The 461,373-nt window shown below is 53.4% G+C and carries 390 protein-coding genes, 12 tRNA genes, 1 other RNA gene, 8 pseudogenes and 5 riboswitches (2 of these 416 only partly in view); of the genes and pseudogenes, 204 read left to right on the top strand and 207 right to left on the bottom strand.

Annotation, left to right across the window (positions count from 1 at the left end):
• Positions 1 to 1,101: the 5' portion of a peptidase associated/transthyretin-like domain-containing protein gene (locus E1N14_RS18270; protein ID WP_025008864.1), read on the bottom strand. 1,251 nt of this gene lie to the left of the window's left edge; 1,101 of the gene's 2,352 nt are visible here — the first part of the coding sequence; it begins with the start codon at positions 1,099 to 1,101; its stop codon lies off the left edge, out of view.
• Between the two features lie 10 nt (positions 1,102 to 1,111).
• The gene (locus E1N14_RS18265) at positions 1,112 to 2,524 is read right to left on the bottom strand and encodes a glycerophosphodiester phosphodiesterase (RefSeq protein ID WP_025008865.1); all 1,413 of its coding nucleotides are present in this window, start codon (positions 2,522 to 2,524) and stop codon (positions 1,112 to 1,114) included.
• 288 nt (positions 2,525 to 2,812) lie between these two features.
• On the opposite strand from E1N14_RS18265, the gene E1N14_RS18260 reads away from it, so the two are divergent.
• The 11 genes from E1N14_RS18260 (at position 2,813) to E1N14_RS18210 (ending at position 13,389) form a co-directional block, all read left to right on the top strand.
• Entirely contained in the window at positions 2,813 to 3,658 is an 846-nt protein-coding gene (locus E1N14_RS18260; RefSeq protein ID WP_062793496.1) for a cobalamin-binding protein, read from the top strand.
• Positions 3,659 to 3,921: 263 nt separating this feature from the next.
• A complete protein-coding gene (locus tag E1N14_RS18255; protein WP_025008866.1) occupies positions 3,922 to 5,184 on the top strand; it encodes an efflux RND transporter periplasmic adaptor subunit in 1,263 nt (420 codons plus the stop codon).
• A 10-nt stretch (positions 5,185 to 5,194) separates the two neighbouring features.
• Positions 5,195 to 5,443, top strand: a complete 249-nt coding sequence (locus E1N14_RS18250; RefSeq protein WP_025008867.1) for a hypothetical protein — start codon at positions 5,195 to 5,197, stop codon at positions 5,441 to 5,443.
• A 35-nt stretch (positions 5,444 to 5,478) separates the two neighbouring features.
• Positions 5,479 to 6,201 (top strand): ABC transporter ATP-binding protein, encoded by a 723-nt coding sequence (locus tag E1N14_RS18245; RefSeq protein ID WP_028779504.1) that lies wholly within the window; start codon positions 5,479 to 5,481, stop codon positions 6,199 to 6,201.
• 11 nt (positions 6,202 to 6,212) lie between these two features.
• The gene (locus E1N14_RS18240; protein ID WP_025008868.1) at positions 6,213 to 7,523 is read left to right on the top strand and encodes an ABC transporter permease; all 1,311 of its coding nucleotides are present in this window, start codon (positions 6,213 to 6,215) and stop codon (positions 7,521 to 7,523) included.
• A gap of 10 nt (positions 7,524 to 7,533) precedes the next feature.
• The gene (locus tag E1N14_RS18235) at positions 7,534 to 8,733 is read left to right on the top strand and encodes an ABC transporter permease (RefSeq protein WP_025008869.1); all 1,200 of its coding nucleotides are present in this window, start codon (positions 7,534 to 7,536) and stop codon (positions 8,731 to 8,733) included.
• Between the two features lie 126 nt (positions 8,734 to 8,859).
• Positions 8,860 to 10,284, top strand: coding sequence for a sigma-54-dependent transcriptional regulator (locus E1N14_RS18230; RefSeq protein WP_025008870.1), 1,425 nt, complete (start codon positions 8,860 to 8,862; stop codon positions 10,282 to 10,284).
• Positions 10,281 to 11,615, top strand: a complete 1,335-nt coding sequence (locus E1N14_RS18225) for a sensor histidine kinase (protein WP_025008871.1) — start codon at positions 10,281 to 10,283, stop codon at positions 11,613 to 11,615. The genes E1N14_RS18230 and E1N14_RS18225 overlap by 4 nt, the downstream gene beginning before the upstream one ends.
• A 164-nt stretch (positions 11,616 to 11,779) precedes the next feature.
• Positions 11,780 to 12,202, top strand: a complete 423-nt coding sequence (locus tag E1N14_RS18220; protein ID WP_037436138.1) for a curli production assembly/transport protein CsgE — start codon at positions 11,780 to 11,782, stop codon at positions 12,200 to 12,202.
• Positions 12,203 to 12,214: 12 nt separating this feature from the next.
• The gene (locus tag E1N14_RS18215) at positions 12,215 to 12,607 is read left to right on the top strand and encodes a curli assembly protein CsgF (protein WP_025008873.1); all 393 of its coding nucleotides are present in this window, start codon (positions 12,215 to 12,217) and stop codon (positions 12,605 to 12,607) included.
• Complete coding sequence (locus E1N14_RS18210; RefSeq protein WP_025008874.1) at positions 12,604 to 13,389, top strand: CsgG/HfaB family protein; 786 nt, start codon at positions 12,604 to 12,606, stop codon at positions 13,387 to 13,389. Before E1N14_RS18215 ends, E1N14_RS18210 begins: the two co-directional genes overlap by 4 nt.
• A gap of 182 nt (positions 13,390 to 13,571) precedes the next feature.
• On the opposite strand, the gene E1N14_RS18205 is transcribed toward E1N14_RS18210, so the two are convergent.
• The gene (locus E1N14_RS18205; RefSeq protein ID WP_025008875.1) at positions 13,572 to 14,186 is read right to left on the bottom strand and encodes a TetR/AcrR family transcriptional regulator; all 615 of its coding nucleotides are present in this window, start codon (positions 14,184 to 14,186) and stop codon (positions 13,572 to 13,574) included.
• Positions 14,183 to 15,631 (bottom strand): coniferyl aldehyde dehydrogenase, encoded by a 1,449-nt coding sequence (locus tag E1N14_RS18200; protein WP_025008876.1) that lies wholly within the window; start codon positions 15,629 to 15,631, stop codon positions 14,183 to 14,185. The genes E1N14_RS18205 and E1N14_RS18200 overlap by 4 nt, the downstream gene beginning before the upstream one ends.
• A gap of 199 nt (positions 15,632 to 15,830) precedes the next feature.
• Here E1N14_RS18200 and E1N14_RS18195 point away from each other — a divergent pair, with 199 nt between their 5' ends.
• Positions 15,831 to 16,214 (top strand): SpoIIAA family protein, encoded by a 384-nt coding sequence (locus E1N14_RS18195; protein WP_028779496.1) that lies wholly within the window; start codon positions 15,831 to 15,833, stop codon positions 16,212 to 16,214.
• 51 nt (positions 16,215 to 16,265) lie between these two features.
• On the opposite strand, the gene E1N14_RS18190 is transcribed toward E1N14_RS18195, so the two are convergent.
• Positions 16,266 to 17,510: a lysozyme inhibitor LprI family protein gene (locus E1N14_RS18190; protein ID WP_162173408.1), complete on the bottom strand. Its 1,245-nt coding sequence runs from the start codon at positions 17,508 to 17,510 to the stop codon at positions 16,266 to 16,268.
• Positions 17,511 to 17,599: 89 nt separating this feature from the next.
• On the opposite strand from E1N14_RS18190, the gene E1N14_RS18185 reads away from it, so the two are divergent.
• Positions 17,600 to 18,031 carry a universal stress protein gene (locus E1N14_RS18185; RefSeq protein WP_025008878.1) on the top strand — a complete coding sequence of 144 codons (432 nt, stop codon included), beginning with the start codon at positions 17,600 to 17,602 and terminating at the stop codon, positions 18,029 to 18,031.
• Between the two features lie 25 nt (positions 18,032 to 18,056).
• Here E1N14_RS18185 and E1N14_RS18180 read toward each other — a convergent pair whose 3' ends face one another.
• Genes E1N14_RS18180 through E1N14_RS18170 form a run of 3 tightly spaced genes read right to left on the bottom strand, consistent with a single transcriptional unit; the run spans position 18,057 to position 20,678 of the window.
• Complete coding sequence (locus E1N14_RS18180; protein WP_062793494.1) at positions 18,057 to 18,620, bottom strand: DUF924 family protein; 564 nt, start codon at positions 18,618 to 18,620, stop codon at positions 18,057 to 18,059.
• A 25-nt stretch (positions 18,621 to 18,645) separates the two neighbouring features.
• Positions 18,646 to 20,124, bottom strand: a complete 1,479-nt coding sequence (locus tag E1N14_RS18175) for a PH domain-containing protein (RefSeq protein WP_252727303.1) — start codon at positions 20,122 to 20,124, stop codon at positions 18,646 to 18,648.
• Between the two features lie 5 nt (positions 20,125 to 20,129).
• Positions 20,130 to 20,678, bottom strand: coding sequence for a PH domain-containing protein (locus E1N14_RS18170; RefSeq protein ID WP_025008879.1), 549 nt, complete (start codon positions 20,676 to 20,678; stop codon positions 20,130 to 20,132).
• 225 nt (positions 20,679 to 20,903) lie between these two features.
• Here E1N14_RS18170 and E1N14_RS18165 point away from each other — a divergent pair, with 225 nt between their 5' ends.
• Positions 20,904 to 21,209 (top strand): winged helix-turn-helix domain-containing protein, encoded by a 306-nt coding sequence (locus E1N14_RS18165; protein WP_025008880.1) that lies wholly within the window; start codon positions 20,904 to 20,906, stop codon positions 21,207 to 21,209.
• Here the strand turns inward: E1N14_RS18165 and E1N14_RS18160 are convergent.
• The 8 genes from E1N14_RS18160 to E1N14_RS18125 all read right to left on the bottom strand — a co-directional run bounded on the left by E1N14_RS18160 (position 21,171) and on the right by E1N14_RS18125 (position 27,594).
• Positions 21,171 to 22,169 carry a phospholipase C/P1 nuclease family protein gene (locus E1N14_RS18160; RefSeq protein ID WP_025008881.1) on the bottom strand — a complete coding sequence of 333 codons (999 nt, stop codon included), beginning with the start codon at positions 22,167 to 22,169 and terminating at the stop codon, positions 21,171 to 21,173. The two genes, E1N14_RS18165 and E1N14_RS18160, sit on opposite strands and share 39 nt — an antisense overlap.
• 194 nt (positions 22,170 to 22,363) lie before the next feature.
• Positions 22,364 to 22,705, bottom strand: coding sequence for a DUF2956 domain-containing protein (locus E1N14_RS18155; protein WP_025008882.1), 342 nt, complete (start codon positions 22,703 to 22,705; stop codon positions 22,364 to 22,366).
• Between the two features lie 170 nt (positions 22,706 to 22,875).
• Positions 22,876 to 23,670 carry a heme ABC transporter ATP-binding protein gene (locus E1N14_RS18150; RefSeq protein WP_051546753.1) on the bottom strand — a complete coding sequence of 265 codons (795 nt, stop codon included), beginning with the start codon at positions 23,668 to 23,670 and terminating at the stop codon, positions 22,876 to 22,878.
• A 56-nt stretch (positions 23,671 to 23,726) separates the two neighbouring features.
• Positions 23,727 to 24,746, bottom strand: coding sequence for a FecCD family ABC transporter permease (locus tag E1N14_RS18145; protein ID WP_037436147.1), 1,020 nt, complete (start codon positions 24,744 to 24,746; stop codon positions 23,727 to 23,729).
• Between the two features lie 2 nt (positions 24,747 to 24,748).
• On the bottom strand, positions 24,749 to 25,588 hold the full coding sequence (locus E1N14_RS18140) for a heme/hemin ABC transporter substrate-binding protein (protein ID WP_025008885.1): 840 nt from the start codon (positions 25,586 to 25,588) through the stop codon (positions 24,749 to 24,751).
• Positions 25,589 to 25,652: 64 nt separating this feature from the next.
• Positions 25,653 to 26,060 (bottom strand): ExbD/TolR family protein, encoded by a 408-nt coding sequence (locus E1N14_RS18135; protein ID WP_025008886.1) that lies wholly within the window; start codon positions 26,058 to 26,060, stop codon positions 25,653 to 25,655.
• On the bottom strand, positions 26,057 to 26,773 hold the full coding sequence (locus E1N14_RS18130; protein ID WP_025008887.1) for a MotA/TolQ/ExbB proton channel family protein: 717 nt from the start codon (positions 26,771 to 26,773) through the stop codon (positions 26,057 to 26,059). The genes E1N14_RS18135 and E1N14_RS18130 overlap by 4 nt, the downstream gene beginning before the upstream one ends.
• 14 nt (positions 26,774 to 26,787) lie before the next feature.
• Positions 26,788 to 27,594 carry an energy transducer TonB gene (locus E1N14_RS18125; RefSeq protein ID WP_062793492.1) on the bottom strand — a complete coding sequence of 269 codons (807 nt, stop codon included), beginning with the start codon at positions 27,592 to 27,594 and terminating at the stop codon, positions 26,788 to 26,790.
• A gap of 427 nt (positions 27,595 to 28,021) precedes the next feature.
• Here E1N14_RS18125 and E1N14_RS18120 point away from each other — a divergent pair, with 427 nt between their 5' ends.
• From E1N14_RS18120 to E1N14_RS18105, 4 genes are all read left to right on the top strand, one after another.
• Positions 28,022 to 30,073, top strand: a complete 2,052-nt coding sequence (locus E1N14_RS18120; RefSeq protein WP_025008890.1) for a TonB-dependent hemoglobin/transferrin/lactoferrin family receptor — start codon at positions 28,022 to 28,024, stop codon at positions 30,071 to 30,073.
• A 68-nt stretch (positions 30,074 to 30,141) separates the two neighbouring features.
• A complete protein-coding gene (hutX, locus tag E1N14_RS18115; RefSeq protein ID WP_240647900.1) occupies positions 30,142 to 30,633 on the top strand; it encodes a heme utilization cystosolic carrier protein HutX in 492 nt (163 codons plus the stop codon).
• Positions 30,630 to 31,163, top strand: coding sequence for a heme utilization protein HutZ (gene hutZ / locus E1N14_RS18110; protein ID WP_025008892.1), 534 nt, complete (start codon positions 30,630 to 30,632; stop codon positions 31,161 to 31,163). Before hutX ends, hutZ begins: the two co-directional genes overlap by 4 nt.
• A gap of 32 nt (positions 31,164 to 31,195) precedes the next feature.
• Positions 31,196 to 33,028, top strand: coding sequence for an ABC transporter transmembrane domain-containing protein (locus E1N14_RS18105; RefSeq protein ID WP_051546729.1), 1,833 nt, complete (start codon positions 31,196 to 31,198; stop codon positions 33,026 to 33,028).
• A gap of 2 nt (positions 33,029 to 33,030) precedes the next feature.
• On the opposite strand, the gene E1N14_RS18100 is transcribed toward E1N14_RS18105, so the two are convergent.
• From E1N14_RS18100 to E1N14_RS18090, 3 genes are read right to left on the bottom strand one after another with little or no spacing between them, the layout of a single operon-like run.
• Positions 33,031 to 33,780 (bottom strand): PepSY-associated TM helix domain-containing protein, encoded by a 750-nt coding sequence (locus E1N14_RS18100; RefSeq protein WP_025008894.1) that lies wholly within the window; start codon positions 33,778 to 33,780, stop codon positions 33,031 to 33,033.
• Complete coding sequence (locus E1N14_RS18095) at positions 33,777 to 34,334, bottom strand: FMN-binding protein (protein WP_025008895.1); 558 nt, start codon at positions 34,332 to 34,334, stop codon at positions 33,777 to 33,779. The genes E1N14_RS18100 and E1N14_RS18095 overlap by 4 nt, the downstream gene beginning before the upstream one ends.
• A gap of 42 nt (positions 34,335 to 34,376) precedes the next feature.
• The gene (locus tag E1N14_RS18090; RefSeq protein ID WP_025008896.1) at positions 34,377 to 35,597 is read right to left on the bottom strand and encodes a porin; all 1,221 of its coding nucleotides are present in this window, start codon (positions 35,595 to 35,597) and stop codon (positions 34,377 to 34,379) included.
• A gap of 401 nt (positions 35,598 to 35,998) precedes the next feature.
• Between E1N14_RS18090 and E1N14_RS18085 the strand changes: the two genes are divergently transcribed.
• Positions 35,999 to 36,727: a DUF3581 domain-containing protein gene (locus E1N14_RS18085; RefSeq protein WP_025008897.1), complete on the top strand. Its 729-nt coding sequence runs from the start codon at positions 35,999 to 36,001 to the stop codon at positions 36,725 to 36,727.
• A gap of 2 nt (positions 36,728 to 36,729) precedes the next feature.
• Here E1N14_RS18085 and E1N14_RS18080 read toward each other — a convergent pair whose 3' ends face one another.
• Positions 36,730 to 38,709: a GGDEF domain-containing protein gene (locus E1N14_RS18080; RefSeq protein ID WP_025008898.1), complete on the bottom strand. Its 1,980-nt coding sequence runs from the start codon at positions 38,707 to 38,709 to the stop codon at positions 36,730 to 36,732.
• A gap of 370 nt (positions 38,710 to 39,079) precedes the next feature.
• On the bottom strand, positions 39,080 to 40,678 hold the full coding sequence (locus E1N14_RS18075; protein ID WP_025008899.1) for a TerC family protein: 1,599 nt from the start codon (positions 40,676 to 40,678) through the stop codon (positions 39,080 to 39,082).
• 247 nt (positions 40,679 to 40,925) lie between these two features.
• Here E1N14_RS18075 and E1N14_RS18070 point away from each other — a divergent pair, with 247 nt between their 5' ends.
• From E1N14_RS18070 to E1N14_RS18025, 10 genes are all read left to right on the top strand, one after another.
• Positions 40,926 to 43,937, top strand: a complete 3,012-nt coding sequence (locus E1N14_RS18070; RefSeq protein WP_025008900.1) for an ImpA family metalloprotease — start codon at positions 40,926 to 40,928, stop codon at positions 43,935 to 43,937.
• Positions 43,938 to 44,132: 195 nt separating this feature from the next.
• Positions 44,133 to 44,747, top strand: a complete 615-nt coding sequence (locus E1N14_RS18065) for a CDP-alcohol phosphatidyltransferase family protein (RefSeq protein WP_062793491.1) — start codon at positions 44,133 to 44,135, stop codon at positions 44,745 to 44,747.
• Between the two features lie 25 nt (positions 44,748 to 44,772).
• Positions 44,773 to 46,542 (top strand): bifunctional alpha/beta hydrolase/class I SAM-dependent methyltransferase, encoded by a 1,770-nt coding sequence (locus E1N14_RS18060; protein WP_025008901.1) that lies wholly within the window; start codon positions 44,773 to 44,775, stop codon positions 46,540 to 46,542.
• A complete protein-coding gene (locus E1N14_RS18055) occupies positions 46,542 to 47,927 on the top strand; it encodes a phosphatase PAP2/dual specificity phosphatase family protein (protein WP_062793490.1) in 1,386 nt (461 codons plus the stop codon). Before E1N14_RS18060 ends, E1N14_RS18055 begins: the two co-directional genes overlap by 1 nt.
• Positions 47,920 to 48,348 carry a hypothetical protein gene (locus tag E1N14_RS18050; protein WP_025008902.1) on the top strand — a complete coding sequence of 143 codons (429 nt, stop codon included), beginning with the start codon at positions 47,920 to 47,922 and terminating at the stop codon, positions 48,346 to 48,348. Before E1N14_RS18055 ends, E1N14_RS18050 begins: the two co-directional genes overlap by 8 nt.
• A gap of 19 nt (positions 48,349 to 48,367) precedes the next feature.
• On the top strand, positions 48,368 to 49,006 hold the full coding sequence (locus E1N14_RS18045; RefSeq protein ID WP_025008903.1) for a lysophospholipid acyltransferase family protein: 639 nt from the start codon (positions 48,368 to 48,370) through the stop codon (positions 49,004 to 49,006).
• Positions 49,003 to 49,926 (top strand): phosphatidate cytidylyltransferase, encoded by a 924-nt coding sequence (locus tag E1N14_RS18040; RefSeq protein WP_025008904.1) that lies wholly within the window; start codon positions 49,003 to 49,005, stop codon positions 49,924 to 49,926. Before E1N14_RS18045 ends, E1N14_RS18040 begins: the two co-directional genes overlap by 4 nt.
• A 99-nt stretch (positions 49,927 to 50,025) precedes the next feature.
• Complete coding sequence (locus E1N14_RS18035; protein ID WP_025008905.1) at positions 50,026 to 50,883, top strand: pirin family protein; 858 nt, start codon at positions 50,026 to 50,028, stop codon at positions 50,881 to 50,883.
• Between the two features lie 353 nt (positions 50,884 to 51,236).
• Positions 51,237 to 53,597, top strand: coding sequence for a TonB-dependent receptor plug domain-containing protein (locus E1N14_RS18030; protein WP_025008906.1), 2,361 nt, complete (start codon positions 51,237 to 51,239; stop codon positions 53,595 to 53,597).
• A 68-nt stretch (positions 53,598 to 53,665) separates the two neighbouring features.
• The gene (locus E1N14_RS18025) at positions 53,666 to 56,455 is read left to right on the top strand and encodes a M16 family metallopeptidase (protein ID WP_062793489.1); all 2,790 of its coding nucleotides are present in this window, start codon (positions 53,666 to 53,668) and stop codon (positions 56,453 to 56,455) included.
• Between the two features lie 92 nt (positions 56,456 to 56,547).
• Here E1N14_RS18025 and E1N14_RS18020 read toward each other — a convergent pair whose 3' ends face one another.
• The 12 genes from E1N14_RS18020 to E1N14_RS17965 all read right to left on the bottom strand — a co-directional run bounded on the left by E1N14_RS18020 (position 56,548) and on the right by E1N14_RS17965 (position 71,432).
• The gene (locus tag E1N14_RS18020) at positions 56,548 to 59,622 is read right to left on the bottom strand and encodes an efflux RND transporter permease subunit (RefSeq protein ID WP_025008907.1); all 3,075 of its coding nucleotides are present in this window, start codon (positions 59,620 to 59,622) and stop codon (positions 56,548 to 56,550) included.
• Positions 59,622 to 60,683 carry an efflux RND transporter periplasmic adaptor subunit gene (locus E1N14_RS18015; protein ID WP_025008908.1) on the bottom strand — a complete coding sequence of 354 codons (1,062 nt, stop codon included), beginning with the start codon at positions 60,681 to 60,683 and terminating at the stop codon, positions 59,622 to 59,624. The genes E1N14_RS18020 and E1N14_RS18015 overlap by 1 nt, the downstream gene beginning before the upstream one ends.
• 196 nt (positions 60,684 to 60,879) lie before the next feature.
• The gene (locus tag E1N14_RS18010) at positions 60,880 to 62,007 is read right to left on the bottom strand and encodes a site-2 protease family protein (protein WP_174539790.1); all 1,128 of its coding nucleotides are present in this window, start codon (positions 62,005 to 62,007) and stop codon (positions 60,880 to 60,882) included.
• A gap of 119 nt (positions 62,008 to 62,126) precedes the next feature.
• A complete protein-coding gene (locus tag E1N14_RS18005) occupies positions 62,127 to 62,489 on the bottom strand; it encodes a DUF4144 family protein (RefSeq protein ID WP_025008910.1) in 363 nt (120 codons plus the stop codon).
• Positions 62,490 to 62,583: 94 nt separating this feature from the next.
• The gene (locus E1N14_RS18000; protein WP_025008911.1) at positions 62,584 to 64,254 is read right to left on the bottom strand and encodes a DUF342 domain-containing protein; all 1,671 of its coding nucleotides are present in this window, start codon (positions 64,252 to 64,254) and stop codon (positions 62,584 to 62,586) included.
• A 301-nt stretch (positions 64,255 to 64,555) separates the two neighbouring features.
• Positions 64,556 to 65,590 (bottom strand): class I SAM-dependent methyltransferase, encoded by a 1,035-nt coding sequence (locus E1N14_RS17995; RefSeq protein WP_025008912.1) that lies wholly within the window; start codon positions 65,588 to 65,590, stop codon positions 64,556 to 64,558.
• A 124-nt stretch (positions 65,591 to 65,714) separates the two neighbouring features.
• A complete protein-coding gene (locus E1N14_RS17990) occupies positions 65,715 to 67,031 on the bottom strand; it encodes an alkaline phosphatase (protein WP_025008913.1) in 1,317 nt (438 codons plus the stop codon).
• 7 nt (positions 67,032 to 67,038) lie between these two features.
• Positions 67,039 to 67,998 (bottom strand): glutathione synthase, encoded by a 960-nt coding sequence (gshB, locus tag E1N14_RS17985; protein ID WP_025008914.1) that lies wholly within the window; start codon positions 67,996 to 67,998, stop codon positions 67,039 to 67,041.
• Positions 67,999 to 68,041: 43 nt separating this feature from the next.
• The gene (gene rsmE, locus E1N14_RS17980) at positions 68,042 to 68,773 is read right to left on the bottom strand and encodes a 16S rRNA (uracil(1498)-N(3))-methyltransferase (RefSeq protein ID WP_025008915.1); all 732 of its coding nucleotides are present in this window, start codon (positions 68,771 to 68,773) and stop codon (positions 68,042 to 68,044) included.
• A gap of 18 nt (positions 68,774 to 68,791) precedes the next feature.
• Complete coding sequence (locus E1N14_RS17975) at positions 68,792 to 69,547, bottom strand: endonuclease (protein WP_025008916.1); 756 nt, start codon at positions 69,545 to 69,547, stop codon at positions 68,792 to 68,794.
• A gap of 95 nt (positions 69,548 to 69,642) precedes the next feature.
• The gene (locus tag E1N14_RS17970; RefSeq protein ID WP_037436206.1) at positions 69,643 to 70,212 is read right to left on the bottom strand and encodes a SprT family zinc-dependent metalloprotease; all 570 of its coding nucleotides are present in this window, start codon (positions 70,210 to 70,212) and stop codon (positions 69,643 to 69,645) included.
• A gap of 71 nt (positions 70,213 to 70,283) precedes the next feature.
• Positions 70,284 to 71,432 carry a pyroglutamyl-peptidase I gene (locus E1N14_RS17965; protein ID WP_025008918.1) on the bottom strand — a complete coding sequence of 383 codons (1,149 nt, stop codon included), beginning with the start codon at positions 71,430 to 71,432 and terminating at the stop codon, positions 70,284 to 70,286.
• Positions 71,433 to 71,879: 447 nt separating this feature from the next.
• On the opposite strand from E1N14_RS17965, the gene blaOXA reads away from it, so the two are divergent.
• On the top strand, positions 71,880 to 72,749 hold the full coding sequence (blaOXA, locus tag E1N14_RS17960; RefSeq protein ID WP_025008919.1) for an OXA-55 family carbapenem-hydrolyzing class D beta-lactamase: 870 nt from the start codon (positions 71,880 to 71,882) through the stop codon (positions 72,747 to 72,749).
• Positions 72,750 to 72,945: 196 nt separating this feature from the next.
• Here the strand turns inward: blaOXA and E1N14_RS17955 are convergent, their stop codons facing one another.
• The gene (locus E1N14_RS17955; protein WP_025008920.1) at positions 72,946 to 73,857 is read right to left on the bottom strand and encodes a LysR family transcriptional regulator; all 912 of its coding nucleotides are present in this window, start codon (positions 73,855 to 73,857) and stop codon (positions 72,946 to 72,948) included.
• 121 nt (positions 73,858 to 73,978) lie between these two features.
• Here E1N14_RS17955 and E1N14_RS17950 point away from each other — a divergent pair, with 121 nt between their 5' ends.
• The 3 genes from E1N14_RS17950 to fusA all read left to right on the top strand — a co-directional run bounded on the left by E1N14_RS17950 (position 73,979) and on the right by fusA (position 82,472).
• Positions 73,979 to 78,532 carry an ATP-binding protein gene (locus E1N14_RS17950; RefSeq protein ID WP_044735157.1) on the top strand — a complete coding sequence of 1,518 codons (4,554 nt, stop codon included), beginning with the start codon at positions 73,979 to 73,981 and terminating at the stop codon, positions 78,530 to 78,532.
• A gap of 154 nt (positions 78,533 to 78,686) precedes the next feature.
• On the top strand, positions 78,687 to 80,120 hold the full coding sequence (locus tag E1N14_RS17945) for a diguanylate cyclase (RefSeq protein WP_062793488.1): 1,434 nt from the start codon (positions 78,687 to 78,689) through the stop codon (positions 80,118 to 80,120).
• A 261-nt stretch (positions 80,121 to 80,381) separates the two neighbouring features.
• Positions 80,382 to 82,472: an elongation factor G gene (gene fusA / locus E1N14_RS17940; protein ID WP_025008927.1), complete on the top strand. Its 2,091-nt coding sequence runs from the start codon at positions 80,382 to 80,384 to the stop codon at positions 82,470 to 82,472.
• 333 nt (positions 82,473 to 82,805) lie between these two features.
• Here fusA and arcA read toward each other — a convergent pair whose 3' ends face one another.
• Positions 82,806 to 83,522 (bottom strand): two-component system response regulator ArcA, encoded by a 717-nt coding sequence (arcA, locus tag E1N14_RS17935; protein WP_025008928.1) that lies wholly within the window; start codon positions 83,520 to 83,522, stop codon positions 82,806 to 82,808.
• Between the two features lie 560 nt (positions 83,523 to 84,082).
• Here arcA and E1N14_RS17930 point away from each other — a divergent pair.
• The 4 genes from E1N14_RS17930 (at position 84,083) to E1N14_RS22180 (ending at position 91,438) form a co-directional block, all read left to right on the top strand.
• Positions 84,083 to 84,517 carry a DUF3293 domain-containing protein gene (locus tag E1N14_RS17930; RefSeq protein ID WP_025008929.1) on the top strand — a complete coding sequence of 145 codons (435 nt, stop codon included), beginning with the start codon at positions 84,083 to 84,085 and terminating at the stop codon, positions 84,515 to 84,517.
• A gap of 82 nt (positions 84,518 to 84,599) precedes the next feature.
• A riboswitch (Lysine riboswitch) is annotated at positions 84,600 to 84,776 on the top strand.
• A gap of 136 nt (positions 84,777 to 84,912) precedes the next feature.
• Positions 84,913 to 86,280, top strand: a complete 1,368-nt coding sequence (gene lysC, locus E1N14_RS17925; RefSeq protein ID WP_025008930.1) for a lysine-sensitive aspartokinase 3 — start codon at positions 84,913 to 84,915, stop codon at positions 86,278 to 86,280.
• Positions 86,270 to 87,376 carry a succinylglutamate desuccinylase/aspartoacylase family protein gene (locus tag E1N14_RS17920; RefSeq protein ID WP_037474109.1) on the top strand — a complete coding sequence of 369 codons (1,107 nt, stop codon included), beginning with the start codon at positions 86,270 to 86,272 and terminating at the stop codon, positions 87,374 to 87,376. The genes lysC and E1N14_RS17920 overlap by 11 nt, the downstream gene beginning before the upstream one ends.
• 192 nt (positions 87,377 to 87,568) lie before the next feature.
• The gene (locus E1N14_RS22180; protein WP_062793487.1) at positions 87,569 to 91,438 is read left to right on the top strand and encodes a S8 family serine peptidase; all 3,870 of its coding nucleotides are present in this window, start codon (positions 87,569 to 87,571) and stop codon (positions 91,436 to 91,438) included.
• Positions 91,439 to 91,590: 152 nt separating this feature from the next.
• Here the strand turns inward: E1N14_RS22180 and asnC are convergent, their stop codons facing one another.
• Positions 91,591 to 92,052, bottom strand: coding sequence for a transcriptional regulator AsnC (gene asnC, locus E1N14_RS17910; protein WP_025888669.1), 462 nt, complete (start codon positions 92,050 to 92,052; stop codon positions 91,591 to 91,593).
• A gap of 108 nt (positions 92,053 to 92,160) precedes the next feature.
• On the bottom strand, positions 92,161 to 92,838 hold the full coding sequence (gene rluA, locus E1N14_RS17905) for a bifunctional tRNA pseudouridine(32) synthase/23S rRNA pseudouridine(746) synthase RluA (protein WP_025008931.1): 678 nt from the start codon (positions 92,836 to 92,838) through the stop codon (positions 92,161 to 92,163).
• Positions 92,839 to 93,035: 197 nt separating this feature from the next.
• Here rluA and E1N14_RS17900 point away from each other — a divergent pair, with 197 nt between their 5' ends.
• Both E1N14_RS17900 and E1N14_RS17895 read left to right on the top strand, forming a co-directional pair.
• Positions 93,036 to 95,144 carry a winged helix-turn-helix domain-containing protein gene (locus tag E1N14_RS17900; protein WP_025008932.1) on the top strand — a complete coding sequence of 703 codons (2,109 nt, stop codon included), beginning with the start codon at positions 93,036 to 93,038 and terminating at the stop codon, positions 95,142 to 95,144.
• A 188-nt stretch (positions 95,145 to 95,332) separates the two neighbouring features.
• Positions 95,333 to 95,521: a hypothetical protein gene (locus E1N14_RS17895; RefSeq protein ID WP_025008933.1), complete on the top strand. Its 189-nt coding sequence runs from the start codon at positions 95,333 to 95,335 to the stop codon at positions 95,519 to 95,521.
• 204 nt (positions 95,522 to 95,725) lie between these two features.
• On the opposite strand, the gene E1N14_RS17890 is transcribed toward E1N14_RS17895, so the two are convergent.
• From E1N14_RS17890 to E1N14_RS17880, 3 genes are read right to left on the bottom strand one after another with little or no spacing between them, the layout of a single operon-like run.
• Entirely contained in the window at positions 95,726 to 96,016 is a 291-nt protein-coding gene (locus E1N14_RS17890) for a hypothetical protein (RefSeq protein ID WP_062793486.1), read from the bottom strand.
• A gap of 33 nt (positions 96,017 to 96,049) precedes the next feature.
• Positions 96,050 to 96,568 (bottom strand): class I SAM-dependent methyltransferase, encoded by a 519-nt coding sequence (locus tag E1N14_RS17885; protein ID WP_025008934.1) that lies wholly within the window; start codon positions 96,566 to 96,568, stop codon positions 96,050 to 96,052.
• Entirely contained in the window at positions 96,565 to 96,975 is a 411-nt protein-coding gene (locus E1N14_RS17880; protein WP_025008935.1) for a hypothetical protein, read from the bottom strand. Before E1N14_RS17880 ends, E1N14_RS17885 begins: the two co-directional genes overlap by 4 nt.
• Positions 96,976 to 97,365: 390 nt before the next feature.
• Here E1N14_RS17880 and fccA point away from each other — a divergent pair, with 390 nt between their 5' ends.
• The 3 genes from fccA to E1N14_RS17865 all read left to right on the top strand — a co-directional run bounded on the left by fccA (position 97,366) and on the right by E1N14_RS17865 (position 101,421).
• Complete coding sequence (gene fccA, locus E1N14_RS17875) at positions 97,366 to 99,150, top strand: fumarate reductase flavoprotein subunit FccA (RefSeq protein ID WP_025888678.1); 1,785 nt, start codon at positions 97,366 to 97,368, stop codon at positions 99,148 to 99,150.
• Between the two features lie 198 nt (positions 99,151 to 99,348).
• On the top strand, positions 99,349 to 100,338 hold the full coding sequence (locus E1N14_RS17870; RefSeq protein ID WP_025008936.1) for a 2-hydroxyacid dehydrogenase: 990 nt from the start codon (positions 99,349 to 99,351) through the stop codon (positions 100,336 to 100,338).
• Between the two features lie 345 nt (positions 100,339 to 100,683).
• Positions 100,684 to 101,421, top strand: coding sequence for a dienelactone hydrolase family protein (locus E1N14_RS17865; RefSeq protein WP_025008937.1), 738 nt, complete (start codon positions 100,684 to 100,686; stop codon positions 101,419 to 101,421).
• Here E1N14_RS17865 and E1N14_RS17860 read toward each other — a convergent pair.
• Entirely contained in the window at positions 101,418 to 101,963 is a 546-nt protein-coding gene (locus tag E1N14_RS17860) for a mechanosensitive ion channel family protein (protein ID WP_025008938.1), read from the bottom strand. The genes E1N14_RS17865 and E1N14_RS17860 overlap by 4 nt on opposite strands.
• A gap of 93 nt (positions 101,964 to 102,056) precedes the next feature.
• Here E1N14_RS17860 and E1N14_RS17855 point away from each other — a divergent pair, with 93 nt between their 5' ends.
• The 5 genes from E1N14_RS17855 (at position 102,057) to E1N14_RS17835 (ending at position 107,297) form a co-directional block, all read left to right on the top strand.
• Entirely contained in the window at positions 102,057 to 102,800 is a 744-nt protein-coding gene (locus E1N14_RS17855; protein ID WP_062793594.1) for a spermidine synthase, read from the top strand.
• 89 nt (positions 102,801 to 102,889) lie between these two features.
• Positions 102,890 to 104,428: a leucyl aminopeptidase gene (locus E1N14_RS17850; protein ID WP_062793593.1), complete on the top strand. Its 1,539-nt coding sequence runs from the start codon at positions 102,890 to 102,892 to the stop codon at positions 104,426 to 104,428.
• 189 nt (positions 104,429 to 104,617) lie between these two features.
• Positions 104,618 to 105,187 (top strand): alkyl hydroperoxide reductase subunit C, encoded by a 570-nt coding sequence (gene ahpC, locus E1N14_RS17845; RefSeq protein WP_025008939.1) that lies wholly within the window; start codon positions 104,618 to 104,620, stop codon positions 105,185 to 105,187.
• A 104-nt stretch (positions 105,188 to 105,291) separates the two neighbouring features.
• Positions 105,292 to 106,851, top strand: a complete 1,560-nt coding sequence (ahpF, locus tag E1N14_RS17840; protein ID WP_028779455.1) for an alkyl hydroperoxide reductase subunit F — start codon at positions 105,292 to 105,294, stop codon at positions 106,849 to 106,851.
• Positions 106,852 to 107,048: 197 nt separating this feature from the next.
• On the top strand, positions 107,049 to 107,297 hold the full coding sequence (locus E1N14_RS17835; protein WP_025008940.1) for a hypothetical protein: 249 nt from the start codon (positions 107,049 to 107,051) through the stop codon (positions 107,295 to 107,297).
• A gap of 79 nt (positions 107,298 to 107,376) precedes the next feature.
• On the opposite strand, the gene E1N14_RS17830 is transcribed toward E1N14_RS17835, so the two are convergent.
• A complete protein-coding gene (locus E1N14_RS17830) occupies positions 107,377 to 107,577 on the bottom strand; it encodes a hypothetical protein (RefSeq protein ID WP_025008941.1) in 201 nt (66 codons plus the stop codon).
• A 165-nt stretch (positions 107,578 to 107,742) separates the two neighbouring features.
• Positions 107,743 to 109,143, bottom strand: a complete 1,401-nt coding sequence (locus tag E1N14_RS17825; protein WP_025008942.1) for a cytochrome c biosynthesis protein — start codon at positions 109,141 to 109,143, stop codon at positions 107,743 to 107,745.
• Between the two features lie 288 nt (positions 109,144 to 109,431).
• On the opposite strand from E1N14_RS17825, the gene E1N14_RS17820 reads away from it, so the two are divergent.
• Positions 109,432 to 111,324, top strand: a complete 1,893-nt coding sequence (locus E1N14_RS17820; RefSeq protein WP_025008943.1) for a methyl-accepting chemotaxis protein — start codon at positions 109,432 to 109,434, stop codon at positions 111,322 to 111,324.
• 120 nt (positions 111,325 to 111,444) lie between these two features.
• Here the strand turns inward: E1N14_RS17820 and E1N14_RS17815 are convergent, their stop codons facing one another.
• Together E1N14_RS17815 and E1N14_RS17810 are read right to left on the bottom strand one after the other, a co-directional pair.
• Complete coding sequence (locus E1N14_RS17815) at positions 111,445 to 111,864, bottom strand: OmpA family protein (RefSeq protein WP_025008944.1); 420 nt, start codon at positions 111,862 to 111,864, stop codon at positions 111,445 to 111,447.
• A 509-nt stretch (positions 111,865 to 112,373) separates the two neighbouring features.
• Positions 112,374 to 112,790, bottom strand: a complete 417-nt coding sequence (locus E1N14_RS17810) for an organic hydroperoxide resistance protein (RefSeq protein ID WP_025008945.1) — start codon at positions 112,788 to 112,790, stop codon at positions 112,374 to 112,376.
• Between the two features lie 113 nt (positions 112,791 to 112,903).
• On the opposite strand from E1N14_RS17810, the gene ohrR reads away from it, so the two are divergent.
• The 3 genes from ohrR to rlmC all read left to right on the top strand — a co-directional run bounded on the left by ohrR (position 112,904) and on the right by rlmC (position 115,743).
• Positions 112,904 to 113,335, top strand: coding sequence for a transcriptional regulator OhrR (gene ohrR, locus E1N14_RS17805; protein WP_025008946.1), 432 nt, complete (start codon positions 112,904 to 112,906; stop codon positions 113,333 to 113,335).
• A gap of 13 nt (positions 113,336 to 113,348) precedes the next feature.
• Positions 113,349 to 114,536, top strand: coding sequence for an FAD-dependent oxidoreductase (locus E1N14_RS17800; protein ID WP_025008947.1), 1,188 nt, complete (start codon positions 113,349 to 113,351; stop codon positions 114,534 to 114,536).
• Between the two features lie 73 nt (positions 114,537 to 114,609).
• Positions 114,610 to 115,743, top strand: coding sequence for a 23S rRNA (uracil(747)-C(5))-methyltransferase RlmC (gene rlmC, locus E1N14_RS17795; protein ID WP_062793592.1), 1,134 nt, complete (start codon positions 114,610 to 114,612; stop codon positions 115,741 to 115,743).
• Positions 115,744 to 115,754: 11 nt separating this feature from the next.
• On the opposite strand, the gene E1N14_RS17790 is transcribed toward rlmC, so the two are convergent.
• The 4 genes from E1N14_RS17790 to E1N14_RS17775 are packed head-to-tail and all read right to left on the bottom strand — an operon-like array spanning position 115,755 to position 118,885.
• Positions 115,755 to 116,948: an ATP-binding protein gene (locus tag E1N14_RS17790; RefSeq protein WP_025008948.1), complete on the bottom strand. Its 1,194-nt coding sequence runs from the start codon at positions 116,946 to 116,948 to the stop codon at positions 115,755 to 115,757.
• Entirely contained in the window at positions 116,945 to 117,655 is a 711-nt protein-coding gene (locus tag E1N14_RS17785) for a winged helix-turn-helix domain-containing protein (protein ID WP_025008949.1), read from the bottom strand. Before E1N14_RS17785 ends, E1N14_RS17790 begins: the two co-directional genes overlap by 4 nt.
• Positions 117,652 to 118,026, bottom strand: a complete 375-nt coding sequence (locus tag E1N14_RS17780; protein WP_037436155.1) for a DUF3019 domain-containing protein — start codon at positions 118,024 to 118,026, stop codon at positions 117,652 to 117,654. Before E1N14_RS17780 ends, E1N14_RS17785 begins: the two co-directional genes overlap by 4 nt.
• 7 nt (positions 118,027 to 118,033) lie before the next feature.
• Positions 118,034 to 118,885, bottom strand: a complete 852-nt coding sequence (locus tag E1N14_RS17775; protein WP_025008951.1) for a MipA/OmpV family protein — start codon at positions 118,883 to 118,885, stop codon at positions 118,034 to 118,036.
• Positions 118,886 to 119,560: 675 nt separating this feature from the next.
• Here E1N14_RS17775 and chrA point away from each other — a divergent pair.
• The 3 genes from chrA (at position 119,561) to E1N14_RS17760 (ending at position 124,416) form a co-directional block, all read left to right on the top strand.
• Positions 119,561 to 120,709: a chromate efflux transporter gene (chrA, locus tag E1N14_RS17770; RefSeq protein WP_062793591.1), complete on the top strand. Its 1,149-nt coding sequence runs from the start codon at positions 119,561 to 119,563 to the stop codon at positions 120,707 to 120,709.
• A 100-nt stretch (positions 120,710 to 120,809) separates the two neighbouring features.
• Positions 120,810 to 122,468 carry a methyl-accepting chemotaxis protein gene (locus E1N14_RS17765; protein WP_025008952.1) on the top strand — a complete coding sequence of 553 codons (1,659 nt, stop codon included), beginning with the start codon at positions 120,810 to 120,812 and terminating at the stop codon, positions 122,466 to 122,468.
• A gap of 283 nt (positions 122,469 to 122,751) precedes the next feature.
• Entirely contained in the window at positions 122,752 to 124,416 is a 1,665-nt protein-coding gene (locus E1N14_RS17760) for a methyl-accepting chemotaxis protein (RefSeq protein WP_044735949.1), read from the top strand.
• A 93-nt stretch (positions 124,417 to 124,509) separates the two neighbouring features.
• On the opposite strand, the gene fdhF is transcribed toward E1N14_RS17760, so the two are convergent.
• Positions 124,510 to 128,757 (bottom strand): formate dehydrogenase subunit alpha, encoded by a 4,248-nt coding sequence (gene fdhF / locus E1N14_RS17755; RefSeq protein ID WP_062793590.1) that lies wholly within the window; start codon positions 128,755 to 128,757, stop codon positions 124,510 to 124,512.
• A 187-nt stretch (positions 128,758 to 128,944) separates the two neighbouring features.
• A complete protein-coding gene (locus tag E1N14_RS17750; RefSeq protein ID WP_025008953.1) occupies positions 128,945 to 129,922 on the bottom strand; it encodes an ion channel in 978 nt (325 codons plus the stop codon).
• Between the two features lie 272 nt (positions 129,923 to 130,194).
• Between E1N14_RS17750 and prfB the strand changes: the two genes are divergently transcribed.
• Positions 130,195 to 131,293 (top strand): peptide chain release factor 2 gene (gene prfB, locus E1N14_RS17745; RefSeq protein WP_162173410.1). Its coding sequence is split into 2 segments (ribosomal slippage): positions 130,195 to 130,269 and positions 130,271 to 131,293, totalling 1,098 coding nucleotides; the frame shifts between segments, so codons are not numbered across the junction.
• A gap of 17 nt (positions 131,294 to 131,310) precedes the next feature.
• On the top strand, positions 131,311 to 132,813 hold the full coding sequence (gene lysS / locus E1N14_RS17740; RefSeq protein ID WP_025008954.1) for a lysine--tRNA ligase: 1,503 nt from the start codon (positions 131,311 to 131,313) through the stop codon (positions 132,811 to 132,813).
• A 77-nt stretch (positions 132,814 to 132,890) separates the two neighbouring features.
• On the opposite strand, the gene E1N14_RS17735 is transcribed toward lysS, so the two are convergent.
• On the bottom strand, positions 132,891 to 133,820 hold the full coding sequence (locus tag E1N14_RS17735; protein WP_025008955.1) for a GGDEF domain-containing protein: 930 nt from the start codon (positions 133,818 to 133,820) through the stop codon (positions 132,891 to 132,893).
• Between the two features lie 136 nt (positions 133,821 to 133,956).
• On the opposite strand from E1N14_RS17735, the gene E1N14_RS17730 reads away from it, so the two are divergent.
• Positions 133,957 to 134,496, top strand: a complete 540-nt coding sequence (locus tag E1N14_RS17730; protein WP_025008956.1) for a hypothetical protein — start codon at positions 133,957 to 133,959, stop codon at positions 134,494 to 134,496.
• 36 nt (positions 134,497 to 134,532) lie between these two features.
• Here the strand turns inward: E1N14_RS17730 and E1N14_RS17725 are convergent, their stop codons facing one another.
• Both E1N14_RS17725 and E1N14_RS17720 read right to left on the bottom strand, forming a co-directional pair.
• Positions 134,533 to 135,699, bottom strand: a complete 1,167-nt coding sequence (locus tag E1N14_RS17725) for an AAA family ATPase (protein WP_062793589.1) — start codon at positions 135,697 to 135,699, stop codon at positions 134,533 to 134,535.
• 31 nt (positions 135,700 to 135,730) lie between these two features.
• A complete protein-coding gene (locus tag E1N14_RS17720) occupies positions 135,731 to 136,588 on the bottom strand; it encodes a DUF72 domain-containing protein (protein WP_062793595.1) in 858 nt (285 codons plus the stop codon).
• A 333-nt stretch (positions 136,589 to 136,921) separates the two neighbouring features.
• Between E1N14_RS17720 and E1N14_RS17715 the strand changes: the two genes are divergently transcribed.
• Positions 136,922 to 137,359 (top strand): hypothetical protein, encoded by a 438-nt coding sequence (locus tag E1N14_RS17715; RefSeq protein ID WP_025008957.1) that lies wholly within the window; start codon positions 136,922 to 136,924, stop codon positions 137,357 to 137,359.
• Between the two features lie 90 nt (positions 137,360 to 137,449).
• On the opposite strand, the gene E1N14_RS17710 is transcribed toward E1N14_RS17715, so the two are convergent.
• Positions 137,450 to 138,655, bottom strand: coding sequence for an aromatic amino acid transport family protein (locus E1N14_RS17710; RefSeq protein WP_062793588.1), 1,206 nt, complete (start codon positions 138,653 to 138,655; stop codon positions 137,450 to 137,452).
• A 369-nt stretch (positions 138,656 to 139,024) separates the two neighbouring features.
• Positions 139,025 to 139,915 (bottom strand): LysR family transcriptional regulator, encoded by an 891-nt coding sequence (locus tag E1N14_RS17705; RefSeq protein ID WP_044735137.1) that lies wholly within the window; start codon positions 139,913 to 139,915, stop codon positions 139,025 to 139,027.
• 99 nt (positions 139,916 to 140,014) lie between these two features.
• On the opposite strand from E1N14_RS17705, the gene E1N14_RS17700 reads away from it, so the two are divergent.
• The 3 genes from E1N14_RS17700 (at position 140,015) to E1N14_RS17690 (ending at position 143,154) form a co-directional block, all read left to right on the top strand.
• On the top strand, positions 140,015 to 140,482 hold the full coding sequence (locus tag E1N14_RS17700; protein WP_025008958.1) for a CidA/LrgA family protein: 468 nt from the start codon (positions 140,015 to 140,017) through the stop codon (positions 140,480 to 140,482).
• Positions 140,483 to 140,486: 4 nt separating this feature from the next.
• A complete protein-coding gene (locus tag E1N14_RS17695) occupies positions 140,487 to 141,176 on the top strand; it encodes an LrgB family protein (protein ID WP_025008959.1) in 690 nt (229 codons plus the stop codon).
• Between the two features lie 733 nt (positions 141,177 to 141,909).
• Positions 141,910 to 143,154, top strand: coding sequence for a dicarboxylate/amino acid:cation symporter (locus tag E1N14_RS17690; RefSeq protein WP_025008960.1), 1,245 nt, complete (start codon positions 141,910 to 141,912; stop codon positions 143,152 to 143,154).
• A gap of 29 nt (positions 143,155 to 143,183) precedes the next feature.
• On the opposite strand, the gene E1N14_RS17685 is transcribed toward E1N14_RS17690, so the two are convergent.
• From E1N14_RS17685 to E1N14_RS17675, 3 genes are all read right to left on the bottom strand, one after another.
• Positions 143,184 to 143,630 carry a hypothetical protein gene (locus E1N14_RS17685; RefSeq protein WP_044735136.1) on the bottom strand — a complete coding sequence of 149 codons (447 nt, stop codon included), beginning with the start codon at positions 143,628 to 143,630 and terminating at the stop codon, positions 143,184 to 143,186.
• 435 nt (positions 143,631 to 144,065) lie between these two features.
• Positions 144,066 to 144,593, bottom strand: a complete 528-nt coding sequence (gene ppa / locus E1N14_RS17680) for an inorganic diphosphatase (protein WP_025008962.1) — start codon at positions 144,591 to 144,593, stop codon at positions 144,066 to 144,068.
• 207 nt (positions 144,594 to 144,800) lie between these two features.
• Positions 144,801 to 145,790, bottom strand: coding sequence for a class 1 fructose-bisphosphatase (locus tag E1N14_RS17675; RefSeq protein ID WP_025008963.1), 990 nt, complete (start codon positions 145,788 to 145,790; stop codon positions 144,801 to 144,803).
• A gap of 183 nt (positions 145,791 to 145,973) precedes the next feature.
• Between E1N14_RS17675 and E1N14_RS17670 the strand changes: the two genes are divergently transcribed.
• Entirely contained in the window at positions 145,974 to 148,211 is a 2,238-nt protein-coding gene (locus E1N14_RS17670; RefSeq protein ID WP_062793587.1) for a S9 family peptidase, read from the top strand.
• Between the two features lie 59 nt (positions 148,212 to 148,270).
• On the opposite strand, the gene E1N14_RS17665 is transcribed toward E1N14_RS17670, so the two are convergent.
• Entirely contained in the window at positions 148,271 to 149,467 is a 1,197-nt protein-coding gene (locus E1N14_RS17665) for a cation:proton antiporter (RefSeq protein ID WP_044735132.1), read from the bottom strand.
• A gap of 108 nt (positions 149,468 to 149,575) precedes the next feature.
• Here E1N14_RS17665 and E1N14_RS17660 point away from each other — a divergent pair, with 108 nt between their 5' ends.
• On the top strand, positions 149,576 to 150,445 hold the full coding sequence (locus E1N14_RS17660) for a universal stress protein (protein ID WP_025008964.1): 870 nt from the start codon (positions 149,576 to 149,578) through the stop codon (positions 150,443 to 150,445).
• Between the two features lie 12 nt (positions 150,446 to 150,457).
• On the opposite strand, the gene E1N14_RS17655 is transcribed toward E1N14_RS17660, so the two are convergent.
• The gene (locus tag E1N14_RS17655; RefSeq protein ID WP_025890103.1) at positions 150,458 to 151,339 is read right to left on the bottom strand and encodes a LysR family transcriptional regulator; all 882 of its coding nucleotides are present in this window, start codon (positions 151,337 to 151,339) and stop codon (positions 150,458 to 150,460) included.
• Between the two features lie 95 nt (positions 151,340 to 151,434).
• Here E1N14_RS17655 and E1N14_RS17650 point away from each other — a divergent pair, with 95 nt between their 5' ends.
• Positions 151,435 to 151,575, top strand: a complete 141-nt coding sequence (locus E1N14_RS17650; RefSeq protein WP_156018842.1) for a hypothetical protein — start codon at positions 151,435 to 151,437, stop codon at positions 151,573 to 151,575.
• A gap of 110 nt (positions 151,576 to 151,685) precedes the next feature.
• Positions 151,686 to 152,714: a GGDEF domain-containing protein gene (locus tag E1N14_RS17645; protein ID WP_025008965.1), complete on the top strand. Its 1,029-nt coding sequence runs from the start codon at positions 151,686 to 151,688 to the stop codon at positions 152,712 to 152,714.
• A gap of 9 nt (positions 152,715 to 152,723) precedes the next feature.
• Here E1N14_RS17645 and E1N14_RS17640 read toward each other — a convergent pair whose 3' ends face one another.
• Positions 152,724 to 152,984, bottom strand: a complete 261-nt coding sequence (locus E1N14_RS17640) for a DUF5062 family protein (protein ID WP_025008966.1) — start codon at positions 152,982 to 152,984, stop codon at positions 152,724 to 152,726.
• Between the two features lie 338 nt (positions 152,985 to 153,322).
• Here E1N14_RS17640 and acnA point away from each other — a divergent pair, with 338 nt between their 5' ends.
• Positions 153,323 to 155,995 carry an aconitate hydratase AcnA gene (gene acnA / locus E1N14_RS17635; RefSeq protein WP_062793586.1) on the top strand — a complete coding sequence of 891 codons (2,673 nt, stop codon included), beginning with the start codon at positions 153,323 to 153,325 and terminating at the stop codon, positions 155,993 to 155,995.
• 121 nt (positions 155,996 to 156,116) lie between these two features.
• Positions 156,117 to 156,590: an SPFH domain-containing protein gene (locus E1N14_RS17630; protein WP_025008967.1), complete on the top strand. Its 474-nt coding sequence runs from the start codon at positions 156,117 to 156,119 to the stop codon at positions 156,588 to 156,590.
• A gap of 63 nt (positions 156,591 to 156,653) precedes the next feature.
• Here the strand turns inward: E1N14_RS17630 and E1N14_RS17625 are convergent, their stop codons facing one another.
• Entirely contained in the window at positions 156,654 to 157,586 is a 933-nt protein-coding gene (locus tag E1N14_RS17625) for a LysR family transcriptional regulator (protein ID WP_062793585.1), read from the bottom strand.
• Positions 157,587 to 157,682: 96 nt separating this feature from the next.
• Here E1N14_RS17625 and E1N14_RS17620 point away from each other — a divergent pair, with 96 nt between their 5' ends.
• On the top strand, positions 157,683 to 158,675 hold the full coding sequence (locus tag E1N14_RS17620) for an aldo/keto reductase (RefSeq protein ID WP_025008968.1): 993 nt from the start codon (positions 157,683 to 157,685) through the stop codon (positions 158,673 to 158,675).
• Positions 158,676 to 158,926: 251 nt separating this feature from the next.
• Here the strand turns inward: E1N14_RS17620 and E1N14_RS17615 are convergent, their stop codons facing one another.
• A complete protein-coding gene (locus tag E1N14_RS17615; protein ID WP_025008969.1) occupies positions 158,927 to 159,553 on the bottom strand; it encodes an imm11 family protein in 627 nt (208 codons plus the stop codon).
• Between the two features lie 682 nt (positions 159,554 to 160,235).
• Between E1N14_RS17615 and E1N14_RS17610 the strand changes: the two genes are divergently transcribed.
• Positions 160,236 to 160,871, top strand: coding sequence for a class I SAM-dependent methyltransferase (locus E1N14_RS17610; RefSeq protein WP_062793584.1), 636 nt, complete (start codon positions 160,236 to 160,238; stop codon positions 160,869 to 160,871).
• A 107-nt stretch (positions 160,872 to 160,978) separates the two neighbouring features.
• On the opposite strand, the gene E1N14_RS17605 is transcribed toward E1N14_RS17610, so the two are convergent.
• The 8 genes from E1N14_RS17605 to E1N14_RS17570 all read right to left on the bottom strand — a co-directional run bounded on the left by E1N14_RS17605 (position 160,979) and on the right by E1N14_RS17570 (position 170,548).
• Positions 160,979 to 161,419 (bottom strand): nitrate reductase cytochrome c-type subunit, encoded by a 441-nt coding sequence (locus tag E1N14_RS17605; protein WP_025008970.1) that lies wholly within the window; start codon positions 161,417 to 161,419, stop codon positions 160,979 to 160,981.
• Positions 161,416 to 162,354 carry a quinol dehydrogenase ferredoxin subunit NapH gene (gene napH / locus E1N14_RS17600; RefSeq protein ID WP_025008971.1) on the bottom strand — a complete coding sequence of 313 codons (939 nt, stop codon included), beginning with the start codon at positions 162,352 to 162,354 and terminating at the stop codon, positions 161,416 to 161,418. The genes E1N14_RS17605 and napH overlap by 4 nt, the downstream gene beginning before the upstream one ends.
• Positions 162,351 to 163,094 (bottom strand): ferredoxin-type protein NapG, encoded by a 744-nt coding sequence (gene napG, locus E1N14_RS17595; RefSeq protein WP_025008972.1) that lies wholly within the window; start codon positions 163,092 to 163,094, stop codon positions 162,351 to 162,353. Before napG ends, napH begins: the two co-directional genes overlap by 4 nt.
• 10 nt (positions 163,095 to 163,104) lie before the next feature.
• Positions 163,105 to 165,588 carry a nitrate reductase catalytic subunit NapA gene (gene napA, locus E1N14_RS17590; protein ID WP_025008973.1) on the bottom strand — a complete coding sequence of 828 codons (2,484 nt, stop codon included), beginning with the start codon at positions 165,586 to 165,588 and terminating at the stop codon, positions 163,105 to 163,107.
• Positions 165,585 to 165,884: a chaperone NapD gene (locus E1N14_RS17585; protein ID WP_025889977.1), complete on the bottom strand. Its 300-nt coding sequence runs from the start codon at positions 165,882 to 165,884 to the stop codon at positions 165,585 to 165,587. Before E1N14_RS17585 ends, napA begins: the two co-directional genes overlap by 4 nt.
• 257 nt (positions 165,885 to 166,141) lie before the next feature.
• Positions 166,142 to 167,317 carry a carotenoid 1,2-hydratase gene (locus tag E1N14_RS17580; protein WP_025008974.1) on the bottom strand — a complete coding sequence of 392 codons (1,176 nt, stop codon included), beginning with the start codon at positions 167,315 to 167,317 and terminating at the stop codon, positions 166,142 to 166,144.
• Complete coding sequence (locus E1N14_RS17575) at positions 167,317 to 169,890, bottom strand: FtsX-like permease family protein (protein WP_062793583.1); 2,574 nt, start codon at positions 169,888 to 169,890, stop codon at positions 167,317 to 167,319. The genes E1N14_RS17580 and E1N14_RS17575 overlap by 1 nt, the downstream gene beginning before the upstream one ends.
• Complete coding sequence (locus E1N14_RS17570; RefSeq protein WP_062793582.1) at positions 169,883 to 170,548, bottom strand: ABC transporter ATP-binding protein; 666 nt, start codon at positions 170,546 to 170,548, stop codon at positions 169,883 to 169,885. The genes E1N14_RS17575 and E1N14_RS17570 overlap by 8 nt, the downstream gene beginning before the upstream one ends.
• A 355-nt stretch (positions 170,549 to 170,903) precedes the next feature.
• A riboswitch (glycine riboswitch) is annotated at positions 170,904 to 171,004 on the top strand.
• A 117-nt stretch (positions 171,005 to 171,121) separates the two neighbouring features.
• On the opposite strand from E1N14_RS17570, the gene E1N14_RS17565 reads away from it, so the two are divergent.
• Positions 171,122 to 172,489 carry an alanine/glycine:cation symporter family protein gene (locus tag E1N14_RS17565; RefSeq protein ID WP_025008976.1) on the top strand — a complete coding sequence of 456 codons (1,368 nt, stop codon included), beginning with the start codon at positions 171,122 to 171,124 and terminating at the stop codon, positions 172,487 to 172,489.
• Here the strand turns inward: E1N14_RS17565 and E1N14_RS17560 are convergent.
• Positions 172,474 to 173,382 (bottom strand): LysR substrate-binding domain-containing protein, encoded by a 909-nt coding sequence (locus E1N14_RS17560; RefSeq protein ID WP_025008977.1) that lies wholly within the window; start codon positions 173,380 to 173,382, stop codon positions 172,474 to 172,476. The genes E1N14_RS17565 and E1N14_RS17560 overlap by 16 nt on opposite strands.
• 90 nt (positions 173,383 to 173,472) lie before the next feature.
• Here E1N14_RS17560 and E1N14_RS17555 point away from each other — a divergent pair, with 90 nt between their 5' ends.
• From E1N14_RS17555 to E1N14_RS17545, 3 genes are all read left to right on the top strand, one after another.
• On the top strand, positions 173,473 to 173,622 hold the full coding sequence (locus E1N14_RS17555; RefSeq protein ID WP_156030513.1) for a hypothetical protein: 150 nt from the start codon (positions 173,473 to 173,475) through the stop codon (positions 173,620 to 173,622).
• A 249-nt stretch (positions 173,623 to 173,871) separates the two neighbouring features.
• The gene (locus E1N14_RS17550; RefSeq protein WP_062793581.1) at positions 173,872 to 179,175 is read left to right on the top strand and encodes a PAS domain S-box protein; all 5,304 of its coding nucleotides are present in this window, start codon (positions 173,872 to 173,874) and stop codon (positions 179,173 to 179,175) included.
• An 88-nt stretch (positions 179,176 to 179,263) separates the two neighbouring features.
• Positions 179,264 to 180,295, top strand: coding sequence for a response regulator (locus E1N14_RS17545; RefSeq protein WP_044735116.1), 1,032 nt, complete (start codon positions 179,264 to 179,266; stop codon positions 180,293 to 180,295).
• Between the two features lie 58 nt (positions 180,296 to 180,353).
• Here E1N14_RS17545 and ygfZ read toward each other — a convergent pair whose 3' ends face one another.
• Positions 180,354 to 181,319, bottom strand: a complete 966-nt coding sequence (gene ygfZ / locus E1N14_RS17540) for a tRNA-modifying protein YgfZ (RefSeq protein ID WP_025008978.1) — start codon at positions 181,317 to 181,319, stop codon at positions 180,354 to 180,356.
• Between the two features lie 108 nt (positions 181,320 to 181,427).
• Positions 181,428 to 182,657, bottom strand: coding sequence for a phosphoglycerate dehydrogenase (gene serA / locus E1N14_RS17535; protein WP_028779409.1), 1,230 nt, complete (start codon positions 182,655 to 182,657; stop codon positions 181,428 to 181,430).
• Between the two features lie 158 nt (positions 182,658 to 182,815).
• Between serA and E1N14_RS17530 the strand changes: the two genes are divergently transcribed.
• Both E1N14_RS17530 and E1N14_RS17525 read left to right on the top strand, forming a co-directional pair.
• A complete protein-coding gene (locus tag E1N14_RS17530; RefSeq protein ID WP_025890161.1) occupies positions 182,816 to 183,421 on the top strand; it encodes a DUF2238 domain-containing protein in 606 nt (201 codons plus the stop codon).
• Between the two features lie 211 nt (positions 183,422 to 183,632).
• Positions 183,633 to 184,298 carry a helix-turn-helix transcriptional regulator gene (locus tag E1N14_RS17525; RefSeq protein WP_025008979.1) on the top strand — a complete coding sequence of 222 codons (666 nt, stop codon included), beginning with the start codon at positions 183,633 to 183,635 and terminating at the stop codon, positions 184,296 to 184,298.
• A gap of 1,973 nt (positions 184,299 to 186,271) precedes the next feature.
• Here E1N14_RS17525 and E1N14_RS17520 read toward each other — a convergent pair.
• Complete coding sequence (locus E1N14_RS17520) at positions 186,272 to 187,708, bottom strand: curlin (RefSeq protein WP_025008980.1); 1,437 nt, start codon at positions 187,706 to 187,708, stop codon at positions 186,272 to 186,274.
• Positions 187,709 to 187,726: 18 nt separating this feature from the next.
• Positions 187,727 to 188,155: a curlin gene (locus E1N14_RS17515; RefSeq protein WP_025008981.1), complete on the bottom strand. Its 429-nt coding sequence runs from the start codon at positions 188,153 to 188,155 to the stop codon at positions 187,727 to 187,729.
• A 411-nt stretch (positions 188,156 to 188,566) separates the two neighbouring features.
• Between E1N14_RS17515 and E1N14_RS17510 the strand changes: the two genes are divergently transcribed.
• The 6 genes from E1N14_RS17510 (at position 188,567) to katB (ending at position 197,239) form a co-directional block, all read left to right on the top strand.
• Entirely contained in the window at positions 188,567 to 191,068 is a 2,502-nt protein-coding gene (locus tag E1N14_RS17510) for a S8 family serine peptidase (RefSeq protein ID WP_062793606.1), read from the top strand.
• A gap of 420 nt (positions 191,069 to 191,488) precedes the next feature.
• Positions 191,489 to 194,080 carry an extracellular exonuclease ExeM gene (exeM, locus tag E1N14_RS17505; protein ID WP_062793605.1) on the top strand — a complete coding sequence of 864 codons (2,592 nt, stop codon included), beginning with the start codon at positions 191,489 to 191,491 and terminating at the stop codon, positions 194,078 to 194,080.
• A gap of 118 nt (positions 194,081 to 194,198) precedes the next feature.
• On the top strand, positions 194,199 to 194,636 hold the full coding sequence (locus tag E1N14_RS17500; protein ID WP_025008982.1) for a PaaI family thioesterase: 438 nt from the start codon (positions 194,199 to 194,201) through the stop codon (positions 194,634 to 194,636).
• 38 nt (positions 194,637 to 194,674) lie between these two features.
• On the top strand, positions 194,675 to 195,145 hold the full coding sequence (locus tag E1N14_RS17495) for a cupin domain-containing protein (protein ID WP_025889350.1): 471 nt from the start codon (positions 194,675 to 194,677) through the stop codon (positions 195,143 to 195,145).
• A gap of 10 nt (positions 195,146 to 195,155) precedes the next feature.
• On the top strand, positions 195,156 to 195,443 hold the full coding sequence (locus E1N14_RS17490) for a YgjV family protein (RefSeq protein WP_025008984.1): 288 nt from the start codon (positions 195,156 to 195,158) through the stop codon (positions 195,441 to 195,443).
• Between the two features lie 332 nt (positions 195,444 to 195,775).
• Positions 195,776 to 197,239, top strand: coding sequence for a catalase KatB (gene katB / locus E1N14_RS17485; RefSeq protein ID WP_025008985.1), 1,464 nt, complete (start codon positions 195,776 to 195,778; stop codon positions 197,237 to 197,239).
• Between the two features lie 64 nt (positions 197,240 to 197,303).
• On the opposite strand, the gene E1N14_RS17480 is transcribed toward katB, so the two are convergent.
• The gene (locus E1N14_RS17480; RefSeq protein ID WP_025008986.1) at positions 197,304 to 197,861 is read right to left on the bottom strand and encodes a TMEM165/GDT1 family protein; all 558 of its coding nucleotides are present in this window, start codon (positions 197,859 to 197,861) and stop codon (positions 197,304 to 197,306) included.
• Between the two features lie 92 nt (positions 197,862 to 197,953).
• Positions 197,954 to 198,056, bottom strand: a riboswitch (yybP-ykoY riboswitch).
• Between the two features lie 232 nt (positions 198,057 to 198,288).
• Positions 198,289 to 198,373: riboswitch (cyclic di-GMP riboswitch) on the top strand.
• A gap of 83 nt (positions 198,374 to 198,456) precedes the next feature.
• On the opposite strand from E1N14_RS17480, the gene gbpA reads away from it, so the two are divergent.
• From gbpA to E1N14_RS17455, 5 genes are all read left to right on the top strand, one after another.
• A complete protein-coding gene (gene gbpA, locus E1N14_RS17475; protein ID WP_025008987.1) occupies positions 198,457 to 199,899 on the top strand; it encodes an N-acetylglucosamine-binding protein GbpA in 1,443 nt (480 codons plus the stop codon).
• A 574-nt stretch (positions 199,900 to 200,473) separates the two neighbouring features.
• Positions 200,474 to 201,742, top strand: a complete 1,269-nt coding sequence (locus tag E1N14_RS17470; protein ID WP_198556982.1) for a dicarboxylate/amino acid:cation symporter — start codon at positions 200,474 to 200,476, stop codon at positions 201,740 to 201,742.
• Between the two features lie 215 nt (positions 201,743 to 201,957).
• Complete coding sequence (locus E1N14_RS17465) at positions 201,958 to 202,395, top strand: hypothetical protein (protein WP_044735944.1); 438 nt, start codon at positions 201,958 to 201,960, stop codon at positions 202,393 to 202,395.
• A 424-nt stretch (positions 202,396 to 202,819) separates the two neighbouring features.
• Positions 202,820 to 204,013 (top strand): aromatic amino acid transport family protein, encoded by a 1,194-nt coding sequence (locus tag E1N14_RS17460; RefSeq protein WP_025008990.1) that lies wholly within the window; start codon positions 202,820 to 202,822, stop codon positions 204,011 to 204,013.
• Positions 204,014 to 204,149: 136 nt separating this feature from the next.
• Positions 204,150 to 206,306, top strand: coding sequence for a S46 family peptidase (locus E1N14_RS17455; protein ID WP_025008991.1), 2,157 nt, complete (start codon positions 204,150 to 204,152; stop codon positions 206,304 to 206,306).
• Between the two features lie 111 nt (positions 206,307 to 206,417).
• On the opposite strand, the gene E1N14_RS17450 is transcribed toward E1N14_RS17455, so the two are convergent.
• The 7 genes from E1N14_RS17450 to E1N14_RS17420 form a co-directional block, all read right to left on the bottom strand.
• Positions 206,418 to 206,705 (bottom strand): hypothetical protein, encoded by a 288-nt coding sequence (locus tag E1N14_RS17450; RefSeq protein WP_062793604.1) that lies wholly within the window; start codon positions 206,703 to 206,705, stop codon positions 206,418 to 206,420.
• Positions 206,706 to 206,820: 115 nt separating this feature from the next.
• Positions 206,821 to 209,040, bottom strand: a complete 2,220-nt coding sequence (locus E1N14_RS17445) for a PAS domain-containing protein (protein ID WP_025008993.1) — start codon at positions 209,038 to 209,040, stop codon at positions 206,821 to 206,823.
• A gap of 179 nt (positions 209,041 to 209,219) precedes the next feature.
• Complete coding sequence (locus E1N14_RS17440) at positions 209,220 to 209,837, bottom strand: TatD family nuclease-associated radical SAM protein (protein ID WP_025008994.1); 618 nt, start codon at positions 209,835 to 209,837, stop codon at positions 209,220 to 209,222.
• 170 nt (positions 209,838 to 210,007) lie between these two features.
• Positions 210,008 to 213,157: an efflux RND transporter permease subunit gene (locus E1N14_RS17435; protein ID WP_062793603.1), complete on the bottom strand. Its 3,150-nt coding sequence runs from the start codon at positions 213,155 to 213,157 to the stop codon at positions 210,008 to 210,010.
• Positions 213,157 to 214,368 (bottom strand): efflux RND transporter periplasmic adaptor subunit, encoded by a 1,212-nt coding sequence (locus E1N14_RS17430; protein WP_025008995.1) that lies wholly within the window; start codon positions 214,366 to 214,368, stop codon positions 213,157 to 213,159. The genes E1N14_RS17435 and E1N14_RS17430 overlap by 1 nt, the downstream gene beginning before the upstream one ends.
• Positions 214,369 to 214,549: 181 nt before the next feature.
• A complete protein-coding gene (gene srmB, locus E1N14_RS17425) occupies positions 214,550 to 215,776 on the bottom strand; it encodes an ATP-dependent RNA helicase SrmB (protein ID WP_025008996.1) in 1,227 nt (408 codons plus the stop codon).
• Positions 215,777 to 215,883: 107 nt separating this feature from the next.
• Entirely contained in the window at positions 215,884 to 216,615 is a 732-nt protein-coding gene (locus E1N14_RS17420; protein WP_062793602.1) for a tRNA1(Val) (adenine(37)-N6)-methyltransferase, read from the bottom strand.
• A gap of 576 nt (positions 216,616 to 217,191) precedes the next feature.
• On the opposite strand from E1N14_RS17420, the gene brnQ reads away from it, so the two are divergent.
• The 5 genes from brnQ (at position 217,192) to E1N14_RS17395 (ending at position 222,635) form a co-directional block, all read left to right on the top strand.
• A complete protein-coding gene (gene brnQ, locus E1N14_RS17415; RefSeq protein ID WP_028779390.1) occupies positions 217,192 to 218,601 on the top strand; it encodes a branched-chain amino acid transport system II carrier protein in 1,410 nt (469 codons plus the stop codon).
• A gap of 36 nt (positions 218,602 to 218,637) precedes the next feature.
• Positions 218,638 to 219,582: a site-specific tyrosine recombinase XerD gene (gene xerD, locus E1N14_RS17410; protein WP_025008997.1), complete on the top strand. Its 945-nt coding sequence runs from the start codon at positions 218,638 to 218,640 to the stop codon at positions 219,580 to 219,582.
• Between the two features lie 123 nt (positions 219,583 to 219,705).
• The gene (gene dsbC / locus E1N14_RS17405) at positions 219,706 to 220,434 is read left to right on the top strand and encodes a bifunctional protein-disulfide isomerase/oxidoreductase DsbC (RefSeq protein ID WP_062793601.1); all 729 of its coding nucleotides are present in this window, start codon (positions 219,706 to 219,708) and stop codon (positions 220,432 to 220,434) included.
• 108 nt (positions 220,435 to 220,542) lie between these two features.
• Positions 220,543 to 222,267 carry a single-stranded-DNA-specific exonuclease RecJ gene (gene recJ / locus E1N14_RS17400; protein ID WP_062793600.1) on the top strand — a complete coding sequence of 575 codons (1,725 nt, stop codon included), beginning with the start codon at positions 220,543 to 220,545 and terminating at the stop codon, positions 222,265 to 222,267.
• Between the two features lie 53 nt (positions 222,268 to 222,320).
• Positions 222,321 to 222,635, top strand: a complete 315-nt coding sequence (locus E1N14_RS17395; protein ID WP_025008998.1) for a cupin domain-containing protein — start codon at positions 222,321 to 222,323, stop codon at positions 222,633 to 222,635.
• Between the two features lie 95 nt (positions 222,636 to 222,730).
• Here the strand turns inward: E1N14_RS17395 and rpiA are convergent, their stop codons facing one another.
• The gene (rpiA, locus tag E1N14_RS17390; protein ID WP_025008999.1) at positions 222,731 to 223,387 is read right to left on the bottom strand and encodes a ribose-5-phosphate isomerase RpiA; all 657 of its coding nucleotides are present in this window, start codon (positions 223,385 to 223,387) and stop codon (positions 222,731 to 222,733) included.
• A gap of 290 nt (positions 223,388 to 223,677) precedes the next feature.
• Here rpiA and E1N14_RS17385 point away from each other — a divergent pair, with 290 nt between their 5' ends.
• Positions 223,678 to 224,631, top strand: a complete 954-nt coding sequence (locus E1N14_RS17385) for a DUF808 domain-containing protein (RefSeq protein ID WP_025009000.1) — start codon at positions 223,678 to 223,680, stop codon at positions 224,629 to 224,631.
• A 99-nt stretch (positions 224,632 to 224,730) separates the two neighbouring features.
• On the opposite strand, the gene sodC is transcribed toward E1N14_RS17385, so the two are convergent.
• The 5 genes from sodC to zapA form a co-directional block, all read right to left on the bottom strand.
• Positions 224,731 to 225,252 carry a superoxide dismutase family protein gene (gene sodC, locus E1N14_RS17380; protein ID WP_025009001.1) on the bottom strand — a complete coding sequence of 174 codons (522 nt, stop codon included), beginning with the start codon at positions 225,250 to 225,252 and terminating at the stop codon, positions 224,731 to 224,733.
• Positions 225,253 to 225,477: 225 nt separating this feature from the next.
• Positions 225,478 to 225,936: a hypothetical protein gene (locus tag E1N14_RS17375; RefSeq protein WP_025009002.1), complete on the bottom strand. Its 459-nt coding sequence runs from the start codon at positions 225,934 to 225,936 to the stop codon at positions 225,478 to 225,480.
• Between the two features lie 50 nt (positions 225,937 to 225,986).
• Positions 225,987 to 226,643, bottom strand: a complete 657-nt coding sequence (locus E1N14_RS17370) for a 5-formyltetrahydrofolate cyclo-ligase (protein WP_025009003.1) — start codon at positions 226,641 to 226,643, stop codon at positions 225,987 to 225,989.
• Between the two features lie 8 nt (positions 226,644 to 226,651).
• A non-coding RNA gene (ssrS, locus tag E1N14_RS17365) (6S RNA) lies at positions 226,652 to 226,832 on the bottom strand.
• Between the two features lie 40 nt (positions 226,833 to 226,872).
• Positions 226,873 to 227,181, bottom strand: coding sequence for a cell division protein ZapA (zapA, locus tag E1N14_RS17360; RefSeq protein ID WP_025009004.1), 309 nt, complete (start codon positions 227,179 to 227,181; stop codon positions 226,873 to 226,875).
• Between the two features lie 263 nt (positions 227,182 to 227,444).
• Here zapA and E1N14_RS17355 point away from each other — a divergent pair, with 263 nt between their 5' ends.
• The 8 genes from E1N14_RS17355 (at position 227,445) to E1N14_RS17320 (ending at position 236,555) form a co-directional block, all read left to right on the top strand.
• Positions 227,445 to 228,026, top strand: coding sequence for a UPF0149 family protein (locus E1N14_RS17355; protein WP_028779383.1), 582 nt, complete (start codon positions 227,445 to 227,447; stop codon positions 228,024 to 228,026).
• Positions 228,027 to 228,092: 66 nt separating this feature from the next.
• Positions 228,093 to 229,364 (top strand): 2-octaprenyl-6-methoxyphenyl hydroxylase, encoded by a 1,272-nt coding sequence (gene ubiH, locus E1N14_RS17350; protein ID WP_025009005.1) that lies wholly within the window; start codon positions 228,093 to 228,095, stop codon positions 229,362 to 229,364.
• Positions 229,365 to 229,366: 2 nt separating this feature from the next.
• On the top strand, positions 229,367 to 230,578 hold the full coding sequence (locus E1N14_RS17345; RefSeq protein ID WP_025009006.1) for an FAD-dependent monooxygenase: 1,212 nt from the start codon (positions 229,367 to 229,369) through the stop codon (positions 230,576 to 230,578).
• A gap of 250 nt (positions 230,579 to 230,828) precedes the next feature.
• Positions 230,829 to 231,923 (top strand): glycine cleavage system aminomethyltransferase GcvT, encoded by a 1,095-nt coding sequence (gcvT, locus tag E1N14_RS17340; protein WP_025009007.1) that lies wholly within the window; start codon positions 230,829 to 230,831, stop codon positions 231,921 to 231,923.
• Positions 231,924 to 231,946: 23 nt separating this feature from the next.
• On the top strand, positions 231,947 to 232,336 hold the full coding sequence (gene gcvH, locus E1N14_RS17335) for a glycine cleavage system protein GcvH (protein ID WP_025009008.1): 390 nt from the start codon (positions 231,947 to 231,949) through the stop codon (positions 232,334 to 232,336).
• A 114-nt stretch (positions 232,337 to 232,450) separates the two neighbouring features.
• The gene (gene gcvP, locus E1N14_RS17330; protein ID WP_062793599.1) at positions 232,451 to 235,339 is read left to right on the top strand and encodes an aminomethyl-transferring glycine dehydrogenase; all 2,889 of its coding nucleotides are present in this window, start codon (positions 232,451 to 232,453) and stop codon (positions 235,337 to 235,339) included.
• A 398-nt stretch (positions 235,340 to 235,737) separates the two neighbouring features.
• Positions 235,738 to 236,082, top strand: a complete 345-nt coding sequence (locus tag E1N14_RS17325; protein WP_025009009.1) for an SH3 domain-containing protein — start codon at positions 235,738 to 235,740, stop codon at positions 236,080 to 236,082.
• Positions 236,083 to 236,171: 89 nt separating this feature from the next.
• The gene (locus E1N14_RS17320; RefSeq protein ID WP_025009010.1) at positions 236,172 to 236,555 is read left to right on the top strand and encodes a VOC family protein; all 384 of its coding nucleotides are present in this window, start codon (positions 236,172 to 236,174) and stop codon (positions 236,553 to 236,555) included.
• A 517-nt stretch (positions 236,556 to 237,072) separates the two neighbouring features.
• Here E1N14_RS17320 and E1N14_RS17315 read toward each other — a convergent pair.
• The 4 genes from E1N14_RS17315 to E1N14_RS17300 are packed head-to-tail and all read right to left on the bottom strand — an operon-like array spanning position 237,073 to position 243,545.
• Complete coding sequence (locus tag E1N14_RS17315; RefSeq protein ID WP_025009011.1) at positions 237,073 to 237,681, bottom strand: imm11 family protein; 609 nt, start codon at positions 237,679 to 237,681, stop codon at positions 237,073 to 237,075.
• A gap of 36 nt (positions 237,682 to 237,717) precedes the next feature.
• Positions 237,718 to 239,919 (bottom strand): DEAD/DEAH box helicase, encoded by a 2,202-nt coding sequence (locus E1N14_RS17310; protein WP_025009012.1) that lies wholly within the window; start codon positions 239,917 to 239,919, stop codon positions 237,718 to 237,720.
• Positions 239,916 to 241,223 carry an ATP-binding protein gene (locus E1N14_RS17305; RefSeq protein ID WP_025009013.1) on the bottom strand — a complete coding sequence of 436 codons (1,308 nt, stop codon included), beginning with the start codon at positions 241,221 to 241,223 and terminating at the stop codon, positions 239,916 to 239,918. Before E1N14_RS17305 ends, E1N14_RS17310 begins: the two co-directional genes overlap by 4 nt.
• Before the next feature lie 3 nt (positions 241,224 to 241,226).
• Complete coding sequence (locus E1N14_RS17300; RefSeq protein WP_062793598.1) at positions 241,227 to 243,545, bottom strand: tellurite resistance TerB family protein; 2,319 nt, start codon at positions 243,543 to 243,545, stop codon at positions 241,227 to 241,229.
• A 682-nt stretch (positions 243,546 to 244,227) separates the two neighbouring features.
• On the opposite strand from E1N14_RS17300, the gene E1N14_RS17295 reads away from it, so the two are divergent.
• Positions 244,228 to 245,337, top strand: a complete 1,110-nt coding sequence (locus tag E1N14_RS17295) for a hypothetical protein (RefSeq protein WP_144128777.1) — start codon at positions 244,228 to 244,230, stop codon at positions 245,335 to 245,337.
• 34 nt (positions 245,338 to 245,371) lie between these two features.
• Here E1N14_RS17295 and E1N14_RS17290 read toward each other — a convergent pair whose 3' ends face one another.
• Positions 245,372 to 245,581, bottom strand: coding sequence for a hypothetical protein (locus tag E1N14_RS17290; RefSeq protein WP_152134826.1), 210 nt, complete (start codon positions 245,579 to 245,581; stop codon positions 245,372 to 245,374).
• A 185-nt stretch (positions 245,582 to 245,766) separates the two neighbouring features.
• Between E1N14_RS17290 and E1N14_RS17285 the strand changes: the two genes are divergently transcribed.
• A complete protein-coding gene (locus tag E1N14_RS17285) occupies positions 245,767 to 247,458 on the top strand; it encodes a hypothetical protein (RefSeq protein WP_025009016.1) in 1,692 nt (563 codons plus the stop codon).
• 404 nt (positions 247,459 to 247,862) lie between these two features.
• Here E1N14_RS17285 and rtcR read toward each other — a convergent pair whose 3' ends face one another.
• The gene (rtcR, locus tag E1N14_RS17280) at positions 247,863 to 249,476 is read right to left on the bottom strand and encodes an RNA repair transcriptional activator RtcR (protein WP_037436161.1); all 1,614 of its coding nucleotides are present in this window, start codon (positions 249,474 to 249,476) and stop codon (positions 247,863 to 247,865) included.
• Positions 249,477 to 249,736: 260 nt separating this feature from the next.
• On the opposite strand from rtcR, the gene E1N14_RS17275 reads away from it, so the two are divergent.
• The 8 genes from E1N14_RS17275 (at position 249,737) to E1N14_RS17240 (ending at position 256,048) form a co-directional block, all read left to right on the top strand.
• A tRNA-Pro gene (locus E1N14_RS17275) sits at positions 249,737 to 249,807 on the top strand.
• 1 nt (position 249,808) lies between these two features.
• A tRNA-Leu gene (locus E1N14_RS17270) sits at positions 249,809 to 249,878 on the top strand.
• Between the two features lie 258 nt (positions 249,879 to 250,136).
• Positions 250,137 to 251,306, top strand: coding sequence for a slipin family protein (locus E1N14_RS17265; protein ID WP_025009018.1), 1,170 nt, complete (start codon positions 250,137 to 250,139; stop codon positions 251,304 to 251,306).
• 69 nt (positions 251,307 to 251,375) lie between these two features.
• The gene (locus tag E1N14_RS17260) at positions 251,376 to 252,602 is read left to right on the top strand and encodes an RtcB family protein (RefSeq protein WP_025009019.1); all 1,227 of its coding nucleotides are present in this window, start codon (positions 251,376 to 251,378) and stop codon (positions 252,600 to 252,602) included.
• 3 nt (positions 252,603 to 252,605) lie between these two features.
• Positions 252,606 to 253,643, top strand: a complete 1,038-nt coding sequence (rtcA, locus tag E1N14_RS17255) for an RNA 3'-terminal phosphate cyclase (RefSeq protein WP_025009020.1) — start codon at positions 252,606 to 252,608, stop codon at positions 253,641 to 253,643.
• Between the two features lie 54 nt (positions 253,644 to 253,697).
• Positions 253,698 to 253,910, top strand: a complete 213-nt coding sequence (locus tag E1N14_RS17250) for a hypothetical protein (protein WP_025009021.1) — start codon at positions 253,698 to 253,700, stop codon at positions 253,908 to 253,910.
• 182 nt (positions 253,911 to 254,092) lie between these two features.
• Positions 254,093 to 255,367: a serine hydrolase domain-containing protein gene (locus E1N14_RS17245; protein ID WP_025009022.1), complete on the top strand. Its 1,275-nt coding sequence runs from the start codon at positions 254,093 to 254,095 to the stop codon at positions 255,365 to 255,367.
• A gap of 225 nt (positions 255,368 to 255,592) precedes the next feature.
• Entirely contained in the window at positions 255,593 to 256,048 is a 456-nt protein-coding gene (locus tag E1N14_RS17240) for a hypothetical protein (protein WP_062793597.1), read from the top strand.
• A gap of 129 nt (positions 256,049 to 256,177) precedes the next feature.
• On the opposite strand, the gene E1N14_RS17235 is transcribed toward E1N14_RS17240, so the two are convergent.
• The gene (locus tag E1N14_RS17235) at positions 256,178 to 256,576 is read right to left on the bottom strand and encodes a (R)-mandelonitrile lyase (RefSeq protein ID WP_025009023.1); all 399 of its coding nucleotides are present in this window, start codon (positions 256,574 to 256,576) and stop codon (positions 256,178 to 256,180) included.
• A gap of 102 nt (positions 256,577 to 256,678) precedes the next feature.
• Between E1N14_RS17235 and E1N14_RS17230 the strand changes: the two genes are divergently transcribed.
• Positions 256,679 to 257,575: a LysR family transcriptional regulator gene (locus tag E1N14_RS17230; RefSeq protein WP_025009024.1), complete on the top strand. Its 897-nt coding sequence runs from the start codon at positions 256,679 to 256,681 to the stop codon at positions 257,573 to 257,575.
• Between the two features lie 66 nt (positions 257,576 to 257,641).
• On the opposite strand, the gene E1N14_RS17225 is transcribed toward E1N14_RS17230, so the two are convergent.
• Positions 257,642 to 258,577, bottom strand: a complete 936-nt coding sequence (locus E1N14_RS17225) for a LysR family transcriptional regulator (RefSeq protein ID WP_025009025.1) — start codon at positions 258,575 to 258,577, stop codon at positions 257,642 to 257,644.
• Between the two features lie 172 nt (positions 258,578 to 258,749).
• Here E1N14_RS17225 and E1N14_RS17220 point away from each other — a divergent pair, with 172 nt between their 5' ends.
• Positions 258,750 to 260,039 carry a DUF2254 domain-containing protein gene (locus E1N14_RS17220; RefSeq protein WP_025009026.1) on the top strand — a complete coding sequence of 430 codons (1,290 nt, stop codon included), beginning with the start codon at positions 258,750 to 258,752 and terminating at the stop codon, positions 260,037 to 260,039.
• 61 nt (positions 260,040 to 260,100) lie between these two features.
• Entirely contained in the window at positions 260,101 to 260,676 is a 576-nt protein-coding gene (locus E1N14_RS17215; RefSeq protein WP_025888839.1) for a hypothetical protein, read from the top strand.
• A gap of 83 nt (positions 260,677 to 260,759) precedes the next feature.
• On the opposite strand, the gene E1N14_RS17210 is transcribed toward E1N14_RS17215, so the two are convergent.
• Together E1N14_RS17210 and azu are read right to left on the bottom strand one after the other, a co-directional pair.
• On the bottom strand, positions 260,760 to 260,996 hold the full coding sequence (locus E1N14_RS17210; RefSeq protein ID WP_025009029.1) for an HP1242/YdcH family protein: 237 nt from the start codon (positions 260,994 to 260,996) through the stop codon (positions 260,760 to 260,762).
• Positions 260,997 to 261,413: 417 nt separating this feature from the next.
• Positions 261,414 to 261,881 (bottom strand): azurin, encoded by a 468-nt coding sequence (gene azu, locus E1N14_RS17205; protein ID WP_037436164.1) that lies wholly within the window; start codon positions 261,879 to 261,881, stop codon positions 261,414 to 261,416.
• A 208-nt stretch (positions 261,882 to 262,089) separates the two neighbouring features.
• On the opposite strand from azu, the gene E1N14_RS17200 reads away from it, so the two are divergent.
• Positions 262,090 to 262,611 carry a DUF2059 domain-containing protein gene (locus tag E1N14_RS17200; protein WP_051472831.1) on the top strand — a complete coding sequence of 174 codons (522 nt, stop codon included), beginning with the start codon at positions 262,090 to 262,092 and terminating at the stop codon, positions 262,609 to 262,611.
• A gap of 67 nt (positions 262,612 to 262,678) precedes the next feature.
• Here the strand turns inward: E1N14_RS17200 and rbsK are convergent, their stop codons facing one another.
• Both rbsK and rihA read right to left on the bottom strand, forming a co-directional pair.
• Positions 262,679 to 263,584 carry a ribokinase gene (rbsK, locus tag E1N14_RS17195; protein ID WP_062793596.1) on the bottom strand — a complete coding sequence of 302 codons (906 nt, stop codon included), beginning with the start codon at positions 263,582 to 263,584 and terminating at the stop codon, positions 262,679 to 262,681.
• A 3-nt stretch (positions 263,585 to 263,587) separates the two neighbouring features.
• Complete coding sequence (rihA, locus tag E1N14_RS17190; protein WP_025009032.1) at positions 263,588 to 264,526, bottom strand: pyrimidine-specific ribonucleoside hydrolase RihA; 939 nt, start codon at positions 264,524 to 264,526, stop codon at positions 263,588 to 263,590.
• 147 nt (positions 264,527 to 264,673) lie between these two features.
• Between rihA and E1N14_RS17185 the strand changes: the two genes are divergently transcribed.
• The 5 genes from E1N14_RS17185 (at position 264,674) to E1N14_RS17165 (ending at position 270,495) form a co-directional block, all read left to right on the top strand.
• On the top strand, positions 264,674 to 265,930 hold the full coding sequence (locus E1N14_RS17185; protein ID WP_025009033.1) for a hypothetical protein: 1,257 nt from the start codon (positions 264,674 to 264,676) through the stop codon (positions 265,928 to 265,930).
• Positions 265,931 to 266,187: 257 nt separating this feature from the next.
• Positions 266,188 to 266,535 carry a DUF805 domain-containing protein gene (locus tag E1N14_RS17180; protein ID WP_025009034.1) on the top strand — a complete coding sequence of 116 codons (348 nt, stop codon included), beginning with the start codon at positions 266,188 to 266,190 and terminating at the stop codon, positions 266,533 to 266,535.
• A 140-nt stretch (positions 266,536 to 266,675) separates the two neighbouring features.
• Positions 266,676 to 266,868: riboswitch (cobalamin riboswitch) on the top strand.
• A 92-nt stretch (positions 266,869 to 266,960) separates the two neighbouring features.
• On the top strand, positions 266,961 to 268,910 hold the full coding sequence (locus tag E1N14_RS17175; RefSeq protein WP_062793869.1) for a TonB-dependent receptor: 1,950 nt from the start codon (positions 266,961 to 266,963) through the stop codon (positions 268,908 to 268,910).
• Positions 268,911 to 269,007: 97 nt separating this feature from the next.
• Positions 269,008 to 269,628 (top strand): GDSL-type esterase/lipase family protein, encoded by a 621-nt coding sequence (locus tag E1N14_RS17170; RefSeq protein ID WP_025009035.1) that lies wholly within the window; start codon positions 269,008 to 269,010, stop codon positions 269,626 to 269,628.
• A gap of 144 nt (positions 269,629 to 269,772) precedes the next feature.
• The gene (locus E1N14_RS17165; RefSeq protein ID WP_025009036.1) at positions 269,773 to 270,495 is read left to right on the top strand and encodes an HDOD domain-containing protein; all 723 of its coding nucleotides are present in this window, start codon (positions 269,773 to 269,775) and stop codon (positions 270,493 to 270,495) included.
• 48 nt (positions 270,496 to 270,543) lie between these two features.
• Here E1N14_RS17165 and E1N14_RS17160 read toward each other — a convergent pair whose 3' ends face one another.
• On the bottom strand, positions 270,544 to 271,446 hold the full coding sequence (locus E1N14_RS17160) for a LysR family transcriptional regulator (RefSeq protein ID WP_025009037.1): 903 nt from the start codon (positions 271,444 to 271,446) through the stop codon (positions 270,544 to 270,546).
• A gap of 165 nt (positions 271,447 to 271,611) precedes the next feature.
• Between E1N14_RS17160 and metE the strand changes: the two genes are divergently transcribed.
• The gene (gene metE / locus E1N14_RS17155) at positions 271,612 to 273,882 is read left to right on the top strand and encodes a 5-methyltetrahydropteroyltriglutamate--homocysteine S-methyltransferase (RefSeq protein WP_025009038.1); all 2,271 of its coding nucleotides are present in this window, start codon (positions 271,612 to 271,614) and stop codon (positions 273,880 to 273,882) included.
• 74 nt (positions 273,883 to 273,956) lie between these two features.
• On the opposite strand, the gene E1N14_RS17150 is transcribed toward metE, so the two are convergent.
• Positions 273,957 to 274,283 carry a hypothetical protein gene (locus E1N14_RS17150; protein WP_025009039.1) on the bottom strand — a complete coding sequence of 109 codons (327 nt, stop codon included), beginning with the start codon at positions 274,281 to 274,283 and terminating at the stop codon, positions 273,957 to 273,959.
• Between the two features lie 138 nt (positions 274,284 to 274,421).
• Here E1N14_RS17150 and E1N14_RS17145 point away from each other — a divergent pair, with 138 nt between their 5' ends.
• Positions 274,422 to 274,625, top strand: a complete 204-nt coding sequence (locus tag E1N14_RS17145) for a dodecin (RefSeq protein WP_025009040.1) — start codon at positions 274,422 to 274,424, stop codon at positions 274,623 to 274,625.
• Between the two features lie 8 nt (positions 274,626 to 274,633).
• Here E1N14_RS17145 and queG read toward each other — a convergent pair whose 3' ends face one another.
• Entirely contained in the window at positions 274,634 to 275,815 is a 1,182-nt protein-coding gene (queG, locus tag E1N14_RS17140) for a tRNA epoxyqueuosine(34) reductase QueG (protein WP_025009041.1), read from the bottom strand.
• Between the two features lie 124 nt (positions 275,816 to 275,939).
• Here queG and E1N14_RS17135 point away from each other — a divergent pair, with 124 nt between their 5' ends.
• Positions 275,940 to 276,761 carry a substrate-binding periplasmic protein gene (locus E1N14_RS17135; RefSeq protein ID WP_025009042.1) on the top strand — a complete coding sequence of 274 codons (822 nt, stop codon included), beginning with the start codon at positions 275,940 to 275,942 and terminating at the stop codon, positions 276,759 to 276,761.
• A gap of 23 nt (positions 276,762 to 276,784) precedes the next feature.
• On the opposite strand, the gene E1N14_RS17130 is transcribed toward E1N14_RS17135, so the two are convergent.
• Positions 276,785 to 278,656 (bottom strand): tetratricopeptide repeat-containing diguanylate cyclase, encoded by a 1,872-nt coding sequence (locus E1N14_RS17130; protein WP_152134825.1) that lies wholly within the window; start codon positions 278,654 to 278,656, stop codon positions 276,785 to 276,787.
• 250 nt (positions 278,657 to 278,906) lie between these two features.
• Between E1N14_RS17130 and E1N14_RS17125 the strand changes: the two genes are divergently transcribed.
• Positions 278,907 to 279,344, top strand: a complete 438-nt coding sequence (locus tag E1N14_RS17125) for a DUF3069 domain-containing protein (protein WP_025009044.1) — start codon at positions 278,907 to 278,909, stop codon at positions 279,342 to 279,344.
• Between the two features lie 45 nt (positions 279,345 to 279,389).
• On the opposite strand, the gene E1N14_RS17120 is transcribed toward E1N14_RS17125, so the two are convergent.
• The 5 genes from E1N14_RS17120 to E1N14_RS17100 all read right to left on the bottom strand — a co-directional run bounded on the left by E1N14_RS17120 (position 279,390) and on the right by E1N14_RS17100 (position 284,868).
• Positions 279,390 to 281,078 carry an NAD-dependent malic enzyme gene (locus E1N14_RS17120; protein WP_062793870.1) on the bottom strand — a complete coding sequence of 563 codons (1,689 nt, stop codon included), beginning with the start codon at positions 281,076 to 281,078 and terminating at the stop codon, positions 279,390 to 279,392.
• 225 nt (positions 281,079 to 281,303) lie between these two features.
• Positions 281,304 to 281,768 (bottom strand): YehS family protein, encoded by a 465-nt coding sequence (locus E1N14_RS17115; RefSeq protein WP_025009045.1) that lies wholly within the window; start codon positions 281,766 to 281,768, stop codon positions 281,304 to 281,306.
• Positions 281,769 to 281,872: 104 nt separating this feature from the next.
• Positions 281,873 to 283,036 carry a serine hydrolase domain-containing protein gene (locus tag E1N14_RS17110; protein ID WP_062793871.1) on the bottom strand — a complete coding sequence of 388 codons (1,164 nt, stop codon included), beginning with the start codon at positions 283,034 to 283,036 and terminating at the stop codon, positions 281,873 to 281,875.
• Positions 283,037 to 283,045: 9 nt separating this feature from the next.
• The gene (locus E1N14_RS17105; RefSeq protein ID WP_025009047.1) at positions 283,046 to 284,326 is read right to left on the bottom strand and encodes an Nramp family divalent metal transporter; all 1,281 of its coding nucleotides are present in this window, start codon (positions 284,324 to 284,326) and stop codon (positions 283,046 to 283,048) included.
• Complete coding sequence (locus E1N14_RS17100) at positions 284,323 to 284,868, bottom strand: PH domain-containing protein (protein ID WP_062793872.1); 546 nt, start codon at positions 284,866 to 284,868, stop codon at positions 284,323 to 284,325. The genes E1N14_RS17105 and E1N14_RS17100 overlap by 4 nt, the downstream gene beginning before the upstream one ends.
• 167 nt (positions 284,869 to 285,035) lie before the next feature.
• On the opposite strand from E1N14_RS17100, the gene E1N14_RS17095 reads away from it, so the two are divergent.
• Both E1N14_RS17095 and E1N14_RS17090 read left to right on the top strand, forming a co-directional pair.
• Positions 285,036 to 287,618, top strand: coding sequence for a TonB-dependent receptor (locus E1N14_RS17095; RefSeq protein ID WP_062793875.1), 2,583 nt, complete (start codon positions 285,036 to 285,038; stop codon positions 287,616 to 287,618).
• 228 nt (positions 287,619 to 287,846) lie between these two features.
• A pseudogene (locus E1N14_RS17090) lies at positions 287,847 to 288,464 on the top strand (glutathione S-transferase family protein); the annotation flags it as partial.
• 46 nt (positions 288,465 to 288,510) lie between these two features.
• On the opposite strand, the gene E1N14_RS17085 reads toward E1N14_RS17090, so the two are convergent.
• The 5 genes from E1N14_RS17085 to E1N14_RS17065 form a co-directional block, all read right to left on the bottom strand.
• Positions 288,511 to 289,014: a DUF4447 family protein gene (locus E1N14_RS17085; protein ID WP_025009049.1), complete on the bottom strand. Its 504-nt coding sequence runs from the start codon at positions 289,012 to 289,014 to the stop codon at positions 288,511 to 288,513.
• 60 nt (positions 289,015 to 289,074) lie between these two features.
• Positions 289,075 to 289,479, bottom strand: a complete 405-nt coding sequence (locus E1N14_RS17080; RefSeq protein ID WP_025009050.1) for an SMI1/KNR4 family protein — start codon at positions 289,477 to 289,479, stop codon at positions 289,075 to 289,077.
• A gap of 68 nt (positions 289,480 to 289,547) precedes the next feature.
• Positions 289,548 to 290,330 (bottom strand): RelA/SpoT domain-containing protein, encoded by a 783-nt coding sequence (locus E1N14_RS17075; protein ID WP_025009051.1) that lies wholly within the window; start codon positions 290,328 to 290,330, stop codon positions 289,548 to 289,550.
• Positions 290,331 to 290,472: 142 nt separating this feature from the next.
• Positions 290,473 to 292,572, bottom strand: coding sequence for a M13 family metallopeptidase (locus E1N14_RS17070; protein WP_062793873.1), 2,100 nt, complete (start codon positions 292,570 to 292,572; stop codon positions 290,473 to 290,475).
• A 190-nt stretch (positions 292,573 to 292,762) separates the two neighbouring features.
• Positions 292,763 to 293,281, bottom strand: a complete 519-nt coding sequence (locus E1N14_RS17065; RefSeq protein ID WP_037436240.1) for a sugar O-acetyltransferase — start codon at positions 293,279 to 293,281, stop codon at positions 292,763 to 292,765.
• 236 nt (positions 293,282 to 293,517) lie between these two features.
• On the opposite strand from E1N14_RS17065, the gene rsuA reads away from it, so the two are divergent.
• Complete coding sequence (gene rsuA, locus E1N14_RS17060; RefSeq protein WP_025009053.1) at positions 293,518 to 294,210, top strand: 16S rRNA pseudouridine(516) synthase RsuA; 693 nt, start codon at positions 293,518 to 293,520, stop codon at positions 294,208 to 294,210.
• A 42-nt stretch (positions 294,211 to 294,252) separates the two neighbouring features.
• Here the strand turns inward: rsuA and E1N14_RS17055 are convergent, their stop codons facing one another.
• The 4 genes from E1N14_RS17055 to lhpI form a co-directional block, all read right to left on the bottom strand.
• A complete protein-coding gene (locus E1N14_RS17055; RefSeq protein WP_025009054.1) occupies positions 294,253 to 295,191 on the bottom strand; it encodes a DUF4097 family beta strand repeat-containing protein in 939 nt (312 codons plus the stop codon).
• Positions 295,188 to 295,709 (bottom strand): hypothetical protein, encoded by a 522-nt coding sequence (locus E1N14_RS17050; RefSeq protein WP_025009055.1) that lies wholly within the window; start codon positions 295,707 to 295,709, stop codon positions 295,188 to 295,190. Before E1N14_RS17050 ends, E1N14_RS17055 begins: the two co-directional genes overlap by 4 nt.
• The gene (locus tag E1N14_RS17045; protein WP_371873330.1) at positions 295,706 to 296,263 is read right to left on the bottom strand and encodes an RNA polymerase sigma factor; all 558 of its coding nucleotides are present in this window, start codon (positions 296,261 to 296,263) and stop codon (positions 295,706 to 295,708) included. Before E1N14_RS17045 ends, E1N14_RS17050 begins: the two co-directional genes overlap by 4 nt.
• Positions 296,264 to 296,500: 237 nt before the next feature.
• Positions 296,501 to 297,457, bottom strand: coding sequence for a bifunctional Delta(1)-pyrroline-2-carboxylate/Delta(1)-piperideine-2-carboxylate reductase (gene lhpI / locus E1N14_RS17040; RefSeq protein WP_025009056.1), 957 nt, complete (start codon positions 297,455 to 297,457; stop codon positions 296,501 to 296,503).
• Positions 297,458 to 297,750: 293 nt separating this feature from the next.
• Between lhpI and E1N14_RS17035 the strand changes: the two genes are divergently transcribed.
• Entirely contained in the window at positions 297,751 to 299,613 is a 1,863-nt protein-coding gene (locus E1N14_RS17035; protein ID WP_025009057.1) for a methyl-accepting chemotaxis protein, read from the top strand.
• Between the two features lie 210 nt (positions 299,614 to 299,823).
• Here E1N14_RS17035 and E1N14_RS17030 read toward each other — a convergent pair whose 3' ends face one another.
• The 6 genes from E1N14_RS17030 to E1N14_RS17005 form a co-directional block, all read right to left on the bottom strand.
• A complete protein-coding gene (locus tag E1N14_RS17030; RefSeq protein ID WP_062793874.1) occupies positions 299,824 to 301,446 on the bottom strand; it encodes a methyl-accepting chemotaxis protein in 1,623 nt (540 codons plus the stop codon).
• A 165-nt stretch (positions 301,447 to 301,611) separates the two neighbouring features.
• Positions 301,612 to 301,698, bottom strand: a tRNA-Leu gene (locus tag E1N14_RS17025).
• 32 nt (positions 301,699 to 301,730) lie between these two features.
• Positions 301,731 to 301,817: transfer RNA gene (locus E1N14_RS17020), tRNA-Leu, on the bottom strand.
• Between the two features lie 40 nt (positions 301,818 to 301,857).
• Positions 301,858 to 301,944: transfer RNA gene (locus tag E1N14_RS17015), tRNA-Leu, on the bottom strand.
• Between the two features lie 52 nt (positions 301,945 to 301,996).
• Positions 301,997 to 302,072 (bottom strand) — tRNA-Phe (locus tag E1N14_RS17010).
• 266 nt (positions 302,073 to 302,338) lie between these two features.
• The gene (locus E1N14_RS17005; protein ID WP_025012059.1) at positions 302,339 to 303,100 is read right to left on the bottom strand and encodes an outer membrane protein assembly factor BamD; all 762 of its coding nucleotides are present in this window, start codon (positions 303,098 to 303,100) and stop codon (positions 302,339 to 302,341) included.
• Between the two features lie 122 nt (positions 303,101 to 303,222).
• Here E1N14_RS17005 and rluD point away from each other — a divergent pair, with 122 nt between their 5' ends.
• From rluD to clpB, 3 genes are all read left to right on the top strand, one after another.
• Positions 303,223 to 304,197, top strand: coding sequence for a 23S rRNA pseudouridine(1911/1915/1917) synthase RluD (gene rluD, locus E1N14_RS17000; RefSeq protein ID WP_025012060.1), 975 nt, complete (start codon positions 303,223 to 303,225; stop codon positions 304,195 to 304,197).
• A 1-nt stretch (position 304,198) separates the two neighbouring features.
• The gene (gene pgeF / locus E1N14_RS16995) at positions 304,199 to 304,912 is read left to right on the top strand and encodes a peptidoglycan editing factor PgeF (protein ID WP_025012061.1); all 714 of its coding nucleotides are present in this window, start codon (positions 304,199 to 304,201) and stop codon (positions 304,910 to 304,912) included.
• Between the two features lie 96 nt (positions 304,913 to 305,008).
• A complete protein-coding gene (clpB, locus tag E1N14_RS16990) occupies positions 305,009 to 307,582 on the top strand; it encodes an ATP-dependent chaperone ClpB (protein ID WP_025012062.1) in 2,574 nt (857 codons plus the stop codon).
• A 115-nt stretch (positions 307,583 to 307,697) separates the two neighbouring features.
• On the opposite strand, the gene ispB is transcribed toward clpB, so the two are convergent.
• On the bottom strand, positions 307,698 to 308,669 hold the full coding sequence (ispB, locus tag E1N14_RS16985) for an octaprenyl diphosphate synthase (RefSeq protein WP_025890099.1): 972 nt from the start codon (positions 308,667 to 308,669) through the stop codon (positions 307,698 to 307,700).
• A 273-nt stretch (positions 308,670 to 308,942) separates the two neighbouring features.
• Here ispB and rplU point away from each other — a divergent pair, with 273 nt between their 5' ends.
• The 10 genes from rplU to E1N14_RS16935 all read left to right on the top strand — a co-directional run bounded on the left by rplU (position 308,943) and on the right by E1N14_RS16935 (position 316,961).
• The gene (rplU, locus tag E1N14_RS16980; protein ID WP_025012063.1) at positions 308,943 to 309,254 is read left to right on the top strand and encodes a 50S ribosomal protein L21; all 312 of its coding nucleotides are present in this window, start codon (positions 308,943 to 308,945) and stop codon (positions 309,252 to 309,254) included.
• A 14-nt stretch (positions 309,255 to 309,268) separates the two neighbouring features.
• On the top strand, positions 309,269 to 309,523 hold the full coding sequence (rpmA, locus tag E1N14_RS16975; RefSeq protein WP_011760936.1) for a 50S ribosomal protein L27: 255 nt from the start codon (positions 309,269 to 309,271) through the stop codon (positions 309,521 to 309,523).
• A 134-nt stretch (positions 309,524 to 309,657) separates the two neighbouring features.
• Positions 309,658 to 310,824 (top strand): Obg family GTPase CgtA, encoded by a 1,167-nt coding sequence (cgtA, locus tag E1N14_RS16970; protein ID WP_025012064.1) that lies wholly within the window; start codon positions 309,658 to 309,660, stop codon positions 310,822 to 310,824.
• Between the two features lie 23 nt (positions 310,825 to 310,847).
• Positions 310,848 to 311,609 (top strand): threonine/serine exporter family protein, encoded by a 762-nt coding sequence (locus E1N14_RS16965; RefSeq protein WP_025012065.1) that lies wholly within the window; start codon positions 310,848 to 310,850, stop codon positions 311,607 to 311,609.
• On the top strand, positions 311,609 to 312,076 hold the full coding sequence (locus tag E1N14_RS16960) for a threonine/serine exporter family protein (protein WP_174840187.1): 468 nt from the start codon (positions 311,609 to 311,611) through the stop codon (positions 312,074 to 312,076). The genes E1N14_RS16965 and E1N14_RS16960 overlap by 1 nt, the downstream gene beginning before the upstream one ends.
• Before the next feature lie 23 nt (positions 312,077 to 312,099).
• On the top strand, positions 312,100 to 312,582 hold the full coding sequence (gene folA / locus E1N14_RS16955) for a type 3 dihydrofolate reductase (RefSeq protein ID WP_025012067.1): 483 nt from the start codon (positions 312,100 to 312,102) through the stop codon (positions 312,580 to 312,582).
• Between the two features lie 132 nt (positions 312,583 to 312,714).
• Positions 312,715 to 313,104, top strand: a complete 390-nt coding sequence (locus E1N14_RS16950; protein WP_025012068.1) for a DUF3718 domain-containing protein — start codon at positions 312,715 to 312,717, stop codon at positions 313,102 to 313,104.
• A 2,169-nt stretch (positions 313,105 to 315,273) separates the two neighbouring features.
• Positions 315,274 to 315,645, top strand: a complete 372-nt coding sequence (locus E1N14_RS16945) for a nuclear transport factor 2 family protein (protein WP_025012069.1) — start codon at positions 315,274 to 315,276, stop codon at positions 315,643 to 315,645.
• A 587-nt stretch (positions 315,646 to 316,232) separates the two neighbouring features.
• Positions 316,233 to 316,625, top strand: coding sequence for a hypothetical protein (locus tag E1N14_RS16940; protein WP_025012171.1), 393 nt, complete (start codon positions 316,233 to 316,235; stop codon positions 316,623 to 316,625).
• Between the two features lie 66 nt (positions 316,626 to 316,691).
• Positions 316,692 to 316,961 carry a hypothetical protein gene (locus tag E1N14_RS16935; RefSeq protein WP_025012170.1) on the top strand — a complete coding sequence of 90 codons (270 nt, stop codon included), beginning with the start codon at positions 316,692 to 316,694 and terminating at the stop codon, positions 316,959 to 316,961.
• Between the two features lie 22 nt (positions 316,962 to 316,983).
• Here the strand turns inward: E1N14_RS16935 and E1N14_RS16930 are convergent, their stop codons facing one another.
• Positions 316,984 to 317,304: a transposase gene (locus tag E1N14_RS16930; RefSeq protein WP_263858746.1), complete on the bottom strand. Its 321-nt coding sequence runs from the start codon at positions 317,302 to 317,304 to the stop codon at positions 316,984 to 316,986.
• A gap of 57 nt (positions 317,305 to 317,361) precedes the next feature.
• Here E1N14_RS16930 and E1N14_RS16925 point away from each other — a divergent pair.
• The 3 genes and pseudogenes from E1N14_RS16925 (at position 317,362) to E1N14_RS16915 (ending at position 320,038) form a co-directional block, all read left to right on the top strand.
• Positions 317,362 to 318,411: pseudogene (locus tag E1N14_RS16925) on the top strand (transposase).
• Positions 318,412 to 319,164: 753 nt separating this feature from the next.
• A complete protein-coding gene (locus E1N14_RS16920; protein ID WP_025011367.1) occupies positions 319,165 to 319,518 on the top strand; it encodes a hypothetical protein in 354 nt (117 codons plus the stop codon).
• A gap of 85 nt (positions 319,519 to 319,603) precedes the next feature.
• Positions 319,604 to 320,038 carry an energy transducer TonB gene (locus E1N14_RS16915; RefSeq protein ID WP_025011368.1) on the top strand — a complete coding sequence of 145 codons (435 nt, stop codon included), beginning with the start codon at positions 319,604 to 319,606 and terminating at the stop codon, positions 320,036 to 320,038.
• A gap of 260 nt (positions 320,039 to 320,298) precedes the next feature.
• Here E1N14_RS16915 and E1N14_RS16910 read toward each other — a convergent pair whose 3' ends face one another.
• The 7 genes from E1N14_RS16910 to lptD form a co-directional block, all read right to left on the bottom strand.
• Positions 320,299 to 322,320: a methyl-accepting chemotaxis protein gene (locus E1N14_RS16910; protein WP_062793818.1), complete on the bottom strand. Its 2,022-nt coding sequence runs from the start codon at positions 322,318 to 322,320 to the stop codon at positions 320,299 to 320,301.
• Positions 322,321 to 322,417: 97 nt separating this feature from the next.
• Positions 322,418 to 323,239, bottom strand: a complete 822-nt coding sequence (locus tag E1N14_RS16905) for a symmetrical bis(5'-nucleosyl)-tetraphosphatase (RefSeq protein ID WP_025011369.1) — start codon at positions 323,237 to 323,239, stop codon at positions 322,418 to 322,420.
• A 13-nt stretch (positions 323,240 to 323,252) separates the two neighbouring features.
• Entirely contained in the window at positions 323,253 to 323,633 is a 381-nt protein-coding gene (gene apaG / locus E1N14_RS16900; protein ID WP_025011370.1) for a Co2+/Mg2+ efflux protein ApaG, read from the bottom strand.
• A gap of 59 nt (positions 323,634 to 323,692) precedes the next feature.
• A complete protein-coding gene (gene rsmA / locus E1N14_RS16895) occupies positions 323,693 to 324,499 on the bottom strand; it encodes a 16S rRNA (adenine(1518)-N(6)/adenine(1519)-N(6))-dimethyltransferase RsmA (protein ID WP_025011371.1) in 807 nt (268 codons plus the stop codon).
• Between the two features lie 15 nt (positions 324,500 to 324,514).
• Positions 324,515 to 325,501 (bottom strand): 4-hydroxythreonine-4-phosphate dehydrogenase PdxA, encoded by a 987-nt coding sequence (gene pdxA, locus E1N14_RS16890; RefSeq protein ID WP_025011372.1) that lies wholly within the window; start codon positions 325,499 to 325,501, stop codon positions 324,515 to 324,517.
• A gap of 5 nt (positions 325,502 to 325,506) precedes the next feature.
• Positions 325,507 to 326,811 (bottom strand): peptidylprolyl isomerase SurA, encoded by a 1,305-nt coding sequence (gene surA / locus E1N14_RS16885; RefSeq protein ID WP_028781628.1) that lies wholly within the window; start codon positions 326,809 to 326,811, stop codon positions 325,507 to 325,509.
• Positions 326,812 to 326,925: 114 nt separating this feature from the next.
• Entirely contained in the window at positions 326,926 to 329,238 is a 2,313-nt protein-coding gene (gene lptD, locus E1N14_RS16880; protein WP_025011373.1) for an LPS assembly protein LptD, read from the bottom strand.
• Between the two features lie 159 nt (positions 329,239 to 329,397).
• On the opposite strand from lptD, the gene E1N14_RS16875 reads away from it, so the two are divergent.
• From E1N14_RS16875 to E1N14_RS16855, 5 genes are all read left to right on the top strand, one after another.
• Complete coding sequence (locus E1N14_RS16875) at positions 329,398 to 330,444, top strand: aminoglycoside phosphotransferase family protein (protein WP_025011374.1); 1,047 nt, start codon at positions 329,398 to 329,400, stop codon at positions 330,442 to 330,444.
• Positions 330,441 to 331,124 carry an N-acetylmuramate alpha-1-phosphate uridylyltransferase MurU gene (murU, locus tag E1N14_RS16870; protein ID WP_025011375.1) on the top strand — a complete coding sequence of 228 codons (684 nt, stop codon included), beginning with the start codon at positions 330,441 to 330,443 and terminating at the stop codon, positions 331,122 to 331,124. The genes E1N14_RS16875 and murU overlap by 4 nt, the downstream gene beginning before the upstream one ends.
• A gap of 84 nt (positions 331,125 to 331,208) precedes the next feature.
• Positions 331,209 to 331,982, top strand: coding sequence for a co-chaperone DjlA (gene djlA / locus E1N14_RS16865; RefSeq protein ID WP_025011376.1), 774 nt, complete (start codon positions 331,209 to 331,211; stop codon positions 331,980 to 331,982).
• A gap of 58 nt (positions 331,983 to 332,040) precedes the next feature.
• Positions 332,041 to 332,655, top strand: coding sequence for an outer membrane beta-barrel protein (locus E1N14_RS16860; RefSeq protein WP_062793817.1), 615 nt, complete (start codon positions 332,041 to 332,043; stop codon positions 332,653 to 332,655).
• Between the two features lie 21 nt (positions 332,656 to 332,676).
• Positions 332,677 to 333,630, top strand: a complete 954-nt coding sequence (locus E1N14_RS16855; RefSeq protein ID WP_062793816.1) for a D-2-hydroxyacid dehydrogenase — start codon at positions 332,677 to 332,679, stop codon at positions 333,628 to 333,630.
• Between the two features lie 16 nt (positions 333,631 to 333,646).
• Here E1N14_RS16855 and cyaB read toward each other — a convergent pair whose 3' ends face one another.
• Together cyaB and purT are read right to left on the bottom strand one after the other, a co-directional pair.
• The gene (gene cyaB, locus E1N14_RS16850; protein ID WP_025011377.1) at positions 333,647 to 334,195 is read right to left on the bottom strand and encodes a class IV adenylate cyclase; all 549 of its coding nucleotides are present in this window, start codon (positions 334,193 to 334,195) and stop codon (positions 333,647 to 333,649) included.
• 11 nt (positions 334,196 to 334,206) lie between these two features.
• Positions 334,207 to 335,382, bottom strand: coding sequence for a formate-dependent phosphoribosylglycinamide formyltransferase (gene purT / locus E1N14_RS16845; protein ID WP_025011378.1), 1,176 nt, complete (start codon positions 335,380 to 335,382; stop codon positions 334,207 to 334,209).
• 184 nt (positions 335,383 to 335,566) lie between these two features.
• Here purT and E1N14_RS16840 point away from each other — a divergent pair, with 184 nt between their 5' ends.
• Positions 335,567 to 337,033: an AAA family ATPase gene (locus tag E1N14_RS16840; protein WP_062793815.1), complete on the top strand. Its 1,467-nt coding sequence runs from the start codon at positions 335,567 to 335,569 to the stop codon at positions 337,031 to 337,033.
• Here E1N14_RS16840 and E1N14_RS16835 read toward each other — a convergent pair.
• Positions 337,024 to 337,551 carry a DUF4136 domain-containing protein gene (locus E1N14_RS16835; RefSeq protein WP_025011379.1) on the bottom strand — a complete coding sequence of 176 codons (528 nt, stop codon included), beginning with the start codon at positions 337,549 to 337,551 and terminating at the stop codon, positions 337,024 to 337,026. The genes E1N14_RS16840 and E1N14_RS16835 overlap by 10 nt on opposite strands.
• Positions 337,552 to 337,699: 148 nt before the next feature.
• Here E1N14_RS16835 and E1N14_RS16830 point away from each other — a divergent pair, with 148 nt between their 5' ends.
• Positions 337,700 to 338,011 carry a DUF1289 domain-containing protein gene (locus E1N14_RS16830; RefSeq protein WP_025011380.1) on the top strand — a complete coding sequence of 104 codons (312 nt, stop codon included), beginning with the start codon at positions 337,700 to 337,702 and terminating at the stop codon, positions 338,009 to 338,011.
• On the opposite strand, the gene E1N14_RS16825 is transcribed toward E1N14_RS16830, so the two are convergent.
• Genes E1N14_RS16825 through E1N14_RS16810 form a run of 4 tightly spaced genes read right to left on the bottom strand, consistent with a single transcriptional unit; the run spans position 337,998 to position 341,306 of the window.
• Entirely contained in the window at positions 337,998 to 339,275 is a 1,278-nt protein-coding gene (locus E1N14_RS16825) for an ATP-binding protein (protein WP_025011381.1), read from the bottom strand. The two genes, E1N14_RS16830 and E1N14_RS16825, sit on opposite strands and share 14 nt — an antisense overlap.
• 19 nt (positions 339,276 to 339,294) lie before the next feature.
• Positions 339,295 to 340,008, bottom strand: a complete 714-nt coding sequence (locus tag E1N14_RS16820; RefSeq protein WP_062793814.1) for a response regulator — start codon at positions 340,006 to 340,008, stop codon at positions 339,295 to 339,297.
• Positions 340,008 to 340,427, bottom strand: a complete 420-nt coding sequence (locus tag E1N14_RS16815; protein WP_025011382.1) for a DUF3019 domain-containing protein — start codon at positions 340,425 to 340,427, stop codon at positions 340,008 to 340,010. The genes E1N14_RS16820 and E1N14_RS16815 overlap by 1 nt, the downstream gene beginning before the upstream one ends.
• 6 nt (positions 340,428 to 340,433) lie before the next feature.
• A complete protein-coding gene (locus E1N14_RS16810; RefSeq protein WP_025011383.1) occupies positions 340,434 to 341,306 on the bottom strand; it encodes a MipA/OmpV family protein in 873 nt (290 codons plus the stop codon).
• A gap of 201 nt (positions 341,307 to 341,507) precedes the next feature.
• Between E1N14_RS16810 and E1N14_RS16805 the strand changes: the two genes are divergently transcribed.
• Positions 341,508 to 342,683 (top strand): acyl-CoA dehydrogenase, encoded by a 1,176-nt coding sequence (locus E1N14_RS16805; RefSeq protein WP_028781616.1) that lies wholly within the window; start codon positions 341,508 to 341,510, stop codon positions 342,681 to 342,683.
• 13 nt (positions 342,684 to 342,696) lie between these two features.
• On the top strand, positions 342,697 to 343,230 hold the full coding sequence (locus E1N14_RS16800) for a GNAT family N-acetyltransferase (protein ID WP_223828856.1): 534 nt from the start codon (positions 342,697 to 342,699) through the stop codon (positions 343,228 to 343,230).
• On the opposite strand, the gene E1N14_RS16795 is transcribed toward E1N14_RS16800, so the two are convergent.
• The 10 genes from E1N14_RS16795 to E1N14_RS16755 form a co-directional block, all read right to left on the bottom strand.
• The gene (locus E1N14_RS16795) at positions 343,231 to 344,325 is read right to left on the bottom strand and encodes a calcium:cation antiporter (protein ID WP_025011384.1); all 1,095 of its coding nucleotides are present in this window, start codon (positions 344,323 to 344,325) and stop codon (positions 343,231 to 343,233) included.
• Positions 344,326 to 344,424: 99 nt separating this feature from the next.
• The gene (locus E1N14_RS16790; protein WP_025011385.1) at positions 344,425 to 346,218 is read right to left on the bottom strand and encodes a sensor domain-containing diguanylate cyclase; all 1,794 of its coding nucleotides are present in this window, start codon (positions 346,216 to 346,218) and stop codon (positions 344,425 to 344,427) included.
• Positions 346,172 to 346,444 carry a hypothetical protein gene (locus E1N14_RS16785; RefSeq protein ID WP_025011386.1) on the bottom strand — a complete coding sequence of 91 codons (273 nt, stop codon included), beginning with the start codon at positions 346,442 to 346,444 and terminating at the stop codon, positions 346,172 to 346,174. Before E1N14_RS16785 ends, E1N14_RS16790 begins: the two co-directional genes overlap by 47 nt.
• The gene (locus tag E1N14_RS16780; protein WP_025011387.1) at positions 346,441 to 347,253 is read right to left on the bottom strand and encodes an SAM-dependent methyltransferase; all 813 of its coding nucleotides are present in this window, start codon (positions 347,251 to 347,253) and stop codon (positions 346,441 to 346,443) included. Before E1N14_RS16780 ends, E1N14_RS16785 begins: the two co-directional genes overlap by 4 nt.
• Before the next feature lie 34 nt (positions 347,254 to 347,287).
• Positions 347,288 to 347,806: a GNAT family N-acetyltransferase gene (locus E1N14_RS16775; RefSeq protein WP_025011388.1), complete on the bottom strand. Its 519-nt coding sequence runs from the start codon at positions 347,804 to 347,806 to the stop codon at positions 347,288 to 347,290.
• 8 nt (positions 347,807 to 347,814) lie between these two features.
• Positions 347,815 to 348,654, bottom strand: a complete 840-nt coding sequence (locus E1N14_RS22075; protein WP_252727295.1) for a pepsin-like aspartyl protease — start codon at positions 348,652 to 348,654, stop codon at positions 347,815 to 347,817.
• A gap of 76 nt (positions 348,655 to 348,730) precedes the next feature.
• Positions 348,731 to 349,120, bottom strand: a complete 390-nt coding sequence (locus tag E1N14_RS22070; protein WP_037437370.1) for a pepsin-like aspartyl protease — start codon at positions 349,118 to 349,120, stop codon at positions 348,731 to 348,733.
• Positions 349,121 to 349,186: 66 nt separating this feature from the next.
• Positions 349,187 to 350,146 (bottom strand): TerC family protein, encoded by a 960-nt coding sequence (locus tag E1N14_RS16765; protein ID WP_025011389.1) that lies wholly within the window; start codon positions 350,144 to 350,146, stop codon positions 349,187 to 349,189.
• A gap of 339 nt (positions 350,147 to 350,485) precedes the next feature.
• Positions 350,486 to 353,365 carry a valine--tRNA ligase gene (locus E1N14_RS16760; RefSeq protein WP_062793813.1) on the bottom strand — a complete coding sequence of 960 codons (2,880 nt, stop codon included), beginning with the start codon at positions 353,363 to 353,365 and terminating at the stop codon, positions 350,486 to 350,488.
• A gap of 15 nt (positions 353,366 to 353,380) precedes the next feature.
• Positions 353,381 to 353,845, bottom strand: a complete 465-nt coding sequence (locus E1N14_RS16755; RefSeq protein WP_025011390.1) for a DNA polymerase III subunit chi — start codon at positions 353,843 to 353,845, stop codon at positions 353,381 to 353,383.
• 199 nt (positions 353,846 to 354,044) lie between these two features.
• Here E1N14_RS16755 and E1N14_RS16750 point away from each other — a divergent pair, with 199 nt between their 5' ends.
• Positions 354,045 to 354,950, top strand: coding sequence for a PhzF family isomerase (locus tag E1N14_RS16750; protein ID WP_037437371.1), 906 nt, complete (start codon positions 354,045 to 354,047; stop codon positions 354,948 to 354,950).
• Positions 354,951 to 355,101: 151 nt separating this feature from the next.
• Here the strand turns inward: E1N14_RS16750 and E1N14_RS16745 are convergent, their stop codons facing one another.
• The 3 genes from E1N14_RS16745 to pepA all read right to left on the bottom strand — a co-directional run bounded on the left by E1N14_RS16745 (position 355,102) and on the right by pepA (position 358,813).
• Positions 355,102 to 356,139, bottom strand: a complete 1,038-nt coding sequence (locus tag E1N14_RS16745) for an NADP-dependent oxidoreductase (RefSeq protein WP_025011392.1) — start codon at positions 356,137 to 356,139, stop codon at positions 355,102 to 355,104.
• Between the two features lie 92 nt (positions 356,140 to 356,231).
• A complete protein-coding gene (locus tag E1N14_RS16740) occupies positions 356,232 to 356,837 on the bottom strand; it encodes a TetR/AcrR family transcriptional regulator (RefSeq protein ID WP_025011393.1) in 606 nt (201 codons plus the stop codon).
• 467 nt (positions 356,838 to 357,304) lie between these two features.
• A complete protein-coding gene (gene pepA, locus E1N14_RS16735) occupies positions 357,305 to 358,813 on the bottom strand; it encodes a leucyl aminopeptidase (RefSeq protein WP_028781604.1) in 1,509 nt (502 codons plus the stop codon).
• A gap of 238 nt (positions 358,814 to 359,051) precedes the next feature.
• On the opposite strand from pepA, the gene lptF reads away from it, so the two are divergent.
• Together lptF and lptG are read left to right on the top strand one after the other, a co-directional pair.
• Positions 359,052 to 360,164, top strand: a complete 1,113-nt coding sequence (gene lptF, locus E1N14_RS16730; protein WP_025011394.1) for an LPS export ABC transporter permease LptF — start codon at positions 359,052 to 359,054, stop codon at positions 360,162 to 360,164.
• Complete coding sequence (gene lptG / locus E1N14_RS16725; protein ID WP_025011395.1) at positions 360,161 to 361,219, top strand: LPS export ABC transporter permease LptG; 1,059 nt, start codon at positions 360,161 to 360,163, stop codon at positions 361,217 to 361,219. Before lptF ends, lptG begins: the two co-directional genes overlap by 4 nt.
• 195 nt (positions 361,220 to 361,414) lie before the next feature.
• Here the strand turns inward: lptG and E1N14_RS16720 are convergent, their stop codons facing one another.
• The 5 genes and pseudogenes from E1N14_RS16720 to E1N14_RS16700 form a co-directional block, all read right to left on the bottom strand.
• Entirely contained in the window at positions 361,415 to 361,924 is a 510-nt protein-coding gene (locus tag E1N14_RS16720; RefSeq protein ID WP_025011396.1) for an RDD family protein, read from the bottom strand.
• Positions 361,925 to 361,949: 25 nt separating this feature from the next.
• Positions 361,950 to 362,201: a DUF2960 domain-containing protein gene (locus E1N14_RS16715; protein ID WP_025011397.1), complete on the bottom strand. Its 252-nt coding sequence runs from the start codon at positions 362,199 to 362,201 to the stop codon at positions 361,950 to 361,952.
• Positions 362,202 to 362,576: 375 nt separating this feature from the next.
• Positions 362,577 to 362,846, bottom strand: a pseudogene (locus E1N14_RS16710) (DMT family protein); the annotation flags it as partial.
• Between the two features lie 3 nt (positions 362,847 to 362,849).
• Complete coding sequence (locus tag E1N14_RS16705) at positions 362,850 to 363,335, bottom strand: GNAT family N-acetyltransferase (protein WP_025011398.1); 486 nt, start codon at positions 363,333 to 363,335, stop codon at positions 362,850 to 362,852.
• A 66-nt stretch (positions 363,336 to 363,401) separates the two neighbouring features.
• Positions 363,402 to 364,892, bottom strand: a complete 1,491-nt coding sequence (locus E1N14_RS16700; RefSeq protein WP_062794017.1) for a carboxypeptidase M32 — start codon at positions 364,890 to 364,892, stop codon at positions 363,402 to 363,404.
• A gap of 393 nt (positions 364,893 to 365,285) precedes the next feature.
• Here E1N14_RS16700 and E1N14_RS16695 point away from each other — a divergent pair, with 393 nt between their 5' ends.
• The 4 genes from E1N14_RS16695 (at position 365,286) to E1N14_RS16680 (ending at position 370,563) form a co-directional block, all read left to right on the top strand.
• Positions 365,286 to 365,918 (top strand): YqiJ family protein, encoded by a 633-nt coding sequence (locus tag E1N14_RS16695; protein ID WP_039033177.1) that lies wholly within the window; start codon positions 365,286 to 365,288, stop codon positions 365,916 to 365,918.
• Between the two features lie 26 nt (positions 365,919 to 365,944).
• On the top strand, positions 365,945 to 367,777 hold the full coding sequence (locus tag E1N14_RS16690; protein ID WP_025011399.1) for a flotillin family protein: 1,833 nt from the start codon (positions 365,945 to 365,947) through the stop codon (positions 367,775 to 367,777).
• Between the two features lie 1,614 nt (positions 367,778 to 369,391).
• Complete coding sequence (locus tag E1N14_RS16685; protein ID WP_109248048.1) at positions 369,392 to 369,775, top strand: hypothetical protein; 384 nt, start codon at positions 369,392 to 369,394, stop codon at positions 369,773 to 369,775.
• A 92-nt stretch (positions 369,776 to 369,867) separates the two neighbouring features.
• Entirely contained in the window at positions 369,868 to 370,563 is a 696-nt protein-coding gene (locus tag E1N14_RS16680; protein WP_062794025.1) for a hypothetical protein, read from the top strand.
• A 9-nt stretch (positions 370,564 to 370,572) separates the two neighbouring features.
• On the opposite strand, the gene E1N14_RS16675 is transcribed toward E1N14_RS16680, so the two are convergent.
• Positions 370,573 to 371,747, bottom strand: a protein-coding gene (locus E1N14_RS16675) for an IS3 family transposase (RefSeq protein WP_152134824.1) whose coding sequence is annotated in 2 segments (ribosomal slippage) — positions 370,573 to 371,489 and positions 371,489 to 371,747 — 1,176 coding nt in all. Because the reading frame shifts where the segments join, the coding sequence is not laid out codon by codon here.
• A gap of 255 nt (positions 371,748 to 372,002) precedes the next feature.
• Here E1N14_RS16675 and E1N14_RS16670 point away from each other — a divergent pair.
• Entirely contained in the window at positions 372,003 to 372,290 is a 288-nt protein-coding gene (locus E1N14_RS16670; RefSeq protein WP_025012122.1) for a hypothetical protein, read from the top strand.
• Positions 372,291 to 372,343: 53 nt separating this feature from the next.
• Here the strand turns inward: E1N14_RS16670 and E1N14_RS16665 are convergent.
• Positions 372,344 to 372,703: pseudogene (locus E1N14_RS16665) on the bottom strand (IS110 family transposase); the annotation flags it as partial.
• Positions 372,704 to 372,847: 144 nt separating this feature from the next.
• Here E1N14_RS16665 and E1N14_RS16660 point away from each other — a divergent pair.
• The 4 genes and pseudogenes from E1N14_RS16660 to E1N14_RS16650 all read left to right on the top strand — a co-directional run bounded on the left by E1N14_RS16660 (position 372,848) and on the right by E1N14_RS16650 (position 375,904).
• Positions 372,848 to 373,836 (top strand): annotated as a pseudogene (locus tag E1N14_RS16660) (transposase).
• Positions 373,837 to 374,181: 345 nt separating this feature from the next.
• Positions 374,182 to 374,547, top strand: coding sequence for a 4-fold beta flower protein (locus E1N14_RS22240; protein ID WP_368667156.1), 366 nt, complete (start codon positions 374,182 to 374,184; stop codon positions 374,545 to 374,547).
• Positions 374,548 to 375,086: 539 nt separating this feature from the next.
• Positions 375,087 to 375,380: a hypothetical protein gene (locus E1N14_RS16655; protein WP_152134823.1), complete on the top strand. Its 294-nt coding sequence runs from the start codon at positions 375,087 to 375,089 to the stop codon at positions 375,378 to 375,380.
• A 116-nt stretch (positions 375,381 to 375,496) separates the two neighbouring features.
• Positions 375,497 to 375,904: a hypothetical protein gene (locus tag E1N14_RS16650; protein ID WP_025011668.1), complete on the top strand. Its 408-nt coding sequence runs from the start codon at positions 375,497 to 375,499 to the stop codon at positions 375,902 to 375,904.
• Positions 375,905 to 376,167: 263 nt separating this feature from the next.
• Here the strand turns inward: E1N14_RS16650 and E1N14_RS16645 are convergent, their stop codons facing one another.
• On the bottom strand, positions 376,168 to 376,800 hold the full coding sequence (locus E1N14_RS16645; RefSeq protein WP_062793841.1) for a DUF2913 family protein: 633 nt from the start codon (positions 376,798 to 376,800) through the stop codon (positions 376,168 to 376,170).
• 287 nt (positions 376,801 to 377,087) lie between these two features.
• On the opposite strand from E1N14_RS16645, the gene E1N14_RS16640 reads away from it, so the two are divergent.
• Both E1N14_RS16640 and E1N14_RS16635 read left to right on the top strand, forming a co-directional pair.
• Entirely contained in the window at positions 377,088 to 377,645 is a 558-nt protein-coding gene (locus E1N14_RS16640) for a DJ-1/PfpI family protein (RefSeq protein ID WP_025011669.1), read from the top strand.
• A 550-nt stretch (positions 377,646 to 378,195) separates the two neighbouring features.
• A complete protein-coding gene (locus E1N14_RS16635) occupies positions 378,196 to 382,755 on the top strand; it encodes a PKD domain-containing protein (RefSeq protein WP_152134822.1) in 4,560 nt (1,519 codons plus the stop codon).
• Between the two features lie 184 nt (positions 382,756 to 382,939).
• Here E1N14_RS16635 and E1N14_RS16630 read toward each other — a convergent pair whose 3' ends face one another.
• The 12 genes from E1N14_RS16630 to leuS all read right to left on the bottom strand — a co-directional run bounded on the left by E1N14_RS16630 (position 382,940) and on the right by leuS (position 396,358).
• A complete protein-coding gene (locus E1N14_RS16630; protein ID WP_028781592.1) occupies positions 382,940 to 384,241 on the bottom strand; it encodes a DEAD/DEAH box helicase in 1,302 nt (433 codons plus the stop codon).
• Between the two features lie 272 nt (positions 384,242 to 384,513).
• On the bottom strand, positions 384,514 to 385,695 hold the full coding sequence (locus tag E1N14_RS16625) for a serine hydrolase (RefSeq protein ID WP_025011671.1): 1,182 nt from the start codon (positions 385,693 to 385,695) through the stop codon (positions 384,514 to 384,516).
• A gap of 128 nt (positions 385,696 to 385,823) precedes the next feature.
• Complete coding sequence (locus E1N14_RS16620; RefSeq protein ID WP_025011672.1) at positions 385,824 to 386,615, bottom strand: septal ring lytic transglycosylase RlpA family protein; 792 nt, start codon at positions 386,613 to 386,615, stop codon at positions 385,824 to 385,826.
• Positions 386,602 to 387,597: a lytic murein transglycosylase B gene (mltB, locus tag E1N14_RS16615; RefSeq protein ID WP_062793840.1), complete on the bottom strand. Its 996-nt coding sequence runs from the start codon at positions 387,595 to 387,597 to the stop codon at positions 386,602 to 386,604. The genes E1N14_RS16620 and mltB overlap by 14 nt, the downstream gene beginning before the upstream one ends.
• An 11-nt stretch (positions 387,598 to 387,608) precedes the next feature.
• Positions 387,609 to 388,712 (bottom strand): rod shape-determining protein RodA, encoded by a 1,104-nt coding sequence (rodA, locus tag E1N14_RS16610; protein WP_025889581.1) that lies wholly within the window; start codon positions 388,710 to 388,712, stop codon positions 387,609 to 387,611.
• Positions 388,696 to 390,540 carry a penicillin-binding protein 2 gene (gene mrdA / locus E1N14_RS16605; protein WP_025011673.1) on the bottom strand — a complete coding sequence of 615 codons (1,845 nt, stop codon included), beginning with the start codon at positions 390,538 to 390,540 and terminating at the stop codon, positions 388,696 to 388,698. Before mrdA ends, rodA begins: the two co-directional genes overlap by 17 nt.
• Before the next feature lie 87 nt (positions 390,541 to 390,627).
• On the bottom strand, positions 390,628 to 391,098 hold the full coding sequence (gene rlmH, locus E1N14_RS16600) for a 23S rRNA (pseudouridine(1915)-N(3))-methyltransferase RlmH (protein ID WP_039034324.1): 471 nt from the start codon (positions 391,096 to 391,098) through the stop codon (positions 390,628 to 390,630).
• Positions 391,098 to 391,427 carry a ribosome silencing factor gene (rsfS, locus tag E1N14_RS16595; RefSeq protein WP_025011675.1) on the bottom strand — a complete coding sequence of 110 codons (330 nt, stop codon included), beginning with the start codon at positions 391,425 to 391,427 and terminating at the stop codon, positions 391,098 to 391,100. Before rsfS ends, rlmH begins: the two co-directional genes overlap by 1 nt.
• Positions 391,428 to 391,518: 91 nt before the next feature.
• A complete protein-coding gene (gene nadD / locus E1N14_RS16590) occupies positions 391,519 to 392,211 on the bottom strand; it encodes a nicotinate-nucleotide adenylyltransferase (protein ID WP_062793839.1) in 693 nt (230 codons plus the stop codon).
• A gap of 9 nt (positions 392,212 to 392,220) precedes the next feature.
• Positions 392,221 to 393,252, bottom strand: a complete 1,032-nt coding sequence (gene holA, locus E1N14_RS16585) for a DNA polymerase III subunit delta (RefSeq protein WP_025011677.1) — start codon at positions 393,250 to 393,252, stop codon at positions 392,221 to 392,223.
• On the bottom strand, positions 393,252 to 393,761 hold the full coding sequence (locus E1N14_RS16580; protein ID WP_025011678.1) for an LPS-assembly lipoprotein LptE: 510 nt from the start codon (positions 393,759 to 393,761) through the stop codon (positions 393,252 to 393,254). The genes holA and E1N14_RS16580 overlap by 1 nt, the downstream gene beginning before the upstream one ends.
• A 17-nt stretch (positions 393,762 to 393,778) precedes the next feature.
• Positions 393,779 to 396,358 carry a leucine--tRNA ligase gene (gene leuS, locus E1N14_RS16575; protein WP_062793838.1) on the bottom strand — a complete coding sequence of 860 codons (2,580 nt, stop codon included), beginning with the start codon at positions 396,356 to 396,358 and terminating at the stop codon, positions 393,779 to 393,781.
• Between the two features lie 122 nt (positions 396,359 to 396,480).
• Between leuS and E1N14_RS16570 the strand changes: the two genes are divergently transcribed.
• On the top strand, positions 396,481 to 396,981 hold the full coding sequence (locus tag E1N14_RS16570; protein ID WP_025011679.1) for a zinc ribbon-containing protein: 501 nt from the start codon (positions 396,481 to 396,483) through the stop codon (positions 396,979 to 396,981).
• A gap of 163 nt (positions 396,982 to 397,144) precedes the next feature.
• On the opposite strand, the gene E1N14_RS16565 is transcribed toward E1N14_RS16570, so the two are convergent.
• The 11 genes from E1N14_RS16565 to E1N14_RS16515 all read right to left on the bottom strand — a co-directional run bounded on the left by E1N14_RS16565 (position 397,145) and on the right by E1N14_RS16515 (position 407,712).
• A complete protein-coding gene (locus E1N14_RS16565) occupies positions 397,145 to 397,798 on the bottom strand; it encodes a tetratricopeptide repeat protein (protein ID WP_025011680.1) in 654 nt (217 codons plus the stop codon).
• Complete coding sequence (locus E1N14_RS16560; RefSeq protein WP_082813132.1) at positions 397,785 to 398,630, bottom strand: SDR family oxidoreductase; 846 nt, start codon at positions 398,628 to 398,630, stop codon at positions 397,785 to 397,787. Before E1N14_RS16560 ends, E1N14_RS16565 begins: the two co-directional genes overlap by 14 nt.
• 14 nt (positions 398,631 to 398,644) lie before the next feature.
• Positions 398,645 to 399,316: an iron-containing redox enzyme family protein gene (locus E1N14_RS16555; RefSeq protein ID WP_062793837.1), complete on the bottom strand. Its 672-nt coding sequence runs from the start codon at positions 399,314 to 399,316 to the stop codon at positions 398,645 to 398,647.
• Positions 399,316 to 400,947 carry an AMP-binding protein gene (locus E1N14_RS16550; protein WP_062793836.1) on the bottom strand — a complete coding sequence of 544 codons (1,632 nt, stop codon included), beginning with the start codon at positions 400,945 to 400,947 and terminating at the stop codon, positions 399,316 to 399,318. The genes E1N14_RS16555 and E1N14_RS16550 overlap by 1 nt, the downstream gene beginning before the upstream one ends.
• Positions 400,944 to 401,663 (bottom strand): thermostable hemolysin, encoded by a 720-nt coding sequence (locus tag E1N14_RS16545; protein WP_025011681.1) that lies wholly within the window; start codon positions 401,661 to 401,663, stop codon positions 400,944 to 400,946. Before E1N14_RS16545 ends, E1N14_RS16550 begins: the two co-directional genes overlap by 4 nt.
• A 112-nt stretch (positions 401,664 to 401,775) precedes the next feature.
• Complete coding sequence (lnt, locus tag E1N14_RS16540) at positions 401,776 to 403,329, bottom strand: apolipoprotein N-acyltransferase (protein ID WP_062793835.1); 1,554 nt, start codon at positions 403,327 to 403,329, stop codon at positions 401,776 to 401,778.
• Positions 403,326 to 404,207 (bottom strand): CNNM family magnesium/cobalt transport protein CorC, encoded by an 882-nt coding sequence (corC, locus tag E1N14_RS16535; protein WP_025011682.1) that lies wholly within the window; start codon positions 404,205 to 404,207, stop codon positions 403,326 to 403,328. The genes lnt and corC overlap by 4 nt, the downstream gene beginning before the upstream one ends.
• Before the next feature lie 32 nt (positions 404,208 to 404,239).
• Positions 404,240 to 404,701 carry an rRNA maturation RNase YbeY gene (ybeY, locus tag E1N14_RS16530; protein ID WP_062793834.1) on the bottom strand — a complete coding sequence of 154 codons (462 nt, stop codon included), beginning with the start codon at positions 404,699 to 404,701 and terminating at the stop codon, positions 404,240 to 404,242.
• Entirely contained in the window at positions 404,691 to 405,737 is a 1,047-nt protein-coding gene (locus E1N14_RS16525; RefSeq protein ID WP_025011683.1) for a PhoH family protein, read from the bottom strand. The genes ybeY and E1N14_RS16525 overlap by 11 nt, the downstream gene beginning before the upstream one ends.
• Before the next feature lie 129 nt (positions 405,738 to 405,866).
• Positions 405,867 to 407,291, bottom strand: coding sequence for a tRNA (N6-isopentenyl adenosine(37)-C2)-methylthiotransferase MiaB (gene miaB, locus E1N14_RS16520; RefSeq protein WP_025011684.1), 1,425 nt, complete (start codon positions 407,289 to 407,291; stop codon positions 405,867 to 405,869).
• A gap of 97 nt (positions 407,292 to 407,388) precedes the next feature.
• Positions 407,389 to 407,712, bottom strand: coding sequence for a hypothetical protein (locus tag E1N14_RS16515; protein ID WP_025011685.1), 324 nt, complete (start codon positions 407,710 to 407,712; stop codon positions 407,389 to 407,391).
• A 152-nt stretch (positions 407,713 to 407,864) separates the two neighbouring features.
• Here E1N14_RS16515 and E1N14_RS16510 point away from each other — a divergent pair, with 152 nt between their 5' ends.
• The 9 genes from E1N14_RS16510 (at position 407,865) to E1N14_RS16470 (ending at position 411,908) form a co-directional block, all read left to right on the top strand.
• Positions 407,865 to 409,133, top strand: coding sequence for an FAD-dependent oxidoreductase (locus E1N14_RS16510; RefSeq protein WP_082813131.1), 1,269 nt, complete (start codon positions 407,865 to 407,867; stop codon positions 409,131 to 409,133).
• A gap of 192 nt (positions 409,134 to 409,325) precedes the next feature.
• Positions 409,326 to 409,913, top strand: coding sequence for an aminoacyl-tRNA hydrolase (pth, locus tag E1N14_RS16505; RefSeq protein WP_025011686.1), 588 nt, complete (start codon positions 409,326 to 409,328; stop codon positions 409,911 to 409,913).
• Between the two features lie 85 nt (positions 409,914 to 409,998).
• Positions 409,999 to 411,090 (top strand): redox-regulated ATPase YchF, encoded by a 1,092-nt coding sequence (gene ychF, locus E1N14_RS16500; protein ID WP_025011687.1) that lies wholly within the window; start codon positions 409,999 to 410,001, stop codon positions 411,088 to 411,090.
• Between the two features lie 175 nt (positions 411,091 to 411,265).
• Positions 411,266 to 411,342 (top strand) — tRNA-Met (locus E1N14_RS16495).
• 32 nt (positions 411,343 to 411,374) lie between these two features.
• Positions 411,375 to 411,459: transfer RNA gene (locus E1N14_RS16490), tRNA-Leu, on the top strand.
• A 35-nt stretch (positions 411,460 to 411,494) separates the two neighbouring features.
• Positions 411,495 to 411,569: transfer RNA gene (locus E1N14_RS16485), tRNA-Gln, on the top strand.
• A gap of 20 nt (positions 411,570 to 411,589) precedes the next feature.
• Positions 411,590 to 411,664: transfer RNA gene (locus tag E1N14_RS16480), tRNA-Gln, on the top strand.
• Between the two features lie 25 nt (positions 411,665 to 411,689).
• Positions 411,690 to 411,766: transfer RNA gene (locus tag E1N14_RS16475), tRNA-Met, on the top strand.
• A gap of 67 nt (positions 411,767 to 411,833) precedes the next feature.
• Positions 411,834 to 411,908, top strand: a tRNA-Gln gene (locus E1N14_RS16470).
• A 281-nt stretch (positions 411,909 to 412,189) separates the two neighbouring features.
• On the opposite strand, the gene E1N14_RS16465 is transcribed toward E1N14_RS16470, so the two are convergent.
• The 3 genes from E1N14_RS16465 to E1N14_RS16455 form a co-directional block, all read right to left on the bottom strand.
• Complete coding sequence (locus tag E1N14_RS16465; protein WP_025012152.1) at positions 412,190 to 412,603, bottom strand: hypothetical protein; 414 nt, start codon at positions 412,601 to 412,603, stop codon at positions 412,190 to 412,192.
• Positions 412,600 to 413,058 carry a hypothetical protein gene (locus tag E1N14_RS16460; protein WP_025012151.1) on the bottom strand — a complete coding sequence of 153 codons (459 nt, stop codon included), beginning with the start codon at positions 413,056 to 413,058 and terminating at the stop codon, positions 412,600 to 412,602. The genes E1N14_RS16465 and E1N14_RS16460 overlap by 4 nt, the downstream gene beginning before the upstream one ends.
• A gap of 82 nt (positions 413,059 to 413,140) precedes the next feature.
• Positions 413,141 to 414,274 (bottom strand): pyridoxal phosphate-dependent aminotransferase, encoded by a 1,134-nt coding sequence (locus E1N14_RS16455; protein ID WP_025012150.1) that lies wholly within the window; start codon positions 414,272 to 414,274, stop codon positions 413,141 to 413,143.
• Between the two features lie 2,157 nt (positions 414,275 to 416,431).
• On the opposite strand from E1N14_RS16455, the gene E1N14_RS16450 reads away from it, so the two are divergent.
• Entirely contained in the window at positions 416,432 to 416,944 is a 513-nt protein-coding gene (locus E1N14_RS16450; protein ID WP_062794019.1) for a hypothetical protein, read from the top strand.
• An 85-nt stretch (positions 416,945 to 417,029) separates the two neighbouring features.
• Complete coding sequence (locus E1N14_RS16445) at positions 417,030 to 419,444, top strand: AAA family ATPase (RefSeq protein ID WP_037437474.1); 2,415 nt, start codon at positions 417,030 to 417,032, stop codon at positions 419,442 to 419,444.
• A gap of 1,048 nt (positions 419,445 to 420,492) precedes the next feature.
• On the opposite strand, the gene E1N14_RS16440 is transcribed toward E1N14_RS16445, so the two are convergent.
• From E1N14_RS16440 to lolB, 3 genes are all read right to left on the bottom strand, one after another.
• Complete coding sequence (locus E1N14_RS16440) at positions 420,493 to 421,440, bottom strand: ribose-phosphate pyrophosphokinase (RefSeq protein ID WP_028779717.1); 948 nt, start codon at positions 421,438 to 421,440, stop codon at positions 420,493 to 420,495.
• A gap of 79 nt (positions 421,441 to 421,519) precedes the next feature.
• Positions 421,520 to 422,398, bottom strand: coding sequence for a 4-(cytidine 5'-diphospho)-2-C-methyl-D-erythritol kinase (ispE, locus tag E1N14_RS16435; RefSeq protein ID WP_025011689.1), 879 nt, complete (start codon positions 422,396 to 422,398; stop codon positions 421,520 to 421,522).
• A complete protein-coding gene (gene lolB / locus E1N14_RS16430; protein ID WP_025011690.1) occupies positions 422,395 to 423,066 on the bottom strand; it encodes a lipoprotein insertase outer membrane protein LolB in 672 nt (223 codons plus the stop codon). Before lolB ends, ispE begins: the two co-directional genes overlap by 4 nt.
• Before the next feature lie 238 nt (positions 423,067 to 423,304).
• Between lolB and hemA the strand changes: the two genes are divergently transcribed.
• The 9 genes and pseudogenes from hemA to E1N14_RS16385 all read left to right on the top strand — a co-directional run bounded on the left by hemA (position 423,305) and on the right by E1N14_RS16385 (position 431,417).
• Entirely contained in the window at positions 423,305 to 424,555 is a 1,251-nt protein-coding gene (gene hemA / locus E1N14_RS16425; protein ID WP_028779720.1) for a glutamyl-tRNA reductase, read from the top strand.
• Positions 424,556 to 424,569: 14 nt separating this feature from the next.
• Positions 424,570 to 425,655 (top strand): peptide chain release factor 1, encoded by a 1,086-nt coding sequence (prfA, locus tag E1N14_RS16420; RefSeq protein WP_025011691.1) that lies wholly within the window; start codon positions 424,570 to 424,572, stop codon positions 425,653 to 425,655.
• An 11-nt stretch (positions 425,656 to 425,666) separates the two neighbouring features.
• Positions 425,667 to 426,512 carry a peptide chain release factor N(5)-glutamine methyltransferase gene (prmC, locus tag E1N14_RS16415; RefSeq protein WP_028779722.1) on the top strand — a complete coding sequence of 282 codons (846 nt, stop codon included), beginning with the start codon at positions 425,667 to 425,669 and terminating at the stop codon, positions 426,510 to 426,512.
• Positions 426,513 to 426,668: 156 nt separating this feature from the next.
• Positions 426,669 to 427,064 (top strand): SirB2 family protein, encoded by a 396-nt coding sequence (locus tag E1N14_RS16410; RefSeq protein WP_025011692.1) that lies wholly within the window; start codon positions 426,669 to 426,671, stop codon positions 427,062 to 427,064.
• Positions 427,064 to 427,855, top strand: coding sequence for a transglutaminase family protein (locus E1N14_RS16405; RefSeq protein WP_025011693.1), 792 nt, complete (start codon positions 427,064 to 427,066; stop codon positions 427,853 to 427,855). The genes E1N14_RS16410 and E1N14_RS16405 overlap by 1 nt, the downstream gene beginning before the upstream one ends.
• Positions 427,856 to 427,934: 79 nt before the next feature.
• Positions 427,935 to 429,206, top strand: a complete 1,272-nt coding sequence (locus tag E1N14_RS16400; RefSeq protein ID WP_371873750.1) for a DUF819 family protein — start codon at positions 427,935 to 427,937, stop codon at positions 429,204 to 429,206.
• Positions 429,207 to 429,250: 44 nt separating this feature from the next.
• The gene (gene kdsA, locus E1N14_RS16395; RefSeq protein ID WP_025011695.1) at positions 429,251 to 430,099 is read left to right on the top strand and encodes a 3-deoxy-8-phosphooctulonate synthase; all 849 of its coding nucleotides are present in this window, start codon (positions 429,251 to 429,253) and stop codon (positions 430,097 to 430,099) included.
• Between the two features lie 180 nt (positions 430,100 to 430,279).
• Positions 430,280 to 430,387, top strand: a pseudogene (locus tag E1N14_RS16390) (multidrug transporter); the annotation flags it as partial.
• Between the two features lie 253 nt (positions 430,388 to 430,640).
• Positions 430,641 to 431,417 carry a DMT family transporter gene (locus E1N14_RS16385; RefSeq protein ID WP_082813144.1) on the top strand — a complete coding sequence of 259 codons (777 nt, stop codon included), beginning with the start codon at positions 430,641 to 430,643 and terminating at the stop codon, positions 431,415 to 431,417.
• 1 nt (position 431,418) lies between these two features.
• On the opposite strand, the gene E1N14_RS16380 is transcribed toward E1N14_RS16385, so the two are convergent.
• Positions 431,419 to 432,204: a substrate-binding domain-containing protein gene (locus E1N14_RS16380; RefSeq protein ID WP_025011696.1), complete on the bottom strand. Its 786-nt coding sequence runs from the start codon at positions 432,202 to 432,204 to the stop codon at positions 431,419 to 431,421.
• Between the two features lie 85 nt (positions 432,205 to 432,289).
• Positions 432,290 to 434,059 carry a flavocytochrome c gene (locus E1N14_RS16375; RefSeq protein WP_025011697.1) on the bottom strand — a complete coding sequence of 590 codons (1,770 nt, stop codon included), beginning with the start codon at positions 434,057 to 434,059 and terminating at the stop codon, positions 432,290 to 432,292.
• Between the two features lie 285 nt (positions 434,060 to 434,344).
• Between E1N14_RS16375 and E1N14_RS16370 the strand changes: the two genes are divergently transcribed.
• The 3 genes from E1N14_RS16370 (at position 434,345) to E1N14_RS16360 (ending at position 437,590) form a co-directional block, all read left to right on the top strand.
• Complete coding sequence (locus tag E1N14_RS16370; RefSeq protein WP_051547161.1) at positions 434,345 to 435,361, top strand: porin; 1,017 nt, start codon at positions 434,345 to 434,347, stop codon at positions 435,359 to 435,361.
• 112 nt (positions 435,362 to 435,473) lie between these two features.
• On the top strand, positions 435,474 to 436,382 hold the full coding sequence (locus E1N14_RS16365) for a LysR family transcriptional regulator (RefSeq protein WP_025011699.1): 909 nt from the start codon (positions 435,474 to 435,476) through the stop codon (positions 436,380 to 436,382).
• Positions 436,379 to 437,590, top strand: coding sequence for a DUF819 family protein (locus E1N14_RS16360; RefSeq protein ID WP_025011700.1), 1,212 nt, complete (start codon positions 436,379 to 436,381; stop codon positions 437,588 to 437,590). Before E1N14_RS16365 ends, E1N14_RS16360 begins: the two co-directional genes overlap by 4 nt.
• Here E1N14_RS16360 and E1N14_RS16355 read toward each other — a convergent pair.
• Positions 437,576 to 438,493: a ketopantoate reductase family protein gene (locus E1N14_RS16355; RefSeq protein ID WP_062793930.1), complete on the bottom strand. Its 918-nt coding sequence runs from the start codon at positions 438,491 to 438,493 to the stop codon at positions 437,576 to 437,578. The genes E1N14_RS16360 and E1N14_RS16355 overlap by 15 nt on opposite strands.
• A 5-nt stretch (positions 438,494 to 438,498) precedes the next feature.
• Positions 438,499 to 438,831, bottom strand: a complete 333-nt coding sequence (locus E1N14_RS16350; protein ID WP_210736175.1) for a VanZ family protein — start codon at positions 438,829 to 438,831, stop codon at positions 438,499 to 438,501.
• A gap of 172 nt (positions 438,832 to 439,003) precedes the next feature.
• Between E1N14_RS16350 and E1N14_RS16345 the strand changes: the two genes are divergently transcribed.
• A complete protein-coding gene (locus E1N14_RS16345) occupies positions 439,004 to 439,489 on the top strand; it encodes a YajQ family cyclic di-GMP-binding protein (protein WP_062793931.1) in 486 nt (161 codons plus the stop codon).
• On the opposite strand, the gene E1N14_RS16340 is transcribed toward E1N14_RS16345, so the two are convergent.
• The 4 genes from E1N14_RS16340 to E1N14_RS16325 all read right to left on the bottom strand — a co-directional run bounded on the left by E1N14_RS16340 (position 439,486) and on the right by E1N14_RS16325 (position 442,937).
• Positions 439,486 to 441,171 (bottom strand): MFS transporter, encoded by a 1,686-nt coding sequence (locus E1N14_RS16340; RefSeq protein ID WP_025011703.1) that lies wholly within the window; start codon positions 441,169 to 441,171, stop codon positions 439,486 to 439,488. The two genes, E1N14_RS16345 and E1N14_RS16340, sit on opposite strands and share 4 nt — an antisense overlap.
• Before the next feature lie 161 nt (positions 441,172 to 441,332).
• The gene (locus E1N14_RS16335) at positions 441,333 to 441,653 is read right to left on the bottom strand and encodes a hypothetical protein (protein WP_025011704.1); all 321 of its coding nucleotides are present in this window, start codon (positions 441,651 to 441,653) and stop codon (positions 441,333 to 441,335) included.
• A gap of 67 nt (positions 441,654 to 441,720) precedes the next feature.
• Entirely contained in the window at positions 441,721 to 442,305 is a 585-nt protein-coding gene (locus tag E1N14_RS16330) for a peptidylprolyl isomerase (protein ID WP_025011705.1), read from the bottom strand.
• Between the two features lie 65 nt (positions 442,306 to 442,370).
• Positions 442,371 to 442,937 (bottom strand): YajG family lipoprotein, encoded by a 567-nt coding sequence (locus E1N14_RS16325; protein WP_025011706.1) that lies wholly within the window; start codon positions 442,935 to 442,937, stop codon positions 442,371 to 442,373.
• A gap of 161 nt (positions 442,938 to 443,098) precedes the next feature.
• Between E1N14_RS16325 and E1N14_RS16320 the strand changes: the two genes are divergently transcribed.
• The 4 genes and pseudogenes from E1N14_RS16320 to grxB all read left to right on the top strand — a co-directional run bounded on the left by E1N14_RS16320 (position 443,099) and on the right by grxB (position 446,465).
• The gene (locus E1N14_RS16320; protein WP_025011707.1) at positions 443,099 to 443,683 is read left to right on the top strand and encodes a porin family protein; all 585 of its coding nucleotides are present in this window, start codon (positions 443,099 to 443,101) and stop codon (positions 443,681 to 443,683) included.
• A gap of 127 nt (positions 443,684 to 443,810) precedes the next feature.
• A complete protein-coding gene (locus E1N14_RS16315) occupies positions 443,811 to 444,872 on the top strand; it encodes a DUF2804 domain-containing protein (RefSeq protein WP_051547166.1) in 1,062 nt (353 codons plus the stop codon).
• Between the two features lie 21 nt (positions 444,873 to 444,893).
• A pseudogene (locus E1N14_RS16310) lies at positions 444,894 to 445,815 on the top strand (sterol desaturase family protein).
• Entirely contained in the window at positions 445,815 to 446,465 is a 651-nt protein-coding gene (gene grxB, locus E1N14_RS16305; protein ID WP_025011710.1) for a glutaredoxin 2, read from the top strand. Before E1N14_RS16310 ends, grxB begins: the two are co-directional and overlap by 1 nt.
• A gap of 141 nt (positions 446,466 to 446,606) precedes the next feature.
• Here grxB and E1N14_RS16300 read toward each other — a convergent pair whose 3' ends face one another.
• A complete protein-coding gene (locus E1N14_RS16300) occupies positions 446,607 to 447,989 on the bottom strand; it encodes a DUF3300 domain-containing protein (protein ID WP_062793932.1) in 1,383 nt (460 codons plus the stop codon).
• Positions 447,990 to 448,786: 797 nt separating this feature from the next.
• Positions 448,787 to 448,978, bottom strand: a complete 192-nt coding sequence (locus E1N14_RS16295) for a hypothetical protein (RefSeq protein ID WP_156030655.1) — start codon at positions 448,976 to 448,978, stop codon at positions 448,787 to 448,789.
• Positions 448,979 to 449,459: 481 nt separating this feature from the next.
• On the opposite strand from E1N14_RS16295, the gene E1N14_RS16290 reads away from it, so the two are divergent.
• The 6 genes and pseudogenes from E1N14_RS16290 to E1N14_RS16265 all read left to right on the top strand — a co-directional run bounded on the left by E1N14_RS16290 (position 449,460) and on the right by E1N14_RS16265 (position 454,389).
• Positions 449,460 to 449,789: a hypothetical protein gene (locus E1N14_RS16290; RefSeq protein WP_025011711.1), complete on the top strand. Its 330-nt coding sequence runs from the start codon at positions 449,460 to 449,462 to the stop codon at positions 449,787 to 449,789.
• Positions 449,790 to 449,909: 120 nt separating this feature from the next.
• The gene (locus E1N14_RS16285; RefSeq protein ID WP_025011712.1) at positions 449,910 to 451,346 is read left to right on the top strand and encodes an SIR2 family protein; all 1,437 of its coding nucleotides are present in this window, start codon (positions 449,910 to 449,912) and stop codon (positions 451,344 to 451,346) included.
• A gap of 41 nt (positions 451,347 to 451,387) precedes the next feature.
• Positions 451,388 to 451,885, top strand: coding sequence for a TIR domain-containing protein (locus E1N14_RS16280; protein ID WP_025011713.1), 498 nt, complete (start codon positions 451,388 to 451,390; stop codon positions 451,883 to 451,885).
• A 190-nt stretch (positions 451,886 to 452,075) separates the two neighbouring features.
• Positions 452,076 to 452,351 (top strand): annotated as a pseudogene (locus E1N14_RS16275) (transposase); the annotation flags it as partial.
• Between the two features lie 125 nt (positions 452,352 to 452,476).
• Positions 452,477 to 452,977, top strand: coding sequence for a GNAT family N-acetyltransferase (locus tag E1N14_RS16270; RefSeq protein ID WP_025011715.1), 501 nt, complete (start codon positions 452,477 to 452,479; stop codon positions 452,975 to 452,977).
• 218 nt (positions 452,978 to 453,195) lie between these two features.
• Entirely contained in the window at positions 453,196 to 454,389 is a 1,194-nt protein-coding gene (locus E1N14_RS16265; RefSeq protein WP_208155347.1) for an ISL3 family transposase, read from the top strand.
• Positions 454,390 to 455,470: 1,081 nt separating this feature from the next.
• Here E1N14_RS16265 and E1N14_RS16260 read toward each other — a convergent pair.
• Genes E1N14_RS16260 through E1N14_RS16250 form a run of 3 tightly spaced genes read right to left on the bottom strand, consistent with a single transcriptional unit; the run spans position 455,471 to position 457,861 of the window.
• A complete protein-coding gene (locus E1N14_RS16260) occupies positions 455,471 to 456,820 on the bottom strand; it encodes an ATP-binding protein (RefSeq protein WP_062794027.1) in 1,350 nt (449 codons plus the stop codon).
• Positions 456,820 to 457,509 carry a response regulator transcription factor gene (locus E1N14_RS16255; protein WP_025011881.1) on the bottom strand — a complete coding sequence of 230 codons (690 nt, stop codon included), beginning with the start codon at positions 457,507 to 457,509 and terminating at the stop codon, positions 456,820 to 456,822. Before E1N14_RS16255 ends, E1N14_RS16260 begins: the two co-directional genes overlap by 1 nt.
• A 13-nt stretch (positions 457,510 to 457,522) precedes the next feature.
• The gene (locus E1N14_RS16250) at positions 457,523 to 457,861 is read right to left on the bottom strand and encodes a PepSY domain-containing protein (RefSeq protein WP_025011880.1); all 339 of its coding nucleotides are present in this window, start codon (positions 457,859 to 457,861) and stop codon (positions 457,523 to 457,525) included.
• A 510-nt stretch (positions 457,862 to 458,371) separates the two neighbouring features.
• Here E1N14_RS16250 and E1N14_RS16245 point away from each other — a divergent pair.
• A complete protein-coding gene (locus E1N14_RS16245) occupies positions 458,372 to 459,214 on the top strand; it encodes a choice-of-anchor H family protein (RefSeq protein WP_025011879.1) in 843 nt (280 codons plus the stop codon).
• Positions 459,215 to 459,319: 105 nt separating this feature from the next.
• Here the strand turns inward: E1N14_RS16245 and E1N14_RS16240 are convergent, their stop codons facing one another.
• A complete protein-coding gene (locus tag E1N14_RS16240; RefSeq protein ID WP_025011878.1) occupies positions 459,320 to 460,450 on the bottom strand; it encodes a methyltransferase in 1,131 nt (376 codons plus the stop codon).
• 163 nt (positions 460,451 to 460,613) lie between these two features.
• On the opposite strand from E1N14_RS16240, the gene E1N14_RS16235 reads away from it, so the two are divergent.
• Positions 460,614 to 461,276 carry an alpha-ketoglutarate-dependent dioxygenase AlkB family protein gene (locus E1N14_RS16235; RefSeq protein WP_109248840.1) on the top strand — a complete coding sequence of 221 codons (663 nt, stop codon included), beginning with the start codon at positions 460,614 to 460,616 and terminating at the stop codon, positions 461,274 to 461,276.
• Between the two features lie 75 nt (positions 461,277 to 461,351).
• Positions 461,352 to 461,373, top strand: partial view of a BolA family protein gene (locus E1N14_RS16230; protein WP_062793928.1) — the start only. The gene runs 278 nt beyond the window's last position; only the first 22 of its 300 coding nucleotides appear in the window; the start codon lies at positions 461,352 to 461,354; the stop codon falls past the right edge of the window.

Genomic DNA, 461,373 nt, shown 5'->3' with positions numbered 1-461,373 from the left:
GTACTTATAGCGTTTGTCCTTAAGACCGCCATCGCCACCTGTGGCCAGGCTCAGCGCCTGCATGGCGGTGCCGACACCGGCGGTCATCACCCCGAACAGGGCGCTGGACAGCAGGTTTTCACCTGTGCTGATGTCTTCGACTATCAACCAGTAGTTGGGATCTATGTAGCCGAGCCCTGCCTTGGAGATCATTGTCTTGTAGCGGGCGTTTTCCCGTTCTATACATTGATAGCGACGTTCTTTCTGGGACGACTTCTTGTAGCGTTCCTGGCAGCGGTTGGTATCTTCATGGTAGGCGAAGATCTTGGGGCCATATTCCTGGGCCCTGGCACCGGCCTTGGCCACATGGGCCTTTTGCGCCTGTTGATACTTGCCCCATCCCTGATTGACCTCCTGCTCTATGTTCTGCCAGTAACCCATCTCCCGCTCCGGGATCCCGGCCAGGGTCTGGTTGTAGCGGTTGGAGCCTTCGGCATAACTGCGATAGCTGGCCGACAGTTCATCATAGAGTTGACCAAAGTCGTGATAGTGCTGGTCAAAGTCGCGATAGGCCCGCTTTTGCACGAAGTTGTGAATGATCTTCTGCTTGTAATCATCCAGGTTGTCGGTGAGGTTGTGGTCGGCATAGGCCAGGCCGCCGAACAGGGCCAGAAAGGTCAGGTTTTCAGAGCTGTGCAGCTCTTTGGGGTCGTAGTTGAGACCTTCGACTTCGACCGCGTTAACCGCCAGGGCATCACGCAGCGCCGCGCTGTAGGCCGCGTATTGACGCTGCTCCGGGGTAGAGGGTTCAATCAGCCATTGTTCTATCAGGTATTTTTGACCGAAAAACACGCTGGGCCAGACGCACAAGGTGAGCAGCAACAGGGTCAGGCTGCCTCTCAGGCCGGTTTTGAACAGCCGCGCCGGCAAGAGATCGGCCAGCAGCAGGGTCACACCTATCCCGGAAATGGTGCGGCCGTAAATCTCCAGGTGTTCGAGTTGCTCGGGCTTGGGTGTGCCCAAGCCCACCAAAGAAACCAGTTGGGCGTTGAAGATGGCCTCTGGGATCAGATAGGCGGCGCTCAGCAGCAGGAAAAAGACCCGCCAGGACAGTTTTTTCATCCTTGGTTCCTCACTGCTGCTCGCTGCGGCGCAGCTCTATTTTCACTGCATCATCGGCGGTGAGGTCTACTTGGGTCTGGTTTTCTCTGGGGCCGGCCTGGGTTTTCATGATCACAGGAACAAAGCCGCCGCCAGACTCGGACTGGGACGCCTTGCCTTTATTGGCCACAGCGCCTGTCTTGAAGGACTTCAGTTTGCCATCCACCGCCGGATACAGGCCGTTGGGCCAGTAGGTTTCCAGCAAAGAGAGCTTGGAGAGATCCAGGTCCTTGGGCAGCGTGGCCAGCTTGCGGGTCAGCTCAGTGCTGCCATGATAGGGCAGCATGGGCGGCAGGGCGAAGCGGCTGCAAAAGCCATAGAGACTGTCGTCGATAATCACAGAGTCGGGCAGTTGACTGCGCTTGAGTCCCAGCAGGCTCTGTTCGTGGTAATCATGACCATTGATGGTATAGCTGGCCACAGGAATGCCGCGGTTATGGGCCACTGATTTGAACCCAGAGGCGTTTTGCCGATAGTGGCGTATGTCCAGGGCGATACCGAAGTTGGACTTGAGCGCCTTTTTCAGCTTATTGAGTCCGGCCGAGGAGTCGTAGCGCTTTTCCCGGTAGCGGCGGTTGGCGTAACCCTGAATATCTTCCAGCATGGATTGATTACGCAAAAAGATGGGGTCTTGACCTGCGCCGCGTTTCATATCGGCCGCCAGTTTGTTCATCGAGGCCTTGGCCGGGCTCTGGATAAAGGACAGGAATACAGCGTCGTTTATCTGCCTAATTTTTTTGAGGTTTTCCAGCTCCAGACTGCTGTAGAAGTAGCGCCCCTGGCCTATGATACTGAAGGCCAGATAGTCGAGCATCTCCAGATCCCGGCTGCCGGCGCGACTCTTGATCTCAATATTCAGCTTCTGTCCGCTATGGGCATAACGACTGAACACCTGCGCCAGTTGGCGAAAGTTGGGCGGTACAGTATCTGTGAGGGCGCCGGTTTGCATGTCCCGCTGGCGCAGATAGCCCCACTCTTTCTCATAGCGAATCGACTCTATCTTGCGGCGCTTATTGTCTATGGTGCCGGTTTCACGTCCGGTACGGCCATCGTGATGAATGACCCAGACATCATCCCGGGTCAGGCGCACATCGATTTCAATCACATCGAACTGGTTATCCAGGGCATCTATGACGGCTTCCAGCGAGTTTTCCGGAAAACGTATCGAGCCTCTGTGGGCCTGAAGCTCCAGGTTGCTGCACTGCCTGGCCCCCAGATAATTGATGTTATCCAGTGGTGACAGAGTAAAGCCTCTGGCGTTGAAGGCTTGTTCCAATGCCAGTTTCTGCGGATCTACGGGTTGAGGTTCTGGGGCGGATGGGGTGCTTTTACAGCCGCCAAGCAGGCCGAAACAGCAAAATATCAGGACGAAAAAGAGACGCACAGGGGTTCCTTGGTGCTCTATAAGTATTTATAAATTAAGGGTATTAAAATTAATTATTTACCGTCGGTCAACCTGTAATGCCAATGTTTAACAAGTTTTACTTGTGCTGTCTCAAAACTGAACATTGGCTGACTTTTAATTGGTCAAATGGTGCGCTTTTTTGCGGCCGCATAACCAGGGCCGCGCGTTTTACTCACAACTTGCTTGAGGTATGCTTGAAGCACAATTGTGAATAACCAAGGAAACCAGGTGAACCGACTGATACTCTGCCTGCTTTGCAGTTTGGCTCTGAGCCCTGTCGCTCAGGCCAAGTCGCCCGACAAAGCAGTCAACAAGGGGGGCAACAAAAGCGTCAGTGCCAGGCCCGCCATGCGCATAGTGGCGCTTTCTCCCCATGCGGTGGAGATGTTGTTTGCCATAGGCGCGGGTGAACAGATAGTGGCCACCACAGACTATGCCGATTTCCCCGAGGCCGCCAAGGCCATTCCCCGAATAGGCGGTTACTACGGCATACAGATAGAAAGAGTGATAGAGCTGAATCCGGATCTGGTGGTGGTCTGGGACACGGGCAACCGCAGCGAAGATATAGAACAGCTGACCAAGCTTGGGTATCGCATTTACGGCAGTGACCCCAAGACCCTGGAAGGCATTGCCGAAGAGCTGGAACAGCTAGGGCGTCTCACCGGTCACAGACAGCAGGCCGGGGAAGTGGCTGCCGACTACCGGCAGCAATTGGCAAATTTGCGCCGGGACAATGCCACCAAGCCGGAGATCAAGGTGTTCTATCAACTCTGGTCCGAGCCTTTGATGACAGTGGCCCAGGACAGTTGGATCCAGCAGTTGTTGGAAGTCTGCCATGGCAACAACGTCTTCAAGGACAGCAGCTCTCCCTATCCCCAGGTAAGCATGGAAAATGTGCTTCTCAGTCAACCCGAGGTGATCATCAAGACAGATGAAAAGGGCGATGGCAAGCGGTTGGATTGGAGCCAATGGCAGGAGATCCCTGCGGTGAAAATGGAACAAATCTACACACTTAACGCCGATATTCTGCACCGGGCGACCCCAAGGGCGCTGGAAGGTGTTGAGGCTATCTGCAAGGTGCTCGACAAGGCCCGCGAAGGGCAGCGGCTATGACAATCATCATCCCGGCTTCGGCGCCAGTCTGGTAATCCTGCTGCAGGCGTTTTAAGCCCGGCCTCTATTTATTCTTCTGTTACTAAGTGTCCGCCAGGCGGACACTTTTGCAAAAAGCGGACAGTATCTGCTTGTCCGCGGACACAAATAAAATCTTCACTGCTTTCCAACCAATTGATAACTATGACTATCTAAACTTGGCACAAGCTTTGTAAACCTAGTTGCAACAAGATGGTCACAAGCTCAATTGAGGAACAAACGGGATGATTAAGGATACCAGCGGACAAGACAAGCAAGTGGCGCCGAGTTTAGCGCGTCGCCTCAAGTGGCCGGCTACCCTGGGCGCGGCAGTATTGTTGCTGTCGGGCCTGGTGTGGGCCAGTGTCAGTGGCAGCGGTGTCAGTGAATCCATAGATCGCAGTGAGCTGCGCTTCGCCACTCTGGAGCGCGGCACTCTAACCCGGGATATCGCCACTACAGGCAAGATAGTCGCCGCCAACGCACCAATCCTCTACAGCCCGGAAGGCGGCACTGTGACTCTGATAGCCAATCCAGGGGACAGGGTCGAGCAGGGCCAGGTGGTCGCGACCATAGAAAGCCACAGCCTGACCAACAGCCTCAAGCAGCAGCAGGCCCTGCTCGACGGGATGAAGAGTGCCCTGGAACGGGCCAAGTTGGACGCCAGACGTAATCAACTCAAGGCGAATCAGACACTGGATATGGCCAAGGTGGATCTGGAGGCCGCAGACAGGGAGAGCCGCCGCGGCGATCAACTGATCGAAACCAGCCTGATCTCCAAGATAGATTACGAGAAGAGCAAGGATGAGTTGCACAAGGCCAAGCTGCAGTATGCCCATGCCCAGCAGGAAGCCGCACTGATGAAAGACACCTTGACCTTTGAGCTGCAAAACAAGGCGGCCGAGGTCAATCGTCAGGCACTGGTGGTAGCCGAGTTGGAACGTCAGGTGGCAGCACTGAACATCACAGCCCCTGTTGGCGGCATCATAGGTAACTGGCTGACGGAACAAAAAGCCCGTATCGCCCAGAGCCAGCCGATCCTGACCGTAGTGGACTTGAGTGCCTTCGAGGCTGAGTTGGCAGTGCCGGAAACCTACGCCGATGAACTGGGGCTGGGGATGGATGTGGAACTCAACTTCGGCGGCGTGATGGTGATGGGCAAGTTGGCCTCCATCTCCCCCGAAGTACGTAACCGCGAAGTCTCTACCCGGGTCCGGTTCCAGCAGGATACCGCTTTGCACCTGAGGCAGAATCAGCGCCTGTCGGCCAGGGTCTTGTTGGAAAACCGTGCCGATGTACTGATGGTCAAGCGCGGCGCCTTCGTGAACAGTGGCGGTGGCCGCCTGGTGTACCGTCTTCAGGGGGATATAGCCGAGCGCACCGAGATCAAACTCGGCGCCCGCAGCATGAGCCATATCGAGGTGCTGGAAGGCGGCGAGGTGGGAGACCAATGGGTGATTTCCAATATCGATCTGTTCAATGACGCCGAGCAAGTGCTGGTTCGCTGAGGAGAGAAGAATGAAAACCGAAAGCTTCAACACCGAACGTCTGGTGGCGGCCCTGGCTCTTATGCTGTTGCTGGTGGCGACTCTGGTCTATACCCGAGATACCTCGGACTGGTTCCTGCTGGGACTCAATCTTATCGAAGCCACCACAGTCAACTCTGTGTCGGCTGAGCCGGGGCAAGTTACCGATGTCAGCCATACCGCGATGGCGCCGGGCCAGTGGCTTGGGCAATGCCTGTCTGCCCTGACGAAACTAAAATAACTCACCGAATAACGCAAAAATAAGGAACTAAAACCATGTTAACCATGAAAAATATCAACAAGGTGTTCAAAACGGATTTAGTGGAAACCCATGCGTTACGGGATTTCAATCTGTCGGTGCAAGAGGGGGAATTTGTTGCCGTGACCGGACCGTCGGGCTCGGGTAAAACCACCTTTCTCAATATCGCAGGTCTGCTCGAAGGCTTTACCCATGGCGAGTATTTTCTCGATGATGTCAATATCTCCAACCTGAGTGACAACAAGGCCGCGGCCATTCGTAATGAAAAAATTGGCTTTATCTTTCAGGGTTTTAACCTTATCCCTGACTTGAATCTGGCGGAGAATGTTGAAGTACCACTGCGTTATCGCGGCTTTGGCGCCAAGGAGCGCCAGAAGCGGGTGAAGCAGGCGCTGGAGCAGGTGGGCCTGGGGGCGAGGATGAAGCATCTGCCCTCACAACTCTCGGGTGGTCAGCAGCAGCGGGTGGCCATCGCCCGCGCCTTGGCCGGGGAGCCGAGATTCCTGCTCGCCGACGAACCTACGGGTAACCTGGACAGCCTGATGGCCCGCCAGGTGATGGAACTGCTGGAAGAGATCAACAAGGCCGGCACGACCATCATCATGGTGACCCATGACCCGGAGCTGGCCCGCCGCGCCCAGCGCAATATTCAGATAGTGGATGGCCAGGTGTGTGACTTCAGCCGCTATCAAACCGAACAGGCGCCGCAGCTGGATGTGGCCGAACAAGTGGCCAGCTAAGGAGCGCGAGCATGTTTATTTATTATGTTGACCTGGCCTGGCGCAGCATCAAAAAGACGCCGATATTGTCGCTGTTGATGGTGTTGGCCATCTCAGTGGGGATAGGGATCACCATCACCACGCTGAACGTGTATAGCATGATGTCCTTCAACCCGGCCGGGGATCGCGCCGAGCAACTCAACACAGTGCAGCTGTGGAGCCAGGGACCCGATTCCTGGGATGAGTTTCACTCGCTGATCACTTTTCAGGATGCCATGAATCTGCGTAAGGGGGATCTTCCCAAATCGCAGGCCGCCATGTTCCGCAGTGGTATGGCGGTGCAAACGGATGACCCTGAAGTTCTACCCATGTTGCAGGGCGTCAGGGTGACAGACCGCGGCTTCTTCCCGCTGTTCGAAGTGCCTTTTCTCTATGGCAACGTTTGGGACAAATCAGTGGACGAGCAAGCGGCCTATCAAGTGGTTATCGGCAGAAAGCTGAACCAGAAGCTGTTTGGTGGCGAGAACAGCGTCGGCAAGACGGTCTATCTCAACCGCAAACCCTTTCAGGTGGTGGGCGTGATAGCCGACTGGAACCCTCAGCCCAAGTATTACGATCCTACCAGCGGCGCCTTTGCCAGTGCCGAGCAAGTGTATATTCCGTTTTCGCTGGCCGCCCATGAAGAGTTTCCGGTTTGGGGGAATGTCTCGGGTTGGAAGTATGAGCGCCTGGACAACTATCAGGAACGGCTGGTTTCAGAGAAAGTCTGGCTCGAGTACTGGGTCGAACTGCCAAGCGCAGAAGACAGAGCCGCCTATAAGAACTTCCTCGCTCAGTATGTCGAGCAGCAAAAAGAACTGGGGCGCTTTACCGATGGCAAGTCTCCCTCTGAGTCGGCGCAGCTGTCCGATGTAGACGCCTGGCTGGAGAAAAATCACGTAGTGCCCGAGGACAATAAGATTCTGGTGGGGCTGAGCATACTGTTTCTCAGTGTTTGCCTGGTCAATATTCTGGGGTTGATGCTGACCAAGTTCCTTAAGCGAGCTCCCGAGGTTGGCGTGCGCCGCGCCATTGGGGCCAGCCGCGGGCAGATCTTCTCTCAATACATGGTCGAGGTGGGCGTGATTGGACTGTTGGGTGGTTTTCTCGGCCTCGCCTGGGCCTGGGGAGCACTCTATAGCCTGTCGGCGCGCTTCGGGGTTGCCGAAGGGCTGACGCACCTGTCTTTGAGTATGTGGTTTATCACCCCCGGGATAGCGGTAGGTACCGCCATGTTGGCGGGTCTTTATCCGGCTTGGGTTGTGTGCCGCACTAAACCAAGCGTTTACCTCAAGAGCCAGTAAGGGATTGACTATGCTAAATATTAAACCGGTTTTCAGCAGCCTGATGCGCAGCAAGAGCGGCCCGATACTACTGCTGATGCAGATCATCTTATCGGTGGCCATAGTCGCCAATGCCAGCTTTATTATCCATGAACGTTTGACCATGATGCAGCGTGATTCTGGGATTGCCGAGCAGGAGATCTTGGCCTTTACCGTCTACAACTTCGACCCCAATATAGATACCAAGCTGCAGAACAAGGTCGACCAGCAGATCCTCCGCCGCCTGCCCAATGTTGTCACGGCGACGTCCACCAATATGTTGCCGCTCAGTGGCAGTGGCTGGTCCACCACGCTGAATCTGGGGCCGGATCCGGAAACGTCCAAGACGACGCCTCAGCTTGCCATGTACCTGGGGACAGAGCATACCCTGGAAACCTTGGGGGTCAAGTTGGTGGATGGGCGTAACTTCTACGCTAACGAGATCAATGATGATGTTAACGGCAGCAATAAGCTGGTGATCATCAGCAAGGCGCTGGCCGATGAGGTTTGGCCGAATGAGTCCGCTGTGGGCAAGACCCTCTGGGCCGACAGGGACGAGAATGTCACAGTGATAGGTGTGGTCGACAAACTGCAGGGTGCCTGGGTGGACAGCAAAGATCTCGAGTACAGCCTGATCCAGAACGTCGATTACACCGGGCATTTCTACATGGTGCGGGCGCCGAGCGAGCATCACAAGGCGTTGAAAGAGCAGATCCTCGAGGCCTTGATGAAGGAAAACCCCAATCGGGTGATCGATGATTTCCAATCCATCCAGGAAGTAAAGCAAAGCTCCTATCGTGACCACGAGCTCATGGTCAGCGTGCTGTCCATGATGGTGATTTTGCTGCTGCTGATCACCAGTTTAGGCCTGACAGGTATGGTGATGTTCAACATTCAGCGCCGCACCAAACAGATTGGCACCCGGCGGGCCTTGGGGGCCACCAAGGCCGATATCCTGAGTCTGTTTCTGACGGAAAACTACCTTATCTGTATCGCCGGAGGGCTGTTGGGGGCTTGTCTTGCCGTGGTGTTGGGGCAACAACTGATGCAGCACTATGACCTGCCACAGCTCGACCTCATCTATCCGCTGCTGACAGTGGTGGGCATGTTGCTGGTGACGACAGTGGCTGTGGTATTGCCTGCCCGCAGGGCGGCGAATATCTCACCGGCAATGGCGACCCGCAGCGTCTGAACCGCCTGCCGCCCATTCGAGTCGACGGCATGGCTCATGCAGTTTGGCTCGCGTTGGCGGCAGCTTTAGGTTAGTTTTACTCATAATTTTTACAATAGATATAACAGGATGTAACAAGCAGGCATGATGGATACTGTACTCGTTGTCGATGACAATCAGGCCGTATGTCAGGCGTTGTCGCTGATGTTGGAAATTGCCGGTTATCGGCCGCTCAGTTGTCAGAGCCCTCAGGAGGCGCTGTACTTTATTGAGCAAGAAGAGGTCAGCCTGGTGATCCAGGACATGAATTTCAGCCGCGACACCACCTCGGGGGAGGAAGGGCGGGAACTGTTTCACGCCTTGCGCAGTCGTCAGCCGCAACTGCCAATCATCTTGCTCACCGCCTGGACCGAGCTGGAAATGGCAGTGGAATTGATGAAGGCCGGGGCCGCCGATTATCTGGCCAAGCCCTGGGATGACAACAAGTTGCTCAACAGTGTCGCCAACCTGATTTCCCTCTACAAGCTGCAACAGGATAACCAGCAGTTGCAGCAGCGTGAGCAGCAACGGCAGGCGGCATTCGACGGCGCCGATCTCTGTGGTTTGGTATTTGCCAGCGCTGCCATGGAGCGCTGTGTTGATCTGGCGTTGCAACTGGCACGCTCGGATGTCTCAGTGCTGATCACAGGCCCCAATGGCGCAGGCAAGGATAAACTGGCGGACATACTGCACGCCAATTCGCCGCTGAAACACAAGCCACTCATTAAGGTCAATGTCGGCGCCTTGCCGATGGAGTTGATGGAAGCCGAGCTGTTTGGCGCCGAGGCCGGTGCATTTACCGGCGCCACCAAGGCCCGTATCGGCCGTTTCGAAGCGGCCGATGGCGGTACCCTGTTTCTGGATGAGATAGGCAACCTGCCGCTGTCCGGGCAGATTAAACTGCTGCGGGTATTGCAGACCGGCGAGTTTGAACGCCTGGGCAGCCACCAGACCCGTAAGGTCAAGGTCAGGCTGCTGAGTGCCACCAACGCCGATCTGCGCCAAGACATTATCGAAGGCCGTTTTCGCGAGGATCTTTTCTATCGCCTCAATGTGGTGGAACTGGCATTGCCGCCATTGGCGCAGCGCAAAGACGACATCTTGCCGCTGGTGGAGCACTTTTGTGCCGCCGCGGCCTTGAACAAGAGCTCGGCGCTGAGCAAGAGCCTTACGTTGGACAAGAGTGCCAAAGAGGCACTGCTGGCCCACGACTGGCCCGGCAATGTGCGCGAGCTGGAAAACGCCTGTAAACGCGCTGTTTTGCTGAGTCGAGGCGAGTCTTTGAGCTGCAGTGATTTCGGTTTGGCAGCGGGAACCGCCTCGAAAGCTATCTTGGATTCAAGTGTCGGCCAAGCTCCAGAGAGCCATGGCCAACCAGCCGGGGCAGAGGAGCCGGGTAAGGCGGAAATAGAAGCGGCGCTGGCCGAGCACGGCGGCGTTATCGCTAGGGTTGCCAAGTCATTTGGCATCAGCCGTCAGGCGCTCTATCGGCGGATGGAGAAGTTTGGTATCGACGGCAAGAGGCAGGCATGACAGGAGGACTCAGTCTAAGACACAGGCTGCTGCTGGGCATGCTGCTGAGCACCTTGCTGGGTTTGCTGCTCGGGTGGGGTTGTCTGTTGTGGTTGGGGCCTGAATGGTTATGGCTGGCGGTGGTGGCAGGATTGCTGGCAGCTCTGGGCATAGGGCTTAGGTTGACCCGAACCCTGGGTGACAGCCTGGCGGGGCTGGAAATCGGCATGCTTAACCTGATTGATCGAGATTTTAGTGTCTCGTTGCCGGACAGCGGCATCAATGAGCTGGATAGACTGGCTCAACTGTTCAACGAGGCGTCGGCCCGGCTCAGGCAGGAGCGGCAGCATATTTACCAGCGGGAATTGTTGCTGGATAAGGTCATTCAAAACTCGCCCAATATCATGCTGCTGTGCGATAGCGTGGGTCATATCATTTATGCCAACGACGCCGCCAAACATCTGTTCAATGCCAGGAAAGGCCTGGAAGGAAGCAGCCTCTCTGAGCTCAAAGCCAAGGTGAGCGAAGAGATGCGCCAAATGCTGGAGAGTGAGCGCGATGGTCTGTTCAATCTCGGCTTGCCGGAAGGCGAAAACCAGAGCTGGCACCTGAGTCGCGGCCAGTTCAACCTCAATGGTCAGCAGCATCAGTTGCTGCTGCTCAAGCAGATGACCCGTGAGCTCAACCGCCAGGAGGTAGCGGTGTGGAAGAAGGTGATCCGGGTAATCAGTCATGAACTCAATAACTCGCTGGCGCCTATTGCCTCCATGGTCAACTCGGGTCGGCGCTTGACTACAGAGAACCGCGATCCCAAGCTGAGCCTGATCTTCGATACCATAGAAAATCGCACCAATCATCTGGGGCAATTTATCGAAGGTTATGCCCGTTTTGCCAAACTGCCCAGCCCCAGGAAACAAGTTATTCCATGGGCCCGATTGCTGCCTGAGTTGGCTGAGCATTACGCCTTTGTCTGCCTGGAGACCCCTACGCTGACTTTGTTGGCCGATGAGGTGCAGCTGGAACAGGTGTTGCTGAATCTGCTCAAAAACGCCCATGAGTCCGGCTCGGCGCCTGAGGAGATTGAGCTGCAGATAGCCAGCCGCTCCGGTTGGCGCAGTGATGCTGCCGACCCGGTTGCCGGCGTCAGTATCTGCGTGATGGATCGCGGCAGTGGCATGTCAGCGGAGGTGTTGTCGCAGGCGCTGTTACCCTTCTATTCCACCAAGCCTCAGGGCAGTGGCCTGGGACTGGCGTTGTGCCGAGAGATTGCCGAGGCTCACGACGGTCGTCTCAGTCTGCAAAACCGTCAGGATGGTGGCTTGCTGGTTCAGCTGTGGTTACCGCAACAGTGAGTCATACTTTCGGGTGATTTTCAACGGATCTCGACTCAGCCGAAATAGCTATTTTTCAGGTAAATACGTCGGTGGCGGGTGACTCGGTTCCGGCGCTGCTGTTAATGTAATGCTCTTGTTAAAGGAATGGCCTTTTCAGGCAACAAAGGGAATTTTCGGGGACAATGCCGCACTCTGTCTTGTTATCCATGCGCTGTATCTTGTGCTTACTGATGCTGACACTTGCGTCTGCTCCGGCGTTGGCCGCAGCCGAGGCGGATGACATAGAGATCAGTGGCCTGGTCATAGACAGAACCCTGACCCGCTTTGGCAAGGATTTTGGTTTTTACTACTCGGGGTATTGGCGGGATCTGCCCTTTACCCAGGGATTCAATGTCACCCTTTACGAAACGGTTTTCCCTCAGGCCGGCACCTTGCTGACACTGGAGGTTAACGGTACCCGTATTTACCAAACCCATTTTGGCCGCAGAGCCAGTCCCATCAAGGAGCGGGCCGAACAGGCGATTCTCTTGACCATAGATTATATCGCCTCGGTCAGAGCCCAATCCATGACAGGGGAATTGGGATCCAATTGGGATGGAATTTAGGAAGCAAGCACAATGACACTCAGGATGTTAATCGTAGCCGGCACCTTGCTGGCTTTTTCGGGGCAGGCCACCGAACTGGTCTATACCCCAATCAACCCCAGTTTTGGCGGTAACCCTCTCAACGGTTCGTTTCTGCTGAGCAAAGCCCAGGCCCAAAATAACAATCAGGCCGCCGGCAATGAAAAGGACTTTGTTACCCGCTTCAAGGAGTCGCTGGAGCGTAACATTATCAACTCCATCACCCGCGGTGTGGCCGACGGCGAGATAACCGACGGTGTGTATGACACTGGGGACTACCGCGTCGAAGTCGCCTCCACAGGTAACGGCGTGATGTTGACCATTACCAACCTGCTTTCCGGCGAAGTCACAGTGATAGAGATGCCTATCTATGGAGGTAATCCATGAGGTGGCTGGCACTGGTTCCACTGTTACTGCTGGGGGGCTGCAGCCTGGTTCCCAAGCCTGATTTGAATATCAATGAGGCCCAGGTAAATCCCTTGAGTGAAACCATGAAGGCGCTGCAGTCGCGTCCCGGGCCGCGTTTTCCTATCCCGGTTGCGGTTTACTCTTTCCGGGATCAGACCGGGCAATATAAGCCCCAGGCCAATGTCAGTTCCTTCTCGACCGCAGTGACCCAGGGGGCCACTTCCATGCTGGTGCAGACTCTGCTGGACTCCAGGTGGTTTACCCCTGTGGAGCGGGAAGGACTGCAGAACCTGCTGACCGAGCGCAAGATCTCAGGTAAGCAGCAGGGGCGCAATAATGAAGTGCCGACCCTGACCAATGCCAGGCTGCTTCTGGAAGGCGGGATCATCAGCTATGAAACCAACGTGGAAACCGGCGGCAGCGGCGTGGAATACTACGGCATAGGCGCCTCCGAGTTGTACCGGGAAGATCAGGTGACCATTTATCTCAGGGCAGTGGATGTACACACAGGTAAGGTGCTGATGTCGGTCAATACCACCAAGCGGGTGTTCTCTCAGGAGATGCGTGCCGGTCTGTTCCGTTACACCAGTTTGAACCGCCTGGCCGAGGCCGAAGTGGGCTTTACCACCAATGAGCCGGTACAGTTTTGTGTGTTGCAGGCGATAGAACTGGCGGTCTCCGAGCTTATCGATAAGGGGAGCCGCATGGGTTACTGGAGCGCCGAGGCTTCGGGCGACGACAACAGCCTGAGTCAGGGATAAACAGCTTGAGCGAGAGAGCAACAGCTTGAGCGATAGGTAAACCGCAGTTTGTTGATTTTTAAAAAGAAGGGCCCGTAATTGCGGGCCCTTTGTTTGACTAACTCCAGGGCGTTCATTTCCGCTGGCTCATTTCCGAAGGCCGATTTCAGGAGGCTGGTTTCCGGGGTTTTGACTCTGAAGGGCTAGGCTGCCACACCGCGCCAGAACAGGCGAAAGCTGGCGTCTCTGGCCTCTCTGGTAGCCTTCTGAGGCTGGTTGCAGAAGAAGCGCGCCGCCGCCAGGAACTGGCTGTGGCAAGCTTCCAGCAACAGCTCTCTGGGTAGGTCAGCCAATACCCCTTGGTTGATGCCCTGCTCCAATAGTTCAGCAATAAAGCCGAGAATGCCATGCATTGCCTGCTGCCTGACCGCTTCACTGACACTGGGTGACATGGCGTATTGCACAAAGAAGCTCAGCTTCAGAGGCTGTGCCAGCGCCCAATCGAGCCCGGCCTGCCAGAGCATTTCTGCCCGCTGCGGCAATTCAGTGGTGGTTGCCGGCGCCTTTGGCAAGCTTGCTGAGATGGCGTCGGCAAACTCTGTTTTGATGGCCAGAAACAGCTGGTCCATCAGGATTTCTTTACTGCTAAAGTGATGGAACAAGGTGCCTGTGGCCACGCCGGCGTGGCGGGCTATGCTGGCGGTCGAGGTGGCATAGAAACCTTGCTCGACAAACAGTTGCAATGCGCTGCCCAGGATCTGCTGCTTCTTGTCCTGTTTGCCGCTCAATGCCTGGGTTGGCTCGTTGCTGCGCTTCATCTGAGAAACACCTTCAGCAGCAGCTTCTGGATCCCCTTGCCGTAGGGCGGATGCACCAGTTTGCCGGTATTGAGTCGCCCCCGGGACAGCACAGTGCGGGCGTGGCTGAAGGTGCGAAAACCTTCCTGGCCGTGGTAGTGTCCCATGCCGGACGGGCCTATGCCACCGAAGGGGGCATCGTCGGCGGCCACATGAAACACGGTTTCATTGATACAGACACCGCCAGAGTGGGTTTGGGACAATACCTGCTGCTGCACTTCTTTATCGAAACTCATCAGATACAGGGCCAAAGGTCTGGGGCGCGCCTTGATATAGTCGAGTGCCTGCCCCAGCTCTTGATAACTGACCAAGGGCAGCAAAGGGCCGAAGATCTCTTCCTGCATCAGTTTCATATCGTCGCTGACCTTGGTCAGCAGCAAGGTGGGCCATTTGCGCTGTTCGGCGCTTGGCAGTTTGCTGAGCGGTTGCTCGCGGTCGGCGGCAAATAACTGTGCCCCTTTGGCGGTGGCATCTTCCAGGAGGGCGACCAGCCTGGCGGCCTGACGCTCGTTGAGTATCTGGCCATAGTCCGGGGTGTTGGCAAAGTCGGGGTAGAACTGCTGGAAGCGGCGCCGATAGGCGCTAATAAACTCGGCCTCTTTACCACTGGGGCAGAGAATATAGTCGGGGGCGACACAAATTTGCCCGGCGTTGAGGCACTTGCCGTAGATGAGGCGCTCTACCGCTGTCTCCATGGGCATGTCCCGGGCGATTAACACAGGGGACTTGCCTCCCAGCTCCAGGGTGACAGGGGTGAGATTATCGGCCGCCGCGCGCATTACATTGCGTCCTACCTGAGTCGAGCCGGTAAACAGCAGATGATCGAAGGGCAGGGCGGAGAAACTGGCGGCAATCTCGGCTTCCCCTTCAATCACACAGACCTCGGAGCCGTCGAAGACTTCGGCCAGCAGGGTACGCAGGGCGGCATTGGTGTGGGGAGTAAATTCAGACAGCTTCAACATGGCGCGGTTACCGGCGGCAATCACTGTGGCCAGCGGACTCAAGGACAACATGATAGGGAAGTTCCACGGCACTATGATGCCCACCACGCCTTTGGGCTGATACTCCACCCTGACACTGGCCGGGGCCAGCAATAATCCGGCATGGCGGCGACTGGGTTTCATCCAGCGTTTGAGATGCCTGAGGCTGTAGTTGATCTGGGTAACGACCGGCAGTATATCGGAGATCAGGCTATCGTCGGTCGACCTGTGGCCATAGTCGCGACTGAGTGCATCCGTGAGGGCCTGTTGGTGTTTCAGCAAGGCTTGTTTCAGCGCCTTGAGCTTGGCCTTGCGCTCGCCAAGGCTTGGCATGGGGGCGGCACTGAAAGCCTGGCGCTGCACGGTGAATTTTTGCAGCAGCTGCTGATTCTCCACTGTGAGCGGCTCTGGGTTAACAAGCGACATTTTGCCTCCTTCGGCAGTCATTAAGCTGCTTTTAAAGTAACCGACTGATTAGTCGGTCTGATGTTAGTTCAGTCTGCGCCGGTTGGCAATAGCAGAGCTATATTTGATATGGATCACAGAATGCATCACGGCCGCCAACTAGACTGAAATCGAATAGATGGGGCCTTGTTTTTGAAATCGTTGACATAAGGAATTGATGATGAGCTTGAACATGCATGGTATTTCAATCGGAATTGAGCGTTATGGTGATGACGATTTCTTTGTCACCATGAAAGCCGTGGGAAAACTGACCCACGAAGACTATGAATACATGGTGCCTATGCTGGAGTCGGCGATAGCCGGTGTGAAGGATCCGGATATTTACGCTCTGCTGGATGTCACCGAAATGGATGGTTGGGAAGCCAGAGCCATGTGGGACGATCTCAAGTTGGGGATCAAGCATGGGCGCCATTTCGAGAAGATTGCCATCATAGGCAATACCAGTTTGCAGGAATGGATGACCAAGATGGCCGACTGGTTTACGCCAGGGGACATGAAGTTCTTTGTTGATCGCCTCGATGCCATCGACTGGCTGAAAGACTAAACCGCCTTGCCATGAAATGCCCGCGACCTGTGAGGAGGTGCGGGCGTTTTTTTATTGCCATTCCAACAGGGTTTTGAGCTGCTCGCTACGCTCCTGAGTCAAGAGTGCTTGCCACTCTTGCTCAGTGGTGGATTCCTGGAGCGCGGCAAATAGGCGTGCATTGCTGTCGCGGTATTTAAGCCACAACCTCTGCACCGCGCGAAGGTCTTCTTTGGTGACTTCAAACATATAAAGCTCGGGGTCATCCGCAGGGCGCAGTTTCTTCATCAAGGCGCGGTACACCCGGTTGAGCTCTTTGTCGGCGCCGGCAAAGTCAGGGAAAGTGCTCACCACTTGCTCTCCCTTACTGAGCATTTCCAAACGTGCCAGATAGTTTTGCCGCTGCTCGCTCTGGGACCCGATAATAAAGGCGCTGCGCCCGCTGCCGCCATGGCCTTCCTCCCTTGAGGTTTTCGCTTGCAGCCACAGCTCGAATGCGCGGTTGGCCGGCTCGAGTAATTTAAGCGGCGCTTGCCCCAGGCGTTGCTTGATGCTTTGGTTGATCCCTTCTTGTTTGGCGAGGCGCAGTTGCTCCAGTCGCTGCTCTTCCCGTGAGGCGCAAAAGCCCATTCCCATACCACTGGTAATAGCGTTGCAGAGATCAAATTCAGTGGTCTGTTTGGCACCATGGTCGAGTTTGAGCCTGTCTTTGACGGCTATATCCAGCTCGGCCGGTACCTCGGCGCCATAACAGATGAGCTGCAGCACCTGGCGATCATAATTGTTGCCATCTTGCAGTTTTGAGAGGTTTTCTGCCTGTTGCCACAAACGATAGCTATAACCTTCCTCTAAGGGAGCGCTCAGAGCATTAAGCCGGTTGAAATCGGGCTTGCCGGCATAGATGCAGGCATCCAGTGTGGTTTGATAGTCGAAGTTAAAGTCCGGATGATGACTTTGATACTGTTTTAACACCTCGCCCAGCCTGACAGGATCGGCACTGTTTTCTGTGCCGCCGCGGGTCAACAGGCGATCTGTCAGGTAATAGAATGCCTTGGGGTGACCGGCCCTTGCTGCCTGGTTTAAATGCGCTATGTCTTCGGCCAAAGGTAAGGAATAACTGTAGCTCAGCATGAAGTGGGCTTCGCTGCTGCCAAGGGCCGCAGCCTGCTCATAGAGCGGCTTGGCCTGCTGGCTCTGTCCGGCTTGTTGCAGCGCCTTGGCACGCTCTACCAGGCTGGCGGCATCCTCGGCGTAAACTGGGGTAAAAATAATCACCAATAGGCTTACTGCCGCGGGTAAATGGAGTAAAGTATTCATAGGGTGCTTCAAAATATTGCAATATAACTTGTTGATATTATTCGACAGGTATCTCATCAGTCGATGCCTGTCGTGTCAAGGAGGTCACTATGCGTAACAAAGATATCCTCTGGCCCACTGATTTCAGTGATACAGCTGCCAATGCATTGAGATATGCCATTGAAATGGCCAACCTTTATCATGTTGGGCTGCGTATTTTGCACGTAGTGGATCAGCCCATAGGTGATGAAAACTATCAGTTGTTGATCATCACTCCGGAAGAGTTGGCGCAAACCATGGAGAAGGCCGCCGCCGAGAAGATGCATGAGTTGCTGGCCAAGCTGAACAGTCCGCTGAAAATTGAAACTGTCATTCGCCGCGGTGACGCAGTTGAGGAGATCTTGGCCGAAGCCGAGTCTGCCGATGTCGGTATGATAGTGATTGCCAGCCACGGTCGCAGTGGCCTGGCCCATTTTCTCAGTACCAATGTGGCCGAGGCCGTGGCCAACAAGGCTCGCTGCCCCGTGTTGGTGGTGAAGTAACAAGTCGATGCGGCTTGAATGAGTACTAGAACGAGGAGCCGGGCTGCTCGAGAAAGGCCAGCTCCTCGGCGGTCGACTGCCGTCCCAATATGGCATTGCGATGGGGATAACGGCCAAACCTGTCAATAATCGCCTTGTGTCTCAACTCAAAGTCATAGTTGTCCCTGGTTTGTTCCGAGGCGAACAGTTTCTGTGCCTGCTGATGAATAACTGCCGACTCGCTGTGCATAAAGGGCATATAAAGAAATGCCAGCATAGGGGCTTGCAGCTGTTTGTCGGCGCCTATGCTGATAGCCTCCTGCGCCAGAGCCAATGCCATGGGATCGGCACTGAAGGCATCGGGAGTGTCGCGGTGAATGTTGCGTGAGAACTGATCCAGCAGCAAAATTTCCGCCAGGCGCCCTTGTGGCGTTTGTCGCCAATGCCATAACTCGCCCTGACGGGCCGCATGTAGCAAGGCACCGAAACGACGCTCAATTGTGTTGTCAAACTCAGGATCTTTGACCCACCAGGTCTTGGGGCTTATCTCTTCAAACCAAAAATGGATTATCTGTTGTGGCTTGTACTCGGAAGTGGTTTGAACTGACATGGCAATTCCTTCTATTTGAATGGGATTAAATCCAGTTGCTGTGATCATGGGCAATAAGCCCAAGGGTTTGCGCCGCGATATCCTGCGCCTTGGCCAGCGGAATGGCAGGCAGTGTCAGTTCGCCGCTGGCCAGCCCAAGTTTGAGGCTCGCGAGGCCTCGGCGTTTTTGCCCCCGGCTTTGGATTAGCTGCAGATGTTGCACCTTGCTCAGCGACACCAACTGCCAACTGTGGCCTAGGAGTCCCTTGTGGATCCAGAGATCGTTTTCAACCCGCCAAAAACCCCATTGACGATAGCGCAGATAAAGCGCCAGGACAGCCAACACTCCGGCCAGCAACAGCAACCAGGTCTCTGCTGCAGGGCCGGTAAATGCCCATGTCAGCGGCGCCGGCGTTAAGCACCACAGCGCCCTATAGTAAAACCAGCTCGGGTGAATGGGGTGCCAACGATTCGGAATACGGTCGGCCTTGCTGCTTCTTTGGTTGAGCCTTTTTAACAGGCGATGCACTTCGCCTCTACCGAGCGATGGCACCAACATGTGATTGTTGCTACCACCTTCCACCTCATTGCCTTTTACCTGCTTGAAGCTCAGAGTCCAGCGTTTCAGCCAACGGGCCAGCAACGGCTGCTGCAAACTGATAAGTTGAATTCTGTGCTGCTTGAGTATGTCTTGCTGGTGGGACAGCAGGCCGCCGCTACGCTGTAATGTTTCCTGTTCCTGAGTCAGGCGATAGGGGGCATATTTCAGCAGTGCCGCGACTATTGAGATCAAGGAAAACACTAGATAGCCAAGGAGCAGAAGGCAGACAAGGAACCCCAGCTCCAGCAGCAGGTTGCCACTGAGCTGCTGCTGATGCCAGTCGAAGACTTGTGTCAGCCCCAGCTCCATCAGTTGACTGCCTTCGAGCTGGCTGAGTACCGGACCTGCGATAATGGCAAACCAAACAAAATTATTCTGATACAGGCCAAAGAGTGTCAGCTCTGCCAGGGACTTCTTCACCAATAAGCGGGAGTTTGGCGGTGCTGAGGTGGGGGCGCTTTCGTCTGTATCGGCCCGTTTCATCAATTGCCGCCTCAGTGACTCGGCCTGAGCTTGGGTGACTGCGCTTAAGCAGGCTTCATCCTTGGCCGAACCCGCAGTTTCCACTATCAAGTTACCCAGTCGCAACGGCTTGAAGTAAAAAGGCTGTTCCAGACGCACATTCTGAATTCTGTCTATCGGCAGCTCGACTTTGCGCTTGAACAGGGCACCGCTGTGGACCTCGAGTTGTCCTCGAGTCAAGCGATAACGGAATTTGCGCCAGCTCAACAGCCCATGGGCAAAAATCACTATCAGGGTCAATGCCAGTGCCAGTGGCAGCCAGACGGAGTCAAATCCCTGCTGCCAGCCGGTATAGAGGATAGGCACCAGGGCATAGCCGTTGCTGAGGAAGTGTTTCAGGCTGGTGAGGCTGAAACTGATGATCGCCCAGGGTGAGAGCGAGTGCCAGTTGGCTTGCTGCACCTGGCTCAATTCGGCGTCTCCATCGAGGTTTCACCGCCATCCTTCCCCGCCAGAGACAACAGATGTTGGCGCAGCGCTTCGGCTACTTCAATATCCAGCCCGGGCAGGCTGACCTCGGCCGCTGAACTGCCGGCACTGTAGCAGCGCAAACTTGTCAGCCCAAAATGGCGCTGCAATGGCCCCTGAGACAGGCTCACATGTTGCAGCCTGCTGGCCGGCATGGCGGTATGGCTCTGCCACCAAAGCCCTTCACGCAGCAAAATGCCATATTCACAAACGCCATAAGCCGTGGCTTCGGCTTGTTTTTGATTGAGCCAGGTCTTGAATCCCAAAAGCAGCAGTGCCAGCGTGACCGAGATGATGACTCCAAGACCACTCAGCTTGGCGCTGAGCAGTAACGCAGGCACTAGCAGCAGTATGACCAGCACCATCAGCAGCAGGTTTTGCCACAGCAATTGTTGGCGGTAGCGGGGAGACAAAGGGGTCAAGGGTTGGCTGTCAAAGCCCAACCACTGCTGCTGAGGCAGGGGTGAGTGGGGCGAGCGGGTATCCATGTGCTTTGAGTCCTTGAGGCATTGACCTGACTATAGCAATAGAGAGTTTGTCGCTTCAAGCCGCTAGCTTGGATGGCAGAGACTTGATGCAGTTCCGGATCCTGAGCGATTGCACTTGTGTTAACAACTGGATATCAAGTAGTTTGGTAGCAAGACTTTGTTGCCCGTGTGGCGCTTGCCTCCCAAACGCGCCGTTACTGGCTGTAAACCATCAGGACGATGAGTATGTTCCAAGCCGATAAGGTATCCAAACAGCAAACCGCCTTTCTGCGTAAGCTCTATCTGGCCCATCTGATAGACGATACCCAACATAACCTGTTGTCCTTACAGAAGGAAACCGGTATGCCGCGCCGCACCTTACAGGACGCCATTGCCGCCTTCGGCGATATAGGTATTCAGGTGGACTTTATCCAGGATGGCCGCCGGAATAACTCAGGGCACTACCACATCCGCACCTGGGGCCCGATTAACAGCGCCTGGGTCGGCACTCACCTAGAGCAGATCCGCGCCCTGCTGTTCGCCGACAGTTGAATCCGCCTGTTGTAACAGCAGCATACCGGCCAGAACCGCCTGGATGTGGCGCTGCTGGATAAATTCATAGTAACGCTGATCCTGCAGTTGATTGCCTTTAGCCTTAAACTCGCACTGCGTCTGCATTCCCACTACTAGATCACCATTGCTGCCAAATGGCGGTAACTCCAGGTTATAGCCTTTGAAATAGTTGTGGGGTAGTTCTTTGTTCCAAAACAGTTGCCAATGATTGTTCCCGCAGTTGGGAATGGGCTCGGCCATGGCCGCCAGGGTTTGCCGTGCCAGTAGCTCACGAATGGCATCATAATTCAGCCTTGAGTCGGTTGTCGGGCATGGTAATTCCTCCAGCTCTATAGTAACCGGCGATGAATCTATCGGATCCTTGATGCCATAGAACTTGGCTCTGCGCTCCCCCTTGAGATAGTGGGTAAGCTTGGTTGTGAACAGCGGAAACAGGCCAACAAGGGACGGCCCGTGATAGACGGGGGTGACATGGGCGGGCACGCTGACATCCTGCAACAGATGCAGCAGGGCACCGACAAAGTAATCCCGCTGGGCCGATTCATTGGCCAGGGTTAACCCAAGTTGCGCCCTGGCCCACAGGCGTTGCTGTGACATATTGACAAGTCCGGGCTGCACTGTCTCTTTGTCCGTTTTATCCGGATGATAAAAGTGCCAGTTGCCAACGCGGCGATAGGCCGGAAACAGTTGATCACTCCAGGGATTGTCATACAGGGAAGAGGGCAGTTTGGCGGCGCCTTCATCCATGGCCAGGTTGCCGTCCTGCAGTCGCTGTAACCTGGCAGGGTTGACTACTTCACCGCGGCATTGCGCCAGTTTCTGATAGCTGAGTTCGGTGAGGCGCAGGTGTCCGGGTTTGGGATCATAGGCCATTGCTGAGTTGCAAAGCAGTAAGCTACACAACAAAGCCATGCCGGCCGAGAGAGTAGTGGTTTTCATCGAGTCTTCCTAAAGGGTGAGTCGCAAAATCGCGGGTGCGACCAAGGTTTATTTAATAGCTTTCACCACTCATTTTCGCTAAATAAATCCGCTTCTATGCGCAGCGACAGAGTAGCCCTGTCGCGAGTTGGCACTGTTTACATTTTTATGGCCAAGCCCGGCTTTTTCAAGTCTGGTTTTTAAGACCAGTTTTTTCAAGCCAGGTAGAGAGCAAACCCAAGCCAGCTAAGGCCAAGCAGTACCCAGGGAAACCACAGCAGCCACTTGGGGGCATGGGATGGCGTTATTTCTGCCGCATCCGCGCCGTCATCCGAGTCGTGCTGGAGCCTGCTTTTCTGTCTCAGTTCTTGCTTGCGCGCCTTGTCTCTTTCTCTGGCCTTGGCCTTTTGTTGCTTCTTGTACTCGGCAATGCCTTTCTCTACGCCTTGGGCTATGAGGCGGGTTTGCTCCTTGGTTTGCCCCGCCTTTTGAGTGGCTTTGGCCATGCGCATGGCTTCGGTTTGGGTTTCGTTGGAAATCGCTGGCTTCTTGTTCATCTCTGATGGGGTTGATGACTGACGCAAGGATTATACCTGCCTGCTTGGAGTTCTGACCACAGACGGCTTCACATCAAAGGCGCTTGTCGGTGCTGAACTTGTTCGGGGTCAAATGCTCTTATGGCAGGGGTCATATTGCAAGGGCCTTTATTGGCAAGATTTTGAACGCTTCAAAAATAGAGTCTCTGCCCCTGCGCGTCGGCGAAGGTGCCCGGTTCATAGTGCCAGACCCTGGAAATCAGTTCAGGCGTCAAAGCCTGTTGGGGCTCGCCCTGAACCAGAAGTTTTCCTTTGTCCATAACCAGTAACTGATCAGCATAGTGACTGGCCTGGTTGAGGTCGTGCAGCACGGCCAATACAGTGTAGTCCTGCTCATGAGCCAGCTCTCTGGCGAGCCGCAGTACTCTGTGTTGCTGGGCCAAATCCAGCGCCGAAGTGGGTTCATCCAGCAAGAGTACAGGCGAGTGCTCGGCCTGGGCCAATTGAGTCAAAACCCTGGCCAACTGAACCCGCTGGCGTTCACCGCCGGACAGTGCCGGATAGCTGCGCTCACTCAGGTGAGCCAGATCCAGACGCCACAGTTGCTGCTCAACCAGTTGGGCGGCATCTCTGGCACTGAGACTGAGAGGATACAGGCCCATGGCTACCACTTCACGAACGCTGAAGGGAAAGCTGAGACTCGAGTGTTGTGGCAACATGGCCAGATGCCTGGCCAAGGCTTGCTTCGGCCACTGCCCAAGAGGCGAGCCGTGAAAGTTTATCCGCCCGGCATCAGCCTTCAGTTCCTGAGTCAACAGCCTTAGCAGACTGGACTTGCCGGCGCCATTGGGCCCCAGTAGAGCGTAAAATTGGCCGCTTTGCAGTCGGCAACTGACATCGGTCAGCAAGGGCTTGTTGTCGACTCTGGCATGTAGATGTTTGAGCTCCAGTACTTGCTCAGTAACTGCGGTGGACTCAAATGGCATGGCTGTCTGTGCGGCAGTTGTCGTGGTCACGGATTCGAGTGAAGGCATGGAGTACCTCAATAAAGCTTACGTCGCTGACTCAGCAGCAGATAGAGGAAGAAGGGAGCGCCGAGCAGAGCCGTCATCAGGCCGACAGGGATCTCGGCCGGTGACATCAAGGTGCGGGCCCCTGAGTCGGCCAAGGCCAGCAGCACAGCGCCGAGAATGGCACTCAGCGGCAGCAGTTGGCGATGATCCGGCCCCTTGAGCAGCCGCACCAGATGCGGTACCACCAGCCCGATAAAACCTATGATGCCGGTGGCCGCCACGGCAACACCGACACCCAAAGAGCAGAGCAAGATCAACTTCAGCTTGAGCCTGTCTACCTCTATGCCCAGATGACGCGCCTCGGATTCGCCCAGCAACAGGGCGTTGAGCGCCAATGCCTGTTTGTTGAACTGCCAACTCACCAAGGCCAGTACCGGCAGACAGATAAATACGGATTGCCAACTGGCACCGGCGATGGCCCCCAGTTGCCACAGGCTGAGATCCCGCAGTGCCATGTCGTTGGCAAGGAAAGTCAGCATGCCGATTCCGGCACCGGCCAGGGCGGTAATAGCCACCCCGGCCAGCAAGAGTAACACCACTGAGGTGCTGCCACCTGAAGTGGCGAGCCGGTAAACCAGTAAACTGGTTGCCAGACCGCAGAGAAAAGCACCAAGGGGGACGGCATAGCTGCCAAGATGCGGCAGCAGCACTATGCAGGTGGCGGCTCCCAGCGCCGCGCCCGAGGACACACCTATGATGCCGGGGTCAGCCAGAGGGTTACGAAACAGGCCTTGCATTACTGCGCCGCACTGTGCCAACAGGGCGCCGACAATCAGTGCCAGCAAGGTTCTCGGCAGACGGACATTTTGCACTATCAGGGCATTGGCTTCCTGCCCGGCGGCGACTGAGCCAAACAGAGAGTCGATTATATCGCTCAAGCCTATGGTCACAGGTCCGGTTGCTATCGAGAGCAATGCGGAAAACACCAGCAGGCTGGCGAGTCCAGGCCAGAGCCAGGGATGGCGGTGGATGGGCAGCACGGCAGCCATGATTATTGCTCCAGCAGTTCCTGATTCAGGGACTCGGCCGCTTCAATGGCGGAGATACCTAATCCCCCGAGTAATGCCTGAGGTTGAAGATCCCGGATCAAACCGGCTTTTCCGGCCGGAGTATGGGCCAGTAGCGGCATGCTCTTCAGTAGCTTATCGGCTTGAGGTTCGGGTTGCTCGCTGGCGCTTGAGAGTAAAATCAGTTCTGGCTTGAGCGCCAGAATACCTTCCTGAGACAGGCTTCGGTAGCCGCTGAAGTCGGCGGCGTTGGTGGCACCGGCCAGCTGGATAATGATATCGGCGGCCGTATCAGCACCGCCGACTCTGGCGGGACGCTCTGACTGCATCAACATAAACATGACTCTGGGTGGATGTTCGAATTTGGCCGCAGATTGCGCCAGTTGCTGTAACCTGCCACCCAGAGTATCGGCCAGTTCGGTGGCGGCTTTCTCCTTATTCAGGGCCTTTCCCAGAGTGAGGATATTTTGCTGTAGTTGCTCGGCGGTATCGGCCGCCTTCAGGGTGATAACCGGCACACCGGCCTGTTTTACCAGATCTATGCTGCTGGCCGGTCCCATCACAGAGGTGCCAATCAGGAGATCCGGTTTTTGCGCCAATATGCCCTCGGCTGACAGCATTCTGTGGTAGCCGAGTCTTGGCAGTTTCAGCGTCTTTGGCAGGGCGCTGCTGGCGTCAACTGCCACCAGTTGTGGGGCGGCATCCAATGCCAGCACCAATTCAGTGACACCGGCACCGGCACTGATCACTCGCTTGGGAGGCTCTTCAGCGGCAAAAAGCGGCATGGCGAGCAGGCCACAGAGGAAGATAAGAGAGTTTTTCATTCTAGCTCCAAAATAATTCAGGGACTCATCGCCACAGACTTGTGTCTGAGGTTTCATCAGTTGTTTAGGGTTCCATCAGGACCCGGGTCTGGCTGATCTCCAGCCGCTGCAGCAGACTCAGCAGTTGCATCAGCGGCTGGACTCTTGCCTCCTTGTCGGCGGCTACCACCAAGGTCAGTTCGGGATTGTCGGCCAGCGCCTGAGTCAGTGCCTGCTCGAACGCGTCGAACCGGGCAAATTTTTGTTCGTTGAGCGCCCAGAACGGCGCCTGGGGTAACACGCTTACCGTCAATTGAGTCTGCGCTTGTGGGCTCAAAGTTGTGGCACTGTTATCCGGTACTTCAATCGGCAGGCTCAATAACTTGGGATTGGCTGTGAGCAGCAAAAACACCAGCACAATGAAGATGATGTCTATCAAGGGGGTTAGATCCAGGCCGCTATCCAGGCCATGCTCTTCCTTAATTTCAATCATGACAGCGGCTCCGGATGGCGACGCTTGCCATTGATTTGACTGAGTTTGGTCAGGTTAAAAGCAGCGTAATCATTGTCTTCGCCCTGCAGTGGAACCCCTTCCAGCCAAAGGTTGAGTTGATTCAGTACATGGGCGCAGGAGGCCACTGAGCGCTCGGCCCAGAGTCCGAACAGCTGCGCTCCCAACAGCGCGGGTACGGCGATCAACAGGCCGGCGGCTGTGGTGTACATGGCCAATCCCAAGCCCGAGGCCAACAAGGCCGGAGTGATACTGTCACTCTGATTGGCGCCAATATCGTTGAACATCTCCAGTAGCCCCAGCACAGTGCCGAGCAAACCCAGAAGCGGGCTGATGGCACCTATGTATTGCAGCAACTTGAGCCCGGCGTGGAGTTTGCGTTTCTCCTTTGCCAGCCAAAGTGACAACAACTCTTCCCGCAGCGCCTTGGGTTGTGCGGCCTGTCTCAGCAAATGGCGGGCACCGCAGGAAATCAGTCCCCGGTTATCTTTCAGGCGTTCAAGCAGGCTGTCACAGCTTTCATCCAGTGTGCCGCTGCGCAATTCGCCGAGCCAGGATTGGCGCCTGAACAGGCTCGGCAACAAGATGGCAAAGCGCTCCAGCAATATCATCATGGTCAGAAAGGCGCAGATGAGCAAAGGCCAGGTGAGATCGCCAAGTTGCTGGTGCAGGCTTTGGTACAAACTTAATTCCATCGTGTCTCCAACTGTTAATTAAGGGCGAAGCGAACCGGCACCCTGACTTTGAAACGGGCGGCTGAGGCTTGGGAAGGAATGCTGAACTGCCAGTGGCGTACGGCGGCCAATGCCGCTTCATCCAGAATGGAATAGCCTGAGCTGCTGACGAGCAGGGCGTTTTGGGTTTTGCCTTGATGATCAAAGAAGATGTCCACCAGAGCCGTGCCCTCAAAGCCCCGCTTGCGGGCGAGTCTGGGGTAGCTCGGCGGCGTCGGCGGGCTGGCAAATACAGGCTCAGCCAGCTCTATGGTGTGATTCAGCCCTGGGGTGCCGGCTGTTTGAACCGGCGACGAAGGAATGCCCGGCTTCTCCTCACGGGGCACAGGTTCTGCTCGCGGAGTCGTTGAGGCGTGTTTCGATTCAGGTTTCTCTGCTATCTCTCGCGGCTTTTCCTGAGTCGGTTGTGGCTTGCTCATCTTTGAGGCTTGTTTCTGACTCGTTTTGACCGGCTTGGTTTTGAGCTGCTCTGACTTTGGCGGCTCAGGTTTCGCCACATTCTGTTTCAGCGGTTCTTGGTGTTGAGGGGCTTTATGTTCAGCTTCTTTATGCTTAGCGGATGGGGCTTTTGCCGCAGGGTGGCTTTCGGCGTTAGCAGCCTGGTTTTGAGTCTGGACAGAGGCAGTTTGGGATGCTGCAGCAGGGGCTGCGCTGAAACTCAGCTGCAAACCGCCCTTGGTGGGCATTACCAAAGGATCTGGGGTGGCTGTCTGAGAGGCTAATACGGCACTCTGAAGTGACAATGCCATGAGCGCAAAACCACAATAACGCTTGGGGGTCACGCCGTTACTCCTGTTTACAACCGCTTGTTGCGGCGGGTGAATGTTCAAATTCAACTAAGCAAGGACCCGTAAGGCTCAATGCTGTTCTGTCTTGGGTCGGCTCTGTCCCTGAGCCGCCACCATTCCATGGTTCCTGCCTTTACTGTCCGGCCAGCCTTTACCGTTTGGATAGCGCCGCTATTCTGCTGCTACAGACGGCACCACTCCCGGAACTTACCCTTCCTTTGGGTTAAGATATACGAGTGGAAATAAGATCGCAAATGATAATAATTATTATTTGATCCTTTTCTAAAGCTAAGCTAGAGTGCCAGCTTAAGTGGTGTTATCCCGGGCCTGCGGCCCTCTGTCTCAACTTGTTTTTCAGAAACACCACTTCCATGAGAAAGGCTGGAGATACAGCCTGATAATCTGTTTGAGGATCAAGATGATGAATAGAAAGCCGCTGGTTATGGCTATTACTCTGGCATTGGGAACCCCCTTCCTGAGTCTGGCCGCTGTTGCCGAGCAGGTGAAAACAGCAGAATTTGATGAGGTGCTGGTAAGTGCTACCCGCATTCAGGAGAAAGTCTCTGAGTCCAGCCGCAGTGCTGCGGTTGTCGGCGAAGAGCAGTTGGCCGAGAAGCAGGGCGACTCGGTGGCCGAAGTGCTCAAGACTGAAGCCAACATCAATATCGCCAATGGCCCCAGGGCGTCTGCCCAGCAGGTGGAAATTCGTGGTCTCAGTGGCCAGAGGGTATTGCAGACCATAGATGGCGCCAGGCAAAACACCAGCGCCGGCCACAGAGGTACCTTCTTTATGGACCCTGAGCTGCTCAGTTCTGTTGAGGTGGTACGCGGCCCGGCTTCCAGCCTTTGGGGCAGTGGCGCCATAGGCGGTGTGGTATCACAAAACACCAAGTCGGCCAGGGAGATGCTCGACGAAGGCCAGAGCTTTGGTGGCTATCTAAAGCAGGGCTATGAAACCAATGGCCAGCGCAGCAAGAGCAGTGGTGCCATTTATGGCGCCAAGGGCAGTATCGACTGGTTGTTGAACGGCAGCTACAGCGATGGTGACAACATCAAGGCAGGTAATGACAATACCCTGGAAAACAGTGCCAGCCGCAGCCGCAGTGGCTTGGCCAAGTTCGGTTGGCAGTTGGATGAGGCGCAAAGGCTGCAACTTTCCGGCAGGATCAATGAGATCTCCGAAGCCGTGCCCAGCAACCCGGCCACAGATGTCAGCAACAGTGTGCCTCTGGTGCGCCGCGACAGTAAAGATTCCAACCTGACCCTGGACTACAGCCTGGCACCAAGTAGCAACGCTCTGCTGGATCTGGATGCCAAGTTCTACTGGAATAAGACAGATTATGATGAGAATCGCCTGACCAAGGGCCAGTTCGACACCACAGAATATGAAACCCTGGGGTTCAGTATCGCCAATCGCAGTCAATGGCAGGGGCTCAAATTAACCTATGGTCTGGACGGCTACCGCGACCAGATAGAAACCTTCCGTGATGACAGCGGCCAGAGCGGTCAGCGTCCCGGCAACATAGATGGTGAGTCTCGGGTGTGGGGTGCTTTCGTGGCCGCCAATATCGCTCTGGGGGAAAACTGGTCATTGGATCCGGCGCTGCGTTACGACAGCTTTGAAAACGAAAGCAATAACCTGGGCCATTCCAGTGATGACGATGCCTTGTCTCCCTCGTTGGCACTGGTGTGGAAGACAGCGCCATGGCTGACACTCAGCGCCCGTTACGATGAAGCCTTCCGCGCGCCATCAGTGGAGGAGATGTACTCCAGTGGCACTCACTACTGTATTCCTCCCATCCCCAATTTCTTGCCCAACGGCCTGTGCAATACCTTTGAGGTCAATGAAAACCTCAAGGCTGAAAAGGCCAAGAACAAGGAACTGAAGGCCGATATGCGCTTTGCCGAGCTGGCGGGCAACGATGAACTGGCGCTGAGCCTGAGTGTATTCAGAAACGATGTCGACGACTTTATCGAGCAGCGGGTGACCAATCCACTGCACGGCATCCCCGGGCTCGAGCAGAACACCCGCTGGGATAACGTCGACAAGGCCAGACTGACCGGCTTCGAGCTGACAGGAAAGTATCGCATCAACCAGACCCGCTTATCGCTCAGCTACGGCCAGACTGAAGGCAAAGACAGACATGATGGGGGCTATCTGGCCAATATTCCGGCCAACAAGTTGGTGCTCGACTTGTCGCAGGGGATCATGGCGGGTGATATGAAGCTGGGAACCCGGGTTAGCTATAACGCCAGTCAAGACAGGGTGCCCGAAGATAACCCGGTTAACCGCTACCAGGACTACACCCTATGGGATGTGTATCTGGCCTGGGAGCCAGCCATGGGGACCTTCGAAGGGCTGCGGGTCGACTTTGCCATTGAAAACATTGGCGATGAAGAATACATCCAAGCCTGGCAAACCCTGATGGATCAAGGGCGCAACTTCAAGCTCTCGGCCCGTTACCGTTTCTGATGGAGCAACAGATGCAGATAAGCGATACATCAAGGGCGGCCGCTGGCCGCCTGCAGATAGCCGCCGCCATGCTGGAACACCCCGAGTGGTTGCCGGCCGATGCCGCCGCCAATCTGGGGATTTCTGAGCTTGAGGTGGTGCAGGCATTACCGGCCGAGCAGCAGCAATTCTTGCCGCTGGAATGGCTGGAAGCCCTGCTGCAGGCACTGCCTGAGTGGGGCAAGTTGACCACCATAGTCACAGTTGCCGGGCAGATATTTGAATTCAAAGGCGACTTCCCCAAAGGAAAGACGGCTCATGGCTACTTTAACCTCTACAGCAAGGGAGATGGCTTGCATGGGCATCTGAAATTGGAGAATTTCAGTGCCATCGCCTTGATAAGTCGTCCATTTCGGGGCACTGAAAGCCATTCGATTAACTTCTTTGGCCCTGATGGCGCCATCGTTTTTAAGGTCTATCTGGGCCGGGATCAACAACGCAAGCTGCTGCCGCCACAGTTGGCACTGTTTGCCGACTGGCGTCACCGTGGTGAAGTGGCTGCCAAAAAGGGGGAAATATGACCAGTGAAAACCAACGCCTGCAGGAAAAACTGCTGCCGGAAATCGAAGACTTCAAACAGGGGCGTACCACCTTGCAGTTGGCGACCCAGGATGCCAACGGGATCCCCAACGCCAGTTATGCGCCGTTCGCGCTGGCCGATGATGGCTTCTATATTCTGGTAAGCGATCTGGCGCGTCACGGTATTAACCTCAAACAGTCACCGCGGGTATCTGTGATGCTGGTGGAAGACGAAGCCGAGGCGCGCAGCGTGTTTGCCCGCCGCCGCCTGACCTTTGATGCCGCCGCCGAACTGATAGCAAGAGACAGCCAGGGCTTTGCCAAAGGGGTACAGGTGCTGTCCGGACGCTTCGGTGAGATGATAGATAACCTGGCGGCATTGACCGATTTCAACCTGTTTAAGCTGGTGCCCGAGCGCGGTCTCTATGTCAAAGGCTTTGGCCAGGCGTTCAGTCTCAGCGGTGCCGAGTTGTTGGATGTCAACTGGATGCGTGATGGTCACCATGGAACGCCCAAGGCCGTGCCTGCCTGAGCTGGACTCATCGGCGCTTTGGCGCCACAATCCTGATTAATAGTCACTGTCTGGATTTTCTCTTGTCTGCTCCTCAAACCTCTTCGGCTCGGATCCTGCCCTGGATCCTGAGCTTTCTTAAGCCTTATCGTTTGCGGGTCGCCCTGGCGCTGCTGTTTCTGCTGCTGGGGTCTCTGGCCTGGCTGGCCCTGGGGCAAGGGGTTCGCTTGATAGTGGATGAGGGCTTTATGGCCGACAACTCGGGCCGCCTCAACGAAATTGTGTTGTTTATTCTGGGGATCACCCTGGTCAGTGCCGTGGCCGTGTTCTGCCGCTTTTATCTGATGACCTGGCTCGGTGAGAAAGTCAGCAACGATATTCGCCGCTTGGTGTATCACAGGTTACTGGAACAAAGCCCGGTGTTTTTCGCCCGCTTGCGCACCGGGGAAATCATCTCCCGTTTTACCGCCGACAGCACTCTGTTGCAGACAGTTATCGGTTCTAGCCTGTCGATGGCACTGAGATCTTCAGTGACCACTATAGGTGGCTTGGTGATGATGGCTTTTACCAGCATCAAGCTCACGGCCTTAGTGCTGCTGGCCGTACCGCTGGTGTTGGTGCCTGTAGGTTTGCTCGGGCGGCGGGTACGCAAGCTTGCGCGCACCAGTCAGGACAGTGTCGCCGATCTCGGTGCCTATGTGGATGAAACCTTGCATGAGATCCACACGGTACAATCCTATGGTCACGAGGCTCGCGATCGCGACAATTTTGACGGCTACCTGGCGGCGGTGATGCGTGCTGCCAGTGGCCGCATCCGCTATCGCTCGGCACTGATCTCCTCTGTCATGTTGCTGACTATCGGTGCCATAGTGGCTGTGACCTGGGTGGGGGCCAGAGACGTAATGGCCGGTGTGGTCAGCGCCGGTGAGCTGTCGGCATTCATGTTTTACGCCATGATGGTGGCTGGCGCCGTGGCCACCATAAGCGAAGTGATAGGGGATATTCAGCGGGCTGCCGGTGCCGGCGAACGCTTGATGGAGCTGGCCGAGTCCAAGGCAAATATTGCCGAGCCGGCCAAGCCGCTGGCGCTGCCCAGTCCGCTCAAGGGAGAACTCAGAATAGAGCAGCTGAGTTTTGCCTATGATGAGGGCGCAGCAGTGCTTGAGGATCTCAATATCCATATTCAACCCGGTGAACGGGTGGCTCTGGTTGGGCCCAGCGGCGCCGGCAAGAGTACGTTGTTTCAGCTACTGCAGCGTTTCTATCAGCCGAGTTGCGGCCGCATTCTGCTCGACGGCGTCGATATCGCTTCTGTATCATTGGCGAGCCTGAGGGCACAGTTTGCCCTGGTGCCCCAGGAGTCGGTGATCTTTGCCACCAGTGTGTTGGAAAATGTGCGTTATGGCCGCCCTGAGGCCAGCCTGGAAGAGGTGGTTGCCGCCTGCAAGGGCGCCAGAGCTCATGAATTTATCAGTGAGTTTGCCCAGGGGTATGATACCTATTTGGGTGAGCGTGGCGTGCGCCTTTCCGGCGGTCAAAAGCAGCGAATTGCCATTGCCCGCGCCATCTTGGCCCGCAGGCCTTTACTGCTGCTCGATGAAGCCACCAGTGCCCTGGATGCGGTCAGTGAAGTCAAGGTCAAGCAGGCTTTGGATGAGTTGATGGCGGGACGAACCACGCTCATCATAGCCCACAGGTTGGCGACAGTGCTCAATGCCGACCGTATTCTGGTGCTGGAGCGGGGGCGATTATTGGCCAGTGGCAGCCACAGCGAGTTGATGCAAACCAGCCCGCTGTACCGTGAGTTTGCCAGTCTGCAGTTGCTCGCGCCCGATAGTTTGGTCGGGAGCTCAAACGAGCCCGGGCAGGCATCATCGCTGGCTTGATCTTAGCGCTTCTGTTTTAAATATATAATCAGTCCAGTCACGGCCAGTAATAATAAGGCGATCGCCGCCAGATCCATCAGATAACTGCCGGCAGCGCCGAAGATTCGGCCGCTGTGCAGATCCTGAAGAACCCTGTGCCAGGACAGGCGACTGGCGCGAATATCTCCGAGCAACTGCTGCGTTTGTATCTTTGCCCCTTCGAGTGGTTTTATCCAGGGGAGGGCTACCAGACTGGTGGTCGCTTGCCAATCCAGCAGTTCGCTGTCGCTGCGATACTGGCCCCGGGACGTTTTCAGCCAGACACTGCCGGGCTCGACCGCCATGGCGTTTATCTGCGGCGGCAAACCTGTCAGCTCGGTTTGGGTTTCCAGCACAGCAAGATCCTGGCTCAAAATCGTCAAACTGTTTCGGGTCAGCAGTAGCCACTTGTCTTCAAAGGGAGCTATGGCCAGTATTTCATCTGTTTGCTCGGCTAGCGGCGTGCCGCCTATCCAGGCCTGACCCTCACTGCTGCCCGCCAGCGGCTGGGCTTGCCAGACTTTGACATCTTCCGGGGCGCCAATGCCGTAATAGTCTTGCAGCCATTGCCAGTGCACGCCTTGGGATAGGTTCAGCTCACGGCTGTGATTCAAGGCCAGGCCGCTCAGTGTCAGCAGCAACACAAGCACACTGCTGATGATGCCAATACGTCTGTGCCAAGGGCGCAGGGTACGCAGGAGACGGACTCGAAAGTCCGGATGTTTACGTGTCATCTGGGCTCGCTGTGTTGTTGCTGACCGTGTTGCAGGCTGAGTTGCCGGTCAAGATAGAGGGCGATGCGGGCCAGTTTGGTCAGGGCCCTGACGGAAAGTGTCGCTCCGGTAATGCCATCTATATGTTTGTCCAGCTGTTTATCTTTTGTGAGTGTCGCCGATTTAAATTGGTCGGTAAAGAAGTCGTGCCTGACCTCATCGCCGCGGCTCTCGCGGTAGATAAGCACCTTGGTGCGATAAATCTGTCCATGGCGCACCTGAATGCCCACAGTGATTGGCGCTTCTTTGCCAATTTCCTCCAGGATCCAGGCTGTGTCGTCTCCCTGCTGCCAATAGCGGGTACGCAGCGGCCGAAAATCGTGGGCCAGTATCTCTTCTATGACCTGGCGTTGCTCGGCGTTGAACCAAAAGACTCGGGCTTTTGCTTGACCTTTACTTTGGTCTCCCAAGGCCTGGGTGACAAAGTCCGCCGGGCTTTGATAAACGCTTTGCGCCGCCTGGGTTTGAGTGAATGGCAGCAAAAAAAGTGAGAGTAGTGCAATAAGGGTCTTCATAAGTGCCTCAATGAGGGCGCCCCAGAGGGCACCCAAAGATCATCAGAACTGATAACCTACACCCAGATTGAAACCATCTGAGTCAGACTTCCCGCCACGTTTTTCGTAGTCGGCCTTGAACACCACATTCTCGTGCAACCAGTAGTTGATACCCACATTGGTTTGGGTTTCTTTGGTGTCTTGATTGTCACCGGCATTGTTGTCCCATTCGTTGTAGCGGGCGAAGATGCCGAACTGCTCGTTAAAGCGGTAGGACGGCTCTATATACCAGCCATTTTGCTTGTCGCGGCCCAGGGCTTCGGCTTCAAATCCATCTATGTCCCACTCGGCATAGAGGGCTCTGATGCTGAAGTTTTCTATGTGGTAGATGGCGTGCGCCGACCACATCAGAGCCGAGGCTGTGTCTACAGTGGCTTCGCCTTGAGTCAGATCCGATTGGTACTGCACCGTGGCGGCCAGCTCCAGACCGGGAACGGCTGTGTATTTCACCCGGCCGGTATAGGCCAGATCGTCAGCCTTGGCCTCGGAAACCTTTTGGCGACCGCTTCTTGGCTTATAGGCATTTTTTCCTGTGGTAGGTACATTCAGGCCCGAGGTCACGGCCGCATCGAAGGCCAGTCCGGGAGCTGCCTGGATATTCATTGCCAGACCCGCTTCCCACCAGGTAGCCGGGAGTATGTCTTTCTCAACCGGGTTGCGCTCGACACCATAAAATGCCGGTGGCTCGTGGGTTTCATTGATGATGCCAACCGGCATCAGGAACAGACCCGCCTTGGCAGTCAGGGCTTGGTTGAAGTCGTGCTCTATGTAGGCCTGCTCCAGCTCGACTTCGCCATTTTGACCATCGCCTGAGATGGAGTGCTCCACTTCCAATTCGGAGAAGAAACGGGTGTTTTCGGTAAACTCATGGCCGAAGAAGAGCACGAAACGGTGGAAGTCGAACTCTTTCTTATCCTCGCCCAGCTTGTTGTCTATGTTGTTGTAGTGCAGTTCACCATAGCCGCCGATAGTGGTTGCGGTTTTTTGCGGGGTGGAATCTACCACCTCGGCGGTCTGTTCAACCCGCTCAGCAGTTTGCTCGACCCGCTCGGCAGTTTGTTGCTGACGCTTTTCGGTTTCTGCCAGACGGCGCTCCAGGTCCTTGAGGACCTTTTGCTGCTGTTCGATGATTTTGCGCAGCTCCTGAGTCTCGTCCGAGGCGAATGCCTGCGGGCCGCACAGGGCTGTCAGTAGCGCACTGGCAATGAGAGTTTTCTTGATCATCTTGCTTCCCGTTGTGATGTTACTATTGTTGAAATCGGGCGAATTCTAGCAATTGATTTAATAAATGCAAACGATTTGCATTTATTAATGTGATAAAAATTAACAAATGTCAGCATCTGTAAACTTGCTTGTTATTGTTATGGTTTTGTCTGAAAACGGATGCTTACAATGTAAGTTTTTGATCTTTTTATTAAAGTATTAAGACTATGTTTTAGTCGCAAGGGGAGAGCCTGACGTCATTCCCGGATAAATCCGCTGAAGTGCGATTGCTGAATTTTTGAACTTTCAACCTTGGTCGGAGACCTGGGGCAACAGATCGGGTGAGTTATTTGTCAAAAGGCGGTTAAACTGATCGGCCTTTTTATTCCGGTTAGCCTTGGCTTTGTGAGTGTTCGAACAAGATGTTTCTAGTTGATTATTTTAAAAGAGAAAATAACCAAATAACCATAGGCCGCAAACAGGCCAGTGATTTTGCCAAGGGTGTAGCAGGGGATTTCAATCCCATCCATGATGAGGATGCCAAACGTTTTTGTGTTCCCGGCGATCTCCTTTTTGCCCTGGTGTTGAACGATTATGGCCTCAGCCGCCGGATGCTATTCAAGTTTGAAGGCATGGTAGGAGACGGCGTATGTCTGCATTTTCCCAGTGACCAGGGGGCCGAGCTGGCGATAGAAGATGAGCGCGGCAAACGCTACCTGAATGTCCATCGCGATGGTGAAATGCGCCAATGTGAACGGCAGTTGGAGTCCTTTATCCGCAGTTATGTGGCCTTTTCCGGCCTCAACTTTATCCATGTTTTGGTGCCTTTGATGCTAGAGCATCAGGTAACCATCAATCCGGCGCGGCCATTGGTTATCTATGAAAGCATGGGCTTTGAGCTGGACACCCTGGAATTTGAGCAGGTTAAACTGGAACTGGTTAACAGCAGTCTCAAAGTCGATGGCAAGCGCGGTGATGTGACGCTGGATTTCGCACTTATCAGCGATGACAAGCAGGTGGGCACCGGGCGCAAGACCTTGGTACTCAGCGGCTTGCGCCCCTTCGATGAGGCGGCTGTCGAGGCTATGGTCAGCGAGTATCAGGCGCGCCGCGATGGCAGCTGGAATGGCGGCTCACAGACAAACGCCTGAATTCAAACTGCGGCGGCTTCTGAGCCCGGCGCCAGCCTGCTTTCGACCCGGTTACGCCCCAGCTGCTTAGCCTGATACAGGAGTTTATCTGCAGTATCAGTGAGTTGGCTGAAGCTCTGGCTGCCGTCGGCATCCAAAGCCACCCCCTGACTGACGGTGAGCCTAAGCGGCTCACCACTTTCCAGGGTGAATATGTGTTCGGCCACACTCTGCCTCAGGGTTTCGGCGACAGCCACAGCGTCATTCAAGCCGGTATTGGGCAGCAATAACATAAACTCTTCACCGCCAACCCGAGCCAGCAGATCATCTTCCCGCAGCGAGGTTTTCATGACCTTGGCCAGTTCGGTCAGCACTCTGTCGCCGTTATTGTGACCATGGGTGTCATTGACCTTTTTAAAATGGTCAATGTCGAGAGTAATCAGTGCCAACGGGCCATGGCTGCTCTGGGCCTTGGTCGGCAGTAACACTTCTTTCAGCCGGTCAAGCCACATGCGCCACTTGGGTTGCGCTTCCTGGTTTTGCTCCTCTGTAGCTTGATGGTACAGCAACCAGCCGGCCAGATAGCGACGGTTATAGAGGCCGGTGAGGCTGTCAGTCTTGGCCAGCAGGCCCCACTTCAAGCGTGAGCGATTGAGCCAGAGAATGACGGCGGTGGCCAGCAACAGCAGCAACAGGATTATGCTGCTGATGATATTGAGCTGATTCAGGGTAGTGCGGTTGGTTTCCAGCTCCAGCTTTTGCAGTACGTTGTTCCAGTTGAGATCCTGGTTCTCAAACTCGAGGCGCTCTAAGTTAAACAGCAACTGTTGGCGATCCAGGTTACTGACCAACTCTTTGGAGCTGTATGCGGCGAAGCGCTGCTGATACTGCTCCAGCACCTCGTAGGCGCGCTTGAAATTGCCTAACCCGGCAAAGCCTTCGGCGCTGACCTTTAACAGCTCTATCTGAGAGCGCAACAAGGTTTTTTCCTTGGCAAAGCCGATAAGCAGAGGGTCGACATAGACAGCCATCTCGGCATACTGATGCTTATTGAGCAAGTCCTGGGCCTTGAGCAGTTGAAAGCGACTGGTGTAGAGGGTTGAAGTCTCACGATATTGCAGCTTGTCGGCCAGTTGCAGGTGCCTGGACATGGATGACACATCTTCCAGCTCCCGGTACTTCAGCGCCAATTCCACATTGATGCGAAAGCGATACAGGCCGTAACCCAGCACTCTGGCCAGCTCCAGTGCCGCTTGATACCTGTCAATGGCGACTTCAGCCTTGCCTTGACGCTCCGCCAACTGAGCCAGATCCAATTGCACCAGCATCTGGTTGTAGGACATCCTTCTGTCCTTGAAGAAATTAAACGCCTTCTTGAGCAGTTTTTCCGAGCGCTCAAAGCCGTTGAGGCGCACCAGGAGATGGCCCATGCCAAAGGAGATCCGCTCAAGCAACTCCTTGTCCTGGCTCTGATCGGCAGCGTCCAATGACAGCATCAGGCTGGCGTAGGATGCATCCAGCTTGCCTTGCTGCTCAAATGCTTTGCTCTTCAGTAGCAGGGCTTCGGCCTGAACCGCTTTATCGGCAGAGTTCTGGTTGCGATCTATTATTTTTTGCAGTTCGCTGATGGCCTGTTTGACCTTGCCGGTTTGCAGCATTACCTGTACCAGCCTCAGCTCCAGCAGGGTATGTTCGCTGGTTCCGGCATCCGCCAGTTTAAGGCCCTCTTTGGCGGCTTGCTCGGCGGCGGGGACCTCATGTAGCAGCAGAGACACTGTCGCCTTGGTCAGATAAAAACGGGTCACTAAGGGCTTGGGCAGGTCCTTGAGCTGATCGCCTTCCATCTCGTACAGCTGCGCCTGTGCCCGTTGCGGCAGGGAATAGAGTAGGCTTTCGGCCCCCTTAAGCAAACGGGAGAATTGCTCTGCATTGGCCGCCAACAAGGTCGGGCTCACCAGAACCATAAAGATTGCGATCAAGGGGTGGCAGAAGCGTTTCTTCATACTCTTAGTGCTCTTTGAACCGAAAATGTCTGATAAAAGTCATATTTTGGAGAGATTATCGCGTTCGCTGCCGGGGTTTGTCTAATTATTCGCTACTAACTACCCGGATTTGGGAATTGTCTGATAGAGGTGGAGTGGTTAAAAAAGCTACATCATGACCGAGCCTGAAGCTAACCCTGGTTAAAATCCAGGGTGAGGAGTTCACCGTGAGTTGCCCTGAAAGTGCTTCGAAAAAGAAGTGAGTAAAGAAAGATATTAATCAAGAGAAAGAAGCTGAAACTTCAGTAGGATGATGGTTGAAATGAAATCCGGGTAAAGCAAAAGCTGCGCCGATAGCCAAGCAATGCTGGCGGCTATCGGCGCTTGTTGATCAGTTTTCTGCCAGCGTTTGATAGGGGCCGTCGCTGGCTGGGCTGTTGTCAGTTTGCTGATCAAGACGGCTTATTCTGACTTCGGCTATCTGGTGCTGATTCATCGCCGTTACCTCAAAGCGCCAGGGCATCAGAGTCAGTACGCTACCTGCTTCCGGGATCCGGCCAAAGCGTGCCAGCAGCATGCCCGCCAGGGTGACGTACTCGTGATTATGGCTCTCGAGTTCGTCGCAGCCCAGTAGCTTCTCCAACTGATGCAGATTTATGCTGCCGCGAGCGCACCAACCATCGCCATCGATGCGGATCTCTTCGGCCTCGTCTTCCTGAGGCAGTTCGCCGACTATGGCTTCGAGAATGTCGTGGCCGGTGACCAGTCCCAATAGGGCACCGAATTCGTCCGTGACCAGTGCCATATCGGCCTTGGCGCGTTTCAGCTCTTCCAACAAACGGAATACGCTGATGCTTTTCGGCACTATTACCGGCTTGTGGCCAGGGCGCAGACTCTGCAGCGGCCGTTGTTGTTCTATGGCTGCCAGCAACTCCTTGGCACTGACCAGTGCCACGACCTTGTCTATGTCGCCGTCACACAGGGGATACTGGCTGAAACTGTCGCCATGCAGTTGCTGTTTTATCTGCTCGGGGCTGTGGCTGAGGTTAATCCAGCTTATTTCGGCCCGCGGCGTCATAATGCTCTTGATGCTGCGCTCGGCCAGAGTCAGCACCTCGCCGACCATGTTGCGTTCATCTTCGGCAAAGCACTTGCTCAAGGCGCGCTCAGTTTCGGGCACCTCTTCATCTTCTTCAATTTCCTCAAACTGTTTCTTGCCGCCCATCAGCTTGAAGATGGCGTTGGCCGTCCTTTCCCTCAAGGGTTTACGGGCCTCACGTTGTTCGAACCTGCGTTGCCCCAACTGGTTGAAGAACTCGATCATGATGGAGAAACCTATGGCGGCATATAGATAACCTTTGGGAATATGGAAACCAAAGCCTTCGGCTACCAGGCTGAAACCTATCATCAGCAGGAAACTGAGACAGAGCACCACCACGGTTGGATGGGCGTTGACAAAGCGGGTCAGCGGTTTGGAGGCCAGTAACATCACTGTCATGGCCACCACTACGGCTGTCATCATCACCCAGAGTTCATCCACCATGCCGACCGCGGTAATAATGGAGTCGATGGAGAATACCGCATCCAGCACCAGTATTTGGGTCACGACTATGCCAAAACTTGCGTAGGCGACTTTCTGGCCTATTTCCGGCTCTTTGGACTCCAGCCGTTCATGCAGTTCACTGGTGGCCTTGAACAGCAGGAATAGACCACCGGATATCAGGATCAGATCCCGTCCGGAAAAACTGAAGTCTGCAAGGCTGAACAGAGGTTGGTTGAGGGTGACCAGCCAGGACACCACGGCCAACAGACCAAGGCGCATCAACAGGGCCAGCGACAGGCCTATGACCCGGGCTTTGTCTCTTTGATGTTGAGGGAGTTTTTTAACCAGAATGGCAATGAATACCAGGTTGTCTATGCCGAGAACTATCTCGAGGATGATAAGAGTAAAGAGTCCGATCCATATGTGTGGGTCGAGCAAAAGTTCCATAGTGGTGAACCAAGGGCCTCAAAGTGGGTTTAACTTGGGTCTATTGCAGCACAAATTGGGCGGAATGCTGAATTAATTATGGTTAATCCTTTGCTGGCGCAGCAGTGCTTGAACGAGTGTCAAAAAACTGCCTTGGAGTCATAAAATTTACGTATTGTGTATTATTTAAAAACTTGATTATAAAGGTTTTATCTTTCCGTATCAGACTTTAGAATTAACCCAAAATAACAAATGGGAAACATCTGTGATGGCAAGAAAAAAGCCCCTGTTGCTGCACTCGATATTACTGGGTAGTTTACTGCTTGGCGCTTGCGGCGGTGGTGATGATGAAAGTGGCGCCGGGTCAAGCGACGATAATCTGCAGCCGCCTGCCGGCGTCAATCAAGCGCCCAAGGGTGACGATATTCAGCTGGCTTATGACAGCTCGCTGCAGAGTATTGCGGTCAACTGGCAAGGTTATGTGTCAGATCCCGATGGCGATCCCTTGCAGGCCAGCATTGCCGAGCAGGGCAAGCTGGGGCAGTTCAGTCTCGATGGCGATATGCTGAGCTACAAAGCAGATAAAGATGCCAAGGGCAGCGATCAAGGGCTATTGCAGGTTAGTGATGGCCGTGGTGGCAGCGTCAACCTCAAGTTGGCAGTTTTTGGTGTGGACAGTCAAAGCCCTCTGGAGCGGGCGCTGGCAAGCGGTGATGCAAGCGGGCTGGACCCGGATACTCTGCTTGAGGCGATTGCCGTACAGATAACGCAGCTGCGCTCGAATGAGCAAGCCCTGCGGCAAGGGGTATTTGCCGATACGGCGCTGGCCTATGCACCAGGCAACCGAACTCAATTGTTCAATATCATCGAGCCGGAAATGGCCACACCTCTGCTGCGTGCCAACACGGGTCAGGTCTTGGCCGTCGCCGGCGAGCAGCATACCGGGCGCTTTGCGGCCTTTGGTACCCATCTGTTTGCCCGTTTCCATGCCGGTGAACTCACCGCCATGGAGCCAGCCAATGACAATCTGCTGGCTTGGTTGCTGAACAGAGCGCAAGCGGCAGAACTGCAGCAACCATTGACCGTGTCCTTGAGCTTTCTTGGTGGTCAGGAGAGTGCCAGTCGCAGTTGGTTGCAAGGGCGGTTTCCCAATTGGACCATCAAAAGTTGTAATCAGGTCGCTACTTTGGAAGCCTGTATCGCCGATGCCCAGTTGTTAATCAGTGGCTGGCGCGCGGCCGATATCGATGCCGGGCAGATAGCCGGCGTCTATTCCCGGGCGCTGGCATCGGGCAAGGCACTCTATTATCAGCACAACTGGTATGAAGCGACCAATGCGGTGGCCGACGCCATTGCCGGAACCATGGGGGTCAGTTTGCCCTATGGCGGTAACTTCTGGGCCAGCGCCGCTGCCGATTGGTCTTCGGCCACGGCCATGGCGGCCGCTTTCCCACTGCTTGGCGGTGAGCAGCGCCTGACACAGCACTTTATTGATGATGACTTCAACTTTGACTGGTCCGGCTGTGAAACCTATGTGGGTAAAGTGAGCTGTGACAAGGTCAACGGCTTTGAATCTGAGTTCCTTGCCGGTGCCAGAGCGCTTAAAAACTCACTCAATCAACTGGATAGTCGTGGTCAGGTGTTGTTCGGCAACGAGGGGCGCAGGCTGCTGAAACTCTTTGTGTTGCTGGGCGATCTTTACCGTGCCGACATAGCTTATCCCATGGATAAGGACACCACGCCGCAAGGGCGTTTTCTGGCGGCCTACCTGGCCGACCACTTGGCGCTGTATTTAAGGGGGAATAATCCAGCGCAGCCGGATTTGGGCAATTTCAGCGATCCTTTGCCGCAAACGCTAACTCTTGAAAACGTCAGCCTGGAAATGGCACTGGGCAAAGAGAGTGGTTATCGCGGCAGCGGTTTTTACTTGTTGCCCGGCCAGAGCGTGCGTCTCGAGCGTAAAGACACACTGCCGCTGACGGTCAAGGCCTTTATCAATACCCAGAGAACCGGCTCAACCCGGGAATTCAATAACCAGGGATACCAGCGCCCCAAATTTTTGCGCTCGGTCGAGTTGACCCTGAAACCCGGGCAACCTCTGACCCTGAGCAGCCCTTATGGCGGGACTTTGATGCTGCAACTGCCGGCCGGTGAGGGCGTGGTGAGTGTTGAAGCACAAAATGTACTGGCCTATCCCTACCTCAAGGATTTCAACCAAGCGAGTGGCTATTTGACGGCGCTTGAAACCAGCCCGCTGAGCTGGGCCGGGCTGCGTACCGACTTTGTCGAAATTAACTCCCGCAAGCATATGATGAAACAGTTCATCTATGCTGAGCCTTACCGTGGCGATGTGGAGCAGGCCCTGAATGATGTTTGGCGCTATATGATCAAGGGGACCTATGATCTGGCTGGCTTCAGTGGCGAAGGGCTGGCGCTGGCACCCAGCGTGGCTGCCCGCTGCGCCCTGCTGGGGTGGGATTGCCAAAATGAACAGATCCATGCCAAACCCAAGGTGCAGCACATCAATGTCGATGAGGCGGCACACTGCGGTGGCGGCTGCTCGGGTAACCCCTATGATCAAGCCTGGGTATTGAGCCCCTTCGGCTGGGGCGAGAGTCACGAGATAGGCCACAATCTGCAGCGTAACCGGCTGAAAATCTATGGTGGCCGCTCCGGTGAAGTCTCCAATAATATTTTCCCTCTGTACAAGGGCTGGCAACGCTTTAAAGATAGTGGTGAGCGGATCGCCAGCTGCGATCGCCAGTCACCTCAAACCACCTTCGAGTGGCTGAAACAGGCGCAAAACAGCAGCGATCCTGTGACCTCTGTCTACGACAAGCTCTGGAGTCAGACCGGCACCTATGACAACGCCGGGCCCAGACTGGATTTCTATCTGCAGCTGGCGGCATTGGCCGAAGAGCATGCAGGTTTGGACAACGGCTGGCAGATTTTCACCTTGCTCTATCTGCATGAGCGTCTGTTCAACCATGCGATTGCCGACGCCGCTCGCTGGGGCGAGATGAGGGATGCATTGGGCATGAGCAGTTATATCGATGCCCCGAACCTGGATGGCAACGACTTCATGTTGCTCAGCCTGTCGAAGTTGCTGCAACTGGATATGCGTCCCTGGTTTGATCTCTGGGGTGTGCGCTATCAGGCCCAGGCCGCCAACCAGGTAGCTGCCTATGGTTACCCGGCCGCTGAAGCCGTGTTCTATCACCTTTCGAGCCAATGCGCTGAGCTGGCGGTGCCCAAGCTCACTCTGGATGCCAACTGGTAACTGAGAGGAAAGGGCGCTTCGGCGCTCTTTCCCTATTGCCGACAGCATTGCAATCGAGGCGTGATTCAGCCGCGGCTTTTTCCCTCAAGCACTTTGAAGCACACTAAAAATCAGGCATAGTGCACTCTGGTCATTTGCTCGATACTCAAGGATGACTGTGAGAACTTTCCTTTCTCGATTAGGATGTTGTAGCCAATGAGTTTGTCTGTTTATCAGTTGAAATCCCGCTTTCAGGGCCTACTGAGGCCTCTGGTTACCCGTCTGTATCGGCGCGGCGTCAGCGCCAATCAAGTCACGTTGTTGGCGGCGCTGGGTTCTATACTGCTGGGAATCCTGTTGCTTATCTGGCCTCATCCTTGGCTCTTTGCCCTCATCCCGGTGTGGATGCTGAAAAGAATGGCGCTCAATGCCATAGATGGCATGTTGGCCCGCGAGTTTGGGCAGCAATCCCGTCTCGGCGCCTATCTCAATGAGCTCGCCGATATTGTTTCGGATGCGATACTCTATCTGCCTTTTGCCTTGCTAGGTGGTGTGGAACCTGCACTGGTGATCGCCCTGACCTTACTGGCCGTTGCCAGTGAATACGCCGGGGTGCTAGGCCTGATGGTGGGGGCAGAGCGCCGCTATGATGGCCCCATGGGCAAGAGCGATCGCGCGTTTGTCTTCGGTATTCTGGGGCTGGCCGTCGCCTTGGGTTGGTTGACGCCATTCTGGCTCAATTTGATCCTGTCATTGGTTCTCCTGTTACTCTGCCTGACCATATTCAACCGGGTAAAATCCGGTTTGAAGCAGGGCGAGAGCGCAAGTTAAGTTGTTTATCAAAGGAATGAAATATATGGATAATGCCGCAAGGGTACCCGAGGAACACTTTTTTACTACCCATGATGGATTCCAGCTGTTTTATCGTTTCTGGCCGGCGCTGGAAACCAATGAACAAGAGGATCCCGGGGCCGTGTTGCTGTTTCACCGTGGCCATGAACACGGTGGCCGAATGGCGCACCTGGTGGATGAACTGGCGCTGCCTGAGCAGGCTTTTTTCGCCTGGGATGCCCGTGGTCATGGGCAATCACCGGGCGCCAGAGGCGACAGTCCCTCCTTCGGTACCAGTGTCCGCGACATTCAGACCTTTGTGGAACACATAGAGGGCAAACATGGTTTCAGCCAAGAGCAGCTGTGTGTGGTGGCCCAAAGTGTCGGCGCCGTGCTGGTCAGCACCTGGGTGCATGACTATGCGCCTTCTATTCGTGCGCTGGTGCTGGCGTCGCCGGCCTTCAGCGTCAAACTCTATGTGCCTTTTGCTATCCCTGGGCTCAAGCTGCTGAGGAGCCTCAAGGGCAACTTTTTCGTCAACAGCTATGTTAAGGCCAAGCTGTTGACCCATGACCCAGCCAGACAATACAGCTTTGAGACAGATCCACTGATCGCCAGACCGATCTCGGTCAATGTGTTGTTGGGACTTTATGATGCCGCTGAAAGGGTGGTGGCCAATGCCCAGGCGATTACTGTACCGACTCAGGTACTGATCTCGGGCGCCGACTATGTGGTTCGGCGCAAGCCGCAGCAGCAGTTTTTTGAGCGTTTGGGTTCCCAGCGTAAAGAATTGCACCTGCTGCCCGGTTTTTACCATGACACCCTGGGAGAGCTGGACCGGGCCGACCCGATAGCCAGGATTAGACGCTTCCTGCGGGCCAATATCGCCTCGCCGCAGGCGGCAGTGAATTTGTTGCAGCAAGATAAATTCGGCCCGAGCTGCGCCGAGAGTGAATCGCTCGCCGCCCCTCTGCCCGAGGCTTCCTGGCAGGCCAAGTACTGGCAAGCCACCCGCGCAGTGATGAAGCTGGGGGAGAAATACTCAGAGGGCATCGCTCTGGGTTTCGAGCGCGGCTTCGATTCGGGCAGTACCCTGGACTATGTCTATCGCAACACACCCTCCGGCAAGGGGGAGTTTGGCCGCTTTGTCGACAAACAATATCTCAATGCCATTGGCTGGCGCGGCATACGCCAGCGTAAACGCCATATCGAAGAGCTGCTGGCGCAGGCGCTGTCGACGCTGAGAAAGGAAGAAAAGCCGCTGCATTTGATGGATGTGGCCGCCGGACATGGCCGCTATCTGCTGGAGAGCCTGGCGAACAGCGATATCAAGCCCGATTCTGTGCTGCTGCGTGATTACAGTGATATCAATATCCGCGACGGCCGCGCCCTCATCGATGAGCTTGGCCTCAGTGACATAGTGCGCTTTGAAAAGGGCGATGCCTTTGACTTTGATTCGCTGGCGGCGGTCGAGCCCAAACCAACCCTGGCGGTAGTCTCCGGCCTTTACGAGCTGTTTGGTGACAATGAGATGGTGTCCCGCTCCCTGGCGGGTATTACCGCGGCGCTGGCGCCCGGAGGCCTGCTTATCTACACGGGCCAGCCCTGGCATCCGCAGCTGGAATTCATCGGCCGGGCCCTGACCAGCCACAGAGACGGTCAGCCTTGGGTGATGCGTCGCCGCAGTCAGCAGGAGATGGATCAACTGACCAAAGCCAACGGCTTTCACAAGTTGACTCAAAGAGTGGATGAGTGGGGCATATTTACCGTGTCCATGGCGCGTAAGGCCGACTGATGCCTGAGTTGCCCGCCCGTCGACGCGAGGTCGGCACCATTCGCCGTAGCCTGCTTTGGCTGGCCTTGTTGGCACCGTTTTTCTTTGCCAGCTATGGTTTTGCCAATTGGTATGCCTCGCAGCAAAGTGAGGTTCCCAGTCTGGTGTTTTCCTGGGAGCACGCCATTCCGCTTTGGCCCTGGACCATAGTGCCTTACTGGTCGATAGATCTTCTCTACGGCCTGGCGTTTCTGCTCCCCCTCAGCCGCAAGGGGATAGACAGACTGGGGCTCAGGCTGCTGAGCGTACAGCTTCTGTGTATCGGCTGTTTTCTCATCTGGCCACTTAAATTCAGTTTTGAGCGCCCGCCGCTCGACGGCGTTTTTGGTGGTTTGTTCGATCTCCTGATGGGGTTTGATAAGCCTTTCAATCAGGCGCCCTCTTTGCACATCGCCCTCTTGGTGGTGCTCTGGAGTGAATACAGTCAGCGGGCCAAGGGCGCCTGGCGTTATCTGCTCCACGGCTGGTTTGCCTTGATTGGCCTGTCTGTGCTGACGACCTGGCAACATCATTTTATCGACCTGCCCACAGGGCTGGCGGCCGGTCTGTTCTGCCTCTGGCTGTGGCCACGAAATTCGTTCAGCCGCTTGAGTTTGGCGAGGGAACCCCGCAGGCTCAAGCTGGCAACGGCTTATGGCGTGGGCGCCGTCTTGCTGCTGCTCGCGGCCTTGCTCTGGCCCATGAGTCTGCTTGGCATGCTGCTGTTTTGGCTGGCCTTGGCGCTGGCCATGGTGGCGCTCAATTATCTCCTGTTTGCCGCCGCGGGTTTTCAAAAGGGTGAGTTGGGCCATCCCAGCTTCGCCAGTCGCTGGCTGTTGTTACCTTATCGTTTGTTTGCCTGGCTCAATATCCGTTTCTGGACCGGTGGCCAGGTGGCGGCGCAAGAGGTGTTGCCCGGGGTTTGGCTCGGGCGCATGCCCACCATGAGTGAAGCGCAGCAATATGATGCCATATTGGATCTCTGCGCCGAGTTGCCCTTTCCCTATTCGGGCAAGGCTTTGCTGACACCCGCTCGGGGGATGACCGAAGGCAAGCTCAAATGGTATCAGCCTATGCCCATGCTGGATTTATGTTTGCCGGATGAACAGGACTGCCTGGAAGCGGTCAGGCGGCTCGAGTGTTTGCGTACCTCAGGTACTCTACTTGTATGTTGCGCCTTGGGTTATGGCCGTAGCGCCTTGGTATTGGCAGCCTGGTTGCTGCTGAGCGGTCGGGCCGGCAGTGCCCTGGATGCCGCAAAGATGATTGCCGCCGTCAGGCCCAAGGTGGTTTTCAAGCCAGAGACTCTGGCTTACCTGGAGCGGCTCAAGTCAGGTTTTTGCCCGCCAGAGGTGCAACATGCCTGAGTCGCAGCAGCGGGATCTGGCAAAATTGGTGGCCACTTTACTAGGCAATGCCGCGCCGCTGCGCTGGTTCAGTGCGGTTTTGATGTTGGCACCTTTGCTGCTTCTCTGGGGCGGCAAGCTTCAGGGATGGCCGGAACTGCTCAGTGCCCTGTTGATGGTGCTTTTCGGACTGGCCGGACAGTATTTCGGCCTCAGAGTGGCGCTGGATGCCAAGCTGTTTGCCGCTCTGGCAGGGGAGCATTCCTGCGAACGTCTGGATCACAGCATGCAGCAGCTCGGCTGGCTTAAAGAAGAACAGGCCGGTCGCAGTATGCTGCAGCGCGCCCAAGGGGCGCAGGCGCTGCTAAAGCGTCTGTTCCTCTGCTTTGCCGGGCAGGCCGCGGCGCTGGTGTTGTTACTCGTCTGGCGCTTTTTCCTGTAAGAGGAGTTTACCCTTATCTATGGATACCCTAATCGGCTGGCTCGCGGGATTGACCGCCTTTGGGATCACCTCGGCGGCCAGGTTGGTCACCGGTGCCCGCGCCCTGTGGCTTGGCTGCCGCGCCAATCACAATCAGCGGCTCTACTTTGCCAATCACAGCAGTCACGGTGACTTTGTGTTGCTGTGGGCATCACTGCCTGCCTTGCTGAGACGCAAGACACGTCCGGTCGCCGGCGCCGAGTATTGGCAAAAGACGGCGCTGAGGAGCTTTATTATTCAGCGGGTATTCAATGCCGTGCTTATTCCAAGAGAGAGCCATGGTGAGGGCAATCCCCTGGCGCCGGTGGAAAAGGCGCTGGCAGAGGGTGACTCGCTGATCTTCTTCCCGGAAGGGACCCGTAATCTGAGCGAGGCGCCATTGTTGCCGTTCAAGAGTGGAATCTATCATCTGGCGCACTCGCGCCCGGATCTGGAACTGATCCCCGTGTGGATTGCCAACCTCAATCGCGCCATGCCCAAGGGGCGTTATCTGCCGTTGCCGCTGCTCTGCACTTTGAGTTTCGGCACGCCTATCAAGCTGCAGCCGCAGGAAACCAAGGTGGCCTTTCTCGAGCGTTTGCGTTTGGCACTATTGGCGATGTCACGGGAGGAAGTATGAACCAGACTCTGTGGTTGTTTGCCGGCATAGGCCTACTGCTGGTGGTAGCGACCCTGATAGGTCGTTTGCTGGCCTGGCGTAAGGGCAATAACGCCGTTATTGCCAATCTCAATGCCAGAATCGATGCCTGGTGGATGATGGTGTTGGCCATAGGCATAGCTTTCCTGTTCGGGCTCTATGGGGTGATATTGCTGTTTGCCCTGGTATCTTTCTATGCGCTGAGGGAGTTTTTAACCCTGACACCGACCCGGGCCAGCGATTATCCTGCCCTGGTCGCAGCCTTCTATTTTGCCTTGCCGGTGCAGTATCTGCTGATAGCCATCCATTGGTACGGCATGTTCAGTATCTTTATTCCCGTGTATCTGTTCCTGCTGATGCCGATTCTGGCAGCACTTGGCGGCGATACTACACGTTACCTTGAGCGTACCGCCAAGGTGCAGTGGGGGCTGATGATAGCCGTTTATTGTGTCTCGTCAGTGCCGGCGCTGATGACCTTGAAGATTGAGGGTTATGAAGGGCGTAACTTGCTGCTGATCGCCTGGCTCATTCTGGTGGTGCAACTCTCCGATGTGCTGCAGTATTGCTGTGGCAAGCTGTTTGGCAAACGCAAGGTGGCACCCAAGCTGTCGCCCTCCAAGACCCTCGAAGGCCTGGTCGGTGGGGTATTGCTGGCGACGCTGGTGGGTACTTCGCTGTTCTGGATCACCCCATTCACCCCCTGGCAGGCGGCAATCATAGCTTTACTGGTGAACCTGCTCGGCTTTGCCGGAGGACTGGTGATGTCGGCCATCAAGCGTGACCGCGGCGTCAAGGATTGGGGCCATATGATAGAGGGTCACGGCGGCATGCTGGATCGGATGGATTCTGTCTGTTTTGCCGCACCGGTTTTCTTCCATGTGGTGCGCTATTGGTGGGTGTGACCTTTCTATAAAGTCGAAGACTCATAGCGGATAAATGCGCTTTTTGTTGTTATTTGTCGGCAGTAAGCTGGGGCTATTCCAAAGTGAAGGAGCCCAATGATGAAAATATTGCAAATACTGCCGGCGCAACCCACCTCTGACGGCGATGGGGTCAATATCAGCCGGGTCGCCGATTTTCAGGCTCTGGCGTTGGATCCCTATCTGATGCTGGATGAGATCCGCTCCGACGATGAACGCGATTATCTCGGCGGTTTTCCGCCGCATCCCCACCGCGGTATGGAAACTTTTACCTATATCCGCAAGGGCGGCTTTGAGCACAGGGATCAACTGGGCAATGTCCGCGCCATCCGCGAAGGCAAGGTGCAGTGGATGAGTACCGGCCGCGGTGTGGTCCACTCCGAAATGCCGTTGGCCGATGCCAAAGAGGGGCTGCATGGCTTTCAGATCTGGCTCAATATGCCGACCAAGGACAAGATGCGGCCGCCCAGGTATCAGGACAGCGCAGCCGATGAACACCAACAGCTTGAAACTGACGGCGCCAGCCTGAGACTGCTGGCCGGTGACTGGCTTTTCGCCGGTACTGAAGCCAGTGCTCCCTTGACCGGGTTGGCCGGCGATGCGGCGATTGCCGATTTGACGCTGGCGCCGGAAGCCCAAGCCGAGGTGGATCTCAGTCATCTGGGGCGACTGGCGCTCTATCTGCACAGTGGTGAATTGCAACTGCCGGATGGCAAGCAACTGGCGGCCGGTAATATGTTGCTGCTCGACAGTCGTTATCCTCTCGAGCTGCAAGCCGGTCTCAAGGGCGCGGGTCTGCTCATTCTGGCCGGTAACCCCATTGGTGAGGCCGTGGTGCAGATGGGGCCTTTTGTGATGAATACCCAGGCGGAGATCCTGCAGGCCATTCGTGACTACCAAAACGGTGATTTCGGTGAGATCCCATCCGGTTCCGTTTAACTGACATAGGCAACAGACGGCTGCTTTGCTGTGGCCGCCTCTTGCCTTTTATTCGCCTAAACAACACATCAGCGCTGACACAAATGTAAATTTTTAAGATTTTTTCGTTAAAAAGTCATTTGGAATACGGTGCGGTTAACCTGTGATGGGTTTTGTCCAACCCCACCTTTGATTGATTTTAAAGGTTAGCCTGGGTCTGATTGTTTGCTCCTTTCTCAAAAAGTTACCAAAAGTTAAACTTGTAGCGCTTTTTGCGAAACATTCTTGTTACCTTGGCTGAATTTTGGCTATCTTGTCGGGAAATATTTTGCCTGTAACAATTATGAGAATCATTCTCATTGGTCAGGTTTTATATGCAATACCCCGCACCTTCTGCCGTGGCTTTGGCTGTGGCAGCCGTACTCTTTTGCGCCGCATCCGGCGCCGAAACGCTAAATAAACAAGCGCCCTCTTCGAATGAGTCGCCCGAAACCAGCGCGGTTGTGACAGTCAAAGACAGAGCTGATAACGGTTTGGATGGCAAAAGCACTCTGGATGAGCAGATGATCCGCCGTACCCCTTCGGCCGATGGCAACTTGAGCGACTTGGTCAAATCCAACCCTGCGGTGCGCCTGGAGGGGCTGGATGAAGGGTTTAGTGGCGGTGAAATCAAACCGTCGAAGATCTCCATCTATGGCGCCGAGTCTGAACAGACAGCGTTTCTTATTGATGGCATCAATATCAACAACGATCTGGATCCCAGCTCAGGCCTGTTTGACGGCAGTGTCGGGGTCTTACCGGGGATGAGCTCGGAACAGGCCTATTTCTTCGACGCCGCCATGCTGGCCGGGATCACCGTTTATGACAACAATGTGCCGGCCAGCCTGGGGGGCTTTACCGGTGGGGCCGTAGTGGCCGATACTCTGAGCTACAACGGCGTCAACGGCGGCCAGCTGCGTTACCGTACCAGCCGCAGCAGTTGGACCAGCCAGAAGGTCGATCCCAACATCAACGAGTTTTTGCAGCAGGCCAGGCCCGACGGCGGCAAGGCCATCTATCAGCCCGATTTTGTTAAACACAGCTATTCTGGGCAGTGGCAGCAGGGGATTAACGATGAGCTGGGCATGGTGCTGGCCTTTGGTCAACGCCGCTCCAGCATTCGCCAGAGCCGGATCATGGATGCAGAAGGCACGGTTGACTCTCAGGATCAGAGCCGCAGATCGGACAACCTGTTGTTGAATCTGGCCTGGACGCCGGATCCCTTGACCCGAATCGACTGGGACTGGCGTTATTCGGCCTACCGTGAAGGCCTGTTTATGGGCGAGAACATAGACAATGACTTTGAAGACAGCCACTCGGCACTGGGGTCGACCCTGAGTCTGGAGCGGGAGTTCAGCCTGGGAAGTCTGTCCCTCAAGGCGGCCTACGACAGCTTTGAGGATGAGCGTCACTCCCAGAGTGATACCGTGCTGGTGATCAGTGATGCCGATAGCGGGCTGGATTACCAGAAGGGGGGCTATGGCGACAGTCGTCTCAAGCAGCGAAATCTGCAACTGCTGGCCGATATCAGCTTCAAACGCCTCTATTGGGGCGATGTCAGTCACAGCCTGGAAACCGGCTTGAGTTTCCAGCAGACCGACTATGATTTTTACCGCCCAAGGGAGGTCAATCAGGAGATCCGCTTGATAATGTCGGGCATGGAGATGCCGCTCGATGAACAAACCGTATTGGCCGGCAGCATAGACACCCGCCACCGCAACTCGGCGGCTTATCTGCAGGACACCATCAAATTCGGCGCCTGGCAATTCCGCCCCGGGTTGAGGCTTGAGCATGATGACTACCTGAATAATCTCAACCTGGCGCCGCGGCTGGCACTCAACTGGGATGTCGTCGAGGGCACCCGGGTGGATATCGGGCTTAACCGTTACTATGGCCGCTCTTTCGCTTCGATGAAGCTGGCGGATGAAATACTTAAACTCAGCCAGGATCACACCCGCAGATACGAAAGCATCAAGGATCTGAAAACCCCCTTCTCCGATGAGTTGACCCTGGCGCTGCACCAGAATCTAGGCAATTTAAGCCTGAGTGGTCGCTATACCCTGAGGGACTATCGCGATCGCCTGGTGACCCATAGAAGCCAGGTAGGCAGCGTCAAGGTGGACGACTATCGCAATGGCGAAGACTACAAGGTTCATGTCTATACCCTGCAACTGAATAACATAGTGCCGCTGACCTTAGGTGCCAGTCAATGGGAGTGGTCGCTGGCGGCCGATTGGCTGGAGACAGATCGCAACGATCTGGATAAGGCGATGAACCCGGATGAGGCGGTGATGCTTGATGGCGCCATGATGAGCCGTCGCCAGATGGAGCAGAAGGTCAACTCATCCCAGGAAGAGTGGATGGTGCGTCTTGGGTTGGATATGGAGTTACCGGCCTGGAATATTACCTGGGGCAACAAGCTTTACGTCAAGGCGCCGGTACGGGGATATGAGTCGGTAAACAGCCAGGCGGCGCTGGAGATGTACCGCAGCTATGACTTCGGCAGTCACACCCAGTGGGATAGCCGTATTCGCTGGGAGCCGCAGGCGCTGGGCGGTGAGGTCTATCTGCAGCTGGATATCAACAATGTGCTCAACCAGGTACGCCAGTATAGCCTCAAGGCCAACCAGAACGGCGAATACGGCCTCTATACCCCTGGGCGCCAGTTCTGGCTGGAAGTGGGTTATCGCTTCTAAACCCTGAGTGGTGGTGACGGGCAGCTTCACCGGAAGCTGCTTTTTTGTTGAGTTCTGGAAATCCTGAGATGATTGTTAAAACACGATTCGGCCGCCTGATGATGGCGGCGATGGCTTGCCTGCTGGCGGCCTGTCAAACCAGCGATATGCTGCCTCTGAACAGCGATCCTGACTTGGTTCAGGGCCGGCTGGACAATGGCTTTCGCTATTATCTGGCCCCCAACGATGCCCCGGCCAAACGCGTGTATCTGCGTTTGGTGGTCAACGCCGGTTCCATGCATGAAGATGACGACCAAAGGGGCGTGGCCCATATGGTCGAGCATATGGCCTTTAACGGCAGCAAGCACTTTAAGGGCAACAGCGTCATCAGTGCGCTGGAGGATGCCGGGCTGAAGTTTGGCATAGATGTCAATGCCTTCACTGACTTTGAAAATACCGTCTATCTGCTCAATCTGCCGGATAACCGGCCGCAGACTCTGGAGCTGGCGCTTAGAATTATTGCCGACTGGGCGGCAGAGGTGAGCATTGCCCGCGACGATCTCGATGCCGAGCGTGGCATAGTACTGGAGGAGTGGCGGGCAAGGCTTGGGCCTATGCTGCGCTTGGGGGATAAAAAGTCCGCCATCGAAATGGCCGGTTCCCGTTATGCGACGCGCGATCCAATCGGCGATCCCGAAACCATACGCCAGGTATCCGGTAAGCGGGTGGCCGACTTTTATCGCCGCTGGTATCGGCCGGATAATATGGCGCTGGTGGCGAGCGGTGATATAGATGTCGCCAAGTTCAAGGCCATGGTCGAGCAATATCTGGGAGCCATGCCTGCGGCCACTACACCGCTGGAAACCGTGGACTTTGGCATACCGCTGCAAGATGGCCTGAGGGCCGCCAAGGTGCATGAAGTCGGCGCCGAAGAGCCGGCGCTGGAGCTGAGCTTTTTCTCGCCGCTTGAGCCGGATTATTCGCTGACCGGTTATCGCCGCGAGCTGGCCGAGCAGATAGCCGGGCGTATGCTGAATCTGCGTCTGCAGCAGTGGGAGAAGCAACATCAAGACTGGCTGCTGTCGGGCGCTTTCTTCTCCTCGGCCATCGGCCGTGAGACCAGGCAGAGCATTTTCACCTTGCAGCTCAAGAAGGGTGAGTACCATAGCGCCGCCAGTGCACTGTTTGATCTTCTGGCCACCCTCAAGCAGCATGGTTTCAGCGATAAGGCCGTGGCTTCCCAGCTGAAACGCCAACTGAAATTGGAACAGCGCCGCGCCGATAAGGCGGTTTACAGCATAGATATTGCCGGCGACCTGGTCACTACCGCTGCCAATCTCGACCCCTGGCTGAGCTATAAAGACAGAGCCCGGCTCAACCTGGAGCTGATTGGCTCGCTGACGACCGAGGATATCAATCAGGCGCTGGCGCGTTTAACGGCGCCAAGTTCCCGCTTATTGCTGCAGACTCTTGGGGCCGGGGAGATATCGGCACTGACGAGTGCTGAAGCCAATGCATTATGGCAGCAGAGTATGAGCAGGCAGCACGGCGACTTTGAAGCCGGGCAACAGAGCACTGAGATGCCCGAGTTCAAGGCCGAGGCCGGCAGCAGTCGCTTTATCGGTGAAGCCGCCGAAGGACGCCTGAAGGAGTATCGACTCAGCAACGGTTTGCGTCTGGTATTCAGCCAATCTGATCTCAACCCGGGTGACGTGCACTTCAAGGCCTTGACTGTCGGGGGGATGGGCAGTCTGGCGCCTTCGGAGGCGCAAAAGCTGCGTCTGGCGGTGAACCTGGCGGACGAGTTCGGTGCCGGCGAGGTGCCGCAGCAGGCGATCGACTACTATGACAGCGACTATCCTCTGGTGCTTTCCAGTTTGCTGGACGGCCAGACTCAGGGCTTTTCCGGCTGGGCCCACAGGGATGATCTGGCGGCGCTGCTGCAGCTGTTTCGCTTCAAGTTGCAGCAGGTACAGTTTGCATCGAATGCCTTGAAGCACTGGCGCGAAGAGTATCAGGCGACCCGGGCACAATATGCCAATGACCCTGGGGAGCAGTTTGCCCGCACCATAGATGCCAAGCGCTATCCCGGAGTGCCGACGGTTTACAACCCGGATCCCGAGTTGCTGACGACCCTGACCGAGGATGAGCTGCTGGCCGATTATCGCCGTCACATGCTGGGTAATACCGACTTTATTCTGTTCTTTGTCGGCGATATCGACGAGGCGCGTCTCATTCGCCTGGCCGAGCAGTATCTGGCGGGGATTGAGGTAAAAAGGGAGGCGCGCAAGCAATACCAGATTCGGCCGGCGACCCCAAAGGAACGTCTGCAGATGCCTGTCTCCGGTGAGCCCAGAGCCGAAACAGAGGTCTATCTGACCTCCTATCCGCAGCCTTGGTCAGCAAAGCAAGCCTATCAGTTGTCGCTCATGGGGGAGCTTATTCAGGAGCAGCTGAGGCTCAAACTCAGAGAGGAGGCCAGCGGCGTTTATGGGGTAACCGCTTGGTTCTGGCAGGAGCCAGGGGAAGATTTCAGCTCGGGCCGTATCAGCTTCAGCAGCGATCCGGAGCGGGTCGATGAACTGATCCAGCAACTGCATCTGGTGCTCAAGCGGATGGCTGATGAGGGCGTATCGCCCCATTCGCTGGAAAATAAGCGCCGTCAGCGTCAGGACAGGCTGCAGCGGGAGCTTAAATCCAATCTCGGTTGGCTGGAGGCGGTCAGCCAAAGCTATATGACAGTGGGCGGGCCGCAGCAGATAGGACAAAAAGCTCGCTTCAATGAGGAGGTCACAGTCGCTGAGCTGAATAGCCTGCTTAAGCAGTTTATCCGGCAAAGCCGGGTCTTTGAGGCCGTGATGCTACCGGAAAGCGAGTAAAACACAGGCAAAAAAGCGCCACCCCCGGGGTGGCGCTTTTTTGCGAGTTGGAAAGTGTGTGAGTAAGAAGTGATAGAGCGTTGGCGAAAATCTTAGATCTTGCCTCTGAGCTTGGCCAGCACATCTTTTTGTTTTAACTGGCTCATGGCCAAGTAGGCCACAGGCACCACAAACAGCGAGAAGAAGGTGCCCATCAACAAGCCACCTACCAAGACCAGGCCTATGTTTATCCGTCCAAGAGAGCCGGGGCCAGAGGCTATGGCCAATGGGATGGCGCTGAGGATCATCGCCAGCGAGGTCATCAAAATAGGACGCAGCCTTGAGCGGGCGCTGGCCATGGCGGCATCGAGGGCACTTTTGCCGGCCTGACGCTGCTTATTGGCGAACTCGACCAGCAAGATCCCGTGTTTGGTCACCAGGCCTACCAGAGTCAACAAACCTATCTGGGAATAGATATTCATACTCTGGCCAAAGAGGTTGAGAGTCAGCAAGGCTCCCACCAGACACAGGGGCACAGTGAGGAGAATGATCAAGGGATCGACAAAGCTCTCAAACTGCGCCGCCAGGATCAGATAGATAAACACCAAAGCCAGCAAAAACAGTGACTGAGTGCCTGCCTGGGAGTCCATCAGTTCTTTGATTATGCCGTTGTAGGCATAGCCCTGTGATGGAGCCAGCAGCGACGGCAGTTGCTCATCCAGCCAGAGTTTGATCTCTCCCGGGGAGTAACCCGGCATAAGATCGGCGCTGATTAGGGCGGCGTCGCGACCCATAAATGTCTTGATATTCGACTCAGCGGTTGCCTGCTTTATGGTGACAAATTGCGACAGCGGCAGCGCCTCACCCGATTCAGAGGTGACATACAGCTTACTGAGCACATTGAAGTCGCCCAGCATCTCCAGGTTAACCTGAACCTGGATAGGGTAGGTGAAGCCGTCGTCCGAGTGCAGATCGGCGGCTTTGACCGAGCCTAAAAAGGTCGACAGCGCATTGGTCACATCGCTGTAGCTGGCGCCGGAAAGGATCACCGCATTGCGATCTATGCTGAGATCGAAGCGTGGCAAGTCCCTGAGGGTCGAGTTGTTGATATTGGTCAGCCCGGGATAGTCCTCCAGCAGCTTAACCACCTTCTCGGCGGTGTGGGCCAAGGCATCTTTGTCTCTGTCCAGCGTCATCAACTGCAGTTGCAGATTGGTGGGGATATTCAAACCGTCGGCGGAGCGAACACTGAACGACATGTTGTAGGCCGACACCTGCTGTTTGGCTTTGGCTATCAGTTGATCTATCACTTCGGCGGCGGTGTCGCTGCGTTCTCCCCAAGGTTTCAGCAGCACATGGTTGACCGGGCCGCCTTCGATATAAGCCAGATTGGCGGCTACATTGGGGTTGTCATCCATAACGCTGTTGAGCTCGGCGTTGTGATTCAGATGATATTGGCGGCCAACGCCGGTGGGGCCCTTGGCGCTGGCGTCAATAAAGCCGCTGTCTTCTGTGGGCAGCAGTACCTTGGGCATGTACCAATAGAGTACGCCACCCGAAACGACCAGCAGCAAGGCAATTGCGGCCAACAGACGCTTACGGTTGAACCAGAGATCCAGTTCCTGGCTGTAGCGCTCAATCAAACGCTCCAGCCACAACTCGACCCGCTGAAACCAGGCCGGGTGTTTGTGGCTTTGCTGAATCAAATAGGCACTCATCATGGGCGAGAGGGTCAAGGCCACCACCCCTGAGATGATCACTGCCGCCGCCAGAGTGAAGGAAAACTGGCGGAACAGATCGGCCGTCAGTCCGGACATCAAACCTATCGGCAGATAAACGGCAGCCAGTGTCAATGTCATGGCTATGATGGGAAAGATGATCTCCTGGCTGCCCTTGATTGCAGCATTAAAAGGCGTTTCACCTTTTTCTATATGGCGGTAGCAGTTTTCCACCACCACTATGGCGTCGTCCACCACCAGACCTATGGCGAGGATGATTGCCAATATGGTCAGTACATTGATAGTGAACCCCTGCCAGGCCATAACGGCAAATACCCCTATGACACAGACGGGAATGGTGATAATCGGAATCGAAGCGGCTCTGAGTGAGCCGAGAAACAGCACCACAATCAGGGACACCAGCACTATGGCTTCCAGTAAGGTAGAGAATCCCTCTTCGATAGAGGCTTGAATGAAGTCGGCTTGGTTATAGACCAACTGCATCTTGAGACCGGCCGGCAACTGGTGTTGCATCCTGTCGATTTCGGTACGTATGGTTTGCGCCACTGTCACAGGGTTGGCGTTGGCCAGCGGCAGTATTTGCAGCGACATCGCCTGATGTCCGCCAATGCTCAAAAGGCTGGGCCGCAGGTTCTCTTCGCCCATCACGACATTGGCGATATCCTTCACCCGGATTATTTTGCCGCTATCGACCCGGATCACCAGATCGCGAATATCTTCTATGTTTTCAACCTGGCTGAGAGGGTTGATGGAGAAGTCGCGGGACTTGCCCACTATGGTGCCCGAGGTAAAAGTGGCGTTGTAGGTGTTCAGGGTGGCCACCACATCGGCGGCCTTGATATTGAGCGCCTTCATCTGATCCGGGTTCAGCCAAACCCTGGCGGCGCGCTGTGAGCCGCCATAGGGGCCCCATACGGCGCCCACACCGGACAGATGTTTGAATTGAGGTACAAGTTGCTGGCTGATGTAATCATACATCTGCTGCTTGGTCATACCGCCCTCGTTGACAAAGCTGATGATATTGCTGGCAGAATGGGTCGCCGACACGTCATCTGTCACTCTGGGCTTGTCTATCATGCTTTGGGGAAAGTCGTTGATGGCTTCAACGCTGGAGCGCAGCTTGTTCATCAAATTGGTGTATTCGATGTCATCTATCTCTTTGCTGAAGTTGATGGACAGAGTGCAGCTGCCTTCCTGACAGTCGGTGGTCATGGTATCGACCTTATCCAGCCCGGAGGCGGCGTCGATAAGCTTATCGGCGACATTCTCGGACATGAATTCGGCGCTGGCGCCATTGATGGATGCGCTGACCGAAGCCGAGTGAGTGTTGTAGTCAGGGAAGTATTGAATCGGCAGTTTGTCGAAAGACACCAGGCCGATCAGCACTATCATTATGCTGATCACCGAGGCGAAAATTGGGTGGCGAATACAGATTTCCGGCAGGCGCATCAGAGTTGGTCCTCTTCGGTGGCCAATAAGGCATTGGTCAGGACTCTGACTTCACCTCCCTCTTGCAGGTTTTGCATGCCTGTTCGCACCACAGTATCTGAGTTTTGCAGCCCCGATTTGATGATGACATAACCGTCATTGGTGTTGCGCCCAAGTGACACAGGGCGCTTGCTGACTTTATCGCCTTGCAGTACCCAGACAAAGCGTTCTTCATTATTGGCAATGACGGAATTTTGTGGCACCAACAAGTGCTTGATCCCCTTGCTGAATATCTGCTTTACGTTGGCAAACATTCCGGGAGCCAAGGCATGATCCGGGTTGCTCAGTTGCGCATGAACCTCCACCCGGCCCGAACTCTCATCGACAGCCGGCGCTACATAGCTGACCAGCCCTTTGAACTCGCGTCCCTTGTAAGCCTCCACTGTGAGATGCACCTCCTGACCGCGCTGCGCCTTGCCGAACTCGACTTGGCTGATGGCAAAATGCACTTCAACCGGATCCAAGCGGTACAGGGTTACCAGAGGTGTCTCTGCGGTTATTTGGGCACCGATAGAGGGAGTAAAGGAAGTTAATTGGCCATCGAAGGGGGCGATGAGGCTGTAATCGGCGAGGGTGGCCTGTTTCTGTTTGAAATCGGCGGCGGCCAGTTGCACATTTTCTTCCAGCTCATCCACATCTTGTTTTGACAGTGAATCCGGCTCTTTGGCCAGCAGGCCTCTGACTCGCTCCAGTTTGGTTTTCGCCAGAGCCAGCGTGCTGCGGGCCTTGTCGACATCGGCTTGCGCCTTGACACTGTCGAGCTCGGCAATCAAGTCACCCTGCTTGACCATGTCTCCGTTTTTGAAGTGGATCGCCGTGAGTTTGGCGCTGGCGTTGAAACTGAGGGCCACAGAGTCGATAGCCCGAATTTTACCGACTTCGTTGGCGACATCTCTAAAGGATGCCTGTTTCACCGCTTCTACGGTTACCGGAGGGGGTTGAACCTCCTGCGCCGAGAGTGATAGGGAAATTGGCAGACAAAAGATCAGTAACCAAAGACTGGAGCCTGAAAGTGTTTTCATAAACGCCCTGTATCATGGATTAAGCGGTAAGCAATTCAGTTTACCTTAATCAGGATCCAGGGCATTCCGACAATTTAAGGCATTGGTGATCTATCTTTGTGATTTTTGATCCCAATAGAGATTTTCAGGCACTAATTTGCCTGAATGTAGCACCCAGGACGCGCAGCTGTGGCAGCCTTGCAACCTGAGTGTTAAATCAGCTTTGCAATATCTTGAGTGGCAGTCCCAGCATGTCATCACCGCTACCGGCCAGATGCCAGATAACAGCCACCAGAGCCGCCACTGTCAGTAGATACCAGACAATGGAAAACACTTGCCCATATCTGTCCAGCGGTAACAGATGACTGTGATGACGCTGTTTCCACTCAAACAGAATCTCGGCGCTGCCTATCAACAACAGGAACCCCAGCAGTGCCAGCCCCAGACTGTAGCTGATAAATACCCCTATGGCAGCACCCAGAATACAGGCGATAAGGCCGATGGCACTGTTCATCGAAAAGCTGATGCTCTTGAGAATATGCCCGCCATCGAGCGGCAAAATAGGCAGCAGGTTGAACAGGTTGAGCAAGGCGTTAAAGGCCGCCAGACCGGCAAAGAAGGGATTGCCTGTGATCCAGTAGGCCACTAAGGCCGCCAGGGACATCAACAGGCCAAAGGTTGGCCCCATGATGGAGATCACCACGTCTTGCCAGCGGGTGTTGATCTTCTCATCGGACAAGGCCAGGCCGCCCATGAAGGGGATGAGGTAGATACCCTTGGTCTTCATGCCAAAATATTTCATCGCCCGGATATGGCCGTACTCGTGAAACACCAGGCAGGCAATCAGAGCCAGGGCAAACTGCAGGGAAAACAGCCAGGAGTAGGCGGCAATACTGGCTCCTGCCAGGACGACCTTGATCACCTTGGCGCTCTTGAGCAGTTTGAAGCCCAGAGACACCAGCCCCACCAGACTCAGTTTCTGCTGTTTTACCGGCGCTATGTCCGGTGTTTGCCGCTCAATATCTTTGCTATTGCGGCTGCCTTCAATCGTGACTTGCTCATCGATGAGCAAGCGATAGCTCAGCTCAAAGGGTTGCCAGTTGAGCTGGGTTTCCAGGCATACCTTGATGCTGCTGCCATCGGCGCGACTGAGGCTGAACTCATGGCTGCCAATGCCTTGGTCATCGGCGCTGGCGGCTTGTTGTGAGACTAATTGGTTATCCCAAAAAAGTTGCTGCCAACCCGCCATGGAACCTTCCAGCCTCAGAGGCTTCCCTAAGCAATCTATTTTCAGAAGTTGCAAATCTATGACTCCGGTGAGAGAAAACGCGCCGATTATACCCATGGGCACCGGGTTTTGTCAGGGAAGGTGCGAACATGTCCGTGGGGGCTCTGCATCGGCTTACAGGTTTGGATACAAGGCGCAGTTCGCAGTAAATGGCCCAAGCCCTTTGCCAGAACGCCTTAGAGACTGTCCAGATAACGCACCATCTCCAGTCCTTGGGGAAAAGTGATAAAGGCTAACTTGGCGACGCAGCAACTGCCGAGCGCGGCGGCGTGCTTTTGCACCAACAGCTTGAGGTCTGTGAGTTCGAGCTGCGTATGGCTCGGGCCTATTTGTGGCAATGAGGCCAGTACAGGTTCGTCACAGCGAATGGCCGGAAGTATGGGATAACATAAGCCGCCGGAATCTATCAGTTGATCGCCCTGGCAACTCAGGTGTTGATTCAGGCAGATATATTCCAGCCAGTCTCTTTCATTCTCGAGATACACCAGTTCGTCCGAATCTGCCGGTTTCAGAATGGCTGGCCAGGCTGGCTGTGTCATAGGGGCTCCAGGAATAAGCTGTCCCCAACACCATATCACAACGGCCTGGCGTTGCGATTAATTATCCCGCGCCGAACCGAGGCCCGGTTTAATATCAGCCGCGACTGCTGTAGTCGAAATGGACTTCTCCGTTTTGGTTTTGAACCACACAGGGGCCATGTTCCCTCTGGGTGCGCTGTTGCGCCGGGCCTATGTGAATTTCCACATTGGAGTAGATATGCTTCAGGGCTTCGACAAAGTAATGGCGATAGTAGCCTTCGGTTTCCGCCTTCAGCAGCTCGAGTTCGGTTTCTTCCCGCACTCGCTCATCATCGACGCGGTGTTTCTCTTCCAGCATCATTTTGACCTGCTCGACCATGGCCGGATCTGCCTGCCATTCGCTCTTGGGTGGCAGTTTTCTCAGTCTGGCTTCCATATCCAAACCGGCTACCACCAAAATCCGGACACTTTCTTCCAGATCTTTGAGGTTTTGGCGGTACTCTCCCAAACGCATGGCGCAGAAGAGATCTGTCTTGGTATCCGCTGTAGCGCCTATGGCGACGGCCTTGATGCCTTTTTCCGCCTTGGCAATTCCTCCCACCAGATCTCCGCGGCGGCCGTTGGCGTCGCTGACTGTGAGTTTACTGTCGGTACGGCTATTGCTGTGCAGCAGCTGCTTGGTCACCAGGATATCGCCCTGGCATTGGAGATCGGAATATTGCACAAACTGGGCCGATATCTGCCCCTTGGCTCTGATTTGGGTCGACAACTCATTGGCGCGGATCTGCCTGCCTATGATGCCCTTGCTGACGGTTACATCCCCTTCGGCCATCAAGGATGCCGAGTCGACAAAACCCATTACAGTGATATCGCCACTGCTCTTGACCTGCATCCCCTCGTGGACGTCGCCACTGATAAGGATACTGCCCTTGAAGTCGACATTGCCGTAGCCCACGTCCACATCTTTTATCTGCAATACATCATCTACCTGCATGCCGTTGCGGACTTCCACCGGCTGACCGGCAACCGTGGCGATAAGCTTGTTGCTGTCTTTGGCGCTGAACTCTGTACCTTTGCCGGCCACCATATCCAGATCTTTCCCCGGCTTGGCCGGCAATACTTCGCCGAAGACATTGTATCCTGGGGTTCCTTGAGTGGCGGGGATCCTTTCCATCAAGAGATCGCCGGCATTAACCATGATGACTGCGCCCAGGTTGCGCATGTCCACTGTGCCATCCTCCCGCTCCTGTGGGTGCAGCAGGCGCTCACGGGCCAGGGGCACTTTGCGATCCAATCTGGCATGGTTGCCGTTCACCGCCACCTTGCCACAGGCAATAGTGCCTTCTATGGTTTCGCCCGGTTTACTCTGCTTCAGGCGTTTGAGCATGGTTTCTATCTTGATTTTCGACAGTCCCATGCAGATCTTCTCTTCTTTCAGGCGGCGAAGAATGTCCGGCAAGGTGATCTCTTTACCGCCCCAGGCGGCAGTGAGGGTCATACCGGCTTGCATCTTATCTTTACTGGGCTGGAGTGATATCTGGCCGTCACGGCGCTCGGCTATCTGAAAGAACTGCTCGAACTGACCATCTTCTTCGGCGTAAAGCTTATTGACGTCCTTGACGGCTTTGGCGATTTGACTGTCCAGCGGACAGAGATTGGCGAAGTCTGGTAGGGCCAACAGATGACGTATGGCTTCCTCGGTCACGGGGCCATGGGTTTTGGGGATGAGCCTCAGCTCGGCAAATTGCTTATTGCTGCTGAGTTCAACGAGATCCGGCGCCAGCATATTAAAGTTATCCAGGTTAGTTATACCCTTCCTTTTCGAAGTTTAAACATCGAGTACCAAGCTGTTTGTTGACGCCATAACTATGCTATGGCGAGACAACAGGCGCGTATCGACTGAATCAACTCCTGTACGGAATGGTACTATTATTATTTTCCCGACTGCTGTTGAGTATAGCAACATAAGCTCGCCAAAACGAAGCCTGTTGTTAACATATTATTAGCAGTTGCTCAAAAGATAATAGCCCTGAATACTTATAAAAATCTTTGATCTCTTAGCGAAAAGTTACCAAAATTGCCCGGCGTTACTTTTTGTTACTGATATTCCGGTAAAGCTTGTATTTGTTGTTTTCGGCAATCACGTTCACGTTACCGAAATGGGCCGCGATTGTGTCGCTGTAGGGCAGGTGACGATTGGCCACTATCTGCCATACTCCTCTGTCCCTTAGCCTGTTGGCGCTGTCGGCGATAAAGCTTTCGGCAATATGGGTGGTGGCTGCCAAGCCATCGTGAAACGGCGGGTTGGAGATGATGGCGTCGAACTCGCCCTGAGTGGCGCTCAATCCATCGGATGGATAGACTTTGGCGCTCAGGCCGTTGGCCTTCAGTGTCAGCTCACAGGACAGCAGTGCCATGGCGTTGATGTCGACACAATCCAGATTAAGCTCAGGTTGAACCTTGAGCAGGGCGGCGGCAATCACTCCGGCGCCGCAGCCAAAGTCCAGTACCCGTCCCTCGAGCTTGGGCAGATGAGACAGCAACAGCTCAGTGCCCAGATCCAGGCGTTTTTCACTGAATACCCCGGCCATATTGCAGATTTGTATGTCCCCTTGGGGAGTGGGCAAGCTGTAATGGCTGACAAAGGCTTCAATATCCAGCGCAGTTGGGCTGGCGATGGCCTCGGCGGCAAACAGTAGGCAGTGACGGGCGTTGTCCAGTTTGGCCGCATTGCTGAACCAGCGGCTTTGCTGTTTGGCAAACGACCTTATCCCGCCTTTGTTTTCCCCTATGACCAGTAGTTGACCTCCCGGTTGCAGGTGCAGCGCCGCCAGTTCCAGCAGATAAGCGAGCAGCGGCTTGGCCTTGGGGTAGTAGACCACAACCGTCTCGAACCTGTCAGTATGGGGCAACTGGTGGCCAAAGTAACAATGGAGCTCGGCCTTGGCTTGCGACTTAAGCTGTTGGAAGTGATTGAAATCCAGCGCCATGGCATCGACTCTGGGGCACAGGTTCAAAAGCTCTCTGGCGCAGCTGTCGCTCTCATGGTTGAGCAGCAGCAGGCTTTGGCCTTCAAATAGCGCACTGTTGCGCAGCAGTAATTGCGATGGCGGTGTCAGCAACATTGGGGACTTCCAAGGATAAAATCTGCCGCGCATTATAGCCAATCAGTGGCGGCAGCGGGCAAGAGTTATGGCCGGCAAACATAAAAAAAGCGGCCAAGGCCGCTTTTTGCAAGGTTAAGCATTACTGAGCAGCCCTTTGCCCCTTGGGCAGTAAGCTTATCAGTTTGGAGGCTATATCCGTGTTGTCCTGGTTGCCGATAAACAGTTCGGCGCCCGGGCCTGTGGCAAACACCTGCACATCTGTGCCGGTATGGCCGCCAGTGGTCCAGCCTGTGTTGGAGCGGCGATCCACTTCCTGTTTGATAGCGCTGGCCAGCGTCTCTTTGCCTTGCATTCTGGCCTTGGTCAATTGTTCAAGCAACGCGGGTTCCAGCTCAAAACCCAGGCCTTGAGCCAGCGGCGCTTGCCAGTCTTCTGCGGTCAACGCTGCGGCGGCCAGGGTATCAATACTGGCAGACAGCCCCTTGAGCACCTCTGGGTTCCAGGCATATTTGCCCTTGCTGCCGATGGAGAGACCACCGGTATTGTGATCTGCGGTGGCCACCATCAGGGTATTGGGGTTTTGGCGCACGAACTGTTCGACCACTTCCATGGTATGGGCAAATTCATCCATCTCCGCCATGGCGGCGGCGATGTCGTTGTTGTGACCGGCCCAGTCGATCAGGCTGCCTTCAACCAGCAACACAAAGCCGTTGGGGTTTTGTGACAAGAGCTCCAGTGCCTTGCCTGTCATGGTGCTGAGGCGATGGCCGTCCTTGTCGTCCAGCACCCAGGGTAGTTGCACTTCGGCAAACAGGCCCATTACCTTGGGCTGTTTGATGCTTTCAAGCGCGCTGAACTCCTGCAAAATTTGATAGCCCTTGGCATCAAACTTGGCCAGCAGCTCCTGATCGAAGTATTTCTGGCCGCCCCCCAGCATCACATCGGCATCCGTCTCCAGATACTTGTTGGCCAGCTCGACATAGTTTTTGCGACTTTCGCTGTGAGACAGAAAGGCCGCCGGCGTGGCGTGATTTATCTGGGAAGTGACCGCCACTCCCGTGCTCATGCCCCGCTGCTTGGCCTTTTCCATTATGGTCGGGATCGGCTGCTTCTGGGGGTCGACCGAGATGGCGCCGTTATAGCTTTTTACTCCGGTTGCCAGCGCAGTTGCCGCGGCGGCGGAGTCGGTGACATAGCCACTGACTCTGGCGGGGTAGGTACTGGCCATACCGACCAACAGGCGATCAAATACCGTCTGTTCTATCTCTTCGGTATCCGGGTTGTCATTGAAATACCGGTAGGCGCTGGTATAAGCCGGCCCCATGCCATCACCGACCATGATCACGATATTTTGTGGTCTGGAAGGGGCGGGATTGGGCAACTGATTGGCATCGGCTGCCAGTGGCAGCAGCAATGACAGCCCCAGCAATGCGCCCGTGAGTTGGCTCAGTTTCATCAGAGTCTCATCCTTGTTGTTTTTGTTGCAGTCTTTGCTCAATGGCATTCATCAGCATGCCGGTGATATTGACATCGAAAGCCGCTTCAATCTCTTTGATGCAAGTTGGGCTGGTGACATTGATTTCGGTGAGCTTATCCCCAATCACATCCAGACCGACGAAGATCAGGCCACGCTTTTTAAGCTCAGGGCCCAGGGCTCTGGCAATGGCCCAGTCACTTTCAGACAGAGGCTGGGCAACACCGCTGCCACCGGCCGCCAGGTTACCGCGGGTTTCACCCTTCTTGGGGATACGCGCTAAACAGTAGGGTACAGGTTCGCCGTCGATGACCAGAATACGCTTGTCACCCTTGGTGATCTCGGGAATAAACACCTGCGCCATGGCATAGTTTTGGCCGTAATCTGTCAGGGTTTCTATAATAACCCCCAGGTTGGGGTCGTCCTGCTTGACCCTGAATATGGATGTGCCGCCCATGCCGTCAAGCGGCTTGAGGATCACATCGCCATGCTGGGCATGGAAAGCGCGTAACCGCTGCGGGTCGCTACTGACCAGTGTGGTGGGGGTAAATTGGCTGAACCAGGCGGTAAACAGCTTTTCATTGGCATCACGCAGGCTCTGTGGCTTGTTGACTATCAATACCCCGGCCTCTTCGGCGCGCTCCAGCATGTAAGTGGCGTAGATATATTCGGTATCGAACGGTGGGTCCTTACGCATCAGAATCACATCCAGCTCCTTGAGCGGCGTGTCGGTCGCTTCACCCAACTGGTACCAATCAGTGGGATCTTCCCGAACCTTGAGCGGCCGCATCTTGGCCCAGGCTTCACCCTGCAGCAGTGCCAGATCCTGCATCTCCATATAGAAGAGCTCATAGCCGCGGGACTGCGCCGCCAACAACATGGCGAAGCTGGAGTCTTTCTTGATGTTGATATCCTTGATGGGGTCCATCACTATGCCGAGCTTGATCATGATGCCTTTCCTTTATTCGTTGCGCCCTCAGGGCGGAAAATGGTTAGCCCAGGTCGCCGAATCTGAGCTGCAATGCGGTAATGGCGGTTAGCGCCGCGGTTTCGGTGCGCAGTACTCTGGGGCCGAGCAGGACTTCGGTAAATGCCTGGGTTTCTGTCATGGCAATTTCCTGCTCCGACAGGCCGCCTTCCGGACCTATCAAGAGCCGCACCTTGTTGTTTGGCAGTTCAAGGCCATTGATGCCGTGAGCGGCTCTGGGATGCAGATTGAGTTTCAGTGCCGTTGTCGGCTCGGCGCACCAGGCTGCCAGCTCCATTACCGGTCTCACTTCAGGGACCCGGCTACGGCCGGATTGCTCACAGGCGCTGATAACAATTTTTTGCCACTGCTGCAGTTTCTTTTCCAACCTGTCGCCGCTGAGTTTAACGCCGCAACGCTCTGAAAACAGTGGCGTGATGGTGTTAACCCCCAACTCTACCGATTTTTGTAAGGTGAAGTCCATGCGATCGCCGCGGGAGATCACTTGCCCAAGGTGCATATCCAGGGGGGACTCAGAGGGATTGTCCATGGCAGACAGCACGTGTACATCCACGGCTTTCTTTCCGGCGCTGACGATAGTGGCCGGATAGTCTTTGCCGTCACCATTGAACAGGCTTATCTGCTCGCCGCTGCTCATGCGCAGCACTCGGCCGACATGGGCGCTGGCGTCATCATCCAATGACAGAACTTGGCCTGAGGTTATCGGGCCTGTGTGATAAATTCTCGGCACTCTCATGCTCTGTATTCCTTAGGCTTATTCTGCGCTGCCGCTGAGGCCGCTTTGGTTGCAGGCTTTCTGCACCAATGGGTTGTGATTGCCCTGAGAGGCGGCTATTGCCTGATCTCGCCGGCACTCAATAGTATCAACTGGATAGCTTTTGTCCCACGCCTTGAACAACTTTAATTGGCTGGAGGCTATCTTGAGCCCATAGGTCTGCTGCATATAGAGGTAGGTACGGGCGATGCGTCCTCTTGCCTGCGCCGGTGGCTCTGCCTTGCGGCCCTTGAAGTCGACTGTCATCTGACACTGGCCATATTGGTTTGGCTTGGCGTTCCACTGACTGAACCTGAAGTTGGATCTGTCGCCATTGACCTCTCCCACGGCCGGCACCAGATTGTGCAGGTCGGCCTCCATGCGCTTAAAGGTCTTATCTTTGCTGCTGCAGTTCTTACGGCCGCCGTTTTGCCAGCACTGTAACTGATGGCCAAACTCCCAGGCAGGTACTATGTGCTCCCATTCGATGCGGTTGGCACGGGTCTCTTGTTTGCGAATCTGATAACCGCAACTTGCCAAATCCGGCTGCCATTTCTTGCCTTCCATTTTGATGGCGCAGCCACAGTAGAAACTGACTGCCGGCAGCGTTTGACTGTAAATCACCTTGGCGCGTTTCTTGGCTTCGGAAAAACTGCTTGGATGGCTGGGCGATGCCAGCACAGAAGAGGCCGCCAAAAGCAGCGGCAGGGCCACAAGTGGCCGCAGGTGCAATGAAATCACGCTATTCCCTAAAATCATAACTTCGGGCGCCGACAGCCGATACCTCAGGTGCCAGACTTGGAATTGTTGCAGCAGATAGTAAAAGAAGCCGCCAGGCTTGGCAACTTGGCTCAGGATGGCTGAGGGCTAAGCAGTTGGCCGCAGCGGCGGCATTGATATTTAGCCTGGCCCCGCACGACCTTGTTATGACGGCGAATGCTAAGCTCTACTACACCGCAGCCACATTGATAGGGCAGGGTTCTGGGTTTGACCGAGCTGATATCCATCGAGTGAGTGGTACGCGGCGCCAGGCCATAAATCCGCCGCATCAGGCTCTGCCACTCCTTGCCATGAGGTCGGGTCTTGCCATGTAGTTGGAAACAGAGCAGGTGACAGATTTCGTGTGGAACCACCTCATGGGTGAAGGTGTGCAGGTTTTGCTCCAGTAGCACCGGATTGAAGCGCAAGCGGTTCTCGGTTGGATGAGCGGTACCGGCGCTGCGGCCTCGCAGGGCAAAGCTGACCGAAGGGCGCTTTAGCGCTCGGCCCAGGGCGGCCTCCGCCTTGAGATAGCAAAGCTCTATTGCATCGAGCACGGCCTGCTGCGCCTCACTAGCGGCAACTTCAGGCTGTGGCTCAGGTGCTTGGTTGTATTCAGAGGTGCCGGCGTTTTTAAGGGATCTGAACAACTGACTCAGCATGAGAAACTCAAATTGGCATGAATTGGTGGCAAATAAGCAGAGGCGCAACTGCGCCTCTGTTGAATCAGGGATTATAAACTTTTGGCCGCCGCTGTCAGCATGGCTTTGACCTGCTCGACTATCGCTTCTTCGGTAGCGGGCTCGAAACCGGCAATTCTCGGGGTATGAATATGCCCGGTGGGAATGCGGCTGCCGAGTTGGTTTTGCAGCAGGATAGCCCGGTAAGAGATCTCATTGGACAGGTAACCGCCGCCAGACCCCTCCACCGAAGTGCTGTTTTGCAATTCGCTCAGGCTGCTTGCCTGAAACTCGCCACGGGAAAGGGTGCTGACAGTATGGTTGTCGTTGGTTTTCCAGCGGCCGTTTACGTTCTGCATGGCTGCTACCGGCAGGGAGAACTCGACAAACTCAGGACCATTGAGGGTGTCGTTTTCCAGCTTGGGTGGCAGAGGTCGCTGTTTACTGGCGCCGGTAAAAACATTGCGGTTGTCCGGGGCTTCGGCGCTGCGGTTGCGGCCCGGAAAGCGTTCCAGATCGAAGTCGCTGCGCCCCATACTGACAGTGACCACCATGTCGACACTCTTGTCGCGATAAACTGGGGTTAACAGCGACTCTATGATGCCCTCATCAAAGTCGGCGAAACGTACCGGGATCATCACTGTCTCTATCTGTGCCTGGCGGCCGTTAACCGAGAAGCGGTAACCATCCAATGCCAGGGCAACCAGACCTGAAGGGTTGCTCTGCTCTATATTGCGATCGAGAAAGAAGGGGTCGAATCCGGTCAGCAGTATCTTGATGCTGGCATCATCCTTAAAGTCAATATCGCTGAAGCCTCGGGATGACTTTTCCACCGCCTTGGTCAGTATTTCTCTTTGCCAGGAGGCGATATTGAACTTGGGCGACTGTTTGCCCAGCTCTGCTCGCATCTGCAACCGGCTCCAGTAAAGGGAGCGGTCGTCGTTGTGACCTGACTGCACATCTCTGACCGCCTGTTGCCACAGGCGTTGCCCCTGGTGCGCCACCATCTGGGTAACCTTGAGCTCATCGGTATGTTGACGGTATTTCGTTACCAGATCATCTGTCAATGCCTGATAGCGCTGGACGACTTGGGGCATTTTTTCGTTGGCGGCAGGCAGGCGATCCTCTTCGACACCGGCCTGAGCCGACAGAGAAACCAGAGTACCCGACAGCAGGGCTATGGCCAGGCTGGGCTTAAACATGGCAGTTCCTTTCGCTTATAGAGTTGTAAAGTTAGGGAAGGTGCGAATAAGTCCTCGTGGCACTCTGGCTTGCACAGCAATTGGCGTTCAAGGCATCTGACGGAAGGCATGCCGGGGCCTGTCGAAGTCAGATAACGCAGAGAGCCGGTTGCTGTGAAAGCCCCGAAGGGCGTGGTTTACAGGTCTGCCTGCTGTGTTGTGCTTCTTGCAAAGGACTAAGGCCATTTGCTGCGAACCACGCCTTGCATCCAGGCCTGTAAGCCGACGCAGAGCACACATGGGACTTGTTTGCACCTTCCTCAAGTATGCAACACTCGCCAGCAACTGGAAAGCTATCTGTTACCTTGCCAGATTGTTGCCACAATTGAGCAGGGCTTTGCCAGACCATTATTCACCCCAGGGCTGTATGCTTGTTGCTTTGACCGCCGGGAATAATAGGGGAATGAGATGAATAAAGGTTTGCACAGAAAGCGCCTGAGTAAGCGTTTGCTGCTGCCCATGTTGCTGTGTTTATTGGCTCAACAAACGCAGGCTGTGGCAGCTGAGCAGACCAAGGTCTGTGACGTCGGCTCTGAGGTCACGGCCGAGGGGTGGCAAGAGGTACGCCGCTGGGACAAGCTGTTCGAATCCGCCGGTGTTAAAGGCAGTTTACTGCTTTGGGATCAAAAGCGTTCTTTGGGGCTCTCCAACAATCTAAGTCGCGCCGCCGAAGGCTTTATTCCGGCTTCCACCTTCAAGATCCCCTCCAGCCTTATTGCGTTGGAAACCGGGGCGGTGCGCGATGAAACCAGTCGTTTTAGCTGGGACGGAAAGGTTCGTGAAATTGCCGCCTGGAACAGGGACCAGAGTTTTCGCACCGCAATGAAGTACTCTGTGGTGCCTGTATATCAGCAGTTGGCCAGGGAGATAGGCCCCAAAGTGATGGCAGCTATGGTGCGGCAGCTGGAATATGGCAATCAGGATATCGGTGGCCAAGCGGACAGCTTCTGGCTCGACGGCCAACTGAGAATTACAGCATTTCAACAAGTGGATTTTCTAAGGCAACTGCATGACAACAAGTTACCTGTGTCCGAGCGCAGCCAGCGAATTGTCAAACAGATGATGCTGACCGAAGCGAGTACTGACTATATCATTCGTGCCAAGACAGGCTATGGTGTGCGGCGTACGCCGGCCATAGGTTGGTGGGTCGGTTGGTTGGAGTTGGACGACAACACTGTCTATTTCGCCGTTAACCTGGATCTGGCCTCGGCCAGCCAGTTACCGTTGCGCCAACAACTGGTGAAACAGGTGCTCAAGCAGGAACAGCTGCTGCCTTGAGTCTGGCTGGCACGGAATAGAGAGCCAAGACATAAGTCAGAGAAGGCCAACTTGTGTGCTGTGTTATCTGACTTCGACAGGCCCCGGCATGCCTTCAGTCAGATGCCTTGAACGCCAATTGCTGTGCAAGCCACTCTTTACATCACGAGAGTGCCACGAGGACTTATTCGCACCTTCCTTCATCTGCAAAGATTGGCTACATCATCAAAGATTGCAGCGACTCCTGACTGTTGAAGCGCTTGGTAAAGAAGTCCAGAAACACACTGATATTGGTCGCCAGTTGTCGACGGGAGGAATAGACGCCATAGACCTTGAAGGGTTCTATGGGCCACTCCTGCAGCAGCGGCACCAGGGCGCCGCTGGCCAGCTCGTTCTTGCATACCGAATGGGACAACATGGCGATGCCAAAGTCATCCAGTGCCAGTTGCTTGACCATGATGGCACTGTTCACTCGAGTGCGGCGCCTGAAGCTGGCCATGGTTTTGCGGCTCCCCTTGCCCAGCGGCCAGATGGGGGCCGAGCGTGAGGTACCCAGCAAGATACCATCGTGACGGGCCAGATCTCTTGGGGTTGCCGGCGTTCCTTTGGACTTGAGATAGCCGGGGCCAGCCACCAGAATCGGCTGACGTTCAAACAGGAGCCTGGCGACGAGATCCGAAGGCTGCAGCGGGCCATACTTGATGGCGATATCATAGCCTTCGCCCACCAAGCCCACATCGGCATCGGTAAACTGAACATCCAGTTCGACCCCGGGATAAAGCCGCATAAAGCCGCTGCAGAGATTGGCTATCAACTCTTGGCTGAATGAAACCGGGATTGCAATCCGCAATGAACCGGAAACATCATTATGGGTATTCTCGATTGTGGCCTTTGCCGCTTCCACTTCGTTGCAGATGCTGTCACAGTGTTGATAAAAGAGCGCGCCCACCTGAGTGAGGCTTATTGAGCGGGTATTTCGTTGCAGCAGACGGACCCCAAGCTGTTGTTCCAGTTGGGCGATTTTTCGGCTAATGGTAGACTTTGGCAGGCCGGTTTCACGGGCCGCCTGAGAGAAGCCTTCTGCTCTGACCACTGCTGCAAATAGGAGCATCCCATTCAAATCTGGCATGTTTTTATTACTGTCTCAAAAATGGAACATAGCGTCTAAGGCAGTTTAATGGCATTTGACGGGATAACAAAGGTATATTTATTGGCTAAAAAATTTCAGAGGCTTAGCAGAGGATCGATAGATGACCAGCAAGAAGCAGCCCGCAAACACGACTCAAGCCCAGACTCCGGATCCCCTGTTTCTGCAGGCGGAGCATTTGGCTAAGGATTTTTCGCTGTTCCCAGAGCACAGCAAACAGAGCCTTTCTGAAGAGATAAAGGGTCTGTTGGATGACGATGCCATCCAGAGTAACTTAAAGTCATTGGCGCAGTTGGATGTGGATGGCTATGTTGCCAAAGTTATCCAGCCTACCCAGGACAAGAACCGCCCAGGTGCCAAGCGAATCATTGCCGATCTGAAAGGCAAGATGATCGCCGAGAGCCACAACGGCCCATTCTACAGCGCCGAAATAGAGCTGAACTTTGGTGGTCGTAACCGCCGAATCGGCTTTATCGCCCAGGAGCGCACCACGGCCAACGGTGCCTGGATGCCGGAGCACCACCTGCAGGCCTGTGAGGCGATTCGTCATTTTGCCGAATTGTCCATGCCTATCGTTTACCTGATTGATACCCCCGGAGCCGATGCCGGTGAGGTGGCCAACAGCCACAACCAGGCGCATTCTATTTCCAAGGCGATTGCCGAGAGTGCCAACGTCGATGTGCCGACTCTGGGTATAGTGATTGGCGCCGGCTACTCGGGTGGTGCTATCCCACTGGCGGCGGCCAATATACTGTTGTCGCTGCGTGATGGTATTTTCAACACCATTCAGCCTCAGGGCTTGCAGAGCATCGCCCGCAAGTACAACCTTTCATGGCAGGAGTGTGCCAAGTCTGTGGGCGTGTCCCCGGAAGAGCTCTATACCTCAGGTTGTATCGACGGCATTGTGGATTTCTCTCCTTATGATCGCGACGAGCGTCAGCACAACCTGCGCCGCGCCATCATCAGCGCCATCGAAGCCATTGAACGTGCCGCAGTGCAGTTTGTAAAAGAATCCGATGACCTGCGCGAACACTATGATCGCAGCCTCAAGCGTTTCCTCGAACCTTCCAAGAGCCTCAAGGCATTGGAGTCCAACGCGGAAATGTCGGTTGCCATCAGCCCGACCATGCACCTTAACCTGTTCGGCAGCGCCTACCGTTATCTGCGTTATTTGACTCTGCGTAGCCGTATTCACTCCATCTCCATGGATCAGTATGGTCGCTTGTCCAAGGTGAGTGTGCCCGAAGGGGATCTGTTGGCCCGGATCCAGAAGGAGCAGGAGAAGGTGTTCCAGGCTTGGCTGTCCAGCCCGGATAAGCTGGTTTACGACGAAGAACTCAACAAGCTGTGGAGTAACTTCATCTCCAAGCGTGATGATGTTTCCACCGAGCGTAACATGCTGACCCGTCTGATCCTGGGTGAGCCGAAAGAGAACTACAAGAAGGCCCGTAAGGCGCTGCTGTTCAACATTGGTTGGTCTTTGTATCACCGTTGGAAGAGTAATGCCGCCAACAACTTCAAGGGGCTTATCCACTATCTGGAAACTCTGCCGGCAGAAGTGACTCAGGCGCCTTGGCCTGAACTGAACCAGCTGACAGTACTGGATGTAGTGGTCAATGAAGAGCTGCGTGAAGACTTCATTTGGCAGTGTTACAACATCCTGATCTTTAACGCGCTGTACGACAATGTCGTGGGTAACCTGGCCTCTATCGCCAAGGAAGCCATGATGGCCAAGAGCCTGTCGCGTCAGTCTGTTGATGGCCTGCTGCACAAGTCTATCGACCGGGCGATTTCCACACAGGATACCGCCAACGACAAGAGCAAGTTCTACAAGTGGCTGAAGTACTTCATGTCACAGTCCAACCGTGCCGAACTGCTGACCAAGACAGAGCAGTGGAAGAGCGTGGGCTTCCCACAGCTGAACGATTCGCTGTTCGTTATCCTGACTTACTTCTTCGAGCGTCTGCTGCCGGAATACTTCGACAGCGAAGAGGATAAGGGCAAGTACACAGGTGCCATTAACCCGGTGCGTATCGGTCGTCGTAAGGACTTCTGGAACCGTTTGACCATGGGTTACCAGGATCTGCTGATCCAGAAGGTGCTGCGTGACGAGAAGAAAGCCGGCAATATGACCTGGGAAAATATCATCGCCAAGTTCTTCAAGAACTTCGATGAGATCAATGGCGACAAGATGTCGGCCAACCTGCTCAACTTCCCGGGCTTCCGTCTCTCTATTGAAGATGCACTCGACAAGGGCATTCGCCCCTGTGGTTTGATCACGGGTCTGGCGGACTTTGAACATGGCGGCAAGGCGCTGCGTGTCGGGGTTGCTGTATCCAACACCGCCTTCCAGGCCGGTGCCTTCGATATGGCCAGTGCCGAGAAGTTCTCTGCGCTGCTTATTGAGTGTGCCAAGCGCAGGCTGCCGGTGATCTGCTTTATCAGCTCCGGCGGTATGCAGACCAAAGAGGGGGCTGCTGCGCTGTTCTCCATGGCCGTGGTGAACGACCGTATTACCCGTTTCGTGCGTGACAACGAATTGCCTGTGCTGATGTTCGGTTTCGGTGACTGTACCGGTGGAGCCCAGGCATCCTTCGTGACTCACCCTCTGGTGCAGACTTATTATCTGTCCGGTACCAATATGCCGTTTGCCGGTCAGATGGTGGTACCAGCTTACCTGCCATCCACTTCGACTCTGTCCAACTACCTGTCCAAGGTGCCCGGGGCGATGAATGGCCTGGTCAACAACCCATTCAGCACTCAGCTCGATGAACAGCTCAAGAGCATAGATCCTCTGATGCCTATGCCAAGCGCCGAGATAAGTGATGTGCTGACCAATGCTCTGTCGACCCTGGTGGTTGAAGTTGAAGAGGTCAGTGAGGAGATAGTACAGGACGATCCTCGTGCCCTGATGAAGCCTATCGACAAGGTGCTGGTACATGCCCGAGGCTGTACTGCGGTGAAACTGATCCGCAAGGCCCACGACAATGGCATTAATGTGGTACTGGTGGCGTCCGATCCTGATATGACTTCGGTTCCCGCCGACATGCTCAAGGAAAACGACAAGCTGGTTTGTCTCGGCGGTAACACTTCCGACGAGTCCTACCTGAACGCTTACTCAGTGTTGAAAGTGGCCGAGTATGAGCAGGTAGACGCACTGCACCCAGGTATCGGCTTCCTGTCGGAAAGCCCACAGTTCGCCGCCCTGTGTGTGAACAACGGCGTGAACTTTGTTGGCCCAAGTGTGCACTCGATGACAACCATGGGTAACAAGTCCAACGCCATCAAGACCTCTCAGGCGCAGAATGTGCCCGTGGTACCAGGCTCTCACGGTATTCTGACCAACGCCGAGCAAGCGGTTAACGTGGCCAACGAAATCGGCTACCCAGTGCTGCTCAAAGCGGTACAAGGTGGTGGCGGTAAGGGTATCCAAGTGGTTAAGCGCCCCGAGGATATGATTGGCCTGTTCCAGAAAACCTCCACCGAAGCGGCTGCCGCCTTTGGTAATGGTGACCTGTACCTGGAAAAATATGTGACTTCACTGCGTCACATCGAAGTCCAGTTGCTGCGTGACAAGTTCGGCAACACCAAGGTACTGGGTCTGCGTGACTGCTCGGTGCAGCGTAACAACCAGAAGGTGATTGAAGAGTCCGGTTCCACCATGCTGCCTGAAGAACTCAAGCAGAGAGTGATGGAATACACCCGTGCTCTGGGTGATGCCACCGACTATATGGGCGCAGGTACCGTTGAGTTCATCTATAACCTGGATGCCAACGAAGTCTACTTCATGGAGATGAATACCCGTCTGCAGGTAGAGCACCCGGTAACCGAAGCGACTTCCGGTATTGATATCGTCAGCGCGCAATTCGATGTGGCAGCCGGTCGCTCCATTGAAGATCTGCAGCCGCAGGAAATTGGCTATGCGATGGAAGTGCGGGTGACAGCCGAGAAGGCTGCTCTGGATAGCCAGGGCATACTGCAGCTGGTGCCAAACCCGGGGCTTATCACTGAGTGCGTGATGCCCGAGCGCGATGATGTGGAAATCATCTCTATCGCGGCCGATGGCAAAGAAGTGTCGCCATACTACGACAGCCTGATTGCCCAGATCATCATCCGCGGTGAAAGCCGGGACGATGTGATTGCCAAGATGTATGACTATCTGGATCAGGTGGTCATCAAGGGGATCGCCACCAACATCCCGCTGCTGAAGCGGATCCTGGCCGACGAGACCTTCCGTGAAGGCGTGTATGACACCAACTATCTGCCGCGCCTGATGGCCGAGCTGGATATCCCAGCCCTGATCGCCGAAATGGAAGCCGCCGCCGAAACTCAAGGTGTGGATACCGAATCGCTGCGTGTGGGTGAGTCCAACGAGCTCAAGGTGTTGGCTCAGGGCGCGGGTATCTTCTATACCTCTCCGGCGCCGGGCGAAGCCGACTTCGTCAAGGAAGGCGACATAGTGACTGTCGATCAAACGCTGGCACTGACCGAAGCGATGAAGATGTTCTCTCAGGTGACACTGGCAGGCTTCAACCGCAAGGGTGCCGAGCTGTATCCAGAGGATAAGAAATACCGCATTGAGCGGATCCTCAACAGCAATGGCCAACAGGTCTCTCAAGGCGATCTGCTGTTTGTGGTCTCCCCTGTGGAAGACTGAGGCTGCTGATTGTCAGTAACCCGAAAAGACCCGCCATGTGTGGGTCTTTTGTTTCTTAACGGTTGGATTCAATTTCAGATGGCGCAGCATATGACCAGAAGCTGATGTTTTTGAACTAATATTGAATGTATCCTGAATCGCCGGAGCTTACAGATTGCTGAGATATTTGTGGCCCATATTGTTTGGCAGCCTTTTACTGGCAACGGCCGCAGTCAATGCAGTCACGATTCCCTATTGTGTCGACCCCGACTGGATGCCCTATGAAGGCATAGACCAAGGCAAGCACGTGGGGATCTCTTCCGGCTTTCTTGAGCTTATCGATCAGCAGACAGATTGGCAGTTTCAGCTGGTGCCCACTGAAAGCTGGCAACAGACATTAGCCTACTTGAAGCAGCAACGCTGTGTATTCACCCCCATGCTCAACTACACTCCCAGGCGCGCTGAGTTCTTATATTTCAGCGATATTTATAGCCGTTCTCCCAATGTGTTGGTTTCCCGCCGCGAGCAACCCTTTCTGCAAAGTATGGAACAGGTCGGTGATAGAAGCCTGGCGATCCCCAGAGGCTACCGCTTGCTGGATTATGTGCGCCAGAACTATCCCAAAATCCGCATTATTCTGGCCGAGACAGAGCAGCAGGGATTGGAGATGGTCTCCAGCGGTGAGGCGGATCTGTTTATCGGCTCTATGTATTCCATCAATGCCCGCATTCAGCAGAGTGGGTTGTTCAATCTCAAAATCGCCGGTTGGGCCGGGCCAGAGGATCAGTTCCGGATGGCGGTAACAGAGAATGCCAAATGGATGTTACCCGAGCTCAATCATTTACTGGCGCAGATTTCCGATGAACACAGGGCCAGGCTGTACCGGCAGTGGAGCAATATGGCGGTGCTGGAACAGACAGATTACCGAATGTTCTGGCAGTTGTTGGCGGTGGCAACATTGATCTTCGGTGCCTTGCTGGCACGTAACCGCTGGATTAGTAAATACAACCGCGAGTTGACAGCCAAGAATCAACAACTGGAACAATTGCGCAATCAGTTGCTGGAAACCAACAGAGAACTGGAGTTCATTTCGACCCATGATCCTTTGACCAAGTTATATAACCGTCACTATTTCCACCGACACTTCGCCGCCGAACACCGCAGTAACTCGGCGCAAGGGCACACGTCGCTGATAGTAATAGACATAGATTTTTTTAAAGAGATCAATGATCGTCATGGCCACAGTGTGGGAGATTCGATTCTCAGCGAACTGGCGGCTCTGCTCAAAGATGGGGCCCGTGAACAGGATCTGGTGGCACGCTGGGGTGGTGAGGAGTTTATGATCATCTGCCCGGATACCGACTGTGTACAGGCGGGGCGTTTATGTGAACGCCTGGCACTGGCGATGAAGGTTTATCCCTTTTCAGCCGGTGTTAGCCTGAGTTGCAGTTTTGGACTGACAGAACTTAAAGCCGGTGAATCGATCTGGAGTGCATTTGACCGGGCGGATTTGGCCTTGTACCGGGCCAAGTCGGAAGGTCGCAATAGGATCTGCTGCGATCCCGAATCCGATCGAGCCGATAAAATTAGCTCAAATTCGTCAGCTTAGCGCTGTAGCGGCGCTTTTATACAATCAATTTCTGCATTAATCGCTCGAATATAGAAAATATTGAATTTCAACATATTGAATTTAATGAATTTTATTTTTGTTGCCCGTCTGTGATGACAAACTGGTGAAAATTGAAACTGCTGATTGCAGCCTATAGGGGTTTCGGTGTTATAATACGCGCCTTATTTATGGGGTTCCGTCTGTCGCAGCTTTGAAGTGGCATACTCCGTCTCCTATTAACTAATCATTTGAAGTTGAATCATGACTGACTTATCAAAATACAGAAACATTGGTATTTTTGCTCACGTTGACGCGGGTAAAACCACTACCACAGAACGTATCCTGAAACTGACCGGCAAAATCCACAAGATGGGTGACAGCCATGACGGTACCACCACTACTGACTTCATGGAGCAGGAAGCTGAGCGCGGTATTACCATTCAGTCTGCTGCGGTAAGTTGCTTCTGGAAAGATCACCGCTTCAACATCATCGATACCCCCGGACACGTTGACTTCACCGTTGAAGTATATCGTTCTCTGAAAGTTCTGGACGGCGGTGTTGGTGTATTCTGTGGTTCCGGCGGTGTTGAGCCTCAGTCCGAAACCAACTGGCGCTATGCTAACGAATCTGAAGTTGCCCGTATCATCTTCGTAAACAAGCTGGACCGTATGGGTGCCGACTTCCTGCGTGTTGTTGGTCAAATCAAGCGCGTTCTGGCTGCGACACCACTGGTTATGACTCTGCCTATCGGTATCGAAGACGAGTTCAAGGGTGTTGTTGACGTACTGAACCGCAAAGCCTATGTATGGGATGAGTCTGGTCTGCCAGAAAACTACTCTGTAGAAGAAGTTCCAGAAGACATGGTTGATCTGGTTGAAGAATACCGTGAGCAACTGATCGAGACTGCCGTTGAGCAGGACGACGACCTGATGGAAGCCTACATGGAAGGTGAAGAGCCTTCTATCGAAGACCTGAAGCGTTGTATCCGTAAAGGTACCATCAACCTGTCATTCTTCCCCACATACTGTGGTTCTGCTTACCGTAACAAGGGTATGCAGCTGGTTCTGGATGCAGTTGTTGACTACCTGCCATCTCCAACTGAAGTTGAGCCTCAGCCTCTGACTGACCCAGAAACTGGTGAAGAAACCGGTGAAGTCGCTACTGTATCTGCCGATGAGCCACTGCGCGCTCTGGCGTTCAAGATCATGGATGACCGTTTCGGTGCCCTGACCTTTATCCGTGTCTACTCTGGTAAGCTGAAGAAAGGTGACACTATCCTGAACTCTGCTACCGGTAAGACAGAGCGTATCGGCCGTATGGTTGAGATGCACGCTAACGATCGTAAAGAGATCGATTCTGCTCAAGCCGGTGACATCATCGCTGTTGTAGGTATGAAGAACGTTCAGACTGGTCACACTCTGTGTGATCCTAAGCACGAATGTACTCTTGAGCCTATGATCTTCCCTGAGCCAGTGATCTCTATCGCTGTAACTCCTAAGGACAAAGGCGCTTCTGAGAAGCTGGGTGTTGCTCTGGGTAAGATGGTTGCAGAAGATCCATCATTCCAGGTTGAAACCGACCAAGAAACTGGTGAAACCATCCTTAAGGGTATGGGTGAATTGCACCTGGACATCAAAGTAGACATCCTGAAGCGTACTCACGGTGTTGAACTGACTGTTGGTGCTCCACAGGTAGCTTACCGTGAAACCATCACTCAAGCCGTTGAAGACAGCTACACTCACAAGAAGCAGTCTGGTGGTTCTGGCCAGTTCGGTAAGATCGACTACCGCATCCGTCCAGGCGAAGCTGGTAGTGGCTTCAAGTTCACCTCCAGCGTTGTTGGTGGTAACGTACCTCGTGAATTCTGGCCAGCAGTTGAAAGCGGCTTCGAAGACATGATGAACGAAGGTCCTCTGGCTGGCTTCCCTGTACTGGACGTTGAAGTTGAACTGTTCGACGGTGGTTACCACGCAGTTGACTCCTCAGCAATCGCGTTTGAAATCGCTGCCAAGGGTGCATTCCGTCAGTCTATGCCTAAGGCCAAGCCTCAGTTGCTGGAGCCTGTGATGAAGGTTGACGTGTTCACTCCAGACGATCACGTTGGTGACGTTATCGGTGACTTGAACCGTCGTCGCGGTATGATCAAGGATCAGGAAGCTGGTCTGACTGGCGTACGTGTTAAGGCTGACGTGCCACTGGCAGAAATGTTCGGTTACATCGGTCACCTGCGTACCATGACTTCTGGTCGTGGTCAGTTCTCCATGGAGTTTTCTCACTATGCTCCATGTCCTGCCAACGTGGCTGAGACTGTTATCGCAGAAACCAAGGCTCGTAACGCAGCCAAGAAATAAGGATTAATTATCCTGATAAAAACCCGCCTTGATGGCGGGTTTTTTTATGGGCGAATATCTAGTGCCGCGAAGCCAGCAGAATCAAACTTGCATTCAGCTCGGCGGATGCCGATGAATATCAATGGGCAATCGTATGGCAACTGTTTCCGAAAGTGGCATATGTGGCAAAGGAGCTACCTAAGATAAAGGAGATAAAGGAGCTGGGATTGGCAGAGAATTGCCGTGAGGAAGCCACTGCGAATATCAGTAGCTGGGGGAACCGAAATAGGTGAGCAGATAAACAAAAGCCAGCTCGATAAGCTGGCTTTGTGCAGGGCCGATAACGCGTGTTTATCAGTCTTCCAGGTTACCGCAGAAACGGTAGCCCTCGCCGTGGATGGTGGCGATGATTTCCGGTGTATCAGGCACACTTTCGAAGTGCTTACGAATACGACGGATAGTCACGTCAACAGTACGGTCGTGTGGCTTGAGCTCACGGCCGGTCATTTTCATCAGCAGCTCAGCGCGGCTGAGGATCTTGCCTGGGTTTTCCACAAAGTGCAGCATAGCGCGGAATTCGCTACGTGGCAGCTTGTAAGATTCACCCTGTGGGCTCACCAGAGAACGGCTGTTGATTTCCAGGCTCCAACCATTGAAACGATAGTATTCAACGGCAGCCTTTTCTTCAATTTCAGCGCCAGAGCTGTTGACTCGAGTCAGCAGGTTACGGGCACGAATGGTCAGTTCACGAGGGTTGAACGGCTTGGTGATGTAATCATCGGCACCGATCTCCAATCCAAGGATCTTGTCCACTTCGTTGTCACGGCCAGTAAGGAAGATGAGACCGATATTGTTGATTTCGCGCAATTCCCGCGCCAACAGCAAACCATTCTTACCTGGCAGGTTGATATCCATAACCACCAGGTTCACCTTGTTTTCCTGCAAGGCTTTGTGCATCTCTGCGCCATCATTGGCTTCGGTTACCACATAACCTTCTGCCTCGAAAATACTTCTCAGCGTGTTACGGGTAACGGCTTCATCTTCAACGATCAGAATGTGCGGGTTTTGCATGTTATTTACCTAATTAAATCAGTTTATCTAACCATGAGCGCGGGTGACGCTCCGCTATACTCTCTAAAACGCCAACATTCACAGGGTTCACGTAAGTGCTGTTCAAAACTGAAATGAAACGGCAACACACTTCATGATTAGCAAAAAGTATGCTCTCCACCCGGAGAGGCGCGAACTGTACTGTCTAGGATTCCCAGTGGCGGGATTTAGTTCCTGAAAGACATGGAAAATCCAGAAAATGTCATCTTAAAACCAGATTACATTTGGTACAGAGTCGTTATCGATAGAGACTTATGCTGTAGCGTAATGGCGCTAGCCGGGTCACACACTTAACTCTAAGCCTCTGTCGATACAATCCATTGTACTAGGATTGGGCATTTGTTAACAAATGAAATGTTAACAAATTAATGTTTAACTATGATCTATATCACAAGTTTTTGCGTTACCTATTGAAAGATAAGCATTTTGTATTTTGTCTTACTGTGAGCTTGCTCACGGGGCTAGGGGAATGCAAAAGCCTTTGCTAGAATAAATCCGGTTCATTAGAGACAGATACTACAATGGATGCTGCATTTGAAAGTCTCTGGCAGTACTACCAGAGCGCATGCTTTTTATTGACTCAGTCGTTTTCTTCCGCTGTTCCTTTCGCTATTGTCACCGCCCATAATCCCCTTGGGCAAAAACTCACTTCTTGCCAAAACCGCCTTCTCGATCGGCAGCTACAACACGATATTGATAAGCTGGGCATTCCTTACCGGGCGATCATAGGCGCTGCCGATGATCTCAGTCATATGGAAAAAAGCTGGGCTCTGTTTCTGGATAAGGCCGCGGCAATAGAACTGGCATCAAAGTATCGCCAAAATGCCCTTTACTACGTTGATAGTGGGCTCTTGACCTTGGTGCCTTGCCTGAAAGGGGAGCGAGAGGTGGCGCTTGGACAGTTTGCTGCCAGGGCGCGCCTGGTCAGCGAGTTACCCGAGCTCAGTGACGGATGAGTTGAGGAAATTTCATCCTGCGCAAATTAGCATTGACTTCATAAGGACTTTATTGCTAATTTTTTCATCCCTTTCGCGAGAAAGGAACAGAAGAGGTGCGTTAACTAGGTAGTGAGTCAGAGGAGGCCAATTCTCCAATGACGGCTCATGAGGGAGATTAACGCCGAGGTCGGGATGCGTATTGGCTACGCTTCCGGCCGGTTGGTCAGGCTGAATCCTGGCGACTGTCACCTGGTTTTGGTGGAGAGCTTCTGGTGACGATCGCTGTTTCCCTGCTATGGGGTGCGTTATCTCTGCACCAGGCTCTTCGAACGTTATCTGTTCGGAGCTTAACTCATGAAATCTATTCTCGTTATCGACCTTTCCCTGTTACCTGCCTGTGGGGGAATGCGCTGATGTCTCTTGTTGTTGCCAAGTTTGGTGGTACCTCAGTTGCCGATTATCAGGCGATGAATCGCTGTGCCGATATAGTGCTTGGAAACCCGGCCACCCGTCTGGTTGTGGTCAGTGCATCCAGTGGCGTAACCAATCTGTTGGTGGAGCTGTCCCAGGCAGACATGGGGGATGAGCGCCGTCTCAAGCTATTGAAAGAGATAGCCACCATTCAATACGCAATTCTGGATAAACTTGGCAGACCGGCAGATGTTGCCGCGGCGCTGGATGCTTTGCTCAGCCGCATGGCAACGCTCAGTGCGAGGTTATTGCAGGCGCCGAGTCATGCTATGGTCGATGAGATCCTATCTTTGGGCGAACAGTGTTCTTCAGCGCTGTTTGCCGCGGTATTGAGAGAACGTGGTGCCAAGGCCAGCGCCTTTGATGTGCGCCAGGTGATGCGTACCGATAGCCATTTCGGTAAGGCCGAGCCACAAATCGCCGAGTTGAAGCGACTGGCGACAGAGAAATTGCAACCTTTGCTTGAGCAGCAACTGCTGGTGACCCAGGGCTTTATCGGCGCCGATGCCGATGGCCGAACCACTACGCTTGGGCGTGGTGGCAGCGATTATTCTGCGGCCCTTTTGGCTGAGGCGCTGGAAGCCGATGCGGTCGAGATCTGGACCGATGTAGAAGGGATTTACACCACGGATCCCCGACTGGCTCCCAACGCCAGGCCTATCGCAGAAATCAGTTTTAATGAGGCGGCAGAGATGGCTACTTTCGGTGCCAAGGTGTTGCACCCTGCCACCATCTTGCCGGCGGTGCGTCAACAGATCCAGGTGTTTGTCGGCTCCAGTCGGGCACCGGAAAAAGGTGGCACCTGGATCCGTCACCAAGTGGAAGATGAGCCGGTATTCAGGGCCGTTGCGGTGAGACGAGATCAGACCCTACTTAACTTGCACAGTTTGCAGATGTTGCATGCCCAGGGCTTTTTGGCAGAGACCTTTGCCGTGTTGGCGCGGCACAAGATCAGTGTCGATCTCATTACCACCTCAGAGGTGAACGTGTCGCTGACGCTGGACAAAACGGGCTCAGATTCGGCCGGCAAGGGGCTTCTGACCGAAGCCCTGCTGCAGGAATTGTCGCAAAACTGCCGTGTGCGGGTGGAAGATAAGCTGGCTCTGGTGGCCATCATAGGCAACAAGATAGCCACTACTGCCGGGATCTGTCGCCGGGTATTTGAAGTGCTCGAACCCCACAACGTCAGGATGATCTGTCAGGGCGCCAGTCCGCACAATCTTTGTGTCTTGGTGTCGGAAGCCGAAGCCGGTGATGTTGTTGCCGCTTTGCATCGTAACCTGTTTGAAGGGGCTCAGGATGCAGCTTGAACATCTGCCGGTTGGGGAGCTGGCTGCCGGCCAGCCCTTGACCATACCTGTTTATCGCTTCAAAGGTACCAGCGATGCGGCGCCCAGCGTCTATATTCAGGCCAATGTGCATGGCGCCGAGGTGCAGGGCAATGCGGTGATTTTGCAGTTGCTGCAGTACTTCAAGGCTCATCCGCCTCTGGGAGATATCACCCTGGTGCCTCTGGCCAACCCCTTGGGGATTAACCAGAAAAGCGGTGAGTTTACCTTGGGCCGTTTCGATCCCATCACAGGTATCAACTGGAACCGAGCCTATCTGGATCAGGCCGTCCACCTGGATGACTGGTATCTGCAGCATAGTGAGCTGCCGGAGCAAGCACTGTTTGACGCTTTTCGTCGTCTTCTTATTGCCAACTGTGAACAGGCATTGGCCAATCCCTGGGGAGTGACGACCGGGCAGAGATTGGCGCTCAATCTGCAGAAACTGGCGCACGGCGCTGACATAGTGCTGGATCTGCACACCGGCCCCAAGTCCTGTAAACATCTCTATTGCCCCGAGTATGAGCTGTCTGCTGCCGGCTACTTTCATATTCCCTATACCCTGGTGATGCCTAAAGGTTTTGGCGGCGCGATGGATGAAGCGGCCTTCAATCCCTGGTGGCAGCTCAGCGACTATGCCAATAGCCGGGGCAGAGAGCTGAAAGTCGCAGTGTCGGCCTTTACTTTGGAGCTTGGCAGCCAGGAGCGTATCGATCTTGCTGATGCCAGCCGAGATGCGGAAGGCATATTAAGTTATCTGAGCTATAGAGAGGTGATAGCCCAGAGCATACAGCCCGAGGTGATGTCGCGTTTTGCTTGTATGCTGAAAGACTATCGAAAGTTTCACGCACCTATGGCAGGTATGGTGGAGTATCTGGCCGAGCCGGGAGTACCTTTGGCTGCGGGCGCGCCTCTGGTCAATATGCTCAGGCTCGACCGAGTTGATGCCGGCACTGAAGTCACCAGGCTCTCGCTCAATGAGGATGTGATCCCCGTGCTGCATTTTGCCTCGGCGTCTGTGCATCAAGGTACTGAGCTCTACAAGGTGATGACCAACTACTTCACTCTTTCTGGTTAAGTCAAAGCCGGATATGAAATCCTTTTTAGCGTCTACCATTCTGTAACTGGCTGATAATTTGTAATATTTTGTGTCTTTTGTTTCTTGTTTGTATCAATTGGTGTTACAAGAATTAATCCCTTTGTATTAAGGGAGTGTTTTTGAGCATGGAAACATAAAACAACAATAAGCAGTCTTATAGGGAGTAGACAAGTGAAGAGTCAAGTTGCAATAGCCGTTTCAGCAGCGCTGTTATCTATGGCATTCCATTCAGAAGCCGCGCCAGTGAGCGTATCGGATCCATTTATTTCGTCGGATCTGCTTAGTGCGTCCAGCGGCCTCAAAGGACAACAGCAAGGGGTGGGGCAACATAAGTTTGTCAAAGAGCCTGGACTTGCAGAGGGTAAATACACTTATATAGTGCGCCTTAAAGATCCCTCTGTGGCGAATTATGCCGGTGGTATTGTCGGGCTTGAAGCCACCAGTCCACAACGAAGCCAAGGGCTGGCGCCCCAAAAGGCTCCCAAGCTGAATACCGCCAGTGTGGCGGTGAAGTCCTACGTGAAGTATTTGAATGCCAAACAACAGAACTTTTTAATGAGTGCCGCGGCCCAAGGGGTTCAGTTGCAGGCCAAGGCCAGATATCACTATGCCTTTAATGGCCTGGCTGTCACCATGGATCAGCAGCAGGCTGAAGCCCTGTCCAAGTTACCCGAAGTGGCGTTCATTGAGCGGGAAAGCCTCTATTCAATGGATACCGACAGTAGCCAGAGCATGATAGGTTCTCCCAAAGTGTGGGACGGCAGTGCAACAGGGACCCGGGCTATGGGTGAAGGGGTCATAGTCGGGGTGATCGATTCGGGGATCAACAGTGATCATCCATCCTTTGCCGACATTGGGGGAGATGGTTACGACCATACTAACCCCTGGGGGCAGGGGGTCTACGTCGGTGATTGTGCGGCAGAGTTTTCTGACATGTGCAACGACAAGCTAATCGGGGTCAGAAGTTATCCCGAGATTACCGATAGTTATGATGATGAAGAGGTCTTTGGCCCAACACCTCCACCCAAGAATGGTGAGGATTATGGTGGCCATGGTTCTCATACTGCCAGCACTGCGGCGGGCAATATCCTTAAGAATGTCCCCTATGTTGCCGGTGAAGTCGGTGAGGCTCAGGGGGAAGGTATTGAGACCGGGCTCGAATTTACACAGATCTCCGGGGTTGCCCCCCATGCCAACATTGTTGCCTATCAGATCTGCCGTCCGGGCAACAATGGCGATAGATATTCAGGTTGTCCCACATCGGCGATTCTCAAAGCGTTGGATGATGCCATTGCCGACGGTGTGGATGTGATCAACTATTCCATCAGCGGCGGTGGTTTCCCTTGGTCAAGCGCGACAGAGATGAGCTTCCTGGCTGCCCGTAATGCCGGCATCTTCTCAGCCGTATCGGCCGGAAATACCTCTGCCTCGGTTAGCCAAGTTCCCTTTTCTTCACCCAAAAATGCGCCTTGGTATACCTCAGTCGCGGCATCTACCCACAACCGGGAAGTGCGTTCCATTCTGGAGTTCAACGGTGACCAACTGGACTACACTCAGGGAACCGGGCCGGTAATGACTACAGATATCAGTGCACCTTTGGTGTATGCCGGTGACTTGGCAGCTGATAATTTCGAAGGTTGTAACGCCTTTGCCGCCGATGCGTTCAAGGAACAGTTGGCGCTGATTAAGCGCGGCGGTTGTAACTTTGCCGATAAGGTCAATAATGCCAAAGATGCGGGGGCAGTAGGGGTTATCGTCTTTAACAAAGACGGTGAAGGCAACGTCAGAACCAAGATGTCCGGACTGGGCAACACCAGTATCCCTTCTGTTTTCATCGGTAATATTGATGGCTTGGCTGTTGTGGATGCGCTGGCGGCCACGCCAGGGCTGGTGGCCAAAATCAATGCTACTCCATCGGCCGTTGAGCGTCAGGCAGATGTGTTGGGCGACTTCTCTCTACTCGGGCCAAATCGTTACTTCGATGTGATTGCGCCTTCGATTTCAGCACCGGGTGTGGACATCTATGCCGCTTATGCCGATGAGCAGTATGGCCATGAAGTAACAGGGACAGATCCTGCCGATTATACCCTGATGTCCGGTACTTCTATGTCCAGCCCTCATGTGGCGGGCGCCGGGGCGCTGCTGAAGTCGGCTCATCCTGAGTGGACGCCGGATAATATCCGTTCAGCCTTGATGCTGACGGCAACTACGGCCAGCTCTATGACCAAGGCCGATGGCAAGACTACCGCGGATCCGTTTGATGTGGGTGCCGGCCGGATCCGGGTCGATTTGGCCGCCAAGACAGGGCTCATCATGGATGAGTTGGCGGACAATTATGAGTTTGCCAATCCAGAACTCGGTGGTGATCCCAGACGTTTGAATCTTCCCAGCATGTCCACTAGCCAATGTGTTAACAGTTGCAGTTGGACTCGAAAAGTCACGGCGACCAAAGACGGCGTATGGAGCGCTGCCGGGGTGGCGACGACTGAAGGGCTGAAAATAACGGTTTCGCCTGAAAACTTCACTCTGACCAAGGGGCAGTCACAGGTGGTGACTGTCACTGCCGATATCTCAGGGGTGAGCTCAAGTGATTGGGCGTTTGGTAACCTGCTGTTGACCTCGAGCAACCACCCCGATGCGGCTATGCCGGTGGCGGTCAAGGCTTCCCGTGACAACCTGCCGGACAGCTTTACCATCCGGGCAGGACGAGATGCCGATGAGCTGACTTTCAGCCAGCTCAAATCGCTGGATATGACGGGACTGGATGCAGAGGTATCTGCCTTGGCACTGGCCGACAGCTTTGAAGGCGTGCTGAAGCAAGATTCGGATGTTGGTAGCTTCCTGGACGACATTACCGACGGCGTTGCCTACGTTGTTTACAGTGTTGGAGATGGTGCCAAGCTGTTCAATACGGCCATTACTGCCACCAACTCTCCGGATTTGGATCTCTATGTGGCAATAGACAGGGACGGTGACGGGGCGCTGGATGCCCTTGTTGGCCAATCGGCCAGAGCCGGTTCTGATGAATCTGTCAGCATCAGTAATCCAGAAGCCGGTGATTACTATATCTTTGTGCAAAACTATGAGGCCTCAGCCGCCAATGCCGAGGATCCCTTCACCCTGAAAACTTCAGTGGTAGAGGCAGGTCCGGCTCAGGACAACTTTACTCTGACCAAGACGGGTGATAACGAGGACTTCTCACTGAAGTTTGCCTGGAAGGATAATTTTGCCGCCAGCGACCTGGGTTATGCCGTCGTAACTCTGACGTCCAGCGATACCAGCATCGCGGCCAAGAACTTGCCGGTTGCTTTCAGCCGAGTCGTTGATGATGTGCAAATGCCTGCGGCCAGTGTGCTCAGTGGTGAGATGGCCCCCGGACAGCCAGTAACCATGGCTGTAACTATTGCTGCCAATGCTTCCCCGGAGGCTCGGGAATATCAAATCAAGGCCATGGTGCCGGAAGGACATGAAGTCACGGCTATCAGCGACCAAGGAGAACTGGCTCAAGGAGTATTGAGTTGGACTCATGTGATGCAAACCGGCGATCCGGCCAAAACGCTGAGCTTCAAGTTTATCCCGCGTAAACAGGGGCAGGGCAATAAGCTGATATTGAGCAATACCGTAGTCAATGATACCGCCGAGGTGCTGACTCAGGAGTATCTGTTCGATGTTAAAGAAGGGGCCCCTGTTATCAAAGTTGATGCACCGGACCGAGTGGCAGAGCGCAAGAGCTTTGTTATCGATGCGTCTGCCTCGGCCGATCCCAATGGCGATGCTGTCAGCTATCAATGGACTCAGATTGCCGGTGCACCACTGAAGTTTGACAGCTCGGCGGCCAAGCTGGAGCTGACGGCACCTGAAGTGGGAGGCTCTGGCGATTTGCTGACTTTCAATCTGAAGGTGAGTGACTCCAAGGGTAACAGCACCACAGAAACTGTCAGCATAGTGGTCTTTGACTTCGAGCGTGACAGTGGTGGTTCGCTGGGTTGGTTGTCGCTGCTATTGCTGCCTTTGGGGTGGCTGCGCAGGAAATCGAGCTAAGGAAGGTGCGAGCAAGTCCTGTGTGCTCTGCGTTGGCTTACAGGCCTGGATGTAAGGCGTGGTTTGCAGCAAATGGCCATAGTCCTTTGCACCTTCCCTAAGCCTTAAACTGAAAAAGGCTGCCAATTTGGCAGCCTTTTCTTTATCTGTTGTTAAGGTTTTACCGCCCTGACAATTGGATTCTGCAGACTTATCAGGGTCTCGGTAGATTGAATTTCGTCTATCGACTGGATACGGTTAATCAGCACGTGCTGCAGGGCATCTATAGATTGACACATCACTTTGACAAATACGCTGTAGTTGCCTGTGGTGTAGTAGGCCTCTACCACTTCTTCCAACTCATTGAGCTTGGAGATAGCGGCGGGATAGTCACCGGCACTCTTGAGATTGATGCCGATAAAGCAGCAGACATCATAGCCCAGAGCTTTGGGGTTAACCGTTATTTGGGCACCGGTGATAATACCTGCCTGTTTCATCTTTTCGACCCTGACATGAATCGTGCCTGCACTGACGCTGAAGCGTTTGGCCAGCTCGGCAAAAGGAGTTCGTGCATCCTGCATCAGGGCTTCCAGGATCTGATTGTCCAGTTGATCTCTTTGAAATGATGTATCCACAGCATCACGCCTAAATTGCTTATAATCAGGCATGAATCTACGTGTTTTATTGTAAAATTGCCAGTCTTATGGCGACTTTTGGCTCAACATCTATGGTGACGTTAGCCGTTATTGCTCACCTTCGGGCGCGAGAAAAGGCACAGGTGCACTGAAGCTCATGGGTTCGCCCGAGTAGGGATGCTTGATGCTGAGGCTGGCGGCATGCAGCAGCAATCTGGGAGCCAATCTTTTTGCCCAGGAGTCGGCGTAGAAACCATCGCCCAGAATGGGATGACCCAATGCCATCATATGCACCCTGAGTTGGTGTGAGCGCCCTGTGATGGGGATCAGCTTGACCAGAGTTGAATAGCGCCCCTTGCTGATCACTTCATAGTGGGTCAATGATGGCTTCCCCACTTGATGATCGACTTTCTGTCTGGGTCTGTTGGGCCAGTCGCAGATGAGTGGCAGTTCTATACTGCCTTGAGTGGCCTTGATATGGCCGGCGACTCTGGCGTAGTAACTCTTTTGGGTTTCCCTGTCTCGAAACTGACGTTTCAGCTCCCGTTCGGCACTGCGCCTCAGTGCCAGCAAGAGCACGCCCGAGGTGGCCATATCCAGGCGGTGAACCACTTGTGCCTGTGGATGTTCGGCCAGGACTCTGGCATAGGCGCTGTCGTGATGGGCCGGATCCCGTCCGGGAACCGAGAGGAGTCCTGAAGGTTTATTGATGACTATGATGTCCTTGTCTTGATAGAGAATATCCAGCCAAGGTTCGGTTGGCGGATTGTAGACAAAATCTGACATGTCATGGCCTCAATGAAAATGGATGGCAAAGATAACCGCGGCTGCAGGTAGATGCAAGCTCTTGGGCGTTGCTGCATCCAGGCTTCAGAGCAGGCTGGGAATTATTCGCACCTGCCTTTGGTTAATTTGAGCGCTTTACTTCTCTTTTACAACATGGGCAATTAGTATCTTAGTGTTTGAATTGAAAATGGATTGATATGGGAAGGCGCTCAGGTTACCTGTTGGAAGATTGGTTGGTTGACCCTCAGATGAGTACGCTGAGCCGCGAAGAGGCTCAAGTGCGGCTCGAGCTCAGGGTGATGCAGGTATTGCTGTGTCTTATCCATCATGCCAACACCCTGGTGAGCCGTGAAATGTTGATCCAGGAGGTTTGGCACGGCGGCATCATCACGGATAACGCCATTAACCGCATTATCGGCTTGCTGCGTCAGCATCTGCAGGATAATCCCAGAGATCCACGTTTTATCAAGACAGTGCCCAAGCAGGGCTATGTGTTGATAGCGAGAGTACGCGAGACGACACTTGATGACGATTCACTGGATGAACCTTTACCGGCAACACTGGCAGACGTCGAGACTGAGCAAAAGATAGCAGCAGGCGGCAGCAAGTGGGGCTATTTGGGCGGCGCCTTCGGAGTGCTGGCGGCGGGTATTGCCAGTTGGCTCTATCTGGCTCCTGTCCAGGAAAAACCCCAGCTTGAGTTGACAGATGTGGCCATCCGGCGTTTGACTCCACTGACTTCGCTCAATGGTCAGGAGGTGGACCCCAGCCTGTCCCCCGATGGCAGCATGCTGGCATTTTCCTATCGGGAACTGAACGCCGATAAGTGGCATATTGAGCTGATGGCGCTCGGCGACAGAGTCATCAAAACCATTCCGGTTGTGGATGATTACAGTCTGCGCTACCCGGCCTGGCGACACGATGGCAAGGCCTTGGCTTATTTGGCATTCAGTGAGACTCAGGGCTGTCGCATTATGGTGACAGAGCTGACCGAAGAGGGGATGCGAAGCCGCATAGTCAGCCAGTGCCATCAGACGACACAGTCGACCAGCATCGCCTGGAGTCCCTCTAACCGCTCGCTGTTTTATGTCGATGCCGAAGGGGTTGAAGGTTTCAAGCGCGTTTTTCTGCTCAGCCTCAGCGATGGTCGGCGTCAGCAGTTGAGTCAACCTCATGTGGTGGGACGCGGTGACTATGCCTTGGCCTTGTCTCCCGACGGTCACAGTCTGGCCGTGCTGCGCAGTATCAACTGGTTCGACACCCAGATCTTACTGTTCGATATCGAATCCGGTGATTGGCAAAACCTGCAGCGGGTGGGGTATCCACTGCGCAGTATCGCCTGGGATAAAGGCGGTAACGCCTTGGTATACCGAGGTGAAGAGGGACAACTTCACCGCTTGCAACTCAAACCCCGTAAGTTAACCCGGCTGACGAGCGTGTTGCAGGAAATCAATTCTCCCTCGGCCAATAGTGCCGGACGCATGGCAGCGGTTGTCGGTGAACTGTTTGAAGAGGAGATCTGGTTTTGGTCATCGCCCTTTGATGAGACTTCCAAACCGCAGCGCTTTGTGGCGTCCAGTCGCCGTGATACCGCCGGTACCTTACGCCACGATGGCAAGGAGCTGATCTTTGTTTCCAATCGCAGCGGATTGCCACAACTATGGCGTCGGGACGAACAGGGCACGGAGAAACAACTGAGTCGCCTGAGCACTTTTTCCCATATAGATGAACTCAGTTATTCAGCCGATGACAAGCTGGTGGCCGGCAGCCTCAACCAACAGGTGTTTGTCCTCAACCCTGAAAACGGTGAACTCAAGTTTTTCCCTCAGCTGGGCAATGTTCGTAATGTCAGTTGGGGGCGCAGCAGCAATGAGCTGCTGGCAGCCGTCAGCGTCGATGGTCGCTGGCAGATAAACAGTCTGCTGTTGGACAGTGGCGAGCAGCAACCTTTGCTGACGGATGGCTTTTCCGCCAAGTACGCCGCCGACGGTACTCTTTATTTTACCCGCCTGTACAAGAAAGGGATTTGGCGCCTGAAACAGGGCGTCGAAGAACTCTTTTATGACCAATACACCCCCCACTTCGGCAGCAGTTGGCAACTGGCTTCCGAGGCACTCTGGTTGCTGCGGCCCAACGACAATGCCATGGGCATTCTCAAGATAGATCTCCACACGGGCAAGAGAGAGGGGCGCGACATTCCGATGGAGAAAGTTTCCCCAAGATTGCTGTCAGTGACAGATGACGGCCAGATTTCGCTGGCATTATTGGGGCCTGCCAATACAGATATAGTTGAAGTAATTAACTGATTTATAAGACATCACCTTTCCGTCACCTTTTCATTATGGTGCTTTTCCCTGCCTGAGATAGCTTTAGGGACAAGGTTGATTGCCTGACCACCAAAGCGCTTGGTTTTTACCCTGAGTACCGGGCCAAAAGGTCAAAGCAATCTCGGGCGCAGTTTGCGCCCACCCATTTCCCAGCAGGAGAAAAGACGATGAAAAGTTTGAATCAGTTTGTGAAGAATGCGATTGGATTTGCGTTACTTTCTACTCTGTTTGCTTTACCGCTACTGCTGGCGTCGACACCCACAAAGGGCAAGGATGAAGTCAATACGCCATCTCTGTGTGAGCCGTATCCAGAGTGTGTGATTTACAAGATCCCCGATGAGTCCATCAATCTATAACCGTCAGTGGAGGCCATCATGTTGCAGGTTACTCTCTATTTGGTTGGTTCACTGAGCGCTTTTGTATTGGTGTACTACCTGTTTTTAAACTTGGTTCTTGCGTCCGAAGAATCAAGGTTGCTCGACCCTAAGGACAAATAACTCTCCCTTTCCAAGCCAAAGGGGCACGGTGTAAACCGCGCCCCTTTTTATTTATCCGGAAGCTTAGGAGAAGCTGTGACCGCCCACATGCATGATGCAAAAGGTCCAGACCACGAAAGCCAGAATACCGTGTACCAGAGCATAGAAGGCCTGATCCAGGCGACGTAGGCCGGCTGCTTGCCAGATAAGGTGCAGGTGCAGTCCAAGCGCCAGAGGGAACAGCAACAACAAGGGATAGAGGGCGAATGGACTGGCATCTCCCAGCAGAGGTCGGGTCAACAACGACCAGAGCACCATAAAGGCGGTGATCAGCGGGGGCAGGGCAAGCCGATACTGCTCGGGATAGGGAAACATTACAGGTCCTTGATACAGCTGAATAAAGGCGGATCAGCGAACGGCTCTGGCTATCAATTGAGCCTTGGCTTGCAGCATTCCCGTTTCTCCGCCGGGCATATGGCCTTCAAAGTAATGTAAAGTCTCGAATTTGGCAAATCTGTGTTGTAGCTCACTCTGATTCAGCAAGAAGTCCGGGTTACTGGGACGGCCAAACTTGGCCTGTTCCTGAGTAAAGGTCTCGTAAAACAACAAACCACCGAGTTTGAGTTGTTTGGCTATCCAGGGCAGCGATGGGCGGTGCAGGTAGTTGAACACCAATACCACGTCGAAAGGTTGAAGCTCGGGCTTGTCGCCCTGCTCAAGGTCCCATTCAATGAATTGGCAGTGAGGAAACTGGCGCCATAGGTCATCAAAGCTCTCGGGATTGCGATCGATGAAGGTAACCTCGGCGCCCTGTTTGGCAAACCAATGGCCATTGCGCCCGGTGCCGCAGGCCAGGTCCAGTACTCTGAGCTCAGGTGTTATCTCAGTGTGCCGCTCAAAGGCTGTGATCAGTTCTGCTGTGTTCATCCCTTGATCTCCTTGCGGCTGTCTATTCTGCGTCTGTGAACTATAGAATAATGCCGCAAGCCCGCGGGTCCGTGTGACACTATGACCGACAGCAAAACCACAGTCACAAGCAACTCGCTCTTGTAGCTTGCCAGAGGAATAAACAGCAGGATCAGCAGCAGCTTCACCAGAGTCAATACCCCTTTGAGTTGGATAAGCCAGCGCCAATCCCTGACTATCTCCCACAGCATCAGGCAACTGCCGCTGGCCATGGCCATTATCCAATAGAGCTGCCAGCTTTCTCTGGGTACCGACAGCAAAATACCGCCACCGGCTCCGACAATTCCCAAAATGTGCAGGGCTCTGAGGCTGGTCTTACAAAGGCGCTGCAGCCAAAACTGCTTTTCAGACATCTGTGCTTTAGCCATGGCGATTATATCTGTGATCCAGAATACAAATTTTCCGTTAGCTTAGCAGCATTCGCCAATTGGCGACTATGCTTGATCCTGTATTTGTCGAGTCTTCTCACATGGAAATGCAGATCCCCAAAACGTTAACTTCGTCAGCTATACGGTACGTTAGCCGTGATTTGTATCAATATGTGACCGACTAATCTGCAAGAGTGCACAGAAATGCGGATAGGTGGCGTCGAGAGAAATCTTTTTGTGACTCAGTTAAATATATGCCTAAAGGGGTAGTGATATCTTCTGCCATGGGAGATATGTCGTGCTACAGCCTTGGTATAAATAACTAAAAAGCAATGTGGTACGAAATAGCTATATATGAGTATGTGAAATAATATGGTGGAGGAACACTCTATGTTCACGGGAGCACTTAAGAAAACAGCACTGGCTGCTCTGATTTCCGGCATGATGGCCGGTACAGCTTATGCCGGCGCAGATGTATTGGCGGATTTTCATGGTGAAATGGGCGGTTGCGATACTTGCCACGTTTCCAAGAAAGGCCCGACCGATGACAACCTGACCCATGAGAACGCCCAGTGCGTTAGCTGCCACGGTGATCTGAAAGAGATTGCTGCCGGTGAAAAAGATCTGAAGATTTCTCCACACAAGTCTCACCTGATCGGTGAAATCGCTTGTACTTCTTGCCACAAAGGCCATGAAAAATCAGTTGCTTACTGTGACGCTTGCCACAGCTTCGGCTTCGATATGCCATTCGGCGGCAAGTGGGAGCGTAAGTTCGTTCCTATCGATGTGCAGAAAGATGCTCAAGACAAAGCTATTGCAGCCGGTCCTCGTGAAACCACTGACGTGGTTATCATAGGTTCTGGTGGTGCCGGTCTGGCCGCCGCAGTATCTGCTCGCGACAACGGTGCCAAAGTCATTCTGCTGGAAAAAGAGCCTATCCCAGGTGGTAACACCAAGCTGGCTGCCGGCGGTATGAACGCTGCTGAAACCAAGCCTCAAGCGGCTCTGGGTATTAAAGACAAGAAAGAGATCATGATTGAGGACACCATGAAAGGTGGCCGTAACATCAACGATCCTGAGCTGGTTAAAGTTCTGGCCAACAACTCCTCCGATTCTATCGACTGGTTGACTTCTATGGGCGCCGATATGACTGACGTAGGTCGTATGGGTGGTGCCAGTGTTAACCGTAGTCACCGTCCAACCGGTGGTGCCGGTGTAGGTGCTCACGTTGCCCAAGTATTGTGGGACAACGCTGTTAAGCGCGGTACCGATATCCGTCTGAACAGCCGCGTTGTACGCGTACTGAAAGATGATTCAGGCAAAGTGACCGGCGTTCTGGTTGAAGGTAAGTACACTGGTTACTACGTGATCAAGGCTGATGCCGTGGTTATGGCTACCGGTGGTTTCGCCAAGAACAACGACCGCGTTGCCAAGTACGATCCTAAGCTGAAAGGTTTTGCTGCTACCAACCACCCAGGTGCAACCGGTGACGGTCTGGATGTTGCCATGCAAGCCGGTGCCGATACCCGCGATCTGGAATGGGTACAGGCTCACCCAACTCTGTCTCCACGTGGTGGTGTGATGGTAACTGAAGCCGTACGCGGTAACGGTGCTATCCTGGTTAACCGTGAAGGTGACCGTTTCGTCAACGAAATCACTACTCGTGACAAGGCTTCTGCGGCCATCCTGAAACAGAAAGGTGCCAGCGCCTTCCTGGTGTTCGATGACTCAGTTCGCAAGAGCTTGAAGAAGATTGAAAACTATGTCCACCTGGGCATTGTTGATGAAGGTAAGACCCCTGAAGAACTGGCCAAGAAAATTGGTGTTCCAGGTGCCGAACTGGCCAAGACTATCGCCAGCTACAACGGTTTCGTGAAGTCTGGTAAAGACACTCAATTCGAGCGTCCTAACCTGCCTCGTGAACTGGGTACTGCCCCTTACTACGCTATCGAAGTTAAGCCAGCTGTACACCACAGCATGGGTGGCGTGAAGATCGATACCAAGGCTGAAGTGAAAGCCAAAGATGGTCATCTGATCCAGGGTATGTATGCTGCCGGTGAAGCAACCGGTGGTGTTCACGGTGCCAACCGTCTGGGCGGTAACGCTATCTCTGATATCGTAACCTTCGGTCGTATCGCCGGTGCTGAAGCTGCCAAGTACGCTAAAGAGCACTAGGCCAAACTAATTCTCCGATAGCACGGAGTCGGGGCGCTTGAGCCCCTCATCAAAAAAGCGGACTGTCAGGAGTCCGCTTTTTTCTTTTTGTTGCGCTGCATCATGTTTCCGGTGAGATTGTCTGTGCCAGGCAAAGACAAGTTTAGGTAATTCACTTACACTTTTAGCTATCATTCCAATTACCGGGTCATAAACAGCATGAAGATAGGTTTTTTCAGCGCCAAGCGTTACGACATGCAGCATTTCAACCGTACCAACGAGGCCTTTGGGGCTCAAATAGAGTACTTCGACGTGCGCCTTTGCATGCAAACAGTGAAACTGGCTTACGGATTCGAAGTGATCTGCGCCTTCGTCAACGACGAACTCAATGACGAGGTGCTGACAGAACTGGCCGTCAACGGCACCCGGATCATCGCCATGCGCTGTGCAGGCTTTAATAATGTCGACCTGGATGCGGCCAAGCGTCTGGGAATGAATGTTGTCAATGTCCCTGCTTACTCTCCAGAATCTGTGGCCGAACATACGGTCGCCCTGATGTTGACCCTGAACCGCAAGATCCATAAGGCGTATCAACGCACCCGGGATGCCAACTTCTCTCTCGAAGGGTTGGTGGGCTTCAACATGTTCGGTAAGACCGTGGGCGTGGTCGGCACAGGGAAAATCGGTATCGCTACCATCAAGGTCTTGCTGGGCTTTGGCTGTAAAGTACTGGCGTTTGACCCTTATCCCAATCCGCAAGTAGAGGCGCTGGGGGCTTGCTATGTCACACTGGATGAGATGTACCAACAGAGCGATATCATCAGTCTTCATTGCCCGCTGACGGCGGAAAACCGCCATCTGCTCAACGCAGACAGCTTTGCCAAGATGAAGCCAGGCATGATGGTGATTAACACCAGTCGTGGCGGCTTGCTCAACGCCATAGATGCCATGGAAGCGCTCAAGCTCGGACAGATAGGTTCGTTGGGGTTGGACGTGTATGAGAACGAGAAAGAGCTGTTCTTTGAAGATAAGTCCAACGAAGTGATCCAGGACGATGTATTCCGGCGTTTATCGGCTTGCCACAATGTGATCTTTACCGGTCACCAGGCGTTTTTGACCGAAGAGGCCTTGGGCGCCATCGCCCACACCACACTGTCCAATGTACAGAAACTCCTCAGCGGTGAGCGTTCGGGTAACGAGCTTTTCTAAGGAAGGTGCGAACAAGTCCCATGTGTGCTCTGCGTCGGCTTACAGGCCTGGATGCAAGGCGTGGTTCGTAGCAAATGGCCTTAGTCCTTTGCAAGAAGCACAACACAGCAGACAGGTTTGTAAGCCACGCCCTTTGGGGCTTTCACAGCAACCGGCTTTCTGCGTTATCCGACTTCGACAGGCCCCGGCATGCCTTCAGTCAGATGCCTTGAACGCCAATTGCTGTGCAAGCCAGAGTGCCACGAGGACTTATTCGCACCTTCCCTAAAGATAAATACTGACACCCGACTCCCCGATTGCTAGATTGAGGTTACCGCATCGGGGAGATGCTCATAGGGAGGTGTCATGCTGGTTACACAGAGTCTTCATCAACTGCCGACGGCAAGCGGCAGCATGCAAACCCGGGTCTATCGTCCCGATAGCGAGGGTTGTTTTCCCGCCATCATTTTTTACTCGGAAATCTTTCAGGAAACCGCACCCATAAGCCGCATGGCTTGTATGCTGGCCGGTCACGGCTTTGTGGTATTGGTGCCGGAGATTTTCCACGAGCTCAATCTGCCGGGCACTGTGCTTGGCTATGATGACAGTGGCAAGGACAAAGGCAACAGCGATAAGCTGAGCAAGCCATTGGAAGCCCACGATAATGATACTCAGGCGTTGGTGGATTTTATTCGGGCTCAGCCCTGGAGCCGTGGCCGGATAGGTGCCATGGGCGTCTGCGTTGGCGGTCACCTGGCATTTCGCGCCGCCCTTAACCCCGACATAGCAGCGGCATTTTGTCTCTATGCCACAGATATTCACAGCGGAGCTATCCCGAGTGCGCCGGGGAATGACTCTCTGAGCCGCTGCCGGGATATTCGCGCCGAGTTGATGATGATCTGGGGCAAGCAGGACCCCCATGTGCCGAGTGAAGGGCGCCGTCTCATCCAGCAAAGGCTGGAGCAATGCCAGACCTTATACAGCTGGCAGGAGCTCAATGCCCAGCACGCCTTTATGAGGGATGGCGATCCCCGTTATGACCCGGCATTGGCACTGCAGATGTATCAGCAGGCGCTGGCGCTGTTTCAGCGCAGGCTAAATTAGTCCTGCTTGGTCAGTTGCTCCGGCTCTGTCTCTTGTGCCTGCGGCGCCGAGGCATTGCTGGGTGCCAGCTTCAGCACGGCTTTTTGCAGTATCAGGTTGTTGGGGTAGGTAACAGTATCGCCGTTGTCGCGGCGGATAAGCACGTGGAACAGCCCCACTTCCAACAATACCCCGGTAATATCTTCATCCTTGTCGACGACTTTGATCCGCTCACCGACTTTGTAGGGAAACACAAAAAAGATCAGCACCCCGGCGGTGAGGTTACTCAGTATCGACCACTGGGCCACCAAAGCCACCCCCAGCACGGCAAATGCCGAAGACACGAACAGTGAAACCTCCTGATAGCCGAGTCCCAGAGAAACGGCCATCAACGACAGAGTGACAAAGAACAACAGATAGCTGATAAAGCGGGTCACCAGGCTGGTACGGGCGGCGCTGACCTGTTTCTTGTCCGCCAGGGTTTGCACCGCATTTTTCAGCGCCCGCTGCAGAAAGAAAAACACCCCGAGATAGAGGCAGGCAATCAGAATATTGTGAGTCATATGGCGTATGCTTCTGTGAGAAATAAGGCATTTGCTGGCATACTAGCGACTTTGTCACAGGGGATAAACTCCCCAACCGAGAATTATTCAAGCATGGCAGATTATCGCACCTTAGTGCAGCAACAGGATGAATGGGGCAGCGTCGCTGTCCTCGATGATGGCGACTGTCGGATCTTGGCCTTCGGCGAACACGACGAGCAGAGCAAACTGTTGAAAAAGGCCCCCCATGTACCGCAGCACACCTATGTGCAGGCCATGCTGCTGGCGCTTTTGTACCTCAAACCCAAGAGTGCCATCATTTTGGGGTTGGGCGGCGGCGCCTTGGTGCATGCTCTGAGGCATTTTGATGCCGCTATCAAGCTGACCGCGGTTGAGTTGCGCCCCCTGGTGCTGCAGTTGGCCAAGAGCCATTTTCAACTGCCACTGTCGAAAAAGCTGAACCTTATCAATCAGGATGCCAATCAGTTTCTGGCCAGTGCCGAGCACAAGAAGGTAGATATTATCTTCGCCGATCTCTACGGCTCTGAAGGGGTGGATGCCGGTCAGCTGAGCCAAGCCTTTATCGAGCAGAGCCTGGCACTGCTCAAGAGTGAAGGTTTGCTGGTGCTCAACTGCTGGAAAGAGCACAGTCAGGACAGAGGCCTGCTGGCTCGCCTGCAGCAACATTTCCCCGATGTGCGGGCCTGCCTCACGGGGGGCGGCAACTGGGTAGTGTTTGCCTCAAGGACACCGAAAAACTTTACCAGTGCCGGGCTCAAACAGGGCGCCGCCGGCTTGTCTGCTGTGCTGGACTGCGATCTCGGCCGCTCTCTCAGTCGCTTCGAACTCTGGCAGTAGGCTAATTTGTAAGGGATTGTTAAGGGCACTAGTCCGTAAAAGCCCTGATGTTATATTTGTCTGCCCCTCAATAATGATAAGCAGTACAAATGAATAAAAACAAAAGATTAGCAGTAAAACTTCTGACCCTATCCTGCCTTATGGGCGCTGGGACGACACAGGCCGAACAGTATGAGTTTGCCACTCAAGTCGCCCCGGCCAACACCTTGGTGATGTTCCAGCATCAGGATGGCACCCTATACTCGGCCGCCGGATTGCAGGCGGATACCCGCAAACAACTGCAGCGCGCCATTGCGGCCGCCAACTTCAAAGGCCAGGAGGGCGAGCTGCTCGAATTGCTGGCCCCCATTGGTACCCAAGCAGAGCGCCTGCTGCTGCTTGGGCTTGGGGATGCTGAACTGACGCCGGGGGAGACAGCCTTGCTGGGGGGCAAGCTGTCAAATCACCTGGAAGCCGTCAAACAACCCAAGGTGGCGGTATGGGCCGCTGATATCCCAAATAGCCAGGGATTTATCGCAGAATTGACCCAGGGGATTTCCCTGGCCAGCTACCGCTATCGTGACTTCACGGCCAAGCCGCGTACCGAAAAACAGTACCATTTTGCGGTCGCCGAGCCCAAGGTAGCCGAGACCAATCACCTCAAGTCGGCAGCGATTGCCGATGGGGTGGCGCTGGCGCGGGATCTGACCAACAAACCGGCCGCCGAACTCTATCCCGAGTCCTTTGCCGATGCGGCCAAGGAACTCAAGCGTCTTGGCGTCAAGATCAAGGTGTTGGAACCCAAAGAACTGGCCAAACTCAATATGGGCGCGTTGCTGGCCGTGGGCAAAGGCAGCGAGCGAGGCCCAAGGCTGGTAGTCGCGCACTGGCAGGGCAGTGATGATGCTCCGGTGGCGCTGGTGGGGAAGGGGATTACCTTTGACTCAGGCGGCTATAACATCAAGGCGACCGGCACTTCGATTGCGCGGATGAAGTCAGATATGGCCGGCGCCGCCACAGTGTTGGGAACGGTCAAGGCGATGGCCGCCTCCAAGGCGCCGGTTAATCTGGTGGGTATCATGCCGCTGGCGGAAAACATGGTCTCGGGTCGTGCAATGATCCCGGGGGATGTGATCAAGACTGCCCAGGGGCTGACGGTTGAAGTCCTCAATACCGACGCTGAAGGACGCCTGGTGCTGGCCGACGGTCTTTGGTATGCCCGCGAGAAATACCAACCACAAGTGATAGTGGATGTGGCGACCCTCACAGGGTCCAAGGTGCGTGCCCTAGGGGTGGAGTATGCCGGCCTGTTCAGTGACTCGGAACCTTTGGTGCAGCAACTGACATACGCGGGACAGCAGGTGGGGGAAAAGCTGTGGCGTCTGCCGCTGGATCCGGCCTACGGCGAAGAGCTGCATTCCAGCATAGCGGATTTAACCAACACAGGCCGTGAAGGCAGCGCCGGAGCTTCTTCGGCGGCGATGTTTCTCAAGCGTTTTGCCGGTGATCAACCCTGGGCTCATCTGGACATTGCCGGTAATGCCCTGGTCAGGAGCGACACTCAACTGGCTCCGGCCGGTGCTACCGGTTATGGTGTACGCCTGCTGAGCCATTGGTTGGAACAGCATAAGTTCAGTGAGAACCAATAGATCAATAACTTGCCCGGGAGCGAAGGGTAATCGCTTTTTTCGCTCCCGACACAAGTTCCTCTGAAAAACCGATTAAGGCAACAGCTTTTATCCGTTATCTTATTTTAAACCCTTTGGTTAATATGACTTCCATCGACGGGCAGCAATGAAGTTGACCCGGACAATTCAAACTGAAAATGGGAGCATACAATGACTCAGTCAATCATCAACTCTGTAATCAAACCCTTTAAAGCTACCGCCTTCCACAAAGGTGAATTCGTTGAGCTGACCGAACAGGATCTGCTGGGCAAGTGGTCTGTAGTTTTCTTCTATCCAGCCGACTTTACCTTCGTTTGCCCAACTGAACTGGGTGATATGGCTGACCACTACGAAAAACTGCAGGCCATGGGCGTTGAAGTTTACTCTGTGTCTACCGACAAGCACTTCACTCACAAGGCATGGCACGATACTTCCGACACCATCAACAAGATCCAATTCCCAATGATAGGTGACCCAACCGGCGCAATCAGCCGTAACTTCGGCGTGCTGGTTGAGGAAGACGGTGTTGCCCTGCGCGGTACTTTCGTCAGCAACCCTGAAGGTGAAATCAAAGTCGCTGAAATCCATGACCTGGGTATCGGACGTAGCGCCAGCGAGCTGGTTCGTAAGATTCAAGCTGCTCAATATGTTGCCACTCACGACGGCGAAGTTTGCCCAGCCAAGTGGCAGCCAGGCGACGAAACTCTGGCTCCTTCTCTGGACCTGGTTGGCAAAATCTAAACTGCCAGTCTGACCCAGAAGGCTCCGAACCTCCCCCTGCAAGGGTTCGGAGCCTCTTTCCCCGCACTATTTCTGTTTTCCTTTAGTCTGATTCTGGAGTCATCATGTTGGATGCGAATCTGAAAAATCAACTGCAAACCTATCTGCAGAACCTCAAGCAACCAGTTGAACTTGTCGTATCTGCAGATGAAAGCCCAAAGTCCAAAGAGCTGTTGGCTCTGGCACAGGATATTGCCTCGCTGTCTTCCCTGGTCAGTGTGACCGAGCAGTCACTGTCCCGTACCCCGGCGATGCAGGTTACCTCAATCAAGGGCTCTGACATACGTTTTGCCGGTTTGCCCATGGGGCACGAATTTACCTCACTTGTGTTGGCTCTGCTGCACACAGGTGGGCATCCCATCAAGCTGGAGGCCGAGCTGATCGAGCAGATCCGCAGCCTGCCAGGGGAATATCATTTTGAAACTTTTGTCTCTCTGAGCTGCCAGAACTGCCCGGATGTGGTGCAGGCGCTCAATATGATGGCGGCGATCAACCCGCGGATCAGCAATACCATGATAGATGGTGCCCTGTTCCAGGATGAGGTTGAGCAGCGCAACATCATGGCCGTGCCTTCGGTTTATCTGAACGGCGAGCCTTTCTCTGCCGGCCGCATCAGCCTGAAAGAGATACTCAATAAACTGGATACCAATGCCTCTGCCCGCCAGGCCGAGAGCCTTAACCAGCGTAAGCCCTACGAAGTACTGGTGGTTGGCGCCGGGCCTGCCGGGGCATCAGCCGCCATCTATGCCGCCCGTAAGGGACTGCGCACTGGGCTGTTGGCCGACAAGTTCGGTGGCCAGGTCAGCGAAACCGTGGGCATTGAAAACTTTATTTCGGTCAAGGCGACTGAAGGCCCCAAGTTGGTGGCAAATCTGGAAGAGCATGTTCGCGACTATGAAGTGGATGTGATGGATAACCAGAAGGCGGTTCGCCTTGGCAGCAATGGTCTCTATGAAGTAGAACTGGAAAATGGTGCCGTACTCAAGAGCCGTACTGTCCTGTTGGCCACAGGAGCTCGCTGGCGGGAAATGAATGTCCCCGGTGAACAGGAATATCGTGGCCGCGGTGTGGCTTACTGCCCTCACTGTGATGGCCCGCTGTTCAAGGGTAAACGGGTTGCGGTGATCGGCGGTGGTAACTCGGGTATTGAGGCGGCTATCGATCTGGCCAACATAGTCGAGCATGTGACTGTACTCGAGTTTGACAGCAAATTGCGCGCCGATGACGTGCTGCAGCGCAAGGCTAAATCTATGGGTAACATCACCATCATCACCCAGGCGCAAACGACAGAAGTCCTTGGTGATGGCAGTCGGGTTATCGGGCTCAACTACACAGACAGAGCCAGTGGCGAGCAGCATAATATTGCGCTGGCAGGTATCTTTGTGCAGATAGGTCTGGTGCCCAACACTGAATGGCTGCGCGGCACTGTGGAATTGACTCCGCGCGGTGAGATCATTGTCGATGAACGCGGTCAGACTTCACTGCCAGGGGTGTTTGCCGCCGGTGACGTGACCAACTCGGCCTACAAGCAGATCATCATCGCCATGGGTAGCGGTGCAACCGCCTCTCTGGGAGCCTTTGACTACCTGATCCGCCATTCAGAGGATGAATCGGCAGCGGCTTGATGGGTTAACCACTCAACAGCCTTTAGCAACACAGCAGCCGGCCAAGTGCCGGCTTCTTTTGTTCTAAGGCAAACCTTTGGTTCAGCTGAGCGTCAGTCTCTTTGGGTTAATTTGAACTGTTTAGGGTCGATGCCGGTTGGTGGAAAATGACCTTGCCACTCGATTGCCTTGGCATTCCAGGTTTGGAGTACATAACAATGTCTGCATCTTATTTGGCAAAGAGCGCCCTGTTGCCTTTGCTGTTGGGTTTGGGGAGTCTCGGTGGCTGCGCCGATATTCTCTGCTCTGCCCGTACCGATGAAGCGGTTGCCGATGGTTGGCAGGATCACAATCAGTGTGTGCGTCAGGCGGAAGACAACTTACGTCGTCATCAGCAAGAACAGCAAAGGCAGCAGGATACTGCGACACGTCAGGCGCTGCAGGAGGCATTGGCGCAGCATAAGTGAGTCTTAGGTTCGCCCATGTATCCACAATAAAAAAACCGGCTTTGCCGGTTTTTTTGCTATCGCCAGAGCCTTGGGAATATCAGGCTGTGGTATTGATATTGTGGCCTATGTTACCAACCGGGCCGGCAGGTTCTTGTGTCGGCGTGGCGGCCTGAATAAGTTGCAGCGCGATTTCGCCTTCGGCTTCTTGTTGCTGCTTGGCCAGCTGCGCGACTTTAACACCGACAGCGCCGGTATCCATATTGACCGACAGCGGCTGGGAGTTGAGAGAAACTGTCATGGCTTTCCTCTGGGTTGGAGAGTCGCTTCGGGACTCGGGCATGATACTGTTATCGGCATCAATAGCTATAACTTTAGCCTAAATCCCGCTTGTCCGGCAAAAAGCCAAGCCACCAATGGGCGACTTGGCTTCTTGCTGCTGCTCTGCACTTCAAGTCGTGAGCCATCAAGCGGCCTTACGGCGGCGCTCCAGCAGTTTTCTACCGCTGACTATCAGGATAGTGACGACTATGGCGCCGATAATCAGCCCCAATGCCAGGGTAACGCTCTGTAGCGCCGCCGGGTTGACCGCCAGGGTGCCGCCCAAGCCAAGCATCATGATGCCGGACATCAGCTTCAGAGTCTGGCCCTCTTTCTCGGTTAGCTTACGTTTACCAAGCGTCATGCTGAAAGCAATCACTATGATGGCCAGTGGGATCACATAGACAATGTTGTACAGCACCAGGTACATATAGCGCTCAAAGCTCGGCAGGTTATGCATGGAGAGCACGCTGGTGTAGATCATAGGGAAACCCGCAGTACACAAGAGTTCATAGGCGTTGGCCAGAATCGCCAGCACTGTGGTGCCGGCTATCATGGTCGCCAGGCTGGATGCGCTGGACAGCTTACCCATGCGCTTTATAAGCCCGGTGCGGTTTTCCGCCGACATGGAGAGGGTCACTTCTCCTTTGGTAACGAAGTAGTCCTTCACGTTGATACTGCCGGCGATCAGCGCCAGTATTCCCGCCGCCAGAATAATCATCCCGCCATCACTGCCGGCCCCCAACAGCTGGAAGATGTTGAGCCAGGCGGTCATAAACAGGAAGTAAATAAAGCCCGAGAAAAACACGAAGATACCACCAACCAACAGCATACGGCTGCGGCTCTTGGCGTTGACCATGATGGACAGCAGGAACAAGAGCACGAAGAAGGCGCAGGGGTTAAAGGCATCGACACCGGCCAGTACCAGCGTCAGAATTGGCAGCGACATGGTTTCAGGTGTCACCACCCCAACCAGAGGCAATTCCACCGGCTGCACTTCGGGCTCTGCCGCCAGAGCCGTGGCATCACAGGTGCCATCGCCACCATCATTGGCGCAGGTGCCAAACAGCGGCGCCTGAGTTGAACCTGTGTTTGCCTGAGTGCTTGTTTGTCCCGGCATATCTTCCGGGCTCAACTGGCCGCCAGCCTGCAGGTAGCAGTTCTTGAGGCGGTTGAGCAGGAACTGACCTGTCACCTCTTCACTGGAATAACCGACTATCGCCTTGCCACAGGTAGCCATATAGGGCACTGAGCGGGCTTCTGTTCCTGTCTCTGTGGCCAACTGCTGCCACAGCTCCTGAGTACCCGTGGCGCCCACCATCACAGAGTGCAGCTCTATCCAGGGGTAGCGCTCCGGCAGAGAGTCGATGAATGGATGCGCTTCAGCGCAGTGGGGACAGGTCTTGGACCAGACAAAATATAAAGGAATTTTGATCTGCCCTTGCTGATCCACCTGTTGCCACTGGATCTGCGACGCCGAATTTTCGGTTGCGGCAAGGCCTGCGCTGAAACTCAGTAACAGGCAGAGAAAGAGGGTTCTTAACATAAGCTTACCTGTGTAAGAGGGATTAAACTGTATCTGAATGACCCATAGCCCGGTTCAGGCTACAAGTACCCTACAAATACTTTACTCCAAGCCCTTGGTATCCATGATAAAGCAGCATCAAAACTGTTAGCAGACTCGAAAAAGTCCCTAAAGTGAGACACATGGACATTTGTTAAGCTTTGAGTAATAAAACCGCATTCGAATAGTGCCATTGTGGTAAGCGACTTCAGTAATTTACTTTTTTGCCGCTAAACTTTTACTCCACCCTAAAAATTTATAGGACTTCTTATGCAGTTCACGCTTAAAACCCGCTTACTGCTGGTCAGTCTGGGCGCCGTTTTGCTTACGGTTGCCGCCCTGGTTGGCCTTTCCTCCTCTTCCATTCGTGATAATGCCATGCAGCGAACCCAGCGCGAGGTCGATCAATTGGCGAACACCTTTGCCGGCGGTATAGGGCAGTGGATGTATGACAGACAAAAAGCGATCAGCAGCATCAAGGGCACGCTGCAGCGGAACCCTGAGGTCAATATCACCCCTTTTCTGATGCAGGCCCATGAGGCCAGCGGTTTTGCGCTGACCTACTACGGCGATGAGCAGGGCAACATGTACCGTCAGGATCCCAGCCTGAATACGGCTGGTTATGATCCCCGGGTTCGCCCTTGGTATCAGGATGCCAAGCGGGAAGGAGCCATGATAATGACGGCGCCTTATGTCAGTGCCACATTGCAAAAGCTGGTGGTCACCATAGCCGAACCGGTAATGAACAGCGGTCGCCTGCAGGGCGTGGCAGCGGCTAATCTCACCATAGATCAACTGACAGATGCGGTGCGAACCCTCAAGGTGCCGGGTGACGGCTATGCCGTGATGCTTGAACGCTCAGGCTTGATTATCAGTCATCCGGACAAGGACCTGAACGGCCAGCAGTTCAACCGTCTTGGCAGTGCCTTCAATCCTCAGTGGCTCAGCGCCAGGATCAGCGCCAATACCCTGGATGAGATGGCATTCGACGGTAGCAGCAAGCTGTTTTACGTGGCGGCGGTGCCTCATACAGATTGGGCACTGATGTTTGTGATGGACAAGGCAAGCATCATGGCCGAGGCTACCGAGCTGGCATGGTGGATGTCTGCGGTGGGCGTGTTGTTTTTGGTGGGCTTTGGTCTGGTGCTGGTATTGGTGTTCAAGAGCCAGTTCCGCGATCTGGAACGTCTGGCCAAGGCGCTCAACGATATTGCCGAAGGGGAGGGGGACCTCACAGTTCGCATCGAGACCCGTAATCAGCACGATGAGATAGGCATGCTCGCCGCCGGCTTTAATCGTTTTGTTGAACGCCTGCACGGCATGATTTCCCGTATGAGTGACATAGCCCAGCAGTTGGGAGGCCAGGCACAGGAGACCCGCCATTCGGCCGAGAGTAACAGCCAGAGCATCGAAGTGCAGCAGGACGAAGTCACTATGGTGGCAACCGCTGTGACCGAAATGGCCAGTGCCACCGAGGAGATCGCCAGCAATGCCGAACTGACGGCACAGACGGCGCAGTCGGCGGTCGGCCTGGCAGGCAGTGGACAACAGCAAGTGCTGCAGAGCCAGGAGTCGATTCGTAGCCTGGCGCAGGAAGTGGATACCGCCAGTCAGATCATCGGCGAGCTCAACGAGCACTCACAGAAGATCAACAGCATTTTGCTGACCATCAGCGGTATTGCCGAGCAGACCAATTTGTTGGCTTTGAACGCCGCCATCGAAGCCGCCAGAGCCGGTGAGCAGGGGCGCGGATTTGCCGTGGTGGCCGATGAAGTCAGGGTGCTGTCGCAGCGCACTCATGCGTCGACACAAGAGATCCAGACCATGATTGAGACCTTGCAAAAAACCGCTTCCAAGGCAGTGAATTCCATGGCTCAGAGTCATCAGATGGCCGAAACCAGTGTGATGGATGCCGAATCGGCCAGTGCCAGCCTGGAGCAGATAAGCCAAGCGATCACCCAGATATCCGATATGGCCAGCCAGATAGCTACAGCGGCCGAAGAGCAAACCTCTGTCACCAGCGAAATCAACCGTAATACCGAGTCGATTCGTGAGGTTTCTCAAACCCTGTCACTGGAGGCCAACAGCGCCACTGTCAAAGCGCAGGAGTTGGCGGAGTTGTCAGATTCGCTGCGCCGTGAAGTCGGCCGTTTTAAACTCTAGCGCAATGCCTAAGGAGGGTGCGAACAAGTCCCATGTGTGCTCTGCATCGGCTTACGGGCCTGTAAGCCACTTCGCACCTTCCCTAAGGGGCATTTATTTGTGGATCTTGAAAGTACTTAGTTATTCGGCGGCGCTTGGCTTTTCAATCGTCGCCATCATCTGTTGGTTATTACACCAATGCATACTCACTTCGCGATTGTCTTTATGGGTTGCCGTGCGGATACGAGTGACTATGGGGTGAGAGAAGTGTGCTGCGGTTAAATATTCTTTAACCCTTTCAATTCGTCTATTGGCAAGCCACATATTATATTTTTGTAAATCTTCATCGCCGATAGACTTATCCATATTGAATTCCAATAACAGATAGCCGCTTGAATTATCGCTATTATCAGCAACAATTTTATCCAGTTGCAAAGAATCCTGGGTACTGAAATAAGAGCTGTTCTTGGCATAATCGACATTGCCAAGCAAAACGCTTTTCTCACAGGTGGCTTGGGTCGCGCCGGTAAACAGCAGTAACCCCAGAATCAGGGCGCGCATATCATTCTCCTTTGACTATGACTTTATTATTGCTCACGTCCACTTTTGAGGCGCAAATTTAATCGATTGTCCAGGAAAAATCAATTTTATATGAATATCAACCTTTGCTGAATGATAGCGTCATAATACAGAATGAATGACGGAAAAATGTCGCAACAAATATAATTTCAATTGTTGCGACATTTATTTATATTCTTGCCAATAAATTGACTGAATATTAGGGAAGGTGCGAATAAGTCCTCGTGGCACTCTGGCTTACACAGCAATTGGCGTTCAAGGCATCTGACTGAAGGCATGCCGGGGCCTGTCGAAGTCGGATAACGCAGAGAGCCGGTTGCTGTGAAAGCCCCGAAGGGCGTGGCTTACGGGCCAGCCTGCTGTGTTGTGCTTCTTGCAAAGGACTAGAGCCATTTGCTGCGAATCACGCCTTGCATCCAGGCCTGTAAGCCGACGCAGAGCACACATGGGACTTGTTCGCACCTTCCTTAGCTCTAAATAATATCAGAGCTTCAGTTGATCTTAATATCATTCACAGTGAGCCCCACATCAAGGTTGTTGCGGGTAGCATTGGAGTAGGGGCAAACACTGTGGGCCTTGAGTACCAAGGCTTCGGCCTCGGCCTGCGCGAGCGGCAGAGTGACAGCCAGAGATACCTGCAGCGCAAACCCACCATCTTGACTGACCAAGCCGACATCGGCGGTGACAGGAGCACTGGCAAGCTTAATTTTGCCCAGGCGCGCCACATGTAAAATGGCGTTGGAGAAACAGGCGGCGTAACCGGCGGCAAACAACTGTTCCGGATTGGCCCCGGCTCCTGTCCCGCCCATCTCCTTGGGATAGCTTAGGGTCAATGACAGGGCACCGTCATGAGTGGCTACTTCGCCGTTGCGGCCGGCTTTGGCTGTGGCTTGAGTGTGATAGAGCATAATAGTTTCCTTAACTTAAGTTGTGCACAATCTAATTGTTGGCAATGATAGATCGATATTTGTTCTAAAAGCAAGTATATTGTGCGCAATTAAATTGTGTTTAGGGTTTGCATATGTCAAACGAGCCCCTGTGCCTGGAAAACCAGGTTTGCTTTTCGCTATACAGCGCCGCCAATGCTATGGTGCGGGCCTACCGGCCTGTGCTGGATGCCCTGGATCTTACCTATCCGCAATATCTGGCCATGCTGGTGCTTTGGCAACACAAGGGCATCAGTGTCAAGGCGCTGGGTGAGCGTTTGCATCTGGACTCAGGCACCTTGACGCCCTTGCTCAAACGCCTGGAAACTAAAGGCTTGCTGTTAAGAGGCCGCAGTGAACAGGACGAGCGGGTGCGGGTATTGACGCTCACTGATGCCGGGCTGGCTTTGCAAGCGCGCGCCGCCGATGTGCCCGAGCAGATGCTGTGTCGCAGCGCCATGCCGCAGGCGGAGCTGCAACAACTGAAAAACTTGTGTGACACCCTGTGGCTGCAATTGGAACGCTAACGGAAAGAGGCTGATGGAACAGGTCGATCTGGCAATCATAGGTGGCGGCATATCCGGGGTGGCGGTGGCGCAGTGCGCGGCGGCAGCCGGTTATTCCGTGGTGCTATTGGAAAAGTCCACTCTGGCGGCAGGCACCTCCTCCCAGTCCAGCAAACTGATCCATGGCGGCTTACGTTATCTCGAATCCGGGCAACTGGATCTGGTGCGCGAATCGCTGCGGGCCCGGCGCGAGTTATTGCGTCTGGCGCCGACACTGGTCAAGGCCGTCCCTTTCTTTATCCCGGTTTATCGTGACAGTCGCCGCGGCGCCTTGACCCTCAGGGCCGGCCTCAGCCTCTACGGCTTGCTGAGCGAGTTTGACCGCCTGGGCCGTTTTCGTAGCCTGCCTGCCAGGGCTTGGGGGAGCTTTCCCGGACTCAAGCTGGCGGGAATGACCCATATGTTCCAATACTGGGATGCCCAGACGGATGATGCCTTGCTGACCAAGGCGGTGGCCGACAGCGCCAGGTTGCTCGGTGCCGATATCCGCGAGGGCGCCGAGTGTTTGACAATAGAGCATGAGCCTCAGGGATGTAAGCTGAGTTACCGGGATGCGGATGGCGACAAAATGCTGCACTGCCGCTTTCTGGTCAACGCCGCCGGCGCCTTTGTCAACGAACTGCTGGCGCGGGTGACACCGCCCATATCCCAGACGGCAATAGACTGGGTGCAGGGGAGTCATTTGCTTCTGGACATTCCAGCGCCGCCCGGGGTGCTCTATCTGGAATCCTGCTTCGATGAGCGGGTGGTATTCGTGATGCCTTGGTACGGCAAGACGCTGATAGGCACTACGGAAACCCTCTGCCAGGGACCGATTCCGCAGATCACCCGAGAGGAGATAGCTTATCTGCTGGGGATCTATCGGCACTATTTTGGAGGCTCTGGCAGTTTTACGGGTTCGGTCACTACAGAGGCGCTTGAAGCCAAGGTATTGGCGCATTTCAGTGGCATGCGGGTGCTGCCCAAGGGCGATGGCGATGCCTTTGGTCGGCCGCGGGAGGTACAGTTGTACCAGCGTTATTCCCATCCTAGGTTGCTGACGCTCTACGGCGGCAAGTTAACCACTTTTCGTGCCACTGCCAAGGCGGTGACGGCAGAGATAAGCAAGGTACTTGGCAAACGCAGCCCCAAAGCGGATGTCGACAAGCTGATGCTGGGATGATTTTTGGGGTGAAACAGGCTAAAGTGTGCCGCTTTTGCCGCCGGGCTGAATTGGAAACTTGGGATATATCAGAGTGAGATGTGATTTTTTTGCGCAGGGCAAGTGCCGCTCCTGTACTCACATAGAAACGCCAATGGCGCAACAACTGGCCGCCAAGAGTGAGCAGTTGGCGCGGTTGCTCAGCCCCTTTACGCCCTTTGAACTCTTGGTACCTGTCAGCGGGCCGTCCCTGGGTTTCCGCAACAAGGCCAAGATGGTGGCACTCGGGGCCGCCCATCAACCCATTCTGGGGATAGTTTCCCCGAGTGGTGAGGCCGTGAGCCTGTGCGATTGTCCTCTTTATCCTGCCGATATGCAGGCCTTGCTGCATCGGCTTGAGCTGTTTGTGCGTCAGGCCGGGATCCCACCCTATCGGGTAGATAAGGCCAAGGGCGAACTCAAGTTTGTGTTGTTGACCCGCGCCGAAATCAGCGGCGACTTTATGCTCAGGTTTGTGTTGCGCTCCAGGCAATCTATCGAACGGATTGAGCGTGAACTGCCAAAGCTGCTGGCCGAGTTTCCTGCCATCAAGCTGGTATCTGTGAATCTGCAGCCGGTTCATATGGCCAGGCTCGAAGGTGAGCAGGAGATTTTTCTTACCGAGGCGCAGCGTCTGGAGGAGTCCTTCAATGGCGTGCCTCTCTATATCCGCCCCAAGAGCTTCTTTCAAACCAACCCACAAGTGGCGGCGGCCCTTTATCAGATCGCCAAAGACTGGGGCAGTGAGCTGAAGCCTGAGTCGATTTGGGATCTCTTCTGTGGTGTCGGCGGTTTTGGGCTGCACTGTGCCAATAAAGACACAGAGCTTACAGGGATTGAAATCGAGGCTGAAGCCATCGCCTGCGCCAAGTTATCCGCCGAAAAGCTGGGGCTTGAGCGGGTGAACTTCAAGGCGCTGGATTCGGGCAGTTTTGCCGCGGCGCAGTCCTCGGGACAAGTGCCGGATCTTATGATAGTCAATCCGCCGAGACGTGGCATAGGCGCCGAGCTTTGCCAGGCCATTTCGACCTTTGCGCCGCCGCATCTGCTTTATTCCAGCTGTAACCCTGAATCTTTGGCCAAAGATCTGGCGGCCATCAGTGGTTATCGTGTGCGCAAGGTGCAGCTGTTCGATATGTTTCCGCACACGGATCATTATGAGGTATTGGTGCTGCTGAGTCGAGGCTAAGACAGTGGCGCTTATTCTCTTGGCCAACACAGACTGATGGCGGCGCCGCCCAGAGTTTGCGAGTGGCTCAGCTCCAGCCTGCCGCCGTGCCAGATGGCAATCTTGCGCACTATATAAAGCCCCAGGCCAAAGCCGCTGCCATCACTCTGTTTGGCATCTCTGGCAAAGGCCGCCAGTAGTTTTTTGCCTTTATCTTCAAAGCCCGGGCCATCATCCTCGACTCTGAGGCAGTTATGGCTTTCGCTTTGCTCGAAACTCACCTGTATCTCTTTTTCGGCGAAACGCATGGCATTTTGGATCAGGTTCTGGCAGGCCACATTCATTGCCGTCTTATCGAATTGTGCCTGGCCCGGCACAGAGTGAAATCCTATTTGAAAGTCACGGCCATAGAGGCTGTATTTTTGCTCTAGAGTCTGCATAAAGTCTGCGATGGATTGAGGCGAATGGCATAGTTCTCCCTGTTTATGTTCCAGGCGGGCAAAAGAGAGATAGTTGGCCGCCAACTGTTCTATCTCATCTATGTCCTGGGCCAGGCGCGCTGCGTATTGAGGCTCCATCTGCTGCTTGCTCAGCTCAAGGGCAAAGCGCATCCGCGCGAGCGGAGTGCGTACTTCGTGGGAGATGGTATGGGATAACTCTTTATGCATCTGGACAAAACTCACTATCTGGTGGCTCATGCTATAAAGCGCCTGAGCCAAGGGAAAGATAGCCGAGCTTTTACGTATGGTTAGCGGTTGCAGCGAAGGCTGACGGCCAAAGCGAATGGCGCTCTGTTGCAGGGTATGGAGATCGCGAAACACAGGCCAGATAAGCAAGATGGCGACCAGGGCCAGGCTGGAATAGAAACCGAGCAAGATCAAACTGGTGACATCCTCCCTGTCTTGCTTCTCTGTTACCGGGCCAAATCTGAGTAGCTCAGTGCCTGAGCCTTGCTTGTAGTAATAGAGCTCGCCACTGGAGTGACGCAGCGCCAAGGTCTGCCCCTCATTGAGTAGCTGTCTCAGGCTAGTGGGCAGTGCCAGACTGCCGGCGGCAAGAGTTGAGAGATGCGCGCCCTGTCCCCGGGTCTGCAATAAGTCGTCCACCGAGATCAAATAGCTGGCCTCTTCGCTGCGATATTGATCTGTCAGTTGGCCAAAGCTCCACAGCAGCAGGGAGCAGGACAGCAGCAGAAACCCAAACAGTCGGTAAAACTGAAACTTCATGCCTGAATCCTGAGCATGGCTTGATTGGGCTGGTAGTTGAACAGATAGCCCTTGCCGTGCACTGTGGTGATCTGCAGGCCGTTTATCTCCAGCTCATCCAGGCGTTTGCGCAGCCTGCTGACCTTGAGATCTATGGCTCTGTCCAGGCCGTCATAGGCGCGGCCGATAAACTGCTCGAACAGATACTCCCGTGACAATACCCGCCCGGCGTTGATCACAAACACCCACAGGAGTTCAAACTCCTTGGTGGTAAAGGCCAATGCCGAGCCCGCCAGAAACACCTGCTGCTGATTGGGATCAAGCTGCAGATCGTGCAGACACAAGGTTTTGCGTCCGGGCAGCTGTTGCCTGTTACGAAGTTGAGTACGTATTCGTGCCAGCAGCAAGGGGGGGACGACGGGCTTTAGCAGGTAATCACAGGCGCCCAGCTCCAACCCCAGGATCTGATCGCCTTCACTGTCGCGGGCGGTGAGGAAGATAAGCGGGCAGGGATAACAGGCCGCCAAACGGGGATAGATACCAAAGCCATCTTCACCGGGAAGCATCACATCGCAGAGGATCAGGCTGAAACTGTCACTGTCCTGACGGGCAAGCGCAGCTTCGGCATTGTCCAGATGAACCAGCTCGAAGCCTTCATTGGCCAGATAAGTGCAAATAAGTTCCGCCAGTGGCAGATCATCCTCAATCAGGAGTATTTTTTCTTTCATAGCAGATCCCAACTCAGGCCCCGCCGTCTGCGACTGACGGGCTCGTAGATAGCCACTCTGAGCAAGCGGCTGGCAACTGTGCGGTTTTGCTGATCCCTGAGCTCGATAAGCGTATCCCTGACCAGGCTTAATTGCAGCTTGTAACTGAAGTCACGGCGTTGATGAAAACAGGTCAAAGGCGCTGCGCTGTTGGCCAGCCAAAGGCACAGAGAGCGAGGCTGTTGACTGTGAAACTCGAGTTGCAGTTGCAGCTTGCATTCCGATTCTTGATTGGTCATGGCGCAGGTATCTGGCGCCAGCCAAAGCTCTTCTCCCAAGGCGCTTGCCCAGGGACTTATCAGCATGAGTAACCACAGTAGCCATCGATTCATAGAGCCCTCAAAACCGATAACTCAAACCGATGAAACCTGAGAGATAGCCATCCTTGTCTATCATGGGACTGTTGGTGATCCCCGAGTCAAGCCAGGTGTATTCGGTTACCATCACCAGGTTGATATCCTGCCACAGTGGCAGATTAACCAGCAGGCGGGCGTGATAATTGATACTGGCCGAGGGGGTGTAACTCAGTCTCAGCGGTCCGCTTTCTTCCGGCGTAAGCTGATAGTAGTAACGCACCAGGGATTCACTCTTGCGAATCGCGCCTAGCTCAAGCCCAAGGGCTCCCCAGGAGTAGAGCAGGCTCTTTTTCAATCTGAGCTGCAGCTCATTGCCGTCATGTACCCCGGAAATGTCCTGAAACAAGCCCAGATTGATATCCGTGTAGGGCGTGACCCAAGTGACGGAAACTCCGCCCAGATAGGAGATGTGACGCTGGATTTCATCAAGGATAGGTTCGCTGTTACCGTTGGGGCGTACGACCTGTCCCTTGTAGGGGGAGAAGCCTATGATGTCGCTCAAAAACAATTTGTTGAGGCCATCAAACTCGAAAAAGAATCCATCTTCATTGAGCTTGGTTTGCAGATCGAATAACCAGTTGTCCGACTCATAGAGGCTGTAGCCCAGAGTAAAGTTTTCCAGATAGAAGCGTTCTGAGTAGTAGCTCCAGGATGGCAGCAGGAAGGTTTCTATCGGCTTGGCATGCACTCTGGGATTATCCAGGCGGCCATATCCCAGGGCGAGGGCAAGCCTGAACTCATCCACAGGGACAGTTTCCGTCGCATTTTCTTCAGCTGCCGCAGTCTGGGGCAACTGAAGGCCAAGCATCAATATCGCGTACCACCATAGCTTCATAGCTTACTTCTTACTTCCTGCGAACTCTCAGTGAATCTAAACAAACGCTTGTTAAAAGTCTGTAAAAATTTAACCAAGTTACAAAATGCTACATAAGTATTATGTTTTTGGTTCTTTTGCGGTGATTGTATTTGATGCTTGTGTGAATATCTATGCATTAAAATTGACAGGTGTCAAAAGTGGTACTGCTTTGCTATATGGTGGGTTATGGTTTCTTTATGTTATTTTTAGTGGGTTTGTGTTTGTGGCTAAACTATGGTTGAGGCTTTTTTAACTGCATTGGCTAGCAATCATTTTGAATAAATATTAAATGTTTGAATTATGTTTCATTTAGAGGGTGGAACCTGGCATAGAGAAAGCAGCTTGGAAACCGTGGCTGATTTCGAGCGATTACACTTGCCGGTTAGTGGGTGCAGATCTGGGTTGTAGTGAGATGATTTCCCGTCAACTTGACTCTCTTTTCCGTCTCGGAATTCACTCTTGGGAAGTGACGGACTTTGGCGGCTGTTCTTGCCTCAATAGTGGCTGTTTGACAGGCGAAGATGGACTTTCAGTCGTCTGTTCATGGGTTTTTCTTATTGGGCTCCCACAGACTAAAAGCTGTTGATAATAAGATAAGTGTCACACTTATGTCATACAATGGAGCCGAACTGAGCAAGGGTAGAGTGAACACAGATGTGGCAGATTTTTGTACGTTTTTTTTCCTTGGGGTTGGTGAGTTTTGGCGGCCCGGCGGCGCACATAGGTTACTTTCGCAAGACTTTTGTCGAAGACTTGGGCTGGCTTGATGACAAAGATTACGCCTCTTTGGTGGCGTTGAGTCAGTTTCTGCCCGGCCCGGGATCCAGCCAGGTCGGCTTTGCCATAGGTTACCGCCGCGGCGCCTTGCCCGGTGCAATGCTGGCCTTTATCGGCTTTACCTTGCCTTCGTTTCTACTGATGTTTCTGCTGGCGGTCAGCAGCTATCAATACCTCTCCAGTGATTTATTTCAGGGGGTTATCGCCGGACTCAAGTTATTGGCTGTGGTGGTGGTCGCCGATGCTGCCTGGGGTATGTTCAAACAGTTTTGCCGCAGCCATATCACCCGGATGTTGGCCTTGCTGAGTACTGTGATTCTGCTTTTGTGGCCGGGGAATTTGACCCAATTGCTGCTGTTGCTTGCCGGTGCCATTGTCGGTCTTTATGGGCTCATTCGTGAGGCACCAGCGCCGCCCAAGTCGGGAAGTATGCAGCTCAACTGGAGTGCTTTACTGATATTTCTATTTTTACTGCTGCTCACCAGCCCCTTGCTTGCTCACCCTCTGGCTGAACTCTTCAAACAGTTTTATCAGACCGGCGCCATGGTATTCGGCGGCGGCCATGTGGTGCTGCCCTTGCTGGAGAGCCAACTGGCAAACAGCATAGATCATGACAGATTCCTCACCGGCTACGCCCTGGCGCAAGCCGTTCCCGGCCCCATGTTCAGTCTGGCCGCCTATCTGGGCGCCGAACTGTGGCCGCAAGATGCCCTAGTTGGCGCCTCGGTGGCAACGTTAGCCATCTTTCTGCCCGGTTTTCTGTTGCTGCTGGCGGTGATCCGAGGCTGGCAGGGAATCGCCGAACGCCCGAAAATGGCTGCCATGGTGATGGGGATTAATGCCACTGTCGTTGGTTTGTTGGCGAGTGCCCTCTATCAACCGGTATTTACCAGTGCTGTGACCCGCCCGGTTGATATGGCCATGGTGCTGGCGGGCTTTATGTTGCTCAAGCTGTGGCGTTTGCCCCTGGTGTTTTTGGTGCTCGGATTTGCAGCAATGGGTGCTATTTCCACTCTCTTCATGTAAAACAAATGGTTAAACTTTGATCTCAGGCATTTTTTATACGAACTTAAAGTGAACAAAGTTACTATAATTTGCAGATATTCCATTCCCGGGGGAAACCTAAGTGTCCAGTCTGAGTTTACGAAATAAGTTACTGCTGCTTGCCCTGTTGCCATTGTTGACTGTTTCCATTGTCTTGATGCTGGCGTCCTGGACAGTAGAGTCGGATGCGCTTGAAAGCGAAATTACCAATTTCAGAGAAAAGCTGCTCAACGAGCGTCGTCAGGAGTTGGTGCATGTGACCGAAGTCGCCAAAGAGATTGTCAGCTTTCAGCGCAGTCAGGGCGGAGACTATAAGGCGGCCTTGCGGGATGTTCGCTTTGGCAGCGCAGGTTATTTCTTTGTCTATGATGGCAAAGGTAAAAACCTGTTTCATGCCCTGTTGCCCAAGCTTGAAGGTACAGATCAGATAGGGATGACAGATCCCAAGGGAACCAAGATCATAGTAGGCTTGCTGAATGCAGCCCGCAGTGGTGACGGTATTCTCACCTATTACTACCAAAAGCCCGGCACCAACGAGCTGGTGGAAAAGATAGGTTATGCCGCCATGGTTCCAGGCACCGACTGGATCATAGGCACCGGCGCCTATGTGGATGATATCGAAGCCTCAGTGGCCGAATATCGACAGACCGCATTGGAAGACATGGAAGGTAAGCTGTGGCTGACGTTGATGATAGTCATAGTCATCACTCTGATCACCGCAACGCTCATATTGTTTGCTGCTCAGCGCACTGTGACTCCTATCCGCAACATGCTGGATAACCTCAACGATATCGCTCAGGGGGAAGGGGATTTAACCAAGCGTTTGCAGGTGCACGGTGAAGATGAGATTGCCCAGCTGGGGCAGGCATTCAACCGCTTTGTCGACAAGTTGCAACACATCATCCGTGACGTGACTACCGCTACCCACGAGGTGCAGGATGCCTCTGGTTCTATTCATGCCCAGACTCAGGCGATAGCGGCGCAGTTGGCCAACCACAACAATGAAACCGATCAGGTGGTGACTGCGATCACAGAGATGTCTTCCACTGCCCAGGAAGTGGCGATGAACACCACCCAGGTGGCGGAGGCGACCCATGTGGCGAGCGATGAAGTGGCCAAGGCTCAGGAGTGCGTCGATACTTCGTTGACCGAGATCTCGACTCTGATGGCGGAAATCAACAGCGCCGCCGACCATATTCAGTCGCTCAACGAACAGTCGCAGAAGATTAACAGCGTGCTGTCTGTCATCGGCGGCATTGCCGAGCAGACCAATCTGTTGGCACTCAATGCGGCCATTGAAGCGGCTCGTGCCGGTGAGCAGGGGCGCGGTTTTGCCGTGGTGGCCGATGAAGTGCGCAGCCTGGCGAGCCGCACTCAGGCCAGCACATTGGAGATCAACGAGATGCTCAGCGAGCTGCATCGTCTGGTGAGCCAGGCGGTGAGTGCTATGGAAGAGAGCCAGCAAAGCTGCCATCGCAGTGTCGAATCTTCCAGGCTGATTTCCGAGAGTCTGGGAGCCGTCACCAGCTCTGTCACCTCCATCAATGATATGAGTACCCAAATCGCCACCGCCGCCACAGAGCAGAGTTCGGTGACCGAAGAGATCAACCGTAATATCTACGCTATTCAGGAGATAGTCGCCGAGCTGTTGCACTCCAGCGAAGAAGCGGCAAGGGTCAGTCAAACCGTGTCTCACAGTGGTGATAATCTGGGGCAACTGGTCAATCAGTTCCGGGTTTAATCATTCTATATGAAGAAAACAGAAACAGCGCCATTTGGCGCTGTTTCTTTATCTCGACCATCCAGCACAAGATGCCGTACCGCTTATGATGTTTCCCAGTAACCATTCCCCGCCAATCGTGGAACCTTTCGGTTGGTCGTAAGGTAAAAAAGTAATTTGTGTAACATTTTGAATCATTTGTTTGTTAATTGTTTTATTTGTAATCATATTGATATTGCATGTTGGGGCGCGGGACTATACTCAGTAAAGAGTGTCTGACAGCTACTGGGGGGAAGTTATGTCCTTGTCTGCTCTGAGCTTGAGAAGCAAATTCTTGCTGCTGGCTTTACTACCTTTAATTCTGACTTTGATATTGGTGATGGGGTATTCCTATCGTGCCGAACATCAATCACTGGAAAATTCGATCGCTTTATTCAAACAAAAGTTGGTCGATGAACGAAAACAGCAACTCAAGGATGCGACAGGGCTGGCTTTGGAAAACATCAACTATCAACTCGGTCTGGGAGACAGAGGTGATGTCAACGCGGCGTTGCGGCAACAGAGGTTTGGCAGTGCCGGATACTTCTTCATTTATGATTTCAATGGGATCAGTGTATTTCATGCGGTTAAGCCTGAGCAGGAAGGCACAGATCAAAGCGGCATGACAGACCCCAATGGCACACAAATTGTGCGCGGTCTTATCGATGCCGCCAGAAGTGGTAAAGGCTTTATCAACTACTTCCATGCCAAGCCCGGAGTGACTGGCCTGGTGGAAAAGATAGCTTATGCCATACGGGTCCCCGGGAAAGACTGGTTGGTAGGCACAGGTGTTTATGTGGATGATATAGAGGCGGCTGTTGCCGCTTATCGACAAACCGCCACCGAGGAGATGCAGGCCAAGACCATAGGGGTGCTGTTGATGTCGCTGGTGCTGACTCTGGTTACTGTGTTTGCCATTCTCTTTACTGCTCAGCGGATGATAATCCCTATCCGCAATATGTTGGATAACCTCAACGATATCGCTCAGGGGGAAGGGGACCTGACCAAGCGCCTGCAGGTGCGCGGTGAAGATGAGATTGCCCAGTTGGGGCTGGCGTTCAATCGCTTTGTCGAAAAACTGCAGCACATCATCCGCGATGTCACCACGGCCACCCATGAAGTGCAGGATGCCGCCGGTTCCATCCATTCCCAGACCCAGGCGATAGCATCCCAGTTGGTGAATCACAACAATGAAACCGATCAGGTGGTGACCGCCATTACCGAGATGTCTTCTACCGCTCAGGAAGTGGCGATGAACACTACCCAGGTGGCGGAAGCCACTCATGTGGCTACCGACGAAGTGGCCAAGGCCCAGGAGTGCGTCGATACCTCGCTGACCGAGATCTCCACCCTGATGGCGGAAATCAACAGCGCCGCCAACCATATTCAGTCGCTCAGCGAGCAATCACAGCGGATCAACAGCGTGCTGTCTGTCATCGGCGGCATTGCCGAGCAGACCAACCTGTTGGCATTGAATGCTGCCATTGAAGCGGCTCGCGCCGGTGAGCAGGGCCGAGGTTTTGCTGTGGTGGCCGATGAAGTGCGCAGTCTGGCGAGTCGTACCCAGGCCAGCACTTTGGAGATCAACGAGATGCTCAGTGAGCTGCATCGTCTGGTGAGTCAGGCGGTGAGTGCCATGGAAGAGAGTCAGCAGAGTTGCCACCGCAGTGTCGAGTCGTCAAAGCTTATCTCCGAAAGCCTGGGAGCTGTGACCAGCTCTGTCACCTCCATCAATGATATGAGTACCCAAATTGCCACCGCCGCCACAGAGCAGAGTTCAGTGACTGAGGAGATTAACCGGAATATTTACGCCATTCAGGAGATAGTCGCCGAGCTGCTGCATTCCAGCGAAGATGCGGCCAGGGTCAGTCAGACTGTGTCCCACAGTGGTGATAACCTCGGCAAGTTGGTCAACCAGTTTCGGGTCTAACACCCATCCTCCATTGGCTTCAGTGCTCAGTAGGAAAATAAGGAAATAAAAAAACGGCGCCAACTATGGCGCCGTTTTTAATGTGGCTCAATTTCAAGTCGCTGGGGGCGCCTCGGCGCGCTCTGCCTTGACGGCACACACCTTGAACTCAGGAATATGGGCCACGGGATCCAGCGCATTGATGGTCAGCTTGTTGGCCGCGGCTTCCACGAAATGGAATGGCAGGAACAGCACCCCAGGCTGAGCCCGGCGGCTGACAAAGGCCTGAATAAAGATTTCACCGCGGCGGCTTTCCAGTTTGAGCCAGTCGCCCTTGCCGACGCCCAAACGCTCGGCATCCTCAACCGAGATCATCACTCTGGGGGAGCCGAGTTCGTCCAGCCCGGCGGTTTTACGAGTCATGGTGCCTGTGTGGAACTGCTCCAGCAGGCGTCCGGTCGACAGCATCAAGGGATAGTCATCGTCCGGCAGCTCAGCCGGTAAACGATAATTGACCGGCTGCAGTCGTCCTTTGCCATGGGTAAAGCTGTTGCGGTGCAATACTCGGGTACCCGGATGTTGCTCATCTGGGCAAGGCCATTGCAACCCGGCCGGATTATCCGTGGTTCTGTGCCAACTGATCCCGGCGTAGCTAGGGGTCAGGGCGGTGACTTCCTGCCAAATTGCCTGTTCATCGCCATAGTGCCAGTCGGCGCCCATGGCATTGGCCAGCAGCTGCAGTATCTGCCAGTCCGGGCGGGCATTCCCTGGCGATTGCAAGGCGACTTCCAGTCGTTGAACCCGGCGCTCGGTATTGGTGAAGTGGCCGCGCTTTTCGGCAAAGGCCGCTGCCGGCAATACCACATCGGCCATTTCGGCAGTTTCGGTGAGAAAGATATCCTGCACTACCAAAAATGGCAGCTTTTTCAGCGCCTTGAGAACATGGGCCTGGTCAGGGTCGCTCAGTACCGGGTTTTCGCCCATGACAAACAGGCTCTGCAGCCGGCCATCCAAAATCGCCTGCATCATATGAGAGGCTGGAATACCTGTCTCAGGGCTCAGCTTATCTGTGTCCCAGGCCCGCGCCAGTTTCAGCCGCGCAGCATCGTCATCCAGACGTTGATAGCCGCTGAAATAGTTGGGCAGGGCGCCCATATCACAGGCACCCTGGACATTGCTCTGGCCGCGCAAAGGGTTGATCCCGGCGCCGTCGAGCCCGAGGTTACCCAGCAATAGCTGCAAGTTGGCAATGGCAGTGACATTGTCATGGCCTGTGGTGTGCTGGGTAATTCCCATGGCGTAGTAGAGGGCGGTCTTTTGGGCGGTGCCCAGCATCTCAGCCATGGCCGCGATTTCGCTGCTGCTGACGCCGGTCACCCTGGCGGCCTGCTCCAGGCTGTAGTCCGGCCGCAAAAGCTCTTCGCGCAAGGCCTCAAAGCCTGTTGTGCGGCTGCGGATACAGGCCTTGTCATGCCAATCGTTAAGCAGTATCTGCTGCATGATGGCGTTGAGCAGCATCACATCTGTGCCGGGGCGATGACGCACAAACAGCTCGGCGCTGTCGGCTATGCTGACCCGCTTGGGATCGGCGACCAGGAGCCTTGCCTTGCCGCGGCTGACGACCGACTTGATCCTCGAGGCTATGATGGGGTGGGCGCAGTCGGTATCCGAGCCCAGGATAAAGATGAGATCTGAATCCTCTATGCCGGGAATATCATTGGTCATGGCGCCGCTGCCGAGAGCATCATAGAGCCCGGTCACTGTGGAGGCGTGGCACAGACGGGCGCAGTGATCTATGTTGTTGCTGCCGATAACGGCTCTGAACAGCTTTTGCAGCAGGAAGTTTTCTTCATTGGTGGCCTTGGCGGATGCCAGTGCGCCGAATGAACTCGGGCCAAACTGTTCCAATTGTTCTTGCCAGTGGGCGGCAATATAGCTGATGGCCGTTTGCCAGCTACAGGGTTCCAATTTGCCGTTACGGCGAACCAGCGGCTGGGTAAGGCGCTCTTCACTGTTGATAAAGTCAAAGCCGAAGCGGCCCTTGACGCAGAGCATGCCCTGGTTCACAGGTGAGCGCACATCGCCCTCTGCAGCAAGGATACGATTCTGGGTGGTGCCGACCTTGAAGCGGATGCGGCAACCCACGCCGCAATAGGTGCAGATGGTGCTGGTCACCTTGGTGTCGGGGGCTTGTCCTTGGGTCTTGTGGCGGGCATCGACCAGGGCGCCGGTTGGGCACACCTGCAGGCAGTTGCCGCACTGAACACAATCGCTGTCGGCCATGGAAACGCTGAAACCGGCTCTGGGGGCCCGGCGCTCGCTACTGCCTCCCGGTAGCGCCGAGAATTGGTTGGCCTCAAAGCTGATGGCCTTGTGGCCACTGCGGCGGTGGCAGATGTCAACGCAGGCTCCGCAGCTGATGCAGCGGTTGGCATCGAAACGGATAAAGGGAGTACTCAAATCCTGGGCAAAGTGTCTGGCCAGCAGTGCCGAGTCGCCACTGGCATCCTGCTCAAGCAAGCCCTGGTTGCTGACCTTGTATTCACTGGCATAGTCCCGCAAGCGACAGTCCATATTGGCCTGACAGCCACATTCGAGGCAGCGTTTGGCCTCGGCTTCGGCCATTTGCGGCGTCAGTCCCAGCTCTACTTCGGCAAAGTTACTCAGGCGCTCGGTCACAGGTAACTCCGGCATCTTGACTCTGGCACTTTTGACCTGTGAAGGGAAAAGATCTTTGGGTAAATCCAGTTGGGACTTGAGACCTATCGCCTTGCTGGCATTGAACGCCACCGGCGTGAGCGGGCAACTGAGCCCCTGATTGAACAGGGCGTTTATGGCCTCGGCGGCGCGGCGACCATCGGCGACCGCTTCCACCGCAGTGGCGGGTCCGCGGCGCACATCGCCGATAACAAACAGTTTTTCCAACCCGGTGCTCATGCTGATGTCACAGCCGTTGATCGTATTCCAGCGGCTTAGCGCCGGAGCGCCTTGCAGCAGACGGTTTTCGGCCTGTTGCAGAAAGGCCAGCTCCGGTGATTGGGACACGGCGGCGATCAGGGTATCAAACTCGCAGTCGAAGGTTTCGCCGCTGGGCTGAGGCCGGCGGCGGCCGGAGGCATCCGGTTCGCCCAAGGACATTTTTTCCAGCGTGACTCGTGCAAGACGGCCGTCACTGCCGGCATGGTTGGCCACAGGATTGGTCAGCAGCAGGAAGTGGATCCCTTCCTGTTCAGCTTCATGAATTTCAAAGGCTTCGGCCGGCATCTCCTCTTTGGTGCGCCGGTAGATCAGTGTCACCTCGGCGCCTAGGCGTCTGGCGCTGCGGGCGCAATCGATGGCGGTATTGCCGCCGCCGACAACGGCCACTTTCTTGCCCGTGACCAGTTGGTGGTCCATTGCCAGATCTTTAAGGTAGTCGACCCCGAGATAGCAGCCGGGCAGGTCGCTGCCGGGATAGTCCAGTGGTACGGCCTTTTGCGCGCCCATCGCCAGACAGAGGGCATGATACTCCTTGGCCAGTTTCGGCAGCAGTATTTGTTCGCCTATGGTTGTGTTGGTGTGAATGCGGATGCCGCTTCGCTCCAGCAGAGCTATCTCTCTATCGAGTATCGCCTTGGGCAGGCGATACTCGGGAATGCCGTATCTTAGCCAGCCACCGGCCTTGGGAGCGGCCTCAAAGATGTCCACGTCATGGCCCTGATTGGCGAGGAAAAACCCGGCGCTGAGCCCGGCGGGACCTGCGCCGATTATGGCCACCTTCTTGCCGCTGGGGTCGGCCTTGGGCGGCTGATAGGGCTCGGTATCGGCCAAGTCCAGATCGGCGGCGTGGCGCTTGAGCTGACGTATCGCCAGTGGCTCATCGATCAGGGCGCGGCGACAGGCGCTTTCACAAAATGCCGGGCAGACCCGGCCGATAGACAGTGGCAGAGGCAGGGTCTGCTTGAGGATGCGCACTGCTTCTGTATGGTTGCCCTGACCTATGTGATACAGATAAGACTGCACATCGACGCCCGCCGGGCAGGCTTGCTGGCAGGGGGCTTCGCAATCGGCGAAGTGATCTTTCAATATCCGTTTCAGCGCCTGCTGCCGATGGCTGTGCACTGCCTGGGTATGATTCTTGAGCTGCATTCCGGCAATTGCCGGAGTCGAGCAGGCCAGCAGCGGCCTGTCTGTGTCGGCCATTATCTGGTCGAGCCGGGTCAGTTGGCACAGGTGTTCATCGGCGCCTTCTGTGGTAGCCGAACCGGGGTCTGTATGGTGACACAGACAAGGAATGTCGATGCCGGCCCGCTGGGCCGCCTGCAACAGGGTCTCGCCCTCAAAGGCGCTGACGGCCTGACCGTCGATATAGATCTCAAACATGGGCAGCCTTGTTATTTGCTCACCTTAATGGCGGTGAAGTAGGGACTAATTAAGCTGATAACCATGCAGTATATCGATCGCGGGGTTTGCTTCATTGAGCTGGAACAGGCTTTTGCCGGGGAATTCACAAAGCCTATCGACTCTGTGCACTCATCTGAAAAATGGATTTTGGCCAGTGTGATCTGGCTCAGCGGGTCATCTTCTTGACAAACACCACCACAAACAGGGCTATGGTGAAACTGCCGGTGAAGGCTTCAATGGCGGCCACGGCGCGGGAAAAACCCACAGGGGTGAAGTCGCCGTATCCCAGGGTTGTGAAGGTTACCACCGAGTAATACAGGCAGTTGCCGAACAGTGACATATAGTCTGTGATGGCGCGGCCCGGGGCAAACTGATGGATCCGGCCATCATAACTGACGCCGGTAAAACAGTAGATGAAGGCACAGACAAACACCAAAGCCAGCGAGAAAATCACCACCCTGAGCGGGTCTTCGCCATAACCGCAGAAGAGATCGATCAACTTGGACAACATCCTTCTGCCGCTCCATTTGGGTAGCAGATGGCGCCGCATGGTGAGCTCGCGGCGAATGTAGAGGCCGGCCATGGCAAACAGGCCTTCACGCTCGGCCGCCTTGCGCAGATCCCGGTAGATCTCTTCGGCCTGTTCAAAGTAGTCGTGGGCGATTTCACGTTCACCGACTCTTTCTGCCTGCAGCGCCATGCGTTCCTGACGCAATAGCTTGCCAGTGTAGATATTCTCGATACGGGCACCATTCCATTTGGCTCCCAGCAGATTGCAGTTGTTGAGCTTGGCGCAGTGCAGGTTGGCGTCACGCAGGTCGGCCTTCATCAGGCTGGCGTTATCCAGAGTCAGATTGAACATGTGGGCGCCTTGAAGGTTGGCCCGATACAGCTCGGCATAACTCATGTCATAGCCGGTTTTAGAGTGATGTTTTACCAGATCGATACCGGCCAGTTCAGCACCCTTGAGGCAGATGCCTCTGAGCATGCCGCCGCCGCGGGCGAAAGCTTCGAGCCTGGCCCTGTCTTCGGGGTGGTTTTTGACGATTCTCGGGTCGTGCCAGTAACAGAGGCCTGACTCACCGGCTGGTTCCTCACAGCAAAAGCCCTCGTCTTCCTGATAACAGCAATTTTTCTGCTCCATGGTTGCAAGTATAGCCTGTCATTGAAAGCTGCTGATCGGCATGCTCGTCCGGTTTATTTACTGATTGAGTTGGCATATTTGATTTTTTGTCACAGTTTTTTCACCGCGGAATTGGCTAGAGTGTGTCAGATGCTTTATCGGAACAGACGCGGAATACGGCGCCGACGAAAAAAAAACAAGCTTCTGCCCGCTGTGGCATAGGTTTCAGCGGCTGCTTGGGTTAAAATCCCTCGTTTGCATACGTCCTTAACACCAAAGAAAGTTGAAATCGCATGTTTGAAGTCAATCCGGTAAAAAACAAAATCAAGGAGCTTGCCGACCGCACAATGCTCCTTAGGGGGTATCTTTGACTATGACGCCAAGAAAGAGCGTCTGGAAGAAGTAAGCCGCGAGCTGGAAAGCTCCGAAGTATGGAATGAGCCAGAGCGTGCTCAGGCCCTGGGTAAAGAGCGCTCGGCGCTGGAAGTTGTGGTTAAGACCATAGACGATATGGATGCGGGCCTCGAAGATGTCGAGGGGCTGCTGGAGCTGGCCATTGAAGAGGAAGATGAAGAAACCTTCAATGATGCCAACAGTGAACTGGGCGATCTGGAAAAGCGCCTGGAAGAGCTGGAGTTCCGCCGTATGTTCTCGGGTCCACAGGACGCTTCCGACTGCTATCTGGACATTCAGTCCGGTTCCGGCGGTACCGAAGCACAGGACTGGGCCAACATGGTGCTGCGCATGTATCTGCGCTGGGGTGAAGAACATGACTTCAACCCTGAACTTATCGAAGTCTCAGACGGCGATGTGGCCGGTATAAAGAGTGCCACCATCAAGTTCAGCGGTGAATATGCCTATGGCTGGCTGAGAACCGAAACCGGCGTGCATCGTCTGGTACGTAAGTCGCCCTTTGACTCGGGTGGCCGTCGCCATACTTCATTCTGTTCTGTGTTTGTTTACCCTGAGATTGACGACTCCATCGAGATCGACATCAATCCGGCCGATCTGCGTATCGACGTGTACCGCGCCTCGGGTGCCGGTGGTCAGCACGTTAACAGAACCGAATCTGCGGTGCGTATTACCCACCTTCCGACCAATACCGTGGTGCAGTGCCAGAACGACCGTTCACAGCACAAGAACAAAGACACGGCAATGAAACAGCTGAAAGCCAAGCTGTTTGAGTTGGAGATGCAAAAGCAGAACGCCGAGAAGCAGGCGGCGGAAGATGCCAAGTCGGATATCGGCTGGGGCAGTCAGATCCGCTCCTACGTGCTGGATGATTCCCGCATCAAGGATCTGCGCACCGGGGTGGAAACCCGTAATACCCAGGCCGTGTTGGACGGTGATCTGGACAGATTTATTGAAGCCAGCCTGAAGTCCGGGCTGTAACAGAGAAGAAGCGGAAAATGACTGAACAAGTATTGGATGAGAACAAGCTGATCGCGGAACGTCGCGCCAAGCTGGAACATGTACGCCAGGGCTGCCCGGCCAATGGTCACCCTAACACTTTCCGTCGCAGCCACAAGGCTGCCGAGCTGCAGGCGCAGTTCGCCGATAAGAGCAAAGAAGAGCTCGAGTCTCTGGGCTTCAAGACCGCCATTGCCGGTCGGATCATGGCCAAACGCGGCCCCTTCCTGGTTCTGCAGGACGTATCCGGCCGCATTCAGGCCTATGCCGGCAAAGAAGTACAGGCTGATCTGAAAGAACGCTATCAGGGCCTGGATATCGGCGACATAGTTGGTGTAAAAGGCACTCTGCACCTGTCCGGTAAGGGCGACCTGTACGTTAATATGGAAGAGTATCAGCTGCTGACCAAGGCGCTGCGCCCACTGCCTGAGAAGTTCCACGGTTTGACCGATCAGGAAACCCGTTACCGTCAGCGTTATGTTGACCTAATCGTCAACCAGGATTCCCGTGACGCCTTCGTAATGCGCTCCAAAGTGGTTGCCGCCATACGTAACTTCATGGTGAAAAAAGAGTTTATGGAAGTGGAAACCCCTATGATGCATGTCATCCCGGGTGGTGCTTCTGCGCGTCCATTTATCACTCACCACAATGCGCTGGATATCGACATGTATCTGCGTATTGCGCCTGAGCTGTACCTCAAGCGTCTGGTTGTCGGTGGTTTTGAGCGAGTGTTCGAAATCAACCGTAACTTCCGTAACGAAGGTCTGTCGCCACGCCATAACCCTGAATTCACCATGATGGAATTCTATATGGCCTATGCAGATTACCGCGATCTGATGGATCTTACCGAAGAGATGCTGTCTTCCATCGCTCAGGATCTGCTGGGTGACACCAAGCTGCCTTACGGCGAGCACAGCATCGACTTCGGCGGCCCTTACGCCCGCATGAGCATGTTGGAAGCGATTCAGCACTACAACCCAGACAACGCCACTATTCAGGCCATGACCTATGAAGAGGTCAAGGATCTTGAGTTTATGCGTAAGCTGGCCAAGGATGTAGGACTGGAAATCGAATCTTTCTGGACCTGTGGTCAACTGCTGGAAGAGATCTTCGGTGAAACCGCCGAGCCTAAACTGATGCAGCCTACCTTTATCACCGGCTACCCAGCTGACATCTCGCCACTGGCCCGTCGCAACGATGACAACGACTTTATCACTGACCGCTTCGAGTTCTTCATCGGTGGTCGTGAAGTGGCCAACGGTTTCAGCGAGCTCAATGACGCCGAAGATCAGGACAACCGCTTCAAGGCTCAGGTTGAAGCCAAGGATGCCGGTGACGACGAAGCCATGTTCTATGATGCCGACTATATTACGGCGCTGGAGCACGGCCTGCCACCGACAGCCGGTCAGGGCATAGGTATCGACCGTCTGGTGATGTTGTTTACCAACACTCACACCATTCGTGACGTGATCCTGTTCCCGGCCATGCGCCCACAGGCTTAAGTTCAGTCGCTCGAATTAGACGAGTCTATGCAATGAAGAAGCCGGCCAAGTGCCGGCTTTTTGTTTGCCCGTGTTTTTTAGGGCGATTCAGTGCACTCTGGCCCCTTGGCCAGCACAATCCGGTTGCGACCCTGTGCTTTGGCTTGGTAAAGGGCGCCATCGGCCCTGGAAACCACGGCATCTATACTGGTATCACTGCATTGAAACTCGCTGAGGCCGCCGCTGATACTGGCGCATTCAGCGGCAATCCCCAAGGCTCTGAGGCGCCGGGCACACTCGCTTCGTAGGCGCTCGGCTATGGGCAATGCCTGCTCGGCAGCAGTGTGGGGCATAAGAATGACAAATTCATCGCCGCCGTAACGGGAGGCGATATCCTGAGTTCTGAGGCTGGCCAGACAGACCTCACCCAGAGTAACTATCGCCTTGTCGCCCATCAGATGGCCAGAGCTGTCGTTGAGTTTCTTGAGGTTGTCGAGATCGAAGATCAATATGCTGGTCGGGGTTCGGTAACGCTGAAACAGGGTTAGGTTTTCTGTCAGCAATTTGAGCAATTTACGGCGGTTGTATAACTGAGTAAGCGGATCGCGCTCGCATCTTTCCCTGAGCTCCTGCTCCAATTGATGGCGGCGGGTAATATTGCTGGCTACCCAGACCACGGCATCTTCACCCTCTATTTGAAAATCCAGCGCCTGTACCCGACCTTCAAACCAGATGGGCTCTGCGGGGCCTTGCTCTGTGAGTCCCTTGACGTCGTTGCCGCCAAGGCTGTATTCCACCACCCAGAGACGGCGGCTCAGCAAGGCTTGCGCTATCTGGCTCAGAAACCATTCGCACTTGGGCTGCTGGATGACCTGGGAGATGTATTGCCCTATCAAGGTTGTGCCGTCGTGATAGTAGCGACTGTCGGAACCTCCCAGTACCGCGGCATAGCGGCCACTGCGGGTCAGAATAAACACGGGATCCGGTAAAGCGGCGAAGATAGATAAGGTCTGGGACAGAGAAAACATTTTGTCTCCTCATGGGGTTTTAGTTTTATCTTAGTCCAATATATTGAATTTACGGGGCAAAATCGATTTTTTCTGCAGAAACTATACTGGAGATCTCGGTGTTGTTGTATCCGAGTTCAACCTGGAGGCTGGTTTGATGAAAACTTCAGCTCTAATTTTGACTTTGACCCTGTCTTCCTTCGCCAGTGCCACCCATGCCGCACTCACTGAAGCACAGCAGATGATGTTGGATGACGCCCTGAGTGCCGCTCCGCCCACCATACGTGCCAGTGTTACCGTTGTTGATTGGAACAAGAATGTTCTGCAACAAGGTGATGGCAGCTACACCTGCTTTCCAACTCCGCCACAGCTCAAGGGAACGGCTCCCATGTGTATGGATGGTCCCTGGATGGAATGGGCACACGCTTGGATGGAGAAAAAACCATTTCAAGCCAAAGCGATAGGTATTTCCTACATGCTGGCCGGTGATGGTGGGGCCAGCAATATCGACCCTTATGCCGAAATGGAAACCGCGGATAATCAATGGATAGTCGAAGGGCCGCACCTGATGATTCTGCTGCCGGATCCTGCCATGCTCGACAGTTTGCCGACCGACCCGGCTCAAGGTGGGCCCTATGTGATGTGGAAGGGCACGCCCTATGCCCACATAATGATCCCGGTCGGTGCCAGAAAGTAAGGATTCGAGTTACTCACCTTAGCCCGCAATCGCGGGCTAGTTATTGTGCCAGCGCCACGGCGGAGTTGAGAGCAAATCTTGCCCCTGGACACAAGTGGCCCCCAGCTGTTTATCCAGCTGCAATGTGTTGCAGTCTCCCTGGGTTTCCAGCGCATGGATTAATCTTGCGGCGTGTGACACTATCCAGAGCTGACACACAGAAGAGGCCTTGATGATTAAACGCGCCAGCGCGGGCAAGAGATCGGGATGCAGGCTGGTTTCGGGCTCGTTAAGCACCATTAATTCCGGTGGTCTGGGAGTCAGTAAAGCCGCCACCAAAAGTAAGTACCTTAAGGTACCGTCGGACAATTCACTCAGCGACAGGGGTCTTAGCAGGCCTTGTTGGTGAAATGCCAGTTGCAGCATGCCGGCACCCGTGGCCGCTATGCTGATAGTGGCACCGGGAAAGGCATCTTTGATCGCATGATGGAAGGCGTCGGCATCACCTATCTCGAAAATAGTTTGAATCGCCGATACCAGATCGCGACCATCATGGTGCAGCACTGGGGTCAGGGTCGCCAGTTGCGCTCGACGGGCCGGTGCTTGTTGATCGCTGCGGAAATGATCGTAGAAACGCCAGGCTCGAATTCTGTCCCTGAGGGTGAGGATCTCTGGGCTGCGTTCAGGATCGGCCAGTTGGCTGAGCATGCTGTCGCCGAGATGGAGATGGTTGTCCAGTAGTTGCCAGTCATGCTCCCCGCGTCTTTTCACCAGGGCACCGCGGCGCTCGACCAACACAGAGGCAGGCCGATAGAGGGAGCCGCACCAGATGGCTTCGCGTTTGATTTGGGGATCCAGGCCAAATAGCGTCGTAGAGTCAGGTTTGGGGAGTCCAAGTTCGATGAGATAACTAAAGTCATCGGCGGCAAAACCCAATTTAAGACGTTTGCTCTGGTGGCGCACGGTTCCTTCTATGTTGGCCGTACCTGCCAACATATCGCGACTGAACTTTTCCGGACCGGCCCAGAAACTGGACTCCAGGCCGCCTTCTTTTGCCAATGCCTTGACCACGCCACCATCAGCTGTTTGCGCCAGCAGTCTCAACGCCTTGTAGAGATTGGACTTGCCGCTCCCGTTGCTGCCTGTCACCAGGTTCAGGCGCTCCAGCGGCAACACCACTTCACGTAACGAGCGGTAATTTTCTATCGCCAGACAACTCAGCATAAGGACCTCGCGGATAAATAGCTTGTGCCGGTCACAGTGCCAGACCCAGCTGTTGGTTTTGGGAGTCTGCCTGTTCAGCTAGCTGAAACGCCTGAAGAGGTTGGCCGTGTTTGGCTTGCCAGCGAGCGCTCAGCAGACGCTGCAGGCTTATGGCCAGCTCAGGTGCCTGGGCATTATCCGGGGTGTGGATGAACAGATAGGGTTGGCGCTCCTCTTCCAGCCATTGGCATAGCTTGTCCAGCCAAGGCTTGAAGAAGCCCTGATTGGCCTCAAGCTCAGGGTGGCCGATAAAGCGCACTGTGGGATAGCGGCCGGTGGCTATGGCATGTACCGGTACTTTGGGTTTCTTTTCATGGGCATCGATGACGGCGGCACTGTTTGGTGGTGCGGCAAATACCGGTCGGGTGTCCATTATGATGCGGTTGACCGAGCGCTGCAGCAGCAAGCGGTTGAGTTGACGCTCGGCTTCCCCTTTGGCAAAGAAGGCCGGGTGGCGCACCTCAACCCCAAGAGGCAACTCGGTTGGCAATTTGCCAAGAAAGGCGTCCAGTGCCCCAAGGGCTTCGGGGCCAAAATAGCCGGGCAACTGAATCTTCCACAGGCCTGTCTTGGCAAACAGTGGCGACATCACCTGCAGGAACTGCCTGAGTTCATCGTCACAGTGCCTCAGTTGCAACTTGTGAGTGATCTCCTGTGGCAGTTTAAAGGTAAAGCGAAAGTCCTCACCCACGGCATCGCGCCAGTTACTGACGCTGTTTGCTGACGGGGTGGCATAAAAGCTGGTGTTGCCCTCCACCGTATTGAAAACCTCGGCGTAGCGCGCCAGACGCTCGGCTTGAGGCGTCCCCTTTCCATAAAGGCTTTGCTGCCACTGGTTATGGGACCACATGGCCAGTCCCAATTTCAGCTCTGGTATCTGTTGCTGACCGCTCACCACGGGCTCCGTCAAATGAGTCTCCGGCGCTATTGTGTCTGCCGTCACTATTGGGGTCAAGTTTGCCAAGTGAGTACAGCAGGCGCTATTGCCGCCACAAAATGCACAGATTTCCAGCAGAGTTCAAATTGATAACACATTGAGTTTGCGGCGCTTCTTGATGCTTGCGTATAATGAACTGGCCGTTGTGAACGGCAGTAACCACAGACATAAGGACAAGATGTCGTTAAATTGGGTTGAAGCCGACCCGCGTGTTTCAGCCCATTCCATTCAAATTAAGGATGATTTATGCCCGATCCCCAGAGTGCCTCAGCGCAGGACGAGCCGTTACCCCAGACTGTAACCCTTGCAGACTTACCCGCCGATATCCAATTGGTATTGCCGATAGACAATGCGCCGAGCGCGATAGCCAGGTTGGCCTTTGGGGTATTACTGCTGAGTGCCTCCATTCTCTGGTGGCTGCTGGATGACGCCAGTGCGCTGCAAATAGGCAATCCCATGGTGGCTAATCTGCTGGCGCTGGTTGGAGTCTTGCTTGGCGGCGCCAGTTTTATCAGTGGCAGGAGCGCAATGCAGCAAAGGCAGCAGCGGCGCCAACAGGCCCTGGAACAGCAGCTGGATCAGCGAGTCGTCATCAGTGAGCAAGAGATCCCGGAAGGGTTTGACCTGGTTTTTTCCCAGCTGTCAGCCAGTCGCTTCAGAGTATCGTTGGAACCGATAAACTGAAGGATGAACCAAAGTAAAACGCAGCCCGAGAGCTGCGTTTTACTTTAAGTATGGACGGCGGCCAGTTTGCCGACTCCATACAATCCCTTGTTAGCCTACGTTGGTCAGTATCCCGGCCATTTGCAGCAGTTGGCTGAGAATAATCACCACCCCGCACAGCGCTGCCAGCATGAGTGCCACTTTGCCGCCGCCAACCCGGTAGCTGCCCTCGGACATTGGCTGGCTCCTTTGCTTCCAGACCATGGCGACGGGCAGGAATACTGCCAGTATCACCAAAGCTATCGAGGCATAGCCCAGGGCGGCCATAAATCCCTGAGGGTAGAAGAGGGCAAATCCCAGCGGAGGCAGGAAGGTGATGGCCGCCGTTTGCAGCCTGTGGCCTGCACTGTCGTTGCGGCGCAGAATATCGCCCATAAAATCAAATAGCCCCAGGCTGACTCCCAGGAAGGAGGTGGCCAGTGCCAGGTCGGCAAATATGGATACAGTCTGGCCTATCATGGGGTTATGCAGCAGTTGCCCCAAGCCATTGATGAATTTGGGGAGCTCCTTGGAGGCCATCAATTCACTCTGGCTCAAGGCGCCCTGACTGGCCAGTTGCCAAAGCAGGTAAACCAGCAGCGGCAGGGCCGAGCCGACAATCATGATCTTCTTCAGCGCCTTGATATCCAACCCCACATAGCGCACCACAGAGGGGATCGAGCCGTGAAACCCAAAAGAGGTGAAGATTACCGGCAGGGCAGAGATGACCAAACCTTGCTGCAACGGCAGCTCCAGCAGGTATCCGCCTTGGGCGTGGGGCAACAGCAGCGCCAACATGATGACCAGGGCAATAATCTTCAAGGCAAATAACACCCGGTTAATCATATCGACCGAATGAGTGCCTATGGCGACCACCAGGGCTATCAGCAGGGCAAAGCTAATGGCGCCCACCTGGGGGGGAAGTGTTAAATCCGCATAGCGAACCAATTTATCGTTGAGCTGGGCACCACCACCGGCAATATAGGCGGCGCACAGGGCGTACAGCAGGAACATCATCGCCAGGCTGGCCAGCAACTGCCCCTTACGGCCGAGCAACTTGTGCGCCAAGGTGTGCAGAGTGGCATGAGCCGGGGCATGTTGATGCACTTCCAGCATTAACAGCGCTGTGTAGCTCATCAATCCCCAGAGTAGTAGCATCAGTATTGAGGCGACCCCGAAACCCAGGCCGGCTGAAGCCAGCGGCAGCGCCAGCATCCCGGCGCCTATCGTGGTGCCTGCAATGATCAGCATGCTACCGAAGGTTTTGTTGTTCTTCATTTTATTACATTCTCAACAAGCATTTTCGTACTGGGTCCCCAGGGTTTTGGTTTGAGGGGGCCCCAAGAGAGCCGGATAACCGGTAACGAAACCTGACAACAAAGCCACAATGGCTCACAGGAGAGGGAAGTTCAGGTCATTATCCCCATCAAAGCCACCGTGGCTTGGGATAGAGATAAAGCTTGTGTATTGGCCGCATTGCGAACCTCGGGTTGTGTAAATGAACCCCGGGCCCATTGGGCCCGGAAAAGTGTGATTCACCTTAGCGGCGCGAAAAGAGGGTGTCAATGAGTTTGTAATGCTGTAACGGTACACTGTGACTCGGTTGGCGAAAATTAACTCGGCTGCAGCGCTTGAAGCGTCGGGATTTCAGCTCAGCGCCAGCCGTTGTCTGACCAGCTCGACCATGGCCTGGGCGGCAAAAGACAGTGGTTGCCCCCGGCGCCAAAACAGCGACAGTTCCCAGATCAGATCTGAGGCGGCCAGAGGAATACTGATCACCCCGGCCACCGCGTGGCGCTCGGCAATAAAGCTGGGCAGTATCATGGCACCTGTGCCTGCTGCCACCAGGGCGATACCAAAGTCGGGATGACTGACCCGGGTCACATCTTTGGGGCTGAAGCCGGCTCTCTGACAGGCATTTATCACCAGCTCATGCAGGGCATATTCGGGTTCGAACAGTATCTGTGGAATATCTGCCAATGCCTTGAGAGTCAGCTCTTGGCTATTGGCCAAAGGATGTTGTCTTGGCAATACCACCACCATGGGATCGCGGCGGATCCTGATGCCATCAAACTCATCCTCAAAGGAGATGATCCCGGTTGCCAGCTCGATTTCCCCCTTCTTGAGGGCCGCGGTTTGCTCTACGCCGCCGCGAACCAAGAGATGCATCTGCACCTTGGGATAACGGCTGCGAAAGCGGGCGATGACAGGAGCAAAGAGTTCGGCACTGCCGAGGGGGGCCAGTCCCAGATGCAGTTCACCCGAGTTGAGACTGCGCTGCGCCGCCAGCTCTCTGAGCATGTTGCGACGTACATTCAATAGTTCCTGGCCGTGACGGTAGACGACCTCTCCGGCTGCTGTGGGACGTAACTGGCTGCCGCGTTTGCCCCTTTCCAAGAGCACAAGATCCAGATCCTGTTCCAACTGGCGAATAGACTTGGACAGCGCAGGTTGGGTCAGGTGGATCTTTTCCGCCGCTTTGGCAAATCCGCCGGCATCCACTATCTCAATAAAGTAGCGAACAACTTTCAGATCCAATTGAATAACCTTATGGAATGCAAACTATGCTTAATATTCATTTTTTTTATTGATATTGCAAGCCTAGAATAAACCCCAGTTAAGTTATTCGGTAAAGATATGCACTCCCTCAGCAAACGCCCGGCTTCTCCTCACAGAGTGGCCAAAGTCATTTGGCTCCAAGGCAAACACATAAGCGCGACCTTGCTGCAAATTGCGGCTATCTGTTTGCTGGCATGGGCCACTCATGCCTTGGCCGCCGCTTTGCATTCTCCCATTCCCGGCAGTGTACTTGGGATGCTGGTAGTGTTGTTGGCGCTCGGGCTCAAGCTTATACCGGAAAAGGCGTTGCAACTGGGAGCGGCCTGGTTGATTGGCGATCTCTTGCTGTTTTTTATTCCACCCGTGATTTCAGTACTCAAGTATGAAACTCTGCTGGAGGAGTATGGTTTCAATATTATGCTGACCCTGGTTCTCGGCAGCGCTTCGGTATTGCTGGGAACCGGTTTCGTGGTGGATAGGGTGTTTCGCTTCGAGCGGCGCCTCAATTTGAAACGCCAACTGGCCAAACATGGAGTGCAAGGGTAACTCTATGTCTCATACCTTGCTTGCTCTCTTGAGTCTGCTGATCACTCTTATCTGTTATTACGGCGCCAAGGCTTTATATCGCAGGCATCGTAGCTGGTGGTTGGCACCGATATTTTTGGCGCCTTTGGCCGTGCTGGCCGTGGTGCTGCTGTTGGCGATCCCTCTGCCGACCTATTTTGAGTACACCCATTGGCTGATGGCATTACTGGCTCCGGCGACCATAGCTTTCGCTGTACCTATTTACCGCGAGCGCAAGTTAATCCGCCGTTATCCGATCACCATTAGCCTTGGGGTTATGGCCGGACTCATGTTGGGCCTGGTGTCATCCTGGCTGTTGGTCAAGTTGGTGCCTCTGCCCAGTGAACTGAGCCACAGCGTACTGGTACGCTCTGTGTCGACTCCATTTGCCATGGAGGCCACTGGTGCCTTCGGTGGCGTGCCGGAATTAACCGCCATGTTGGTGTTGCTCACCGGCGTAATAGGCATGCTGGTGTGTGAGCCGCTGTTTAAATTGGCGAGGATAAAAACATCTCTTGGGAAAGGGGTGGCACTCGGTGCTTCTGCCCATGGGGCCGGCGCCGCCAAAGCCAGTGAGTTTGGTCAGCAGGAAGGCGTGATTGCCAGCTTGACGATGATCTTTACCGGTATTGCCATGGTGCTCGGCGCGCCCTTATTTGCGTTGATTTTTGTTTGATTTAACCGAATTTGATTCAAGTAGGTGACCTGGCCACAAGGGTTACTGCCGTTTTTGAGTCTATCCATCACCCGATGGCCTTTTCTTGTGGTGACCGCCTGCATCGTCAGGCGTTTTTCCTGAGCCTCTCAGGTAATATGTTGCTTGATTTGCCGGTGCGCCCCACCGGCTTTTTTTTGTCCATTTTTTAGCTAAATGACTATCTTTTCCGATAGCGCGTTTATGCTTCCCCTGTCCCGTATTTGTGGTTTCCTCCTTCGCTGTTTATCTCGTATTTTTATGCGTGGTTTGCTCTGTGGCTGCTTTTGTGTCTGAAGCTGTGCAGGCAGGAAATGCCGGTTTGATGGCGAAATTAACAAGCAGGATCTGCAGTAAAATAGCGGCTTGGCTAATTAGCTCACTGCTATTTCTTTATTTATTAGTTTTTAATGCTTCTCTATATGATTTTTTGGAGTTATTCACTGTCAAGTATTTTGTATTTGTTTGCTATTTGTTTCCAGTTTGTTCTTTTGTGAACGCGCTATTCTTGAGTGAATTTATTTAATAAGTTTAAAAATTATTTAAAAACAATATGTTCTGCATCTTATTTGACAGCTGTTGCATGTTGCCCAGGCGAGTTTTGATCATTTTGTCATTGAATTTTTGAGCAGCATGTTTCACTATCCCTTCCCAGAGCGAACAGGGAAGACAGTTGTGCATCAGGAACGATGCCGAATTGGAACGTACAATGGCGATACTCAAATCTCTTTCCGGACGGATCTTTATGGGTCTGTTCAGCGGCCTGTTGTTGGGCTCTGTGGTGCAATATGGGCTGGGCCATATCGGCTTCTTTTCCGGTACCCTGGTCGAGGTAGCCACCGCGGCAGGCACCATGTTTGTCAATATGATCATGATGCTGGTGATGCCACTGGTGTTTGTCAGCATAGTCTGTGGTGTCTGCGAATTGCAGGATCTCAAGAGCTTCGGCCGCTTGGGCGGCAAGACCTTCAGCTTCTATATCATCAATACTCTGGTCGCCATCCTGGCGGCGGTGTGTGTGTCATTATTGCTGCAGCCAGGTATCGGGGTTGATATGAGTGGTGGCACGGATGTGGCCATTACCGCGACTGAACTGCCCAATTTGATGAGCCTGATTGTCGGCATAGTGCCAAGCAATCCTGTCGATGCCTTTATGTCGGGCAACATGTTGCAGGTGATCTTTATGGCGCTGCTGCTGGGCGGAGTTATCAAGTCGCTGGATGAAGCCGGCAGCTCAGCTGTCAGAGGCTTTCAGGTCGCCAATAGGATCATGATGAAGCTCATTATGACTGTGATGCAGTTGGCGCCATTTGGGGTGTTTGCGCTGATGTTCAAACTGGGTGCCACCCTGGAAGCCAAAGTCTTTCTCAGTGTGCTGGGTTATATGGCGATTATTCTAACCATGCTGCTGCTGTGGATTTTCATTGTTTATCCTCTGGCTGTGGCTGTGTTCACTCCGGTCAGCGCCAAGAGTTTTCGTGCCAAGACCCAAGAGCAGATCCTTTTCTCTCTGTCGACTGCCAGCTCCAATGCCACCATCCCGGTGACCATGCGAACCTTGACCGAAAAGCTCGGGGTTAACAAAGCAGTGGCTGGGTTTGGCGTGCCTCTGGGTGCCACCATGAATATGGGCGGCGTGTCGATTTATATCACTATCGCCATCTTCTTTGTCGCCAACGCCTTTGGTCAGCCTATCTCCAGTGAGCAGTTGCCAACTCTGATATTCAGTATCTTTCTGCTGTCGGTGGGCGCCGGCGGGGTTCCCGGTGGGGGTATGGTGATGATAGGTGTATTAATCCATCAACTGGGCTTACCCGTGGAAGCTTTTGCGATAGTGGCGGCGCTGGACAGAATCATAGATATGGTGCTGACTTCCTGCAATGTGGTGGGCGACGCTGCAGTGCTTACCATAGTGGACCAAACCGAGAAGGTGCATCAGACAGAGGCGGTTAACGCCTGATAAAGAATCCGGCCAGTGGCCGGATTCTTTTATGGCTGACAGCTGGATTTGAGCTGTGCCAGACTGGTTTGGAAATCGCTCATCTGGATAGCCGATGAGAAAGAGCCACCGGAGCGAAACGAGATAACTTCTAGCGAAATTGGCTCACTGTGAAGCGAGGTCAGTTCGGCCCAGAGATCTTCATCGGCGCGGGCCTGGGTGGTGAGTGTCGTCAACGAGCTCACGCTGGCCAGTTGCAGGATCTCACCATCGGCGGTTCTTAACACCAAGACACTGGGATCCTGACTATAGGCATAAGACTGAGGCACCCTCACTATCAATCTCGGCTGGGGTTGTTGCACTGAGCACTGTATCTGCAGTTGAGTCGCATCCTGATGGAAGGATATCTGGTGGAAATGTTCTACATCACCCCGGCAATGAAATGCCATCAAAGCCAACGCGCTTAGCAGAGGTGCAGACAGCAGCAACTTATTCATAGTGTCTCTTGGAAAGGTTAACTAACGACGTCAAATTAATTACTTTTGTCAAAAGCTTGGCGATTTTATAGCAGAGGTTGTTTTTTGGGTAATTATTATTTTTTCGTTTGCTGGTAACTTCTCATTTGTATGACTTTAGGTTTACATGCCGTACTGTATATGGCTTTTGTCTATTTATCCTGTTTGAAACTCATTGCCTGTAGTCTGGAAGTTTGGTCCTGAGAGACGGTTTTCATTAATGGCTATCAATTGGACCAAAGCTGGATGGAATAGGGCTGATGACTCGGGAGCAGCGAGCCTTGATAGGCGGGGTATTCTTCCTGGTAACCAACTTAAACCTATGCACTTAAACCCATGCACTTGAAGCTGTGAAATGCCAATAAAAAAGCCAGCAGTTGGCTGGCTTTTATGCTTATCCTCGGGTTACAGGGCCACTTAGCCTTTGTAACGCTCGGCGCTTGACAGGATTTCGGCGCGGGCGGCTTCGGCATCTTCCCAGCCATCAACTTTAACCCACTTGCCGGATTCCAGATCCTTGTAGTGTTCGAAAAACTGTTTGATCTGGGCTTTCAGCAGCTCAGGCAGATCGTTCACATCCTGGATATGACCGTATTCCTTGGAGATCTTCTCGTGTGGTACGGCAACAATCTTGGCATCTTCACCTGACTCGTCGGTCATTTTCAGTACGCCAACTGGACGACAACGGATAACGCTGCCTGGCTGCAGTGGGTACTGAGTAGGAACCAGTACGTCTACCGGATCACCATCCAGGCTCAGAGTTTGGTTCACATAGCCGTAGTTGCAAGGATAGAACATAGGCGCAGTCATCATGCGATCCACAAACAAGGCACCTGTGTCCTTGTCCACTTCATACTTGATAGGGTCGTGGTTTTGTGGGATTTCGATGATCACGTAGATGTCATCTGGCAGGGATTTGCCCGCAGGCACTGCATTTAAGCTCATGGAAGTATCCTTAGACTGTGTATAAATCTATTTCAGGTCCGGCCTGAAGTTCAGTGTGGCGCGTATTATAGCGCGATTTGACGGCTTGCCAATGAAAGGCCGCAGTCTTAAGACTAATTGCCAACAGTTCATCCCAGGCTATCTGTCTCAGGCCTTGAATTGTACCGTCAATTCAGGGCTGCCGACCCCGGCAGCCCCAAGCGGCGTTTAGAGTTCAGGCTCGCCGCTGTAATCCTGCTGATGGTACTCGAGGCAGGCATCGACTTCATTGGCCGAGCCCAGGATGACAGCTACCCGCTGGTGAATTTGCTCCGGCTGGATGTCGAGAATGCGCTGATAACCTGTGCTGGCCTTGCCGCCGGCCTGTTCAACCAGCAGTGCCATAGGGTTGGCTTCGTACATTAGTCTCAGCTTGTAGGGCTTATCCGGGTTCTTGTTGTCAGTTGGGTAGGTAAAGATGCCGCCGCGGCTCAATACTCTGTGCACATCGCCCACCATGGCGGCAATCCAGCGCATGTTGAACGACTTCTCTCTCGGGCCTATTTTGCCGAGCAGCAGATCGGCGATATAGGTCTGCATCGGTGCTTCCCAGAATCTCTGGTTGGACATATTGATGGCGAACTCGGCGGTGTCTTTGGGAATGTTCACTGCTTCATTGGTCAACAGATACTCGCCGCTGTCCGGGTTCAGGGTAAAGAGTTGTACTCCTTGGCCCGTGGTCAGGGCCAGCATGGTCGATGGGCCATAGAGCACATAGGCAGCCGCCAGTTGCTCGCTGCCTTTTTGCAGGAAACTCTGCTCGCTGATCTCCCCCTCGGGTGCCGGTAGTACAGAAAATATGGTACCCACCAGTGAGTTGATGTCTATGTTGGAAGAGCCGTCCAGTGGGTCGAAACACACCAGAAATTCACCGCTGTCACCGACTTCAACAATATGATCTTCCTCTTCCGATGCCAGGGCGCGCACTGTGCTTTCGGCCTTGAGGGCATCTTTGAGCATTTCGTTGGTGATCACATCCAGTTTCTTTTGGGTTTCACCCTGAACGTTTTCCTGGGTGGTGGCGCCCAGCACACCGGCCAGTGCACCGTGTCTTACCGCTTGACTGATGGCGACTGAGCTTTGGGCCAGAGTGAGGAGCAATTGGGACAAGGCTGGGCTGACAGCCTGCTGTTTGAGGGTTTGGGCCAGAGTCTGCATCTTGTTTCCTTAAAAGAGGTCTGAGCTTTTTCTGGGACAGGATCATAACCGAGAACCGGCGATATTTCAGCGGCCAATTGCACGGGTTTGCCGATCCCTTGTCAATTGGGGCAGAATGAGGGCTGTTTTTTGGGCTGTGGCCGGATGCCAAAGCCCCTGTATCCTACAATTCCGGAAATAATAATGAAAAAAACTTGGATGGCTTCGGCGCTTATGGCAATACCTTTGACACTGGCCTCCGGCCAGTCTTTCGCTCTGGAAGGGGGCAAAACGCCCTTAACGGTTGAGCGTCTCTATTCTTCACCGGCACTGGCCGGTGCCAGCCCCCGAGGGCTGAAACTCTCTCCCGACGGCAAGCGGGTTACTTACCTGGCGGGCCGTAAAGACAATCAATATTTCTACGATCTTTGGCAGATGGATGTCGCCACCGGCCAGGTCAGTTTGCTGCTGGACGCCTCCAGGCTCGAAGCCGGTGAACTTTCCGATGAAGAGAAGGCCCGCCGCGAGCGGCAGCGAGTGTATGGCCAGGGGATCATGGAATACTTCTGGGCCGACGACAGCCAGGCACTGCTGATCCCGGCGGCCGGCAAGCTCTACTACTTCAGCCTGGCCGATGCCAAGGTGACTCTGCTGCCCACTGGGGATGCCTTTGCTACAGATGCCAAACTGTCGCCCAAGGGTAATTTTGTCTCCTTTGTGGCCGAACAAAACCTCTATGTACTCCAGCTGAAAGACCATAAGCTCACGGCGCTGACCCAGGATGGTGGCGGGGCCATCAAGAACGCCATGGCCGAGTTTGTGGCTCAGGAAGAGATGGACCGTATGACAGGTTACTGGTGGGCACCGGATGAATCGGCCATCGCCTATACCCGCATCGATGAGTCGGGCGTGGAGCTGGTGACCCGCAATGAGATCTATGCCGATGGCATCAAGCTGACCGAGCAACGTTATCCCTATGCCGGCAAGCCCAATGTCGAGATTGCCCTGGGGGTAGTGTCGCTGGCGTCCGGGCAGACCCAATGGATGGATCTCGGCAGTGAGAAAGATATCTATCTGCCGCGGGTGAAATGGCTGCCGGACAGCAAGCACTTGTCGTTCCAGTGGCAGAATCGCAGTCAGCAGCAGTTGGATCTGCGCCAGGTAGACAGCCGCGAGGGCAAAGGCGCCGTGACTCTGGTGTCCGAGCGCAGCGATGCCTGGGTTAACCTCAACCACGACCTCTATTTTCTCAAGCAGCAGCCCGGCTTTATCTGGGCATCCGAGCGTGATGGCTTCAACCATATCTACCTGTTTGATGACAAGGGCAAGGTCAAACGGCAACTGACTCAGGGGAAATGGGCGGTCGATGAGATAGAACACCTAGATGAAAAGCAGGGCTGGGTTTATTTCAGTGGCCGTAAAGACAGTGTGGTCGAGCGCCATCTGTATCGGGTCAGCCTCAATGGCGGTGAGATAGAACGGATCAGCCGGCGTGGCGGCATGCACAATGCCGTGTTTGCCGACAAGGAATCTGTTTACCTCGACTATTTCAACAGTCTGTCGCAGCCTCCCCAGGTGAGTCTGCACAACCAAAGCGGTGAGCATCTGGCTTGGGTGGAAGAGAACGCCGTCAAGGCCGGACACCCTCTGTATGACTATGCCGGGCTGTGGCAGTTGCCCGAGTTTGGGACCCTCAAGGCCAAAGATGGCAAGGCGCTGCAATACCGCCTGTTCAAGCCGGTGAATTTCGATAGTCAGGCCAAATACCCCGTGGTGGTGCGGGTTTACGGTGGGCCTCACGCCCAGTTGGTGGTCAATAGCTGGAGTGAGCAGGATTACTACACCCAATATCTGTTGCAGCAGGGCTTTGCCGTGTTCCAGCTGGATAACCGGGGCTCGGCGCATAGAGGCACGGCCTTCGAGCAGGTAATCTACCGCCATCTTGGTGAAGCCGAAGTGGAAGATCAGAAGACAGGTGTCGATTTCCTGCGCACCCTTCCCTGGGTCAAGGCCGACAGCATTGCCATCTATGGCCACAGCTATGGCGGCTATATGGCGCTGATGAGCCTGTTCAAGGCGCCTGACTACTTCAAGGCGGCCATCAGTGGCGCCCCTGTAACCGACTGGGCCCTGTACGATACCCACTACACCGAACGCTACCTCGGCCATCCTGACGACAACGCCCGGGGCTACGAGGCCAGCAGTGTCTTCCCCTATGTGAGCAAGTATGGTTCAGGCTTGCTGATGTATCACGGCATGGCCGATGACAATGTATTGTTCGAGAACAGCACCCGGGTATACAAGGCGCTGCAGGATGAAGGCAAGTTGTTCCGCATGATAGATTACCCCGGTTCCAAGCACTCGATGCGGGGCGATAAGGTGCGCACCCATCTGTACCGTTCGCTGACCGACTTCCTCGAGACAGAGTTGAAAGGCAACTGAGCCGGTAAGCTGAAGTTATCTGGAAGCATAAAATGCCGCTCCTCATATGGCGCGGCTTTTTATGCTTCGCCCTCCTTGGGCAACAGGCGTCTGAGCAGTAAGGGGCCGAGCAGGGTAGTGATGGCTATCACCAACACCAATTCGGTAAATACCTTGGCCGGAATGATATCCAACTGCCGCCCCACTTCTGCAAAGACCAAACCGACTTCACCTCTGGGCACCATGGCACTGCCGACTATCAGCTTTTGCCGCCAAGTGCCGCTAACCACCAAACCGGCGGCCAGCTTGCCGATAAATGCCAGCAGTATCATCGCCAGCAAGAGTAACAAGCTGTAGGGGCTGAGGTTCAACTGGCTCAAGTCGAGGCTTATCCCCACATAGACAAAAAACACAGGCGCGAACACATCGGTCAGCGGTTGCATCGATTTTTCCAGCTTGTGGGTAAAGGGGAAGGGGTTTTGCAGATACTTCTGCCAGGGCCAGATAAACTGCCTTGATAGCGCCAAACCGGCGGCAAAACCGCCGAGCAGTGCCGGAGCGCCGAAAAGGTGCGCCAGCCAGGCAAACAGGCAGATCAGTGTCAGCATAACCACGGCTTCATAGCCGGGTGTCTGGGACTGGTAGCTGAATACCCGCAGCAGATAGACCAGCATTCTGCCAAGAGGCGGCGCCAGCAGCAGAAACAGCAGCAGTAAGCCACAGAGTTTGATAATTGCCAGCGGTGCCAGTTGGCCTTCACTGGCAAAGTTGAACAGCAAACTGAGCAGTATTACCCCGGCAATATCGTCGAATACCGCCGCTCCCAGAATCAAATGACCGGCACTGGATTGTTGTTGGCCACTGTCGCTTAGCACCCTGAGGGAGATGCCTATGCTGGTAGCCGTCAGGGTACAGCCGTAGAAGAGGGCGGCAAACAGCGACAACTCCAGCCAGTAAAAGGCGGCCAGGCCGGTGAGCAGCAGCGGCACCACTATGCCGATAATGGCCACCGCCGCCACCTGGCGCCCGGCGCTGTAGAGGCGTTTTATCGAGGTTTCGGCGCCGATGGAAAACAGCAGCAGTATCACCCCGAGTTCGGCGATATTTGCCAGCACCTGGGTCGGTTCGAGCCAGCCGAGCACTGAAGGGCCCAGCAACAAGCCTGCACCTATTTCCCCCACCACCGGCGGCCAACCGATACGGTTACAGCACTCTCCCAGCACCCGGGAGAACAGCAAGATCAGGAACAAGGCGATCAACAGGCTATCTATCGACATTGAGTATCCCCCATAGGTGCAATTGTTGATCGGGATCAGTATGGTTTATTCTGCATCAGATTAGAGTCTAAAAAATAGCCGATTACCAAAAAAATCCGGAGAAAACAAATGGGTAAGCTTTTTATCATCGAACAACATGAAGAGGCTAACACTGATGCGATTGCCAAGGGACTGGAAGTAGCGGAACTACTTGGTAAGCAACCACAGGTATTTGCTTATTGCTACGAATATTTTTCCGGTGATGATTATTATAGCCCACGGCTTGCCGGGGCCGCCCAGCAGCGGCTGATGAAGGAGAAGCAAGCCGAGGTGTCGGCTCATCTCAAGGAGTTGGATGCCGAAGATGTACCGCTGCATATCATCTGGAGCAAGTATCTCTATGAGCATGTCAGCAACCATGCCGGCCGCTATGGTTTTGATATGGTGGTCAAGACAGTTCACCAGAGCGAGCACTTTCTGCCGACCGACTGGCATCTTATTCGCAGTACCAAGGTGCCCTTGATGCTGCTCAGCGACAATCCGATCAAGAAGGCGTCAAGTATTCTGATGGCGGTGGATCTCGATGCCAGAAGCCAGCAAAAACAGCGCCTCAACCAACTGGTGTTGCAACATGGCCGCCAGTTGGCCGAGGCCAGCGGTGCCAAGTTGCATCTGGCGCATATCATCCGGGTACCCAAGGTGATCCGCGATCTTGAGGTGCTCAACCTGCATGAAATGGTCAAGTCGGCCTGGCGTAAGCATCAGGCCATGCTGGACCAGACCGGGCTTCCCAAAGAGCAGATCCATATCATTGCCGGCGATCCGGATCTTTGTCTGTATCAGTTGTCCTGCAGGCTCAAGAGCGACTATCTGGTGATAGGTGCTCGTCAGCGCCAGGGCTTGATGGGGCGGGTGATAGGCAATACCGCCGAGCAGATCTTGCGGCGCGTGCGCAGCAATGTGCTGGTGATCCCAACCGATGAGGAACAGACAAGCTGATAGCTTGCCTGCTCACAAGCCCTTTTGGCTGAGGGCAACCAAGGCCTCGGCGGCCGGGGTCAAGGGTAGGTTGTTACGCCAAATCAGCCCTAGCTGCCAGGTGATCTCACTAGCCATGGGCCGATAGCTGAGGGTTTGCTCGCCGAGCTTGTCGCAGATGGGCTCCGGCAGCAGCGCCAGCCCCATTCCGGCCTGTACCATGGCGCCGAGAAAGTCCCATTGACCACTGCGAAAAGCGATATTCAACGTGACCCCGGCTTCGCGGCTCAGGCGGGTCAATAATTTTGCCAGTGAAAAGTCCTCGTTGTAGAGAATGAAAGGATACTCGGCCAGATCCCGCCATTCTATCGCCTGCTTGCTGGTCAGTGGGTGACCTACCGGCAGGCAGACCTTCAGTGGATAACCCTGCAGCGGCGATGAAGACAACTGCTCTCCATGGGTGGCCGGCAGCGCCGTGAAGGCGATGTCCAGAGTGTCGGCCAGCAGTGCCTGCTCGCAACCAAAACCACCGTATTCATGCATCTGCAACTCGACCGCCGGATAGGTACGGCGAAACTCGGTCAACAGATCTATGGTCAGACTGCTCATCATGGGGCAGACCCCGAGACGCAGGTGGCCGGATTTGAGGCCACTCAAGTTACTCAAGTCCTGCTCCATTCTGTGCCATTGACCTATTATCTGGCAGGCGCTGGCATGGAATATCTCTCCGGCCTGAGTGAGCTCTACCTTCTGATTGCTGCGGATCAAGAGCTGTTGATCCAGGGATTCCTCCAGACGTTGGATCATCTTGCTCAATGTCGGCTGAGTCAGGTACAACTGCTCGGCGGCGCGGGTAAAGTTGCCGGTTTCCACCAGGGTCAGAAAGCAGTGTAAGGTCTTGATAGGTACGTTCATGCTTATTTGGAATTCTCGCTATGGAATTAATTCATTTTACTAATAGTCATGGCGGCGTTAATTTGATCAGCGTCCCAAGTAAAGAGGAAAAATCGATGAAAGCCTATCAAGGTTTGTGGGTCAGCTCTCTGTGGCAAACCGCCACTGAAACTCAGGAACACAAGGCCAAGCCTGCCAAAGCCAAGTCCCAGAGTTTTTGGAAGCTGATGTTCCACAAAAAAGCCAAAGCAGTCTAAAGTTACCCGGCCCGTGCCGGGTTTCTTTTATCCCGCCAATACCTCTTCCTTTGTTTTGCCCTGTTGGCCCTTTGGGTTAGTATTTGCCTGATTAATTCAAGGGGAAGCTTGTGGATCTCAGCCAGATATGGACGGACGAATCCGAGTACCGTCGGGTTGCGCTCAAAGTCAGCGCATGGACTATTTTTTGCCTCGGGGTACTGTTCAGTGGCTTTAACTGGTATATGGGGTTGCCATTACTGTCTTTGATGGAACTGGCCATGGCCGGTTTCTGTCTGTTGTTGCTCTACCGTTTGCCCACAACCTCCAGGCTGAAAGAGTGGTCGTTATGCTTTCTGTCTTTGCTCTTTTTCATCGTGCTGCTGGGAATTTGGCAGGCGCGCTTGAGCTCAATTCTCTACAGCTGGTTATTTATCTTTCCGTTGCTTTCTTATCTGCTGCTGGGTAAACGTTGGGGCGTGGGGTTCAACGCGGTATTTATCTTTGGCGGTATGAGTTTATTGCTGCTGCGGCTGGTTATGCTGGAGTCGGAGCTGCATTTTTCCCTATTTATCAATGTGGGTCTGTGTCTGTCTACTTTGTGGATCATGAGTCATGTGTTTGAGAGCAAGCGGGCCGAAATGGTTGAACGTTTGCAACTGATGGCGGCGCTGGATCCACTGACCTCTGTCTACAACCGCTTGCATCTGGAACCGGTATTCAATCTACTGCAGCAACAGATGACGGGGCGTTTGGCACTCTTGCTGGTGGATGTCGATCATTTCAAGCAGATTAACGACAATTTGGGCCACGATGCCGGCGACAGGGTGTTACAGCAGTTGGCGCGGCTACTGCAGGAGTTTGTGCCATCCCCTGAGCATGTTTTTCGCGTCGGCGGTGAAGAGTTTTGTCTCTTGCTGCCGGTGGCGGACATGGCCAAGGCGCAGAGGCAGGCGGAGTCTGTCAGAGCGGCGGCTGAGTCTCTGCCCCTGGACTTGGCCACAGCACAGGGCCTAAGCGTCAGTATTGGCATAGCCTTGTCACCAGAGCCGAGCTCCAGGCTAAAACCTGAGCTGCGCCAGCTGTATCGTCAGGCCGATGAGCGCCTGTATCAGGCCAAGCTCAATGGCCGTAACCGAATCGAACCGCCGCAGTCCTGAGTGCTGCGGCTACTGTAGCAGTGGATGCTCCTTGGGCAACTTGCCGCTGATCCACATTACCAACCTATGTTTCATATTGGGGCCATCTTCCTTGTCCGATGGCAATGGTCCTATCAGTTTATCCTGCACCAAGAGACGATAGACGCACTCGACTTTCTCTTTCTCCGGCACCTTGTCCCCAAGCGGGGCAAAGCCACGCTTGAGCGAGTATCCCAAACCTATCTCCAACGCCAGTTTCAACAGAGCCGCTTCATTCTTGTGTTTCTTCATCTGTATCGCTCCCAGCTTGTGCCTGCTCCTAAGCTAACGCAAAGTGACTGAGATTACACTTAAAAATCCTTCGACAGCCTCAGGTGCCCTTGTACCTTATTTGAGCATACTTTAAGCTGGTCGTTGGAACGACAAGGATTAATACCATTCCCGATAGAAGGTGGATTTTCCAACAAGCTTCCCTGAGGCGTGTTGAAAAGGTGCTTGTACGGCGCAGGCCAATGTCGATTTATCCCGATAAACTTTCCATTGTCCTACTTGCCTCCATACCTTTTCATTCTCGCTCGGTGAGCCAGCTTCTGCACGGAATGGCGTACCTCAACGTAGGGAGAGAAGTGATGTCCAAAGTCAAATATCAAGCCAAGGCGCAACGCACCTTGACCGTCAAAAACACCTCATTCCAATACTACAGCCTCAATGAAGGGCCTTTGGCGGAAATTGCCGAGGTTGCCGCATTACCCAAGAGTTGCAAGGTGCTGCTGGAAAACATTCTGCGGCATCTGGATACCGACCATTGTGATATTGACGATCTGCAGGCGCTTGCCAAGGGCCGCGGCCGCGGCAGCCAGCAGGAGATCGCCTATCATCCGGCGCGGGTATTAATGCAGGACTTTACCGGCGTCCCGGCGATAGTCGACCTGGCCGCCATGCGGGCGGCGCTGGTGGCAAAAGGGCGTGATCCGCAAAAGATCAATCCTCTGTCCAAGGTGGATCTGGTGATTGACCACTCGGTCAGCATCGACAAGTTCGCCAATCCGGATGCCTATCGGGACAATGTGGCGATTGAGATGCAGCGCAACTTCGAGCGTTATCAATTTCTCAAGTGGGGCCAGGGCGCCTTCGATAACTTCTCCGTGGTGCCACCGGGTACCGGCATTTGCCATCAGGTAAACCTCGAGTATCTGGCCAAAGGTGTCTGGCAGGGGCTTGGCGAAGAAGGAGCCACTTGGGTCTATCCGGATACACTGGTGGGCACTGACAGCCACACCACTATGATCAACGCCTTGGGGGTACTTGGCTGGGGTGTCGGGGGTATCGAAGCCGAAGCGGCCATGTTGGGGCAACCCATCTCAATGCAGATCCCGGATGTGGTGGGGTTCGAGCTCAAGGGGCAGCTCAGTGAAGGCATTACAGCCACCGACCTGGTGCTCAGAGTCGTGGAGATGCTGCGCCGCCAGGGGGTAGTGGGCAAATTTGTCGAATTCTATGGTGATGGCCTAGATCAGCTGCCGCTGGCCGATCGAGCCACCATCGCCAATATGGCACCGGAATATGGTGCGACCTGTGGCTTCTTCCCGGTGGATGCGCAGACACTGGAGTATCTGCGCCTCAGTGGCCGAGATGAACAGACGGTTGCCTTAGTGGAGGCTTACACCAAGGCGCAAGGGCTGTGGCGAGAGACTGGCGATAGCGCCCCCGAGTTTGCCGATACCCTGAGCCTGGATCTTGCCAGTGTTGAACCCAGCCTGGCCGGGCCCAAGCGGCCCCAGGACAGAGTCGCCGTCAGTCAGCTCAAGCAGGCGGCCGAAGATGCCATTCGTCTCTCGGGGCGCAGCGAGCTTGAGCAGGCGTTTGTACTCGAAGGCAGCGAGCTTGCCATGCACCATGGCGATTTGGTGATTGCCGCCATTACCAGTTGTACCAATACTTCCAACCCGGCGGTGATGCTGGCAGCCGGTTTGCTGGCACAAAAGGCGGTGGAACTGGGATTGGAGCGCAAGCCCTGGGTCAAGACTTCGTTGGCCCCAGGCTCCAAGGTGGTGACCCAGTATCTGCAACAGGCCGGACTGCAAACGGCACTCGATAGCCTGGGCTTTAACTTGGTAGGTTATGGTTGCACTACTTGTATAGGTAACTCGGGCCCCTTGCCGGAGGCGGTCACCAAGGCGGTCAGCGAACAGAAGATCCATGTGGGTTCAGTGCTTTCCGGTAACCGTAACTTCGAAGGGCGGATCCACCCATTGGTGGAGTCCAACTGGCTTTGCTCGCCTCCTCTGGTGGTAGCCTATGCGTTGGCGGGAACCAGCCGTATCGATCTCAGTCGCGATCCCATAGGCCAAGGCCGCGATGGTAAAGCGGTTTTCCTTAAAGACATTTGGCCCAGCAATGCCGAGATAGCCGCCGTAATGGGCAAGGTGAGTCGCAGCCTGTTTCAGCAGCAGTATGCCGATGTGTTTCATGGCGATGATGCCTGGCGCGCCATAGACTCGGGCTCGGGCAAAACCTATGCTTTCGATCCCGCCTCCACCTATATTCAGTTACCGCCCTTCTTTGAAGCCGAATACGGCGGTAGTGCGGACGACATTAAGGGGGCCGCGATTCTGGCGCTATTGGGAGACTCTGTCACCACAGACCATATCTCCCCGGCCGGGGTGATCCCCAAAAACAGTCCGGCAGCCGATTATCTGCGCGGTCATGGTGTAGCCGACAAGGACTTCAACTCCTACGGTTCACGCCGCGGGAATCACGAGGTGATGATGCGCGGTACCTTCGGCAATATCCGTATCCGCAATGAGATGGTGCCCGGGCATGAAGGTGGTGTTACCCGGATGCAGGGCGAATCTGAGGTGCGCTTTATCTATGACGCTGCCATGGCCTATCGCGCCAGAAAGCAGGCGAGTGTGGTTATTGCCGGTAAAGAATATGGTACAGGTTCCAGCCGTGACTGGGCCGCCAAGGGTACGCTGCTGCTCGGGGTCAAGGCGGTCATAGTGGAGAGCTTTGAGCGTATTCACCGCTCCAACTTGGTGGGTATGGGCGTGCTGCCATTGCAGTTTCTGCCCGGGGAAACCCGTCAGACTCTGGGCCTGACTGGTGATGAGACAGTGGATATTCTCGGCCTGGATGGCGAGCTTAAGCCAAACCAGAAGCTGCAGGCGCAGATCCATTATCCCAATGGAGAGTCCAAAACCATAGCGCTGCTCAGCCGCCTGGATACCGGCATGGAGGTTGCCTACTACCGTGCCGGCGGTGTGCTGACGTATGTGCTGGAGCGTTTGGCCGCCGAATAGCCCAGCTGCTTCAGGCAAAAACCGCGCCTTTGGGGTGCGGTTTTTTATTGGGAAAAGCCAAGTGGTGCCACAGCGCTCCATGTTTTAAAATGCCGCATAATCTCAAGTGGCAGGAGCGCCCATGTACCAAAACAAACAAGCCGTAGCCCTCGGCAGCCTGGCTCTGATGGCAGCCGTTGCCATACTGCTGATCTTACTGGCCTTTTGGGCCTGGCCTAAATACAAGGTCTATAAGCTGGAGCTGGACGGCATCGCCGCTTTGAAGGAAGCAGAGTGGAGCAAGCAGATCCTGATTGAGGAAGCCAAGGCTCGGGAACAGGCGGCCCTGATGCAGGCCAAGGCCAAAGTCACCCTGGCTGAAGCGGAAGGACGGGCAATGATCGCCAGAGCCAAGGCCGAAGGGCAGGCCGATATCGAGCGCGCCAAGGCGGCTGCCGAGGCCAACAAGATTATCGGCGAGTCACTCAAGGGCAATGAAGCCTATCTGCGTTACGTGTGGATCAAGGGGCTGCAGGAAGGCAAGGGCGAGCGCATCTATATTCCAACCGAGGCCGGCTTGCCTTTGCTGGAAGCGGGAAAAGCCCCCGGGAAATAGCTTGTTGCCCGGCAAGCCGGTCGTTACTCGAGTCTGAGTGCGGTTTAGCTGAACTGAGGCAAGTCAGTTGTCCCAGGTTAGCGGTACCGAGTCGGCCTCATGTGGTAACTTGTCGCCGAAGCGTTGCACCAGCCAGTCGATAAACAGCTTCAGTCTGTGGCTGGGGTGGCGTTTGCGTGGATAGATAAGCGACAGTGGCATGGTTTGCGGCGGATACTGCTGTAACACTGGCACCAGAGCGCCACTTTGCAAATGTGGCGCTATACCGTAAGTGGGTACCTGGATAAGACCAAAGCCTGCCAATCCGGCGGCAATATAGGCATCTGTACCATTGGTTCTTATGCTTTGGGGCAAGGTGTATTGATGGTATTTCCCCTCTTGCCTGAACTCCAGCGGCTCGATACGACCACTTGCGGGTAACAGATAGCCCACCATCTTGTGGTTACTGAGTTGCGAAGGCGTTTGCGGAACTCCGAAGCGCGCCAGATAATCCGGGCTTGCCAGCGTGACTATCTTAAAGCTTCCCAAACTTCTGGCAATAAGGTTGCTATCCTCCAGTGTGCCGGCCCGCAGTGCCAGGTCGACCCCTTCACCTATGATATCGATGCGCGGATCCGAAACGCCAAGCTCCAGCTCTATGTCCGGATAACATTGATGAAATTCCGGTAAGGCCGGCAAGATAAGCAATCGGGCGAGTCTGGCGGGCATGTTGATCCTAAGTAGCCCCGCCGGGCAGCTTTCTTTGGCAAATAGGCCCTGAAGATCGTCCCAGTCTGCCAGCAGCGCCGAGGCCTTATCCAACACCTGTTCGCCCTGTTCGGTCAACCTGACCTGTCGTGTGGTGCGTACCAGCAACTGTACCTTGAGTTGCTGCTCCAACCGCTGCACCGCCTGGGTTACGGTCGAGCGTGGTAGATTGAGTAAATTGGCAGCCTTGGTGAAACTTCGCGTCTCGGCGACCCGGCGAAAGATATTCAGGGTTTGCAGTCTATCCATGATTGTTCGTGATTTTGGAATACACTGGCTGTTATAGCGTTATTTATCCCAAAGGTAAAAACAAAGATGCTGTTGGCAGTTCAATGGAGGTAACAGATGAAAACACGAAAACTGGGTAGCAAGGGACCGGAAGTATCGGCGCTGGCGCTGGGATGCATGGGCATGAGTGAGTTTTACGGTCCGGCCAGTGATGCAGAGTCCTTGGCAACGCTGGATCTGGCGCTGGAGCGCGGCGTCAACTTTTGGGATACCGCCGATGTTTACGGACCTTTTCGCAATGAAGAACTGTTGGCACAAGCGCTCAAAGGCCGTAGGCAGCAGATCTTTCTTGCCAGTAAATTTGGCATAGTCAGGGATGAAGCAGATGTGCACAAGCGCGGCGTCAATGGCCGCCCCGAGTATGTCTGCCGCTCTGTGGAAGCCAGTCTCAAACGTTTGGGGACAGATTATATCGATCTCTATTACCAGCACAGAATGGATCCCGAGGTACCGATAGAGGAAACTGTCGGTGCCATGGCCGAGTTGGTGCAGCAGGGCAAGGTGCGCTATCTGGGCTTGAGTGAAGTGGACAGCGACAGGCTGCGCCGCGCCCACAAGGTGCATCCCATTACAGCGGTGCAGAGTGAATATTCTCTCTGGAGCCGGGATCCTGAAAGCAAGGTATTGCCGCTTTGCCAAGAGCTGGGAATAGGTTTTGTTGCCTACAGCCCTCTGGGGAGAGGTTTTCTCAGCGGTGCTATTCGCAGCATAGACGACTTTGCTGCCGATGATTTCAGGCGCTCTCATCCAAGATTTCAGGGGGAGAACTTTGAACGTAATCTGGCACTGGTGGATGCCATCAAGGCACTGGCTGAAAGCCGAGGTTGCAGTTCGTCACAGCTGGCGCTGGCATGGCTGCTCAGCCGCAATGAGCATCTGATCCCTCTGTTTGGCACCAAACGGCGGCGCTATCTTGAGGATAATATTCAGGCTTGCGCTCTGACTCTAGGCCGAGACGAGCTGGCGGCCATCGAAGAGGCGTTTCCCATCATAGCAGTAGCTGGGAGCCGTTATGGCGCACAGATGATGCCGCTGTTACCCAATGAGTAGTGGGGTTAACTTGAAGGGAGCTTTACACAAGTTCAATTGTGCCTAACCCTTAACCATAGGTCAGGGCCGCTACGTCACTGAGTGCAGGGGGCGGAGGTTTGGAAAGGGGCGAGTGGATACCGCCCCATTTCTACCGAACCATGCCCTCGGGAGCGGCGAGTGTCTTGTAGCGACTGGCTACGAGCAATAGCCAGGAATGGTAAGCCACTCTCTACAAAAGAAAAGGCCACGAGGACTTATTCGCATCTTCCCTAATATTGTTCACCATCCACGAATTCACTGACTTTAAAGAAATTTATTCCTTTTACATTATGTTCTTTAAATATATCAACCACTTTTTGATGGACGAATATTTCCCCTAATGATGTACCCGCAACTTGGAAAATCAATCGCTCAGCTTCTGGTATTGCATCTAAGACATCTTCACGAAAACGATAGTTATCCATATCAGCATGAATCGTAAATCCATCAATGTTAGTCGAGCCATTACCTGGCATGTAGAATTTACTTCTATTCAGATCAATACAATTTAACGTCTTAAATGTATTGAGTGCCCACAGCCCTTTAACTGAGTTGTTTTGCTTGTCCTGAATAATTGCTGGGACAAACTGGCTACCATAAAGACCTGATTCAATAAGCTCTTTAAGTTTTGATGTCACTATGAAGTTTGGAACACTAAACGCCAAGGCGTAATCTTCCATTAGGAAATTTAAGTTATCATTTTTTGATACAAAAGAGAGGGTTTCCGACTCCACATTTAGCTTTTCAAAATCCCAGTTAGTATTGGCAGTATATGATGTTGGGATTAAGTCAGTTTTATATTCATCAAATTCATAGTCTGGGTAAACAATGTAATAAGATTCTTCATGAATATTCAAAAAAGTTCCTCTATCTAAACTGTGTGACAATTATTTCCATGGAAATTCGGACAATTCCCTTTTTATTCAATTCAGTAGACACGCATGGCCATGTAACTCATTTTTCCAAAAAACTATCAGATACAGCACCATGCGCGATGCCCACATCTTACAGGATTTGCGCAACGGATAATGCCCAAACTTATTTTCTATAACAGATTTTATTAAAAAAATATTATCTATCATATGGTTGTGGTGATTTTGTGGAGTGTAAACCTAAGGTCGCGTGCATGTTTGACAGTATGTTCGCCGGGAATCATCCGTAGGACGCTGAGCCCCTCTTGGGCGCGTAGTGACAGGCTTACGAGAGAGGCTGGGATGCCAGAGTGGCGCCATCAGGGATGATTTTATGGCATGCCGAAAAGTCGCCAGGACGAAAGCCCGCGGCAGCTGTGGGGTGAAACTCTACGACTTTTGCCTGAATCTTGGGAACAGTGGTTGTTGCGTCTTGCTGATTAAGCTCTAGGAGCCGGGGTTGGGGTTTGTTAGAGTAGGCGCAGTTTTTGGCGGCGGCTGTTGCGGGCAAACGAGAAGGCTTAAGCCTGACAGCCAAACGCCGAGCTAAAGTACTGAGCCAAGCCCGAGTTAAAGCCTTTAGGCCAAGGCTGTAAAACCAAAGCCGTTAAAGTGAACCGAGTCATCGATGAATCCATGTCCCTTGTGTGCCAACACCCAGCCTAAACAGACAGTTCCCGCCAGGGTTGCCAGACGTTATTTTCTCTGCCCAGAGTGTCGGCTCATCTTTCTCGACCCTGCGCATTTGCTGCCCTTGAATGAGGAGCAGCAGTTTTACGATACCCACGAGAACAGCATTGACGACCCCGGCTATGTGGGCTTTTTGCAGCGCCTGTTGACGCCGGCGATGACCTTTCTGCGCCCGGGTATGCAGGGACTGGACTTTGGCTGTGGCCCTGGGCCGACACTATCAAAACTCCTTGCCCGGGAAGGGATAGCGTGTGACGATTTCGACCCGCTGTTTTTCCCCAATCCATTGCAGGCGCAGTATGACTTTATTCTCTCCAGCGAGTGTTTCGAGCACTTGCACAGGCCTGCCGCCGAGATAATCGCGCTGCTGGCACGTCTGGTTCCTGGGGGCTATTTAGGCATAATGACAGACCGCTGGCAGAGTGAAGCCCAGTTTTATGACTGGCACTATACCCGGGATCCTACCCATTGCAGTTTCTTCCATCGTGCAACATTGGACTGGCTCTGTGAGACGTTTGCTTTGAACTTATGTTTTGTCGATGAGCGACGGATTGCCATTTTTCAGAAAAACTGAGGCATCAAAGTGAGGGGCTGGAAAGGGCAGGCAAGCCCCAATCCCTTTGGGGCTGTACCTTGAAACCGGGGCGCCTCCAGGAAGCAGCGACCCGGTTTTTCTCGCTATCAGTTGGCAGCGCCAGTGCTGAAGTTATTTTCCACCAGCGGTTGCTTGTTATCGGCCTGAGGCACATGGCACTGGGTACAGAAATAGTTCTGTCCATTGAGGGTGCCCTTGTCGTCGATAACATGGGACTTGGCCACAGGCGTTGCCTTCATGCGCTTGGCCTTGCTCCAGTCATGGCAGTTCATGCAGCTGTTTTTCTTCAGGCTGATGGGGTAGTCGGCCTTGTGAGGAATGAGCGGCGGCTGCTCGGCGTAGTTGCGCTCTATGACATTGCCACGCATTGGATAGGAAGGCATGGCATCGGCCGGGCGTACAGAGCTAATCTCTGCATCGCCACCGCCAAGAGAACTGACGTTAACCGGCTGAGCCGTTTCTGCCTGCTGTCCTGAGCAGGCGCTGAGTGCCAGCAGCATCGCGGCTGCGCTGAGTGTTTTTTTCATTGCTTGTTCTCCGCCTTGGTGGCAATTCGGTTGCAATCTATTTTGTTGGATTTGTCTTTGGCTTCACCCTTGGGTGAGAGCCGGGTTAATGGCGTATCAAACTCAAAGACCTTCTTGGCACAGACATCGATACAACGGCCGCAGAGGGTGCAATCGGTACTGGTTATCGTAGGGTTGCTTCCCTTGAGGGCGGGTTTGAGCACCTGCCGTTCGGGACACACGGTAAAACAGTCCATACAGTTGTTGCAGTCGTTGGCTCTTACCGCCTCGATATTGACCAGTCGCAGCTTGCCCAGCAGGCTGTAGAGGGCGCCACTTGGGCACAGGTGGCTGCACCAGGCGCGTTCGCTGACGAACAGATCCAGCAGCAGTATCGCCAGCAGCAGCCACAGGCCACTGAAGCCACCGAACAACAAGGCTCGGTAGGCCACGGGAACCGGGTTGAGCCACTCCCAGGCCAACAGGCCGGTCAGTGGGGGCAAGAACAACACCAATACCAGCAGATAGTAGCGCAGCGACCTTGGCAGCTCGGGCAATCTGGGCAAGCCCAACTTGCGTCTGAGCCAGGCGGCCGTATCTGTCACCATGTTGACCGGGCAGACCCAGCTGCAGAACACCCGTCCACCCAGCAGGCCATAACCCAGGGCGACAATGGCGGCGCCGAGCAGCAGGCTCAGTTCCGGCAGATGGCCACTGGCCAGGCTCTGCAGCGTCACCAGCGGATCGGCCAGCGGCACTGTGTCCAGTAACAGGCTGGCCGACAGGTTGCCTTTCAGCAGCCAGAGGCCAAACAGTGGCCCTATGGCAAACAGCAGCAAAACGCTCAGTTGTGACAAGCGTCTGAGTAGCAGGAACCTGTGTGCCTTCCACCAACCCAGGGTGGCGATGGCATCGGCGGCAAAGGCGTCTGAGCTTTGATGTTTTCTTCGACTCATATTGCCCCTCCGTTACCCAGTCCGGGCAGCCCTTGATTGAGCATCTCCAGGGTGGTCTTTTCCGTGTCGATGTAAGTGTCGTGCTTGGCGGTCTTGCCGCTGGCGAGTTTCTGCGGCAGCACCTTGATCGCCGGTTCTTCCAAAACGCAGGCATGTTCACACTTGCCGCACCCGGTACAGATATCGGCATGCACGGTAGGAATAAACATGGCGTGGTGGCCACTGCGCTCATTGCGGGCACGCTCAAGGGTGATGGCCTCATCGATGAGCGGGCAGACACGGTAGCAGACATCACATCTCAGGCCTTTGAAGTTAAGGCAGTTTTTCTCATCGATTAGTACGGCTGTGCCCATTCTGGCATCCTCGATTTTCTCGAGGCCGGTATCCAGTGCCCCACTGGGACAGGCGCGGGTACAGGGAATGTCCTCGCACATCTCGCAGGGGATACTGCGGGCGCTGAAGAAAGGCGTGCCTGTGGCTGCCCCTTCAAACCAACGCGCCAGTTTCAGGGTGTCATAGGGACAGGCCTCGACACAGAGGCCACAGCGAACACAGGCCGAGAGAAAGGCGTCCTCGGCGAGGGCGCCCGGGGGACGTATCGCCTGGGGCGCCAGCGACTGGGACTTGGCCAGCGCTGATATCCCCAGCCCGGCCAACCCCATCACACAGCCGGCTTTGGCCGTGGTCGCCAGAAACTGGCGACGATTGATGTTATTGACACTATTGCGTTTGTCACCCATTACTGCTGCCTCAGGCCTTCATCACTTTGACCGGACACTTCTTGAAGTCTGTCTCTTTGGACAGAGGGTCGGTGGCGTCCAGTACCAGCTTGTTGACCAATTGACGGGCATCGAAGAAGGGCATGAACACCACGCCTTTGGGCGGCTTGTTACGGCCCTTGGTTTCAACCCGGGTCTTCACTTCGCCGCGAGGCGAGGCGACGATGACTTCATCACCACGCTTGAGGCCACGGCTCTTGGCATCATCAGGATGCATGAAGATCTGCGCATCCGGATAGGCGCGGTACAACTCGGGTACCCTGGCGGTCATTGAACCTGTGTGCCAGTGCTCCAGCACCCGGCCTGTGCTCATCCACAGATCGTATTCACTGTTGGGCTCTTCGGCGGCCGGTTCGTAGGGCAGGGCGAAGATCACCGCCTTGCCATCTGGCTTACCGTAGAACTGATAGCCTGAACCCGGTTTAACGTAAGGGTCAGAACCTTCAACGAAGCGGCGCAGGGTTTCCTTGCCATCCACTACCGGCCAACGCAGACCGCGGGTTTCGTGGTAGCGGTCGAACTGAGCCAGATCGTGACCATGGCCGCGACCGAAGGCGGCGTATTCTTCGAAGATCCCCTTCTGCACATAGAAGCCGAAGTGTTCAGATTCATCGTTGAGCTCGGCCTGACAGTCGCTGGCGGGGAACTTGTTGATCACGCCATTGGCGAACAGCACTTCATAGAGGTTCTTGCCGGCGTATTCAGGTTTCTTGGCAATCAGTTCGGCGGGCCAGACTTCCTCTACCTTGAAGCGCTTGGCGAACTCCATCAGCTGCCACAGATCCGACTTGGCACCTTCAGGGGCTTTCACCTGCTGGTGCCACATATGGGTGCGGCGCTCGGCGTTACCATAGGCACCTTCTTTCTCGACCCACATGGCGGTAGGCAGGATCAGGTCGGCCGCCATGGCGGTTACTGTTGGGTATGGATCTGACACCACGATAAAGTTTTCCGGGTTACGGAAACCGGGATAGATTTCATCGTTGATATTGGGGCCAGCCTGCATATTGTTGGTACACATGGTCCAGTAGCAGTTGAGCTTGCCGTCTTTCAGCATCCGACTCTGCAACACGGCGTGGAAACCTGGCTTGGGCGGAATAGTGCCTTCAGGCAGCTGCCAGGCCTTTTCTGTGATGGCGCGGTGTTTGTCGTTGTTGACCACCATATCGGCGGGCAGACGGTGGGCAAAGGTGCCGACTTCACGGGCGGTACCACAGGCAGAGGGCTGGCCTGTGAGAGAGAAGGGGCTGTTACCCGGAGTGGCAATCTTGCCGGTCAACAGGTGCAGGTTATAGAGCATGTTGTTGGCCCAAACCCCACGCACGTGTTGATTGATACCCATGGTCCACAGGCTCATTACCTTGACCTTGGGATCGGCATAGGCCTTGGCCAGCTCCAGCAGGCGCTCTTTCTCCACGCCGCTCATCTCGCTGGCGTATTCCAGAGTGTAGCGGCTGACAAACTTGGCGTACTCATCGAAGCTGATATCGCTGAACTTGCCGTTACCCGGGTTCTTGGCTTTTTTCTCCAGCGGATGATCCGGACGCAGGCCATAACCTATGTCATCCACACCCAGGGCAAACTTGGTGTGCTTGTTGACGAAGTCCTTGTTGACCGCGCCGTTTTGGATGATGTAGTTGGCGATATAGTTGAGGATAACCAGATCGGACTGGGGCTTGAACACTATCGGGTTGTCGGCCAAATCGAACGAGCGGTTCTCGAAGGTAGACAGTACATGCACCTTACCGTCGGGGTGGCTCAGACGGCGATCCGACAGGCGGGCCCAAAGGATGGGGTGCATCTCGGCCATGTTGGCGCCCCAGAGCACAAAGTGATCGGCGGCTTCCAGGTCGTCATAACAACCCATGGGTTCATCGATACCAAAGGTACGCATAAAGCCGACCACGGCCGAGGCCATACAGTGGCGGGCATTGGGGTCGATATTGTTGGTGCGGAAACCTGCCTTGTGCAGCTTGGAGGCGGCGTAGCCTTCCCAAATGGTCCACTGGCCTGAGCCGAACATGCCCACAGAAGTCGGGCCCTTGGTGTTGAGCGAGTGCTTCCACTTTTCTGCCATCACATCGAAGGCCTTGTCCCAGCTCACGGGGGTGAATTCACCGTCTTTGGCATACTGGCCGTCTTTCATCCGCAGCAGTGGAGTGGTCAGACGGTCTTTTCCGTACATGATTTTCGACAGGAAGTAGCCCTTGATGCAGTTCAGGCCCTTGTTGACCGGGCTCTCAGGATCGCCCTTGGTGGCGACGACCTTGCCCTCTTTTGTGCCTACCAGCACAGAGCAGCCGACACCGCAGAATCGGCAGGGGGCCTTGTCCCATTTGATATTGTCTTTCTGCTCAGCGGCTTCGACGACTTTCACTGGCAGAGTGACTCCAACGGCCGTGGCGGCGGCAACGGCGGCGTTGGCTTTAAGAAACTCGCGGCGGCTTATGCTCATGGTGTTTCCTCACTCTTTATTTCTTTTGTTTGACTGACAGGCTCAGAATCGACCTGATGATAGATAAGACTGCTGGACAGTATCCCGGGCAGACGGTTGATTGCTTCGACGTTATCCAGGATCTCGCCCTGGCTTTCGCCTTCGAGGGTGACTACCAATTTGCCTTCTGGGCTGCTGGCGTGGACTTCGGCGCCTTCAAGGGCCTGGATGGCAGTGGTCACCGCCTCCAGGGTTCCCGGAGCGGCATGCACCACCAGACTGGTGACATGGTATTCCATCTCTGTTTGTTGCTTCATTGAGGCTCACCTCGACAGGTAAGGGCGACTGGCACGGCATGGGCCGAGTCACCGGAACTGAATCAAAGTCTAGACCTCATTAAAAATGTGGGTATACCTCTTGAGAGGTAATGAAAGCGATTGGCGATCCGGATCAACATTTTCAATGTGATCTGAATCCAAGTTTGAAATTTAAACAGATTAGCCGCTTGACTCCTGCAATATTAATGCAACGCCATTTTGAGAATAGTTCTTGTTTACTACCTAAAGTGGGTTATTCAATAGCCGGTCAGCTCCATATAACCCACGCCTGTTTGTGTGCCCTTGATGGTGATGGGCCCCTCCCAGTAGGGGATAGACAGGTTCATGGCGGCATTGGGATTGAGGGCTTCCAGAGTCAGAGACAGAGACTCTCCCGGCAGCTCCAGTTGCCAGGCGACAGGGTAGCGACCGCTGGCCGTTTGTTGCCAGTCCTTGACGTTGAGGCTGATATCATCGAGCGCCAGCGGGTGGCCACTGCCGTCGGGATACATGCGCTTGCCGCTGAAAAAGGCTTTGTTTTCCTGCTCTCTGAGCTGAAATAGCATCAAGGCCGAGCCATCATCGAGCCGCAAGGCGAACCAGTCCCAGCCCTGTTGGCCGCGACTGAGAAATTCTGAGCTCCACTCCCTATCGAGCCAGGCATTGCCGGATACCTGCAGCCATTGCTCCTTGTGGCGCACTCTGCCTTTGACCCGAATAAAAGGCTGGCTGTAGTAATAAGAGGCCACAGTGCCGGCGGCATTTTTACGGCTGAAACCCTTATCTCCCTGAATCTGCAGCTCGGCTTGGCTATCGAGTTGCAACTCGAAGGCAAAGTCCTCTTCGCTGACCTGTAAACTGGCGGGAAACAGCCCGCTATTGGGGCCGCTTACCGCCTGGCTTTGCCAGCGCCAGTTATCGAGCCAGACCCTGAGCGGCAAGCCCATGGCTCCGGCTTGAGCTTTGTCCTGGGCTCCCTGGGGATGGGCTGCTTTGCCTTGGGGCACGGCAAGCGCGCCCCTGGCCCAGCGCTCGGCGCTTTGGTGACTATGTTGAAAGCTCAGTGCACTGTGAGCCATATAAAGCTGATTCGTCGCCCAGGGAGAGCTGGATTCAGGTTCATCCGGGGAGAGGGCGATACGAAACTGAGTCCATTGCAGCCCGAGGGGCTCACCGCTTTGCGTGGTCAGATTGGCGGTCAGATACCACCACTCCTGACGAAACTTGGGGTGGGACAGGTGATCTTTTGGAAACTGCAGCGCCGCGCCTGGCTCGACTTTCGCATAACCTTCGCTCGCTGTACCCATCACCCGGCTCATGGCCCGTGAGTCTTGCTGCTGAGCCTTATCGCAGCCACTCAGCACAGCGCCGCCCAGCAGTAGACCCGCTAACAAGGACGCTACGGCACGCCACCACATTGTAATCAATCGCATTAGAGCACCTCCTGTTGCAGGCTGGAGACCAGAGAGCGGCGGCTCTGCCAGTAGAGGGGAACTATCACCGCCAGGATGCAGCACAGCAGCGACAAAAGCACCACCCGGCCATAGGCCAGCCAGTCCCACTGCATGGCTATGGTCCAGCCGAAGGCCTGCAGCGTCACCTTATGGATAAGCAGGTAACCGAGAATCGCCCCCATGGGCAGGGCCAACAGACAGGTGAGCAGCACTACCAGCAGCATCTGCAATAGCAACATAGACAAAAGTCGGCCACGGGTAAGCCCGAGCGAGCGTAACATGGCGAGGCTCGCCTGGCGGGACTGGGTCAGCATCAGCACGGCACTGAAAAGCCCCACGGCGGCCACCAGTAAGGTCAGGGTGTTGAGTACCAGGGTAATGCTGAAGGTCTTGTTGAAGACCCGAATCGCCTCATCGCGAATTTTTTGCTGGCTGTAGACCTGTACCGGGCTGAGTCCAAGCTCTTGAATGAGGGCGCGCTCTAGGGCGGCAATGCTTGTGAGTCCTGCCCCCTTGGCCCTTTCTGCACTTGTTGCTATACCACTCACCGCCAGGCTAACGGCTTCAGTTGGCAGCTTAAGCTCTTGCCAGAGGGATTGTGCCAGCAGGACCTCCCCCTTGGGATTGCCATAGTCGTAATAGATGGCGCTGATGGGTAGGATCAGTGGTGTCTTACATTCCTTATCCGGGCAGAGGCTGAGCTGGTCGCCCGGCGCCAGCCCCAGCGTCAGGGCCAAGGGCTCGCTGATAGCCAGAGCCTGGCCTTGGATCACCGTCAGCAGCGCTTGCTGTGGCTGGTTTTGGGCTCCTTGCACCTGAGCCTGGGCTGGGGTTTTCAGCGCTGTGGTGCGCGCGATAGAGTCGGCGTCCCGGCTGATAAGGTTTATCTCCAGCGTATTGCCGCTCCCCTTGGCATAGAAGGGCGCCTGCCATTGGTAGAAGTGAGCCAGTCCGGGGGCTTGCTGCTCAAGAAAATGCTCCAGCTTCGCCATATTGCCGGCGCCCGGGCGGATATAAAGCTCGGCATGCAGGCGGGTGTCGAGCCAACTTCTGAGGGTCTTGTCAAAGCTGCCTACCAGGGTATTCATGGCGATATTGGCACACAGGGCCAGTAGCAGCGCCATCATGGCCAGCGCCAGCGGTGCCACCAGCTCTCGGGTATCGGCGATGGCGTACTTGCTGAGCCCGGACGGAAACAGCCGCGCCAATAGCCCGAGTAAAGACTGCAACAGTTGCGGCAACAGCAGCGGGATAGCCAGGGTCAAGAGCCCCATCAAGCCCAGGCTGTGTTGGTGGGTTTGGCTCAAGGGGTAAAGCAGCGCAGTCAGGGCAAGCAGCGCAACCCCGATGAGAAACAGGCGTTTATGCATGCTTCTGTGCCTGTGGGCATGCCATTGGCTCTGGGTATTTTGCGCCAGGCTCTGATGACACAGCTCAAGATACAGGGGCACGCAGGCCAGCAGTGCGGCGATAAGTGTCAGACCGGCGCCTTCGGCCAGCCATTGCCAGCGCCAGTTCCCCGGTAGCAGAGTCGCACCATAGAGTTGCTCCAAGGTCAGCGCCACCATGGGCTGCAGCCACTGGCTGAGCTGCAGCGCCAGAATAAAGCCGCTGGCCGAGCCAATGAACACCAGCAGCAACAACTCCAGCAGCAGCGCCAGCATCAGGGCGCGCCGTCCCAGGCCCTGCTTGAGCAACAAGAGCAACAAACGGCGGCGTTTCATCAGGCTGTAGCGTACGCCGTTGTAGGCGATAAACAGCCCCACCACGAAGGCCAACATCCCCATGGCGTTGAGGTTCAAATGAAAACTGCGGGTGAGCGCGGTCAGGGCGGCGCCCCTGTCCTGCTCGCTGATATTCAGCTTACCCAGCGGCACTCCGCTTTGCTTGAGTCGCTCTTTGAGTCTTTGCGGCTCGCCAAAGAGGGCGATATAGCTGAGGGTGCCTTCGCGCTTTAATAGCTGCTGGGCCAGCGAGATATCCAGATAGAGGCGGTTACCGAGCTGCTGTGAGTCGGCGAGCGCCAGCACTTCGAGCGTACGCCCACCGAGGGATAGGGTTGGCAGCGCCTTGAGTCCTTGATGCAGGCTGTCACTCATGACAATGATGGGCTCACCGGCGAGCAGTCTATTCAAGGGCAGATGGTTGCGGCCATTGCCCTTTTGCTCGAAGGTGCCGAGGGCGGCAATGATATCGCTGCCTTCCACTTGCCACTGGCGACCCTGAGCGTCGTCAAGGACGCCGCTGATCACCGGCAGTGCCTGGATGCCGCTTTGGCGCAGTTGAAAATAGAGTGCTTCATCGAGGCTGGCCCCGCGGGCCTTGGGGGTGATAAACAGGCTGGCCTGTTGTCCCAGGGCTTCGCCCGCCTCACGGTAGCTGTTGATGGCGTTGTCGTTGGTGGCCTTGACGCCAATCAGCAGAGTCACCGCCAACACCACTCCCAGCAGTATGGCGCCGGCTTGCAGTGGTGCCTTGCGATAGTGGGCCAGGGTGACTTTCAGGGCCTGCCAGGCCAACTTGATTGTGGTTAGCGCCCCTGTGTCACTCATGAATGCGCCCTTGCTGCAGGTGCCAGCGGCGCTGCATATAGGCGGCGGCCGTTTCGCTGTGGGTGACCATCAGAATGGCGCTGCCGGCATCGGCGGCGAGAGCGCACAAAAGCTGCATCACCTCATCACCGGCGGCGGCATCAAGGTTGCCTGTCGGTTCATCGGCCAGAAGCAATTCAGGCCTATGGGCCAGGGCGCGGGCAATGGCGACTCTCTGCTGTTGACCACCACTGAGGCTTTCGACTTCCCGGTTCAACAGTGGCGTCAGCCCCAGTGCCTGTACCAGGTGATCGCACCAGGCTTGCCAGCCTTCACCGAGCAGCGACAGGGGAAAAAGAATATTGTCGCGAACATTGAGTGGCGTAAGTAGGTTGAATTGCTGGAACACCACCCCCAGATGACGGCGGCGAAATGCGCTCCACTGTTTGTCCTGCCAGCGGCTGCTGTCTTGACCTGCCAGCAGAATGCGGCCCTGATCCGGGTGCTCAAAACCGGCTATCAGATTCAGCAGTGTGCTCTTGCCGCTGCCGCTGGGGCCGGTCAATGCCACCGTCTCGCCGGGTTTTATCTCCAGGCTGAGATTTGCCAGCACCCTGTGGGGGCGATCGCCGTCCAAAAATCCTTTGCTTACCCCTTCCAGCAACACCTGGCTCTGCATTTGAACTCCTGTGACCCGCAGTAATCTGCTACAGCATAACAAGTTTTTTCAATCGGTGAACTCGACTTTCAGCTGTTGTTACCGCGTAAACCGAACCTGGTTCGGTCGCTCGGGGTGTAGGCCAAGGTCAAATTTTTTGCAGCAAACAGGGCGCGAGTCGGCTTTGCCCCTTGAGCCGGGGGCCATTTAGGCGCAAACTGTGCCACCTGCCACAAATAACGTGGCAATCCGTTCGGATGAAGGTAGCAGGAGAGTGGGGAATCGCCCCCACACCGACGAGGCAATTTCCACCGGTTAACCCGGTTGGAGGTACTCTTTCAGGTGCCGGTCAGCATTGACGGCGTGGACTGTTACTGGACGAGCCTCTGGAGAGACCGGGCATGCCCCGGCGCCGAAGGCGAAAGTGCCGGCTTAGGCCGGCGCGAAACGCTCAGGCAAAAGGACAGAGGAGAGGATGATTGCACCGCCTTGCCTCTGGTGATCTTTCGCTTTTGGCCTCTGCTGCCGCGGTTTCGCAGCCATTTCTTTTCCTCCTCCGTTTATTAATTTTGATGTTTAATAACTGAGGAATCTATGGATTTTCATGCACTTCTTACCCAGATAAACGCTATTGTCTGGGGACCTGCCACCTTAGTCTTGTTGGTGGGAACCGGTATTTATCTGAGCTTCAGGCTGGGATTCATTCAACTGTTGCGTCTGCCGCTGGCGCTGCAGTTGCTGTTCAAACCCGCCAATGGCAAAGGGGAACTCTCCTCTTTTGCCGCCCTCTGTACCGCACTGTCGGCCACCATAGGCACGGGCAATATTGTCGGGGTGGCTACTGCCATCAAACTCGGTGGCCCCGGCGCCCTGTTCTGGATGTGGATTGCCGCCTTGTTTGGCATGGCCACCAAGTATGCCGAGTGTCTATTGGCGCTTAAGTTTCGCACCACAGATCGCCACGGTAACATCGCCGGTGGCCCCATGTACTACATAGAAAAAGGCCTGGGGCTCGGCTGGCTGGCCAAGCTGTTTGCGGTTTTCGGTGTCGGTGTCGCTTTTTTCGGTATCGGGACTTTTGCCCAGGTCAATGCGATTTCCGAAGCCCTGACCATCGCCTTTGATGTGCCAGCCTGGAGCACGGCCGTGGTGCTGACCTCGCTGGTGGCTGCCGTGACCTTAGGGGGTGTTAAACGGATTGCGGCTGTGGCACAAAAGTTGGTGCCCACTATGGCTATAGGCTATGTGGTTGCCTGTCTTTGGGTGCTGCTGAGCGCCAGCGAGGCGATTCCGGATGCGATAGCGCTGGTGTTGCATTCCGCCTTCAATCCGGTGGCGGCTGGCGGTGGCTTTTTGGGGGCCGGTATCGCCCTGGCGATTCAAACCGGGATTGCTCGCGGAGTGTTCTCCAACGAGTCGGGTTTGGGCAGTGCCCCGATAGCGGCGGCAGCCGCCAAAACCAAGGAGCCGGTTGAGCAGGGACTGGTGAGTATGACGGGCACCTTCTTCGATACCATCATCATCTGCACCATGACCGGCTTGGTGCTTATTCTTACCGGTGTCTGGAATGGCGATACCGCCGGGGCAGGCATGACCAGTGCTGCTTTTTCCAGTGCCACCACGCCGCTGATTGGCCAGTATTTGGTGACTGTGGCGCTGGTGTGTTTCGCCTTTACCACTATTCTTGGCTGGAACTATTATGGCGATCGCTGCTGGAGCTATCTCACCAAGGGCCGCTGGATCCCGCTCTATCGCTGGGTTTTTCTCGGGCTTATTGCCTCGGGCGCCTTTATCACGCTGGATCTCATCTGGCTGCTCGCCGACATAGTCAATGGCTTGATGGCGATACCCAATCTGATTGCCATTATAGGTCTGCGCCACCTGGTGCTGGCAGAAACCCGCAGTTATTTTCAGCGTCTGCGCGGCTGCGGTGATGAGGCCCTGCCTCAGGCCGATACCTGAGCCTTGAGCGAAGCAATCAAGGCCTGTAACCAGTCTTCAAACCGCCTTATCCTGGCCAGTTTGGGTGAGGCGGCGTGATACAAGAGGTGATAGCGGATCCCACCCGGTAGCACCTGCGGCAGAGGCGCCGTGAGCGTACCGGCGCGGATATATTGCTGGGCCATCAGGCGGGAGCCTAAAAACACCCCGTGGCCTGACAGCGCCGTGCTCAGTGCCATATCCAGATTGGCGACCCGCACCCAATTGAGCGCCTGGGTATCCGGCGTGATACCTGCCGCCGCAAACCAGGCCAGCCAATCCTGTCCCGGCTTGTCGTCGGCATCAATAAGCCAGCATTGGCTCAGTTGCGAGGCTTGGGTGAGTGCTTGCTCCTGTGCCAGTTGGCTGGAACACAGGGGCACAGTGTCATCGTCGAACAGGTGACGACAGTAAAGCTCACCCGCGTCAATGTCACCAAAACGTATCCCGATATCCATCTCTCCGTGTTGGAGATCTTCCAGCTGACTCGAGGCCCAGACCCTGACCTTGATTTCCGGATGCAGCCGATTGAACTGCCCAAGATTCGGCAGCAGGATCAAGGAGGCAAAGGACTGAGTTGTCGTGATGTTGAGCTCTCCTGGAACCCCCTGACATTGTATCTCTTGCCAGCAGGAGCCGATGGAGCCGAATGCCGCCGTCAGGGTATCGGCCAGCTGCTGAGCACGGCTGGTGGGCTGCATGCTGCGACCGCGGCGAATAAAGAGTTTGATCCCCAGGTGAGCCTCCAGCAAGCGTAGCTGTTGGCTGACCGCCGCTTGGGTGATATGTAACTCTTCTGCGGCTTGGGTGTAGCTCTTGTGCCGCGCCGCCGCTTCCAGGCAGCGCAGTCCCTTGAAGTGATCTAAGTGTTCCATAAGTTGTACTTATTTTAATGGTAAGAAATCATCGTTGGTTTTACGGTGGGCGCCGCAGCAAAATGCATTTGGTCACCACAGGAGCTCGCCATGAATTCAGCCACTCAAAAACCTTGTTTAAACCCAGATAGTAGAGATTCTACTGCCAATAGCAAGCTGTATGGAAAGGGGCGCTTTCCGCGCTGGCTTGCAGCTATTGGCCGTTCTCTTTCCCTGCAACATAAGAGTTTATTTAAATAATTCCAGCTTATCTTTTTCTGTGTGTTTTATGTCAGTTGGCTGCAGCTGACTTTTTTGTGAAATTTGCTCCGCTTCACTTGTTTAACCGCATGGCTAATGCTTAAATAACAAGGTTAATTTTTGACCTTTAATCAGTTAGTTGACTTCAGTCGCCTGATGTACTTCGGCATTGATTGCCCAAGAGAGTGTGTCTGACAATAGGACTTTGCAGTTGCGGAGTCGCAAGGAAATCGTCAGAGAGGCAGAGCTATGCCGGATACCGCGACACTCAGAACTTTTCGCAGCCGTATTCTGTTGCAGATAGCCATTCCCTTAATCAGCATCATGACTGTGATTTCGGGGATTACCGGCTGGTATAACTATCAGGAAGAAGAGAAAGCCTTCTTTGCCGACTTGGCTGAAAAGGCTGACTTCGCCGCTAAAAGGCTCGAGTTTGAGCTGTCTTTGGCACAAAGGGATAGCCAGACACTGGCATACAGCCTGGGGAATCTGGAGTCTTTCGAACGTCTGCAACAAGCGGACAATCTCTATCAACTGCTCAGGGACAGGTTGCAGCGCAATCCCAACTTTTACGGCAGCGCCATCGCCTTTCAGCCCGGGTTTCTGCCCGGGCAAAAACGCTTTGCTCCCTATGCTTTTCGTCAGGACCTGTCGATTGTCACCATGGACATAGGCCAGGAAGCCTATGACTACACCAGTGGCGAGTGGGACTGGTGGACCGAAGCACTCAAACATGCAGAAGGCTACTGGACGGCCCCCTATTTTGATGAAGGTGCCGGCAATGCACTGATGATCACCTTCTCGCAACCCTTTGGCAGCGAAGGGGCGCCGCTGGGCGTGGTTACCACAGATCTGGCACTTTCCAGCCTGCCGATACGTTTGGGGATAGATCCCAAAAAGCTGTTGGTATTGGACAACCAGGGCCGACTCATCTATCACCCGGACAATAATCTTACCCGCAACGCCAAATTGGAAGACTGGCTGGCTAATACCGCCGCCGGCAAGGAAGCGGCGCAGCATATCTATGCCGCCGACACCCCCGAGGTGGCCCTGAGCGATCTCAACGGCGTGCAGTACCTTGCCAGTGTCGCCAGGGTTGCACCACTGGAGTGGCGGGTGTTGGTGATCACGCCGCAAAAGCAGTTGCTGCGTTCTTTCCTGCAGGATTTCAGCTCCTTGACGCTCAACCTGTTGCTGCTGGCTATGATACTGCTGGTCACCAGTTACTGGAGCGCCAAGCGTCTCACCCAGCCTCTGGAGCAGTTGGAAGCCGGGATAGTGGACTTCAGCAAGGGGTTGATCAAACGCTTGCAAAAACCCGAAGGCGTGGTGCGGGAGATTGCGACTCTCAGCAATAAATTCAATGAGATGGCTGAAATTCTCGAAGAGAGGGAACAGGCGCTGCTCGACTCCCGCGGCAACAGGTTTGCCAAGCTTATCGACGGCATGAGTGACAAGTCCTTCTACTGCTCCATGGATCCCAACGGCGCCATAGTACAGGCGAGCGAAGGGGTGAAGAAGGTCTTGGGTATCACTCCTGAAGTGCTCAGGCGTAAGTATCAGCGGCTGTTTTCCAGCAACAGTATCAACGAAGCCAACTGGCAGTATATGGAACAGGCGCTGGCCGGCGAGTCGGTGCCGCCGCATCAGGTGGAGTTGGCCGATGCCGAAGGTGGCTTGAGGCGTTTGGATCTGTTTATGCAGCCTCTGCTCGATGATGAAGGCAAGCTGATTTCGGTGGAGATGCTGTTTAATGATGTCACCGAGCAGTTTTCCGCCGCGGCCTGGTCCAACGCCGTGCTGGAGGCGGCGCCGGAGGCGATGCTTATCGTCGATGAAGGCGGCATGCTGGTGTTCTCCAACAGCCGCTGTCAGGAGTTGTTCGGTTATGCCGCCGAGGAGATGCTCAAACTCAATATCGACCAACTGTTGCCGGAAGTGGACCGGCTGGAACACGCAGCCAAGCGCCATGCCTTCGTGACCGACGGCAAGGATCGCATGATGGCCAAGGGCAAGGCGTTGCAGGCACTCAAGTGCGATGGTTCCCAGTTCCCGGTGCAGATAGGTTTGAGCCTGTTGCCTGCCGATCACAAGGGTAAACGTCAGGTGGCGGCATCGATTCGGGATCTGACCGAGCAACTGGCGGTAGAGCGTAAAATTCGCGAGAGCGAGAGCCGTTTTCGTGGGCTGGTATCCAACATCCCCGGCGCCGTTTATCGTACCCGGGTCGATGAACAGTGGACCATGGAATATGTCAGCGACAATATCACTGAGATAAGCGGCTATCCGGCCTGGCACTTCATCGACAGCAAGAAGCGCAGTTATGGTTCACTGGTCATAGATGAAGACAAACAGCTGTGTATCGACACCATCAACTCGGCCCTGGCCGAGCAGCAAGCCTTCGATGTTGAGTACCGTATTCGCCACCGGGATGGCAGTGTGCGTTGGATCCATGAAAAGGGTAAGGCCAGCTATGATGAAGACGGTAACCCGCTGTGGTTCGATGGCAGCCTCAATGACATCACCGACAGCAAGCTGGCTCAAGAGAAGATGGAGCAGTCACGGGAGCAATTGGAAACCATCACAGAGTCTGTGCCCAGCACTGTGTATCAACTGTTTTGGCAAAGCCCGCAGCAACGCAGATTCACTTTCCTTTCCAGTGCAGCCATCGCCACTCTTGGTCACCACAAGAATGAGGTGATGGCCGATTTTGATCTGGTGGCCGAGCGGATTGTTGCCGAAGACAGGGGCAGCATCATTCGCCTGCTTTCCGGCGAGAGTGGACTGCAATGGATCAAAGAGTTCCGCTACCGGCATCCTTCCGGTGAGGTGCGTTGGCTAGAGGCCGGTGCCAAGGGCAGTAAACAGCAGGATGGCATGCTCTGGAACGGTTATCTGACCGATATCAGCGGCCGTAAGGAGATGGAAACCGAGCTGGCCCAGAGCGAGGCCCACTTCCGGGCCCTGTTTGATAACGCAGGTATAGGCATAGTCAACCTGGACGATCGCGGCACCATAATGGATTGCAATGGCCAGTTCTGCAGTGACATGGGCATGAGTGCCGAGCAGCTCAAACGTCGCTCGTTTGCCGACTTGATGGCGCCGGAAGACAGAAGCAATGCCAGCGAGCTGTACGAGCGCCTGAAGCTAAGTGACGATCACAGTGTCAGCGGCGAGTGGCGCCTGCTCAGTGCCTCCGGCGAGCCCATGTGGATGGCAATCAACGCCTCCGAGCTTGAAGAGGAAGAGGGCCGTGAACGTTCTGTGGTTATGAGTATCGCCAACATTACCCGCCTCAAGCTCTTGTCCAACGAACTGATGGCTGCCAAGGAAGATGCCGATGCCGCCAACAAGGCCAAGAGTGACTTCCTTGCCAATATGTCCCATGAGATCCGCACCCCGATGAACGCCATTATCGGCATGTCTCAGCTGTGCCTGCAGACACAGTTGGATCGCAAACAGCGTAACTATGTGGAAAAAATTGAACGGGCTTCGCAATCCCTGCTGGGGATCATCAATGACATTCTCGACTTCTCCAAGATTGAGGCCGGCAAACTGGATATCGAAGTGGTGCCGTTCCAGCTCGACAGTATTTTGGAAGATCTCGGGGATATGTTCTCTGAGCGCGCCGCCGACAAACAATTGGAGCTGCTGTTTGCCGTGGCTCCCAGCGTACCCAGCCACCTGGAAGGGGACCCGCTGCGTCTCGGTCAGGTACTTATTAACCTGATGAACAACGCCATCAAATTCACCGAACGGGGTGAAGTGATGCTGTCGATAAGTGAGCTCAGCCGCGAGCAGGATGAAGTGATCCTAAGATTTGCAGTGCGCGACAGTGGCATAGGTCTGACGGCCGAGCAGCAAGCCAGATTATTCAAGTCTTTCAGCCAGGCAGATACCTCGACCACACGTAAATACGGCGGTACCGGGCTTGGGCTGGCGATTTCCAAACAACTGGTAGAACTGATGGGCGGTGAAATCGGCGTCGAGAGCCAGTTTGGCAACGGCAGTTGTTTCTTCTTCACTGTGCGGCTCAAGGTTGCGGAAAACGACAAGCTAAATGTAGAGCAGGAACTGGAGGGCATGCCCATTCTGGTGGTCGATGATAACGGTACCGCCAGAGATATATTGCGCACCACGCTCGAGAGCATGGGCTTTGCCGTCGACTGTGCCCGCAGCGGCATGGAGGCGCTGGATAAGGTGAAGCGTAAGTCCTACAAGATGGCCTTGATCGATTGGAAGATGCCTGAGATGGACGGCATGGAAACCGCGCGGCAGATACTACAGGTAAAAGAGCCGCCGCTGATCCTCATGGTGTCGGCCCACGCCAACAGTGACTTTATCGAACAGTTGGAGCAACTCGGGATCAACGGCTATATCACCAAGCCGGTCAGTGCCTCCAGGCTGCTCGATGGCATTATGCTGGCTCTTGGGCGTCAGGGCCATATTCCTGTCAGGCGCAAGGCGTTGGATCTCGAATCCCTGCAACTGGCAGCTCTTGCCGGCAAACGTGTGTTGCTGGTGGAAGACAACGAGATGAATCAGGAAGTGGCGACCGAGTTTCTCGAGCAGGTGGGCATAGACTTGTCCATCGCCGAGAATGGCCAGATAGCACTGGAGAAGTTGGCGCAGCAGCAGTTTGATCTTGTACTGATGGACTGCCAGATGCCCGTGATGGATGGATATCAGGCCACAGAGGCACTGCGCAAGATGCCTGGGCTTGAGCAGTTACCTGTGGTTGCCATGACGGCCAACGCCATGGCCGGTGACAAGGAGATGTGTCTGCGAGCGGGCATGAATGACCACATCGCCAAGCCGATAGAAGTCAGCCTCTTGTATCAGGTGTTGTTGCAGTATCTGGGAGGTGGGCAAGTTCCGGCCGCTGCAGGGAATAATGATGCCGGTATGGCCAATGGCGATGCTCCTGAGAATCTGGTGAGCTGGCCGGAACACGAGAGCCTGGATATCGATCGCGGACTGCAGCTGGTACAGCATTCAGAGCGCCTCTATCGGCGCATCTTCGAGCGTTTCCTCGGTAGTCAGGGCAATGTCGGCAAACGGATTCGCAAGGCGCTCAAGGAACAACAGCAGGAAGAAGCGGTCAGGGCGGCGCATACCCTTAAGGGGCTGGCAGGAAACCTCTGCTCCGAGCCTTTGGTGGAAGAGGCCAGGCAATTGGAAGCCAAGTTGGCGGCCGGTGAAGAATGTGAGCAAGAGTTGCTGGCGGTGGAAACCCGGGTTGCAGCCATTGTTGAAGCCATTGCGGACTGGATGGGTGATAAGCCACAAAGCGATCCTCAGACGGAAGGTGATGCCGCAGAGGAGATTGATCCCGAGGCGCTTAAAACCGCCCTGGAGCAACTGCTGCAGAGTTTGGAAGACGCCGATGCCGAAGCCGTTGTTCAACTGGAAGCATTGAGCCGCAGGGTGAGCAAGCCTCTGTGGCAGCGCCTGAAACCTGTCAGCAGCATGGTCGGCAGCTATCAGTTTGACGATGCCGCCGATCTTATCCGCGAGCTGCAGCAGGAGCTGAACGAGACCGAGCAGGCCTGACTATACTCATTAGGGGATATTCGCGCCGCCATTAAAGCGCTGTGGCGCTGAAATAGGATGTGGAGCCCGTAACAAGAGGGAGATTGAGATGGAAAAAGCCACTGTACTGGTGGTGGACGATACACCGGAGAACATAGATATTCTGGTGGGGATCCTCGGCGACGATTATAAGCTCAAGGTGGCGATAGATGGCCCAAGAGCGCTGGCGTTGGCGCAGAAGAGCCCTCCGGATCTGATCCTCCTGGATGTGATGATGCCGGGCATGAATGGCTATGAAGTTTGTAAGCGTCTCAAGCAGGAACCCATGACCAGCCATATCCCGGTGATCTTTGTCACCGCTCTCTCTGAGGTGGCCGATGAGACCCAGGGCTTTGATTTGGGGGCTGTCGACTACATCACCAAGCCTGTCAGTGCCCCGATAGTCAGAGCCAGGGTACGTAACCACTTGGCCCTCTACGATCAGAAGCGTTTGCTGGAACAACAGGTGCGCGAACGTACCCGCGAGCTGGAACAGACCCGCTTCGAGATCATCCGTCGCCTGGGCCGTGCCGCTGAATACAAGGATAACGAGACCGGCTTACACGTTATTCGCATGAGCCACTATGCCAGGCTTCTGGCACAACAGGCCAAGCTGCCGGACAACTTCTGTGAGCTGCTTTACAATGCGGCGCCCATGCATGATATCGGTAAGATAGGTACTCCGGATGCTGTGCTGAAAAAACCGGGGAAACTGGACGCCGAAGAGTGGCGAATCATGCAGCAACACGCCGAAATCGGTGCCGAGATTATCGGTGAGCACCCGGATCCTCTGTTGCAGATGTCCCGGCGCATTGCGCTGACTCACCACGAGAAGTGGGATGGCTCAGGTTATCCCAATGGCTTGAAAGGCAATGATATCCCCATTGAGGGGCGAATCGTCGCCATTGCCGATGTCTTCGATGCCCTGACCTCGATTCGACCTTACAAGAAGGCCTGGAGCATAGAAGATACCATGGCGTTACTGGAGTCTGAGGCGGGGAAACACTTTGACCCTGAACTGGTGGAACTGTTTAAACAGATACTGCCCCAGGTGATAGAGGTGCGTGATACTCATATGGAAACTGAATCCGGCACTGAATAGCGACAAACTGCGGATAAAAATAAAGGCGCCGACGGCGCCTTTATTGGGTCATTCATTGTTACTCCTGCTCTTCCAGAGAGTAGGGCAGAGGCAGTACCGTCAGTTCGCTGTTTTCATCATCAGCGATGCGGAATTTGGCGCCGACTTCTGTGTCATTGGCCAGCACTGCGGTCAGCAGCAACTCGCCATTTCGTTGTACGGCTTCAATAATGCTGCCGCCCTTACGAAAACCTTCATCCAGCGCCATCTCCAGCGTGGTTTCCGGGGTGACATCGACAGTGGCTTTACCCTTGAGAATATAGAGGGCTCGCTTGTTGCCGCCGCGATACTTCATTCTGGCCACGGTTTCCTGGCCCATATAGCAACCCTTGGTGAAGCTGATGCCGTTGATGGCCTGCAGGTTGCACATTTGCGGTACAAATTGGCCCATGTGTGATGCCGGCAGGTTAGGGTAGGCGGCAAGGATTTCCAGCTCTTGCCAGGCACTGGCATCGACTGGAGACTGCTGCTGGCACAAGGCATCGGCCCGGGCCTTGGGCAGAACCAGAATAAAGCGCTCGTCGTCCTGCAGTACCACGCCGTCATCGACAGCACTCACTTGCTGCTCTGGACTGAAGCCCGGGAACTGCTCTGCCAACCAAGTGACAGCCTTGGCGCCGGCTATACCCAAGAGACTGTAATCGTCGCTGACATCGACCAGTTCGGCCTTACTGAACACAGCGTACTTCTTCAGTTGCGGCAAGTCGGCAGCCAGGGTATCCCTTGGCATCATCAATATCAGGGCATCACCCAGGGCAAAGGTTCTGAAGCTTGAAAGCATTTTGCCTTTGGGATCGCAGTGAGCGCCCCAACGCCACTGCTCGGCCGTGAGAGAGCTGATATCCGTGGTGACCTGACCATGGATAAAGCTGCGGCCCTGTTCGCCGGTAACGGCAAGCAGACCCAAGTGAGAGAGGCGGGAAATAAGCAGATCCGGAATGCCGGCATCCAGTGGCCAATCGGGCTGAGAAACGCAAATGCTCATAACAAGATCCTGAGATTGAAGGCATTAAGAGATCTGCGATTGTAGCGGATTTGACAGAAATAAACAGGGCGCCGATAGCAATATGGCGCCCTGTGAAAGCCTCAAAAATCAGAACAGCAGTCTGGTACGGATAGTACCTTCGATAGACTTGAGTTCTGTCAGTGCTTCTTCAGCCTGGGTGGTATCTACCTCCATCACCACATAACCTATGGTAGCCGTGGTTTGCAGATACTGGGCTGAAATGTTGATGCCTTTCTCCGAGAACGCCTGGTTAATCTTGATCAGAATACCGGGGCGGTTATGGTGAATATGCAGCAGGCGGGAGGCATCTTTATGCTGCGGCAGCGATACTTCCGGGAAGTTGACTGCCGACAGGGTAGAGCCGTTGTCTGAGTATTTGGCCAGCTTGCCGGCAACCTCAATACCTATGTTTTCCTGGGCTTCTTCTGTGCTGCCGCCTATGTGTGGGGTCAGTAACACATTGTCCAGGCCGCGCAGCGGGCTTTGGAATTCGTCAGTATTGGACTTGGGCTCAACCGGGAACACGTCGATGGCGGCACCAGCCAACTGTTGCTCCTTGAGGGCTACCGCCAGGGCGTCGATATCCACCACAGTGCCGCGGGAAGCATTGATCAGTATGCTGCCTTTGCGCATCATCGCCAGTTCGGCCTGGGCAATCATCTCTTTGGTTTGTGGGGTTTCAGGCACATGCAGGCTGACCACATCGGCTTGAGACAGTAACTGCTCCATGGAGTGTACCTGCTGGGCGTTACCCAGCGGCAGCTTATCTTCGATATCGAAGAAGATCACTTTCATCCCCAAGGTTTCGGCGAGGATCCCCAACTGGGTACCGATATGGCCATAACCTATGACCCCCAGGGTCTTGCCACGGGCTTCGAAGCTGCCATTGGCGCTCTTGAGCCAGCCACCACGATGGGCCAGGGCGTTGCGCTGCGGAATACCGCGCAGCAGCATGATGATTTCACCGAGTACCAGTTCGGCCACGCTGCGGGTATTGGAGAAGGGCGCATTGAACACAGGAATACCCAGTTGCTCGGCAGCCTTGAGGTCGACCTGGTTGGTGCCGATACAGAAACATCCTATGGCAACCAGCTTTTCCGCCTGTTGTAATACTTCTTGGGTCAGTTGGGTACGGGAGCGGATTCCGACGAAATGGGCATCTTTGATCGACTGCTGAAGCTCTGAGCCGGAGAGTGATGCCTTGTGATACTCGATATTGGTATAGCCAGCCCTTTCCAGCACATCGACGGCTGATTGGTGGACGCCTTCCAACAACAGGATTTTAATTTTATCCTTGTCCAGCGAGTGTTTCGCCATGATATAGGTACCCTCTTGATTATTAACTAATGTACGTATGCTATGATGCTTTCGCCCATGCCCAATCAAAGTAGCACTTTTTTCAGGTGAAGTGGAGGGCTAGATGGCTAAAGTATTTTTTCCTAATTGAGAACAATCACTGGCATAAGGAAAGTGGCTTGAAAAACACAATTATCTGGCTGGTCATTTATTTTGTGGTACTTATCTGGTCGGCGATAGCGCCTAAAGATGATTTCACTTGGTGGCTGGAAGCGCTGCCTGGGATGCTGGCGCTGCCGATACTGTTTTTTACCCGCAAACGTTTTCCGCTGACTCCGCTGCTTTATGGCCTGATCTTGGTGCATTGCCTGATACTGTTTGTCGGCGCCCACTACACCTATGCCGAGGTGCCGCTGTTCGATACTTTAGCACAGTGGATGGGCTCTGAGCGTAACAACTACGATAAACTGGGTCATTTGGCCCAAGGATTTATCCCGGCAATGATTGCCAGGGAGATACTGCTGCGTAACCAAGCTGTGAAACCTGGTGCCTGGTGTGCTTTTCTGGTCAGTTGTTTTGCCTTGGCCTTGTCGGCTTTCTATGAACTGATTGAATGGTGGGTTGCCGCGGCTACAGGTACAGGTGCCGAGGCCTTTCTCGGCACCCAGGGCTATGTCTGGGATACCCAGTCGGATATGCTGATGGCTCTTATCGGTGCCATCGCCGCCTTGCTGGTTTTATCCTCATTTCATGACCGCCAGTTGCAGCGTCTTGGCGCCGATTGACAGGTCGGGACAGAGAGAGCCATATACAGTCTTTACAATATTTCATCTGGCAATGCGACTAAAGATTGTTAGAATCATACTTTATGGTGATGAAAACCGGACACTATCTGGTCAGAATCATCTGATACTTTTTGTGTAGGCTCACGGAAAGTGATTAAGGAAGCTATCCCTTTAGGGATATGAGCGAGACTTTTCAGGGAGAAGAGTAAATATGAGTAGTATCAATGAGTTGGTTTTTATAAACCAGATAGCCGCCCCTTGTCATTTGGCCATACTGGCCGAGTCCATTGGTCTTAAGACCCGTATAGTACGCCACCCGGAACAGTTGGATCCGCAGAAGAGCGATAGTACTTTCTATCTAATTTCTCAGAAGGGGTCGGCGCTGGACAATAAGGGCATTCCTCTGCTGGCCAGCCGCCTGGTCTCTCATGTTCCTGTCGCCCTCTACCAAGTTGCCAGAGGTTCACTGGATCAGGAATCGGCTATGTTGCTGGGGATCCGCGGGGTACTTTATTCAGATCAGCGCATCGATCTTATGCTTACAGGCCTGCGCAAGATGGTGGCCGATGAGCTCTGGTACGACAGAACCCTTATCAGCAAGATGTTCCGTAAGCTGGTCAAGACCTTGGACACTGGCAATGAGATGTCGGCCGATACGGTTTCCATGCTGCAGATGTTGACCCGGCGTGAACGTACCATTATTCAGCTGGTTTCCAGTGGTGCCAGGAATAAAGAGATAGCCCAACGTCTGTGTATCAGTGAGCATACGGTCAAGGCGCATATTTCATCGATTTTCCGCAAGACTCAATCTCGTAATCGAGTCGAATTGTTGCGTTGGGCCCAGACCTATCAGAGTCACTTCGATCTCATCAGTTGATTTGTCGCTAGATCCAGCCTGAACTTGGCCCCGAATGGGGCTTGTTTATGCTTTGATGGCTTTTATGTAAGCCAAGTCAGTGGAAAATTCCTGTCAGAGTGCGGCAATCGCCGCAGCTTTGAGCTTTTTTGCGCGTCGGGAATGGCTTTCAGCCAAAGCCATGATAGCCGTTGTGCCAGCGGCGTAAAGTCGTGGAGCTTAAGTATTCCAATCTGTCCATAGCTTGCGCTCATGAGCACACTCGTCACCGGCGAGTGTTCGCCTTCAGCTACGTTATTTGCGCCAAAGGCTCTCGGCGACACCGAGGAGGGATTGGAGCAATTCTGTGAGAGCTAACTTGTTTGAAGCTACCTATATGCCTGCAGACATACGCCTCATTTCAGGCACAGGCGGAACTGTGACCGTCGAAAACAAGGATGTTTTCGTCGAGGCTACAGGGACGTATTAACGCCGTGTCACAGGATCGCCTGTGCAAGAGCCCACCGCAGGTGATGGGCTGCAACTTAGCTGGCAGCTAAAACCAGGTTTATTAGTGATATTTGGTTCAAAGCCATGATAGCCGCTGTGCCAGCGACCTAAAGTCGTGGTGTAAATGCCTCCATGCACAAGGGCCAGCTCGCCTTCCTTGGCTCGCGCTCATTTCGCAACATTCGCCTTGCTCGACCTTCGAGCCTTGACATCCCTGTCTCGGTTACGCCATTTTGCAACAACGCCAGCGGCGGCTCCGAAGGGGGAATTGGTGCAATCATAGCTTTGCTAGAAATTGCTTATATACCTACAGACATACGCCTATTTTCCAGACACAGGCGGAACTGTGACCGTCGAAAACAAGGATGTTTTCGTCGAGGCTACAGGGACGTATTAACGCCGAGTCACAGGATCGCCTGTGCAAGAGCCCACCGCAGGTGATGGGCTGCAACTTAGCTGGCAGCTAAAACCAGGTTTATTAGTGATATTTGGTTCAAAGTCATGATAGCAGCTGTGCCAGCGGCCTAAAGTCGTGGTGTTCCACACCACACTGGACGAGGGGCTTTGCTTGTCCAAAGCCCCTTGCATCCCCAAGGATACCCCGACGTAGCCGAAATCCCCGCTGGCTTATGAAGCAAATTGGCTACACTCAGGACTCGCCAAATGCATCCATGCATAAGGGCCAGCTCGCCTTCCTTGGCTCGCGCTCATGAACTTGTCGCTTCGCAACATTCGCCCTGCTCGACCTTCGAGCCTCGACCTCCCTGTCTCGGCTACGCCAATTTACAACAACGCCGGCGGCGGCTCCGAAGGGGGAATTGGTGTAATTCTGTTAGTACTGAGTAGCTTGAAACATCTGAAGTGTCTGCAGACATACACCTCATTTTCAGGCACAGGCGGAACTGTGACCGTCGAAAACAGGGCCGAATTTTGTTCCTGACAAATTCGGCATTTCCTACGTCCATGTAGGTCAGATGTTTTCGTCGAGGCTACAGGGACGTATTCACGCCGTGTCACAGGATCGCCTGTGCGAGAGCGCACCGCAGGTGATGGGCTGTAACTTAGCTGGCAGCTAAAACCAGGTTTATTAGTGATATTTGGTTCAAAGCCATGATAGCCGCTGTGCCAGCGGCCTAAAGTCGTGGTGTAAATGCCTCCATGCACAACGGCCAGTTCGCCATCCAAGGCTCGCGCTCGAAAGCATGTTGCTGGCGCAACTCTCGCCATGTCACAGGGTCGCCTGTGCATAAGCCTGCGGCAGGCAATGGGAGACGTCCGTCGCTGGAAGCCCTATCAATGTTATTTGGCTATATTGAACTGAAAGCCATGTTAGCCGCTGTTCCAGCGGCGAATACTCGCCTTGTTATTCGATGCTTATGGTATGGGGTTCCCAAGAAACCGCTGGAACCATAAGTTTTCAAGCCATAATGACTCATGCTTAGTTGGCAATTGGGCAAACAAAAAGGGAGCCAAGAGGCTCCCTTTCGCATAAAGCACCAGAGTGATTAGTTCTGGATAACAGTGGCAACGTTGTAGTCACCGCTTTGGGTTACGCTGATAGCGTTGCTGGTACCGGCCTGAGAACCGACAACCAGGTTTTCGTTACCGCTTTGGGTGATCATCAGGCTGTTACCTGTACCAACTACGGCGAAGGCGCCGCCGTCAACACCGCTCACCCAGTTGTTGTCGCCGCTTTGAACGATTTGAGCCAGGTTGTCATCACCGAGGATCAGCAGGTCTACCAGGTTGAGGTCACCGCTTTGAGTGGTTTCGATATCGGCATTGTCATAGCCAACAACAGTGACCAGAGCTTCGTTGGCGCTGCCATCTTGCTCCATATCAACTTCGTTGTTCTCACCTTCCAGCTCGGCATAGGCAAAGTTTTCAGTGCCTTCCTGATGGATTTCGATCTGGTTGTCTTCACCAGTGGCGAATGCAACCAGCTCGTTGTAATCGCCCTGTGAAGTCAGGTCCATGCTGTTGTCAGTGCCATAGGCGGCGGCAGTAGCGAAGTTGGTGCTGCCATCCTGCTCCAGGTCGATGTTGTTGTCGTCACCCCAGATTTGGAATTCAACGCCGTTGGTGTCGCCTTCCTGCTGGATATCGACTACGTTGTCGCTACCTTGAATATCGGCAACCAGCAGATCGCCTACCGCGTTGCCATCACCTTTCTGGTAGATTTCAACGTCGTTGTCATCACCTGTGGTGAATTCGAGTACTGCGGTGTTGGCAGTGCCGGTTTGCATCATTTCGATGTTGTTTTCAGAGCCGGACAGGGCGTAAACAAAACCAGTGTTCAGATCACCTGCCTGATCGATTTCGATGTTGTTGTTATCACCGGCAACGCCACGCACGCCACCTATGTTGCTGTTGCCTTCCTGCAGCACGGTCACAGAGTTACCGTTACCTACGTTGGGGCTGAAATCAACGGCTATCATGCCGGCTTCGTTGTTGTTACCGTTTTGGCTGATATAGCCAGAGTTGTCGTTGCCGTTGACACGGAATACTGCGAAGTTGGTGTCACCGTTTTGGTTTACTTCGGCGCTGTTGTTGTCACCGATCAGCTCAACATTGGCTTCGTTGAAGAAACCGGATTGAGCGACAGTTGCAGTGTTGACGTTACCGTCCACATCGACGCTGGCCACGTGCCAGTCTTCATTCTGAGTCACTATAACTTTGTTTTCGTCGCCCTTGGAATCAACATAGGCTTCGTGCCAAACACCATCTTGAACCACGGTGGCTTCCTGGGCAGAACCTTCCTGATTGATGACTGCCAGGTTCAGAATGCCGGTTTGCTCGGCATAGACTTCCTGACCTACAGTGCTGCGGCTCTGCTGGTTAACTGAGATTTCGTTGACACTGCCGGCGAAGGCTTGGGCACTCATACCCAGACCCGTTGTGATAGCCAGTGCAATCAGTGACTTTTTAGCTTGAGATTTCATTAAACGCTCCCTGTGTTTTTAATACTGCGTGATGCTGATAGTGGCAGCATCGGCAATTTGTTGTATCGAAAAATTGGCGCTGCCAAGCTGGTTGAGTTGCACCAGATTGTCATTGCCTATTTGAGTGATGTTTGCCTTATTGGCGTCACCCACCTGCATCATTTCAACCTGGTTATTGACCCCGAGTTGTACTACTTGTGCCTGATTTCCAAACCCGGCCTGGGTGAGGATGGCGCTGTTGTCAATTCCGGCTTGAACTATGATGGCTTGGTTGAAACTGCCTTGTTGCATCAGGTCGACCAAGTTGTCGCGTCCCTGAGTTTCCAGCAGTGTCTGGAGGGTGACTGGCAACTCCTGTAGTGCATTTACCTGGCGCTCTGTCGCTGCTGTACCAAGACTGGTCAACAAAACGGCTGAACCAAACAGGATTTTTGCGAGTACCGACACCTAAGACTCCTTTTCGTACATATCCTTGATTGAACCAGAGTGGAACAAATCAGCAACAAAAGTTACGCGTATGGGACGGGTGCCGCAATCGGAGTTAAAGGCTATTTAGGCTTTAGTCGATATTGTCTGGGTTTGAAGGTTTGATTTTATTTAGTATGTTGAAAAATAAGTTTTTATTTTTATTTTTCAGATGTTTTTAAGATTCAAAATACCTAACCCGTCTAGTAGCAAAGTCGTATTTTTCAGTTTGCTACTTTCTCTCTTGTTTTCATTGCGGTAACAATCTATTTGCAATAAATAAACGCCGGATTTCACTCGCTGGCCATTGTTTGCCTGTCGTTTCAAGGAAGTGCCGCAGATGCAAGCCGTTCCGGATACCAAGGGATTATAAGGACTATAGGAAGCCCGAATATGTTGAAAAAATTCTCGCCATTGGCGGTGGCTGTCGCTGGTGTTATGGCGCTTGGCGCCGCTCCTGCAATGGCTAAAAACGAGATCCGTTACGCCAAGGACTCTATCCTGGTGGTTTACAAGGATAATGCCACCAAAGAGGAGCGCATCGCGGCTCAGCGCCTGGTACGTGGCACTCTGCGTGATGCCAATGCCGATGGTATAGATGACAAATTTGCCCGCTTGCTCGATGGCCGTCTGGCAAAGCTGAATCTGCGTCAAGGCGCCGATATTGAGCAGGCGATCAAGATGATCTCCAGCCACCCTGCGGTTAAATATGCTGAACCCAACTACATTCTGCGGGCCATAGGCATGCCGGATGATCCCCGTTTCCCTGAGCTCTGGGGCATGCACAACACTGGGCAAACCGGTGGTGTGGCTGACGCCGATATTGATGCTCCCGAAGCCTGGGATGTCACTACAGGCAGCTCGGATGTGATCATTGGGGTTATCGACACCGGGGTTGACTATAACCATCCGGACTTGCAGGCCAATATGTGGGTTAACCCGGGTGAAATTCCCGGTAACGGCATAGATGATGATGGCAACGGCGTGATTGATGATGTTCACGGTTTCAGCTCGGCCAACAACAATGGAGATCCCATGGACGGCAACGGCCATGGTACCCATGTATCCGGCACCATTGGCGCCAAGGGCAACAATGGTCTGGGTGTGGTCGGGGTTAACTGGGATGTGAAGATCATTGGTTGTCAGTTCCTGACTCCTGCCGGTACAGGTTCTACCGCAGATGCCATCGCCTGTATCGACTATATGACTGATCTCAAGGTGAATCATGGCGTTGATATCAAAGCAACGAACAACTCCTGGGGCGGCGGTGGTTTCAGCCAGGCGCTGAAGGACTCCATCGAAGCCGCCGGTGAAGCCGGTATTCTGTTCCTGGCTGCGGCCGGTAATGACACCAGTGACAATGATGTCAGCCCTCATTATCCGTCCAACTATGAATCGGACATAGTGATGTCTATCGCCAGTACCGATAGCTCGGATGGTATCTCCTGGTTCTCCAACTGGGGGGCTACCAGCGTAGACATGGCGGCGCCTGGCAGTGCCATTCTGTCAACGGTTCCAGGTGGTGGTTACGAGAGTTATTCGGGTACTTCCATGGCTACGCCTATGGTGACCGGGGTGGCGGCTCTGGTGTGGTCCATCAACCCGGATCTGACACCGCTTGAGATGAAAGAACTGTTGATGAATTCGGGTGATGCCAATGCGGCCATGACTGGCAAGAGTGTTGCCGGTACCCGTCTGAACGCGGCCAACGCGCTCGATCAAGCCAACCCAAGCCCAAGTTATCGCTTCAGCGTGACTCCGGCTGCCCGCACTATCGAAGCCGGTGAAAGCACCAGATATGACTTCAGTGTCGGTAGTGTGGCCGGTTGGGATGGTAGTGTTGAGCTGAGTGTCAGTGTGGAGCCTGCTCTGGAAGGGGTATCTTTGTCTGCCACCAGCGTGGGTGCCGGTGACAGCTTTACCCTGAACGTAGCCAGTACCGCCGAGACTCAGTGGGGCGATTACGCCATCACGGTATCGGGTAATGACGGCAGTATTGAAAAGAGCAGTGTGGTGAGCCTGGAAATCATCCCTCAAGGGCTGAATGACTTCCCATACAGCAATGATACCCCAGTGGCTATTGCTGATAACACCACAGTGACCAGCACCATTGAGATTGCCGATCCGCTGCAGATCTTTGGTGTCAATACCAACGTCAACATCAGCCACACCTGGATTGGTGATTTGACAGTGACCCTGACTTCGCCATCCGGCACCGAAGTGGTGCTGCATAATCGCGAAGGCAGCAGCAATGATGATATCGTCAAGAGCTGGGATCTGGGCGACTTCAACGGTGAAATTGCCCAAGGTACCTGGACTCTCAGCGTGACTGACCATGCCGGTGGTGACACAGGCACCCTGAACAACTGGGGTATGGTGATCACGGCGCTGGGTGAAGCCGGTCCTTCAGCACCTAATGCTGGCTTTGACTATCAAGCCGAAGGTTTGAGCGTCAGTTTCAGCAATAGCAGCTCTGATATCAATGATGATATCGCTGGCTACCACTGGGATTTCGGTGACGGCTCTGTCTCCAGCGAGGCAAACCCTCAACATGTGTATGCTGAGGCCGGTACCTACACAGTGACCCTGACAGCGACCGATGCCACCGAGCTCAGCGACAGTGTCAGCATGGAAGTGCAGGTATTTGCCCACAGCATCTCTGCCGATATCAGCCGCGCCCTCAAGTCCCGTCGTGGCAGCGCCATGGTTGATGTTAACTGGAATGGTGCCCTGGGTGATGAAGTGGCGATTTTCCGCGACGGTGAGCAGGTTGCGACCACCGCCAACGATGGCCAGTTCCGTGACCGCTTCAATACCGAAGCCAATAGCGTGACTTATCAGGTTTGTGAACTGGGAGCCGAGCTTTGCTCTGATCCCGTTGTTGCTCAATTCTGATAACCCAAATAGATGAAAGCGGCCATCCGGCCGCTTTTTTTATGGTCATATCGCGCAAAAATTAATTTTTGATGACGGGGAGAGATAATTAGTTTCGAGGTTTACTGATTATTTGATGTAAAAATATTTGTCTATTTTATCGACCATATCATACGGCTTATTATATTTTATATAAGACAGGCTTTATTTGTTGTCTAACTATTTATTTATTAAATAACAGCTTGGGTTGAAACAGGGTTTTCTGCTTTGTTCTCAGTTGAGAACATGGTGGTTAATTAATGATTTATATAGAATTTGCGTTCGGTATAACTGTTGCCTAAATGTGATTAAACCACTTCAATTGACCGTTCTTCTCTGGGACAATCCCGCGGCACGTTAATAGAAATTAACGGCATTATTACAATTAAAGGGGTTGATAATATGGATAATGTTAACAAGCTGACAGCCATTGCTATTGCCGTGGCTGCCACCATTCCAGTGATGGCCAATGCTGATGTTTTAATCAGCGAATACGTTGAGGGCAGCGCCAATAATAAAGCCATAGAGCTATATAACTCTGGTGATAGTCAAGTCGATTTAAACGGCTATAAATTGGTGCGGTATAAAGATGGCGCTACTGATGCCTCCGATATGCTGGTATTGGATGGCCAAAGCATGGCGGCCAAGGGGATTAAAGTGATTCTGCATCCCAATGCAGAAATAAGCTTGCCTGCTGGAGTCGACAGTCTCAAGGGCAATCTCTATTTCAATGGCGGTGATGCGGTAGCCCTGATGAAAGATGGCGTCGTCGTCGATATTGTCGGCGCCGTGCCTACCCCAGCCGACTGGGGCCTGAATATCACTTTGGCCCGCAGCAAGTTGGCGCTCACTGCCTCGACGCAATTCAATGCCGCCGATTGGCAACCTATGGGCACTGATAACTTCAAAGGACTCGGCAGCCTGGATGAGGCTGCAGCCCCTGAAGTTACGGCATTCAGCTGTGATGGCGCCTCGCTGACACCCATCTATGAAGTGCAGGGGAGCGGAGATCGCAGTCCGTTGGTCCCTGAGGGTAAGTTCGAATCCGACAGCGAATACACCCTCAAGGGTGTGGTCAGTGCCCGTGGCGACAGCCTGTTCAAAGGCTTTTATCTGCAAGATCCCAAGGGAGACAACTCGCCTTTCACCTCCGACGGCATCTTTGTATTCCTAGGTGAAGCAGCGCCGGAAACAGTGCAGCCCGGTGTCGAGGTTTGCGTACAGGGTAAGGTCAAGGAGTACTATGGCCTGACTCAGTTGGATATCAAGGCTGACAAAAAATTTGCCGTGGGTGAGTTTACCCAACTGCCGGTGGCTGCGCCTTTTTATGTGGCAGATGGTGAAACCCTGCAGCAAGCGCTGGAGCGCTTTGAAGGCATGAAGGTAGTACTGGATGCCGGCAGTGATCTCAAGGTCAGCCGTAACTTCAGCTTTGACTACGATGCCCGTCGCAACAATCTTATGTTGTCTCACAAGGCGCCGCTGCTGAAGCCGACCCAGGTACACCTGCCGCTGTCGCCAGAGGCGATGGCACTGGAGCAAGCCAACCGTGCCAACCAATTGTTTGTTGAGTCAGACTTCAAGGCCAAAGACGGCGAGCTGCCCTGGATGCCGGACTTCAACCCAGAGACAGGTTATCTGCGGGTTGGCGACCAGTTAACCGGTCTTGAGGGGGTTATAGGATACAGCTATAACCAGTATCGTCTGGTGGCAACCAACAGTATTACTCCTGGGGATATATTGCGCGGCGACGATCGCAGCCAAGCACCGGCTATTGCCGAGAAGGGGGATATCCGGGTCGCCAGCTTCAATGTGCTTAATTTCTTCAACGATGCCGTTGGTGGTGACGCCAATCCAACAGGTGATAACCGCGGCGCCCTCAGCGAAGAAGAGATGCTGTTGCAACGCACTAAAATAGTCAATGCCATTACCGCCATGAACGCCGACATAGTGGGTTTGATGGAGATTGCCAACAACGGCTTTGGCGAGAAAAGCGCCATCCGCAATCTGGTCGATGCGCTCAATGAGCAGCAAGCCGATGAGGATATCTATGCCTTTGTAGAGATAGCCGATGCCGACAAAAAAGATGGCAAGTATCTCGGCGGTGATGCCATTACCGTGGGCATGCTTTATCGCCCCGCCAGGGTGACTCCGGCAGCCGAGGCTTTTGTGATTGCGACTCCAGAGCAGCATGCTGCTGAAGCGGTTGCCAGCCGGGAAGTCGATGGCAAGCAGGAAACCAGCCCTGCCTTTGATAAGTATCAGCGCTACAGTCTGGGACAGAAGTTCAACATAGCAGATCAGAGCCTGACTCTGGTGGTGAATCATCTCAAGTCCAAGGGCTCGGGTTGTCTTGAGGATTGGCTGAACTTTGATGAGAACCGGGATCCTCAGGATCTGCAGGGCAAGTGCAACGCCTTCAGGGTGTCAGCAGCCAAAGTTCTGGGAGAAGCCTTGCAAAAGATCGACGGCGATCTCCTGGTGATCGGCGATCTCAATGCCTATGGTCTGGAAGATCCTGTGCGGGTGCTGACCGACTATGATGCCACCCAATCAGAACGGGTTCTGCGTACCGCCTCCTGGACCACTCTGAACGGTAAGGTCTATGAGCACCAGGGAACTGAAATCAACAAGGGGTATGGGCTTATCAACCTAAACACCTTGGCCCATGGTGTCGATACTTTCTCCTACAGCTATAACGGTGAGTTGGGAAATCTCGACCATGCACTGGCCAACGCCAGTCTGGCGGAGCGTTTGGTTGCCATTGAAGACTGGCATATCAACTCGGTCGAATCCAACATGTTCGAGTATGGCAAGAAGTACACAGGTGAATTGCCCAAGTCTGACAATGCCTTCTCGGCTTCGGATCATGACCCTGTGATAGTGGCACTCAGTTATCCTGCCAAGGTTGAGCCTTCCAAGCATGATGGTGGTGCCTTGGGGTATCTGTCACTGCTGTTTCTCGCAGCATTGGGGCTGCGCCGCCGCGGCTAAAGCTCTCAAGTCTTGATTGACACCCACCCGGTCAGAGGATTGCGCTGGCCGGGTTTACTTGGATACAGGCGGCCAAGTACACTGATTTTCCTATTGGAGTACTAAGGATAACAATAAGATGAGTATTTGGTTTCGACCCATCACCCTGGAAGATTGTGCCAAACTGGATGCCGGTATGGGGGGCAAAGGCACTTTGATGCAGACCCTGGGGATCCGCATCACTGAGATAGGTGATGACTATATGGTAGCCAGCATGCCGGCGTCTCCGGCTATCCACAACCCACTTGGGATAGTACATGGTGGTGCCAATGTGGCGCTGGCAGAGACGGTGGCCAGCTATGCCGCCAATTTTGCGGTGGACTTTGAAAACTACTATTGTGTAGGTCAGGAGATCAACGCCAATCACCTGCGGGCAGCCCGCAATGGTGAACTCAAGGCAACAGCCAGAGCCGTACATTTGGGTAAACGCAGCTCTGTCTGGGAAGTGCTTATTCATAACAGCGCCGGTGAGCTGACCTGTATTTCCCGTATGACTGCGGCCGTGGTCAAGCGCTGACAGCTTCACTCAAGGGCGCTCTGACTCAGGGGACAGAGATGAATGCCAGGGAGTTTCTGCTGAAAGCCAGTGAGATAGACGCCATGAAAGGGGAGGAGCGGACGCATTTTCTCAACCCCAATGCGGTGCGACTTAGAAAATCTCTCGGTGATGTCATCGGTCTTGCTCATCTTGGAGTGCATCTGATTGAGCTGGCGCCCGGGCGTGACAGCACCGAATACCACCTTCATTATTTTGAAGAAGAGTGTATTTATGTGCTCGAAGGTGAAGGCGAGGTGTGTATCGATCAACAAGTCTTTGCCATCGGGGTCGGGGACTTTATCGCTTTCCCGGCCGGCAGTGTGGCTCATGGCATGAACAACACTTCCGAGAGGCCGCTCAAATATTTAGTCATGGGACAACGCCTCAGCCATGATGTGGCCGACTATCCTTATAAGGGTAAACGCCTTTATCGTAATCAGGGGTGTTGGGATCTGGTGGATCTCGACACCATTAGCCATCCCAAATAGGGGAGCTTGAATGGATACAATCAATATATGGGAGTGGGTCGGTTATCTGGCATCGGTAGTGGTGGCCATCTCTCTGATGATGTCCAATATCAAACGACTGCGCTGGTGGAACCTGCTTGGAGCGGCGCTGTTTGTTGCCTATGGGATCGCCATTGCTGCATATCCTGTGGCTTTGGTGAACTTCTTCATAGTGCTTATCGATGCCTATTACCTGGTTAAACTCTATCGTAGCCCAGAGCCTGATTTGCCGGCCGCCCCTCAGGCAAGCCCGGAAAAATCTGAGGATCAGCAAGGCTGACAACCCTGTGTCAGGGGGCCCCAGACGCAGGTTTCTATAAGGTTTGTTGCTTTTGTGGCAATGTACGTTTGCTCTGCTTCAGCCGTTTTTCATCTCGACTGGCAGTCACTGCTATCTCGGTTATGCATTTCTTTATCCCCATTTCTCAATCCCAAACCCCATTTAATCTACAAATAGAATTGTGATAATCAGTTTTAATCGTTTTTAAAAATATCGTCGCCTGACTAAGATGACCACATCGCCAATACAACTGCTCAAGGGAGCACCTATGGCCACCATATTTGATGTGATTGAAAACTGGTTAAACGAGACAAAGGATTAAGGAGCACGAGATGAGTCAGAAGCAATATATCACCAGCCAGAGCGGCGCCCCCATCGCAGACGATCAGAATTCCCTCTCAGCCGGAGAGCGTGGTCCCCTGTTGCTGCAGGACTGGCACCTGATTGAAAAGTTGGCCCACTTCAACCGCGAGCGGATCCCTGAGCGGGTAGTGCATGCCAAAGGCACGGGGGTTTACGGCACCTTCACAGTGACCAATGATATGAGCCAATACACCATAGCCGAACATTTCCAGGGGGTTGGCACCCAGACCGAGGCCTTTGTTCGCTTCTCGACCGTAGGCGGTGAGATGGGCAGCGCCGATGCCGAGCGCGATCCCCGTGGCTTTGGGGTTCGTTTCTACACCAAGCGCGGTAATCACGACATTGTGGGCAACAATACCCCCACCTTCTTCCTGCGTGATGGCATCAAGTTTCCTGACTTTATCCACACCCAGAAGCGGAATCCGCACACCAATTTGAAGGATCCTCAGGCGATGTGGGACTTCTGGTCGCTCAACCCAGAGTCCTTGCATCAGGTGACTGTATTGATGTCTGACCGGGGCATTCCGGCCAACTATCGGCAGATGCATGGCTTTGGCTCGCACACCTTCTCATTTTGGAATGCCAAGGGTGAGCGCTTCTGGGTCAAGTTCCACTTCAAGACTGAGCAGGGCATAGCCAACCTGACTGAAGAGCAGGCCGCCAAGGTGAAGGGAATCGATCCGGATCATGCCCAGCGTGACATGGTGGCGGCAATCCAGGATGGCAACTTCCCCCGTTGGAAGCTCAAGGTACAGATAATGCCGGAAGCCGATGCCAATACTTACCATATCAACCCGTTTGATTTGACCAAGGTATGGCCACATAAGGACTACCCGCTGATCGAGGTTGGGGTACTGGAGCTCAATCGTCTGCCACAGAACTACTTCGCCGAAGTAGAGCAGGTGGCACTGGCGCCAAGTAACCTGGTTCCCGGTGTTGGCGCGTCACCGGACAAGATGCTGCAGGCTCGCCTGTTTGCCTATGCCGATGCCCAGCGCTATCGAATAGGAGCCAACTATAACCAGTTGGCGGTGAACTGCCCCCATGCGACTCAGGCCAATCATCATCAACGTGCCGGTGCCATGGCCGGGGCTCAATGCCCTTACCATGGTAGCCAGACAGGTGGCGATGCGTCGGCAAACTATGGCCCCAACTCGCAGCCAAGCGGCCTGCAGGATGCGACCGAGTTCAAAGAGCCACCGCTGCGCCTGGATGGTGAAGCCGACAGATACAGTCGTTATGGCCAGGATGACTACACCCAGGCAGGCAATCTTTACCGCTTGTTGCCGGAAGAGGAAAAGGCCAGGCTTATCAGCAATATCTGCGGTACTCTGAGTCAAGCGACTCAGGATGTGCAGCAGCGAATGATTGGCCACTTCAGCCAGGCCGATGCCGACTACGGCCGCCGGGTGCAAGAGATGCTGGCCAGCTGATAGCGGCACGCCGGAAATAACAGGGGCAGCTTGAGCTGCCCCTTTTGCGCTGTCAGCGGTTCCCCTATTCCCACAGCAGGGTGGCTATCCCCAATAGGGCAAACAGCAGGGCGCAACCTCTGTGGATCCAGATCATGGGCAGCTTGTCGGCACTGAAATGGCCGGCCAGCACCACGGGAACATTCGCCAGCAGCATGCCGACAGTGGTGCCTGTTACTACCATCAGCAGGCTATCGTATTTGGCCGACAGCACCACGGTTGCGACCTGGGTCTTGTCACCCATTTCGGCGATAAAGAACAGCAAACAGGTGGCCACAAAGGGGCCATAACGGTAGAAGCGGCTTTCTTCGGCATCGACCTTATCGGGCACCAGCACCCAGAGGGCGATGGCAAAGAAACTGCCGGCAACAAGGTAACGGCCGATATCGGCATTGAGCCAACCCATGGCCCATTGGCCCAGCCAGGCGGCGGCAAAATGGTTGAGCAGGGTGGCGACAAGGATCCCTGAGATAATCGCGGTCTTGTTTTTGAAACGGGCGGCCAACAACAGGGCCAACAGCTGCGTCTTGTCACCGATTTCGGCTACGGCGACAGTGAGAGTTGAGGCGATGAGTGCTTCCAAAATGGGCGTTCCTTCGGGGTGGCAAAATTCCAAGCACAGTCCACCGCCCACCCCTTTATATTTGTGCGGTATACCGTGCTCAGGTCTTGCCTGGCAAGCCTAAACTTGCTGTAAGCACCATGGCATGAGGCCAAGTGTGTTGATGCTTACCCCTGGGCGGGACCCAGGTTAGCTACTCCCCTAAGACAGAGGCGGCCATTATAACCATAAAGCTCGTCATGGCAACACTGGTCGGCTCAGTGACAGGGGGATTTTACGGTATTTCGTTTATCCGATATGAATCAAGCAGATGTTGTGATGCTCAGTATGCTGTACGCATTGTCTGTTTTTAACTTTTTGGTTTTTAAAGAAATTCCTCTTTGACATCGTTGTCATTTTTGCCTTTACTCATAGAACTCTCAGCCGCAGGAAACTGAGGTGAGAGCTTCTGGGTATTTGGCAAACTGAGCGAAAGCTCAGGACGCAAAGCTTCCGGTCTAAGGCCCTCGGGTTAAGATAGCGGGGCTGCCACAGTCGCTGACTGTGTCTGCAACAGAGTCATTCTCTTGTGTGCCCAAATACCGCTTGTTCAAGGAACTGTCGTTAAGGCAGCAAAATGGAGTATTGCAAAGTGGTTAAATCATCATTTAAAACAACAGCTTTGTCCTTGGCATTGGCAGCCGCTGGGGTAGGGTTATCTACCCAGGTGTTGGCTCATGGCTATGTGAAAAGCCCAGAGTCCAGAGCCTACGCCTGTAATCAGCACAACAACACTAGCTGTGGTGCGATTCAGTGGGAACCCCAAAGCGTCGAAGGGCCTTCAGGATTTCCGGCGTCCGGCCCGGCCGATGGCCAGATAGCCAGTGCCGGAAATGCCAGTTTCAGAGAGCTGGATCAGCAGTCATCCAGTCGCTGGACCAAACAACCTGTGAGTGCCGGCCCCATCAACTTTACCTGGCAGCTGACCGCCAATCATGTTACCCGCGACTGGCGTTACTATCTGACCAAGCAAAACTGGGACCCCAACGCACCTTTGAGCCGGGCGGCCTTTGAGTCCGAACCATTTTGCAGTGTTGATGGCGGCATGGTGCAGCCTCCCAAGACGCTGACGCATCAGTGTCAGTTGCCACAGCGTAGCGGTTATCAGCTTGTGCTGGCGGTTTGGGAAGTGGGGGATACCAGCAACAGTTTCTACAATGTCATAGATGTGAACTTTGACGGCACAGCCCCTACTCCTTCCGAATGGCAGGACGTGGGGAATATCAACCCGTCCCAGGATCTTAAGGCTGGCGATCAGGTGTTCACTCGGGTGTTTGGTGACAACGGAGAACAACCTTCGTTGTCTACCCGGCTCACCATAGCCGATGCCGGGCAGGGTAATCATAATACCTGGCCCAGTTTGTTGGCTGAGGCGATCAATGCCGGTGGCACCGGCCTTAAGGCGGGGCAATTGAATGCCGATGGTGAGATAGTGCCCGTCTATGGCAAGAATGATGTCTTCGCCCAGAATGATTCCGGGATTACCCGGGTCGAAACTGGTTTTGAGTTGGCGCCTCTGCCCGGCGGCGATTTCAGTGTCAGCGGCCTGAGCGACAACTATGAGATAGTCGATGGCAAGGCCAGCGTTGGCTTTACTGTAACCACAGATGCCAGAATGCAGGTCAGTGCCTTTATCAGTACTCATGACGGCAAGGCATCCGGTTCTGCTGTGCAGCAGATTGACAATAACAGCGCCGACTTCAACATCGAAGTGCTGGAGCCCGCTGCCGGACATTACCACATGCAGTTGAAGGCTCAGACCCAAGAGGGCAAGGAGCTGACCCAGGAGTTTGGTTTCTTCCTGCGTCAAGCCGGTGATACAGCGCCGGCGGATTTCCATTTCCCTGATGGTTTGGGGTCATACACAGAGGGAACCAGGGTACTGCAGCCCAAAGATGGCAAGATATACCGTTGCAAGCCCTTCCCGGAAAGTGGTTATTGCCGCCAATGGTCGGCCAGTGCGACCCAGTTTGAACCCGGTGTCGGCAGTCATTGGCAACTGGCCTGGATAGCCGAGTGATAAGTGCTTTCCAAAGCTGACTCGATAGCCGCAGCGACTGCTGCGGCTACTGTTTCATGCCTGGTGGTCTTTTCAAGCGCAACAATGCCGTGAAGTAACTCACTAAATTAGTTGGATAAATAAAGTTTCATCTTCAGTTAATCTGGTTTTCTTTTTAAAAGTTTCCATCTTAATAGTTAGTGTCGAAACATTTTTAATAATTTGAAATTTATATAGAATTGGACACTGACTCGCCTTATCCCGCCAATCGAGCCTGTAGTGCAAGCGCCATTTTTAGCCGTCAGAGATGACGGTGACGACTTGCCCACCCAGTCTTAAGGCTTCCCTTCCGGGACGATACGTTTCAAGATGCTGACGCTCATCGGCTTACTCCAGTGGCAATCTCACCGTCTTCCAGGACTGCTTAATGCCAGTTTTTGCCTCCATAGGATATGCATGTAAGTCATGAGCGTTATTGAAGACATTCTGTCTGGATCTGAGCTGGCTTTTTTATGCATTTCTCTGGCCTTATGGCCTTTTGCACCCCTGCGTTGGCGGCGGATCCATCTCCCAGGCATTCACTGGAGCACGACACATGATAATGAAAATGAACAAGTTGACCCTGTCGATTATTCTCGCCATGTTGCTGGGTATTGCGACAGGCCAGATTTTGCGCTGGTATTCCCCCGAACAAGCCCAGACCTTTGCAGACAGCATTACCATACTCACAGATATATTCCTTAACCTGATCAAGATGATCATAGCTCCCCTGGTGTTTACCACCCTGACCGTGGGTATCGCCAAGATGGGAGACAGCCGCACTGTTGGCCGGGTCGGCTTGAAGACACTTTCCTGGTTTATGATGGCCTCGGTTATCTCGCTGCTGTTGGGACTCTTGATGGTCAGCTTGCTGGAGCCGGGAGTGGGGCTCGACCTGGCGCTGCCGGACAGCCATGCCGTGACAGGCCTGGAGGCCGGTGGTTTGAGCCTGAGAGAGTTTGTCTCCCATGCGATCCCCAAGAGTGTTATCGGTGCCATGGCCGACAACGAAATTCTGCAGATAGTGGTGTTCTCACTCTTCTTTGGTTTGGCGGCTGCGGCTTGCGGTGAACATGCCAAGCCGGTGATTTCAGTGCTCAGCAGCGGCGCAGATATCATGCTCAAGGTGACAGCTTATGTGATGAACTTTGCTCCTTTTGCCGTGTTTGCCGCTATAGGTGCCATGGTGGCCAAGGAGGGCAGTGGCATATTGCTCACCTATGGCAGCTTTATGGGACAGTTTTATCTTTCCATGGGGCTGTTGTGGTTGGTGTTGATTGCTGCGGGTTCCTTGTTCCTCGGCGGCCGTATCCGTCGTTTACTGAGCTTGATGCGTGAGCCTTTGCTGCTGGCATTTTCCACCGCCAGCTCTGAGTCGGCCTATCCGAAAATGTTGCAGCGGCTTGAAGAGTTCGGCTGCAGCAAACGTATCTCCAGCTTTGTGCTGCCAATGGGTTATTCCTTCAACCTGGATGGCTCCATGATGTACTGCACCTTTGCCACCATGTTTATTGCCCAGGCCTATGGCTTCGAGCTGAGTCTGGGGCAGCAGTTGACCATGTTATTGCTGTTGATGGTCACCTCCAAAGGGATGGCCGGTGTGCCCAGAGCTTCGTTAGTGGTGATTGCTGCAACCCTTGGGCAATTCAACATTCCCGAGGCGGGGATCCTGCTCTTGCTCGGGGTCGACCACTTCCTCGATATGGGACGCTCGGCCACCAATGTGCTGGGTAACAGTATTGCCGCCAGCGTGGTGGCCAAGAGCGAGAATGCCCTCAGTGACACAGCTGACATAGTTCCACAGCCACAAGCTGAGGTCGCATAATTCAAACAGGATACTTGAGGCGTGATTGACTCGGTTAGGATCCACTGTGATACCTGAATAAGTTTGGTATCGCATTGAATTTTATTGAAATTTTTAAATCCGGGTAAGTGTGAACCTATTGGGCGTAGAATCATTGTCAAACCTCAGTACAAAAATGCTAGGCTGCTAGGGTATTTCACTGGATTGCGGATATGGAAAGCAATATGGAAGGTCGCATGGAAAGAAAAATAACCAGGATCCCTCAGGGAGAGAATACGGCGCAATGGATCTGGGAAAATCTGGTTCCCGATTCGGGGCAATCGGAGACAGTTCAGGGCGAAATTCTCCGGGCGATTGAGAAGTTGGCCCACGAAGCCCAGGCAAACGGGAATTTTAACTGGGATCAAGGTTTTCAAAAACTGGTGTCTTTTCTTAAGGATACCTTGCTCTCGGAAAAGTCCTTTTCTGAAACTACCAGAATCTCTATCGAAAGAGATTTATCCAGGTTGGAACACTTTATCTTTCCCACTGAGCTCAAAGACAGGAGTGACGCACACCTCCTGCCATGTGTGGATGATGAGTTGTATGATAGGTTGACCGATAACCTGGTGGAGTTTTGCCGCTTCAACCCGCAAACGATTCCGCTGAACGACAAGTATCAAAACTACAGGTAAACTTTAGCCCCGGCCCGGCATCTGCTCTTGTTTCCAGAGCCTGCAATGCCGGGTTATCAAGCTGTTCGCTGAGCAGGAACCGGCCTGCTTTTCGCCTCAGGGCCGATAGTCGCGCTTCCCTGCTTGCCCAAGGGCTGTGGCTCTGTTAATGTCCCGGTTAAGTCAATTTTTTGAGAAAGAGCCTCCGTGTTGAGTTTGCATCTCTGCAGTCCCAAATTCCGCTGTCCACGATTTAGTTAGCCCCAGTGGCTTGGTGGCATACCTCTTCTGTTTGCTGAGCTGTTGGGGCCAATGAAACTCCGTAAGGCGGAATTTCATCTGCGGCCAAGACGTTACAGCTTGCCAGCTGCGCTGACAATTCGCCTTTCCCATGAGTTAAATCTGACCTTAAAGATAATAAGACAAAAGAACAGGACGAATTTTAGTGAACTTAAAAATATTGGGCTCTATAGCCATAGTCGCGGGTACTGCGATTGGCGCCGGTATGTTGGCCTTGCCACTGGCAACGGCTGCCATGGGCTTACTGCCGGCACTGTTATTGATGTTGGTCATTTGGGGCATTTCCGCCTACACCTCACTGTTGATGTTGGAAGTCAATCTGCGCTCCGGCGTGGGGGATAACCTGCATGCCATCACAGGTAAAGCCTTGGGTAAGACGGGGCAACTGATTCAAAGCGCCGCTTTTCTCAGCCTGCTGTTTGCCCTGACCGCCGCCTATCTGACCGGTGGCGCCGATCTCCTGGTGCTCAAGGCCAAGGCCTGGTTCGATATGACCCTGGATGGCCAGGACGCGGTACTCTTGTTTACCCTGGCTCTGGGCAGTTTTGCCGCCTTGGGAGTCGGTTGGGTCGATAAGCTCTCCCGCGGGCTGTTTTCTGCCATGATAGTCATGCTGGTGCTGGTGGTACTGTTTCTGCTGCCTGAGGTGAATATGAATACCTTACTGGAGCAGGCGCCGACCGATTCCTATGCCAATGTGTGGCTGGCCGCCGTGCCTGTGGTATTTACCTCTTTTGGTTTCCATGTCTGTATTGCCACTCTGGTGCGCTATCTCGATGGTGACACGGTTTCCCTGCGCAAGGTGCTGCTGATAGGCTCCGGCATTCCGCTGGCCTGCTATCTGCTTTGGCTGTTGGTAACCCTGGGTACCGTTGGCGGCGATACCATTCACGGCTTTGGCGGTTCACTGTCAAAACTCATCAGTGCCTTACAGGCCATCAGCGAGCAGCCTTTGGTGAGCAAGTGCATTGGGCTGTTTGCCGACTTGGCGTTGATCACCTCGTTTCTTGGAGTGACCCTGAGCCTGTTTGATTTCAGCGCCGAGCTTATCCGTGCCAAGAGTAACTTTGTCGGCCGCTTGCAGACCTGGTTGCTGACCTTTATTCCGCCGCTGGCCTGCGCCCTGTATCTGCCGGAAGGTTTTTCAGCGCTGCTGGGTTTTGCCGCCGTGCCTTTAGTGGTGATCATCATCTTCCTGCCGATAGCCATAGCGCTGAAACAGCGGCGTGAGTCGCCGGAAGGCTATAAAGTTGCCGGTGGCAAGCCGGCGATGGCATTGATGGCCCTCTTGGGGATAGGCATTATAGCTGCCCAGCTGTATGCGACGCTGGGGGCCTAAGACAAGCCCTTTGTAAGGGAATTTTTCCGAGTCTGTAGCCGCTTGGTAGTCTGTGTTAAAGTCGGGACTTGTGCCCGGCTTTTTTGTTGCACAAAAACAACAAATTGAACTGATACCAGCGAATGGACTTACTAGAATGAAAAAATGGTTACTTGCAACGGCCATAGCCACCAGTTTTGGTGCTCAGGCCGATGAGGGCATGTGGCAGCCCTACCAATTGCCGGCCATGGCCGATGAACTCAAGGCCAAAGGACTGGAAATAGACGCCAAGTCTATCTCCAAGCTGACCGAATTCCCGATGAACGCCGTGATAAGCCTGGGCGGCTGCACCGCGTCTTTCGTTTCGCCCAAGGGCCTGGTGGTAACCAACCATCACTGTGCCTACGGTTCCATCCAGTACAACTCCACCCCGGAGAAGAATCTGCTGCGTGATGGCTTCCTGGCGAAAAACTTTGCCGAAGAATTGCCGGCAACTCCGGGCTCGCGGGTATATGTCACCGAAGAGGTCACCAATGTGACCGACAAGGTCAAGCAAGGCCTGGACAACAAGCAGGGCGACGCTTTCTACAAGGGCGTCGAGGCGGCCGAGAAGTCACTGGTGGCCCAGTGTGAAAAAGAAGATGGCTATCGCTGTCAGGTTTACAGCTTCCACGGTGGTCTCGAGTACTATCTGGTAAAGCAGTTGGAAATCCGTGATGTTCGCCTGGTGTATAACCCGGCGGCCAGCGTGGGTAAGTACGGCGGTGATGTCGACAACTGGATGTGGCCGCGCCACACAGGCGATTTCTCCTTCTACCGCGCCTATGTCAACAAAAATGGCAAGCCGGCCGATTTCTCCAAGGATAACGTACCTTACGAGCCGAAGAGCTTCCTCAAGGTGTCGGCCAAAGGGGTCAAGGAAGGGGACTTTGTGATGGTGGCCGGTTACCCGGGCCGCACCAACAGATACCGCACCGGCAATGAAGTGGAAAACCAGTTTGAGTGGTCTTACCCACAAGGCAAGGAGCTGCGTGAGCGCTTTATCGAGATCATTAAAGAGACGGCCCCGGAAGGCAGTGACGAGCGCATCAAGTACGAGAGCCTGATCGCCGGTCTGGCCAACTATGCCAAGAACTTCACCTCGATGATCGAGTTCTATGGTAAGTCGACCATGCTGGAAGACAAGCGTGCCCTGGAAGCCAAGCTCAAGAGCTGGATCGATGCCGACAGCAGCCGCAAGGCCCAGTATGGCGAGGTGTTGGCACAGCTGGACAAGCTGGTAGCCGAAAGCCAGGCGGATCAGCAGCGTGACATTATCCTGGGCTATCTGGGGTATACCACTATGTTGCCAACGGCCCGCGAACTCTACCGTCTGGCCAATGAAAAGGCATTGCCGGACATGGAACGCGAGCCGGGTTTCCAGGAGCGTGACATGATCCGCTTCAAGGCCGGTATGGAGCGTATCGATCGCCGTTATGCCGCCAGTGTCGACAAGGCGCTGGTGTTTGAGATGCTCAAGCGTTATGCGGCGCTGCCCAAGTCTGAGCGGCTGCCGACGCTGGACAAGTACTTCGGCATAGGCAACAAGCTCGATGAGGCCAAGCTGAAGAAGACTCTGGACAAGATGTACAAGAATACCAAGCTGGATAACAAAGATGTGCGTCTGGCCTGGATGGACAAGTCGGTTGCCGATTTCAAGGCCTCGAAAGATCCTATGATCCAGTTTGCCGTGGCCTTCTATGACACAGGTATGCAGCTGGAGCAGAAGAAGAAAGAGTTGGCCGGTGAGCTGATGAAGGTGCGTCCTCAGTACATGGAAGCCATCATTGCCTACAACCGTGAGCAAGGTAAACCTGTGTATGCCGATGCCAACTCCAGCTTGCGGGTGACAGTGGGCCATGTGAAGGGCTACTCGCCCAAAGATGGTCTCTACGCCGTACCTTTCACTCGTCTGGAAGGCATAGTGCAGAAAGACACAGGGGTTGAGCCTTTCGATGCTCCCAAGAAAGAGCTGGAGCTTATCAAGGCCAAGCAATACGGTGACTTCTACTTCAAGGATATTGACTCGGTACCGGTCAACTTCCTCTCAACTCTGGATACCACAGGCGGTAACTCAGGCTCGCCAACCCTCAACGGCCGCGCCGAGCTGGTGGGACTGCTGTTTGACGGTGTTTATGAGAGCATCATAGGTGACTGGAACTACGACGATAATATCAACCGCTCCATTCAGGTGGACAGCCGTTACATGCTGTGGGTGATGAAATATCTGGATAATGCAGACAACCTGCTGCAAGAGATGGAAATCGTTAAGTAAGCTTCGCCATCAACAACAATCCCCGCCAAGTTGCGGGGATTTTTTTAGCTAGTGCTGGGGGATTGAGAGTTGCAGCGCCTGAAGGCGCGCCTGATCCAACAGCTCACACACCTAGGCGGTCTGGTGTTCAAGGTTAGCGGGCAAAGATTGCAGTACCCGGCGGGCTTTGGCCCTGAGCGGGCTGCGCTGTGCCAGCCTTGCCAGGTAACTATCTGAGTAGTAACCAATTAGCGGGTTTCGCTGAATATTAAACAGATGAAATTCGCTGATATCCTGCCAGTCCAGCTCCAGTGTCCGCAGCAAAGAGCGGTAGCTGATGCCATGCTGATGGATGCTGAGGGAAATCGTTCTTGGCCTTAGGCCATAGAGACACATCAAGGCCAGCAAGACAGAGCCCAAAGTCAGCGGCAGAGCCGACGTGGCCAGCTAAATCAACTGTCACTGAAGTAGAATGCGACGGCCCGCGCCATGAAAAACAGCGCCGATTGACTCCAGTATCAAAGGCTGCTGCATCTCAGAGCTGGCGGGTATAGGCCTGGCAGATATTCTGCTCACCCGTCTGCTTGGCTCGTTTCAGCGCCACTTCGGCATTACCGAGGAACTGTTCCAGACTCTGGCCCGGCAGATAGGCGGCTATGCCTATGCTGATCCCTTCTGCCAAGCCGTTTTCGCCTAAGTTGGCCAGCGCCTTGACCGCATAGTGATGCGCCTGATTGGCATCGGTTTCCGGTAGTATGATAATCAGCTTACCCAATTGCCAATGGGACATCTGATAGCTGTTGGGCAGATCCCTGAGCAGCTGCATCTCCACTTCGTGTTGGCGGTTCTCCAGCTGGCCGATATCGCTCATATGGCTGAGCATGCCCTCGGGGCTGATGTCCATCAGGAGCAGACTGGCTTGTAGCTTTTCCTCTTCGGACATGGACTTGAAGTAGCGATCCAGATCCCTGAGGTTCACCAGGATGGTGCTGCGGTGTGGCACCAGATCGCCACTGGCTTCAATCTTGCCTCTTGGGGTTGCCTGCTCCAGGGTGCACACCAGGTATTCAATCTCGCCATCTTCATCCAGATAGCCCTTGAGCGTGGCCTGCAGGCAACTGCCGTGGCTGTGGGTGCAGAGTATTTGCCCTTGCCACTGGCCTTGCATGCTTACCAGCTGGCTAATTCTCTGCCACTGGTTGCCAAGATCGTTTTCGAGCAAAGCCGCCAGGCTGTGGCTGAGATCACCGTTGAGTTGCATCAGCTTATCAAAGGCTTCATTGACCTTGAGCAACTGCCCTGAGGGCGTGGTCAGGGCGGTGGCCACATTGCTGCCGGTCAATAGCTTGCTAAGGAAGGCTTCCTGCTGGGCTTGTTTCAGTTCGCCGATATCTTCAAAGGTGATCAGCAAATAGGTTTGACTGCTGGCGTTGTAGCGGCGGATATGTAATCTAAGCTGGGCATTGTCCAGGGATTCGAGCTGCACTTCGCCGCGCCACTCGCCGGCATCCGCCAACTGTTGTTTCATCGAAGAATAGAGCTCGTCTTCCAGCTGCAGGATCCGTTGCAAACTGCGATCCGGCAGCTCATCCTGCTCGAGTTGCAGAGTGCGGGCGGCAGTGGCATTGGCGCTGACGATACGGCCGCTGGGGTTGACCAGCACACAACCCAGGTTGGAGCGGAAAAGGCCGCGGGCCAACTCGATACTGTTTTGTCTGGCGCGCTGTTCGAGGCGGAACATATGGGTCAGCAGGATAACCGCGGTTGCCAGAATGGTCAGTATGGCGGCGCAGGCCAAAAGGATGTTGCGCCACTGAAAGAAACGGGAGGCGATGTCGTGATTGCGGATATAGGAAAGCAGCAGATATTCGCGCTTGGTATCGTTTTGCGAAGCCAGTTGTACCTTGAGATAGACGAAGGTGGCGTCTTCTCCGTGGAATTGACCAAAGTTACTTCTGGCCATCTTGCTCCACAGTGCTGGATAGCTCTGTCTTATGCTGCTGCCCATGGTTTCAGGCAGCCTGGCCAAAGGGTCCAGATCCGAGGCGCCGGCATAAAGCAGGCCCTGATTGTCAAACAGCAGCAGAGGTGATGCATTACTGGAGAAGGCGGGCTTTATCGCTTGCAGCATCTGCAACATGGAGTTGTAGGTGACCAGATAACCGCGCACGCTCTGATCCTGATTTTCCAGCCAGGCCAACTGGTAAATGTAGGGCTCGAGGCGGCCGTCAATCGGGGCAAACTCCAATGCCGAGGTATAGATTTCCTGCCCCCCCAGATTGCGCTTGTTACCCAGGAGTGCCGGCGGCATGGACATGCTGCCGAAGGTATTGCTGGTGGCGATACGGAACTTGCCGTCGGCATCAAACAGCGCCAGATCCAGCAGTTCTGGGGTGCTGCGCTTCAGGCTGTCCCAGCTCGTCATCAGCCGTTGATATTCTTTGTGTCCCGGATTATCCAGGTACTGGCGCAGATATTCTGACTTGGCAAACATCTGGGTGCGAAACTGTTGGAAGGAGATTTTATCGGCCAGCAGGGCACCAACGGTTTGCAGCTCGCTGTATCTTTGTACCGCCCACTCTTCCTGCAGACGTCGCTCGCCCAAGGTGATCAACACATTGGTAATGAGTATCACAGTGATCACCAGCATGCTAAGCTGACTGGCAACGGCCAGCAAGCGCTGCCGGGACCAGTGAATACCCTGAGCCGAGATAAGCAGAGGTGTGTCTTTGAGTCCGGTATTCTTTTTGAACATGGAACTGTGCTGGCTCCAGAGTGAAAATTGCGCTCATGTTAACACGAAATAACCCAGTGGGCATCGGCAGTTACCGACCGCTCATCGGGCAGTTAACACTGTGGCCCCTGAAGGCGCGAACACATCCCTATGGGGCCTGCGCGGGTTTACAGGTCCATCTGCTTGGTGCCGCCTCTTTGCTAACCCAGCTGTCCCAGGATCCTGTGCTTGAATTGACAGCCGGCGTCTTCCACTATTTTGCGACAGGCGTCGATATCCACCCCTTCCAGGCCATCAAGTGCCGATACCTGCACCTGCTTGATGTAACGGGGAGCTTCGCGAATAAAGGCGTTGACCGCCTCCCAGGAACCAGCCAGACGTGGGCGGCAGTGTTTAATGTAGCCTGATTCAGTGTCGGCATTGAGTGAGACCGACAGGGCATCGACGCACTCGGCCAGCTCAGGCAATATGTTGCGCCTGTGAAACAGGTTACCCAAGCCATCGGTATTGACCCTGACCTTACCACCGCGGTGTTTGATTTCGCGGGCCACTTCCAGCAAGGTTTCGAGATTGAGCGTCGGTTCACCATAGCCGCAGAACACATATTCATCGAAACGGGTTACCTCGCCGAGCAGCGGAATGATATCGCTGCCGCGGGGGCGAACCTTGAGATCCAGTTGATACTCATGAATGCTCTTGCTGCCGTTATGCTTGGGACAGAAGCGGCATCTCAGGGTGCAGCGGCCGGTGATATTCAGATAGCGGCTGTTGCGTATGTCATAGACGAGTGTGGGTTGGCTTTGGGCTTTGCTGCTCATAACGACTCAATAAGGCATGCAGGAGATAACTTGGAGTCTAACCAAGAGCCGCAGTGAAAAATGCTAGCAGGATCAGAAAACACCCACTTAGGAGCCACACGAGATGCGGTAGAGTTGAATTTGTTGCCTGATAAGGGAAGGGAGCCTTTGGGCTCCCTTCAATCACTTACTCAGTGTTGCGACTCGTTTAACTGGGCCTCTGCCTCTTTCGGCCGCCACCACCAGTGGTACAGGGCCCGGCTCTTGTGGCTCAGATCATCGAGAATGATATAGAGCATGGGCACCAAGATCAGGGTCACCAGGGTGGAGAACAAAATACCGAATGCCAGAGAGGTGGCCATGGGGATCACTATCTGTGCCTGCAGGCTGCGCTCCATTATAATGGGCACCAGGCCGACAAAAGTGGTCAGCGAGGTGAGGATAATCGCCCGGAAACGATAACACCCCGAATCTATGGCCGCCTTGACCACTGACTGACCCTGCTCACGGGCGCGGTTGACGAAGTCCACCAAAATCAATGAATCATTCACCACTACCCCGGCCAGAGCAACTATGCCGCAGAGACTGAGAATGCTCATGGACAGCCCCAGAATAAAGTGACCGAACAGCGCACCTATCATACCGAAGGGGATCACCGACATGATGATCAGCGGCTGGCTGTAGGACTTGAGCGGAATGGCCATCAAGGCATAGATAGTAAATATCGCGAAGAAGAAGCCTTGCAGCAAGCCGACCATGGCGGCCTGTTCATCCTGGCTGGCACCATCGAGACTGGCGGAAATATGGGGATATTTACGCTCGAGTTCGGGCATAAACTTCTCCTGGATCTCCTGCACCACCTTGGAGGGCTCCACTTTATCCTTGTTGGCGTTGGCGGTCACGGTAATCGCCCTGCGACCATCCACCCGGGTAATGGAAGAGTAAGATTCCCCCAGCTCCAGTTCGGCCACGGTAGAGAAGGGCACCGCCATGCCGTTTGGCGTGCGGATCATCATGTTCTCCAGGTGGCCTATGGTGCGGCGCTGCTCCAGCGGATAACGCACCATTACCTTGACCTCTTCCTTGTTGCGCAAAATTCGTTGCGCCTCATAGCCATAGAAGCCATAACGCACCTGGCGCGCCAGATCCGATAATGTCAGCCCCAGCGCCTCTGCCTCGGGACGAATCTTGAGGCGAATTTCATGGCTGCCGGAGGAGAAGTTGTCGGCAATATCATAAACGCCTTCATAGCTGGCAAGCTTCTGTTTCAGTTCTTTGGCGGCCGCAGACAATTGTTCCAGATCGGTGGAGGTAAAGCGGAAAGAGATATCGCCGCCGGCATCATTGGTGCTGGCATTGATATTGAGTTTCTTCACCGCCACCAAGTCCGGCAGCTGTTTGCGCCAGGCCTCGGCTATGGTCACGCCGTCCACGTCCCTGTCTTCACCCTTGGTCAGCTCGGCAAAGATAAATGCCGAGGTGCGGCTGCTCATATTGATAAAGCTGTGCTTCACCACAGGGTAGCCGATTTCGGACTCCATCTGCTGGTTCATGGTGTAGAGGGCATTTTCAATTTTCTGCACCACATCCAGGGTGTTGAGCTCTGAGCTGCCTTCATCCATTTCCAGGTTGACCTGGATAAAGTCGGACGGAATATCCGGGAAGAACACCCAGCGCACCTTGCCACTGGTGACCATGGCGACCGACAGAATAAGCACACCGATAAAGCCCGCCACCAGGGTATATCTGTGGGGGATCATCCGCTCCATAAAGTTGCGGTAACTGTGGTGGATAAAATGCTGCACTTTTTCGTTGAAGGCGCGCTTGAAGCGGCCAAATGGCCCTGGGTTGGGATTGGGTTTGCTGGGCTTCATGTGCGCCAGGTGCGCCGGCAGAATGAACTTGGACTCCACCAGCGAGAAGGCCAGGCAGAGGATCACTATCATGCCGATGGATTTCCAGATGATCCCCATGGGACCTGGCACCATCAACATGGGGATAAAGGCGGCAATTGTGGTCAACACCCCGAAAGTAGCGGGCATGGCGACCTTCTTGGCACCGCGGATCACATTGGTGATCGAGTGGCCGTGACGCTCAACCTCTGTATGGGCACTCTCGCCTATGACTATCGCATCATCCACCACTATCCCCAGCACCAAAATAAAGGCGAACAGAGTCAACATGTTGATAGACAGGCCAAAAGGTTCCATCGGCATCAGTGCCATGGCACCGAGGAAGCACACAGGCAGCCCCAGCATGACCCAGAAGGCCAGTTTCAGATCCAGGAACAGCGCCAGGATAATGAACACCAGCAAGGCACCCATAAACATGTTGGACAGCATCATGTTGAGGCGGCCCTTGAGATAGTGGGTCAGGTCGCCCCAGTAGTCCAGCTTGGCGCCGCTGGGCAGAGTGGCTTGACGCTCGGCAATAAAACTTTTGACCTGATCGGCAATCGCCAGGGCGTTTTGATCGTCTATGCTGGTGATCTCTATGATGGCCGCCGGCATGCCGTCGAAGCGGGTGTACTCGAGCCGCTCCTCAAAGTCATCCTTGATCTCGGCCACCATGGGCAGCATCACCCGGCTGCCATCGGCGCGAGTGCTGACCACTATGTTGGCAAAGTCATCTCCCGTATAGGCCTGGCCCTTGGTACGCAGCAGTATGTCACCGTCCTGAGCCCGAATTGAGCCACCGGGCAGATCTATCGAAGTGTTTTGCACTGCCTGCGCCACCTGAGTGAAGGTGAGGCCGTACTCTCTGAGCTTATCTTCCGAGACTTCGATACCGATTTCATAGTCGCGCACCCCGGTCACTTCGGCACGGGTCACCGCCGGCAGGTTGGTGATCTCATCACGGATCTCCTTGGCCAGCTCTTTCATGTCGTGCAGTGTCATGTCGCCATAGACAGACACCCAAATAACGTTGTTTTCCGGCTTGATCCGGTAGATATCCGGTTTTTCGATATTGGCCGGAAAGGTTGCGATGGCATCGACCCTGAGTTTGGCCTCATCCAGCACCTCTTTGGCATCATAGCCGTCTTCCACCTCTATGGTGACAGAGCCCACGCCTTCGCTGGCAACCGAGGTAACCTTCTTGATGCCGCTGATGTCCTGAATCGCTTCTTCAATCTTGATGGTGATCCCTTCTTCAATCTCCTGCGGCGCCGCGCCTGGGTAGGCGACTGAGATCCGCAAATAGTTGAGTTCGAAGCTGGGAAAGACCTCTTTATTGATCAGAAAGGCGCTGAAGATCCCGCCGATAAGCAGGATCCACATCAAGAGGTTGGCGGCAACATTGTTGCGGGCGAACCAGGCAATGATTCCTTTTTCCTGCTCCATCAGAGTTCACCCGCCGCAGCCAGACGCTGTTCCTGAGTTTCATCCTCTTCGCTGTGGGAAGCGTCTTTATCTTTGCTGTTGGCAACCCGTACCAACTGACCATTGGTCATATTGTTGAGATTGGTCTTGGAGATTCGCTCGCCATCCTTGAGGCTGTCTTTGATGTAGACATACTCAAGATCTGTGCGTACCACGTTGACGTGACGCATCTCTATCTTGTTGTCCTTGTCTACCACGGCCACATGCTGATTACGCACCATATACCTTGGCAGTTTCACCAGGCCATCGACGGTGCGGCCCTTGATCACGGCGTTGACAAAGCTGCCGTATTTCAGCGGCAGTTGGCCGGTCTGTTTCTGCTTTCGCAGATAAGGATCCTGCACTTCGGCCACCAGATAGACCATGCGGTTATCCGGATCTATCACCCCTTCACTGCGCACTACCTTGCCGGTCCAGGTCACGGTTTTACCCGCGAGGGCGGCGCTCAGGGTTACCTGAGTCTCAGGGTTGTCCACCGACTCCAGATAGGCCAGGTCTTTGTTGGCCAGCGGCAGGCGCACTTCGGCTACAGCCGTGTCGTACAGCTCACCCAGATTGGTGCCTATGGAAACGTACTGCCCCAAATCGACACTGCGGGCGCGCACTATGGCATCGAAAGGTGCCCGGATAACGGTACGTTCCAGGTTGCGTTTGGCTCTGGCGAGTGCCGCTTCGGCATACTTGACGTTGGCTTGCTCTTTCTTCAACTGAGGAACCCGCAAGCCAAGCTCGGGTGGCATACCGTTGTCATAACCGCTGAATTCTATCTTGGCGACTTCGCCGCGAGCGATTTCTTCATCCAATGCTGCCTTGGCCTGGGCCAGGGTCGCCTGGGCCTGCATCAGGTCGGCCTCATAGTCAGAAGGTTCTATCACCGCCAGCTCATCGCCTTGATGCACCACGCCACCGGCCACAAAGGCCGGTGCTATGCTGAGGATACGGCCCTGAACTTCACTGACCAGCTGAGTCTTGTACTTGGGCGTCACAGTGCCGTAAGAGGGCAGGTTGAGTGACATTGTCTGTTGTTCGACCTGAGTCACGTCGACCACAGGCAGCGGGATCTCTTCCGCTTTTTGCTCCGGCTCCTGCTTGGTCATCATCAGGAGTTTGGCGCCGAGTACGGCGACCACTATGATGAGCAGCGGCGCTATTCTTCGGAAAAATGTCTTCATATTCTTCTGCATATCCATGCTGGAGGCTTAATCTGAGCTTAAATTACCAGACAAGCAGCGGCCAATAAATGTGTTTTTGTAAATAAAATGTGTCAAAAGCTGTCGGCGGCGGGAGGGCTGTGAGGCAGGTAACAAAAAAAGGACCCAAAGGTCCTTTTTAAACGAGAAATTAAGTCGAAGCTTATTTTTTCTTCTTCTTTTTCTTGCTGTTTTTGGCACTGGCATCCTTGGCTTTGACCTTTTTCTTGGTCGGTACCTTGGCTTCTTTGTGCTTGGGGCGCAACTCTTCGATGACTCGCCGTTTCAGCTTCTGCTCGATATAGCGCTCAACTTTGCTGAGGATCCGCATATCATGGGCTTCCACCAGAGAGATGGCTGTGCCCTTGGCGCCGGCGCGGCCGGTGCGGCCTATTCTGTGCACATAGGCATCGGCAGAGCGGGGCATATCATAGTTAATCACATGGGTGATGCCTTCGATATCTATGCCGCGGGCGGCGACATCGGTAGCCAACAGCACCTTGACTTCCCCCTTGGTGAAACGACCCAGAGCCTGGAAACGCTTCTTCTGCTCCATATCGCCGCGCATAAAGGCGGCCGGGATCCCGGCCTGCAGCAACAAACCTTCGAGGCTGCTGACCACTTCGCGGGTCTTGCAAAAGACGATGGCGCGCTTGGTTTCTTCCTGATTAAGCAGGTGACACAAGAGAGCGAACTTGTGCTCCTTGTTGTCGGCCAGGTGGATCCATTGATGGATCTTGGCTTTTTCGCTGCGTGGCGGTTCGGCCTCCACCAACACAGGATCGTTGAGCAACTCAGTGGCAAAACGGCGCACGCCGCCACCTTCCAGTGTGGCGGAGAACAGCATGTTCTGCTTACGTCCCTGCGCTTCTATGGCTATGGTCTGCACTACCTGAGAGAAGCCCATATCCAGCATGCGGTCGGCTTCATCTATGATAAGCAGTTCCACTTCGGTGGCTTCAAACTTGCGCTTCTCAAGATATTCGAGCAGGCGGCCCGGGGTAGCCACCAGAATATCCAGGTTACCGGCCAGGGTTTCTTCCTGTGGGGCGTAAGGGACACCGCCTGTGATTATGCCAATCTCCAGCCCAAGACCAGTCGCCAGATGGCAGGCATATCTGTGAACCTGACTGGCCAGCTCGCGGGTCGGGGTCAACACCAGTACTCTGGCCTGGCCTGGACGACGGCGGGGGAAGTCAATCAGATGTTGCAGTGCCGGCAGCAGGAAACTGGCGGTCTTACCTGTGCCGGTTGGGGCATGGGCAAGAATATCCCGCTGCTCCAGCGCCAAAGGCAGAGCCAATTGCTGAATACTGGTCGGGGTCTTGTGGCCCATGGCTTTCAGTGAATCCAAAAGCCTGTGGTCCAGATCGAAATCTTCAAATAGCATGGGGAGCATCTCAAACAATAATGCGCGGGAGTATACCTTGTCTGGGGTGCCGTGCACAGCTTGTCGCTTGGGAAGCTGAGAATAAGTCCCTTGCAACCGGCAACGGCTTAGAGTTTCAGGTAAAAATCCCGGGTCAGTTGTGCCATGGCCTCCGAATAGCGGCCGTCTGCTTCTCTTATGTAGAGGAAGGGATGGGCTTTTGGCGCGGCAACCGCTTCGCCTTCCTTGGCATGTTCAAGCAGCAGTAACTCTCGGCTACTGGGCTTTTGAGGCGTGCTGCTGACACTGACCCGCGCGGCCAGTCGCAAGCCTGCCTTTATTGCGGCGCACGCAAATCTGTCCAGGCTCTGAACCGGCAGAATAAGGCTCGCCTGTCCCTGTGGCTTGAGTAATTGCTTTATCGCCACACACAGCTCGTCAAAGTTCAGATGCTCTGTGTGTCTCGCTATGGCTCGTTTGGGGTCATCCGAGCGTGGGCCGGTTTCGAAATAGGGTGGGTTGCAAAGTATATGGTCGAACAGCGCTGAGTCTGCCAAGGCATGCTCATCGCAATAGGCCTGAATTGAGCCTTGATACAAAGCGAGTCTGCTCGCCCAGGGCGACGCCTTGAAGTTGGCACGGCTTGCATGGGCCGCGCTGCTGTCGAGCTCAACCGCCAGTACCTCTGCCTCACTGCGCTGCGCCGCCATCAGACTCAGTAAGCCGCTGCCGGCCCCTATGTCCAGCACCCGCTTGGCCCCGGTCAATGGCGCCCAAGCGCCCAAGAGCACCCCATCTGTACTGACCGGCATACCGCAACCGTAATCTTCGATATGAAATGCCTTGAAACTGAATGCCATTGAGTGCTCAACCTCCCAAGCAGAATGCTTGGCGGGGATTTTATCCCGAAAGAGTCATCATTCGCCAAGGCTTTGGCGCCGTTTTGTTTCGGTCTGGTTCATACTTTGGCAGGGGATGCTGCTAACTTTAGGCTGGTGATGCTGGACAAGTGTTAAAGGTCGTACCAGCAAGGGCGTTGGGGAGTCGACAAATGTTTGCAAAATGCTACGCCTGTTGCCTCAATTGGGGCTGGGTGTGACCTTGAACAACTTTTTCTCATCCTGAGTTTTGCATCTGCTGTGTTTTTAGGCTGCTGTTTGGTTGGCTTATTGCGCACTTTAAGAGGGTCTGGTATTAGTGTTCCCCCTTAATTCGCGGCATTCTGCGAATTAGATCAAGGTAAAACAGTTTTAGGATAAGCAAAGCAGCGAAAACCCCCTGCCATTTGTTCATAAACTCGCCAAGAATAGGCCAAATTTACCACGGATATCTGTAATAAAGGCTTTACACTCGAGTAGGGCGAGCGCGACGGCTATTATTTCAGCTATAGCTAAAAATGTTGCAATCACTTAAGTTTATTAGAAAAACATAACAAGATGGGGCATACAGTGCACAAGACTCAATTGACACTTGGTGACACCCTGGGCCTGGGATTCATGACCTTTGCGTTTTTCCTGGGGGCGGGCAACCTGATTTTTCCTCCTTTTGCCGGGCAGTTGGCCGGCGAAAACATGCCAATGGCCATGATTGGCTTTTTGATTACCGCCGTGGGTTTGCCGCTGGCCGGTTTGATAGCTGTGGCCAAGGCGCAGGGCAAGGTGATGAAGCTGTTGCCGGCCTTTGCCGCGACCGCTCTGGCAGTCGCTATCTATATCATTATTGGCCCAGCATTCGCGGCGCCTCGTACCGGTCTGGTAGCCTATGAGATTGGCGCGCTGCCTTTTATTCAAGACCCTGCATCGGTAGTGAACATTCTCGGGCTTGAGCTGAACAAGCCTCAGTTGCTCTACACTCTGGGATTCTTTTTGGTGACCATGCTGCTGGCACTGTTTCCCGGCAAACTGATGGATAGCATAGGCAAGGTATTGACCCCAGTGCTGATTCTGCTGCTGATGGGGCTGGCAGTGTCCGTTATCTTGCTGCCCGGCAGCGAAGTACCGGCCGCCAGTGGTGACTATATCAAGCACCCACTGACCAAAGGCATTATCGAAGGCTACAACACCATGGATACCCTGGCATCCTTGATGTTCGGTATGCTGATTATCGATATTTTGCGCAACAAGGGCGTGTCTGAGCCTGGCTTGCAGACCCGCTATCTGGTGCGCGCTGCGCTGGTAGCCGCCGCTGGTCTGGCATTTGTGTATGTGTCGCTGTTCTTCCTCGGTGCAACCGCAGGTGATATGGCCAAGGGCGCCGAGAGCGGTGGCCAAATCCTCACCAACTATGTGACTCACGAATTCGGTGATATGGGCATTATCCTGTTGTCCACTGTGGTGACTCTGGCCTGTTTGACCACGGCTGTGGGGCTGGTGAGTGCCTGCTCCGACTTCTTCCAGGAGTTGATCCCGGGCGCCACTTATCGCTTTCTGGTGGTGCTGTTCAGCGTGATCTGTGCCGTGGTGGCCAACGTAGGCCTGACCCAGCTGTTGGCTATCAGTATTCCTGTGCTGATGACCATCTACCCTGTGGCTATCGCTTTGGTGTTGGTGACCTTCCTGACGCCTTATTTCCGCAATCCGAAATTTGCCCACAGACTGGCGCTGTCGGTGGCCTTGTTCTTCGGAATTTTTGATGCCCTTAAGGTGACAGTGACTTCACTCAAGCCGCTGACCCAAGTGGCCGAGCCCAACAGCTTGCTGCTGGCATTTGTGTCCGGGGTTGAAAGCCTGGCCCCTGTGATGTCGGCGTTGCCTCTCTACGAAGAGGGCATGGCCTGGCTGCCACCCACCCTGACAGTGATGATTATCTGTTTGTTTGTCAGCCCCAAGGCGGCACAGGCTGTCTGAGTAACTGGAGTCCATTTCGAGACGGCGTTATCCTTGATGACGCCGTTTTTTATTGGAGTATTGTTTGTGGCCGCGACTTCTTCATCCGCTTATGTCCAGGACCCCTTGATTGAAGGTTTTCTCGATGACCTTTGGTCCAGTAAGGGCCTGAGCGACAACACACTGGCGGCTTATCGCAATGATCTGCGCCATTTTGATCAGTACCTGCAGGGAAGAGGGCTGACGCTCAACTCTGCCGGGCGTGAAGCGGTGCAGGATTATCTCGGTTTTCGTGTCGACAAAGGGGTTGCCCAGAGCAGCAGTGCCAGATTGAAGAGCAGCTTGCGGCGCTTTTATGGTTTTTTGCTGCGTCGGCAACTGATAGCGGAAGATCCCATGGCGCGTATCGCGTCCACCAAGCTCAAGCGCAAATTGCCCGGTAGTCTCAGCGAGGCCGAGGTGGATGCCTTGCTGGCTGAGCCCATACAGGAAGACCCGGTCGAAGCCAGAGACAAGGCGATGCTTGAGCTGTTATACGCCACCGGACTCAGGGTCAGTGAACTGGTGGGGTTGACGCTGGAGCAGATGAGTCTGCGTCAGGGCCTGGTACGGATCACGGGTAAAGGCGGCAAGGAGCGCTTGGTGCCCATGGGCGAGGTGGCCGTCAGCGAAATCGAGTCTTTCCTCAAGCTGGCGCGCGCCGAGCTGCTCGGCGGTAAACAGAGTGATGTGGTGTTTCCCTCCAAGCGCGCCCAGATGATGACCCGGCAGACCTTCTGGCACAGGATCAAGCTTTATGCGTTGCGGGCCGGTATCAGCACCGAGCTGTCGCCCCATACTTTGAGACACGCCTTTGCCACTCATTTGCTCAACCATGGCGCTGACTTGCGGGTAGTGCAGTTACTGTTGGGTCACAGCTCGCTGTCCACCACCCAAATTTATACCCATGTGGCCAATGCCAGGTTGCAATCGCTGCATCAGCAGCATCATCCAAGAGGCTGAATTCGGTGATCTGGCACGCAATTAGTTGCTTTCACTGACAACAGCCTGTAACTTTTCAGCCTCTGGCCCGGTCTGATGAGAGACGAAAAAAACCAATCAGGCCCAAATAAGATAGGATTTCCAATGAAGTTAACCCGTGCATTCTCTCTGTGTCTGGCGCTGGCGGTTACACCCTTTGTCGGTGTTGCCTCTGCGGCTTCCGAACCGGGTGATCAGCTGAAGCAAAAGCTCAGTGACACCTTGGGTATTGAAGTGATCTCTATGGCAGATTCACCTATCCCAGGCCTGTATCAGGCAATCACCAACCGCGGCGTGCTCTATGTCAGTAAAGATGGTTCCAAGCTGCTGCATGGCAACCTCTATGATCTGAATCAAGGGATGAAAAACCTCACCGAGGCGGCGCTTGCTGGCCCAAGACTCGAGATGCTCAAGTCCTTCGAAGACAAGATGCTGGTCTACAAGGCCAAGAACGAAAAGCATGTGGTGACTGTCTTTACCGATATCACCTGTGGTTATTGCCGTAAGCTCCATAACCAGATGCAGGAATACAACGACCTTGGGATAACAGTGCGCTATCTGGCCTATCCCCGTCAGGGCGTGCCTTCATCCAACGCCGAAGAGATGGAAGCAGTTTGGTGTGCCAAAGACCCTCACAAGGCCATGGATGACGCCAAGGCCGGCAAGAGTATCAAGATGGCCAAGTGTGATGCCAATATCCCGGGGCAGTATCAACTGGGGATGAGTTTTGGTATCAATGGCACTCCTGCGTTGATCCTCGAAGATGGCAGCCTGATCCCGGGTTATCAGCCACCGAAAGATCTGTTGAACAACCTTGAGAGTCGTAGCCTTTAATCTCAATAGCGGCAGCGCTCAATCGAAAAATCTCACTCAAAAAGGCGAGCAACCCACTCGCCTTTTTGTTATCTTGCCCGGCAAAGCCATTTTCAAGAATAGCCCATAGTGATCCACAAAATCGTCCGTCGTCCCAGGGTGGACGACAGCCATTTACCCGCTAATCTGCATCCGCTCTTAAAACAGATTTACGCCAGTCGTGGCGTTCAGGCTCCCGAGTGCGAACTGGTGCTCAAGCGTCTGCTCAGGCCGGATACCATGTTGGGCTTGCAGCAAGGTGCCGAGCTGGTGGCCGATGCCATCGCCGCCAATCGCCGCATTCTGATCATGGGTGATTTCGATGCCGATGGCGCCACCTCCACCAGTGTGTGTCTGTTGGCGCTCAGAATGATGGGAATGGAAAACTGTGATTATCTGATCCCCAATCGCTTCGATTATGGCTATGGCCTCAGCCCTGAAATAGTGGCGGTGGCGCACAGCAAGGGCGCCGAGCTACTGATCACTGTCGATAACGGTATCTCATCCATCGAAGGCGTTAGGGCCGCCAAGGCGCTGGGGATGACGGTTGTCATTACAGATCACCATTTGCCGGGCAATGAATTACCCGAGGCAGATGCCATCATTAACCCCAATCAACCCGGTTGCAGTTTTGCTTCCAAGTCGATTGCCGGGGTCGGGGTGGCTTTCTATCTGATGTTGGCACTGCGGGCTGAGCTGAGAAAACGTCACTGGTTCGCCAAACACTTGCTGGCCGAGCCCAATCTGGGGGTATTACTGGACTTGGTGGCTCTGGGCACTGTGGCCGATGTGGTGTCGCTCGATGCCAACAACCGTATTTTGGTGGATGCCGGTATCAAGCGGGTGCGAAACGGCGCCTGTCGCCCGGGGATCACCGCCTTGCTGGAGGTGGCCCGCCGCAATCCGGCGCGTTTGGTGGCCGCCGATTTCGGCTTTGCGGTTGGCCCCAGACTCAACGCCGCCGGAAGGCTGGATGAAATGGCGCTCGGGGTTGAAACTCTCCTGTGTGATGACATGCTCAAGGCAAGAAGGATGGCGGCCGAGCTTGATGGCCTCAACGCCGAGCGCCGTGAGCTGGAAACCGGCATGCAGCAAGAAGCGATGAAGAGCCTGGAGGCGCTGCAGCTCAAAGAGAGTGAACAGCCCTGGGGCATAGCCCTGTATCAGCCGGACTGGCATCAGGGGGTGATAGGTATTCTGGCTTCCCGGATCAAAGACAGGTTCCACCGCCCGGTAATCGCCTTTGCCGAAGCCAGCGACACTGAAATCAAGGGCTCGGCCCGCTCCATCAAGGGGCTGCATATGCGCGATTTGCTGGAGCTTATCAATGCCCGTCATCCGGGGATGATCCTCAAGTTCGGTGGTCATGCCATGGCCGCCGGGCTCTCTTTGCGTAAGGATGCCTTCGAGCAGTTTGCCGAGGCCTTTGACACCTGTGTCCGTGAGCTGCTGACCCTGGAAGATCTCAATGGCGAGCTGTTCTCCGACGGTGAATTGCCGCTTGAATGCTTTAGCCTGGATACGGCACAGCTGCTCAGAGATGCCGGTCCCTGGGGCCAGGCTTTCCCCGAGCCGCTATTTGATGGCCATTTCAGAATTCTGCAGCAGAGACTGGTGGCAGAGAAACACCTTAAACTGGTGCTGGAGACCGAGTGCGGCCGGATCATGGCCGATGCCATCGCCTTTAATGTGGATCTCAAGACCTGGCCTGATGCCAGCATCAATCATGTGCGTCTGCTGTATAAGCTGGATGTGAACGAGTTTCGCGGCAACAGTAACCTGCAGTTGCTGGTCGAGCAGCTGGAACCCTTGTAAAACTTAAGATAGGGATAGGCTGAGTAACGGCTCATATGTCGCAGGAGAGCAAGATGAACAATCTGTTTGCCAACTTACCCAAGCAGCTTGATGCCGAGCAGTTTGACGCGCTTTTGGCTACGCCGGATCTTAAAATTGAGCGCATTCTGTCCCACGGTCAGGTGACACCCGAAGGGCAATGGTACGATCAAGCGCAGCATGAATGGGTATTGCTGCTGCAGGGCGCCGCCCGGCTGCAATATGAAGATGGTTCAGAAGTGAGCCTGAACCCGGGGGACTGGCTCAATATCCCCGCTCATGTACGCCACAGAGTCAGTTGGACCGCCGAGGATCAAACTAGCGTCTGGTTGGCCATTTTTTACTCTTGAGCCGACTGTTCTTGCGATGCTTTTGCTCTGCAATCCGCTTGAATTTTCCACAAAAAAGCCGCCTGCTGGCGGCTTTTGGCATTTAAGATTAAGGCCTACTTGATGGTTTTAACCCCTTCTGGGGTGCCCACCAGGAGCACATCGGCGCCACGGTTGGCGAACAGACCATTGGTCACTACGCCCACTATGGCATTGATCTGCACTTCCAGCTCTTTGGGGTTCAGTATCTTCAGGTTGTAGACATCCAGAATGACGTTGCCGTTATCTGTTACCACACCTTCACGATAGACAGGATCGCCACCCAGTTTCACCAGCTCACGGGCCACGTAGGAGCGGGCCATGGGGATCACTTCCACCGGTAGCGGGAAGTTGCCCAGCACATCGACTTGCTTGGTATTATCAACGATACAGATAAACTTGTCGGCCACGGCCGCAACTATCTTTTCCCGGGTCAGTGCGGCGCCGCCACCCTTGATCATGTCCATGTGGCCGTTGATCTCATCGGCGCCATCGACATACACAGACAACTTGTCTACCGAATTGAGATCAAACACAGGGATCCCCAACTGTTTGAGCTTGGCGGTGGAGGCTTCAGAGCTGGAAACCGCGCCTTCAATATCGGCCTTTATCGTAGCCAGAGCATCGATAAAGTGATTGACGGTAGAGCCGGTGCCCACGCCAACTATGCTGTCTTTCTCGACATATTCCAGCGCTGCCCAACCGGCCGCTTTCTTCATTTCATCTTGGGTCATAATGCCATCCTGTTGATTCTGACAAATTTACTTGAACTTGCCCTAGTATACTCCGAGTTGTAGTGAAAAGTGCCGCTCAATCTTGTCCGGAAGAATAGTTCTTGAAGTGCAACATAAGTTAAGAACTTTTTACTGCGCCCGCCTGCGCCCCTGCGCTACTATACGACCAGGGGGGAACGGCCAGGCTGATGTGGCAGTACTGCGCTGAAAAAGTGCACAGGTGCCGCTTGAATATGTCGCATACCGAACCTATTTAGAGCGCAAAATTGACCTGGTTTAAGGAGATTTAAATGGCTGGAGCGAGTCTACTGACTCTATTGGATGATATTGCCACCATCCTGGATGATGTGGCGGTAATGAGTAAGGTTGCCGCCAAGAAAACCGCCGGGGTATTGGGGGACGATCTGGCGCTGAATGCGCAGCAGGTAACAGGGATCAGCGCCGAGCGGGAGCTGCCCGTGGTATGGGCCGTTGCCAAGGGCTCTTTTCGCAACAAACTTATTTTGGTGCCGGCAGCTCTGCTGATCAGCGCCTTTATTCCCTGGGCAGTTACACCTCTGTTGATGTTCGGTGGCTTGTTTCTCTGCTTTGAAGGCTTTGAAAAACTCTGGCACAAGGCCAGTCACAGCAAGGCTTCTGCCGAAACAGACGATGAAGCCGCCGCCGAGGCCGCCATGAAAGAGGTCGAGGATATTCGCGCCTGGGAAGCGCAGAAAGTCAAAGGCGCGATACGTACCGACTTCGTGTTATCGGCAGAGATCATCGCCATCACCTTGGGGATTGTGGCGGAAAAAGCCTTTATGACCCAGTTGGCCACTCTGTCTATCATTGCAGTGGTAATGACTATCGGGGTCTACGGCTTGGTGGCCGGTATCGTTAAGCTGGATGACGCCGGGCTGTATCTCTCAAGGCGCAGAGGCGAGGGTTTTTGGGCCCACAACCTCAGGCGTATTGGGCTTATGCTGGTCAGCGCAGCCCCCAAACTGATGAAGCTGCTTACCATAGTGGGCACCGCCGCCATGTTTATGGTAGGTGGCGGCATTCTCACCCATGGCCTGCATTGGGTCAGTGAGCAGATAACCCATGCCGCCAACTGGGTAGGCTCTTTGGCTGTGGCCGGCCCTGTGTTGGCAGCGCTGACACCTACCTTGCTCAACGCCCTGTTTGGCATTGTGGCCGGTGCCATCGCGGTGGCCTTGATGAGTATGGTGGAGCGTTTGAGAGGCAAGAGTGAAAGCCACTAAACGTGCCAAGCCAACAAAAGATCAAAGCTAAAAAGACATTGGCTTGAATTGAATTAAAAAACGCGGCTCAAGAGCCGCGTTTTTTGTGTTTGGTGCGGCTCAGTTAATCACGCCACAGGCCATACGGGCGCCACCGCCGCCCAGTGGCGCCGGGTGATCTGAATGGTTATCGCCTCCCATGTGGATCATCAGTGCCTTACCTTTGACGTCGGCCAGTTTCAACCTTGGTGCCAGCACAGGTGTGGAAGCCATGCCATCAGCATCGACATAGAGCGCCGGCAGATCGCCCTTGTGATTGTCATTTGTCCAGGGGTAACCGTGCTTGCCGCTGCCATCAGGGTCGAAGTGACCTCCGGCCGCGCCGCCCAATACCGTCTTACCGTCTTTACTGCTGGTGTCACAACTGCCATTTTGATGCACATGGAAGCCGTGAACGCCGGGCGTGAGTTGCTTGAGGTTGGGGGTTAACACCAGGCCGTAGGCGGAATCACTGAGACTGATGCTGCCTATGGGGCTTGGGCCATCGGCCGACAGTAATGAGATACTGACTTCTTCGGCGGCCAGTTGTGATGCGGCAAACACCAGTGACAAACAACCCGGGATCAGGATGGACTTTTTCATCGCTTGTTCTCTCCTTTGAGTGGAATTCCAAAAACGACAAGGCCGACTCGGCGGCATGATAATGAGCTGCCTATATGGCTTTCAGCATAGAAGCCGCCAGGGCAGAGTGCCAGCCGGCCTAATGTCTGGTGTTAACCTGCCCTGAGATTCAAGCCAACGCCATAAGAGGATTCGCCAATTCACCAAGATATTTCAGCAATAGCAATAACAGCCTGGAGCCAGGTCTCAGTGTTGATCCAGCTTGGCCTGCCACAGGGCGCTTTGCTCCGTGGAAGTCAGTGAACGGCGGGCGCAGTAAAGACTGATGCCGCAGCAAAGCGGCACTATCAGGAGATCCGAGGCATGAAAGCGCAGTAACAACCAGAGTGCCAGGCTATAAAGCAGTAGCGTAATCAGCGGAACCGGTAGCAAAAGCTGCCACTCGAAACACTTCCCCAGCCATCTGGCCCCCAGGCCCACAGCCACCGCCGGCAGCATATACAGCCAAACCAGAGTGCTGTTGCTGCTGGCCATAAATAGAAACAGCCACACAGCAAGAATGGCGCCCAGCAAGGCGCCGAGCAGCGCCTTGGGTTGTGACTGTTGCCGGCGCATATTTTGATAGGTTTCCCGCTGCATCTGCTGCTTAACCTTGGCCCGCTGGGCACTGTCCGGTCTATCAAGGCTGCGATACTGACGTGCCATACTTGCTTACTCCGCGACTTCTCAGGCTGATGTTATACCACTTTTTCGGGTCAAGATTCAGCCGTCAGAGTGTTGAAGCTATGCAGCTTGTCCGGGGTAACGATAAAGGGCAGCGGGATATCCCAGGGGGCGAGGGGCAGGGAGTCCACCAACTGCAGGGTATGGGCAAAACCGACTGCCAGCAATGGCACAGTTCGGGCGCTTTGCTGCGCCGCGGCCAGTGTTCTGTCGTAGAAGCCGCCGCCCATGCCCATGCGGTTGCCCTGGGCGTCAAAGGCCACCAATGGCGTGAGGATGAGATCCAGCTCAGCCAAAGGCACCAGAGTGCGGATATCCAGCCTGGGCTCGGGGATACCAAAGCGGTTGGCGTGCAGTTGACTGGAGAGTTGATAGCGCAGAAACAGTAAACGCCCCGGGGCAAAGGGATGAATGATCGGCAGACAGGTGGTTATTCCCCGTTGCCATAGCGCTTCGATAAGGGGAGCCGTATCCAGCTCGCCGTCACAGCTAAAGTAGAGGGCGACTGTCTTGATTGCTCTGCCTTGGGCGCTCAGTTCATCGAGCAAGGTTAGAAACTGCTCACAACCCTTGAGGGCGGCAACATGCTGCTCGGCTTCGGGAATGGCCCTGCGGGCATGGCGAATGGCTTGCCTGAGCGTCTTGCAACGCGCATCACGGGTTTGGCTGCTTGAGTCTGTGTGAGTCATAAATGAGGATGCTCCCCAGAATGTCGATGCCGGTGTAGCCCTTGAACCGTAGGTTCAAGGCGGGTAAATGATTACATCCTAAGGCTTCTCGGTTCGCGCCGAGCATGCACAATGTCAGTAAAACATTCACCCTGAGATTAAAAATATCGGCACAGGGACATTACCAGCTGTCGCACACCCCAGGGAGCAAATTCTGGGTCGAACCTGTGAGGGTTCGTGCTATTTCAGTTTAATCCTCTCTTGCGCTTCGCTCAACCAATGCGTGCTCAAGAGTGGATTGCAGCAAACGGATTCTGTCATCCATTTGGCTCATATAATCTTGATTCTTCCGCTGTTCTTCATAGAGCTCATAGCCTATGTTGAGTGCGGCCATCAAAGCCATTTCCTCGCGGCTGATGGCGTTGGTGCGGGACTTTATCTTGCCCAGTTGCAGCTCCAATTTCTGCGCCACCGCTTGCAGAGCCTGTTCCTGACCCGGGGGACAGGCGATGGAGTAGGTGCGCCCCAACAGGGTGATATCTATGGCACTGTTACTCATCTTCCGCACGGGATCCTTTTCTTTGGCTCTGTGGCGGAATATATCTAGCTCAGCGTTAAAGTGCAAGACAAGCGCCGCTTTGTTGCGTTGGCTGCTGTTTCCCTGACCAGCTTGGTACAAATCCCGGCAGTAGATAAACGGCGAAGCCTGGATGCATTGCCAAATGCACGACCTGGCTCGCAGCTTGGGTAAGATTCCAGTCTTGGTCGCCTTCCCTAACTCTGCTAGCATGACGGGGGTAAATTCAATACTTGGACAGCTTTATGGCAACCCCACCCTCATTACGTATCGAAAGCCTGCGCAGTGCGCTCGACAACGCCGACATAGGTCAGCATCCGGTTGAAGTGCATGGCGCTTTGGTGGGCCTGATTTGTGGCGGCGTGCCACAGCAGGAGCAGGCCTGGTATCAGCCACTGCTCGAGCTGATGAACGACGGCCAGCGCCTGCCCGACGAACTGACACAACTGATAACCGAACTTTTTGGCGACACAGTCAATCGACTGCAGGATCCAGACTTTGGCTTCACCCTGCTGCTGCCGGAAGAGGAAGAACCTCTGACAGTGCGGGTCGAGGCGCTCTCGCTCTGGACTCAGAGCTTCCTCACCGGCATTGCCATCATTCAACCCGGTTTGAATCAGGCATCGGAAGATGTTCGTGAAGTGATCAAAGATCTGGCGGAAATCGCCCAGGTAGAGTTCGATGTTGCCGACGATGATGAATCCGAAAGTGCATATCTCGAGCTGCTGGAGTTTGTTCGCATGGCCGCCATTCTCTGCTATTCAGAGTTCGGCCCAGAGTTGCCTGATCTCGACGCCGAAACACAAGACAATAATACGCTGCATTGACAGGGCACCCGTTCGCCCTGTCATTTCTGTGACGGCACCCATTGAGCGTGCCTGAGTAGAGGAAAGATGAACCCGCAAGTTGACGCCCAAGCTGTGAGTCAGGAATGCGCTGAGCTGGATATCGCCATTGTCGGCGGCGCCATGGCAGGTGCCACCCTGGCATTGGGGCTGGCCGACCTGGCCAGGAAACTCTCCCGTCCGCTGAAAATAGCCGTTATCGAGGCCTTCGATCCCGCCAAGCAACATCCTGGTTTTGATGCCCGCTCCATCGCCATAGCCAATGGCTCAGTGTTTGAGCTCAAGCGCCTCGGCATCTGGCCTTTGCTTGAAGACCTGGGCACGGCGATAACCGATATTCATGTCTCGGATCGCGGCCATTTCGGCATGACAGAGCTCAACGCCGGGCAGTTTGCGCTGGACTCCCTCGGCCAGGTAGTGGAACTCGAGCGGGTCGGCCAGCGGCTGTTTGGCGCCATCGCCAAACGTGATATCCAGCTTTATTGCCCGGCGCGTCTCGAGAAGCTGCAAACTTCGGCTGCGGGCCATAGTTTAACCCTCAGTAACGGTCAGCGGCTTTCCTGCCGCTTATTGCTGGCGGCAGATGGGGTTAACTCCTCGGTGCGTGCCCAGCAGCAACAGGCGTTGCAGCAGTTTGAGTTTGGCCAGAGTGCGGTTATCGCCAATGTTGCTACCGACAAGCCCCATAATGGCATGGCCTGGGAGCGCTTCACCGAGCACGGCCCGCTGGCACTGCTGCCTATGGGTGACAGCGACGGCCAGGCCAGGCTCTCTCTGGTGTGGGCCTTGCCCCATGAAGAGGCCAAGCGGGTGCAGGCTCTGCCGCAGGCCGAGTTTTTGCAGCAGCTGCAGCAGGCCTTCGGCTATCGAGCCGGGCGTTTTGTGGCTGTGGGTGAGCGCCACCGCTACCCACTGAGTCTCTCTTACATGCCAAGACCCATCTATCACCGCACGCTTTATTTGGGCAATGCCGCCCAGACTCTGCACCCGATAGCGGGGCAGGGGTTCAATCTGGGGCTCAGGGATCTGGTCACTGTACTGGAAACGCTGGAGCCGGTATTGGCCGCAGGTGGCGACCCAGGCGCAGCCCAGGTGCTGCATGCCTATCATGCCGCCCGTGAGCAGGACAGACGCCAGACCATCAACAATATTGAGTTTCTGGTGCGCGGTTTTTCCAACAACTACTGGCCGCTGGTGGCCGGACGTAATCTGGGGCTCAGGATCCTCTCCTGGTGTCCACCTCTCAAGACCCCTGTGGCCCACAGAGCCATGGGGTGGCACAGGCAATCGGCTGCTTGTTTGTTTTCCAGGAGTCAGTGACGATGAATTTCCAAAGCTATGATGTAGCCGTGGTGGGCGGCGGTATGGTGGGACTGGCAACGGCCTGCGGTCTGGAGCAGGCCGGGCTCAAGGTGGTGGTGATAGATGCCGCCGGTGCCGCGCCGGTCGAGGGTGCGCCGCGCCTGCGGGTCAGTGCCATTAACAAGGCCAGCCAGGCGCTGCTCGAACACTTGGGTGCCTGGGCCTATCTGGACAAGTCCCGTCTCGGGCCATACAGCAAGATGGATGTCTGGGAAAAAGACGGCATGGGGCGCATCCAGTTTGATGCCCAGAGCCAGTGCGAGACTTCCCTTGGCACCATAATCGAAAACGATGCCATTCACTACGCCCTGGCCCAGCGAGCCGCAGAGCTGGAACAGCTGACACTGCTGGAACACACCCGGCTTGAGCGTATCGCCTTTGGTGAGCGTGAAGCCTGGCTGACGCTGGATAACGGCGATAACCTCAGTGCCGCCCTGGTGGTGGCTGCCGATGGCGCCAACTCCTGGGTTCGCCAGCAGTGCCAGATCCCGCTGACCTTCTGGGATTACGGTCATCACGCCATAGTCGCCAGCATTCGCACTCAGTTGCCCCATGATGACTGCGCCCGCCAGGTGTTCAGTGCCGACGGCCCACTGGCGTTTCTGCCGCTTTATGAGAGTGACCTCTGCTCCATCGTCTGGTCGGTGCCGCCGCAAAAGGCCGAGGCCTTGCAGGCTTTGGATGATGAGGCCTTTTCCCGGGCGCTGACCGCCGCCTTCGATGGCCGCCTGGGCCTGTGTCAGTTGGAGAGTGAACGCCAGAGTTTTCCGCTGCGGATGCGTTATGCGCGCCATTTCGCCCGCCATCGTTTGTTGTTGGCCGGCGATGCGGCACACACCATACATCCGTTGGCGGGGCAGGGGGTTAACCTGGGTTTCCTCGATGCCGGCGCCATAGTGGAAACCGTGGCGGCATTGCACGGCGAAGGCAAGGATATCGGCGCCTATGGCGAGCTGCGCGCCCTTGAGCGCTGGCGCAAAGCCGAGGCGATGGAGATGATAGCTGCCATGGAGGGGTTCAAGCGGCTGTTTGCCGGCAGTAATCCTCTGAAGAAGGCGATTCGCGATCTCGGTCTCAACCTGGTGGACAATGTCGCTGGGCTGAAAACTGTGTTCATGCAACAGGCCATGGGACACAAATTCAAGCTGCCGCGTTTGTGTCGTCCTGAATAATCTTCATCCCCGGTTAGCCGTATGTGAAGGAAAACGCCCAAAAACAGTCGCTTTTGGGCGTTTTTTATACACACACTGTGATTTACTGTAAAAAAATTACAGGCAAACCATGAGAAAAATTAATCCATAATGGTTCGGATTAGAAAAATCACTTGTATACAAATTTGTGACGCAGGGTATAATTTCGCTGCATTTTAACTCAGTGTTGCCCCTGGGTGACACTGTAAAGCCCCGACTAGAAGGGATAACAATGGCTAATAAAACTGTACTCTTTAACAAGCACTTGGAAGCCAATGCCAAGATGGTTGATTTTCATGGTTGGGATATGCCACTCAACTATGGTTCGCAGATAGAAGAACATCACGCAGTGCGTCAGGACGCCGGTATGTTCGACGTCTCCCATATGACGGTTGTTGATGTCACCGGCAGCGACGCCAAAGCCTTCCTGCGTAAACTGCTGGCCAACGATATCGCCAAACTCAAGGTCTCCGGCAAGGCGCTGTACAGCGGCATGCTGAACCATGAAGCCGGGGTGATTGACGATCTGATCACTTATTATCTCGATGACACCCATTACCGGGTTGTCGTCAACTCAGCCACCCGCGAAAAAGATCTCGCCTGGATTGCCGAGCAGTCCAAGCCCTATGATGTCACGGTGACCGAGCGCCCTGAGCTGGCGATGATTGCCGTGCAGGGCCCCAATGCCAAGGCCAAAACCGCCACTGTGTTCACAGCCGAGCAAAACGCGGCCGTTGAAGGCATGAAGCCTTTCTTCGGTGTGCAGGCAGGCAGCCTGTTTGTGGCCACCACAGGTTACACAGGTGAAGCCGGTTATGAAATCATAGTGCCTGCCGAAGAAGCCGAAGCCCTGTGGCAAGCGCTGCTCGAGGCCGGTGTTAAGCCATGTGGTCTGGGTGCCCGCGATACGCTGCGCCTGGAAGCCGGGATGAACCTCTATGGTCAGGACATGGATGAAACCGTTAACCCATTGGCCGCCAACATGGGCTGGACCATTGCCTGGGAACCGAGCGATCGTGACTTTATCGGTCGCGAAGCCCTGACCGCCATCAAAGAGGCCGGAGCCGACAAATTTATTGGCCTGGTGATGGAGCAAAAAGGCGTGCTGCGCCATGGCATGCCGGTATTCTTTACCGACGCCAACGGCCAAGAGCAGGAAGGCGTGATCACCAGCGGTACATTCTCACCGACATTGGGCTATTCTATTGCGATGGCCCGGGTACCGAACTCCATTGGGGATACGGCCGAAGTCGAAATGCGCAAGAAGCGCGTCGCTGTTAAAGTAGTGGCGCCAGGCTTTGTGCGTAACGGTAAACAAGCATTCTAAAACACGGGAAAGGAACAAGAATAATGAGCAATATTCCAAGCGAACTGAAGTACGCTTCTTCTCACGAATGGATCCGCAAGGAAGAAGACGGTAGCTACACAGTCGGTATCACTGAACATGCGCAGGAGCTGCTGGGTGATATGGTTTTCGTTGAATTGCCGGAAGTAGGCGACACTGTCAGCGCCTCTGAGGATTGCGCTGTGGCCGAGTCTGTTAAGGCCGCTTCAGATATCTATGCCCCTCTGTCCGGTGAAGTGATTGCCATCAACGAAGCGCTGGAAGACAGCCCTGAGCTGGTCAACAGCGATGCATTCGGTGATGGCTGGTTCTTCCGTATCATGCCTTCTGACCTGTCTGAGCTGGACAACCTGCTGGATGCCGAAGGATATCAGGCTGTCATCGACGAAGAATAAGCGTTGCTGAAAAACGAAGCCCTCCGGGGCTTCGTTTGTTTTACCACTAAATAAAGAGACTGGTACACCGCCTCCCTACGGCTGGATACCGGCGAACATGGAACAAGGTTAATCATGACCAAGCAAACCCTCACTCAGTTAGAGCAGCACGAACTCTTTATCCGTCGTCATATCGGCTCCGACGCCCTGCAGCAGCAAGAGATGCTGAACTATGTAGGCGCCGAGTCACTGGAAGATCTGACGGCGCAGATAGTACCGGAGTCGATTCGTCTGAACCGGGATCTGGCCGTGGGCGAAGCCTGTGGCGAAGCCGAAGGTCTGGCCTATATCAAGGGTCTGGCCAAGCAGAACAAGGTATTCAAGAGCTACATAGGCATGGGCTACTACGGCACTGAAGTGCCTAACGTTATTTTGCGCAATGTGCTGGAAAACCCGGGTTGGTACACGGCTTATACCCCTTACCAGCCGGAAATCGCCCAGGGCCGCCTGGAAGCGGTACTGAACTTCCAGCAGATGTCCATGGACCTCTCTGGCCTGGATCTGGCCTCCGCCTCGCTGCTGGACGAAGCCACAGCCGCCGCCGAAGCCATGGCGCTGGCCAAGCGAGTATCCAAGGCCAAGAAAGCCAATATCTTTTTCGTTGCCGATGACTTGTTCCCGCAGACGCTGGATGTGGTCAAGACCCGCGCCGAATGCTTTGGTTTTGAAGTCGTCGTAGGCCCCGCCGAGGAAGCGCTCAATCATGAACTCTTTGGTGCCCTGTTCCAGTACAGCGGCAAGACAGGCGAGCTGAACGATCAGCGTGAACTCTTCGCCAAGCTGCGTGAGCAGAAGGCGATTGTGGCTGTTGCCGCCGATATCATGTCGCTGGTATTGCTCAAGTCTCCCGGTAGCCTGGGCGCCGACGTGGTCTTTGGCAGCGCGCAGCGTTTCGGCGTGCCTATGGGGTATGGTGGCCCGCACGCCGCTTTCTTCGTGACCCGTGACGAGCACAAGCGTTCCATGCCTGGCCGTATCATAGGCGTTTCCAAAGATAGCCGTGGCAACACAGCGCTGCGGATGGCGATGCAAACCCGTGAGCAGCATATCCGCCGCGAAAAGGCCAACTCCAATATCTGTACCGCGCAGATCCTGCTGGCCAACATGGCCTCTTTCTACGCTGTATATCATGGCCCACAAGGGCTGAAGACCATAGCCGAGCGTATCCACCGCCTTACCGATATTCTCGCCGCCGGCCTCAAGGCCAAGGGCGTTGAGCTGGTCAACGCTAGCTGGTTCGACACTCTGACCTTCAAAGTGGCCGACAAAGACGCCGTGCTGGCCCGCGCCGTTGCCGCCGAGAGCAACCTGCGTATCGATGCCGAAGGCACTCTGGGTGTCAGCCTGGATGAAACCACTACCGCTGATGATCTGGCAGCCCTGTTTGATATCATTCTGGGCGCCGGTCATGGCCTGGATGTGGCGGCACTGGATGCTGAAATCCTTGCCAAGGGCAGTGAGTCCATCCCTGCGGCGCTGCTGCGTGATGAGGCTATTCTGACTCATCCAACCTTCAACAGCTTCCACAGCGAAACCGAGATGCTGCGCTACATCAAGCGTCTTGAAAACAAAGACCTGGCGCTGAACCACTCGATGATCTCTCTGGGTTCATGCACCATGAAGCTGAACGCCACCGCCGAGATGCTGCCTATCAGCTGGCCGGAATTTGCCAACCTGCATCCTTTCTGCCCGCTGGATCAAGCCAAGGGTTATGAAAAGCTGCTCAATGAGCTGTCTGATTATCTGGTGGAAATCACCGGCTATGACGCCATGTGCCTGCAGCCCAACTCGGGTGCATCCGGCGAATACGCCGGTCTGTTGGCCATCAAGAAGTACCATGAATCCCGAGGCGAGGGGCACCGCAATGTCTGTCTGATCCCTCAGTCGGCTCACGGTACCAACCCGGCTTCGGCGCAGATGGCCGGTATGAAGATAGTGGTTGTGGGCTGTGACAAGCGCGGCAACGTGGACATGGAAGATCTGCGCGCCAAGGCGGCCGAAGTGGCCGACAACCTATCCTGCATCATGATCACTTATCCTTCCACCCACGGCGTGTATGAAGAAACCGTCTCGGAGATCTGTGAGGTGATCCATCAACACGGCGGCCAGGTGTATCTGGACGGTGCCAACATGAATGCCCAGGTGGGCGTGACCACTCCCGGCTTTATCGGCGCGGACGTTTCCCACCTCAACCTGCACAAGACCTTCGCCATCCCTCATGGCGGCGGTGGTCCAGGCATGGGCCCTATCGGCGTAAAAGCGCATTTGGCTCCTTTCGTTGCCGGTCATACTCTGGTTAAGCCGGGCCGCGAAAGCGACAACAACGGCGCCGTTTCTGCCGCGCCTTACGGCAGCGCCAGCATACTGCCAATCAGCTGGATGTACATCAAGCTGCTGGGCGCCAAGGGCCTGCGTGAATCAACCCAGAACGCCATGCTCAACGCCAACTATGTGATGAAGAAGCTGTCAGAGCACTATCCAGTGCTGTACCGCGGCCGTAACGACCGTGTGGCTCACGAGTGCATTATCGATCTGCGCCCGCTGAAAGAAGCCTCCGGCGTCACCGAAATGGATGTTGCCAAGCGTCTCAACGACTACGGCTTCCACGCTCCGACCATGAGCTTCCCGGTTGCCGGAACCCTGATGATCGAGCCGACCGAGTCTGAGTCCAAGGCCGAACTGGACAGATTTATCGAAGCCATGGTGGCCATCCGCGGTGAAATCGCCCGGGTTGAAGCCGGTGAGTGGCCTGCGGACAATAACCCGCTGCACAATGCGCCACACACGCTAGCCGACATCATGGATCCCGCCTTCGACAGCCGTCCATACGATCGCGAACTAGCGGTATTCCCTAATGCCACAGTCAAGGCCAACAAGTTCTGGCCGACCGTGAATCGTATTGATGATGTGTATGGGGATAGGAATTTGTTCTGTGCCTGTGTGCCCATGTCTGAGTACGAGTAATTGCTGCTTGGACTCGCTACTGCGGCGTTAAATCTTGGCGCCAGTGCTCATTGACATTAGTCAACTGCGCGCTGGCGCCATCGATTTGCCTAGCATTAGCTTCGTCAGCAACGCAATTATGGTTTAGTGGAGCACATTAGTTAGGGCTTCATCCAATCATTTTCGCTGCTCATTTACTCAAGTAAACTGCGCGGCGAAAATGATCGGCTTCATTGTCTTCTCTTCGGCAGTGACGCCATTATTGCTGCTTGGACTCGCTACTGCGGCGTTGAGCCGTATCTGAAATTTTCCCTCTAATCCTGCAAAAAATACGATGCATTGACCACACTGCAGCATCTCTAGTTACGGAATTATCTGGGGATTCCCTAGCCAAAGGTGTTATGTACTTTGGAGAAAATATGGAAGTAGTTACTATTGAACAACATGTCTCAGAATATCCAAATCCGTTTTATTTGAAGCAAGGCGATAAAGTCGAACAGGGTGAAATAGATGACGAATTTCCCAATTGGATTTTTATAACCAATGATGCAGGTGAGCAGGGTTGGGCTCCAGTTCAATATATAGAAAAGGTTGAGGGCAGCTCCGTGGGTATCATGCTACAAGATTATGACAATGTTGAGCTCAATACTGCCATAGGTGAAAAACTGTCAGTGCTGTTTGAACTCAATTCGTGGTATCGAGTCTCGAGGTCAACGGGCGAAATAGGGTGGGTACCAGTACGCTCGGTACAACGTACGCAATAAGGAACCATACGTCACTTGGCCCTACGCTGGTACTGCCTCATTACACGGCGTTATGCCTTTCTAAGATATAAGTATATGGAGATAAAATTATGCCAAAGCTAGAGAAAATAGATCACATCCATATTTATGCGCCAGATCGTTTGAGTGCGGAGCAATGGTACAAAGAAGTATTAGGGTTCAATCGAGTTGAGTCGCTTGAACGTTGGTTTTTAGAAGGTGGACCATTAACAATTGAAAATGGTGGTGTTCACATTGCACTCTTTGAATCAGACACTTTAGTAAATACGACCGTGGCGTTTTCTGTGGATTCTACAAACTACGAAGAATGGAAAGCGCAGCTTGGTAATCATGGTGTTGATTTCAAAGAAAGTGATCATGCTCTGTCATGGTCTATTTATTTTAGCGATCCATATGGTAATCCGTATGAAATTACTAGTTATGAATACGAAGAAATCAAAAAACTAAAAAAATAAAGACATCCATCGTTAGCTGATTAAAGACTCTAGTTACCTGTGTTGCTGTCAGAATGATGTTTTCAGAAAGAACATCATTCTTTAACCTTTTGTGGCCCATTCGGCTTAAAGTGAAGACAAAAGTCGAATTTAAGAGATTATTGAAATCGAACAAAGTTCGATGGAGAGAAATACTTGGAACCTCGGGGATTCAGCTAAACAACTGCTGGCCATGCAACCTTTGCTTTCGTTGTCGTTGCAGGTGAGTAGAGCCGTCCGTAAGTGCCTTCGGTATACCATCCGGCCCTTGGATAAACGGCTAAAGTCCCTGGTCAGCTTGAGTTAGTTGTCGATGGGTATGCTTAAGCAGATGGAGCGAGTTAAGTACTTTATGGACCAGGCTTCACCATTCCCTGGTGGTGGGCATGGTCTCATGAAGGTGGAGCACAATTAGGATCACTTATTTAGGTGTCTTCAAAAGCTTTTCTGTATAGCTATGGTTTCAACAAGCAGTCACCAACCTGTAAAAAATACAATGCTATACATATTTATCCCCTAATGTGTATTCACTCAGTCGAAAGAACTTAAAGGCACTAGGGTCGACATGCTTAATAATTTGAGTCACAAGAGTTTCATTAATGAATAAACCGCCACCAGCAACTTTACTCGGGCGTATGATCAAACGGTTTTCTAATGGAATCGTATCTAACACTTCGTTTTTTAATTTATACCGAATGACTTCGTGTATACTGTCTTCTGATGAATAATCATATATGTCACTGCTGTCAAAGTCTATACAGTCGAGTTTGTCATAAGCATTAAAAAAGAAAAAATCTTCATGCCACTTCTCATTATCATCAATTAACACAGTAGGAAACAACTGAAAGCCATTAATGCTATAAGGCATGATTATGTCGGCAATTTTCTTAGAAACCACAGGGAAAAAACTATGGAGTAAAAAATCACTTACTATGAACGGCATTTCGCCTTTATCTGCATTAGTAAAAAATATTGGTCCATCAATAGCATCTAATTTAGTGAAACTGTAGCGACGGCGGCCAGTATCCAGTGATGCCTTCAAATGAAGGTAAGTTTCTCGAAATGGTACTTCAAAAACTTTGTAGTATTGTTCTTCGTAATTATTCATAAACTCCTACTTTGGGGCCGCTATTTTTCGGGGGGACTACCCACTGAAAGCTAAACTCTTAAAAAAACTTTTAGCATTTTTTATATCAAAAGCTTTTGCTCCATACCCAATGGATAGAATGTTTTCTGGCAAAAAATCATCAAATTTTTCGATACGTTTTTCCAATACTTGCTGTGCAAGTTCTGTTTCTGTTGGGAGTTCCGTTGAAGCAAGTTTGAGCAATGTTGAGCGAACACTTTCTAATGACGCTTTTTCTACTTCTATGACTCCTGCATATGCACCAGCTTCAAAGCCATGTTGGATTAGCAAGGCGACAATTGTATTTACCACTTTGTCGCCAAGCCATGGGAATATATAAGTTGTATTGCCAACCTGGAGCAGTGGTTCTCTAGAGAGCTTTGCATCTTCGAAATATCTTACACTCTCACCAAACAGTTCTCGTGCCGCTGAATTAGCGAAGTCGACTTTCCGATCCCCCACAGAAATTCTGTAGTCACCGTCTTTTAATATTTGGAACATCTCCTGCCGGACAACATCATGTATGTTCAAGCCCGTCCCACCAAATTTAGGCGGCTTGCCACCTTTTGCATGCTCCACATAAATGACTTTCTTTTCGCGATCTATGTCGTTTACTTTCCAACGTTTTCCACCGAAAACAATATACTGCCCTTCTAATACCAATGAATCTACAGGCAGCGTTCCGAGTGATTTGGTTCCACATACAATCCGGAACTCTTCAGGCGTTTTAAAAACAGCATAGAACGAGTAATGGCTTGTCAGCTTTTCTCCCAAAAGGCCAAGCACCAATTCACCACTTCCTAACTGAGTTATGAGTTCTGTTTTGCCCATGTGGATAAGTAGTGCTTTGAAGTTTTCAACATTAACGTTTTGAAAAGGGCCATCTTTACAGAGCAAACTAAATAATTGCTCTGCTCTAATTCCTCCCCATTGTGCAGTAACCGCAAGTATTTGATGAAGGAGTGTTGAGAAGTGATAAAGTGATGTATCAGCTGGTTCATACCATTTACTGCCGATAAGAAGTCTGATCATGGCCAGAGACTGAATAAGCTCCAGTCTCAGCTTGTCAATGACGCTAGAGTCTTTTATCAATTCAGCTTCAGCGATGAGCATTCGTAATATTGAGGCTCCACCGCGTCTTCCTGAGCGTCCCATTCTTTGACGTAAACTTGAAATAGAGTGGGGGGCTGTTACTTGAATTACTGAGTTTACCTTGCCGATATCAATGCCTAGTTCAAGAGTCATTGTGCAAATCGCTGTGGTAGGATAATGCTCCTGTTGCAATCGCTTTTCTAAGCTTTCTCGAAGATCTTTAGATAGCGAACCATGGTGAGGAAAAAATTCATTCGGTACAATTTTTTCTTCACAGAAGTCAGATAATGTAGCCGCAATGCTTTCTGTACGGCTCCTACTATTTGCAAACACAAGGTGATTTCCGCCTCGACAAAATTTAAATAAATCTTGACAGATCGTATATTCGGCATCATTGGAAGACTCAGCTTCTAAGTTAGCAGGGTTTACATACCCCTTTACCTGAACCTTCAGGGTGGAAGTCGAATGTGTATCTTTGATGATCTTGCAAGGTAAAGATCGATTAGGGCGAAGTGATAGAGGTACTTTCTCTAACTCACCAAGCGTAGCACTCAAAGCTACTCTCGGGATTGGTGTTTTTAGTCTTCCGAGAAGGTGTTCAAGTCTATGTAGTAAAGAGAGTAAGTGATGGCCGCGCTCAGAACCAATAAAGGCATGAAACTCGTCAATAACGATATATTTCAAATTAGAGAATGCAGCTTTGATCCAGCCTGAGTCTCTGATGAGTAATGACTCCAATGACTCAGGTGTTATTAACACGACACCAGACGGCGATGCTTTTAACTTCTTCTTTCGGCCCTGTGAGCTATCACCATGCCAGGCAGTAACCGGTATTTCTAACAGGTCAGACAGACTTTCTAAGCGCCTATCTTGGTCATTTATAAGGGCTTTTAGAGGGCTAACGTAAAGGATCCCTACACCCGTTTCTTGAGGTGCGATAGTGCTGAGCGCAGGCAAGAAAAATGCCTCTGTCTTTCCTGCTGCGGTTGAAGCGCTGATCAGCACATCTGTCTTTTCAGACAATATAGGTTCAATAGCAAGGCATTGTATTTCTCGTAAGCCAGTCCAGCCTTGTTTGAATATCCAGCGCTGAATCCGATGGTCTAATTTTTCATGTTCATCAATCATAGTTTGAAGTCAGCAAATCCATCTTCATTGTCCTCTGTTTCGAGTTCAACATCGGAAGGCTTATCTTCATTTATTGCTACTGATGAGATTAGACTATGCCACGCAATTTGCGGGTTTTGGTCGATTACTGCGAGCATGTCTAAAAATGCTTTAATGGTGTTACGTGGCGTTCGAAAATACGCATCCCCTATAGTTTGGCTGCAATGCTGTAAGAACGCTTTGAGAGATTCGTCTGGAACCAAGTACTTCGTTTCGTCACCTTCAGCATAAACATGACGCAAGTTTTTAAGCAAAATATAAAGTTCTTCTGGGGTTAAGCTAGCGAGGTGTAGGGCTGGTGACGAATAATCAATCACGCCCGCTTGTTTAGCAAAGCTGTTATCTGCCAATCTAGATTGTAGTGCTTCATAGCTATACAAGCCTTTACGTGGATCTAGCAGAAACTCAGGGGTTCCGCCGAGAAGGAAGCCCAAATACTCAGCGCTTCCTTGCAAGCAATCGTTTAGAATTCGGAGTATTTGTTCATAGTTAGAAGTTCTCGCTGTGGTGTTGTTCAACTTATACAGATTTACCATCTCGTCTAAATTAACTAGAAGCCCTTGGTAGCCAGCTTGTCTGACAAATAAACTCATTAATTTCAGTGCATCATAAAAAGATGCATCAGAAATAATTGTTCGAACTCCTAGGTCATTTCGGGCATCGGTTTTAGTTGAATACTCTGCTCGTAACCATTTTATGGCGCTAGCTTTTAATATCTCATCATCTTTCTCATGACCTATCCAATAAGCCTCAATAACTTTAGCAAAATCATAACCGCCAACCAGTTCAGAAAGTGATGCTAATTTTTCATGGATAATTGAATTTATACTTTTTCCTGAAGTATCAGCTTCTTTCATTGCTTCTGTGATGAACTTTTCAACGACACTGGTTAAAGCACTACCATCAGGTTTGTTGCGAGTAGCCATGTTACGCATTAGCTCAGAGTAAAGGTTCCTAGCTTGACCAGCCGATGCATGAATACGTCTATCAGGAGATAAGTCTGCATTGACGGTTACAAGCTTATTCTCTAGAGCAATAGCGCGTACAACACTTAAAAAGAATGTTTTACCAGAACCATAATCGCCGATAATGAGCCTGAAAGCTGAACCTCCATCTGAGATCCGATCAATGTCTTGGATTAGCGCTTTTAATTCATTTACTCGACCTACTTGGATATGCTGGATTCCAATCTTAGGAGTAACACCTGACTTCAGAGATTGGATAATTGCATCTCTTTCTTTAGCTCGTATTCTTTTTGCAACCATTATTTATCCCTTCAATTCTTCTACGATTTCTAGATCGACATAGATATCACCATCGTCATCTAGAACTGGCGCATCAACTTTGTCATAAGCCCAGTCATTAATAGTTTCTAATGCGCCATCAACCATTATGTTTAGTTTGCTGCACAGTTCATGAACTTCTTTACGTGGCCACGACTCTTTAGCTATCAAAGTTTCAAAAAGCTCTTTGTAAGGGCTATCTAAGCTTTCTTCATTGACATCAGCGGTGGGGCTCATTTCCAGTTCAGCTTCTTCATCAACGGCAAATATACTCTCCAGCATACTCTTTGCATCGTTGGTGTCACTTTCATGCATAGCTAGAATACCTTCATCCAACTGAAAGGTACTTTTATCAATTGAAGCGTCTTTAGATGTGGCTGAGATAGGTTGTTTACTGGAGGCAAATGCATGAATGTCACTTGTAACGAGTGACTTATCTAAGCCTAATGAGGTATATAACTTTTCGATTTGCTTAATTTCAGAAGCATCGATTTTTCCATCAGCAAGAGCGATGGAAAGCATGAATCTTTTCAAGAATTCAACCTGTGGAACGCCGAGTTTTTCAATCCTAGCTTTCAATCCGGTATTATTTACAGGAGAATTTAGACGCCAAGTTAAATATGCATTTAACGAGTTCTTTTCAGAAGGTGAGAGTTTGTCATCGTGGTTTATCAACGTTTGTAAGGCGATTTTCTCATGATGATCTACAGTACCATCTATCGTTGCGACCATTGCCCCTAACCTAATTGCTAAACTTACTTGATTGAATGTCGAGCTTGGCTCAAAAAACTCTCCATGGCCCGGTGAGAAGAGCACAATGTTATCATCGGTTTTCAATTTTGCATGGTGAAAACGTTGGTCTGGCGCAATACCTATTTCAGCCTTAGCAGCCAAGTTAGCGACTAGTTCATTTTCTTTTTTGTTAAACGCCTTAGGGAGAGGTGTACCTGTATGAGTCCAGAAATCCTTGACTGTGGTTAGTCCATCATTTGAACTAATTATCTGATTTGCCCAAGACTTAAATGTTTCTATAACTGGTGAGTTTGCTTCGTTTGCCAATTCTTTAGGTAATAACATCAGCGCTGCAATATCACTCCTTGAGGTATCAGCTTTTCCTAAGTAACGGCTATAGCTGCTCAACTCTTCTGTACATTGTTCGGCAATAGGAATGAGCTTTTTAATTGGGCCTTTGAGAATACTTGGATCAGGTAAGTCACCCAACTCCAAATCAACCCCATGCACACCATTGCTTGCCGCATGGTATGAAAGTCGCAGTTTAGTTTTATTGGGTTTTACGGAAATTCCTTCGCCAAACTTGTCAGAAAATCTAATTTGGAAAAGCTGGCTAAACTCTTCTTCACATCTACGGGCGGGAGTTTTTAGGGAATACTCGAATGTATTTTTTAGCCACTCTAAAGCTAAGGGAGCTGTTACAGGGTTTCCATTGGCTATAGTTTTTGCAAGTTTAACTCTGAATGACAATGCATTATTAGTTTCTGGTATATCTGACAGTCTATCTTCTAATAAGGAGGGTCTTTGAAGTGCCATTAGTTCGAGGAAATTAGTAGAGTATCCTCTGAACGAACGATTTGCGTTGAAAACGCTATTGAGACGCAACACTTCTTCAAATATTGCTATGTACTCTTCATTAGATATTTGATTATTGGATTTGTTTTCGATGACTCTTCTCTCAAACCCGTAGAAATAGATGAAGACATAACCAATTGGCGTACTGGGGTTTGAGCGATCAGAGGCGAGCCAATCTAGGTAAGCGCCTCTACAGCCTTTAGATAAGGATGCGTAAGTTGGCCAGTACCCTAAGGATTCATCAGTGTATATTTCTGAATCTACCGAGGGACTTGAAGCCGGGCGTTTATCATCCACTAGAGATGGCTCTATACCGTACCCATCTAGTGAATTCATTACTCCACCAAAGTAGAAAAAGCCTTTCGTTAACTGTCTTCCATTAACAGAAAGTTGTTCATCTACACTTATCCATCGACCTTTTTGTTTGTTCGTTGTTTTTTCTGGCTCTCGGCCAAAGCTTGTATGAATAGTAAAAGTAGCAAAGTCATCATCATCGTCTAAATAAGCATGATTAGACGAACTGGATACACTTATGCTGGAAGAACCTACAGCAATACTGGGCGATGACGTTCTACTTTCAGAGACTTTTGTTTTTTCGGAAAAAGGTTGGTGAGTTCTTTGGGGAGACGGATTTTGTGCAGAAGGTTTATCGTTCTTCTTACCTTTAAAAAATCTATAAAGCAAATAAGTTACAAATAACCCAATAACAAATTCCATTTTATTTCCTCTTTTTCAAGGTTCTAAATTAGGTTATTTTGACCCTTGCTTTTTATATGTTGTGATTGGCCATTTATATCAAATAAAGATAAATAATGCAAAATTTTGACCTTTCACCGAGATTAGTACCAGGGAGCCTCGGAGATTCAGCTAAAAAGCTTCCGACAAATAACTGCTCCTTGCCTTCACCGTCGTTGCAGAACCACAGCTCCGGCTTTACAAAGCGCTGTAAGTGGCTCCAGCGTACCATCCGGCCCTTTGAACAAACGACTAAGGCCCTTGGTTAGCTGAGCTCGTCATTGATGGGGTGTTTAAGCGGTTCAATATGGCTGCTGTTGTTGTGGCGGATAATGTATCCGGTATCATCAACCTGTCATTAAATAATCCTTGGCTTCAAAGTGCAATCCTTGTGGCGTGTTATGCCGTTCATTGTCGCCAAAGGGTAATAGTTCAGGTGTTTTTATCCAGTATCCCTGCCCGTATCTGCCGTTGAATACTGCTATAGTCTGAGTCCTCCAGGATTTTGGTTATTCCAGCGCGAATAGGGTTCTGGTCAACATAAACTATGCAGGCCAACAGGTTACATCACCCAGAAGTAAAAAGATGATTGAAGAACAATGACCGGAGTGGTTGACTGGTGGGTTATAAGCTGGTAACAGTGGTGTAAACAAGGAGGTGTAAGGTGAAAAAAATATTTTTTTTACTGATGGGGATTTTACCATTTTCATCAATGGCTACTCAGAACTATTTGTGCTCAAGTTGTACAAATGATGCTAGTGCGCGACAGTTTGCTGTTAAAAATTTTACGCCACGTCTGAATTGTTACCCGGAAGACAGAACTCAGCCCATGACACCAGATAACATGATTTGTGGCTCAACGAGCAATAAAATAGCCCTGGTCAATCCAAATACCGGTGTTGTTTATAGTTTCAGTGTAGGGCATAGGTTTGATGGGATATCTTATGAAGCGACAACTTGGCCTTTTTCTATAACATCAGAAAAAAAGTCTCTTTTGTCAGATGCTGGGCTAGCCTATGGAGCCTTAAAAAAGTCAGTTGTAGAACAAAATAAAATTCGTCGAGACGAGATTGGTATTATCTCAGCAGGAATTAATCAAGTTGGATTATATGATAGTAATCAGGATGACAGTTCTGGTGTTTCAAGCGGTTGCCCAACCGATACTGCACTTGCTGCTATAGTTGATCCAAATAAATTAACGGATATAGAAAATAAGTTAAAGTCAGATATAGTTAACGGTACCCCCCTTTTGAAAAATGTTCACGCTGTATTGAGTAAGAATGGATCGTCAGTCGATATAAATGATGTACAAGTAAATCTCAGTAATCGGCTGGGAACAGTGGGTCTTAAATATACAAGTAAAGATCCATCCTTATCACTTCAGTTCGGCTTTAGACAGTCTGAGGGTGGTGGGTTTATGACAGATTACCTTTTATTTGACTTAAGGATTATGAAAAATGACAACATTGCAGCTACACCAATAATTGATTTAACATTGAATGATCTTTCGGTAGTCGCTGGAGGCTATACTTTAGCACAGTTGAAGGGAAAAAATGGTCCTCTCGCTTTTACTGACCCCTGCATTCTTAGCAAGTTAAAAACACTACGTGAAAGTGGTGACTTTAAGAATTCATCAGGTGGTCCCTCCAACTTCAGCAATATTGGTGAAAATACCGGCGGACCTAGTGGCGGCGGATACCAAACTTGTACGGTTTATTTCTATCAGGGGGGGGCTCTAAAATACGTATTTAGAGTACCAGTTAATGAATGTTAAATCTGATGTTTTTGTTTAAGCTGGCTTTTATTGCTCATAAGAGCCAGCTATCCCTATCATACTGTTTTAAAAGCTTGGGCTGCTTCTTGTCCATTGAAATAGATGATTTTTCACGGATACTCTCATTCCCTCCTGAACCCACTTCCAGTGTACCATCCGGCCCTTTGAATACATGGCTAAAGTCGGTCGTCAGCTTGAGCCTGTTATCGATGGGTAAGCGGTTCAATATGGCTGCTGTTGTCATGGCAGACACCCGGTAGAACCTGTAGGACACAGGGGCAGGATTGATGATGTCGTTTGAGTTCATACTTTTGTTAAGAAAGCATTGCAGGGGGTTGCTTGCTGCACTTATCCTTGTTCTTACTCAAATTATATCAATACGTTACATAGCTATGTATTGAGCAAGGTTTTATACAAGGAACAGGATAAATGGAAACAGATGTGCTGGAGATTTTGCAGAACTTCCACTCTGATGGGCTTTTTGTTGCGCCCAACATACCCAGCAAGAAAGCTAAAAATGCAAGTGCATGTTATGGCATGTCATCATCGGTCGATATTTATGCCATAGTCGATTCTACGGTGTTTGGTTCTGCAAAAAATGGTCTGGCATTTACATCTGAAGGATTGTTTTGGAAAAATGACTGGACAACAACTTCTGCAAAAAACCACATGTCGTGGGAAGAGTTGATAAACACCAGTCAAGAGCATGCTGTTGACGGTTCAGATCTGTTGTTGGGGCAAGGCTGTGCTTTTGGTATGGCGGGTTCCGGTATGAAGCCCGCGGTTTTATTGAAACTGTTGGAAAAACTGGCCCAAAAGATACAAGGCAATACAGGGGCGACAGAAACTGCTGAAGTTTCGAATGTGGCACAAGCCTGCGTGACTCCGGCAGCTGTTGCAAATGGTGAAGCTTCTGTCGGCAACACTGCTTCGACGAGCGTTACTGCTGAAAATCTTCCCCCTGAAGGCGTTACAACCGAGAGTGTTATTCCGGCAGCAGATGCAAATGGTGGCGTATCTCTCACCAATACAGCTCCGGCCAGTAATACAGCACCGGCGAGCGACAAAGCTGAAAGCGCTGCCCCCGAAAGCCTTAAGCCTGAAAAGCCGGAGCAGGAATCCTGTCCCAAGCCCGCTTTTGAAGGTAGCTATCAGCGGGTCTACTTGGATATAGTTAACGCCGTGGCCAAGAGGCATCGTCTATCCCAACAAATCCAAATCGCGCCGGCTATCAAAGTCCACAAAGTCAGAAAAGTCATCGAAATATCAGAGGGTAAAATCGAACCTTACGATATCCTGATGATTGTGGATAACACCTTTATGCAAACAACCAAAGATTTTTTGGTTGTGACTCCTCATGCTATTTGGGCTAAAGGTACGCTGAGAAAGGTAGAGAGTTTTTCCTTAAGTGAAATTTGTAGTATTCGCTGTGATAAAAAAACTCTCTTTATTAATGACTATGACTTCCAGTACTTGGATCAGTTCTCTGAAAACGAAGTTTTGATACTGACGAATATGCTCGAAGAGCTAGTGGTCGCATTGCGTAAGTCCGACTCTGTATCGGCTGCTGACGAGCAGCTTCAATTACCTGCTGCTTTGGATACTTTGTTGTCCAACATATACGAAGTTGTATTGGATGATGTTGTTTCCGGCTTGAGGGATAAGGGATTCCCTGAAAATAAGCAGTTGGTTACTTCGATGGCGGAATGTTGTTTTAGTATCTTTTTCATTGTTGACTCCCACTTAAAATATCGAAATCAGGATACAGCTGAATTGGTGGGGCAATATTTGCTTGCTCAAACTTTGTCTGGCTTATTTGCGTTAATGAGCATAGAACAGTTATGGAGCAATACAGAAGCGAAGTCCACCTATGTGATGATGCAATGCTCTGTGATCATTCGAACATGCCAGTACTTTGAAAGACAAGGAGTAGCGTTAAGGCCGAACCAAAACTGGTATTTGCAGCTTTTCCAAACCGTGATAGAAGCCAATACCCTGGAACAGGGGGCTGAACTCATTGACCAGGAGATGGGTAACCTCAGTGCCGATAGACAATTAGCCATTGATTGTGCGTTCAAGAGTGGTCAAGGTGTTAGGGAAATGTTTTGCGATACTCTTTGATTATTTGGCTCCAGCTATCATAAATAGGTGTGATTAAAGCCTGGATGTGAAGCGGACAGGGCTGTTGAAATCGGCGTACAGCATTAGGTTTTTAGTGCTGTATGCTTTTTCAGGAGAGAAGGGGTATGGGAGGTCGTTCGAGACTAAACATACCTCATTAATGCTTTGGATAAACATATCGAGCTGAGAACTGAGCATGTTGTTTATCAGTCCAGGTGGTAGCCCATCAGAAAATTTGCCCGTCAAGCCGTGTTAAATGTGTGAGACAGGAAAACTCAGTTGGTGCATAAATAATCTGGGGCTGGGAGATGATAGCGTCAGGGCGCTGATAAAATGGAAACTGGGCCAGATTCGTGTGGCAGACCCAGAGTTCCAGGGCTAGGAGGTGGGTGAGCTAGTACATATCAGGCTAATTCTTTCCCCTTGGATTGTATCTTCGACCAAGTTAAGCCGAATTTTTGGAGATACTTTTGCAATCTTGTCGAATCGTTGGTTTGGGCTTTCTTGGTTCTACTGACATCGAATAACTCTCTGCCGGCCGATGCCATGCTGCCGTGTTGCTTGCAGATATTTAAAACATAGTTGAGCTGATTGGCATCAAACTGATCCAACTGGGCAATTTCTTCATCAGCAAGATACTGCTTCAACGTTTCTACCTGAGTATCGTGTGGAGAAGATTGCCAGAACTGCTCAAGTCGCGCGATTTCTTCTTTCACATCATCCACAGAGATCCTTGATGAGTCTGCCAATGTACACAATCTTGTGATGGCTGAACTTAGATCGCGGAAATTACCTGACCAAATAGCCATGTTGGAAGTGGCAAAGTTTTCGAATGCAATCCTAGCCTCTTTATTGAATTGAATTCGCTGTCCGGTTTTTTGTTCGTAGAGTCTGACTTCGTAGTCAATATTGGCTGGAATGTCTTCTTTGCGATCTTTTAATGCGGGGAGTTCATAGGTCCACAAGTTGATCCTGGCCAGCAGATCTTCCCGAAAAAGGCCCTGATGGACTTGTGACTTCAGATTTCTATTTGTTCCGGCTATCAACTGAAAGTCGCTGGATACCGGTTGATCACTGCCCACAGGATGAAAAGTCTTGTTTTCAATTGCGTGCAGCAGCATGGCTTGTTCTTCCAGCCCGAGCTCACCTATTTCATCTAGAAATAACATGCCTTTATTTGCTGTCAGAAGGTATCCACGGCGTTCTTTTTGCGCCCCGGTAAAGGCTCCTTTGGTGTGACCAAACAATGCTGCCATGGCATTTTCGCCTCTCAGCGTTGCACAGTTTACCGATACCAGCTCTCCTTCCAACATTGAGCGCTTTTTCTTCAGCTGAAAAATACGGGTAGCAAGTTGACTCTTGCCGGCACCGGTTGGGCCTGTGAGCAACATAGGATCGCTGGAGCGGATCGCGACCTTTTCGATTTGCGTAATCAGTCGGTTAAATGCCGCATTTTTCGTCTCTATACCACTCTTAAGAAATTCTTTTCCTTCGAGGTGTTCCTTGTCGAAGCGTGTCGCCAGTTGGTCGTACTTGGAAAGGTCCAAATCAATGATCTGGGTTTTTCCTATAGCCTTATTTTTATTGCCTCTATCCGGTGAGGTTTGTATCAAGCGGCCGGGAAAGTGGCCGCTCTCTGTCAGCAGGAAAATACATATCTGCAGAACATGGGTACCTGTGGTGATATGGAATAGATAGTCGTTCCGGTCGGTATCGAATACCTGTTGGTGGCACCAATCATAGAGTTTTGAGTAAGCCTCTTCAAAATCCCAGGGATCATTGAAGTTCACATTGTGTAATTCGACTTCTGTTTCCGGTGAAATGCTGCCAATATCGGCCGCAACACTGCTGGCCAATCTTTTACTGTGGTTGTCATGAAGCATGTGCAGTTGGCTGACAATCAAATCTTCTTGGCTGCATAAACTGACATTGGGGCGCCACTTGGCCCATCTATCACTTCCTTTCCCTGTGTAATCCAATTGAGTGCCAACCAAACTTACGACCACAGTGCGTTTCATTATTTGTGATATCCATATTGATATGTTTGTATCCATTTAATTACTTTTTTTGTTTTCGGTCAACCTGGTAGTAAATCAGGGTTTATGAGTTTCGCAAATTATTTATTTTTAATAATCATGGTGTTATGAATTTTGTTTTTAGTTGGTGCCTAAGTTGGCACATTGATTGATATAGATAACTTGTCTGATTAAGTGGTTGTGATTCAAAGGTCACACCGGTGCGCTGAACATTGTGACTGCGTATGCCTAATCAAATGCATTATTAAGTAGCTCAGCTGGAAGAGCAGCGAAGTGGATTCGTCGGTCATGGGTTCGATTCCCATCTTAATAGGATTTAAGTAGCTCAGAGGGTAGAGCAGCGGCGTAATGTCGTAGTCGAAGGTTCGAATCCTTCCTTAAATACAGGTAGCTCAAATTGGTAGAGCATCGAAGTGTTAATTCGATTGTTGTGGGTTCAAATCCCGCCCTAAATTCAAATTGCAAGAATCAAGGTTAGCGAGTCGTTTTTGCCAATGACTGATAAACGCTAAAGATGGACCAATGGTAGCCAGCAGGATGCTCCCTGCCATTTAGAAATCAGGTGCCTTTCTCAGTTAAGCAATGAACTCTTGCTAACTCCACTTACTTCCGGGTAAGTGAAAGAATAAAAGGAAATTAACTATGTTTAAAAAACTCTCAATAAGAAAAACGGTTACAGTCGCTGAAAATCAAAGGGTATTGATGTTTAAAAATCAAATGCTGGCGGATGTACTTATGCCCGGGAAGCACAAAATTTGGGATATTAAAGATGATCTGGAATTCATTACCTTTGATATCAATACGCTCTACTTTGCTGAAAAAAATGCCGACAGACTTTACCGAAGCAGCGATGCTCTGCGTAAACACATCTCGCATTGGAAACTGTCGAGCAATGAAGTGGGATTGCTCTATGTGGACGATCTGTTGCAAGGCATTGTTGCACCGGGTGAGCACCTTTACCTGTGGAAAGACGCGGGGGAATTGAGGTTGGATACCCTCTCAATTGAGGAAAATCTGCAAGTTGATGAAAAGCTGCTCTTCTTGATCAATCGTGCGGGAGCCAATACCGCTACAAGATTGATCAGAAGCAACCGTACAGTGGCGATTAAGCCGATTGCGGATATCTCTGTCGCCAAAGACCATATCGGCTTGTTGTATGTAAATGGTCGATTCATACGCAGGTTAGAGCCGGGGCAGCACGCATTTTGGCAGTTCAATCACACGATTGAAGTGAAGCCCTTTGATTGCCGGACGCAGATGCTGGAGATTTCAGGCCAGGAAATCTTGAGTAAAGACAGGGTGAGCCTGCGGATTAATCTTAGCGCGAGCATTAGATTGCAGGATGCCGAACTTGCTGCCCGCAGCGTGGATAAGGTGGATGACTTTGTCTATAAAACATTGCAACTGGCGTTGCGAGAAGCGGTTGGCACCAAGTCCCTGGACGATATTCTGTTGGATAAGTTGTATGTCAATGAAACAGTTAAGGAACTGGTTTCAGATCAGCTTACTGCGATAGGTATCTCACTGGTCAATGTGGGCGTGAAGGACATTATTCTGCCCGGAGAGATGAAGGCGATATTGAATCAGGTGGTGGAAGCACAAAAAGCGGCGGAAGCCAATGTGATCAAGCGCCGCGAAGAAACATCGGCCACCAGAAGTTTGCACAACACTGCCAAGGTGATGGAAAACAATCCTACCTTGATGCGGTTGAAGGAGCTTGAAGCACTCGAGAAAGTGTCGGACAAGATAGGCAACCTGACGGTTTACGGCGGCCTGGAAGGGCTTATGAATGGCATAGTGAAAATAGCCTGACGGGAAGGGCTGCGGCGAAGAGGATGCCGCAGCCCGCTGAGAAATGGATTGGAAGTAAAGGAATCAGTAATGTGTAGTAATTACAACGTGATAGAAAGCAAGGGACGGGCAACGATTAAAGCGTGGACCAAGGGAGTTCCTTTTGAAGACAAGGCTCTGGAGCAGTTGAACAACATTGCCGCTATGCCTTTGGTACATTCACACATAGCAGTTATGCCGGATGTCCATATGGGCAAGGGGGCAACCATTGGCAGCGTAATACCATCGGTGGATGCCGTTATTCCCGCTGCCGTTGGTGTCGATATTGGCTGCGGCATGGTAGCCGTCAAAACGACCTTATCCGCCAGTCAGCTTCCGGATAATTTGGCTGGAATAAGAAGTGCCTTTGAGGCCGCTATCCCCCATGGCCGAACCGGAAGAGCTAGAGGGGCAAGGGACAGAGGTGCCTGGCACAATGTTCCTGAGCTGGTGGCCGAGGAATGGAAAAAACTGGCAACCAGGTTCGAGCGAATTTGTGAAAAGCACCCGGCAATAAAGAAGAGTAATAACCTGAACCACTTAGGCACTATGGGTACAGGCAATCACTTTCTTGAGCTCTGTTTGGACGAAAATAATGCCGTGTGGATTATGTTGCATTCAGGCAGTCGCGGTGTGGGCAACCGGATAGGTACCTATTTTATCGAGCTGGCCAGGAAAGAGATGCAGCGCCATCAGATTAACTTGCCCGATATGGATTTGGCTTATCTGGAAGAGGGGAGTGAGTATTTTGATGACTATGTCGAGGCCGTGGAGTGGGCGCAGGATTATGCGGCGAAAAACCGTGAAATCATGATGTTCAATGCGATTGCAGCCTTAAGAAAGCAGATCCCGACAGGGTTTTCGACAGCGGAATTGGCGGTGAATTGCCATCACAACTATATCTCCCGGGAGCGGCATTTCGGTAAAGACTGCTATGTCACCCGTAAAGGTGCCGTTCGAGCCGAAAAGGGCGAAATGGGGATTATTCCAGGAAGTATGGGGGCTCGTTCCTTTATTGTCAGGGGCTTGGGAAACCCCGAAAGTTTCAATAGCTGCAGTCACGGTGCCGGGCGGGTAATGTCCAGAACCCAGGCGAAAAAGGTATATAAGGTCAAAGATCAAATTGAAGCCACTCAAGGGGTGGAGTGCCGTAAAGATGCGGCAGTCATTGATGAGATACCTCATGCCTACAAGGATATAGATAAGGTCATGGAAGCGCAGAAAGATTTGGTTGAAGTGGTTTACACCTTGAAGCAAGTTGTGTGCGTTAAGGGGTAAATCATGCCGTATTTAGTGATAGATGGGGCGCAGGGAGAAGGCGGTGGTCAGGTGTTAAGGACAGCATTGACCCTGTCTATTTTGACTCAGCGGCCAATCGAAATAGTCAATATTCGAGCCAAGCGTAAGAAACCCGGATTGCTGCGCCAACACCTGACCTCGGTATTGGCGGCACAAGCGATATGTGAGGCGAGCACAGAAGGGGTGGAACTGGGCTCCAGCCGGATACGGTTTTCGCCCGGTGAGGTTTTGCCCGGCGATTATCGTTTCGCCATTGGCACAGCAGGAAGTACAGTGTTGGTGTGCCAAACCATTTTGCCGGTTTTGGCGCTGGCGAAGGCAGGCTCCAAGGTCGAGTTTGAAGGTGGCACGCACAATGGAATGTCGCCCTCGCTGTGTTTTCTGGAGCAGTCCTATTTGCCGCTGTTAAAGCTGATGGGCATCGATTGCCAAATTGTGAAGTCTTCGCTTGGGTTTTATCCGGTAGGTGGTGGCAAGTGGCAGATAGAGATAAAGCCGGCAAAAGTCTTTAGCCCAATTAGGCTCATGGAGCCTGGAAGTGAGTCTGCAAAAAAACCGGAAAACTGCGGGCTTCATGCACTTGTCAGCCAGTTACCTGTGTCTATTGGGCAAAGAGAAGTGGCTGCAGCAAAAACGGTTCTGGGGTGGAGCGCATCGTCAGGCATAATCACGGATGTGGACTCCATAGGGCCAGGTAATAGCTTTCAGTTAACAATCCAGGGTAAGACACATACCAACCTGTTTGAAGTGGTTGGCGAGCAGGGCCTCTCGGCAGAGCGCGTGGCCAAGCGATGTGCGGGGCGGGTAAATAAGTTTGTTAGCGCCGAAGCAGCAGTGGAAGAGCAACTGGCGGATCAGTTACTCATTCCCATGGCCTTGGCTGGAAAAGGCAGTTACACGACCAGCAAACCGAGCCTGCACACAAGCACCAATATTGAGGTCATCAAGCAGTTTATGGATATCAATATTAGGGCTGAACAGCAAAATGAGCTGTGTTGGCAAATTAGCATAAGCAGCTGAACTACTGTGGAGGCTAGCAGCCAGGCGGGCGAAAAATAAAAAGGAGAATAGAGCATGTCAGGTGAACGTATCACCCATGATGGTGAAAGAGAGCGTTGCCCAGTACATGGGCATACCAGGCGCTTATCACGCAAGGAAATCAGCGAGATCAAGCATGCTGTCGAGGTGGCCAATTCACAGGCCAAGCGCAGTGGCAAGAAGCCCAAGGATCCGCAAATCGGCTTGTTCAGTTGTAAATGCAACTGCTTCTACGTCAAAGTTGATTAGTCGCTGTAGCTGAGTTTGTTAAACAGCCTGGCAGCGGGACCTTTTTCTCCCGGCATTACTCGCCATATTTCTCTCACAACAGCTTGAACCCACAGCCGAAGCCCATTAGGTTAGTGTGGTGCAATGGAAGGCGGGATAGTCGATCTCGTCTGTATGCGATAACAGATAGGGAGAGGCTGTTTATGTTCAATCGAGTGTTGAGTCGGGTGTGCTTGGGAGCCGGACCCTTTGGCGATAAGGTGGCCGTCAGTGCCAAGGGATTTTGGGCTTATCTGCCTATCCATGCGTTTATCTTGGTCTCTGTGAGTTTGCTGAGCGCCTGCAATTCGGATTCACAAGAAGTGGTGCTCAATCCTGTCGACACGGCCAAGATGCAGCAGAAGGTGGAACAACTGGCCAAGGAGATGCTGGTGCCCGGCGCCGTGGTGATTCTGCGAACGCCTAGGGGCGACTTTAAAACCGCCTATGGGGTAACCCGTTATGGCGGCAGTGAAGCGACCGACTTTGATCAGCATGTCAGGGTGGGCTCCAATACCAAGACCTGGGTCGGTACCGTGATTTTGCAGATGGCGCAGCAAGGGCGACTGCAACTGAGTGACACTGTCTCCATGTATCTCGACAATGTGCCAAACGGTGAGTCGATCACCATAGAGCATTTGCTTACTATGCGTAGCGGCCTGTTCAATTACAGCACCACGCTCGAGTTGAATCAGACACTTGATGAGCAACCAACCAAGGTGTGGACTCAGACTGAGCTGCTGGCAATGAGTTTTGCCCATAAGCCAGGTTTTGCCCCCGGCAGCGCATTTGAATACTCCAATACCAATACCGTCTTGCTGGGACTGATTGCCGAGCAAATCGATGGCAAGCCGCTGGCGGCTGTTATGCAGCAGAGGTTGTTTGCCCCCTTGGGTCTTGAGCGGACTCTGTTTCCCGATATCCATTCTAATACTCTTCCCGCGCCCTTGGCGCGGGGTTATATGTATGGCACCAATGTGTTGACTATGGATCCGCCCTTTAAGCTGCCCGAAAAGATGCAGCGAGAAGCCAGAGAGGGCGTTCTGGCACCCATAGATCAAACCGAGGCCAATCCCTCCTGGGGCTGGGCGGCCGGCGCCGGGATCTCCAGTGCCAATGAGTTGGCAACCTGGGTAGAAGCTTTGGTTGCCGGAGAACTGCTGGATGCCGATTGGCAGCGAAGGCGTCTGGATAGTGTCAGGCCGATAGATCCCGATAATCCCAACACGGCCTATTATGGGCTGGGGATCGCCAAGTTTGGCAGCCTCTATGGTCATACTGGTGAGCTGCCCGGCTATAACTCCTTTATGGGGCATGATCCTGTCAACAAGGTGACTCTGGTGGTTTGGACCAACCTGGCACCGGCGGTGGATGGCAAAGATCCGGCTACCACCATAGCCGCGGCCCTAATTAACATGCTCTATATTCCATCCAGTTAGCGTTAAACCCGCGCCGGGGAAGGAGAGCCTCCCCGGCAAACCTCCTGATTGGCCTCTTCCAATTTGCGCCATAAAGCCATCGCCTGGCATGATTTTATGCCTTGCAGTTTTCTTGTGCTTCCCTGAGTTTCGGTGTTGCGCATTTTGGTAATGATTTGTTCTTAATGCAAAATATCTCTATCATTGCCGCTCGGCTGTTGGCTGGAAACGTTTAGAAGGGAATCCATGAAAGAACTTGTCAGGGAAAACAAACGGCCGGACTTCAGGCTGTTGCAAAGCTTTGTTGTTCGTACTTTGGTGGGCGCTATGTTCGCCTACTATCTGGTGTATCTCGCCAATGAGCCTTTTGAGCATCAGTTGGCCTATATCGCCGTGTGCGTGCTGTTGTCGCTGCTGATGGACTATTTAACAGCCAGAAGCAAAGGCGCGTTGGAGGTCAAACTGGTTGAAGGCAAGTTAGCCTTGCTTGGGGTCACCATAGAGATAGCCCAGATAGAACAGGTACTTTACTGCCAGAGCAAGCGCTTTGAACACCAACTGAGGTTTCGTTTCAAGGATCACACCTATCAGGACTTTGAGCTATCCGAGCCGTCATTGATAGCCGATTTGCAACTCTACTATTTTTTGCTGGATAACCAATTGCCGGTGAAAATGCTGGACAATGCCGAGCGCCTCAACTGAAGCGCCGGCACCTGCCTTGGCTGCACCCTATATCAAGCCTATTACCCGTGTGAAGGGTATTATTCAGGTGAGCGCCATTGTCCGGATATCGCTTCAACCGGGTCGAAAACCGCTCCGGGCTGATCGGCATCAAGCCTGATATTCATCGTCAGTGACTTTTTCCATCCAGATGGCAGCCGGTGCTGTCTCCGATGCTTCGGCTACGGCCACATGGCTCATGGCCCTGTCTTGGCTGGCCCCGTGCCAGTGTTTTTCGTTGGCTGCAATCCATACGGTATCACCGGCTTCAATCATTTGTTTCGGCTCACCGGCTTTTTGGATCCAACCCCTTCCCTCCGTGACATACAAGAGTTGCCCGGCGCCGTGGGCATGCCAGGCGGTGCGGGCACCAGGCTCGAAGGTGACCAGTGCGGCACCGATACGCGATGGGCTGCCGGGTTCAAAGTGATTATCGATTCTTACCCGACCGGAGAAGGTGGCTTCCGGGCCCTGAAGGGATTGGCTGGCAGCATTTTTGATAATTTTCATGATCTGTTCCTGTATAGATGAGGACTTGCATTCGATCTTAGTCGCGCAGATTATGTAATTTAAATGATATGTCAGTATTAGCTTTATATTTGAGATTCATATATGAGACGGGAAGAGCTGGGGGATTTATGGGTTTTTCAGGCGGTTGTTGAAGAGGGCAGCTTTACTCGCGCCGCGGCCAGGTTGGGGACATCACAATCCTCTGTCAGCCATACCATAAGGCGCCTGGAGCAGCGCCTCAATGTACAACTGTTGAATCGAACCACCCGCAGCGTGGCTGCCACTGAGGCTGGGCAGCAGTTGCTGCAGACCCTAAGGCCTGCCTTTGGTCAGATAGCCGAGCAGTTGGAGCGACTCAACAGTTTCAGGCAGGAGATCAGCGGCCACATTCGGCTTACCGCCACCAAGTTTGCCGCCGAGTCGATATTGCTGCCGGTGGTTAATCGCTTACTGGCGCAGCATCCACAGCTGCAAATCGAGGTTTCTGTGGATCAACAACTGCTTGATTTGGCTGCTCAAGGTTTTGATGCCGGGGTACGATTGGGCGAGCAGGTGGCCAAAGACATGGTTGCCGTGCGTATCAGCCCGGATCTGCGTATGCTGGTGGCGGGTTCGCCGGATTACTTTTCCCGCCATGCAAAGCCGACCATCCCCCAGGACTTGACCGGGCATAACTGCATTAATCTGCGTCTTCCCACTTCGGGCGGCTTGTATGTGTGGGAGTTTGCCAAAGAGGGCCGCGAGCTGAATGTGCGGGTAAGCGGCCAGCTTATCTGCAATGAACCGGATTTGGTGACCAAGGCGGCAATAGCCGGTGCCGGGCTCTGTTTTCAACCTGAGGATGCGTTGGCGCCGGCGATAGCGGCCGGTGAACTGCTCCCGGTGTTGGAAGATTGGTGCCCGCGGTTTGCCGGTTATCACCTCTATTTTCCGAGTGGGCGTCAGCACTCGGCCGCCTTTAGATTACTGATTGATGCGCTCAAGTATTCAGGCGCTTAATTGAACCGTTACCGTATTGACCTGTAAACCAGAGCGTTGTTTTATAAGGCGAATTCTGGCTACGCCTCATTGCTGATTGGCCGGGATTACTGTGTCGGCAATCATCTGCCTCAGCCATTTGTGGGCAGGGTCTTGATTGAAGTGCTTGTGCCACAACAACACGTACGCACCGGGCACCAGATCTATCGGCACTTCCAGCGTCGCCAACTCAACATGTTGCAGCGCCTGGGCCGCATATTTGGCCGGTGCGCAGAGGATTAACTCGCTGTGGCGACACAGCTCCAGCGCAGTGGGAAAGTCGGTGATATTGGCGCGGATCCGCCGGGTCTTGTGCTTCAGTGCTAACACATCGTCCAGCAACCAATGTTCGATACCGCCAAAGGCTACCTGCAGATGCTCGAAGCTGAGAAAACGCTCCAGGTTCCAGTCGCCCTCAAGCGCAGGATGATTCGGCGGCAGCAGGCAGATGGGCTTGTCGCGAGTCAGCTCCAGATACTCGAGTTCATCCGGCAGGCTGTTGATATGCATCAGCGAGCGCGGATCCCACTCGCGGCAGCCTATGGCAAAGTCCAGCTCGCAGCGCAGCAGCTGCTCCATGGTGCCCGGGTACCAGGTCTTGCAATTGATATCCAGCCCGGGAGCCTGGCGCAGCAAGGAAGGCATAAAATGCGGCAGCGTGAGGGAGTAGGCGGTTTCCACCAAGTGCATACGAAACTGACGTTCACTGGCGGCAGGGTCAAACTCGTCCGGTAGCGTCAGCCGCTCGGCCAACCTGAGCCATTGCTGCAGCTCTGGCCCCAGAGCCAGCGCTCTGGGAGTGGGCTTGAGGCCGAAGGCGCTGCGTTCAAACAGCGGGTCATTGAACAACTCCCGCAGGCGGTTAAGCTGCTTGCTGACGGCCGATTGACTCAGGTGCAACCGCCTGGCCGCGCCGGTAACGCTTTGTTCTTCCAGCAGGACTTCCAATACCGGAAGCAGGTTGAGATCGACTTTCATTATTATCCTGGCCGCAGGGTAGAAGCTTAAGGGAAGGTGCTAATAGTTCCTGGTGACGCTCTGGCTTGCACTATAGGACTTGTTGGTACCTTCCCAAGTCTAACAGCTTGATCTGCCTGTCCAAAGAACAAAAGGCTGCTATTCTGGCCAGGGAGAGAGTCATCAAAGGAGTGGGATTATGCTGAGTAAATGGGGCTGGCGGCTGTTGCAATTGAGCCGAAAACTCTGGATGCGCACTGTGCTGTTTGCGATTCTGGCGGTGGTTACCGCATTGCTGGCGATAGTGGTGCAGGGAGTTATTCCCCCTTCGCTGTCGGGCATGATAGGTGCAGATGCGGTGGACAAGCTGCTCAATATCCTCGCCTCCAGCATGTTGGCCGTGACCACCTTTTCCCTGAGTGTGATGATTTCCGCCTATGGCGCAGCCACCAGCAATATTTCCCCCAGAGCCACCAAGCTGTTGATGGAAGACTCCACTGCCCAGCAGGCGCTGGCTACCTTTGTCGGCTCCTTTGTTTTCAGCATAGTGGGCATTATCGCCCTCAGTACAGGTGTCTATGGCGAAGAGGGGCGGGTGGTACTGTTTCTGGTGACTGTGGCCGTGGTGGTATTGATAGTGGCAACCATTCTGGTGTGGATCAATCATTTGTCCAAGCTAGGCCGGGTAGGGGAAACTACAGACAGGATTGAAAAGGCGGCCGGAGCGGCTATCCAGCGGCGCTGTGAGCATCCCTGGCTGGACGGGCGGCGCCTGGCATCCGAGGAGGATATTCCCAAAGGGGCTTTAGCTCTCTATCCGGCCGACACAGGCTATGTGCAGCATGTGGATCTCGGCAGCATCAATCAATGGGCCGAAGATTACGGCGCCGAAGCCTATATCACGTCATTGCCAGGTGCCTTTGTCCATCAGGGACGGCCCCTGCTGTGGCTGAGTTTTCAGGCTGAGGATGGCGGTGTCGATGACGCTCAGTTGCAGCCACTGCACAAGGCTTTTACCGTGGCCAATGAACGTTCTTTCGATCAAGACCCTCGCTTTGGGTTGTCGGTATTGGCCGAAGTGGCATCGAGGGCCTTGTCGGCGGCGGTGAATGATCCTGGCACAGCGATAGATGTGATTGGTCGCGGAGTCAGATTGATAGCCAAATGGCAGGTGACTGATGAGCAGAATCTGCCGGCGCCTGAGGCTATTCCCTATCCCAGAGTTTGGATGCTGCCGATACGTCTTGAAGAGCTGTTCGATGACTTCTTTATGCCGATAGCCCGGGATGGTGCGGCGCTGGTGGAGATTCACATTCGGCTGCAAAAAGCCTTTCAAGCCTTGTCCAACCGGGCAGAGTTTAGCGAGGTGTGTCGCAAACACTCCGAGCTGGCGCTGGCCAGAGCCGAACAGGTACTGACGTTTGAGCCAGATGTTACACTGCTTCGGAAGCTTGCCGCCGAGCTACAGCAAGAGCCAGGTAACGGATAGCTGGCGTAGAACTCAGCTTGCGGCTATGCTATTCGCGGACTGTTTTTATCAGGGAAAGATAATGAAACCTTCAAATCTATTACTTGTTGCCTCATTGGCATTGGCGGCGCCGCTGCAGGCTGCCGAAGATCCTGCCGTAGCCGAAGCCATTGAGGCCGGGTTACAACATTACCGCAAGGGTGAATTGAGCCAGGCCAGTTCACAACTGGATTATGCCTCAACCCTTATCCGGCAGCAGCGGGCCGGAGAAGTCGTAGGGGTATTTCCCGAGCCATTGCCGGGTTGGCAAGCCGATGATCCTTCAAGCGATACAGGTGGCATGATGTTGGGCGGGGGCATAAATGCCAGCCGCCACTACTACAAAGAAGACAGTGCGCAACTGGAGATAGAGCTGGTGCTCGACTCCCCCCTATTGCAGTCTGTTATGGCCATGCTGACCAATCCATCTATGATAGCCATGAGCGGCGGCAAGCTGGTCAAGGTTCAGGGGCATAACGCCATGCTCAGTACTGAATCCGGTGAGGCAGAGCTGACTGTGATAGTCAATGGCAATGCCATGTTCACTCTCTCGGGGGAAGGGGTTAAAGCCAGTGAATTGCAGGAGTTTGCCAACGCCCTGCATCTGGATAGGCTTTAAGATCCGGCTCGGAATCGAGCTAATCAGGATTTGATCATGGGCCCCTGCGGTTTAAGCTGCAAGGGCCTCTGTATTTGGGGTTATCAGCGCAGTAACTGCTGATAGAGCCAGGACTTGAGTTCGGCGCGGCGCAGTTTCAACTGGTTGAAACGTTCTTCTGCCGTGGGGACACAGTTTTCTTCCAATCCACGGATCTCATGGTCGAGGTCGTGATACTCGGCTGCCAGCTCGCGAAAGTGAGGATCGTTTTCCTTGAGTTGATGGATTTTCTGTTTGTGCTCCGGAAACTCCAGGATCAGCGCATGGTTTTCGCCCAACATAAGCTCTCTCCTTCAAATAGTGCCTGGCCGAAACAGGCTCAAGCCTTGATTCCTACTCTACCCAGCGGCGCTTTGTCTGTCATCCGCAGAAAGTCGACAAGTAACCATAATCCTGTTTAGTGGCAAGTGAGCAATTAACGGCCAGCTCACCATCCCTGGTTCGTGCTAATGAACTTGTCGCTTCGCAACATTTGTCCTAGTGGCAGGGCTGCCTGTGCGAAAGCTCACCGCAGGTGATGGGTCACACCATGGCTGGAAACCAAGCCGATATTGATAGGTGATTTCATCCATAAGGCCAAGACAGGCAAGTCGTCACCGGGTTCCCGGACTCACTTGGCGAAAAGGCGGCTATTGGGTATTGCGAAGGGGAATGGAGATGTTTCTTTGGGCCCTCATTCGGGCCCAAAGCGCGCAGCCTTAGCCTTTGATGCTGAAGCTGCCTTGCATCACGGCCCAGTGGCCGGGGAAGGAGCAGAAGAAGTTGTAGCTTTCTTCCGGTGTCATGCCTTCGGTGCTGAAGCTGATGCTGACAGATTCGCCGCCACCAACCAGAGGAGTGTGGGCAATCACCCGCTCGTCACCGGCTTTGACATAGGCGGCATCGGCGCCGGCTGCCATACCATCAGTAGCAATGCCCTGCATGTCGGCGCTCTTGCTCAGAACCCAGTTATGGCCCATGGCTGTCACTGGCAGGGTGCCGGAATGAGTCAATGTCAGTTCTACCGTCTTGCAACTGGCGGGAACGCTTAATTCCTTGGTATCAAATTGCATCGCATCGTTGGCTGTGATGGTCAGGCTGCATTCGTCGGCGCTGGCAGTGCTGCTGATAACGGCGCCGGCTCCCAACAGGGCAATACCCGCGAGTCTCTTGGTTAACTTATTCATTTTCAATTCCTTTTCTGGTTTTAGGGTCGATATTTCTCTCGACAGCACGAGAGCCCCGCAGGCTCCCGCCTGGGTCAATCATAACGGCATTTCCCTTAAATGAGAATTAATCTCAGAATTTTAACTGTCAGCCGAGGTTGGAGCAGCTGACAGTCGCTTGGGCTGTGATAGACTGACAGCCGAATCAATACTTGCCACGGAGGCACTCATGAAAGGTCCTGGTTTTTTGTCATCTCTTGTTCTGGGCGGCATATTGCTCAGCAGCCCTTTGGCGTTGGCCGATGACAGCGCTCGCCGGGCTCAGGTGGAGCAGTTACTGCTGGAAATGCAGATGGACTCCATGATGGACACGGCTTATACCCAGATGGAAATGATGATTTTGGGCATGCAACAACAGTTCAATATCAAGGAGAGTGAAAAGCCTTTATTTGAAGAGTTTGCCCGCAAGAGTACGCAGATCTTCAAGCAGGAGCTGGGCTGGGACAAGCTGAAGCAGCCGTTGACCGATATTTATGTCAAGCATTACAGCGACAAGGAAATTGCCGATATGCTGGCGTTTTATGCCAGTGATACAGGGCGCTCCATGGTCGCCAAGATGCCAGCCGTGATGCAGGAATCAATGATGGTGACTCAATCACTGAGCCAGGGGCTGCTGCCTAAGATGGAGCAGCTGCAGCAGGAGTTTGCCACCAAGCTTCAGGCCCACAGAGAGGCCAATCCAGGCGAATAATTTGACTGGCAGCCAGCATAAAAAACGGGAGTCTATGACTCCCGTTTTTGTGGCGGTAACGGCGTGATTACAGCTCGCGGCGGTAGGGAATACCGCGCTGGGCGCCATGACGGGTCACGGCTATGGAAGCGGCCTTATTGGCAAAATCCACCGCTTGTTCCATGGCCAGCCCCTCACTTAAAGCCACCATCAGGGCACCGTTGAAGGTGTCTCCTGCGGCCACAGTATCAAGTACCTTGACCGGGTAGCTAGGCACCAGGCCCTCAAACTCGGGATGACGCACATAGGCGCCGCGGCTGCCGAGGGTGATCACCACGGCGTCAACCCCTTTGGCTTGTAGAGCGGCTGCGGCTTTGGCTGCGCCGGCTTCATCTTCCACCTTGATACCGGTAAGGGCTTCTGCCTCGGTTTCGTTGGGAGTGATGATATCCACCAAGGCCAGCACATCGTCAGCCAGCGTGCTGGCGGGGGCCGGGTTGAGAATTGTCACAGTGTCTTGTTGCTTGGCCAGTTGCAGCGCGGCTTTGACCGATTCCAACGGCGTTTCCAGCTGTGCCAGCAGGTAACTGGCGCCTTTGAACAGGTCTTGATGACAGTGGACATCGGCTGGCTCCAGGCTGGCGTTGGCGCCGGCGGCCACCCCAATACAGTTTTCACCGCCATCGCCGATGAAAATCATTGCGCTGCCGGTTGCCATTTCCGGCACTTTCTTCAAGCCCTGAGGATGAATGCCATCGTCCAACCAACTCTTGATCATGGTATCGGCAATGGCGTCGTCCCCAAGATGGCAGATAAAGTCCACTCGGGTGCCAGGTTGCACCAGTCTGGCGACGGCAACTGCCTGATTGGCGCCTTTGCCACCGTGTTCCAAACGGTAGCTGCGGCTCATCAGTGTTTGCCCTGGCTCGGGCAAGTGACTGAATTCCATCACATGATCGGCATTGGCACTGCCGATTATCACTAGTCTACTCATGTATTAATCCTGATAGGCGTAGAGGCTTTCAACCAGCAGATCCACAAAGCCTTCACGATCCAGATGCATCAGCACCTTGGCGTTGGCGGGCTTGCCGGTTAAGTGATAGCGGTCGACAACCGTCATCCCTACAGTCAGCTCGCTCTGGGTTTCGATGGCCACATGGCAGTCCAAGCCGATGAACAACTCAGGCTTGAGCAGCCAGGCTATGGTGCAGGGGTCATGCAGCGGCGCGCCATCAAAGCCCCACTTGGGATCCTTGTGGTAGATAACAAAGAATTCCAGCAGATCGGCAACACACTTGGCAACCTTGTTGGGAATCGCGCGGAAACGGGCTACATCCTCTTCCATAATCTGCGCCTCATGAGTCACGTCCAGACCGGCCATGACGATGGGGATCCCTGACTTGAACACCATGTCGGCCGCTTCAGGATCAACAAAAATGTTGAATTCGGCGGCAGGGGTCCAGTTACCGACACCGGCGGCGCCGCCCATCAGTACTATCTGCTCGATACGGGACTTGAGTTCGGGATAGGCGCTCAGGAAAATAGCGATATTGGTCAAGGGGCCCGTGGGCACCAGAGTCACCGGCTGGCTGCTTTGGCGGATTTTCTCTGCCATCAGTTCCCAGGCCATCATCGGCTGAGGTTCAAAGGCGGGATCCGGCAGTTCTGGGCCATCGAGCCCGGATTCACCGTGAACACTGTCGGCAATGATCAGCTCCCTTGCCAAAGGCTTTGGGGCGCCGCTGGCCACAGGAATATCGGTTCTGCCCAGCAGAGTAAGCACTCGCATGGCGTTGTTGAGTGTTTTTTCCTGGGTTTGGTTACCGGCGCTGGTGGTCACGGCCAGCAGATCCAGCTCGGGGTTGGCTAGGGCCAGGATCAAGGCGATGGCATCATCATGGCCGGGATCGCAGTCGAGAATGATAGGGCGTTTCATGCTGTTACTCCTTTAGCAATTTGCCCGAGCATAGCATGACTCTTTGGCGCGCGCAGAACCGGATGGCAAACTGTGAAGTGTTCCTCAACTGATTGCTGAAATCTGCTACAATCCGCGGCCTTAAAGGATTGAATCAAAGGGGACCCGGTGGGAAAGATACGGGCAATCTGGGAAGATCTGATAATTATCGGCCTTTTTGCGCTTGCCGGCGGGCTGTTCTCGGCTCTAGGGCTCTATTTTGTTAAAGAGAGTGTCCAATCCTGGTATGAAGTGAATATCCTGCTCGAACGAGGCGTCGAGACCCAAGGTTATATTGCCCGGCGTGAGCAACACTATGTGTCCCCTGGGCGCTGGGGTTTTGGCCGTTATGAGTGGGATTGCCTGCTGTATTATCAGTTGCCAAACGGCAGTGAGTATCAGATCTGGGATCCCCCAGGCCTGCTTTGCGATTCGAGAAGCGTCGGTGAAGCCGTGATCCTTTGGCATTTGCCTGAGGAGCCCGGCATAGTGCGCACCGATATCCAGTACTATCGAGAACAGCAAAATACCTGGCTCGAGCTGTGGGGGATTCTAATCGCGCTATTGCCGCTGGCCATTGGCGGAAAGTTTGTGGGTAAAACGGTCCAGTGTTTGCGCTTTCTTCGGGCTCGGGAGCGGTTGTCGCCAATAGTTGAGCAGTTACTGGAGGCCGATAACCCCGCCGAGTTACTGGCACTGCTTGAAGCCAACCGGGCCAGCCCGGCCAGTAGCTATTTGGGGCGGCAGGCCCTTGGCTATATCGCCGCCAGACCTGAATGGCAGGTGCGTTTTCTTGCCTGGTTTGTCCCTGTGTGCCTCGAGTGGGAGCCGCCAAGTAAAGGCGAGGGCGTCTCTGGCCTCGGACTTTCACTGCAATTGGCGCTCGGCCGCCGCTACCCTGAGTTTACCCTGGCACTGCTCGATGGCATTCGCAGCCTGTTTGCTGAGCATGAGCTGGCGAAGATGGTCTTCTCCCAGCACCTGGCCGAGCTGCAACGCAAACCCTGGAGTGCTGAAATTCAAAAGCAATTCAATGCCTTGTTGCTGGAGCGGCAAATGCCTTTGAGCAACAAAGGATTTGCCCACACCGAATTGAGCCGCTTGGTTTGCCTGGAATGGCTTTTTAACAACCTGGAATCGCTGCCCGATGTTTGGTTCAGCGCCGCTGCAGCCTTACTCAAGGCGCTCGCAGCGCAGCCGCCATTGAATCCTTTGAGCCGTAAACAGCGTAAAAAACAAGCGCAGCATTGGCGCTATATTCTTGGCAACCTGGCATCCAAGTTTAACTCAGGGGCAATCGGTCGAAAGCGTCAGACACAGCTGGCACAGATTGAAACCGATATCCAGGTGCTGGCCGCCAGCCGTGGTTTTACGCTGAGCAGATAAGATGAAAAAGCGCCGGCTGGCTATCTATGGATATGGCGATATTTGTAAACCAATGACGACTGACTGGGTGAGATATCTCTGATTTTGTGGCGGATGGAAGGTAAATCTCTTTTCTGTCACTTTGCAGTTCATTCAGGTATGTTAAAATTGTTTGCTGTTTCAGGGAGTAAGAAACTCTGATGAAACTTTGGTCGCCTTAAGCCATTCAATAATTGGTGCGGCATTATCGGATCTTGGATCTGTTATTGGGAGAAAACATGGAACATTTCATCGGAGCCATCAAAAAATACGCCGACTTTACCGGTCGGGCCCGTCGGACAGAATACTGGATGTTCACTCTGTTCTATATCATTTTCAGCCTGGTTGTCAGTGCTATTGACTATGCGCTGGGTACCACAGTGCTGGGGCTGATTTATTCTTTGGGCCTGTTGTTGCCCTCTATTGCAGTTGCCGCGCGTCGTCTGCACGACACTGACCGCAGTGGTTGGTGGCAGTTGTTGGCATTTATCCCTATCATAGGTTGGATAGTGTTGCTGGTCTTCTACTGCCAGGACAGCGAAGTGGGTGACAACCGCTTTGGCAGTAACCCCAAAGAGCTGGGTTAAGATAATGGAAAGGGAGCCTCGGCTCCCTTTTTGTTTTCAGGGTAAATCTGCGGCGGTCAGTCGTCGTCAAAATTAGACATTCATCCATATAGACGTCTATAATGCCCGCTCTCGGTCAGGCCGGGAATGACAGCACAGTATTTCAGTCAACCTCTCGTGGTGCCCCGGAATGAAAGACCGGGGATAATCGGGAAGCCGGTGAGAATCCGGCACTGCCCCCGCAACGGTAAATGGTGAGAGACAGGCGCGCCCAAGTGGCGTCATAAAAGCCGGGTCTTGCGCGGTCAACCGCATAGCCAAAGTCCGGAGACCGGCCCTGGAGGTATTTCGATGATTTCGGTGGGCAGATCTCGAAATGCGGCAGCCAAGGGGCTCTCCCTGCCGTGGCACTCTTGCCCCGTTTCCCTTTCAGGAGTCAAAGGAAAATGGGTTTCAAACTAAATCATCTCGCGCTGCTCTGCGGTGCATTTACCTCAGTTCCCGTCATGGCGAGTGCTACAACCCAGGCCGTGGATGAACAGCTAGTGGTCATTGGCCGTCAGGATGACACGCCGCTCAATATTGCCGCCAATGTGGTGGTCATAGATGCCGCCGATATTCAGCAAAGCGGTGCCAGTAATCTGAGCGAGTTGCTGCGTGGCCGCAGTGGCATTCAAATATCGGACAATAACTCAGGGCCTGTGCTGGCGATGCGCGGTTTCTCTTCCAGCCAAGCGGTGAATAACACCCTGATACTGATAGATGGTCGCCGACTCAACAATATCGATATTGCCGCCCCCAGCCTGAGTGCCATTGCGGTCAATCAGATTGAAAGGGTAGAGATCCTTTCCGGCAGCGCCGGGGTGCTCTATGGTGATCAGGCAGTCGGCGGAGTGATCAATATTATCACCAAGGCGCCCAGTGCCAGCGGTGGCAACCTGACCCTCTCCGGTGGCAGTTTTGACACCTACGAAGGCCGTGGGGATCTGTCCGGCGCCATCAATGACAACTGGCGTTACTATTTGGCTGCTGCTTACAACGAGAGCGACAACTACCGTAGAAACAATGCCAACGAAACCGGTTCTGTGCTGGGGCGTCTGCAATATGATTCAGAGTTGACCAACTTCTTTGTCGAAGGCAGTTACTACGATAACAAGCGCCAGACTCCAGGCTCACTGACCCTGGCTCAGTTTGAAGCCGACCCACGCCAGGCGACATCGACGCCGGGTGATTACAACCATGAGATGACTTCTGCCTGGCGTGCTCATCTCCAGCGCCAGGTGCACGCCAACTGGGCCCTGGCTGCGGACCTCAACTACAGTGATACTCTGGTGTCCAGTGTCAGCTATGGCAGCCCAGGTCGTAACGAGCGCTCGCTGTTGGAATTCAATCCCAAGGCGCTGGGGCGTTATCAGACCCGCAACGGTGAGCTGAGCATAGTCATAGGCGCCGATATTCAACGGGGTGAAACCGAGTTCGATCTCAGTTATATGCAGCGCAGCAATATCCAAACCATGACCAGCACCTATCTACAGGCCAATGTGCCGCTGACCAACAGCCTGAGCTATGTGGTGGGCGGGCGCTATGCCAAGGTCAAGGATGAACTCAAGGACGGTCAGATTTACCCCAATGGCATAGATTTGGATGAAGACGCTCACGCGCTCGAGTTGGGGCTCAACTATCGGCCGCTGGAAGGCCACAGATTCTATCTTCGCGGTGATGAGAGTTTCCGTTTCGCCAAGGTCGATGAGCAAGCTTATACGCCGCCAACAGTCGTCGGCCTCAAGCCGCAGACCGGCCGTTCCATTGAAGCCGGCTGGGATTGGACCTTGAGCAGCCAGAGCCTGCGTCTGAACCTGTACCGGCTGTCGCTGGAAGATGAAATTGTCTTTGACCCCAGTGCCGATATGCCTATCGGCGGCGCTTTCCCCGGAGCCAACGTCAATGCCGATGCCTCCCGCCGTTATGGCGCCAGCCTCGACTGGGACTGGCAGCTCAATGAAATGCTGCAGTTGGGACTTGAGTACAACTATATCGATGCCGAATTTACTGAAGGCGCCAACAAAGGCAAATCTCTCTCCTGGGTGGCCGAGCATTCCGGGCGTGTCTACACCAGTGTGGACTTTGGCCAGCACTGGCAGCTGTTTGTCGAGGGCCAGTATCTGGGCGACAGATATATGGAAGGTGACAATGGCAATCAGCACGATAAGCTGGACAGCTATTGGCTGGGAAATATCGCCCTTAACTACAGCCGAGATGCCTGGCTTGCCAGCCTGAGGGTCGACAACCTGTTTGACAAGCAATACGCCAGCTCAGGTTATTTCAGTACCTGGGGCGATGGTTATTACTCTGGTAGCGGCCGGGCGCTGAGATTCAGCGTCAGCTATCGCTTCTGATAGCATAGAAAGCCGGGGTTTCCCGGCTTTTTTCTGCCCGTATTTCTATCTGTTTTAGCTGGAAAGTACTCACCGACAAGGAGGCAAGAGTCGAAATATGAAAGCTGATTTTAGGTATGGTTTGAGAGGCGTGGCCATAGCCCTGTTGTCGCTGCTTTTGCTGGCTTGCTCCGAGCCTAAGCTGGCTTATATCGGCAGCAATGGCAAACTGCTGGCCTTCGGTGACAGCCTGACCCAAGGCGTTGGTGCCAAGGCCGGGCAGGATTATCCCAGTCGTCTGGCCGAGTTGTGCCGTTGTGAGGTGATCAACGCCGGGATTTCCGGTGAGCAATCTGCTGCCGGGCTTGAGCGTTTGCCGGCACTGCTGGATGAAACCAAGCCGGATCTGCTTATTTTGCTCGAAGGCGGTAACGATATTCTCCGCGGTCGTAGCCAGGCGCAATTGGCGCAAAACATCGAGGCCATGTTACTTGAGGCCAAAGCCCGGCAAATTCCGGTAGTGCTGCTGGCTGTGCCGCAAAAGAGCCTGCTGCTGTCCCCCCTGCCTTTGTATGCCGAACTGGCCGACAAGCACGGCGCCATCTTGCTGGAACAGACTCTGTCTGAGCTGCTGCGTTCAAACGAGCTCAAGTCCGATACTGTGCATCTCAATCAACAGGGGTATTCGCGTTTGGCACAAGTCATCTTTACCAGGCTGCAGGAGGCGGGCGCTTTTTGATGCTACTTTTTGATTCTATTTGGCAAAAACCGGGCTAATTATCGATTCAACTTGACCCTGGTGGGCGTTTTATGGGTAAATTCTCTGCCATAATAAATGGCAATAGTGCCTCCATAATAAATAACAACAGGTTTAAAGAATCACATGACAGATCTTGAGCAGCAGGTTTTTACTCAAGTGCGTGCCATTATTGCCAACGAAGAGCAGGTGATAGGGCGCCGCGGCATCCTGATCCCGCTTAAGAAGGCCATTATTGCTGATGGCGATATTCGCAATGTGATCGATATTGTCGCGACCGATCCCGCTCTGGCAGCTCATCTGCTGTGGCGCAGCAATAACGCGCTCTCTCCTTCCGTTCAGCCAAACCGCAGCCTCAAGGATGCATTGGTGCGTCTGGGACAGGTCAATATCTACCGTTATGCCTTTAGCTTTTATCTCAAAGAGCGGCTCGATGAATTGCCGCAGCCATACCGTAAACTGGTACTTGGCTATTGGCGCCTGACTGAGTCTGTGGCGACCGAGTCGGTGGACAGCTTGCATCAGATGCAAGGGGTACAGATAGACGCGGATGAAGTGCAGACTCTGGCGTTGTTCAGCGTCTTTGGTCAGATTATTGCCCTGACGGCGTTTGCCTATCTCAACGCCGAAGCCGAGCAATGCTTCCCGCTGGGCATTATCAAGACCCTGATAGAGACCCAGCAGCAGACGCTGACGGTGGAAGCTTTTGAATCTCTGGGGTTGGATGATGAGCTGCAAAGCGAGTTTATGGTCGCTCATAACCTGAGACAGACCCGGGATCCCAATTCACCCGGACTGGTACTGAGAAGGGTATTGTCCCAGCGCGGTCTGCTGCTGAATCCTCTCTAGATGCTTTGTGACTGCCGCCGACTTTCAAGGACGGTGGCAGCCGCTCAATCAGTGTCTGTCCTGACGCTGTAATCCCTCTTTGGCAATCAATTCCAGCAGCCTTTGCAGCTGCACTCTATTGCTGCTGTCGCGGCGGTAGGCACCGAACAGCGGCCGTTTCAGGCCTTCCTGCCCCAGTTTCACCGAGGTCAGGCTCAAGCCCTGGGCTTCGGTCAGTGACCAGTTGGGCAAGGCAGCTACCCCTTCTTTACAGGCGATGCGTTGCAGCAACACATTGGTGAGATCACAGCGTTTTTGTGGGCCGGGCACCACACCGGCCGGCTCGAGGAAGTGACGGAAAATATCCAGCCTTTCCAGCGGTACCGGATAACTGATAATAGGTTCCCTGGCCAGTTGTTGCGGCAAAATATAGCTGTTGCCTGCCAGAGGGTGATCTTTGGCCATCACCAGTCTCACTTCAAAATCAAACAGATGCTGATAGGCAAGGGCATGGCCGGGCACAGGATCTGAGGTCAGCACTATATCCAGCTCACCGGTTTCCAGCGCATTGAGAGAGTCGAACAGATGGCGGCTGGAGAGATCCAGATTGGCATCCGGATAAGACTGATGAAAGGCTTCCATTACAGGCATCAGCCAGCGAAAACAGCTGTGACACTCAATACCCACCTTCAAGGGACCGCTGCTTCCAGATAGACCGCGTTTGAGCACAAATTCGGTTTCCTGTACCCGGGGCAGTATCTCTTCTGCCAGGGTCAGCAGGCGACTGCCCTCAAGCGTGAAGGTAAGAGGTTTGCTTTTGCGAACAAATACCTGGGAGTTAATCCGGGTCTCCAACTCTTTAATCTGGTGTGACAGCGCCGACTGGGTGACAAAACGTTTCTTCGCCGCGCCGGCCAGACTGCCACTTTCTTTCAGTGCTATCAGAGTACGAAGGTGTCTCAGTTCTATCATTTTCTCTCCACATGAATGCCGCTCATGTTGCCCTTGAATTCAATTCGGTTGCCTGTGCTGAGACTAGCACAATAAACTTCTAGACGTCCAGACGCCCGGTTTGATTTGTTGTGTTTCGGCGTCGCCAGTCACTTGCTGCACAGTTTATAAAGGATGGTATACATTATGCAATTAAATAGTCTTGGCTTTCCCCGTATCGGACGTCGACGTGAACTCAAGTTTGCTTTGGAGAAATATTGGCGCGGTGAGTCCAGCGTGGCCGAATTAGAGAGTGTTGCCAGGGAGCTTAGGCGTACCCACTGGCAGTGGCAGGCCGATGCCGGGGTGGCGCAGTTGCCGGTCGGTGACTTTGCTTACTATGATCAGGTGCTGACCCTTAGTGCGACTCTGGGGGTCATCCCCGAGCGTCACCGTGACGGCGGCGCTGTCAATCTCGATACCCTGTTCCGGATTGCCCGTGGCCGAGCGCCCAGCGGCAAGCATGCGCCGGCGTCTGAAATGACCAAGTACTTCAACACCAACTACCATTATCTGGTGCCTGAGCTCAGCGAAGATCAACGCTTCGATATCGCCTGGGAACAGTTGTTTGAAGAGGTGACCGAGGCTCAGGCGCTGGGCCACACTGCCAAGCCGGTACTCTTGGGGCCGGTCACTTTCCTGTATCTGTCCAAGACAGTGGGCTCAGAGTTCGACCGTTTGACACTGCTGCCGGCGCTGCTGGAATGTTATCAAGCCATTCTGGCCCGATTTGCCGCCCAGGGTGTTGAATGGGTGCAATTGGATGAACCTGCGCTGGCACTTGAGCTGGATGACAACTGGCAACAGGCCTTCAATCAGGCCTACGGCGTACTCAAGTCGGCGCCGCTCAAGCTGTTGCTGGCAACCTATTACGGCACTGTAGCCCACCATCAAAGTCTGTTGTCGGCACTGCCGGTGGCGGGTATTCACCTGGATCTGGTCACCGCGCCCGAGCAGTTGCAGGCCTTTGTCGGTGCACTGGCGCCCGAACAGGTGTTGTCGGTTGGGGTGATCAACGGCCGTAACGTCTGGGCCGCCGATCTGGATCTTGTGGCCGAGCAGTTGGCGCCACTGGCGCGGGATCTGGGAGACAGGCTCTGGCTTGCCACTTCCTGCTCCCTGTTGCATACCCCGGTGGATCTCGAGGTGGAGACCGCGCTGGCGCCTGAGCTTAAAAGTCTGCTGGCTTTCGCCCGGCAAAAACTCACCGAGTTGCAGGAGCTCAAGGCGCTTTTGGAGGCGCCTGAGACTGAAAATGCCAACGCCGTGGTCGCCCGTTGCCGGGATCGGCGCGCGACCAGGGCGCAGGGGCGTAATCAACAGCTCAGTGCCAGAATCGATGCCCTGAGCGCAACCGATTACGACCGAAACCATGAGTTTGAGGTGCGCAGACAAGCCCAGCAGGCCAGGTTCAAGCTGCCTTTGTTGCCGACGACTACCATAGGTTCATTCCCGCAGACGGCAGCCATTCGTAACCTGCGTAGCCGCTGGCGCAAGGGTGAGTTGGACGATGCTGTGTACACAGAGCAGCTGCAACAGGTGACCCGGGATACCATAGAACGTCAGCTCAAGCTGGGGATAGATGTGTTGGTACACGGTGAAGCCGAGCGCAACGACATGGTGGAATACTTTGGTGAACAGCTCGATGGCGTAGGTTTTACCAAACATGGCTGGGTGCAGAGCTATGGTTCCCGCTGCGTCAAGCCGCCGCTGATCTACGCCGATGTGACCCGTCCCAAGGCGATGACAGTCGACTGGGCCGAATATGCCCAGAGTCTCACCGACAGACCGGTGAAAGGCATGCTGACCGGGCCTGTGACCATATTGCATTGGTCCTTTGCCCGCGAGGATATCAGCCGCGAGCAGATAGCGACTCAGTTGGCCCTGGCGATACGTGATGAAGTGGTGGCATTGGAGCGGGCGGGTATAGGTATTATTCAGATTGATGAGCCGGCTTTTCGGGAAGGCTTGCCGCTCAAATGCAGCGATTGGGCCCATTATCTCGATTGGGCCGTGGCCGCCTTTAAGCTCAGCGCCGCCGGTGTCAGAGACGAGACCCAAATTCATACCCATATGTGCTACAGCGAATTCAACGACACTATTGCCGCAATTGCTGCCATGGATGCCGATGTGATCACCATAGAAACATCACGCTCGCGGATGGAGTTGTTGAATGCCTTTGAGGACTTTGATTATCCCAATGAAATCGGCCCAGGGGTTTATGATATTCACTCCCCCAATATTCCAACAGTGGAAGCCATGGTGAGCCTGATTGAAAAGGCGGCGCAGAAAATTCCTGTGCGCCAGCTCTGGGTCAACCCGGATTGCGGCTTGAAGACCCGTAACTGGGAGGAAGTCGAGCCGGCTTTGAAGAACATGGTCGATGCGACCAGGGAGTTGCGACGTCGACTCGGGTGATAAAATTCTGTGGTTAATAACAGTCAGGGGCGCACTGCGCCCCTGATGTTGATTGACTCCAACGCGGGAAAGGTTCAGCCCATGCTCATGCCCAGCGCTATCAGGCCAACCGTACCCAGAATGATCAAGCCTGAAAAAGTGGTGCCCAAAATGGCGAAGATTTTCTGGCGGTCTTTTTGTACCAGGCCGCCAATGCCCAATCCCAAAGACACCAGGCAGACCAGCATCATAAAGATGATCATCAGGCCCACAAGAATGGCTTCCATCGAATTTTCATCCAGGCCGCCCGGTGTTGTCGCCTCCAGGGCTCCTGCAACAATAAAAGTGATAAACAGGGCTATCCCACTAAATATGCTGGTGGCAAACGAGGCGATCCCCAGACCTGAATGTTTTAATTGCATAGCAATCCCTTGATTTCTTCCTATGGTTATCCAACTGAGAAATATACAGAAACCAAGGGAAATATGCCATCGGCCATTTCTGTCTATACTCAGGTCACGAACCTGTGCTGGACGCAGATAACTATCAGGAGAAGCCTTATGAGCCATGTGTACAAGATAATAGAACTGACAGGTTCATCCCCCATCAGCTCGGACGAAGCGGTCAAGAATGCCATCGCGGCGGCCAGTCAGTCGCTGCATAATTTGCGTTGGTTTGAAGTGATAGATACCCGCGGACATCTGGAGGCCGGTGTTATTGCTCATTGGCAGGTCACCATCAAGGTGGGTTTTACCCTGGATTAGGCTTGAATTCAGGCGTCCCTTGGCAGGCCTTTTTCCACTATCCGGATCAGGCGCCCCGTCTTGCGGGCGGGAATAGGCGCTGTGTCGTTGGCGCTGAGTTTTTCTGCCTGCTGCGCCAGTGCCCACTCTATGTGTTCTGCGACCAGTTCTGAGGCATCTGTCAGTCGCTCCTGCAAGGCAGCAACTATGGTTTCACTGCCGGGGGCATTGCCCAGTGCCACCGCAATATTGCGCAGCCAGCGTTCATGGCCTATGCGACGAATGGCGCTGCCTTCGGTGTTTTTCAAAAATTCGGTCTCGCTCCAGGCAAACAGCTCCAGCAGTTTGGGTTGCTTCAGTTGTGGCCTTAGATGAAAGTCAGTCTCTGCGGTCAAAGGCGCGGCGCGATTGATGGGGCATACCAGCTGGCAGTCATCGCAGCCGTAGATGCGATTGCCGAGCAGTGGCCGAAACTCCAGTGGAATGCTGCCGGCCAGTTCTATGGTGAGGTAGGAGATACAGCGGCGCCCATCGACCACATAAGGCTCGACTATGGCACCGGTTGGGCAACTTGTGATGCAGGCAACGCAGGTGTTGCAGCCTTCGGCTGTGGCGACATCCATGGGCAGCGGCAGGTTCACCAGCAGCTCTCCGAGGAAAAACCAACTGCCGGCCTCATGGTTGAGGATCAGTGAGTGTTTACCTGTCCAGCCGATCCCGGCCTTTTCTGCCAGCGGCCGTTCCAGAATGGGAGCCGAGTCGACGAAGGGCCGAAAGCCACAGCCTTCAAGTTGCAGGGCTTTGAGCGCTTCATCTATGCGCTCGCCCAACTTTTTCAAGCGATTACGCATCAGCTTGTGATAGTCGCGGCCGCCGGCATAACGGGAGATATAGCCAAGGTTAGGGTCTTTGAGATTGAGGGCAAACCCGGCTTGTGGCGGTAAGTAGTCCATCCGTACTGAGATAACTCGCAAAGTGCCGGGATGCAGCTCGGCCGGGCGGGCCCGCATCATACCGTGGCTGGCCATATAGCCCATTTCACCGTGATAGCCCTTATCGAGCCAGGCCTGCAGCCTGGGCTCTTCGCGGCGAAGATCTGTATCCGTTATTCCCACTTGAGCAAAACCCAGCTCTTTGCCCCAGGCTTTTATGTCGCGGGCAAGCTTGCCAAGCATACCGGGATCAAATTGTGGTGGTTGAGGAGCTGACATGAACAGAGGCTGACCGGGGAAAAGCCATGATTATATCAGTAAAGCAGAATCGCTCACAGTTGCCGTAAACGGCGATTTCGACTGTTGTCGGTGCTATGCTTGAAGAAATTGAGGGGGAGAGTATATGCCGGGAATCGAAACCTTGCTCAGGGGCTGCGTGATAGTGTTCTGTTGTAGCTTTGCCAACTTGGCTTTGGCCGGTAACGAGCTTACTGAGGCCGAGTCGCCCGCACTCAGGCTGCTGACCGAAACCTGGCCTCCCATGAGCTATGAGCGCCATGGTCGCGTCGACGGTTATGCGGTGGCTCTGGTGAGGGCCTTGCACCATCAGGTGGCTGCCTCTGACAAAGAGCCTGTGATAGAAGTATTGCCTTGGGCCAGGGCGATGAATATCGCAAACCAGGAGCCTAACGTCTTGCTGTTTGCCACTTCCATTAATGAACAGCGGCGGCAGGAATTTGATTTTGTTGGCCCGATTGCCGAAACCCGCATTCAGCTCTATGCCCGCATGGATGATGATTTTACCCCGGCAGACCTGTCACAGGCGGTAGCGGCGGGTAATATTGCCCTATACCGCAACTCCCCGGCGCAGATCTTGTTGAAGTCCGTTCCGGATGAGCAGTTGCTGATCTCAGGTTTTCCTCAGTATTCGGCCAGGCAGTTGTTGCATAAGCGGGTGCGTTATTGGTGTCAGGCGGATATCGCGGTTCAGGGCGTCTTGCGGCAATTGGGCCAAACACCGGCGGCGGTGCGCCCCGTATTGGAACTGGCGCACTTGCGCCTCTATTTGGCGTTCTCCGGCGGTACGGCTCCTGAACGGGTCGAAGCCTGGCACAAGGCGCTATTGGCATTGCAGAAAACGGGCGAATTTGACGCGCTCTATCAAAAGTGGTTTGGTGCCGAGCCCTCTTTACGTCAGGCGGAAGTGCTCTGGCGCGTTCAATGATCTGCAATAACCACTGTGCTCATTCAGGCGGTTTCGACCCGGTTACGACCTCGTTTCTTGGCGCAATAGAGGGCATCATCGGCCTGTTTCAACAGCTCGGAGAACTGCAGTTCCTCACCCAGAGTCGCTACCCCGGCACTTATAGTCACTCTGGGCTCACCGACTAGCCCTTCCGGGCGTGATTCGGCTATGGTTTGGCGCAGACGCTCGGCGATTTTCAGGCACTCTTCATGGGCTGTTTCCGGCAACAACAGCAGAAACTCTTCACCGCCAATCCGCCCCAGCAGATCTTGTTCGCGGATAAGGGTTTGGCTCAGGCTTGCCAGATGTTGTAAGACCTTATCGCCACCATCGTGACCAAACTGATCATTGATATCCTTGAAGTTATCGGCATCAAACAACACAAGTGAAAAAGGCGTGCCGCTATCTCGCGCCTGATTGAACATAGCTTCACCCTTGTGATAGGTATAACGCCGGTTCGCCAATTGGGTGAGGTGATCCGTATGGGCTATCTTCTGGAATTTGCGTGATTTACTGGTCTGCTTAAAGGCCATCACCGCAGTGATTATGATAATGATGCTGGCCAGAACCAGCACAGCCAACTGCAATAGACGGTTTTGCTGCAGTATCTGCACCTCTTGCTCTTTCAGGCGTTCGCTTTCCAGCAGGCGTTGGTTTTCTTTTGCCATGCGATCGGCATTGAAGCGGGTACGCATCTCTGTGGTGCGGTAAGATTGCAATTTGTTATCCAGCTCGTGGTGCAGGGCGATATACAGCCTGAGCACTTTGAGCGATTCCTGCCATAGCCCCTGGGCGGCAAATACTTCGCTCTTGAGCAGGTAGAGTTCGGCCAAGCCGCGATCATTGTTGATATTCCTGAAACTTTTTTCGGCCTTGATCAAGGGCGCCATCGCCTGTTCAGCCTGGCCTTGGCGCAACAGCACATCGGCGCTGTAGAGTTGCATAAAGCTGTAGAAGCCACCTTGCTGCTCAGTCACAAATGGCCTGGCGCGTTCCAGCGCCTGTTTGGCGTCTTCGACTCTGCCCAGCTTCAACAGGGAGCCGGCCATATTGACCGAAACTCCTGCGGCTTCCACCGTGACTCCTTGCTGCTTGAGATAGTCGTATGACTGTTGGAACTTGGCCACGGCGCCTTCAAAATCACCCAGTTCTTCGAGGGCGATGGCCATTTCGCCATTGATAATATAGGCCTGCTCTTCGTGACCACTCTGGCGATAGGCCTGCTCCAGTTGGCGGTAATAGTTGAGCGCACTTTGTGGATCGCCGAAACGGCGGAAACTGGTGGCGAGGTCGGCCAGGTTATACAGACCCCAATAATCCAGCTTGAGTTTTTCATAAAGTTGTTGAGCGGTCAGCAGATCTTCCAGCGCCATGGCAAAATTGCCCTGAAAGGAATACATGGCTCCGCGCAGACTGCGGGCATCGGCGATCAGGCGATGATCTTCGAGTTGATAGGCCTGCTGCAGGGCTTGGTCATAGTCGGCTTTGGCCTGTTCCATATTGCCTTTGAGTTGAGAGTACCAGCCATGGCAAAGGCGAAAGTCGGTTAAGGCTTCAGGGTAGGCTTGGTTTTCAGCCGCTTGTGCCTGATTGACGGCATAGTCTATGGCTGCATCTATGTTGGCGTTGTCGTTGGCATCAAAGCTCCAGCAGCGGGCGCGCCTGAGCCTGGCCTGCCTGTCCAGATCGTCCTTTGCCAGCAATTGGGCTATCTGATCCAGAGTTTGTTCTACTTCGGCAACATTGTTGACCTGCCCATCTTCCAGCTGTTTGAACAGCTCATCAGCCTTGGGATTATCCAGTGCCAAGGCGTGGGGAACCATGCCTGCCAGAAGCAGCACTGCAATGGCTGATTTCAGAAAGTATGACTTCACGCTGACCGATAGACAGATGTTTAGATAATGTTATTAAGCATACGCACCAGGGCTCAGGCTGACCAGTAATAAATCGTTAAATTTGCAGGTAAGTAGAGCTGCATCAATCGCTTGCCGGTAAGGGATGAATTCGGTTACCGACTTGTTTTCGCCGTATTTGCTCCTCGGTTCCTTGATACCAACTTCAGATGGATTGCCCTTTATTGCCGGTGCTATACTCGCCGCCAATCGCTTTTAGACGGAAAAAACCATGACTCAAGTTGATGCTCAATACCGGCAGCAGGCGCGAAGCGCCGCCATCAATATCTGCTCTCAGGTACTGCCTATGGATAAGTTGCCCACGGCGCTGAAAGAAGCTTATGACAATCTGTTTGAAGAATTGCTGGATGATAAGCAGTCCGAGTTCAAACAGGCTTGGGACAAGTTGCCGCCAAGTGCTGCCAAGTTGCTGCCGAGAGCCGATTTTCACGGCTTTTTTATCGCGTCGGCCTGGTTGCAACTGAGTTTGATGGCCCAGGATATCGCCCAGTTGGCGGATACCGACGAGGCCATTGCCGAGAAGGAATACGGTGGCATGTTTGAGCGTATTTCACAGTCGGCGCTCAAGGAGAGTGTACGCAAGTTGAAAAAGGCCCGTACTGACAGGCGCTTGCTCAACAGTATCCGAGATGTGATAGCCAATGGCTGAATAAAAAACCGGCATAAAGCCGGTTTTTTATGGGCACGGACGCTCTTAGAAGGAAGTACGTTTGTAGCGGCGATACTCAGGCTGCCAGAAATTGCTTTCTATGGCCTGCAACAGCAGCTCATCGGAAGTCGGCAAAGCGTGACCCTGTTCGATGGCGACCTTGCCGACGGCAAAGGCGATGTGCTTGCTGACCTTCTGGATCTCTTCCAGCTTAGGCAGCAGAGAACCACTGCCGTTGAGTGCCAGCGGCGAGCATTCCGCCAGGGCGCGGCTGGAGGCCATCAGCATCTCATCAGAGACCCGCTTGGCACCACTGGCCAATACCCCAAGGCCTATGCCGGGGAAGATATAGCTGTTGTTGCACTGGGCGATTTCATAGGTCTGATTGTCTATGACCACAGGCTCAAAGGGGCTGCCGGTGGCAACCAGTGCCTGGCCATTGGTCCAATGCAAAATATCCTTGGGCGTGGCTTCAACCCGGCTGGTGGGGTTGGACAGCGGGAACACTATCGGTCTTGGGCAGTGGCTGTGCATGGCGCGGATGATCTCCTCGCTGAACAGCCCTGGGGCGCCGGAAACCCCGATAAGCACAGTCGGCTTGCCGTTGTTGACCACATCCAGTAATGAGATGTTGTCACCGAAATTGCTCCATTGCTGCAGCTCTTCGCGCTTTTGCGCCAGTTTCTGTTGGAATGGCAACAGGTTGGGCATATTGTCCTGCAACAGTCCCCAGCGATCGACCATAAACACCTGGCGCCTGGCCTGCTCATCACTGATCCCTTCGGAAACCATCTGAGCAATAATCGCTTCGGCGATGCCACAGCCTGCGCTGCCGGCGCCGAGGAAGGCAACTCTTTGCTGGCTCAACTGAGTGCCGGCGGCCTTACAGGCAGCGAGCAGTGAACCAACTGTGATGGCGGCGGTTCCCTGAATGTCATCATTGAAACAGCAGTATTTATCCTTGTAACGCTCCAGCAGCGGCATGGCGTTTTTCTGGGCGAAGTCTTCAAACTGGATCAAGGCCTCGGGCCAGCGGCGATGAACCGCCTGCATAAAGGCTTCAATAAATTCCAGATATTCTTCACCGCCTATGCGCTGGTGGCGCCAACCCATATACATGGGATCTTCCAGCAGATGCGGGTTATCTGTTCCCACATCCAGGGTAATGGGCAGAGTGTAAGCCGGGCTGATGCCGCCGCAACTGGTGTAGAGCGACAGCTTTCCAATCGGGATCCCCATGCCGCCGATCCCCTGATCGCCCAGCCCCAATATACGCTCACCGTCGGTAACCACTATCACCTTCACCTTGTGACGGGTGGAGTTGTTGAGGATGTCGTCGATGCGATCCTTGTTCGGATAGGAGATAAACAGGCCGCGGTTACGGCGGTAGTCTTTGGAGAAGCGTTCACAGGCCAACCCGACGGTTGGGGTGTAGATGATAGGCATCATCTCTGTGATGTGGTTCTGAACCAGACGATAGAAGAGGGTCTCGTTGGTGTCCTGGATGTTGCGCAGATAGATATGCTTGTCCAGATCATTGCTGAAGTTCTTGAACTGATCGTAGGCACGTGAGGCCTGCTCTTCGATCGTTTCAATCACGTAGGGCACCAGGCCTTCGAGGTTGAAGAAAATACGCTCTTCCTCGGTAAATGCACTACCTTTGTTGATCAACGGCGCTTCGAGAATAGCCGGACCGGCAAAAGGCAGATATAAGGGGCGTTTATTATCGTCCATGGCTAACCTTTTATGTTCTTTGCTTGTGGATGACGGGCTGTGATCTAAATCCGCATAGGTTACCACGAAATGTGATCTTTGTTGCCTGTAGGCGAGGGCTTGAGCAAAAATTTTGTTTAAAACGCGGCAAACCGGGTTGGCCTGAGCCTAAGAGGGTAACGACACAAAACAAAGAACCAGACGGATGCCTGGTTCCAAAGGAGATATCAGCTGTTACTTGTTGGCTTACTTACCGCGGTATTTAAGTGACAAGCCTTTGATAAAGTTACGCATCAACTGATCACCACAGTAGCGGTAATGCTTGTGCTCAGGATTGCGGAACAGGGCGCTCAGCTCAGCCTTGCCGATGCGGAAGTTGGCCAGTTCAAGAATGGCAATAATATCTTCTTCTTTCAGTTCCAAGGCGATTCTGAGTTTCTTGAAGATGATGTTGTTGTTCAGGCTGGGTAGCGGCTGCGGAATGCCACTGCCGGGACGCAGGCCGCGTTTGTCGATGATCACGGCATCGAGAAACTGGCACAGGGTACGATCGTCACAGGGACGGAACCCTTCTTCATCTTCTTTCTTGAGCAGGCCGGCCAGCTCAGCTTCACTCATTTCACGCTTCATTTTGGCGTAGAGACGCAATACCTTGGAGTCGTTGAAATTAAAGACAAAGCGCAAGCGGCGCAGAATATCGTTGTTGGTCATGAATGTCCCTGGGCCGGTTTGACTCCCGGCTTAGTTTTAACACTGTCTGGCGATTGACTTAGGTGCGTTAGGCGCGGAGGCTCCGCAATATTGCGGCATTATACCTAAAAGCCGGGCAGATTTGCCGCTTTTTCCAGTGGACAGTTCGCGGCCGTTTCGCGCACCGCCTGTCGCAGCTTGTCGTGAAGGGCGAACACCCGGCCTATATCTTTGAGTGACCAAGAGGTGTTTTCCAGTACCACCAGATTGAAGCCCGAGTCCGGATAATAAATCGCAGTGCTGATATAACCCGCTATGTAACCACTGTGGCTGAACTCCAGGGGCAACTCAGGGCTCAGTTGTATTCCGGCGGCATAATTCAGCTCGCCCCAACGATGGGGGCGTTTGCCTCTCGGCGCCAGCAACTGCAAATAGCCGCCACGGCTAAGTAGTTGCCCCTGATGCAGGGCCTGCTGAAAATCGGCAAAGGCGGAGGCGGAACCAATAAGGGCGCCGCTGGCCAGTAGCTTATCTGTGAGGGTTAACTGCTCGGCCACACTTTCAAAGCCGCTGTCTGTCTCGGCTCTTCCTATCGCCAGATTGGGTAACTGTTCCTGGATACTTTCGATACTGCCGGTGCGGGCCTTGAGCTCAAGCCCCTCGGCATCAAAGAAGCGCTGCAGCAATTGAGTACCGCTGCTGCCTTCACGCTTGAGGATCTCGGCCAGTAGCCAATAATTGTCATTGCTGTATTTAAAATCGCTGCCCGGGGTGAACAGCAAGGCTTGTCCTTGGATGCCCATGCCGGATGTGTGGCTCAGCAGCATGGCAACTGTGATGGCCGGATCCAGTTCGGCCTCTTTGCCGAGCAGGGCGGCGGCGCTGTCATTGAGCTTGAAATCGCCTCTTTCTATCGCCCGCATCACCAAGACGGCAAACACTTGCTTTGACAGTGAACCCAGCACAAATTGGCTATCAGAGGTGATGGGTTTGCCCTGGCTTTCTCCGGCCGCATGGCTCAGCAGTATCTTTTTACCTTGCCTCAACTCGATTACGCCGCTGAAGGGCAGGGGGTTTTGCTTGATTATCAGCAGCAGCTGTCGTGTCAGCTCTTCGCTGTGGCAGACAGATGGCGCCGAATCCTTGCCTGGTGCCGGCTCTTGTTCGGATCTCGGCGCAGCGCTTAGGCTAAGAGTGAATCCCAGCAGGCAGGCCATGCTCATGCCTTTGACTGTCGATGAGAGTTTTAGTCCTAAAAAGCGCGGCTGCGCCAGCGGTGAGGAGTTCATGCAACTTCCTTATTTGATGTAGCAATACCAATAGATAAACAGCAGCGCAAAGCCAAACAGGTAACCGAGTCCCAGCCAGCCCCAGAGTTGCATGCCCCTGCCGTAACGGGCCTCAGTCGGCAGGGTTTTGGAACTCATCAGCCGTAGATTCAACCAGGCAAAAATACAGGTGGTCATAAAGGCCTGGATCATCACCAATTCCAACAGTGATAGCAAGGCACCCTTGAAGAACAGGATCAGCAGCAAGGCCAGCAGCGACATAACCAGCATGATCCCAGCCAGGCGTTTACCGCTGGGGCGGCGCTCAAGCAGCAGGCGCCAACCGGCATCCAGGGTGCGGCTGTAACCATCGAGCACAGTGACAGTGGTGGAGAAAATACACAGCAGCGCCACCAAGGCGATAAGCATACGGCTCCACTCCCCGAGCACGCTGGCGTAGAGGGAGATCAACTGCCCGGCAAACTGGGCTCCCGAGTCGGCAAAGGAGGCTCCCGAGCCATGCATGACTCCGGCACCCAGGCTGAGAAACACCAGTGCCAGCAAGGCGGTGAGCCAATAGCCGATATCGAAATCCAACCTGGCCTGGGCAGCGCTCAGAGCGGCCTGCTGTTGATTGATGCGCTGTTTCTCCAGTAGCCACAGTGAGTTCCAGGCGCTGACTTCAATCGGTGCCGGCATCCAGCCCATCATGGCGATCAAAAACCCAAGATAGGCCCATTGCCAGGGAGAGGGGGAGACGAAGTCTTTATCCAGCACAGACTCCACCCCCAGCATCATGGCCGCGGCGGTCAGAGTGCCCAGGGTCAACAGCGCCATCACAACTTTGGTCATGCGATCAAGCAGGCTATAGCGCCCAAGCAATAACAGCAGCAAACTGGCGCAGAGCACGATAAAAGACAGAATATCTATGCCGAGCGGCACAAACTGAGTCAGCATGGCGGCACTCAGCATGCTGACCCCGGCGGTGCTGGCAATGGCAGCAACAAGATTGAGCAGACTGAACAGCCACAGATAGCCTTTTCCTTGCCTGAGATAGCCCTCAAGCAGACTCTCGCCGGTCGCCGCCGTGTATCTGGCTCCGGCGGCAAAGAAAGGATATTTGAGCAGATTGACCAGCACCACCAGCCAGGCCAACTGCCAGCCAAATTCGGCGCCGGCACGGGTTGAAGCCACCAGGTGCGAGGCGCCTATGGCCGCTGCGGCCACCAGTACGCCCGGGCCCATGGCGGCCATTAGGTGTCTAAGGTGAGTGAAAGAAAAACCTTTTCGATTCAGTATGGTGTCATTCATGGCGAGCTCTTTTCCCGGGCCAGTAAGGATTCGATATTGACCAGTGAGGAGCGGATCTCCCTGAGTAACATCAGTTGCTCATGGTTGCTGTCCTGTCCATTTGAGCTTGGCTCCTTGTGATCCAAACGCTCTTTTTGTGCCAGCACAGCGGCGCGAAATCCGTCGGCATCGACTATGCCAACCAGGCTTATCAGGGCGTCATTGCCGGATTGTCCGGCGGTTTCCACCTTGAGTTTCTTCAGACCGAACAGGCGCATCAATGGCCCCTGAATAAGCGCCATGTCGGTGATTTTATCCAAGGGCACAGTATTTTCGGTACGGGTCAGCAGGCCGCGGCGCACTACTAGCTTACGTTCGGTCAGCTCGGCGCTCATGTTGGCGATATAGCGGCGTGTGCCCCACAAGCCAATGGGCAGCCATAGCAGCAACAAGGGAATGCCGACAATACTGAGGCAGAGAGTGAACACACCAGACATCAACCAATAGAGTCCGAGATTATCGGCAAAGCGGGCCTGAAGCAGTGGCGCGGCGGCTGTGGGCATGGCGACTTCCTATATCAGTAAAATCAAATTTACCCCAGTTAGAGGCATTGACTTTAGATATTAAAGAGTTTAAGTTGAATTGGTAAATGTTATAAAAATATGACAACACGGAAGTTTGTAGTCGTGGTTGTTTTTCCAAAAAACAACTGAAGAAATTAGGGATGATTATGAACAGACCTCACCTCACCCTGAGTGCCTGCGCCGTGGCACTTGCCTTGACCTCTGCCGGTGAATCCTTCGCGGCCGAGGAGTCTGTGGAGCGCATCGAAGTCACAGGCTCGCGGATCAAACGTACCGATATGGAAGGCCCATCGCCCATTCAATCCATAGGCAAAGAAGATATTGCCAACATGGGCTATGACAACCTGCAACAGTTGCTGGAAAGGATGCCGGCGGCCGGGGCCGGCACTTTCTCCACCCGCGGTAACAGCCAGGACTCTACCGCCAACGGTGCCGCCGCCATCAGCCTGCGTGGCATGGGGCCGGATGCGACCCTGGTGCTGATCAATGGTCGCCGGGTTTCCATCAGTGCCTTTGCCGAAGGGGTCAGCAATTCTTTTGTCGATATCAACAGCATTCCCGTATCGGCCATTGAGCGGATAGATATACTCAAGGACGGCGCCTCGGCCATCTATGGCTCGGATGCCATCGCCGGGGTGGTCAACATAGTGCTGAGGAAAAACATCGAAGGCATTGAAGTCAATCTCGGCTATGGCGCCACAGATGGCCCCAATTACAACGAAAAGACCGCCAGTCTGGTGTGGGGCACCATGAGTGACAAGGGCAGCGCGTCTGTGATCCTGGATTATTTCAGCAACTCGACCCTGAGTGCCGATGAGATGGGGCAGTTTGGTACCGCCAATCAGTCGCCCTGGGGCGGGGAGGATTTCCGTTCTTCCCGGGGTTTTCCGGGGTATTTCTATGTCAATGGCGTCAAGACCATAGATCCGGCTTGTCCGGCCGATTCCGCCACATCGAGCGGCAGCTGCCTGTTCGATTATGGCCCCTATAACTTGGTGATCCCCGAGGCCGAGCGCATAGGCGCCATAGGTCAGTTTGAGTATCACCTGAGTGACTCACTGACTGCCTTTTTGGAGCTGGCGGCTCAGCACAATACCTCCAAGGCCGGTGGTGCCGCCACACCGCTGGGTGAAACCGCAGGTTTGACGGTTCCCGGTTCACATCCCAACAATCCTTTTGGTCAGGACATCGACATAGGCCGCTTCCGCACAGTGGATGCCGGTCCCCGCCGCTGGGATATCGAGTCCGACAGCTTGAGATTGGTGGCCGGTCTGCGCGGCAGCTTCAAGGAGTGGGACTGGGAAGTCTCGGCCCAAAAGGGGCGCAGTGAGTCGACCCAGACAGGGGATCGCAGCCAGGGCTGGGTGCGGGTGGACTATCTGCAGGAGCAAATCAATCTCGGCAACTACAACCCCTTTGGCGGCACCATCAACTCACCCGAAGTGATAGATGCCATTACCACCAGTCTGGTGCGTCAGGGCAAGTCACATATTACCGCCTATGATGCCAGCATTTCGGGGCATGCCTTTACCCTGGCAGACAGGGATATCATGCTGGCCGCCGGGATGGAATATCGTGAAGAGGATGTCAGCGATGTGCCCGATGAGCAGTTCCAGCGCGGGCTTATCTTCGGGACTGAAGCGGTTTCCGCCGCGGCCGAGCGTGATCAGTATGCCGCCTACCTGGAGTTTTCCATTCCGGTGACCGACAGCTTCGAGCTGCAACTGGCGGGGCGCTACGATCACTACAGCGATTTTGGCTCCACCACCAATCCCAAGGTGGCGTTCCATTGGGGCATGACAGAAGACTTGAGCATGCGCGCCTCCTGGGCCCAGGGGTTCCGGGCGCCATCGCTGGCCCAGATAGGCCTGGGCCCTTCGGAAAAGAGTAACTTCTTTAAAGATACCTATGCCTGCGCCGCTCAGGGTATCTCAGAGGCCGACTGTGAGGTGCTGGATTACAACACGGTATTTGCCGGTAACCCGGATCTGGATGCCGAGGAGTCGGAAACCTGGAACATAGGCATGATCTGGGCGCCGAGCCAGAAGTTCGATATCGGCTTCGATATCTGGAACATCACCCAGGACAACAAGATAGACGAGCAGCCACTGGGCGATATCTATGCCGCCAACTGTAATGATCAAAACAGCGCTATCTGTGTGCGCCTGCCCCCCGCCGGTGGCGAGCCGCTCGGGGTGCTTGATGTGATTCACTCAAGCTTTGTTAACTTAAGCTCCCAGGAGGCACAGGGCCTGGATATCTCGGCTCACTACGGTCTGGAACTGGACAGCTATGGCGATCTCAAGTTTGGTCTTGAGTGGAGCTATCTGGACAAGTTTGAAAAGGACGGCCTGGATTATACCGGCGAGTATGAGTATCCCCAGTACCGCTGGCTGGCCAGCACTAACTGGACCATGGGCGACTTTGCCGCCAACCTCAATGTCAGCTACATAGGCGAATTTGAAGATACGCCGGACATCAACTTCGACGGCGCCCTCGACTTTACCGAGAACAAGTCACGTATGGTGGATGCCCAGTTCCTGGTGGACTTGCAGGCTTCCTACCGTTTCAACGAGATGTTCAAGTGGACGCTCGGGGTCAACAACCTGTTGGATGAAGAGCCGCCGTTTGCCATAGGCGATGGCGATGCGGATCTCTATGGCTATGTGATGTCTGTGCATAATCCCAGAGGCCGTTTCATCTACACCAAGGTCAGTCTTAACTTCTGAGGCAGCCCCCCGGCCCTTGATGGCAAACTGGCAAGGGTCGGATGCTGGAGAGTTGAGATAAGAGGTGAGAGATAAGAGCCGAGAAATAAGGACAGAGTGACAAGCTTGAGGCAGTGGGAGTATCTTGTTGTTGTTGACCTTATCATCATGGCGCCTGCGGGCGCCTTTTCTGCCACCATACCTGCGTTAGCCATTGCTTATGGCGACAGGGCAATTTAAGGAAAGCGACTCTATGGCACGCCGCGAAGCAGGGCGCTGCGGGTTTCCTGGTTGTTGGAAGAGCTGGAACTGCCCTGGGAGTTTCACTTTGTTGATATGGCCAAGCAGCAGAACCGCACTCCTGAGTTCCTGGCGCTTAATCCCTGCGGCAAAATCCCCGTGCTCGAGGATGACGGTCTGGTATTGACCGAATCGGCGGCCATTATGCTCTATCTGGCCGAGCGTTACGGTGAGGGGCGTTTGTTGCCCAAGCCAGGCACGGCAGCCTCCGGGCATCATCATCAATGGTTGAGCTTTGTGATAACCGAGTTGGAGCAGCCGTTATGGACCATGGGCAAGCACAGGTTTGCCTTGCCGGAGGAGCAGCGGGTGGCGGCGATTCAAGCCACGGCCGTATGGGAGTTCAACAAGGCCGCGGCCATTGCCGAGCAGTGGCTGCCTGATAGCCCATTTTTGCTCGGTGATGAATTGATTGTGGCCGATATACTGCTGGCCCATACCCTGAACTGGGCCACCATTTTTGAGCAACAGATCCCGCCCAAACTGGCGGCTTACCGAGACAGGCTTAACCTGCGTCCGGCCATGAAAAAGGCGCTGGACAAAGCCAGCGCCAATTTAACTGATTAATTCAAACTCTGGTTTCAAAGCCGCGGTATTTCAGGGCCGTGATATTTCAGAGCTGCGCGGCCGCCCACTTGGCGCGGCTTTCGCGGCTCTCACCCAGCCCGCCTTGCTGCTCTCTGAAGGCCTTGTAGGATTCCACATCCAATGGCACCAGGCTGATATCCACTTCCAGCACCAGTTTGCATTCTTTCTTGATCCGCCAGGCGGCGGTGTTGTACAGCTCAGTGAGTGGCAACGAGCTTAAAAACTCAGGGTTGTACTGGATGTAAATCGCCTGGGTGGGATAAACCACAAAGGCCAAACGGCGCTTGGGTTCTTTCTTGAACATGGCCTCGATACCATCACAGGTGTTCAGCACCTGCATTTCGATAATATCGTCGATTTCCAGCAGTTTTTTCTGGGCCAGTTCGCTTACCTGCGCCTCGCCCGTTTCCCAGGAGAGCAACTCGGCTTCATCGACTTTCAGCAACTCGGCGGCCTGGGCGGTACCCAAGCCAAGAGATTGGCGCAGGCACTGAAATTCGATGGCGTTGAGCGGATATTGTTTGGACATAATGCTTCCTGTTTTTTCTATGTGTCTGATGGCGGGGCGCCTAGGGAATGCCGACCTGTGTCAGCTTTGCAGCCAGACGTCTTCGACCCATTGCCAGAATGACTCCCAGCAATCTTCTTCATCCAGGCCGTCCTGGTTCCAGAAGTAGACCACACCTTCCTGATCTATGCAGTAAAAGTCATCACCGGTTTGGCAGATGGCAATCAGATCTCTGGGCATTCCCAGCGACCAGGCATAGGAGGTCACTTCCGGCAGATAGGTGTGGGAGTGGGGATCGGCAGCGGTCACAGGCTCCAGGCTGCCATAGATAACATCACTGACATGCAGCAGATATTCTTTCAGCTCCGCAGGCAGAGGGATGAGTATCTGCTCTTCGATATCCACCAGATCGTCAAAGCCGGGCAGATCCAGCGGTACGGGAACCTGCTCTGACAGTTCCTGCAGTTGCTCTATGATTTCATGCATGATTTTACGCTTTGGCCGAGGGTCAATGCGCTGGAGTATAGCGGCTTGTTGGCCGCTGACAAGCTTTGTCAGGCGACTATGGTATTTTCTATGCCAAGAGTCTGGGTTTGTTGGCGTTTATAACCCAACCAGGCTTTGTGGTACAGCTTGTGTGATTCCTGGCGCAGCTTCTGGATCCGGGCCAGTTCCAGCTCGCTCAGCGGCCTTTGCTCGCGGGCAGCCTTATGTTCCATCGCCTGCACTGCTTCATAGACTTGGTGCTCGGCGCCGTTTTTGATGGCGGCAATCTCCCTTAAGTGCAACTGGACTTCGGCAATCAGGCCACTTTTCGGCAGTTGCAGCAGCAGGTTGATATCCCGATAGCCGGAGGCCTTGGGCTGGGCAAACCTGTCTTTGACCTGCAGCACATTGGCCTGTTGCTTCAGGCTGTCAAAGGCCAGCTGCAGATCATCAAGGCTGTCGGCTATCAGGGTGGCTCGCACCAGATCTGTCAGGGCGGCAGGGTCGTTATTCAGCTTGTGCGCCACCTTGGCTTCGGCCCGTTGACGCTCTTTCACTTTGGCCAGTTGCAGCTCGGTCTCGCTCTGATTGGCTACCTGTGACAGGAGACTGTGCAGTTCATTTTGTGCCATAGGTGCCTGCTGATAGAGGGCATTGAGGCTGGAGACGGGTTGCCTTGGGGCGCTGAAGCTTTGTTTCTTGAGGGCATTGAATGGGAGGGCCGAGTTTTGGCGCAGGCTGTAACTGCTGTCTTCTCTCAGTTCAGCTTCATATTCTGAAGGCTGAGCGTAGGCGGTGCGCGCCGAAAGCAGTAACAGGAAAACCAGGAAAGTGCGGAATAATCGGGTCATGGGGCCTCGCATCCAGAATGACTTCTAAGTGGCTTTGACTCCAATGTAGCACTTGGCTCTGAACCCTTGCTGAACCTCAAATGAAACTTTATTCATCTAAAAAGAAAGGCGCCTTGAGGCGCCTTTCTGAGCAAGCGTAAAATTACCAGATTTTTACGCGCTGGGCCGGTTCAATATACATGCCGTCACCTGGCTTCACGTCAAATGTGCTGTAGAACTGCGGCATATTGGACAGTGAACCTATGGCGCGGAACTTGGCCGGTGAATGAGGATCTGTGGCCACTCGGTTGCGCATGGCTTCCTCTTTGATCTTGGCGCGCCAGATTTGGGCGAATCCGAGGAAGAAGCGTTCATCACCGCTCAGACCGTCGATTACCGGAGCCTCTTTGCCCGCCAAGGATTTTTTGTAGGCCTTGTAGGCTATGGTGACACCAGAGAGATCGCCGATGTTTTCACCCAGGGTCAGACTGCCGTTAACGTGCAGGTCGTCAAACACATAGTAGCCGTCGTACTGGGCGATTAGCGCCTTGCCGCGGGCGGCAAACTCTTTCAGATCCTGCTCGGTCCACCAGTCGCGCATATTGCCTTCGCCGTCGAACTTGGCACCCTGATCGTCAAAGCCGTGACCCATCTCATGGCCGATAACCGCACCTATACCACCATAGTTGACGGCATCGTCGGCAGCCATATTAAAGAAAGGTGGCTGCAAGATGGCGGCCGGGAACACGATTTCGTTCATGGTCGGGTTGTAGTAGGCGTTGACGGTTTGTGGCGTCATGTGCCATTCGCCTTTGTCTATGGGGCTGCCCAACTTGGCCAGTTGCTTCTGATGTTCCACTTCACCGGCGCGGATCTCGTTACCGACCAGGTCGTCAGCCTTGATAGTCAGCTTGCTGTAGTCTTCCCACTTGTCGGGATAGCCGATTTTCGGGTTGAACTTGGCCAGTTTTTCCTTGGCGGCGACTTTGGTGTCTGCGCCCATCCACTCCAGTTCATCTATGCTGTCGGCGTAGGCACCGCGCAGGTTTTCCACCAGATGCTCCATCCGCTCCTTGGCTTCAGGGGCGAAGTGGCGCTTGACGTATACTTTACCCACGACTTCACCCAGCAGGCTGTTGACCTTGGCTACACCGCGCTTCCAACGAGGTTCCTGTTCTTGCTGACCGTTGAGTGTCTTGGCGAAGAACTCGAAGTTTTCTTTATCCAGCGGCTCGCTCAGATCTGAGGCGAAGTGGGTCAACAGCTGCCAACGCATATATGTCTTCCAGGTTGCCAGATCTGTGTCTTTGACTATCTGGTTCAGACCTTCGATAAAGCTGGGCTGATTAATGATGATATCGGCTTGCTTGTCGGCGCCAAGCGCAGTCAGGTAGGCGTTCCAGTCGATGTCCGGCGCCAATGTTGACAGTTCTTTGACCTCAAATTTGTTGTAGGTCTTGGTGCTGTCACGGCTTTCGACCACATCCCAATGCTTGGCAGCAATAGCGGTTTCCAGCTTCATGATGGCTTCGGCGCTTTGTTGTGGCTCGGCAAAACCGGCAAGGGTGAACATCTTGGCGATATGCTCAACAAAGGCCTTGCGGATGTTGACGAAACGCTCACCTTCGTTGAAGTAATAGTCTTTCTCCGGCAGGCTCAGGCCGTATTGCCAGATATGGGTGGCGTAGCGGCTGGAGTCCTTGGCATCGACATCGATATAGAAGGCCATGGGCGTGCCGCCACCGAGAATTTGGCTCTTGCCGAAGTAGGCCGCCAGTGCTTGCTTGTCTTTGATGGCATCTATGATTGCCAGCTCGCTCTCCAGTGGCTTGATCCCCAACTGGTTGAGCGTATCGCTGTCCATAAAGGAGCGGTAAAGATCGGCCACTTTTTGCTCGTCGCTGCCGGGCTTGAGATCTTTGCTCTGCGCCACTTCTTCAATAATGGCTTTGACATCGTCACGGGATTTTTCCCTGAGATCATAGAAAGCGCCTGTGCTGGTGCGATCTGCCGGGATCTCTGTGTTCTTGATCCAGCCGCCGTTGACATAGGTATAGAAGTCATCCTGAGGACGAACAGACTTGTCAAAGTTGGCAAATTCAATCCCCGAGCCCAGAGCTTGGCTGACGGCGGTGGCAGTTGCGGTTTTGGCGACTTCCGGCTGTTTGGCTGTTTCAGCCTGGGTCTCAGCCGTTTTGTCATTACAGGCAGATAGGCCTGCGATGAGTGAGGCACACAATCCCCCAATGAGTACTTTTCTCATGCTGTTTCCTTTTCTTTGTTCTTTGGTGTCCCGCGAGGGGACATTTTTATCAGATTGGCTGCACACCCGTTTGTTCGGGAAAAACCGCAGTGATGCCTATGTTAAGGCCTGTGTGGGAATGTAAACAAGTCCCGTAGCGATGACAGCGAGCCTCGGCGCCGCGGGAGTTGTAAGCAAAGGTTACAGGCGCTTATTTGAGTGAGCGTTTGACCCGCGCTGGATTTCCGGCCACCAGGGTGCTGGCGGGTACATCCTTGGTGACCACGCTGCCGGCTGCGACGACAGCCTCGTCACCTATGTGCACGCCTGGCAATATGATGGCGCCACCCCCGATCCAAACCCGCTCACCTATATGTATGGCGCGGGCGGTTTCCAGCCCGGCAATGCGGGGAGTTGCCTCCAGCGGGTGGGTTGCCGTATAGCACTGCACATTGGGGCCCAGCATGCTGTTGGCGCCGATTGTGATGGGGGCATTGTCCTGCAAAGTGGCGTTGGTATTGATAAATACTCCGGATGCCAGTTGCAGATTGATGCCATAACTGACAAAGAATGGCGTGCAGATCATGGCACTCGGTGCCAGATTGGGCAGTAGTCCTGGAGGAATATGGCCATCGGGATCCAGATTGGCTTTGCGGTTTAGCCCTTGCTGTTTGGCACGAAAACGCAGCAGTTCAGGATCCACACAGCAATATTCCTCGCCGCTGATCATCTTGTGATAAATTTTCGCCAAGGCCGGGTTGTCGGTTTCAGTCAAGGAGTTATTGGCGGCTTGAGAGTCTTGAATATCGGTCTGCATATTAGGCTAGATGGCCTTATCGTGAGGTGGATATCCCGAGTCTGCAGCCGGTGTAGCTGGTACGCAAGCAAGTCTTTGCCCTTTAGTCCGTCAGGCTCCATAATGGCGCGCAATTGACACGGCATAAACTCAAGAGGTTGGATAGCCAAGTGCGTTTAGATAAATTTATCTGTGAGTCTACAGAGCTGACCCGTTCCATGGCCAAGAAGGCGCTGCACCGCGGTGAAATCAGTGTCGATGGTGAAATCGTCAAGGACTCCAGCTTCAAGGTGCGTGATGGCATGAGAGTGTGTTTCGATGGTGAACCTATCAGCTTGATAGGCAACAGATATCTGATGTTGCATAAGCCGGTCGATACCATCTGCTCAACCGTGGATGAGGTCTATCCTTCGGTCATCAGTCTACTGGAGATCGAAAAGCCCGAGAATCTGCACATTGCCGGGCGCCTGGATGCTGATACCACAGGTCTGGTGTTGATTACCGATGATGGTCAGTGGTCGCACAAGCTAACCTCTCCCAAGAAGGAATGCGGCAAACGCTACCGGGTGTGGCTGGCCAGCCCAGTTACTGAAGACTTGATCCCACAATTTGCCGCCGGCCTGGCGCTGCACCGGGAAGAGGGGCTGACCCGGCCGGCGCAGCTGCAGCTGATTAGCCCGACCGAAGTCTTGTTGACCATTACCGAAGGCAAATATCATCAGGTGAAACGTATGTTTGCCGCTGTGGGCAATAAAGTGGAAGCCCTGCATCGTGAGTCAATCGGTGCCATAGAGCTGGATAGTGAACTGGAACCCGGTGAGTGGCGTTATCTGACCGAAGCCGAGATAGCCTCGGTAGGCTGAAGAAAAGGCACCAAGGCAATCGCCTTGGTGCGATACAGCTGATTATTGCTGCAGTTTAATCCGGCCGCTGATGGTGTTGATATTGACATCGGCCTGGCCGGAACCGCTTTGGAACTGCAGCGATTCAGCCTTGGTGTACTTGGCTTTTTTCGGTGAGTCCTGAGTCAGTTGGTTGTCAATCTTGCCACCTGGGCCACCGCTGATATCAAAGGCGGCATTCGGCAGTTTGGCAAACTTGAGTTCAATATCGCCACTGACGCTATCGACATTGGCATTGCCGGCCAGGCTCTGCATGGCAATACTCAAGTCGCCACTGACGGTTCTGGCCTTGAGTGACTCGGGAGTATTCAGGGTCAACTGACTCTTGCCCGAGACCTGATCCAGCTCCACTTCTATGGCATCACTCTCGGCGTTCAGTTTGCCGCTCACCAGGCGATAACTCACCTTGCCCAGACTCTGTTTATCCTCAATGTCGCCGGAAACAGTTTCCAGATACAGTTCACCCTGGTTCCTCTGGGTGTGGATACTGCCGGAAACCGTTGTCAGTTGCAGATTGCCTTTGAGATCCTGGCCCTTGATATCGCCACTGACATTGGCCGAGCTGATCTCACCCTCCAATCCTTGCAGGTCATAATCAGCGGAAACGCCTTTAAGCTTCATATTGACTGTGGCGGGCAGAAAGATCTCCAGTTTTGAGCCGTCTTTGTCCCGGCTGTTATAGCTCTTGGGCAGCTTGTCTTCGATAACAAAGCTACCGCCCTGCTGACCAAACACCAGGCCTTCACTGAGCTCATCCAGCTTGCCCTTGATGGCGACTTCAGCCTTGTCCCAACTGCGGATCTTCACCTCTCCCCGTTGGATCTTGATATTCAATTTGGCTCCGGACTCCAGCGCCGCGCTTTGATCGACCTTCTCGGCCGCATGCAATACCGGGCTCAGCAGCAGGGCTGAGGAGAGTAGGGTTAGTGATATCTTGTTCATATGCTGATTCCTTGTTGGTCGAGTTGAGTTGGCAGTTGTTCACCCCGGGTGAGCAGCTCTATCTCCCTTTGCTGTACCCAAAGCCAGAGTTGCCAAAGTTGTTGATCGGTCGGGTCTTGTTTTAGTGCCTGGAATATCTGCGTTGCGGCTTCCCTGAGTTCATCTATGCCGCGACTGAGCGGCGTGGTCATGCTGACCTTTTGCCATTGGCCGAAATTGACACTGGCTTCCAGTTGTTTCACCTGTTGTTGGTGTTGATACTGCAACTGCTCCAGCATGGCCAGCATCTGTGGGTCGACACGGCTTTGGGTTTGCTGCAATCCCTGATAGCCGAGCAGGGACACCAACAGCAGGCTGCAGGCGATAGCCAGATTACGCCAGCCGTTGCTGGATTTTGCGGCCTTGGGTGGCTGAGATTGTTCCAGCCTGGCGGCGATTTCAGGCCAGAGGTCGCGCTCGGGTGTTTTTTCCCGTGGCAGTTGTTCTATCAGTTGTTCCAATGTTGGCTGCTTGTTCATGACAACATCTCCTGAAGCAAGTTTCTTGCCCTGTGGTACTGCGCCTTGCTGGTGCCGGTACTTGTGCCCATCATGGCGGCTATCTCTTCATGGCTGTAGCCCTCAATGGCAAACAGCACAAACACGACTCTGGCCCGCTCGGGTAACTTGAGGATCTTGCGCTCCAACACAGAGGTTTCCTCCGTGTGGGTTGTGGTCGACTCTTCTGTGTCTGCCTCTGTGGTCACAGGCAGAAATCTGGCCCAGAAGCTGCGCTGTTTTTTCAAACTACTCAGTGCCTGATTGACGCTCAGGCTGTGCAGCCAGGTACTGAATTTGCTTTCACCGCGGAATTGGTCCAGCTTCTCCCAGGCACGGATAAAGCAGTCCTGGGTCATCTCTTCTGCCAGTGGCACCTGGCCGGCCAGGTGCAAACACAGTGCATAGACTCTGCCATGGTGCAGACGGTAGAGCTCGGCGAAGGCAAGCTTGTCCCCCAAACGGGCACGCTGCACCAGCGGGAAGTCCACTTCTTGCTGGTATCTGGTTTCTGTCAGCTGCGGGCTGGCATTCACTGGGCTGTCCTTAATGGTTTGGGCGAGTCATGGTAATTGGATAGTTTGACCCGCTTAAAAGGTTTAAAAAAGAATTAAAAAAATCCTCCAGTATTTTGCTTACTGAAGGATTCTATTTAAAAGTCATTGTTAATCAATCTATTAGATTTTATTGTTAACTGTCAATTATAGGCTGTTTTCTACGCTTTATTCTGTTGCAGTTATTTGGCCGAGTCCAATGACCGGGAGCGGGCAGATTCAAGTGTTATCGCCTGGATACAGGGTGCGATACACCAGATTGGCGGCCGATAAATCTCCCAAGGCGCTGCCAACACTCTTGAACAGGGTGATTTCCTCGCGGTTTTGTCTGCCGCTGTGTTCTGCGCGGCAAAGCTCGGCCAGCTCGGCGCTAACCTGCTCCAGGTGGAATACGCCTTCGGCCTTGGGGAGCAGCAGTTCTCCGGCCTCGGCAAACACATTGCTGCGGTTATCGACAAAGACCTGAGATCTGAGCACCAGCTTGGTATCGCACTCCCGCGCATCCTGATGATGATTGCCTACCAGATCGACATGGGTACCGGGTGTTACCCAGTTGCCATCAAACAGAGGCACGGGGCTGCCGGTGGCGCAGCTGATGATATCGGCGTTGGCAACATCCCGCTCTATCTCCTCGCAAAAACTGAGTCGGATATCCGGGCGTTTAGCACCTATCTGTTCCATTACCCTGGCAGCCTTATCCCGGCTGCGGCCCCGGATAGCGATTTCGGTTATCGGTCTGACGGCGGCATGAGCCAGTGCCATATAGCTTGCCAGATTACCAGTGCCGAACAGCAACAGGTGACTGGCATCTTCCCGTGCCAGTGAAGCAGCGGCCAAGGCCGAGACGGCCGCTGTACGCCAGTAGGTAATGCTGGTGCCATCAAGTAAAGCCAAGGGTTCCCCTGTTTCCCGGCTGAATAACAGTATCTGCGAGTAGAGGCTCTTGAGCTCGGCATTGCGACTGGGGTTTTCCGGAAAGTAACTGAATGCCTTGACGGCAATTGCCGAATCATCCCAAGCCGGTAGTACGGCGAAGGCATCCTTGCTGCTGTTGTCCAGCGGGTAAAGGTTTCGCTTGGGAAGATCGGGGGCGTTGGCAAAGCTATGTTTGAGGGCGGTTATCAGGGATGGGAAATCCAACACCTGTTGGATTTGCTCTGCTGGAATGATTTTCATGGTGTTGCGCTTCCTTGTGTGCATTTTAAATTTTTGAATACTGTATGCAATTGTTGTTTGAAAGGCAAAAACCCTCATGAAAGACAGATGCTTGGCGCTTTCGGTTTTTTTGACTCAGTTAATAGAATTTTTTTTAGTTTTTTTTGCACTGTGACAAGGCTAGTGACTGTTTTTCAATAGGTTAATCATTGACAATATAAGGTGACATTTTTGTTACCGGATTAACTCAGCTAACACGGCAACAGAATTGCGACTATTTTTTTAGAGTGACTGTTTTTTATTGAGGTAACACCATGCTTATTCGCCACAAGTTGTTACTGAGTGCCGCTGTTTCGATAGGCGCCTTGGTATTGATGTTTGCACTGCAGCAATATTCCAGCTCGGTGCAGACTGAACTGTCCATCGCTATCCAGAAAGTGGTTGAGCTGGACAAAGAAGTATTAAGCATGCGCAAGAATGAAAAGGATTTTTTTGGCCGCCAGGATCTCAAGTATGTCGAGATACATCAGCAGGAAGCACAGGCCACGGCGCAGTTGATGCAAGAGTTGGCGGTCATCTTCAAGGAGTATGATCTCCCCGAGGCACCAATAAACAGCTTTAACCGTGATTTGGCCAGCTACCGACAGTTGTTTGCCGGTGTGGTGAAATTGCAACAGGAGATAGGCCTGGATCCCAAGAGTGGCCTCTACGGTGAGTTACGCTCTGCGGTGCACAATGTCGAAAGCTTGGTGGCAGAACATAACGTGCCAGAGCTTATGGTGTTGATGCTGCAACTGAGGCGTAACGAGAAAGACTTTATGTTGCGGCGGGATCTCAGCTACCTCAATAAGTTTGATAGCAATATTGAACGCTTCAATGAAGCCTTGAGCGCCAGTTTGCTGGACTACAGTGTTCGTAGCAATATTGAGCAACTGATGAGCAAGTACCAGCAAAGCTTCAAGAGTTTGGTGGCCAAGGAACAGCAGCTGGGACTCGACGAGTCCAAGGGCATGATGGGGCAGCTGCGAGAGGCGATCTTTGCCACGGAAAGCTCATCCACCAAGCTGAGAGAGTTGGCGATAGCCAAGGTGGAAAACGAGCAGCAGAACAGCTTCATGCTGGGATTGGCGCTGTTTGGCCTGATCGCCTTGGTGCTGGTGATTAGCACCGTGGTGATTATCCGCAGCATCATGGGGCCGGTCGAGCGTATCACAGGCGTTATTTCCCGCATTGAGCAGCAAAAAGATCTGTCACTACGCTGCGATGTGGGCTCCAACGATGAACTGGGCATGATAGGACGTCATTTCAACAGCATGGTGGAGAGTTTCCAGAAGCTGATCGAGCAGGTTATCGAATCTGTTGATGCCATGCGCCAGTCCTGTGAAGAGCTGTCCCGCAACGCCATCAGCGCCTCGGAAGGTGTGTCCAAGCAACTGAATGAAACCGATATGGTTGCCACAGCGATCACCGAGATGGGCGCCACCATAGACGAGATTGCCAAGAATACCGAACTGGCCGCCGGTAAGGCGGAGCAGACCCACCACAATGCCCAGGAAGGTCAGATTGGCGTTGAGGATACCATCAGCAAGATCCAGTCTTTGGCACAGCAGTTGGATGACTCGGCCAATGTGGTGGCCGAGCTTGAAAAAGACAGTCAGACCATAGGCAGCGTACTGGATGTGATCCGCGGTATCGCCGAACAAACTAATCTGTTGGCACTGAACGCTGCCATTGAGGCGGCCAGGGCCGGTGAGCAAGGCAGAGGCTTTGCTGTGGTGGCCGATGAGGTGCGCAGTCTGGCGATGCGAACTCAGGAGTCGACCGAAGAGATTGCCAGCATCATTCAAACCCTGCAGAGCCGTACCCATTCGATTGTGGATATCATGGAGCAGAGTCAGAAGCAGGGCGGTGAGAGTGCCCAACAGGCGGCCAGTGCCGGCACCTTGCTTGCGCAGATCAATGCCGATGTCACCAATATCATGGACATGAGCACTCAGATAGCCGCCGCCATTGAAGAGCAGAGTATGGTGGCCGCCGAGGTGAACAAGAACGTGGTGGTGATCCGCGATATTGCCGAGGAATCGGCTCAGGCGGCAGAAGAGAATGCCACTGCATCCGATGAGGTTCGCCACCGCGCCGATTACCTGCATCAGGCGGTGAGCCAATTCAAAATCTAGTTTTCCAGGCACAGGTGAAAACCGCGGCATGTCCGCGGTTTTGTTTTAGTTGCAGTCGTAGTCTTTAGCGGTTGTGGCTCTTTTTTGCTCTGCTGTGCAGACGGCTTTTTTCGAGGAGTCTGTCAGGGATTGAAGTAAAAGGTTTTTGGTTCACAAAAGGCTTGGAGCTGGCAGGGAATAAAAAATAGGCCCCGAAGGGCCCTCAGCGAGTTAGAGACGGAAGCGGGCCACTTCGGCGCGCATGTTTTCCGCCAGATGGCTTAAGTTGCTGACCGACTCGGTCAACTCGTTGGCTGCCTGGGCCGATTGTTGGGTGATGTCGCTTATTGCTATAATGCTGCGATTGATATCCTCCGCCACACTGCTTTGCTCTTCGGCTGCGGTGGCGATATGAGTATTGAGCTGGGCGATGGAGTCGACTGACACCACTATCTCTTTCAAGGCCTCGCCGGCCATATTGGCCTTGCTGTTGGCCTGCTCGACCTGAGTGATGCCTTGCTCCATGGCTGTCACCGCCTCCTGCACACCTGTCTGCAGGGTGGCTATCATGGACTCAATCTCCTGGGTTGAGCTGTGGGTGCGACTGGCAAGGGTTCTTACCTCATCGGCCACCACGGCAAAACCCCGGCCCTGCTCGCCGGCCCTGGCCGCTTCAATGGCGGCGTTCAGTGCCAGCAGATTGGTCTGCTCGGCAATTCCCTTAATCACATCCAGTACCCTGCCTATGTTTTGGCTTTCATTGGCCAGATGGGTGATCACCTGCGCCGTACCCTGAATTTGCGCTGAGAGTGCCACCATGCTGGCAATCGACTCCTGCACTATTGAATCGCCATTGGCGGCACTGGCATCGGCGCTGTGGGCCGAGTCGGCAGCGGCCGTGGTACTTTGGGCTACTTCGGAGACTGTGGCGGTCATTTCATTCATGGCGGTAGCCGTCTGCTCTGTCTCGGCCTGTTGTCTGTGCATGCGCTCGTTGGTTTGTTGGGTGAAGCTTGAGAGCTCGGTCGCCGAGTCGCTGACCGTATTGGCGGCATTGGCAATGTTGTTGAGTATCCCCCTGAGGTGAGATATCACATCTCTTAAGTTATCGGATATCTGCCCCAGCTCGTCGGCGTTGAAGGTTTTGAACTGCACGGTTAAGTCTGAGTCGCTGCGAATTTTCTTCAGCTGGGTGAGAATATCGCCTATGGGTAACATGACGCTGCGATTGACCCAAACACTGAGCAGCAAGCTGGCGATAATTGCCACACTGACCAGAGAGATAAACAGCACAACGGAAGAGGAGTAAAGGTTCTGAGCCTGATCTCTTTCCTGCCTGGCGACATCCAATTGCAGGGTCACCAACTCGGCAATCTTGCCACTGATGGGGTCTATCACCTGATAGAGAGGAATAATTTCCTGGCTGAGCTGGCCCTGAATATTACCGCTCATGGTGGCCAATTTATTTTGCAGACGTTTTATTTGCTCATCGGCGGGAATAAACAGCCGCTTGGCCTCATTGACCAGTTGTGACTCTCTGGCGGTTAACTGAGTAGCTGTGTAGTCCTGCCATCTCTGTTTGATGCTCTTGTCTGCTTCATCCAGTGCGGTTCTGGCTTGTTCGGCACTGAAATCTCCGGCATTGGCCTTATTGATGGCATCTATGACAAAGACGGCATAATCATCGCCAATGCTTTTGAGATCTTTGAGTGGTACAACCCGGTCGCTGTAGATATTTTCTACCCCTGAGTCGATTTTGTTCATGATATTGATGGCGATACCACAGAGTAGTAGCATCAAGAGAAGAGGCACGGCCATACCGAGCAACATCTTGTGTTTCAGTTGTAACTTCATGCTTGAGAACCTTAGTCCAGAGGGTAATACATCCTTGGATCAGGCTCTGTCATTCCAATTTGTTGAGCCATACAAAAGGTATAGCAAAAAAGTATGAAGCGCGTGAGACGAGAGAGAGGCAAATTTTGGATACAAAAAAACCTCGCATCGCGAGGTTTAAATGATTGGTACAGGTGAGAAGACTTGAACTTCCACGCCCGTGAGGGCACCAGCACCTGAAGCTGGCGTGTCTACCAATTCCACCACACCTGCACTGTTTTCATTTCGACTCTTTATGTGTTAATTGGTACAGGTGAGAAGACTTGAACTTCCACGCCCGTGAGGGCACCAGCACCTGAAGCTGGCGTGTCTACCAATTCCACCACACCTGCACACTTAGAGTCTAACGTACAGCTAACTATTATTGCAAAGTGGTACAGGTGAGAAGACTTGAACTTCCACGCCCGTGAGGGCACCAGCACCTGAAGCTGGCGTGTCTACCAATTCCACCACACCTGCACTGTACAGCCTTGCAATTTCCTCAGTCGCCTGAGCACCTTAAAGTTGAAGGTGGTGCCCGAACCCGGAATCGAACCAGGGACACGCGGATTTTCAATCCGCTGCTCTACCAACTGAGCTATTCGGGCGACGGCGTGCATTAAAAGACTTTTACGGTTTTGAGTCAACTCTTTTCTGAGAAATATTTCAAAATATCGCGTGTTTGAGCAAGTTTTACTCGAAAAGGCGCATATTGCTTAGCTTTTGAGCGAAAGCCGCGCCATTACTGGGCTAGGGGTGAATTAGCCAAATCGAAAACTCGACCTGTAAAGCCGGGATCCTGAGGCTTAAGGGGGCTGGGCTTGGTTTTGCCCTGAAAACAAAACGCCCCACGTTAAAGTGGGGCGTTAAGGGATTAATCCTTGAGGAGGTCATTCCCCGGATAGTTGGCACGCATGACAGTGAGTACGTGCTGTTTTAACTGCTCCTGACCCAGCTCATCGTAGGCGGTGGCCATGATCTCAAGGGCGCGCTCTATCGATGGGGTGCCTGGATAGGTTTCCATTACAGACTGGGCCCTGATGGCGGCTGCGCTCCAGGCATTCATTTTCAGGTAGTATTCGGCCACTTTAACCGAATACAGCGCCAGACGATTCTTCAGGTGCTGCATTCTCTTCTGGGCGTCGGCCGCATACTTGCTGTTGGGATAAGTCTTGATCAGACGCTCGAAGTCCTTGAAGGCATCGAGAGCAAACTGAGGATCCCTGTCGCTTCTGTCTATATTGAGCATGTCATGGAACAGATAGTTGTCGGCCTGCATATTCACCAGTCCACGCATATAGTAGACATAGTCTATATCCGGGTGGGTGGGGTTGAGGCGGATAAATCTGTCGATGTTGGCGACTGCCGACGGGGTATCATCCAACTTATAGTAGGCATAAATCAGATCCAGCTGAACCTGAGTCTTGTGTGGGCCAAAGGGGAAGCGGGAATCCAATGCCTCCAGTGAACGCACAGCCTTGGTATAGTTACCCAGCTCCATAGAGGTGCGGGCCTGGGAGTAGAGAACGTCCGGAGACAGCTTGCTGGTAATTAAGTCGTCTTCCGGTTTGCTGCTACAGGCCACAATGGCCAGCGAAAAAAAGGCTATGGCAGCGCCTTTGGCAATATTATGCATACTTGAATTCGATTCTTGAGTAAGTTGTAGTTAAGAATTTTTCCATTTCACGATAAAATGGCCGATTCCGAGTGTACCAGAAAGTACACAGTTTTTGACCCCATTAACTGGGGACGGTTCCTATGACGCAAGAGATTAATCTAAAAAGCGAGATATCAGCAACCCAAACCGGTCTGAGATTGGATCAGGCTTTGGCCGAGTTGTTTCCCGATTACTCCCGTACCAGGATCAAGGAATGGATCCTCGATGGCAAAGTGTCCGTTGATGGTACTGTGGTAAACAAGCCCAGAGAGAAGGTGTTGGAATCTCAAGAGATAGAGGTTCAAGCCACTCTGGAAGAAGAGGTGCACGCCGAGGCTCAGGCTATCGATCTGAATATCGTCTATGAAGATGACCATATATTGGTGATCAACAAGCAGGCGGGTTTAGTGGTGCATCCCGGTGCCGGTAACAGTGATGGCACTTTGATGAACGCCCTGCTGCATCATTGCCCCGAGATAGAACATGTGCCCAGAGCCGGTATTGTCCATCGTCTCGATAAGGACACCACAGGCCTGATGGTGGTAGCCAAGACAGTTGAGGCCCAGACTCATCTGGTGGCGGCGCTGCAGGCGCGCGACATTACCCGTGAGTATGAAGCCATAGTGCTGGGCACCATGACAGCCGGCGGTACAGTGGATGAGCCTATCGGGCGTCACCCCACCAAGCGTACTCATATGGCGGTGCACCACAGCGGTAAGCCGGCGGTGACTCACTATCGTGTGGCGGAAAAATTCCGTGCCCACACCCGCTTGCGCTTGAGGCTGGAAAGTGGCCGGACTCACCAGATCCGGGTGCATATGGCTTATATAGGTCATGTATTGGTGGGCGATCCCGTCTATGGTGGTCGTCCAAAACCCCCCAAGGCCGCCAGTGAAGCCTTCTTCGAAGTGCTGAAAAACTTCAAGCGCCAGGCGCTGCATGCGGTGCGACTGGAGTTGGTGCACCCCATCACCTGTGAGCTGATGAGCTGGCAGGCACCTATCCCCGAGGATATGGTCGAGCTGACCAAGGCGCTGCGTAAAGACACCGAAGAGCATCCGCCGGAGTATCTGTAACATGTATGGCTGCCACTGGCCGCTGCCGGCCAATGTCAGAATCGCCATGACCCAGCGTCATGGCGGTGTCAGCCAGCCGCCGTTTGACAGCCTGAATCTGGGGCTGCATGTAGGTGATGATCCCGCATCTGTGCAGGCCAACCGTGCTTTATTGGCAAAGCGGCTGGCTCTGCCCTGCGAGCCGGCATGGCTGGAGCAGGTACATGGCACAGAGGTGGTCGACCTGGCGCGTGACTCCCTAAGGATTGCCGATGGCAGCTATAGCGACAGCAAGGCGCATGTGGCCGTGGTGATGACCGCCGACTGCCTGCCCGTACTTCTGTGTGACAGTGCAGGCACCCAGGTGGCGGCGCTGCACGCCGGCTGGCGCGGTCTGTGTGATGGCGTTATTGAAGCGGGAATAGCCCGTTTTCGTCCCGGCTCTGAGCTTATCGCCTGCCTCGGACCGGCCATAGGCAAAACTGCCTTCGAAGTCGGCGGTGAAGTGCGCGCCGCTTTTTGCGATAAAGACCCCAGGGCCGACGACTGCTTTGTGGCCAAGGGGGACAAGTTTCTCGGCGATCTGCAGGGGCTTGCCAGGCTCAGATTGCAGCAGGCGGGTGTTCGGCAGGTATATGCCTTGGATGTCTGCACCTATAACAACAAAGACTATTTTTCCTACCGCCGAGACGGTCGTACCGGCCGTATGGCCTCGCTTATTTGGCTCACTGATTGAGTGGTTATTTCATTCGTCTGACTTGAAATTAGTTAAAGCATCCCCATCTTTAAGCTAACAAAGTAATACCTTATTTTGAGAGTTTCAGGAGGCTGTATGCGACTCGATCGTATGACCAATAAATTTCAGCTTGCTATCTCGGATGCCCAATCTCTGGCTCTTGGCCGTGACCATCAGTTCATAGAACCTGTCCATTTGATGATGGCTTTGTTGAATCAGGATGGCGGTTCAATTCATCCGCTGTTGACCCAAGCCGGTATCCAGGTCAGCACTCTGCGTTCACTGGTAAGTCAGGAACTGGAGCGCTTGCCACAGGTGGAAGGCACAGGCGGTGATGTTCAGTTATCCCAGGCGCTGATACGTTTGCTGAATCTGTGCGACAAGCTGGCACAGAAGCGTAAAGACAAATATATCTCCAGTGAGCTGTTTATTCTGGCTGCACTGGAAGGTAACGACACCCTGGCACAGTGCCTCAAGCAGGCCGGTGCCACCAAAGAGCTGATGGAGAAAACCATCGAAGCCGTACGTGGCGGCCAGAAGGTGGACGATCCCAATGCTGAGGATCAGCGCCAGGCGTTGAAGAAATACACCATAGATCTGACCGAGCGTGCCGAGCAGGGCAAGCTGGATCCTGTTATTGGCCGTGACGACGAAATTCGCCGCACAGTGCAGGTATTGCAGCGTCGCAGCAAGAACAACCCTGTGCTTATCGGTGAGCCCGGTGTGGGTAAGACCGCCATTGTTGAAGGGCTGGCGCAGCGTATCGTCAACGGCGAGGTGCCCGAAGGCATCAAGAACAAACGGGTATTGTCGCTGGATCTCGGTGCTTTGGTGGCCGGTGCCAAATACCGTGGTGAGTTTGAAGAAAGACTCAAGGCTGTGCTCAACGAGCTGGCTCAGGAAGAGGGCCAGGTGATCCTCTTTATTGACGAGCTGCATACTATGGTGGGCGCGGGTAAATCCGATGGCGCCATGGATGCGGGTAATATGCTCAAGCCGGCACTGGCCCGCGGTGAGCTGCACTGTGTCGGTGCCACTACTCTGGATGAATATCGTCAGTATATTGAGAAGGATGCGGCGCTGGAGCGGCGCTTCCAGAAAGTTCTGGTGGATGAGCCCAGTGTCGAGGATACCATCGCTATTCTGCGTGGTCTGAAAGAGCGCTACGAGCTGCATCACCATGTGGAGATCACCGACCCGGCGATTGTGGCGGCGGCGACCATGTCCCACCGTTATGTGTCAGATCGTAAACTGCCGGACAAGGCCATCGACCTTATCGACGAAGCCGCTTCCAGCATCCGAATGCAGATAGATTCCAAGCCGGAGCCGCTGGATCGCCTCGAGCGCCGTATCATTCAGCTCAAGCTGGAAGAGCAGGCGTTGGCGAAGGAAAACGATGAGGCCAGTCGCAAGCGTCTCGAACACCTGCGCAGCGAGCTGGTGGAAGTCGAGCAGAAGGCGGCCGAACTCAACGAGATTTGGCACACAGAAAAAGCCGCACTGGCGGGCACTCAGCATATCAAGGCGGATCTGGAGCAAGCCAGACTGGATCTCGATGTGGCACGCCGCGCCGGTGATTTGACCCGGATGTCCGAGCTGCAATACGGCCGCATCCCAGAGCTGGAGAAACAGCTGGATCTGGCGTCTCAGGCCGAGATGCAGGATATGACTTTGCTGCGTAACAAGGTCACGGATGTTGAAATTGCCGAGGTACTTTCCAAGGCGACCGGGATCCCGGTTTCCAAGATGCTCGAAGGCGAGCGGGAAAAACTGCTGCATATGGAAGAGGCGCTACATGAGCGGGTGATAGGCCAGGATGAGGCGGTCGATGCCGTGGCCAACGCCATTCGTCGTAGCCGCGCTGGTCTGGCCGATCCTAACCGGCCCATAGGCTCCTTCCTGTTCCTCGGCCCCACCGGGGTAGGTAAGACCGAGCTGTGTAAGTCGCTGGCCAAGTTCCTGTTTGACACAGAGAGCGCCATGGTGCGGATAGATATGTCCGAGTTTATGGAGAAACACTCAGTCTCCAGGTTGGTCGGGGCGCCTCCGGGCTATGTGGGTTATGAGGAAGGGGGTTACCTCACCGAAGCGGTGCGCCGTCGTCCCTACTCGGTGATCCTGCTCGATGAGGTGGAAAAGGCGCACCCGGATGTGTTCAACATACTGCTGCAGGTACTGGATGATGGCCGCCTGACCGATGGTCAGGGTCGTACGGTTGACTTCCGTAACGCCGTGGTGATTATGACCTCGAACCTGGGTTCCGACATTATCCAGGAGCAGTTCAGTCACCAAAGTTACGATGAGATGAAGGCTCAGGTGATGAATGTGGTGCAGCACCACTTCCGCCCCGAGTTCCTCAACCGGATCGACGAAACCGTGGTGTTCCACCCGTTGGAGAGCGAGCACATCAAGAGTATTGCCGCGATTCAGGTCGAGTCGCTGCGCCAACGTCTGGCAGAAAAAGAGTTCGAGCTGGAGATCACAGATGCCGCGCTGAGCTTTATCGCCAGAGCCGGGTTCGACCCTGTGTATGGTGCAAGGCCGCTGAAGCGGGCACTGCAGCAAGAGGTGGAAAACCCACTGGCGCAAAAGCTGCTTAGAGGCGAGTTACTGCCAGGGCAGCCGATCAAGGTGGACTATCGCGACGACAACTTGGTGTTTGAGCAGTAATCACACCATAAACAACACAGCAAAAAACAAAAAGGAGCGCTTTGAGCGCTCCTTTTTTTGCTTGAGTTAAACAACAAATTCAACTGATGGGTTTTAATCCGTCGTCTTAAGCCTATCAGTGACTGCGGGCTACGGCGATTTTGGCCAGGCTTATCAGCGCCTGCTTGTAGTCGGACTCAGGCAGCACCGAAAGGGCTTCTATGGCCTTGTCAGACTCTTCATAGGCCCTTTGTTGGGTATATTCCAATGCGCCGCAGGTGTTGAGCGCATCTATTATCGCCTCGATATGCTCGGTGCCGTCACCTTGTTCAATCGCCTGGCGGATCATCTGCCGCTGTGGCTCTGTCCCGTGGGCGATGGCGTAGATGAGTGGCAGTGTGGGTTTACCTTCGGCGAGGTCATCACCTATGTTCTTGCCCAGCTCTTCGGCGTCGGCAGTGTAGTCCAGCAGGTCATCGGTTAACTGGAATGCGGTGCCCAGGTATTTGCCATAGTCGGCCAGCGCCGTTTCCATTTCGCTGTCGCAGCCGGCCAGCACACCGGCAAGACGGGTTGCTGCTTCAAACAACTTGGCAGTCTTGCAGTAAATAACCCGCATATAGCTGGCTTCTGTGGTATCTGGATCGTTGCAGTTCATTAACTGCAGCACTTCACCCTCGGCCAGTACGTTAGTAGTGTTGGCCAGCACCTGCAGTACCTTCATCGACTCCAGCTCTGTCATCATCTGGAAAGAGCGGGTATAAAGGAAGTCGCCGACCAGCACGCTGGCACTGTTGCCAAACAGGGCGTTGGCGGTTTCCCGTCCACGGCGCAGAGTAGATTCATCCACCACATCGTCGTGAAGCAGAGAAGCCGTATGAATAAACTCTATAATAGCAGCCAGCTTCAGGTGTGCTTCACCGCTATAGTCGAGTGATCTGGCCGCCAGAATCGACAGTAACGGCCGCATACGCTTGCCGCCACCGTTGATGATGTAGAACCCCAATTGATTGATCAGGGCAACATCAGATTCGAGTTGTTTGTAGATCAGTTGATTGACGGCTTGCATGTCGGCGTCAGCCAGCTGACGGATAGCAGTTAAATCCATAGTAGACTCTAGGTATGAAGGAACGCCGAATCGGCAGCTCCCGATAAGCTTAAATATTTTAATAGACCGAAGTTTACCTAAAATTAATGAACAAGACAGTAGCAGAGAGATCAATGTGCGAGTTAATCCGGTCTTTTTTTCTTCTTCGTCAATTAGGGCTTGCCAGTAAAGGATTCTTCGCGTAAACTCCGCGCCCATTGTCATTAAAGTTTTTGTAGCACCCAGCCTCATAGAGATGAGCCGGCGTGTTAAGAATTTCGGAGTAAAATAGCTATGTACGCTGTTTTTCAAAGTGGTGGTAAGCAACACCGTGTTGCTGAAGGCCATACTGTTCGTTTGGAAAAAATTGAAGTTGCCACTGGTGAGACTATCGAGTTCGATCAAGTTCTGCTGATCGCTGATGGTGAAAACGTCCAAGTGGGTACCCCTCTGGTAGCAGGCGGTAAAGTTGTGGCTACTGTTGTTAGCCATGGCCGTGGTGAAAAGGTAACTATCCAAAAGTTCAACCGTCGTAAGCACCACGAGAAGAAAATGGGCCACCGTCAGTGGTTCACTGAAGTTAAAATCACTGCTATCAACGCTTAATAGGAGTCTGACTCATGGCACACAAAAAAGCTGGCGGTTCTACTCGTAACGGCCGCGATTCAGAAAGCAAACGTCTTGGTGTAAAGCGCTTCGGCGGCGAATCAGTTCTGGCTGGTAACATCATTGTTCGTCAACGTGGTACTAAATTCCACGCAGGTGTTAACGTAGGTATCGGTCGTGACCATACTCTGTTTGCCCTGACTGACGGCAAAGTTAAGTTTGAAGTTAAAGGTCCTAACAACCGTAAGTTCGTTAGCATCGAAGACTAATCTTCAAACCAGAATTGCTTGAGCCCCGCCATTGGTGGGGCTTTTGTTTTGGGCGAAAGCCATAGTTTCTGTTTTTTGGCGCCTTGCAGGGTTAGGCAGTATAATTGCCCCATTCCGTGGTGCCAGGAGTATGTATGAAGTTTGTCGATGAGGCAGTGATCAGAGTTGAAGCTGGAGATGGTGGCAGTGGCTGCGTCAGCTTCAGACGTGAAAAGTACGTGCCGGATGGTGGTCCAGACGGTGGCGATGGTGGCGACGGTGGCAGTGTTTATCTGCAAGCCGACGAAAACCTCAACACCCTGATTGACTATCGTTTTGAGCGTTTCCATATGGCCGAGCGCGGTGAAAACGGCCGCGGCCGTGACTGTACCGGTAAAGGCGGCCAGGACTTGGTACTCAAGGTACCTGTGGGTACCCGGGCGGTTGATGAAGAAACCGACGAAGTACTCGGTGACCTGACCAAGCATGGTCAGAAGCTGTTGGTGGCCAAAGGTGGTTTCCACGGTCTTGGCAATACCCGCTTCAAGAGCAGTGTTAACCGTGCCCCCAGACAAAAAACGCTGGGCACCCCCGGTGAAGTGCGTAGCTTGCGTCTTGAGCTGATGCTGTTGGCCGATGTGGGCCTGCTTGGTATGCCAAATGCAGGTAAATCGACCTTTATTCGGGCGGTTTCCCGCGCGACACCAAAAGTGGCCGATTATCCCTTTACCACCTTGGTTCCTAACCTGGGGGTAGTAAACCCACGTCCAGGGCAGAGCTTTGTAGTGGCAGATATCCCAGGGTTGATCGAAGGTGCCGCCGAAGGTGCCGGTCTGGGTATTCGCTTCCTCAAGCACCTTGAGCGTTGCCGTGTATTGCTGCATATCCTGGATATCGAGCCTATCGATGGTACCAGCCCGGCCGAAGCGGCCAAGGCGATTGTCACTGAGCTTGAAAAATACTCGCCCAAGCTGGCTTCCAAGCCACGTTGGCTGGTGTTCAACAAGACAGATCTGCTGCTGGAAGAAGAGCTGCAGGAAAGAGTCGACAGCATAGTCAAGGAGATGGGCTGGGAAGGGGATGTTTATACCATTTCGGCTTATACCCGTGAAGGCACCAAGGAACTGGCAGAAAAGCTCTATGACTTTATCAGCAGTCTGCCGGCGGAAGAGCAACAGCAAGATCCTGACGCCGATGTTGAGTTCAAATGGGACAACTACCATCAGGATAGCCTGGAAGATCTCAACGAAGACTATGATGATGAGTTCGACGATGACTTCGACGACGATGATTATGATGTTGAGGTTATTTACCAAAGATAATATCTGAGCGAGCCTGAACACCTGTGTACGCTGATACCCAAAACGATATCACCCGGCAGGTCGTCCGGGTTGCTCAGCTATTGCTGGCCTACGGCGCTGAATCTGAACTGGTTGAAGAGATCAGTCAGCGTCTTGGCCGGGCACTTGGCTTGGCCAGTGTCGAGCTATCCATCTCCTCCAATTCGCTGGTGCTCACCAGCTTGGTTTCCGGTCGTTGTATTACCACTACCCGGCGCATTCGTGAGCACGGCATTAATATGACAGTGGTGTGCGAGTTGCAACGCATTTGCCTGCTGGCCGAAAAAGGCCTCTATGGCCCCAATGAAGTCCGCAAACGCCTCGCCAGACTGCAACCCAAAACCTACCCCAAGTGGCTGCTTATCCCCATGATAGGCCTCTCCTGCGGCAGTTTTTGTCACCTGTTCGGTGGCGACCTGGCCGCATGCCTTTTCACCTTCTTTGCTTCTGTCATCGGCATGTTTGTGCGCCTGGCCATGGCGCAACGTCACTTCAATGTGTTGGTGAATTTTGCCGTGACCGCCTTTGTCACCAGCTTGGCAGCCCAGTTGGGGTATCTCTATCCTGTGACCCAAACCCCAGAGCTGGCGATGGCGGCCTCTGTGCTGATGCTTGTTCCCGGCTTTCCGATGATCAACTCGATATCGGATATGGTTAAAGGCCATATGAATGTGGGGATCTCCCGCTGGGGGCAGGCGACATTGATGACAGTTTCCTCAGTGATAGGCATTACCATTGCCATGCAGCTTGGGGGGATTTTCCTGTGATGGACACTCTGTTGTTACTGCTGAATGATGCCTTTTTCTCGGCTATTCCCGCTATGGGCTTTGCCATGCTATTCAATGTTCCCAGGCGTTATCTGCTTTACTGTGCTCTGGCCGGGGCCATAGGCCACAGCTCACGGACCTTGATGTTGCAGTTTGGCTTGCCGATAGAGTGGGCCACCTTTGCCGCTGCCGGCATCATAGGCATGGTGACTATTGCCTTTGCCAAGCGTCATCTGGCACCGCCGCTGCTGTATGCCGTGGCGGCGATTATCCCTATGATCCCGGGTTCCTATGCCTACAACACTGTGATTGCCCTGGTGCAATTGACCGCCCAGTCACAGCTCAGTACCGAGCTGTGGGAACAGGTGGTCACCAATGGCCTGAAAACCGTGTTTATTCTCGGGGCTTTGTCTGTCGGTCTGGCCATGCCCAGTCTGTTGTATTTCCGTACCCGCCCGGTGATTTAATCCAATAATAACAAGGAGCGTATATGCGCATCGCCATGATTGCCGCCATGGCCCATGACAGAGTCATAGGTAAAGATAACCAAATGCCCTGGCATCTGCCGGAAGACCTGCGTCATTTTAAGCAGATGACTCTGGGAAAGCCGGTGGTGATGGGACGTAAGACTTTCGAATCCATAGGTCGTCCTCTGCCCGGGCGCCACAACATAGTGATCAGCCGCCAGAGCGACTATGCCCCGGAAGGTGTTACCCGGGTTTCTTCCTTCAAAGAGGCTGTGGAAGCGGCCGGAAACTGCGAAGAACTGGTGGTGATAGGCGGCGGCCAGCTCTACCGGGAAATTCTGCCTCAAGCCGATACGCTGTATCTGACAGAGATAGACTTGCAAGTGGAAGGGGACACTCGCTTTCCCGAATGGGACGATGGCAGTTGGCAGCAAATTTACGAGGAAAGTGGCCATAGTGTAAAAGGGTTGGATTTTCGCTTTATCAATATGGTGAGAAAATGTTAAATTGTGACGGACTTTTGAACCCTGAAACGTGAGTGGCGCCAGCCACGAGCCGATCCTTATGCCAAGAGTCCTCAGCAGATGCGTTTGCTGAGGACTCTTGGCATTAATAACAATTACAAAAAGGAGTGTCAGATGCGTCTGTTGCCCGTGGCCATTGCTGCGCTGATTGCTGTATCCTCAGTGTCAGTCCCCTCAACTGCTAAAGCCGAAGATCTACTGGCTGCCAGTATCTGTGATTACGTCAAATCCAACGACAAAAACCGCCTGCGCAAGAAGCTGAAAGAGAACCGGATGAAGTTGCGTAACATCTATTCTGGGATCTCCTGTGACGGCGAAAGCCTGCTGCGCACCGCCTATCACAGCAACGCCGAAGATACCGGCGAGTTTATTGCCAAGCGCTTGTCAAAGACCGAACTGGAAGTGGCGGAAGCCGATGGAAAGAGCATAGTCGACTGGGCCGAAGCCAATGGTTTTGGTGCCAGTATTATCACCCAAGCCATCAAAGAGCGTCTCGGTAGCTGAGGCTAGTATCTTTCTTCGCTCGATATAAAAGCCGGGTTTAATCCCGGCTTTTGCTATCTAACGCTATAAAACTCGGGTTTTGGAAACCCATTGCTTTCTTGCTCCGAACAGCAGGTGTGCGAGAACCGTTGTTGAACGCCCTGAAGTCGTGGTGTAAATGCCTCCATGCACAATGGTCAGCTTTCCATCCTTGGTTCGCGCTCGAAAACATGTTGCTGCGCAACTCTCGCCGAGTCACAGGATCGCCTGTGCGGAAGGCAGTTCCCGGACGTCCTGTCCTTCACTGCATTCAGGCTTCCTGCCTATCCGCACCGCAGGTGATGGGCTACACCATGGCCGGAAGTTCGGCCAGTACTAACTTAGGAACTTTTAGCTGAACGCTATGATAGCCGCTGTACCAGCGGCCTAAAGTCGTGGAGCTTCGCCCCACACCCGACCAAGAAGGGATCAACAGCAATCCCCTCTTGGATCTCCCTTGCCGCCCCACACGGTGTCGAAAGCCCCTCGGCCTAATGGCGCAAATAACTAGCGCTTCAGACGCTCATCCCTGATTCGACTGTCGCTGCTTCGGCATCCATACCTCAGCCACGTTATTTGCGCCAACGGCTTTCGGCGACACCGAGGGGGACTGGTGCAATTCTGTGAGAACTAACTTGTTTGAAGCTACCTATATGCCCACAGAAATACGCCCATATTCCAGGCATAGGCGGAACTGTGACCTTCCGAGCCAGGGATGGCGAGGCAGAGCTTACAAGGAGGTACTCGCAGCGAGTTACAGGATCGCCTGTGCGAAAAGCGCACCGCAGGTGATTGGCTGCTGCTTAACCACGTTATTTGCGCCAACGGCTGTCGGCGACACCGAGGGGGAAATTGGTGCGACCCTGTTAGCCCTGAGTAGCTTGAAACATCTGAAGAGTTTGCAGACATACACCCATTTTCCAGGCGCAGGTGGAACTGTGACCTTCCGAGCCAGGGATGGCGAGGCAGAGCTTACTGGGACGTACTCGCAGCGTGTCACAGGATCGCCTGTGCGAAAGGCGCACCGCAGGTGATGGGCAGCTGCTTAGCCAGAAGCTAAGACCTAGTTTATTGATGAGTTTTGGCTTAAAACCATGATAGCCGCTGTGCCTGCGGCCTAAAGTCGTGGAGCTTCGCCCCACACCCGACCAAGAGAGGATCTGCAGCAATCCCCTCTTGGATCTCCCTTGCCGCCCCCACACGGTGTCGAAAGCCCCTCGGCCTAATGGCGCAAATAACTACCGCTTCAGACGCTCATCCCTGATTCGACTGGCGCTGCTTCGGCATCCATGCCTCAGCCACGTTATTTGCGCCAACGGCTTTCGGCGACACCGAGGGGGGAATTAGTGCAATTCTGTTAGCCCTGAGTAGCTTGAACCATTTGAAAGATCTGCAGGCATACACCTCATTTTCAGGCACAGGCGAAACTGTGACCGTCGAAAACAGGGACGTTTTCGTCGAGGCTACATGGACGTATTCACGCCGTGTCACAGGATCGCCTGTGCGAAAGGCGCACCGCAGGTGATTAGCTACACCGTGGCCGGAAGCTCGGCCAGTACTAGGTGGGACTATGACTGTCAAAAACAGAGAATAATGCAAACACCCAGTCAATTCTGTTGCAAAAACAACCTAAATCAGGGTTTTGTTGCCTTTGTCAAAACTTGACCTTTGGCTAATTGTTTTAACATTCAATGCTGGCTATTGTATAACCAATTCAAACGCTTAGTTTTAGCACTTCCTTAAGCTTAAGGCCGAAAGCAGTAGCATTTTTCCGTTTTCAGCGGAATACAGGGACGAACAGAGTTTGGACCCGTGCGGTAGCCATAGCTTTACTTAACGTTTTTTGTCGGGCCTGAGTTGTAGGGCCCTTGGTTTTAAGGCCCTTAGCTGCAGGGCTTGGCGCGCTCATGACAAGCACCTCAGAGCTGGTTTTTATACAGTATTATTGACGTTCCGGGCAAAATGCCGGAAATTTGCAGCTAAGTTTGCGCGTTATTTCTGTAACATTTTAGAAAATAGTATTAAATTCATAAGCTTAAAAAATACAGTTGGTAGATAATAGGTTTGGAAACCGCGCATGCGCATTTACACTCCTCCGAGGACTAAAACGCGCATGCGTACTATATAGCTGTTAGGGCATATGGAGCACCAATGAAAAACTTGATGGAAATATTAATCGAGTTGGAGGAGCATCTTTTCCAGCCTGATGTACGAAGTTCTTCGAGTGAGCTCGTTCAGCTAATCTCTGATGACTTTATTGAAATTGGTGCTTCAGGTTTGCGATTTGGGAAGGCAAATGTATTGGCGCGTTTACCAACTGAGGTTGCGCCTGAAATAACCGCAAGTAATTATGAGTTACGAATGTTTGGCCTGGACTGTGCTCAGTTGTTATACAAAGCGAAGATGTCAAAAATTGATCATCCATCGCCAACTTATTCACATAGGTGTTCAATCTGGCGTCGGAGTACGATCGGTCAGTGGCAAATGATTTATCATCAAGGGACAACATGCGCTCCGTTCTAGCTTGTTGCCCTAACAATCGCCACCAAAACGCCACTGCGTGGCTCGACTCGCAACAAGTTGCTCGCATTTGTGGCGGGCGTTGATATGATTCCCTTTGTCAAATAGGTCAGAGTGTCCTTACCGGAGACCCAAAAATCTCCGGTAAGGACACTCTGACAGTCGGACTTTGGCGAGTAAGTGTCGGCGGTTGACCTTGCACTCTTTTTAATAGAGCCGAGCGAGTTTGGTTATTCGCATTACTTGTGTTCGCCGCAGGGACCAGCCTCATAGATAGCACAGATTTTACTGGTCTTGGCTGTTTGATTTTTAATGAGTTTATCGAATGAACGCAGGTTGGTTGGTTGGGATTGTGCCATGGTAATGCACAGTCTCAGCAGACTTATCAGAAACCCAGGCCACGTCAGTGGTCTCCTTGTATACGTCCAACCCGATAAAAAGTGTGTTAGCTTTAGACATGTCGGCCTCCTGTGATTGTTTGCCTATTGGATCAACAAGCAGTGTGGCTCTGGTTTAACTAATCCACGAGAAAACACGGAGGCCGACACCAGCACAGGGAATCATTATGTCTATGCACAAAGGGAAAACCAGTGTTCTGGAAGAATCGCAGGTATGTAGATAAGGATATTGGTGAACTAAGCTACATTTCTGGTATGTGGCATGGTGAATCAAGCGTGCCCGCCGGCAACGTTCTGATAGATGTAGAAGGGGAGAAGGATGGACCCAACGTCCATGCGCTTACTCAGGCCAAGAGCATTTTGGCTGAATTAGATCGAATAAAGATCGAGGCTACAGCATACATCGAAAGCGAAGATATCGATGGCTTCATGAGAGGCAATGGAAGCCTGGTGTTTGATGGCTTCACTAGTTATATCAAAGACAGCCGGTTTGATCTTGGGTTCGGTCTCTCTGGTTGGGACGATGCAATAATTGTAGTTCAGTTCCAGGAGGGGCGCCCCTGTGGTTTACAGCTTGGCGACTAGGCATAACAAGGCAGAGCACGCGACAAGTGCGTGTCCACAGCGTTAGTGCTCAAAATGGAGTTCTCCTTGCCAATATACATCAAGCGTGAATCTGACAACGTGAAAATAGCCAAGTTGGCAGCAGATGACTGGGAGCTACCCTTACAAATACGTTGCCTAGAGGAATGGCTGGTAGCACAAGAAGAGAGTTTGCCTAAGGCAGACTACATTGCGGATATCGGTTTCAGTATGCGCCCAAATGCACTTGGTGGCGGTGCAATTTTAAGTGTTCGCGCCATGTCCATCATGGTAAAGCTTGGCTTAAAGCTTTATCTATCCGAATACCCGGATGACTAGATTTACGGGTACTAACAAACGACTATGGCGTCAATCCTTTATTTTGGGCGATGTTTTGGTCCCACATGATGCCATCTCGAAGCATAGAGTTTAGGATGACCACCATCTTGCGAACGCAAGCAATAATCGCCACTTTCTTTGGTTTTCCAGCTTCGAGTAATCGAGCGTAAGTGTCCTTGAAAACAGGGTTACATTGCATGGCTGACATCATGGCCATGTACAAAACGGTTCTCACCTGTGCGCGGCCTCCTTGGATGACTCGTTTCCCTTTGTAGCGTCCGCTTTCACGTGTAATAGGGGCGACGAGAAAAAAGGACAGAAAAAATGGACACCCTGCGTTAATGGCGCGGTAGTTAGCCTCCGACTATGCTTTGTTTAAGCATTTAACAAGGAGGTTATTATGCCGCGCCCTCGCCGAACTCAAATCAGCCTTGAAGATACGCCTTACTACCATTGTTGCAGCCGCGTGGTACGGCGAGCCTTTCTGTGTGGTGATGATGCCTACTCGGGCAAGAATTATGACCACCGCCGTGGTTGGGTGGAATCGTTATTGTTTGAACTGGAAGCTGTTTTTGCCATTGATGTGGCGGCATTTGCCATCATGAGTAATCATCTGCATCTGGTGTTGCATATCGATATAGAGACAGCAAACCGATGGACAGATAGAGAAGTGCTTGAGCAATGGCATAAGTTGTTCAAAGGTGACGAGTTAACCCGCAAATTCGCCCAGGGTGAGCTGATTGAAGCGTATGAAGTCCCTAGGCTGAAGCATACTATCGCGATTTATCGCAGTAGGTTATGTGACATCAGCTGGTTCATGCGTTGTCTTAACGAACCCATAGCGCGTCAAGCCAATCAGGAGGATAACTGTACCGGCCGATTCTATTCGCCGCCATCCCTGGCGCTCTCCCTGCGGGCCAGCTAAAGCTGTTCAAATTTATTCCGGATAAATTTGTGGGAAGGAAGATTTAAGTCGCAAGCCTTACTCGATGAAGCCGCGGTGTTAACCTGTATGGCGTACGTTGACCTCAATCCCATCAGAGCCAAGATGGCCGATACGCCTGAGCAGTCGGCACATACCAGCATTCGACTACGTATTCAGGCAGCATTGAAATGCGAACAACCCGCCAAGCTACTGCCCTTTATTGGCAATGAATGCGATAACCAGCGCAGTGGTATTGCGTTTGGGCTCAAGGATTATCTTGAATTGGTGGATGATACCGGGCGCTGTATTCGCGATGATAAACATGGCGCGATAGGTGAAAAGAGTGCCAAGCTGCTGACGCGGTTGAATATCCCTCATGAGAACTGGCTCAAGCTTACCACTGAGTTTGGAAGACTATTTCGTGGGCCGGTAGGCACCTTGCAAGAGCTCAGCTGTTACTGCGAACACTTGGAGAAGCGACGACGACATTTTGCAACCAACTGTCAGTACTTTCAAACGGCCTGAACCCCACGCTATTTATCTCAACCGCAGTCATTGAAACCCCCTGAACCATGGGTGGGGCTAGCACGGCTCAAATCTCGCATTTTTGCGTGAAATAGGTTCGATTTCATCAAGCCTCTGCATCTCACGGATATCTTTCGACCTTAGTGTGCTCAAATCCCCTAACGGTGCTTGAACATAGACAGAAAGAAGATTAGGTTATTGTTTTATAATGGGTGGCTTGATTTTTAGACTAAACTCTATTATATCCAGCGAATACAAACAGATAGCGATGCGCGTTTACACTCCTCCTAGGACTAAAACGCGCATGCGCACTATACAGCTGTTATAAGGCAAGCTTAAGTGACTGAGTTCATCTTTATATCCCTATTTTCAGTAGTCTTCTATCTATGGTTCAGGGCGTGCCTGAAGTTACATGAACTGACTCAAAAAGCTCACGGAGGAAATAGGAAGTTTGTGCGAGAAATAGGCGATCAACTAAGTTACTTCGAGCAGTACTTTGGGATGTTGTTTGGGAAGCCTGAGAATTACTCGTTGTATCGAACAGAGCTTGTTCCGCTAATCACTGGTACAAAAATGGCTTTTAAGCAGGCACTATGGGGAATACTTTTTTTCATTTTGTACTTGGTATTCAACTTTGCCTTATAACAAGTTAAATCATCGGAAAACCACCAGCAGGCCAAAAGCGGCCTAAGCGCGTGTGTTTTTCGCTGTTTAAAGCGTTATGTTTAAAATCCATCGAAGGAACTCTAATTAATGCAGAAATTAATCGCGATTATTGTACTTGTTGGTTTCCTGAGCGGGTGTAACTTTGAAGTGCCGGGGGCTGATGAAAAGTTTGGAACACAAAACTTCGTTTCCGCGGTGTCAATAATTGAGCTTCATAAACTTAGAAATGGTGTATACCCCAAAAGCCTTAGAGATTTAGAGTTCTTGGGCGATTGGGATGGAATATGGCTTTCAGCCGTTCGATACGAACAGAATGGTGACGGATACAATCTCTATTTAGAGCGTGGCTGGGTTGGCAAACCTAGCCTAGAGTTTCCTGTCAAATTCAAACAGGGTCTTGGTATTAAAGAAAGTAACGTTACATGGTCTGCAACCAAATAAGCATAACAAAGCAAAGGTAGCATTGCCCTGAGGGTTGAGCGCACCGCTGTTTTTGCCTTTATGTGAACTCACTAAGGAAGGTTTTATGAACTACAAAAATTTACTTTTCACCATCTGTTTTTTGTCTACTGGAACACTCGCTGCCAGTAACTATGCCTCTGTAGAATTAACCTATTTGGAACCAACAAAAACGGAAAGCACTTGGCTTCGAGACAAGGAATTCATGCCTCGCTATCCCGTTGAGTTAGCAATGAAAGGTGTAGCTGGTTGCGGAGTATTTAAGGTCACAGTCGATAAAAACGGTTCAACCGAGAGTATCACTCTCATAAGCTCTGTGCCTAAAAAGACCATTTCAAAGCCAGCAACTGACGTAATTAAAGACTGGCATTGGAAGCTAGCAGAGGACAAAACGCCAGTAAGTGAAGAAAAGCTGTTAAGGTTAGATTTTTGTATGGGTGGTAGTTCAGAAGCAGAGTCACGCTCAAAATGTAAGCAACAGGCAACTATGGTATGTGAATAGCGTTCACAGAATAAATCAAGTTAGCGGGACAATTAAATTGTATTAGTTCAGACCAGAGCTGACACTTCGTTCCGTATTTTAGCCTGCCCCCTCGCTTGCAGTGTTCATCCTGTTCTTCACTGCATTATCCCCGCTGCAGGCAATGAAACATCCGTCACCGGAAGCCCAATCAATGTTATTTGGCTATTTTGAGCTGAAAGCTATGTCGGCCGTCGTCCCCACGACAAAACCTTTGGGGAAGACGGCCGATGGTTTTAAGATTAGACTTTGAACTCGCCAACCGAAGCCTGCAACTCTTCGGCGAGTTGCGCTACCTGGTGGCTGGATTGGGCGGTCTGATCTGCGCCTGAGGCGGTTTCTTCCGATATCAGCGCAATATGTTCCAGTTTCTCTGAAACCTGCTGGCTGACCAGGTTCTGTTCCTGAGCGGCGTTGGCGATTTGGGTTCCGGCATCGAAAGCCTGATGAACAGATTCGCTGATGGCTTCCAGAGCCTGATTGGCTTGCTCTGTCTTGGCGACGCAGGAGTTGGCCTGGGCGCGGCCTTGTTCCATGACAGCGACCGCCTCTTGGGTGCCTGTTTGCAGCACCTGGATCATCTGCTGGATCTCCTGGGTCGACTCCTGGGTGCGGGATGCGAGGTTGCGTACCTCATCGGCCACAACGGCAAAGCCGCGTCCCTGTTCACCGGCCCTGGCGGCCTCGATGGCGGCGTTGAGTGCCAGTAGATTAGTCTGCTCGGCAATGCCGCGAATAACATCCAGAATCGAGCCTATGGCATCACTGTCGGAATGCACCTTGTTGATCACTTGCCCCGCCTTGGCGACTTCTTCGGCCAGCGCTTCTATAGTGCGGCGGTTTTCTTCGGCAATCATCCGCATATGCTGGGCTTCTTCATCGGCCTGTTTAATTTGGTTCAGGGCGTGGTCGGCGCTGTGGGATACCTGCTGGGCACTGGAGCTCAGCTCTGTGGTAGCCGTGGCCACTTGATCCACCTGGCTCTTCTGCTCCTGGATCCCGATAGTGGTTTGTGAGGTAACCGCCGAGGTTTGTTCGGCGGCGGCTGCCAATTGGTTGGATCTATCCAAAATGCCGCGAATAAGACCTCTGAGACTGTCGATAAGGCGGTTGCAGTTGCGGGAAAGCTCGGCAAACTCATCCTGACCAGAGTCATCCAGCTTATGGGTCAAGTCACCGGAAGCTAGGATATTCAATGCCTGATTGATACGGTTGAGTGAGGCGGTCAGTGGTTTCACCACGGCAATACTCACAGCTATGGCAACCACTATCGCCACCAGTACCACCAATAGGGTCTGCATACTGGCCGAGTCGATACTGGCCAGGGTTTTGGCGTTAATCTCGTTGGTCAGGGTTTCGATGGCACCGGAAAGAGCCCCCATTGCCTGATTGACGTTCTTCTTGTCGGTTTCCACTTGATTCAGCGCCACTTGAGTACTGGCTTTGAGCTCAAGTTGGGTCGCTTTCTGGGCCTGAATGGAGTTTTTGCCCTTAAGATGTTGGCTGAGTTTGCCAAGCTCGCTGTTCATTTCGTTGAGCACGTCGGCATCGATGACACCGGCGCCATGGCGACTGATGTACTCCAGCTTGGCCTCGGCTTCATTGATGATATAGCTAAGTTCTTTGACTATGATTTCGTACTTGCTGCGCTCTTCGGTGGCGACCAGATCGTAAACAGTGCTGATCACATTGGTGACATTGCTGTCCAGAGCGGCGGCGGAAGCGGCAATCTCCCGCTCAGTCGTGTCCTGGCTCTGTTCCAGATCCATCAGATCCAGCAGCAGACTGGCGGCATCATCAGCGGTTGTTTCCAACTGATCCCGCTGTTTATTGAGGCTTTCCTGTTGCTCCAGGGCGCTGAGGTGGTCGGCCATCATGCGTTCGCTGGTGTTGATAAAGGCCTGATAATTGCGCTCTACCTGGGGCAGGATCTCCTTGAGCCCGGGCTCTTGCTGTACCAGCTTTGACAGACTGGCAAATTGCGCCTTGAAGTTTTGCTTTTGACTGGCAAACTGCTGTTGGATAGGCGGGAGTTTATTGGCCTTGGTGACATGGTAACCCACCAGAACCAACCTTTGCTGTTCGCTGAGGGTTTCACCCAGCTCGCCGGTTGATTTGAGTGCCGGGATACTCAGTTGCTGTAGAACTTCGGTGGTGTTTTTCAGCTCATTGTTGGTGAACCAGGAAACAGCACCAAGCAGGATCAATAGCAGGGTGACTACGGCAAACCCTGCTATGACTCGGGTCGCTACATTCAACTTCATAGGCTACTCCGGAAAGGTTATGGTTTTTCTCTTGGGAAAAATCTTTTAGTTTTCATGGGCACGTTACCAGATGGTTATCGGCCAACGTCTGCTAAGTTTAACCTTTTTTTAACCTAGGTTGGGTAATTTTTTGATCTGATTCCAGGTGCCAGAGTGTCAGGTATTCTCCCCAGCAACAGCCGGTGTCCAGCGCCTGCAGTCTTTCGCCTTGGACCTTGCCCATCAGCGCGGCCCAATGGCCAAAGACCCGGGTGTAGTCAGCGGTGTTGGATGGGAATAAAAACCAGGGTTTGAGATTGGGGTCTTCACATTTGGCCGGCGGCACCTTGCAGCTGAAATCCAGCGTGCCGTCGAGATAGAGGTAACGCATCCGGGTCAGGGCGTTGATACAGTACCTGAGTCTGGGCAGGCCGCTGAGCTCACCGGACCAATCTTCCGGCTCTTCTGTGTACATCCTGGCGATGAGACTGTCTAAATAGTCGGCTCTTTGCAATGCCTGGCTGACGGCGCCTGCTTCCTGGCGTAAAGTTTGGATGTCCCACTGGGGCGGCACGCCCGCATGGGTCATAATGAGTTTGTGCTCGGGCAGTTCGCGCATCAGGGGCTGGGTTCTAACCCAGTCGATGAGGCTGTCGATATCAGCGGCTTCCAACAGTGGTTGCAGCTTGTCGCTGGGTTTGGCGCGTTTGAGCCCGGCCTTGACCGCCAGCAGATGCAGATCATGGTTACCCAGTACCGACTTGGCCGAACCGCCGAGATCGCGGAAGAATCTCAAGGTCGAGAGAGAATCCGGACCGCGGGCGACCAGATCGCCGACCGCCCAAAGTTCGTCCTTGGAGGGATTGAAATCGACTTTCTCCAGCAGGCGTTGCAACTCGTTGAAACAGCCCTGAATATCGCCGACAAAATAGTGAGCCACTGTTATCTGCCCATCAGTGTACCTGGCCGGGTACGGCCAGGCGGAAAGGAGGGATCTGGGCGTAGAAACTCTCGCCCGCATCGGTTTCCATCAGGTAACGGCCTTCCATAAAGCCCAGCGGCGTTTCCAGCACTGTGCCGCTGCTGTATTGGTAGGCAGTATTGGGCTTGATCCTCGGGGTTTCACCGACGACACCGGCGCCCTGAACCTCGCTCTGTTGGCCATTGCCATCAGTGATCACCCAGTGACGACTCTTGAGGGTCGCCGCCTCATCACCCAGATTGATAATGGTGATGGTGTAACTGAAAAGATACTTGTCTTCATCCGGCGCAGACTGGTGTTCTATGTACTGGGTCTGTACCTCGACTCTGATACGGCTTTTCTGGGGATTCATCTTAAGTTCCTGGCCAAAATCTCTGATGGAAAGGAAGGACGCCGCCCGGCGTCCGGATGTTACGCCTGACGGTCGCTCAGCAAGTTGGCGATGGCAACATACTGCTCGACACTAATCTGCTCGGGTCTGAGGCCGGGATCGATTCCCAGAGTCTCATAATCGGCATCATCAAGCAGCCCCTTGAGGTTATTTCTCAGGGTCTTGCGGCGCATGTTGAAGGCGGTGCTGGTTACTTTGCCGAGCATGGCAACGTCTTTGGCCGGCCAGGGTTTGGTTTCATAGGGTACCAGACGCACCACGGCGGAATCGACCTTAGGTGGCGGCGTGAAGCTGACCGGAGGCACTTCCAGTACCGGCACTACCTGGCAATAGTATTGGGCCATGACAGTCAGGCGGCCATAGGCCTTGCTGCCCGGGCTGGCTGAAAGCCGCAACACCACCTCTTTTTGCAACATAAAGTGCATGTTGGTGATCTGCTCGGCATATTCGAACAGATGGAACATCAGCGGCGTGGAGATATTGTATGGCAGGTTACCAAAGACCTTGAGCTTCTTGCCCTCGACCATGAGTTTGTTGAAGTCAAACTGCAGGGCATCGCCCTGATGAATTTCCAGCTTGTCTTTCAGCACAGGATGCTGCTTCAGGCGTTCTACCAGATCTCTGTCCAGCTCGACCACGGTCAGCTTGTCTATGGCACTGGCCACAGGTTCGGTCAGGGCCGCCAGACCCGGGCCGATTTCGACCATGACATGCTCATTATCCGGGGCGATAGCCGCCACAATACGGTTGATCACATTGTCATCGGTCAGGAAGTTTTGTCCGAAACGTTTTCTGGCGGTATGGCCTAAGTGTACTTTATTGCTCATTGATACTCAGTTGGATCAGTTTTTGCCGGCCAGTTCTATGGCCTTGTTGAGTGCACAGACGAAGCTACCGATATCGGCCTTGCCTGTGCCTGAGAGTTCCAGCGCCGTGCCGTGATCCACCGAAGTGCGGATATAGGGCAGGCCCAGAGTGATGTTTACCGACTTGCCAAAGCCCTGTGACTTGAGCACAGGCAGGCCCTGGTCGTGGTACATGGCCAGCACCACATCGGCATCTTGCAGATACTTGGGTTGGAACAGGGTATCGGCAGGCAGAGGGCCTATGATACGCATCTGCTCCTGCTCTCTGAGCTCGTTCAGCGCCGGGATGATTACATCCAGCTCTTCTCGTCCCAGATGGCCATCTTCACCGGCATGGGGGTTGAGGCCACAGACATAAATCTTGGGGTTGTCCAGGGCAAACTTATTCACCAGATCCTGGTGCAGTATCCTGATGATCTGATGCAGGCGTTCACGGGTGATCGCTTTGGAAACGTAAGCCAGTGGAATGTGAGTGGTCACCAGGGCTACCTGCAGACCGGGGCAGGCGAGCATCATCACCACATCCTGACAACCGGCCTGATGGGCAAAGAACTCGGTATGGCCGGAGAATGGGATCCCGGCCTGATTGATAATGCCCTTGTGTACCGGACCTGTCACCACGGCATCAAACTCGCCGTTCATATTCTTCTCACCCGCATAACGCAGGGTGTCGACCACATAGGCGCTGTTTTGCTCATTGAGCACGCCGCAGCGAGGCTCACAGGCCATGGGGAAGGGCACTATGGTCAAACTACCGGCTTGCTGTGGCTTGGCCGCTTGGCTTGGCTGGTAAGGCTTGAGCTGGAGACTGAGCCCCAGCATCTTGGCGCGCGCCTGCAACAAGGCAGGATCCGCGCACACAACCAGCTCGGCCGGCCAGTCGCGCTGCGCCAGCTGTACTACCAGATCCGGGCCTATGCCGGCAGGCTCTCCGGGGGTAATGGCAATACGTTTAATGTCCAAGCGACTTAACCTCTGTCAGTTTCTGGGTCGAAGAGTTCAATGTATGCGTCGGCCCGCATTTCGTCCAGCCAGTTCTGTAACTCTTCGTTGAATTTGCGGCGGAAGATCAACTGATGCGCACGGTTGGTATTGAACTGATCTGTGGCATCTGTTTTGCGTCTCTCTTCCAGCTGAGTGATGTGCCAGCCGTGAGTTGAGCGGAACGGCTCACTGATTTCACCCTGCTTCAGGCTGTTGAGTGTCTGGGCGAACTCGGGCACATAAATGCCGGGATCGGCCCAACCCAGCTCACCGCCTTTGGTGGCACTACCGGGATCTTCCGAGTACTGACGCGCCAGATCTTCAAACTTGGCTTCGCCGCTGCGGATCTGTTTGAGGAACTGCTGCAGCATCGCCTTGGCTCTGTCTTCAGACAGGATCGGTGACGGCTTGAGCAGGATATGGCGGGCTCTGACTTCCTCGACTTCTTTGGTCTGCAGGCCGCGGGCGTCCATGATCTTGATGATATGGAAACCGGCACCACTCTTGATAGGGCCTATGATGTCGCCTTTCTTGGCATCTGTGATCACTTCGGCAAACAGGGTAGGCATCTCATTGATGTTCATGTAATCCCAGATACCGCCTTCCAGCGCCTTGGGACCGGCGGAAGAAGCAATGGCGGTTTCACGGAAGTCGGCACCGGATTTCAGGCGCTCCAGCACGGCATTGGCACGCTTGCTGGCTCCTTCCAGTTGCTCTGAAGTGGGGTTGGAAGGCACTTCAATCAGAATGTGGCCAACCTGGTATTCCACGTCTTTCAGGCCCTGTTCCTTGATCAGCTTCACCAGGTTATTGATTTCCTGGGGTGAAACCTGAATTCGGCGCTGTACTTGAATACGCTGGATCTCGCCTATGGTTACTTCTTCACGCAGTTGCTCGCGGTATTGGCTGAAGCTGCTGCCATCGGCTTCAATTTCGGCGCGCATCTGGGCGACAGTCATGTTCTGTTGCTTGGCAATGTTTTCTATGGTTTGGTCCAGCTGCAGATCCCCGATATGCAGGCCGATACGGTCGGCCATCTGCAGTTGCAGACGGGTGAGGATCAAACGCTCAATAACCTGAGTGCGCAGCGCCTGATCCGAAGGCAGACTCTGGCCGGCGGCCTTGGCGTTGGCCTTAACAGTGTCGACCATGTTCTGGACTTCGCTTTCCAGCACTATGCCGTCGTTGATCTGCACTGCAACGCGATCCAGCAGCTGTGGTGCTGCCAGGGCAGCCTGGCTCATGACTAGAGCAAAAAATCCAAAAATCAGTTTCTTACAGGGTTTCATCCACAAAATCCTTGCCACATTTTCGTTTCGTTGGCCGCCGATGGCAGCGGCCTGGGTTGTCCAGATTGGACTCTCTGTCCCGTCCGAGGTTCAGCAATCTACCACAAATCTTGATTAATTCCTCAGATAAAGTGGTTTGCGGTAGTTGAACAGACCTTCATCCAGCATGTCACTGACCCCCAATGGACCTGAGCCGCCGAGGCCCTTGATCACAAAGTTGAGGTAGACGCCGGTTTCGAACATCTCACGCTCGTTGAGCACTGCATTCTTGAGGTCGTCCTCGTAGTTGGTCTTGATACGGTAGTGGTAGCTCAGACGCACTGCCCAGCAGCATGACTCGTACTGGAAGCCGGTATAGGTTTCCACCGAACGTTCCTCTTTGAGATCGTAATACCAGTTGCCGACAAAATAGAGGCTGTCGGTAATTGGCCAGGTGGTACGGACACCGGCCTGGGAGATATCCACTCTGTCATTGGTGTTGCTGTTGAGCAGATCCGGCACGTAACGGTAGCTGAATTGCAGCAGCTTGTTGGGGCCGGGGCGGTAGTCCAGGGTTGCTTCACTCTTCTTGTTGGAGCTATAACGGGTGTCGTATTGAATAGCACCACTGACAAACCAGTCTTTGTAGATTCTGGCATCCAGCTCGGCGGCCAGTACCGAAGTGGACGGCTGCTCGGTGAGTTCATTCTCATAGAGGCTGACCTTACTGTCGTCGAAGTAGATGATCTGGCCCAGGCTGAATTTCAGCTGTTCCAGGTTACGCTCATCAAACAGTCGGGTGGTCAAACCCAGAGTCAATTGGTTGGCATCGGCGATACGGTCCAGACCCGAGAAGCGGCGGTCGCGGAACAGGCCAAAATAGTCCTGCTGCAGTTCACCTGTGTCGTAGAGACCGATATTGGACTGATCTTCATAGCCGACATACAGGTATTGGAACTGGGGCTCCAGCGTCTGGCGGTAGTTCTGGTTGAAGTATTCGGTATAACGCTCGAAGTTTATCTGACCGTGAACCCTCACCTGAGGTAAGGTACGGCTGACGCTGTCATCCAACTCGGGCTGCTGAATATTGTGCTGCCAGTAGTTGGTCTGCATCAGCTTGACTTCACTGGTCAGCGACCCCGCCGGGCCATGGATTGGCAGACGAATGCTGGGCTCCATATGTACCCGGCTGGCGGTAGTGTAAATATCTTCTTTATGACGGAAGTTGGTTATCTCGGAGGCGAAGCTGAAATCTAGGCCTTCCCACACCCCGGGGGTACGGTAGTTGAAGTTCAGCTGTGGCATCACCTGATAAGGACGCTCTTCCTTGCCCAGTACCTTGATGTCCTGCACTCTGGCACTGAAGTCCCAGTTGTCGGTGAAGTAGGCGATTTCGCCAACCCGGGATAACTGGTTGTCGGTGGCGCGATTGACATCGGACTTGAGATCGTTGAAGTAGTTGTTGTCCGAGACATCGGTATAGTTGGCCAGCACCCGCCAGTTTTCATCCAGGGCATCGCTGTGCTCCCAGTGATACATATAGCGGTTGGGGCTGCCATCGAGCATGTTATCGCTGCCCAGATATTCGAGGTTGAACTGGCCGGTAGGCGTTTGCCGGTCGCCGGGATCGCCCAGCAGATAGCGGAATTCTGTCTTGGTAAACAAGCCCCGCGACGACATATAGTGCGGGGTAAAGGTCAGATCGTACTCAGGCGCTATGTTCCAATAAAACGGGGTGGCGATTTCGATCCCGTTGGTGGTGCTGGAACTGAAGCTGGGGAACAGGAAACCTGTCTTGCGTTTCTCCGAAACCGGCACTGTCATATAGGGAATATAGAATACCGGCACGCCACCTATTCTGAGTTTGGCATCCCAGATCTCCCCCCACTCTTCCTTGCTGTCGATTTTGATCTTCTCGGCTTCCAGTAGCCAGGAGACATTATCCGGTGGGCAAGTGGTGAAGTTGGTGTTGTTCAATACCAGGTTGTTGTTCTGGGTAATTTCCAGTTTCTGGGCGTCACCGTGAACTTGCTGGCCGTGGAGCCAGTACTGAGCGCCTTCCAGGGTGGCGTTGTTGGAACGCATCTGCGCCATCAGCGAGTCGGCGGTCACGGTAAACAGTGGGTCTTGAAACACCAGGTTGCCCTGAGCGGTTAACTGCTGCTCCTGCTGGTTGACCGTGGCTCTTTCGGCGGAAATTTTGCGCCCGGCCTGAGAAAAGGTCACATTGCCTTCGAAGGTCGCCTCGCGTCCCAATTGCGCCGAGGAGGCGTCAGAATGGATCTGTATTTTTTGATCGGCCAAAGGGCCGCTGCTTTCCCCATCCTGATGATAGGGAACCGGAGGCAAGATAACACATTGAGCGTTGTTGCCGCCCTCCTGAGGAAGGGTTTCAGCCAGCGTCAGGGGAGGTAAAAGGCTCAATGCCAGAAAATATCGGATCTGCATCTTAGGTCAATTATTTAGATTTCTTTGTCTGGACAAGTTTCGGAGGGAAAAGTTGCATCCTGCCTCGGGCAACGCAGCCATAAAAAACTCTGTATTTATTGGCTGTTTCCTGTTTTTTACCTCGGTATAATAAAGCAATTTTTCGTCAAGAGCCATGAGATGACCTTGTCTGATCCCAGATTTCTTTCCATGTCGTGCTGGTTGCAGCAACTTTTCGGTAAGCCCTTGCAAGCCAAGCTGATTTCCGGTGATGCCAGCTTTAGGCGTTATTTTCGTCTCAATGTCGATGGTTGTGATTACATAGTCACGGACTCTCCTCCCAACTTATTGGATAACAAGCCCTTTATTGCCTTGGCGCGGGCGTATCACCAAGCGGGCATTCGGGTGCCCAAGGTGCTTGAGTTCAATGAGGAAGCGGGCTTTATTCTGCAGCAGGACCTTGGCGATAACTTGTTGTTGCCCGAGTTGACCGAAACCAATGTGAGTGACTGGTATCTCAAGGCGCTGGCGATTTTGCCGGATATCGCGGCGGTGCGGGAAAGTGAGCTTGGCCCCTTGCCGGACTATGATGCGGCCTTTGTCGAACGCGAGCTGGCGATTTTCAGCGAGTGGCTGCTGGATAAACACTGGCAAGTCTCCCTGACAGCCGCTGAACATACTATGTTGGCTGAAAGCTTTGCTATTTTGACTGCCAGCGCGCTTGCGCAACCCCAGGTCGGCATGCACAGGGACTTTCACAGCCGTAATCTGATGCTTAAAGAGGGTAAGCTTTGGGTAATAGATTTTCAGGATGCCGTGTTGGGGCCTGTGACCTATGATGCAGTCTCGCTGCTGAGAGATTGCTATATACGTTGGCCGGATGCGATAGTCGAGCCGCTGCTCAAAGCCTTCTTTGAACAGTGTCGCGAGCTTGGGTTGGTTGGCAAAGATGTTGATTTTGCCACCTTCAGTCGCTGGTTCGATCTCATGGGAGTGCAGCGACACCTGAAGGCGGCGGGTATCTTTGCCCGTTTGCACCACAGAGATGGCAAGTCAGGTTATCTCAAGGATATACCGCTTACACTCGGCTATGTGGCCGATATCTGCGAGCGTTATCCTCAGTTGCAGGCGCTTTCCTCCTGGGTCAGGCAGAGGTTATTGCCGCTGACTCAACAACAGTCACAATCACAGTCCCGACCACAAGCAGAGGCACAGGAGCACAAATGAAGGCGATGATTCTGGCAGCCGGCAGAGGGGAGCGTCTGCGCCCCTTGACCGACAAGCTGCCTAAACCTCTGGTGACAGTGGCCGGTAAGCCCTTGATTGAGTATCACATTGAACGTTTGGCCGCCATGGGCGTGACTGGGTTGGTGATCAATTGCGCCTGGCAGGCAGACAAACTGATTGAACGCCTGGGAGACGGCAGCCGTTTGGGCGTGACGATTCATTACAGCCGTGAGATTGAGGCGCTGGAAACCGGCGGCGGGATCAAAAAAGCCCTGCCGCTACTTGGCAACGCGCCTTTTTTGGTGATTAACGGCGATGTGTTTATCGATGCCATGCCTGAGCTGCCCAATTTGGCTGCAGATACTCTGGCGCACCTGTTTCTGGTGGATAACCCGGCGCAGCATCCCGAGGGAGACTTCGCCTTGCTGCCGCAAACATTCGGCTATTCGCGGGTCAGTGACAGGGGCGCGCCCAGATACACTTTCTCCGGGGTGGGAATATATCGCCCCGAGTTATTCGATGGGGTAGCAGAGACACATTTTGCCTTGGCACCGCTGCTGCGGCAAAAGATGGCGCAGGGGCTTATTAGTGGCAGTCATTTCACGGGTTACTGGTGTGATGTCGGCACACTGGACAGGTTGCAACAGCTGGAGCTGAGGCAGGCGAAAGGGGCTGTTTAACCACGAGCCCGCAACCGGATAAGACAAGACAGTTCAAGATTGAGTATTGGCCCGGCCAAGCACGGGCGCACTATGGGATAACAGATGCGTATTTGGGGTAAATTTTTCGGCGGTGTCATCGGCTTTATGTTCGGGCGTTTCTTCGGTGCCTTACTGGGGATCTGGCTTGGGCATCTATATGACAAGCGGATGGCGACCTCTCAGGGCCTCCCGGGAGGCAGTCGGCAGGCACAGTTTTTCAACACCACTTTTGCCGTTATGGGGCATATCGCCAAGGCCTCGGGGCGGGTGACCGAAAATGATATCCGCATGGCCACCAGTCTGATGGATATGCTGCGCCTCAGCGGCACGGCACGAAAAGACGCCCAGCAGGCGTTTCGCGAGGGCAAGGAGCCGGACTTTGAACTGGAAGCCAGCCTGCGCCGCTTTCGGCGCATCACCTTTGGTCGCCGGGAAGTGCAGCAGATGTTTCTGGAAATTCAAATCCAGACAGCCCTGTCTGACGGTGAGCTGCAGGACAAGGAATATGCAATACTGCAGGTGATTGCCAGAGAGCTGGGATTCAGCAGCTTTCAGCTCGATGAACTGCTCAAGCGTTGGCAGGCGGAGCTGCGTTTTCAACAAGCTCCCGGCGATCACAGACCGTCGGTTGCCGATGCCTATGAAGTCTTGGGGCTGTCAGAATCCGCCAGCGATCAGGACATCAAACGCGCCTATCGCAAATTGATGAATGAACACCATCCGGATAAGTTGGTAGCCAAGGGCTTACCGGAAGAGATGATGGAGTTGGCCAAGCGTAAGGCTCAGGATATTCAGGCGGCTTACGACAGGGTCAAGAGCAGTAGAGGAATGCGCTGAGCCTCGCCCTTGGGTGTTGGCTCATGCTGTTAAAGAGGGTTCACCCAAGGAGAGCGCCATGAAACTTGCTTATTCAATTCCCTTGCTATTGGCCCTGAGCGGCCAGGCTCATGCCGAAGTGTTTGTTGCGCCGTTTGGCGGCTACAGCTTTGGCGGCAATGATCTGGACTATAGGTCCAGCGAAAGCACGGTTAATAACAACAGTAGTGCGGATATTACCGAGGCCGGTCATTTTGGCTTTATGTTGGGGTTGACGACGTCAGAGCCGGGTGACATGTATCTGCTTTACTCCCATCAGGGCACAGAGCTCAGTGGCAGCGGTTTCCCGGGCACTGACAAGCTGATGGACCTCAGCGTCGATTATCTGCATCTGGGGGGCACGCTCTATTTTCCCAAATACAAGCTGCGGCCCTATGTCACCGCCAGTGCCGGTTTGACGCAATTGCGTCCCGAGCTTGGCAGCAACGAAACCCGTTTTTCCATGGGGCTTGGGCTGGGGCTGGATTATCAACTGCTGGAGCAGCTATCCCTGTTTGCCGATGTGCGCGGCTATGCGACCCTGATAAACAGCGACAGCAGCCTGTTTTGCGATGCCAATCAGTGCTTATGGCATATCAAGGGCGATACCCTGTGGCAGGGGCAGGCCAATCTGGGGTTAAGATACCGTTTCTGAGCAGGCAATAAAGAGGTGAGTATGAGCTTAAAAATAGTGGTTCTGGATGGCTTTTGTCTCAATCCTGGCGATCTCGATTGGTCGCCACTCAAGGCGCTTGGGGAGCTTAGCGTCTATGACAGAACCCCGGCGGAGCTTGTGCTGCAGCGCGCCCAAGGCGCCGATGTTTTGCTCACCAACAAGACAGTGCTCGGGGCGCAGCAACTGGCGGCGCTGCCCGGGCTCAAGTACGTAGGCATTCTTGCCACGGGTACCAATGTGGTTGATTTACAGGCCGCCGGCGACCTTGGCATCACAGTCACCAATGTGCCTGGCTATGGTCCGGATGCGGTGGCGCAGATGGTCTTTGCCCATCTCTTGTATCACACCCAACAAGTGGCGCAGCACCACCAAGCGGTGGTGGCGGGGGCCTGGAGCCAGTGCGCCGACTTCTGTTTTACTCTGTCACCGCTGATGTCACTCTCGGGCAAGGTGATGGGAATAGTCGGTTATGGTGATATAGGCTCGCGGGTGGCGAATATTGCCAGGGCGATGGGGATGCGGGTGCTGCTGCATACCCGAACCGAGCGCCATGACCTGGCCGAAGGCATCAGCTGGGCGCCACTGGAGCAGCTGTATCGTGAAGCCGATGTGATCTCGCTGCACTGCCCGCTGACAGCGGCGACCGAGAAGATGATCAATCAAGACTCGCTGCAGCTGTTAAAGCCCGGGGTGATCTTGATCAATACCGCCCGTGGCGGGCTGGTGGATGAAACTGCGCTTGCCACAGCTCTCAATCAGGGCAAGTTGCGGGCCGGAGTGGATGTGCTCTCCAGTGAGCCTCCCAAGCCGGATAACCCCTTGCTCAATGCCAAAGGAGTCAGCATAAGTCCGCACAATGCCTGGGCGACAATAGAAGCCAGGCAGAAGCTGTTGGATATTGCCGTGGACAATCTGCGCGCCTTTATTGGCGGAGACTCAGTTAACCAGGTTTAGACGCTATTAACCGAGTTTAACTGTTGCACAGTTGCCGATAGGAGCGGGACTCCAACATGGCTTGGGTCAGCCCGAACCGGGCCGCCAGTTGCCAAAGCTCGCTGCGAAGCTGCTCCAGCTTATCGCTATCGTCGGTCATGATCGCCAGCTCGGCAAAATCGCCGAGCCCCGCCAGGCTGTCCAGTGTCATATGCCACTTGCCGATAAAGTAGATGCTGCGGCGTTTTTGCAGCCGCTGCACCGGCACATAGCCCATGGCGCTGAGCATGCTGCGGGCCCTGGCGGCATCCGAGATATTGACCGCTTCACAGCAATCCGCTCCCGGGCCCTTGAGGATCCACAGCAGATTGTTGGATGGCTGCATCTCCCGGATGCACAGTGACTTGTCCGCCGCGGCCAGTTGACCATCCGGGGTATCGAAGTAGCAGTCGTCCTCCTGATTATCGGCAAACATGCACTCATGCTCCATGGCATTGATGCGCTCAAGCAGTTGTTGTTTGCTGCAAGATTCATTCAGACGGAACTTGAGTTCCACTTCATACTTACCCTGAAAATGCTGGCTCATGGCGGTCTCTTTTAAAAAATTACTTCTACTTTGGCGGCAGAGCGCAGCGCCTTGTCTATGGCGCTTTGAATATCCAGATCCCTTGCCAGGGCAACTCCCAGACGGCGGCGACCATGGATCTCCGGCTTGCCGAACAGTCGCAGCTGGGTGTCGGCTTCGCTCAGCGCTGCTGCAAGGCCTGTGTAACGCAGGTTGTCTGAGTCGCCTTCTTTGAGTACCACAGCCGAAGCGCTGGGGCCGTGCTGGCGGATATTGGCGATCGGCAATCCGAGAATGGCACGCACGTGCAGGGCAAACTCGGACAGATCCTGGCTTATCAGGGTCACCATGCCGGTGTCGTGGGGCCGGGGCGAGACTTCAGAGAAGTAGACTTCATCGCCCTTGATAAAGAGTTCTACCCCAAACAAACCGTGGCCGCCGAGCGCCTCAACCACTTTGGCGCCTATCTGTTGTGCCTTTTCCAGGGCCGCTTGGCTCATGGCCTGTGGCTGCCAGGATTCGCGGTAGTCACCGTCTTCCTGCCTGTGGCCTATAGGCGCACAGAAATGAATGCCGTTGACTGCACTTATGGTGAGCAGGGTGATTTCGTAGTCGAAAGGCACAAAACCTTCGACTATCACCCGGCCTTGACCGGCGCGGCCACCTTGCTGGGCATACTCCCAGGCCGCGGCTATCTGGGCTTGCTCGCGGATCACGCTCTGGCCCTTGCCCGATGAGCTCATCACAGGCTTGACCACGCAGGGCAAACCTATTTGGGCCACCGCCTGATTGAATTCTGTCTCAGTGTCGCAAAAGACGTAGGGCGAGGTGGGGATCCCCAGCGTCTCTGCTGCCAGACGGCGAATGCCTTCTCTGTCCATGGTCAACTGGGTGGCTCTGGCGGTGGGCACCACCTTCAGACCTTCGGCCTCCATCTTTGCCAGCGTTGCTGTGGCTATGGCTTCGATTTCCGGAATGACCAGATGGGGTTTTTCCAGCTCGATGACGGCGCGCAGCGCCTCGGGATCGAGCATGTTCACCACATGAAAACGATGGCTGACTTGCATGGCAGGGGCATTGGGGTAGCGGTCGACGCCAATGACTTCGACGCCCAGGCGCTGCAGTTCAATCGCAACTTCTTTGCCCAGTTCGCCGCAGCCGAGCAGCATGGCGCGCACGGCGCCTTGGCTAAGGGGAGTGCCTAACATAGTGTGGGTACCTTTGGTTATTGTAGCTGCCTGTGGCAGCGGATTTTTTTGCTAGTTTACCCTTTGGCAATCGGCTTGGGCGGAAGGCTTGATAAATTGTGCGCTGGATCACTGCTTGCGCTGCTGTGGCGGATGTTGAAACTTTGTTATTCTTAAGTCCGCTATTATCGTGCGGGAAGCCAGAATGCAGGATGTCAAAGACTTAACCGGGGTGCTCAGGGGCGGTACGCCCTTGGTGATAATTGAAACGTATGAGGAGCCCAGGGTACTAGAGCTGCTCAAACGAGTGGCCGGTGTGCTGATGCGGCCCCTGTATGGCTGGAGTGTTACCCAGGGGCTCAAGCGGCTGGACAGGGAAGTCGGGGTGCAGAAATTCAATGCCGAACCGACCGATATTCTGGCGCACATCAAGGCCAGCCAGCAGCAGGGGATCTATGTGCTCTGTGACTTTCACCCCTATGTGGTCGATGCGCCGCGTAACGTGAGAATGATCAAGGAGATTGCCCTTGAGCACGAAACCTTGCAGCACACCCTGGTGATGGTCAGCCACGCCTTTGATGTGCCCCCTGAACTGAGCCGATACTGCGCTCATTTCTCCCTCTCCATGCCAGGGCAGGCCCAGTTGGAAAACCTCATTATAGAGGAAGCGCGCCTGGCCCGAGCCAAAGGGGTATTGAATCGTCTCGATGAAGCCGTGATCCCACTGCTTGCCGGTAATCTTCGCGGTCTGAGCCATGCCGATGCCCGCCGTCTTGCCCGTAAGGCCATCTGGGATGATGGTGCCTTGTGTCACTCGGATATTCCCGTGGTCAACAAGGCCAAGTTTGAGCTTTTGGATATGGAAGGTGTGCTGCAATTTGAGTACGACACCTGTGACTTTGCCGATGTTGCCGGGCTTTCCAGACTCAAGGAGTGGCTGAACCACAGGCGCCTTGGCAGCGATGCGCAATCATTCGATACGCCCAAGGGAGTGATGCTGCTCGGGGTGCAGGGTAGCGGCAAGAGCCTGGCGGCCAAGGCGGTGGCCGGGATCTGGCAGCGGCCTTTGCTGCGCCTGGATATGGCCGGACTCTACAATAAGTACATAGGCGAGACGGAACGCAACCTCAAGAAAGCGCTGGAGATGGCCGAATTGATGGCGCCCTGCGTGCTCTGGATAGATGAAATTGAAAAGGGGCTGGGCAGCAGTAACAGCGATGAAGGCACCTCGAAGCGGATCCTCGGCACCCTGCTGACCTGGATGGCAGAGCGCAAGTCCGAAGTCTTTATGGTGGCGACCGCCAACGATATCAGCGCGCTGCCCCCCGAGCTGCTGCGTAAGGGACGCCTGGATGAGATATTTTTTGTCGACCTGCCGGACAGCTCCACCCGGGAGGAGATCTTCCGTATCCACTGCCGCAAGCGCAATATCGATCCAGCCGCGCTGGAATTGGCGAGTCTGGCAAGCGCCAGTGAAGGTTTCTCCGGCGCCGAGATAGAGCAGGCGGTTATTTCCGCCCGTTATGCCGCGAGGGCAGCTGGGCAGGAGGCCAACCAGGCCTGGCTGCTCGATGCCCTGAGTCGGACCCGCCCCTTATCTGTGGTGATGGCCGAAAAGCTCAATGCCCTGCGTCAATGGGCCAACGGCCGCACTGTGATGGCTCACGGTTGAGGCGGAAACTGGCTCAGGATCCGCATCACGGTTTCCCGGGTTGCCTGAGCCTTACCTTCGCCGCCATCGCTGAAGCTGAACTGATCGCTGCCGCGCCAGATGAGGCGGTTGCTGGTGGCCTCTATGATATCGATTTGTATGGTCTGGAGTTTGGCATCGGCTCCCAGAGGCACACCCACACTGGTGCCCACGCCTATGCCACCGCCAGATCCCCAGGTGCCGCTGCCAAGGCCGATGGAGAGGCCCTTGTCTTTCGGCTTATCTGTAGTGCGAAAGGCAAAGGAAACCTTGAAGTCCGCTGACTCGGTGACTTCGATAAATTGTTTGCTTTTCAGCGTGTCGACAATCGCCTGATTGATCCGCTCGGCGCTCAGGGGATCATCACTGCTGGAAATCGGCAGGGGGGTGAACTTTTGTAGCTTGGCGAAGCTGTATCCTGGGTCGTAGTCTTGTTTCGGCTGCTGGGCGCAGGCTGTCAGCAGCAGGGGTAACAGCAGCAAGAGTGTCCTGAATTTCATCGCTTGTCCTCCGTGAAGGGATATACCTTACCCTGTGACTTTGTGCCAAAGCGGCCGTCAGTGCAAGAAGTGGATAAAAAATCGCCTTTTTAAGAATGAGATGATATACCTAAGGTTCAGCCGTCAGAGAGCCTGCATTTACGCCCCTATGGAACAACTGGTCTTTTTTGATATCCCCAGCCCCTGTATCGGTGTCTGCCAGACAGATGCCAAGGGCTATTGCAAAGGTTGTTTTCGGAACCGCGAAGAGAGGTTCGATTGGCTCAACTTTTCCGATGCTCGTAAGTTGGATGTCATTCGCCTGTGCAAGGCGCGCAAAAGGCGCTGGCAACTGGCGCAGATAAAGGCGCGCAGGGAACAGCTCAAGGAGGAAGAGTTGCAGTTGAATCACAGCCTGGACTTTGATGCCAAAGGCGACGAAGACGAACCTCTGGACTTCAGTGATTTCAGTCTCGATTGAATTCCCGCTTGGGCAGGCTGATGCAAAAACGGGTTTCCCCGGGGCAGCTGAACAGCAGGATTTCGCCGTGATGGCGCTCGACTATGCGCTTGATAATTGCCAGCCCCAGCCCAAAGCCTTTATTGCTGTTACGTGAGGTATCGCTGCGGACAAAAGGCTCGAAAATCTTGTGCTGTTCCTCTTCTGGGATCCCTTCACCATCGTCTTTAACCTCGATAGTTACCCTGTCTTTTTCTTCATTCAGAGTCACCAGGATTTGGCTTTCGGCAAAGCGCTGGGCGTTGGTGAGCAGGTTTTGCAGTGCTCTTTCAATCAAGGCCGGTTCACAGGTGAAGGGCAGTTTGGCGACGGAGCTATCCAGGGTTATCGGAATAGGGCTCAGGCTCTGCAGTCTGTCTATCACTTGGCGGCAGAGGGCGGTGAGATCGCAGCTCTCCTGTCTCAGCCCTGTTTGGGCCGACTCCAGGCTGGCGTAGGTGAGCATCTCCTGCAGCAAGGATTCCATCTCTTTGACATCTTCTGTCATGCCGGCAATAAAGTCGGCTCTGGCCGCTTCATCGGCGCCTTCACGGCAATAGTTGGGGATCAGCGCCAGGGCAAACTTGAGCCTGGCCAGCGGAGTGCGGATCTCGTGGGAGACAGCATTGGCCAGGTGGCGCTGGTTGTCGATAAGAGCACCGATATGCCTCGCCATCTCATTGAAGGTGTGCGCCAGGGGTTTTACCTGAGAACGGGGTGACAGCTTGATACGGGTATCCCATTTGGCCTGACCAAGTGCCTGGGTGGCTTGTTTCAGCACTTTGAGATCCCGTGATAGCGGCCAGACCCAAACCAGGGCAACCCCGGCCAGAGATAGATAGAAGAACAGGGTGAACAGGCCGCGCAGACTGGCTCTGGGGTCTGTATCTATTGGGCCTGTCATCAGCACCTGTTGATCCAGACGGATAAACTGCATCTGCTTGCCAGAGTTGGTCAGGGTGGTGAAGACTTCACCGGGAGCCAATTCGCCATCGTCTGCCAGGGTGATCTTGTCGGCACTGAACAGACGCAGCGGGTAAGTGGCATTGACATTGGCGGCGGCAATCGCCTGTTGCCGCTGCTCTGGGGGCATGGGCTTCAGCATGGCCGCCATCGCCATCAAAGGCGCATCGGCCAACAGTTCCGCCTCGTCATCGTGTTGCTGCCAGAGGGCGTCGAGGGTCCATCCCAGCCCGAGAAAACTCAGGCTGATCAGCAGGTACAAACTGATGAAGAGGCGTTTCACGCGGTAACCTAAAAGAGGATTAGCTGTTCCAGGCCTCGGGAGCAAATAGATATCCCTGGCCCCAGACCGTCTTGATCCTGAACGGTGTTTCTATGTTATCGCCCAGCTTCTTGCGCAGGCGGGAAATGCGCACGTCTATCTTGCGATCCTTGCCGTCGAAATCGATATTCAGCAAGCATTGGTAGATATACTGGCGGCTCAGCACCTGGCCGGCCTGGGATGCCAGCAGCCACAGGAGTTCAAATTCGTGACTGGTGAGATCCACCTCTTTCTCGCCCAAACGAATCGCCTGGGTGTGAGGATCTATGCTCAGCTTGCCAAAGCTCAGGCAGTGGGATTCTGCCATAGGTGGCTTGGTATGACGTCTCAGCAGATTGTTGATCCGCGCGACCAAGAGTGCCGGGTCAACCGGTTTAACCACATAGTCATCGGCGCCCAGTTCCAGGCCTTTGATTTGATCTTCGTTGGAGCCAAGTGCGCTCATCAGCAGGATAGGGCCGGCAAAGTAATCCGGCAGCTTTTCACATAATGTCAGTCCATCCATCCCCGGCAGCATGATGTCCAACAGGATAATGTCCGGTTTGTAGTTAAGCAGTCTGGTCAGTACTGTGTCACCGCGGCGCTCAACTTCTACATGCATGCCATGGGACTTGAGATAATCCACAATAAGGTTGACAAGACGAATGTCGTCTTCCACCAATAAAACTCGGTGAGTCGATTGCGCTGAGGTCATCAGAATAAACTCCAAGGGTTACGATATCTTCGCCTGACGCTGGTGTCAGACACGGGCGTAGTTCTAAAGTAAACGCCGGCTAAGGTTTGCCATGTGTCTTTATCTACCATGACAAAGTGAATGTCCTCACTGGTTGTGAGTCGGAATGTGAGGCTGTGCACATCTTCAGTTTCACTGCACCAACGTTGTAACCCTTCGTAATCAGAAAGGATACAAACCGCACCGTTTGTATTACTCCAGCTTAAACTGACGTCAAGCGAACAGGTGTCCTCTTCACTCTTGAGAATACAGAGCTGTGGTGTGATAGCCAGCTTGGCTTCTTGATTATTATTATCTGGTTCGGCCTGTACCTTGGCTGCAAATATCATTGACAACATCAGCAGCGGGAACAGCCAACACCAGCCTTTTGCTAAGCGCACCTTGTTTTAAAACCTATAGGCAGCACCAATGAAAAAAGCTCTGACATCATCTTCATCCAGCAGAGGGCTCTTGGCTATTTCATCGGCAAGTTGGGTATAACGCAGTCCTAATACAAGATCCCAGTCCTCGTTGAGGCTATAGCGACCGGTAAACTCCAGTCCGCGGTTAAAGCCTGAACTCCCCTGGTACGCCTGACTCCAATAGGCATTCTCGCTTGGTCTTACGCCAAAGTAATAGTCGACTATTTCTTTACTCTTCCATTCTATGTTCAGGGCAAACTCCAGTTTCCAGCGTTCCAATGTCAGATGATATAACCATCTGGCTTTGGCTTCAGTGCCCCGGTGAACATTGAACATATCATGTGTAAGCGAAAGATTCAGTATACCGTATCGAGTGTAAATAAAAGCCTCGGCTCCGCCAAGAAATGTAAAGTGCCTGTCCTCCAATTCGTTAAAAACTTTTGGTGGTTCACTGCTTTGCATTAACATTACCGGCGCGGCGCGGCTCTCCGGGGTAATGGAGACTTGAGATCCGCCACTGAAGGTAAACACATTGCTGGGATCCCAGCGGTAGAAAAAAGCCCGCTCTCTGCTGTAAGCCGTCACCAGGTTGATGGTGTAGTTTTCCGACTCCGCCAGGGTCAGTCCCAGATTACCGTTGTCAAAAAACCAGTTCTCACCATAGTAGGCAATACTGGGGATCACATAGAGGGGAATATCGTCCTGATGGCGCAAGGGGTTGCTCTTTTGGCCGTAACCCAAAGCCAGTCCAAGATCCCATTCACCAACAGGTATGCACTCTCTCTCCTCGCAATAGGGATGGGCCCAGGCGCTGAGAGAAAAGAGGCTGATAATGAATAAACAGAGCCGTACAGACATGAATACCGGAAATATCAGTAATAACTATGACCAAGATTGTGCAGAAGATTAGCATTTGTCCGGCGCAAATTCAGAGATTTCTTTCGTAAAGGTTGCAATTTGATACAGACGTAATCTTTGTTTGGCAGAGGTTTCAGCTCTGGGCAGACATCCGGGACTGAGGTAGCATGATGAAAATCAGCTGAAAAAAAGGACAAAGCTATGGCCCGTAATCCCTTCGATTGGCAAGATCCCTTGCAGTTTGACAGTCTGTTGCAGCCGGAAGAAAGGATGATCCGTGACACTGTGCATGAATATGCCCAAAGCAAGTTGCAACCCAGGATCCTGCAGGCAAATCGCGAGCAATACTTTGATCCCGAGATCATGACAGAGCTCGGTGCTCTGGGGTTACTCGGGGCGACTTTGCCTACTGAATATGGCGGCGCCGGGGTCAACTATGTCAGCTATGGCCTAATTGCCCGGGAGATAGAGCGGGTCGACAGTGGTTATCGCTCGGCCATGAGTGTGCAGTCCTCTTTGGTGATGCATCCGATTTTTGCCTACGGCAGTGAAGAGCAGAAACAGAAATACCTGCCAAGGCTGGCACGGGGGGAGCTGATTGGCTGTTTCGGCCTTACCGAGCCGGATGTGGGGTCAGATCCCGGCGGCATGAAGACTCGCGCCGAAGCCATCCCGGGAGGGTATCGGCTCCATGGCAACAAGATGTGGATCACCAATTCACCGATTGCCGATCTCTTCCTGGTTTGGGCCAAGCTGGATGGGGTCATTCGTGGCTTTTTAGTGGAAAAGGGCACCCCTGGGCTGTCGGCGCCCAAGATAGAGGGCAAGTTCTCTCTCAGGGCCTCGATAACCGGCGAAATCGTGCTGGACGGGGTTGAAGTGGGTGTCGATGCTCTGCTGCCCAACGTCGAGGGGCTCAAGGGGCCCTTTGGCTGTCTCAACAAGGCCAGATACGGCATCGCCTGGGGCGCCTTGGGCGCGGCCGAGTTTTGCTGGCATGCCGCGCGGCAATACAGTCTGGACCGAGTCCAGTTTGGCAGGCCGCTGGCGGCCAATCAGCTGATCCAGAAAAAGCTGGTGGACATGCAGACAGAGATCACCACGGCGCTGTTTGCCTGCTTGCAGGCCGGTCGCTTGTTGGATCAGGACAGTTTGGCTATCGAGGCCATCTCGCTAATCAAGCGTAACTCCTGCGGCAAGGCGCTGGAAATCGCCCGCCAGGCCAGGGACATTCACGGTGGGAATGGTATCAGTGACGAGTTTCATGTCATCCGGCATCTGATGAACCTGGAAGCGGTCAATACCTATGAGGGGACCCATGATATTCATGCCTTGATCCTGGGGCGGGCCCAGACAGGCTTGGCGGCTTTTAGTTAAGGAGAACAACAGAGTGCAGGCAACAGAGTTTGAACCCAAGGTGAGTCAGTCACAACAAGAGGTGGTGGTGCGCCACAGCGAGCACACGGATATTCCGGCAATACGGGCGCTATTTACTCAGCCCAGCTGTTATGCCGGCACCTTGCAGCAGCCCTTTCCGTCACTCGAAAAGTGGTATAAGCGCCTGGGCGAACTGCCGGATGGTTACTATTCTCTGGTCGCAGAGTGGCAAGGGGAGGTGGCCGGTCAGCTCTCCTTACAGGTACAAACCAACCCCAGACGTAAGCATGTGGCCGATCTGGGGATGGCGGTGAGTGAAGAGTGCCGCGGTATCGGCGTGGGCTCTACGCTGTTGGCAGCCGCTGTGGATTTGGCCCATAACTGGTTGGCGGTGAGACGCCTTGAGCTGACGGTTTATACCGACAATCACGCCGCCATAGCGCTCTACAAACGCCATGGCTTTGTGATTGAGGGCGAGGCGAGGGACTATGCCTTCCGTGATGGCGAATATGTGGATGTATTTTTCATGGCCAACATCCGCGAATGATTACTCAAACATCAAGAACAGATAGACCACAAACAACACTAGGTGAGTCGCCCCGTGCAGCGCATGGGTGCGGCCACTGCTGAAACTCACCTTACAAACCATCAGCGTGGTCACCAGCAATACCATATCTGCGGGACTGAGCCCCAGCCTGACCTCTTCACCGGCAATACTGCCCACCAAAAGTACGGCAGGTACGGTCAGGGCTATGGTGGCCAGCACAGAACCAAAATAGAGATTCATCGCTCTTTGCAACTGATTATTGAGCGCGGCTTTTATGGCCCCTACGGCTTCCGGCGCCAGAATAATACAGGCTACCAGGAAGCCACCCAGGCTCGCCGGCGCGCCCAGAGTGGTAATGCTGTAGTTGATGGGCATGGCCAGGGTCTTGGCCAGCAGCATTACGGTTACCAGGCAGATGAGCAACAGCACTCCGTGGTAGAGGTTGGAGTGGCTGGAGGCATGATGATGGTGCTCATCATCCAGATGGTCGGCATCAACAAAAAAGTGGCTATGGCTCTTGGTTTGGATCATCAGGAAGATGCCATAGAGCATTATCGACACCAAGCCAAGCATCCAGGACATGGAAACCGATAGGCCGCCTATGCTGCCGCCTTCGGTAAAGTTGGGTAGCACCAGACACACCAGGGCCAGCGGGATAATGGCGACCAGGTAGGATTTTACCCCATCGAGATTGAATTGCTGGGTATGATAACGCCAACCGCCCAGCAGCAGTGTCAGCCCCACCAAGCCGGTAGAGATGATCATCACCACGGCAAACATGGTGTCCCGGGCCAGGGTTGGGTTGGAGTCACCTGTCAGCATCACAGAGGAGATCATCACCACTTCCAATGAGATCACCGACAGGGTGAGGATCAGGGTGCCATAGGGATCGCCCAGTCGAATTGCCAGAATATCTGAATGGCGCACGACCCCGAAAATGGTCCAGATCACTACCACAAGCAGCAATATCGACAGCGGGATATAAACGGCGAGCGGAGTTCCGTCCGCCAGATACTCAGCGCCACCTGTCTTAAAGAATAACAAGGTAATCAAGGCGATAAGCAGTGATATTTCTTCTTTGATAAAAGCCAGCATGGCAGGTTTCCATCGTCGCTATAAAGCCGCATTATACTTTGGCATTGGTGTCAAAAAAAACACCAATATGCTGTTTTGCCCTGTTTTTTCTACCCGAATTCAGGGGATATCGGTGGCACTGCACACCTGGTTGCGACCATTTTTCTTGGCCTGGTACATGGCCTTGTCGGTATCTGCCAAGAGCGTCTCCAGCTGATAGCCGGAAATTGCAGCTTCAGAGACCCCAAAGCTGGCGGTCAAGGTAAAGCTGTGACCCGAATCCGAGGTATCGGCCTGCTCCAATAATTCCCGCAGAATTTCGGCAAAGGCTATCGCCTTGTCGATACGGGTCTCAGGCATCAACAAGCAAAACTCTTCGCCACCAATACGCCCCAGTATTTCCTTGCCGTTACATAGGTTTCGGGCGATACGGGCCACTTCTCTCAGCGCCCAGTCTCCGGTCTTGTGACCTTTGGTGTCGTTGATACGTTTGAAATTATCCAAATCCAGCATGATGCAACTCACCGGCAGTTGCTGCAGCTTGCAGTATTCCAGCGCGCTGAGCCCGACCTGAGTGAAATGCCCGCGGCTGAAAATCCCGGTCAGGCAATCGAACTCGGCCAGCTCCCGTAACCGTTTCTGGGTTTTCCAGGATTGGTATCCCCATGTAAGCAGCAAAGTGATGACACAGAAAAGTGCCGCTATCAGCAGCTTGTGGTTGTGGGACTCTGTCTCGGCCAACTGTTGTTTGACCTTGAGCAGCTTGTTCTGTTCATCCAGCAGTGCGATACGATTTTTTTGCTCCACGCTTTGGTGTTCCGCCAACTGGAATGCCAGGGTCTTGGCTCTGATCTCGTCGAGAAAGGCCTTATCGGCTTCGGAATACTGTATATAGGCTTCCAACGCCGCACCAAGATCGCCGCTTTGCCGGTAATACTGATACAGCACCCGAAAGGCTCGGATACTGGGGTCGCCCTTGCCGGCTTCGGCACCGCCTGCCACGGCTTGGATGGCAAACTCTTTGGCGAGTTCTGGTTCATCTGTGCGCCAATAAGCTTCGGCCAGCAGCGAATAATAGCTGGCAATCATAGGGGCATAGCGGGTCGACTCCATTTGGGGAAGCTGATGTAACAAAAGCTCCAGCGCCTGCTGTGGTTTGCCCTCATTAATATACAGCTCTGCCTGGTAACTGAGTATAGCGCTGGCGCCCACGGGTTCATTGGCTTCCCGGCAGATATTCAAGGCTTGGGCAAAAGCTCTGTCAGTGGCTTCAATACGCGTCAAGCCAAACAGCGCCTGCAGGCTGAGTTGGTCGGCAAAACAGAGGCTGCGACCATCATTGTGGCCCTTTTCCTTGAGTCTGGTGGCAAAGTGCAGCCCTTGTTGATACTGCCCCAGAAGGTTGTAGAAAACCGCAGCTACCGCCAGACCATGAACATAGAAGCCGTCGTCCTTGATTTGTGGCAAGAGTTGCAGGGTTTGTCGCAGGTTTTCGGCGCCCTGGCTCCACTCGCGCTTGATGGCATTGGTATTGACCAAAGAGGTCAGCGCCCGAAAGCGGATTTCGAGCACAGCGCTCGACTGCACCAGCTCCTGATAGATACTGCGGGCTTTTTCCAAGCGGCCGTTGAAGGAGTGCTCATAAGCGAGCAGGTAAGACAGGTAGTCCTGCTCGGCAGCAGACATATCGGTACGGCGCAGCTCCAGCTTTCTGAGCATGGCGCTGAACTGCCCGGGCGAACTCGAGCGGATTTCGTCGCTGCGTTGCAGCGCTTCTCCGAGTTCGTCCGAGCCTTGGGCCGCAGTGCTTGCTATCAGGCACAGCAGGGCGCAAATGAGCCGCCTGCCGCTGAACCTCAGGTGCCGTCTAGCTGGCCACAGCTTGTAGCTGTGAAGCTTGATTCTCTTCGTCATCTTCCTGCTCGTCTTTTTCCGGTTCATCTTCGGCCGGGAAAAATATACAGAATACGTCCGGGCAAAGATCCAGCTCGGCCTTCAACTGCAGCAGATCTTTATCTTTGATGGCCGTGGCTATTTCGGCGGATACCCCGGCTTCAGCCAGGGCTTTATCCAGCGCCTCCGGGGCTTGCAGGCTCGGGTCGGCGCCCAGTCGGGCCAGCAGGTTAATCACTTTACTCATACACTCTCCTCGGGTTGATGATACAAGGGCGCCTTGCTACCCAATGCCGCAAGGCGTGCTCGCATTTCTAAGTTAGGTTCGGGTTTTGCAGCCGGAGGGATCACCAAAGTGGTATGGAGCGCCAAAGTGGCCTCTACAAGCTCGCGCAGTTTTATGGCTTCTCTTCTAGGAGAGGCCAGCGCCGTGGTGGCGGCTTCATAAAGCCAGCAGGAGTGCTCTGGACTGTAGAGCCTATAGAGTTCTTCCAACAAGAGTTGCCGATTCTTGGCGACTGTGATTGTCAGCCCCATGTCGAGATCGCCTGCCAGGCCTATCTGCCACAGGATCAGAGTGGCAGTCGGATCGACTCGCCTGTGGTATAGCATGAATTGGGTTGCTTCAAAGTGCTGGCAACCATTTTGACCGGGATCTATGCCAAGGTCGGCATAGAGGCAATCGGCAGCGGATATGCCTGGCAGCATCTGCGCCTCAAAGCCTTCATTCCTGGCAATGGTCACGGCCTGGTGAGGCGCTTTGGCAAACACGCCGGGATGTCCATAGAAGGCACCGACCACTTTTTTACCCAAACGAACTTCACTTAGCATGGTATCGACCATCTCCCGATAGCTGAGATGACGGGATTTTCCGTGAGCATAGCAAGGCTGCAGCGAGCGGACATTGGTATTGAGTTCCTTAAGCCAGAGCTCGACCAGAGGGTCGGATACTCCACAGAACACTATATCGGCCTGCTCGATATGACTAAGGCTGACTGGACTCAGGTGAGCCCCCAGCATCATACCGACGCCGACACAGGTGATAGAGCCTTGCATTGATTTGGCCTCTTTAATTGTTTTGTTAATGTTATCAATGTTTATTATTTTTTAAAGCGCTATTGCTGGTCTGCCACAGAAATGACATCAAGCGGGAGTGCTCAGGCTCGGCCATGACTGGCTTAAACCCCATAGCCAAGGCGACTTTTTTCATCGGTTCGTTCTTTTTATGAGTACGAAGCAGCAGCTCATCGAGGGGCGCTTCACTTGAGAGTCGCTGCTGCATCAGGTGCAGTAGCTCCTTGGCATAACCTTGTCCCTGAGCCTGTGGGCGCAACAAAATGCCTATTTCGCCCACTCGTCCGTATCGGCTGAGGCCCAGTATGCCTATCGGGAGCTGCCTGCGGGTTTTGATACACCAACAATATGTTCGGGGCAGCAACTTGTTGTTGGCTGTCAGGGTATGGGTAAATCGCCTTTCGGCCTCTGTTTCACTGAGCTCAGTTGCGATAAAAGATATGACTTGAGGATCGCGATAAAGGCCGGTGAACAAGTCTTTATCCTCTGCTTTCAGAGGCGTTAACAGTAGTCTTGGACTGGTCAATCTGTTCATGACTCTCCTTAGGGGACTGCCGGCTTGGAAACATTTTTCTTACGGGCAAAGCGAATCGTGCCGCTTGCTCCCAGATCGCGACGGAACACTACATAGTAGGGGTTGAACAGCGGAAGCCCCAGAATGCTCTGGGCCGGCCAATGGGGCAGTTGTCCCATGAGTTTGAATACGGCATGACCATGCTTGGGGGCATTTATTTGCCAATAACAGTCAGCCGGGCAGGTGAGTATGCAGGTTTCCCCCTTTTCTCCTTCGAGGTAAAACAACAGCTCCGGCCATTGCTCAAGCTTGAGTTGGTTGCAGGGGATACCTTCTGCCAGCATTTGCTGCACCTTGGAAAGCTCATGGATAAAGGGCTCCAGCACAGAGGCAGCGTCAGGGTTAAGACGGTAAAGGCTCTGCAGCAAGCGCTTGAACAGACTCTCGGGCAGGCAGATGAGGGAAGCGCCCGAGTCCAGAATGGCGTTACTCGACCCTCTCTGTTCCAGCTTGCTGTCGGTGGGAGGAAGAGGAATGGCATCCTCACCGTGCCAGCCGACGGCTTTGAGATTGAGGTTATAGTAGCGGTCATGGACGACCTTGATATCGATAAATTGGCCATCGTAGAGATGGGTCTGCTCTTCGCCGCCGCCGAATATCAGTATTCCTTGATTGAGACTGTCGTCTTTTAAGCTTGCCTGCCTTGTTTCGGCACAGGCATGGTGAATACTGGATCTATGACAGAGCAGGGCAAACCTGTTGGCGCACAGACCATGTTGTTCCATCAGGGTAAAGCAACTGGGAATATCCTGCTCTGGCGCCTGCGAGATTAAGGTCTTGAAGTGCTGCAGCTGCCTTTGATCAAGCACTTGTGCTTGATCACCAAAGGGCCAGGGAAAGGTGTATTTCTGCCGCTGATGTTGCAGAGCGAGATAATGGCTCAGATCATAGCTGCGATTGAGGGGGGTGATAGGCCAGTCCCCAGATACCGTCAGCCTCAAGGAATGTGTGCCGGGTTTCCTTGTGTACCAAGGCCAGTGGCGTATCTGTTAACTTCAGCTGCGCCGCCTGAACCTGAGTGTGAATGACAGAGCCCAGCCAGCCTCCCTGGCCATAGCAAATCTCCTGTGCCAAGGCCGTTGGCTTGAGTGACATATCCTGTTCAGGCTGATAGCGCCTGTGCAGCACAGCCATGGTGGAGCTGCCGCTATCTATGATGAGGTTAACCTCACACTCTTCACTGCCGAGTTTGAAAGGAGCGGTATAAACGCCGTCTGCCAACAGGTTGTTGAGTGGCAGCAAAGTGCCGTTGACCAAGGTCGCTCTCTGGGTCATAAGAATAATATTTGTTAATTTTTTGTTATCTTGTAAGCCCTTCGAGCGACTGACAAGTGACAGATATTATGCCTGTGGTTGTTTACCCTTATCCCGGGTCAGCCACAAACTGCCCAATACACTGATCAGCAGGATAGCGGCGATGACCGCCAGTGCCAGCATGATAGGCAGATGATAGATATCCAGCAGAAGCATCTTGGTACCGATAAACATCAGGATCAGCGCCAGGCCATATTTGAGCAGCACAAAACGTTCGGCGGCGCCCGCCAGCAGAAAGTACATGGCCCTGAGTCCCATGATGGCAAAGATGTTGGAGGTCAGTACGATAAAGGGATCTGTCGTGACCGCGAAGATGGCCGGAATACTGTCCACCGCGAAGATGATGTCGCTGATCTCTACCAAAATCAGCGCCAGCAACAGGGGCGTGGCAAATAACATACCGCGGCGACGCACCACAAAGCGCTCACCCTGAAGCTTTTTCACCACCCTCAGGTGTTTTCTGAGCCAGCCGAGCAGTTTGCTGTTGGAGAGATCGGTTTCATTCTCTTCCTTGGCAAACAGCATCTTGGCACCGGTAAACAGCAAAAAGGCCCCGAATAGATACAACACCCAGTGGAACTGATTAATCAGCCAGGTGCCGCCAAATACCATGGCGGCGCGCATGACTATGGCGCCCAGCACTCCGTAGAGCAGCACCCGCCTTTGCAGCTCGGCGGGGATGGCGAAATAGCTAAACAGCATCAGCCAGACAAATACATTGTCCACTGCCAGGGCTTTTTCGATGAGATAGGCGGTGAGAAACTCCAGCCCCTGCTGATTGGCGACTTCGAGACCTGCGGTCTGTTTCAGATAGAACCAGATCCCTAAGTTGAACAGCATGGCGACGCTTATCCACACCAGGGTCCAAATCCCCGCCTCTTTGACCGAGACTTTATGGCTGTGACCACCGCCGACAAACTTAAGATCTATCCAAAGGATCCCCAGTACTATTACCAGAAATCCGCTCCACAACCACCAGGTACCCATTTCGTTATCTCCAAATACAACAAAGCCTGCCACCGACGGCAGGCCAGCTGAAGGAGCACGGATCTTGCCTGTCGGCAAGGTCTCACTTACAAAGCACAGCTCAGTGGCTTTGCCCGGTTGCCGGGTGCGCAAACACCGTAATGACGACAAGCCGGCGAGAAGTTACTCCCCTTGGAATATTCCCCAATTTAACAATATGTTGCCCCGATAGCCAGCGCTGGCAGATGAAATTATCTTAATCTTGCCAACCCTCTGCCCTGGACGCAAACGGAATGAAAAAAGGGCAGTCGATTGACTGCCCTTGATTGCCTCTACTTGTTAGCCTATGCGGATTTGCTGTCAGGCTTCCAGTTTGGCCAGCTCGGCTTGCTGCTCTTTGAGCTTGTCCATATCGCGCTTGAGATCAGCCATCTTGCTGCGCTCTTTGTCGATAACGGCGGCCGGCGCTTTGGCAACAAAGCCTTCATTGGACAGCTTGCCTTCAATGCGGGCGACTTCGCCACTCAGCTTATCCAGTTGTTTGTCGATACGAGCCATCTCGGCCGCTACGTCGATAAGCCCCGCCATAGGGATCAACAGTTCCATCTCACCCACCAGTTGGGTGGTGGACATGGGCGCGTTGTCGCCATCGGCCAGAATCGTCATGCTTTCCAGCTTGGCCAAGCTAGTGAAGAAGGTTTGGTTGGCTTCGACACGGGCCTTGTCGCGGGCACTGACACTGCGCAGTAAGGCGTTGAGCGGCTTGGACGGAGCTATGTTGAGCTCGGCGCGGATGTTACGCACGGCAACAATCACTTGCTTGACCCATTCCAAGTCGGCCATGGCCTCGGTATCGACTTTGTCGGCCTGATACTCAGGGAAGGCGGCCAGCATCAGGGTTTCCCCTTCCACACCGGCAAGTGGTTTGACACGGTGCCAGATGGTTTCAGTGATATATGGCATCAATGGGTGCATCAGGCGCAACAGCTGCTCGAGTACAGTCACCAGAGTATGACGGGTGCCACGCTGCTCGGCTTCAGAGCCGTTTTGCAGCACAGGCTTGGTCAGCTCAAGATACCAGTCACAGAACTGGTTCCAGGTGAATTCGTACAGGGTATTGGCGGCCAGGTCGAAACGATAGGCGCCCATATGCTCTTCGAAGGTCTTGACCGTTTGGTTGAACAGACCTGTGATCCAGCGATCCGCCAGCGACAGCTGCATCTCACCGCCGGCCTTGCCATTAGGTGAGTTGGGGCCGCAATCCTGATCTTCTGTATTCATCAGTACATAGCGGGAAGCATTCCACAGCTTGTTACAGAAACTGCGGTAACCGTCCAGGCGCTTCATGTCCCAGTTGATGTCACGGCCGGTGGACGCCATGGCAGCCAGGGTAAAGCGCAGCGCGTCGGTACCGTGGGCTTCGATGCCGTCGGCAAACTCCTTGCGGGTGCTCTTTTCTATCTTGGCGGCCAGTTGCGGTTGCATCATGTTACCGGTGCGCTTGCCAACCAGAGATTCGAGATCTATGCCATCGATCATATCCAGAGGATCCAGCACATTACCCTTGGACTTGGACATCTTGTTGCCTTGCTCATCACGGATAAGCCCGGTCACATAGACAGTCTTGAAAGGCACCTGAGGTGTGCCGTCTTCATCCTTGATGAAGTGCATGGTCATCATGATCATCCGGGCTACCCAGAAGAAGATGATGTCGAAACCAGTCACCAGCACGTCTGTGGGGTGGAAGGTTTTCAGCTCAGGAGTTTGCTGTGGCCAGCCCAGGGTTGAGAAGGTCCACAGGGCAGAGGAGAACCAGGTATCCAGTACATCATCATCCTGACGCAGAGCAATATCGCTTGCCAAGTTGTGCTTGGCACGGACTTCGGCTTCGTTACGGCCGACATAGACCTTGCCGCTGTCGTCATACCAGGCCGGAATGCGATGACCCCACCACAGCTGGCGTGAAATACACCAGTCCTGAATGTCACGCATCCAGGAGAAGTACATGTTCTCGTATTGCTGAGGCACAAACTTGATATCGCCGTTTTCCACCGCTTCTATGGCTGTCTTGGCCAGTGGTTTGACAGACACATACCATTGGTCTGTCAGCAGGGGCTCAATCACCACGCCGCTGCGGTCGCCATAAGGCACTTTCAGGCCGTGGGGCTCGATTTTTTCCAAAAGACCCAGGGTCTCGAATTCGGCGACAACTGCATCGCGGGCCTTGAATCTGTCCATACCGGCATAACGGCTTGGCAAAGAGGCGTCCAATTCGGTGTTGAGGCTACCGTCGACATTCACCACTTCGGCCACAGTGCGGATGGCGGCATCCTGGGTGAGTATGTTGAACATAGGCAGATTATGACGCTTGCCGACTTCATAGTCGTTGAAGTCGTGGGCCGGGGTGATCTTCACGCAGCCGGTACCGAACTCCATATCCACATAGTCATCGGCCACCACAGGAATACGGCGGTTAACAATTGGCAGAATGATCTCTTTGCCTATCAGGGATTGATAACGCTCATCGTCAGGGTGCACGGCAACGGCGCTGTCACCCAGCATGGTTTCCGGACGTGTGGTGGCGACAATCAGATAGTCTTTACCGTCGGCGGTCAGGGCGCCATCGGCGAGTGGATAGCGGAAATGCCACATGTGGCCCTGCTTTTCCTTGTTTTCCACTTCCAGATCGGAAATTGCAGTGTGCAGCTTGGGATCCCAGTTAACCAGGCGCTTACCGCGATAGATGAGATCATCTTCATAGAGGCGAACAAACACTTCCTGCACGGCTTCCGACAGACCTTCGTCCATGGTGAAACGTTCGCGGTCCCAGTCTACCGAGGCGCCCAGGCGACGCATCTGGCGGGTAATGGTGCCACCGGACTGGTTCTTCCATTCCCATACCTTGTCCATAAAGGCTTCACGGCCCAGGTCGTGGCGGCTCTTGCCTTCTTCGGCGGCGACTTTGCGCTCCACCAACATCTGGGTGGCGATACCGGCATGGTCGGTACCCACTTGCCAGAGGGTGTTCTTGCCTTTCATCCGCTGGTAACGGATCAGGGTGTCCATAATGGTATCCTGGAAGGCGTGTCCCATATGCAGGCTGCCGGTGACATTTGGCGGCGGGATCATGATGCAATAGTTGCCCTGGGACTCGTCACCGTGGGGCTTGAAGTAACCTTTCTCTTCCCATACACGGTAGAGCGCTTGTTCAATAGACTGCGGATTGTATGTTTTTTCCATGGGAACTGTCGTTTCTCAAACAAAATTAAGTGGTTGTGTTGCCAAATCCTGGGTGCTGAGTGTGACTCCCAGATTACGATACTGGCGGTATCTGTCCCTGGCCAGGGCCTTGTGTTGCTCATCACCGGCAACAAAATCTATGATCCTGCCAAAGTTTACCGCAAACGCCGGGGCTTCTGTGGCCAGATTGATCAGTATCGGGCGGCGTTGATTGGGCCCCAGCCTGTCAAAGCCGATTTCAACCGGTGCACCGGCGGCAGGGCCTTCCCCTTTGAGGTTGTGGGGTACAAAAGCACTGGGCTCAAACTGCCACAGCAGCTCGTCAATCCCATGGGCCTGAGCCTGATCCTCACAGTGAATATACAGCCATTCACCGTTTGCATAATGCTGCCCGGCCAACTGACAGGCAAGCAGTTGCAACCGCTCGGCGCTTGGTTGCTGTGCTGCATTCGGCAGCAGATAAAAAGTTGCCTTGCTCATCGCCTGCATCTCACCCCTGCACAGAACACTGGTAGCCATTTGACATAAGAGGAGGATTTTACACCTTTTGGCCAAAGGTTGAAATGGTCCGCGCCATCCCGATAAGGCTCTTGAGCTATCGGGTGACAAGCTACGCCTATATTGCCAAGGGTTGGGAAAGTGTCGATACTCGTTTGACGCTTTTGTTCCGGAGTCAATCATGGAGTTACAACTCTTTCAAGTGGATGCCTTTACCACTGAGCTGTTTGCCGGTAATCCCGCCGGTGTAGTGCTCAATGCCGATGGCTTGAATGAGCGGCAGATGCAAAATATCGCCAGAGAGCTAAATAATTCGGAAACGGCCTTTATTTTTAATACTTCAGGGGCCGATTACGATATCGAAGTCAGGTTTTTTACTCCCACTCAAGAGGTCCCTATTTGTGGCCATGCCACGGTGTCGGCCCACTATGTTTATGCCAAAAGTCGCAGTGTCACAGATGGAACCGTGATTCAAAAGACGGGAGCAGGAAAGCTACCGGTTACCATAGCACCGGAAGAGGGCGATATTTCAGTGCTGATGACTCAGGGAAAGGTAGAGTTTGGCGCCATCTTGAGTGCTGCCCAGGTTGAGTCATTGTTGCTGGGTACCGGCTTGCCTGAAGGGGCCCTGGTGACGGATTTGCCGGTACAGATAGTTTCTACCGGCCACTCCAAAGTGATGGTACCACTCAAGAGTAAAGCGCTGCTCGAGCAGGTCACCTTGGATGAGCCCAAGCTGGTGGCGTTGAGTCGGGAAATTGGTTGCAATGGTTTTTACCTGTTTACACTGGAGTCTGAAGAAGAGGGCGTGCTGGCTGCAGGGCGTATGTTTGCACCTGCCATAGGGATAACAGAGGATCCTGTGACGGGTAATGCCAATGGGCCTTTGGGCGCTTATTTGACTCACTACGGCAGCTTGCCTGCCAGCATGCAGGGCTCGGAGTTTTCCATCGCTCAGGGCGAACAGATGGGCCGCAAGGGATATATGCAGGTGCGGGTCTTTGCCGATAAAGAGACTGTTCACAAAGTTCAAATCAAAGGGCGTGCCCGGATTGTCTTTGAAACCAGGCTTAAGCTGGAGACCTGATCCAAAGCTTTGTTAAAGACGGCGTGAATAGCCGGAATTAAGCCATCAAAATTGGCGGCCCTCTTGGTTATGCTTATAGAGGACCGCAAGTCTTGCTTTGCTGGTTACCGAATGGCCGCAGGACTCAACTTGGTGCAGCCATCAGTTTTTATCACAGCGGCTCGGCAACCTTGATCACCAGCTTGCCGAAGTTTTTACCTTCAAGCAGGCCGATAAAGGCTTGTGGGGCCTGCTCCAGCCCTTCGACCAGTTGCTCCTTATATTGAATTTTGCCTTGAGACAGCCAGTCACCCATATCCTTGGCAAACTCTTCATATCTGTGACCATAGTCGTCAAAAATGATAAAGCCCTGCATCTTTATCCGCTTCACCAGAATGGTGCTCATCAGCAGTGACAGGCGATCCGGGCCGGCCGGCAACTCAGTAGCGTTATATTGAGACACCAAACCACATACGGGGACTCTGGCGCTGGTGTTCAGCAGGGGCAATACGGCATCAAATACCTTGCCGCCGACGTTCTCGAAATAGATGTCTATTCCCTGGTCGCAGACTCGGGCCAACTGCTCGGCGAAGTCCTCGGCCTTGTGATCCAGACACTCATCGAAACCCAGTACTTCTTTGGCGTGGCGACATTTCTCAGCGCCGCCGGCAATACCTATGACCCGGCAGCCCTTGAGTTTACCTATCTGACCTACGGTAGCGCCAACCGGTCCGGTGGCGGCGGCAACCACCAGGGTTTCTCCCGCTTTGGGCTGGCCAATATCCAGCAGTCCCATATAGGCGGTGAAACCCGGCATGCCCATGACTCCAAGGGCATATGAGGGGGCTGCCGGCGCTTTGCCGAGTTTCAACAACCCTTCACCGTCCGAAAGGGCATAGTTTTGCCAGCCGGTGTAAGCGAGCACCCACTCACCGACTTCAAAGTTCGGGTGACGGGACTCTTCCACCTGGCAAACCGTGCCGCCGACCATGATATCGTTCACGGCTACCGGCTCGGCATAGGATTTTGCATCACTCATGCGGCCGCGCATGTATGGATCCAGCGACAGATAGATGGTGCGCAGCAACACCTGGCCGTCGCCTGCCACTGGCTTACTGCTGCTTTCCAGACGGAAGTTGTCTGCATTGGGAGCGCCGCTCGGGCGAGAGGCCAGCACAATGCGCTGATGTGGGTTTTGATTGGCAGTCATAATAGGCTCCATTGGTTTTTATTACTTAATTAGACCGGTCGTCTAGTGCTTGGTTAAAAAAATCCCGCCACCTGTGTGGCGGGGAGTATCTGTTACTGGCCGCTGTTGTCCAGCTTGCCTGTGAGTATGCTGTCAGTGGTTTGCATCGCCAGATTGAGGGCGTTTTTATCCTGAGTCAGCTTGCTCATCAGGCTGGCCCCCAGCCAGAGGTTGTAGAGCAGCTGCGCCGTCTGGTCACTGTTGCTGACCTTGACAGAGCCATCCCGGTTACCGGCTTCGATACATTCGGCAATGGTGGCAATGATCCGCTTGGCGCCTTGCAGCAGCGCCATACGCATCGGCTCAGAGAGATCGGCTACTTCGGCACTCAGCTTTACTACCAAGCACTTTTGCGCGCCACAGACATCGGCATCGCAGTCCAGCCAGAGTTGCCAGTAGCTTTGCAGCCGCTGCAGCGCCGGAGTGCGTTCATGGTCCAGCAGTGCCTGCAGCTTATCCTGATAATCGTTGAAATAGTCCTTTATCAGGGCTTCACCGAACTGCTCCTTGGATTTGAAGTAGTGGTAGAAGGAGCCCTTGGGGACTTTGGCATGTTGCAGCAGTTGTGACAGGCCAACATTGGAAAAGCCTTTGGTTACGACGAGCTGGTAACCCGTGTCCAGTATGTGTTGGCGTGTGCTTTGTGTCTGTGTGTTCATGGCGGCCAGTATAATTACCATTAGACCAGTCGTCTAGTGGTTTATTTGAACAGCATTTGTTTGGCTTGGGGCCTAAGTGGCAGAACCAAGTGACTAAGGAAACACGATAGAAAGTAACTGGATTAAAAACAATGAATTAAGGCGTGCAGAGTTTAAGTAAACGGAGTCATATCGGCGGGAACTTTATAGTTGGAAGCCGAGTTTTATGGGGGATAGTATTGAGCCACGGCCATTCAAAAGGTCGGTTTACTATGGCTTAGCTCTGTGGTTTGAGCCGTGGATGAATACCATTTTGCTCAAGCGCCGGCTCTCTCGGCGATAATCAAAAGGCGGGGGCGATAATCAAAAGACGGGGAAGGAGCAGGACAAGGGGAAGATTGGCTTTAAAAAATAGCCAATGGCATGACCCCACAAAAAGAAAAAGCGAAGCACTGGGCTTCGCTTTTTATTGGCAGGGAGTCAGGCGCTTATTCGCCTTGCTCGACCCCGGCGCGGTTCAGCAGGAACTGCGCCAGCATAGGAACCGGACGACCGGTTGAGCCCTTGTTGGCGCCGCTGTTCCAGGCTGTACCTGCTACATCCAGGTGAGCCCAGTGGTACTTCTTGGTAAAGCGCGACAGGAAACAGGCCGCTGTGATAGACCCGGCAGGGCGTCCGCCCAGGTTGGTCATATCGGCAAATGGGCTGTCCAGCATCTCCTGGTACTCATCCCATATCGGCAGGCGCCAGGCGCGGTCACCACTCTGCTCACCGGCATTGAGCAGCTCGCTCGCCAGTGGGTTATGGGCAGAGAACAGACCTGAGGCGTGTTTACCCAGCGCGATAACACAGGCACCTGTCAGAGTGGCGGTATCGACCACCAGTTCAGGGTCGAAGCGCTCCACATAGGTGAGTACATCACAAAGCACCAGACGGCCTTCGGCGTCTGTGTTGAGTACTTCCACGGTTTGGCCGCTCATGGTGGTGAGAATATCACCTGGGCGGTAGGCATTACCGGAAGGCATGTTTTCACAGCCGGCCAGTACCCCAACCACATTGATAGGCAGCTTCATTTCACAGATGGCCTTCATGGTACCCAGTACCCCGGCAGCGCCGCCCATGTCGTATTTCATTTCATCCATGGCTTCGCCCGGCTTGAGCGAGATACCACCTGAGTCAAAGGTCAGACCCTTACCTACAAGCACTATCGGCTTGGCGGTCGTGTCGACGGCGCCTTGATATTCCATCACTGTCATGATGGACTCGTTGGCACTGCCACGGCCCACGGCCAGGTAGGCGTTCATGCCGAGCTTGGCCATCTGCTCTTCACCGACAGTGCTGACCTTCAGGTTCTCGTGCACTTCGGCCAGTTGCCGGGCCTGCGAGGCCAGATAAGCCGGGTTACAGATGTTGGGTGGCATATTGGCCACGTCGCGGCACAACTGCATACCGGCGGAAACGCCGACACCGTGCTCGATGGCGCGCTCGCCGACCGTCAGTTCACGGCGGGTAGGGACGTTGAATACCAGTTTGCGCAGCGGACGGCGGGTCTCGCCCTTACGGGTCTTGAGTCCATCGAAGCTGTAGAGGGTAGAGCTGGTGGTTTCCACGGCCTGGCGCACTTTCCAATAAGTGTCGCGGCCTTTAACGTGCAGTTCGGTCAGGAAGCAAACGGCTTCCATTGAGCCGGTATCATTGAGGGTGTTGATCGTCTTGGTGATGATCTGCTTGTATTGGCGCTCGTCTAGTTCTCGTTCTTTTCCGCAACCTACCAGCAGAACCCGCTCACTCAGTACATTGGGTACATGATGCAGGAGCAACATCTGCCCGGGCTTACCTTCCAGATCGCCGCGACGCAATAGGTTGCTGATGTAACCTTCACTGATTTTGTCCAGTTGTTCGGCGATGCCGGACAGGCGACGGGGTTCGTAAACGCCTACAACTATGCAGGCCGAGCGCTGTTTTTCGGGGCTGCCGCTCTTTACGCTAAACTCCATGAGCTCTCCTAGATTCTTTTAAAGACAAACTTTTTTATTTATTGGATAATGTCTGCTTGTGCCGCCCAAAGGCGGAAAATTTCCTGCAGCAGGGGGCTGGTTTGGCTGACAAGAATCATACGCCTGAAACAACCAAAACGCCGCCTGTTATGGTCAGAAAACTATCAAAAGTAGACAGTCTACATGAAAGTAACACTGACACCAGCAAAAAGATAAGTTTGGATACCGGATTCAGCCTGTGATTGTATTTAGATACTTGATCCGCGAAGTTTTGAAGGCACAAATAGCGGTGCTTTCAGTCTTGTTAGCTATTTTTATCAGCCAGCAATTTGTCCGCATACTGGCCGATGCCTCCGATGGCGAATTTCCCGCTTCCCTGGTGATGACACTGATAGGCCTCAATCTGCCCGAACTGGCGGTGCTTATCCTGCCCCTGAGTCTGTTTCTGGGGATCTTGCTCGCCCATGGCCGCATGTATGCAGAAAACGAGATGGTGGTCTTTCACGGGGTCGGCATCAGCGAATGGTATGTCACCCGGGTAACTCTGATCCTGGCGTTGCTCAACAGCCTGTTTACCGGTTATCTGGCGCTTTATGTCGCGCCTTGGGCGCAGGACAAACAGCACACGGTTTTGGAAAAGGCTCAGTCAGAGGCCGGGCTGGCCGCCCTGGTTCAGGGACGTTTTCAAACCAGTGCCAACGGCCGGGCTGTGCTCTTTGTTGAAAAAATCAGTAAAGACAACGAACTGGAAAAAGTCTTTGTAGCCCAGCTTCCCGATGCGGAAGACGAAAGTGGCGTTACCAACCTGGTAGTGGCCCATGGTGGCCGGGTGGTGGAAGACGCAACAGGTGGTCAGCGGCTCAAGCTCGATGATGGCGTGCGTTATCAGGGAGCCCCGAACCGGGTGGATTACCAGGTGATTGAGTTCGGCGGCTATCAGATGCAGCTCAAAGAGCAGGAAGTGGATGAGAGGGATCGTAAGTTATCTGCCGTGCCTTTCAAGGAACTGCTCAATACGCCGGGGCCGGAAGCCGTGGCAGAATTTCACTGGCGACTGGCCATTCCGCTGGCGATCCCCTTGATGACGCTGATTGCGGTGCCGCTGGCGCGGGTCAATGTGCGCCAGGGCAAGTTTGCCAAGGTGTTCCCGGCGGTATTGCTCTATCTTGGCTATTTCGGCTTGATGGTCGCCGGGCGCAAGGCGCTGCAGGATGAGGTGATCCCGGCCTGGCTGGGGATGTGGTGGATCCATGCCTCGGCATTGGTGATGGGCATCTTGCTGATAGGTAAGGGCAGACCTTTGGGCACTCGCCTGACCGGCCTGTTCAAACGCCGGGGGGCCGCAGCATGAAGATACTGGACTGGTATATTGCCAGAGTACTGCTCAGCACCTCTGCCCTGTGTCTGCTGATTTTGACCGGACTTTCCGGGATCATCAAATGGGTCGATCAGCTGCGTCTGGTGGGCCGGGGCAGCTACACCATGATGGACGCCGCCGTCTATGTGCTGTTTTTGATCCCAAGAGATGTGGAGATGTTCTTCCCCATGGCCGTGCTGCTTGGGGCCCTCATCGGTATGGGCATGCTGGCCTCCAACTCTGAACTGATAGTGATGCAGGCCTCCGGCATGTCGCGGCTGCAGATCACCCTGTCGGCGATGAAGACGGCGGTTCCTTTGATGCTGTTGGTGATGGTACTGGGTGAATGGGGCGCGCCGGTGGCGGAGCAGAAGGCCTATGAGCTTAAGACCAACAAGATCTCTGGCGGCAACCTGATTAAGTCCCACCGCGGGATTTGGGCCAGAGACGGAAACCTGTTCGTCAACATTGGCGAGATTGAAGATGTGACCCGTCTTGGCAATATTACCCTCTATGAGTTTGACTCTGAGCAGAAGTTGGCCAGTGTGGTGCACGCCGAGCAGGCTATCTATACCAAGGAATATTGGCGTTTATTGGAGGTTCGCCGCACAGTGTTCAAAAATGAGCAAGTGGTGCTGGATAACCTCAAGGAAGACAGATGGCCCTCCAGTCTGACACCGGACAAGCTGAGCGTAGTGTCGGTTAAACCCGATGCCCTGTCTATCCGTGGTTTGGTCGGTTATCTCGATTATCTGAAAAACAACAATCAGGATGCCAGTCGCTATGAGTTGGCACTGTGGCGTAAGGTGATGCAGCCCATCACAGTGGCAGTGATGATGCTGGTGGCGCTCTCTTTTGTGTTCGGGCCGCTGCGAACCGTCACCATGGGAGCCAGGGTATTACTCGGGGTGATAGCCGGCTTTACCTTCTATATCTGTAATGAGATCTTCGGCCCCATGAGCATAGTCTATGAGCTGCCGGCCTTGATGGGCGCCATGATGCCGAGTTTGCTGTTTACCGGCGCGGCTATCTACTATATCCGCCGCTGAGGACGCTGAGGATTGAGGGCTTGAGAGTAAAGCCGCTGCAGCTTTAAAAGCCCCCCTTGTTGATTAACGTTATGAAAAAGCCCTGTCACTGACAGGGCTTTTTGCTGTGGTTTGCGTATTGGAGGCATCTAGAACGCTTTATTTTAATGCCATCGCTACCTGGGTATTTCAGGCTATTATCTCAGAATCCGTGTCTCAGGCTCCGTGCCAGTTACGCAGTGAGTTGGCTTCTTTACTGAGAAGCACCACTTCTGAGCGGGTCATACTGTCCTGCAGTGCCAGTTTGTCACCATTGAACAGGATCCACAGGTTGCCTATCCCCAGCAAGGACCAAACTACCCGTGCCAGCGCGGTAATAAAACTCAGGTTTTGGCCGTTGGGATGCTGCACCTTGAGGCGCCAGGCACGCATGCCCAGAGTCTGGCCGCCCTTGGACCAAAAGAGAGCGTAGAAACCGGCCACACAGCAGGCCAGCCACAGCTGATAGAGGCCGTGATAGAGGCTGTTGCCATTGAGCAGATCCGAAACATGTTCATAGTTCCCCATGGGAATGAGGCCGGAGGCGGTCAGGCCGGTAAAGATCCCAAACCCTATGGCGCCGGCAAACATGTAGACGGCTACTGCCAGCAGCAGATCATAGACGGCGGCACCGAGGCGCTTGAAAAAGCCGGCTCGGGGAAAATTGGCGTGCTCTGGATTTATCATGGCTTAACCCTCTTTTGGGCAGGTATTAACCCTGCTCTTCTTCTTTGACAAAGTGGATATGACGAAACCCCATACGGGCGAATTCACTGGTGCGATAGCTCTTTAGGGCGCCACCGCCTTTGGCTGTCATGGCGACTTGCTGCTCCATTGCCAGAAAACGGCTGAGATCTATTCCCTCGGCGGCGGCAACAGCCTCGTACATGTCGTGGTATTTGTCATAGGCAAAGTTGATCACTTTCGCGACCCCCTTGTATTCATAGGCGACCTGACGTGCCATCTTGTGTCCTCATTAAAGCAGTGGGCTCAACCGAACTTACTGCGAAATATAAAATAAACGGCGCCGAGCATACACAACCCGGCCCAAAGATAGTCCAGTTTCAGTGGTTCCTTTAGGGAAGGTGCAAATAAGTCCTCGTGGCACTCTGGCTTGCACAGCAATTGGCGTTCAAGGCATCTGACTGAAGGCATGCCGGGGCATGTCAAAGTCGGATAACGCAGAGAGCCGGTTGCTGTGAAAGCCCCAAAGGGCGTGGCTTACAGGCCTGCCTGCTGTGTTGTGCTTCTTGCAAAGGACTAGGGCCATTTGCTGCGAACCACGCCTTGCATCCAGGCCTGTAAGTCGACGCAGAGCACACATGGGACTTGTTCGCACCTTCCTTAGGTAAAACACCGCAAAGGGAACAAACAGACTCAGGGTGATGACTTCCTGAAGTATCTTGAGCTGGCCCACATTCATCACACCATAACCAATACGGTTGGCCGGTACCTGCAAAAGATATTCGAACAGGGCTATGCCCCAACTGACCAAAGCGGCAATGATCCAGGGTTTACCTGAAAGGGACTTGAGGTGGCCGTACCAGGCAAAGGTCATAAAGATATTGCTCAGGCACAACAAGCCTATGGTGATGAGTGTGGGTTGCATCTGTCAGCGGGCTACCGGATAGACCATATAACTGGCGTCATCTGTATAGGTGGCCAGCGATTTTTCGATACGCTTGTGGTTAAAGCCGAGCTTTTCCCAGTAACCACAGGCGCCCTGTACTGCAACCAGTGACAAGGAACCCAGGCGCAGTTTTTCCGCCTGAAGCTTGAGGGTATCAAACAGTTTGCGTCCGGCGCCGAATCCCTGAGCCCTGTTGCTGATGGCAATATCATGCAGATAAAGGGTGTCGGCCTTGGGCAGTGTGGTAATCGCCTTGTACAGTGGCGGAGGGGTGTCTTCGGTCCAGGGATGAGCCAGACAATAGCCTACCACCTGGTCACTCTTTTCAAGGACATAGCAGGTTTGCGGTGATGCCTGCCACTTGCTCTTGAGCACATGTAAAGGTTCGGGGGCCAGAGCGTGGTAGCACTCTGCTTGAATTTCGCCTATGGCTTGCCAGTCATCCTGGCTAATGGCGCGTATCAACATCTGAATTCACTTTCTCTTTTCAGTTACTTCGTAGAAACGCGCCATTATACCATTTTTGCAGATAAATTAATCCAGATAGCGCTGCTGCAGATGGCGCTGCAGGAAGTTGGGATCCAGACTCTGCCCTGTGGCGCTGCGGATCAGTTCATCGGTTTCCAGCAGGCACCCCTTGGACCAGATTTTTTCATCCAGCCAGTCGCAAATCAGCCCCAGCTTATCCTGGCTCAGCAGGGCTTCAATGGGGCCCAACTCGGCTTCCATGGCAAATCTCAGCTGGGCGGCGTACATGGCGCCCAAGGTGTAGCTGGGGAAATATCCCAGTTCACCCAAGGTCCAGTGAATATCCTGCATGCAGCCATCTTTATAATTGTCGGCAGTACTTAGCCCCAGATATTGCTGCATCTTCTGATCCCAGAAATCGGGTAGGTCTTTCACTTCCAGGCTGCCGTCGATAAAGGCCTGCTCGGCTTCAAATCGCAGCAGTATGTGCGCCGGATAGGTGACTTCATCGGCATCGACCCGGATAAGACCCGGCTTGACCCGGGTGATATTGTCGATCAGTTCATGGGCCGATACCGGGCAGTCGAGATGTCGGCGAATTCTCGGATAGAGCTTGCTGATAAAGGCGCGGCTGCCGCCGAGTTGCATCTCAAAAAACAGGCTTTGACTCTCGTGGATCCCCATGGAGCGAGACATTCCGGCGGGTTGTCCTCGCCAATCCTTTGGCAGTGCCTGCTCGTAACGGGCATGACCCGTTTCGTGAATAGTGGAGGTGAGGGCAGCGATAAAGTCGTTTTCCGTGTAGCGACTGGTCAGGCGGATATCACCGGGCACGCCACCGCAAAATGGGTGCGAGCTGACATCCAAACGCCCTTGGTTGAAATCAAATCCCAGGTATTGCATTACCTCTCGTCCCAGCAGCTTTTGGTCTGCTATCGGGTAGTCGCCGGCGCTGCTCTTGTAACTCTGGTGCAGCTGCTTGTGCTTCACTTTTTGGATAAGCTCGGGCAACCAGTCCCGCACCGCTCCGAGAGTGGTCTCCAGCCGTTTACAGGTCATGCCGGGTTCAAATCTGTCCAGCAGGGCATCGTAACCTGCCTTGCCTGTGTGCGCCGAGCGAGCCTGGGCTTCTTCTCGCACCAAGGCGATTACCGCCTCGAGATTGGGGCGAAACCCTTGCCAATCGTTGTTATGCCGCTGTTCGCGCCATTGGTTTTCACAGCGATAACCCGCCAGCGTCTTGGCCTGTACCAAGTCCCCCGGCACGGCAATGGCTTGGGCGTAGTGCCAGCGCATCTCTCTGAGATTGGCCCTCTGTTCGATACTGAGTTCGGCGGCTTTGGCTTCGGCGCCATCCAGCCATTCGGCAAGCCTGGGCGAGGTTTTTAAACTGTGAATGTGTAATGCCAACTCGGCCATCGCCTCGGAGCGGGCCTCGCTGCCGCCCATAGGCATCATGGTGGCTTGATCCCAGTCCCCCAGGGCACTGAAATGCTCGAAGTGGCTGATGGTGCGAAAGTGCTGGCAAAGTTGCTGGTATTCGGTTTTGGCAGTCATGGTTTGCTCTAAAATATTGGCATGCATCAGAGGGAACAGTTCTTATGCTAACCAAGCCAAGGGATCGTTCTCAAGTGTTTTTCGGCAGTTTTTGTTCTTGCGAAATGTAATTAAATTAATGCCTTGTAATAGAAAACAAAGTTTACAATTCGGTTTTGTCTGGGCGTTGCTGGCGTAAACCTTGTGGTTTGTTGCAACACTAACCCAAGCAAAGATAGCCTCAGTATGGAGTGGCTAACATTAATGTGAGCCGCTGCAGATTTCTGACGTTAAATGCAGATAAAAGCTATTGGAGTCCAAGCTTGCCAAGGGGTACACTCAGTAACAACCTGAAATAAACAGGCTTATATGGAATATTGACGACAGGTACAGTCGTCTACAAGGAGGAATCCTGTGCTGGACTTTTTTCTGGCCCAGTCCAATCTGCCCTATGCTGTAGCCTTGGCGATAGTGGCACTGCTTGGAGTGATAGAGGGACTCACATTAATCGCGGGTATCAGCCTGATGGCCGCCATGGATGACTGGCTTCCCGATGCCGATCTTGATACTGACCTGCCTCAGGGCGGACTGACAGCGCTGGCCGGTTGGCTCTGCCTGGATAGGCTGCCTGTGCTCATCTGGTTTGTACTGGCACTGGGATGTTTCAGTATTACTGGCTACTTGCTTAACTATTTTTCCTGGCTGCTGACCTCGGCCCTGTTGCCGCAAGTGTTTTCCTTGCTGTTGGCCTTGCCGTTGGCGGCGGTTGCCTGCCATTTCCTCGGTGGGCAGTTGGCCCGAATTCTTCCCAAAAATGAATCCAGCGCCGTCTCAATCGAAGATCTCAGCGGCAGCGTCGGCACAGTAACGCTCGGCTGCGCCATCAAGGGCAATCCCAGCGAGGCTGTGGTTCAGGATCAGTACCGTCAGAAACACTATGTCTTGGTCGAGCCCGAAGACGAAGACACCGAATTCCCGGCAGGGGTGCAAGTGGTGCTGCTCAGACGCAGCGGCCGCGTGTGGTCTGCCACCCGTTTTGAACAATAATCTAACCAAAGAAGGAAACAACAGGAATGGAAACCATCCCGGGTTTGAATACCAGCGGCACCAGTATGTTGCTGTTTACCGCAGGCGCAGTAGTGCTCTGCCTGTTGGTGATAGGGTTTATTTTTGCCAAGCTCTATTGCCGCGCCACCAAAGAGATGGCCTTTGTGCGCACGGGGTTCGGTGGTGAAAAGGTAGTCAAAGATGGCGGCGCCATTGTCCTGCCGGTACTGCATGAAATTATTCACGTCAATATGAACACCCTGCGCATCGAGGTGGGCAAGACCCAAAAAGATGCCCTGATCACCAAAGACAGGATGCGGGTGGACGTCAAGGCCGACTTTTACTTGAGGGTGGCCCCCAATGCCGAAGGTATTTCCATGGCGGCCCAGACATTGGGTGGTCGTACCAATAGGGTGGAAGAGCTCAAGAAGCTGATGGAATCCAAGTTTGTTGACGTGTTGCGCGCCGTGGCAGCCGAAATGAACATGACAGAGATGCACGAACAGCGGGCCGACTTTGTACAGCGGGTGCAGAACAACGTTGCCAATGATCTCGAGAAAAACGGTCTGGAACTGGAGTCGGTTTCTCTGACAGGTTTTGACCAGACAGAGTTGGAGTTCTTCAATGAGAACAACGCGTTTGACGCCGAAGGTCGCGCCAGACTCGCCAAGATCATCGAAGAAAAGCGTAAAGAAACCAACGATATTCAGCAGGATAACCGGATCCAGATTGAGCTGCGTAACCTGGAAGCCGAAAAAGAGTCGCTGAACATCGAAAAGGCCGAAGAGGAAGCACGTCTGATCCAGCAGCAGGCACTGGAATTCAAGCGCGCCGAACAAAAGGCCGAGATCATCAAGCAGAAAGAGCAAAAGCAGCGTGAGGAGCGGGAGGCGGAAATCGCCAAGGAACGCGCCATCGAGTCGGCGGAAATTGAAAAGACCAAAGACATAGAAACCCGCGAAATTGAAAAGCGTAAGCAAATTGAGCAGGCCAGAATTCAGCAGCTGCGAGATATCGAAGTCTCCGAACAGGAGAAACAGATTGCGGTTGCCGCCAAGTCGGAAGAAGAATCTGCCGCCAGAGCCCGCGCCGCCGAGGCCGAAAAGCTCAAGGTTGAAAAAGAGGAAGCGGTAATCACAGTGCGTCAGGTGGCTGAGGCTAATCGTCGCAAAGAGATTGAAGTTATTGACGCCCGTAAAGAGGCAGAGCGGGAAGCCGTTGGGGTCACAGTTCAGGCTGAAGCCGAGAAACGCGCCGCCGAAGATAGATCCATAGCGATACTGACTGAAGCCCGCGCCAGTGCCGATGCCAAGATGCTCAAGGCCGAGGCCGATGAGAAGGTGTATGCGGTGGAAGCGGCCGGTAAACAGGCACTGCACGAAGCCGAGAACGTGTTGCGTGACGAGCAAGTTGCCCTGCAGCGCTCACTGGCTATCCTCAAAGTTCTGCCGGAAATTGTCGCCAATGCGGTTAAACCGCTGGAAAACATCGAAGGCATCAAGATCCTTCAAGGCTATGGCAGCGGTGTAACCGGTCAATTGGGGGCAGCTTCCGATGGCGCCGGTGTCAAGGGCGGCATTGCCGAGCAGGTTACCAGTGCGGCGCTCAACTACCGTGCCAATGCGCCCGTGGTCGACGCCATGCTCAGAGAGTTGGGGCTGGTAGATGCCGAAAAGGGCGGGCTGAATGATCTGCTTAGTGGCAACAACATGCTCACCCATGAAGCGCTGCAAATCGCCCGGGATACCAAGGCCAGTGCCGAGCCCAAAGTGGAGACGGTAAAGCCTGTTAGCCAAAACAATGTGGCCTATGAAGCGACTTTGGATATAGATAAGCCTGAGCAACCGAGAAACGCTTAAGCCCAGTTGTACTCATCAATGCCCTCCATCGGAGGGCATTTTCTTATCAGGCATAGCTTTTTTCTTATCAGGCATTGCCTCGGAAAATTCGTTTTCAATTCGCCAAACTAGGTTCGGCTACGCCAATATGCAAACAACGCCTAGCGGCGGCTTCGAAGGGGAATCAGTGTAATTCTGTTAGCGCTGAGTAGCTTGGAACATCTGAAGTGTCTGCAGACATACACCTAATTTCCAGGCACAGGCGGAACTGTGACCGTCGAAAACAGGGACGTTTTCGTCGAGGCTACATGGACGTATTCACAACAACTTCCCTGTTTAACGGCCAGCTCACCGTCCCTGGCTCGCGCTCGAAAGCATGTTGCTGTGCAACTCTCGCCGAATCACAGGATCGCCTGTGCATAAGCCTGCGGCAGGCAATGGGAGACATCCGTTGCTGGAAGTTCAATCTATGTTATTTGGCTATTTTGAGCTGAAAGCAATGCTAGCCGCTGTGCCAGCGGCGTAAAGTCGTGGAGCTTCGCCCCACACCCGACCAAGAAGGGATCAACAACAGCAATCCCCTCTTGGATCTCCCTTGCCGCCCCACACGGTGTCGAAAGCCCCTCGGCCTAATGGCGCAAATAACTATCGCTTCAGACGCTCATCCCTGATTCGACTGTCGCTGCTTCGGCATCCATGCCTCAGCCACGTTATTTGCGCCAACGGCTTTCGGCGACACCGAGGGGGAATTGGTACAACTCTGTTAGCGCTGAGTAGCTTGAAATATCTGAAGAGTTTGCAGACATACACCTATTTTCCAGGCACAGGTGGAACTGTGACCTTCCGAGCCAGGGATGGCGAGGCAGAGCTTACAAGGACGTACTCGCAGCGTGTCACAGTATCGCCTGTGCGAAAGGTGCACCACAGGTGATGGGCTACACCGTGGCCGGAAGCTCGGCCAGTACTAACTTAGGAACTTTTAGCTGGAAGCTATAATAGCCGCTGTGCCAGCGGCTTAAAGTCATGTTGCTTTGGGTTTCAAACCCAGTCAATTCTGCTTCAAAAACAAACCAAATCAGGGTTTTGTTGCCTTTGTCAGAACTTGACCTTTGGCTAATTGTTTTCAAATTCAGTACTGGGTATTGTACAACCAATTCAAACGCTTAGCTTTAGCACTTTCTTAAGCTTAAGGCCGAAAGCAACAACACTTTTCTGCATTAAGCGGAATGCAGGGACAAACAGAGTTTGGACCCGTGCGGTAGCCATGGCTTTACTTAATGCTTTTTGTTGGGCCTGGATTGTAGAGCCCTTGAACGACTTGGCGCGCTCATGACAAGCACCTCAGAACTGATTTTTTATACAGTATTATTGCCGTTCCAGGAAAAATGCCGGGAATTTGTAGATAATTTTGCGCATTATTTCTGTAACATTTTAGAAAATAGCATCAAATTCATAATGTTAAAAAATACAGCTGGTAGATAATAGGTTTGGAAACCACGCATGCGCGTTTAGCAGCAAGGGATATTTGGACTAAATGGTATTATATCCAGCCAATACAAACAGATAGCTATGCGTGTTTACACTCCTCCGAGAACTAAAACGCGCATGCGCACTATACAGCTGTTAACTGTCACCATGAATAAAGCACTGTTCTTAGCCATCGTTTTTCTGCTTCCGGTTATTTCGGTGCTAGTTCCTATGGATCATTTCCAAGATATCTGGGTTTGGCTCTACGCCCCGCTAGGGTTGGCGTATGCAACATACATTTGGTTTCAGCCAAATGAGCACATGATGAAATTCATCACGATTGCACCACTACTTTTCCTTACAGCAGTTTTAGTCATTTTTCCTGCTTGGGTGGCAATCGAGTCTGGCTTTTATGCTGGGTTACAGTTTTTGGGTGTGGTAGCCATAATCGCAATACCGTCTTCGGTCATTGTTGGTGCCACTTATGTTTTGCTGGCCTATGGCATCTACGTTGTTTTCAAGAAATATGGTTTATTGCCAGAAAACAGTTAACAAGGCCATCAACTTCGCGCCTATCGGCGCCGGACAGCCTACGCTGCGCTCCGGCTGCCGGTTATGGCGGCGTTAGGCCACAAGGAGAGATAGTGGACGATCCTCACGATTACGAAGAACATGACGAGATCCCCTATAAGGGATGGAATGACTTAGACTTCAGCGTCATCACAATGGGTATGAAGTGGCTCCCATTTTTTGAAGATGATCTCTATCTTGGAATGCAGGCGATGAATGTCGGGGTGGTCGACTCGGTTATAACTGAATATGAGTATGCACTCTTACGAGAATGGTTTGAGATCGAAAAAACACCCACTGAATCCGCTATGGCTGTGTCGGCAATGTCTCAAATGTGGATTTATGGTTTGTATGAGGTTCTGAGAATGTGGAGAGATCGCAGGTTTCAGTTTCGTAAGCTTCACGACAACGGCGGGATTGATCCTAAAATTAGCGGAATGTCTGATGATGACCCTATAAATTTAACTATAGAAACAAGAAAGAAGCAGTTGTTACGCTTTAAAGATGACGCGACTTATAGAGATAAGATTGAAGAGGCATGGGAAAGTATTGAGCCTATTTATCGAATGATAGAGCTTTTTCGCATGAATCTGGCCAAACATTGTGCTCCCGGTAAAGATGGAATAATGCCTCGTGCACCTGGCTATGGGCGTATCAATCGTTGGTGCGGCTCCATGGATTACGAGTTGATCGACAAGAATGGCTATTACATAACGATGAATAGAAGAGATATCGCAGATGCTTTACGGACATGCGTGCAAAAGGCCTAACTGTAGTGGTCAACTAAAATTGGCCACGGTTTTGTATTCAAGCCAGTATCTTCGCTCTGACTCATTGGGTGTCAGCCCACTGTTATATTGATGTGGTCTCAGCTGACTGTAATACCCCGTCACATATCGCGAAATTTCACTCTTAGCCTCACCGATATCCCGATAGCCGGTCATCGGTATCCATTCTGTTTTTAAGCTTCTAAAGAAGCGCTCCATCGGGCTGTTGTCCCAGCAGTTTCCTCGTCGACTCATGCTCTGCTTAATCTGATAACGCCAGAGCTGTTGGCGGAAGCGGTGGCTGGTATAGTGGCTTCCTTGGTCACTATGGAACATTAGGTCTTTCGGCCTTCCTCGCGCCTCAAAGGCCATGGTTAGAGCCTTGCTTGTTAGCGCACTATCGGGCGAAAATGACATCGCCCACCCCACCGGTTTCCGTGCAAACAAATCCAGAACAACGGCAAGGTAAGCCCATCGTTTGCCTGTCCACACATAGGTCACATCGCCACACCACACTTGATTGGGAGCCGTCACAGCAAACTGGCGGTCAAGGAGGTTAGGGATGGCGACATGCTCCTTGTCTGCCTTTTGGTAGCGATGTTGCGGCACCTGGCAGCTCACTAGCCCCAGTTTCTTCATCAGCCCTGTGGCACGATAGCGAGTTAACCTCACGCCAGCAGTCGTCACCATATCAGCCAGGGTTCTGGCACCCGCTGACCCATTGCTGGCTTCATAGGCCTCCCGCACCAAGCTGTGCAGTTTTACCTGTTTCGAGTCAATGGTGGTAGGTCTGCCTCGCCAATACTTGTAACTGCTGCGGTGAATACCAAATACTGAACAAATCCGTTCTACGCTATGGCTCTTCTTGAGTTTCTCGACTAACGAGAACTGTTCAGTGAGTCTGACATCAAGAGAGCCGTAGCCTTTTTCAAAATGGTGTTCTCTTCTTCAATGCGGCGGATTTTCTTCTCTAGCTCGCGGATCTGCTGTTGTTCGGGGGTGAGCGGTGCGCCTTTGGGGGATACGCCTTGCTGCTCTTGTCGAAGCTGGTTTACCCATTTACGCATGGCTGAATTACTCACGCCCATCGCGCTTGCTGCCTCCGTTACACTGTAGCCCTGCTTCGTTACTAGCTGCGCAGCTTCTAATTTGAACTCTGTACTGAATGTCGGTCTTGTGTTCTTCATTTCTACCACCTTTTTCCGGAAGTGAGTCTATCACTTCGTCTATTCAGGTGGCCAAATTCACTATGCCACTACATAACAAAGCGCTGCACTCGGAAAAATTACTCGCTGCGCTCATAATTTTCCGGTGAGTGCGGCGTTATATTTGTATTGAAATCCTGCGCTTATTTGTCTGTTCGTGATCAACTACTCATGCTTAATTTTCGATTTTATGGTACTACATTTATCTTCGTTTTGATTTGATCAAGGAGTACGAAAATGAATGAATGGACATTTGAGTTTGAAGACTATGAATACAAGATCAATCCTCGTTCGATAGAGTTTGTCGGTGAACTAGATGGAAATCGATACGTTTTTCGTGTGTTGGCTAGTACGTTGAATGACTACTTTGAAACCAATGATGATAGAGAGTCAGCGATAAACAATTATTTAGAAAACATGGATAATATTCATAGTGCAGCTGAAAGTGTCGCATCAGAATATGATCCAAATGACGAAGTCCCAGACTACTATCTTGACGAGGAAGATCTAGCAGAGTTTTGTTAATGGCACTGTAGGTTAAACCTATGTTTGCCTCGAACCACAAATATAACAAACGACTATGGCGTCAATCCTTTATTTTGGGCGGTGTTTTGGTCCCACATGATGCCATCTCGAAGCATAGAGTTTAGGATGACCACCATCTTGCGAACGCAAGCAATAATTGCCACTTTCTTTGGTTTTCCAGCTTCGAGTAATCGAGCGTAAGTGTCCTTGAAAACAGGGGTACATTGCATGGCTGACATCATGGCCATGTACAAAACGGTTCTCACCTGTGCGCGGCCTCCTTGGATGACTCGTTTCCCTTTGTAACGTCCGCTTTCACGTGTAATAGGGGCGACGCCGATGAGTGAAGCCGCTTGCTTGTTGGTAATGTAGCCTAACTCAGGCACATTGCTGATGATAGACGCAGCGGCGATATTGCAGCAAAGATAGGACCAGCAAAGATAGGACAGCCACAGCAAAGATAGGACAGCAAAGATAGGACAGCCATATCTTTCTGATGTTTCGCACAGGCTTGACTAGGCTTTGAAATACCCATCAAAGCTCAGTCGAGGTTGGTTATGACCGTTGCCCGTCGCCAGTTGATAGATGCTGAAAGTACGCCCTTTTACCACGGATTAACCGTTGCGTGAGAAGGGCATTTTTGTGTGGTGAAGATGCACTGTCGGGGCGCAGTTACGAACATAGACGTGGCTGGATAGTGGATAGAATCAGGCAGTTGTCGTCAATATTCTGCATCGACGTTTGCGCTTATGCGGTCATGAGTAATCACTACCATTTGGTGCTCAAAATCGACCTTGCTACGCAACAATCGTTGTCGCCATTTGAAGTCATTGAGCGTTGGACAGGGCTCTTTAGTGGCAATCCTGTGGCGGCAAAGTTCCTCAAGGGCGATAGTCTCTCAGAAGGTGAGCGAATACTTTTAGATACGCTGATTAGCGATTGGCAGGAACGCCTTGGCAGTATCAGTTGGTTTATGCGCTGTTTAAACGAAGATATCGCCCGCAAGGCCAATCGTGAAGATGGCTGCAAGGGCGTATTCTGGGAAGGACGCTTTAAGTCGCAGGCGCTTCTCGATGAACAGGCGCTGCTGGCCTGCATGATGTATGTGGATTTAAATCCCATTCGCGCCGGTATTGCAGATTCGCTGCAAACTTCTGATTACACATCCATTCAGGAGCGCATAGAAGAACATGCTGAGCCTGCAACTGCCAACGCTTCAATTAAGCCACTGCTGCAATTTGATGGTGCAGCAACGACCGCCGAACAAAGCGGCATTCCGTTTCACTTTGCCGACTATCTGGAGCTGATTGATTGGACAGGCCGGGCGGTGCGGGAAGACAAGCGTGGCTTTATTGCCTGTTCCAGGCCCAAACTGCTGCTTGAGCTTGGTATCAGTGACGATGCCTGGATAACTTCCGCCAAGGAGTTTCGCCGTCAGTACAGTGGCATGAGTGGCCGATGGGATGCCATGTGTGCCATGAAGGCCAAATATGGCGGTAAGTGGTGCCGGGGTAAGCAACAAAGCAAAGCAATACATCCCCATTAACCTTAAACCGTTGGTGATTTTGCAGCAACAGGCTTAAGCCTGCTGCAGGCCTGCTTGGCAACCGCAGTTTCTGTATGAACCTCGCAGATTAGTCGTCTTAGAGAGTCTACTTCCAATATTTCATCGTCATTTATAAACAATTGAGACCGAATGATATGCTTCCTCGTGGCTCGAAAAGTGTTTAGGATGTCCTATATATCCTGGTGAGGAGTTCTATTCTCAGAGGGATGATGAGTCATTTGAAAAGTGGTATAAATATTTAGAAAACAGCTATTTTATTAAGGCTAAGGAAAATGCTTAACAAGTGACAGTGGCATTCCATCAATAATTAAGTTCGGGGGTTAAGTGTATCCTTTATTCGATAAAAACTGCGATTTAGTAGGTTGGTTAGAACTTGGCGAGCATATCTTTGATACCGAGATGAATTGGGTTGGTTATATATCTGGGGGGAATGTTTGGTCTGCTGAAACTGGTGATTGGTTGGGACCCATTATGGGTTTAACTTGTCTTGACCGAAATGGTAAACCAATCCTTTGGAATCCAGATAAAACTATTCAAACGTCAATGCGACCTATTAGTCCAATCAGAGCTATTCGAGCTATACGTCCGATTAGACCTATTCGTCCTATAAATCCCATCCGACCTATCAGGCCAATAGTTCCTATTGGCGGGTGGTCTGAGCTTAGTTGGAATGAATGGTGTAACCAATAGGCCATGCACAATCGCTCCTTCGGGACTGGACCTCCGTACTGCGTGCTCCGGCCTGTGCTGGCGGCGTTATAACTTATTGGGTTTGGCGTGAAGTATCTATTAATTACGATAGCATTGGTGGCTCCTTGGGTTGGATTCTATTTAGGTGAGAATGTGTATGCTTCTACGTATATGTGGTCGCATCACCCATGTGAATCTACACTGTACGGGTGCTTGAAAATTGATTTTGCCAGTTTTTTTGTCAAAGGGGTGTTTGCTGGTTTGTTGGCAGGGTGGATTCCTATTAGGAAGTATATTGTCGCCGCATTTATCGCCTCAGTATCTATTCTTGTGGTGTGCTTGCATTGGAGGCTGGGTTCGCTTCAAGACTGGCAAATTCTTGGCTACTTGAGCTATCACATGGGGACTACAATTCCCTTATTGTTAGGTTGCTTTCTAGCCTCCTGCAGTATGGCAGCGATAAAAGCAAAAGTTATAACAAGAGCCTGCAAGCCGACCTTCGGCGGCTGAGGCGGGCGTTGATGCGAAATAGGACAGTTATGCACTTTAGCGAAGAGGCATTAATCAAGTGTGGCATTGAAATGGCAGATATCTTTCAGCTTCCACCTCCATCTGATGAGTTGTTTCAAAGAAAAATACAAGAAATACTCGTAGATCGAGAGAGTTACAAAGGAGTGTTGACTGGGATCATTGCTAAAGAGGAAGCCGCGTCGTTGATTTTACAGCACTTCCAAACACTAATTTGTCATAGTGCAGGAAGAGATGAAGCCTCTTTAACCACCGATTGGAGTAGCCTTCTCCAAAAAACTACACTGGCACTTTTCATAAAATGAGGCCACACACAACAAGGCAATGCAGATGACCTTCGGCACTTGTCTCGCGCTTGCATTCGCAATCCGCGCGCCAATTACCTCGGCCCGTGATGGAGCTTTATAATTCAGGCAGTAGAATGGAAGAGTTTCCGATAGAAAAACTTAAATATACAAGTGCAACGATTTCTGGTATCGATGGAGACGTTTCACTTGAGATAGGAATAGAACCGTTTGAGCTAAGTTTAGATGGCTATTCTGAGAAAATAGAAACTGTAATTAGTATTGACGGTATTAATCTGCCTACCAAGCTTAGTGAACTTGCTGGTAGAACATTTACTTTCCCTGTAAACCCAGAAGATGGATATATTGATGGGTCAGTTTATTTCTTTGCTGCTCATAGTCCTGTTGATATAACTGAAATCAAATTTGGTGAATCGAAAAATGGAAAGTTACCTATGACACTTGAGTCATCTTGGGTACTGGAGTTTGAACTCACAGGGTTTAAAAACTTCAATACAACAATTAAAACGTATCTGAAGTTATAACGAGAAACACAAGACAGCCACATATTTTTGATGTTTCGCACAGCTTTGACTAAAAACAACAAAAAACAATAAAGACACCCATTATTAGCTGTGTGATAGCCGCTGTGGCAGCGGCTAAAAACAGAAACCCTCATTCTGTTGGCTAACAACCCCATTATTGAACACAAAGTGGATTTGGCCGGGGGACTGATAAACCGAGAAATGGCTCCAGCGGAGAGTGTGTTCGCCAGTGCCACTTCCAAGGTCATTTCCGATGCTGAAAGTTAAGCCTTGAGCAATGCCAATGCGGGCTGTTGGTTATCAGGATAGAGTCGATAAGCCTTATGGTGCTTGATGCAACTGGCTTTCTTATCCCCTTGGCTGAATAGAAGCGCATGTTTGACAGCAAACTGGGCAATCAACTGCTCGTCGGCGCGGATGTAAAGGGTGATGGGTTTGATCAATTTGCCATCGAGCAGATGCTGCTGATACTGCTCGGCGGAGATCACCAAGCTGTTTTGCCCCTGGCTGTCTAATTTGAGTTTACCGCTTACTTCACAGTCGAGGATGACGAGCCAGCCTTCGGCCTGGAGTTCGGCAATCAGGTTCTGGAGCGATTGCCCCACTGCGGCATTATTGATGGCTGGCAGGTACTGCGCCTGGATACGTTGAAGTGCCTCGGGTAACTTGGCACCGGCCCCCAGGCTTCGGCCCTCTCTTATCCAGCGAGTGAGATCTTCTGCCAGCAACTTTGAGAAACGTTTCTCTTTTAGTGACTGCACCATCCAGTTGCAGAGAAAATGACTTTCCGCTGCCGGGGTCTTGATACTGCCGGCGGCATGGTTACGTTCCGCCAAAGCAGCGAGGCCGGCCTGGGTTAATGCCAGCAAGGCCTGATTGTAGCTTTGTTCTGTCATTGTTTTTCCGCGTATAAGAGATATGGATGGGGCGCTGAGTATACCCTAAGCTGCAATTTTCTATATCAGGCAGACAAAGAAAACCCTAAAACTCATTATTTGTAAGGCGTAAGTCACTTAACAGCGATTTTACCCTAATTCTTTTAATCTCAAGGATATCACTTGTCTGCCGGGCAACCGGGTTGTTTAATGAACAGAATGAGGTAGTAGCCGGTTGTTACCTCTGCCTCTATGGGCTTGGTTAAGATGAGTCTGATGGTGAGTCGATGGAATAACAGGAGAAGACAATGGCTAACGTATTGATCCTTGCCGGTGATTATGTGGAAGACTATGAAATCATGGTGCCGTTTCAGGCGCTGCAGATGGTGGGCCATAAGGTGACTGCCGTGTGCCCTGACAAAGAGGCCGGTGATACTGTCAGGACGGCTATTCATGATTTTGAAGGCGATCAAACCTACAGTGAAAAACCTGGGCACAATTTCGTTCTCAACGGTGACTTTGAACAGATAAGTGCCGATGATTTTGATGCGCTGCTGATCCCCGGCGGCCGAGCCCCCGAGTATCTGCGTCTCTATAATGAAGTGCTTGAGCTGGTTCGGGCCTTTGCCAAGGCGGATAAGCCGATTGCCGCAGTCTGTCATGGGGCGCAACTGCTGACCGCCGCCGGAGTGGTGCAGGGCAAGAAGGTGTCGGCTTATCCCGCCTGTGCCCCCGAAGTACGCCAAGCCGGTGGTGAATATGCCGATATCGAGGTGACAGAAGCGATTACTGACGGCAAGTTGGTTACAGCGCCGGCTTGGCCTGCCCATCCTCAGTGGTTGGCGCAGTTCCACGCCTTGCTCTGAATTCGGTAAACAAAAGCGCTTATCCCTTAGGGGGGCAAGCTTTGCCGCCGAGAATGCGAGTGTTTCCAGCCGGTAGAAAGTCCAGCTAAAACCCAATTAACCAAAAGCCGCGCAGTGCGCGGCATTTTTAATGCTCCATAACTCACATTGAATACAGTTGCCACTTTCCTGACTTATTTGAGGACGGGACAGTAGGTAGTAAAAACTATTTTTGCGAATTGATCTTTTGAAAAGGCTTAAGCTACCAGGAAATGCGTTATTGTCTTTGCCTAGCTGTCTAATTGAATCTGGTTTGTGCACTCATGTGGCAGCCTCGTCCCGATATTATTTCGTAGTGCTTGCAGTTTTAAGTTCGCTACCCTTGTCTTTTTTGACCAAATTTTTCGCAAAATTTCTCTATCTAAGAATAGCTTGAGTGGTAAATCTTGCTATCAGCTTCTATCTTTTATCCGTATGGCTGCTTGTTGATGCAGCTCATCAATAATTAGGGCGTTGTCGTGGTGAGCGGATGGTAATTCGTAGCAACTGTTAGGGATAAAAAGGACAGAATATGAATACAAGGAATAGCATAGTTATTGGGGCTGTTTTACTGTTGATTGCCGGATGTGGTGGGTCACATGACAGTGAGGTGGAACAAGAACAGTTACCCATTGCGGATGCAGGCCAAGCTATGCTGCTGCAAAAAGGGGCAACCGCTGTGCTCAATGGCAGTCAGTCTTACGACCCTGGCGGCTCGCCTCTCAGTTACAGATGGCAAGTTATCAGTAAACCTGCAACCAGCACCAGTACGCTCAGCGATCCGACAAGCCCTTTCCCAAGCTTTTACCTCGATGCAGTAGGTAATTATGAATTCGAGTTAGTGGTAAATAATGGGGAGTATGACAGTTTCCCCGATAGGATCATAGTCAGTGATACAGTCGCAGTTCCTTCGGCCAACGCCGGTCCAGACAGAGCGGCATCTGTGGGGCAGGATGTTACGCTTGATGGTAGTGGCAGCTTTGATCCTGATGGCGATCCGCTGAGTTTCCATTGGGTCTTGAGTCGAAAGCCAAATGGCAGTACGGCACTCTTGGCCAGAAGCGAAACTCCGTTTGCGCTGTTAACACCAGATGTGGACGGGGAGTATGAAATTGAGCTGACGGTGTCAGATGGAAGCAACAGCAGCGCTGTGGATCAAGTGCTGGTCAGTACTTTGAATACTCGTCCTCTTGCCGATGCAGGCCCTTCACTCGCGTATGCATTGGGGCAAGTTGTTACTATGGATGGTACCCGGTCGAGCGATGCCGATGGCGACCCTCTTACATTCAAATGGCATATTGTTTCGGCGCCAGGCGGGAGTGCCGCTACTCTCACTAACGCCGATAAAGCTCGCGCCAGTATTCAACCTGATGTAAACGGTGATTATGTTATTGCACTTGTCGTCAACGATGGCAACATGGACAGCCAGGCGAGCACACTGGTGCTGCATTCAGGTAATCAGCCTCCTGTTGCTCATGCAGGCCGCGATATTTCAGCGCGGATCGGCCAGGTTTTACACCTGGATGGCAGCGGTTCTACCGATGGCAATGGTGATCCGTTAACGCCGCAATGGGCGATAATCTCCAAACCGAAAAACTCATCGGTCACCCTGGGTGATAGCCATACTTTCCATCCCACATTTACACCGGATGTTAATGGCGACTATGTTGTTCAGTTAATCGTTTCTGATGCTATCTTGCCCAGTGCGCCGGATTCGGTTGTCATCTCTACACAAAATACGGCTCCTATCGCCGATGCCGGTCAACCGATGTCGGTGGCCACTGGAAGCACAATTAATCTGGATGGTTCAAGATCCAGCGATGCTGAAGGTTCAGCGCTTAGTTATGCCTGGAGTATAGTGACCGCTCCTACGGGGAGCTCGGCAACGTTGGCTGCAACCAACATAGTCTCTCCTGAATTTACTCCTGATGTCGCGGGGGATTTTGTTTTTCAGCTGATTGTCAATGATGGCGTGTTATCCAGCATGCCAGCCACCGTCATAGTCACGGATAACGATTTACCGCCAACGGCAGATGCCGGTAAAGATCAGTCTGTTCAAACCGGGGTGACAACGACACTCGATGGTTCTCAATCAAGGGATCCAGAGCGACAACCACTCACTTATCTCTGGTCAATACTGTCAAGCCCTGTCGGCAGTGGCACAGTATTAAGCAACGCGACCAGTGTTAATCCTACCTTGGTGCCAGACAGCGCCGGTGACTACATAGTCCAGCTAACTGTGACGGATGCCATTGGTCAAACAGCAACAGACGTTGTGGTATTACGCGATGGCAGCCGTAATACTTTGCCGGTGGCAGATGCCGGGAATGACGCCAAGGTTTTCTTGGGCAGTAATATAGTGCTGGATGGTCTGGCATCATCCGATGCCGATGGTGATCCGCTCAGCTACAAGTGGTCAATGCTCAGTCGCCCTGCGGGCAGTGTTGTTCAGCTTAACAATGATACATCGGCCAGTCCGGATTTTACCCCTGATGTAGAGGGGGATTTTGTTATTCAACTTGTGGTCAGCGATGGTAAGAGTACCTCGTTGCCTGATGTTGTTGTGATACATGACAACAAAAAGAATCTTGCACCCTTGGCCATTATTTCCGGTATAACTGACGGTGTGACAGGGCAGGCCTATCAACTTGACGGTAGCCAAAGTAGCGATCCTGATGGTGATCCTATTTCCTTCAGATGGTTACTCTTAAGCGATCCCGTCAATGGGGTGCTCAATGATCCATCATCAGCTAGACCTAACTTCATACCTACGTCAGCAGGGACTTACTCAGTAGCTCTGAGTGTGAGTGATGGTGTTAGAGATAGCCCCTATGTCACAGCGTCAATTGTAATTAAAGATCCCGCAAAAGGCTCAGCTATCCCGACTCCGGTGGGCCATAACCTTATGATGTTAAGCTCACGCGGTGGTGAGAGTCGAACAGGTTCGCTTATCACTGTTCGTGAGAGTGACTTGACTCAAGCGACTGAAGTTACCAGCTTCCATGGTTTACCTTATCCCATTCAACCGGATGTTCGTCAGGGGTGGTCGGTGCACCCTACTAACAACAAGGCTTATCAGTTGCTTACAAATGGTGGTATCAATAACACAGGTACTATTACCGAATTTATCCCTTCAAGCCAAGAAGCAAGTATGTTTCTCTCATTTCCTGAACTTGAAGTTAGTAGTCACGCCGTAGGTGATTTTTATACCGAATTACTATTCCATCCAGATGGTAAGTCGGCATATACCTACACCCGAGATGGGGGGGCGAACGATGCAGGTGTATTAATCCATATTAATTTTGATCCTGGGAGTGCAGATTATAAGAAGATTTCTGTGATTGCCGAGTTTGGATCTCCTAATGGCGCTTATCCAGGTTTTAATGGTTCTCCAACTACGAAACTATATTGGAATGGTGCTCAAAAAACAGAGTTGATTGCCGCCTTTGGTTATTCACGATTCGAGCAGCGACCTGTGATTAAAATTGTACCAAAGGACGTTCAGGATCTCAGTCAACCATGGGATATCAAACCATTTGGTGATCCTATTTGGTCTAACGGCCGCTATTTCGTGGCCGAGGATGACAGGCAAGTAATAGTAACCAGTAGTAATGATCCGATTTTAAGTGAAAATGGTGCGGGAGGAGCGTTAGGTTTTACCTTACCAGGTTGCCAGAATCCATTCGGTGCCTTTTTTTGGGAAGATCCTCAAGTATATGTCTTATGTCAAGGAAGCGGTGGAGCAGATGCTTTGCTATATGCCTCAAATACTTCAGTTACTCAGCCTGCGCTCGCGGCAACCTTTCGTAGTTTAACCGGCACCGAATTTGGTGGCGTTGTTGCCTCTGATTTACGCGCTGCAATATATAGCGTTGTGAATGATGAGAATGCCAGCGTCTTTATTACATTGCCTTCTCCTGGCGCATATGTGAAGAAACCAACTCTGAGTGAAATAACCAAACCCAATTATGCAATAAGAAACTTGGTTACCGGAGGTGATGAACTTGGTTATCTGTTTATAGGAACCCCCGCCATAGTGACTGAGTCGACAGATAATGTTAATGATCGCTTTATTATCACCACATCATTCGATGGAGGGGTGTATGGGGAGGGGGCAATTATTACCTATGATCGGCAAACAGCAAGTATCGCTAAGATATCTTTAGGTTACCCTACAGGGGGCTTGCCATATGGGAGAATTCTTAAAGCATCATCGGGAGACTACTTCTTTGCAATGAGAGAGTTTTCTGAAGGGAATGGTGCTGATCAAAGTGGTCAACGTGCTATCGCACGATATGACTCTGCTATTGGTGCAGTTGAAATTATTAAACTGGGGGATTCTATAAACCCAGCCATTGGTCTTGCTGATGACAAACAAGGCCATATTTATACGCTTACCAGCGTGCAAAATGGTATAACCAGTTACTATTACGAGCTTGTGCGAATTGATGGGACAAATCTTACTTCATCGCGAATAGCCTCCTATCCCGCGAGCAACAATAATATTCCGGAGACCGAAGTGGTCTTTGATGACAATAATCTTTGGTTCTTCACCGATGAGAGTTTGCGTTGTCATAATCTTGCGGCTAATAGCGATGGTGAGTTGCAGTTGTCTGGCAATTCAGCCCATGAACCGGTTCATGCTGTGACCTTTCCCGTGGCTGGCGGAGATGGTTTTTTCACCACACGCCAAAGCAGTGTAGCTGGGGAGGGGACTATTCAACGTCTTAATAATAATTGCACAACGCCGACTATAATGACTTCCGTCGCTGGTCTGAGCGACCAGCCAACAACAGCCCTAGTCGCAGCCAGCGATGGTTATATGTACTATGGCACCAAGGGCGGTAAACTGATGCGTTATGATAAGCAGTCAAATGCAGTTGCCGAAGTGGCGACAGTGCCGAATCGCTCGATTGTCGGGTTTATCGTTGAAGATTCCAATGGCGATCTGGTGGGGTTTGCATCCAATGGTATTGAACGTGATGATAAAATGTTTGCCTATCGCTTAAGCTCGACAAGTATCACTATCAGCGATGTACCGGACGATACCCCAATCGATGAAGTTTACCCTGGCTTTACCGAGATAAACTAAGAAAGGTGCGAATAAGGGGTTGGTATTTATTCTACGGTAGTGGTCAAATTAACTTGGCCACTACACATACGCCTTAAAAACAAAACGCCCAATGAAATTCATCAGGCGTTTTTATTCAAAAAAGTGTCAACCTATTTTAGGGCCGGACATCAACATAGGAGCAAAGCCCGTCATGCGGGGCGGCTCATTTGAGCTTCTTGGGCTTGATGCCACCGGAGCCGACTTTAACCTTAACTCTGCGGCCGGACATGCTCTTTTCCGCTGCGACTTGCTCCGAGGCGCTGCTGGCGCCCGGCTTTTTCTTGGCGAAGCTGCGGCGTTTTTGCAGTTGCTTGAGCAGGAGATCGCGATTACTCACTTCATAGCCTGGCATCATGATGCGCTTGAGTTTTTGGCCAATCAGTTTTTCGATGTCGGCCAGAGTGCGCTCTTCTTCGCGGCTGACAAAAGAGATGGCGACCCCCGTCTTGCCGGCGCGGCCGGTGCGACCGATACGGTGCACATAGTCCTCTGCCAGGAAGGGCAGATCGTAATTGACCACATACTCGAGATCCGGAATATCCAGGCCGCGGGCGGCCACTTCGGTGGATACCAACACCCGTACCTTGCCTTCCTTGAATTCTCTGAGCGCCCGGCGGCGGCTGCCCTGGGCTTTTTCACTGTGCACCACGGCACTGGCGATACCGTCGAGATTCAGCTCCTTGACCAGATGATCCGCATCTTCACGGGTGGCGGTAAACACCAGCACCTGCTGCCAGTTCTTGCGCCCGATAAGTTCAGACAGGAGTTCACGCTTGCGGCGCTGCTCTACCGGGTAGACCACCTGGCTGACGGTCACCGCTGTGGTGTTTTGGCGGTCGGCCGTGATGACCTTGGGCTTGTTCATTATCTCATCGGCCAGGCGCCTTACCGCGCCAGAGAAGGTGGCCGAGAACATCAGATTTTGCCGTTGCTTGGCGGCGCTCTGAAGTATTTTGTTGATATCGTTGATAAAGCCCATATCCAGCATACGGTCGGCTTCATCCAGCACCAGCACTTCCAGCGAGCCCAGACTCAGGTTACCGGCCAGCAGTTGTTCCAGTAAACGCCCCGGAGTGGCCACCACTATGTCGGCGCCTTGCTTGAGCTTGTTGACCTGAGATGCCGACTTGACGCCGCCAAACAGAGTGGCCACCGACAGTTGCAGGTATTTGCCGTATTGGCGGGCATTGTCGGCAACCTGGGACACCAACTCACGGGTCGGTGCCAGGATCAGGGCCCGGATATTGCCGGGTTTGAGTTCGAGCGGGTTATCCTGCAGGCGCTGCAAAATAGGCAGCACAAAGGCGGCTGTCTTGCCTGTGCCCGTCTGGGCGCTGGCCAGCACGTCCTGACCGCGGCGAACCGCAGGGATGGCCTGTCTCTGAATCGGTGTCATGCTCTCATAACCGCACTCTTTGAGCGCGCGGAGTATTTCGGGGGCAAAACTGTAAGATTCAAACTTCATCTCGATATTCCTGTATTCAACCGCTTGGCGTGTGTCTTAGCTGTTTCGGGTGTCGGCGGCCCTAATGCCGGAAGCTCAGGCCTGAGTAAACGCCAAGTGCCGGGATAACCCGGGCGGGCGCGGAGTATAGCAAAAAAATCCACCAAGGCCTGCTCATTTCTGCTTTATTCTTGCACTGCAAGGATAAATGCCCTGAGGCGCTGCGGATATCACTGTCTCTTGCAGATACAAGAATGCCGCCCGCAGGCGGCATTCTCTCACGATTTATTGGCTTAGCTGAACCAGCCGGCAAACATCTGCTTGAAGTAGTCCATCAGCTTGCTGAACCAGCTGCCTTCGTTGACTTCTTCCAATGTTACCAGTGGGAACTGGGCAATGTCTTTACCATCAAGCTGGAAGTATACCCGGCCGACGACTTCACCCTTGGCCAGCGGTGCGGTCAGTTCTTTGGTCAGTTCGAAGTTGGCCTGCAGGTTTTTAGCCTGACCCCGGTTGATGGTGACAGGAGTGTCAGTGGTTACACCCAAGTCCACTGTGTCACGGTCGCCGTACCAGATCTTCTGAGTGACAAAGCTGTCACCGGCCTTGTAAGGGGTGATGGTTTCAAAGAAACGGAAGCCATAGTTGAGCAGTTTCTTGCTCTCGGCCTTACGGGCGGCTTCACTCTTGGTGCCCATGACCACGGCAATCAGGCGCATGCCGTCTTTGGTGGCTGAGGATACCAGGTTATAGCCGGCACCCGAGGTGTGGCCTGTCTTGATGCCGTCGACATTGAGGCTGTTATCCCACAAGAGGCCGTTACGGTTGTACTGCTTGATACCGTTGTAGGTAAAAGATTTTTCCTTGTAGATATCGTACTCGTTGGGTACATCACGGATGAGGGCCGCGCCCAGCAGTGCCATATCATAGGCGGTGGATTTGTGGTTGTCCGAATCCAGGCCGTGGGAGTTTTCAAAGTAGCTGTCACGCATGCCCAGCTGTTTGGCCCAGGAGTTCATCAGATCGACGAAGGCGCCTTCGGTTCCGGCAATGTGCTCGGCCATGGCAACACAGGCATCGTTACCGGATTGGATGATGATACCCCGGTTCAGATCCGAGACTTTAACCGTCTTGCCGACTTCGATAAACATCTTGGAGGAGTCGGGGAAGTTCTTCGACCAGGCGTTCTTGCTGATGGTCACATCGTCATCGGGAGAGACATTACCCGCCTTGATCTCCTGACCTATGACATAGCTGGTCATCATTTTGGTCAGACTGGCAGGGTTGAGGCTTTCGTAGGCGTTATTTTCCGCCAGTAAGCGCCCTGAGTTGTAATCCATCAAGACATAGGCCTTGGCGGCAACATCCGGTGCATCTGGGACGACTATCGGGGCATTGTTGGCCTGTGCGGCGGAAACTGAGGCACAGGCGAACAACAGAAAGGCTTTCGCGGGACTTTTTACAAAATTCATCATTACCTGAATACGTCTTCTGGTTGGAGTCGGAAAATATGCTGAAATTCGCAGCGAGTATAACATTAGTCGACCGGAGATTTCAGTTAAGGTTCCTTAATTAGTTAAAAATATGGTGGAATTTTGAACGCTTATGATTTTGGTTCAGTCACCATATAGCTGCTCGGGAAGCCTTCCTGCTTCAGCTTTTCCAGCAATTTGGCGGCAATACCTTCATGGCTGACCGGGCCGAGTTGCAGCCTGTATACCGGCTTGGCATCGGTAATTCGGCTCTTGACCTGGTACTTGTTTTCAAGCTCTGAAGCCAACTCAAGCAGACGTTCGCGCGAGCCGGATGCCATCACCTGCACATAGTGCAAATTGTCGCTGCGAAGCTCGGCCATGGTCTGGCTCTCTTCACTGTCCTCAAACAGGACTTCCAGCCTCACCCTGGCGGTGCCTGTCTTCAGCATGTCCAGCCGGTAAGCCGCGGCGTAGGACAGATCTATCACTCTGTCGGGGTGAAAGGGGCCACGGTCATTGACCCTGACAACCACGCTCTTGTTGTTGGCCAGGTTGGTGACCCTGACATAGCTGGGCAGTGGCAATGTCTTGTGCGCCGCCGACATGGAGTACATGTCATAGGTTTCACCGTTGGAGGTCAGATGGCCGTGAAACTTGGCGCCATACCAGGATGCCAGCCCCTCAACCTTGTACCCCTTGCCGGACGGCATCACCTGGTAGGATTTGCCTCTGACCTGGTAATCCTTATTGCCCTGTTTGCTGTAGGGCTCGAACCTGGGGTGGGCATCTTCCACCTTGGAGACATCCGGGGCATCGGCCGGAGGCCTATCATCTTTCATGGTGTAACGGCCCGAGTTGCCGGCACAGGCGGCCAGCAGAATAGAGGCGGTCAGTGGCAGCAATAGTTTAAGTCTTGTCATGGTGGGCTTTGAGTTGTTCACTGAATTGATAAACCGCCATGGCGTACAGCGGGCTACGATTGTAACGGGTGATCACATAGAAATTGTTCAGCCCCAGCCAATAGTCTTTGGCATCGGCCTGTTCCAACTCGATAAGCAGTGCTTTTTGGCTGGCATCCAGATCCCGGTTTTCCTTCAGTGCCACCTCGGGAGAGAGGATATCGGCCACTTGGTAATTGAGCCTTTCTCCCTTCCAGACCTTGGCCTTGGGCGTAGCTGTGGTGCTCAGTTCCAGTGCCACCGGCTCACCGGCTTTCCAGCCGTGACGATGAAAATAGTTGGCTACTGAGCCTATGGCATCGTCGACACTGCCCAGCAGATCCCGCTTGCCGTCACCGTCAAAGTCGACCGCGTAGGCCAGATAGCTTGAAGGAATAAACTGGCCATAGCCCATGGCGCCGGCGTAGGAGCCCAGGAGGGTTTCCTTATCGAGTTGCTCCTCTTTAAGCAGCGTCATCAGCTTGGCAAATTCGCCGCGAAAGAAAGTCGCCCGTGGCGGGTAGTAGAATCCCAGGGTATAGAGGGCATCGATCACCGGGTACTTGCCCATGTAACCGCCGTAGAAGGTTTCAATACCGATAATGGCCACTATGATTTGCGGATCCACGCCATAGGTCTTGGCGGCGCGCGCTATGGTCTGTTCGTGCTGCTGCCAGAAACTCAGCCCGGCTTCGAGGCGCTTCTCGGTCAGAAAAATGGGGTAGTACTGATGCCAGGGTTTGGCCTCCCAAGGACTGGAGATGGCATCCAATACCGCCTGGTTTTTCTGGGCCGAGGCGAGGAAGCTTTCGACTTCTTCTTGGCTAAATCCCTGGCTCCGTTGCTGTTTGATAAAATCCTGCTTGAGCTGCTCGGGAGAGGGCACCTCGGCGGTGGCACAGGCGCTGAGGTTGAGACTCAGCAGCAGGCCCAGAGGTGCGAGCAGCTTTTTGAATGTCGGCATGTAAGGCGTTCCTATCTGTCGATGAAGCGTCTATGGGTGTGAATACTCATTAGAATGCCAAAAGCGGCCATCAATGTCAGCATAGAGGTGCCGCCATAACTTATCAGCGGCAGTGGGACTCCCACTACGGGCAAAATACCGGACACCATGCCGATATTCACAAACACATAAACGAAGAAGGTGAGGGTCAGCGAGCCGGCCAGCAAGCGGGCAAAGCTGGTTTGAGCCCTGGAGGCGATCACCAGGCCGCGGCCGATTACATAGAGATAGAGTGCCAGCAGCAGCAGACTGCCGATGAGGCCAAACTCCTCACCGATCACGGCGAATATAAAGTCGGTGTGGCGCTCCGGCAAAAACTCCAGCTGCGACTGAGTACCATCGAGCCAGCCCTTGCCCCAGAGTCCGCCTGAACCTATGGCAATCTTGGACTGAATGATGTGGTAGCCGGTACCGAGCGGATCGGCCTCGGGATCCAGCAAGGTCATCACTCGATTGCGCTGGTAGTCGTGCATCAAAAAGAACCACAGAATCGGTAGCAGCGCCAGCACGGCGGCGATAAAACCGCCGACAATGGCCCAGCTCATGCCGGAGAGAAACAGTACAAAGATCCCCGAGGCGGCCACCAGAATTGAGGTGCCGAGATCCGGCTGTTTGGCGATAAGCAGAGTGGGGATCAGCAAAATCACCCCTGCACCGGCCAGATAACGCTTCTTCGGCGGCAAGGGAAACTTGGAGATAAACCAGGCCATGGTGATAGGGAAGGCCAGTTTCATCAGCTCAGACGGCTGAAACTCCATGAAGCCCAGGTTGAGCCAGCGTTGGGCGCCCTTGTTGATCTCACCGAAGAAATGCACCCCCAGCAGCAGCGCGACCCCGGCAATATAAATGGGCAGAGCCCAACGGCGAAACACCTCGGGGTTAATCTGGGCGATAAACAGCATCAGCCCAAGGGACAGCCCCATACGGAATAGCTGCCGCTCCATCATGGCCAGGTCTTCACCGCTGGCAGAATAGATGACGAACAGGCCAAAGCCCATCAGGCCCAGGATGCCGAGCAGCAGCGGCAGATCGATATGCATCTTCTGCCAGATATTGGGTTTACGGCTGTGGCTCATGTTTCAACTCCCAGGTATCCCGCAGCAGATATTCATCCAGCATGGCCCGGGCAACCGGCCCGGCGTTGGCGCCGCCCCAACCGGCGTTTTCCAGTACCACCGCAAGCACTATTTTCGGATTTTCGTAGGGGGCATAGGCGATGATCAGCGCGTTGTCGCGCAGATGCTCGTCAATGGAGTCCGCATCATACTTCTCATCTTCGGCAACGCTGAAGACCTGGGCGGTACCTGTCTTCATCGCCGCGGTATAACTGGCATCAGTGAAGCGACTCTTCTGCGCGGTGCGGCGCATGGCCTCGTTGATGATCTCCCAGTTATTTTTGTTTTTCAGCACTATCGGCGGCCTTTCATCCACCGGCGTCTCAATGCGGGCTGTGTTGTCCTTTATGGCCTTGAGCAGGTGCGGGGTAAAACGTTTGCCGCGGTTGGCCAAAATGGCTGTGGCATTGGCCAGCTGCAACGGCGTGGTGGTCCAGTAACCCTGGCCAATCCCGACCGAGATGGTGTCGCCTATGTACCAAGGTTGGTTGTACTTGAGGCGTTTCCAGTCCCTCGATGGCATTACCCCGGCAGACTCTTCGAAGATATCCACCCCGGTATTCTGACCGAAGCCGAATTGATCCATGAAGCCGGAAATCTTGTCGATGCCCACTTTGTAAGCCATGTCGTAGTAGAAGGTATCGCAGGAGTGAACTATGGAGTCATATACGTCCACCCAGCCGTGGCCCCAGCGTTTCCAGTCGCGATATTTACGGTCGACCCCAGGGATCTGCCAAAAGCCCGGATCCCAGATGCGGGTCTTCTCGCTAATGGTTTGATCTTCCAGTCCCAAGAGCGCCAGATGTGGCTTGACCGTGGAGGCTGGGGCATATTGCCCTTGGGTTGCGCGGTTAATCAAGGGGCGCGAGCGGCTGTTGAGCAGCTCGCTGTATGCCTTGGAACTGATCCCGTGCACAAACTGGTTCGGGTCATAGCTGGGGCTGGAGACCATGGCCAGAATCCCGCCGTCTCTTGGGTCTATTGCCACGATTGAGCCGCGGCGGCCATCCAGCAGCTCGGTGGCCTTTTGCTGCAGCTGCAGATCCAGTGTCAGGTAGATATCCTGTCCTGGCTCGGGCTGGGTCACCTTGAGGGTGCGAACACTGCGTCCCAGGTTATTGACCTCTTCCTCCAGATGCCCGGGCAGGCCGTGGAGCAGGCTCTCATAGAACTTTTCTATCCCCTGTTTGCCAATGTCTTTGGTGGCGGCATAGTTTTTCCAACTGCCGGAGCGTTCCAGCGCGTCTCTGTCCCTGGAGTTAATTTTGCCGACATAGCCCAGCACATGGGTCAGCAGGCTGCTGTAGGGATAGTGGCGTTTAAGACCGGCATCGACATAGAAACCATCGAACCTGTGTTGGTTAACACTGAACAGGGCCACCTCGTCTTCCGTCAGCCGGGTCTTGAGCGGCAAGGGCTTGAAGCGGCGGTGATATTTCAGTGACTCGGTGAAGCTGTCGCGCTCATCCTGACTGAGGTCGATAACGGTTGAGAGTTCATCCAGCGTCTGCTGCATGTTCTTCACCTTCTCCGGGATCACTTCCAGGGTGTAGAAGGGCAGGTTCTCTGCCAGCAGCTTGCCGTTACGGTCATAGATCAGGCCGCGGCTGGGCGCCAGCGGTACCACTCGGATACGGTTATCATTGGAGCGGGTTTCGTAGTCTTTGAAAGACACCACCTGCAGATAGTAGAGGTTGCCGAGCAACAGGCTGAGCAAAGCGACCACGCAGACAAAGGTAAACAGCGCCCGGCGTTTGAACAGTGCCGCCTCGGCGGCGTGATCATGCATGGTTATTCGCTTTCTACGCGGCAATGGATCCTCTCCGGCTCAAACAGTTAATGCAAAGTCAGCTAATGCAAGTGGCTCTTGGGTGCCTTATTCCCTGTGGTAGGGATGATTGTTGTTGATGCTCCAGGCCCGGTAAAGACTCTCGGCCACCACGACTCTCACCAAGGGGTGGGGCAGGGTCAGGGCCGACAGACACCAGCTTTGGCTGGCGGCTTGTTTACAGGCGGGAGCCAAGCCTTCCGGGCCGCCTATCAGCAGGCTGACATCCCGGCCATCGAGCTGCCATTTTTCCATGGCAGAGGCGAGTTCCGGAGTAGTCCAGTTCCTGCCCGGCAGATCCAGAGTGACGATATGGTTGCCCTTGGGAATCGCGGCCAACATGGCTTCGCCCTCTTTTTGCAGAATACGGGCGATATCGGCATTCTTGCCCCGCTTGCCGGCAGGAATTTCAACCAGCTCCAGCGCCATGTCCCTGGGGAAGCGGCGCTGGTACTCGGCGAAACCCTTGCTGACCCAGTCCGGCATTTTGGTGCCTACGGCAACGAGTTGCAGTTTCATCAGGCGTTGGCGTCAGACCAGAGTTTTTCCAACTGGTAATGTTCGCGGGTTTGCTCCTGCATCACATGCAGAATCACATCACCCAGATCCACCAGAACCCAGTCGCTGCTGTCGCGGCCTTCTACGCCCTGAGGTTGCATGCCGGCTTGCTTGGCTTCGGCAACCACATTTTCAGCAATGGCGCGAACATGGGTCTTGGATGTGCCTGAGCAGATAACCATAAAGTCGGTCACGTTGGACTTTTTGCTGACATCCAGCACGACTATGTCCCGAGCCTTGAGATCATCGACCTTGTCGACAACAAATTGTTTCAGTTCTGTGCCTTGCACGCTGAAGATCCTCTCATGTTTTTGATCAAGCGCAGTAGTATATCAGCGCAGGCGGGCAAGTCCCATAGCATTTATCGTCCATCCACCGCAGTTAACCGCCAAGATAGAGGCGGTTTGCGACTATATACTCGAGCACGGCTTTGGGCATGGCGGCGCGGCAGGCATTAATGTCACCGGCAGCGATGGCGCGGCGAATGGCCGTGGAGGAGAAGGGCTGCGGCTTGACCGAGAGGCTGATGATTTTGCCGTATTGTGCTTTTTCAATGCCACCGCTACTGCTATTGCCATTTGCATCGTCACAGACTCTTGCCGCCAAGGCCTGGGTGACCGAGCAGCCTCTTTGGGCCAGTTCGGTTTGGATTTCGGCGTCCTTTGGCAGGTGCCAGTCCGGGCGCTTGCAAACCACCAGGTTACACAGGGAAAACAGCCGCTGCCATTGATGCCAGCTCGGCAGTGACAGCAAGGAATCTGTACCCATGATGAATTGAAATTCGGCGCCAGGGAAAGCTTGCTGCAGCGCTTCCAGCGTCGCGACGCTATAGGAGGGGGCATTGCGCTTGAGCTCGATATCGCAAATGTCCATATCGGGGAACTCGTCGCAGGCCAGTTTAAGCATGGCCAGGCGCTGCTCGCTGCTGGCGGTGGCCTTGGCTTTGTGCGGCGGAATATGGTTCGGCAGCAACCAGAGCTTATCTAGCTCTAGCCGGGCTTTGACTTCGGCCGCGGGTTTGAGGTGACCATAGTGAACTGGGTCGAAAGTACCGCCCATCAGCCCGATACGCATCCTGCCTCCTCAGTCGAACTCAATATGGCCAAGGTGGCGTGCCGCCTTGGGATCGAACAGCAAACACAGATGGGAAAGGCCGGTCCAGTTTTCCTGGCCTTGCTGTTTCAGTGCCAGCTCCAGCTTGGAGGCGATAGCCAGCATGGACTCTATGGCTTCCAGGCTCAGCCGTGTGAGGGCGCCCTGATAGAGCGGTTTGCGCTTGTCCCAAATTCTATGCTTGCCGAACAGGCTATTGAGGCTCTCGCCCTGACTGCGGGCCGATTGCAGCATCAGCAGCAAGGTCAGCTCTTTTTGCAGCGCCCAATGGATAATGGGCATGGCGGTTTCTTCGGCCTTGAGCTGGGCGAGGATATGCTGGGCCTTATCCTGTTGGTTGGCCAGCAGGGCATCGGTCAATTGGAACACGCTGAAGCGGGATTGATCTTCGAAGTAGCGGCTCAGCTCTTCGCTGTCCACAGGACGGGCGCCAGCCAGCAGTTGCAGCAGTTGCATCGCCTGATCGGCGGCCAGCAGATTGCCTTCGTAGAGGGCATACAGCATGGCTCTGGCATCGTTTTTGAGATTGAGCCGATAATATTGAATACGGCCGTCGAGCCAGCGCTGGAACTGAGCCCCTTCGGGTGTGGCGCAAGGAACATAAAGACCCTGGCTGTCCAGGGCTTTGAACCACTTGCTGTTTTGCTGATCGCGGCCAAGCTTGGGGCCGTCGATGATCAACACTATATCCGGGTTTTGTTCAGCAATAAGGCTTTGCAGCATGGCGCCGCCATCTGCACCCGGCTTGGCCTGGGGCAGGTTGAGCTCTATGATTCTGCGACTGGCAAACAGGCTCATGGCGTGCCATTCGTTGGCGAGATCCTGCCAGTTGAAGTTGGCTTCCTGAGTCAGTTGTAACCTTTCTTCAAAGCCTTGGCTGCGGGCGGCTGCCAGGATTTGCCGCTTGCTGCTGTCCAGCAGATAGGGATCATCACCCAGCAGCAGGTAGCAGGATTTCAGCGGCGACAACTGCCGGTGTAACTGATCCGGATAGACCCGCATCAGTTCACCTCGATGGCGGCCAGAGTCTGGATGATGTTATCGGCGGCCTGAATGCGCATCTCTTTGACCAGCAACTCCATCTCGCGGCTCTTGGCCAAGGCGGTGCGGGGGTCGTCGAGATAATCGCGGCGGATTTCCACATCGAAAGGCTGTGCTTCCTTGCCCGGCAAAGACACGGCAAAACGCACATGGTAGATGAGTTCATATTCGGCGACGTTGCCTGTGGGGTAGAGCGACAAGGTTGAGCGCTCCAGAGTGTCGCTCAGCAGCACCAGCCGGGGAATGCCCTTGGCGGGTTCCTCTATGCCGACATTGTTGAGACGCAGGCGTTCACGCACCAGGCGGCTCAGCTCGCTGTATTTGTCGCTGCTCTCCAGGCTCAGCTTACTGAGCTCGGGCGGAATGGAATAACTTCCCTGAAGTTGAAAGCCGCAACCGGCACTGGTCATAACGACCAGTGCCAGCAGGGCGAACATCAACTGCTTCACGCTTAAAGATAGTTTCAGCATGGATGTCCTGTTTTTTCTCAGTTGGCGACTATGTTCAGCAGTTTACCCGGAACATAGATCACCTTGCGGATGGTCTTGCCTTCGGTGTGCTTTATCACCTGCTCATCGGCCAGACCCAGAGCTTCGACCTCTTCCTTGGCGGCATCGGCCGCCACAGTGATCTTGGCTCTGAGCTTACCGTTGACCTGCACCACGATCAGCTTGCTGTCTTCGACCAGTGCAGATTCGTCGGTTTCGGGCCAGCTGGCTGACTCGATATCGCCTTCCATGCCCAGCTCCTGCCACAGGTTGAAGCTCAGGTGTGGGGTGATGGGGTACAAGAGACGCACCACTGCAGACAGGGCTTCGGCCATCAGGGCTCTGTCCTGCCTGGTTTCCTGCGGAGCCTTCTGCAGCGCATTCATCAGTTCCATCACGGCGGCAATGGCGGTGTTGAACATCTGACGGCGGCCGATATCGTCGGTCACCTTGGCGATGGTTTTATGCAGCTCGCGGCGCAGTGCTTTCTGCTCGCCGGTCAGTGCCGCGATATCCAGCGCTGGAGCCGCGCCTTTGGCGATATGGTCATGGGCCAGTTTCCACAGACGCTTGATAAAGCGGTGGGCACCCTCCACGCCTGATTCCTGCCATTCCAATGTCAGCTCCGGTGGTGAGGCAAACATCATGAACAGTCGCACAGTATCGGCGCCGTACTTCTCTACCATCACTTGCGGATCGATGCCGTTGTTCTTCGACTTGGACATCTTGCTCATGCCGGTGTAAGTCAGCTCATGGCCTTCATTGTCCACCGCCTTGAGGATCCGACCCTTGTCGTCTTTCTCAACCACAGTCACTTCCAATGGCGATACCCAAACGCGGGCGCCTTTCTCGTTGCTGTAGTAGAAGGCATCGGCCAGTACCATGCCTTGAGTCAACAGACGCTTGGCAGGTTCGTTGGAGTTAACCAAACCGGCATCACGCAACAGTTTGTGGAAGAAGCGGAAGTACAACAGGTGCATACAGGCGTGTTCGATACCGCCTATGTATTGATCTACCGGCAGCCAGTAGTCGGCCTTGGCTGGATCCAGCATCTGATCTGCCTTGGGCGAGCAGTAGCGGGCATAGTACCAGCTGGACTCCATAAAGGTGTCGAAGGTGTCGGTTTCGCGCAGGGCATTTTGGCCGTTGACTGTGGTTTTGGCCCACTCTTTGTCGGCCTTGATTGGGCTTTGGACCCCATCCATGACCACGTCTTCCGGCAGAATGACCGGCAGTTGTTCTTCAGGTGTCGGCATCACAGTGCCGTCTTCCAGAGTCACCATAGGGATAGGTGCGCCCCAGTAGCGCTGGCGGCTGACGCCCCAGTCGCGCAGACGGAAATTAACCTGGCGCTTGCCTTTGCCTTCGGCACTCAGCTTGTCGGCGATGGCGTTGAAGGCGGCTTCAAAGTCCAGACCATCGAACTCGGCTGAGTTGAACAGTATGCCTTTTTCAGTGTAAGCGGCTTCAGAGATATCCAGCTCGCCGTCGGCAGGCTTAATCACGCCCTTGATGGCAAGGCCATACTTGGTGGCGAACTCATAGTCACGCTGGTCGTGGCCGGGAACCGACATCACGGCGCCGGTACCATAGTTCATCAGGACAAAGTTGGCGGCCCAAACCGGGACTTCTTCGCCTGTCAGCGGGTGGATCGCCTTGAGCCCGGTATCGACGCCTTTCTTCTCCATGGTGGCCAGCTCGGCCTCGGAGGCAGTGCTCTGCTTGCACTCTTCAACAAAGGCTGCCAGCGCCGGGTTGTTGGCGGCGGCTTTCTCGGCCAGCGGGTGAGCGGCGGCGATGGCCACATAGGTCACGCCCATCACGGTATCCGGACGTGTGGTGTAGATGTCGAAGCTATCGTCGGAACCGGCCACCTTGAAGGTCATCTCGACCCCTTCGGAACGACCAATCCAGTTACGCTGCATGGTCTTGACCTGCTCAGGCCAACCTTCGAGGGTATCGATATCGTTCAGCAGCTCTTCGGCGTACTGAGTGATCTTGATAAACCACTGAGGGATCTCTTTCTGCTCAACCACAGTGTCGCAGCGCCAGCAGCAACCATCGATAACTTGCTCGTTGGCCAGTACAGTCTGGTCATTGGGGCACCAGTTGACTGAAGCTGTTTTCTTGTACACCAAGCCTTTTTCATACAGTTTGGTGAAGAACCACTGTTCCCAGCGATAGTATTCCGGGGTACAGGTGGCAATCTCACGGCTCCAGTCGTAGCCGAAACCCAGCATTTTCAGCTGGTTCTTCATGTAATCTATGTTTTCATAGGTCCAAGGCGCCGGCGCAGTGGCGTTCTTGATCGCGGCATTTTCTGCCGGCAGACCGAAGGCATCCCAGCCGATGGGCTGAAGCACATTTTTACCCTGCAGACGCTGGAAACGGGAAACTACGTCACCTATGGTGTAGTTACGCACGTGTCCCATATGCAGCCGACCTGAAGGATAGGGGAACATAGAGAGGCAGTAGAACTTCTCTTTACTCGGATCTTCGGTGACTTCAAAAGTTTTCTTTTCTGCCCAGTGCGTTTGCACTTTGGCTTCGATTTCTGAGGGATTATATTGCTCTTGCATCAGGTTTTTCGGCAATGCCGCCCATTATTTTGACATGCGCGCTATACTGCGCCGTTTAGATCTGCATAGAATAAACCAGAAGTGAGTCATTAAGAAAGGTTCGTCTTAAAGGAGTATTGGCCATGAGTGAGAGAAGTACGGAGTTACTGGCGCTGTATCAGGCCTTGATTGACAGAGTCAAACAACAGTATAACCAAGATAACTCATTGACAGTTAAGAGCTTATTTAACTCTATCAAGGAAGGGAAAGAGTATTTGGCCATCAAGCAGCAGGCCGGTGAGGCCGAGCTGTCTCTGGTCGAGGAGTTCCTCAAGCGGGATATCGCCAGTTATATCCAGAGCCAAACGGAAGATGACATCAGTTACAGCCCCACTATGTTGACACTGGAAAACACCCTCTGGCATTGGCTGGGCGAAATCAGTGACCGCAGCCAGGTGGAGTGGCACGAACTGGCCCATGAGTTCAAACACCATGGTTATTATCAGAGCGGCGATATCGTCAGTCAGGGCAAGATGGTCTGCAGTAACTGCGGCCATGAGATGGACTTCGAGTTCCCCGGCATCATTCCCGATTGCCCCGAGTGTGACCACTCGGAATTTACCCGTGAAGCGCTGGCGCCCTGAATCATAGATATTCAGGCTTTCAATGGTTTGGAGCTCAAGGGAAAACCCTCAAACGCACAGACATAAAAACGCAGGCTCCGGCCTGCGTTTTCTATGCTGTTTATGCCGTTTGAGCCGGGCAGGCTTTGGCTGCAGATGTGCCGCTTCTCAACACAGGTTTTGATCAACTGTTATCGCGATAGGCGGCGATTTTGGCGAGTGCTGCCTTGATTTCCTGCTTGCGACCCGCATCTGCCAGCTCGCGCCCTGGCCTTGGGGCGGCTTCGAGCGCCTTTTGCAGGAAAGGCAGGGCTTCGTCATACCTGTCTTCTTCCAGCAGGAAGTCGCCGTAGAAGTAGTTGCTGTCTATGCCATCGGGGTTGAGCTCCAACGCCTGTTTCAGCAACTCCTCGGCCTTGTCATCGTCTCCAAAGCCCAGCGGCCAGCCGGGCACCTTGTAGTAAAGCACCCCGAGACTGGTGTAGGCTGAGCCCTTGAGCGCGGTGGGATCTTGCTTAAGCGCCTGCTCGAAATCACTGCGAGCCCGCTTGGCATATTTGAGGGCACCGAGGCCGCCGCTGACCCCGGCATAGGTAGAGTTGATAATCCCGTGCCAGATGCGCACTCCTGTACTTTGGGGGTGGGACTGCACCGACTCATCTGCCAGCTTCAGCAGTTTAACGAAGGCTTTTTCCTGCTCGTCGCCGCTGAGTTGATAGTTGTTGATGGCCCAGTCGTGTTGCAACTGTTTGACGGCCAGATCGCTGGCGTCATCGGCCCAGAGCGAAGGACTCACCAGCAGCGCTGCGCTCAGGCACAAGAGTTTAAATGGCTTCATGTTTCTCTCCTTCGGTGATGGGGTTGGCCGTGTCTTGTATTGGCATGGCCCTTTGGCAAAACTGGCGGATAAGTGGCAGTTTCTTGCGGGTATCATTGTTAACCAGGCCGGGCAGCAGGGCGTTTATCCGCACAAACAGCTTTTCCGGCCAACCGATAAAACGGCGGCCCCGGCGATTATCGGCCAGATCGCGGCAGAGGATGTCGGCCACCCACTCCGGGCTGTCCTGACGGTTGCCGAGCGCCGAATTGAGCTGGCGCATCGATTCTGTGTTGAGTTCGGTATCCGTGGCTCTGGGGGCGAAATAGAGCACCTTAATCTTGCTGTCGGCCAACTCCCGCTCCAGTGCTTCGGTAAAGCCTCTGAGGCCAAACTTGCTGGCGCAATAAAGACTGGAACCCGGGTAGCCTATGCTGCCGAGAATGGAGCCGACATTGATGATGGCGGCCTCGGACTGACGTTTGAGCAAGGGCAGCAGGGTGCGGCAACAGTTGATGGGCGCCTCCAGGTTCACCGCCATCATGGCGCGGGTATCACAGGTGTCGCTGGCTTCCAACATGCTGAGCTGATTGACCCCGAGGCAGTTAATCAACACCTTGGGGCTGAACACCCCGGCGGCCTGATGCAGCTGACACTGACCGCCACTGCTGGTCAGATCGGCGCTTAAGGTGTGATGCTCCCCGGCAAGGCTCTGTTTCAAGGCATCGAGTTTGGCTTGATCCCGGCCGCAGAGCAGCAGTCTGGCGCCTTTGGCGGCCAGCGCCCTGGCGATGGCGCTGCCGATGCCACCACTGGCGCCTGTGATGATGACATTCAGATACTTGAGTTCCATATTGGTCACCGTTTTCAGGAGGCCAGCGCCAAGGCCTGGGCCGGCGCCAGCTCGCGGAAGATATTGCCGTAGAGGCGGTAGAAATTGTTGGCGGCGTGAATGATCAAGGCCTGTTCATCGCGATCCTCAATCCGGTTCATCAGCCCCTCAAAGAAATGGATATGTTGCTTGTCCAGCTCGCCGTGAGACTTGAGATAACTGAAGGCTGAATCCGGCAGCCCCAGGCGCGATTGCACTTTCTCGGCCGCCAGCAGCGCCAGATTAATGCTGGTGCCTTCCAGTACATTGACCATGCCGAAAAAGCCCAGCGGACTTACCCGATTCACCATGTCGTAGGCGTAAGCCACCATGACCTCTGTGGCAAATAGCGGCGTGCTGCGCCTGGCCTTTTCCTTGTCAAAACCGCAGGCGGCTATGTCATTGAGGATCCACTCCTGGTGGCCTTGCTCCTCTTCGATATACTCGGCTACCGCCACCCTGAGCCATTCCTTGCTTTCCGGCAGTCTGGCGCCTGTGGCCATGAGCAGCGGCGAAGTGTGCTTCACATGGTGATAGGCCTGGTGCAGGAAGGCGACATATTCCTCCAGGCTTATCTCTCCTTGCAGGCATTTGCCTATGATGGGACTGGCCAGCAGATACTCGCGTCCGCTCTGGGTTGCTTGTTGTAATTGGTCGTAGAAATTCATTATAGGGCTCCCTCAAGATATGGGGTTTCGGATAGATAGAGCTGTTCTATTTGAGCGGCCAGGGCGCTCAGCAGTGAGGCGCGCTTGACCCTGCCATTGGCTGTGGTGTGAGGCTTGAGCTCGGTTTCATTCAGTCTTATCCAGCGTTTGATCCTGGCATAGTCGGGCAGTGTGGCATTGACAGCATCCAGCCAAGCCTGGAGCTGCTCATTGCTGACTTGGTGCGGAGCGCACAGTAGCGCGCTGAGCCAAGGCTTGGCGTCGCCAAGCACCATACACTGACTCAGCAGCGGTTTGGCCATCAGCGCCGACTCCACCCACTCAGGGCTGATATTGCGGCCAAAGGAGCTGATAAGCAGATGCTTGCGGCGCCCGCTAATGGTGAGCACACCTTTATCGAGCTGGCCAAGGTCGCCGGTGGCGATTTCTCCCAGGCCCCAAGTCTCGGGTTGGCCGAGATACCCCAGGTGACAGGCGCCGCCGACATGGATTTCGCCGCCGCGAATGGTGACTTTGCAGTGAGGCAACACTGTGCCGGCAAAGCCGGGAGTGTCTTTTTCCGGGGTGTTGAGCGCCACGACAGAGCCGCATTCCGACAGGCCGTAACCTTCATAAACCGGTAATCCAAGCTCCCTGGCCCGCAGCAGCAACTCGGGGGCGACCTTGCCGCCACCAACGGCGACAAAGCGCAGTGAGTTTGGCGCTTGCCAACCTTGCTCGCAGGCACCGACCAGCAGTGTCAGCAACTGAGGAATGAGTATCATGCTGCTCGGCTGCGCTTGGCTTATGGTTTGCAGCAGCGCCCGGCTGTCGAGTCTCGAGCTGCCGTGCATGCCGCGTGCTTTATCCGAGGGCAGCAGCACAGTGCCGCCGCACAGCAAGGGGCTGTAGATACCGGCGATGTTTTCCAGCAAGGTGCTCAAGGGCAACAGACAAAGATGCCGAGGGCTGGGCAGGGCGGTGACTTTTGCAAGCGATTCGGCCACCCGCCATTGATGCTCGCTGCTGAGACACACCCCCTTGGGATTACCGGTAGAGCCTGAGGTAAAGGTAATTTTGGCTGTGCCCTGAGGGACTTGTGGAAAAGCCGCCGTTTTCTCGGCGCAAACGCTCTGTTGGCCCGGATGTCCGTCGCAGAGCTGTTCGTCAGATAGCTGCTCGTCGTATAACTGCCTGCTGTATAAATGCCAGCCGTATAGACTGCAGCCCAGTTCACTGAGACCTTGGTAAGGCGCGAAGCCCTTTGGCAAACAAGGCTGAATTTGTGGGCTTTCGCTGAGCACCAGCTCAACCGAGGTTTGTTCAAGGCAGTTTGCCAACTGCTCTTGGGAGAAAAATAGCGGCAAGGGCAGGCAAAGAACTCCTGCCTGCTGACAGGCGAGATCCAGTATCGCCCACTGCACACTGTTGCCGGCATGCAGTGCCAGGCTGCGGATATTCAGGCGTTTGAGGAAATCACTGTAGCGGCGGATTTCTGTTTTCAGTTCAAGGTAGCTGAGTCGCCGCTCAGCATCGCTAAGGGCAATGGCCTGATCTTCGCCGTTGAGTTTGCCCAGGACATCCCAATCAAGGTTTGTTCCGGCGCCTGACTCAGAGGTATTGGCTTGGCTTAATGGGGGCGATGGAGTCATAGGTTTGGCTCCCGGGTCCTGGCATAAGCCAATTCGGCCGCCATGGTGCTGATATCCGATTCGTGCCTTTGTGCCAGTCGTCTCAAGCGGGGACTGGTTTCTATCACCTCTTGGGCGAGGCGCAGATCGCCAATCATGACTCTGGGGTTGTTGCGGTAGTAATTGCCCCAGATGGCGCTGTCACCTTCCAGTCGCTCAGGATCGGCGCTACAGAGCAGCATGGGCGAAAAGCCCAGTAGTCTCATCAGCGCCTCCACCTGCTCTGTGACGGTAAAGACCATATACTCAAAACCGGCTCTGGCCAGAGTGGCTGCAAGCAGTACCAGCAGCAGTGGCCCTGAACTCTTATTGGTCAGTGCCAGATTGCCCACCTCTACCAAGGAAGCCCTGTCCACCGGGCGTTTGGTCAGCTGCGCCACTTGCTGCTCTATGGGGGCTTCTAGGTATTGCTCCAGAAACAAGGGGTAGTAACAACCGGCTCTGAGGCCGAAGGCACCCTGAGGCTGCCCCTTCATGCTCAGCTGCAGTAAGAAAGGCAAAAATTCCTTGAGCTTGGCGCCATGCACCTGAAAGTACTTGGCGGCGATATAGTCTTCGACCTCAGCGCGGCCCTCTGCCTGCTCATGGAACAGGCGACACTCGGGAAGCGAATGAGGTGGGTTGGCAGAGCTTGGGACGTCCTTTTCCAGGGCAGACAGGGGAAACTGCTTGACCATAGAGATACTCCGGATCTGTTAACCAGTATCCAGAGCCTAGAAAAGCAGTCTTAAGAATTACTTATGTGTTCATTAATTTTTTATCAATTAGATAAAAATCAATTGGTTGCTCTTAGCTTTTATCGTTCTTTCGCCGTTTGGGGCAATACAACAGCCCCAAAAGCAGCAGCAAGCCACTCAGCCCCAGTACCGGCCATTGACCGACCCGGCTGAACAGGGTCTGGCCCTCGACCAGCGGCACTTCAGCCGTGAGTACGCCCTCGACAAACTGCGGCAGTTTGGCACTGATATTGCCAAATTCATCCACTACGGCGGTGACACCATTGTTGGTGGCCCGCAGCAGAGGCCGGCCCAACTCGGCCGAGCGCATCTGGGCTATCTCCATGTGTTGCAGTGGGCCATTGGACTCACCGAACCAGGCATCGTTGGAGACGGTCAGCAACACCTGGGTATCCTCGGCGACGTTGGCTCTGAGCTGCTCGGGGAAAGCGATTTCATAACAGATAGCCGGTGCCAGGGTATGACCCAGCGCCGTCAGGTTGTTTTGCTGATAACTGCCTCTGGCAAACGAGGACATGGGCAGGTTGAAAAAGGGCGCCAGTGGCCGCAGCAGCGACTCCATGGGCACAAACTCGCCTATGGGCAGCAGGTGATGTTTGCGGAACTGGTTGTCACCCGCTGCGCTATAGTCGGCGTTCTGTTGCTGTTTTTGATGATGATTCCCCAGCACGATCAGCGAGTTGTAGAAGTCGCCATTTTGCTGGCTGATGATACCTGTGATGATGGCGGCATCCCGCAGATTGGCAACCTTGTTGGCGTTGTCGAGAAACTCGGCCACCATGCTTTCGGGGGCTGGTATCGCCGCCTCGGGCCAGATCACCAGGTCTCTGTCCAGATGCGGGCGGGAGAGATCCATATATTTGAGCATAGTCGGCCAGAGCGCGTCCGGCTCCCACTTCATGCTTTGGGGAATATTGCCCTGCACCAGCGCCACGCTGAGGGTCTCACCGGTGCGCTCAACCGTTGAAAATCGCGGCGCCTGCCATACGAGCAGGGCCAGTAGCGCCGAGCTCACCACCAGGCTGAGCCAGCGGCGTTTGAGTAGCAGCACCAGGCTTGCTGCCAGCAGCGCCACCACAAAACTGAGCCCCAAAGTGCCTATCATTGAGGCCAGTGGCTTCAAGGGGCCCGAGGTTTGGCTATAGCCGCCCCAGAGCCAGGGAAAGCCGGTGAGCACCCAGCCCCGCAGCCATTCGCACAGGGTCCAGAGCGCCGGAAACAGCCCCAGCAGTTGCCAGTTATGACGCTTGGGCGCCAGCCTTGCCAGCAGGGCACCGGCCAGCGCCGGATACAAGGCCAGATAGAGGGCCAACAGGGCCATCAGGCCTATGGAAGCAATCAGCGGCAAGCCACCGAATCTGTCCATGCTGACATGCACCCAGCTGATCCCGAAGGCAAAGGCGCCAAAGCCAAAGCTGAGCCAATAGCCAAAACTGGCCTTGGGGGAAAGCTTGTCACTGTGCCAAAGGCCAAAGGCCAGCGCCAGCGGGTAGATGGGCCAGAGATCGTAGGGGGCAAAGGAAAGTGCTGTACTGGCACCGGCCAAAAAGGCCAGTACCAGACGCAGCTTGGGGTGGCGTTGTAGCGCCGCTAATGTGGACTTCACTGGTCGTTACTGTCTTCAGTATCGTTGGGATCGGGCAGTTTCACCCTGAGTTGCAATAAACGGCGGGTATCGGCACTGATGACTTTAAATTCAATGCCGTCGATGACGATCTTCTCGTTGCGCTCCGGCAAGTGACCGAAGGCGTGGGACACCAAGCCGCCGACTGTGTCGAACTCTTCATCACTGAAATGGGTGTTGAAGGTTTCGTTGAAATCTTCAATCTCGGTCAGTGCCTTGACCATGTAAACCCGGTTACCGGCTTTACGGATCTCAGACTCGTCGCTGTTGTCGTGATCGAACTCATCTTCGATATCGCCGACAATCTCTTCGAGAATATCTTCAATGGTGACCAGGCCGGAAACACCACCGTATTCATCGACCACAATCGCCATATGGTAGCGTTGGGAACGGAACTCTTTGAGCAGCACATCCACTCTCTTGCTCTCGGGCACCACAACGGCCGGGCGGATCACTTTTTCCAGTGAGAAGGGTTCTTCACTGTTGTTGAAGCCGTACTTCAGCAGATCTTTGGCCAGCAGTATGCCTTCGATATGGTCTTTGTCTTCATTGACCACAGGAAAGCGGGAATGAGCAGAGTTGATGACAGTGTTGAGCAGTTCCTCAACAGAGTCATTGAATTGGATGGCGACAATCTGCGCTCTGGGGATCATTATGTCCCTTACACGCAAATCAGATACCTCTAAAACACCTTTTATCATCTCGCGGGTATCTTCAGTGATGAGCTCACGCTGCTCGGCATCGTGGATCACCTCAACCAGATCTTCGCGATTTTGAGGTTCGCCCTGGAATAACTGGCTTACTCGGTCAAACCAGCCTTTCTTATGGGCGCTGGTACTCGGGGGGATATCGTCACTCATAGTGTTCTTCATGACAGGGCGAACCCTGGCAATTATTGCTCCTTGTATGGGTCAGTAAAACCTAAGCTTTCAATAAGTTGGGTCTCTAGCGACTCCATTTCTTCGGCTTCGGCATCTTCGATGTGATCATAACCTAGCAGATGCAGGCAACCGTGCACAACCATATGTGCCCAGTGCGCCTGTAGCGGTTTATGCTGTTCACGGGCTTCATTTTCAACGACTGAAACGCAAATGACAAGATCCCCGAGTAATGGCAGGGTTATTCCAGGTGGCGCTTCAAACGGAAATGACAGCACATTGGTGGGCTTGTCTTTGCCGCGATAGTCCCGGTTCAACTGCTGGCTCGCTTCACTGTCCACCAGACGTATGGTCAGCTCGGCCTGCTCCATACTATTGCCTATGGCAGTACGGGCCCAGAGCTCGAAATCGCTCTGGGATGGCAGATTTTGCGCTTCTGTGGCCAGTTGCAGGTCCAGCTGCAGATCAAGACTCATGGGCGCCGGCCTCTGTCAGTTGATATTGGCTGTCGCGTTGGGCCTTGGCCGCCTGCTGGCGCTGATCGTGTGCTTCATAAGCTTCCACTATGCGGGCCACTACCGGGTGGCGCACCACATCCTGGGCCTGGAAGAAGTTGAAGCTGATCTCTTCCACTTCGCTCAGTACTTCAATGGCGTGGCGCAGGCCTGACTTGGCGTTGCGCGGCAGATCTATCTGGGTAATGTCACCTGTGATCACCGCCTTGGAGTTGAAGCCGATACGGGTGAGGAACATCTTCATCTGTTCCACCGTGGTATTTTGGCTCTCATCGAGAATGATAAAGGCATCGTTGAGGGTGCGGCCACGCATATAGGCCAGCGGCGCGACCTCGATAACATTACGCTCTATCAGTCGTTCAACCTTTTCAAACCCGAGCATCTCAAACAGGGCGTCATACAGAGGCCTGAGGTAAGGGTCTACCTTCTGGCTCAGATCGCCGGGCAGGAACCCCAGCTTCTCACCGGCTTCCACCGCAGGGCGGGTCAACAGAATGCGGCGGATCTCCTGACGCTCCAGCGCATCCACGGCGGCGGCAACGGCCAGATAGGTCTTGCCGGTACCGGCGGGGCCTATGCCGAAGGTGATGTCATGGCGCACTATGTTGGCCACATATTGGGTCTGGTTGGGATTGCGCGGCTTAATCACCCCTTTGCGGGTCTTGATATAGTGCTCTTTGGGTTCTGCACCGCTGTCGTCGGCTTCCAGGGCAATGGCTTCCTGAATGGCGATATGCACCTGCTCGGGCTCCAGATCCGGGGTCGAGCCTTTTACCGGCGCGGTTTCGACATAGAGCTGTTTCAGCAGGTTGTTGGCCGTGAGGCAGTTACGCGGCTGGCCGACAATCTGAAAATGGTTGTTGCGGTAGCTTATCTCGACGCCCACCCGGCGCTCGAGCTGCTTGATATTGTCATCGAACGGACCACACAGAGACGCCAGACGGCGGCTGTCGGCCGGTTCGAGATACAGATTCATGGTGGTTAATTTGTGAGACAAACAAAAACTCCTGTTGATGTCATCTTTGATCAGTTTACGAGCGTGAAGGCATAAATGCTAACGGAAAATCGAGCCTAAAATAAAACGGCCCGGGTCCGAAGAGCCGGGCCGCCGTGGAAGTCTCGGCGCTTACGGGGTGAACTGAGTCACGCCCAGAGTGTCTTCCTGATTATGCTTGGCCAGAATATCACTGGGGCGCAGGCTCTTGCGCAAGTCCATCTCATCTTCACCGCGAACAAACTTGCCGCGCAGCGAGTTGGTGTAGACATCGACGATTTCCACATCCACGAAGCTGCCTATGTGCTTGGGCTGGCCTTCGAAGTTGACCACACGGTTGTTTTCGGTGCGGCCGCGTAGCTCCATGGGGTTCTTGACCGATGGGCCTTCCACCAGAATTCGTTGCACTGTGCCCAGCATCTGGCGGCTGTAGCGCTGCGCCTGTTGGGTGATCCTGTCCTGCAGGATTGCCAGACGCTGCTTTTTCTCTTCCATATCCACATCATCCGGCAAGTCGGCCGCCGGGGTGCCGGGACGGGCACTGTAGATAAAGCTGAAGCTGTGGTCGAAGCCCACTTCTTCAATCAGCTTCATGGTGTCGGCAAAATCTTCTTTGCTTTCGCCGGGGAAGCCGATGATAAAGTCGGAGCTTATCTGAATATCCGGTCTCGCCTTACGCAGACGGCGAATGATAGACTTGTACTCGATTGCCATATGGCCGCGCTTCATCTGGGTCAGAATGCGGTCTGAACCCGATTGCACCGGCAGGTGCAGGAAGCTGACCAGCTCAGGAGTGTCTTCATAGACATCGATAATGTCCTGGGTGAACTCTATCGGGTGGCTGGTGGTAAAGCGGATGCGGTCGATTCCGTCGATGGCGGCCACATAACGCAGCAGCTCGGCAAAGCTGCAAATTTCGTCATCATGGGTCAGGCCGCGATAGGCGTTAACGTTTTGCCCCAGCAGGTTGACTTCACGCACCCCTTGCTCGGCCAGTTGAGCGATTTCCAGGATGATGTCATCCAGTGGCCGGCTGACTTCTTCGCCGCGGGTATAGGGCACCACGCAGAAAGAGCAGTACTTGCTGCAGCCTTCCATGATGGAGACAAAGGCGGTGGGGCCTTCGGCGCGGGGCTCGGGCAAACGGTCGAACTTCTCGATTTCCGGGAAGCTGACGTCAATCACCGCCTGGTCGCCACTGCGAACCTGGTTGATCATCTCTGGCAGACGGTGCAGGGTTTGAGGGCCGAAGATAATATCCACGCACTGGGCGCGTTCTTTTATCGCCTTGCCTTCCTGCGAAGCCACACAACCACCCACGCCAATGATCAGCTCAGGATTCTTGTCTTTGAGTGTTTTCCAGCGGCCCAGCTGATGGAATACCTTTTCCTGCGCTTTTTCACGAATAGAACAGGTATTGAGCAGCAGAATATCTGCCTCATCAGCCTCTTCGGTCAGGGTGTAGCCCTGAAATTCGTTTAACAGATCGGCCATCTTGGATGAGTCGTACTCATTCATCTGACAGCCCCAGGTTTTAATATGGAGTTTTTTACTCATCAGTTTTGCGTCGCTCTTCGGAACCACTTAAAAAATAGCGCGCCATTTTACCTGCTGTTAAGTCCGCTGACCAGCTTTTGAACGCCAGGGCTGAGAATTACTCTGGTTGCTGCAATACCCTTTCGACCTGTGTGGGTAAACGGTTGGCGGCCACCTGAATATTTTGCTGCTGGTAGAACTGCTCGGCCATCTCCAGGTTGCTGCCGCGGGCCTGGGCATAGATGTCCTCCAACACATCCAAATGAAAGCCGGCCATGGTTTCCGTGATTTGTTGATATAGGGCATAATTCAGCGACGAGCGATAGGTTACAGTTATCACTTCCATCTGGTCTGCCGTGGTAGCGGCCAGAACATGACCAGAAGTAAAGGCAGCCGGGACGACAAGGGCTGCGGCTATCAGGCTGCTGGTAAGTTTGCGCATGGTATCCTCACTTGTTGATGTCGATAACCGCATATGCGGTGTTTGCCATGACAGATACTGCTTGGACACACAGAGGCTAGCCTAAGGTTGCCAAGGCTCGTGTGTCGGCTTGTAAGCAGGTGTTTCAGGAGGGCCGGCAGCAACATTTGCTCATGATTGAAGCCAAAACAGTTACCATTGAACACAACTCTGTGGCCGAGGCGGCAGAGAAGAGAGACAGCAGGAAAGGCATAGTGACAGAACAACATGAGACCAAGGATATCGTCATCATAGGTGGCGGTATGGTGGGCGCGGCGACGGCGCTGGGGGTGGCCAAACTCGGGCTGGAAGTGGCGCTGGTGGAGGCCTTTGAACCCGAGGCCTTCGATGCCTCGCAACCTCTGGATGTCAGGGTCTCGGCCATCAGTGTGGCATCGGAGGCGCTACTCGAGCGCCTGGGAGCATTCGATACTCTGCTCGGAATGCGCCATGTGGCTTATCGTGGCCTGGAAACCTGGGAAATGGAAGGCTGCATTACCCGTTTCCATGCCAGTCAGATCAAGGCCGAGCGTCTCGGCCACATAGTGGAAAACCGTTTGGTGCAGCTGGCACTGTGGCAGGAATTCGACAACCACCCCAATCTGACCCTCTGCTGCCCGGCCCGGGTCGGGCGCATGGTGCGCTCCAGCGTGGGTATAGAGGTGAGTCTGGACGATGGCCGGGTGTTCGATGCCCGCTTGCTGGTGGGGGCCGATGGTGCCAACTCCAGAGTGCGTCAATGGGCCGGAATTGGTATCAGTGGTTGGGATTATTCCCAGTCCTGCATGCTGATCAATATCGCCACCGAGTGTGATGAGCAGGATGTGACCTGGCAACAGTTTACTCCGCAAGGGCCGCGCTCCTTGCTGCCATTGCCGGGCAAAAATGCTTCCTTGGTTTGGTATGACGATGCCAAACAAATTCGCAGTTTGATGCAGCTAAGCGACAGCCAACTGAAGCAGGCGATCATCAATCACTTCCCCGATAGGCTGGATCCCCACTTCGAAGTGTTGGCCAAGGGCAGTTTCCCGCTGACCCGGCGCCATGCGCAGCAATACTATCGTGATAACCTGGTGATCCTGGGGGATGCGGCTCACACCATTAACCCGCTGGCGGGGCAGGGGGTTAACCTGGGCTTTAAAGACGTCGAAGCCTTGATAGCGACAATCACCCAGGCGCTGGAGAAGGGCGAAGACTGGTCAAAGGCCACAGTGCTTGAAGGGTTCCAAAAGCAGCGTTGGTTTGACAATCAGTTGATGATGACAGGCATGGATCTCTTCTATGCCGGTTTCAGTAACGATCTGCTGCCACTTAAACTGTTGCGTAACGCCGGGCTCAAGCTGGCGGATATCAATACCCCGGTCAAGCAGCAAGTCCTCAAGTATGCGCTGGGGCTGAGATAACCCCGGTCGATTTGTTGATTGTCGCAAGAGAGTGCTAAAATGCCGCGTTTTTACAAGAATGCGGCATTTTTCATTGGCTTTTTGGCAGTGTTTGGGTCTGTAACGGCCAAGCTTCAAGAGCGGTGAATATGTGCCTGGCCTTGTCCGGCCTTCGCAGAACTTCTCGTTGAATAAACAGACTGATAGAGACTGATGACAGAGATTAAACTTATCGTCGGGCTGGCCAATCCCGGCGCCGAGTATGCCCAGACCCGCCATAATGCCGGCGCCTGGTATGTGCAGGAGCTGGCCAGAGGTTGCGGTGCCCAGCTCAGTGCCGACAGCAAGTATTTTGGCCTGACTGCCAGAGTTACGCTCAAGGGCCGCGATGTGCGCCTGCTGATCCCTTCCACTTATATGAACCTGAGTGGCAAGTCGGTGGCGGCATTGGCGAACTTCTTCCGTATTCAACCGGAGGAGATTTTGGTGGCCCACGATGAGCTGGACATGCCGCCGGGCGTGGCCAAGTTCAAGCTTGGCGGTGGTCATGGCGGCCATAACGGCCTTAAGGACATTATTGCCAAGCTGGGCAACAACAAGAATTTTTATCGTCTGCGGATTGGCATAGGTCACCCCGGGGACAAGAACAAAGTCAGCGGCTATGTGCTTGGCAAGGCGCCGAGTACTGAGCAGTCGCTGATAGATGCCGCGGTAGATGAAGCGGTGCGCGCCACTGATATCCTCTTTGCCGAGGATATGACCAAGGCGATGCACAGGCTGCACTCCTTTAAAGCGGTCTAAGATTATCCAGGCGTCTGACGCCTGTTTCATTATCCTGTCCGGGGCCGAGTGCGCCGGACTCAAATTAGAGAGAAAGGTAAACATCATGGGTTTTAAATGCGGCATCGTTGGTCTGCCAAACGTCGGTAAGTCAACTCTGTTCAATGCGTTAACCAAGGCTGGCATCGAAGCGGCAAACTTTCCCTTCTGTACCATAGAACCCAACACAGGTGTGGTGCCAGTGCCGGATGCTCGTCTGGACGCCCTGGCTGAAATCGTTAAGCCTGAGCGGGTACTGCCGACCACCATGGAGTTTGTGGACATTGCCGGTCTGGTTGCCGGGGCATCCAAGGGCGAAGGTCTGGGTAACAAGTTCCTGGCCAACATCCGTGAAACCGATGCTATCGGCCATGTGGTACGTTGCTTCGAGAACGACAATATTGTTCACGTGGCCAACAAGGTTGACCCGGCCGGTGATATTGAAGTGATCAATACCGAACTGGCACTGGCGGATCTCGACAGTGTTGAGCGTGCCATACTGCGTCAGCAAAAGCGCGCCAAGGGTGGTGATAAAGACGCCAAATTTGAAGTCGAAGTACTGGAAAAACTCAAGCCGGTACTGGACGAAGGCCATATGCTGCGCACCCTGGATTTGAGCAAAGAGGAGCTGGAAGCCGTGGCTTACCTGAACCTGCTGACGCTCAAGCCAACCATGTATATTGCCAACGTTTCTGAAGATGGCTTCGACAATAACCCGCATCTGGATACAGTGCGTGCCATTGCCGAAAAAGAAAATGCCGTTGTGGTGCCTGTGTGCGCCGCTATCGAGTCAGATCTGGCGGAAATGGATGAGGAAGAGCGTAGCGAGTTCCTCGAAGAGCTGGGCCTGGAAGAGCCAGGGCTTGATCGGGTGATCCGCGCCGGTTACGAATTGCTGACACTGCAAACCTACTTTACTGCCGGGGTGAAAGAGGTCCGCGCCTGGACTGTGACTGTCGGTTCTACCGCACCGCAGGCGGCCGGTAAAATTCACACCGACTTTGAGCGCGGCTTTATTCGGGCTCAGGTTATGGCCTATGATGACTTTGTTCAGTTCAAGGGCGAAGCCGGTTGTAAGGAAGCGGGTAAGCTGCGGGTGGAAGGGAAAACCTATATCGTCAAAGACGGCGACGTAATGCACTTCCTGTTTAACGTATAAAGTGACTCTAAATGGGCGATAGAACACGGATTTGCGTATCTGTTGCCCAGTTTGATGGGTTTATAGGCAAACAGCTGGGGTGGCGGGATTTAGCCTAAAAAAGCTGTTGACCTGAATAACCTGAATAAGCATAATACGCCCCGTTCCTCGGCACGGGGAACAACAAAGTTATCGTGGCTATGTAGCTCAGCTGGTTAGAGCACAGCACTCATAATGCTGGGGTCGCAGGTTCAAGTCCCGCCATAGCTACCATCCTTCTTGGGATGTCAAAAACAAGAGACACTGCGGGAGTGGTGAAATTGGTAGACACGCCAGATTTAGGTTCTGGTGCCGCAAGGTGTGAGAGTTCAAGTCTCTCCTCCCGTACCATATTTGTCTCTTATTGAACTAACTTTGATTATTGGTGGGGTATCGCCAAGCGGTAAGGCACCGGGTTTTGATCCCGGCATTCCCAGGTTCGAATCCTGGTACCCCAGCCATCTTTACCAAGTTTATATATTGGGGTATCGCCAAGCGGTAAGGCACCGGGTTTTGATCCCGGCATTCCCAGGTTCGAATCCTGGTACCCCAGCCATAAACGCTAAAGAGAAAAATACAGTGGCTATGTAGCTCAGCTGGTTAGAGCACAGCACTCATAATGCTGGGGTCGCAGGTTCAAGTCCCGCCATAGCTACCATGTTTCTTTAGCAGCAAACTTGGTCTTCACGAGTCTTAAGATTCGTATCGGTTAACACCGACCCTGATGGGGTATCGCCAAGCGGTAAGGCACCGGGTTTTGATCCCGGCATTCCCAGGTTCGAATCCTGGTACCCCAGCCATATTCAACGAAAGAGCCCGTCATAGACGGGCTTTTTTGTGTCTGTTTTTCATCGTTTGAACTTGTCTGCTATTGGCGCATCGGCCGGGATCCCGGCTATTTCGCACCGGCGATCCTGCGACATGGCGAGAGTTGCCGGCGATAGTGGTGTAGCAGCGCTCTTTCGAGCGCCAACCAAAGATGGCTACATTTCCGCCTGTGCCTGTAAACTTGTGCATGCCTGTAAACTAGTGCCAAGATTTCACCGATCCAGAGTCATACCAGCCTTGAGCTATCAAGCTTCTACTCGACTTTCAGCTTCTGTCGCAGACTCTCATCTCTGGCGGCTTTGGTGACTTCGAGAGCGATATTGCGCCTGAGGCGAATTAACCAACTGTCGATTTTGGCTTGGTCCATTTTGCAATCGCAGCGGCTGGAGAGTAGGCTAAGCTGCAGTTCCTGTTGCTGCCGTGCTACTTCTACTTCGACCGTGTATCCCTTGTAGTTATTGAGCCGGGCGAGCCAGGTGCCATCTGCGGCAGTTTCCAGTTCCCAGCTATCCCGGGTAACGGCCCGCTGCAACATGGCGGAGATATCCTGCACATAGCCGCCTGTGGGTACTGGGTTTTGCCAGCGTTGCAATTGATATTCAGTCTCGGCGGAAGCCGGGTTCAGCCATAACAGATTCAGCAGCAGCGGCAGTAGTATTCGTTTCATGATTTTTTCAGCTCCTGGGCGATGGAGAGACGCAGATTCTTGATGTAGTTGTAATAGCCGCGGCCATTCTTGTAGCAGATATCATCAATCAGCTTCTTGCAGACAAAATCCCCCAGGGCGGCGTGGTATTTAAGCTGAATATAGTTGGCGTCGTATTCAATGCGCATCACATTAGTGTCGCCGCGATAGTCGAAACGGGCCAGGATATAGCCCTCACCTTCGCCCTCGTATACCCAGGCAAAGCCCTTGGTGCTGAGCATACCTTCGAGAATGGCATAACGAACCTGGGCCTCACTGGCTCCCGCTACCGGGATCTCTTTATGAACGGCTTCGATATAGCTGTTTGAGGATTTGGGTTTGGCATTTTTGTTGATGACCAGCTCGCCGGGGGCGGCTTGCAACGACAGGGAGAAACCGAGGGCGAATAACGCCCCCAGAATGGATTGGACTTGCATATCAGAATCCTTCTGAAAAAGGCTGCGAAAGTCCGAGTCTAGCGAAAAGCCAAGGCACTTGAAAGAGCGCTTGAAAGAGGAATTAGAGCAAACCTTCCAAACGCAGACGTTGCATCTCTTTGGCAACTTGTTGCATCTGCATTGGTGTGCCCAAGGTCAAGCGATTCCAGCCTTCAAGCCCAGGGAAGGTGCGGCCCACCAGAATGCCGGCCTGCTGCATCCGCTTGCGATAGTCTTCATTATTGCCCTTGATGCGGTGGAAAATAAAACTGGCGTTGAGCGGCAGATAGTCGAGCCCCAGCAGTTTGAGTGTGGCAATGATAATGGCACCGGCCTCCAAGTTGTTGCTGCGGGTCTGCGCCAGCCAGGCGCTGTCATCCAACACTGCTGCCGCCCCATAGAGGGCAAACAGGTTGGCGTTGTCAAAACTCGCCTGGGCCTGCATGGCGGCTATCATTTCCGGAGCGGCAATGGCATAACCGGCTCTTAGTCCCGCCATTCCCCATGCTTTGGAGAACGTCTTGGTCAGCACTGTGTGTTTCTGGCCATTTTGGATGAACGGCAGCGCGGATTGGAAATCGCTACCGGCATACTCGCCGTAGGCCTCGTCAATAATAAACTGCAGCGCGGGACTGGCCTTGGCTAGCCACTGTGCAACCGGCGCCTTGGGCAGCAAGAGGCCGGTTGGGTTGTTGGGGTTACACAGATAGACAATGGAAGGGCCAGGGTGTGCGGCCACGGCGGCTCGCATAGCGGCGATATCGGTTTGCAGCTCGGCGGTCAGTGGCACTTCTGTTACCTTGAGCCCCCGGGCCTTGGCATAGTCGGCCACTATGTCAAAAGTGGGCTTGGGCATCACCAACTGGCAGTGAGCGCTGGCCATGGCATCTATGGCGAACTTGAGTACTTCGGAAGAGCCATTGCCATAGATGAGCTGTTCTTGACTGATACCGTGGTAGCTTGCCAGGCGCTTGAGCAAAGCCTGACGGGCACTGTCGGGATACAGGTGCGCCTCGCCCATATGCTGCATAATGGCTTCTCTGGCACTGCTTGGCATCCCCAGCGGGTTTTCATTGAAGTTCAGCGCCAGAGGACCCTTGGAGGCAGTAGCTTGGGCCTGCTCCTGAGAAGATAAAGAGAAATTACTGCAGCCACTGAGCCCCAGTGCGGTACCGGCTAGACCGGCCTGAATAAAATGCCTACGACTTAATTGCATGTTTATTATGATGTTCTGGATAAGAGGGCGCTCAGTCTACCCAGAGGAAGAGAGAAAATAAATGAATTTTTATTCATTATTTGAAGCTTGTTATTCTTTTGACTTTAGCCGCCAGCGAGCTTTGGTAACTTCAAGTCGTTGTTTGATGACAACACTGGCAGTGGCTTTGAAGGACGAGTTACTGCAGTTCTGCAAGAATAGCGTTGCTTGACGTTGTTTATATGCCACAGAAATACACCCATTTTCCAGGCACAGGCGGGATTGTGACCTTCCGAGCCAGGGATGGCGAGGCAGAGCTTACAGGGACGTACTCGCAGCGAGTCACAGGATCGCCTGTGCGAAAGGCGCACCGCAGGTGATGGGTTATAGCTAGCCGCTAGGAGCAAGTTCATTGGTAAGTTTTGGCTTAAAGCCATAAATAGCCGCTGTGCCAACGGCGTAAAGTCGTGGTGTTCCACACCACACCGGGCAAGGGGCTTTGCTTGTCCAAAGCCCCTTGCATCCCCAAGGACACCCCCGACGTAGCCGAAATCCCCGCTGGCTTATGAAGCAAATTGGCTACACTCAGGACTCGCCAAATGCATCCATGCATAAGGGCCAGCTCGCCCTCCTTGGCTCGCGCTCATAAGCTTGTTGCTTCGCAACATTCGCCTTGCTCGACCTTCGAGCCTCGACATCCCTGTCTCGGCTACGCCAATTTGCAACAACGCCAGCGGCGGCTCCGAAGGGGGAATTGGTGCAATTCTTCCCACACAGAGTCGTTTTAGGCTGCAGACATATGCCTATTTTTCAGGCACAGGTGGAACTGTGACCTTCCGAGCCAGGGATGGCGAGGCAGAGCTTACAGGGACGTACTCGCAGCGTGTCACAGAATCGCCTGTGCGAAAGGCGCACCGCAGGTGATGAGCTACAACTTAGCTAGCCGCTAGGGCCAAGCTCATTGGTGAGTTTTGGCTTAAGGCCGTGCTAGCCGCTGTGCCAGCGGCCTAAAGTCGTGGTGTTCCACACCACACCGGGCAAGGGGTTTTGCTTGTCCAAAGCCCCTTGCATCCCCAAGGACACCCCCGACGTAGCCGAAATCCCCGCTGGCTTATGAAGCAAATTGGCTACACTCAGGACTCGCCAAATGCATCCATGCATAAGGGCCAGCTCGTCTTCCTTGGCTCGCGCTCATAAGCTTGTTGCTTCGCAACATTCGCCTTGCTCGACCTTCGAGCCTCGACATCCCTGTCTCGGCTACGCCAATTTGCAACAACGCCAGCGGCGGCTCCGAAGGGGGAATTGGTGCAATTCTTTTAGCGCTGAGTAGCTTGAAACATCTGAAGAGTTTGCAGACATACACCTATTTTCCAGGCACAGGCGGGACTGTGACCTTCCGAGCCAGGGATGGCGAGGCAGAGCTTACAAGGACGTACTCGCAGCGAGTCACAGGATCGCCTGTGCGAAAGGCGCACCGCAGGTGATTGGCTACACCGTGGCCGGAAGCTCGGCCAGTACTAACTTAGGAACTTTTAGCTGGAAGCTATGATAGCCGCTGTGCCAGCGGCTTAAAGTCGTGTCGCTTTGGGTTTCCAACCCAGTCAATTCTGTTGTAAAAACAAACTAAATCAGTGTTTTGTTGCCTTTGTCAAAACTTGACCTTTGGCTAATTGTTTTAACATTCAATGCTGGCTATTGTATAACTAATTCAAATGCTTAGTTTTAGTACTTCCTTAAGCTTAAAGCGAAAGCTACAACACTTTTCCGATTTTAGCGGAATGCAGGAACGAACAGAGTTTGCACCCGTGCGGTAGCCATGGCTTTACTTAACGTTTTTTGTAAGGCCTGGGTTGTGCGGTTTGAAGTGCTCATGACAAGCACCTCAGAACTGATTTTTATACAGTATTATTGACGTTCCGGACTAAATGCCGGGAATTTGCAGCTAAGCTTGCGCGTTATTTCCGTAACATTTTATAAAAATATATTTAAATTCATAAAGTTAAAAAATACAGCTGGTAGATAATAGGTTTGGAAACCGCGCATGCGCGTTTAGCTGCAAGGGATATTAGGACTAAACTCTATTATATCCAGCTAATACAAACAGATAGCGATGCGCGTTTACACTCCTCCGAGGACTAAAACGCGCATGCGCACTATACAGCTGTTAGGAAACTCCGAATGAAAGATCCGTGGGAAAATCGAGTTCGGCCTGACCTTGACCACATAACCTCGCTATTTGAAAACGAGGTTCTGGGTGCTTTCATGTCTGGGCATTTAGTCCTAGAGTCAATTTTAGTGCAAATGCTAGAGATTCAGCCTAAAGAGGGTGACGGTGGTCGTTACTTTGAATGGAGCTTCAGGAGAAAGGTTGATGCATCTGAGTCCAGAAAAATAATTGGAAAAGGTACAGCTGATTTTTTACGCGGTTTAAATGATGTTAGAAATCGTTTGGCTCATAAGCTTGATACTCCGATTACCTTTGCGGAAGCCTTTTCACTTGCCAAGCTCGCTGCAGAAGGCGGTATAGATTTTTCGGATGAAACAATTCACCTAGATCGTGAAAAATCTGAACAGTGGTACGGTATTGAGGGCATCATTCAAGAAATTTTTCAAAATGCGGCACAGGATCTTCTAGGCTTTCTAGATGACGATAGCTACATTTTGGAGTTCGTCAGTGCAAAAAATTCCTAACAATCGCAGTCACTGGGACAAAATTTTCGCTGCGCTGCAATTTTGCCCGTGCTGCGGGCGTTAGGCATCATCAAAAAGGACATGCATGAGCGGACATATAAAAAAAATAGACTCAATTAAAAGTATGGCGGTCTATGATGATTTTCAGTGGTCATCATCTATGCGTGATGCAGGTAACAACATCGCAGAATTTAAAACCCTAAACGTCCTATATGGCCGCAACTACTCTGGCAAAACAACACTCTCGCGGATCTTCAGAGCTCTCGAAACTGGCACGATATCGGACAAATATAGTTCACCTGAGTTTCAATTGTCTTTTGATGGCGGCAGGATTGCCACGCAGAGGTCATTAAGCAATCATGGTCAAATCGTTCGGGTTTTCAATGAGGACTTTGTCCGAGACAACCTTCGGTTCATTGTTGATGACGAGCAGACGATCAATTCATTCGCCATCTTGGGGGAAGATAACACAAGGCTTGAGGAAGAAATCGAGAAGCATGAAGCCGAACTTGGGAGCGAAGAGGACAAGTCTGGACTGCTGGGAGAACTCTTTGGGGCTGAAGAAAAATTCAAAGGAGCCAAAAAAGAACATGACGACAAGTCGTCAGAGTTGGAGGGGAAGTTACGTGATAAAGCCAATAAGGCAGGCACTGGAATCAAGCACAATAAAACGTTTGGTGATGCCAACTACAATGTTCCTAAAATAAAGACAGACATCTCGACTGTTACTAAAGACACTTATTCTCCGCTTACTGATGAGCAGGTGAGCAAGTTTCACGACCTCCTTAGAGAAGAACCCAAATCGGAAATCCCTGAATCATCAACTTTTAATCTTCAATACTCTGCTATCGTTTCAAAGGCTAAAGAACTCATTGAAAAAAAGATTCAGGCGTCTGATCCAATTCAGGAATTACTGAACGATGCGGCTTTGGCCTCGTGGGTGAGGACTGGTCGGGGTCACCATCAAGAGAAAAGAGATAAGTGCGCATTTTGTGGCAGCGATCTTCCTGAAGATCTGTGGGTGAAATTGGACAAGCATTTTAATCAGGAGTCTGAAGAGCTTCGTCAAGCATTGGAAACCCTGCTTGGATCAATTGAACTTGAGCGAGCCCGAGTTCCTAATCTACTGAAAATCAAAAACTCGGATTTCTACTCTAACTTTACAGCCGACTTGGATTCATTGGCGGAACAGTTGTCGACCTTATCAGAGTCTTACAGCCAGAGGCTGGACTCGATAAAAGAACAGATTGAAAAACGAAGAGATGACATTTTTACGCCTCTTGAGTTTAAAACATCTGAGTCTATTGAAGATGCTTTGAATACGGTCAGGGATTCGTATGAGGAGCTCAGAAACGAGTCTAACCAGCTTACAGCTACACTAAGCGCCGACCAATCAGAAGCTCGTGCGGCTCTCCGCCTCCATGAGGTTTATACATTCATAAACGACATTAAGTATGGAGACGAGTGTAAGACCATTGAGGCATTGAATGGCGCTATGGGCGAAGCGAATGAAGCTAAAAACACCGCAAAAGAAAAAGTTGATGTAAAACGAGAAAAGATCGCTGAATTGAAGGCCCAGTTAAAAGATGAAAGCAAGGGAGCTGATAGGGTAAACGATTATCTGAACAACTTTTTCGGCCACCAGTCTCTCTCACTAAAAGCCATTGAAGAAAACTTGGGGGACGCGTCATCTGGATACCGGTTTGAGGTAACTCGAAACGACAAAAAAGCATTCCATCTCAGCGAAGGTGAATGCAGCCTGATAGCTTTCTGTTACTTCATGGCCAAGCTTGAAGACATAGAGACTAAAGGTAACCAGCCAATCATTTGGATCGATGACCCCATTTCCAGCTTGGATGCAAACCATATCTTTTTTGTCTACAGCCTTATTAATGCAAAGATTGTAACGCCAGAGAAATATGAAGATGACGGTGAGATCAAGGAACGTGACCGTTTTAAGCAGCTATTTATTTCGACTCACAATTTGGATTTTTTGAAGTATCTGAAGCGGCTTCCCGGCGCTTTGAACAAAAAAAAGTCCCAATACTTTATCATTAACCGAACGGATCAAGTCAGTGACATTACATTGATGCCTCGATACCTGAAAGACTACGTCACGGAGTTCAACTTCCTGTTTCATCAAATTTATAAATGCGCTCATGCCCAGATCGAGTGTGATGAAAATCATGATTGCTACTACAACTTTGGAAACAATGCCCGCAAGTTTCTTGAAGCATTCTTGTACTACAAATACCCCAATGCCGTAGAAAAAGATGATAAGTTGGCGCGTTTTTTCGGAGATGATGCATTGGCATCGTCACTAACGGATCGCATCAATAATGAGTTTTCCCATTTAGAAGGTGTATTTGAGAGAAGTGTTTTGCCTATTGATGTGCCAGAGATGAAGACAACGGCAAGTTTTATATTGCGAAAAATTGAAGAAAAAGATCCGGACCAGTATTCGGCGCTACTTCAAAGTATTGGGGTAGAAAATGCCTAACAAGTGCATGTTGCCGGACTGTTTTTCCGCTGCGCTCCAAACCAGCCGCAAATGCGGGCGCTGGAGGATCCCCTCATAATTCGGGTCTCCCAGAGGTGTTAACCAGTTTAAGAAACTCACCCCAAGCCAAGCGAAAATGCGGTTCTCTGATTGAGTATTCCGTGAATAACAAAGACACCCATTATTTACTGAGTGAAAGGTCACTCTGAAGGGGGATTAGTGCAACTCTGTTAGTCCTGAGTAGTTTGAAATATTTGATAGATCTGCAGATATACGCCTAATTCCAGGCACAGGCGGAACTGTGACCGTCGAAAACAGGGACGTTTTCGTCGAGCGCCCAGGGATGGGTTTACAGCGAGTCACAGGACCGCCTGTGCAAAAGGTGCACCGCAGTTGATGGGTTACACATGTGGTCAAAAGCCTGGCAAGTATTGACGAGGGATTTAAGGCTTAAAGCAATGCTAGCCACTGTGCCAGTGGCCTAAAGTCGTGGAGCTTCGCCCCACCCGAGAAAAGGGGGCAGTATCGACTCGCCCCCTTTCCACCCCCCCAGCGACCCGCGACGCAGCGGAAAACCCCTTGTGCTTATGATGCCAATTCGCTATCGCGCCAGACGCTCAGAGTCACATCCATGTGACTCTGGCCCAGCTCAACATCCTGTTTCGCGCTCGTGAACTCGTCGCTAAGCGACACTCGCCCCTGATTCGACTGGCGCTGCTTCGGCATCCATGCCTCGCTACGCGATTGTCATCAACGCCCTGCGGCCGCTTCGAGCGGGAGTCGGTGCAATTCTGTGACAATGGAGTAGCTTGAAATATTTGAGAGTTCTGCAGACATACACCTCATTTCCAGGCACAGGCGGAACTGTGACCGTCGAAAACAAGGATGTTTTCGTCGAGGCTACAGGGACGTATTCACGCCGTGTCACAGGATCGCCTGTGCGAGAGCACCCCGCAGCTGATGGGCCATATCATATTATGGCAACCCAGATATCAAGCATAAAAAAACGCACCCAAAGGTGCGTTTTTTGTTAACTCAGCATGTCAGCTTAGTGCTGGAACATGGCAGAGATAGATTCTTCGTTGCTGACGCGGCGGATAGCCTCGGCCAGTACCGCTGACATGGTCAACTGGCTCACTTTGCCTGTCTTGAGCATTTCTGGGCTCAGGGGCACAGTGTCAGTCACTATGACTTCGTCAATCACTGAATTTACTATGTTGCTGGCGGCATTGCCGGAGAATACCGGGTGGGTCGCATAAGCAAAGACGCGGTTGGCGCCGTGTTCTTTCAGGGCTTCAGCAGCCTTACACAGAGTGCCACCTGTGTCGATCATGTCATCAACTATGATGCAGTCACGGCCTTGAACGTCACCTATGATGTGCATTACCTGAGCCACGTTGGCCTGTGGGCGACGCTTGTCGATGATCGCCAGATCTGAGTCGTCGAGCAGTTTGGCTACGGCGCGGGCGCGAACAACACCACCGATATCGGGGGAAACAACAACTGGGTTGTCCAGTTTCTTGGCCAGCATATCTTCCAGCAGCACTGGGCTACCGAAGACGTTGTCTACCGGTACATCGAAGAAGCCCTGGATCTGCTCGGCGTGCAGGTCACAGGTCAGTACTCTGTCGACACCCACGCTGGAGAGGAAATCGGCAACCACTTTGGCGGTAATGGGTACACGGGCGCTGCGGACACGGCGGTCCTGACGGGCATAACCAAAGTAAGGGATAACGGCTGTGATACGGCCGGCTGAAGCGCGGCGCAGGGCATCAACCATTACGATCAACTCCATCAGGTTGTCGTTGGTTGGTGCGCAGGTGGACTGAATGATAAACACATCAGCACCACGTACATTTTCGTTTATCTGGACACTGATTTCACCATCGCTGAAACGGCCTACCTCTGCGTCTCCGAGTTTACAAAAAAGACGGTCGGCTATCTTTTTGGCGAGACTGGGGGTAGCGTTCCCAGCAAAGAGCTTGATGTCGGGCACTGTAAGAACCTCAGGCGTTTGCTTTATTTTAGTGGCTGGGACAAAAAACGGCGGACCGCTTCATCCCGGAAGAAACTGTTCAGAGGCGAGCCAGTCGACTCTGAAGCGGCGATCTATTTATCCCTTTGGCAACAAAGCCTTTGAAAGATGGTGGCAGCTGTGCCAGACAATCGAGAGCTTGTTGCTGTTTTTCGAACTCCCCGAACACGCAGGCACCGGTTCCGGTCATTCTGGACGGCGCATATTCTAGCAGCCAGCCCAAGGCCTTGGCAACTTGAGGGTAATGGCGACATACCAGCGCCTGACAGTCGTTTTGCCAAGGGGCACTCAGCAGTTGCTCCAGAGAGAGCTTGGGAGTATCTCTTGGTAAATCAGGATCATGGAACACTTTTTCAGTGGAGACATGGGCCTCGGGAACCAGCACCAGGTACCAAGGTTCGGCCGGATCCACCGGCTGAAGTTTTTCGCCTACCCCTTCGGCAAAGGCCGCCAAACCCTTAATGAAAACAGGAACATCAGCGCCGAGTTTTAAACCAATTTGCGCAAGTTCGGTTTCACTCAGGCCGGTTTGCCACAGGGCGTTGAGGGCCACCAGAGTGGTGGCCGCGTCCGACGAGCCGCCCCCCAGACCGCCGCCCATGGGCAGTTTCTTGTCGAGCCAGATCTCGGCCCCCAGTTCACAACCGCTGGCTTGCTGCAATGATTTTGCGGCCTTGAGAATTAAGTTATCGCTATCCGGGACAGCAGCGCCGAGATTGGAGTGTAGTTTGAGCTCGCCATTGGCGGTGACTTTAAAGTCCAACAGGTCACCATGGTCGAGAAACTGAAACAGGGTCTGCAGTTCATGGTAGCCATCTTCCCGGCGACCATTGATATGCAAAAACAGATTAAGCTTGGCCGGGGCCGGCCAGCCAAGCGAAAGACTATTGGGTTTGGATGTTTGGTCTAGAGGACTCATGGATGCTGGCTTTCCTTGGTGGTGAGTGTGCTCTGGGCTTCGAGTGCCTGCCACTCGGTTAACTGGATCTTGAGTTCGAGTGCGCCGCGATTGAGTTTAAGAAGGCGCGGAATATCGGCACCGCTTTGTTGCTGCCAGTTGAGATACTTCACCTGCCACGGAGGGCTGACGCTGCCATCTTCCAGGCTCTGGGGTTTGCCGTCATTGTCTGTGAGCACGAGTTCAGTGTCGGCGGCGCTGAGGCCAAGCACCCAGCGGGGCAGGGCGTTAAGGGGTATGCTCCAACTGCTGAGGCCATCGAGTAAACGCTGTGGGTCTCGGTCGCGATAGATTTCACCATCCAACTCCAGTAAGGCGCCGTCCGGGCCGCTCTTTAGCAGCATCACACTGGTACCCAACATGGTGGTGAGTCTCAGCTCTTCTGTCGTTGGAGTATGCAGCCAATAAAGATTGGTGCTGAATTTTTCCTCGGGAGTTTTTACCGCCAGCTTGCCTTTCAGCTCCCAGGCCTTGGCTTGCTCTGCGTGCTTGACTTGAGTCGCCTGCCAGCGGGCATCGGGCAGGCTGCTACAGGCGCTGAGCAGGCCAAGGAGCAGCAGGGGCAACAGCAGGCGCAGGGTCGACAGAGGTGTAAAACAGGTTTTTGTGAAGTACTTCAAAATAATCATCTGTTGTTCACTGTGTTGGCCGCCTATGATACGAGGGCTTTGGCAGAATACCAATAAGCGCCGACCCCTGTGGTGTCGCCCTTGTGGCTTTTGCCAGCGCCTGTTCAGCTTAATTGATAAATTGGTTGAGAAGTTAGACCTTTATTCGGTTTTGTTAAGCGTATTCTGTTTTTAAGGTGGCCAATTCAGTAGAATGGCCGCATCCTACAGCGACGCCAAGAGTCCAGAACGAGTTCAGATGAGCCTTGTAGCAATTGGTATAAACCATAAAACCGCCACTGTTGACCTGCGTGAGAAAGTTGCCTTTGCCCCGGACAAGATCCATGAAGCCATGCGCAGCCTGGCCAAGGAGACTCAGAGCGGGGAAGCTGTCATCGTTTCCACCTGTAACCGCACCGAGCTTTACTGCAACACGGAAAATGCCGAGCAGGTTGTGCGTTGGTTGGAAGACTATCATGGCCTGAGCCATGAAGAGGTGGCCCCTTGCCTGTACCAACACTGTGGTCAACCCGCGGTGCAACACCTGATGCGGGTTGCATCCGGGCTCGACTCTCTGGTGCTGGGCGAACCGCAGATCCTCGGTCAGGTCAAACAGGCGTTTGCCAAGGCCAAGGAATCCGGCACAGTGGCACTGACACTGGATCGTCTGTTTCAAAATACTTTTGCCGTGGCCAAGAAGGTGCGCACCGAAACGGAAATCGGCACAGCGGCAGTTTCGGTTGCCTTTGCCGCCGTCAGCATGGCCAAACACATCTTCTCTTCTCTGGCTGCGACCAAGGTGCTGCTCATTGGCGCCGGTGAAACCATAGAACTGGTTGCCCGCCACCTGAAGGAAAACGGCGTCACCAGCATGGTGGTGGCTAACCGCACCATTTCCCGCGCCGAAGCCATGTGCGAGGAGTTCAATGCCCAGGCGATTACCCTGGAGCAGATACCAGATTTTCTCCCCAAGGCCGATATCGTGATATCCTCTACCGCCAGTCCGCTGCCCATCCTGGGCAAGGGCATGGTAGAAAAAGCGCTTAAGCAGCGCCGCCATCAACCTATGTTATTGGTTGATATAGCGGTTCCCCGTGATATTGAGGCAGAAGTCGGTGATTTGGACGATGCTTTCCTATACACGGTCGATGATCTGCAAAGCATAATCGAACAGAATATGGCCTCCCGTAGAGAGGCCGCCGAGCAAGCGGAAGTCATTGCCGAAGAGCATTCACACCAGTTTATGGAGTGGGTTCGCTCACTGGAATCGGTCGACAGCATTCGCGAATATCGTACCCAGAGCATGGCGATTAAAGATGAGCTGGTTGAACGGGCAATGAACAAGTTGGCGCAGGGAGCAGACACAGAGCAGGTGCTGCTGGAACTGGCCAACCGTCTGACCAACAGACTGATCCATGCTCCGACCCAGGCCCTGACTGCAGCCAGTCGTCAGGGTGATCTCAATGCTTTGGGTCAATTGAGAACCGCGCTCGGCTTGGATAAACACTAAGGTTAGCGAGCTAAATGAAGGAATCCGTTATCCGCAAGCTGGAAGGCTTGCTTGAGCGTAATGAAGAAGTATTGGCCCTGCTCAGTGACGCAGATGTCATAGCGGATCAGGACAGGTTCAGAGCCCTGTCACGGGAATATGCTCAGCTTGAAGATGTGGTCAAAGGCTTTAAGGCCTACCAGCAGGCGCAGGCGGATCTGCAAACCGCACAGGAGATGCTGGCCGAGGAAGATCCTGAGCTGAAAGAGATGGCTCAGGAAGAGATCAAGGCGGCCCGCGCTCAGCTGGAGCAGCTGGAAGGCGAGTTGCAAATTCTGCTGTTACCCAAAGATCCCAATGATGCCAGCAACGCCTTTCTGGAAATCCGTGCCGGTGCCGGTGGTGATGAAGCCGCTATCTTTGCCGGTGATCTTTTCCGTATGTATAGCCGTTATGCCGAGAGCCAGCGCTGGCAGGTCGAAGTCATGAGCGCCAGCGAGGGCGAGCATGGCGGTTTCAAAGAGGTGATTGCCAAGGTCAGTGGTGACGGTGTCTACGGCAAACTCAAGTTTGAGTCCGGTGGTCACAGGGTACAAAGGGTGCCGGAAACCGAATCCCAGGGGCGGGTGCACACCTCGGCCTGTACCGTGGCCGTTATGCACGAAGTGCCCGAGGCCCAGGCGGTGGAAATCAACCCGGCCGAGCTGCGTATCGACACCTTCCGTTCTTCCGGTGCCGGTGGTCAGCACGTTAACAAAACCGACTCGGCGATTCGTATTACCCACTTGCCCACAGGCTTGGTGGTGGAATGCCAGGATCAGCGCTCACAGCACAAGAACAAGGCTCAGGCCTTGAGCGTGCTGGCGGCCCGTTTGCAGGCGGCCGAAGATGAGAAGCGCCGCAGCGCCGAAGAATCTACCCGTCGCTCTCTGGTGGGCAGCGGTGACCGCTCCGAGCGGATCCGCACCTATAATTTCCCTCAGGGAAGGGTGAGCGACCACAGGATCAACCTGACACTGTATCGTCTCAACGAGGTGATAGAAGGAGACCTGGAGCAGCTGCTTGAGCCCTTGATGCAAGAGCATCAGGCCGACATGCTGGCGGCTCTGTCCGACGAATAAAAGGACTGTCTGTGACTAAACTCAATATTGCCGAGGCCCTGCAATGGGCCTCTTCTATGCTGGCCGCATCGTCCGAGTCTGCCCATGCAGATGCCGAAGCCCTGTTGCTGCATTGTTTGGGCAAGAGCCGCAGTTTTATCTACACCTGGCCCGAAAGAAGTTTGTCGGCCGAGCAGCACAAGCAGTTCACCCAGATGGTACAGCGTCGCAGCCAAGGCGTGCCCGTGGCCCATATTGTCGGTGAGCGTGAGTTCTGGTCACTGCCTTTTATCGTCAACGAATCCACTCTTATTCCGCGCCCGGACACCGAAATTCTGGTGGAAACCGCGCTCAACCTGCCGCTTTCAGATGATATCGCCGTGCTGGATCTCGGCACAGGTACCGGCGCTATCGCGCTGGCACTGGCCCATGAGCGACAAGGCTGGCAGGTGACTGCTGTTGATAAGGTCGAGGCCGCGGTGGAGCTGGCCTGCGCCAACCGGGATAATTTGAAACTGCCGCAGGTTGAGATCCTTCAGAGTGACTGGTTTTCGGCGGTTCAGGGGCGTAAGTTCCAGCTGATTGTTTCCAACCCTCCCTATATCGAGGAGGATGATGAGCATCTTGAGATGGGCGATGTGCGCTTCGAACCCCGCAGCGCCTTGACCGCCGCCGATCAGGGCTTTGCCGACCTGTTCCATATCGCAGCCCATGCCAGGGAGCACCTGCTGCCGGGCGGTTATCTGCTGCTGGAGCATGGTTATGCCCAGGCCGTGAACCTCAGGGAAAAACTTGCCGAGCTCGGTTATCAGCAGGTGGCCACAGTGCGCGACTTTGGCTCCAATGATAGATGCACCCTGGGTTTTTGGCCCGGTTGAGTGTCTGTGCCCAGGGTTATCTCCCGGGCTTGAAAACCGCCGATATCGTCCCCATTTCCTGTCATAATTCCGCCTTTTCGACAGCGGCTTGGCCTTGGTGCTGAGCACTGCGATAGGGTACACTGTCGCCTTTGTTCACCTACATATAGCTATCCGATGGAAACTTTTTACAGCCTGTATCCGGCAGTTAAACACCTGCACATGATCCTGATCGCCGTCAGCGTATTGCTGTTCATTGTGCGTTTCGTGCTTAAGCTGCGTCAGTCAGCCATTATGGACAAGAAACTGCTGAAGGTAGGTCCGCATGTGATCGATACTTTCCTGCTGCTGTCCGGATTGACTCTGTGTTTTATGATTAAGCAGTATCCTTTCGTCGATCCCTGGATGACGGAGAAGATAGGCGCAGTGGTCGCTTACATACTGCTGGGCGTGATGGCGCTCAAGTCCAACCGTAATCTGATCTTCCGGATCTTCGCCTTCCTCGGTGCTCTGGGCTGGGTGGTTTATGCGGCAAAACTGGCACACTTCAAACAAGCGGTAATTCTGGGGTAATGCAACAATATTCTCTTAAGCAAGACGAACTCTCTCTGCCCGAGTCGGCATTTGAGCTTTGCCAATATCTGGGCTTTGGCCTGGCCAAACAGGCCAACTGGGCCTGGCTGGAACTGTCCGGCTCAGTGCTCAGCCACTATCTGGTCGATCAGCAGCGGCGCTTTCAGGCGCTGCTGAACTGGTTTTACAAGGATCTGGGGTTTGCCCCCAGAGAAGATTATTTTTCCCGGCAGGCGGCCGATCTCGGCCAGTGTATTCTCAGCCGCCAGGGGAACAGCACCACATTGGCAACTGTGCTTATGTTGCTTGGCAAACAGCTGGACTTGAAATTCGACCCTGTACTGCTGCCGGGCACCACAGTGCTGGCCTGCCACGTGGCCGGTGAACTCATCTATCTCGACCCGCTTCGGGGGGAGCGTCTCAGCAAAGAGCGCTTGCATGCCCTGGTTCGCGGCGAGCTGGGCAACAGTGCACCGCTGAAGGCGTCTTACCTCAAGCCGGTTGGCACCCAAAGGCTGATGACCCGCATGCTGCATGAACTCAAGGCCGGCGCCATAGTCGCCCATGAATTTGAAGTTGCGATGGAGTGCTGCAATTTGCTGCTTGAATGGCATGCCGACGATCTCAGCCTGCATCGGGAGCGCGCCTTTATTGCCCAGCAACTGGGAGCTATTCATGTCGCCAGCGCCGATCTGCAGTATTTTGTCGACAACAGCCCGCACGACCCTGTGGTCGAGCTGGTGAAGATGCAACTCAGAGAATTGGGAGACGACCCTCAAACCTTCCATTGAACCTGCCCGTGAGGGCAGTGAGAAAAATATAAATATTAAAATAAAACAATAAATTGCAATCGCAAGGGAGATAGGACCTATGAGCAGTACCTCACAGGCGGCCACTGAAATGACTGCGTTGGTGACCAATGACGCCACCGCGCTCGGCATTCTGGCCGCCATTCTTGGCTTCGTTTTTTACACCAACAGCAGCAGCCATCCTTTCTGGCAAAAGTTTTACCGTTTCATCCCGGCCTTGCTGCTGTGTTACTTCCTGCCATCCTTGCTCAATACCTTTGGGATTGTCGATGGCAGTACCTCCAAACTTTACTATGTGGCGTCCCGTTATCTGCTGCCTGCCTGTTTGGTATTGTTGATCCTCAGCGTCGACCTCAAAGCCATTCTGGGGCTGGGTCCCAAGGCGGTAGTGATGTTTTTGACCGGCACCATGGGCATTGTTATAGGCGGCCCGATTGCCCTGCTTATCATGTCGGCAATCGACCCGACATTGACCGCTGGCCACGGCCCGGACGCAGTCTGGCGCGGCATGACGACACTCGCCGGTAGCTGGATTGGCGGCGGTGCCAACCAGGCGGCGATGAAAGAGATTTATGAAGTGGGCGGCAATATCTTCTCCGTGATGGTCACTGTTGATGTGATAGTCGCCAACATCTGGATGGCCGTGCTGCTGTTTATGGCATCCAGGGCCAAGGAGATAGATGCCAAGACAGGTGCAGATACCAGCGCCATTGAAAGCCTCAAGGCCAAGGTGGAGCAATATCATGCCGAAAACGCCCGCATTCCCAGCCTGCGCGACATTATGCTGATTGTGGCTGTGGGCTTTGGTATTACCGGTCTGGCCCATGTCGGCGCCGACCTGCTGGCACCCTGGTTTGCAACCAACTATCCCTGGACCGAGCAATACAGTCTGACCTCTGGATTCTTCTGGCTGGTGGTGATAGTCACAACCATAGGTTTGCTGTTGTCATTCAGTCCGGCCCGTCATTTGGAAGCGGCCGGAGCCTCCAAGATAGCCTCGGCCTACCTCTACATACTGGTGGCTACAATCGGTTTGCATATGGATGTATCCCAAGTTCTAGATACGCCGATTTACTTCCTGGTGGGCATTATCTGGATGCTGGTGCATTCGGGATTGATGCTGCTGGTGGCCAAGCTTATCCGTGCGCCGCTGTTTTACATGGCGGTGGGCAGCCAGGCCAACGTTGGCGGCGCGGCGTCTGCGCCCGTAGTGGCTGCGGCCTTCCATCCGGCACTGGCACCCGTAGGTGTACTGCTGGCGGTATTCGGCTATGCTTTAGGCACTTATATGGCTTGGCTCTGTGGCCAGTTGCTGCAGGCCGTGGCCAGCTGATTTAAGTTAACGCCGCATGGGCGGCATTCAAGAGAGAAGTTGCGATGAGTAATAAAACCATACATCTGGGGGCTATCGAGATAGCCAATGACAAGCCCTTTGTGCTGTTCGGTGGCATGAATGTACTCGAGTCGCGGGACTTGGCGATGACCATTGCCGAAACCTACGCGGAAGTCACTCAGAAGCTGGGGATCCCTTATGTGTTCAAGGCCTCCTTCGACAAGGCCAACCGCTCATCCGTCAACTCCTATCGTGGCCCAGGCATGGAAGAAGGTTTGAAAATTTTCCAGGAGATCAAGGACACCTTCAAGCTGCCATTGATTACCGATGTACATGAGCCCTACCAGTGCGCGCCTGTGGCCGAAGTGGTCGACATCATCCAGTTGCCGGCCTTCCTGGCGCGCCAGACAGATCTTGTGGTGGCCATGGCCAAGACAGGGGCTATCATCAATGTGAAAAAGCCTCAGTTCCTGGCGCCCCATGAGATGCGGCATATCATCAAGAAATTCAACGAAGCGGGTAATGATGAGATCATTCTCTGTGAGCGTGGCAGCTGCTTTGGTTATAACAACCTGGTGGTGGACATGCTGGGCATGGATGAGATGAAGCAATCCGGCTACCCGGTGATCTTCGATGCCACCCATGCGCTGCAGCGTCCTGGCGGCCGTGAAGATTCTGCCGGTGGTCGTCGTGCCCAGGCAACCGAACTGGCCCGCAGCGGTATGGCGCTGGGACTGGCCGGGCTGTTTATTGAAGCGCACCCGGACCCGGATAATGCCAAGTGTGATGGCCCTTGTGCCTTGCCACTGCAGCAACTGGAAGGGTATCTGAGCCAGATGAAGGCCGTTGATGATCTGGTGAAGTCTTTCCCGGCGCTGGATACCAGTCGCTGAGCCAAGCGCTTGGTTAACCTTGCCTAAGCTGCTGCAAGCTGCGCCTTTGGTGGAATAGCGAATCATCTGGCTAGCATGTTAGCCTTAAACGCCCGCAATCGCGGGCGTTTTTCGTTTCAGTCATGGCTTGCGGTTCATCGGCAAGCATTCTCGGGCGCAAATTTTAAGGACAAGCCACCCATGTGGATCTTCTTTACCCTGATGGCCGCCTTTATGCAGGTGTGGCGCAACGCGTTTCAGAGCCGTCTCAGTCGCGATGTCAATGTTGTCGGGGTGACGCTGGCGCGTTCATACCATTCCTTATAGAAGTTTGGGCTACTCAGAGCTGTGTCAGCCATTCGAGTTCAAGCCAGATTGGCGATGACATAGTGATTCTACGGCGAGGCAAGTTGGCGCAGTAATCGGGTGGCTGACAAGCTCCCGTAGGGCGAGTTGAAAAAGCGCGTATGCGGCGTAGGCCAATGTCGATTTATCCCAATAAATCTTCCATCGCTCTACTTGCCTCCCCGTTTTTTCATTCTCGCTGAGTGAGTAAACTCCTATGCGGAATGGTATTAGCTATGCCGGCCCGTTGGCTGCTGTGTATCTGTTGTCACTTTATGCCTGGCAGGACGCAGGATTGCCGCAGCTTGGGCATGGCGCGCTGCAGTACATCATAGGGGCGGCCTTGGCGCAGATCCTCGCGACCGCCCTGATGGTAAAACTGTTCCAATTGCAGAATTTCGCCGTCGGCGCCGGGCTGGCCAAGAGTGAAGCCTTGGTCGCGGCCGTGCTCGGCAGTCTGTTCTTCGGCACGGCGTTGACTGTCAGTGGTTGGCTGGGGGTACTTGTCGGTACTGTGGCGGTCTTTCTGCTCAGTACCCACGGCGGGCTCAAAGGCTTGTCCTTCAAGACACTGTTGCTGGGGTTGGGGTGCGGCAGCGCCTTTGCGCTGACTTCGCTCTGGGTTAGGGAAGCAAGTCTGGTGCTGGGTTTGCCGTTTCCTCACCGCGCCGCCTGGGTACTCTTGTTGGTTATTTTGCTGCAGACCTTGTTGCTGCTCGCCTGGCTTCTTATCAAAGATAAAGAGACCCTTAAAAAACTCTGGCAAAGGCCCAGGTTGACCCTGGCCATCAGTATCAGCAGTTGTCTGGGTTCAATAGGTTGGTTCAGTGCCATGTCGCTCACGGCCGTGCCTTATGTGAAAACGCTCGGGCAGGTGGAAGTCTTCTTTATGATGCTGATCTCCAGCCTTTGGCTCAAGCAGCGGATCAAGGTCAAGGATATGGGCGGCCTGGTACTGATTGCCCTGGCCGCGGTATTGGTGCTTTGGGGATGATTTACTCTGCTGCCACAGGATCCAGCCCTGAGTGGCGTATGCTGCTGAGTACATAAGGTTTATCCGAGGCCAGGTAGTCAATAAGACGTTTGGCTGCTTCAGGTTGCAGGCTGCTTTGGGTGATGCCGCTCGAGAAGGTGGTTACCTTCTGGAATTTGTCCGGGATCGGCCCGACAAATTCGGTGCCTGCGATAGGCAGTATTTCACTTATCTGCTGAAAACCTATCTGTAATTCTCCTCTGGCGACCACGGTGGCGACCCTTTCACTCAAAACCCTTTTGCTCTTGGGTTCTATCATCTGCCACAGCCCCATCTCGGGCCAGAGTTTGCTGGCCAGATAAGTGCCACTGGCGCTGGCCGAGTAACCTATTGAATCGGCTTGTTGCAGCACCTTGATAAAAGCTTCCTCTGTGCTGATGTCCGGCTTGGCTGTGCCCGCTTTAACGCACATGCCTATGCGGGAACGCACCAGATCCCTGTGGCTGTCACTGCGCACATAGCCCTTTTCTGTCAGCTTGTTGAGTGAGCTTTGGGACAGGATCAACACATCGAACGCTTCGTTGCGTTTGAGCCGCTCCGGAATGGAGTCATGGGCACCACCGGATGACGAGCCATAGGAGATGATCAAATCCAGCCCGGTATCCTGTTCTATCTGCTTCTCCATCGCGGTCAGGGTGCCGGCAAAACCGCCGGAAGTGATCACTTTCAATGTCTCTGCCCAACTGCCGAAGCTCAGGGTACAGCCCAGGGCCAACAGCAGTAACTTGCTCTTGAACTTATGCTTCATATCTGTGTGTCCTTAGTGTGTTGGGGAGTGAGCCGGCCCGGGAGCGAGCCGGCTCTGAGTGCCGAGGGCACTCTTTGCAGGGAGCCTATTTAGCCAACGCGTTGTCGGCAGCATTCTTACCCGCGATACGACCGAAGATAACCGTATCGGCCACCGCATTACCGCCCAGACGGTTGTAGCCATGTACCCCACCCGTCACCTCTCCGGCGGCATACAGGCCTTTGATGGGCCAGCTTTGCAGGTTCAGTACCTCGGCTTTCTCATCTATGGCGACCCCACCCATGGTGTGATGAATGCCTGGAGCAACTTTCACCGCATAGAAGGGAGCCTGAGTCAGATCAAGCGGCATATTTTCACGGTTGAATTCGCTGTCTTTGCCGACTTTGAAAGAGTGGTTGTAACTACTCACTGTTTGCTCCAGTGCCTTAGGTTGCATGCCGGTGAGTTTGGCCAACTCGGCTACATTATCAGCCTTTTTCAACATCTTAAGGTGATCATAGCCGCGTACCATTTTGGCTTTTTTGTACAGTTGGTTGTCGAACACCAACCAGGCAAACTGTTCGGGTTGCTTGAGAATGGCATCCGATGCCCGGTCGCGGGTGGTCAACTCGTTGATAAAACGTTTGCCATCCTTGTTGACCATGATAGCCCCGACACCGCGCACAGTTTCAGAGATTAAGATGCGGCTGTCTTTGCCTATGGTTGGGTGTGCCTGGATCCAGTCGATATCTGTCATGCTGGCACCTATGGACTTGGCCATTTCTATGCCATCGCCGGTTGCGGTAATATTGTTGGAACTGGTCATGCCTTTAAAGGTTGGGCGATAGTAGGCGATCATCTCTTTGTTCATGCCATAGCCACCGGTTGCCAGCACCACGGATTTGGCGCCCAACATGTAATAGCCTGAATGTTTACCGTGGATCACTACCCCGAGTATCTGCTGCTCGTCATTCACTACCAGTTTCACTGCCCGTGAATTGAGGCGGGTTTCCACCTGATTTTTATCTGCGGCCTTACGCAGTACATCTATGATATGTGGCCCGACGCTGAGCCCGCCTGATGGTCTGTGTGTCCTGTCCACCCGGGCGCCGCCGGAGCGTTTGAGGTCATCCATATTGGCGCCGAGGGATTCAAGCCATTTGATACCGTCGGCTGACTGCTGTGCCAGAATTTGCACCAGCTTGGGATCGTTGGCGTAGCGACCGCCTTTCATCGTATCTTCCACATACCAGGCCACTTGGTCGTCCACCTTGTGGGCGGCTTGTTGTTTGGTACCCACGGCGTTATAGCCACCAGCCGCCAGCATGGAGTTGCCGCCGGAGAAGGGGGCTTTTTCCAGCAATACCACCTTGGCCCCGGACTGTTTGGCGCTGATGGCAGCGTTATAGCCGGCACTGCCGGCACCTATTACCACCACATCTGTGCTTTGTTTTGGTCCCGCGGCGATAGCCTGCTGAATTTTTTGCTGATCCCATTCTTTGTCCCAGGCCGGTTTGGCTTTGACATCGGCAAAGGGCATGGGTTTATGTTCAAAAGAGTGGCATTCATTGCAGTAAAATTTGGGTGCTTCGTGCCCCTTGTGGCAACTGGTACAGGCGATATCACCCAGGTGAGAGCCGTGGGGATCTATCTCCAGGGCTGTGTTCTTCAGGTCACTGTAGTCTCCGTGACAGCTGTGGCACTGTTGATTTTCATGGGCCTCGCTGTCGTCAATCTTGTTAGGCGAAACATGGCAGGTTTTGCAGCCTTGCTGGCTGTCGCTGTGAAATTTGCCTAGATCCTGAGGTGCCGCCTGCACTCCGGCTGCACCGAAAAGGCAACAGGCCAGCAGACCGCTGAGATAAGTGAGTTTCATATTGCTCCCTAAAATATTTGTTATTGGATTCGTTATTAGCATGAGCAAATAAAATGTAAAAAAAGGTGAGGCGGCTCAAGTTTGATATCGAGTTATTAATTGTTGAAATAGGTTTCAAGTTTTCTTAATTCATTGTTTTGAATTCGCTTAATTTATTTTCAATAAAATTGAAAGTGATGCCTCTGTTATGAGTGTGTGATCCAGTCAATGCTCAAATGGGCATAAAAGTTTTTACTATATTCCGGCGCTAACTCATATCTCAACTCATAAATATAAAGAGACAAAATGATGAACCTAAGAAAAACGATTGTTGCTGGAATTACCTGCTCGCTGTTGCCGCTGGTCAGCCAGGCTGCCCCCGACTTTTATGGCCGGGCTTGGCTTGGGCTTAGTCACTCGGACAGCGGTTTACTGTCAGATAGAAAGGAAAACGGTGCTTATCTGGAAAACTATGCCTCCTTTATCGGTGTCAAGGGTAAAGAAAAACTCAACGACAATATCAATATTGTTTATGTGATGGAGTTTGGTAATAACGGCGGCTACTTTGATACTTCTTCGCTGTTTAAATCCCGTAATACTTATCTGGGTATCGAAAGTCAATTAGGTACACTGGTATTTGGTCGTAATGATACTGTGTTTAAAAAGACAGAAGGTAAGGTGGATTTATTCAATATCACTTCCAGTGATATGGCAAAAATTATCGCCGGGAATGACCGCCTGGGAGATTCAGCTACTTATTACTCACCCAAATGGTATGGAGTGCAGTTGGGCGTGAGCTATCAATTTGCTGATAACTTGCCGGAGCAAAATGGCTCAAACGGCAATTATGCGCTGAGCCTGACAGCGGGTGATGCCAAATTGAAACAACAGGCCTGGTATCTGGCGCTGGCCTATGCCGATAGTCTCAATGCCTTGGATGCGGTGCGAGCCGTTGCCGGTGCTCGCTTGGCCGGTGCCAAGTTGGGGTTTATGTATCAGCATTCCGAGTCGCAGAAATATCAAAATCTCAGTGGCAACAGTTTGCTTGCCAGCATGGAGATCCCTTGGCAGCAATACAGTTTCAAGGCGCAATATCTGTATGACAACTCAGGCAATGGCAAGGTGGTATCCAGCCTGGCTGATAAAGCCAGTGTGACAGATGCTTCCAGTTGGCAGGCGTCTTTGGGGTTGGACTATCGAGCTTCCAAAAGCACCACGTTCAGCTTGATAACCACCTATCTGGATGGCGATTTTACCGACGCAGGAGGTTATACGGAGTATGACGACAAACTGGTGACTCTGGCGATGAAACACATGTTCTGAGTCACAGTATTTGTAGCTGGTTTCCGAGCCTTATCGCAGGCTCGGCTGGATCAACTTTTCCCGGTAACGGGATTGCTAAAATACGCCAACCCAAACCGCGGCGATTCCCCTGATGAAGATAACTCTCAAACAACTGCTGGTATTCAAGTGCATACATGCCGAAGGGCAGATCTCCCGTGCTGCCAGGAAGCTGCATATGTCGGTTCCGGCCGTCAGTATGGCGCTGAAAGAGTTGGAGTCAGCGCTGGGGTGCCGCCTGTTTGAGCGCAGTGCGACAGGTTTGCTGCTCAACCCGCAGGGGGAGTTGTTGCTGCCATACGCCAACGGGATGTTGGCGTCAGAGCAGCAGGTACAGCAGTTATTTCACGCCAGTGCCAGTGGCGTATGTGGCACACTGACGGTCGGTGCCAGTAAAACTGCGGGAAACTATGTGTTATCGCGGCGCTTGCCTGTGTTCCATCAATGTTTCCCGGCCACAGGAATTCGCTTGATGATCAAAGATTCAAGCCACATAGAGAGAATGGTCTCCGAACGGGAACTGGACCTGGCCTTTGTTGACGCCAAGCCGTCGCTGGCCAATCTCTGTTGTGAGCCTTGGCTCAGAGACAGGATCTGCATCGTTTGCGGCGCCGATAACCCTCTGGCTAAAGAGGTTGTCGATACCGAGCGCCTGTCACGTGAAGTCTGGTATCTGGATGAAAGCGCGACGGTTGCCCGCGTCAGGGCTATGCAGTTACTGCACAGCGTCGGCATTGTGCCATCGCAAACCATCACCATGGGAACTCTGGGGGCCATCAAGCGCGCCACGGCCACTGGCTATGGGGTCAGTATCTTACCCTTTATGGCGATAGATGCCGAATTGGAGCGTGGCGATCTGGTGGAGTTGGAACTGCCCGGCTGGGACTTTGAACGTAACTATTGGGTGATCCGCCGGGCCGAGGAAGTGCTTGCCCCGTTACCGGCCAATTTTCTGGAATTTATGTTGGATCAACGCGAGTTCGACGAGCAACGGCCGGCATGATCCAAACCGATTTTCAGCTGTTTGGCATTCTTTGCCTGATCTTGGGAGGCATATTCTACACCAGCGGTCTCAACAGCCCTTTCTGGCGTCGCTGTTATCGGATCTTGCCCGTGATGGTGGCCTGTTATTTCGTGCCATCACTGCTCAACACCATGGGGCTGATTGCGGTAAAAGACTCTCAGTTGCCCAAGTTTGCCGTCGATTACCTTATGCCCATGTGTCTGGTGTTGATGCTGCTGGGGCTGGATATCGGCAGTATTTGGCGCTGTGGCGGTAAGCTGCTGCTACTGTTTTTTATCGGCAGTCTGGGGGTCTTTGTCGGGGGGCCGCTGGCGCTGTGGTTGGTGGGATACATACAGCCTGAGCTCTTGCTGCCGCAGGGGGAGGATAGCCTCTGGCGCGGCATGGCGACCCTGGCAGGTAATTGGGTCGGTGGCACCGCCAATCAGATGGCGATGAAAGAACTGTTCGGTGCCGGTGACAGTATCTTTGCGGTTTTTGTTACTGTGAATGTGGTGCTTTCAGGGATCTGGATGGCAATATTGCTGGCGCTGGCGCCCCACGAGGCCAAAATCAATCGCTGGCTTCGAAGCCGCGAGCCGCAGGCGACTGTGCTGGATACGCCCTTGCCGGAACGGCGTCTGGCACAGAGCCATCACTGGTTATTGATCTTTTGCCTGCCGCTGATGCTGGGCGGCTTGGCACACTGGGGCGCCGATTGGACGGCGGAGCTGATTGTCCGCCACTGGCCTATGGCCAGAGCTTATCACCTGCATACTCCCTTTATCTGGCTGGTGGTCTGGTTAACGACGGCCAGCGTGCTCCTGTCGCTGACACCGGCGCGGCGGCTGGCGGCCTATGGTGCCGACAGAGTCGGTAATGCCTGTCTATATCTGATGTTGGCTATCATGGGGCTGAAGATGGATATCGGTATGCTCTGGTCTTTGCCCTGGTTCTTTGTTATCGGGGCTATCTGGTTGTTGGTGCATGTCTTCTTGTTGCTGCTGGCGGCGAGAGCGTTGAGACTTCCATTCGGTTATCTCGCCATTGCCAGTCAGTGCAATCTTGGCGGGGCGGCTTCGGCGCCTGTGGTCACCAGCGCCTATCGCCAGGCATTGGTGCCTCTTGCGGTTCTGATCGCGGTATTTGGCTACGCCTGGGCCAACTTTATTGCCTGGGCCTGCGGCCAGTGGTTAAAGCAGATTTGATTCAAGCGCCTTTATCTGGGCTACCAGTTCGCTGTTGATTGGCAGTGTGAGCCCATATTGCTCGGCGCACTGCTGCAGGTAACCGTTGATATAGTCAATTTCCGTCTTGCGGCCGTGCTTGAGGTCCTGATACATGGAAGAGTAGTTGGCGGCGGTTAGCCGTATCACTTCCTTGACTCTGGTGTGCAGCGTATCGAACGTCAGCGCTATGCCTTCCTGCTTGGCTACCTGTAACAGCTCATCGAGAATGGCGCAGATTGTTCCCTCAAACTCGGGGGCGGCCAGGGCACCGTTGTTGACTCTGTGAATGGCAGTCAGCGGATTGATAACGGCATTGACCGCCAGCTTTTGCCACAGGGCTTCGAGAATGGCATCACTCCACTGACTGCCGGGAATGGCATTGAGCAGAACGGTTTTCATCGCCTCTGGCATGGGGGCGCCGATTAGGTCACCTATCTGGGTCAGGCCGCTGCCGGTTTGGCGAATATGATTGCTGCTGAGTTTCAGCGCTCCCTGGCTGGTGGTGCCCAGGCTCAGCGGCCGGCCATTCAGCTTGGCGGCCAGGCTTTGATGGGGACCAAGCCCATTGTGCAGCAGCAGGATGCGGCAATTCGGGTGAAGTTTTGGCAGCAAAGGCTCCAGCGCCGCTTCAACCTGATAGGCTTTGACTGTGACCAGCAAGAGCTCGAGCTGCTTGAGCTTGCTCGAGTCCTGCGCCAGACACAGAAAGGATGTTTGCAGACTCTGGTCGCCAAGCTCCAGGGTATAGACTTGCTTTTCGCCCTGCTCAGCCAATGATGGGGTGTTAGCTCTTGGTAATAACCAAGGTTCAAGCCCGGCTGCGGCCAGTTGCTGTGCCAGCAGTTGTCCTATTGCCCCAATGCCGAGGATCCCCGTCTGCATCCGGGTTACTCCCTCAACATGGCGGCGCGAAAATATCTGCGATAGCCCCAGAGTGAGAAGTAGAAGAGTACGACTCCGGCCATATCGGCGACAAAGTCGGCCACATCTGCGCTGCGGTAGGGCAGACGGGATTGCACCATCTCTATCAGAATGCCGTAGCCGGCCAGGGTAGCAAACATCAAGTACCAGCGGGGGCGGAACGCCAGGTAGGTCAGCCAGGCGAGGGCAAAGAAACTACCTATATGACCCACTTTATCCAGATTAGGGATGCTCTGTGGATAGTTAGGCTTGGAAAAAACCAGGTAGCTGATCACCGCCAGGGCAATCAACAAAGCCATTTTAAACAGCAACTGTCGGTTAATCACAAATCACGCAGGGTTGGAAAGCTTGGCGAACATCATAGTCAAAATAAAGCCTGGCTGTCATCAGCAGACGTGGATTTATTCAGCTCTGCTTCAACTTAGGGTAGACTGGCGCTATTGGTTTGACTGATAAGTAAAAGGCGACGAAATGCCCTCATTCGATATAGTGTCAGAAGTAGATGCCGTTGAACTGCGTAACGCAGTGGATAACAGCAAACGTGAATTGGATACCCGCTTCGATTTCCGCGGGGTGGAATTTGCGGTGGAGTATAAAGACTTTGTAGTGACCCTGTCGGCAGAGTCTGACTTTCAGTGTAATCAGATGGTGGATATTTTAAGAACCCAACTGAGCCGTCGTAATGTGGATCCCAAGGCGATGGAAGTGGATGAGAAAGCGATTCACAGTGGCAAGATGTTTTCTTTGAAGGTCAAGTTCAAACAAGGCATCGAAGCCGATGTGGCCAAGAAGCTGGTAAAACAGATCAAAGACAGCAAAGTAAAGGTGCAGGCGCAAATCCAGGGCGACTCGGTACGGGTCACAGGCAAGAAGCGTGACGACTTGCAGGCCGTGATGGCGCTGGCCCGTAATGCCGAGCTGGGCCAGCCGTTCCAGTTCAATAACTTCCGCGACTAGTCGTTAATCTGCGACTTGAGCGTATCTTGAGCAGTATCGGCCCGCTTCGGCGGGCTGTTTTTTTGCACCAGCCAAATCAGCAGCAGCACGGGCAAGCCTATGATGCTGGCGCTGACAAAGAAATTCACATAGCCAAAGGCGTTGACCCAGGCGCCGGAGAAGCCGGCAATAAACTTGGGAAACAGTAACATCACCGAAGACAGCAGCGCATATTGAGTGGCGCTGTAGCCGCTGCTGGTGAGGCTGGAAAGGTAAGCGATAAAGGCTGCTGTGGCGATACCGCCGCTGAAGTTGTCCACCGAAATCGCCAGGGTCAGCAGTGGCACGTTGTAGCCCACCATGGCCTGCAGGGCGAACAACAGATTGGTGGTGGCTACCAGGAAGGCGCCGACATAGAGGATTTTTATGGTGCCGAAGCGTGCCAACAACACCCCGCCGAATGCCGAGCCCACCAGGGTCATGATCAGACCATAGACCTTGCTCAAGGTGGCGATCTCTTCCTTGCTGAAGCCCATATCCACATAGAAAACATTGGCCATGATCCCCATGACGATATCCGAGATCCGGTAGCAGGAGATCAGCATAAGGATCAGAATCGCGCTCTTGCCGTAGCGGCGAAAGAAATCGATAAAGGGCAGGGCCACGGCACTGTAAAGCCAGGAGATAAAGGCGGCCATCCTATCTGTGCCGGCCTGGGTCAGCTGCTTGGCTTCCTGCTCTTGAATCGCCCTGTCTTTACTTTTGACGCCGAAGATCAGCAACCAGAGCAGCAGAATGAGCCCCATAGAGGCCAGCGTGACTGCATCTGTATTCAAGGCCTGACTCGGAAAGTAGGATTGCAGTATCTGGGTGAAGGGCTCAGCCAGGCTAAAACAGAAATAAAGCCCCAGCAGCAGGAGCAGTAACTTGCCATGGCGCAGGATAAACAGGTTGGTTGGTGCGGCCCAGACCGAGAGTCTGGGTGCCAGGTTGGCCCTGAGCCTGTCTCTGAGGTTGGCTTCCTCTTCCCCTATCGAGCTGATATCCACCGCCGGCTCTTTGGCAAAAAGTGTCGCCAGTATGCCTATGCCCATGAGGCCTGCCATTACCAGATAGGCGGTTTGCCAGCTCTGGAGATCATAGCTTTCCGGCTCGGGAGAAACCCAGGCGGCGATAGTCAATGAGCCTGCCGTGGCTATGATCATCGCGCTGCGATAGCCCACCTGATAGGCGGCGGCCAGTGCCGCCTGCATTTTTTCCGGCGCCGACTCGATACGAAAGGCATCGACCACTATGTCCTGGGTGGCGGAGGAAAAGGCCACCATTAGCGCAAAGAGTGCCAGATGGGTGAGATCTTCCATAGGGTCACTGCCGGACATTCCCAAAATGGCGGCTATCAGTAATAGCTGGGAGAACAGCATCCAGCCGCGGCGGCGGCCAAAGAGTTGGCTGAACAAAGGCAGGGGCATGCGATCGACCAGGGGGGACCAGGCCCACTTAAAGGCATAGATCAAGGCCACCCAGCTGAAATAGCCGATGGCGGCCCTGTCTACCCCGGCTTCCCTGAGCCAGAAAGACAGGGTGGAAAATACCAGCATCAGCGGCAGGCCGGCGGAAAAACCGAGCAGCAATAAGATGAGTACCCGCTTGTGGAAATAGATACTCAGGGCGTCTCGGGTGCTGGCAAAAAAAGATTGAGGCATGGCACGGCTTGGTGAGAGTCAAAGGCCTTAGAGTAAAAGCCCGCGCCTGCGACTTCAAGGCGTGCTTGGGTGTTTGCCCAATAAAAAATCCCCGGCAAAGCCGGGGATTGGTCGCCCGTGTCATTAAAGTGTCACCCGGGCGGGGTAGATTAACGTCTGTCTCAGGGCCTGACGCCGATACAGCCTTCGGGTATGGGGCCACCACCGAACAGGTATTCACAGCAGTCGTCCAGTTGCTGGCGCAAAAACTGGTTACCGCGCAATACCCAATCGGGCCATTTATCGAAGGCGTACAACAAGTGCCAAAATACGCGTTCGACATCCGTTTGCGCTTCCCCCTGCAAGTTCAGCTGATGCCATTCTTCCAGGGTATCCCACAGATACAATCTGACTTCATTAAATTCCAGCTTGTCGCTCAAGAATGCTTTGCCGTAATGAGCCAGTTGGGGCGCTTTCACATCGATGAACTCTTCCGGGGTCATCAGATCGCCTCCTTATGTTTGCCAGGTTCAGTATAGACAGCTTTTTGATACTGAGCCGTGCCTGGGGTTAACTTCTGGGCAGAAGTGTGGCTTTCTTCAACAAAACCTGGGTGACTGGCACATCGGGCCAACCCAAGGTGCTGTTGGTGCCTGTCTCTACCAGCGCCATATTCTGCAGAACTTCAAGCCCTTGGCTGACTTCACCGAATACGGCATAGCCCCAGCGCCTGGAGGATGGGTCGAGCTTTTTGTTGTCGGCCACATTGAAGTAAAACTGGCGGGTGGCCGAATGGGGGGCATTCTCTCTGGCCATGGCTATAGTGCCTAGGCTATTGGACAGGCCGTTGCCCGACTCATTGACTATCGGCTTGTCTGAAGGCAGTTCTTCATACTTGGGGCTGAGGCCGCCGCCCTGAACCACGAAATCGGCAATAATGCGGTGAAACAATGTGTTGTTGTAGTCGCCGCGCACCACATAGGTGAGAAAGTTGTCCACAGTGATGGGCGCCCGGGTGCGATCCAGCTCGACCACGATTTTGCCCATGCTGGTATCAAATTCCACTTGGGGGTAGAGATTGTCTTTTTGTATATCCAACGCCAGCGCCAGCTGACTGGTCAGCATCAATACGGCTGCGAGTATCCATCGGCTCATGACCTGATTCCTTATCGTGGTGTTGCAGACGGGCCGGCTTGTGAGTCACCGACCGGTCCAATAAATTACTGCTGCAAAAAGCTGTGCAGCTCGGGGTCGTTGAGTATTTCGCCGCTCAACTGGGTGATCAGCTTGTTCATGTCCAGTTCCAGTGAGGCGAAGTCGGCACCGAAAGGCCCCTTGAGCAGCCCCTTGGCCTTATAACGCTTGGTCAGGGTATGGCTGCTGTTTTTCGCCAGCAGATTGATGCTGACATTGGTTTTGGCTTCAAAGCCGAAGCTGGATTCATCAACATCTGTGAGCAATTCAATCAGCTGCAACTGTACCTCTTTCCCACTGGCGGGATCGATTCGATATCCGGCCTTGGCAAAACCTTGGCGGAACAGTTGATCCAGTTGAGCCCTGGGTGGCTCGGCCGGGCTGACCAGACGTGCGGCTTTGCCATCTTCATTGAATCGCACAATAAAGTTGGCGGTGCGGGTATCCAGGGTTTGCAGCGCCAGAGCCGGCTCCAGCGAAGTCTGTGGCGTGACCGCAGGCAGTTCAGGGCTCAGGGCAATAAAGTTGGGGGTATGACTGGCGCAGCCAAAGAGCAGCGCCGACCCCAGCATCAAGGTAGCAAGCCGTTTCATAAAAATCCGAAGCTGTAAAAAAGGTGGCATCAGGATAACCAGATTTGAGTTTGGCTTCCAGCATCTGGCAATGGCAGATAACCGACTTTGGTTCAGTCAGGGTTCAGATAGCGAAGCGCAATATCCGCGCGTAAAACACTTATAAATCATGGGGGAATCGTATGAAGTACGTTATATTGGCAGCTGCACTGGTGATGCTGGCCTTGATGGCACCGGCCGCCAGCGCCGCAGAAGGCAAACATGTTATCGGGGGCAGTATAGGCCTTGGAGTGCAGAATGATGATGACATCAGCCGCTTCAATCCCGATGCCGGTAACACCGAAGACAACGACAGCTCAGACAGCTGGGGCACAGAGCTTTATTATCGCTATCATTTCACGCCAAACTGGGGTGTTGAAGCGGGTTACCTTTGGTCCGACGCCGGTATAGTCCATGCCTTTACCTCCGGCATTACCGAGTTGCAGATGGATAGCTTCGAGGCGGCGAGAGTATCCCTTTATGGCCGCTGGGGCTTTACCGAGCGCAACAGCTTCTATGCCAAGCTGGGTGCTGCCAGGGTTAAACTCGAATATCAATATACCAAAGACGGCGCCGGCTTCAATGACACTGAAAATGGCCTGCATGCGGCAGCCGGTTGGGAATATCGTTTCCGCAACAATCTGGGTATCAATACAGAATACGTGTATCTGAAGACGGATAACTTCGACTATCAAGGGGTATTCGTCGGCCTCAGTTACCGTTTCTGAATGACACAGTAAACCGGATAAAGCCCCGTATAGCGGGGTTTTTTCATTTTTGTAACATTCAAGGCTTCAATCTCCGACGGCGACAGGGTAGAGTCAAGTTATTGCTCTAAAAACACCTGTTGGGAATATGTTGGAATTGAAATCCGGGCCTTTGCCGACGACTCAATCCGGGGTTGCAACCCAGGCGGCACCTGACTCTTTGATAGATGTTCACGGCCGGCCTCTGTTTGGTCATTTCGACGGGCCGCCGAAAAGCCTGGGATTGGCAGACTTTCAGCTGTTCAATGAGATGGACCGCAGGGTTTCACGCCTGAAACAGCGTTGCAGTTATAAGCAGTTTGAGTTTATTGGCCTTAACAGCCCCAGATGGATGCTGGGCGTTGCCCTGGCGGATATCGCCTATCTTGGTAGTGGTTTCTGTTATCTGTTTGATGTGCAGAGTCGTCGCATGTATCAGCAGAATCTGCTGCGGCCACCCGCTGGTTTTAACCTGAGCCGTTCGCCATGGCAGGGGGAGAGCCGTATGGGCGGCATTCACTTTCGGCGTGAGCAGGGACAATGGCAACTGAGTCTGGATCTTAAACTACAGGGAATGCCACTTGAGGGGGAACTGACCTTGGTTCCCGAACCGCTCAGCTTGCCGATGGCGCTTTGCAGTCCAACCGGTTACAGCGGTTGGACCTATACCCAGAAACACAATGCCCTCAAGGTTTCCGGCCAGTTGTCCTTCAATCATGAACCCCAGCCGCTGCTGCAGGCCAGAGCCGGTTATGACTTTTCCGCAGGCTTTATGCGCCGGGAAACCAGTTGGCGCTGGGCCTCTATCAATGCCGATATTGATGGCAAGGGGTTGGGGCTAAACCTGGCGGCCGGAGTCAACGAGACCGGCTCTTGTGAAAACGTGCTTTGGGTTGATGGTGCCAGGCATTTGCTGTCGCCGGTGCATTTTGAGTTTGACCGCATGGCAGCATCCGGCGGCCAATGGCGAGTTTGGTCTGAGCGCGGCGAGCTGGAGTTGGCATTTTCGCCCTTGGGGTGCCGCAGCGAAAGGCTCAACCTGGGGCTGCTTAAAAGCAATTTTCGCCAGTATACCGGGCTGTTTTCCGGTTGGGTCAAAGACTCCCTGGGCAAGCGCCATGAGCTGGTGCAACAGAGCGGCCTGACAGAAGATCACTTTGCCAAGTGGTGAGCTGGAATAAAAGGAATAAAAATGGATTTCAATTTACTTATTTCACATCCTGAATGGCTGCTGCTGGTATTGGCGCCGCTGTTCTTCATCTGTATGGCATTGGAGTGGTTTTTCGGTGACCGCCTCAGACGTTTGCCTGAGAATGCCCGCTATCGACCGGCGGAGGTTTTCTGTAACTTTGTGCTGGCAGGCATGCACCAGGGCGCCGATATTCTCACGGGGTTACTGCTGGCCAAACTGTATTTGTGGTTATTCGGCTGGCGTTTGTTCGACATTGAGATGAATGGCTGGACCTTTGTGCTGCTGATGCTGGGGCAGGACTTTTGCTATTACTGGTTCCACCGGGCCAGCCACAGATGCCGTTGGATGTGGGCCGCCCATGTAGTGCACCACAGCTCGGAAAACATGAATTTTTCCACCGCCTTTCGTCAGAGCTTGATGTACCCATTGGCGGGCATGTGGCTGTTTTGGCTGCCCTTGGTGATCATAGGTTTCGACCCCAACTGGGTGGTATTTGTGGTGCTGCTTAATCTGGGCCTGCAATTTTTTTGTCCATACCCAGGCCATCAAACGTCTTGGGCCCTTGGAGTGGATATTCAACACGCCGTCCCACCACAGGGTGCACCATGGCCGCAATCCTCAGTACATAGATAAGAACTACGCCGGGGTGTTGATCATTTGGGATAGATTATTCGGCAGCTTTGAGCCGGAGCGGGAAACCGTGCGCTATGGTATTACCAAGCCGGTCAACAGCTTTAATCCTGTGACTGTCACTTTTGCCGAATGGCGCCATATGTTGGCGGAAGTGAGCCGCCCCGGACTTAGTTTCAGGCAGCGTTGGCGTTTGCTGTTTGCACCGCCGGCCAGTCAGGAGTTGCCCAGCTCCGGCCTCGGAGGATATGCTGATGGCCCTGACAGTTCCAAGGAAGCTAAGGAGTACTGATGAAGCTTTTTGTGTTTGACCATTGTCCCTATTGCGTCAAGGCTATGATGCTGGTGGGGCTTAAGGCGTTGCCGGTGGAGCGGGTCTATCTGCAAAACCATGATGTGGAGTCCAGAATAGCCATGGTCGGCGCCAATATGGTGCCCATTTTACAAAAAGCCGATGGCAGCTTCATGGCCGAGAGCCTGGATATCGTCAGCTATCTGGATAATCTGGATGGTAAGCCAGTCATTGCCGTTGCCAGCCAGGCCGATGCTGTCAGCCAATGGCAGGAGGCATCCGGTTATTTCAGCAGTCGCTTGCTCTATCCCCGCAGTGTGTTGCTCGGTCTGCCTGAATTTGGCAGCCAAGAGGCGATTGCCTGGTTTACCCAAAACAAGAGCGCCATGATAGAGATGTCTTTCGAAAAAGCGCTTGCGCAAACGGCCGATTATCTTGAGGGCCTGGCTAAGTGTTGGCCACGTCTCGACTGGCTGCAATTGCCGTCGGAGCGGGGTAATAAGTTGAGTATTGATGATATCAACCTGTTCCCCGGCCTGAGAAACCTGACCATGGTCAAGGGGCTGGTATTCCCGGCCAGAGTGCGTGCCTATATCGAAGAAGTGGCAGCGCTGACTCAAATCGACTTGTACGACGACAGAGCCGTCTGAGCGGCTTTATCTGAGTCATACAACTACACCCAAAAAAAGACAGGCCAGTGCTGGACCTGTCTTTTTCATTCGTTTTCACTTTAGGGCAAGTGCTACTTTAACCCGGCATTTTCAACTCAGCTTTTTCAACACTCTCTTTGTTCAACGCTCTCTTTGTTGATGCATTGCACGTTGTCTGTGCTCCTGAGCACGGTTGGGCTGGCGTCGCTCCGCCTGATGGCGCTGTGGCTGAGCTCGCTGCTGATGCTGCACCTTCGATTGACTCTGAGGCTGATAGCGTCTCTGTGGCTGCTGTTGTTTATCAGAGTGTTGCCGGCTCTTTTCAGCTTGTCTATAAGTAGTGTTAGTGTGCCGGTTTGAGGCCTGTTGCAACTGTCTGTCTCTGGCTTGATGTTTAACCCGCATCGTTTTGTCGGCGGCGTTGGCACTGCTATTGGCACTCCTATATGACGGCTGCTGTGACAGCTGGCGAACTTTTTGTGGCTCGCCCTTATGCATCTTTTCCCTCTTGTCAGCGGCGCGCCATTCGCGGCTATTGTGTTCCCTGCGCTGCTTTAGCTCATGCTGCAACTGCTTTTGTTGCTTGTTTCTGTCCTGATGCAGCCTCTGGCTGTGGTTGAAGCTGCGAGCCTGGGATTCATAACGCTTGTGCGGCTTGTTGTATACCGCCTTGTTGTAGCGTTGTTGCAGCCCAGGGTGACGATAATGGGCGCCACGTCTGTGGTGCGGGTTATGGCTCCAGCGCTGGGCTCCCTGGCTATAGGCCAGTCTTGGCCGGTAGTGATTATAGTGTTTGTGGCGATAATCGACCCAGATCACTCTGTCATGCCAATGAAAGGCGCTGAAGAAGAAGTTAAATGAAATGCTGACCCCGGCACTGCGCCAGTAAAACGGACTGGAGTGGTAGCGTACATATCCGGGGAAAGGGTCCCAATAGATAGGCGGATAGCTGCTCCAGTGCCAGTGACCATAGACACGGCGACTGTCGTAGTAAGGGACATAGATCACCTCGGTGCGGGTCGGTGCTATCACTATCTGACGCTTGTCGCGTCTGGCGTTGAGGTTACCCAGATCATTTAATGAATCGGCATCCCAAGCGGCTTGCCTCAGGGTTTGAATCCCATCCATCACCCGACCTTCATCGGCGATAAAGGCTTCGCCCAAACGGGCGGTCCAGTCCAGATCTGTGCTCATCTTGTTCAACACTTCCGGAAAGGCGATAAGCGCCATCACACTGGGATCCCAATCCTGGTTCTCGGCTTCGGCCATCAGGCGTTCATTGCTCCAATGGCTGCGCTGTTTGCGCCAGCGCTGGGCCTGCACCAGTTCCAGTGGATAGGTTGAGGCGATCAGCATATGGGTCAACAAGGTGTCCGGATAGAGAGCGATAGGGGAGAGCAGCTGCATCAGCTCGGGTTCCCGGATATCACTGCCGGATTCGGCGGCCTGCAGCGCCGTAGTTGGCAGGCCAAACAGACACAGAATAAGCACACTGTGCTGCAGCCAGATTTTCAGCTTGTTCATGGTTGCCTCCTTTAGGCCGGTATGGTTACCAGCCTGGCAAGTGAGCTAACTGAGGCCTTGCGATGCAATTCCCCATCAGTGGCTTCAGAATAAGTGGCCTTTGATGAACATAAGCTGAAGGCTTTTGGATGGCTAAATGATCTCCAAGCTGCTGCCTGGGGGAAGTGGGTAGTGGAACTGAGTCTTTTGAAATGACAGGCTCAGGCGGAACTGTGACCGTCGAAAACAAGGACGTTTTCGTCGAGGCTACATGGGCGTATTCACTCCGTGTCACAGGATCGCCTGTGCAAGAGCCCACCGCAGGTGATGGGCTGCAACTTAGCTGGCAGCTAAAACCAGGTTTATTAGTGATATTTGGTTCAAAGCCATGATAGCCGCTGTGCCAGCGGCCTAAAGTCGTGGTGTTCCACACCACACCGGGCAAGGGGCTTTGCTTGTCCAAAGCCCCTTGCATCCCCAAGGACACCCCGACGTAGCCGAAATCCCCGCTGTCTTATGAAGCAAATTGGCTACACTCAGGACTCGCATCCCTGCTCGACCTTCGAGCCTCGACATCCCTGTCTCGGCTACGCCAATTTACAACAACGCCAGCGGCGGCTCCGAAGGAGGAATTGGTGCAATTCTGCAAAGATAACGTTGCTTGAAATTACATATATAACTACAGAGATACGCCCATTTTCCAGGCACAGGAGGAACTGTGACCTTCCGAGCCAGGGATGGCGAGGCAGAGCTTACAGGGACGTACTCGCAGCGAGTCACAGGATCGCCTGTGCGAAAAGTGCACCGCAGGTGATTGGCTACACCGTGGCCGGAAGCGCGGCCAGTACTAACTTAGGAACTTTTAGCTGGAAGCTATGATAGCCGCTGTGCCAGCGGCTTAAAGTCGTGTCGCTTTGGGTTTCAAACCCAGTCAATTCTGTTGCGAAAACAATCAAAATCAGGGTTTTGTTGCCTTTGTCAAAACTTGACCTTTGGCTAATTGTTTTCACATTCAATGCTGGCTATTGTATAACCGATTCAAATGCTTATTTTTAGCGCTTCCTTAAGCTTAAGGTCGAAAGCAGCAACACTTTTCCGTTTTCAACGGAATGCTGGGACGAACAGAGTTTGCACCTGGGCGGTAGCCATGGCTTTACTCGACGTTTTTAGTTGGGCCTGGGTTGTAGGGCCCTTGGTTTTAAGGCCCTTATTTGCAGGGCTTGAAGCGCTTATGGTAAGTGCCTAAGAACTGATTTTCTATACAGTATTATTGACGTTTTAGGAAAAATGCCGGAAATTTGCAGCTAAGTTTGCGCGTTATTTCTGTAACATTTTAGAAAATAACATTAAATTCATAAAGTTAAAAAATACAGCTGGTAGATAATAGGTTTGGAAACCGCGCCTGCGCGTTTACACTCCTCCGAGGACTAAAACGCGCATACGTACTATACAGCTGTTATGTGTCAGCTTTACCAGCTATAAGGAAGTTTAATGAGCGCTAAAAAAATATTACTTTTATCTTTTGGTAATCCAGGAGAGCCTGATCCTCAGATAAATAATCAAACATTTACTGAAATAGTTAAAGGTCGGGTTTCACTAAGTACACATACTATTAATAAGATTCCTGAAATAGGGAAGCTATTTATGGTATCTGGTAGTGCGTATAGTGATTTAGTTTTCAAATGTATCAGATTTGATGGGAAAGAAATTAAATCTAAAGTAGAAGGTCATGAATATTTGATTTTTGGTGCATTTGTTAGACGACTTGCTTACATTGAAGATGAGGCATTAAAACGGGAACTTATCTCATATCGCACATAACAAGCAGCGGCACAATCGCCCGCAAACTACGCGGGCTGGACTCGCTACACTACGTTCCGCTCGCCTGTGCGCTGTGCGTTATAAGCCATTTGCCCAACGCGCTATAACTAGAGGGATACTATGAGGCTTTTAAAGAAGGCATTTCTCCGAGATATAGGGAAAGAGCTTATTGAAGAAAATGTCGCTATATTTGCTGGTGCAGGCATGTCTGCTGGTGCGGGATTTGTTAATTGGTCAGAGCTTCTTCGGCCAATCGCTGAAGAGCTTGGATTAGATGTCGATCGTGAAACTGACTTAGTTGCGCTCGCCCAATTCCACTGCAACGACAATGCAAACAATCGTAGTCAGCTTAATCAGCGCCTTATAGAGGAATTTTCTCGGGATGCATTGGAAACAGAGAATCACCGCATCTTATGCCGTTTGCCAATCCGAACCTACTGGACAACCAACTACGATAAAATAATTGAATCGGCACTCGATAAGTGCGGAAAAATTGCCGACGTTAAATACACAAAAGAGCACTTGTCCACAACAAAGCCAAGGCGTGATGCAGTTTTATATAAAATGCATGGAGATGTAGAACATCCTAATGATGCTGTTTTAACTAAGGATGATTATGAAAAATATCATGTAAAAATGGATCAATATATAGCAAATTTAAAAGGCGACTTGATTTCAAAAACATTTGTATTTATTGGATTTAGTTTCACAGACCCTAATCTAGATTACATATTAAGTCGAGTTCGCGTGGCTTATGAAGGAAGCCAGAGGAGACATTACTGCTTTATAAGGCGTGTAAAAAAGGACGAAAACGAAGATGCTTCAGAGTTTGAGTATAGAGAAAAAAAGCAAGGTTTTTTTGTAAAAGATCTATCGCGATTCAATATTAAAACAATACTTGTTGATGATTTCGAAGAAATCACGGAGTTACTGTCGCAATTAGAGGTAAACTATAAGTCCAATACAATATTTATTTCTGGCGCGGCTCACGAGTACGACCCGTTGGACGAGAGAGAGGCATTAGGCTTTGTTTACAAACTTAGCAGAGCACTCGTGTCTAAGGGAGCACGTATTGTTTCAGGCTTTGGCCTTGGAATTGGAAGCTCAGTAATTTCAGGAGCTCTAGAGGAGACTTATAGCAAGCCTAAAGCTAAGATTGATGACTCACTTATATTGCGACCATTTCCTCAGTCAACCGAAGGTACCATTCCTTTATCAACTCTCTGGACTAGGTATCGTGAAGATATGATTGATCGAGCAGGAGTTGCGCTGTTCCTGTTCGGAAATAAGCTTTCTGAGAATAATATTATTCTTTCAAATGGGATGCTTGAAGAATACAGAATAGCTAAAAACAAGGGGCTTTTTTTGGTTCCGGTGGGGGCTACCGGTTATATGGCAGAGGAGCTTTGGAACGAAATAATTTCGGATATCCAAGGTGATTCGAGTGTCTCTCATAAATTAAAAGATCTTTTCGCAAAGCTTGGTGAAAAATCAACTACCACAGAAGAGTTGATAGAAACTGTGGTGAATATTTTAGATGAAGTAAATGGTAAATAATAGCTGTAATAATACAACCAATACCGAGGAGGTATCAGACCATGGCGAGGAAATGCTTCTACAGCTTTCACTACGAGCCCGATAACTGGCGAGTTTCAACCGTCAGAAATATAGGGGCTATTGAAGGAAACAAAGCAGCAACTGACAATGACTGGGAAACTGTCACAAAAGGCGGTGACAAAAAAATAAAAGAATGGATTGCAGACCAAATGAAAGGAAGGACCTGCACCATCATACTGGCAGGTTCAAAGACAGCAAATCGAAAGTGGATAAATCATGAAATAGTGAAGTCGTGGGATGATGGGAAAGGTGTACTAGTCATTTATATTCATAACTTGAAAGACAAAGATGGGAATCAATCTTCAAAGGGGGCAAACCCTTTATATTACGTCACTCATGGGCCAACCCAAAAGCGGTTATCTTCTATTGCCAAGGCGTATGATCCACCTAGAACCACAAGCAAAGGTGTCTATAGCTATATAGAAGAAAATATAGAAGGTTGGATTGAAGAAGCTATACAAATCCGAAAGGATAATTAAATATCTTATAACAAAGCGCTACTGGGGAAAAACCTACGCTACGCTTCGATTTTCCCCAGAGCGCGGCGTTATTTTTCAAGGAAGATATTATGAGAATTTGGCACATGGTAAAAAATGGACACCCAGCATTAATGGCGCGGAAGTTAGCCTCCGACTATGCTTTGTTTAAGCATTTAACAAGGAGGTTATTATGCCGCGCCCTCGCCGAACTCAAATTAGCCTTGAAGATACGCCTTACTACCACTGTTGCAGCCGCGTGGTGAGACGTGCCTTTCTATGTGGTGATGATGCCTACTCGGGCAACAATTATGACCACCGCCGTGGTTGGGTGGAATCGTTATTGTTTGAATTAAAAGCCGTTTTTACCATTGATGTGGCCGCATTCTCCATCATGAGTAATCATCTGCATCTGGTGTTGCATATTGATATAGAGACAGCAAACCGATGGACAGACAGAGAAGTGCTTTGTAGTGCTCAAATCCCCTACCGGTGCTTGAACGCAGACCGAAAGAAGATTAAGTTATTGTTTTACAGTGGGTGGCTTGATTTTTCCTGAAAATTACAAAATAGATTATAGATTAAAGAACGAATATGGATATTTTAATAGAAACACCTCGTCTCTTAATGAGAGAGTTTTGCTTAGATGATGTAGATGCTGTCTTTGAATTTTCCACTAATCCAGATGTTATGCGTTATACGGGTGATGTGGGTACCGTTAATACCAAAAAAGATGCAGAGAATTTAATTGTTAATTGCTGGCAAGCAGAATATAAGAAGTATGGTTACTCTCGGTATGCATTGATTCATAAAGAAGATGATAAAGTCATAGGGTTCTGCGGAGTTAAGTACGAACCCGATTTGAACTGTCCAGACATAGGCTATCGGATGCTACCTGAATACTGGGGGAATGGATTAGCCACAGAAGCTGTAAAAGCCACTTTAGAGTATGCAAAAAATACGCTTGGGCTTACTAAAGTAATTGGTGAGGTCTTAGTTGAGCATCCTGCGTCAGGTAATGTTTTACTTAAATCTGGTCTACGTAAAGTTGACACTTATGAAAAAGATGGGTTTATATTGAATAGATATGAATAAAAACTTAAGTTTACAAGTAATAGTAAAGAAAGATAACAAGCTGCTGAATTCGATAAACTAATTGGCGGAGCGTTATTTTTCAAGGAAGATATTATGAGAATTTGGCATGTCGCTTTTTTAAGGTTCATCGCAGATTAGCGTGGACTGGAAATGAAAACGGTTGGAGAGTTATTGTTTAGTCGCCAAACAAAAACAATGACCAACCCCAACCGTTCTCAATGTCGAATATTACCTTTCCCATTGCGCTCTGGGAAGGCTTTGAAGCCGTCCATACCGAGCAAAATCAACAAACCCTCATCATCCACCTAAAGCCGATTGATAACGGCCACTGTGCTTGCGGCAAACCGGCTAAGGCTGTTCACGACGCTTCACTTCGCAGCGTATCGGAACGAACTATACTGGCGTTTCAGGTTCAGTTACGGCTACCCGTCCGCCGTATTCTTTGCCCTGATTGCGGTATCGTTCGGGAGCATATCAGCTGGTTAAAGCCCTATGCTCGCCAGACCACACTGCTCATTGAGCATGTCGAGGCGCTACTCAAGCTCTTGCCGATTAAACATATCTCGCAACTCCTTGGCCTGCACTGGCATACCATCAAGACTATCGACAAACGTCGGCTGGCAAGGGAGGTCACAGAGCCTGATTGGAGTCGTGTCAAACGCCTGGTCATGGACGAGTTTGCCCTGTTCAAAGGCCATCGTTACGCCACCGTGGTGGCCGATGCGGATACTCATCAAGTCCTTTGGATAGGTGAAGGCCGCAGTAGAGAAGCTATCCGGCCGTTTTTCGTTAAGTTGGGGCAGTACTGCCAACAGATTGAAGCCGTTGCTATGGATATGAATACTGCCTTTGACCTGGAGGTACAGAAGCACTGTCCCCAAGCCAAAGTGGTCTACGACTTGTTTCATGTTGTTGCCAAGTATGGCCGTGAAGTCATCGACCGAGTCAGGGTTGACCAGGCTAATCAACTCAAGCATGACAAACCGGCCCGCAAACGGGTAAAACGGGAGCGCTGGGTCTTACTCAAAAACAGAGATAATTTGACAGACAAACAGGCGGGGTATCTCAACGAGCTGTTGGAGTCGAACAAAAGCTTAATGACGGTTTACCTGCTCAGGGAGCAACTCAAGGAGATGTGGTACTGCACAGATGAAGCCGAAGCCACGGCTCAATGGAACCTCTGGTGGCAACAAGTCAGAGAGAGCGGTATCAGGCCACTACTCCAATTTGGCCAGCGTCTTAAAAACTATCTTCATGGCATAGTTGCTTCAGCGGTTCATCCGTTGCACACCTGCCGACTAGAGGGGATGAACAACAAAATCAAACTGCTGAAGCGAATGGGCTATGGCTACCGGGATACCGAATACTTCTTTCTGAAAGTCAGACAGGCGTTCCCCGGAGATCCGCGATGAACCTTTTTTAAGCCTCCTGTTACCAGGTTGCTCTTCGACGAATAAAACTATCTATCAACCTGTTTGTTTTCAATCCGTAGAACAAGCCATAAACATTGGTGAATCTCTTATATCCGCGGGATATTTTGAAAAAGTAAGTTACTGGGTTAACGGAGACCCCAGCATACCTGTTCGTGGGTTGGGTTTGGAATGGGATGGATTCGAACATTCAAAGTATTGTCCCAGCGGAGGATATCCTGTCCTCATCTCTTACCTGGATAAGGATGAACTTGGGAATTCTGAAATAGTAATTAAATGGGCTCAAATAGTTTTTAAAAATATGCTTAAGGAACGAGGTATTGAAACATAACAAGTGACTGTGGCATTCCGTCAATAAGTATTTCGCTAATTGTGATAGCTTTCGCCCATCGGGTTCGATTTTTCATCATGGTATTGAACGTAACCAACAACTCTCGCATACAGGATATCAACGCTACTTTGGGAAGCGATTATTTCCTGAGGGGGCGTCTCTCTGCAATGTTATTTGTGCCAACGGCTTTCGGCGACACCGGGGGGGAATTGGTGCAACTCTGTTAGTCCTAAATAGCTTGAAATATTTGAGAGATCTGCAGACATACACCTATTTTTCAGGCACAGGCGGAACTGTGACCTTCCGAGCCAGGGATGGCGAGGCAGAGCTTACAGGGACGTACTCGCAGCGTGTCACAGGATCGCCTGTGCGAAAGGCGCACCGCAGGTGATTGGCCACAACTTAGCTAGCCGCTAGGATCAAGTTCATTGGTGAGTTTTGGCTTGAAGCAATGCTAGCCGCTGTGCCAGCGGCATAAAGTCGTGGAGCAAATGCATTCATGCACAACGGCCAGCTCCCCGTCCCAGGCTCGCACTCGAAAGCATGTTGCTATGCAATTCTCGCCATGTCACAGGATCGCCTGTGCATAAGTCTGCGGCAGGCAGAAACATCCATTGCCGGAAACTTGGTCAGTACTTATTGGCAGTATCAAGGGTGGCATTGATGCCATTTTGTAAGATTAGCCTTGTTGGAAATCGGTAAGGATGGGGAATGAATGTACTATTCCCAATCTCAACTTCTGGGTAAAAACAGAGTGAAGCGGGCGCCGCCCAGGGGAGATTGATCTATTTGCCACTGGCCTTGGTAGCTCTGCAGCAGATCTTTGACTATCGCCAGTCCTATACCATGGCCTTGTTGGTAGTTATCGGCTCTGACACCGCGCTCGAACAGCTGGGTTTTCTGCTGCTCTGTAATGCCCGGGCCATCGTCTTCGATGCAGATGTTCAGGCCTTTTTCGCTAACCCAGGTTTTGAGGGCAACCTTGCTGTTTGCTGCCTTGCAGGCGTTATCCAATAGATTGCCGAGGAGTTCGGCCAGGTCGGCTTCATCGCCGTAAAACAGGGCATTTTTTGCCAGCTCAGCCTCAAACTCCAGCGCCTTGTCTGCATAAATTTTGCCAAGGGTTCGCAGCAGTTTGTCGGCCACGGTTCTGCTGTTCACCCCTTGGTGCCAAGCGCCGCTGCCGGCACTTTGGGCCCGTTTAAGCTGGTGGCCTATGCTGGCGTTGATTTGGCTGATGGGCTCTTGGGCATCGCTCGGCAAAGACTTAAGGCTCTGCAGTACCGCCAGCGGTGTTTTCAGACTATGGGCCAGATCCGACAAGGCGTTGCGATAACGTTGGCGTTGGCGCTGTTCGTTGCTTATCAGGGCATTGAGCTGGGTAGCAACCTGTTGCAGCTCCTTGGGATAGTCGCTGCCGAGATGTTGCCGTTTGCCTTGTTCTACCGCTTCGAGCTCGGCGCGAAAGCGCGCCAGTGGTTTGAGTGTCCACCAGAGCCAGCCACCTTGTACCAGTAACAGGAACAGCATCAATAGTCCCAGGTATTGCCAGAGCTGGCGACTGAAGGCGCCTTGGGTTTGCTCAAAGCCGGTATGATCTTTGATGATGTGTACGGTAAAGGGAATATCCCGGCCATTATCCGAGGCCGAGGCAAAGCTGGCGCTGAAGCTGTAACTGAAGTGAGGCTTGCCCAGGAGAAGCATTTCGCCAAAGCGGCCTTCTCCGAGTGGTGGGCTTGGAAGCTTGCCAGGAGGCGGCATACCGATAAAGGAAGGCGAATGCCATACCAGTTTGCCTTGGCTGCTGACCAGGGCGTAGAGCCCGGATTGATCTATGTTGAACTGTTTGTCTTGTAATTGATCCGGCAGAACCAGTTCGCCCTGTTCCACTTCTGCCAATGCCAATACTCCATAAAGGGCGGCGCTGAGTTCATCTTTTACTGCGTGGGTCAATTGGGCACGAAAGGCATCGCTCAGGGTCACGCCGATAAGCGGCAAGAGTACCAGATTCAACAGCAGGGCGCTGATCACCAGCCGGCCCTTGAGTGAACCGGGCAAAAGCCTTGCTGGCAAGGGCTTCATCAGGGGTTATCTCTAACAGGAAGCGCATTGAGGCGATAACCCTGACCACGCAGGGTTTCAATAAGCCCAAGCGTGCCCTCGGGATCCAGCTTCTTGCGCAAACGGCGAATAAATACCTCAATCACATTGGAGTCCAGATCAAAGTCCTGATCATAGATATGCTCGATAAGCAGACTCTTGGAAGTGACTTCTCCCTGATGCAGCATCAGATACTCGAGCAATTTGTATTCGGAGGCGCTGAGGCTGACGCTGTGTTTGCCGAGTCGTACTTCACCGCTGCTGGTATTCAGGGTGACAGGGCCACTTTGCAGCAAGGGGCTGGCCTTACCGGCGCTGCGGCGGATTAAAGCCTTGATCCTGGCGGTGAGTTCCATGGGGTGAAAGGGTTTGGTGAGGTAGTCATCAGCGCCGGCATCCAAGCCTTCCACCTTGTCCTGCCAGCCATCTCTGGCGGTGAGGATCAGCACAGGGTAATCCAGTCCCTTGGCTCGCATCTGTTCAATCAGTGCTATGCCGCTGAGTTTGGGCAGGCCGATATCGATAATGGCGGCATCATAGGGATATTCCGCCGCCAGAAACAGACCTTCTTCGCCGTCTGACGCCGTATCCAGATTGAAACCTGCCTCTTGCAGATGTTGTTTTAAGTTGGCTTGTAAGGCGGCATCATCTTCTACCAATAACAGTCGCATAAGCTATTTCCTGTCAGTTTGCCTGCAGTCGGCCGCTGCGGGCATCCACAGAGACATAGACAATTCGGCCACTGTCCTGCAGCAGTTTGACCCGATAACCCGGGTTGCCGTTGACCTTCACAGACTGCACCCTGAGTACTTTACCGCCATAAGCCTGCTTCACCAGTCTGGCGGCTTCATCGCCGCTGCGGACTTTCAGCTTGGCCTCCTGGCCCTGAGTCGTTCGTTCCGGCTTGGCAAAGGGGCCGGCATGCAGGGGCTGAGCGAAAGCCAGCGACAGCAATAGCATGCTTGCCGCGATAATTCCGCTTGAGTGATAAGCTTGATGCTTGATTTTACTGCCCCTTTTCATGGTTTTGCCCTTTTGGAAACGCTTGGCCCAGTGTAAAAGATCCCCGCGGTGGATGAAATAGCCAGCCGGGTCTTCACTCTCTATCTGTCCTTCCCCCTGGTTTTCGCTCAGGCCCGGTCAGTTGTACTCCTTCCAAGATGAACATCGGCTGACAGAAAACGTTCATCTCATGTTCACCCAGGCTGACTTTTAATAATGCTAAGGAAGGTGCGAATAAGTCCTCGTGGGCACTCTGGCTTGCACAGCAATTGGCGTTCAAGGCATCTGACTGAAGGCATGCCGGGGCCTGTCGAAGTCGGATAACGCAGAGAGCCGGTTGCTGTGAAAGCCCCGAAGGGCGTGGCTTACAGACCTGCCTGCTATGTTGTGCTTCTTGCAAAGGACTAGGGCCATTTGCTGCGAACCACGCCTTGCATCCAGGCCTGTAAGCCGACGCAGAGCACACATGGGACTTGTTCGCACCTTCCCTAAACCCGGATAAGCGCGAGATGCGCCCTGTGGAGAAGTACTATGAAATTATTATCTTACACTGTATTTAGCCTGTCGCTGTTTTTGGCCCTGTTTTGGGGTGCGCCTGTAGCCTATGCCAAGGAGCCTGTCGGTGGACAAGTCTCCATCGGCCAAAAAGCGCAGCAACCAAGCGATGAACAGGATAGCTCAGGCGCCGAGCTAAGGGCGGCACAACACAGGCAGTTGCTCAAGCAACTGCAGCAGGAGTGGCAATCTGCCGAAGCTCAAGTTTCCGGTGAGCGCATGACCCGCGAGCAGATGATTGCCAAGAAACAGAAACTGCCCGAGAGCCAAGCCGCGCCGCAGCGGATGGTTTCCATGGCGGCCCACAGCTATTACCATGAGTTCAGCTTTTATGAGGCGGCCTGCTACCTTTATGACGATTATGACTCTGATGGCTTTTATCGCAGCTTTGCGGTGCGCTTTGATGCCGATGTTTACGGCAATGATCCGGCCGAGTCTGTGCCCGTTTATGCCGAGCTTTATCTAAGCCGCAACGGCGGTGACTGGGAGCATTACTACAGCACTGAGGTGTTCTACATTCAGGGAGACAGTACCCAGGATGACTTTGAAGTGCTCACCACGTTAGAGAGCGGCTACCCCAGCGATCACTATGATGTGCTGATCGACCTCTATGAACCCGGTTACAGTGACATAGTGGCGACCATAAGTTCTTATGAAAGCAATAGCCTCTATGCCTTGCCGCTGGAGAGTCGTGAATGGGACAGAGATGATGGCGCGACCGTGATAGTCGATGCCGGCGGCAGCCTGTCAGTGCTGGCGCTCGCGAGTCTGGTACTGCTTGGCGGCTTGCGTTACAGACGCGGCCAAGTTGCCGCCTGAAATCACGAAATTTAACTACACAGGCCGGGGTCTCTCCGGCCTGTTTCTTTCCGGGTTCCCAATGGGGGCCGGAATGGGTCAACAAGGTTTACGCTTGTTGGCCTTTTATTTGGAGGCTTGCAGGATCACAAACTTACCATTGGAGGCCATGGTCTTGCAGTTGCCGAACAGGCGCTTTAGCTTGATGTGGTAGCCTAGGTGACGGTTGCCGACCACATGCAGTATGCCGCCGTTCACCAGACGCCGTCTGGCATCGAGGAACATCTGCCAGGCAATATGATCTGTGATGGCCTCTCCCTGATGAAATGGCGGGTTACAGAGCACCAGATCCGGTGCGACCCCGGCGCTCAAATGACTCAGACAGTCGTCCCAATAGAAGTGGCCGCGTTCGGCTTCAAAGCCATTGCCCTGCCAGTTGAGCCGGGCACTTTCCACGGCCATCTCTGAGTCATCAACAAAGTGAATGCTCGCCTCGGGATAACGCTTGGCCGCCGCCAGCCCCAAAATGCCATTGCCGCAGCCCAGGTCCACCACAGAGCTAAACTCACCTTCGGGGAGGTTGGCCAACATCAAACGGGCGCCGATATCCAGTTTGCCGGCGGCAAATACATTGCTGAGATTACAGATATTGAGGCCGAACTCGCCAAGGGGCCACTCGCTGGGGGCCGGCAATTCGCGTGTCTGGCCATCGGCGAAGGCGGTAATCACCCGGGTCTTTTTCCATGCCAGACTGGCGCTGGCCTGGCCCAGATGTTTGCCAATCAGGGCCAACAAGGCTTGATTGATGGATTTGGCCTTGGCGCCAATCAATACCCGGGTACCGGCGGGAAGCATATTGGCCAGCAGGGTCAGCTGCCAGGCAAAAAAGTTGAGGTTCTTGGGCAGCTTCAGCAATATGGTATCGGGTACACAAGCAGGCATTTCCCGACTGTTTAGCCAGTGAATGTCGGCATCGCTGAGATGGTTTTTCTCAAGATTTTGTCGAGCACCAAGGTGGGAAGTGCGGGCATCCGAGCTCCAGTGAACCTTTGCATCGGGATAACGTCGGCGAATGGCGCACAGCAGGGCACCAAAGCTGTCGTTGATAATAAGCACAGATTGAGGCACCTCTTCCTCGGCGAGCTGTTTGAGCAGGTGTTCATCGGCGGCATCCCAGGCCTGGAGGTTGGATTCCTGCTCTTCGGGATAGCGGTGCAGAGTAAGCTGAATATCAGCGGCTGAGAACAGGCTGGTCATATAACTGGGCTTAAAGGACGAATTTGCGCGGATTATCGCAAATACTGGCGCTCAAGGCGATATTTGCGAAAATCTGCCTTGGTCATTATGTAATAAAGAAGGCTTAAGCCGGGCAATAAGCCACAGAGAAACAATGCCATGAAGTTCAAAGATGAGTTCAAATATGAGTTCAAAAGAGATACAGCAGTCGCTGTTTGCGCTTGAGCCTGGGTCATCTGCTGAGTCGGCAACAGGCGTGCAGCGGTTTGAGCAACCGCCTATGTTGCTGTTGCGCGGTTATCTCAATCCAGCACAGCAGGAGGCCATTTGGCGCGAGGCGGAGCATTATCCTCTGACTCGCCCCGAGCTTGAGATATTCGGGAAGCGTCACGCCATTCCCCGTACTCAGGTGTGGTTTGGCGATCACGGCTGTGATTATCGCTACTCAGGGTTATTGGTCAGGGCGCTTCCCTGGCCCAAATATCTGTTACGGCTAAGGCAAAAGCTGGATCGGGACTGGCAGCTTGGCAGCAACGGCGTGCTGGTAAACCGTTATGCCGATGGCCGCGACGCCATGGGCTGGCACAGCGACGATGAACCTGAGCTGGCAGAGGGGGCCGATATCGCTTCAATCAGTCTGGGCGCCGGGCGCGATTTTGATTTGAGACACAAGCAAAGCGGCGAAAAGCTGCGGCTCAGGCTTAACTCGGGCGATCTCTTGTTGATGCGCTGGCCGATGCAGCAGGAGTGGCAACATGCTTTGCCAAGAAGGCTGAAACTCACAGAGCCCAGGCTCAATCTCACCTATCGGCGGCTCAAACCGGGTTTTCATCCTCCTGGTGGTTGAAAATTGTCGGATTGATCTTTGTTCGCCGACGCAGTAACCTGCCGCCAATCCCAACAGCTTATATCAGGTTTTACCATGTCCGTTGCCCAGACCATAG

It is taken from the genome of Shewanella algae, assembly GCF_009183365.2.
In the GTDB taxonomy this organism is placed as follows: domain Bacteria; phylum Pseudomonadota; class Gammaproteobacteria; order Enterobacterales; family Shewanellaceae; genus Shewanella; species Shewanella algae.
Note: the sequence above shows the minus strand (reverse complement) of the source record. Positions and strands in the feature narration are given on the sequence as shown.

What these genes read in the sequence shown, in the direction of transcription:
- E1N14_RS18255 (WP_025008866.1), top strand. Translation starts at nt 3,922, where the DNA reads ATGATTAAGGATACCAGCGGACAAGACAAGCAAGTGGCGCCGAGTTTA.
- E1N14_RS18250 (WP_025008867.1), top strand. Translation starts at nt 5,195, where the DNA reads ATGAAAACCGAAAGCTTCAACACCGAACGTCTGGTGGCGGCCCTGGCT.
- E1N14_RS18245 (WP_028779504.1), top strand. Translation starts at nt 5,479, where the DNA reads ATGTTAACCATGAAAAATATCAACAAGGTGTTCAAAACGGATTTAGTG.
- E1N14_RS18240 (WP_025008868.1), top strand. Translation starts at nt 6,213, where the DNA reads ATGTTTATTTATTATGTTGACCTGGCCTGGCGCAGCATCAAAAAGACG.
- E1N14_RS18235 (WP_025008869.1), top strand. Translation starts at nt 7,534, where the DNA reads ATGCTAAATATTAAACCGGTTTTCAGCAGCCTGATGCGCAGCAAGAGC.
- E1N14_RS18230 (WP_025008870.1), top strand. Translation starts at nt 8,860, where the DNA reads ATGGATACTGTACTCGTTGTCGATGACAATCAGGCCGTATGTCAGGCG.
- E1N14_RS18225 (WP_025008871.1), top strand. Translation starts at nt 10,281, where the DNA reads ATGACAGGAGGACTCAGTCTAAGACACAGGCTGCTGCTGGGCATGCTG.
- E1N14_RS18220 (WP_037436138.1), top strand. Translation starts at nt 11,780, where the DNA reads ATGCCGCACTCTGTCTTGTTATCCATGCGCTGTATCTTGTGCTTACTG.
- E1N14_RS18215 (WP_025008873.1), top strand. Translation starts at nt 12,215, where the DNA reads ATGACACTCAGGATGTTAATCGTAGCCGGCACCTTGCTGGCTTTTTCG.
- E1N14_RS18210 (WP_025008874.1), top strand. Translation starts at nt 12,604, where the DNA reads ATGAGGTGGCTGGCACTGGTTCCACTGTTACTGCTGGGGGGCTGCAGC.
- E1N14_RS18205 (WP_025008875.1), bottom strand. Translation starts at nt 14,186, where the DNA reads ATGAAGCGCAGCAACGAGCCAACCCAGGCATTGAGCGGCAAACAGGAC.
- E1N14_RS18200 (WP_025008876.1), bottom strand. Translation starts at nt 15,631, where the DNA reads ATGTCGCTTGTTAACCCAGAGCCGCTCACAGTGGAGAATCAGCAGCTG.
- E1N14_RS18195 (WP_028779496.1), top strand. Translation starts at nt 15,831, where the DNA reads ATGAGCTTGAACATGCATGGTATTTCAATCGGAATTGAGCGTTATGGT.
- E1N14_RS18190 (WP_162173408.1), bottom strand. Translation starts at nt 17,510, where the DNA reads ATGAATACTTTACTCCATTTACCCGCGGCAGTAAGCCTATTGGTGATT.
- E1N14_RS18185 (WP_025008878.1), top strand. Translation starts at nt 17,600, where the DNA reads ATGCGTAACAAAGATATCCTCTGGCCCACTGATTTCAGTGATACAGCT.
- E1N14_RS18180 (WP_062793494.1), bottom strand. Translation starts at nt 18,620, where the DNA reads ATGTCAGTTCAAACCACTTCCGAGTACAAGCCACAACAGATAATCCAT.
- E1N14_RS18170 (WP_025008879.1), bottom strand. Translation starts at nt 20,678, where the DNA reads ATGGATACCCGCTCGCCCCACTCACCCCTGCCTCAGCAGCAGTGGTTG.
- E1N14_RS18165 (WP_025008880.1), top strand. Translation starts at nt 20,904, where the DNA reads ATGTTCCAAGCCGATAAGGTATCCAAACAGCAAACCGCCTTTCTGCGT.
- E1N14_RS18160 (WP_025008881.1), bottom strand. Translation starts at nt 22,169, where the DNA reads ATGAAAACCACTACTCTCTCGGCCGGCATGGCTTTGTTGTGTAGCTTA.
- E1N14_RS18155 (WP_025008882.1), bottom strand. Translation starts at nt 22,705, where the DNA reads ATGAACAAGAAGCCAGCGATTTCCAACGAAACCCAAACCGAAGCCATG.
- E1N14_RS18150 (WP_051546753.1), bottom strand. Translation starts at nt 23,670, where the DNA reads ATGCCATTTGAGTCCACCGCAGTTACTGAGCAAGTACTGGAGCTCAAA.
- E1N14_RS18145 (WP_037436147.1), bottom strand. Translation starts at nt 24,746, where the DNA reads ATGGCTGCCGTGCTGCCCATCCACCGCCATCCCTGGCTCTGGCCTGGA.
- E1N14_RS18140 (WP_025008885.1), bottom strand. Translation starts at nt 25,588, where the DNA reads ATGAAAAACTCTCTTATCTTCCTCTGTGGCCTGCTCGCCATGCCGCTT.
- E1N14_RS18135 (WP_025008886.1), bottom strand. Translation starts at nt 26,060, where the DNA reads ATGATTGAAATTAAGGAAGAGCATGGCCTGGATAGCGGCCTGGATCTA.
- E1N14_RS18130 (WP_025008887.1), bottom strand. Translation starts at nt 26,773, where the DNA reads ATGGAATTAAGTTTGTACCAAAGCCTGCACCAGCAACTTGGCGATCTC.
- E1N14_RS18120 (WP_025008890.1), top strand. Translation starts at nt 28,022, where the DNA reads ATGAATAGAAAGCCGCTGGTTATGGCTATTACTCTGGCATTGGGAACC.
- hutX (WP_240647900.1), top strand. Translation starts at nt 30,142, where the DNA reads ATGCTGGAACACCCCGAGTGGTTGCCGGCCGATGCCGCCGCCAATCTG.
- hutZ (WP_025008892.1), top strand. Translation starts at nt 30,630, where the DNA reads ATGACCAGTGAAAACCAACGCCTGCAGGAAAAACTGCTGCCGGAAATC.
- E1N14_RS18100 (WP_025008894.1), bottom strand. Translation starts at nt 33,780, where the DNA reads ATGACACGTAAACATCCGGACTTTCGAGTCCGTCTCCTGCGTACCCTG.
- E1N14_RS18095 (WP_025008895.1), bottom strand. Translation starts at nt 34,334, where the DNA reads ATGAAGACCCTTATTGCACTACTCTCACTTTTTTTGCTGCCATTCACT.
- E1N14_RS18090 (WP_025008896.1), bottom strand. Translation starts at nt 35,597, where the DNA reads ATGATCAAGAAAACTCTCATTGCCAGTGCGCTACTGACAGCCCTGTGC.
- E1N14_RS18085 (WP_025008897.1), top strand. Translation starts at nt 35,999, where the DNA reads ATGTTTCTAGTTGATTATTTTAAAAGAGAAAATAACCAAATAACCATA.
- E1N14_RS18080 (WP_025008898.1), bottom strand. Translation starts at nt 38,709, where the DNA reads ATGAAGAAACGCTTCTGCCACCCCTTGATCGCAATCTTTATGGTTCTG.
- E1N14_RS18075 (WP_025008899.1), bottom strand. Translation starts at nt 40,678, where the DNA reads ATGGAACTTTTGCTCGACCCACACATATGGATCGGACTCTTTACTCTT.
- E1N14_RS18070 (WP_025008900.1), top strand. Translation starts at nt 40,926, where the DNA reads ATGGCAAGAAAAAAGCCCCTGTTGCTGCACTCGATATTACTGGGTAGT.
- E1N14_RS18065 (WP_062793491.1), top strand. Translation starts at nt 44,133, where the DNA reads ATGAGTTTGTCTGTTTATCAGTTGAAATCCCGCTTTCAGGGCCTACTG.
- E1N14_RS18060 (WP_025008901.1), top strand. Translation starts at nt 44,773, where the DNA reads ATGGATAATGCCGCAAGGGTACCCGAGGAACACTTTTTTACTACCCAT.
- E1N14_RS18055 (WP_062793490.1), top strand. Translation starts at nt 46,542, where the DNA reads ATGCCTGAGTTGCCCGCCCGTCGACGCGAGGTCGGCACCATTCGCCGT.
- E1N14_RS18050 (WP_025008902.1), top strand. Translation starts at nt 47,920, where the DNA reads ATGCCTGAGTCGCAGCAGCGGGATCTGGCAAAATTGGTGGCCACTTTA.
- E1N14_RS18045 (WP_025008903.1), top strand. Translation starts at nt 48,368, where the DNA reads ATGGATACCCTAATCGGCTGGCTCGCGGGATTGACCGCCTTTGGGATC.
- E1N14_RS18040 (WP_025008904.1), top strand. Translation starts at nt 49,003, where the DNA reads ATGAACCAGACTCTGTGGTTGTTTGCCGGCATAGGCCTACTGCTGGTG.
- E1N14_RS18035 (WP_025008905.1), top strand. Translation starts at nt 50,026, where the DNA reads ATGAAAATATTGCAAATACTGCCGGCGCAACCCACCTCTGACGGCGAT.
- E1N14_RS18030 (WP_025008906.1), top strand. Translation starts at nt 51,237, where the DNA reads ATGCAATACCCCGCACCTTCTGCCGTGGCTTTGGCTGTGGCAGCCGTA.
- E1N14_RS18025 (WP_062793489.1), top strand. Translation starts at nt 53,666, where the DNA reads ATGATTGTTAAAACACGATTCGGCCGCCTGATGATGGCGGCGATGGCT.
- E1N14_RS18020 (WP_025008907.1), bottom strand. Translation starts at nt 59,622, where the DNA reads ATGCGCCTGCCGGAAATCTGTATTCGCCACCCAATTTTCGCCTCGGTG.
- E1N14_RS18015 (WP_025008908.1), bottom strand. Translation starts at nt 60,683, where the DNA reads ATGAAAACACTTTCAGGCTCCAGTCTTTGGTTACTGATCTTTTGTCTG.
- E1N14_RS18010 (WP_174539790.1), bottom strand. Translation starts at nt 62,007, where the DNA reads ATGGGTATAATCGGCGCGTTTTCTCTCACCGGAGTCATAGATTTGCAA.
- E1N14_RS18005 (WP_025008910.1), bottom strand. Translation starts at nt 62,489, where the DNA reads ATGACACAGCCAGCCTGGCCAGCCATTCTGAAACCGGCAGATTCGGAC.
- E1N14_RS18000 (WP_025008911.1), bottom strand. Translation starts at nt 64,254, where the DNA reads ATGCTGGCGCCGGATCTCGTTGAACTCAGCAGCAATAAGCAATTTGCC.
- E1N14_RS17990 (WP_025008913.1), bottom strand. Translation starts at nt 67,031, where the DNA reads ATGAAACTGAGCCAACTCACGGGCGCATTGCTGGGGCTGTCATTGCTG.
- gshB (WP_025008914.1), bottom strand. Translation starts at nt 67,998, where the DNA reads ATGATCAAGCTCGGCATAGTGATGGACCCCATCAAGGATATCAACATC.
- rsmE (WP_025008915.1), bottom strand. Translation starts at nt 68,773, where the DNA reads ATGAGAGTGCCGAGAATTTATCACACAGGCCCGATAACCTCAGGCCAA.
- E1N14_RS17970 (WP_037436206.1), bottom strand. Translation starts at nt 70,212, where the DNA reads ATGCTGAGTCAGTTGTTCAGATCCCTTAAAAACGCCGGCACCTCTGAA.
- E1N14_RS17965 (WP_025008918.1), bottom strand. Translation starts at nt 71,432, where the DNA reads ATGTTTAAGCCCAGCCTGGCCATAGCCCTGCTGTCGGGTACTCTGGTT.
- blaOXA (WP_025008919.1), top strand. Translation starts at nt 71,880, where the DNA reads ATGAATAAAGGTTTGCACAGAAAGCGCCTGAGTAAGCGTTTGCTGCTG.
- E1N14_RS17955 (WP_025008920.1), bottom strand. Translation starts at nt 73,857, where the DNA reads ATGCCAGATTTGAATGGGATGCTCCTATTTGCAGCAGTGGTCAGAGCA.
- E1N14_RS17950 (WP_044735157.1), top strand. Translation starts at nt 73,979, where the DNA reads ATGACCAGCAAGAAGCAGCCCGCAAACACGACTCAAGCCCAGACTCCG.
- fusA (WP_025008927.1), top strand. Translation starts at nt 80,382, where the DNA reads ATGACTGACTTATCAAAATACAGAAACATTGGTATTTTTGCTCACGTT.
- arcA (WP_025008928.1), bottom strand. Translation starts at nt 83,522, where the DNA reads ATGCAAAACCCGCACATTCTGATCGTTGAAGATGAAGCCGTTACCCGT.
- E1N14_RS17930 (WP_025008929.1), top strand. Translation starts at nt 84,083, where the DNA reads ATGGATGCTGCATTTGAAAGTCTCTGGCAGTACTACCAGAGCGCATGC.
- lysC (WP_025008930.1), top strand. Translation starts at nt 84,913, where the DNA reads ATGTCTCTTGTTGTTGCCAAGTTTGGTGGTACCTCAGTTGCCGATTAT.
- E1N14_RS17920 (WP_037474109.1), top strand. Translation starts at nt 86,270, where the DNA reads ATGCAGCTTGAACATCTGCCGGTTGGGGAGCTGGCTGCCGGCCAGCCC.
- rluA (WP_025008931.1), bottom strand. Translation starts at nt 92,838, where the DNA reads ATGTCAGATTTTGTCTACAATCCGCCAACCGAACCTTGGCTGGATATT.
- E1N14_RS17900 (WP_025008932.1), top strand. Translation starts at nt 93,036, where the DNA reads ATGGGAAGGCGCTCAGGTTACCTGTTGGAAGATTGGTTGGTTGACCCT.
- E1N14_RS17895 (WP_025008933.1), top strand. Translation starts at nt 95,333, where the DNA reads ATGAAAAGTTTGAATCAGTTTGTGAAGAATGCGATTGGATTTGCGTTA.
- E1N14_RS17890 (WP_062793486.1), bottom strand. Translation starts at nt 96,016, where the DNA reads ATGTTTCCCTATCCCGAGCAGTATCGGCTTGCCCTGCCCCCGCTGATC.
- E1N14_RS17885 (WP_025008934.1), bottom strand. Translation starts at nt 96,568, where the DNA reads ATGAACACAGCAGAACTGATCACAGCCTTTGAGCGGCACACTGAGATA.
- E1N14_RS17880 (WP_025008935.1), bottom strand. Translation starts at nt 96,975, where the DNA reads ATGGCTAAAGCACAGATGTCTGAAAAGCAGTTTTGGCTGCAGCGCCTT.
- fccA (WP_025888678.1), top strand. Translation starts at nt 97,366, where the DNA reads ATGTTCACGGGAGCACTTAAGAAAACAGCACTGGCTGCTCTGATTTCC.
- E1N14_RS17870 (WP_025008936.1), top strand. Translation starts at nt 99,349, where the DNA reads ATGAAGATAGGTTTTTTCAGCGCCAAGCGTTACGACATGCAGCATTTC.
- E1N14_RS17865 (WP_025008937.1), top strand. Translation starts at nt 100,684, where the DNA reads ATGCTGGTTACACAGAGTCTTCATCAACTGCCGACGGCAAGCGGCAGC.
- E1N14_RS17860 (WP_025008938.1), bottom strand. Translation starts at nt 101,963, where the DNA reads ATGACTCACAATATTCTGATTGCCTGCCTCTATCTCGGGGTGTTTTTC.
- E1N14_RS17855 (WP_062793594.1), top strand. Translation starts at nt 102,057, where the DNA reads ATGGCAGATTATCGCACCTTAGTGCAGCAACAGGATGAATGGGGCAGC.
- E1N14_RS17850 (WP_062793593.1), top strand. Translation starts at nt 102,890, where the DNA reads ATGAATAAAAACAAAAGATTAGCAGTAAAACTTCTGACCCTATCCTGC.
- ahpC (WP_025008939.1), top strand. Translation starts at nt 104,618, where the DNA reads ATGACTCAGTCAATCATCAACTCTGTAATCAAACCCTTTAAAGCTACC.
- ahpF (WP_028779455.1), top strand. Translation starts at nt 105,292, where the DNA reads ATGTTGGATGCGAATCTGAAAAATCAACTGCAAACCTATCTGCAGAAC.
- E1N14_RS17835 (WP_025008940.1), top strand. Translation starts at nt 107,049, where the DNA reads ATGTCTGCATCTTATTTGGCAAAGAGCGCCCTGTTGCCTTTGCTGTTG.
- E1N14_RS17830 (WP_025008941.1), bottom strand. Translation starts at nt 107,577, where the DNA reads ATGACAGTTTCTCTCAACTCCCAGCCGCTGTCGGTCAATATGGATACC.
- E1N14_RS17825 (WP_025008942.1), bottom strand. Translation starts at nt 109,143, where the DNA reads ATGTTAAGAACCCTCTTTCTCTGCCTGTTACTGAGTTTCAGCGCAGGC.
- E1N14_RS17820 (WP_025008943.1), top strand. Translation starts at nt 109,432, where the DNA reads ATGCAGTTCACGCTTAAAACCCGCTTACTGCTGGTCAGTCTGGGCGCC.
- E1N14_RS17815 (WP_025008944.1), bottom strand. Translation starts at nt 111,864, where the DNA reads ATGCGCGCCCTGATTCTGGGGTTACTGCTGTTTACCGGCGCGACCCAA.
- E1N14_RS17810 (WP_025008945.1), bottom strand. Translation starts at nt 112,790, where the DNA reads ATGCTCTATCACACTCAAGCCACAGCCAAAGCCGGCCGCAACGGCGAA.
- ohrR (WP_025008946.1), top strand. Translation starts at nt 112,904, where the DNA reads ATGTCAAACGAGCCCCTGTGCCTGGAAAACCAGGTTTGCTTTTCGCTA.
- E1N14_RS17800 (WP_025008947.1), top strand. Translation starts at nt 113,349, where the DNA reads ATGGAACAGGTCGATCTGGCAATCATAGGTGGCGGCATATCCGGGGTG.
- E1N14_RS17790 (WP_025008948.1), bottom strand. Translation starts at nt 116,948, where the DNA reads ATGAAGTTTCAGTTTTACCGACTGTTTGGGTTTCTGCTGCTGTCCTGC.
- E1N14_RS17785 (WP_025008949.1), bottom strand. Translation starts at nt 117,655, where the DNA reads ATGAAAGAAAAAATACTCCTGATTGAGGATGATCTGCCACTGGCGGAA.
- E1N14_RS17780 (WP_037436155.1), bottom strand. Translation starts at nt 118,026, where the DNA reads ATGAATCGATGGCTACTGTGGTTACTCATGCTGATAAGTCCCTGGGCA.
- E1N14_RS17775 (WP_025008951.1), bottom strand. Translation starts at nt 118,885, where the DNA reads ATGAAGCTATGGTGGTACGCGATATTGATGCTTGGCCTTCAGTTGCCC.
- chrA (WP_062793591.1), top strand. Translation starts at nt 119,561, where the DNA reads ATGTGGCAGATTTTTGTACGTTTTTTTTCCTTGGGGTTGGTGAGTTTT.
- fdhF (WP_062793590.1), bottom strand. Translation starts at nt 128,757, where the DNA reads ATGTTTGAGATCTATATCGACGGTCAGGCCGTCAGCGCCTTTGAGGGC.
- E1N14_RS17750 (WP_025008953.1), bottom strand. Translation starts at nt 129,922, where the DNA reads ATGGAGCAGAAAAATTGCTGTTATCAGGAAGACGAGGGCTTTTGCTGT.
- lysS (WP_025008954.1), top strand. Translation starts at nt 131,311, where the DNA reads ATGACTGAACAAGTATTGGATGAGAACAAGCTGATCGCGGAACGTCGC.
- E1N14_RS17735 (WP_025008955.1), bottom strand. Translation starts at nt 133,820, where the DNA reads ATGTTTTCTCTGTCCCAGACCTTATCTATCTTCGCCGCTTTACCGGAT.
- E1N14_RS17730 (WP_025008956.1), top strand. Translation starts at nt 133,957, where the DNA reads ATGAAAACTTCAGCTCTAATTTTGACTTTGACCCTGTCTTCCTTCGCC.
- E1N14_RS17725 (WP_062793589.1), bottom strand. Translation starts at nt 135,699, where the DNA reads ATGCTGAGTTGTCTGGCGATAGAAAATTACCGCTCGTTACGTGAAGTG.
- E1N14_RS17720 (WP_062793595.1), bottom strand. Translation starts at nt 136,588, where the DNA reads ATGTGGTCCCATAACCAGTGGCAGCAAAGCCTTTATGGAAAGGGGACG.
- E1N14_RS17715 (WP_025008957.1), top strand. Translation starts at nt 136,922, where the DNA reads ATGCCCGATCCCCAGAGTGCCTCAGCGCAGGACGAGCCGTTACCCCAG.
- E1N14_RS17710 (WP_062793588.1), bottom strand. Translation starts at nt 138,655, where the DNA reads ATGAAGAACAACAAAACCTTCGGTAGCATGCTGATCATTGCAGGCACC.
- E1N14_RS17700 (WP_025008958.1), top strand. Translation starts at nt 140,015, where the DNA reads ATGCACTCCCTCAGCAAACGCCCGGCTTCTCCTCACAGAGTGGCCAAA.
- E1N14_RS17695 (WP_025008959.1), top strand. Translation starts at nt 140,487, where the DNA reads ATGTCTCATACCTTGCTTGCTCTCTTGAGTCTGCTGATCACTCTTATC.
- E1N14_RS17685 (WP_044735136.1), bottom strand. Translation starts at nt 143,630, where the DNA reads ATGAATAAGTTGCTGCTGTCTGCACCTCTGCTAAGCGCGTTGGCTTTG.
- ppa (WP_025008962.1), bottom strand. Translation starts at nt 144,593, where the DNA reads ATGAGCTTAAATGCAGTGCCTGCGGGCAAATCCCTGCCAGATGACATC.
- E1N14_RS17675 (WP_025008963.1), bottom strand. Translation starts at nt 145,790, where the DNA reads ATGCAGACTCTGGCCCAAACCCTCAAACAGCAGGCTGTCAGCCCAGCC.
- E1N14_RS17670 (WP_062793587.1), top strand. Translation starts at nt 145,974, where the DNA reads ATGAAAAAAACTTGGATGGCTTCGGCGCTTATGGCAATACCTTTGACA.
- E1N14_RS17665 (WP_044735132.1), bottom strand. Translation starts at nt 149,467, where the DNA reads ATGTCGATAGATAGCCTGTTGATCGCCTTGTTCCTGATCTTGCTGTTC.
- E1N14_RS17660 (WP_025008964.1), top strand. Translation starts at nt 149,576, where the DNA reads ATGGGTAAGCTTTTTATCATCGAACAACATGAAGAGGCTAACACTGAT.
- E1N14_RS17655 (WP_025890103.1), bottom strand. Translation starts at nt 151,339, where the DNA reads ATGAACGTACCTATCAAGACCTTACACTGCTTTCTGACCCTGGTGGAA.
- E1N14_RS17650 (WP_156018842.1), top strand. Translation starts at nt 151,435, where the DNA reads ATGAAAGCCTATCAAGGTTTGTGGGTCAGCTCTCTGTGGCAAACCGCC.
- E1N14_RS17640 (WP_025008966.1), bottom strand. Translation starts at nt 152,984, where the DNA reads ATGAAGAAACACAAGAATGAAGCGGCTCTGTTGAAACTGGCGTTGGAG.
- acnA (WP_062793586.1), top strand. Translation starts at nt 153,323, where the DNA reads ATGTCCAAAGTCAAATATCAAGCCAAGGCGCAACGCACCTTGACCGTC.
- E1N14_RS17630 (WP_025008967.1), top strand. Translation starts at nt 156,117, where the DNA reads ATGTACCAAAACAAACAAGCCGTAGCCCTCGGCAGCCTGGCTCTGATG.
- E1N14_RS17625 (WP_062793585.1), bottom strand. Translation starts at nt 157,586, where the DNA reads ATGGATAGACTGCAAACCCTGAATATCTTTCGCCGGGTCGCCGAGACG.
- E1N14_RS17620 (WP_025008968.1), top strand. Translation starts at nt 157,683, where the DNA reads ATGAAAACACGAAAACTGGGTAGCAAGGGACCGGAAGTATCGGCGCTG.
- E1N14_RS17610 (WP_062793584.1), top strand. Translation starts at nt 160,236, where the DNA reads ATGAATCCATGTCCCTTGTGTGCCAACACCCAGCCTAAACAGACAGTT.
- E1N14_RS17605 (WP_025008970.1), bottom strand. Translation starts at nt 161,419, where the DNA reads ATGAAAAAAACACTCAGCGCAGCCGCGATGCTGCTGGCACTCAGCGCC.
- napH (WP_025008971.1), bottom strand. Translation starts at nt 162,354, where the DNA reads ATGAGTCGAAGAAAACATCAAAGCTCAGACGCCTTTGCCGCCGATGCC.
- napG (WP_025008972.1), bottom strand. Translation starts at nt 163,094, where the DNA reads ATGGGTGACAAACGCAATAGTGTCAATAACATCAATCGTCGCCAGTTT.
- napA (WP_025008973.1), bottom strand. Translation starts at nt 165,588, where the DNA reads ATGAGCATAAGCCGCCGCGAGTTTCTTAAAGCCAACGCCGCCGTTGCC.
- E1N14_RS17585 (WP_025889977.1), bottom strand. Translation starts at nt 165,884, where the DNA reads ATGAAGCAACAAACAGAGATGGAATACCATGTCACCAGTCTGGTGGTG.
- E1N14_RS17580 (WP_025008974.1), bottom strand. Translation starts at nt 167,317, where the DNA reads ATGCGATTGATTACAATGTGGTGGCGTGCCGTAGCGTCCTTGTTAGCG.
- E1N14_RS17575 (WP_062793583.1), bottom strand. Translation starts at nt 169,890, where the DNA reads ATGAGTGACACAGGGGCGCTAACCACAATCAAGTTGGCCTGGCAGGCC.
- E1N14_RS17570 (WP_062793582.1), bottom strand. Translation starts at nt 170,548, where the DNA reads ATGCAGAGCCAGGTGTTGCTGGAAGGGGTAAGCAAAGGATTTTTGGAC.
- E1N14_RS17565 (WP_025008976.1), top strand. Translation starts at nt 171,122, where the DNA reads ATGGATTTTCATGCACTTCTTACCCAGATAAACGCTATTGTCTGGGGA.
- E1N14_RS17560 (WP_025008977.1), bottom strand. Translation starts at nt 173,382, where the DNA reads ATGGAACACTTAGATCACTTCAAGGGACTGCGCTGCCTGGAAGCGGCG.
- E1N14_RS17555 (WP_156030513.1), top strand. Translation starts at nt 173,473, where the DNA reads ATGAATTCAGCCACTCAAAAACCTTGTTTAAACCCAGATAGTAGAGAT.
- E1N14_RS17550 (WP_062793581.1), top strand. Translation starts at nt 173,872, where the DNA reads ATGCCGGATACCGCGACACTCAGAACTTTTCGCAGCCGTATTCTGTTG.
- E1N14_RS17545 (WP_044735116.1), top strand. Translation starts at nt 179,264, where the DNA reads ATGGAAAAAGCCACTGTACTGGTGGTGGACGATACACCGGAGAACATA.
- ygfZ (WP_025008978.1), bottom strand. Translation starts at nt 181,319, where the DNA reads ATGAGCATTTGCGTTTCTCAGCCCGATTGGCCACTGGATGCCGGCATT.
- serA (WP_028779409.1), bottom strand. Translation starts at nt 182,657, where the DNA reads ATGGCGAAACACTCGCTGGACAAGGATAAAATTAAAATCCTGTTGTTG.
- E1N14_RS17525 (WP_025008979.1), top strand. Translation starts at nt 183,633, where the DNA reads ATGAGTAGTATCAATGAGTTGGTTTTTATAAACCAGATAGCCGCCCCT.
- E1N14_RS17520 (WP_025008980.1), bottom strand. Translation starts at nt 187,708, where the DNA reads ATGAAATCTCAAGCTAAAAAGTCACTGATTGCACTGGCTATCACAACG.
- E1N14_RS17510 (WP_062793606.1), top strand. Translation starts at nt 188,567, where the DNA reads ATGTTGAAAAAATTCTCGCCATTGGCGGTGGCTGTCGCTGGTGTTATG.
- exeM (WP_062793605.1), top strand. Translation starts at nt 191,489, where the DNA reads ATGGATAATGTTAACAAGCTGACAGCCATTGCTATTGCCGTGGCTGCC.
- E1N14_RS17500 (WP_025008982.1), top strand. Translation starts at nt 194,199, where the DNA reads ATGAGTATTTGGTTTCGACCCATCACCCTGGAAGATTGTGCCAAACTG.
- E1N14_RS17495 (WP_025889350.1), top strand. Translation starts at nt 194,675, where the DNA reads ATGAATGCCAGGGAGTTTCTGCTGAAAGCCAGTGAGATAGACGCCATG.
- E1N14_RS17490 (WP_025008984.1), top strand. Translation starts at nt 195,156, where the DNA reads ATGGATACAATCAATATATGGGAGTGGGTCGGTTATCTGGCATCGGTA.
- katB (WP_025008985.1), top strand. Translation starts at nt 195,776, where the DNA reads ATGAGTCAGAAGCAATATATCACCAGCCAGAGCGGCGCCCCCATCGCA.
- gbpA (WP_025008987.1), top strand. Translation starts at nt 198,457, where the DNA reads ATGGAGTATTGCAAAGTGGTTAAATCATCATTTAAAACAACAGCTTTG.
- E1N14_RS17470 (WP_198556982.1), top strand. Translation starts at nt 200,474, where the DNA reads ATGATAATGAAAATGAACAAGTTGACCCTGTCGATTATTCTCGCCATG.
- E1N14_RS17465 (WP_044735944.1), top strand. Translation starts at nt 201,958, where the DNA reads ATGGAAAGAAAAATAACCAGGATCCCTCAGGGAGAGAATACGGCGCAA.
- E1N14_RS17455 (WP_025008991.1), top strand. Translation starts at nt 204,150, where the DNA reads ATGAAAAAATGGTTACTTGCAACGGCCATAGCCACCAGTTTTGGTGCT.
- E1N14_RS17445 (WP_025008993.1), bottom strand. Translation starts at nt 209,040, where the DNA reads ATGTTCAAAAAGAATACCGGACTCAAAGACACACCTCTGCTTATCTCG.
- E1N14_RS17440 (WP_025008994.1), bottom strand. Translation starts at nt 209,837, where the DNA reads ATGAGCAGCAAAGCCCAAAGCCAACCCACACTCGTCTATGACATACGC.
- E1N14_RS17435 (WP_062793603.1), bottom strand. Translation starts at nt 213,157, where the DNA reads ATGGAGCAGGAAAAAGGAATCATTGCCTGGTTCGCCCGCAACAATGTT.
- E1N14_RS17430 (WP_025008995.1), bottom strand. Translation starts at nt 214,368, where the DNA reads ATGAAGACATTTTTCCGAAGAATAGCGCCGCTGCTCATCATAGTGGTC.
- srmB (WP_025008996.1), bottom strand. Translation starts at nt 215,776, where the DNA reads ATGCTATTTGAAGATTTCGATCTGGACCACAGGCTTTTGGATTCACTG.
- E1N14_RS17420 (WP_062793602.1), bottom strand. Translation starts at nt 216,615, where the DNA reads ATGGCATTCAGTTTCAAGGCATTTCATATCGAAGATTACGGTTGCGGT.
- brnQ (WP_028779390.1), top strand. Translation starts at nt 217,192, where the DNA reads ATGGGGCATACAGTGCACAAGACTCAATTGACACTTGGTGACACCCTG.
- xerD (WP_025008997.1), top strand. Translation starts at nt 218,638, where the DNA reads ATGACGCCGTTTTTTATTGGAGTATTGTTTGTGGCCGCGACTTCTTCA.
- dsbC (WP_062793601.1), top strand. Translation starts at nt 219,706, where the DNA reads ATGAAGTTAACCCGTGCATTCTCTCTGTGTCTGGCGCTGGCGGTTACA.
- E1N14_RS17395 (WP_025008998.1), top strand. Translation starts at nt 222,321, where the DNA reads ATGAACAATCTGTTTGCCAACTTACCCAAGCAGCTTGATGCCGAGCAG.
- rpiA (WP_025008999.1), bottom strand. Translation starts at nt 223,387, where the DNA reads ATGACCCAAGATGAAATGAAGAAAGCGGCCGGTTGGGCAGCGCTGGAA.
- E1N14_RS17385 (WP_025009000.1), top strand. Translation starts at nt 223,678, where the DNA reads ATGGCTGGAGCGAGTCTACTGACTCTATTGGATGATATTGCCACCATC.
- sodC (WP_025009001.1), bottom strand. Translation starts at nt 225,252, where the DNA reads ATGAAAAAGTCCATCCTGATCCCGGGTTGTTTGTCACTGGTGTTTGCC.
- E1N14_RS17375 (WP_025009002.1), bottom strand. Translation starts at nt 225,936, where the DNA reads ATGGCACGTCAGTATCGCAGCCTTGATAGACCGGACAGTGCCCAGCGG.
- E1N14_RS17370 (WP_025009003.1), bottom strand. Translation starts at nt 226,643, where the DNA reads ATGACTCACACAGACTCAAGCAGCCAAACCCGTGATGCGCGTTGCAAG.
- zapA (WP_025009004.1), bottom strand. Translation starts at nt 227,181, where the DNA reads ATGAGTAACAGTGCCATAGATATCACCCTGTTGGGGCGCACCTACTCC.
- E1N14_RS17355 (WP_028779383.1), top strand. Translation starts at nt 227,445, where the DNA reads ATGGCAACCCCACCCTCATTACGTATCGAAAGCCTGCGCAGTGCGCTC.
- ubiH (WP_025009005.1), top strand. Translation starts at nt 228,093, where the DNA reads ATGAACCCGCAAGTTGACGCCCAAGCTGTGAGTCAGGAATGCGCTGAG.
- E1N14_RS17345 (WP_025009006.1), top strand. Translation starts at nt 229,367, where the DNA reads ATGAATTTCCAAAGCTATGATGTAGCCGTGGTGGGCGGCGGTATGGTG.
- gcvT (WP_025009007.1), top strand. Translation starts at nt 230,829, where the DNA reads ATGGCTAATAAAACTGTACTCTTTAACAAGCACTTGGAAGCCAATGCC.
- gcvH (WP_025009008.1), top strand. Translation starts at nt 231,947, where the DNA reads ATGAGCAATATTCCAAGCGAACTGAAGTACGCTTCTTCTCACGAATGG.
- gcvP (WP_062793599.1), top strand. Translation starts at nt 232,451, where the DNA reads ATGACCAAGCAAACCCTCACTCAGTTAGAGCAGCACGAACTCTTTATC.
- E1N14_RS17325 (WP_025009009.1), top strand. Translation starts at nt 235,738, where the DNA reads ATGGAAGTAGTTACTATTGAACAACATGTCTCAGAATATCCAAATCCG.
- E1N14_RS17320 (WP_025009010.1), top strand. Translation starts at nt 236,172, where the DNA reads ATGCCAAAGCTAGAGAAAATAGATCACATCCATATTTATGCGCCAGAT.
- E1N14_RS17315 (WP_025009011.1), bottom strand. Translation starts at nt 237,681, where the DNA reads ATGAATAATTACGAAGAACAATACTACAAAGTTTTTGAAGTACCATTT.
- E1N14_RS17310 (WP_025009012.1), bottom strand. Translation starts at nt 239,919, where the DNA reads ATGATTGATGAACATGAAAAATTAGACCATCGGATTCAGCGCTGGATA.
- E1N14_RS17305 (WP_025009013.1), bottom strand. Translation starts at nt 241,223, where the DNA reads ATGGTTGCAAAAAGAATACGAGCTAAAGAAAGAGATGCAATTATCCAA.
- E1N14_RS17300 (WP_062793598.1), bottom strand. Translation starts at nt 243,545, where the DNA reads ATGGAATTTGTTATTGGGTTATTTGTAACTTATTTGCTTTATAGATTT.
- E1N14_RS17290 (WP_152134826.1), bottom strand. Translation starts at nt 245,581, where the DNA reads ATGACAACAGCAGCCATATTGAACCGCTTACCCATCGATAACAGGCTC.
- E1N14_RS17285 (WP_025009016.1), top strand. Translation starts at nt 245,767, where the DNA reads ATGGAAACAGATGTGCTGGAGATTTTGCAGAACTTCCACTCTGATGGG.
- rtcR (WP_037436161.1), bottom strand. Translation starts at nt 249,476, where the DNA reads ATGAAACGCACTGTGGTCGTAAGTTTGGTTGGCACTCAATTGGATTAC.
- E1N14_RS17265 (WP_025009018.1), top strand. Translation starts at nt 250,137, where the DNA reads ATGTTTAAAAAACTCTCAATAAGAAAAACGGTTACAGTCGCTGAAAAT.
- E1N14_RS17260 (WP_025009019.1), top strand. Translation starts at nt 251,376, where the DNA reads ATGTGTAGTAATTACAACGTGATAGAAAGCAAGGGACGGGCAACGATT.
- rtcA (WP_025009020.1), top strand. Translation starts at nt 252,606, where the DNA reads ATGCCGTATTTAGTGATAGATGGGGCGCAGGGAGAAGGCGGTGGTCAG.
- E1N14_RS17250 (WP_025009021.1), top strand. Translation starts at nt 253,698, where the DNA reads ATGTCAGGTGAACGTATCACCCATGATGGTGAAAGAGAGCGTTGCCCA.
- E1N14_RS17245 (WP_025009022.1), top strand. Translation starts at nt 254,093, where the DNA reads ATGTTCAATCGAGTGTTGAGTCGGGTGTGCTTGGGAGCCGGACCCTTT.
- E1N14_RS17240 (WP_062793597.1), top strand. Translation starts at nt 255,593, where the DNA reads ATGAAAGAACTTGTCAGGGAAAACAAACGGCCGGACTTCAGGCTGTTG.
- E1N14_RS17235 (WP_025009023.1), bottom strand. Translation starts at nt 256,576, where the DNA reads ATGAAAATTATCAAAAATGCTGCCAGCCAATCCCTTCAGGGCCCGGAA.
- E1N14_RS17230 (WP_025009024.1), top strand. Translation starts at nt 256,679, where the DNA reads ATGAGACGGGAAGAGCTGGGGGATTTATGGGTTTTTCAGGCGGTTGTT.
- E1N14_RS17220 (WP_025009026.1), top strand. Translation starts at nt 258,750, where the DNA reads ATGCTGAGTAAATGGGGCTGGCGGCTGTTGCAATTGAGCCGAAAACTC.
- E1N14_RS17215 (WP_025888839.1), top strand. Translation starts at nt 260,101, where the DNA reads ATGAAACCTTCAAATCTATTACTTGTTGCCTCATTGGCATTGGCGGCG.
- E1N14_RS17210 (WP_025009029.1), bottom strand. Translation starts at nt 260,996, where the DNA reads ATGTTGGGCGAAAACCATGCGCTGATCCTGGAGTTTCCGGAGCACAAA.
- azu (WP_037436164.1), bottom strand. Translation starts at nt 261,881, where the DNA reads ATGAATAAGTTAACCAAGAGACTCGCGGGTATTGCCCTGTTGGGAGCC.
- E1N14_RS17200 (WP_051472831.1), top strand. Translation starts at nt 262,090, where the DNA reads ATGAAAGGTCCTGGTTTTTTGTCATCTCTTGTTCTGGGCGGCATATTG.
- rbsK (WP_062793596.1), bottom strand. Translation starts at nt 263,584, where the DNA reads ATGAGTAGACTAGTGATAATCGGCAGTGCCAATGCCGATCATGTGATG.
- rihA (WP_025009032.1), bottom strand. Translation starts at nt 264,526, where the DNA reads ATGAAACGCCCTATCATTCTCGACTGCGATCCCGGCCATGATGATGCC.
- E1N14_RS17180 (WP_025009034.1), top strand. Translation starts at nt 266,188, where the DNA reads ATGGAACATTTCATCGGAGCCATCAAAAAATACGCCGACTTTACCGGT.
- E1N14_RS17175 (WP_062793869.1), top strand. Translation starts at nt 266,961, where the DNA reads ATGGGTTTCAAACTAAATCATCTCGCGCTGCTCTGCGGTGCATTTACC.
- E1N14_RS17170 (WP_025009035.1), top strand. Translation starts at nt 269,008, where the DNA reads ATGAAAGCTGATTTTAGGTATGGTTTGAGAGGCGTGGCCATAGCCCTG.
- E1N14_RS17165 (WP_025009036.1), top strand. Translation starts at nt 269,773, where the DNA reads ATGACAGATCTTGAGCAGCAGGTTTTTACTCAAGTGCGTGCCATTATT.
- E1N14_RS17160 (WP_025009037.1), bottom strand. Translation starts at nt 271,446, where the DNA reads ATGATAGAACTGAGACACCTTCGTACTCTGATAGCACTGAAAGAAAGT.
- metE (WP_025009038.1), top strand. Translation starts at nt 271,612, where the DNA reads ATGCAATTAAATAGTCTTGGCTTTCCCCGTATCGGACGTCGACGTGAA.
- E1N14_RS17150 (WP_025009039.1), bottom strand. Translation starts at nt 274,283, where the DNA reads ATGCAATTAAAACATTCAGGTCTGGGGATCGCCTCGTTTGCCACCAGC.
- E1N14_RS17145 (WP_025009040.1), top strand. Translation starts at nt 274,422, where the DNA reads ATGAGCCATGTGTACAAGATAATAGAACTGACAGGTTCATCCCCCATC.
- queG (WP_025009041.1), bottom strand. Translation starts at nt 275,815, where the DNA reads ATGTCAGCTCCTCAACCACCACAATTTGATCCCGGTATGCTTGGCAAG.
- E1N14_RS17135 (WP_025009042.1), top strand. Translation starts at nt 275,940, where the DNA reads ATGCCGGGAATCGAAACCTTGCTCAGGGGCTGCGTGATAGTGTTCTGT.
- E1N14_RS17125 (WP_025009044.1), top strand. Translation starts at nt 278,907, where the DNA reads ATGACTCAAGTTGATGCTCAATACCGGCAGCAGGCGCGAAGCGCCGCC.
- E1N14_RS17120 (WP_062793870.1), bottom strand. Translation starts at nt 281,078, where the DNA reads ATGGACGATAATAAACGCCCCTTATATCTGCCTTTTGCCGGTCCGGCT.
- E1N14_RS17115 (WP_025009045.1), bottom strand. Translation starts at nt 281,768, where the DNA reads ATGACCAACAACGATATTCTGCGCCGCTTGCGCTTTGTCTTTAATTTC.
- E1N14_RS17110 (WP_062793871.1), bottom strand. Translation starts at nt 283,036, where the DNA reads ATGAACTCCTCACCGCTGGCGCAGCCGCGCTTTTTAGGACTAAAACTC.
- E1N14_RS17105 (WP_025009047.1), bottom strand. Translation starts at nt 284,326, where the DNA reads ATGAATGACACCATACTGAATCGAAAAGGTTTTTCTTTCACTCACCTT.
- E1N14_RS17100 (WP_062793872.1), bottom strand. Translation starts at nt 284,868, where the DNA reads ATGCCCACAGCCGCCGCGCCACTGCTTCAGGCCCGCTTTGCCGATAAT.
- E1N14_RS17095 (WP_062793875.1), top strand. Translation starts at nt 285,036, where the DNA reads ATGAACAGACCTCACCTCACCCTGAGTGCCTGCGCCGTGGCACTTGCC.
- E1N14_RS17085 (WP_025009049.1), bottom strand. Translation starts at nt 289,014, where the DNA reads ATGTCCAAACAATATCCGCTCAACGCCATCGAATTTCAGTGCCTGCGC.
- E1N14_RS17080 (WP_025009050.1), bottom strand. Translation starts at nt 289,479, where the DNA reads ATGCATGAAATCATAGAGCAACTGCAGGAACTGTCAGAGCAGGTTCCC.
- E1N14_RS17075 (WP_025009051.1), bottom strand. Translation starts at nt 290,330, where the DNA reads ATGACCCGATTATTCCGCACTTTCCTGGTTTTCCTGTTACTGCTTTCG.
- E1N14_RS17070 (WP_062793873.1), bottom strand. Translation starts at nt 292,572, where the DNA reads ATGAGAAAAGTACTCATTGGGGGATTGTGTGCCTCACTCATCGCAGGC.
- E1N14_RS17065 (WP_037436240.1), bottom strand. Translation starts at nt 293,281, where the DNA reads ATGATCAGCGGCGAGGAATATTGCTGTGTGGATCCTGAACTGCTGCGT.
- E1N14_RS17055 (WP_025009054.1), bottom strand. Translation starts at nt 295,191, where the DNA reads ATGAACAAGATATCACTAACCCTACTCTCCTCAGCCCTGCTGCTGAGC.
- E1N14_RS17050 (WP_025009055.1), bottom strand. Translation starts at nt 295,709, where the DNA reads ATGAACAAGCAGCCAACATTGGAACAACTGATAGAACAACTGCCACGG.
- lhpI (WP_025009056.1), bottom strand. Translation starts at nt 297,457, where the DNA reads ATGAAAATCATTCCAGCAGAGCAAATCCAACAGGTGTTGGATTTCCCA.
- E1N14_RS17035 (WP_025009057.1), top strand. Translation starts at nt 297,751, where the DNA reads ATGCTTATTCGCCACAAGTTGTTACTGAGTGCCGCTGTTTCGATAGGC.
- E1N14_RS17030 (WP_062793874.1), bottom strand. Translation starts at nt 301,446, where the DNA reads ATGAAGTTACAACTGAAACACAAGATGTTGCTCGGTATGGCCGTGCCT.
- E1N14_RS17005 (WP_025012059.1), bottom strand. Translation starts at nt 303,100, where the DNA reads ATGCATAATATTGCCAAAGGCGCTGCCATAGCCTTTTTTTCGCTGGCC.
- rluD (WP_025012060.1), top strand. Translation starts at nt 303,223, where the DNA reads ATGACGCAAGAGATTAATCTAAAAAGCGAGATATCAGCAACCCAAACC.
- pgeF (WP_025012061.1), top strand. Translation starts at nt 304,199, where the DNA reads ATGTATGGCTGCCACTGGCCGCTGCCGGCCAATGTCAGAATCGCCATG.
- clpB (WP_025012062.1), top strand. Translation starts at nt 305,009, where the DNA reads ATGCGACTCGATCGTATGACCAATAAATTTCAGCTTGCTATCTCGGAT.
- ispB (WP_025890099.1), bottom strand. Translation starts at nt 308,669, where the DNA reads ATGGATTTAACTGCTATCCGTCAGCTGGCTGACGCCGACATGCAAGCC.
- rplU (WP_025012063.1), top strand. Translation starts at nt 308,943, where the DNA reads ATGTACGCTGTTTTTCAAAGTGGTGGTAAGCAACACCGTGTTGCTGAA.
- rpmA (WP_011760936.1), top strand. Translation starts at nt 309,269, where the DNA reads ATGGCACACAAAAAAGCTGGCGGTTCTACTCGTAACGGCCGCGATTCA.
- cgtA (WP_025012064.1), top strand. Translation starts at nt 309,658, where the DNA reads ATGAAGTTTGTCGATGAGGCAGTGATCAGAGTTGAAGCTGGAGATGGT.
- E1N14_RS16960 (WP_174840187.1), top strand. Translation starts at nt 311,609, where the DNA reads ATGGACACTCTGTTGTTACTGCTGAATGATGCCTTTTTCTCGGCTATT.
- folA (WP_025012067.1), top strand. Translation starts at nt 312,100, where the DNA reads ATGCGCATCGCCATGATTGCCGCCATGGCCCATGACAGAGTCATAGGT.
- E1N14_RS16950 (WP_025012068.1), top strand. Translation starts at nt 312,715, where the DNA reads ATGCGTCTGTTGCCCGTGGCCATTGCTGCGCTGATTGCTGTATCCTCA.
- E1N14_RS16945 (WP_025012069.1), top strand. Translation starts at nt 315,274, where the DNA reads ATGAAAAACTTGATGGAAATATTAATCGAGTTGGAGGAGCATCTTTTC.
- E1N14_RS16920 (WP_025011367.1), top strand. Translation starts at nt 319,165, where the DNA reads ATGCAGAAATTAATCGCGATTATTGTACTTGTTGGTTTCCTGAGCGGG.
- E1N14_RS16915 (WP_025011368.1), top strand. Translation starts at nt 319,604, where the DNA reads ATGAACTACAAAAATTTACTTTTCACCATCTGTTTTTTGTCTACTGGA.
- E1N14_RS16910 (WP_062793818.1), bottom strand. Translation starts at nt 322,320, where the DNA reads ATGAAGTTGAATGTAGCGACCCGAGTCATAGCAGGGTTTGCCGTAGTC.
- apaG (WP_025011370.1), bottom strand. Translation starts at nt 323,633, where the DNA reads ATGAATCCCCAGAAAAGCCGTATCAGAGTCGAGGTACAGACCCAGTAC.
- rsmA (WP_025011371.1), bottom strand. Translation starts at nt 324,499, where the DNA reads ATGAGCAATAAAGTACACTTAGGCCATACCGCCAGAAAACGTTTCGGA.
- surA (WP_028781628.1), bottom strand. Translation starts at nt 326,811, where the DNA reads ATGAAACCCTGTAAGAAACTGATTTTTGGATTTTTTGCTCTAGTCATG.
- lptD (WP_025011373.1), bottom strand. Translation starts at nt 329,238, where the DNA reads ATGCAGATCCGATATTTTCTGGCATTGAGCCTTTTACCTCCCCTGACG.
- E1N14_RS16875 (WP_025011374.1), top strand. Translation starts at nt 329,398, where the DNA reads ATGACCTTGTCTGATCCCAGATTTCTTTCCATGTCGTGCTGGTTGCAG.
- murU (WP_025011375.1), top strand. Translation starts at nt 330,441, where the DNA reads ATGAAGGCGATGATTCTGGCAGCCGGCAGAGGGGAGCGTCTGCGCCCC.
- djlA (WP_025011376.1), top strand. Translation starts at nt 331,209, where the DNA reads ATGCGTATTTGGGGTAAATTTTTCGGCGGTGTCATCGGCTTTATGTTC.
- E1N14_RS16860 (WP_062793817.1), top strand. Translation starts at nt 332,041, where the DNA reads ATGAAACTTGCTTATTCAATTCCCTTGCTATTGGCCCTGAGCGGCCAG.
- E1N14_RS16855 (WP_062793816.1), top strand. Translation starts at nt 332,677, where the DNA reads ATGAGCTTAAAAATAGTGGTTCTGGATGGCTTTTGTCTCAATCCTGGC.
- cyaB (WP_025011377.1), bottom strand. Translation starts at nt 334,195, where the DNA reads ATGAGCCAGCATTTTCAGGGTAAGTATGAAGTGGAACTCAAGTTCCGT.
- purT (WP_025011378.1), bottom strand. Translation starts at nt 335,382, where the DNA reads ATGTTAGGCACTCCCCTTAGCCAAGGCGCCGTGCGCGCCATGCTGCTC.
- E1N14_RS16840 (WP_062793815.1), top strand. Translation starts at nt 335,567, where the DNA reads ATGCAGGATGTCAAAGACTTAACCGGGGTGCTCAGGGGCGGTACGCCC.
- E1N14_RS16835 (WP_025011379.1), bottom strand. Translation starts at nt 337,551, where the DNA reads ATGAAATTCAGGACACTCTTGCTGCTGTTACCCCTGCTGCTGACAGCC.
- E1N14_RS16830 (WP_025011380.1), top strand. Translation starts at nt 337,700, where the DNA reads ATGGAACAACTGGTCTTTTTTGATATCCCCAGCCCCTGTATCGGTGTC.
- E1N14_RS16820 (WP_062793814.1), bottom strand. Translation starts at nt 340,008, where the DNA reads ATGACCTCAGCGCAATCGACTCACCGAGTTTTATTGGTGGAAGACGAC.
- E1N14_RS16810 (WP_025011383.1), bottom strand. Translation starts at nt 341,306, where the DNA reads ATGTCTGTACGGCTCTGTTTATTCATTATCAGCCTCTTTTCTCTCAGC.
- E1N14_RS16805 (WP_028781616.1), top strand. Translation starts at nt 341,508, where the DNA reads ATGGCCCGTAATCCCTTCGATTGGCAAGATCCCTTGCAGTTTGACAGT.
- E1N14_RS16795 (WP_025011384.1), bottom strand. Translation starts at nt 344,325, where the DNA reads ATGCTGGCTTTTATCAAAGAAGAAATATCACTGCTTATCGCCTTGATT.
- E1N14_RS16790 (WP_025011385.1), bottom strand. Translation starts at nt 346,218, where the DNA reads ATGACGAAGAGAATCAAGCTTCACAGCTACAAGCTGTGGCCAGCTAGA.
- E1N14_RS16785 (WP_025011386.1), bottom strand. Translation starts at nt 346,444, where the DNA reads ATGAGTAAAGTGATTAACCTGCTGGCCCGACTGGGCGCCGACCCGAGC.
- E1N14_RS16780 (WP_025011387.1), bottom strand. Translation starts at nt 347,253, where the DNA reads ATGCAAGGCTCTATCACCTGTGTCGGCGTCGGTATGATGCTGGGGGCT.
- E1N14_RS16775 (WP_025011388.1), bottom strand. Translation starts at nt 347,806, where the DNA reads ATGAACAGATTGACCAGTCCAAGACTACTGTTAACGCCTCTGAAAGCA.
- E1N14_RS22070 (WP_037437370.1), bottom strand. Translation starts at nt 349,120, where the DNA reads ATGACCCAGAGAGCGACCTTGGTCAACGGCACTTTGCTGCCACTCAAC.
- E1N14_RS16765 (WP_025011389.1), bottom strand. Translation starts at nt 350,146, where the DNA reads ATGGGTACCTGGTGGTTGTGGAGCGGATTTCTGGTAATAGTACTGGGG.
- E1N14_RS16760 (WP_062793813.1), bottom strand. Translation starts at nt 353,365, where the DNA reads ATGGAAAAAACATACAATCCGCAGTCTATTGAACAAGCGCTCTACCGT.
- E1N14_RS16755 (WP_025011390.1), bottom strand. Translation starts at nt 353,845, where the DNA reads ATGAGCAAGGCAACTTTTTATCTGCTGCCGAATGCAGCACAGCAACCA.
- E1N14_RS16750 (WP_037437371.1), top strand. Translation starts at nt 354,045, where the DNA reads ATGGAGTTACAACTCTTTCAAGTGGATGCCTTTACCACTGAGCTGTTT.
- E1N14_RS16745 (WP_025011392.1), bottom strand. Translation starts at nt 356,139, where the DNA reads ATGACTGCCAATCAAAACCCACATCAGCGCATTGTGCTGGCCTCTCGC.
- E1N14_RS16740 (WP_025011393.1), bottom strand. Translation starts at nt 356,837, where the DNA reads ATGAACACACAGACACAAAGCACACGCCAACACATACTGGACACGGGT.
- pepA (WP_028781604.1), bottom strand. Translation starts at nt 358,813, where the DNA reads ATGGAGTTTAGCGTAAAGAGCGGCAGCCCCGAAAAACAGCGCTCGGCC.
- lptG (WP_025011395.1), top strand. Translation starts at nt 360,161, where the DNA reads ATGAAGATACTGGACTGGTATATTGCCAGAGTACTGCTCAGCACCTCT.
- E1N14_RS16720 (WP_025011396.1), bottom strand. Translation starts at nt 361,924, where the DNA reads ATGATAAATCCAGAGCACGCCAATTTTCCCCGAGCCGGCTTTTTCAAG.
- E1N14_RS16715 (WP_025011397.1), bottom strand. Translation starts at nt 362,201, where the DNA reads ATGGCACGTCAGGTCGCCTATGAATACAAGGGGGTCGCGAAAGTGATC.
- E1N14_RS16705 (WP_025011398.1), bottom strand. Translation starts at nt 363,335, where the DNA reads ATGTTGATACGCGCCATTAGCCAGGATGACTGGCAAGCCATAGGCGAA.
- E1N14_RS16700 (WP_062794017.1), bottom strand. Translation starts at nt 364,892, where the DNA reads ATGACTGCCAAAACCGAATACCAGCAACTTTGCCAGCACTTTCGCACC.
- E1N14_RS16690 (WP_025011399.1), top strand. Translation starts at nt 365,945, where the DNA reads ATGGAAACCATCCCGGGTTTGAATACCAGCGGCACCAGTATGTTGCTG.
- E1N14_RS16685 (WP_109248048.1), top strand. Translation starts at nt 369,392, where the DNA reads ATGAATAAAGCACTGTTCTTAGCCATCGTTTTTCTGCTTCCGGTTATT.
- E1N14_RS16670 (WP_025012122.1), top strand. Translation starts at nt 372,003, where the DNA reads ATGAATGAATGGACATTTGAGTTTGAAGACTATGAATACAAGATCAAT.
- E1N14_RS16655 (WP_152134823.1), top strand. Translation starts at nt 375,087, where the DNA reads ATGCACTTTAGCGAAGAGGCATTAATCAAGTGTGGCATTGAAATGGCA.
- E1N14_RS16650 (WP_025011668.1), top strand. Translation starts at nt 375,497, where the DNA reads ATGGAAGAGTTTCCGATAGAAAAACTTAAATATACAAGTGCAACGATT.
- E1N14_RS16645 (WP_062793841.1), bottom strand. Translation starts at nt 376,800, where the DNA reads ATGACAGAACAAAGCTACAATCAGGCCTTGCTGGCATTAACCCAGGCC.
- E1N14_RS16640 (WP_025011669.1), top strand. Translation starts at nt 377,088, where the DNA reads ATGGCTAACGTATTGATCCTTGCCGGTGATTATGTGGAAGACTATGAA.
- E1N14_RS16635 (WP_152134822.1), top strand. Translation starts at nt 378,196, where the DNA reads ATGAATACAAGGAATAGCATAGTTATTGGGGCTGTTTTACTGTTGATT.
- E1N14_RS16630 (WP_028781592.1), bottom strand. Translation starts at nt 384,241, where the DNA reads ATGAAGTTTGAATCTTACAGTTTTGCCCCCGAAATACTCCGCGCGCTC.
- E1N14_RS16625 (WP_025011671.1), bottom strand. Translation starts at nt 385,695, where the DNA reads ATGATGAATTTTGTAAAAAGTCCCGCGAAAGCCTTTCTGTTGTTCGCC.
- E1N14_RS16620 (WP_025011672.1), bottom strand. Translation starts at nt 386,615, where the DNA reads ATGACAAGACTTAAACTATTGCTGCCACTGACCGCCTCTATTCTGCTG.
- mltB (WP_062793840.1), bottom strand. Translation starts at nt 387,597, where the DNA reads ATGCCGACATTCAAAAAGCTGCTCGCACCTCTGGGCCTGCTGCTGAGT.
- rodA (WP_025889581.1), bottom strand. Translation starts at nt 388,712, where the DNA reads ATGAGCCACAGCCGTAAACCCAATATCTGGCAGAAGATGCATATCGAT.
- mrdA (WP_025011673.1), bottom strand. Translation starts at nt 390,540, where the DNA reads ATGCATGATCACGCCGCCGAGGCGGCACTGTTCAAACGCCGGGCGCTG.
- rlmH (WP_039034324.1), bottom strand. Translation starts at nt 391,098, where the DNA reads ATGAAACTGCAACTCGTTGCCGTAGGCACCAAAATGCCGGACTGGGTC.
- nadD (WP_062793839.1), bottom strand. Translation starts at nt 392,211, where the DNA reads ATGCGTATCGGGCTGATGGGCGGTACTTTCGACCCAGTTCACTATGGT.
- holA (WP_025011677.1), bottom strand. Translation starts at nt 393,252, where the DNA reads ATGCGGGTCTATCCGGATCAGTTACACCGGCAGTTGTCGCCGCTGAAA.
- E1N14_RS16580 (WP_025011678.1), bottom strand. Translation starts at nt 393,761, where the DNA reads ATGCTGAAACTATCTTTAAGCGTGAAGCAGTTGATGTTCGCCCTGCTG.
- leuS (WP_062793838.1), bottom strand. Translation starts at nt 396,358, where the DNA reads ATGCAAGAGCAATATAATCCCTCAGAAATCGAAGCCAAAGTGCAAACG.
- E1N14_RS16570 (WP_025011679.1), top strand. Translation starts at nt 396,481, where the DNA reads ATGAGTGAGAGAAGTACGGAGTTACTGGCGCTGTATCAGGCCTTGATT.
- E1N14_RS16565 (WP_025011680.1), bottom strand. Translation starts at nt 397,798, where the DNA reads ATGAAGCCATTTAAACTCTTGTGCCTGAGCGCAGCGCTGCTGGTGAGT.
- E1N14_RS16560 (WP_082813132.1), bottom strand. Translation starts at nt 398,630, where the DNA reads ATGGAACTCAAGTATCTGAATGTCATCATCACAGGCGCCAGTGGTGGC.
- E1N14_RS16555 (WP_062793837.1), bottom strand. Translation starts at nt 399,316, where the DNA reads ATGAATTTCTACGACCAATTACAACAAGCAACCCAGAGCGGACGCGAG.
- E1N14_RS16550 (WP_062793836.1), bottom strand. Translation starts at nt 400,947, where the DNA reads ATGACTCCATCGCCCCCATTAAGCCAAGCCAATACCTCTGAGTCAGGC.
- E1N14_RS16545 (WP_025011681.1), bottom strand. Translation starts at nt 401,663, where the DNA reads ATGGTCAAGCAGTTTCCCCTGTCTGCCCTGGAAAAGGACGTCCCAAGC.
- corC (WP_025011682.1), bottom strand. Translation starts at nt 404,207, where the DNA reads ATGAGTGACGATATCCCCCCGAGTACCAGCGCCCATAAGAAAGGCTGG.
- ybeY (WP_062793834.1), bottom strand. Translation starts at nt 404,701, where the DNA reads ATGAGTCTTGATCTGCAGCTGGACCTGCAACTGGCCACAGAAGCGCAA.
- miaB (WP_025011684.1), bottom strand. Translation starts at nt 407,291, where the DNA reads ATGAGTAAAAAACTCCATATTAAAACCTGGGGCTGTCAGATGAATGAG.
- E1N14_RS16515 (WP_025011685.1), bottom strand. Translation starts at nt 407,712, where the DNA reads ATGCGCAAACTTACCAGCAGCCTGATAGCCGCAGCCCTTGTCGTCCCG.
- E1N14_RS16510 (WP_082813131.1), top strand. Translation starts at nt 407,865, where the DNA reads ATGATTGAAGCCAAAACAGTTACCATTGAACACAACTCTGTGGCCGAG.
- pth (WP_025011686.1), top strand. Translation starts at nt 409,326, where the DNA reads ATGACAGAGATTAAACTTATCGTCGGGCTGGCCAATCCCGGCGCCGAG.
- ychF (WP_025011687.1), top strand. Translation starts at nt 409,999, where the DNA reads ATGGGTTTTAAATGCGGCATCGTTGGTCTGCCAAACGTCGGTAAGTCA.
- E1N14_RS16465 (WP_025012152.1), bottom strand. Translation starts at nt 412,603, where the DNA reads ATGAAACGAATACTACTGCCGCTGCTGCTGAATCTGTTATGGCTGAAC.
- E1N14_RS16460 (WP_025012151.1), bottom strand. Translation starts at nt 413,058, where the DNA reads ATGCAAGTCCAATCCATTCTGGGGGCGTTATTCGCCCTCGGTTTCTCC.
- E1N14_RS16455 (WP_025012150.1), bottom strand. Translation starts at nt 414,274, where the DNA reads ATGCAATTAAGTCGTAGGCATTTTATTCAGGCCGGTCTAGCCGGTACC.
- E1N14_RS16450 (WP_062794019.1), top strand. Translation starts at nt 416,432, where the DNA reads ATGAAAGATCCGTGGGAAAATCGAGTTCGGCCTGACCTTGACCACATA.
- E1N14_RS16445 (WP_037437474.1), top strand. Translation starts at nt 417,030, where the DNA reads ATGAGCGGACATATAAAAAAAATAGACTCAATTAAAAGTATGGCGGTC.
- ispE (WP_025011689.1), bottom strand. Translation starts at nt 422,398, where the DNA reads ATGAGTCCTCTAGACCAAACATCCAAACCCAATAGTCTTTCGCTTGGC.
- lolB (WP_025011690.1), bottom strand. Translation starts at nt 423,066, where the DNA reads ATGATTATTTTGAAGTACTTCACAAAAACCTGTTTTACACCTCTGTCG.
- hemA (WP_028779720.1), top strand. Translation starts at nt 423,305, where the DNA reads ATGAGCCTTGTAGCAATTGGTATAAACCATAAAACCGCCACTGTTGAC.
- prfA (WP_025011691.1), top strand. Translation starts at nt 424,570, where the DNA reads ATGAAGGAATCCGTTATCCGCAAGCTGGAAGGCTTGCTTGAGCGTAAT.
- E1N14_RS16410 (WP_025011692.1), top strand. Translation starts at nt 426,669, where the DNA reads ATGGAAACTTTTTACAGCCTGTATCCGGCAGTTAAACACCTGCACATG.
- E1N14_RS16405 (WP_025011693.1), top strand. Translation starts at nt 427,064, where the DNA reads ATGCAACAATATTCTCTTAAGCAAGACGAACTCTCTCTGCCCGAGTCG.
- E1N14_RS16400 (WP_371873750.1), top strand. Translation starts at nt 427,935, where the DNA reads ATGAGCAGTACCTCACAGGCGGCCACTGAAATGACTGCGTTGGTGACC.
- kdsA (WP_025011695.1), top strand. Translation starts at nt 429,251, where the DNA reads ATGAGTAATAAAACCATACATCTGGGGGCTATCGAGATAGCCAATGAC.
- E1N14_RS16385 (WP_082813144.1), top strand. Translation starts at nt 430,641, where the DNA reads ATGCGGAATGGTATTAGCTATGCCGGCCCGTTGGCTGCTGTGTATCTG.
- E1N14_RS16380 (WP_025011696.1), bottom strand. Translation starts at nt 432,204, where the DNA reads ATGAAGCATAAGTTCAAGAGCAAGTTACTGCTGTTGGCCCTGGGCTGT.
- E1N14_RS16375 (WP_025011697.1), bottom strand. Translation starts at nt 434,059, where the DNA reads ATGAAACTCACTTATCTCAGCGGTCTGCTGGCCTGTTGCCTTTTCGGT.
- E1N14_RS16370 (WP_051547161.1), top strand. Translation starts at nt 434,345, where the DNA reads ATGATGAACCTAAGAAAAACGATTGTTGCTGGAATTACCTGCTCGCTG.
- E1N14_RS16365 (WP_025011699.1), top strand. Translation starts at nt 435,474, where the DNA reads ATGAAGATAACTCTCAAACAACTGCTGGTATTCAAGTGCATACATGCC.
- E1N14_RS16360 (WP_025011700.1), top strand. Translation starts at nt 436,379, where the DNA reads ATGATCCAAACCGATTTTCAGCTGTTTGGCATTCTTTGCCTGATCTTG.
- E1N14_RS16355 (WP_062793930.1), bottom strand. Translation starts at nt 438,493, where the DNA reads ATGCAGACGGGGATCCTCGGCATTGGGGCAATAGGACAACTGCTGGCA.
- E1N14_RS16350 (WP_210736175.1), bottom strand. Translation starts at nt 438,831, where the DNA reads ATGGCTTTGTTGATTGCCCTGGCGGTGATCAGCTACCTGGTTTTTTCC.
- E1N14_RS16345 (WP_062793931.1), top strand. Translation starts at nt 439,004, where the DNA reads ATGCCCTCATTCGATATAGTGTCAGAAGTAGATGCCGTTGAACTGCGT.
- E1N14_RS16340 (WP_025011703.1), bottom strand. Translation starts at nt 441,171, where the DNA reads ATGCCTCAATCTTTTTTTGCCAGCACCCGAGACGCCCTGAGTATCTAT.
- E1N14_RS16335 (WP_025011704.1), bottom strand. Translation starts at nt 441,653, where the DNA reads ATGACCCCGGAAGAGTTCATCGATGTGAAAGCGCCCCAACTGGCTCAT.
- E1N14_RS16330 (WP_025011705.1), bottom strand. Translation starts at nt 442,305, where the DNA reads ATGAGCCGATGGATACTCGCAGCCGTATTGATGCTGACCAGTCAGCTG.
- E1N14_RS16325 (WP_025011706.1), bottom strand. Translation starts at nt 442,937, where the DNA reads ATGAAACGGCTTGCTACCTTGATGCTGGGGTCGGCGCTGCTCTTTGGC.
- E1N14_RS16320 (WP_025011707.1), top strand. Translation starts at nt 443,099, where the DNA reads ATGAAGTACGTTATATTGGCAGCTGCACTGGTGATGCTGGCCTTGATG.
- E1N14_RS16315 (WP_051547166.1), top strand. Translation starts at nt 443,811, where the DNA reads ATGTTGGAATTGAAATCCGGGCCTTTGCCGACGACTCAATCCGGGGTT.
- grxB (WP_025011710.1), top strand. Translation starts at nt 445,815, where the DNA reads ATGAAGCTTTTTGTGTTTGACCATTGTCCCTATTGCGTCAAGGCTATG.
- E1N14_RS16300 (WP_062793932.1), bottom strand. Translation starts at nt 447,989, where the DNA reads ATGAACAAGCTGAAAATCTGGCTGCAGCACAGTGTGCTTATTCTGTGT.
- E1N14_RS16290 (WP_025011711.1), top strand. Translation starts at nt 449,460, where the DNA reads ATGAGCGCTAAAAAAATATTACTTTTATCTTTTGGTAATCCAGGAGAG.
- E1N14_RS16285 (WP_025011712.1), top strand. Translation starts at nt 449,910, where the DNA reads ATGAGGCTTTTAAAGAAGGCATTTCTCCGAGATATAGGGAAAGAGCTT.
- E1N14_RS16280 (WP_025011713.1), top strand. Translation starts at nt 451,388, where the DNA reads ATGGCGAGGAAATGCTTCTACAGCTTTCACTACGAGCCCGATAACTGG.
- E1N14_RS16270 (WP_025011715.1), top strand. Translation starts at nt 452,477, where the DNA reads ATGGATATTTTAATAGAAACACCTCGTCTCTTAATGAGAGAGTTTTGC.
- E1N14_RS16265 (WP_208155347.1), top strand. Translation starts at nt 453,196, where the DNA reads ATGTCGAATATTACCTTTCCCATTGCGCTCTGGGAAGGCTTTGAAGCC.
- E1N14_RS16260 (WP_062794027.1), bottom strand. Translation starts at nt 456,820, where the DNA reads ATGAAGCCCTTGCCAGCAAGGCTTTTGCCCGGTTCACTCAAGGGCCGG.
- E1N14_RS16255 (WP_025011881.1), bottom strand. Translation starts at nt 457,509, where the DNA reads ATGCGACTGTTATTGGTAGAAGATGATGCCGCCTTACAAGCCAACTTA.
- E1N14_RS16250 (WP_025011880.1), bottom strand. Translation starts at nt 457,861, where the DNA reads ATGAAAAGGGGCAGTAAAATCAAGCATCAAGCTTATCACTCAAGCGGA.
- E1N14_RS16245 (WP_025011879.1), top strand. Translation starts at nt 458,372, where the DNA reads ATGAAATTATTATCTTACACTGTATTTAGCCTGTCGCTGTTTTTGGCC.
- E1N14_RS16240 (WP_025011878.1), bottom strand. Translation starts at nt 460,450, where the DNA reads ATGACCAGCCTGTTCTCAGCCGCTGATATTCAGCTTACTCTGCACCGC.
- E1N14_RS16235 (WP_109248840.1), top strand. Translation starts at nt 460,614, where the DNA reads ATGAGTTCAAAAGAGATACAGCAGTCGCTGTTTGCGCTTGAGCCTGGG.